Here is a 383,250-nt window from a genome sequence, read left to right as displayed (position 1 = left end):
CGGCGGCGCCGCCAACGCGGCCTCGGCAAGCTCACCCCCGTCGAGTACGAGCTCGCCTTCGCCCCTCACACCACCGACACCCCAGCCGCAGACGCGGCATGATCACTCACAACCACCGTCAACCGCACTCGCGGCAGTCCCAAACCCTCGAAGATGAGCTGGTCGACTAGTCCACTTCGTGAGAAGGACGAGAACTCGAGATAGTCCGCCGCCTTCAGTGCAGCTTGCTCGTTCCAATCGACGTTCAGAGCGTCCACGCCGTAGGTGGCGTCGGCCTCACTGAAACCTTCGAAGGCGAGCTGGTCGATCAAGCCAGTGCGCGAGAACGCGGTGAACTCGAGGTAGTCCGCTGCTTTCTGGCGAGCGTTGCTCTGGCTGACCGTCTCAGGCGGCACGGTCGTGGTGGGCGCCGCCGTCGTAGTCGGCGCCGCCGTCGTGGTCGGAGCGGCCGTCGTTGGTGGGGCGTCGGTTGTGGGCGCGTCGGTGGTGGGGGGAGCCTCGGTCGTGGTCGGCTTCGCCGCAACGGCCGATTCGTCGTCTTTCGTGGCGGCGCCAGCCAGGCCCACGACCAGCACGAACGCGACGAATCCGCCGATGATCGCCCAGGCCCACACCGGAAGCGATGCGTACTGCTTCTTCCAGCCCGAACCTTCAGCTCCTGAAGGCCCTGAGAGAACGCCGGGCTGCGCAGAGGCGTGCAGGGTCTGAGGTACCTGCTGTGGTGCTTGCTCGGGTCGGTACCAGCGGTCGTCATTGGCACGCCACCAACCGGCACCACTCAAGACACCGGGCGCGTACCACTTTCCGTCCGAGCCATGCTCCCAGTCCGGTCCGCCTGATTGATCCGCCATCGCACTATCTCCCGTCGCCGTTCCCGCGAGATGCGCGGGTGATGGACGTCTGCCATCACAAGCGCCATACAGCGTGCGTGTGACCACCGCCCACCAATCGGACCGCAACGTACAGCGTGGCTCGCTAGACATGCGTGTACATCGGCCCCATGAGGTGATCTCAAGGCGGGACGGTCCAAAGGGCAAAGCGGACAACCCCCGGAGATGCGCCTTCCAAACAAAGGCAGGGGTGGCCGGCGCCCATCTAGCCTGGGGGCGTGAACGTCGGAGCCCCCGAGCTGTTGATCATCATGCTGGTCCTGGTGCTCGCCGTGGCGCCGGTGATCCTCATCGCCTGGGTGGTCACCTCGAACAGCCGCCGGCCGCCGCCACCGCCGGCGGTCATGACCGTGCCCGGCGCGGTGGGCACCACCACCGTCCGCACCGGTCCGCCGACCGCGGCCGGGACGGCGTCCTCGGTCCAGGGCCGTTGGTACGCCGACCCGACGGGGCGCTTCGCCCAGCGATGGTGGGACGGCAGCAGGTGGACCGCAGACGTGGTGCTCGCCGGTGGCCAGCAGACCGCGGACCCGGCGCCGCTGCCCGATCCGCCGCCGACGCCACCCGCCTGAGCGAGGCCCGGCCTCGTAGCCTGGACCTGTGCGAGTCACCATGCTCCTGGCCGACGCGGCCCAGGCGATCGACAACAAGCTCTACGTCCTCGGTGGCGGCTGGTCGGTGACGGGGCCGGGGCCCACGAACTTCGCCATCGCCCTCAAGATCGAGGTGCCCTGGGACCAGACCAATCGCCGCCACCAATGGCGCATGGAGCTCATCGACGCCGACGGTCGCCAGGTGATGCTGGCCGGGCCGTCAGGGGCACAGCCCCTAGGTGTGGGCGGCGACTTCGAGGTCGGCCGCCCGGCGGGCACCCCCGACGGCACCCCCATCGACCTGGCGCTCGCGGTGAACCTCGGGGCGGTGCCCTTCCCGACCGGCCAGCGCCTCGTCTGGAAGCTGTGGATCGACGATCAGACCAGCACCGAGTGGGAGACGGCCTTCACGACCCGTCCCGCAGCGGCGCCCGCCTGAGCGCTCCGCCTGAGCGCGCCTGGCGCTCTGAAACAGGCGCTGCATCCAGGTTCCTTGACGGATCGACAGCGGTATGCGCCGTCGATCCGTCTTTGAAACCGGCCGCGATGGCCGCGCCCCGGAGGACCCCGTCGGTCAGTTCGTCCAGGCGTCGACGTTGCGGAGCGAGAGCGCGGTGCGGGCGGGTTGCCCGCGGACGGCGTTGGCGGGGGGCAGGTCCTCGGGGTGGTCGACGCCGGACCACGCCGGCAGCACGAGGGCCGAGGCGTGGGCGCCGCCTCGCCCGACGAGATGGCTGGCCCCGGCCTCGACCGGATTGTCGAAGCACCAGAAGGGCTGGTCCCGTCCCGGCGTCGACAGCGAGAGCCGCACCCGCGAGCCGGCCCGGAAGACGTGGGCCACGGGCATGAAGGGGATGCGGAACCGCACCCACTCGCCGGGCACCAGGTCGTCGCGGTGTTCGGGAGCGAACGTGTAGTCCACCCGCAGGTGGTCGGAGCGCTCGGGGTCCTCCTCACGGTGCACGGGGCGGTGCCAGCCGGACTGGACCCGCAGCTCGTGGCCGTCGGGGCGCACCTCCGTGAGGGTCGCCTGCACCGACGTGTCCGCGGTGCCGGGGCACAGCCAGAGATCGACGTGGCCCTGGCCCATCACCGTGAGTGCCTCGCCGAGCGGCGCGGTCTCGTACGATGCCGTGCACTCGTCGGCGAAGCGGGTCCACTCGATGGGGACGCTGGGCTGGAGGAAGTCGTCGAAGCGCTCGGTCAGCGCGTAGCAGGACGCACCTGCCTCGAGGTCGTCCAGGTAGCGGTCGGCGCCTTCGACATCGGGGGCGATGTCCGCGAGGGTGGCGCCGGGCGCGAGCCACCACCGTCGGGCGACGGCGTCCGGCGGCGGGAAGGTGGCGAGCTGCACCTCGTAGCGGTGCCCCGGTGCACCGGGCACGTCGGCGACCGTGCCGCTCTCGAACAGCACCCGGACGGGCGGCTCGGCCCGGTAACGGGCCAGGGCGGTGGGGTAGTCGTCGACGAGGTGGGCGAAGCGGTCCGCCTCGAGCTCGGCCGTGTAGCCGAAGTGCTCCGCGAACGCCGCCGGGGCCACGGCGCGGACGAGGTCGGGGACCACCGGCACCTGCCGGGCCACGTGGAACGACAGGAACTCGAACCACCGGGTGGCCATCATCGGGCTGAAGCCGTCCGGGTGGTGACCGTTGAAGAGGGTGAACACGACGTGGGGCGAGGCCTGGAAGCGCTCGAGCATCAGCGCGAAGCGGCTGCCCGTCTGCTCGTCCTGCCAGGAGCCCGACAGGAACACGGGCACCTCGATGCGGGGGACGAGGTCGGCGGCGCGGCGGGCACCCAGTGCGGGGCGGAAGTCGCGAGCCGCCCGCCCGAAGCGCTCGAAGTCGAGGGTGAGCGAGCGGATGGACTGGTTGGCCGCGGCCACCTCGTCGCCGGCGTCGATGCGGGCCTGGTCCCAGGCCATGCCCCCCACCTTCGTCTCGGCGTCGCGTTGGGCCAGCCACGCACGGGTGAACCCCGAGTTGTAGGTGCCGCCCGGCCACTGCTGGCGCCACAGGTCGTCGATGACCGACAGGGGAGTGATGGCGGCGAGGCTGGGCGGGGCTGTGGCGGCCACGAACAGCTGGGAGATGCCCGGGTAGCTGAGCCCGACCATCCCCGGTCGTCCGTGGCGCACCCACGACTGGCGGGCGACCGTCTCGATGACGTCGTAGCCGTCGGCGGCCTGGGCGGGGCTGAAGACGTCGAAGACTCCGCCCGAGCACCCCGTGCCCCGCATGTTGACGCCGACCGTGGCGAAGCCGAGGAGGTTGGCCAGGAGCGAGCCCGGCGACATCATCGCCGGGTTGGACGGCCCGTAGCCGGAGTACTCGACGACGGTGGGCCAGGGGGCTGACCCGTACAGGCCCTCGTCGGGGAAGCGCACCATGGCCGACAGGAGCGTTCCGTCGCGGGTGCGGAGGTACCCGAAGCCCTCGGCGAGGTCCTGCTCGTAGGTCGCGGGATCGGGATGGTCGTCGACCGCGAGCACCCGTACGGGACCGTGCGCCCGAGGCGGCGACGCGGTGTGGTCGCGCACGACGTAGTCCCCGGGGGCCAGCACGTCGCCGTTGCCGACCGCGGCGACGAGGTCGTCCAGGGTGGCCACCACGGTCGGGGTCGCCGGCACGAACGACACGTGGGCGTTCCCCGCAGGGTCGGCCACCACCGTCACGACCGGCTGGCCGGCCGCGGTGAGCACCTCGAGGTGCGCTCCCGGGCGTGCGCCCGTGATCGTGAGGGTCTCCACTCCGGGCTGAAGCGTGAGATCGGTGTCGCCGTCGGCGCCGGTGCCCTCGTCCATGGCCTCAGTTTCCCACGGCGGGCGTGGCCGTTCGTGCGGTCCCCCTCGTGGCGTGTGACGACTCGCTGACGCGGGGCGCCGCTATCTTCGTGCCTTCCGTGCGCCTCTCGTCCCGGTTCGCCGCCCTCGTCGCCTGCGCCGCGTGCCTCGCCCTCGTGGTGGTGGCCTGCGGCAGCGAGCCCGAGGTCGAACGCGCCCTCACCACCGTCCCCCAGGCCCGGGACGACGCGCCCAACGTCGTCGTGATCATGACCGACGACCAGACCGTCGAGCAGATGCGGGTGATGGACCGGACGAACGAGCTCCTGGGTGACCAGGGGACGACGTTCTCGAACTTCGTCACCAGCTTCCCGTTGTGCTGTCCGTCGCGGACCACCTTCCTCACGGGCCAGTACGCCTTCAACCACGGGGTCACCGACAACATCGGCCCCAACGGCGGCTACTACTCGCTCGACAACCGCAACACCCTGGCGGTGTGGCTCCAGCGTGCGGGCTATGCCACCGACTTCGTGGGCCACTACCTGTACCGCTACGGGGTCCGCGAGCGCACCGAGGTGCCGCCCGGATGGGACCGCTGGTTCTCCACCATCGACCCGACCACGTTCCACTACTACGGCTACACGGTCAACGACGGCGGTGTCCTCCGCGAGTTCGGCAACGATCCCGAGGACTACCAGACCGATGTCATGGCCGATCGCGCCGTCGCCGAGATCGAGCAGCTGGCCGAAGGCGACAAGCCCTTCTTCTTGAACTTCTGGACCCTCGCCCCCCACGTCGCCGAGCCCGAGAACAGCGACGACCCCGATCTCCAGGCGGTGCCCGCTCCCCGCCACCGCGGGGTGTACGAGCAGGAGTGGTGGACCGCCGAACAGGTGCCTGCGTTCAACGAGGAGGACGTGTCGGACAAGCCCCTCTTCGTGCAGCTCAACGGCCGCTTCCTGCCCGTCACCGAGGTGATCGCCCAGGCGCACTACCAGCGAGCGCTCGAGTCGCTGCTCGCGGTCGACGAGGCCGTCGCTCGCATCGTCGACGCACTCGAGCGGACCGGTGAGCTCGACGACACCGTGATCATGTTCACGTCGGACAACGGCTACCTCCAGGGCGAGCACCGGTTCCGGGACGCCAAGACGCTCCCCTACGAGGAGGCCATCCGGGTGCCGCTCCTCGTGCGGGGTCCCGGTTTCCCCGCCGGGGCGACGGCACCGCAGCTCACGTCCAACATCGATCTGGCCCCGACCATCCTGGAGCTCGCCGGGGTGTCCGGCAGTCTCGTCATGGACGGCCAGTCGCTCCTCGGGCTCGCGTCGGACGCGACGCCGCCGGACGACGACCGTGCCATCTACCTGCAGAACGGGGCCGAGCGGGGGGACCAGGGGGCGACGATCCCGCACTGGGAAGGCGTTCGCGTGCCGGGCTACACGTACGTCGAGTACGACCGTGGCGGACGCGAGCTCTACGACCTCAACGCCGACCCGGCGCAGCTCGACAACCGGGCCGGCGACCCCGCCTACGCCGCGCTCCAGCGCGAGCTCGCGGACCTCCTCGAGGAGCTCCGCGGCTGCGAGGGCGACACCTGCCGGGAACCTCGCTTCGCCGCATCGCAGTAGCGTTGCGGCGATGTGCGGCCGCTTCGTCTCCGCCACGCCACCCGACCAGATCGCGCAGTACTTCGGGGTGGAGGAGACCTCGGAGACCCTCGTCGAGCCCAACTGGAACGTGGCGCCGACCACCGACGTCCCCACCGTCCTCGAGGCCGGTGGCATCCGCCGGCTCGAGCCCGTGCACTGGGGGCTCGTGCCCTTCTGGGCGAAGGACGTGAAGATCGGCAACCGCATGATCAACGCGAGGGTCGAGACCCTGGCCGAGAAGAGCGCGTTCAAGCGGCCGTTCCAGAAGCGGCGGTGCATCGTCCCCGCGGACGGGTTCTACGAGTGGCAGAAGCGGGCCGGCCACAAGCACAAGCAGCCGTACTACATCCAACGGACCGACGGGGAGCCCATGGCCTTCGCGGGCCTGTGGGAGATCTGGCGGGGACCCGACCGCGAAGGCCCGGCCTTCCCCAGCGTCACCATCATCACGGGGCCGGCGAACGAGAAGATGGCCGCCATCCACGATCGGATGCCCATGCTGCTCGCTCCCGACACCTGGGACGCCTGGCTCGACCGCGAGGTGAGCGATCTCGACCTGCTCGCCACGTTCCTCGTGCCGGCGCCGTCCGAGCTGATCACGCTGCGCCCCGTGAGCACCGAGGTCAACAACGTGCGCAACGGTGGACCGCACCTCATCGACGAGATCACCCTCGAGGACGACACCCCGTCGTGACCGCGACGCGTACGACGACGGCGTCGCGGTCACCCTCACTGCGCAAGAGGCTCGACAACCTCGCGCTGCGGTGGCAGGCGCGACTCGACAGCGAGTCGGCGGACCGCTTCGTCCCGTGGGGGGCCGCGCTGCTGCTGTTCGTGCTCCTCGGCGCGCTCGCCCTCGGGCGGGCGCGTTCGCTCGACGGCGGCGCCGACCTGGCCAGCTACCTCCAGGGGGCGTGGCTGGTCAACCAGGGCGATCCGCCCTATGTCACCATCACCGGTGCCCACCTGCTGGCGGACCAGGCCGGGTTCGTGTTCTACCCGCTGGCCTGGTTGACCCGGCTGCTGCCCCCGGTGCCCGTCCTGCTCCTGGTGCAGTCCGCCGCCCTGGCGCTCGGTGTGGTGCCGTTGTGGCGCCTCGCTCGGCGGGTGGCCCGACTGCGCGCCGGTGCCGCGGCCACGCTGCTCGTGGCCTACGGCCTCTATCCCGCGCTCCACAACGTCAACCAGGCCGACTTCCACCTGGCCGCGCTCGCGCTGCCCCTGCTCCTCGCCGCCTCGCTGTACGGCCTCACCGAACGGTGGCGCCTGTTCGCCGTGTGCGTGGTGCTCATCGTCTTGTGTCGGGCCGATTTCGCTCTGGTGGTCGCCGGCCTCGGTGGACTGCTGGCCCTCGAGGGCAAGCGCCGAGCGGGCGCGCTCACCGCCGCGTTCGGGCTCGTCTGGGTGCTGGTCGCCCTGTTCGCGGTGCAGCCGTACTACGCCGATGGCTCGTTCGTGCACGAGAGCGCGTTCGCGGCGTACGGCTCGTCACCGCTGGGGGTGGCGGGCGGCATGCTCGCCCATCCGTTCACGGTGCTGGGCGACGTCACCGCCGAGGAGAACTTCACCATCGTCGTGCTCCTCCTCGCGCCCGTGCTGTTCCTCCCCGTGCTCGCGCCCCGCTACCTGCTGCCGGCCCTGCCGCTCGAGGTGCTGTACCTCGTGGCGAACGCGAGCGAGTTGCGGGAGCCCCGGGTCGAGCAGAACGTCGCCATCACCGCGTTCATCTTCCTCGCCACGGCCATGGCCCTCAGCCGGATCGGCACCCGGACCATCGACCGTGTCCGCGTCGATCGGCGCGTGCTGGGGGCCCTGGCGCTGGCCGCGATCATCTTCTTCATACGGGACTCCGCCACGTCGCCCTACCGCGAGCCGTGGGACCTCGGACGGCGCGACGCTGCCGACGCCGCCCGTCTCGCCGCGGTCGAGATGATCGACGACGGGGACTCGGTGCGGGCCTCCCCGGCGCTCCTGCCGCTCCTGGCCGAGCGGCGCTGGCTCTACGAGCTGGACCAGGTGGCGCACCCCCACGTGCGGCGGGCCGCGGCCGACGACGTGGACGTCGTGGTGCTCGACGAGCAGGCCGAGATCGAGTGGGACGACGACGACCGGCGCTCGTTCCACGAGGGGATGGTGAGCCTCGGCTTCACCCGGACCTTCAACCGCGAGGGCATCGTCGTCTACCACCGGGGGTAGCAGGGTCGGCGTGCGGCCCCGTCGACGGCAGAACTCAGCGGTTCGGCGAGACTCAGGTGTCGGCCACCTCGGCGTGCCCCGCGGCGCGCAGACCGGCCCGGATCGCCTCTGCGGCGGCGTCGAGGCCGGCGGGGTCGGGTTCGGTCTCGGCGTTGGCGAAATCGAGGTCGTGGACCCCACGGATGGGCACGAGGTGGAGGTGGACGTGGGGGACCTCCAGGCCGGCGATCATCAGCCCGACCTTCTCCGGGGCGAAGACGTCCCGCTGCACCTGGGCGATGTGGTGCGACACCGAGGTCAGGTGCTGCATGAGCTCAGGGTCGAGGTCCACCCAGTGGTCGACCTCCTCCACAGGCACGACCAGGGTGTGCCCGGGCTGCAACGGGTTGATGGAGAGGAAGGCCACGCACCGGTCGTCTCGCCACACGAAACGGCCCGGCAGCTCACCGCGGATGATCAGGGTGAAAATGGTCGCCATCCCGAGATCGTAGGCTGGCCGGGTGAGTGACCCTGCGAGCACCGCCCGACCCGGCGAGGACCGCATCGTCACCGTCCCCAACGCCATCACCTGCGTGCGCCTGGCGTGCCTGCCGGTGTTCGTCTACCTCTTGTTCGGCAGGGACAACCCGGCCGCCGCCGCCTTCCTGCTGGCGCTCCTCGGGGCCACCGACTGGGTCGACGGCTATGTGGCCCGCCATTTCGACCAGGTGTCGACCGTGGGCAAGGTGCTCGACCCCGTGGCCGACCGTCTGCTGTTCTTCGTCGGCGTCGGGGCCATCATCGTCTACGGCGGCGCGCCGCTCTGGTTCTCGATCGCGGTGCTGGCCCGCGAGGTCTTCGTTTCTCTGGCCGTGCTGGCGCTCGCCGCGCTGGGCGCCAAGCGCATCGACGTGACCTGGTACGGCAAGGCGGGGACGTTCTGTCTCATGTTCGCGTTTCCCCTGTTCCTGGCGGGCAGCGACCCGAACCTGGCCGGCCACGACCTGTTCACCCTCGCGGCGTGGGGGTTCGGCCTCCCGGGCCTGGCCCTCAGCTACTACGCCGCGGTTCTCTACATACCGATCGGGCTCGCCGCGCTACGAGAGGGACGGGCCGCCCGTCGTGGCGGGCTCGTGGAGGAGGCCTCATGAAAGCCGTGATCATGGCGGGCGGCGAGGGCACCCGGCTCCGGCCGCTCACCTCGAACGTCCCCAAGCCGATGATGCCCATCGTCAACCGTCCGATGATGGAGCACATCGTCACCCTCTTGAAGTCGCACGGGTTCGACGAGATCGTGGTCACCGTCGCCTTCATGGCCAACGCCATCCGCACCTACTTCGGAGACGGGTCCGAGTTCGGCGTACGCATGGTGTACGCCACCGAGGAGACGCCACTCGGGACCGCCGGCTCGGTGCGCAACGCCATGGACGAGCTCGACGAGCGCTTCCTCGTGATCTCCGGCGACGTCCTCACCGACATCGACCTCGGTGAGATCGTCCGGTTCCACGACGAGAACAAGGCCATGGCCACCATCGGCCTCGTGCCCGTCGAGAATCCGCTCGAGTTCGGCATCGTCATCACGAACGAGGACGGCTCGATCGAGCGGTTCCTCGAGAAGCCCACCTGGGGCCAGGTCTTCAGCGACACCATCAACACCGGCATCTTCGTGCTCGAGCCCGAGATCTTCGACTACATCGAGCCCGGCCGGCCCGTGGACTTCTCCAGTGAGGTGTTCCCGGCCCTGCTGGCCGAGGGGCGACCCCTCTTCGGCGCGGTGTCCGAGGGGTACTGGGAGGACGTCGGCACCCTGGAGGCCTACCTCCGCGCCCACAAGGACGCCCTGGACGCCAAGGTCGCACTCGACATCCCCGGCTTTCGCATGTCGGAGGGCGTGTGGGTGGGGGAGGGGGTCGAGGTGCACCCCGACGCCATCCTCGAGGGCCCTGCCGTCATCGGCGAGAACTGTCGTATCGAGGCCGGCGCCCGGCTCGGCGAGTACGCCGTGCTGGGCAACAACGTGAAGGTGCGCGAGCAGGTCGAGCTCCAGCGCGTCGTGATCCACGACAACACCTACCTCGGTGAGCAGTGCCGCATCGGGGGCACCGTCGTCGGCCGAGCCTGTGACCTGCGACGTGGTGTGCGCTGCGAGGAGGGCGTGGTCCTCGGTGACGAGTGCTTCGTGGGGGAGAACGCGGTCGTGGGCGCGGGCGTGAAGGTCTACCCCTTCAAGACGGTCGAGGCCGGCGCCATCATCAACACCTCGATCGTCTGGGAGTCCCGCGGCGCCCGGAGCCTGTTCGGCCGCGACGGCGTCTCGGGCCTCGCCAACGTCGACATCACCCCCGAGTTCGCCACCCGTGTGGCCATGGCCTTCGCCACCACGGTCAAGAAGGACACCACCGTCGTCACCTCCCGTGACTCGAGCCGCTCGGCCCGGATGTTGAAGCGGGCGATGATGGCCGGCCTGAACGCCGGCGGGGTCAACGTGCTGGACCTCGAGGTGGCGAGCGTGCCCGTCACGCGCGTGCAGGCCCGCCGCCCCGATGCGGTCGCGGGCATCACGCTGCGCCTGGCCGAGGACGACGCCCAGTCGGTCGCGATCCGCTTCTTCGACACGAACGGCGCCGACATCAGCGAGGACACCCAGCGCAAGATCGAGCGCCTGTTCAACCGCGAGGACTACCGACGGGTCCTGCCCAGCGAGATCGGTGACATCGGCTTCCCGCCGAGGGCCCTCGAACAGTACGCCGTGGCCCTCGAGTCGGTGGTCGACGTCGAGGCCATCGGCTCCGCCGGATTCAAGGTCGTGGTCGACTATTCGTACGGGTCGACCTCGTTCGTGATGGCCAACGTGTTCTCCAAGCTGGGTGCCGAGGTCCTGGCCGTGAACCCCTACGTCTCCACCCAGGGGGTGGTCGAGTTCGACCGGGACGCCCACGCCGTCCAGGTCGGCAACCTCGTGCGGGCTTCCGCGGCCAACCTCGGCGCGGTGATCGACCCGTCCGGAGAGCGCCTCACGCTCATCGACGACCAAGGCCACGTCCTGACCACGAACGAGGCCCTCCTGGCCATGCTCACGCTCGTGCGCACCCGCATCCAGGGGGATCGCGTCGCGCTCCCGGTCTCGGCCACCATGCGCGCCGCGGAGATCCTCGGCGAGGCGGGAATCCAGGTGCTGCCCACCAAGACCTCGTCGGCCGCGCTCATGGTCGAGTCCACCGCACCGGGCGTCGGCTTCGCCGCCGATCTCAACGGTGGCTTCATCATCCCGGGCGTCCTGCCCGCGTTCGACGGAGCGGCCTCGCTGGTCAAGGTGCTCGACCTGCTGGCCCATGCCGGCGGCACGCTGTCCGAGATCGTCGAGGGGCTGCCTCGCATCCACATGGCGCACGAACGGGTGATCACGCCGTGGGAGCAGAAGGGCATGGTCATGCGGACGCTGGTCGAGCACTCGGCCGACCGCCACCTCGAGCTCGTCGACGGGGTGAAGGTGCACCACGACGGCGCCTGGGCCCTCGCCCTGCCCGATCCCGAGGAGCCGGTCACCCACATCTGGGCAGAGGCGGGGACCGAGGTCGCAGCACGCCAGCTCGCGGAGGAGTACGCCCGCCGCATCCGCCAGATGCTGCGCTGAGCGCGCCGCGCTGATCCCACCAGGGGTTGCCGACCTCCCGGCCCGCAGCTATACAGATACGAAACCGTCTCGTATCGAAACTACGGAGCACCCATGGCCCTCGACGCAACCTCCGTCCCCGGTGACGCCACGCCGGGCCCGACCGCCGGTGGCGCGCCGCCGGCCGCCGATCTCGACCCCCGTCGCTGGTGGGCCCTGGCGGTGCTCTGCCTGAGCCTGCTGCTCATCGTGATGGACAACACCATCATCAACGTCGCCCTGCCCACCATCCAGAGCGACCTCGGGGCCACGGCCAGCCAGCTCCAGTGGATCGTCGACGCCTACGTGCTGGTCTTCGCCGGGCTGCTCCTCACCATGGGCAGTCTCGGTGACCGATACGGGCGCAAGCCCGCGTTGTCGCTCGGCCTGCTCATCATGGGGTCGGCGTCGGCCATCTCCGCCTGGTCGAGCGACCCCGAGCAGCTGATCTTCTGGCGCGCGGTCATGGGCATCGGCGGCGCGCTGATCATGCCGGCGACCCTGTCGATCCTCACCAACGTCTTCACCGACCACCGTGAGCGGGCGCGGGCCATCGCCATCTGGGCGGGCACCTCCGGCATGGCCGTGGCCATCGGCCCCGTCACCGGTGGCTGGCTGCTCGACCACTTCTGGTGGGGCTCGGTCTTCCTCGTCAACGTGCCCGTCGTGATCGTGGCGCTCGTGGCCGGCTACCGCCTCATCCCGAACTCGAAGGATCCCCACCCGCCGGCCCTCGACCCGCTCGGGGCGGTGCTGTCCATCGCCGGCCTGGTGACTCTCGTCTGGGCCATCATCGAGGCCCCGCAGAAGGGCTGGACCGACGGCGTCACCCTGACCGCGTTCGCGATCGCGGTGGTCCTGCTGCTGGCCTTCGCGGTCCACGAGAAGCGCAGCGACCACCCGATGCTGGACGTGAACTTCTTCCGCAACCCGCGCTTCAGCGCCGCCAGTGGCGCCATCACGATGACCTTCTTCGCCATGTTCGGGACGCTGTTCCTGTTCACCCAGTACATGCAGTTCGTCCTCGGCTATTCGCCGCTCGCCACGGGGGTGCGCTTCATCCCGATGGCGGCGGTGACGATGGTCGTGGCGCCCTCGAGCGCCCGCATCGTCGAGCGGGTGGGCTCCAAGGCCGTGGTGGCGGCCGGGCTGGGCTTCACCAGCCTCGCCCTCGCCCTCGGCACGTTCCTCACCGCCGACGGCGGGTACCTGCCGCTGCTCGGGGTCCTGTTGATCATGTCGGTGGGTATGGGCCTCACCATGGCGCCGGCCACCGAGTCGATCATGGGCTCGCTGCCGCTGGCGAAGGCCGGCGTGGGGTCGGCGGTCAACGACACCACCCGCCAGGTCGGCGGCGCCCTCGGCGTGGCGGTCATGGGCAGCCTGCTGGCCTCGGCCTACGGGTCCAAGATGACCGACTTCCTCGCCGGCCTGCCCGTCAGCGTGCCCGAGCGGGCGGCGTCGGCCATCGAGGACAGCGTCGGTGCCGCGGTCAACATCGGGGCCGGGCTGCCCGGTCCCGCCGGCAACGCGCTCACGAGCGCCGCGCAGTCGGCGTTCGTCGACTCGATGGGCACGTCGCTCTGGGTGGCGTCCGGCGTCGCGCTGGTCGGCGCGATCATCGCTCTCGTGGCGCTGCCCGCCCGCGCGGTGATCCCGGAGGACTCGGCCGGATGACCGCAGCCTCCTCGATGGCGCGCCCGCCGGGCCGCCCCCTCGACGAGCACGCCAGCACGGACATCCTGGACGCCGCAGTCGTGTTGCTCACCGAGGAGGGCTTCGGCGGGGTCACCGTCGACACCGTCGCGGCTCGCGCCGGTGTCTCGAAGGCGACCATCTACCGCCGTTGGTCGACCAAGGAGGAGCTCCTGCTCGAGGCGGCGAGCTGCCTGTCGGGTGCGCCCGACGAGCTCCCCGACACCGGGTCCCTCCGCGGCGACCTCGCCGCGCTCTACGAGGGGTTCCTGCCGGCGCTCATCGACGGCGTCCCCGGACAGATGCTCCCGCAGATGGTGGCCGAGGGGACCCGCAACCCCGAGATCCGCCGGATGCTGGCCGACTTCGCCGACAGCCGCCGCACCCGGTGGCGCACCGTCCTCGAGCGGGCGTCGGATCGGGGCGAGCTGGTCGAGGGCCTCGACGCCGAGGTGGTCGTCGACTGCCTCACCGGCCCGCTGTTCACCCGACTGCTGGTGACCGGCCGCCCCCTCACGCCGGCGCTGGCCGAGCAGGTCCTCGACGTGGTGCTGGCCGGCGTCACCCGGCGGGCCATCGGGTAGCCGCTCTCCACCGGAGCGTTCCGCGGAACGTCCTGGGTGTCGGGAGTGTCAGGGGGTCGCCCGGGCCGGGACCACGGGGTGGTCGAGGTGGAGCGTTCGTCGGCAGGGTCGGCAGGGGTGACCGCGGGCCAGGGCGACCGACCGCTCAGATTCTCTCGCCGTAGGCGTCGCAGTCGGGGTTTTCGCAGACGAAGGTCGGGTCGAGGACGTTGGCGGTCTCGGCCGGGAGCGCGGTCACGCCACAGGCGGGGCAGATCGGGGCGCGTCCCTCGTCGTCGTCGTCCTCGTCCTCGAAGCCGTCGGTGTTCACACGCCGACGGTACCGGCGCCATCCGGCGGAAGAGGTTTCGGGCCCTGCCCGCCGGCCTTGTGGGCGTGCCGCCGACGCACGGCCGACCACGAGCGCGCGCTGCTGTACACGGCTGTACAGGGTCCTACTTCTCGGAACGGGGAGCGGGGCGCGTCTTGTAGCGTGCAGGCCATGAACATCCCCGACGACCTGCGGTACTCGACGGACCACGAGTGGGCGAAGCTGGAAGACGGCAAGGTGCGCATCGGCATCACCGACTACGCACAGGACGCCCTGGGCGACGTGGTCTACGTCGACGTGCCCGAGGTCGGCCGAACGGTCAAGGTCAACGACACCTTCAGTGAGGTCGAGTCCACGAAGTCCGTGTCCGACATCTTCGCACCGATCGCCGGCACCATCGTCGAGGTGAACGAGGCCTTGGCCGACGCGCCGGAGCGCCTCAACGAGGATCCTTACGGTGAGGGCTGGATCTGCGTGATCGAGCCGACCGACGCAGGGGAGCTGGACGCGCTCCTCGACGCGGACGCCTACCGGGCCCTCACCGAGGCCTGAGGGATCGATCGACGTCGTGGGGGAAGGAGTACGGGGTGGCTGAGGTCTTCTGCAACAACTGCGGGCACGGGAACCCCTTGGGGGCCAACTTCTGCTCGTCGTGCGGTGGCCCCCTCGACCTGGCCAACCAGGAGAACACCACCGTCACCTTCCACCCCGACGACCCCGGGGAACCGTCGGACGAGTTGGCCGTCGATCTCGACGAGCTCCCCAACGACGTCGGCATGCTCGTGGTGAAGCGGGGCCCGAAGGCGGGCTCGCGGTTCGCGCTCACCGACCCGGTCACGACCGCCGGCCGCCACCCCGAGAGCAACATCTTCCTCGACGACATCACCGTGTCGCGGCGCCACGTGGAGGTGCGCAAGGGCGGCAGGGACTACTACGCCAGCGACGTGGGCTCGCTGAACGGCACCTACCTCAATCGGGAGCGCATCACGTCGCCGGTACTGCTGGCCAACGGCGACGAGCTCCAGATCGGCAAGTACAAGCTGGTGTTCTTCATGGGCGCCGGCGACGAATGAAGCGACCTCAGGGCGGGGACCGGCGAGCGCGTCGCCGGGGGCCGGCCACATGACGGAACGGGCGCACCTCTCGATCGGCGAGGTCCTGGCGTTGCTCCAACAGGAGTTCCCGGACGTCACCATCTCGAAGATCAGGTTCCTCGAGAGCCAGGGCCTGCTCGACCCCGAGCGCACCCCCTCGGGGTACCGCAAGTTCTACGAGCCCGATGTCGAGCGCCTGCGCTGGATCCTGCGTCAACAACGCGAGAACTTCCTGCCCCTCAAGGTCATCAAGGGGCGTCTCGAGGAGGCCGGCGACCAGCCGGTGCCCCCGGACCCGCCCCGACTCCAGGCGGTGGCGCCGCTCGGCGCCGAGGCGGGATCCGCTCCGGTGGTGGGCGGGACGGATTCCAGCACCCTCGACGCCGGCATCACCTCGGTGAGCATGACCGCGGACGAGCTCGCCCTCGCGGCCGGCCTCACCCGGGAGATGCTGGTCGAGCTCGAGAAGTACGGCCTGCTCAGCGGGCGCTCGGTGGGCGCGTCGGTGCTCTACGACGACGACGCCCTGCTCGTGGCGCAGGTGGCGGCGGCCTTCCTCCGCCATGGCATCGAGCCGCGCCACCTGCGCATGTACAAGGTGGGTGCCGACCGCGAGGCGGGCTTCCTCGAGCAGATCGTCACGCCGGTGCTCAAGCAGCGCAACCCTGCGGCGCGACGCCAGGCCGTGGAGACCGTCGAGGAGCTCACCGGCCTCGGTCAGAGCCTGCGGGCCGCGCTGCTGCGGGAGAGTCTGCGCAACCTCCTCGGCCCCTGACCGGTCGTCGCACCCCTCGGGTAGGTTTGGGGGATGGTCGAGATGGAGCTGGTGGGAGTCCGCGTCGAGCTGCCCACCAACGCGCCGATCGTCCTGTTGCGGGAGAAGGCCGGTGAGCGCCGGCTCCTCCCCATCTTCATCGGGGCGCCGGAGGCCACGGCCATCGCCTTCGCCCTCGAAGAGGTCGAGACCCCACGTCCCATGACCCACGACCTCATGAAGGACGTGCTCGACGACCTGGGCGTCACCGTCGAGCAGGTCGTCGTGACCGCGCTGAAGGACGCCACCTTCTACGCCGAGCTCCACCTGTCCGCTCCCGGTGGCACCCACCAGGTGTCGAGCCGGCCGTCCGACGCCATCGCCCTGGCCGCCCGCACCGGCTCGCCGATCTTCGCCGCCGAGGCGGTGCTCGACGAAGCCGCCTACGCGGTCAGCGAGGAGGACGAGGAGGAGGAGCAGGAGGTCGTGGAGCAGTTCAAGGAGTTCATCGACAACGTGAACCCCGAGGACTTCGCCTCCTGAGACCAACGCGGGCCGCGCGATCAATCGCGCGCCTCGCGCGATTGCCCGTTGACGGGGCGCGCGGCGCGCCCTACGCTCCGGGTCACACCATCGTAATTCCGCAGGTGTCGTTCGGGGTGAGGGCCCCGGGTGCCCGGCGGACCAAAGGGGAACCGTGACGACCACCACCGCCACCACCGGGTCGGTCGCCGAGGGCTTCAGCGGCAAGCGCACCGCGGAGATCGTCGGCATCACCTACCGCCAGCTCGACTACTGGGCCCGCACCGACCTCGTGCGCCCGTCGCTCGTCGACGCGAAGGGCAGTGGCTCGCGCCGGCGGTACTCCTACCGGGACCTCCTCGAGCTGAAGATCATCAAGAAGCTGCTCGACGCCGGCATCCGCCTCGAGACCGTTCGCGACGTGTTCACCTACCTCCGCGACAACCTCGGCGAGGACGTGGTGAGCGCCAACCTCGTGATCAGCGACCACACCGTGGTCCTGGCCAGGAGCGACCAGGAGATGATCGACCTCATCCGCAAGGGCCAGGGCGTGCTGAACCTGCTCCCGCTCCAGGGGGTCAAGGACGAGATCGACGCCGTGGTGTCGCTGCCGGTGCTGGACGATGCCGACGCCGGCCACGCCGTGGTGGAGGCTCCCGCGGCCAAGGCAGCCGGGAGCCGCTGAGTCGGTCGCGGCGGCGCGCCGCCGGGTGGGTGTCGCGCCAGGGCTGCACAGTACGATCCGCCGGGTGATCCGCACTTCGCCCCTGGACGCCGAGCACCGGGCACTGGACGCCAAGATGGTGCCGTTCGGGGGCTGGGACATGCCCCTCAACTACCCCGAGGGCACCCTGGCCGAGCATCGGGCCTGTCGCACCGGAGCGGTCGCCTTCGACGTCTCACACCTGGGCACCGTCCGGGTGCAGGGCGAGGGCTCGCTCGAGATGCTCCAGCAGGCCCTCACCAACGACCTCACCAAGGTCGGGCCGGGCCGTGCGCAGTACACCCACCTGCTCGACCCCGACGACGCCTCCGTGCTCGACGACATCATCGTGTGGTGGGTCGACGAGCACCGCTTCGACGTCATGCCCAACGCTTCGAACACCGATCGGGTGGTCGCCGCGCTGACCGACGGGGCCCCGTCGACGGTCTCGGCCGGCGACGTCACCGAGGAGCGGGCCGTCATCGCCGTCCAGGGCCCGGGTGCCCGTGAGCGCCTCGTCGCCGTATCGCCGGAAGCTGCCGCCGTCGGCCGCTTCCACGTCGCCCCCTTCACCTGGCAGGGCATCGAGTGCCTCGTGGCCGGCACCGGCTACACCGGCGAGGACGGTGTCGAGTGCGCCGTGCCCGCGGAGCACGCCGGCGCCTTCTGGGCTGCGGTGCTCGCGGCCGGCGTCGTGCCTGCCGGCCTCGGGGCTCGCGACACGCTGCGCCTCGAAGCAGGCCTCCCGCTCCACGGTCACGAGCTCGGCCCGGGAATCACCAGCCTCCAGGCCGGCCTGGGCTGGGTGGTCAGCTGGGACAAGGGCGCCTTCCGTGGTCGCGACGCCCTCGCCGCCGAAAGGGAGCGAGGTATCGCCCGGCGCCTCCGCGGGCTCGAGGTCGAGGGCCGGCGCCCGCCCCGTGCGGACCAGGCGGTCCTGGTCGACGGCGAGCCCGCCGGCGTCGTCACCAGCGGCAACTTCTCACCCATGCTCGAGCGGGGCATCGCCCTCGCCTTCGTCCCGCCGTCGGTCGAGATCGGCGACGAGGTCGCCATCGACGTCCGGGGCACCGCGGTGCCCGCACAGGTCGTGAAGACCCCCTTCGTCCGACCGGACTGACCCACCGCCGACACGCCGGCTCGCTCGGGCACCACCCCCTCGAACGACCACCGCACCGCAAGCACACATCACGAGCACCCACCACCCCACCCGACCCCGCCAGAGACAGGAACGCCCGTGGGCCACTACGTCCCCCACACCGACGAAGAGATCGACGAGATGCTGGCCTTCGTGGGCCTCGACTCGCTCGAGTCGCTGTTCGAGACCATCCCCGCCGCGCTGCGGTTGGTGGCCGGCGACGACGGCCGCTACCTCGACCTGCCCGACGGCCTGGCCGAGGCCGACGTCCTGTCCGAGATGGGACGGCTCGCCGCCGCCAACCAGGCGCCTGGTCTCGGGGAGCTGGTGTGCTTCGCCGGCGCCGGCGCCTACGACCACCAGGTGCCGTCCGCGGTGCGCTCGCTGATGTTCCGCAGCGAGTTCGTCACGGCCTACACGCCGTACCAGCCAGAGGTGGCCCAGGGCGTGCTGCAGATGCTCTTCGAGTACCAGACGCTGATCAGTCGTCTCACCGGGGTGGGCATCGCCAACGCCTCGCTCTACGACGGTGCCACGGCCTGCGTCGAGGCCGTCAACCTGGCGGTGGCCGCGAGCCGCAAGCAGGGGGTGCTCGTGAGCCGGGGCGTCCACCCCAACTGGCGCGACACCATGACGACCTTCGCCAAGGGGACCGGCCACCGGCTCGTCGACGTCCCTCTGGCCGACGACGGCACCACGGCATGGCCCGATGCGGGCGGGGCCGAGGTCGGGGCGGTGCTCGTCCAATACCCGAACTACCTCGGCTGCATCGAGGACCTGGCGGCCGCCCGTGCGTGCGCCGACGCCCACGGGGCGCTGCTGCTCGTCGCCGGCGACCCGGTCTCGGCCGGGCTGTTGAAGACGCCGGGCTCCTTCGGCGCCGACGTGGTGGTGGGGGAGGCGCAGCCCTTCGGCACGCCCCTCAGCTTCGGTGGCCCCTACCTCGGCTACTTCGCCTGCCGGGAGGAGCACGTCCGGCGTCTCCCCGGGCGGCTCGTGGGCGAGACCGTCGACGTCGACGGTCGTCGCGCCTACGTGACCACCCTGCGGACCCGCGAGCAGGACATCCGCCGGGAGAAGGCGTCGTCGAACGTCTGCACCAACCAGACGCTGATCGCGGTGGGCTGCACCATCGCCCTGTCGTGGCTGGGCACCACGGGCCTGCGCGAGCTGGCCCTGCGCTGCGCCCGGGCCACCAGGTACACGCGTGACGCGGTGACGGCCATCGACGGGGTCGAGCCGGTCACCAGCGCGCCGATGCTCCGCGAGTTCGCCGTGCGCCTGCCCCTGCCCGCAGAGACGGTCATCGAGCGCATGGCCGACGAGGGCTTCCTCGCCGGCGTCGCCCTCGACGAGGCCGACTACGGCGGCGGGCTTCTGATCGCCGCCACCGAGCGGCGCACCCGCGCCCAGATCGATGCCTACGCCCAGGCGCTCCAGAAGGTGGTCCGCTGATGCCCGACGCCCGCACCTCCCGTTCCGACCGGTCCGCCGCTCCTGGGGGCCGTGCCACGAGCGCCCCGATCATGGGCCGCGCCGAGGAGCCGACCGTCTTCGAGCTCTCCGTGGCCGGGCGCAAGGCCTGGACCTTCCCCCGCACCGATCTGCCCGAGTGGGGTGCCGACGAGCTCGTCCCCGCCGAGCACCTGGCGGACGAGGCGCTCGAGCTGGCCGAGGTCAGCGAGCGCGACCTGGTGGCCCACGTCACCCGCCTCAGCCACCGCCAGTACTCGGTGGACCTCGGCGCCTACCCCCTCGGGTCATGCACCATGAAGTACAACCCGAAGCTCTGCGACGACTCGTCGGCGCTCCCGGGATTGCGCGACATCCACCCGTCGGCCCCTGCGGCCCTCACCCAGGGCTGGCTCGAGCTGCTGGTCTCGCTCGAGGAGTGGCTCTGCGAGGTCACCGGCATGCACGCCGCCACCCTCCAGCCGCCGGCCGGCGCCGCCGGCGAGCTCACCGGTCTGCTCCTCATGCGTGCCTGGCACGACGACCAGTTGGCCACCGGTGCAGCCACGAAGGCCCGCACGAAGGTCATCATCCCGGACTCCGCCCATGGCACCAACCCTGCGTCGGTGACCCTCGGCGGGTACGAGACCGTCACGGTCCCGAGCGACGACCGCGGCTGCGTCGACGTGGCCGCGCTGCGTGAGGCCCTCGACGACGAGGTGGCGGGCATCATGCTCACCAACCCCAACACGTTGGGTCTGTTCGAGGAGGACATCGCCGAGATCGCCGCCGCGGTACACGAGGTGGGCGGCCTCCTCTACTACGACGGCGCGAACCTGAACGCCATCCTCGGCGTCGTCCGCCCCGGTGACATGGGCTTCGACATCGTGCACATGAACCTGCACAAGACCTTCGCCGTCCCCCACGGCGGCGGGGGCCCTGGCGCCGGCCCCGTGGCGGTCTCCGAGCGGCTCACCCGCTTCCTGCCGGGGCCCCGACCCGTGCGCACCACCGACGGCTCTTTCGACTGGGAGACGCCGGCCGACTCCATCGGCCGGGTCCACGGCTGGCACGGCAACGCCCTGGCCCTGGCCCGCGCCTACAGCTACATCCTCGTCAACGGCGGCGACGGCCTGCGGACCGTGTCGGACATGGCCGTGCTCAACGCCAACTGGGTCCGCCACCGGCTCCGCGGCGTGTACGACATCCCCTTCGACCGCCCCAACATGCACGAATGCGTCCTGGCCACCACCAGCCTCAAGAAGGCACAGGGGCTCACCGCGCTCGACGTGGCCAAGCGCCTGCTCGAGGAGGGCTTCCACGCGCCCACCACGTACTTCCCGCTGATCGTGGCCGAGGCGCTCATGATCGAGCCCACCGAGACCGAGAGCCTCCAGACCCTGGAGGCCCTGTGCGAGGCCCTCGAGCGCATCGCCGCGGAGTCCGGGGAGCAGGCGCACGAGGCGCCGCGCACCGCGCCGGTGCGCCGCCTCGACGAAGCCCGCGCCGCCCGCCACCTCATCCCCACCTACGACGCCCGCCTCGCCGGCGAGACGGCCGAGGGGTAGGCCACCGCGATCAGTCGAACAGGTCGGGCTCGAGGCGGGCGATCCACTCGTAGAGCGACTGGTAGCTCAGCCACCCGGCCTGGTGGGTGCCGATCTGGCCGGCGGTGAGCCGGGCGGTGTCGGGGTCGATCAGCTTCGGCGTGCCCGCCGCCTCGGCCAGGAGCTGGGCCTGGCAGGTGCGCTCCATCGTGACGAACCACCACGCCGCCTCGTCCACGGTGTGGCCGACGGTGAGCAGGCCGTGGTTGCGCAAGATGGCGGCCTTGGCGTCGCCGAGCGCGTGGGCGATGCGCTTGCCTTCTTCGGTGTCGTAGACGACGCCGGTGTAGTCGTCGAAGAGCACGTGGTCCTCGTAGAAGACGCACGAATCCTGGGTGAGGGGGTCGAGCCTGCGCCCGAGCGACGACCAGGCCTTGCCGTGCACCGAATGGGCGTGGGCCGCGGCCATGACGTCGGGGCGGGCGGCGTGGACCTGGGAGTGGATGGCGAACGCGGCGCGGTTCACGTGGAACTCGCCTTCCAGGACCTCGCCCTGGTGGTCGACCAGGAGCAGGTCGCTGACCCGGATGTGGTGGAAGCTCATGGCGAACGGGTTGACCCAGAAGCAGTCGGGGTGCTCGGGGTCGCGGGCGGTGATGTGGCCGGCGACCCCCTCGCCGAAGCCCAGGCGCCCGAAGATGCGCAGCGAGGCGGCCAGGCGGGCCTTGACGTGGGCCCGCTCGTCCTCGACGGAGGCGAACGAGGGGGTGGCGAAGGGCAGCTTCAACTCGGCCATGGCCCCAGTCTCTCGGATGGTGCCGACGTTCGCTCCCACCGCGTCGGTCCCTCTCGGAGGCCCTGCACGAGGAGTACCTTGTCGGCCGTGCGCACCCACCTCCGCCTCCCGGTCGCCGCGGTCCTCGTCGCCCTCGCCGCGACAAGCTGCTTCTCGGTCGACGACGGCTTCCCGTCGGTGAACGGCTGCAAGCTCAAGCCCAACACCCAGTGCGAGGACAAGGACCTCTCGGGCGAGGATCTCATCCAGGCCCAGTTGCTGAACGCACAGATGGCGGGCGTCGACCTGTCCGACGCCGACCTCACCCAGGCGCAGCTCACCAACGCCGACATCAGCGAGGCCAACCTCTCCGACGCCGACCTGACCCAGGCCACCCTCGCCAACACCATCTTCGACGGCTCGGACCTGCGCGGCGCCGAGCTCACCCAGGTCAGCTCGAACAACACCCGGTTCCGGGGAGCCGACCTGCGGGGCAACGACCTCTCCAACATCGACTTCCTCAACGCCGACTTCCGGGACGCCAAGCTGGCGAGCGTCGACCTGTCGGGCGCCAGCCTGCAGAACGCCGACCTGACCGGCGCGGATCTCACGGGTGCCGACCTCTCGAACGCCGATCTCCTCAACGCCGATTTCACCGGAGCGAAGCTCGCCGGGGCCGACCTGACGGGGGCCAACACCCAGAACACCGTCGGGCTCCAGGCCGCCACCGGCTGAGCGGGGAACCTGGAGCCCGACGGCCCTTCACCTCGCACCGCCCGAACGGGCGGCACGGGAGACTGCGGCGGCTCAGCCGCCCATGTTCAACAGCACCTTCGAGTGGTCCATGGGGTCGTACTTCACGTTCACGACCGCACCCGGCTGCACCTGGGGCACCGCCACCATCGGCAGGATGGTCGAGGTCTGGGCCTGGAAGGGCGCCTGGCCCGGGGGGCTCACCTGGAGGGTGATGATGACCTGGGGGTTCATGTTCACGTAGGTGCCGGTCTGCTGGAGGCCGAGCACGGTGGCGGGGGCATCGGCCCCCGTCGCCATGAGCGCCTTGCCGGCCTTCGAGTTGCCGGTCATCCCCGCCACCATCCGGTAGACGAAGAAGATCACGACCGCCGAGATGGCGAGGGACACGAAGAGCCAGAAGAACATCTGGCCGTAGATCTGGTTCATGAGACGGGCACCTTCTCCCATAGGACGAGCATCTGACTTGGATCCGCCGGGTTGACCCGGACGGGGAGCTGCCGGCCCACGGCCACCTGGGCCACCCGGAGGGTGCTCACCTCGGTGGTGTGGGTCACGGTGTACGGCGACATGCCGGCGACGTTGACGGCCATGTCGAGGGCGTAGACGGGGTTGAGGTTCGACTGCTGGCCCGTGGGTCGTGAGCCGGTGATGGTGGCCGTGCCCTCGACCCCGGAGGGGATCTGGTAGCCGACGGTCGAGCCGGCGTTGAAGGCGGCCATGGTGGCGTTGGCCTGGGCCATCGAGTCCGCCGCCATCGCCATGGTGCCGCCGAACCCCGGCTTGTAGCCCTGGGCGACCATCAGGTTGTCGCTGGCCTGGGTCAGGGGTCGGAAGAGCTTGTAGACGACCAGGTTGATGACCCCGATCAGGATGATCACGGCACCGCTGAAGATGAGGGCTTGGGCCTGGATGTTGCTGGCCAGGCCGTTGATGCCGTCCTCGCTGTTCGCACGGGCGATGAAGCCCCAGACCACGAGCACGCCGCCGGTCACGAGCATGATGGCGCTGAACCAGCGCCAGAACTTCCCGCTCATGACTGGCTGTACATGACGCCGTAGCGGGTGCGGACGGCCTCGTTGGTGGCCATGCGGTTGACCCAGCCGACGTTGATGCCGGCCCAGGTGCCCGGGGTGACCCCTTGCGTCTCGAGCCAGGCCTCGGCCTGATCGGGCGTGCCCAGGTTCTGGCGGGCCATGGCCGCGGTGATCTGGGCGTACTTGTCGAGGGTGATGCCGTCGATGGGCGCCCAGACCGGGTCGTTCAGGTCGACCGGCTGCTGAGCGGAGGCCTGCGCCGCCATGGCGTTCTGTTGCATCTGGGACGCCTGGTTGATGAGCTCGGGCGTCGCGTTGATCGTGTCCTTCATGTCCTTGAAGAGCCCCACGGGCACGCTCCTCGGTCTCGGGGGTGATCAGGCGCCACCCGGTGGGGCCATCTTGGGCAACGACCGGCGTCGTGCCATGAGTAATCGCTACTCAAATCGACCGTGGCGACCTGCCGGCGGGCCTGGGTAGCGCGCCGGACCGCCGCGTGTGTCGCGGCGTCAGGTGGCGATGGGTCGGGTGGCCCGCGCCTCTCCATCGACCGGCCCCGTGGCGTCCGACGGGCGTCGTCGGTGGCCCAGGAAGGGCTGCTCCACGAGGTGGTACGACAGCGAGGCGAGCGCGAGGCTCAGCGCGATGGCCCCTCCGGCCACGAGGCTCCACGGCGCCGTGTCGAACTGCGAGTAGAGCAGCTTGTACACGGGGAGGTGCCAGAGGTACAGCCCGTAGGAGATCAGGCCCAGGTACACGAGGGGGCGGGCGCTGAGCGCGTGCTTCAACGGCGAGTCGGCCGTGACCAGGTGCAAGATGATCACCGAGGCGCAGACCGCGGCCGCGGCCATGCCCACGGTGATCATGGCGTCGCCCTCCGGGTCCATCGCCCCCATCGCCACCAGGACCGCGAACGCAGCCACGGCGACCCATCCCGGGACGACGAGCCTGGTCCGGGTGTACACGAACGCCACGACGACCCCGAGCAGGATGGCGTCGATGCGGGTGTCGGTCGAGCGGGTCACGTAGATGAGCAGGCCACCGTCGGCCCACCGCACCAGGTCCCCGGCGAAGAGCCAGAGCGAGGCCCGCCAGAGGGCGACGACGGTGGCGAGTGCCGCGGGCACCACCCATGGATGGCGGGCGAAGCGGCCGCGGACGGCGGCCAGGAACAGCAGGGGGGCGACGACGTAGAACTGGGCCTCGATGGCGAGCGTCCAGGTGTGGGCCAGCACGCCCATGGGCTCGTCGTTGATCCGGGCCCAGTTGCTCATCCACAGCGTGGTGAACAGGGCCTCACGGGTCTCGTCGTAGCCGCGCCAGGCCGCCCAGATGAGGACGAGGGGCAAGAACGCGACCAGGCCGGGCAGCAGGCGCACGACTCTGCGCCGGTAGAACTCCGAGGTGCGGACGTTGCCCGTGGCGTCCCACTCGCGCATGAGCAGGGCGGTGATGAGGAACCCCGAAAGGGCGAAGAAGGCGCACACCCCGAGGGCGCCGTACGCGCGCGGGCCGTCCCCGGTCGGGAGGTGGTGGTAGAGCACGGCGACCACTGCGAGGCCGCGCAGGCCGGACAGTGCGCTGACGTTGCCGAAACGGCGCCTGGTCGGGTGCGTCTCGCCGCGGCTCTCCCTGGTGTCGGTGTCGCTCACCGCGCCGACCTCGCCCTCGTGGAGCGGTCCCCAGAACTAGGGTGACGTCCCCTCCCATGGAACACGTTCCCGTCCCGTTCAACCGACCCACGACCAGCGCCCGCTCGATGGAGAACGTGGCGGAGGCGCTCGCCGCCCACCACCTCGCGGGGGACGGCCCCTTCACCGCGACCTGCGCCGAGCTCCTCGAAAAGCACATGGACGGCGCCCGAGTGCTGCTCACCCCGTCGTGCACCCACGCGCTCGAGATGACGGCCCTCCTGCTCGAGGTCGGTCCGGGGGACGAGATCCTGATGCCCTCGTTCACCTTTGTCTCGACGGCCAACGCCTTCGTGCTGCGAGGGGCCACACCCGTGTTCGTCGACATCGACGAGCGCACCGGCAACCTCGACCCGGACGATCTCGAGCGTCGCATCACCCCGGCCAGCCGGGCGGTGGTGGTGGTGCACTACGCCGGGATCTCGTGCGACATGGATCGCATCGGAGCGCTGGCCGACGCCCACGGCCTCACGGTCATCGAGGACAACGCTCACGGGCTGTTCGGAACGTGGCGCGACCGGCCCCTGGGGACCCTGAGCGCCATGGCCACGTTGAGCTTCCACGAGACCAAGAACGTCACCTGCGGGGAGGGCGGGGCGCTGGTGCTCAACGATCCGGCACTGGTCGAGCGGGCCGAGATCATCCGGGAGAAGGGTACCAACCGCAGCCAGTTCGTCCGCGGCGAGGTGAACCGCTACGCGTGGATGGACGTCGGGTCCAGCTACCTGCTCTCCGACGTGCTCGCCGCAGTGCTCGCCGCTCAGCTCGAAGAGGCCGAGGCCATCCAGGCGGCCCGCAAGCAGGTGTGGGATCGGTACCGCGAGGAGTTGGCAGGATGGGCGGCGGCGCATGGATGTGGGCTCCCGGTCGTGCCGGCAGGGGCGGGGCCGGCGTGGCACTCGTTCCACGTGCTCCTACCCGATCGAGCAGCCCGCGATCGCCTCATCGAGCACCTGCGCTCCCGGGGCGTGGGGGCGCCGTTCCACTATCTGCCGCTGCACCTGTCGGCGATGGGGCGGCGCTACGGCGGCACCGAAGGCGACTGCCCCGTGACCGAGTCCTTCAGCGGCCGCCTGTCGCGTCTGCCGTTGCGCCACTCGCTCACCGAGGCGGAGGTGGACGCCGTGGTGGCGGGCGTGGAGTCGTTCCGGCCTTGAGCGGCCCTGAGCGGCCCTGACAGCCCTGAGCGGCCCTGAGGAGGGCTGAGGGGCCCGACAAGCGTCAGGCGGCCGCGGGCGTCCGGAGGTGAGCGGCCCGCGCCCGCGACACGATCTCGAGGCCATCGAGACCGGGCAGGCGCTGGATGCGGCGATCGATGCGGTCCGCGACCTTGGCGCCGTCCTCGCCGCCGAAGAGATGGCGCACCATGAAGCTGACGTCGGTGGCCGGGGCGACGCCCGAGCCCACCGGTCCCCAGTAGCGACGCAGGGCGAAGCGGGTGAGCCCCTGTGCCCGACGGTTGCCGGCGAGCCGGCGCTCGGCTTCGGAGGCGTAGAAGTCGACGTGACGGCCTTCCTGGCGCATCAGACGCTTCATCAGTGCGGTCAGCACGGGGTGGGACTCGAGGCTCGACAGTCGCCCGTAGGCGGCCTGGGCGGTCCACTCGTTCACCGCGCCCCACATCATGTGGATGGCGGTGAAGTCCCGCATGGCCCAGGAGCCGACCATCGAGGCGAGCGTCCCGACGTTCTGGCGGGCACCGCCGAGGCGCCGGCGGAGCGGTTCGACGCGCCCCATTCCGGACGGTCGGCCGTGAGCGTCGAGCACGGCGGCAAGCGCCTCACCGTGGTACAGCTCCTCGAGGTTCCAGATGGTGAGGAACGTCGTGACCCGGTGGTCGTCGTGGGCTCGGGTCACGAGGAGGTCCCGCAGGTAGCACACCGTGTGGAACTCGATGTCGTGCATGTACTGGAGGCACCGCAGACCGGCGTCGGAGACCGGGCGATCCCGGAACACCGAGAGGTCCAGGTCGTCCCAGGTCACGCGGCCGGAGTGGGCCTGGTAAGCGTCGATGTCGAAGCGCATACCTCCTCTTCGTAGCCGATGCGGCCCCGGATCACCCGCCGTTCACGGGAAGGGCGTCCGGTCCCGTTCAGCGGCCCAGGTGGTCGGCCAGGGAGTGGGCCAGGGCGAGCATCAAGGGGCCCGCCGGCGGGGTGGGCTGGGCCTCGATGGACTCGAGCGTGGCCACCAGCACCGTGCCTCCCGGGCGGGGGTGGACACTGACGGTGAACCAGCACGTCGGGCCTTCCGGCGGTCGCACGGTCAGCTGGACGAGGCCGACCGAGCGGTCGACGTAACTCACGTCCCCGAGCTCGTCGGCGACCTCGAGCAGCGCGGGCACCACGGCGCCGACGTCCACGCCGACCCACACCGCTTCGTCGGTGATGACCTCGATGGTGCCGACGGCCGGGCTCTCTGCGGGTCGGGGGTCGTCACCGCCGCCAGGGCGGGTGGCCGCTGGGGAAACGGGAAGATCCCGCAGCAGCCGGTAGGCGGCGATGATGGTCGCGGTCCGTTCGCCGGCGCCGATCGGGTGCTCGGTGGTGTCGGGGTGGTGGGCGCGGACCTGGGCGAGGAAGGCAGACCGGAGCACCCGCGGCGACGCGTCGGCCTGCACGCCCAACACCGAACGGGCCTCGTCGGGTGTCACCTGGGTACCGTGCCTCTGTGGACCCCATCGTCGCCACACCTCGCCCGCTGGTCCTGCTCTCGCGCGGCCTCATCCGCCACTGCCCGATCTGCGGGAGCGGGCACCTGTTCCGTCGCTGGTTCGTCATCCGCGAACGGTGTCCCCGGTGCGCGTTCAAGTTCGAGCGGGTGGAGGGTCACTGGATCGGCGCCATCGCCATCAACACCATCGCGGCGTTCGGTCTCATGTTGGCGTCCATCGTGGTCGGGGCCTTCCTCACCTACCCGGACGTGCCCTTCGCCCCGCTGGTCACCGTCGCGGTGAGCATCGCCGTGCTCGTGCCGCTGCTGTTCCTGCCCTCCTCGCGCACGCTGTGGACCGCCATCGATCTCTGGATGACCCCCGCCGACCCGCTGGAGTTCGTGCGCGACCCCGACCGCTCGACCTGAGAGCCGGGCCCGCCCGCTCACGTGTGGCAGTGGCCGGCGCTGGGAGGCAGATCGAGGGCCGGGTTGCGATCGAAGAAGCCCACCGGGACGAGGCTGAAGCCGGTGCGCTCCACCGGCATCACCGGCCAGTCCTCGGGCCGGGGCACGTGGGTGACGCCGAACGTGCACCAGAGCACGACGTCGGTGTCGGCCACGGGCCGGTCCGCGGCCGTCCACTCCGGGAGCCCGCCGCCGGTGCTCTGGTTGGCGTACGGTCCGGCGGCCCGGAGCTCGCCCTCGTCGAAGGGCGTGACCCAGAGGTGGCGGGTGGCGAAGCCCGCCCGCCGACGCACCGAGGCGTCCTCCCCGGCGAGCAGGGTGGGCCACGCACCGGGGAGCAGCTTGTAGGCGACGGGGCGTCCGAGGCGGTTGCGGACCGACGGGTTGACGATGCGCCAGGTCCGGCTGCGCGTCGGGTCGACGAGGCGCTGAGCCCCCAGCTCGGTCTCGAGCAGCGTCTCGACGGTGGTCATGGCGTTGCTGCGGGGGTTGTCGGGGCCGGCGGGCAGCGCTTCGACGTCGACCTCGTAGACCGAATTGCCGGGGCCGTCCACGCACATGTCGAGGCGCACGTTGAACAGGTGCTGGTGCAGGGGAGCGGCCAGCTCCGGGGCGATCATGACCGACTGGAGCGGGGGGTGGTCGTCGGCCACGGCCATGGTCTGCATGATCCCGGTGAGCTTCACCTCGAGCTCGATGGTCCCGTCGAGGTACAGGTACCAGTAGAAGGCGTACTCGTAGTTGCCGACCGTGTAGATCGAGCTGATCACGAAGCGCCGGTTGCGGCGCACCTCGGTGGTTCCGCTGTGGAGGTCCTGGTGCTTCCAGAGGATGCCGAAGTCCTCCTCGTGGAGGCAGATGGCCTGGGCGACGGTGGAGGCGCCGCCCCGCTCGGTGGCCATCACCGCGTCGAGGTAGACGATCTCGCCGAGGCAGTCGCAGCCCAGCGCCAGTGAGTTCACGAAGCGGCCCATGCCCCACTCGCCCGCGTCGAACGCGTTCTTCCAGTCGTGGGTGGGGGCCGTGGTGCCGTAGGGGACGACCATCTCGCTCAGGGCGGCGCGGTGGAGGATGGGGCGGACCCGCTCGCCGTCATCCCAGCCGACCTGGTGGAGGACGAGGCCCTCGATCGGATCCATGGAGACCCGCAGGCGCCAGTTCTCCCAGCTCAACAGGTTGCCCTCGACGGTGAAGCTGGGCCCGTCAGGCTGCACGATCTCGAGAGGCCGCAGCGTGGTGCGGGCCGGCCCCGCCCGCTCGATGTCGTAGTTCGCGCACTCGGCGGGGATCGGCACGACACCGTGGTCGAGGATCTCGACGACCCGGCGGCCGGCGAGGTCGACCACGGCGACGAGCCCCTCGATGGGATGCGCGTAGCCGTTGTCGGTCGGGTCGTGGCGCACGTAGGCGACCACCCGGGTGAGGCGGGTGCCCTCCTCGAAGGCGTCGCCGAACGATCCTGCGGGCCACGGGTCGACCTGCACGGTGGACAGGTCGGTGATGCCCCGCCGGGCCAGGGCCTCACGCCAGGCCTCGGACTCGTGGAGCACGCCCATCGCATCGACGATCTCGGTGAACAACAGCGCCGGCCGGGCGCCCGGCACGACCCGCCAGGAGCGCATCTCGTCGGCGGTGACCGACACCACGGCCTCGGCCAGGGCGTCGGGCCCTTCGACGACGACACACCGGACCTCTCTATCCACCGGGTCTCCCGGCCGATAGGTGCCGACCACCGCTTTGTCCGGCTCACGGAGGGTGATGGTGGCGAACAGCACGTCTTCGGTCGATCGCTCGCGGCGCACGATGGACGCGGCGCGCTCGATCTCGGCCGCGGTGAGGGCGTCGAGGGGGTGCATGGGAAAAGCCTCCCACGTCCAGGAGACCCTCCCGCGACGATCGCGGGCCCGCGAGTGGGTCGCCGCCGCGGTCTGCCTCGTCGTGCCCGTCGTGCTGGCGGCCGGCCCGGCGTGGGGCGAGGCGTCAACGGCCATGGACCGGTCCTCGGCGCCGGCCGTCTCCGCCGCGAGCGCCGAGGGAGACGTCTCTTGTCCTGGCGACCTCGACGGTGTCCCGCTGTCGCTGGACCAGGAGTTCGCGGGGACCCCGCGTGCGCTGGCCAACGACGAGGGCGTCCTGGTCCGCTACACGCTGCTGTGCCCCTACGAGCGGGCCGACGGCCGTGCGGTGGCCGACCTCACCCTCTCCTGGAGCCGCTACGACGCCGAGGACCTCAACTGCGAGACGCTCGAGCTCACCTCGGAGCCCGCCGGGGACGGGCGCATCCAAGGTGCCCTCGACCACCCGAGCCTCAGCGCGCGCGTCACCTACGGCGCGGCATCCGAGGAGGTGCTGCCTGCGGTCGAGGACGGGGCGGCCGAGCTCCTGACGCGGGTGCCCGAGGACGCCGCGCCCTGTGCCGGGGGAGCGTCCGCCGGCGTCGACGCCAGCATCGCGGTGCCCGAGGCATCCTCGTCCTCGGGCGTCCCGATCGCGCTGGCCGTCGTCCTGCTCGGGGGCACCGCGCTCGTGGTGCTCGTCGTCGGCCTGCTGCTGCGACGGGGTAAGCAGCGCCGGCAGCGGGCCGCGGCCGCCGCTGCGTCCGACCCCGGGGTGAGCCAGCTCGCCGCCGCGCTCCGCGCGCAGCGAGCCGGCGGGCCGGCCGTGGTGGAGGACGCCGCGATGCCGGCGGGCGCCGCCGCGGCGGTGTCCACCCCGCCGGTGCCGTCTGGACCACCCCCGGATCCAGGGCCAGGCGCGCCAGGGACTCCGGCCGGGGCCGACGAGCGTCGACACGCCGCGGAGGTGCTCCGCCTCGCCGAGGGTCGCCGGCTCGCGCTCGAGGCCAGACTCGGAGTCGCGCGTGCCGATCTCGCGACGCACCGCGCCCACGCGGACGCCGTCCGGCGCCTCGTGGCTTCGGTGGTGGCCGAGCGCGAGCACCCGGAGTACCTCGCGTCCTTCGCCGGCCTCATGGCCCTCGCCGGGGCGGCCACCAACCTGGTCAGCACCAGCGCCCGCCGCGCCGCGTCCCTGGTGGACGACGACACCGTGGGCGATCGTGCCCTTGCGCTCGATGCGCTGCACCTGGACGTGATCGCCGCCGCCGAGTCCGGCCTCGACGACTCGCGCTTCTGGCTCTGGCAGGACCGCCGCCTCGCGGTGGTCGAGGCGTTGACCGTGCTCGAGCGCATCGCTCCCCGGCTGGTGAGCGTCCAGATCCGGCTCTCCCGACAGGTCGCCGACCTCGGCCGGGCCCTGGAGATGGCCCGCCATGACGCCGAGTGGGCGCGCGCGACCCTCGGCGCGCTCGGTCCGCCCGCCCCCGACCTCTCCGCCACCCCGACTCCCGATCCGCAACCGCCGGGTCCGTGACCCGCAGGAGGATGGACCTGACATGAGTGCGACGATCGACGACCTGCAGCGATGGTGTGCCCTCGCGGGCTTCGGCAGCCGGGTGGTGCAGGCCGGGCCACCGTTCCGGCTGCTCGTCAGCCTCGAGGACGACGGTGGCCTGCTCACCATCACCGTCGACGGCCCGATGGGCCCCGAGGATCCGCTGCGCCTCCGCTACCGCTTCGACGTGGCCGGCGCCATGGACCCGACGCGGTTGGCCCGCCTCCTGGACGCCGCGGTGATGCAGCGCTCCGCGATGGTGGATGCGCGTCCGGCAGGGCCCGACGAGGTCGACATGGTGGTGGCGTTGTACCCGGATGGCGTGAGCCGTCACGGGTTCATGACCGGGGTGTTCGAGTGCCAGAAGCTCCGCCGGATCGTCCGGGGCGAGGTCGACGGCGCCCTCGCCAGCGAGGCGGCGTTGGCCTCGCTGCTCGCTCTCGCCGATGCGTCCGACGGGCTCAGCGACGCGATCGAGGCGGCACTCCCGACGGGGCCCTGAGGGCACGCAGGGCGGGAAGGCCGGTCAGGACAGGAAGGTCAGGACAGGAAGGCGGCGAGCGCCGCGGCGAAGCGAGGGGGGTCCTCGGCCCCGCTGAGCTCGCGGGCCGAGTGCATCGCCAGCTGCGCCACGCCCACGTCGACCGTGGCCACGCCGAGCGCCGCCGCGGTGAGGGGGCCGATGGTCGACCCGCAGGGAAGGTCGGACCGGTTCACGTACTCCTGCACCGGCACCCCGGCCCGTTCGCAGGCGAGGCGGAACTCGGCGGCGCCGACCGCGTCGGTCGCATAGCGCTGGTTCACGTTGGTCTTGATCACCGGACCCCCGTTGAGAGCGACGTGGTGGTCGGGCTCGTAGCGCTCCACGTAGTTGGGGTGCACGGCGTGGGCCATGTCCGCGGAGGCGCACCGCGACGCGGCGAGGGCCCGTCGCAGCTCCACCGTGCCGCCGCCCCGCGAGGCCACGATGCGCTCGAGGATGGCCGGGAGCAGCGCGCCGCCGGCGCCACGCTCTGTCGTGCTTCCCACCTCCTCGTGGTCGAAGAGGCACAGCACCGCGGTCCGTGCGCCGGCCAGGTCGTCGGCGGCGACCGCCGCGTCGAGCAGGGCATGGGTGGCGGCCCAGCAGGAGCAGAGGTTGTCGAGGCGCGGGGCGCTGACGAGCTCGTCATCCACGCCGAGGAGGGTCGACGGCGTGAGGTCGTGCGCCATCGCGTCCCAGGCGATCACCTCGCCCGGGTCGGCCCCGATCGACTCCGCCACGAGGGTGCGGAATCCGCCCTCCACCGGGGTGCCGAGCCCCCACACGGGGGTGAGGTGGGCCTGGCGGTTGAGCTGGAGGCCCCGCTGGTCGATCTCACGGTCGAGGTGGATGGCGAGCTGGGGCACCCGCAGGAGCGGTCGGTCGATGCGCAGCAGACGGGTGGTGACGCCGCCGTCGTCGGCGCGTACGGCGACGCGACCGGACACCCCGAGGTCGCGATCGAGCCACGAGTTGAGGAGCGCACCGCCGTAGACCTCGACGCCGAGCTGGCGATAGCCCACCCGGCCCGTGTCGGGTCGGGGCTTGATGCGCAGGTTGGGGCTGTCGGTGTGGGCCCCGATGAGCCGGAACGGCAGGTCCGGACGATCGGCGCCGCCCGTCCACGCCACGATGGCGCCGGCCCGACGGACGAAGCGGTCCCGACCGTCGTCCTCCGGCCAATCCGCGGTGTCCAGCAACTCGACGAAGCCGGCCGCGAGGAGTCGCTCCGCCACGACCTCCACCGCGTGGAACGGGGAAGGCGCCGCATCGATGAACGACAGCAGGTCGGCAGTGGTGGCGGAGAGGGGGGTCATGGCTCCAGGTCGGTGCAGTCGCGGAGGGCGGCCCACGAGGTCGAGGCCGACTCGGCCTCGGCGCCCGTGAGGGGGCGGGGCCGGCCACCGACGATGGTCGCGGGCTCCCAGGTGTAGTCGTCGATGCGGCGGCCCGTGGCCGTCACGTGCAGGACCCCGGTCTCGGCCCCCGGGCCACCAGAGGTGTAGAAGGCGAAGTTGCCCAAGCCGTAGGCGACGAGGGCCTCGCCCCGTCGCCCGGCACCGAGGAGTCGGTGGGCGTGGCTGCCGACGACGATGTCGGCGCCCGCATCGATCAGCGCCTGGGCGAGGTCGGGCTGGGTGGCGTTGGGGCAGGTGGTGCCCTCGGTGCCCCAGTGCAGGAAGACGACCACGGTGTCCGACTGTGGCCGGGCGGCCGCGACGGCACCGACGAGGCGGTCGCGCTCCTTCGCCGACGCCAGGCCCGGCTGGCCGTCCGTGGCGGTCCAGCGGCCGATGAGGTTGCCGTCGAGGACGTCGGTCGCGCCGAAGATGGCGATGCGCTGCCCGTTGACCACCTGCTGGTGGGAGGCATAGGCCTCGGTGGCGTCCACGCCGATGCCCACCACCGGGAGGCCGCTGGCGTCGCGGGCGGCGAGCGAGTCGGCGAATCCCTCCGGGCCGTAGTCCATGCCATGGTTGTTGGCCATCGTCACCACGTCGACTCCGGCAGCTCGGAGGGCGTCGAACGCGGTCGCCGGGGCGCGGAAGGTGTAGGTCTTCGGCTCGGGCGTGCCGCCGTCGGTGATGGCGGTCTCGAGGTTGACCATGGCGATGTCGGCCTGGGCGAGGGACGGGGCGATGTCGGCGAGCACGGTGCCCGGGTCGGCCTCGAGGGCGGACCGGAGCTCGCCCTCGAAGTGCACGTCGCCACCGAACGCGAAGGTGACCGGGCCCTTCACCACGGGGACCTCGCTGACCGAACGTGCGGTCGCGGCGGTGGTGGTGGTCGGCCTGACCCCAGCCTCTTCGGGACCGGTCGGCAGTCGGGCGATCTCGGTCGTGCTGCACGCGGCGAGCGCGACGACGGCCAGCAGGATCAGCGTCGGCCGAGCCACGCCCGTCAGCTGCCGTCGACCCGCTCGAGGGCGCCGACCTGGAGCAGGTGGTGGAGGGCGCTGAACACGGTGAACGCGCTGTGGCCGACGGCGGTGATGATCTCGGCGACCGTGGCGCGCCCGTCGACGGCAGCGAGCACCTGCCACTCGATCGCGCTCACGGTGAGCTCGGTGGTGCCTTCGGGAAGGCGGGGGACCACCCGGGTCACCACCTCGGTGGAGGGGATCACCCGGGCGAGGGCCCGGAACTCGGCGAGCCGCGCGCCGGCGGCGTCGAGGACGTCGTCGACGGGAAAGGCGAACTGTGTGCCGATCTGGTGCACCTCGCCGGGACCGAACCGGTAGTGGTTGGCGTTGGGGACGAGCAGCTCGAACAACGTGTTGACGGTGTGGTCGTGCAGGGCCCGCCGCAGACCCTCGGGCGTCGCCTCGCCCGTCTGGAGCAGCGCGTCGATCAGGTGGCCGCCCTGTCGGCTGGCCTCGATCGAGCGGTCCCACTGCGCCTCGGACACGACGCCGGTGGCGACGAAGACCTGGCGCAGGGACGGCCCGGTCTCGGCGTGGGCGAGGTAGATGCCGCCGTCGCGGAGGCACACGATGCTCGCGTAGCTGCCCGAGAGGTGCAGGATGCCGGTCTCTCGGGCCTGCGCGAGGCCACGGAGCACGTCGGCGAGCGGGCGCTCGGCGAGCGAGCCGGCGACGGGACCGCTCGGCTGCGAGGGTTCCTCCACGGGCACGGGGGCACCGTACCGCTCTCGGGGCGGCCCCATGGGCATCACGGAGGCCGAGGGCTCGCGCCTGTGCATGGCTCAACTCCGCGCGGCCCGATCCGATGGATCACCAGTCCAGGAGCCGTCCGCACCGCACGGGCCTCCGGGATCACGGTTGCCAGCCGTTCGACGACACAGGGGCCCGCAGATGCTCAGAAACATGAAGGTCGGGACCAAGATCTTGACCGTCCTCGTGGCGCCGCTGCTGGTCCTCGGGGTGCTGGCGGGCCTCGGGGTGCAGGAGCGACTCGCCGACGCCGACTCGGCCCAGGACGTCGAGCAGTTCACGGAGGTGGCGGCGGCGGACTCCGCCACCGTCCACGAGCTCCAGCTCGAGCGCATGTTGACCGCGGAGTTCCTCGGCAGCGGTGGCCAGCTCGGCGGTGAGGACCTCGCCCGTCAGCGCGAAGCCACCGACGAGGCCGTCAGCGGCCTCGAGCCCCAGTTGCGGGGCATCGACTTCGCCTCGGCCTCCTCCGGGATGGGCGAGGTGGTCGCGTCGGTGCAGAACCGCCTCAACGGCCTCGACGACCTCCGCGCCGAGGTCGACGCGGCGGCGTTGAGCACCCAGGCGGCCATGGAGGGCTACGGCCGGACGACCGACAGCCTGCTCGCGCTGAACGGCGAGATCGGCGCCAGCATCGCGGTGCCGGAGCTCGCGCAGTCCTTCAACGACTACGCCGCACTGGCCAAGGCCAAGGAAGCCAGTGCCGTCGTCGTGGCCGACCTCACCGGGGTCCTGGCCGCCGGCGCCTTCAGCGAGGGGGACCTCGACGCCGCCGTCACCGCCGCCAACGAGGAGCAGGCCCACCTCGATCGGTTCAACGAGACCCAGAACGGCGGCTTCCGGACCCGGCTCGCGAACGAGCTGGCGTCGCCGGAGGTGCAGGCCTCGCAGGACCTCCAGGCCGAGATCATCGCCGCCGGCAGCCTCGGCGGCAGTGGTGACCCGGACGTGCTCGTGGAGGACTGGATCGCGGCAGGGACCGCCCGCCTCGACGCCTACCAGAGCGTCGAGGACGCGATCCTCGGCAATGTCACCGACGAGGCCTCCGCCCAGGCCTTCGCCGCCGAGAAGGCCGTCCGGCTGTACCTCGCCGGCGCCGCCGCCGCCACCCTGGTCGCCCTGCTGCTCGCCTCGATCGTGGCCCGGGCCACCACCCGGCCCCTGCGGAAGCTGACGAAGGCGGCCAACGTGCTGTCGTCCGAGCGCATCCCCCGCCTGGTCGAGGACCTGCGTTCCCCCGAAGGCATGGCCGAGCAGGCACCCATCACGGTCGAGCCCATCGAGGTCCGGTCCCGGGACGAGATCGGCCAGCTCGCCGAGGCCTTCAACGCCATCCAGAACGTGACCGTGGAGGTGGCCGAGGAGCAGGCCGCCCTCCTGCGCAAGGGGATCGGCGACATCTTCGTGAACCTCGCCCGTCGCAACCAGTCGCTGCTCGACCGCCAGATCGAGTTCATCGACGAGCTCGAGGCCAACGAGGAGGACCCCGAGCAGCTCGAGCACCTCTTCAAGCTCGACCACCTGGCCACCCGCATGCGCCGCAACGCCGAGAGCCTGCTCGTGCTCGCCGGCGCCGAGCCGCCCCGACGGCGGGCGCGCCCGGTGGCGCTCGCCGACGTCGTGCGTGTGGCCATCGGCGAGGTCGAGGACTTCACCCGGGTGAACCTGCTCGCCCTCGACGAGGTGACCGTCGGAGGCAACGTCGCCGTCGACCTGGCGCACCTCCTCTCCGAGCTGATGGAGAACGCCACCCAGTTCTCGCCGCCGGAGACCCACGTCGAGGTGGTCGGTCAGCGCACGACCGACCGTGGGTACCTGATCACCGTCTCCGACCAGGGGATCGGCATGAGCGCCGAGCAGCTGGCCGAGGCCAACTCGATGCTGGCCCACCCACCGCTCGTGGGCCTGGCGCTGTCCCGCTCCCTCGGGTTCATCGTCATCGGGCGGTTGGCCGCCCGCTTCGGCATCGGCGTCCGTCTGGTGTCGTCACCGGCCGGCGGAATCAGCGCCATGGTGGTGCTCCCTCCCGCGCTCGTGGCCGACGAGGGCATGCCTGCGGTCGACTCGCCCGTCAACGTGGCGCCGCCCCCGCCGCCCCCGGCCCCGCCCGCCGCGGCCGCCCCGGACGAGGTCACGGCCCCCGTCCCCGCGGCACCGATGCACGGCGGCCCTCGGGCGACCGCGGACGCCTCGCCCCTCGGCGCGCTCTTCGCCGAGGCCGACGGCCACGACGGGCGTGCCCCCTTGCCGGACCTGGCGCCCACGGCGGGACCGGTCACGCCGGTCGGGGAGTCGGCCACCTTCGCGCCACCACCTCCGCCGGCCCCGGCCGCCGGCTTCGCGGAGCCGCCCGCGTCCACCTTCGCCCCGCCGCCGGTGGAGCCGACGGCGGCGGCGCCCGCGCCTCCGCCGCCCCCGCCGTCCGGTGATGTCCCCGGCGTCGACCAGGACTTCTGGGCGCCGTCGGACGACCAGCCGGTGGGCTTCCCCGAGCTGACCCAGGACGATGTCCCGACGGGCGGCGACCACTTCGGGCCGCTCTCTGGCCCCGGCCCCCTCGAGCCGCTGGAGCCCCCGGACGTGCCGCTGTTCACGCCGCCGTCGGCGTCGCCGTCGCCGTCGGCGTCCCCGAGCAGCCTCCACGAGGCCCTGCCCGAGGGTGAGGCGTTCGAGGAGGGGCTCGCGTCGCTCGTGGGCTCGGGACCCTCGACGCCGACCGGGTGGCCCGAGGCCCCCGTGGCCCAGGCGCCGCCCCCGCCACCTTCGCCGCCCCCGCCACCTTCGCCGCCCCCGCCGCCGCCGCCCCCGCCGGCCGCCGTCCCCCCGGTCGAGGCCCCGGCGCCGCTCACCCCCCGCCCGGTCGACACCCCGGCCCCGGGACCGACCACCACACCGCGGCGGGTGCCGACCCCGCCGGCGTCCGGCCAGCGCCTGACCTCTGCCGGGCTCGTCCAGCGCTCGGCGAAGCAGCCCGGTGGAGGCGCGCCGCGCCAGGCCCCCGACGGCCGGCGGGCGGTCTCGGCGTCCCAGCGTTCACCCGAAGAGGTCCAAGCGATGTTGTCCCGCTACCGCAGCGGGCTCCAGCAGGGCCGTCAGCCATCGTCCACTGATCACCCCGAGGAGCGGTCATGAACGGCCTCAGCACCGAAGCCCAGAACCTGAACTGGCTCATCAGCAACTTCGTGGAGCGGGTCCCCGGGGTCCACGAGGCCGTGGTGGTGTCCTCCGACGGCATGCCCATGGCGCTGTCGGGCGGGCTCGACCGTGACGCCGCCGATCGGTTCGCGGCCGTCGCCTCCGGGCTCATCGGCCTGGCCTACGGCGCCGCCGGGCGTTTCGGCGGCGGTGCCGTCAACGAGGTGATCGTCGAGATGGAGAACGCCTTCCTGTTCGTCACCGGCATCAGCGACGGCTCGAGCCTCGCCGTGGTGGCGTCCTCCGCCTGTGACGTCGGGCTCGTCGGCTACGAGATGGCGGTCATGGTCGAGAAGGCCGGCACGGTGCTCACGCCCGAGCTGCGCGCGGAGCTGCAGGGCGCCCTGCCGCGATGACCACGGCGGACGAGCCGCAGGAGGGACTCGGGGCTCGGCTCCGTCCCTACGCGCTGACCGGCGGCCGTACGCGCCCGGTGGCGGACCTGCCGCTCGAGACGCTCATCCGCACCACACCGCAGGGCCAGTCCGCGGTGCCCCGTCTGGTGCTCGAGCACAAGGCCATCGCGACGATGTGCTCGGCACCGCTCTCGGTGGCCGAGATCTCCGCCCACCTCAAGGTGCCGCTCGGCGTCGTGCGGGTGCTCGTGGGCGACATGGCCGCGCAGGGTCTCCTGGCCACCAACCAGCCGCAGATCAACTCCAACGACCGACCGGACATCAAGCTCCTGGAAAGGGTGCTCAATGGGCTTCAGGCACTCTGAGACGGCCGACCCGACGGCGGGCACCACGGCCACCGTCCCGCTCCCCGTCAAGATCGTGATCGCGGGCGGCTTCGCGGTGGGCAAGACCACCCTCGTCGGCTCGATCAGCGAGATCGAGCCGCTCACCACCGAGGCGGCCATGACCAAGGTGAGCCTGGGCGTCGACGACGTCGGAGGCGCCGAAGGCAAGAAGTCGACCACGGTGGCCATGGACTTCGGCCGGGTCACCCTCGGTGAGGACCTCATCCTCTACCTGTTCGGCACGCCGGGCCAGGACCGCTTCCGCTTCATGTGGGACGACCTGGTGCGCGGCGCCATCGGGGCCATCGTGCTGGTCGACACCAACCGCCTGGCCGACTGCTTTCCCGCGGTGGACTACTTCGAGTCCATGGACGTCCCCTTCATCGTGGCCGTCAACTGCTTCCACGGGATGCTCGCCCACAACGTGAACGACGTGCGCGAGGCGCTGGCGGTGTCCCCGGACGTGCCCCTCATCCTCTGCGACGCCCGCGACCGTGAGTCCACCAAGGCGGCCCTCCTCGAGCTGGTCCAGCACGCCATGCTCAAAGCGGTGTAGCCACCCCCACCCTTGACACCACGCTCGTCGCGCGTCCGCCCGGCGGGTCCTGTCACCCGTCCGGTATCCGAAACGACGGAAAGGCGTGTCGTTTCGGACCCTCCGGACGGGCGCCACCTGCCGGGCTACCCGGTGCCGCGTGCTGCCGCCCTACGCATCGGGACGGCGGACGGCCTGGCGGCCGCCCGCCGTCGGTAGCCTCCACTCCTCGTGGAGCTTCCGGTGGTGGACATCGTGTTGGTCCACTGGAACCAGGCGGATCGGTGCCTCACGGCGGTCGAGCGGTATGCGGGGCAGGACGTCCCGGTCCGGCTCACGGTGGTGGACAACGACTCCCGGCCAGAGGAGATCGCGCTGCTTCGTGAGGGTCTCGCTCGTCGAGCAGGGGAGTTCGATCGGGCGCCGATGCTCTTGGAGCAGCGTTCGAACCTGGGGTGGGGGCCCGGGTTGAACGTGGGCCTGCGGCGCTGGTTGGACGATCCCGAGGGCAGTGAGTGGTGCGGCGTGGCGCCCCATGACGCGCTGGTGGCCGACGGCTGCCTCCGCCGGATCGTCGAGGAAGGCGCTCGTCGGCCCGAGTCCGGGCTCATCAGCGCCGACGTGGGCGACGGCATGACGACCGTCATCGATCGCGCCTTCGGGCCGGTCATCGTCCCCGCCCGGGTCGCGAGCGGGTGGGAGCCGATGGACTACCCACACGGGACGCTGTTCCTCGCCCGCCGGGCCTGCCTGGACGAGATCGGCCTGTTCGACGAGCGCTACTTCGCCTACTGCGAGGAAGCCGACCTGGGGGAGCGGGCCCGGCGGGCGGGCTGGGAGGTCGGCATCGTGCGGGGGGCCGACGTGCGCAACCCGGTGACGTCGGGTCGCATCGCCCTCGTGGACTACCTCGAGGAGCGCAACACCCTCCTGCTGGTGCGGGACAACTTCGGCCGGTGGCCGGCGTTCGTCCGGCTGTCGCTCGGTCTGTGGATGGTGGCGCGCGGCTGGCGGCGGCCAGATCGACGTCGTGACATCTACGACGCGCGGGCACGGCTCCGGGCCATGGCCGACCACCTCCGCGGGCGCTACGGACCCCCGCCGGACGACCTGCGCTGACCCCGAATGGGGAGAGGACCGACGGTAGGCTGGCCCGTGCCCGGCGGCGCGGCGTTGACGTGGGTCAGCGCCGGCCGGGCCCCCCTCCGATCTCCTCGATGACCGACTCCGACCGCGAGCCCTCCGACGACGCGCCCCCGGTCACGACCGCGCCCGCGGATGGCGAACCGGACGCGGGAGGCGAGGCCGAGATGGACGGCGTCGACGAGATCACGGTCGCCGCCGCCACCCTGTTCGACCAGGACGCGTGGGAGCCCGTGGTCGAGGCGCCGGTGCCCCGGGACGAGGACGAGGAGGCCCCCGTGCTGGTGGCCGCGGCGGTCTCGGTCGACGGCCCCACGCTGTTCGACCAGGACGCCACGCCGCACGGCCGCGAGGTCGTGGCCATCGCCGACCGGGAGGACCCCGACCTCGACGACCCCGCGCTCCAGCCCCAGGCCGATCTGGCCCACGTGGCGACCGCCGGGGCCACGGTCGCCGCGGCCCCGAAGGTGCACATCCGCTACGAGCCGGCCCTCGACGGCCTGCGCGGCCTCGCGGTGCTCGGTGTGCTGTTCTTCCACGGCCAGTTCGCCTGGGCGCGCGGCGGCTTCCTCGGGGTGTCCACCTTCTTCACGCTGTCCGGCTTCCTGATCACCACCCTGCTGGTCACCGAGCACCACGGTCGGGGCACGATCAGCCTCCGCAACTTCTGGACCCGCCGGTTCCGCCGTCTCATGCCGGCCTCGGTCGTGGTGCTGGCGGGCATCTCGGTCCTGTTCGGTCTCTTCGTGGCCGACGCCGCCCAGCTCAACGACCTGCGCGGCGACGTGCTGGCCGCCCTCTTCTACGTCGCCAACTGGCACTTCATCGTCGCCGACCAGTCGTACGCCGACCTGTTCACCGCGCCCTCCCCGGTCCAGCACTTCTGGTCGCTGGCCATCGAGGAGCAGTTCTACGTCGTGTACCCGTTGCTGGTGTTCGGGGTGCTCAAGGTGGCCAAGGGTGCCCGCCGGGTGCTCTTCGCGGTACTGCTGGGCCTCACCGTGGCCTCGCTGGCGTGGATGCTGCACCTGTACGAGCCCGGCCTCGACACGGCCCGCGTCTACTACTCGACCTTCACCCGGGCCGCGGAGCTGCTCATCGGAGGCCTGCTGGCGCTCGTCCTCGTCGGTCGGGGACCACTCCGTCGCCCAGGAGCGGTGCTCGCCGCCGGCGCCGCGGGGGTCCTCGCCCTCGGGGCGACCGTCTGGTGCTGGCTCAACATCGATCAGAGCGACGGCGTGCTCTACCAGGGCGGCCTGGTCGTGTACGCCGGCTTCTCCGCCCTGCTCATCCTCGCCGCCCTCCAGGTGGCCGGACCCGTGCAGGCCATCTTCTCCAAGTCGGGGATCGTGGCCCTGGGCAAGATCTCCTACGGCGTCTACCTCATCCACTGGCCCATCTTCCTGTGGCTGACCCCCGAGCGGACGGGGCTGGCGCTGTGGCCGCTGTTCGCCCTGCGGATGGCGGTCACCCTCGGCTTGGCCGTCGTGTCGTACTGGTATCTGGAGCAGCCGGTCCGCCAGCGCATCCTGCTCGTGTCCAAGCGGTCGTGGGTGGTCGCACCGGCCGCGGTCACCGCCGTGGTCATGGCCGTGGTCCTCGTCACGCTCAGCCCTCCCACCGTGCCCAACGCCGACTTCGCGGAGGCCACCCGGGCCATCGAGGCCCCCGAGACCTCCCCCGAGGCGCTGGCCGCCCAGGCCGACGCCGTGGCCGATGCCGTCCCGGTGGCCGCCACCACCGCCCCGAACGTCGACCGGGTGTTGCTGGTGGGCGACTCGGTGATGGGCCAGGCCTACCCCTTCTTCCGTGACCGCTTCGCCGAGCGGGGCATCACCACGGGCTACGCCGGCGGGCCGGGCACCGGCCCCTTGAACCCGCAGGGCGAGGGCGACTGGCTGAGCCAGATCGACCGCTGGGTGGCCGACTTCGACCCCGACGTCGTGGTCATCGAGGCCTGCTGCGACTACACGAACCCGCCCGACGAGCTCTACCGGCTGCCCGACGGCACGGAAGTGCTGCCGAACACCGACCTCGCCTACCAGGCGTGGGAACAGGTGTCGCGGGAGATGATCCGGCGCGCCTCGGCCCGAGGCGCCCGGGTCTTCTGGGTGATCTCGCCGCCGGTGAAGACCAACGGCTACTACGGCCCCATGGAGGACCACGTGGCTCGGCTGAACGAGATCTACCGCTCGTTCGCCGTGCCCAAGATCGACTGGGCCACGCCCTCGAGCCTCAACGGCGAGTATTCGGACGACCTGCCCATCGGCCCCGACGGCGAGATGGTGCGGGTGCGCGCCGACGACGGGCTCCACTACACGCCCGAGGGCGACCTCCTCCTCGCGGACGCCACGCTCCGCACCATGCTCCAGCTCGAGGCCCGCCCCGGCTTCTGACGCCGCTCGATGGGCGTGGCCGGGGATCGGCGCAGGGCTCAGGTCTCAGGGAACCGGCCGTCCTCGGTGGCGGCGACGACGGGGCGGACGCGCAGCAGGTACCACAGAGAGATCGCGATGCCGCCGATGAGCGTGAGCACGCCGAAGGCGATCAGCACCAGCCAGGTGACCCGGCTGCGACCGGAGAGGGCCCAGGCCCAGCCGGGGCGCTTGGCGGCGTCGAGGAAGGCCCACATGGTCAGGGCCAGGGGCAGCAGGAAGAAGATGGCCTTGACCGTCTCCCAGGCGAGGGTGCCCAGCCCGACCGCCTCGGCCAGCACCAGCGACGCGCCCACCACGGTCAGATCGGCGCCTCGGCGTAGGCCCGGTTCCACAGCCGGTCGTAGCCGAGCTCGGTGAGGCGGCGGGACCAGGCGTCGGCGCGAGTGGGGGAGACGTCGTCGGGTGCGGGCGGATCGGCCAGGAGGAGCGCGGCCATGGTGTCGGTGAGGGGGTAGCCGCTGGTGGCGGGGTCGTCGACGTCGAGCAGGTCCCGCAGCCGGGCCTCGGCCCCCTCCCGGGTGCTGTCGAAGGGGCGCACCGCGCTGGCCTGGAAGCGCACGACGGCGACCGCGAGGGCCTCGTCGCTGAAGGTGCGGCGCAGCCAGATGGGGGAGCGCCGGTCGTCGCCGGCGGGCGCCCCGGCGCCGTCGGGGCCGGCGAGGGCCACGGCGAAGCGCCAGCCGGGGAGCTCGCCGACGGCCTCGGCCACCGATGCCTCGGCGGGACCGTCGTGCCAGCGGATCGACGGCTCGTCGTCCACCGTGACGTCGGCGGCGGGGAACCGGCGCGAGGTGGCGGCCTCGATGGCCGCCCGCACCTCGGGCCACGGGCGCTTGGCGCCCCCGATGCGCAACAGCCGGGCCATGCGCTCACCCTACGCGCGGCCGGCCCCGGACCCGCCCGCTCGGCGGGCGGATCCGGGGCCGGATCCGACGTGGGGATCAGGCGGCGGCGGGGACCTCGTCGCCGGCCGTCGCGTCCTCTTCGGGGTCGGCGAGGGCGAGGGTCAGGACCTCGGTGACGTCGCTGACCAGGTGCAGGGTCATGGCCTCGCGGACGTCCTCGGGGAGGTCGTCGAGGTCGGGGCCGTTCTTGGCGGGCAGGATCACCGTGGTGAGCCCGGCCCGCTGTGCGGCGAGCACCTTCTGCTTCACCCCTCCGATGGGCAGCACCCGGCCCTGGAGGGTGACCTCACCGGTCATGCCCACCTCGGGACGGACCGGCCGACCCGTGAGCAGGCTCACCAACGCCGTCGTCATGGTGACGCCGGCCGACGGCCCGTCCTTCGGTACGGCCCCTGCGGGGACGTGGAGGTGGAAGCGGCGCTGGTCGGCGCCCGCGTGGATCCCGAGCGCCTCGCGGTTGGCCTGCACGTAGGTGAAGGCGATCTCGGCCGACTCGGACATCACGTCGCCGAGCTGGCCCGTCACCTTGAGGCCGGTGTCGCCGTCGAGGGCGGTCGCCTCCACGGAGAGCACGTCGCCGCCGGCGCCGGTGACGGCGAGGCCGGTGGCCACGCCGGGGCCGTGGCGACGGTCGTGGTCGTCACGGGGGAACCGGGCCCGACCGAGGGCGGGGCGCAGGTCGTCCACGCCGATGGTCACGTCGGGGTCGTCGCCCCCCTCCGCCCCGGGAGCGTCGCCGCCGGCGATGGTGGTGGCGGCCTTGCGCAGGACCTTGCCGAGCTGGCGCTCGAGGTCGCGCACACCGGGCTCCATCGTGTAGTCGGCGATCACGGTGCGCAGGGCGTCCTCGTCGAAGACCACCTCGTCGGGACGCAGGCCGTTGCGCTCGAGCTGGCGGGCGACCAGGTGGTCCCGGGCGATGGCCACCTTCTCGTCCTCCGTGTAGCCGTCGAGGCGCACGATCTCCACTCGGTCGAGCAGGGGACCGGGGATGGTGTCGAGCACGTTGGCGGTGGCCACGAAGAGCACGTCGGACAGGTCGAGGTCGACCTCGAGGTAGTGGTCCCGGAACGAGTGGTTCTGGGCCGGGTCGAGCACCTCGAGCAGCGCGGACGACGGGTCGCCCCGCCAGTCCGAGCCCACCTTGTCGATCTCGTCGAGCAGGAAGACGGGATTCATGGTGCCCGCCTCGGCCAGGGCACGGACGATGCGTCCCGGCTGGGCGCCCACGTAGGTGCGCCGGTGGCCGCGGATCTCGGCCTCGTCACGGACGCCGCCGAGCGCGACCCGCACGAACGATCGGTCGAGGGCTCGGGCGATGGACTCGCCCAGCGACGTCTTGCCCACACCCGGCGGGCCCACCAGGGCGATGATGGCGCCGGCCTTGCGGCCGCCATCGGCGTCGATGCCGCGCTCGGCCCGCAGCTTGCGCACGGCGAGGAACTCGACCACCCGCTGCTTCACGTCGTCGAGTCCGGTGTGGTCGGCGTCGAGCACGGCTCGGGCCTCGGTGAGGTCGAGGTGGTCGGCCGACCGCTCGCCCCACGGCAGCTCCGCCACGGTGTCGAGCCAGGCCCGGATCCAGCCGTACTCGGCGCTCTGGGCGCTGGTGCGCTCGAGCTTGCCGAGCTCGCGGTCCACCGCGGCGGCGACGTCGTCGGGCAGATCGCGGTCGGCGAAGCGCTCGCGGTAGTCGGCCACCGGGTCGTCGTCGCCGTCCTCCCCGAGCTCCTTGCGGATGGCCGCCAGCTGCTGGCGCAGGAGGAACTCGCGCTGGGTCTTCTCCATGCCTTCGGTGACGTCGTTGCGGATCTGCTCGGCCAGCTCGAGCTCGGCCAGGGCGTCCTTCGCCCAACCGAGGGCGAGCTCGAGGCGGGCCTCGACGTCGACGGTCTCGAGGAGGGTGACCTTGCGCTCGAGAGCGAGGTCGGGGATCCAGCCCGCGGTGTCGGCGAGGGCGCCGGGGTCGTCGACGTCGCCGAGGACCGAGCTGACGCGCCGGCCCCCGAACTGCGCCAGCAGGGCGCGGGCGGTGGCGCGGTACTCCCGGGCCAGCTCGGCGACGCGCTCGGACGGCTCGTCCGTGGCCACGGGCTCGGCCTGCACCCAGAGCGCCTCGCCGGTGCCGACGACACCGGCGCCGACGTGGGCCCGGGACTCGCCGCGGACGACCAGCGCCGGCTGCCCGTTCGGCAGGCTGAGGCGGCTCTCCACCTTGGCCACCGTGCCGATCCGGCTGTAGCGGCCGTCGAGGCGGGGGACGAGCAGGAGGCGGCCGTCGCTGGCGGCCTCGACCGCCGCGCGCGCCTCGTCCGACTCGACCGCGATGGTGACCACCATCTGGGGGAACACGACCCCGGTGGTCAGCGGCAGCACCGGCAGGGTGAGGGTGGAGACGTCGTTCACAGGGACTCCCGTTCGTTCGTGGGAAGGATCAGGCTAAAGCCTGATTACAGGATTACGACGTTGAACCAGCAGCGCCCGACCGGCATTCCCGCCGGACCACGACGTCGGTCACACCGCCCGGTACGGTCGCTCCTCGTGACCGTGCGCGTGGGCTTCCTGGGAGCGGGCTTCATCGCCACGTTCCACTCCAAGATGTTGAAGGGCGCGGCCGACGCCGGCCTCGACGTCGAGTGGGCCGGCGTCCACGATCCCGACGCCGCCAAGGTCGCCTCCTTCTCGGCGGCGAGCGGCGCGCCGGTGTGCACCACCGAGGACGAGCTGCTCGACCGCTCGGATGCCGTGTTCGTCTGCACCTGGACCGCCGAGCACCCCCGGCTGGTCGATGCCGTCGTCGAGCGGGGGCTACCGGTGTTCTGCGAGAAGCCGCTGGCCACGGACCTCGAGGGCGCCCGAGCCATGACCAGGGCGGTCACCGCGGCCGGCGTGACCAACCAGGTCGGGCTCGTGCTGCGCCGCTCGCCGGCGTTCCTCTTCGCCAAGCAGCTCATCGAGGACGAGCGCAGCGGGCGCCCGATGAGCGTCGTGTTCCGCGACGACCAGTACCTGCCGGTCCAGGGCCAGTACGGCTCCGACTGGCGAGCCGATCCGGCCAGGGCGGGCTCGGGGGCACTGCTCGAGCACTCGATCCACGACGTCGACATCCTCGAATGGCTCCTCGGCCCGGTCGCCACGGTCAATGGCCACACCGCCGAGCTGCACGGGTTGGAGGGCATCGAGGACAACGTGGCAGTGTCGTTCGCGTTCGCCGGCGGCGCGCTGGGCGTGCTCACCTCCGTGTGGCACGACCTGTTGGAACGGCCCAGCCTGCGCCGCATCGAGGTGTTCTGCGAGCGCCTCCACGTGGTGATCGAGGGCGACTGGTTCGGGCCCGTCCACTGGACGCGGGCGGGCGACGAATCGGGGAGCATCGAGGGCGGGGAGCTGTTCGCGGCCGCCATCGGACCCGACGACCCCGACGAGGGCAACCCCGACGCCGCCTTCGTGCGCGCCGTGGCCGACGGCCTCCCCGCGTCCCCCTCCTTCGCCGACGCACTCCGGGCCCACGTCGTCACCGACGCCATCTACCGGTCGGCCGCCGGCGACGGGGCCGCGGTGGCCGTGCCGCCGGGCCTGCCCGAGCTCGGGTGACCCGCCGCCACGAGCTGGGTGGGGTCATCGCCGGCGCGGGTTTCGCGTCCGGGGACCGCCTCGTCGTCGGCCACTGGGCCCGCTCGCCCATCGGGCCCTTCTCCGACGTCATGTGGGCCGCCCCCGACGGCCGGCGCACGCTCTACGTGGCCGACGCCGGCGTGGGGGAGTTCATCAGCGCGGTGTACCGCTTCGACGAACTGGCCGTGGTCGACCTGGTCGTCCGCGGGGACGCCAGGTACCTCGAGGCCGACACCCCCGACTTCGCCCTTCGCCTCTCCGCCGGGCGGGGGTGGCCCATCCCGGTGCGCCGGCCGGCCTGGTTCACCCGGTTCGTCGAAGGGCCCGTCGCCAGGGTGGCCATGGGCGTGCGGACCTACGGCGTCAGCCCCACCGGGGTCCGCGAGTGGTACCGGGCCGACGCGTGGCACCCGGTCACCGCCGGCTCGCTCTCGGTGGGCGGCGAGGACCGCGGCGCCCTCACCAGGGTCTGGCCGCCGGCCGGCTTCGGCTTCAGCGAGCCGCCCAAGCGCCCGTCCATCACCCGGGTCCGCCCGCTGCTCGTTGACCCCACCGGCGCCCTCGACGCCCTCGTCGACCGCCTCACGTCGGTGCCACCCCGCTCGTCGTAGGAGTTGGGGGCGGGGAGGTCAGCGGCGGAGGACGACCTTGCCGGTGGTGGCGCGGCCGGTGAGGTCGGCCAGCGCCGCCGCGGCCTCGGCGAACGGGCGCTCGTCGGACACCAGGGGGTGGATGGCGCCGGCGCTGAGCAGGTCGAGCAGCTCGACGTGGCAGCGCTGGACGAGGGCCGAGTCGCGGGTGCGGTAGCCGCCCCAGTGCACGCCCACCACCGAGTAGTTCTTCACCAGCAGGTGGTTGGTGGGCGCGTCGGCGGGTCGGCCGCCGGCGAAGCCGATGACGAGGATGCGGCCCTCCCAGGCGATGCAGCGGCGGGAGCGGTCGAAGGTGTCACCGCCGACGGGATCGAAGATCACGTCGGCACCCCGCCCGCCGGTCGCCTCCTGCACCGCGTCGACGAAGTCGCCGGCGCGGTAGTCGAAGGCCTGCTCGGCGCCGAGGGCGAGACAGCGCGCCACCTTGTCGGCACCCCCCGCGGTGGCGAGGACACGGGCGCCGGCGGCCACGGCGAGCTCGATGGCGGCCGAGCCCACCCCACCGGCGCCGGCGTGGACGAGCACCGTCTCCCCCGGCTGGAGCGCCGCCCGCCGATGCAGGGCGAACCAGCCCGTCTGGTAGGTGACCGGGAGTGCGGCGGCGATCGCGGGGTCGACGTCGTCAGGCACCGGAAACACGTCCGACGCCGCGCACAGGCAGGCGTCGGCGTAGCCGCCGTGGGGGAGCGTCGGCAGCCCGATGACCCGACGGCCGACCGGCAGGTCGACGCCGGCGCCGGCCGCCTCCACCCGCCCGCACACCTCGAGGCCGGGGGAGAACGGAAGCGGCGGGTGCTCCTGGTAGGTGCCGAGGCACAGCAGCGAGTCGGCGAAGTTGAGGGCGCACGCCTCCACCGCCAGGCGCACCTGGCCCGGGCCGGGGGTCGGGGGTGCGACGTCGTCGTCCAGCCGGAGCACGTCGAGGGGCTCGCCGTGCTCGTGCACTCGCCACGCCTGCATGGAGCGACGATACGTTCTGGCCATGGCCGCGCCCCAGGTGCCCCGATGAACCCACCCACCGACGTGCCGTCATGAACCCATCCACCGACGTGCCGTCATGAACCCATCCACCGACGTGCCGTCATGAACCCACCCACCGACCCGGCGCGCATGCACCGCCACGACGAAGAGACCGAGCGCCTCGCTCGTGCCGCGTTCGACTACGTCGCCGACCGCACCCAGCGGGAGGTTCCCCTCGACGGGCCACGACCCGCCGCCGAGCTGGACGAGCTCGTCGGGGCCAGCGTCACCCGGGACGGACTGGGTTGGGAGGAGGCGCTGCGCCGCTTCACCGAGGTCCTGGCCAAGGCCACCATCTCGATGGATCACCCGCTCCACCTCGCCTATGTGCCCGCGGCACCGACCGAGGCCGCGGTCCTGTTCGACCTCGTCGTGAGCGCGTCGAGCATCTTCGGCGGGTCGTGGCAGGAGGGCGCCGGCGCGGTGTACGCCGAGAACCAGGCCCTCGCCTGGCTGGCCGACCTGTGCCGCCTGCCCGCCGGCGCCGGCGGCTGCTTCGTCAGCGGTGGCTCGGCCGCGAACCTGAGCGCCCTGGTGGCCGCCCGCCACCGCGCCGCGACGCTGCGACAGGGGCGCCCGGCCCGCTGGCGCATCGCCGCCACCGCAGAGGCACATTCGTCGGTGCGCTCGGCGGCCGAGATCATGGACGTCGACCTGCTCCCCGTCCCTGGCGACCACCGCGGCGCGTTGCGCGGCGAGGCCCTCCGGGACGCTTTGGCGGCCGATCCCGAGGAGGGCGACGGGCTGTTCGCGATCGTGGCCACCGCCGGCAGCACCAACCTGGGGGTGGTCGACGACCTCGCCGGCGCGGCCGACGCGGCGCGCGACCACGACCTGTGGCTCCACGTCGACGCCGCGTACGGCGGTGCCGCACTCGCCGCCCCTTCGGTCCACGGGCTCTTCGACGGGATCGAAGGCGCCGACTCGGTCACCATCGACCCGCACAAGTGGCTCTTCAGCCCGTTCGACTGCGCCGCGCTGGTGTACCGGGACCCCGCAGTGGCTGCCGCTGCCCACACGCAGAAGGCGTCCTACCTCGACGCCGTCACCCGGGACGAGTGGAACCCCCACGACTACGCCTTCCACCTCTCGCGCCGGGCGCGTGGCCTCCCGTTCTGGTTCTCGCTCGTGACCCACGGCACCGACGCCTACCGCGAAGCCGTCGAGGCCACCCTCACGCTCACCCGGCGGGTGGCCGCCGAGATCGCCGGCCGGGGCGGCCTCGAGCTGGTCTTCGAGCCGGAGCTGTCGGTCGTGCTGTTCCGGCGCAAGGGCTGGGCACGGGCCGACTACGACGCCTGGGCCGACCGCCAGCTCGCCGAGGGCCGGGCCTTCGTGCGGGCCACCTCCTGGCAGGGCGAGCCCGTGATGCGGCTGTGCTTCGTCAACCCGAGGACGACGGTGGAGATGGTGCGCCCGCTGCTGGACTCGATGTTCGACTGACCGCGCTCGTGCGCCCGGCCGACACCCGGCGGGCGACCGCATCAGCTCCCAGCGCGGCCGCCACCACGAGGAGGCCCTCGGCCGTGGCCCGGTACCGCGTGACCCCGAAGGTGGCGCCGGCGGCGAGCGTGACGGCGAGGGCGACGGCGAGGAACGGGAGGATCGGCACCCGCCGGCGGCGGAGCGACCACACACCCGCCACGGCGAGGGGCAGCAGGATCCAGTAGGTGGCGAGGCCGGCCCACGAGGCGGCCCGGCCCCGGTTCTCGACGTCGATGTCGAGGCGGGTGTTCTGGAACGGCGCGTACACGCCCCAGACACGGCCCACCCGCGCCGCGACCACGACGGGGAACCGCCCGAGGTGGTCGCGGATGTAGGCCGTGGCCTGCTCGGCGTACGGCTGGTCGCTCTCGCTCTCGTCGTACAGCCTCGGGTCGCGCAGCGACAGGACCACCGCCTCGACGCCCTCCTCGGTGGCGAGGCAGTCGGCGCCGCGGCCGATCCGCTGGCAGAGGTCGGCCTGGGTCTCGGCCGACAGGGTCGTGGGGTCGAAGCAGTCCGCGTAGGAGCCGGTCAGCGGCCCGTACCACGAGCCGTCGCAGCTCGCCCCGGACAGCACCACCCCGCTCGAGCTCGTCAGGAGCACGGGGTTCTCGAACCGGGTCAGGTTGTGGCCGAGCCAGGGTGCGAGCACGAGCACCATGGCGGCGCCCGACACCGCGGCGAGCCCGACGCGCTGCCCCCAGGAGCGACCACGCGACAACAGGGCGAAGGGCAGGGCCACGAACGCGATCAGGGCGAGGGCCTCGCTGCGACTCAGGGCCGCGATGCCGATGGCCCCACCGAGCAGTGCCGCGTTCGCCCACGTCGGTCGGTCCCAGAAGACGTACGCGGCGAGGACGGCGAGGGTCACCGTGAAGGTGGCCGCGGTCTCCGAGAGCAGCACGCCGTCGTTGATCCAGAGGCCCGGGTACAGGGCGGCGACGGCGGCGGCGCCGAGGCCGACGCGCGTCGCGGTGGCCGATGGCGCGAGTCGGTGGGCGAGGATGCCGACGAGGGCGACGGTGGCCGCCCCGACGAGGCACGAGGCGAGACGGTGACCGGTGACCGTGTCGATGCCGAGCTTCGACCAGAGCGCGAGGTAGGTCGAGTACAGCGGCGGGTGGGCGGCGCTCGGGGTGATGAGCTCGGAACCGGCGGTCACCGGTCGTAGGTCGGTGCCCAGGGGGATGATGTAGCCCAGCCCCTTCGCCAGGGCGTTGGCCTGGAAGTGGTAGTAGAGCGAGTCCCCGGCCAGGACGTAGCCGTCACCCGACGACCGGGTCGGCCGCAGCACGAGCACGTTGGCGACCCGCAGGGCCAGGCCCGCCAGGGTGATGGCGCCAAGCGCCAGCCGGAAGCGGCGCTCGTCCGCAGGTTTCTCGCTCACGGTCCCTCTGCCATACCGTAACCACTGCCATGCGCTTCACCGTGATCGGCCACGCCAGCCTCTTCATCGAAACCGACGGCCCGGACGGCGAGGGCACGGGACCCAGCATCCTCGTCGACCCGTGGCTGTTCGGCTCGTGCTACTGGCGGTCCTGGTGGCACTTCGCTCCCCAGGAGGAGCTGAAGCCCGAGTGGTTGGCGCCCGACTACCTGTACCTCACCCATCACCACTTCGATCACTTCCACTACCCGTCGATGCGCAAGATCGACAAGCGCACCGAGGTGCTCGTCTCGAAGTTCGGGGTCGACGTGATGGGCGGTGAGGTGCGGTCGCTCGGCTTCGAGAAGGTCACCGAGCTGCCCCACGGCGAGATCACCGAGCTGGCCCCGAACGTGCGGGTGGCGTCGTACCAGTACGGCTTCGACGACACCGCGTTCGTGGTGGCCGACGGCGACGAGGTCATCGCCGACCTCAACGACTGCAAGATCCGGGGCCGCGCCCTCGACCAGGTCGCCTACGACTTCGGCCACCCCACCTTCATGTTCAAGACCCACTCGTGGGCCCAGTCGTACCCGATCGGCTACGAGGCCGAGGACCCGGCCGATCTCACGCTGCTCACGCGCCAGACCTACATCGACGACTTCGTGGCCGCGGCCCGCCAGCTCCAGCCGAACTACGCGGTCCCCTTCGCCAACATGGTCGCCTTCCTGCACCCCGAGAGCCTGTGGGTCAACCCGAACCTCATCAGCCCGGTCGAGGTCGCGGAGGCCTTCGCCGGCGCCCCCGGTGTCGAGCACACGGAGCTGACGATCCTGTCGCCCGGCGACTCGTGGTCCGTGTCGGAGGGCTTCGCCCTCACCGGCAACGACTGGTTCGCCGACCCCGATGCCGCCCTCGCCGCCCGCCTCGAGGAGCACCGGGAGGCCCTCGAGCAGTGTGCCGAAGAGGAGGAGGGAGTCACCTTGTCGTGGGAGGCCTTCTCGTCCTACCTCGGGGCCTTCCTCCACGACCTGCCGCCCCTGGTGCCCCGGTTCCTCCTGGACCGACCCGTGGTGTTCGAGGTGCCGTCGTCGTCCGAGCCCTACTGGGTGGTCGACTTCGTGCACCGGAAGGTGACCAAGGCGGCCGAGCCGCCGGAGGACCGGGCCAGCCTCATCCAGATCAACGAGGCGGTGCTCGCCGACGCCATCGACAAGCGCATCCTGCACTTCACCCACGGTGGCATGCGCATCCACGTCAAGCTCCGCCCCGGTGGTGCCAGCGGCGACCTGGCCTTCTGGGGGGTCCTCATGGTGTGGGAGATCGGCTACCTGCCCGTGCACAAGCTCCTGCGCCCCCGCTTCGCCTCGGCGCTCTGGCGCCGCCGCCGGGAGGCCTACGACGCGCTCGCCGGCCTGCGCGGCTCGGGCACGCCGCTGGAGCGCCTCGCCGGCGGCTTCGCCACCACCGACGCCTGAGGCCGCCCGGGCGGGCTACCAGGGAGCGTCGAGGCCGATGGTGGCAGGGGAGGGGTGGGCGCCGTTCGTGGTCGGTACCTGCTCGGGGCGCCAGCCCGACGTGGTGGGCTCACCCATGATCTGGTCGATGACCTCGGCGGGCTGCGGCTTGCAGTAGTAGAAGCCCTGGGCCATGTGGCAGTCGAGGCTGCGCAGGTACTTGACCTGGTCGGCGGTCTCCACGCCCTCGGCGACGGTCACCATGCCGAGGCCGCGGGCCATGCCGATGAGGTGCTCGACGATGGTGGTGTCCTCACGGCTGTGACCGAGTCCGTCCACGAAGCTCTTGTCGATCTTCAAGATGTCCATGCTGAACTTGCGGAGGAAGCTGAGCGACGAGAAGCCCGTGCCGAAGTCGTCCAGGGCCAGGGCCACGCCGCTGGTCTTCGCCGTGCGCAGCATGGTCCACGCCGCCTCCACGTCGTGCATGAGGGCGCCCTCGGTGATCTCCAGGCAGATCAGGCTGGGGTCGACCTGGGTGACCGTCAGTGCACGGGTGAGCACGTCGGGGAAGTCGTACTGGGCGAGTTGGCGGGTCGACACGTTGAGGGTCACGGCGAGCGGCGCGCGGTCGGCGTAGGCCTCCTGCCACCGCTTGGCCTGCCGGCAGGCCTCCTCGAGCACCCACGTGCCCACGGGCACGATGAGCCCGGTCTCCTCGAGCGCGGGGATGAACTCGCCGGGGCTGACGAGGCCGCGCTCGGGGTCCTCCCAGCGGATGAGGGCCTCGACCTTGACCATGCGCTGGGTCTGGAGCGACACGACGGGCTGGTAGTGGAGGCGGAACTGCCCCCGCTCCAGTGCCTCCCGTAGGCGGCGCTCGGTGGTCGACGGGGTCACCCGCTGGGCGATCGAGCGGTCGAACATGGCGTAGCCCCCGGGACCCTGCTTGGCCTTGTGGAGGGCTGAGTGGGCGTCCCGGATCAGGTCGTCGGGCTGCGAGCAGTTCTCCTCGGCGATGGCGATGCCGATGTGGGCGGCGAGGCGCACCCGGTCGTGGCCCATGCTGAACGGGGCCTCGAGGCCCTCGATCATGGTGGCGGCGAGGCGTTCGGCCGAGGGGCCCCCGGTGGTGTCGGGGCAGATGACGACGAACTCGCCGCCGCCGTAGCGCACGACCGTGCTCGCCTCCCCGACGAGCTCGGTCAGGCGCGTGCTGACCGCCACGATGAGCTGGTCGCCGGCCTCGCGGCCGTGCGCCTCGTTGACGTTCTTCAGGCGATCGAGGTCGAGGACGAACACCGCCACCCGACCGCCGGCGCGCTGCGACCGCCGGATGATCTGCTCGAACCGCTCGTTGAGGAACCGGCGGTTGGGTAGGCCGGTGAGCGGGTCGTGCAGGGCCAGTCGATCCAGCTCGTCGCGGACCGCGTTGGCGTCGCGGTAGCGGCGGCGGGCGACGACCCCCGCGGCGATGGGCAGCACGAGGACGAGGCCGATGACGGCGCTGAGGTCCACAGGGCTGTGCTTGAGGGCGTCGGTGACGGTGGCGCCGAGCCCGACGAGCACGGCCACGACGACGGCGGCGACACAGGCGACGACGGCCCACGCGAGGTCGCGTCCGGCGTCGCCGGACCGTTCGCTCTCAGCGTTGGCTCGCTTGGCCGATCGCCATGCCATCGCTCGCCGCTCCTCCCCAGTGGTACCAACGGCTTCGGACCGGTTCCGATGCCCCGTGATCCATCGGATGTGGGGTGGTCGGTCTTGAGGCTCCGGGCGCTCGGATCGGGAAAGCGGCGGACCGGTGAGTCAGCGCCGGCTCGGGATCCGTGGCGCCGGTCAGGCCTCGAGGAAGTCGAGGGCGGCGTCGAGGAAACCCATGGCCTTCGGGGTGGCGAAGTGGTCGACGTTGCGCAGGGTGGCGAGGCGGGCGTCGGGCAGCGCCGCCAACAGGGGGTCGGCGGGCCCGGCGAAGTCCCGGTCGCCCAGCACCACGAGCACCGGACGGTCGATGCGGCCGAGCTCGTCCACGGTCAGCGGCGTGGAGGGCCGGCGCAGGCAGGCGGCGAGCGCGAGGGGGTCGTTCCCGGGTGCGGCGGCCAGCAGGGCGAAGTGCTGGCCCACCCGGTCGTCCTCACCGGGGCCCTCGGCGATGGCCCGGGCGATCGGCTCGGAGTCGTCGCGGCGGAAGAGGTTGTCGCCCACGCCGGCGACCACGATGCGGCGAAAGCGCGTCGGGTCCTCGGCGGCCAGTCGCAGCAGCACGCGGGCACCGAGGGAGAAGGCCACGGCGTCGACGGGCCCGGAAGGCAGTGCGTCGGCGACCCTGGCCTCGAGGTCGGCGTAGGCCTCGGGATCGTGGGGCTTGTCGGCGTCCCCGTGCCCGAGGAGGTCGACCGCGAGCACCTCGCGCCCCAGGTCCCCAAGGAGGTCGACCCATCCGTTGTCCCGCCACGTGCGGTCGGCCGAGGCGGCGAAGCCGTGGAGCAGCAGGACCGGCGGGGCATCGGACGCGGGCATCGGGCGCGGACCCTAGTGCGCCCCTGCCGGGCCGGTCGTCCGCCGACGATGCCCCTCGGGCCCGCACCTCGGGGGCGCCGGCCCGCCTACCCTCGCCCCGATGGCCCAGCGCCTGCGCGTCGCCCCCGACTGCGAGATCCCGCTCGCCGAGATCGAGTGGTCGTTCGCGCCCTCGGGCGGGCCGGGGGGCCAGCACGCCAACAAGGCCCACACCCGGGCGGTCGCCCGTCTCGACCTGGCCGCGAGCGACGCGCTCACCGAGGCCCAGCGCGCCCGGCTGGTGGCGCGCCTGGGGCCGGTCGTCACGGTGAGCGTCGACGACTCGCGCTCACAGCACCGCAACCGCGCCCTCGCCCTCGACCGCCTCCGCGATCAGCTGGCGGAGGCGCTGCGGGTGCCGACCGCTCGACGCCCGTCCCGGCCCACCGCCGGCAGCCGTCGGCGCCGGCTCGAGGCCAAGCGGCGCCGGAGCGAGGTGAAGCGGGACCGACGCTCGCCCGACGCCGAGTAGCCGGGTCTCACGGGATCGGGTCGGCGTCAGCGCCGGCGGCGGGCCTCCTGGGCGAGGGCGGTGAGCGTGCCGGCCGCGGTGGCCTCCCAGGTGAAGGCCTGAGCGTGCGCCAGGGCGCCGGCGCTGAGTCGCTCGCGGACCTCGTCGTCGCTGAGCACGGTGACGAGGTGGTCGCGCAGGGCCCGGTCGTCCTCGGCCAGCAGGCCGCCGGTGCCCTCGGCGACGGCGTCGAGGTGACCGGAGATGCGCGTGGCGACCGCGGGGGTACCGCACGCGGCGGCCTCGGTGAGGGTCATGCCCCACCCCTCGTGGGAGGACGCAGATGCGACGACCCACGCCCGGCGGTAGAGGTCGACCAGCTCCTCGTCGGTGATGCGGCCGGCGAACGTGACCCACGACTCGGCGTCGAGCTCGCGCACCACCTCGTCGAGGTTCCGGCGCTCGTACCCCTCGCCGACGATGGTCAGGGTGGCGTCCGGTCGCTGCTCGCGCACCCGGGCCATCGTCCGGAGCAGGCGGTCGAAGTGCTTCACCGGCACCAGGCGGCCCACCGCCACGACGAGGGGGACGGGTGAACGCTCGCCGCCGGGCGAGAACTGGGGGTCGATGCCCGGGGGCACCACCGACACCTTGTCCGAGCGGAAGTGCAGCTCGGACACGAGCTGGCGCTTGCTCGACTCGGACAGGGTGACGATGCGCGTGCCTCGGTAGAGCGCCGGGGCGAGGCGGTGCTCGAGGAGCTGGCCCATCGCCGCCAGTCGGGGCGGGAGGACCATCTTCCACATGTCGCCGTGCACGTGGTGCAGCCAGACGACGCGGGGCTGGCCCGCCCACAGCGGCGACAGGAAGGGCATCCCGTTCCAGATCTCGACGAGTCCGTCCCGGGGTCCGTGGCGGCCGGTGGCCTCGCTGAGGGCCGCCCGCGGGAACACGAGGTACCGGCCGGCCTTGCGGATGACGTGGTAGCCGTCGCGCACGTCGGCGGGAGGGTGGCCCTGCGCGTAGGACGTGCGCATCGTGACCTCGATGCCGGCCTCGGCCCACAGACGGGCCACGTTGGCGGCGTGCACCTCCGAGCCGCCGGCCTCGACGTCGTCGAGGTCGCGCCAGGCGAGGAGGTGGATGCGCGAGAGGCCGGCGGCGGCAGCGATGTCACCGAGCTTCACGCGGGAGTCGGAGGGCAAGGGTTCCACGTGAGCAGTCCAGGAGAAAGAAGGGGCGCGGTCCCCCTGCTGGGGGGTCCGGCCCGTATGCTAGGTGAGCCGCTCGCGGCGGCTCCAAGTCCGTCGCGCCCCTCACAACCTCCCCGAGACAGGGATCCCCCTCCCGGCCAGGAAGCGCTGCATGGAACCGCGTTCGATCACCATCGTCATGCCCGTGTACAACGAGCGGGCCACGCTGCGCCACGCCCTCGAGCGCCTGCTGGCCGTCGAGATGCCGCTCGAGACCGAGGTGCTCGTCGTGGACGACGGCTCGACCGACGGCTGCCTCGAAACCATCGAGGACCTCGTGGCCGACGGGGCCGTCCGCCTGGTGCGCCAGACCCCGAACCAGGGCAAGGGCGCCGCGCTGCGCCGCGGCATCGCCGAGGCGGAGGGCGACCTGCTGACCGTCCTCGACGCCGACCTCGAGTACGACCCCGCCGACTTCCCCGCCTTGCTCGAGCCGATCCTCGTCGAGGGCGCCCGCATCGTCTACGGGAAGCGCTCCTACGGCGGGCACGCCGCGTATTCCTTCTGGTACGTGATCGGCAACAAGGCGCTCGCCTTCTGGGCCAGCTTCCTCTACGACGCCTGGCTGTCCGACATCGAGACCTGCCTCAAGGTGGCGCCCACGGCGCTGTGGCGCACCGTGAGCCTGCGTTCGTCCGGTTTCGGCATCGAGGCCGAGGTCACCGGCAAGTTCCTGCGTGCGGGCGAGCGCATCTTCGAGGTGCCCATCAGCTACCGGGCCCGGGGTCGCGAGGAGGGCAAGAAGATCCAGTGGACCGACGGCGTGGCCGCGCTCTGGATCCTGCTCCGTCTGCGCTTCGCTCCCGCCACCCCGTCCTTGGGCGCATGACGCTGGCTCGTCGCTCGCTCCGCTCGCTCACGCTCCCGGCGTTGCTGCTGGCGCTCGCCCTCGCGACCGCGGGGTGTGCCACCGACGTGGAGATGCCGGCGGTCGCGCAGGGCACGTCGCCCACCACGACGGCAGCGCCGGCCACCACCTCCGCTCCCACCACTTCGGTCCCGCCCGGCGGCCGCCAGCCCTCCGCGACGGACAAGCTCCGCGTCGTGCTGGCCGGCGACTCGGTGATGAACGGCCTCGCGCCGGCCGTGGCCACGGCGCTCAACGAGGGCGGTGAGTCCGAGGTCAACTACGAGCTCTCGCCGAGCATCGCCCGTGATGCCGCCTCGCGGGTCCTCTGGCAGCGCCAGCTCGAGGAGAGCCGTCCCGACCTGGTCGTGATGCTCATCGGCACGTGGGAGCGCGGCGACCCCAACTTCGAGCCGGGAGACCCGGGCTGGGCGGCGTGGTACCAGGAGCAGGTGCTCGACCCGTTCGCGGAGATGATCACGGCCGGGGTCACCCGCATCCTGTGGGTGGGGATGCCGGCGGTCGCCGACGAGGCCAACACCCTCCAGCTCGTCGCCCTCAACAGCCAGTTCCGGGCCCTCGCCGAGCGCGACGACATGGTCGACTACATCGAGGGCGGCGAGTACCTGAACGGCCCCGACGGTGGCTACACCGATCGCCTCCCGCGCGAGGACGGCGCCCTGGAGCGGGTGCGCCGGGTCGACGGCCTCCACCTCTGCCCGGGCGGGTCCGAGCGCCTCGCCATCCCGGTGATCCAGTACGCGCAGCAGCAGTGGAACGTGGCCGTCGGCTTCGACTGGCAGAACGCCCCGTGGCGCGTCCCGCCCACGCTCGACCACCCCGAGGAGTGCCCGGAGGTCTGAGTCGACCCTCCCGGGAGCGCCCTAAGGGCGCTGGGCGCCGCGGCCCGTGGCTAGTCTCGCCCGGTGGCGGTTCCCGGTCCGGCCGAGGTGGAGCTGGCGACGTTGCACGTCGCGCCGACCGCACACGGCGACGCCCTCGTCGTGGCGGTCGTCGAGGCCGCCGCGGCCGACCTGGGACTCACCGTCGAGGCGGGCGCAAACCTGGCCCAGGTGGCCGGTGCGGTCGCCCGGGCCATCTGCCGGGGCGGCTTCGACGATCCGGCCGACGCCGCGCTTGACGTGAGGGTGGCCCGGCTCGGCCGCCAGGCCCTCGTCCACCTCGACGACCGGGGCCTGCCCTTCAACGCCCAGGTCGAGGACGCGCTCGACGGTGCTGCGGTGGCCGCCGCGCTGGCCGGCGGGTGGCTCGACTCCTTCGTGCACCGCTCGCTCGGCCGTGACGGCAACCGGACCACCCTGGTCCGCCATGGCGACCCCGGTGTCGATCACCGCCAGGGCGTGGAGCCCGCCGGCTCCGATGCCGCCGAGCCGCCGGAGCAGGCGTCCGCCGACGCGATCGGAGCCGACGTCGCCATCGAGGTGCGCCAGGCGGGGCCCGCGGACGCAGAGGCGATCTGTCGCCTCACATGGAGGACCTACGGGTACACGTACCAACACGACGAGTACTACCGACCGGACCTGCTGGCGTCGATGCTCGCGTCGGGCCACCAGGCGTCGTTCGTCTCGGTGACCCCCGACGGCGAGGTCGTCGGTCACTCGGCGGTGCTCATCGAGCACGAAGGGGACGTCCTCGTCGAGGGCGGAAGGGCCATGGTCGACCCCCGCTTCCGGGGTCACCACCTGATGCACGCAGGCCATGAGCGGCTCGAGCAGTGGATGCGCGACCACGGCGTGTTGGCCCTGGAAGGCGCCGCCGTGACCGCCCACACCCGGTCGCAGGCCGACCGCCCCGTGGCGTCGGTGCAGCTCGGGTTCCTCCCCCCGATCCGCTTCCGGGCGATCGACGGCAGCGAGCAGGCGCACCGGGAGGCCGTGGTCGGCGGCGTGGTGCCGGTGGCTCCCATCCCGCACCAGACGGTGCACGCGCCGGAGCGGGATGCGGCCATGGTCGGGGAGATCTACCGCCGTATCGAGCTCGACCGTACGGTCGGTGCCTCGGGTGGTCCGCCTGGGCCGGGGAGCGCGTCGCAGATGGACCTGACCGTGCGCGCCGACCTCGGCCACGCCGTGATGACCTGTGCCGACCCCGGCGCCGATCTGGCGGGCGCCGTGCGCCAGCGTCTCGCCCTGATCGCGAGGAGCGGGATCGGGGTGAGCTACGCCGATCTCCCACTCGACCGGCCGACGGCGTCGTGGGCGGCGGATGTGCTGGCCGGTGAGGGCTTCGTGTTCGCCGGCGTCCTCCCCCTCGCCCATCGTGGCGTCGACGTGGTGCGCTACCAGCGGCTCGGAGACACGCCGGTCGACCCGACCGAGATCCACCTGCGGCACCCGTTCGCCGAGCAGCTCCTCGAGTACGTCCTCGATCAGCTCAGGCGAGTGGGAGCATCCATCTGAACCGAGGAGATCACCATGGCTGACGAAGAGCGCCCCGCCGGTCGCCCCATGGTCCGTCGAGGACCGCTGGAGGGCGTCCTGGTGCTGGACCTCACCCACGCCCTGTCAGGCCCGTACTGCACGATGCTGCTCGCCGAGATGGGCGCGCGGGTGATCAAGGTCGAGCAGGCGCCCAACGGGGACATGGGCCGGCAGTACCCGCCGCTGGTGGACGGCGAGCCCGAGTTCTTCAACGCCGTCAACCACGGCAAGGAGAGCCTGGTGGCCGACCTGGCCTCGCCAACGGACCGTCCGCTGCTCGAGTCCATCGTGGACCGTGCCGACGTGCTCGTGGAGAACTTCCGGCCCGGCGCGCTCGACGCCTGGGGCTGGGGGTGGGAGGCGGTGCACGAGCGGAACCCGCGGCTCGTGTACGCCTCTATCAGCGGTTTCGGTCAGACCGGCCCCCAGGCGTGGGAGGGCGCGTTCGACGTCGTGATCCAGGCCGAGTCGGGGCTGATGAGCGTGACCGGCTTCCCGGACGGGCCGCCGGTGATGGCCGGCACCTCCATCGCCGACTACCTGTCGGGGCTCAACGCCTTTGCTGCGGTGAACGCCGCGCTGGTGCAGAGCCGCGGCACCGGCGTGGGGTCACGGGTCGACATCGCCATGTTCGACTCGCTGCTCGGCATCCTGGGCGCCCACGTCTTCGACTACCTGTCCAACGGCGTGGTGCCCCACCGGCAGGGCAACGCCAACCCGTTGGCCACGCCGTTCGAGATCTACGACGTGGCCGACGGGCCGGTCGCCATCTGCGCTCCCGGCGACCCCGCCTTCGCCGTGCTGGCCGCCACGCTCGGGCGCCCCGAGCTGGCCGAAGACGAGCGGTTCGTCGACGTGGCCGCTCGCGTCGCCCACCGCGACGAGCTGAGAGCCGAGCTCGAAGCGCTCCTCGCCGGGCGGTCGCGGGCTGAGGTGGTGGACCAACTCCAGCGCGCCGGCGTCCCTGCGGGGATGGTCCGCACCGTGCCCGAGGCCCTCGAGTCGGCCCAGGCCAACGCCCGGCATATGGTCCTCGAAGTGGAGGGCACCCGGCTGCGGATCCCCGGGCATCCGTTCCACCTCAGCTCGCTCGACGACGACCCGGCGCGACCTCGGGCGGCCGCGCTCGACGAGCACGGCCCCGGGCTGCGCCGGGAGTTCCTCGACGCCGCTGGAGACTGACGGGGGGCGGTCCGGTCCGACCGGCGCCCGGGCTCAGCCGGCGGCGGTGGGGGCGACGGCGCCGCCCGTGGCGCTCGCCACGCTGTCGGCCACGGGCGCGGTCTCGACCTCGACGGTCCAGTTCGCGCCGTAGGCCAGAGCGGGGGCACCAGCGGCGACGATGTCGCTGACGAAGGTGGGGTCGGTGTAGATGTAGATCAGCGCCTGCTCGCCCTCGAACACGCAGGTGCTGTACTCGCGGTCGGCGTCGACGATGCCGTCGTACTCCAGCTCACAGCCCAGGTCGGCGCCGACCTCGGCCACGTTGTCGTAGCTGGGGAGGTCGGCCGGGTCGGTGGCGCCGGAGTCCGAGCCCGTGGCCGTCGTCTCGGTGGTGTCGCCCCCGGCCGTGGTGCTGGAGCTGGCGTCGTCGCCGCCGTCGCTGCCGCAGGCGGCGAGGACGAGGGCGGTGGCGGCGAGGAGCAGAGCGAGTCGCTTCATGCCCACGATTGTGGCTGGCCGGGAGCGCGAAGTGCCAGCAGGCCCCGGCTCAGGGCTCGCAGGCGGGCGTGGTGGCGCCGGCCTCGGCCAGCAGATCGGGTAGGTCGGCACTGAAGGCCAGGGCGCCGTCGCCGTTGAGGTGGTGCGTGTCCGCGAACTGGGCGTCACCGCCGGCCCAGCCGTGGGCGTCGACGAGGACCGCGCCGGTCCGCTCGGCGAGGCGGCGGGCGGTGACGAGGAAGCGCTGGAAGTCGGCGCCCCCCTCCGGGTGGAGCTCGACGTAGTCCTGGGTGACGGGCAGGACGAGGAGCACCACCTCGACGCCGCGGTCGGCCAGTTCGGTGATGAGCCCGTCGGCCGCGTCGATCTGGGTGCCGCCCATGCGGAAGTCGTTGAGGAGCTCGGTCTGGAGCAGCCGTTGGATGCTCACCGCCCCCGTGTACTGCAGCGGGCGCCGGGAGAGACCTTCGCCGTCGGCCCCGATGATCCCCTCGATCCCGTCCGCCGACAGCCGCTCCTGACGGTCGCCGTCGCGCAGCCGCTGGATCCCGGCCCACACCTCGGCAGGGTCGCGCAGCTCGTTGCGGTACCGGAACACGTCGGAGTGCTCGACGAACGGGGCCTGGAGCCGACCGAACAGGTCGTCCCGGGACAGGGCGGCCGTCTCGTAGCTGTCGAGCGCAGACGCCGCGATCCGGGCGTTGTCGTTGAGGTCGAAGCTGGACAGGCCGAGCACCACCGTGGCGGGGTCGAGGCGGGGCTGCACCTCCTCGAGGGTCCAGCGGCGCAGGAGCGACGGGGTCGCGGCGTCGAGGGCGGCGTTGTAGGCGCTGCGGTGCGCGGGGTCGGCGGCGGTGTAGGTGCGCGGGTCGATGGCGTCGCGGGTCATCGAGTTGCCCACGAAGGCGATGTCGACGCACCCCTCGCGTCGGGCGAGACGGTCCATCTGGGCGACCTTCACCTGCGTGCTCTTGTCCGACCAGACCTGGGCTTCGGGGAGGTAGGGGCTGAAGGCTCGGGCGCCGAGCTCACCGACCACCAGGACCACGAGGATCATCGCCGCGATCACCGCGGCCACCTTCACGATGCGGATGGCGTGCTCCCTTCCTCGGTGCCGCGGCCGGCGGGTGCCGGCGCCTCGTCGGACCCCGGCACCCTACGGGCAACGGCCGCGTCGACGAGGGTCGCGATGACGAGGAGCGCGACGCTGAGCAGCACGGGCCAGTTGGTGGCGTCGAAGCGGACGGGCCAGTCGAAGTCGGCGGGGTACCGCCGGAGGACCTGAGAGAGCGTGATGTAGCCGGCCGCGCCGGCGAAGCCGAGCACTGCGCCCAGGCGCACGAGCGGAAGGCCCCAGCGCCACCGGAGCGCGGCCAGCGCGCCGAGCCCGGCCGCCACACCCCAGGCGGGTCCGCTGAAGGCGGTCGTCAGGACGAGCGCCGCGGCGGCGGCGCCGAGCGCAACGGCGAGGCGGGCCGGGCGGTCGATGCCCGCCAACGGGCTGGACCAGGTGGGCCGCATCCCCGGGTCGGCGGCATCGGCCTCGGCCTCGGCCCCGACGGTGCGCCGGCGGCGCGGGTCGACGACGAGGAGCACGAGGCAGGCGACGATCCCGAGGCCGGACAGCGCCATGGCCAGCCACACGGCCCGCTGCGGGGTCCACTCGAGGCGCACGGAGAGGTCGCCGCCCTCTGCGGAGGGGGTGACCAGCCAGCCGTTGGCGTAGCCGTTGACCAGGGTGGACTCGCCGAGGTCGCCGCCACCGTCGCCGGTCACCGAGGCGGTCCACCCCGGGTTCCAGCTCTGGCCGAGCACGAGCCAGAAGTCGTCCTCGGGCTCGACGACGGTGAGGTCGGCGTCGACGAAGCCCTCGTCGTCGACGCGCACCTCGGGGCCCGGCGCGTGCGGTACCTCGTCGAGGCCCGGGTCGCCGCCGGCGAGCGAGTGCAGCTGGAGGTCGTCGACGTCGACGCCCGTCTCGTTGCCCGGGGCCGTTCGCAGGATGCTCTCGCCGTCGGGCAGGGTCAGGTCCCGCGTCGCGCCACAAGGCGCCAGCGCGAGCGGACGCCGGGCGACGGCGTCGTCGCTCGTCCCGAGCACACGCACCGCGACGGGGTCGCCCCCCACGGCCAGGAGATCCCTCCGGCACTCGTCGGACACGTCCTCGTCGGGCGCGCCGACCTGGATGCCGGGGAGCCCGACCTCGGCCAGGCCCACCGGCAGCGGGAGGGGCGCGTTGCCGTACCAGTCCTGGGTGAGGAGGGGGTCGACGCCGCTGAGTGTGACGCGGAAGGAGCGGCCCTCCATCGGGTCGAACGTGACGGGGACGTCGACGGTGGCGCCGAGCTCGTCAGCCCGTTCGATCGTGGGCAGGTCCACCGTGGCGGTCGCACCCTCGTCGTTGGTGATGGTGAGCTGCGTGGGCAGCGAATGGTGGTCGTCGGCCACGACCTGGAGGTCCAGGTGGTCGACCGTGGTGGGCTCGGCCACCGTGTATTGCACCCAGGCGCCCTGGGGGGTCTCGTAGGGGGACTCCCATGCGGTGGCGGGGTCGCCGTCGATCGCGCTCGAGGCGCGGGCGCTGAGCTTGCCGGCGAGATGGGCGGACGAGCGGGCCGTGACCCCGCCCTCGGCGGCGTCGGGCAGGCCGACGAGGGCGTCGACGACCTCGTCCGGCGCCTGGGCCGAGATGCGGGCGGTGCCGTCGAGCGAGAAGGAGCGGCCGGCGGGGAGGTCGATGATGCGGTCCATCGCCTCCTCCTCGTCGGTGCGCACGGGCTCGGCCGGGTTGGTGCGCTGGCGGGAGAACAGGAAGGACAGGGGGTGGTCGATGGACGACGGGCCCGCCGCCTCGAGCAGGTCGGTCGGCGGCCGGACGAGCTCGTCCACGGTGAGGTCGGCGAGGCCGATCTCGGCGAAGCCCACGGGGCTGAGGCCGGTGTACTTCACCCGGGACCCCACGCTGTCCGCGGTGATCTCCACCGTGAGGTGCGAGAAGGTCCGCTCGGGGAACTCGACCGTCTGGCCCTCGCCCGACAGGGATCTGTCGTCGAGGGTGGCGTCGACGGCGTCGCCTCCGTCGAAGCGCAGCTCGACGCCCGTGATGGACCGATTGCGCACACCCGACTGCGGCTGGAGGAACGAGATGCGGTCGGTGGTGAGAGGCTCGTCGAGGTCGATCTCGAGGCGCTCGCCCTCCACCTCGGAGAAGGCCCCCACCCGCCAGGCCGTCTCGGGGTCACCGTCCATGGCCTGGGCGGCACGGTCACCCGGGGTGTAGGTGATGGGGTTGCCGTACCGGGTGGCCGAGATGGTGGCGCCACCGCGGTGCTCCGCGACCGTGAAGGCGTCGTCGGCGGTGTCGGGGAACACCTCGAGCCGGTTGTCCCCCGGGTCGTCGACGAGCGGCTCCTCGCCGGCGCGCTCGGTGTAGCCCTCGTTCTCGCGCACCGCGCTCCACCGGCGCGCCCGCTTGCGGTTGGAGTCGGTGACCACCAGCTCGGCGTCGTCGTCGATGCGGGCGTCGAGCGCCGCGGGGTCGTCCTGGAACGAGCCCGAGTAGAAGATGGCCTGGTTCACGTCGACCATGCCGGCGGCCGCGGCTTGGACGAGACCGTCGCCGTCACCGGCGAGCAGCATCGGCCGATCGCGGGGGACGGCGCGGATGATCGGTTCGGGGTCCTCGACCGGGTAGACCGCCACCGGCGTCGGTTCGGGCAGGTCGGGGTCGGTCCCGAGCTCCACCTCGTCGATCAGGGGAAGGGAGGGCCGGGCCCGGTTCGGTGCCTCGGCCGAGCCGTACCCGGTCGGCGCTCCCAGTCCGGGGGTGGTGTTCATCAGGCGGTAGGTGGCACGGGGCCGGGGGGTGCGGTAGCGCTCGTAGGCCAGGTCCGAGCGGAGCACCACGTCGCCGACGCCGAGCAGGCGGGCGATCGGCGCCACCGCGTCCGGGTCGAGGGTGTCCTCTTGGAGGGGGCGGTCGAGGGCGTTCAACAGGTTGGCCGAGGGATGCGAGCCGTAGGGGATCAGCTCGCGGGCCACGTAGGGGCGGTCCATCAGTCCGGGCGTGATGGGGTCGACGGTCGTGCCCCAGCGGTACGCGGCGAAGTCGGTGCCGGGGAGCTCGAGCACCCGGGTGGCGTGGTCGCCGGCGTCGAGGGCCGCCGCCGCCTCGTGCCAATAGGCGGGGACGTCCTCGTCCCGGTCGAGGTTGCGGTCGACGAGGTTGCCGCCCCACGTCGCCGGCATGTTGGCAAGCACCAGGAACACCGCGAGCAACCCGGCGGGCACGGCCAGGCGGGGGAGCGCCCGCCCGAGGGCGTTCACGCCGGCACCGAGCAGGACGGCGGTGCCGAGCACGATCAGGGGCACCGCCCGGGCGGTGCTGCGGAAGGCGAGGCCGGCGTCCAGGTTGGTGAAGTCCCGGAAGATGCGACCGGCCGGCGAGGGATCGGCGTAGGGGTGGCCGCCGATGCCGACGACGACGCCGACCGCGATCAACAGCACGAAGAAGGCTCGATGGCGGAAGCGGGTGACCAGTGCCGAGACGAAGGCCAGGATCGGGAGCCCGTAGCTGAGGGGCGCGCCCCAGCTCATGTAGCCGATGCTCGGCAGGATCCACTGGCCGAACTTGTCGTTCCCGTAGAAGAACCAGTAGCCGAGGCCCCGGAGCAGCTCGGGAGCCGAGGACGTGACCGCGACGGCCTGGTACGTCTCGGTGTAGCGGAGGATGGGGATGCCGAAGCTGCCCTGGAGGGCCAGGCCGGCGACCCACCACAGCGAGGTGACCACCGTCAGGACGCCGATGCGCACCACCGCGCCCACCGCCTGTCTGACGGGGACCTCCCGCTCGAAGGCGACGGCCCACACCACCCACAGCAGGGGGCCCAGCCCGACGAGGATCAACGACGTGGCGTTGATGGCGCCCACCGTCAGGACGACGAGGGCGAACAGCGCCGGGTGCCGCCACCCGCCGTGGCGCAGCGACCGGGCGGTGAGGGCGACGAGCCAGGGGAGGGCGGCCCAGGGGAGCAGGATCACCGAGAGGCGGGCGGCGTAGGCCAACAGGTAGGGGCTGAGGGCGTAGGCGAGCGCGGCGACGATCAGGCCGAGGTCCCACCGCCGGGTGGCCCACGCCCCGGTGGTTCGCCGCGACGGCAGGGCGTCCCAGTGGAGCGAGCGGAGCAGGTAGAGCACACCCGCGCCGGCGGAGAACAAGATGGTGCCGAGCCAGAGGCGCTGAGCGACCCAGTCGGGGAGGCCGACGGCGTCGAGGGCCCAGTAGAAGGGCCCCAGCGGCCACAGGTAGCCGATGTTCTGGTGGGTGACGGTGCCGAGACCGATGCCCGGGTCCCACAGGAACGGCGCGTCGTGGAGGAGTCGTCCGGGATCGAGGTAGAGGTAGGTCTTGGTGTCGGCGCCGACGCGGCCGGGCTTGGTGAAGAGCAGGGGCAGGTAGGTGACGGCGGCGAGCACCAGCAGCGGGACCGCCGCCACCAGGCGGGCGCCCCAGGTCCCGCCGGCGGCCCCACGGACCTGCGGTTGCTCGCCGGCGGGGCGCGCCGGGCGGTCCACCGAGGTGGGGGAGTCGGCGCTCATGGGAGGTTCGGGCACGCGGGCAGGGAGGGGATGCGTCGACTCCGTCGGGGCTGCGGACGGCCGGAGGACGGGCGGGAGCCACCGCGCCGAGAGCCGTCGCCGGGGACGCCATGGTACTCCCGGCCCCCTGAGTAGGATGGCGCGCCGTGCCCGAACGCCTGCGGTCCTTCCCCGCCCTGTTGGTGGCCATCGTCGGGCTCGCGTTCGCGGTGCGGGTGCTCGCCACCCTGGCCGGGTACCAGAACCTCCCGCTGGGCCTCGACGACAACAACTGGTACCACACCCAGAGCCTGCTGCTGGCCGACCACGGCGACCTCTACGACCCCTTCGCCTGCCTCGACTCGGTGCGCGAGCCGGGCATGAGCAACGACCAGGCCGTGGCGCTCTGTCGAGAGGAGGGCGTGCTCGAGCCGTCCGCCGGGCACCCGCCGGGCTACCTCGTCTACTTGGCCGGTGTGGCGAAGCTGGGCTTCGAGACGACGCTCGAGCAGCGCATCGCCGGGTGCCTGCTCGGCGCGCTGGCGGTGGGGTTCGTCGGTCTCGTGGGGCGCCAGGTGGCCGGACGCCGGGCCGGGCTGATCGCCGCCTTCCTCGCCGCCGTGTACCCCAACCTCTGGATCAACGACGGCCTCATCCTTTCGGAGTCGCTCTACACGGTGCTCGTGGGCGTGGTGCTGCTGCTCTGCTACCGCCTCTGGCGCGCGCCCACGTGGGGTGCCGCCGCGTGGTTGGGCGTGGCGATCGCCGCGGCCGCCCTCACCCGATCGGAGGGCCTCACCTTCCTGGCCTTCGTGGTGCTCCCCCTCCTGGTGGTGCTGCCGGGGATCACCTGGGGCCGCAAGGCCGGGCTGGCCATGGTCACTGGGGTGGTCACCCTCGCGCTGATGGCCCCCTGGGTGGCGCACAACCTGGGCCGCTTCACCGAGCCCGTGTACCTGGCGTCGGGCACCGGTCGGGTGATGGCCTACGGCAACTGCGACGCCACGTACTACGGCGACAAGCTCGGCTACTGGGACGACAGCTGCACCCTGAAGGACTTCCCCGACGGTGACGAGTCCGTCGTCGACTCGGCCCACCGGGAGCTGGCCACCGACTACATGTCCGAGAACACCGGGCGGCTGCCCGTGGTGGTGGCCGCCCGCATCGGGCGCATGTGGAGCGTGTACGCCCCCATCCAGGGCGCCAACCTCGACATCCTCTTCGAGCGTCGGGGAGCGGTCCCGGTCCGCACCGGCCTCGCCATGTACTACGGCCTGCTCGCGCTTTCGGTCGTGGGCCTCGTGGTGCTGTTCAAGCGCAAGGTCACGATCATCCCCTTCGTGGGCATCGCCCTGATGATCACCTTCACCGCGGCGGCGTCGTTCGGGGTCACCCGGTACCGGACCCCGGTCGACCTGATCCTGCCCATCCTGGCGGCCGTGGCGCTCGACGCCTGGTGGCGCCGGCGGCGGGGCGAGGCCATGGACGTGGTCGAGCCGGGTGACGTGGTCGCACCGGAGGCGACGGGCCCCGGCGAGGGTGGCGGAGCGGTCGACGCCGAGACGGCGACCGACACGGCGGACGGGGTCGGCGACGAGGCCGAACCCGAGCCCGTCGGCGTCCCCGTCGAGCGGTGAGTCCGGCCGCCACCACCGAGGCGTCGTCCGACGAGGTGCCGCCGGCCGACGGGTCCGCGGGCGACGGCCCTCCGAACGACGGCTTCACGGAGGGCCCCCGCGAGCAGCGCGCCCGCTTCCGCTACCGGCTCGGCCTGGCCGTCATCGCCCTCGTAGCCCTCGCCGTGCGGTGGGTGGAGATCCTGTTCGTGCGCCCCGAGTGCGGGCCCGACGGGGAAGGCCCCGCCGGGTGCGTGGCCATCGTGGCCGGCATCAACGACCCCCTCTACGTCCACCTCCAGGGCAAGGCCATCGCCGAGGGCCACTGGTTCGTCGACCCGCTGTGGCTGCGGTCCACCGGGGAGGCCGTGGCCAGCGCCCAGAAGCCGCCGCTGTACCCCTTGCTGCTCGGGCTCGCCTCGTCGCTCGGGCTGACGAGCATCACGGCCCACCGGCTCTTCTCCGGGGTGCTGGGCGTGGTCTCCGTGCTGCTCATCGCGATGGCGGCGCAGCGCATCGGAGGGCGCCGGGCGGGTCTGGCCGCAGGGGCGATCGCGGCGGTCTACCCGATGTTCTGGGTGAACGACCTGCTGCTCCAGACCGAGTCGGTGTTCGCCGGTGTCGCGGCCATCGTCCTGCTGGTGGCCTACCGCTTCTGGCGGGACCCGACGACGGCCAACGCCGTCTGGCTGGGGCTCGCCGTCGGGCTGGCCACGCTGACGCGCGCCGAGTCTGCGCTCCTCGGCGTGTTCCTGGTGCTGCCCCTGGCGCTGCGGGCCACCGACCTGCGCTGGCGGGACCGCTTCGTGCGACTGGGCGTGAGCGGCCTCGCCGCCGTCGTCCTCGTGTCGCCCTGGGTGCTCTGGAACCTCTCCCGCTTCGAGGAGCCGGTGTACGTCTCCACGGGCGCCGGCGCAGTGCTCAACACGGCCAGCTGCGACCAGACGTACTTCGGCGACAACCTCGGGTACTACGGCGAGTGCTTCGACCTCGCGACCGTGCCGTCGGCCACGCAGCGCCGCATGTGCGAGCGGATCGGGCTCGAGGCGGGGTGCTTCGCCGACCCCGAGCAGTTAGAGCGGGTGCAGGCGTCGCTCCAGGATCGCGCCGTCTACGACGAGTCCGAGCGCGAGCTCATCGCCCGCGACCAGGCCGCCGCCTACATCGCCGACCACACCTCCCGGCTCCCGGTGGTCATGGTGGCCCGTGTGGGCCGGATGTGGGACCTGTACCGCCCCGACCAGAACGTGCGCTTCAACGACCAGCTCGAGGGCCGTGGCGAGCGCGCCTCCCAGGCCGGGCTGGTGCTCTACTACCTGCTCTGGCCCGCCGCGGTGTGGGGCGCGGTCTGCCTGTACCGGCGCCGGGTCACCCTCATCCCCCTGGTGGCGCCCATGCTCGTGATCACCGTCACGGCGGCCCTCGCCTTCGGCACCACCCGCTACCGCATCCCGGCCGACGTCGCCCTCGTGGTGGCCGCGGGCGTCGGGATCGGCGCCCTCCTCTCCCGTCGACGGGACCCCAGCGGCCAAGATGGAGGTCCGGAGACCGAGGTGGACCGATGACCGACGCAGCAGACGACGTGACGCGCCCCGTGGCGGAGGAGCACGCCCGCAACACCGAGCTGCTCAACGCCGAGCTGCCCGACAAGCGCTTCGACGGCCCCGACTACCTCGAGTGGCTCTACGACCGGAACCCCGAGGGCGGCGGCATCTACGAGGGGGTCGACGAGGAGGGCCGGCGCATGGCCCACTACGCCCTCATCCCGCAGCGCTGGCGCAACGCCGGCGGTCCTGCCTTCGTGTGCTTCTCGCTCAACGCCGTCACCCGCTCGGGGGCCCAGCGCAAGGGCTACTTCGTGCAGATCGGCCACCGCATCTACGAGCGGGCCCGGGTGCAGGGCGCCAAGGGGATCCTGGCGGTGCCCAACGAGAAGTCGACGCCGGGCGCCCTGAAGTACCTCGGCTACCGCTTCCTGGGGCCCCTCCCGGTGCGGGTGCTGCCGCCGCTGGGCTCGACCAAGGGCTTCGAGAGCCGCGCCGTGGACGAGGCCTGGCTGGCGTCGGACGAGTTCGCCGACCTCGCGGGCGGCGTCGACCAGCACGCGGCATCGGGGTGGACCCAGGCCTGGACGCCCGAGCAGCTGCGGTGGCGCCTCGGCCAGCCCCGTGGCGACTACGTCGTGCACGTCAGCGACGACCTGCTCGTGGTCTCGGTCGAGCACCGCTTCCTCGGCCTGCCCTTCGCGGTGATCCTCAAGTTCCTGCCCCGGCGGCCCCTCGCCGACGGCGAGACGGTGTCCTCCCGCGGCGCGATCGCCGCCGCCTGCCGCTACCACCGCGCGCCGGCGGCGGTCTACGCCGGCTTCAACGTGCACGTGCGCGTGCGGGGTGTGCGTCCGCCCCGGCGGCTCCAGCCCGCCCCGTTGAACCTGTTGTTCCGTAGCCTGTCCGACGAGGTCCCGCAGGAGACCTTCACCCTCGACACCTACGAGTTCCTCGACTTCGATGCCTACTGACACCGCGCGGTCGCGGGGCGGCGACCGCGCTCCGGTGACCTTCAGCTTCGACATCGAGCCCCACCGGCCCGATCCCTCCGAAGACACCAGCTATCCGGAGGTGACGCGGCGCGTCTACGCCTGGCTCGCCGACCGCGGGATCCGCGGCACCGTCTTCGTGGTGGGGACGACCGCCGTCGCCCACCCCGAGCTCGTCACCGAGGCGGTCGCCGCCGGCCACGAGGTCGGCCTGCACTCGTGGGACCACACCCCGCTCACGGAGCTGTCCCCGGAACGCTTCACCGAGGAGACCCGTCGCGGCAAGGAGCTGCTGGAGAGCCTCACCGGCGCACCCATCGTCGGCTACCGCGCCCCCACCTTCTCGCTGGTGCGCGAGACGGCCTGGGTCCCCGACATCCTCACCGAGCTCGGCTTCACCTACTCGTCGAGCGTCCTGCCCGCCCGCAGCCCGCTGCACGGCTTCCCGGGCCTGCCCCGTGACCCGTTCACCTGGCCGAGCGGCCTGGTCGAGCTGCCGTGCCCCATCGCCAAGCTGGGCCCGGTGGCGGCGCCGTACATGGGCGGCGTGTACCTGCGGGTCCTGCCGTGGCCCCTGGTGAAGCTGACCTGGCGCCTCAACGGCGGGGGCCCGGCCCCCCTCACCTACTGCCACCCCTACGACTTCGACACCGAGGAGCCGTTCTGGGTGGTGCCGGGCACCGGCCGCCTCGGCAGCCGCCTGCTGTGGATCGGCCGGCGCACGATGTTCGACAAGCTCGACAAGCTCTTCGCCGACGGCGCCGGCCCGCCCCTGTGCGAGCTGTTGCACACCGCCGACCCCGCCGGCGCCCACGTCCTACCAGGAGTGATGTGATGCCAGACAGCAACGCTGCGGAGCGGAGCGGAGCGGCTCCGGGCACCCGAGTCGGATCCCGAAGGGGCGCCGACGAAGGAGGCGCAAAGCAGGAGGCTCAGCTGGAGATGGTGCACCGCCTGCCCGAGGCGAAGGTGGTCAACCGCATCGACTACGTGTCGGGCCTGGCCCGGGGCAAGCGGGTGATCCACGTCGGCTTCGTGGACGCGGGCTACGAGGACATGCAGGCGGCCACGGGCACGTGGTTGCACGAGCACCTGGCCGCGGTGGCGACCTCGATCGTGGGCATCGACGTCGACGAGGCCGGGGTCGAGCGGGCCAAGGCCCGGGGCTACGAGGCCTATGTGGCCGACGGGCGCCAGCCCGACATGTTGGCCTCGCTCGGCATCGAGCCCGCCGAGCTGCTCATCGCCGGCGAGGTCATCGAGCACCTCGACGACCCCGGCTCCTTCCTCGACGGCCTCCACGGCCTGCTGGCGCCCGGCGGCACCCTCGTGCTGACCACTCCCAACGCGTCCGGCCTGCTCAACGGCTTCGCGGCCATGGCCGGCGCCGAGATCAACCACCCCGACCACGTCGTGCTGTTCAGCTGGCGCACCCTCACCAACCTGCTCGCCCGCCACGGCTGGGAGCACGTCCGCACCGCCACCTACGTGCCCGCGGTGAAGCAGGCCAAGGGCCAGGGCCTGTCCGGCCGCGTCCTCGGCCTCGCCGGGCGCTTCGTGCTCTTCCTCGAGCGCAGCATCGGCAAGGGCTGGGCACCCTTCGTGGCCGACGGCCTCATCGTCGAGTCCCGGCCCGCAGCGGACCGCGCCGCCTGAGCCTCGCGCCGGCGATCGCCTCAGGGCTCGGGGTCGGGCTCCTGGGTCTCGGCGCGGAGCAGGGCCAGCTCCTCGGCGAGGGTGCGGGTGCGGTCCTCCAGGCGGCTGAGCTCGTAGGAGAAGTGCACGATCACCACGAACAGGAAGGCGATCGCGGCCATGAAGATGATGGCCGGCTCGTAGCTGATGCCCACGACGTCGCTGATGGGCACGAGGACGTCCGGATAGATGGCGAAGCCCACCATGGCGGCGCCGACGCCGAGCCAGAGCAGGGCGTACTTGCCGCGCAGCTGACCCCGGCGCACGAGACGCAGCAGGAACAGCAGGGTCAGGGCCGTCAGGACGGCGACGAGGATCCGCCCGCCGATGCTCATGGCGTGGACGTCGTCGACCGGCTGTGTCGGGTCTTCTCCACCCAGGAACAGTGCCACCCGGAGGATCACGCCGTCGCCTCCGGCGCCGCGCTGTCGGCCGGCGGCGGGCTCGGCCGACGGGACCGGGGTGCGGCGGCGAGGAGCACGACGAACAGCCGCAGGTAGTGGTACACGAGGCGCCAGGTGCGGTTGGACGGCGCGCCCAGCTCACGGTTGCGCATGGTGACGGGCACCTCGACCACCTCGTAGCCGGCCCGCACCGTCGAGAACAGGGCCTCGACCGACTCCATGTACTCGGCCGGGTAGGTGTCGGCGAAGAACTCGAGCACGGGCCGGGAGAAGGCCCGGAAGCCCGAGCTGGTGTCGCTGAAGTCCTTCCCGGCGATCCGGCGCATGGTCACGGTGAGGACGCCCATGGCGGCCTTGCGGAGGCGGCCGACGTGGTAGCCCGGCGGGCGGCCGTCGACGAAGCGGCTCCCGACCACCATGTCGGCGCCGGCGTCGAGCCCGGCGAGGAGGGCGGGCACCTCGTCCGGGTGGTGCTGGCCGTCGGCGTCGAACTGCACGCCGCGCGGGTAGCCCTTGCGCACGGCGTAGCGGAACCCGGTGCGCAGGGCGCCGCCGATGCCGAGGTTGTAGGGGAGCTGGAGGACGACGGCACCGCCGGCGCGGGCCACCGCCGCCGTGCGGTCCGACGAACCGTCGTCGATGACCACGACGTCGGCGTCCGGGTAGGCCTGGGCCAGCTCCGCGAGCACGCCGGGGAGGGCCTCCTCCTCGTTGAAGGCGGGGATGATGAACAGCAGCTCCGCCGGCCCTCGAGTGGTCATGAGGGCGCCACGCTACCGGCCTCCTGACCCTCCCGGCGCCGCCGGAGGACGGCATCGAGGGCGGCGGCGGCGAGGACCACGACGGCCACCTCGGCCGGGACCCGGAACCGCACCAGCCCGTAGAAGGCGACCGCGGTCACGGTGATGACCACCGCGGTCATCACCAGGGGCAGGACCATGCGGCCTCGACGGTGCAGCAGGACCGCGCCGTAGACCGACGCGGGGACCATCGCCCACCACATCACCCAGCCCCACCACGACGCCCAGCCCTCGCGGCCCTCGCCCGTGGTGGCGAGGTCTCCCTCGCTGTAGGCCACCATCTGGCCGGGCGCGTAGACCCCCCAGATGCGCCCGACACGGGCCGCGGCCACGATCGGGAAGCGCTGCTTGTGGTTGAGGACGTAGTCGATGCCCGCCGTGCGGAAGGCGGCCGCCACCTCCGACTGGTCGGCGCAGGACCAGGCGTCGTCGGGCTCGGGCACGCAGCCCTCGTGCACCGGCGGTGGCGTGGTGATCGGCACCGTGAAGGGGCAGGCGAACGACCAGAGCCCCACCCCGTCGCCGTAGTAGGTGGTGTCGCAGTTGGCGCCCAGGATGGTGAGGCCGTCGTTGGTGGACAGCAGCACGGGCTTCTCGAAGCGGGTGATATTGTACGCGCTCCACGGCACGACGACCGCCACGGCGCACACCCCGGCCACGGCCACCACGCCGAGCCGCTGCCAACGGGAGCGATCGCCCGTGAACCAGACCGTGGGCAGGACCACGAAGGGAAGGAGGAAGGCGGACTCGGCCCGGGCGAGGATGGCCACCCCGCAGAGCGCCCCGATCACCGCGAGCCGCCCCACCGTGTAGCGACCCTGCGCCCGGTAGAGCGTGAGGAACACCCCGACGATGGTGAGGGTGGCGATGGACTCCGACATGACCACGCCGTCGTTGAGCCAGAGGTTGGGATAGACCGCGGCGAGTCCGGCGGCGAGCAGGCCGACGCGACCTCGGCCGCTCACGGTGCGCCCCAGGATCCCGATGCCCGCCACCGTGAGGGTGCCGATCACGGCCATCGCGAGGCGCTGGGCCAGGAGGCTGGTGCCGAACACCCAGGCCACGGGGGCCATGGTGAGGGCGGTGAGGGGCGGATGGTCCGCGGCCGGGCCACCGTCGAAGGGGTGTACGAAGCCCCGCCCCTCGGCGAGGCGGATGGCCTGGTTGGCGTAGTAGATGGCATCGCCGATGGCCGGCTCGTCCCGCTTGAACACGAGGATGTAGGCCACCCGCGCCACGAGGGCGCCCAAGGCGATGACCACCAGCCACCGGAAGAAGCGGCCTCGGGGCAGGTCGTCGTGCTCGTCGGACCGGCCGGACGGCACGCCTGGGAGGTCGGGACGGCCGGGCTCGTGGCCCTCGTCGGACGGGTCGACGTCGACGGTGCTGCTCGCGGTCCGGTCGCTCACCCGGGCTCGCCTCCTGGCTCGGAAGGGGACCCCGGGAGGCTAGCGGTCGCGCGATCGACGCCCGGGAGGGTGGCCGCGACCACCAGCACCACCATGGCAAGCGCCGGGCGGTGGGCGGCGGCCACCGTGGAGACCCAGCCGAAGCCGGCCAGGCTGTCCAGGCGGGCCTGGCGCACGACCACGGCCGAGGTCACGAGGGCGAGGCCCGCCAGACCGGCTGCGGCCACCAGACGCGAGCGCCGTACCCAGACGAGGGGGAGCGAGACCGCGAGGACGACGAGGCCCCACACCGGGGCCACCACCAGCGTCGCGGTCACGGTGGCGACGGCCCAGACGACGTGGTGGCGGCGCCGGTCGCGCTCCCACGGCCAGGCGAGGGGCGGTCGGTCCTCGTCGGCGGGGGAGCCGTCGGTGGCCGGGCGGCGGCGGTCGATCACCACGAGCACGATGCAGGCGACGAATGCCGCGAGGGACAGGGCCAAGGCGCCCCACGTCCAGCGTTGTGGTCGCCACTGCAGCTCGACGGTGGTGGGCTGATCCGAGGCGGGGAGGAACCACCCGTTCATGCCGCCGCTGACGAGCTCGGGCTCGCCGAGCGACCGGCCGTCGGCGGTAGCGCTCCAACCGGGGTTCCAGCCCACGCCCTGATCGAGCCAGCAGCCCTCGGGGCAGGGTCCGACGGTGACGGTCTGATGGGCTCGTCCGCCTTCGGCGGTGACCTCGGGTGCGGCCGGGATCGGCGCGGCCACGGCCTGCTCAGCGGCCTCGTTGGTCAACACCACCCGGTCGACGTCGAGGCCCGTCGTGGCGCCTGGGGTGCTCGCCACCTCGTGGGTGCCGGCGTCGAGGGCGAGGCGCTCGCCGGCCGCGGGGCCGCACCGGGTGACGTCGAGGGGGTCACCGGCGAACGCGGCCTCGGTGGTGCCCCGGAAGCGCAGGGGGACCGGCTCGCCGTCGACCGACAGGAGGTCGTCACGACAGCCCGTGTCGAGGCGCCCCGGGAGGGGGTCGGCGGCCAGACCGGGGCCCGCCAACTCGGCGATCCCGCTGGGAAGGAGGGTGACCTCTCCGTAGCGGCGGTCCACGGTCGTGGCGCCCTTGGTGCCCGTGATGGTCACGGTGAGCGGCCCGTCCTCGTCGGCCAGCGCCCCGGGGTCGATGCGGGTCGTCCCGTCGGCGGCGGCGGGGTCGAGGGGCACGGTCTCGTGGACCCCACCCCGGGAGAGCTCGACCTCGGAGACGGCCGCGACGTGGTTGCCGCGGGCGATCTCGAGCTCGAGCTCGCCGAGGCGCCCCGAGGTGGGGACGGTCAGCGTGGGCCCGGCCCCGACGGCGAACGGCGTCAGCCAGGCGGTGTCGGGGTCGCCGTCGACCGCGGCCCAGCCCCCGGCGGCGGGGTCGCCGGCCAGGTGCTCGCTGCTGGTGGCGGTCCGCACCCCGAAGAGGTCGGCGAGGACGACGTCCGACGCCCGCCGATCGAGGCGTCCCGTCGTGGCGACCGCCAGCTCCTGGGGTGCCCCGAGGGTGAAGGAACGGGTCAGCGTCCGCTCGGGGTCGCCCCGCCAGCGGTCGAGGGGATCGGTGCGCAGGCGGGTCAGGACGAGGGCGAGCGGGGTGTCGGGGCCGGCGGCCTCGAGCACGTCCGTGGGCAGCTCGACGACCTCCTGGGTGGGGCCGAGCGCGGTCGTCACCTCGGCGAAGCCGACGGGTCCCTGGTTGGGGTAGGCCGCGGCAGGCGCGACGTTCGTGCCGGTGATCTCGAGCTGCCACCAGTCGGCGGGCGCCTCCAAGGCGACGGGCTGGCCCTCACCCGTCCGGGACGCCTCGGTGAGGGGGATGGTGCGATCCTCTCCCGAGGACGTCGTGAGGCGCACCTCGGTGATCCAACGGGAGGCGTGGGGGATCCGGGCCTGGAGCACGGTGAACGCGTCCACGGGCTCGTCGGCGTCGATGCGCAGGCGCTGGCCGAGCGGGTCGGCCCGGTCGGCGACCACCCAGGCCGTGGCCGGGTCGCCGTCGATCGCCATGGCCGCCCGCACCTCGGGGCGGTACGCGTTGGGCTCGCCGTAGGCGCTCGCCGTTGCGCGGAGCGGCCCCACCTGGTGCGCCGTGGTCACGTTCGCCTCGCCCTCGTCGGGGAACACCTCGAGGCGGTGGTCGGCGGCGTCCTCCTCGAGCAGGCCGTCGTGCTCGCCGTCCTCGGTGAAGCCCCAGACGTCCTGGCTGCCCCGCCACTGGCGGGCCCGCACGCGGTTGCTGTCGGTGGCCACCACCAGGTCGGCCTCGTCGACGGCCGCGTCCAGGTCGTCGGTGGCGGCGGCGTAACGGATCGTGCGGTGGCCGTCGACGAGCCCGGCGGCGGCGGCGTCGACCACGCCGTCCCCGCTGCCGGACACGACCACGGTGCCGACGCCGGCGCGCACGATGGGCTCGGGGTCCTCGACGGGGATCAGCGCGAGCGGGGGCACGGCCTCGCCCAGCGTGCCCTCGGCCTCGAGCGCGAGCGCCTCCTCGTCGACCATCGCCGCGGCCGCCGGGGCCGTGGGCGCCAGGTTGGGGGCGGCGTCCCCGTAGGGGACCGGCACCCCCAGGCCGTCAGCCGCCTCGCCGCCGTTGCCGAGGAGGGACCACGTGGGCTCGGGGCGGGGGGTCTGGTAGCGCTCGAAGGCCGTCTCGGGCGTGACCAGGACGGTGTCGGCCCCGAGCAGGCGGGCCACGGGTCCGATGGCGGCCCGCTCGGCCACGCCCGCCTGGAAGCGGTCGTCGAGGGCGTACAGGGTGTCCATCGCGGCCGGGCTGCCGAGGGGCAGGAGGTCGCGGGTGACGAGCGGACGTTCGCTCACGCCCGGAAGCACAGGATCGACGGTGTGGCCCCACCGGTAGGTCGAGAACTCCATCCCCGGGACCTGCAGGACGCGGTACCCGTCGGGCATCGCGTCGAGGTCACGGCCGGCCTCGGTCCACCACGACGGGACGTCCTGGGGGCGGTCGAGGTCGGGGTCCACGAAGCGCCCGGTCCACGCCGGCGGCAGGTTCAGGACGGCCAGCACGACGACGGCGGCGCCGGCCAGCGCGCCCAGCCGGGCGCGGTGGCGGGCCAACGCGGTGACCAGCGCACCGGCGCCGAGCGCCAGCGCGAACACCGCCATCGGAACGGCACGGGTGCTCGAGCGCAGTGCGAGCACGAGGGTCGACCGGGAGGAGCCCGCCAGGGCGGAGCCGAGGGGGGAGGGGTCGTCGATGGGGTAGGCGCCGACGGCGAGCAGGACCCCGGCGGCGAGGCAGAGGGCCGCGAAGCGACGCTGGGACCAGCGCACCACCACCAGCCCGGTCACTCCCACCAGGACGAGGGCGAAGCCCATGGCGAGCAGGAGGGGGCTCTCCTGGTACGCCCGGGACGCCGTCGTGGCCGCGGTGACCGGGTCGCCGACGTAGAAGAGCCAGTACCCCAGGCCCCGCAGCACCTCCGTGCTCACCGCGGTGGACGAGACCGCTTCGAGGGTCTCGCTGAAGGAGAGCGCGGCGGCGCCGTATCGGGCCTGCACGGCGAGTGCCGTCATCCACCACAGCGACACCGCCAGGCTGAGGCCGCCGAGCGTGACGACCGTGCGCCCGGCTCGCCGCCACGAGATGACGTCACGGGCGGCGGCGTCGATCAGCCACAGGAGCGGCACCGGCGCGATCATCAAGAGGGCGGTGGCGTTGATGCCCCCGACGGTGGCGACGACGAGGGCGAAGAGGGCGGCGTCGCGTCCGGGGGACCGACCGGTGGGCGCGCGGGTGGCGGCGCCGATGGTGAGCCCCACCAGCCACCCCAGGGCGGCCCACGGCAGGAGCAGCACCGAGGTGCGCGAGAGGTACGGCAGCACGTACGGCGACAGCTGGTACACCACGGCGGCGACGAGCGCGGCGGTGGGGGCGAGGCCCAGGCGCCGCGCGCACCAGCGCAGGCCGGCGCCGGCCGCGAACAAGATGGTGCCCAGCCAGAGCCGGTGGGCGATCCAGTCGGGCACGCCCACCCGCTCGAACAGCCAGTAGAACGGCCCGCTGGGCCAGAGGTACCCGATGATCTGGTGCGGGACCCACCCGGCGAACTGGCGGGTGTCGAACGACCACAGGGCGTCGCCCATCTGTCGCCCGGGGTCGAGGTAGAGGTAGAGCTTGGTGTCCGCCGGGATGCGCCCCGGCGCGGCGGTGAGGGCGGGGACGTAGGCGAGCAGCGCCAGGCCCGCGAGCTCGAGCGCGGAGCGACGGCGGCCCGCGATCACGGGATCGCGCCGTAGACCCCGTAGAGGGCGGTGAGCGTCACCAGCCCGGCGGCGCAGAGCGCGATCAGCAGCGTCCAGCCGTCGTGGGCCCAGCTGGTCTCGTCGTCCTCGGGCCACCACGCGCCGGCCGAGAGGAAGAGCGGGAAGGCGGTGTAGACGAAGCGGGGCCGGGCGGTGACCGTCTCGGGGATGAGCATCAGCGCCAGGACGACGGCCACATAGGCGACCATCGGCCACGGCAGCCGCTTCTTCCACGCCGTGTAGAGCAGGGCGAACATGGCGAACAGCGACGTGGTGGTGAGCACGTCGGTGGGGGAGTTCAGGGGATGGGTGAGGAACCCGAACGTGTCCTGGAGGGCGGTGGCGCCGAAGCTGGTGCCCTCGGCCCAGGCCTCGGTCTGCACCCGGAACCAGGCCCAGTTCTCGTCGGTGTGGACCCGCAGGTACCACTGGAAGGCGATGAAGCCGAGCGGGGCGAGCGCGGGGGCGATGAGCGAGCGCCACTCGCGGTCCTGCCAGATGGCGATGAGGGCGGCCACCCCACAGGCGGCCACGAGGGCCACGCCGTTGGGGCGCGTCGCGGTGGCGAGGGCGGCGAAGATGCCCGCCAACAGCCATTGGCGCTTGTACAGGAACAGCAGGCACGCGGCGGCGAGCGCGATCAGGAGCGCTTCGCTGTAGGCGAAGCTGAGCACGAAGGCCCCGGGGAACATGGCCATCAACACCATGGTCCGCTCGGCGGGCTTGATGCCGAACACGGTGCGCGCGAGCAGGCCCACCATGAGCACGACGACCGCTCCCAACAGGGCGTTGACGAAGATGCCGGCGAAGACCTCGCTGCCGGGCAGGATGCGGTCGAAGAGGCCCACGAGGGCGGGGTAGAGCGGGAAGAAGGCCGCCCGCGCCTCGATCTGGAAGTACGTGATGTTCTCGGGGATGCGCTGCGGGTAGCCGCCCCGCACGATCTCCATGTACCAGTTGCCGTCCCACGAATCGAGGACCTGGACGATGAAGGTCTGGGCGCCCTCGGGGCGGGCCACGCCCTCGACGTTGGCGTCGACGCCCCGTTGGGCGGCCACGATGCCGGTGCCGGCGAGCACCATGATGCGCGACACGACGTAGGCGAAGAGGCCCTTGACCATGGCCCGACGCCAGGCCCGCTTCTCCTCGCCGCGCTCGTCCTCGACGGTGATCGGACCGTCGTGGTCGCGGTCGCCGTCGTCGCCGAGGGGCGCGTCGTCGTCGGTGGTCTCGGTGGCGGTGGAGGTCATTCGGGAGGCGGCCACCGGGCGGGACGGGGCCGAGAGAACCTACCACGGCCCCCTCCGGCCCCAACCGCAGGCGCGGGCGTCCGAGGGGTGCTCAGGCGGCGGGCTCGGCCGTGGCGCGCCGGATGATGAGGATGTCCGAGGTGCGGAAGCTGGCGATGCGCGTGGCCCACGAGTCGACCACCGCCCGCCCGCCGTCACGGCGGAAGAACGTGGTCATCTGGCCTTCCTGCTGGTACGCATCGGCGCCGTCGATGCGCTCGACGGAGCGGTCGGTCAGGGTCACTTCGTAGCTCGACTGGTTGCTCTGGATCATGGGCCGTCGTCCTCCTCCGTCGACGGTACGACGGCCGGCCTGTGCATCGATAGCCCCCGAAACCTGTGGATAACTCCGTCAGCGGTCCCGGAAGTCGTTGGGGCCCATGCGGGGCCCCTTGCGCTCGGGGCCGAGCCGGGCCGCGGTGATGAGGCGGACCACGCGGCCCCGGTGGCCCCGGAAGGGCTCGAGGAGCTCGAGCATGCGCTCATCGGTCGCCCGCTCCTCCCCGGCGAGGGCGAAGGCGACCTGGTGCGGGATGTGGTAGTCGCCCACGCTCACCGCATCGGGGTCGCCGAAGGCGATGAAGGCCACCTCGCCGGCGCTCCAGGGGCCGATGCCGCGCACCCGGGCCAGCTCGTTCTGGGCCTCGATCGAGGGACGCTCCAGCAGGCGCTCGAGGAGGTGGGCGTTGGCGGCCACCCGGCGCAGGGTGTCGGCGCGCTTGCGCTCCACGCCGAGCACGTGGAGGTCGTAGTACGGCGTCCCTGCCAACGTGCCCGGGTCGGGGGGCAGGAGCAGTCCGCTCGGTCCCGGCGCGGCTTCGCCCAGCTTCTGGATCAGTTGACGGTAGGCCCGACGGCTCTCGAAGCCCGTCACCTTCTGCTCCAGCACCGTCGGGATCAGGGTCTCGTAGACCGCGTTGCAGCGGCTGATGCGCAGACCCGTGAAGCGGCGGTGCAGACGGGCGATCAGCGGATGATCGGTGTGGAACGACGAGGGGTCGTCGGCGGCGCCCAGCAGGGCCGGTGCCCGGTCGAGGGCCCAATCGGCGCCCGGGCCCCAGGCCTTCGCATCGAACACCGCGCTGTTGGTGCGGCTGCGGCCGTCACGCCCGACCACGGCCAGGGTGGCGGGCCCGTCCGGCGTGCGCGTGGCGCGCCAGAACCCGGCCGAGCCCAGCTGGCATGCCGGGTCGTAGCGCCCTCGCCGCAGTGGCGAGAGAGTCAGCCCGAGGTCGACCGGCGCGTCGAGGGTGATGGTGCGCGTGAGCGCCCGATCGCTCAGGGGTTCGATCCCTCGGCGCTCGTGGGGGCGCCCGTGGCCACCCTCGTGGCCCAGCGGTAGTCCGCCTTGCCGCTCGGGCTGCGCTCGATGTGGTCGAGGCGCAGGATCGCCTTGGGGAGCTTGTAGCGGGCGATGTGGTGCCCACAGGCCTCGAGCAGTTCGTCGTCGTCCACGGACGCACCGTCGCGGAGGCGCACGAGGGCGACGACCTCCTGGCCCCAACGCTCGCTCGGGCGGCCCACCACCACGGCGTCGAACACCTGCGGATGTGACTTGACGGCGTGCTCGACCTCCTCGGCGAAGATCTTCTCCCCACCCGAGTTGATGGTGACCGACTCCCGGCCGTAGAGCTCGATCAGCCCGTCCTCGCCGTAGCGGGCCCGGTCCCCGGGCACGGCGTAGCGCTCGCCGTCGATGGTGGGGAACGTGGCGGCGCTCTTGTCGGGATCGCCCAGGTAGCCGAGGGGCACCCGGCCCCGCTGGGCCAGCCAGCCCTCACGGTGGTCGTCGGCGTCGAGCACCTGCGTCAGGTCCTCGCTCACGATGGCGGCCGTGCCGGTCGGGGCGAAGCGCCCCGTCGTGGAGCCCTCCCCGCTCGAGGCGCTGGTCGAGGTGACTCCCTGGCGGCCGGACTCGGACGACCCGAGGATGTCGACGATGGTCACGCCCGGGAGCAGGTCGAGGATCTCGGCCTTCGTCGAGGCGCTCAGGATGGCCCCGCCGGTGAGCAGGAAGCGCAGGGTCCCGAGGTCGTACGGTCGCCGCCGCAGCTCGTCGACGAGGGGACGGGCGAAGGCGTCACCGACGATGAGCAGCGAGGTGACCTGCTCGCGCTCGCAGGTGGCGAACACGTCGGCGGGGTCGAGGTGGTGGGGATGGTCCTGGACGACGATGGTGCCGCCGGCCAGCCAGGCGCTGAGGGCGTTCCAGTGGGCGGCGCCGTGCATGAACGGCGCCGCGGGGAGCGCCCGCAGGCGGGCGCCCGTGAGGGCGGTCTCGACCACCTCGGCCACGCTCGGGAACTCCTCGCCGTCCCGACGCCGGAACGCCAAGGCCGCGGGGAGGAAGTCCCCCTGGCGCCAGAGCACCCCCTTCGGCATCCCCGTGGTGCCGCCGGTGTACAGCACGTAGCGGTCGTCGGGGGACCACGACGCCACGAGGTCGGGGTCGAGGTCGGGGTCGGCGGAGGCGAGGGCGGTCTCGTACGCGAGCGCCCCGGGCAGCAGGGCCGTGCCCGAGCCGTCGTCGACCTGGAGCAGCAACGGCGTCTCGTCGAGGTCGCCGAGCACCTCGGCGATCGTGGGAGCGAAGGACGCGTGGAACAGCACGGCACCGGGCCGAGCGTCGCGGAGCAGGTAGGACAGCTCCTCGGCGACGTAGCGGTAGTTGACGTTGAAGGGCGCGGTGCGGGCCTTGTAGGCCCCGAGCATGCCCTCGAGGTACTCGTTGCCGTTGTGGAGGTACAGCGCCACGGTGTCCTGGGGGCACTCCCAGGGCGCGGTCGTGTCGGCCTCGCGACGGACGCCGAGGCCGTGGGCCGCCAGCACCGCGGCCAGCCGCCGGGTGCGGTCGGTGACCTCGGCCCAGCTGAGCCGCCGGTCGCGGAACACGATGCACTCGCGGTCGGGGACCGCGGTGGCGATGGCCTCGTGCAGGGCCGCGATGTTGAACTCCACGTGCGGTGCGGTCAGTCGCGTGCCCGCTGGGTCACCGTCACCGAGTCCATGGTGTCGCCGACGGTGACGGCCTGGGCCACCTCGATGCCGTCGACCACGTAGCCGAACAGGTTGTAGAGCGGCTGGAGCTTGCGGGTGCAGTCGTCGATGCAGATGAAGAACTGCGAGCCGTTCGTGTCGGGGCCCGCGTTGGCCATGGCCACGGCACCCAGGGTGTACTCGCCCTTGACGGGCTCGTCGGCGAAGCGGTAGCCGGGCCCGCCGCGGCCGGTGCCCTCGGGGTCACCGCCCTGGATGACGAACTCGGGGACGACGCGGTGGAAGGTCAGGCCGTCGTAGAAGCCGTTGCGGGCGTTGACCACGAAGTGGTTGACCGTGGTGGGCGCCAGTTGGGGGTCGAGCTCGAGGAGCAGCTCCCCCTTCGGGGTGCTGATCGACACCTGGTACACGGCGTCGAGGTCGATCTCCATCGCAGGGGGGGTAGCCATCGGACCATCGTGGCACCTCCCCGGCGACGGAGCCGAACTCAACGGCCCGCCGGTCCCCTCCTACGTGGCTACTGCTCGACCCAGATCTGCGACACCTGGTGGGTGCCGGTGCGCATGCCCATGTTCTCGCCGCCGTCGGGCAGCGCGTAGCCCGTGGCGATCTGGTGGACGTCGGGCTGGCTGGCGATGGCCCACTCGGTCCAGTTGAGCCACACGTTGTAGACCTGGCGGGCGAAGCGGCGGTTGATGGCCTCGGCGGCGGCGGTGCGCTCCTCGGGGTCGTCGCTCTCGCGGATGATGTCGAGGTTCTCGTCGATCACCGGGTCCTCGATGCGCCCGAAGTTGATGGCCAGCGAGCCCACGGGCCCGGAGGTGTCGGAGCCCCAGAACACGTTGTTCTGGTCGGGGTCCTGGGTGGACAGGTTGCGGTAGAGGAAGATCTCGAACTCGCCCTTCGCGGCCGAGAGGACGAGCTCGCCCTGCTCCTGCTGGTCGATGTCCACGTCCATGCCGACCTCGTCGAGCATCTGCTGGAAGAGCTGGACGGTCAACAGGTTGGCCTGGTCGCCGGTGGTGCGGATGCCGAGCTCGATGGGGCCGTTCTCGGCCTCGTACTCGTCGACGAGCTCACGCGCCCGCTCGGGGTTGTAGGTCGGGTACCCGGTGTCCTCGAGGTAGCCCTCGGTGCCCGGGGGGAACGGGCCGTTGGCGATGCGGGCGATGCCCGCCGACCGCGCCTGGTTGACGGTGTCGTAGTCGATGGCGTTGGCGATGGCCCGGCGCACGCGCACGTCGGCGAGGTCGGACTCGGGGTCACCGACGTTGAGCATCAGGTAGCCGGTCTCGGCGTTGTTCGAGTTCTCGATCAGGTCGATCTCGCCGGACTCGGCTTGGCCCCGCAGCCGGGCGATGGTGTCGAAGTTCGAGGTGTGCATGAGGTCGATCTGGCCGGACTCCAGGGCGGCCTGGCGGGACTGCACGTCCTCGAGCACCTTGAACTCGATCTGATCGAGGTAGGGGAGCTGGCGGCCCTCGGCGTCGGTGCGCCAGTAGTCCGGGTTGGCGGTGGCCACGAAGCTGCCGCCCGGCTCGTAGGACTCGAACACGAAGGCGCCGGTGCCCACGGGCTCGTCGGCCTGGGCGGTGCCGGCGTCGACCGCCTCGAGCCAGTCGCCGGAGGCCACGAAGCCGACCTGGGTGGTGAACACGTAGTCGAACGAGGTCCAGGGTCGGTTGAGGTTGTACTGGATCGTGTACTCGTCGATGACCTCGGTGGACTCGAGGTCCTTGGTCGCCAGCGCGAGCGTCGGGCTGGTCTTCACCTTGTCGGAGTTGATCTTGAGGTCCTCGGAGGTGAGGGGGGTGCCGTCGTGGAAGGTGATGCCCTCACGCACCTTGACCGTCCAGACGGTGTAGTCCTCGTTGTGCTCGATGGACTCGGCCAGCACGGGCTGCACGGTGCCGTCCTCGCCGATCTCGGCGATGGGGTCGTACACCGAGCGCAGGATCTCCGAGCAGCTGATGGCGCAGAGCACCTGCTGGGGGGTCCAGGGGTTGGAGGTGTCGGCCTCGATCCCGTAGGTGACGCTGCCGCCGTACTGCGGCTCGGCGGTGTCGGGCTCGAGCTCGGTCTGGCCGAGCACCACCGTGTCGTCGGACGAGTTGTCCCCGCTCGACGACTCGTTGCTGCTGCCGCTCCCTCCGCACGCCGCCGCGAGCAGCGCGAGGGCGAAGAGCACGGGCAGGAGCCGGGCGGGGCGGAGGCGAGTGGTGGTCGACACGGCGATGAGTCTCCTGGCGGTCGGCGAAAGCAGGGCGAAAGGGGGTGCTCAGGGGGTGGGGACGGTCATGCGGGTGTGCCCACGGGCACGGCCTCGTCGGCGTCCGCACCGCCCGGGACGTCGACGAGGGGGAAGTGGCAGGCCACGTAGTGGTCGCCCTCGACCTTGCGCATCTGCGGCTCCTCCTCGGCACAGCGCGCCTGTGCCAGTGGGCACCGGGTGCGGAAGCGACAGCCGCTCGGCGGGGTGACCGGTGAGGGGATCTCGCCCTGGAGCCGCCCCGCCGGGTCGGGGAGTCGGGTGGGGTCGGGGACCGGGATGGAGTTGAGCAGCGCGTCCGTGTACGGATGGGCGGGCGCCGCGTAGAGGCGGTCGGGCGGGGCCACCTCGCACATCTTGCCGAGGTACATGACCGCCACCCGGTCGCTCACGTTCTTGACGACGGCGAGGTCGTGGGCGATGAACACCAGCGTGAGCTGGTAGCGCTTCTTCATGTCCTCGAGGAGGTTCAGGATCTGGGCCTGGACCGACACGTCGAGGGCCGAGACGGGCTCGTCGCAGATGACCATCTTCGGCTCGAGCACGAGGGCGCGGGCGATGGCGATGCGCTGGCACTGGCCACCGGAGAACTCGTGGGGGCGCTTCGGCTTGGCCACCGCCGGGTCGAGGCCGACCGCGTCGAGGACCTCGTCGACGCGTGCCTCGCGCTCCGCGGGCGTGCCCCGCTTCCAGATGGTGAGGGGCTCGCCCACGATCTCGCCGATCGTGCGCCGGGGGTTCAGCGACGAGATCGGGTCCTGGAAGATCATCTGCATCTGCGTGCGGGTGCGGCGCAGCTGCTCGCCGGTGAGGGAGGTGAGCTCGGTGCCGTCGAAGAGCACCGAGCCGCCGGTCGGCTTGGGGAACTGCATGATGGCCCGCCCGGTGGTGGACTTGCCGCAGCCCGACTCGCCGACGAGGCCGACCGTCTCGCCCTCGGCGATGTCGAGGCTCAGGTCGGTGACGGCGTTGACCTTGAGCCCCGAGCGGCCGACGGGGAACTCGACGAGCAGGTGCTCGACCCGCAGCAGGGCGTCGCCGGGCGAGCGGAGGTGGGCGGTCCCGCTGCCGGCCATCAGGCGCCCACCTGGTCGAGCACGGAGGCGTCGCCGCCGCCGGTGGCGAGCAGCGCGGCGGGGACGCCGGCCTCCACGTTGTCGGCCAGGGCCTTGCGTCCCTCGGGGGTGCCGACGGGGAACCAGCAGGCGTACTCGTGGCCGGGGGTCTCGGCGGGCACCAGCGGGGGCTCCTCCTCGTGGCACTTGGGCTGGGCGTAGGGGCAGCGCGGGCTGAAGTTGCAGCCCTTGGGCGGGTTGATGAGATCGGGTGGGCGGCCGCCGATGATGCGCAGCCGCGTGTGGCTGCGGTCCTCGAGCTTCGGGATCGAGTTGAGCAGCGCCTCCGTGTAGGGCATGCGCATCTCGGAGAACAGCACGCTGGTGGGGGCCTTCTCGACCACCTTCCCGGCGTACATGACCGCGATGTGGTTGGTGCGCCCGGCGACGACGCCGAGGTCGTGGGTCACCAGGATGATGGCCATGTGGCGCTCGGTCTGCTGGGCCTGGAGCAGGTCGAGGATCTGGGCCTGCACCGTGACGTCGAGGGCCGTGGTGGGCTCGTCGGCGAAGAGCAGGCGGGGGCCGCAGGCGAGGGACACCGCGATCATCACCCGCTGGCGCATGCCTCCGGAGAGCTGGTGGGGGTACTCGTCGAAGCGCTGGGCGGGCTCGGGGATGCCCACCGAGGTGAGCAGCGCGACCGCGGTCTCCCGCGCCTCGCCCTTGTCCATGTCGAGGTGGTAGCGGAGCGATTCGGTGATCTGGTTGCCGATCTTCATGACCGGGTTCAGCGAGGTCATCGGGTCCTGGAAGATCATGCCCATCTCGGTGCCCCAGACGCTGCGCATCTGGTCCTGGGTGTAGTCCGAGATGGAGTGGCCCTGGTAGCGGATCGCCCCCTGGCGCACGACGTTGCGGGAGGGGAGCAGGCCCATGATCGACCGGGACAGGACGGTCTTGCCCGATCCGGACTCGCCCACGACGCCCAGGGTCTCGCCCCGCTGGAGGGTGAAGCTCACTCCGTCCACGGCCCGCACCGGACCGGCCGGGGTGAGGAAGTGGGTGCGCAGGTCCTCGACCTCGAGGAGCGGGCCGTCGCGTCGGTCGCCGGCGGCGGAGGGGCTGGTGAGGACGACCTTCTTGCGGGCCATCAGAGGCGCACCTCCTTCACGTCGAAGCGTCGCCGCAGTTGGTCGCCGGCGTAGTTGAGGGCCAGCAGGGTGAAGAACATGACGAGGCAGGGCACGAAGGCGATCCACGGGGCGATCTCGAGGGCCGTACGGCCCTCGTTGATCATGTTCCCCCAGGTTGCGGTGGGGGCCGAGACGCTGAGGCCGAGGAAGCTGAGCCCCCCTTCGGCCACGATGACGATGGCCACCGCGATGAGCGAGAACGAGACCATCGGCGGGATGACGTTGGGCAGGATCTCGCGGATGATGATGCGCCCGTTCTTGGCGCCGAGCGTGCGGGCCGCCTGCACGAACTCGCGTTGGGCGAAGGTGAGCGTGCTGGCCCGCGTGATGCGGGCCAGCGCGGGGATGGCGAGGATGGTCAGCGTGAGGGTGATGGTGCCCAGGCTGGCGTCCTGCGATCCGGGCTCGCTGAGGAAGGTCACGATGGCCAGGGCCAGGATCAGCGCAGGGAAGGCCAACATGATGTCCATCGCCGACATGAAGATCTTCTCGAACCGGCCTCGGAAGTAGCCCGCGGTCAGCCCGATCGTGCCGCCGATGAGGAAGCCGAGGACGACGGCGGCGACGCCGATGAACAACGAGACCCTCGCCCCCCAGACCACCCGGGCGAGGAGGTCGCGGCCGAGGTCGTCCGCCCCGAGGAGGTGGAACGTGGACGAGAGCGAGCCGTTCCAGCTGCCGCCCTCCTGCCAGGCCGGCGGTTGGCGCAGGGCCAGCGCGTCGATGTCGTTGGGGTCCTCGATGAACGGCAGCCAGGGCGCCAGCACCGCGAGGGTGGTGAGGAACCCCAGCCAGGCCGCGGCGATCCAGAAGCCGACGCCGAGCTTGCGCTCCTGGAGCTGGCCGCGGGCCTCGTCCGCGGTGACGTCGGCCGTGACCGCGTCGAAGCGCAGCTCGCCGGCGGCCTCGGTGATCAGGTCGGCACCCGGGCGCTCGGAGAGCGACGGGGCGTCGTGGGGCTCAGGCGATGGCGCGGGCATGGCGGATCCTCGGGTCCAGGAGGGCGTAGATCAGGTCGACCGCGAAGTTGATGATCACGAACCCCGCAGCGATGATCACCACGACGCCCTGCACCACGAGGTAGTCGCGGGTGAAGATCGACGTGACGATCAACTTGCCGATGCCGTTGATGGCGAAGATCTGCTCGATGATCACCGTGCCACCGATGAGGTTGCCGATGGTGATGGCCGCGACGGTGAGCAGCGAGAAGCTCGAGGGCCGGAAGGCGTGGCGGAACAGGATGCGCCGGTTGGTCATGCCCTTGGCCTTGGCCACGCCGATGTAGTCCTCCTGCAACGTGGCGATCATGTCGGTGCGCAGGAGGCGCAGGAACACGGCGATCTGGCCGAGGGCGAGCGAGAGCGCCGGGAGGAACAACGTGTAGGGGTTCTCCTCGCCCTCCTTCACCGTGGCCGGGAACCAGTCGAGGTTGATGGCGAAGAGGTAGACGAGCAGGGTGGCCATGATGAAGTTGGGCACCGACAGGAGCCCGAAGCTGACCGTGCCCGTGATCTTGTCGAAGGCGGTGTCGGCCTTCCAGGCGGTGGCGATACCGAGGGGCACGGCCACCAGCAGGGCCAGGAACATGGCGTAGACCATCAGCGAGATGGTCACCGGGAGGCGGGCCGACAGGAGCTCGGACACCGATGACCCGTTGACGTAGGACTCTCCCAGGTCTCCCTGGACCGCGTCGCCCAGCCACCGCACGTAGCGCACGGGGATGGGGTCGTCGAGGTTCAGGTCCTCCTGGAGGGCGGCGATCGACTCCTCGTCGGCCCCGAAGCCGAGGATGGCGGCTTCGGGGCCTCCGGGGAGCAGGTTGATGAGCATGAAGGTGAGGAACGTGACGATCAACAGCACCGCCACCAGTTGCACCGCCTTCGCGCCTACGTAGCGCATGGGTCCACTCCTGCTCGCTCGCTCCTCACCTCCGGTCGCTCAGTTCCCGGACGACTCGTCGATCCAGATCTGGCTGACCTGGTGGGCGCCGCCGATGCCCAGCACGTCGAGGACGGGGTCGCCCTCCTCGGTGATGCCGCCCAGCACGTTGTGCACCGTGGGGCTGTGCCCGATGGTCCAGATGGGCCACTCGAACCAGATGTTGTACACCTGCTCCGCGAAGCGGCGGTTGATGGCTTCGGCCGCCTCGGTACGGGCCGCGGCATCCGGGTTGGTGCGGATGATGTCGAGGTTCTCGTCGATGACGTCGTCGCGGATGCGGCCGAAGTTCAGGCCGAAGTCCGGCGGCGGGTTGCCGTTCTCGGAGTTCCACCAGATGTTCTGCTGGTCGGGGTCGAAGCCGGCGTGGTTGCGCCAGCCGAAGGCCTCGAAGTCGCCGGTGAGGGCGAGGCCGATGAACGATCCCTGCTGGATCTGGTCGAGGGTGACGTCGATGCCGATGTCCTCCCAGAACTGCTGGTAGAGCTGGGCGGTGACGAGGTTGAACTCGTCGGTGGTGGTCTTGTAGGCGATCTCGATGGGGCCGTTCTCGGCCTCGTACTCCTCGACGAGCTCACGCGCCTTGTCGGGGTCGTAGGTCGGGAAACCGGTGTCCTCGAGGTAGCCGGGGGTCCCCGGGGGGAACGGGCCGTTGGCGATCTCGGGCACGCCACCCGAGCGGGCCTGGAGCCGGGTCTCGTAGTCGAAGCCGTAGGCCAGGGCCTGGCGCACGCGGACGTCGCTGGTGGGCAGGCTCTCGTCGCCCACGTTCAACAGGACGTAGCCGGTCTCGAGGTTGTTGGTGATCTGGTCGGCCTCGACGGTGCCGTTCTCGACCTCGGTGGCGATGCGGTTCGTGGTGTCGCCGTTGGAGGTGTGCATGATGTTCGTCTCACCCGAGACCAGCGAATTGAAGCGGGTCTGGTCCTGCTCCTGGATCACGTACTCGATGGCGTCGAGGTAGGGCAGGGGCCGACCTTCGGCGTCGGTGCGCCAGTAGTCGGGGTTGGCCGTGGCGGCGAACACGCCGCCCGGCTCGTAGGACTCGAACACGAAGGCGCCGGTGCCGACGGGCTCGTCGGCCTGGGCGGTGCCAGCTTCGACCGCCTGGAGCCAGGTGGGGGAGGCCTGGTAGCCGAGTTGGCCGGTCAGGAAGGCGGGGAACGACACCCAGGGGCCCTTGGCGGTGACCGTGACGGTCATGTCGCCGTCGGACTCGACGGTGTCGATGTAGGCGAAGGCCTTGCCCGTGAGCGGGCTGGCCTTGTCGGCCTCGATGTTGAAGGCGATGGCGTCGGCGTCGAACGGGGTGCCGTCGTGGAAGGTGATGCCTTCGCGGGCCACCAGCGTCCACACCGAGTAGTCGTCGTTGTGGTCGAACGACTCGAGCAGGTTGGGCTGCACCTCGCCGTCGGCGTTGGCCAGTGTCAGCGGGTCGTAGATGGAGTGGGCGATCATGTGGCACGAGATGGCGCACACCATGTTGGCGGGGGTCCAGGGAGACGACGTGTCGGCCTCGATGCCGTAGCGGAGCGTGCCGCCGGTGACGGGCTCGGCGTTGGCGTCGGGGTTGGTCGTGCTGGTGGCCACGTTGGCGGCGCTGTCGTCGCCGCCGTCGCCGTCGTCACCGCCTCCACCACAGGCCGCGCCCACGAGCAGCACGGCGACGAGTAGGGCAAGCAGACGACGCCAGTGCGTCGAGCGGATCAACACGATGTCCCCCCTGGGTTCGTTGGTACGGCGCCCGGGACCATAACCCGGTTCGTGCACTGTGACGGTCGACACAGCCGAGACCGCGCAACGTAGCAGGCTTGCGGCGAGCCGCGGACGCAGGCCGCCTTCGCCCGCACCCCCACCCGGTCGTGCTCAGTCCAGCGGGACGGACTGCTGGTACTCGCGGGCGTGGCCGAGCACCTGGGCGACGTACGCGTCCGAGTGGTTGTAGCTGAAGTAGGCCCGCCGCAGGCCGGCGTCGCCGTCCAGGCCGGGGCCGCTCGCGCACAGGTAGGCGGCGGCGGAGAGCGCGGCGTCGTACAGGTTCTGCGGGTTGGCCACGCCGTCGCCGTTGCCGTCGCGGCCCCAGCGCGCCCAGGTCGACGGGATGAACTGCATGGGCCCCACGGCGTGGTCGACCGTCGGGTCGCCGTCGAGCAGGCCCCCGTCCGTCTCACCGATGGCCGGGAGGGGGATGCCGATGATGTGGCGGGTGACGTCGCCGTCGGCCTCGAGCTGTGCGCCGCCGTAGGTGCCGTGGCGGCCCTCGACCCGGGAGATGCCGGCGAGCGCCCACCAGCGCACCCCGCAGGCAGGGTCCTCGGCGGCGAGGGTCTGGGCGCCGCGGTAGTACGCGTCGAGCGCCACCAGGGGGAAGTCGACCCCCTGCACCGGCGCGAGCACGCGGGCGGCGGCGACGCGGGGAGCGAGCTCGATCTCGTCCCGGGCAGCCTGGGCCTCGAGGGCCGTCGCCTCCTCGATGCGCCCGATCACGTTGGCCAGGAGGGCCTCGCTGAGGCCGACCTCCCGGATGGCGCTGTCGCGCTCGGCCGCGGCCACGTCCCGATCCTCGACCTGGGCGTCGCTCACGGTCTCGGTGAGCACCGCGCGCTGCTGGCGGGCGTTGGCCTCGGCCGGGTCGAGGAGGGGGACCGGGGGCGCGCCGCTCCCGGTGTAGCTCGCCACCGCCAGTGCGTCGATGGCAGCTTCGATGTAGGCCAGGCGCTTGGTCGCCCGATGGTGGGCGGCGTGGGCCCGGACGACCCGCTCCTCGAGCTGGGCCTTCGCCGGACGGAGCTCGGCCAGATCGGCGGTGGCCCGCTCGCGCGTGGCCCGGGCGGCCTGGAGGGCGGCGTCGAGGGCCAGGAACTCCCCGCTCACCACGGGCACGTCGGCCAGCGCCGGTGAGATCTCCATGGCGACGGGCGACGCGTCGCTCCCCGGGTCCTCCTGGGCGGCCGCCCCGCGCGTGAGGGAGGTGACGGTCGTCGCGACGGTGAGGGCCGTGGCGAGCAGGCGGGTGCGGTGGCGGCGCAGGACGGGCTCTTCGTGGTGGGCGGGAAGGACGGGGGCGAGGTGCGAGGCACCGTCGCCGACCCCCTCCCGTCGGCCCGCGCACCCCCGGCCTTGAGGCGGTGGCGATCGCTCGGCGACCCCGGTGGGTTCAGGCCCGGTGGGTCGGGTGGCCGCGGCGGCGCTTGTGGGCGTCGTCCACGAGCGCTCGGAGCACGGTCTCGGCGCTGGCGGCCCAGGTGAACTGGGCGGCGTGGCGACGGGCCCCGGTGCTCAACGCGGCGCGGAGGTCGGGATCGTCGAGCACGCGTCCGATCGCCGCGGCCATCTCCTGCTCGCCGTCGACGAGCAGGCCTCCGTTGCCGTCGTCGACCGCCTCGGTGTGACCGGGGATGCGTGTCGCCACCGCAGGGGTCGCACACGCACCGGCCTCGGTGAGGGTGAGGCCCCACCCCTCCTGCAGCGAGGCGTTGGCCACCACCCACGCCTCCTGGTACGCGGCGACCAGGGCGTCGTCGTCGACCCGTCCCCGGAACTCGATCCAGTCGTCCATGCCCAGTTCGTGGGCGAGCCGCTCGAGATCGCCACGTGCCGGTCCGTCCCCCACGACCACGCAACGCAGGTCGGGTCGCGATGGCCGGCACCGGGCGATGGCGCGCAGCGCGACGTCGAAGCCCTTGTGGGGGACCAGGCGGCCGACCGCGAGCACGAGCGGTGTGGGCGAGCGCTCGCCGCCGGGCCGGAACCGCTCGTCGACGCCGTTGGGGGCGACCCGGATGTCGGCGTGGCGCATCCCGAGCTTCTCCACGAGCTCCTGGCGGGTGGAGCGCGACGGGGTGACCAGCGTGGCCCGGCGGTAGACCAGCGGCACGGCGACCCGCTCCTGGAGGTAGCCCACCTGCGCCATGCCGGGAGGCATGCGGTGGGACCACGTGCCGAGGTGGACGTGGTGGACGAAGCCGACACGGGGCCCGCGGGCCCACAGCGGGGAGAAGAAGGGCACGCCGTGGAAGATGTCGAGCAGGCCGTCGCGTGGCCCGGCCCGGCCGCTCCACTCCCATTGGATCGTGCGCGGGAACACGCTCAGGTGCCCGCCACCGCGGACCACCCGGTAGCCCTCCCGGTTCGTGGTGCCGGGCAGGCCCGCCACCCGCCCGGTGTGCAGGGTGACCTCGAGCCCGGCGTCGGCCCAGTGGCGGGCGAGCTGCGCGGCGTGCTCCTCGGACCCGCCGCCCTCGGGATCCTCGCGGTCGCGCCAGGCCACGAGGTGGACGCGGCGCATGTCGCCGGACTCGGCGAGGACGGCGAGGCGCTCAGAGGAGCCAGGCTGGGGGTCGGTCACTCTTCTACTATCGCCGAGGCATGCCCCCGGCCCGCACCCTCGTGATCCCGATGTACCGCGAGGCGTCCCGCATCGGGTCCACGCTGGCGGCCCTGGCGGCGTCGGGGCTGAACGACCCGTCGACCGAGGTGCTCCTGGTCGACGACGGCAGCGACGACGACACCCCGGCCATCGCGAAGTCCGTGGCGGGCGAGTTGGGGCTCACCGTCAGCGTGCTCGAGCTCGGGGTGAACCAGGGCAAGGGCGCGGCGGTGCGCGCCGGGGTGCTGGCGGCGCAGGGCGCGAGCGTCGCGTTCGCCGACGCCGACCTGGCGACCGACACCGCCGACATCGAGGCCTGCTTCCGGCGGGTGGAGGCGGGGCCCGACGACGTCGTCGTGGCCACGCGCTCGCACCCCGACAGCGTGATCACCGTCGCCGCACCCCGTCACCGGGTCGCGATGGGTCGTGCGTACAACGGGTTCCTGCGCGGACTCGGCCTCACCGACAGCAAGGACACGCAGTGCGGGCTCAAGGGCTTCACCGCGGCCGCCGGCCGCACGGTGTTCAGTCCGCTGCGCACCCAAGGGTTCGCGTTCGACATCGAGGTGTTGGCTCGGGCCCGTCAGGCCGGCCTCACGGTGGCGGAGATGCCCATCGCGTGGGGGCACGTCGAGGGCAGTCGGGTCGGCATGGGCAGCGGGGCCCGGTCGTTCGTCGACGCCGTGCGCATCCGCCGGGCCCTCGGTCCGAGCCGCCCCCGCCACCTGCCCCCGGGGGACCACGAGGCCACGGCCATGGCCCCCGAGAAGTACGCGGTGATGGCGGACACCGAGCGCGACCACTGGTGGTTCCGGGCGAAGCGCTCCCTGGTGCTCCAGGAGGCGGCGCGGGCGGGCGCCGACCGCGGTGGTCTCGCCATCGACGTGGGGTGCGGGACGGGGGCCGTGCTCGAGGCGTTGGCCGCCCGCTACGGGCGGGTCGTCGGAACGGACCTCAGCCTGCTGGCCGCGGAGCGGGCGGCCACCCTCGTGGGGCCCGGGGCCGGCCCGGTGCTGGCGACCGCCGAGCACCTCCCGTTCCCCGACGCCGGCGCCGGGTTGCTCACGAGCCTCGACGTGCTCGAGCACCTCGACGACGACGTCGCCGCCCTCGTCGAGCTCGGCCGGGTCGTGCGCCCGGGGGGTGTGCTGCTCCTGGCCGTGCCGGCCTACGAATGGGCGTGGAGCGACCACGACGTGACCCTCGGCCACCGCCGCCGCTACACCGCCCCCCGTCTGCGACGGGTGGCCGAGGACGCCGGCCTGGAATGTCTCCGCGTGACATACTTCCACTCCTGGCTTGCCCCACTGGCGTTCCTGCTGAGGAAGACGCCGCTCAAGTTGCTCGTGCGGGGCGATCAGGAGGAGGCGAGCTTCGTGAGCCCGTCGGTCAACCGCGTGCTCGTTGCGCTCACGACGGTGGAGCGCTGGCTGCTGCGCCTGGTGCCGCTTCCGTTCGGTCTGTCGGTGCTGCTGGTCGCTCGTCGGCCTCGGCCGGCGACCGCAACCACGGCAGGGGCGGCCAGGTCGGCGGGACCAGGCTGATCACCACGGCCGCGATGGCCTCGACCGCCAGGATCTGGGTGGCGGCCCCGAAGGCGTTTCCGCCCGGACCGGCATTGACGGCCACGAGGACGCCGGCGCCCAGATAGGCGAGCGCGGCGAGGAACGGGAGCGAGTCGTCCCGGCCCGGGAGCAGGAGCAGGAGCGGCACGAACAGTGCGAGGGGCCCTCCGAGCACGAAAGCGGCACCGAGCGCCAGCAGGACGACCACCAGGGGCGGCAGGGTGCGCCCGTCGACGGCGGGTCGGGCGCGGCCCGGCCGGGACCGGACGAACGCGAGCAGGAAGAGCACCACCACGAAGACCGCGCCGAGGGCCAGGCCGACCTGGTAGGCCCGGTCCGGGGCGAACTCCATCGTCACCGTCCCGCCCTCGCCCTCGGGCACGACCCACCCCTGGCGCCACCCGTCGATGCGCACGGGCTCGAGGTCCCGGCCGCCCAGCGTGGCCGACCACCCCTCGTTGAAGTTCTCGGCCACGGTGAGGTACACCTCCTCGCCCGGGGCCACGACCACGGAGCGCCGGACCCGGCCCCACTCATCCTCGGCCACCACGCGCGTGGGGCCGTCGGCGGTCGCCGCGGTCACGTCGAAGGCGGCGGTGTCCGCTTCGGTGGGGGCTTCGAGGACGAGGCGGGCGGGGTCGAACAGGTCGTCCCGTGGCGCGTCGAGCTCGTGGCGGCCGGTGCCGAGTGCGACTGGTGCGCCGCAGGCCTCGAGCTCGAGGGGGTTGGCCTCCAGCAGGTCGCGGACCGTGCCGGACAGCGACGTCTCTACGACCTGTTCGTCGATGGTCACCTGCGGGCCCTCCCCACACGGGCGGGTGAAGGCCGCGTCGGCGTCGAGCGTGGGCCGCGCCAGGTCGTCGAGGGCGGGAAAACGCAGCTCGGCGAGCCCCACCGCCCGGGTCGCGTTGGAGAGGGGATCCACCGACGTGGGGAACGTGATGGTCACCTCGTCGGTGGTGAGCGGTCGGAACCCGCCTCCGCCGGCTCCGCCGATCACGACGTCGCGGTCCCCGGCGGGGCTCTCGAGGCGAAGCTCGCTGGGTTGCTCGGTGGGCGGCCCGGTGGCGGTCAGGCGCACCTCGTCGAGGGTCCGCGGCTCGTCCCAGCGCAGCGTCACGCTCGGCACCGGGTTGGAAGGGTCGGAGATCCAGGACGTGTCGGGGTCGCCGTCGATGAGGCGGCGAGCCGAGAAGTTGGGCAGGCCACCCCAGGTCGAGGTAGTGACGATGTCGAGCTCGCCGGCGGTGCCGAGGGAGTCGACCAGGCGGACGAGGCCGTCGCCCGCGACGGGTGCGGCGGTGCCCGACAGGTTGAACGTGGCCCCTTCGGGGAGGCGGATCACGCGCCGCATGCCCACCTCCTCGTCGTGGCGGGTCAGGTCGAACGGGTCGGCGCGGTCGCGCTCGAGCACGATCAGCGGCGCCTCCGAGCCCTCGAGGGCCTCGGGGCGGTCCGCGGGCGTGACCAGCGGTCGTTGGACCTCGAGACCCGGGATGGTGACCTCGCTGATGCCCGGCCCTTCGAGGGCGTTGGTGCCGCCCTGCACGTCGGTGACGGTGAGGCGGATCGTGCGCGTCTCGCCAGGGGGGAGCGAGACCCCGTTGGCGCCTGCGCTCGCGGCGAGGTTGCTCTCGCGTCGGCCGGCGTCGGTGGTCACGAGCACCCGGGACACCCGACCGCGACCCACGCGCGCGGGCGGGATCTCGACGCCGATGCTCTCGACGTCGATGGGTTCGTCGAGGCGGAGCTCGACCCACTGGCCGACGGCGCTGCCCGTGCGCGACGGGCGCCAGACCGTGGCGGGGTCGCCGTCGAAGGCGGCGAAGGGTTGGGCCTCGGGGAGGCGGGCGAGTCCGAGGGCGTACGACGACGCGGAGATCTCGGCGGCGCCGCGGTTGCGGGCCGTGGTCTGGTGCTCGATGCCCGGTACGACGAGGCGGTCGTGGGGGCGCCGCCCCGTGTTCGGCGACTCCTCGTCCGGCGTCAGCACGTAGGACGCGTTCGTGTGCACGCGGCCGAAGTTGACGTCGCGGTGACCGAGGTCGTCGGTGAGCACCCAGCGGTCGTCGTCGCCCAGCGGGTCGCGCTCGTCGCCGGAGAGCACCGTGGCCCGCCCCTCGAGCGTGTCGGCCTCCTGGACCGGGAGCAGGGCCTCGGGCCCGCCGCTGACGACCTGGGTGCCGTCGGTCGGGTAGGTCGTGATCCGCGCCGTCTCCGGGGTCACCTCGTACACCTCGACGGCCTGGAGCGTCTCGGTGGCGGCGGTGGACACGTCGGGCACGAGGCGGGTCGTGAGGGCGAGCGGCTCGACCTCGGGCCCGAAGGCGGCCACCCGCTCGATCCCGGGGGTGTCGGCCAGGACGGAGCGCACGATCTGCGGGCGGGGCGCCGTGACGCGTCGCACGTCGAGGTCGTTGCGCACGACGACGTACCGGACGCCCGCGCGCGCGAGGTAGGGGGCGAGCGCCGGCGACCGGGTGCCGGTGGTCAGGAGGTCCTCCACCCCGTCGAGCAGACGGACGGCGCCGACCGAGCCGAGCGGGATGAGGTCCCGGACCGCCCACGGATCGTCGGCGAGGGGCTGGAGGGGCTCGTTGAAGGTGCGGCCCCACTCGTACTCACCGAACGACGCGCCGGGGAGCACGAGGGTGCGCTCGCCGTCGCTGTTCTCGTTGAGCCAGTCCGCGGTCTCCCGCCAGTACCCCGGCACGTCCTCGAAGGAGCCGAGGGTCGCGACCCGCCCGGAGATCACCGGGAACGCGGCCACGCCGAGCAGGACGAGGGCCATGCCGGCGGCCACCGGCCGGGCCCACACCGGGGTCCGTCGGTCGCCCCGCTCCCAGGCCCGCCGAGCCCAGACCGCGAGGCGGGTGCTGCTGTGGGCGAGGCCGGCGGCGAGCGGAAGAGCGACCACGGGGCTGAACTTGTGGAGGTTGCGGAACGCGGCCAGGGGGCCGTCGAGGAGGTCCCGGACGGGGTCGGCGGCGCCGCCGCCGAAGGGGCCGGCGTACCCCGCGGCCATGATCGTCGCCGCGACCGCGACGGTGACCGCCCAGAACGTGCGCTCGGGGAGATCCTTGCGGGCGAGGCCGCCCAGGCCCAGCGCGGTGATGAGCGCGGTGGCGACGACCGCGGCGGGCAGGGTGATGAGCGACCACGCCCCCTGGAGCCATGGGCGGCCGCCCACGACCAGGTAGCCCACCCAGTTGCTGGTGCCGCGGAGGACCTCCACGGCGGAGGTCGTGTTGGTGGTGATGGACGCGGTCTCCGTGAAGTCCGCGAAGGGCAGGCCGTATTTTCCCTGGAGCACCAGGGCCACCCCCCACCACGTGGTGGCCAGGACGACCGAGAGGGCCCACCACCCCATCAGCGCCCGCCGGCGCGGGCCCGCGCGGCGGGTGAGGAGCCAGAGCGCGGGAAGGACCAGCACGGCGGCGGTGGCCGCGGCGTTGACCCCGCCCATGGCGACGATGGCGAGCCCCGAGAGCGCGGCGGCCCGACGGGGTGTGCCCCGCCGGGCGCCGATGACCAGGGGCAGGAGGGCCCAGGGCAGCAGCGCGTGGGGGAGCTCGGCGCCCGACTGGAAGCCGACGAGGGTGAGGATGGACGGGCTGAGCCCGTAGGCCGTGGCGCCCAGGACCCGGGACCCCGGCCGCCCGATGCCCATGGCCTCGAGCACCCGAAGCGCCCCCCACAGGCCGACGAGGAGGAGCGCGGCGAACCACACCCGCTGGAGCACCCACCCCGGGATGCCGAGGGTGTGGCCGATGGCGAAGTACGGGCCGATCGGGAAGAGGTAGCCCACGGCCTGGTTCTGGAGCTGGCCGAACGAGGCGGAGGGGTCCCAGAGGTGCAGCGTGCGCGCGAGGAAGCCGACCGGGTCGATGACGAGGTCGAGCTTGGTGTCGCGCACCAGCCGCCCTGGCGCCTGGAGGAAGCAGCCGACCACCACGATCGCCGACACCACCAGCGGCTGGGCGCGCCGGCGGGTCCAGGCCGCGAGGCGGTCCCTCACCGGTCGCCCACCAGCGCGGTGTGCAGGGCCCGGGCCAGCTCGACGAGCGCTGCGGCCTCGGGCCGGGCGAGCCGGGCGGAGAGCGCGGCACGGGCCTCGGCGCGGCTGGCGTCGGGCCGGGCCACTGCCTCCTTGTAGCGGGCGTCGCCGTGCACCACCCGCTGCTTGTCGTCGATGGCGTCGAAGACCTGGCGGACGTGCTCCGGGGTGTGGTCGAAGCGGTCGAAGCTGGTGCCGAAGCGGGCGTTGAGACGGTCCACCACCAGGCCGAAGTCGGTGGTCGCCTCCTCGAAGGTGACCAGCAGGACCTCGTCGAGCAGCGGCTGCACCTCGAGGTGATAGTGCGTCCAGTACCGCACCAGGTGCTCGACGCGGTGATGCGGGTCGGCGATGGCCATCGACACCGCGGCGTCGACGGGATCGCGCACCAGCACCATGGTGGGCACGTGGCGTCGGACGGCGAGCTTCACCTGTGCCGGGAGGTGCACGTGGCTGGCCACGACCACGGGACGTTGTTGGCTGAGGGCGAACGCCTTGGACGCGAAGGTGTTGCCCGATCGGGGGAACCCCTCGATCACGAGTTGCGTGCGCTCGGTGATGGCCCGATCGCGTGCGCTCTCGGGCGTCAGTCGGCGCTGAAGCGGCAGGAAGACCGGGGCGTCGCCGAGCAGCTCGTGGGCGCGGCGCACCACGCGCTTGGCCTGCACCCGCGGGCCCGACGGGGGGGTGTAGGGGGTGGCCCCGCTCACGCTCGGGCCTCCGCCGGCGCCGCTTCGGGCGCACGGGCCGTCCACAGGCGGGTCAGCCGCGCGGCCGCGGCCACGGCCACGAGGGGCCCCAGCGCGAAGGTCAGGTCCCGGTGCCAGACCGGAGCGAGCAGACCCACGACCGCGGCGAGGGCCGGGAGGGCCAGCCAGGGCAGGTGACGGCCCCACGAGAGGCGGTGGGTCGTGGCGCGCCACCGGAGCTCGTCCGCGGCGAGGACGACGGCGACGAGGGTGATGGCCAGTGCGACGGCGCCCGCGGCGCCGTCGAGCACGAGCGCCGGGCCGGGGCGTGCCGGCCACCAGACGCCGGTCTGATCCTGCAGGGCCACCGCCGCCAGGAGCAGTGCACCGGCCGCCCAGCCGACCAGCGCGGCCAGCGTCGTGGCGGCGTCGGGACGGCGATCCGGCCAGGCGGCCACCCAGGCGATGACGACCGCGAGCACGAGCAGGGCTTCGGGGCGGGCGAGGGCCGCGGCGACCAGTACGACGCCGGCGGTCGAGGCCCGGGCGACCGTGAGGCGATCCGGCCAGGCCAGCAGCAGGGCCGTGACGACGAGGAGCCCGGCGAGGGCGCCGGAGAGGTTCAGGCCCCACACGAGGGGCAGGGCCGCAGCGACGGCGCCGGCCGCCAGTCCGGTGCGTCGGCCGCCGAGGCGCGTGCCGAGGAAGACGGTCGCGACCGAGGTGGCGCCGCTGAGGACCGCTTGGACGAGCGCGAGGCCCGACGGGAACACGGCCGCCACGACGAGTGCGAGGGGCGGGTGGTGGTCTGCCGGAGCCCGTCCCAGTCCGCTCCCGGCCCGGAGCGCCTCAGCGGCGGAGCGCCCGCCGGCCGCGAGCGCGTCGGGGGCGAGCACGAGGGAGACCGCTCCGGCGACGACGGCGATCCCGGCGACGGGGAGCCAGGGCCCGACGCGCGTGGCGAGGTCGGCCCGTCGGGGGGGCGCCGCCAGGGTCGGTCCCGTCGCCCGGTCGGCCCTGGCCGCCCGGGCGACGGCCACGAGGAGGGCCACCCCGGCGCCGAGGCCGGCGGCGGCTCCCCACGAGCGGTCGTCGGCGAAGCTCTGGCGGAGGCTGTCCGGGCCGGGCCAGGCGCCGACCACGGAGCCGAGGGCGGCCAGGACCAGCAGGCCGACGAGCAGTCCGCCCAGCCAGCGGGGCTGGCGGTGCCAGACCACGAGGGCCAGCACCGCAACGAGCAGGCCGAACGGCCCGCCGATCACGAAGCCGCCGCCGACGACCACGGCCGCGGTGAGCGGTCCGGGGGGCGTGTCCCGCGCCTCGTCGGCGGGCGGGTCGAGGTCGAATCGGGGGGCGGTGGTCACGTCGGCGGGGTGGGGGAGGGTCGGCGGGAGGCGTCGGCGGGGGAGGCGGGGCGGGGGCGGGCCCGCAGCACCGGGCGCAGGACGATGGCTGCGCAGAGGACCAGCCCGACGACGGTGGCGAGCAGCGCGCCACGGAAGGTCCGTTCGGGAGCGTAGGTCAGGTCGACCACGTGGGTGCCGGCAGGGAGCGACCACGTGGTGAGCGTTTCCACGGCGCGGGGTGGGCCGAGGCCGTTCCCGTCGACGGTCGCGCGCCAGCCCTCGTCGAAGGACTGTCCCGTCGACACGAGGGCATCCCCCTCGCTGTCGACGCGCAGCCGCAGGTGGCCGGCGCCCCGCTCGAGCACCTCGACGGTGGGCGCCGGCGAGGGCGTGACCTCGTCGACCGTCCCGCTCGCGAGTGAGAGGTCGTCGACGATCGCGTCCGCCGTGCCCACGGTGTGGCGCCCCTCGGCGAGGGGGATGTCCTCGCACCCGGTGAAGGGCACGCGCTCGCCGGCCAGCGCACGGTCGAGGTCGCCGTCCGCGAGGCGGAAGGCGACGGGGCGGGCGTCGACGGTCACGCTCGTGTCGTTGCAGGCGTCGGCTGCGGGAGCGTCGACCTGCACGGGCTCGTCGGACCCGTCGCTGATGGCGACCTCGGTGATGCGGGCCGGCCGTCCGGCATCGGCGCCGGTGGCCTCGACCCCGGCGAGTTGCACCACGACCTTGTCCACGGCGGTGGCCGGGACCTCGAGCGTGCCGACGCGGTCGCAGGCCGCCTGGGTCTCGTCGCAGCCGGGCTCGCTGGCGAGCTCGAGGGCCTCCTCACGGCCTCCGACCAGGATCCGCACCTCGTCGACCGGCGTGCTGTCGGCGTCGGCCGCGCTGGTCACCTGGACCCGGCTCACCGGCCGGGTCGGGAAGCGCACGGTCAGCTCCTCGCCGGCACGAGCCGGCGCGGCCCAGGCGGTGGCAGGGTCGCCGTCCACTGCGTGGAGGCCCCGGTTCTCGAGGTCCCCCCGGGCCCGCGTCGACCCGTAGGCCGACACGCCGTCGTCGCGGAACCCGGAGAGGAAGCGGTCCAGCTCGAGGTCCGTGGTGGCGATGTCGAGCTGGAGGTGACCGCCGAGGGTGACCGAGCGGGGTGCGGCCAGCCGGAGGCTGCGACGGATGACGAGCTCCTCGTCCTGGGGGCCCGTGCCCTGCACGCGGTCGAAGAGGAAGCGCAGGGGCGCCGTGGCGAGGGCGGCCTGCAGTGCGGGCTCGCCCTCTGCGGCGCGCGCCACGTCGTCGGGCACGGCGATGACCTCGGTCAGGTCGATCCCCGGCACCGCGATCTCGCGGAACCCCACGGCCGCCGTGCCGGCGCGGCTCACGTCCTCGATGCGGAGCTCCAGGAACTCGGTGGTGCGGGCCGGAAACGTGACCTCGGTCGTCCCGCCCTCCTCGAGCTGGACGTCGATGGGCTCGCCGGTGGAGAAGTGGAGGCTGACCTCGGTGACCCGCCGGCCGGCGTCGCTGGGGAGGAAGGGCAGCAGCGAGAGCCGGTCGATGGTCTCCGGTTGGCGGAAGTCGACCCGGAGGTAGGCCCCGACCGGGTCCTCGAGCCCACCGGTCAGCCAGCTGGTCGTGTAGTTGCCGTCGAACGCGTTGGCGGGCTGGAGCCACGGTTGGAAGCCGGTGATCCGCGTTCCGGAGGACGAGGCCTCGATCGCGGTGGCATCGCGGAACTCGGCCACCGACTGGCTGCCCTCGGTGCCGAACAGGTCCTGCGCGGGCTGGTCGAGGTCCTGGCCCTCGCTGAGGGTGTGCGACTGCGTGGGGACGGCGCCGCGGATACGGGTGAGTCGGCGGCGGTTGGTGTCGGTGACCACGAGGGGCGACCCCGACTCGAGAGCCCGGGCCAGCTCGGCGGGCGATTGATCGCCGGTGTACACCACGGGGCGCTCGTCATCGAGCAGCCCTTCCTGGGCGGCGAGCAGCCAGCCCCCACCGTCGCCGGAGAGCACCAGCGGGGCGACGTCGGGCCGCGCCAGTCCAGGCGGGACGTCGGTGTCGGGTGCCCCCTCGACGGCGTAGACCTCCACGGGAGGCAGGTTGCGCTCGCGGCCCGCGGTGAACGAGGTGTCGGACTCGGCGGTGACCGACTCGCCCGGCTCGCCGAACGTGCGATCCAGGCGGAGCCCCTCGTCGTCGCGGAAGAGGTCGAGGTCGGCGGGGCGCACGACCTGCGAGGCCTCCCAGTCGAGGTCGTTGCGGATCACGACGCGGTCGACGCCGAGCGCGTCGAGGACGGGTGCGAGCTCGCCTGGGCCGAGCGTGCCCTCGGCGATCCGGGCCTCGAGGGCATCGACGAGGTCCGCGGCCTGGGGGCCGCTCAGCGGGAACGCGTTGGAGACGACGTTCGGGTGGCGGCGCAGGGAGGTGTCGAAGATGTCGTCACCCGGCTCGCCCCAGCGGTAGGTCGTCTTGGTGGTCCCCGGCAGCACGAGGACGCGCCCCGAGCCGGCCCGGCCGTCGAGGTGCTCGAGGGCCTCCTCCCAGTAGCCGGGCACCTCGGTGAACGTGGCGCGGTCGGGGTAGAGGCCGCCGTTCCAGAAGGGCAGGGAGGCTGCCGCCACGACCAGGACGGCCACGGCACCGGGGAGTGCCCGCCAACCGGGGCCCCGACGCTCGAGGCGCGGGGTGGCGATGGCGACGCCGACCCCCACCAGGGCGGCGACGCCGATGAGCAGGCCCGACCCGGCCTTGTAGGTGTTGCGGAGGGAGGCCAGGCCGGGCACGGCGTCGTACGCGCGCAGGAGCAGCCAGCCCGACGGCGCCGGGTCGTCCGGTGGGTACGAGCCGACCATCCACACCAGGCTCAACAGGGCGATGCCGCCGAAGAGCGCCCGTGCCCGCCACCGTGACTTCCAGAGCACGACCGCGGCGGTGACGGGCGCCACGAAGGTGATCAGGACGCCCAGCGCCGTCTCGTAGTAGTAGGTGCCGCCGGGCAGCCGCTCCGCGCCGGAGGCGTCGCTGAAGTAGCTGAGCCAGAAGCCGAGCCCGCGCCACGACTCGGCCCAGGACGACGTCTCGTTGACCCGCTCGGGCAGCTCGGTGAACTGGAGGCGCTGGGCGAGCGGGTCGCTGCCGAGCATCGTCTTGGCGATGGCGGCGGCGCACGTGAGGAGGGACAGGAGCGCGGCCTTGAGCAGCCAGGCCGCCACCTCGCGCCAGGTGGCCCGCCGGTCGACGTGCACGACCCAGACGGCGGCGGGGACGATCCACAGCACGGCGAAGAACGTGCCGGGCGTGTCTGCGTTGCCGGCGGAGAACAACAGGAGCGCGAACCCGGCGGCCCATCGCCACGGTCGGGGGTTGTCGACGCCGCGCAGGAACATGACCAGCACCCAGGGAGCGATGGCGTAGTTCCAGAAGAGCACCGAGGGCAGCAGGAAGGTCGCGGTGAACGGGTTGAAGGCGTAGATGAGGCCCGCGAGCACCGCCGCCGGGCCCACGCGGCCGAGGAACACCCGCAGCAGCGCGACCATGCCCAGTCCCGCCACCACGAGGACGGCGGCGTGCCACACGTGCTCGCTCACCGGCGCGGACAGGCCGAGGCCGCGGAGCACCGCGATGGGGTAGCTGGCCGGCCACCACTCCTCGCCGACCCGGCCGAGCCCGCGGGTCCCGTCCCAGAGGGACGTCTCCCGCAGCAGGCGTCCCAAGGGGCCCCAGTACTGCTCGAAGCGGTTGTCCCCCACGTAGCGTCCGGGCTCGTTGGAGAACGTGGCGGCGAGCGCGAGCAGGCTGAACAGGACCCCGGTGGGCCACAGGCGCTCGCGGGTCACCGCCGGGAGGGTCCACCCCACCGAGCTCGACGGAGGCGCGTCGGAGCGCGGGCCCGTGGCCGACGGCGGGGTCATGCCGTGGGCCGGACGGAGGTGGTGCGGCGCGGGCCGGGCCCGGGTCTCTTCGGGAGGGTGGGCAGGCCGATGTTGCGGAGTCGGGCCGTGGGGCGCTCGACGGTCAGGTAGGTGACGAGCGACGCCAGCATCGACAGCACCAGCGCGATGTAGAGCGTGGGCCAGAACCCGGCCACGTCCTTGCCTCCCAGCCAGTCGGCGGCGTGGATGAGGAACAGCATGTGCCACAGGTAGAGGCCGTAGCTCAGCTCGCTCATGACCCGGAGGGGTCTACTACCGAAGAAGCGGGAAGAGGCCGCGCCCCGTGGACCGAGCAGGGCCGGCACGAAGAGGAAGAAGGCGGCGACGAGGTACAGGAAGTACCGCGCCATCTGGTCGGCGGGCGTGAGCTTGAAGGCGTCGATGGGGTTGATCTTCGCCAGCGGCAGGTCGAGCTGGCCGAGGACGAAGAACGAAGCGACCGCGGCGGCGAAGCACACGGCGGGCCAGCGACCGAGCCAGCGCATCGGGTCGGGCGCGGTCCCGCCGGCCTGCACCCACGAGAGCACGAGTGCGAAGGCCATGCCCAGCCCGAAGAAGTCGGCCTGGGAAGGGAGCCAGAGGTCGACGAGCCTCGTCGTGCCCTGCAGGAGCCAGAAGCAGCGCCACACGGGGCCGAGGAGCGCGAACAGAAGGACCACCACGATCTCGCCCTGGAGGCGGGCCCGCTTGGACGAGCCGATGTGGTGGGCCACCTTGCGGGCGGCGAGGGCCAGGAGGGGGACGACCAGGTAGAAGCTGATGTCCACCGCGAGCGTCCATGCGGCGAGGATGCCCCGGCCGAAGGTGTCGGGGCGGTAGATCTGCAACAGCAGGTAGACGCGGACGTACCCCCACAGGCCCGGGACGTTCTGGTTGCCCTGGAGGAAGTACACCGTGACCACCACCCAGTACAGGGGGTAGATGCGCAGCATGCGTTGCCACAGGAAGCGACCGGTGGCGGGCGCCGGGCGCCCGGCCAGGTGGCGGTCGACGAACGGCTTGTAGACGAGGAACCCCGACATCGTGAAGAAGACGACGACGGCGAAGTACCCGAGGAAGTTGGCCCCGAGCACGGGGTGGTCCTCGACGACCCGGAGGCCCTCGGCGCAGTGGGTCACCACGATCATCAGGCAGGCGAGGGCGCGGTAGCCGTCGAGCGGGGCGTAGCGGCCCGCAGGGCTGAACTTGAGCGGGGCGAGCAGGCTCACGGCGGGGGGCCGCCGCTGGGGGAGGTCGTCGCCTCCGGCGGCGTGGGCGCGGGGGGCTCGGGCGGTTCGGACGGCTCGGACCCGGGCTCGGGCGGCGCGGCTCGGCTCGAGCGCGGGACCAGGCGGTGGAGCTGGAGGCGCTGCATCGGGCGTTCGAGCAGCACGAAGCTCGCCGAGGCGATCACCAGGGTGATGGCGAAGGTGGCGCCGAGTACGGGCCAGAAGTCCACCTGCTCGGGACGGAGGCCCTCGGTCAGCAGGTACAGCACCAGCACGTGCCACAGGTACACCCCGTAGGAGACCTCACCCGTCCAGCGCACCGGCCGCCAGCACAGGACGCGTCGGTAGGCGCCCTTGGCCTGGTTGCCGAACACCAAGGGGGCCAGCAGCGCGAAGCCGACGAAGCCGTACAGGAAGTGGCGGGCGTACTCGTCGCCCAACGACTTGGGCTGGAATCCCCGGGGCACGTCGAGCTGCGCCACCACCCAGACGAGCTCGAGGGCCAGGACCAGCCCGAGCACCGGGTAGCGACCCAGGTACTTGAACACCGCCGGGGTTCCCCCGCCCTCGCGCTGGCGGGCGCGGTACACCGCGATGACCATGCCCATCGCGAACAGGTCCATCCACGGCGCCAGGCCGCCGATGGGGAGCACCTTGTCGGCGAGCAGCCAACGGCCGGCGAGCCCGAGGAGGTAGAACGCCCCGAGGCCCAGCAGTTCGGCGGTCATGGCCTGGCCCCGCCCGAGGGACCGTGCGAGGCGGCGCACCAGCCAGGCGTACAGCGGGAGCACGAGGTAGAAGGTGAGCTCGATGGTGAGCGTCCAGGCCACGCTCACGCCGGACAGGGCGAGGGTGTCCGACCAGCCCTGGAGCAGCGACACCCGCAGGAGCAGGTGGTCGCGGATCGAGTCCCGGAGCTCCGGCGACGCCAGGAGCAGGTAGCCCACCAGTGCCAGCCAGTAGGCGGGGAAGATGCGCAGGAAGCGGCGACGGAAGTACCCGCCGAGCGCCGGGCCGGGCCGGTCGGCGAGGTGGGCAGCCACGAACGGGCGGTAGAGCAGGAAGCCGGAGATGGCGAAGAAGATCGACACGCCGAGGCGGCCGAACTGGCTGGTGTAGTCCGCCACCCACGAAGTGGTGTCGCCCCGGTTCAGCCCGGCTCGCTCGGCGACGTGGAAGACGAGGACCAGCAGGGCCGCCGCGGCGCGCAGACCGTCGATCCCGGGGAAGAAGCGGTCGGGCTCCGTCCGGGGCGCGGCGGCGCCCGACGGGGTCACGGTGCCGAGGTCGTCGTCGACGAGCCCCCCGCGCCGTTCCCCCCGTTGCCCCCGCCGCCGGTGAGGGGCACGCCACCGGGTAGGCCCGCCACGAAGTCGTCGAAGCGGGCGTCCCCCGACTCCGGACCACGAGCCGTGATGCCGACCTTGCCGGCGTCGACCTGGAAGTCGTCGACGATGGTCTTGCGGATGCGGCCGTTGACGATCACGTCGATGGTGTCGCCCCGGAGGCGGACACCGACGGTGCTGCCGTCGCTGGTGGGCGACTGGCCGGTGTTGCCGACGACCTCCTGGTTGCCGTCGGTCACCTTGATGATGTTCCAGGTCGCGACGTCGGGCACGGCCACGACGGCCCAGTAGTTGTAGGGCCCGACGTACCGGAACACGAGTCCGGCGCCGTTCACCACCTTGTCGAGGCGCACCTGCGCGCCGCCGTCGCCCTGTCCCAGGCCGATGACCGAGTGGTTGCGGAACTCGCCGCTCTGGACGAGGTACGCCTCACCTCCGTCGATGCCCCACGTGCCTGCGTCCGCGGTCCACGGCCGGCCCGGCGCGAAGTCGCCCATGCTGGTGGCCGAGTCGGGACGGTCGAACTGGTCGATGGTCCCGAAGATGCCGACGTCGGTGCGGGCGTCGGCGGGCGCCGGGCCGGCGTCGTCGCCGCCCCCGCCGCTGTCGCCTCCGCCGCTCGCGATCAGGATCCCCACGATGGCGATGGCCACGAACGCCACGGCGGCGCCGACCAGCAGCACCACCCGGCTCGGGCCTTCGCCATCGTCGTCCTCCTCCTCGTCGCCGAGCGCCGGGGCACCGACGGCGTCCTCGCCCTGGTCGCCAGTGGCGCCCGTGTCGGCGGTGTCGGCGGTGTCGTCGGGCTCGGCGTCGGTCGCGCTCGTCGCCTCGGGCGGGTCTCCGTCGTCGTCCGGTGTCGTCTCGTCGGCGCGCTCGAGCGCGTCGTCCTGGTCGGCATCGGGGTGGGTGTCGGTGGCCTCGTCGTCGGCCTCGGTCTGGTTCGAAGTCACAGTGGGTCTATCCTAGGTTGGTCCACGCGCCCGGACGGCGGCGGTGTCGCCCGATCGGCGCGACGCGCCGATCGGCCCCGGACCGCACCTGCCCCCTGCCCCGGTCATCGCCACCTCGCCCATGAGCAACGACGCCGTCTCCGTCCCCGCCACCTCGGTGCCCGACGAGCCCGCCGAAGCCGCGCCCCCGCGCCGCTTTTCGGACGTGCTCGCCTCGGTCGCCCACGTCGAGGGGTGGATGACCCCCGCCCAGGCCCGTTGGCTGTGGGACCGGGCCTCGGTCCTGCGCCCGCCCGCCACCGTGGTCGAGATCGGCAGCTACCGCGGCCGGTCGGCCATCGTCCTGGCCAGCGCCGCGGCCGCCGGCGTCGAGGTGGTGGCGATCGACCCGCACGGCGGCAACGACCGCGGCCCGCAGCAGATCAAGGCCGTCCCCGAAGAGGGCCAGCGGGACAACGAGGCCTTCCACGCCAACCTCGCCGACGCCGGCGTCGCCGACCGCGTGCGCCACGTGCGGCGCCCGAGCCAGGAGGCCCTGGACGCGGTCGAAGGCCCCATCGACCTGCTCTACATCGACGGCGCCCACCGGTACGCACCCGCCCGCGACGACATCCGCCGATGGGGCGATCGTGTCGCCGACGGCGGGACCTTGCTCATCCACGACTCCTTCAGCTCCGTCGGCGTCACCCTGGCCATCATGGCCACCCTCTTCTTCAGCGGGCGCTTCCGGTACCTCGGCCGCACCACGTCGATGACGGCCTACCGGTGCGAGCGCCTCGACCTCGCCGACCGGGGGCGCAACGCCCTCTCCCAGGCCGCGCAGCTGCCGTGGTTCGCCCGCAACGTCGTGATCAAGGCCCTCATCCTCGCGAAGCTCGACTCGGTCGCCCGCCTGCTCGGTCACCGCGACCAGGTCTGGCCCCACTGAGCGGGGCCGGTGGCTCGGACCCCGAACCCGCGTCGGTGATCGGCGCCGGGCGCCGGGGCCGCCTCCGGCGACCCGACGCGCTCGTCGGTGAGCACGGGCACCTCCTCCGGGGCTCGTTCTGGCTGCTCGCCAGCGTGGCGGCCAACGCGTTCTTCGGCTTCGCGTTCTGGCTGATCGCCACCCAGCTCGACACCAAGACCGACGTCGGGCGCGCCTCGGCGCTGTTCACCGGGGTCCTCTTCATCAACTACCTCACCAACATGGGGCTGCCGGTCGCGGTCGCTCGCTACGCGCCCGACGACGGCGCCCCGTCGACCGTCCTGTTCAACTGGTCGATCGTCTACACGGGCGCGTCGTCGCTGCTCGGCACGGCGCTGTTCGTCGTCTTCCTGCCCCAGTCCATGGCCGACACGCTCCTCCAGTGGGGCGGGCCGGCCGGCTTCCTCATCTTCTTCACCGTCGTGTTCGGCATGTCGTGCGCGATCCTGCTCGAGGTCCGGCTCATGGCCCTCCGCCGGTGGGGCTGGGTCTTCGCCCGCGTGGCCGTGGTCGGGATCGTCCGTTTCGTGCTGGTCCTGGTGCGCCCCCTCGCCGACGACGCGCTGTGGCTGTTCCTCGTCGTGGTCGGGATCCCGGCACTGTCGGGCTTCGTCGGTGTCGGCGTCCTGATGGCCCGACGCCGCTCGCCGCGGCTTCTCGGCCCGCTGCCCCCGTCCTGGCGGGCGGGGCTGCGCTACTCCTCGGTGAACTACCTGGGCATCCTCGCGGTGCAGGCCCCCACGTTCGCCCTTCCCCTGATCGTCGCCGTCGAGGTCTCGTCGCCCCAGTACGCGGCGTGGTACGTCGCCTTCAGCATCACGACCGTGATCTTCCTGGTCCCGCACACCCTCGGGCAGGTGCTCCTTGTCGAGGGTGGCAAGGGGGGCGCCGACCTGCGGCGCCAGGTCCGGCTCGCCCTCGGGCTGGCCCTCGGCTTCATGGCGGTGGTGGCGGTGGCCGGTCGCTTCGGGAGCCAGATCGTGACCCTCATCTACGGTGACGACTACGCCGATGCCGCCGACATCCTCCCCACCCTCGTGCTCGCGGGCGTGGGATGGGCCATCACCTCGATCTGCCTGACCAAGGCGCGGGTCGTCGAGGACGTGCACGCCATCGTCATCATCTCGGTCACGCTCGCGGCCGGCATCCTCCTGCCCGCCGTCCTCCTCGTCGGTGACGACGGCATCCGGGGTGCCGCGCAGGCGTGGCTGATCGGCAACTCGATCGCTGCGGTGACGGCGATCGTCGTGACGTCCCGCCGCTCCGGCTCGCGGTCGCTGGCCTCGGACGCCGCCTGGCTCGAGGCGCCCGACAGCGACGAGCCCGCCTCGTCCGGTGCCCTCCGTCCCGGCTGACGGGCCTCGGCCCGCCGACGCGGAAGGTGCGGTCGGTGCGGTCGGCGGATGGTGGCCGTGGGTGGCGGGGACGGTGCTCGGCCTCCTCGTGCTCGGCCCGGCCCTGGCCCCAGGGGCGTTGTTCAACCTCGACCTCGTCCTGACCCCGGAGATCCCCGTCCCGCAAGGGGTCTGGGGCCTCGGCCCGGAGCTGCCCCGCCGTCTCCCGTTCATGGTGCCGCTCGCCTGGGCATCGGTCCTCGTGGACGGCGCCGCCGTCGCCAAGGTCGTGCTGGTGGGGACCTTCGCGGTCGCCTTCGTCGGTGCCCAACGCCTCGTGGGCGACCGTGGCGTGCCCACCCGCCTCGCCGGCGGCCTCCTCTACGCGGCCGGCCCGTTCCTCGTGACGCGGGTGGCCACCGGCTACCTGGGCGTGGCGCTGGCCGCGGCGGCGCTGCCGTGGTGCCTGCCCCACCTCCTGCGGCCGTCGGCCTCCATCGCCCGCACGCTGCTGGCCGCCGCCGCGCTCGGTGCCTGCGGCATCGGCGGCGGGATCTTCGCCCTGCTCGCGGCCGGCGCCGGCGTGATCGCCGACGGTCCCACCCGCCGGGTCGGTCGCGTCGCCGGGGCGGTGCTCGTGGGCCAACTGCTCTGGCTGGTGCCCGGGCTCGTCGTGTTCCGCCAGGGGGTGCGCCTCGCCGCCGGCGACGACTTCGCCACCCGCGCGCCCGGCCTCGGGGGGCCGTTCCGGCTCCTCGCCGGTCACGGGTTCTGGCAGGACACCTTCCAGGTGGGACACGGTCAGCTGGGGGTGGCATTGCTCGGTGGGGCGCTCCTGGTGCTGGCCGTCCTCGGCCACCAGGCGCTGCCGGGGGCCTGGCGCCGGCCCGCGGGGTGGCTGGCGGCCCTGGCCGTGGGCGTCGCCCTCGCCAGCGCCCTGCCCGGGCTGGACACCGTGTTCGGCCGCGTCGCGGCGACACCGGTGGGCGCACCCCTGCGCGAGGGGCAGCGGCTGCTCCCGCTCTACCTGGTGTGGATGGCGCCGGCGGCGGCCCTTGGCGCGCGTCGCCTGGCCGGCGGCGTGACGGGTGCCCGGCGGGCGGCCTGGTTGGCCCTCCCGGTGGTCGCGGCGGTCTGGCTGGCCGTGCCAGGGCTCTGGGGCGCGGGCGGTCAGCTGGAGGCCGTGCGCATCCCCGACGAGTGGGCAGAGGCCCGCGAGGTGATCCGGGACGGCGGGGGCTCGGTCGTGTCGCTGCCGTGGGCGCAGTACTTCAACCTGAACGTCGCCGGTGGTCGCCGCGTCAACGACGTCATGCCGCTCTACCTCGGGGGCGACGTGCTGGTGGCCTCGGACCCGAACCTGGACGACCCCGCCCAGGAGCGCGCCGACGGGCGCGAGGCGGCGATGGACCTGCTCGCCCTCCGCGTCCGGGCCGGCGAGCCGGTGGGCCGACGGCTCGCCGACCTCGGGGTCCGCTGGGTCGTGCTCCAGCACGACATCGACTGGCAGACCTACCTCTCGCTCCGAGACGATCCCGACCTGCGTCGGGTGGTGGACGGCCCCACCCTCGAACTGTTCGAGGTGACGGGCTGGCAGGGCGAGGTGGTTGCCGACGACGGCGAGGTGCTGGAGGCGAGCGGGCCCGTGGCGCCCCTCGTCGACCTGGCCTCCTCGGGTGCGGCCACGTGGTCCCGCCCGGGGGCCACGGGATGGCTGCGGGGGACCGAGCCCGCCGCCGTGGGGGCCGACGGACGCCTCCGGCTGCCAGCCGGCGAGGGCCCGCTCTGGTACTGGCCCGCCCTCCTCGTGCTGGTCGGCGACGTCGTGTGGCTCGTGGCCGTGGCCGCCGCGTGGCGACGGTCCTCACGAGAATCCACGTCTGTGCCGACTGGCGTGCTATAACAGTCTCTCGTTCATCTGTCTTGGGAGGACATCCGTGACGAGTTCCATGCGCAACATCCTTCGTGCAGTCCTGGGTGGGCTGTTCCTGAGCGGCATGCTGCTGCTCGCCACCCTCGGCCCGGCCTCGGCCCAGGCCGGTGACCAGGAGGACCAGGATCCGTCGCAGTTCGTGGACGACCAGGGCAACTTCGACATCGACGCCTACATCGCCGCGTCGACCGGCTCGGACGACGGCTGCTCGCCGGCCAGTGCCGCCGTGGGCGACACCGTCACCTGCACCGTGCACGGCTACGCCGCCGGCTCGACCGTCACGGCCACCCTCTCGTGTGGCCCGACCGTGGTCTTCGAAGGCCCGTCCACCGGGACGACCTTCACCTTCTCGTACGTCGTGCCCGACGTGCCGGCCGGTGACTGTGGCCTCGAGGTGTGCGGTACCGACACCGGTGGCGAGGCGCTCTGCCGGGTCCTCGGCTTCGAGGTGGTGGGCAACGAGGTGACCAACCTCGCCCGCACCGGCTCGAACAACACCGGCACGCTCGTCGGTGTGGGCGCTGCGCTGGTGGTGCTCGGCGGGGCCGCCGTGTTCGGCGCCCGTCGTCGCTTCGCCAAGACGACCGCCTGATCCTTCCAACCGAACGACGAACCAGCCGCCCCTGACGGGGCGGCTGGTTCGCGTTACCGCACGCCCCTGACCTGATCAGGTCGGGTCGGCGCCGGCCCACCCGCACCAGGTCCCGGCCGACCTCAGCGTCGGCGCAGGTGGTCCTTGCGGATCTTGCCGGTGCCGCTCTTGGGCAGATCGGGGCACACCTCGATCTCGCGGGGCGCCTTGAAGTGGGCGAGGCGGGCCCGGACGAACTCCCGGAGCTCGGCGGGCGTGGCGTCCCGCCCGGCTCGCAGCACCACGAAGCCCTTCGGCACCTCGCCCCACCGCTCGTCGGGCACGCCGATGACGGCGGCCTCGAGCACCGCGGGGTGGGCGGTCAGCGCCTTCTCGACCTCGACGCTGGAGATGTTCTCGCCGCCGGAGATGATGACGTCCTTGGTGCGGTCGACGATGGTGAGGTAGCCGTCGGGGTCGACGGTGGCCACGTCGCCGGTGTGGAGCCATCCGTCGCGCAGCACCTCGGCGGTGGCCTCCGGGGCCTGCCAGTAGCCCTCCATCACGTGGTTGGAGCGGGCCCGGACCTCTCCTCGGGCGCGTCCGTCGTGGGCCACCTCGGTGCCGTCCTCGTCGACCACCGAGAGCTCGACCCCCATGATGGGAAGGCCGGTGGTGGCGCGGCGGCGAGGGTCGGAGGCCTCTCCCGGCTTGTCGAGGGCACGGGTCAGGGTGGGCGCCGACTCGGTCATCCCGTAGCCGCAGATGCACGGGCAGCCGAGACGCGCCTCGAGCTCGCCCAGCAGCTCGGGGCCGAGCGGGGCACCGCCGACCGAGATCTGTCGCAGCGTCGGGTAGGAGCGGCGGCCGAGGTCCGGATGCTCGAGGAGCGCGGTGGCCATGGCGGGGACCAGGAAGAGCCGGGTGACCCCCTCCTCGGCGATGAGGCGCAGTACCTCGCCGGCGTCGAAGCGGGGGAGCAGGACGTGCACACCGCCCAGACCGGTCACGTAGTGCGGCGTGCCCCAGCCGTTGACGTGGAACAGCGGGATGGTGTGCAAGATGACGTCGTCGCCGGAGATGGCGTTGGTCAGGGCCGAGTGCACCGCGTGGAGATAGAGGCTGCGGTGGGTGAGCACCGCTCCCTTCGGGGTGCCGGTCGTGCCGCTGGTGTAGAAGATCTCGGCTGCGGCCCGCTCGTCGATCGGGGGCGTCACCGGCCGTCCCGTGGGCTGCGCCGCCAGGAGCGCCTCGTGCTCGTCTCCGAGCACGATCTGGCGGACGGGGTGCGGGGGGTCGGGCTGGTCGGGATGGCGGAACAGCACCGTGGGGGCGCAGTCGTCGAGCAGGTCGGCGACCTCGGCACCGGCGAGGCGGATGTTGAGCGGTACCAGCACGGCGCCGGCGAGGAGCACGCCGAAGTACGCCTCGAGGAGCTCGTGGGTGTTGCCGCCGAGCCAGGCGACCCGGTCGCCGGCGGTCACCCCGAGGTCCCGCTGGAGCCCGAGGGCGAGACGATCGCACCGGTCGGCGAACCCCGCGTAGGTGTCGCGCCGGTCGCCGTCGATCACCCCGATGCGGTCGGGGAACAGGGTGCGGGCGCGGGCGAGGAAGTCGAGGGGGGTGAGGGGCAGCTCCATCAGGCGACCCACTCCCCACGTCGTTCGAGCACCTCGCGCAGGACCCCCGGCCGATCGGTCATGATGCCGTCGACCCCGAGGTCGAGGAGGCGCTCCATCTCGGTGGCGTCGTCGATGGTCCAGACGTGCACCTGGAGGCCACGGCGGTGGACGAAGCGCACGAAGCGCTCGTCGACGATGGTCAGGCGTCCCTGGCGGACCGGGACCTGGACGCAGGCGGCGTGCAGGGCGCCGACCGGGACGCCGACGCTTCCCATGCGGGCCCGGAGGATGCCTGCGGGCCCGTGGGACCAGCACAGACGGGCCCCGAGCCGCTGGCGCAACCGGGCGAGGCGGCGGTCGGAGAACGAGCCCACGCACACCCGGTCGATGGCGCCCGTGCGCTCGATGGCATCGGCCAGCGGGCCCACCGCGCCGTCGTGCTTGGGGTCGATGTTGATGCGGAGGTCGGGCCAGGTGCCCAGGAGGTCCTCGAGCCGGGGGATGGGCTCGGTGCCGTCGACGCGGGCCGCCCCGACCTCCGACCAGGGCAGTTCGGCCACGACGCCGGTGCGGTCGGTGACCCGGTCGAGCACGTCGTCGTGGAAGGCCAACAGCACGCCGTCCGCCGTGACGTGGACGTCGGTCTCGATGTAGCGATAGCCGAGCTCGACGGCCCGCGCGAACGCGGGCATGGTGTTCTCCGGTGCGTCGCTCGCCCCGCCGCGGTGGGCGAAGGCCAACGGCCCGGGGTGGTCGAGGAAGGGCCATCGGCTCGCCATCGCGCCCGACGCTACCCGGCGGATCGAACGGGCCGGCCCCTGTGGGAGCCTGGTCCGGTGGAGGTGCTCACCGACGGCGGTCGGACCCGTTGGCCGGCGTCGAAGCGACGGACGGCTCGTGTCCTGGCCGCGGGCATGGGCGCGGCCACGGCGTCGGCCCTGCCCCCCTTCCTGGTGGGCGCGCTGGCGGTGCAGCTCCGCGACGATCTCGGATTCGACGCCGCCGGGCTCGGCCTGGCGATCAGCGCCTACTGGCTCTCCTCCGCGTTGTGCTCTGCGGTACTCGGGCGCGTCGCCGAGCGCCTGGGCGCCCGGCGTGCCCTGCGCATCGGGCTGTGCGCCAACGTCGTGGTCCAGCTCTCGATCGCGGCCCTCGCCCGCACGTGGGGCGCGCTCGTGGTCGTGCTGCTCCTGGGCGGAGTCGTCAACGCACTGATCCAGCTGGCCGTGAACGTCCTGTTGGCCCAGGAGATGCCCCCACGGCGACTCGGTCTCGCCCTCGGTGCGAAGCAGTCGGCCATCCCGATGGGGACCCTGCTGGCCGGATTGGCCGTTCCGGCCCTCGCGCTCACGGTCGGCTGGCGCTGGGCGTTCGTGGCCGGTGCCGCGTTGGGCCTGGCCGCGCTGGCCGTGCTGCCCGATGTGCGGCGCCCACCCGTGGCCGCGGCCGACCGGCCCCGCATCGGGGACCGCCCACTCCTGCCGCTCGTCGTGCTGGCGGTGGCCGGCGCCCTCGGTGCCGCCGCCGCAGGTGCACTCGCCGCCTTCCTCGTGTCCGGCGGGGTCGAGGCCGGGATCGCCGAGGGCGCCGCCGGGCTGCTGCTCACCGTGGGCAGCGGGTGCGGGATCGCGGTGCGACTCGTGGCGGGCCTCCGTGCCGATCGCCGCCCGGGTGGCGAACTGCGGGTCGTCGCCTTCATGCTGGTCGGCGGGGGTGTGGCCTTCCTCGCCTTCGCCACGGGGCTCGCAGGGGCCTATGTGCTGGCCACCCCGCTCGCGTTCGGGGCCGGCTGGGCATGGCCCGGCCTGTTCAACCTCGCGGTGGTGCGAGACAACCCGGACACGCCGGGCGCGGCCACCGGGGTCACCCAGACCGGCATCTACATCGGTGCGCTGGCCGGGCCGCTCGCCTTCGGCGCCATCGTGGACCGCGCCGCCTACGGCCCCGCCTGGGTGGCGACGGCGGTGTGCTCGCTGCTCGCCGCCGGCGCCATGGTGGCCGGTCAGCGCCTCCTGCACCGGCGCGCGCCGGGCCCACCGCCGGCGGTACCGTGACGCGGGTGGAGGCCGAGGATCGCTTCGTCGGGCTGGTCGGGGGGCCCGAGCCCGAGCTCCCCCTCGACGAGGCCATGCTGCTCATCGCCGCGCAGGCCGACCCCGGCGTCGACGTCGACCGCCACCTCGGGACACTGGACGAGCTCGCCGCAGGGTGCCCGGCGCCCACCCTCGACGCGCTCGTGCGGTACCTGTTCGTGGACCTCGGCTTCACGGGCAACCGAGACGACTACTACGACGCCCGCAACTCGTACCTCGACCAGGTGCTCGATCGGCGCCTGGGCATCCCGATCTCGCTGGCCGTGCTGGCCATGGTCGTGGGGCGGCGGATCGGCGTTCCCCTCGTCGGGGTGGGGATGCCCGGCCACTTCCTCGTGCGGGACCAGGTGCTCCCCGGGGTGTTCGTCGACCCCTTCCGTGGCGCCGTGCTCGATGCCGACGGCTGCGCCCGGGTCTTCCGGGCGCTCCACGGCCCGGCGGCGTCGTTCGACGAGCGCTACCTGGATCCCGTGGGGTCGCGCGCCATCCTCCGGCGGGTGCTGGCCAACCTGGCCACGGTCCATCGAGCCGCCGGGGCCCGAGCCGCCCTCGTCGGCGTGCTGCGCCTGCGCGCCGCCATCCCCGGAGCCACCGCCGGCGAGCGGCGAGAGCTGGCGGAGGCGTTGGCCGCGGCCGGGCAGTTCACGGCTGCGGCCGACGTGCTCGATGCCGTCGCCGACGGGGCGACGGATCACGGCGCGGCCGCCGACCGCTCGGCGGCCGCCCGCCACCGGGCGAGGCTGAACTGATGATCGACCAGGGCCTCAAGCGCTGCCTCGGGCAGATGATCAAGGGCGTGCAGGTCGTCGGGGCCGTCCACGACGGCGTGGCCCGGGCGTACTGCTCCCACTGGGTCTGCCAGGTCTCGTTCGAGGCGCCCATCCTGCTCGCGTCGGTGTCGCCGAAGCACGACACCCACCCGCTGATCGTGGGGTCCGGGCGCTTCACGGTGTCGATCCTGGCCGCCGACCAGATCGGCGCGGCCCAGTACTTCTCCTATCCGGGCCGAAAGTTCCGCTACGTCGCCGACGAGCTGTTGACCGTCGACGACGGACGGGTGGGGGTGCCGGACTCGATCGCCTGGCTCGACTGCGAGGTGCTCGATCGGGTGTCCGAACTGCCGGGCGCCGGCCCGCTCGACCACGACCTCTTCTTCGCCCGGGTCACCTCGGTCCAGGAGGGTCGGCTGGGTGCGCCACCCCTGCTGTACAGCTCTCGCCTGGGCTGGCGGGCGACGGGGGACAAGGCCCGCGAGCCCGGCGTGTCGATCCGCGACGAGCTGCTCGCCCGCCTCGGCGAGAACGCGGACGACGACGGGGCGGGCGGGGTGGACGGGGCCGGGTAGTGGCGTTCCTGGTCATGGGCGTCGTGTCGATCCTGGCCTTCACCTGGTTGCTCGTCATGCTGCGGTCGACCCGCGAACGCCGTGCCGCAGCCGCCGCGACGACGGCCCTGCTGGTGGACGACGACGGGGTGGAACGCCGCCTGGCCGACGGCCGACGAGAGTCGGTGGCCTGGCGGGACGTCGTGGAGGTCGAGGTCATCACCACCGACACGGGGGTGCACCGCGAGGACGGGGCCCTCATCGTGCTCGCGGTCGACGACGTGCGCGGCTGCATCGTGCCGAGCCGGCTCGCGGCCGAGCACGGGGTGATCGACCGCCTCACCCGCCTCCCCGGGTTCGAGCACCGCCGCCTCGCCGAGGCGCTGGAGGTCCCGCCGCCGTCCCGCACCACCTGCTGGACCCGCCCTCGCTCCTAGAGAATGCTGGTCGGAGCCGGCTCGTGCAGGTGCCCCGTCTCGTTGATGCTGGCGATGCCGCGGGCGCCGCTGCGGGCGGCGTGCACCCGGCTGACGCTCGTGTAGCCAGGGTGGAAGAACATGGCCTGTCCGAGGCCGAGGACGTGGGCCAGGTAGACGTTGATGACCCCGCCGTGACACACCACCGCCACCTCACCGCCGGGGTGGGCAGCGACGATCCGGTCCATCGCGGCGAGCAGGCGAGACGCGAACGCGGCGCCCTCGTCCTCGCCCGCCCAGGTGCCGTCGACGAGCTCCTGGTAGCGAGGGTCCCCCTCGGCCTTCAGCTCCTCGAGGGGGATGTAGGCGTCGGCGTCGCGGTCCCACTCGGCGAGGTCGTCGTCGACCAGGACGTCGACGCCCAGGGCGGCGGCGAGCGGGGCCGCGGTCTCGCGTGCGCGGCGGAGCGGGCTCGACCACACGGCCTCGATCGGACCTCCTCGCAGCCAGTCGGCGAGACGTCGGGCCTGGTCGTGGCCCTCGGCGGCCAGGCCGGGATCGGCTGCGCCGGTCGCGCCCTCGACCCGCAGGGGCAGGGCGTGACGGATCATCCAGAGCTGCATTCCTCGCGGTCCTCTCCGAAGCGTGGCGAAAGCATGGCCCGATCGCCGTGGTCGTCGCCCTAGCGTGGAGGGCCATGGCCCGTCGCACCAAGATCGTCGCCACCATCGGGCCCGCGTCCGAGTCGCCCACGGTCATGCAGCGCATGGTCGAAGCAGGGATGGACGTCGCCCGCCTGGGGCTCGCCCACGACACGCTCGACCTGCAGATCGAGCGGTTCTTCCGCCTCCGCGCCGCCGCCGAGGCGGCCGGACGGCCCCTCGGCATCCTCGTCGACCTGCCCGGTCCCAAGGTGCGGGCCGGCGCGTTCCCCGAAGGCGGCCTCGAACTGACGGAGGGCCAGCGCCTCCGCCTGGTGCCGGGGACGGGCCGCTCGAGCGCCGAGGTGGTCGAGGTCGATTACGAGGGCCTCCTCGACGACGTCCAGGTGGGGGACACGCTGATGTTCGGCGACGGCTCGGTCGTGGTGGCCGTGCGCGAGCGCGACGGGGGCGCCCTCTCGGTCGAGGTCGACCACGGGGGCCACCTCGAGGGTCGCCCCGGGGTCCACGTCCCGTCCGATCGCCTGCGCACGCCCACCCCCACGCCGGCCGATCTGCGCATGCTCGATGCCTTCGTCGAGGTGGGGGTCGACATCGTCGCGGTGTCCTTCGTGCGCTCCGCCCACGACGTGCGCCGCGTGGGGACCGAACCCCATCCTCGCGGCCCTCTCGTCGTCGCCAAGGTCGAGACCCGCGCCGCGGTCGACAACCTGGAGGGGATCGTCGCCGAGTCCGGGGCCATCATGGTGGCCCGCGGTGACCTGGGTGCCGAGTTCCCCATCGAGGAGCTGCCCCACCTCCAGAAGCGCATCATCCGCAAGTGCATCGCCCTGGGGCGCCCGGTGATCACCGCCACCCAGATGCTCGAGTCGATGATCCACGCCGGCACGCCGACCCGGGCCGAGGCCTCGGACGTGGCCAACGCGGTGTTCGATGGTTCGAGCGCGGTGATGCTGTCCGGGGAGACCGCCATCGGCCACGACCCGGTGGGCACCGTGCGGACCATGGCCCGCATCGCCGGCCGTGCCGACCAGGAGTTCGACTACGCCGGCTGGGCACCGCAGCTCTCCCAGCTGCACAGCGGCGGGCAGGGCGCCGGCGACGCCCAGGTCACCGACGCCATGACCATGGCGGCGTGGCGGGCGGCCACCGAGGTGCGCGCCTCGGCCATCCTCTGCCTCTCCCGCAGCGGCTTCACCGTGCGGGCCATCGCCCGCTTCCGGCCGCAGACCAAGATCCTGGGGTTCTCCGGCGACGAGCGCACCGTGCGCCAGCTCACCTTGAGCTGGGGCGCCACCCCCATCCCCCTGCCCGACCACGGTGACGTGCACAGCCAAGTGGAGGCGGCCATCGAGATCGCCCGGGCCCGGGGCCACATCCGCTCCGGTGACACGGTCGCCGTCCTCGCCGGCAGCCACGGCGGGTCGACCGCCACCGACCAGCTCCGGCTCGTCCACGTCGCCTGATCGGACCATGGGCGTGCTCGAGCGACTGCGCACCGGCAAGGTCGCCTTCGTCCTGAGCGGGGGTGGAAACCTCGGCGCGATCCAGGTCGGCATGCTCCGGGCACTGGTCGAGCGGGACATCCGCGCCGACATGGTGCTCGGCTGCTCGGTCGGGGCCCTGAACGGTGCGGCCTACGCCGCGGACCCCACTCCGGAGGGCATCGGCCGCCTCGAAGCCCTGTGGCGCAGCATCGACGACGACGCGGTGATGCCGAGCAGTTGGCTGCCGACCCAGCTCATGTTGGCCCGCCGCCGGCCGGCGGTGCACGACAGCGTGGGCCTGCGCGCCCTCGTCAGCGACGCCCTGGGCGTGGACCGCTTCGAGGCGCTCCAGGTGCCGTTCCAGTGCGTCGCCACGGCGGTCGAGCCCGCGGCGGAGGCCTGGTTCAGCTCGGGCCCACTGGTCGACCCGATCATGGCGTCGGCGGCCCTGCCCGGCATCTTCCCCCTCGTCCAGATCGGCGACCTCCGCTACATGGACGGCGCCGTGGTCAACGACATCCCGGTCACCAGGGCCCACGAGCTCGGCGCCCGCACCATCTACGTCCTGCACGTCGGCACCCTCGACCGCCCGTGGCTCGATCCGAAGCGGCCCTACGACGTGATGGTCCAGGCGTACTGGATCGCCCGGCGCCACCGGTACCACGAGGACCTCGCCGCCCTGCCCACCCGGGTCAACGTGATCGTGCTGCCGGTCGGCTCGCCGCCCCGGTTGAAGTACAACGACTTCAGCCACAGCGACGAGCTCATCACCCAGGCCTACGCGGCCACGGCCGGGCTCCTCGACGCCGCACCGGCGAGGGGTCGCCGGGGAGCGAAGCCACCACCGGCGCCCCTGGGCCCCGATCCGACGTCGACCGGCGCAGCCGCCACGACGTCCGCGACGGCATCGCCCGGAACGGTGGACCCCACGACGAAACCCGACGCCGACGGGTAGGTTCGCCCCGTGTCCGACGTCTCCTTCACCAACGGCCCGCCCGAGACCGTGCTCGATCCCGAGCCCGCCGAGCTGCGCGACGCCCTCGTGGCCGCGCTGGCCGCGCCGGAAGGGGAGCGCCGCGCCGCGGTGGCGGCGCTGGTGGCCGACCACCCGCGCTTCCTCGACGGCTGGGCGCGCCTCGGCGACCTGGGCCGCGACCCCATCGAGGCCTATGCGGCCTACCGGGTCGGCTACCACCGCGGTCTGGACCGTTTGCGACAGAACGGCTGGCGAGGCTCGGGGTACGTGCGCTGGGAGCACCCGGAGAACCGTGGCTTCCTGCGGGCGCTCGACGGCCTGCGCCGGTGCGCCGGCGTGATCGGCGAGCAGGACGAGGAGGAGCGCTGCGCGCTGTTCCTGCGCCAACTCGACCCCGCGTGGCCTCCGTCCGAGCTGGTGTGACCGGAGGGATACACCCGCCTGGCTAAGGTCGGCATCGGGGCCCCACCTGGGCTCCCTCCTCGAACCCTGGCCTCCCCCGGCTGCGGCGCTGAGGATCCTCGACGCCGGCCCCCCGGCGTCGCGTGGGCGGTGGATCCCGTCCTCGCGTCGAACCCCAGGAGCATCGATGAACACCAGCACCTCGCGCCGCTTCGGCGTGCCCTTCGCCGCCGCCGTTCTGGGCGTCCTCAGCGGCGCCCTCCTCTTCGGTAGCGGCCTCGCCCTGGCCCAGGAGGCGCCGGAGTCCGGCGTCGGCGTGGCCGAGGCCCTCGCCGGTCCCAACACGGTGAACAGCGCCGCCATCGTCAACGGCTCGGTCACCGGCACCGACATCGCAAACGGCACCATCGGGCGTGGCGACATCAAGCCCACCGTCACCCCCATGTGGGCCCACGTGGACGCCGGTCCGACCACCGTCGCCGTGGTCGACGGCAAGGGCGTCACGACGGTCAACCGCCAGGGCACCGGCATCTACCGCGTGATCTTCAGCCGCTCGGTGCTGGACTGCGCCCTGGTCGCGACCCGCTCGGACAACGACGACGGCATCTCCAGTGCCGGGCAGATCTCGGTCGAGCTCGAGAACGTGAACACCCTTCCCAACAACGCATGGGTGCGCACGTTCGCCGCCAACGGTGGCCCCGCTGACACCGAGGAGGACGAGGGCTTCAGCATCGTCGCCTTCTGCGGCTGACGCCGCCCTGATCCGCGAGACGGTGCCTGCCGACCCTTCCGGTCGGCGGGCACCGCCGCGCCGGGACCACGATGGTCGCCACGGGCGGGCGCACGGGCACGAGGTGTCCCGACCACTTAGAGTGCCCGATGTCACAGAGCAGGGCGGCCACGACCGGCCGTCACGAACCAGGAGAACCCATGCCCAAGCTTCGTTCCCTCGGCGTCCAGGCGGCCTCCGCCGCAGCCGGCGCCGTCATCGCCGTCGCCCTCCTCGGCGGTGGCCTCGCCTCGGCCCAACAGGCGCCCGAGTCCGGCACCGGTGTCGCTGAGGCGCTCGCCGGGGCCAACACGGTGAACAGCGCGGCGATCATCAACGGGGCCGTCACCGGCACCGACATCGCCAACGGCACCGTCGGGCGCAACGACCTCAAGCCGAACGTGGTGGCTCGTTGGGCGAAGATCAACGCCGGCATCGCCACCGCCCTGCTCAGCGGCCGCGGCGTCGAGTCGGCCTTCCGCAACTCGGCCGGCGTGTACCGGGTGCGGTTCTCCGAGCCCGTGGGCAACTGCGGCTGGACCGCCACCATCAACGACAACGGCGCCGGCATCGTCAACGGCTCCCGCGAGATCTCGGTCGAGGGGTCGGCCCTCGAGCCCACCGACCTGATCGTGCGCACCTACAACAGCGCCGGTGCCGCGGCCGACACCGACGAGACGGACGGCTTCACGGTCACCGTCGACTGCTGAACGGACGACCTGTCTTCGGCGCCCCGTCCCTCGCGCAGGGGCGGGGCGCCGTCGCGTCCGGGCGCCCGGGCCTAGATTCTCGCCATGGCCGCCACCGCGTTCCCCGCCGAGGGCACCTCGCCCGACGACCTCCTCGCCGAGCTCCGCTCCGCTCGTGGGGACGACCTCGACTGGCGCGGCGGGAAGGCCTTCAGCCTCGTCTACAACGTGGGCGACGAGGGTCTCGAGACGGTGCTGCACGACGTCGCCGCGCTGTACCTCCACGAGAACGCGCTGAACCCGTTCGCGTTCCCGAGCCTGTTGAACATGGAGCAGGAGATCGTGGCCATGGCCGCCGACCTGCTCGGCGGGAGCGCGAACGCCGGGGCGCTGACCTCCGGGGGCACCGAGAGCATCTTCCTCGCGGTCCAGACGGCCCGCGAGCACGCCCGGACCGCCCGGGGGATCGCCGAGCCGCAGATCATCACGGCGAACACCGCCCATCCGGCGTTCGAGAAGGCATGCCACTACCTCGACGTCGAGCGCATCGTGGTGCCCGTCGGCGCGGACCTGCGCCTCGACGTGGAGGCGGTGGCCGACGCCATCGGGCCGCGCACGGCACTCGTGGTCGGCTCGTCGCCGTGCTACCCGTACGGCGTCATCGACCCCATCGCCGACCTCGCGTCCCTGGCGGAGTCGAGGGGGGTGCTCTGCCACGTCGACGCGTGCCTCGGGGGGTGGCTCCTCCCGTTCTGGGAGCGCCTGGGCGAGCCGGTGCCGCCCTGGGACCTGCGGGTGCCCGGGGTGACCTCGCTGTCCGCCGACGTGCACAAGTACGGCTACACGTTCAAGGGTGCCTCGGTGGTGCTCTACCGGGACCGTGCCCTGCTCCAGCACCAGTTCTTCCTCTTCGACGACTGGCCGGGCGGTCTGTACGGGTCGGCCACCACCGCGGGGACGCGTCCGGCGGCGCCCATCGCCGGCGCCTGGGCGGCCATCCGCTACCTGGGCCTCGAGGGCTACCTCCGTCTGGCGGGCCTCGTGCGCGACACCACCCGCACGTTCCAAGAGGGGATCGGCGCCCTCCCCGGCCTCGCGGTCACCGGTGACCCGGACATGTCCGTGTTCGAGTTCTCGTCGTCGACCGACGACATCGCCGCGATCGGCGACGTCATGGACGACCGCGGGTGGAAGCTCGACCGCCAGCAGGGCGGCTTGCACCTGATGGTCTCGCCCGGCCACGCCGCCGTTGCGGACCGCTTCCTCGACGACCTCGCCCACGCGGTCGCCCACCACGGGGAGTCGCGGGGCACCGACGCCGTGTACGGAGGCATCGCCTGAGCTTCACCGGCGTCGTCCTCGCCGGCGGCGCCAGCCGTCGCATGGGAGCGGACAAGGCGTTGCTCGTCGTCGACGGTCGGCCCCTGGCCCGCCGGACCGCGGACGTACTGCACGACGCCGGCGCGGCCGAGGTCCTGGTGGTCGGCGGTGACGCCGCGGCCCTGCGCGCCCTCGGTCTCGACGTGGTGGTGGACCGCCATCCGGGTGACGGCCCGCTCGGGGGCCTGGTGACCGCGCTCGACGCCGCCGCCGAGGAGCTCGTGGCCGTGCTCGCGTGCGACCTCCCGTTCGCGGCGCCGGCCGGGGTGGCCGCCGTCGTCGACGCCCTGGCGGGCGACGAGGGAGCCGCGTGGGCCGCACCCGTGAGCCAGGGGCAGCGCCAGCTCCTGCACGCCGCGTACCGGCGGAGCCGTCGGGCCCATTGGGCCGAGGCGTTCGCTGCCGGCGAGCGCTCGCTCCGACGTCCCGCCTCCCTGGTGCCCGGAGTCGAGGTGGGCGACCTCGAACCGGCCTGGCTCCTCGACGCCGACACCCCGGAGGATCTGCCCCCCCGGGGAGGGTGACCAGTACGCTCACGGCGGGCCGGACGACCGCCGGCCGATTCGTTCCCTCACCCGGAGGCCGTCGTGGACGCGCAGGTACCCGAGATCGACGTCGACACGCTCGCGCAGCGACGTGAGGTGCCCCTCGTCGACGTGCGCGAGGTGGCCGAGTACGAGGAGGTGCACGTCCCCGGGGCACAGCTCCTCCCCATGAGCGAGCTGGCGGACCGCGTGGACGAGGTGCCGGCCGGCGGCGAGGTGTTCATCATCTGCCGCTCGGGTGGCCGGAGCCTCAAGGTCGCCGAGTTCCTCCGCGCCCAGGGCGTCGAGGCCACCAACGTGGCCGGAGGGACCCTGGCGTGGGTCGAGGCGGGTCATCCCACCGCCAGCGGCATCGAGCCGGGTTGAGTAGGCCCGCGTGACCGGTCCCGCCCTCGGCCTCGTCGACGACGACGCCGCGTGGCGAGCGGTGCTGGACCAGCTGGTGGACGAGCCGCGCTACGCGGTCGACACCGAGTTCCACCGCGAGCGCACCTATTACCCCAAGCTCGCGCTGGTGCAGATCGCGTGGTCGGACGGTCTCGTGCTCGTCGACCCACTGGCCGTCGACCTCGGCCCGTTGGCGAAGGTCCTCGACGGCCAAGGCGTAGCGGTCATGCACGCCGCCGGCCAGGATCTCGAGGTGCTCCACCACGCCTGCGGCACGGTGCCCGCCCGGCTGTTCGACACGCAGTTGGCCGCCGGCTTCGTGGGGATGTCCACCCCGTCGCTCGCCTCGCTGGTCGAGCGCGAGCTCGGGTTGAAACTCGAGAAGGGCGACCGGCTCACCGACTGGCTGCGACGGCCGCTCTCCGAGGATCAGCGCCGCTACGCCGCGCTCGACGTCGCCCACCTGTTCGAGCTGCAGGATCGGCTGCTGGCGCAGCTGGGCGACGCGGGCCGGGTCTCGTGGGCCGAGACCGAGTGCGAGCGTCTGCGCACCAGCGACCCGTGGGTGCGTGAGCCGGCGGACGCCTGGCGTCGCATCAAGGAGGTGCGCCAGCTCCGGGGCCGCACGCTGGCCGTCGCCCAGTCCCTGGCGGCGTGGCGCGAGCGGCGGGCCGCCACCATCGACCAGCCGGTCCGCTTCGTCATGCCCGATCTCGGCCTCGTCGGCGTGGCCCAGCGGGCGCCCCGCAGCGTCGACGAGCTGCGCAAGGTGCGGGGCATCGACGACCGCCACACCCGCGGGGCGGCCGCCGAAGGGATCCTGGCCGCGGTGGCCGAGGGCCTCGAGCGGCCCCCGCCGCCGCCCCGTGAGGACGCCCCGGCCGAGCTCGCCCGCGAGCTGCGGCCCGCGGTCGGGCTGGTCTCGGCGTGGGTGAGCCAGCTCGCCCGGGATCTGCGCATCGACACCACGATCCTGGCCACCCGCGCCGATCTCGAGGCGCTGCTGCGGGGCGATCCCGACGCCCGCCTCGCCCACGGCTGGCGCGCCGAGGTGGCCGGTGGCCCCATCCGGGACCTCGTCGAAGGCCGCGCCGCGCTGGCCTTCGACGGCAAGGGCGGCCTCCTCCTGGAGCGCCGCTCGCACGAGGCGCTGTAGCCGGGCGCGGTGTTCGGGCATCCGGCCCCGGGCGTCTACCGCCCGAGCACCGATCCGGCGAGGATGATGAGGCCGAGCCCGGCGGCGACCACGGCGAAGCGGCGGTCGCCCTTGCGCAGCCAACGGTGACCCAGCCAGGCGAGTCGCACGAGCGGCACGCCGACGAGCACGACGACGACGAGTGCGCCCGCCACCCGGCGGGCTTCGCCGGGTAGGACGAGGGCAGCGGCCGCCAGGGCGAAGGTGGCGTAGGCGGCGACGCGCAGGAACCGGGCCAGGCGCCGCTGGCGTCCGGCGCGAGGGTCGTGGGGGGCGTCGGTCACGAGCGCACCAGCAACACCACAGCCACGACCGCGAGCAGGACGCTGATCGCCGCCCGCACCCGCGGCGGGGAGAGGCGCCGCTGGGCGGTGACGCCGAGGGCGCCCCCGAGCAACCCGCCGACCACGACGGCGCCCACCGCATCGACGTCGACCCTGCCCTGCGCGGCGAAGATCACCAGCCCGGTGGCGGCCGTGAACCCGGTGGTGAAGGTGGAGGTGGCGGCGGAGACCTTCACCGGGACGTGCATGATCTCGCTCATGACCGGGGTCTTGATGAAGCCGCCGCCGACGCCCGACAGCCCGGAGACGAGGCCGGCGCCGGCCATCGCGGCGAGGCCGGCGGGCACGCGACGGGCGCTGTAGGGCACGACGCCGTGGTCGGCGTGGTACGCCCCGGCGAGGGTGCCGGGCCATTCGCCCGCCACCTCCGCGTCGAAGGTGGGCTGCGGCAGGTTGCGCATGCCCTTGCGTCGGCCCGCCGCCAGTGCGGAGGCGAGGGCGACGACCGCGAGGATGCGGCTCAGTGTCGTGGCCGACAGCGCCGCCGAGGCCAGGGCGCCCACCAATACGCCCACCGACGCGGTCGTCTCCATGGTGACGCCCAAGCGGTGGTGGACGAGCCCTGACTCGAGCTGGGGGACCGCGGCGGCGAGCGATCCGGCGCCGGCGACGAGCAGGCCAAGCGGTGCCGCCTCCACCGGGTCGACGCCGAGGAGGACGAGGACCGGCACGAGGAGCACGGCGCCGCCCAGACCGCCCAGCGCGCCCAGGCCGGCCGCCACCATGGCGAGCGCGACGAGGGCGAGGGCGGGTGGCACGGGGCTCAGGCCGAGGGGTCGAGCACGACCGCCCCCGATGGGCCGAGCGCGCCGCGGAAGGGAGCGCCCTCGCCGGCACCGTCGGACGCCACCACCACGCGTCCGGGTGCGGGCACGTCCCGCTCATCGTCGGTGAAGTTCACGAGCACCAGGCGTCGGTCGTCGACGTCGTCGGCCGTGCGCTCGAAGGCGAGGATGCCGTCCGGGGCGTCGACCAGGGTGCAGGACCCAACGGCGAGGGCGGGGGAGCGGTGACGCTCGGCGAGCAGTCGGCGGTAGAGGTGCAGGATCGAGTCGGGGTCGCCGAGCAGGTGCTCGGCGCTCACCTCGTCGGGCCGGGGGGGCCAGGGGAGCCAGGGCTCGCTGCCCTCCCAGCCGTGCGGTGCGGCGCGCTCCCACGGGATGGGCGCCCGGCAGCCGTCACGCCCCCCGGGATCGACCTGGCGCTCGGGAGGGACGAACGCGTCCTCGAGGCCCAGCTCCTCGCCCGCGTACAGGAACGGGGTGCCCCGCAGCGTGAGCAGCAGCACCGCCGCGGCGCGAGCCCGTGCCTCCGTGCCGTAGCGGGTGCGGTGGCGCGCGTTGTCGTGGTTGGAGAGGACCCAGGTGGGCCAGGCGCCCCGGGGGCCGAGCTCGGCCTCGGCCCGCTGGATCTGGCTGCGCCAGGCGTCGCGCTCCCAAGGGCAGAACAACGGCGGGAAGTTGAAGGCGAGGTGGAGCTCGTCGCCGTTGCCGTAGTGCTCGGCGACCAGGTGGGTGTCGAGGAGGTAGACCTCGCCCACCATGACCCGATCGCCCGGGTAGCCGTCGAAGAGGCGCCGGAGGTCGCGCAAGATCGCGTGGGTGCGGGGGTCGTTGTTGAGCGCGGAGTGGGGGATGGGGATCAGCTCGGCCGGGTCGTCCGGGAGGGCGGGGTCCTTGCCCAGTGCGTGCACCACGTCGACGCGGAAGCCGTCCACCCCTCGGTCCAGCCAGAAGCGGACCACGTCGGCCATGGCCTCGCGGACCTCGGGGTTCTCCCAGTTGAGATCGGGTTGCTCGGGCAGGAACAGGCGCAGGTAGTACTGGCCCGAGGCGGCGTCGTACGTCCACGCCGGGCCACCACCCCAGGTCTCGACCCAGTTGTTGGGTGGACCGCCGTCAGGAGCGGGGTCACGCCAGACGTACCAGTCCCGCTTGGCGCTGTCGCGGCCCGAGCGGGACTCGACGAACCACGGGTGCTGATCGGAGCTGTGGTTCGGAACCCAGTCGACGATGACCTTGAGTCCCCGGTCGTGCGCGCCGGCGACGAGTGCGTCGAAGTCGTCCAGCGTGCCGAAGAGGGGGTCGACGTCGCAGTAGTCCGACACGTCGTAGCCGAAGTCCGCCATTGGGGAGCGGTAGAACGGCGACAACCACAGCGCGTCGACCCCCAACCACACCAGGTGGTCGAGGCGGGCGGTGATCCCGGGGAGATCGCCCACCCCGTCCCCATCGCTGTCGGCGAACGACCGGGGGTAGATCTGGTACACCACCGCCGACCGCCACCACGGCTCGTCCCCGTCCATCTGCGGGATGCTAGGGGGTGGGGAAGGTCCGGGGGACCGGTCGCCCCGGATGCGTGGTCGCGCGGTGTGCAGGCGCTAGAGTGAGCAGTCCGAACAGCGGCCTCAATGGGGAGCTGGCCCGTGAAGAAGGGTCGACACCGTCGCTTCGAAGAAGCGCGAGCACTCAAGCGAACTGAACTCGATTTCGATCGCCTGCTCGATATCAAAGACGAACAGCCCTGCGCCGAGTGTGGCGCAGACCCGGGCCGCGACCACGCCTCGTGGTGCCTGGCCGAGGAAAACCGCGAAGACGACGACGGAGAGCTCTGGGTTCAGTGAGTTGACCGGCCCCTAGCCGATCCCGGCTGGGCCTCCGTTGCACCTTTCCGCGCCCGTACCACCAATGACTGCCACCTTTCGAAACGTCGCGCTCGTCGCCCACGTCGACCACGGCAAGACCACCCTCGTCGACGCGATGCTGCGCGCCACGGGCGTCTTCTCCGATCACGAGAAGGTCGCCGAGCGCGTCATGGACTCGGGCGACCAGGAGCGCGAGCGGGGCATCACCATCCTCGCCAAGGCCGCCTCGGTCGAGTGGAACGGCGTGCGCATCAACCTCGTCGACACCCCGGGCCACGCCGACTTCGGCGGCGAGGTCGAGCGGGCGCTCGCACTCGTCGACGGGGTCGTCCTGCTCGTCGACGCCGCCGAGGGGCCGTTGCCCCAGACCCGCTACGTGCTCTCGAAGGCGCTCGCCGCGCACCTGCCGGCGGTGGTGGTGTTGAACAAGGTCGACCGCTCGGACGCCCGGACCGCCGAGGTGCTCGACGAGATCTACCAGCTGTTCTTCGACCTCGAGGCCGCCGACCACCACATCGAGTTCCCCATCGTCTCCACGATCGCCCGGGACGGCCGTTCGATGGAGGGCGTGGGCCAGCCCGGTCCCGACGACGACCTGACCGCGCTCTTCGAGGCGATCGTCTCCACCGTGCCGGCCGCCACCGGGGACCCGACCGCACCGCTCCAGGCCATCATCACCACCCTCGACGCGTCCGAGTACATGGGTCGCCTGGCCATCGGCCGGGTCATCCAGGGCACCCTCGACGCCCGTCGGCCGGTCACGTTGCTGGGCGACGTGGACGACGCCCCCGTCACCCGGAAGCTCTCGCAGCTCATGGGTTTCGCCGGCGTCAGCCGCGTCGACGTCGAGGAGCGGGTCGCCGGCGACCTGTTCGTCATGGCCGGGTTCCCGGAGGTCGAGATCGGCGACACCATCGCCAGCCCCGAAAACCCGGTGGCCCTGCCCCGTCTGAGCGTCGACGAGCCGGTCCTGCGCATGACCTTCGGCGTCAACACCTCGCCCCTCGCGGGCAAGGACGGCAAGTACCTCACCTCCCGTCACCTGATCGACCGCCTCGAGAAGGAGGTGCTCGGCAACGTCTCCATCAAGCTGGCCCCCACCGAGTCCCCCGACCAGATCGACGTCGCGGGCCGCGGTGAGCTCCAGCTCGCGGTCCTCATCGAGGCGATGCGACGGGAGGGCTACGAGCTGCAGGTGAGCCGCCCCGTGGTCGTCACCAGGGAGATCGAAGGACACCTCCACGAGCCGCTCGAGCGCGGGGTCGTCGACGTGCCCGAGGAGTACGTGGGCACGGTCACCCAGGCCCTGGCGCCCCGACGGGGCATCGTGTCGGACCTGCGCCCCGGTGACGCCGGCCGGACGATCCTGACCTTCGAGGCGCCCACCCGCGGGCTGCTCGGCTTCCGCTCGATGCTGCTCACCGCGACGCGCGGCACCGCGCTCCTGCACCAGCACAACCACGGGTGGGTGCGTTGGGTGGGCGACCTGCCGGGTCGCCGCGGCGGCGCCATCCTGGCCGACCGCGCCGGCGTGGCCACGGCCTACGCACTCGACAAGCTCCAGTCCCGAGGCGAGCTGTTCATCGAACCGGGCGACGAGGTCTACGAAGGCATGGTGGTGGGCGAGAACTCGCGGGTGGACGACATGTCCGCGGACGTCACCCGGGCCAAGCAGAAGACGAACATCCGCACCCACGCCGCCGACGACGCCGTGAAGCTCCCGCCCCCGCGCGAGATCACCCTCGAGGTCGGCATCGAGCTCATCAAGGACGACGAGCTCGTCGAGGTGACGCCGAACAACATCCGCCTCCGCAAGCGCCTGCTGGCCGAGGCCGACCGCCGCAGAGCAGGTCGATAGGCCACTCGCGGTCCTCCAGCTCTCGAGGCCGCGAGCGGAGCGGAGCAGCGGCACCGACGCACCGGATGCCGAAGGCGGCCCGACGAAGGAGGGCCCAGTGTCAGGACGCCTGTTGTTCGGCCTGCTGCGCCCTGGCCACCTCGACCGCGACCTGGATGGCCCGGTCCACGTCGGCGGGCTCGAGCACGACGACCGTCGGTAGGCCACCGGAGCGCTCGCGCAGCGCGTACTCGGCCCGTTCCCGGTTGTCTTCGCGCACCCGCTCGGGCACGTCCACGAGCACCCCACCGAGCATCACGCCGTGGGGCCGGCTGCGATCGCCGAGACGGCGCGGGTGGTTGAAGCGGATGGGCCCCGAGTAGAGGATCCCCTCGAAGGCCCGGAACGGGGGCAGCTCCACGCCACGAGCCTCGAGACGATCGACGAGGGCCATGATCAACGCGTGCTGGGCCCGGGTGCGCCGGTCGCAGAACGGGAGGATGTCGTCGGCGGTGAGGGGGTCGGCCGCCCGGTCGAGCATCCGCAGTGCGGGCTCGTAGGTCTGGCGTCGACTGCCGGACCGGGTGCGCTTGAGGGCCCGGGGGCTCGGGCGGTCCCGGCTGACCGCGGACATGGCCCGGTGCTCCAGGAAGCGGATGGCCCGCATGCCGTTGTGGCGGGCCCGCCGCAGCGTGTCGTCGTCGTAGGACTGGGCGGACATCGAGTCGACCCCCCGCCCGGCGTCGCGGATGCTCACGAGCGCGGCAGCCAGGACTTGGTTCTCGGGGATGTCGTACGCACGTTGCGGCGACGAGCAGACGTACACGTCCTGGCTGCCGGCGCTGGACGAGCGTGCCGACATCGTCTCGCTCCACAGCACCGGGCCCCGCAGCTCGCCCCGGCACTGCTCGGGGGAGCTGGTGGTCGACATCGCCAACGACCGCAGGGTGTGCGGCATCATCGTCAGCAGGGTCTCGGCCTCGCCGCTGGTGGCCAGCATCGTGCCGGCCAGCTGGCGCACGACGTTGGGGGAGAGGCCCAGCACCGCGTCGACCATGGCCACCACGTCGAAGGGTCGGCGCAGGCGTCCCCAGAGCGCCCTCGTGGCGTCCGGCTGGCCGGCGCCCTGGAACTCAGCCGGCGACGCCACCTCAGAGGGTCAGCTCGACGCCGAGCACGCCCTGGATCGTGCGCTGGGCCTCGGCCTGCTCCTCCGGGTCGAAGAGCCCCTCGACCGTCCGGTACAGCTTCGTGGCGCGCAGGTCGTCGAAGCCCTCGAATTGGGGGAGGAAGTAGGCGTAGAAGACCTCGTACAGCAGCCGCGAGTCCGTGGCGCCGTCCTGCTTTCGCCGGGCGGCGTAGCGGGCCGCGTCGAGGTAGACGGCCGGGCCCAGGTCGCTGAAGTTCCGGAGGGGCAGGAGCTGGGTGACGATGGCGCCGGGGCCCTGGAGCAGCTGCTGGTAGGAGGCCTCGTCGGGGGTGCCCACCTCGATGAAGGCGAAGCGGCGCATGAGCGCGTACGACATCTCGAACAGGAGGTTCTTGTCGAACACGTTCATGGTGGCGATGATCCGCCAGCGGCTGGGCAGGCGGATCACGTCGGTGTCGCGTGGGGCTTCGGCCCCGGTGGGAACGAGCGAGAGGGGGTTGGGCTGGCCCTTTCGCTTGAACGGCAGCACCACGGGCTGACCCGAGAGCACGGTGAAGAGCTGCCCGAAGGCGCGGTCGAAGTTGGAGCGGTTGAGCTCGTCGATCACGAGCCAGCGTCCGGTCTCGATGGCCTCGACGAACAGCCCCGGGCGGTAGATCAGGCCCTCGGCGGTGGGCTGGAGCCCGCCGATGGTCTCGAAGGTCGTCCATTCGGTGGTGGCCGTCGTGGGCAGGTAACCGGTGCAGAGCATCGCCTGTTGGGCGACCTCCGCCGCCATGTAGGCCAGGGTGGTCTTGCCCGTCCCGGGGGGTCCGGTGAGGATCACGTGCTTGCCGGCGTCGATGGCCGCGACGAGCTGGTCGAGCACGTGATGCGGGAAGTACATCCCCGACTGGTCGGCCGCGGACTTCAGCTCTGCTGCGGTAAAGGAGCGCACGATCTCCTCGTCGGCCGTTTCGGCCGGGATTCTTAGGGTGCGTCCGAGGGTGGTGGCGTGCGCCTGCGGGCCGGGTGGGGGAGCGCGATCCCGTCGCGTCGGTCGGCGAGCACGTCGACGAGGTGCTGGTAGGCCGTCTCGCCCACCATCTCGACGATCTCGTCGCGGAGGGCCACGTACACGGGGCGCTCGCCCACGAACGCCAGGGAGTCCTCGGTGCACCACCAGTGGAACTCCTGGCCGCCGTCGCCCCAGTCCCGCCGCTTCCACTCCCGCAGGGTGGAGGTGACGTGGCCGTGCTCGTCGGCGTGGTCGACCAGGCGCAGCGGCAGCTGCCAGCAGACCTCGGGCTTCCAGTCGAGGGGCCGCTCGCCCCGGGCGACCGCTCCCTGGTGGAGGGCGCAGCCGGCGCCGGCGGGGTGGCCGGGCCGGTTGAGCATGATGCAGGCGTCGTCGGCCTGGCGGGTGACGGTGTCGCCCTCCTCGTCGACGTGGACGGCGCCTCCGGCGGCCGCCGCCTCGTCGTGGAACTGCCACTCGTCCGGGCCCAGTTCGGCGATGCGGGCCTCGACCCGGGACCGGTCGGCGTCGCCGGTGAAGTGGGCGCCGTACGAGCAGCAGCCCTGCTCGGCGTCGGCGGCCGGCCCGGTGAGCACCCCGGGACAGCCGCGTCCGAAGATGCAGTCCCAGTTGCTGGTGAGGAACGTGAGGTCGAACATCCACGTGCGGTGCTCGTCGTCGGCCTCGAACGACAGCCACTCGTGCAGGTCGTCGGGCGCCGTCACAGGCCGTGACCGTATCGGTCGATGGTCGCGGTCGGGCACACTGGGCCGGTGCGCGCCCGGACCCCCGTCGACGGTGACGCCGACGCCGGCCTGGTCGACGACCTGCGCCGGGCGATCGGCGCCGACGCCGTGCACGCCCACGCCCTCGATCGGGCGCTGTACGCCCGGGACGCCTCGACCATCGACGTCGGCGTCGCCGCGGCGGTGTGCTTCCCGACCGACACCGCCGGCGTGGCCGCATGTGTGCGGGTGGCGCGCCGCCACGGCCGACCCTTCGTGGCGCGCGGCTCGGGCACGGGGTTGGCCGGGGGCGCGGTGCCCCTCGACGGCGCGGTGGTGATCTCCACCACCCGCATGAACGCGATCCGGTCCGTCGACGTGGACCAGCGGGTGGCGTGGGTCGAGCCGGGGGTGATCAACCTCGACCTGACACGCTCGTTGCTGGCGCACGGCGTGCACTTCGCCCCCGACCCGTCGAGCCAGCAGGCCTGCTCGATCGGGGGCAACGTGGCCAACAACGCCGGCGGTCCCCACTGCCTCGCCTACGGGGTCACCAGCGCCCACGTGCTCGCGCTCGAGGTGGTGCTGCCCGATGCGACCGTCACCGTGCTGGGCCCCCAGGACGGCCTCGGTGACGTGCCCGGCCTCGACCTGCGGGGGGCGTTCGTGGGCTCGGAGGGGACGTTCGGCATCGCCACCGCGGTCGCCGTCCGACTCACGCCCAACCCCCCTGCGGTGCAGACCATGTTGGTGGACTTCGCCCGCGTCGAGGACGCCGCCGCGGCGGTCAGTGCGGTGATCGCGGCCGGGGTGGTGCCCGCGGCGCTGGAGATGATGGACGCCCGCATCACCCGGGCCGTCGAGGACTTCGTGCACGCCGGCTTCCCGACCGACGCCGCCGCGGTGCTGCTGGTGGAGGTGGACGGCCTGCCGGGTGGGGTGGCCGCCGACGCGGCCCTGGTGGCCGAGGTCGTGCGCTCCCACGGGGCCCGCACCGTGCGGGTCGCGGCCGACGATGCCGAGCGGGCGCTCCTGTGGAAGGGCCGCAAGACCGCCTTCGGGGCGGTGGCCCGCATCCTTCCCAACTACTACCTGCACGACACGGTGGTGCCCCGGTCGAAGCTGGTGGAGGTGCTCACCCAGATCTACGCCATCGCCGACCGCCACGACCTGCTGGTGATGAACGTCTTCCACGCCGGCGACGGGAACCTGCACCCGCTCCTGGTCTTCGACGCCCGGGTGCCGGGCACCCTGGACCGGGTCCACGCCGCCGGCGCCGAGATCGTCGCGGCATCGCTGGCGGCCGGCGGGGTCCTGTCCGGCGAGCACGGCATCGGCCTCGAGAAGCGGGACTTCATGGGCCTGCTCTTCGGCCCCGACGACCTCGACGCCCAGGCCCGCCTACGGGCGGCCTTCGACCCCGACGGCCTGGCCAATCCGGCCAAGGTGCTGCCCGCGGGATCGCGCTGCGCCGACCTCCAGCACGTCCCCGATGGGGTGTGGGTGTGAGGGCGGCGGACCGTGCCGTTGGGACCTTCGCGGCTGGGGGCGGCGCCGACTCGTCCTGGCACGTCGCTGCGCGGTGGCCGGGACCCGGCGCCGGCGTCGTTCGTGCCGGGGTGAGCGGGCGGGCCCTCGACCGGGGTCGGCGATGACGGGCCGGTCGGCGCTCGAGGCATTCGCGTCCGAGGTGGGCGCTGACGGGCCCGTCGCCGTCGTCGGGGGTCGCACCGCGTGGGACGTGGGTGGTGAGCCGGACGCCGACGTGCGCCTCGTCGCCGCCCCGGTGGGAGTCGTCGAGTACGAGCCCGCAGAGATGACGGTGCGGGTGGGCGCGGGCACCCCCGTGGCCGCCCTGCACGGGGTGCTCGCGGAGGCCGGGCAGATCACGGCGCTGCCGTCGGGGTCGGATGGCGCCGGCGCGACCGTCGGCGGCGTGCTCGCCGTGGGACGCAGCGGGCTGGACCAGCTGCGGTGGGGCCCGGTGCGTGACGCCCTGCTCGAGGCCCGGTACGTGTCCGCCGAAGGCCGCCTGGTGAAGGCCGGCGGCCCCACGGTCAAGAACGTCAGCGGCTACGACCTGTGCCGGGTGCTGGTCGGGTCGTTGGGCACGCTGGGCCTGCTGGGCGAGGTCGTCCTGCGGACCCGACCTGCGCCGCCGTGCTCGCGGTGGTTCGCCGGGGCGGCCGACCCGTGGTCGGTCCGTTCCGCCTTGTACCGGCCGGCGGCGGTGCTGTGGGACGGCAGCACCACCTGGGTGTGGCTCCAGGGCCACGAGGTGGACGTCGAGGCGGAGGCGGCGGTGCTGGGCGGTCTGGGCTTCTCGCCGGTGGACGGGCCGCCGGTGTTTCCGCCCCACCGTCACTCGATGGGCGCGGCGGCGCTGCGCACGGTCGCCGGTCCGTTCCTGGCCGAGATCGGTACCGGGCTGGTCCACCGCGAGGACCCACCGGCGCCGGCGGCGCTGCCCGATGCCGTGGTGGCGCTGAACCGTCGGGTGAAGGCCGAGCTCGACCCGACCGGCCGTCTCAACCCCGGCCGTGAACCCCTGCAGGCGATGGCGTGAGCCCCGCCGGGTCTCGTTCCGTGGTCGCACCGACGACCGTGCCCGTTCTCGAGGCAATGCCCCCCGGAATCCGGGGGCCATTGCCTCGACTTCGGCGGGGCGAGGGCCGACGGGCATCGACCGTGGTGGTTCGAAGCCGGGTCGACGATTCTGGGAAGCGAGAAGCCGGTCCCGGCGGATCCAGGCTTCCGAGAACGTACAGGCCGGCGCGCCGCTCTGGTTCTGGGAGCTTTGGAACCGCCGTGAGCGGCCTGAGGCTTCCGAGAACCGGGACGCTCCCTCGGGACCGCGCTCGCAGCCCGATCGGATGCGGGAGCGAGCACCAGACAGCCCCCGTCGGGTGCCGCGGGGGTGGTCCGGCGTGAGCGGGCCGCTCGGTCTCGACGACGATGCCCTGGCCACGTGCGTCGCCTGCGGGCTGTGCCTGCCGCACTGCCCGACCTTCCGGGTCACCGGCGACGAGGCGGCGTCGCCGCGAGGGCGCATCGCCGCGATGCGCCTGGTGCAGTGGCAGGGGGCGGCGGTCGACGCGGACTTCACCGCGGCCATGGACACCTGCGTGCAGTGCCGGGGCTGCGAGCCGGTCTGTCCCTCCGCGGTGCCGTTCGGGGCGCTCATGGAGGGCACCCGGGCGGCGCTGGCCGCCGACACGCCCTACCAGCCCTGGTGGCGGCGCCTCGGGTACCGACTGCTCGGCCACCACAGCCTCCTGCTGGCGGGGTCGTCGCTGCTGGCGGTCGCCCAGCGCCTCCGCCTCCTTCCCGTGGCGCCGGCGCCGGGTGCTGACCCGGGTGCCGGGTCGGGGCTTTCCGGGCGGCTGCCGGTGCTGCCCCGGCTGACCGTCAGGCGCGAGCCTCTCGAGGCCACGGGCGACGACGTCTGGCTGTTCACCGGGTGCGTGATGGACGCCTGGCAGCGCCCGGTGCACGCCGCCACGATGCGGGTGCTCGGCGCGGCCGGTGCCGGCGTCCGGCCCACGGGGGGAGCGGCGGGCTGTTGCGGCGCCCTGGCCACCCACGCCGGTCTGACCGACGTCGCCCGCGGGCAGGCCGAGCAGGTGATGGCGGCCGTCCCCGGTGACGCTCCGATCCTCGTGAACTCGGCGGGCTGCGGGGCGCAGCTGAAGGACTACGGCCACCTGCTCGGGACGCCCGAGGCGGCGGCCTTCAGCGCCCGGGTGCTCGACGTCCACGAGTGGCTGGCCGGTCGACTCGACACCCTGCCGGCGCCCGGTCCCTCGGCTGCGGCCGACCGGGTGGCGGTGCAGGACCCGTGCCACCTGCGCCACGTCCAGAAGCAGCACCAGGCCGTGCGGGACGTGCTGGCGCCCTACGTCACGCTGGTGGAGCTGGACGACGAGGGCCTGTGCTGCGGAGCCGGTGGGGCCTACTCGGCGACGCAGCCGGAGTTGTCGTCGGCCATCCGGGACCGCAAGCTGGGGGCCATCACTCGCGCCGGGGCCCCTGTGGTGGCCAGCGCCAACCCCGGGTGCGCCCTGCACCTCGCCGCCGCCGGCGTGGATGCCCGCCACCCGATGGAGATCCTCGATGCGCTCCTCCCGAACGCTCTCCCCGACGCACGACCGAAAGAAGGCTCCGATGGCCGGTGAATTCGACGAGATCCGTGGCCGCCTCGAGGGCATCGCCGAGGAGCTGGCCGACCTGGCCATCATCCGCCTGCGCGAGTCCATCGATGCCGGCGGCCATGAGCTGCCCGTGGACGAGAAGCGCCTCACCCGCGCCCGCCGGGCGGTGGAGAAGGCCATCAACCTCCTCCAGGAGCCCGACGACACCGACCCGTACCCGGACTGAAGGCGGAGCGGGCCGGGGCCGGTCTACGCCGTGTGCGGCCGGGCCACGAAGGCCTCGACCAGGTCGAGCTCGTCCGGGGTGAGCCCCCGCTCGGGGTCCGGCTCGATCAGCAGGCAGGGCACATCGATCGACGCGGCCCACACCTCGGCGTCGGACGGGATGGCCTCGTCGTCGATCCAGATGAAGGGCCGGCGCTCGAGCGCCACTTGGGCCTGCACCACCTCGAACTTCCACGGGCCGCCGGCGGTGGCGTCCATGGGGGGCAGGCCGGCGACGGGCAGGTCGGGCAGGTCCATCGCCGACCCGATGAGATCGGCGTCGGCGCCCCAGGTGGTCAGCCACCGCAGCTCGGCGTCGAGCGCGCCGAGCCGGGCCCCCAGACGCTCCGACAGGATCAGCACGTCGCCGAAGAGCTCGAAGGGCACGCCGTCGCCGAAGCCGTGGGTGGGGGACAGGGCGCTGACCGCACCGTCCACGTCGAGGTAGACGACGGGTCGGCTGGGCCTTGCCGCTCCGGCCGGGCTCACGGCCGGCACCATCCGAGGGTGGTGGCCGGGCGGCCCTGATCGGGTCCCGGACCGGCCGGGGTCATCCTCCGGTGGGTGAACGGGCGCACACGTCCATCCTGCCAGGACACCCGCCGATCGCCCGTCGTGCGCACCGGCCGGTCCTACGCTGCGTCGATGGCTCGCAAGAAGGCCGAACCGCTGCACGAGCCCGTGGCCTCCGAGAAGCAGCGTGACAACGTTCCGGCGAAGGCGCTGCCGCCGCTGAGCGCCTTCGACCGTCGATCCGACGGCGAACGTCTCGGCGCCTGCCCGAGCTGTGGTGGCGTGCGTTGGTGGGACAACCGGGCGAAGAAGCGGGCGGCGCAGGTGTCGTCCGACACACCCGACTTCACCTGCGTGCAGTGCCGGGCGCCGCACTCGGAGGACGACCCGCCCAACCCGGCGGGCGCGTCCGTGACGACGCTGGTGCCCGCCGAGCCGGTGGGGCGGACCGGACGATCCGGCAGCGGCGGGCAGTGCGCCAAGATCAAGGCGGACGGCACGCGCTGTCGTGGCGGCGCGATGGCCGGCAGCGACTTCTGCGGCCCGCACTCGGGCGCCGTCGGGGCACCGTCGAACCGCTGCCAGGGGACCACCAAGGCGGGCAAGCCCTGCGCCGCCGGCGCCCCGAAGGGCGAGCGCTTCTGCCCCGCCCACGCCTCGCAGGCGCCGTGATGATGCGGTCGGCCCGTCGGGCAGGTCGGCGGGTCACCCCGTCCACGCCGGATCGGCGTTCGCTCTCGAACGAGACCCGCTCGATGAGCGTGATCGGCCCGTGAGCACCGCAGATGGTCGACCGCTCGTCTCCGCCGAGGAGGCTGCCGCCCTCCTGGCGTGCACGGTCGACGAGTTGGAGCGATGGCGACGGGCCGTGCTCCCCACCGGCCCCCGCAAGCGGGCCGGCCAGGCCGACGACGAGTACCGGGCCGAGGAGATCGTCGCGGTCGCCGCCGGTCGGTGGCTCGAGAGCATCAAGCGCCGCGAGGCCCTCTCCATCGCGGCCCGCCTGGTCAGTGATCCACCCGCCGACGAGGCCTGGTGCATCCTCGTGACCTACCGCACGGTTCAACTGATCACCGACCCCGCCCACCCTGAGCTGGCCAAGCGCCGCTATGTGCGCGAGGTGGTCTTCCATCCCGATGCGCTCTACGTGGCGCTCCGCGAACGGGACGTGTGGCCGCCGGCGCCGGCGGCGCCCCGGGCCTGACCGGTCACGTCGTCGGCGAGGTTCTCTGCCGGGAACTCGAAGCCCGGCCGCCGACGTCTCACGAGGATGCGTCGGCTCGCGTTGCTCGTGCTCTTACTGGTCATTGCGGCGGGGTGCTCGTTCTCGGACGGCGGCGGCTCGGCGTCGTCGTCGGGCCAGTCATCGACGTCGACACTGCCCGAGATCGACGGGGCCGGCGACGAGGCGGCCCGGCTCGAGGCGGCCCGGGTCCGCTGGGAGGCGGCGGCGATCGACGACTACACGTGGTCGTTCACCCGGCTGTGCTTCTGCCCCGTCCTCAGCGCGGAGGTCAGGGTCGAGGACGGCGAGGCCGTGACAGAGTCCATCGACGTCGAGTTCGGGGAGGCGGACGAGCTCGACTTCGCCACCATGGATGAGCTCCTCTCCTTCCTCGCGCGCGAGATCGAGGACTCGGACGATGTCACCGTCGAGTACGACGCCGAGACCGGACGGGTCCTCCGCTTCGACGCCGACCGCATCGCCGAGGCCGTGGACGACGAGCTCGGCTACCAGGTCGACAGCTTCGTGCCCGCCGATCAGCGTCGCCCGGACCTCAGCGACGTCGAGCTCACCGAGTCCTACCCCTGCGGCCGCGGCTTCCAGGGGTCGAACGCTGCGCAGACCGTCGGCGTGACCCTCGAGATCGACCCGGCCGGTGGCCGGCCGCCGGCGGTCACCACCCTGCCCGACCCCCAGTGGACGGCCACGCTGCTGCGCGGCGAGCACCTCTTCGCCAACTGGTGCAACGACCTCGTCCAACCCGGTACCCCCGAGCGTCGCGTCGCCGAGTCGCTGCCCATCGTGGCGGGCACCATCACCATCGAACGCCCTGTGCCCGCCTTCGACCACTACGGCGCCGAGGTCACGGCCACCCTCACCGACCTGGTCGTCGAGCAACCCGACGGCACCCGGATCGACCTGCCCGACGCCGAGCTGGTCAACGAGAGCTGGGGCGGCGCCGCCGGCTGACAGCGTGTGCAGGCCGCCCCGCGTCGCTGCAGGGTGGCAACACAGGAGGCACGCCGCGGGAGGGACCACCGCGGCCCGGCGGATCGGGCTTGTGGCCGTCGTCCAGGCGAGCGTCAGCCTGGCGGACGTGGTGCCGTGCCCAGTTGCCCCCCAGGGCGCGACGCAAGACCTGCGAGGCACCCGGCGAAGGCGTTCTCGCGGTCCTCTGCGGCGACCGTTTCGCTGTAGGCCCGGGCGACGTCGGTCGGACTGTTGAGCACTCCGAGTTGCTCTGCCAGTTGCTCGGGTGGCGCCGTACTGCAGACCCGTTGGGCGGTGGCGAACGCCTGAGCGTCAGAGACGTCGAAGTCAGGCGACTCGTCGTTCGAGCACCCCGAGACGAGCGCGATGGTCAGGGCCACGACGGCCGCGGTCGTCAGCAGGGTGCGCACGGCCTGACGGTAACCGTCGCTGGGTGCTGGGAGGGCGCCGGTCGAACGGCTCGACCCACGACGAGCACCGATCACTCGACCGCCCGCTCTGAGCCCATTGTCTCCCGTAGCCCCTCCTGCCCGAGGCTGAGGATGCCGGTCGCTCACGCAGGGCCGGGTGACGGAACCCCCTGCGGTTCCTTCCACGGAGCCGAAGGAAGCCCATTGCATGGGCCAGGTTGGAGACGGCGGAATCCTCCAGCGGGTGGCGCGAGCTCGGGCGCCGACTTTCGATCAGAACGCCTTGCGCCAGCAGCTGTTTCGGGGTAGGGTGACCGAACACCAGTTCGCAGCCCTGGTCTGGCCCGGTTTTCCGTGATGGGTCGGCTGCCACTTCCCCGGACATCTCGCGTTTCTCGTGGTTGGGAGTGGTCGTCGTGCGTACTGAGTTGGTCGATGTGCACCAGGCAGCGGAGAAGCTCCGCGGCGTGGTCTGGGCGAACGAGCCGGTCGCCACATTGGAGGACTCCCTGGTGGGGTTCGCGCAGATCCGGGCCATGGTCGACGCCGCCGAGATCGAGTGCCTCGGCGTGTACGACGCGTCGAAGGAGTGGAAGGCCACCGGGGCGTTGTCGGCGGCGTCCCGGATCGCGGAGTTGACGTGTGGGCGTCAGGAGTCGATCGGGTGGCGGCGGGGTCTGGCCCGCAAGCTCCGGACCATGCCTCACACCGTGGCCGCGTTCGAGCTCGGCGACATCGGCCTCGAACACGTGTCGTTGCTGTGTCGGGCCAACCTGTTCGCGTTGGCGGTCGAGTTCGCCCGCGACGAGGCCATGTTGGTCGACAAGGCCCGCACCCTGCCCTACGACGAGTTCGCCCGGGAGCTCCGCAACTGGCGCGACGCGGTCGACCCGGAGGGCACCGAGCGCCGGGCCCTGTCCAACTACGAAGAACGACGGGTGCACGCCTCGGAGACCTTCGAGGGGATGGGCCGGTTGGACGGGTGGATGGAGCCGTTCGGGTTCCACCTGGTCAAGAACGAGCTCGACCGCCACTACCAGCTGTTGTTGGACGCCGAGTGGGCCGACGCCCGCGCCCGGCTCGGTGACGCCGCCACCGTGAACGACCTGGATCGCACCCCCGCCCAGCGCCGCCACGACGCCCTGGCCAACATGGCCGAAGCGTCCCGCGAGCACGGCGGCGTCGCCGCCGAGACCTCGCTGGGCACCACCGTGGTCTGCGACCACGCCACCTACCTGATCGCGTTGGCCAGGATCCTCGCCGCGATCCGCGGCGAGGACCCCAACCAGTACCGGTACCCGTTCGAACGGCGCTGCGAGTTCGCCGACGGCACCCCCGTCACCCCCGAACAAGCCGTCTGGGCCTCGGTCGCCGGGTGGATCGGCGTGCTCGCCGTCGACGAGAACGGCCACGCCCTCAACTTCTCGAAGACCCGCCGGTTCTTCACCGGCCGACCACGCGACGCCACGAAGCTCGCGTTCCCGGTCTGTGACCACGCGTCGTGTTCGATCCGGTCCGTGCACTGCGAGATCGACCACGTCATCGCCTGGGTCGACGGTGGCCTCACCGACGCCGCCAACGGCCGGCCCCTCTGCAAAGGCCACAACCTCTGGAAAGAACACCAGAGAGCCAAGAAACACGACCTGCCCGGCCAACCCCGGAAGCGACGAACCCAGCCCTGACCCGGGCCGCCGCACCACCACCTTCGAACCGACCGCCACCCACCAGGTGAGGCCGCCCCCACGCGGCCGACTACGGCGGCGGCGCGTTCCGGGCGCAGGTCGTCCAGACCGTCACCGTCGGGTAGCGGTCAGAAGGGGCGTTCCTGGGGGGCGAAGCGGTCCCAGCCGGTGTCGGGAAGGTCCGGCGGGGGAGGTTCGGGGACGGCCGGAGCGGGGAGCTCCTCGGGGTCGTCGAAGGCGCCGCCGGGCCCCTCTGCCGCGCCTTGCATGAGGCCTCGGCCGAACTTGCGAACGCTGAAATCACCGAGCGGCGCGAACAGATCGGCGAGGTCGAACAGCCACACGTCGGTGAGGCTAGTGGTTCAGCAATCAGGGGTGGGCGCCGTGGCCGGGCGGCAGGGGGAGGTCGGCGGGGGCCGACGGGAGGGCGTTCAGGGCGTCGATCAGGGTGCGGAGGCGGCCGTAGCGGTTGAAGTCGAAACGGATGCGCAGGCGGGGGAGGTCGGGATGGTCGTCGTCGGCCGCCTCGGGGCCGGTGGGGCCCGATCGCTCGATGCCGCCGGAGACGGCGAGGTCGCCGAAGTCGACGTTCAGCTGGGTCAGCTCGGCGTCGGTCGGGGCGGCCCGCAGGCGGATGATCAAGGTGGCGCCGGTCCAGCGGATGGAGTGGTAGTTGCGGTAGAAGCCCCGGATCTCGGCCACGGCCTCGTCGACGGCCTCGGTCACGAGGAACAGGTCGAGGTCGTGGTCGTGGATGTAGCCGCGGGGCGCGATCTCGGTGGCGAGGAAGGACTCCCACTCGTCCCAGTAGGTGCCGCCGGGCGTCTCCAGGAAGACCACCGGGGTGGGGAGGGTCTTGCCGTTCTGGAGCAAGGTGAGCAGCTCGAAGGACTCGTCGAGGGTGCCGAAGCCGCCGGGCAGCACCACGAAGCCGTCGGACTCCTTGATGAGCTCGAGCTTGCGGGTGAAGAAGTACTTCATGGCCACGAGCTTCGGGTCGCCCTTGATGAAGGGGTTGGGCTCCTGCTCGTGCGGGAGGCGGATGTTGACCCCGAAGGAGTGCTCCCGCCCGGCGCCCTCGATGCCGGCGGCCATGATCCCCGGCCCCGCCCCCGTGATGACCATCCATCCGTGTGACGCCATGGCCGCGGCGAGGTCGCGGGCTTGGACGTACAGCGGGTCGTCGGGCTGCGTGCGGGCCGACCCGAAGATGGTGATCTTCGGAAACGCGCGGTAGGGGGCGAACATCTCGAACGCCACGGCCATCTCCCGCAGCGCGGCGGTGGCGATCTTCAGGTCGAGGCGGTCGGCGTCGTCGCCGGCGAGATCGGTGGCGGTGGCGAAGAGCTCGAAGAGCAGATCCCGGTCCTCGGTGGCGCCGGAGAGGTCGAGGAGCTGCGAGATGGTGGCGTCGATCTCGGGGTTGCCGGTGCTTGACGCCGGTCGGCCGTTGGGGCCGCGCTCGGTCATCCGGTGGTGGCGGCGACCCGGCCGTACAGCGTGGTGCGCTGCTCGAGGGTGCGGCCGAGCGGCTCGACCAGGGCGCGGAAGTCGGCCTCCTCGGCCATCTGACCGTGGCTGGCGCCGGCCGCACGCGAGATGTTCTCGTCCATGAGCGTGCCGCCGAGGTCGTTCACGCCGGCCTGGAGCAGCTGGCGGGCGCCCCCGAAGCCCAGCTTCACCCAGGACGCCTGGATGTTGTCGATGGCGCCCCGGTAGGCGATGCGGCCCACGGCGTGCATCAGGACGGACTCCCGGAAGGTGGGTCCGCGCCGCGCCTTGCGCTGGAGGTAGATGGGCGCGGCCATGTGCACGAACGGCAGGGGCACGAACTCGGTGAAACCGCCCGTCTCCTCCTGGAGGGCCCGTGTGCGCACCAGGTGGCGGGCCCAGCTGCGGGGCTGCTCGATGGAGCCGAACATGATGGTGATGTTGGAGCGCAGCCCGATCGAGTGGGCCGTGCGGTGGGCGTCGAGCCACTCGTCGGTGTCGATCTTGTCGCTGCACAGCACCTTGCGGACCTCGTCGTCGAGGATCTCGGCGGCGGTGCCGGGCAGGGTGCGCAGGCCGGCGTCCATGAGGCGACGGAGGTACACGTCCAACGGCTCGCCGAGGCGCTTGGCGCCCTCGGTGACCTCGAGCGCGGTGAAGCCGTGCACGTGGATGTCGGGAGCGGCCTCCTTCACCGCGCGGGTGACGTCGATGTAGTAGTCGCCGTCGAAGTCGGGGTGGATGCCGCCCTGGAGACAGACCTCGGTGGCGCCCCGGTCCCATGCTTCGCGCACCCGCTCGGCGATGTCGTCGAGGGTGAGCAGGTAGGGCTTGCCCCGCAGGTTGAGCGAGAGGGGCCCCTTCGAGAACCCGCAGAAGCGGCACTTGAAGGTGCAGACGTTCGTGTAGTTGATGTTGCGGTTGTGGACCCAGGTGACGACGTCACCGACCGCCTCGGCGCGCAGCTCGTCGGCGAGGGCGGCGACGGCGCCGACCTCGGGGCCCCGGGCGCTGAAGAGGGTGACGATGGCGTCCTCGTCCACCTGCTCGCCCGCCCGGACCCCCGCGAGCACCTCGGCCACCGCGCTGTCGGCGCTGATGCCCGGCCTGTTTCCGGGGGCTGGGGGCGGCGGGATGAGCACCGGCGGCGCCTCGTCGGCGCCGGAGTACCAGTGGTCGTCGCGACCGAGTCCCTCGGCGTCGCTGCGGTCCATCACCGGGAAGCGGAGCCCCTCGTCGAGCCAGCGCTCGGGATCGAGCACGTACTCGGGGTAGATGGTGAGGCGGGGGGCGAGCGTGTGGCCGCGGTCCTCGGTCACCGAGCGGATCCGGTCGAGCGCCGGCCAGGGGCGCTCGGGGTTCACGTGGTCGGCGGTGATGGGGGAGACGCCGCCCCAGTCGTCGATGCCCGAGTCGAGCAGGTGGCCGAAGTCGTCGGACAGGTTCGGCGGCGCCTGGAGGTGGATCTCGGGCGGCAGGATCAGGCGGGCGAGGGCGATGGCCTCGAGGTACTCGTCGTCGGGGCAGGCCGGGTGCAGGTGCATCCCCGTGCCGGGCTTGGGCAGGAAGTTCTGGACGATCACCTCCTGCACGTGGCCCCAGCGGCGGTGCGAGGCGGCGATGGCCTCCAGCGCGGCGATGCGGTCGGCGCGGGACTCGCCGATGCCGACGAGGATGCCGGTGGTGAACGGTATGGCCAGCTCGCCCGCCGCCTCGAGGGTGGCCAGGCGCCGCTCGGGCGTCTTGTCCGGCGAGCCCCGGTGGGCGTCGAGGTCGGGGTTGAGGCTCTCGAGCATCATCCCCTGCGAGGGCGACACCGCCCGCAGCGCCGCGAGCTCGTCGGCGTACAGGGCGCCGGCGTTGGCGTGGGGGAGCAAGCCGGTCTCGTCGAGCACGAGGCGGGCCATGGCCACGAGGTAGTCGACCGTCGTGGCGTGGCCGTGCTCGTCGAGCCACTCGCGTGCGGCCGGGTAGCGCTCCTCGGGTCGTTCGCCGAGGGTGAACAGCGCCTCGTGGCAGCCCGCCTCGGCGCCGGCGGCGGCGATGGCCAGCACCTGGTCGGCGCCGAGATAGGGGTGCTCGAGCCGGGCCGGGGGCTGGGCGAAGGTGCAGTAACCGCACTTGTCGCGGCAGAGCATGGTCAACGGGATGAAGACCTTGGGCGAGTACGTCACCCGGTTGCCGTGGGCGGTGTCGCGGATCGCCCGCGCGTCGGCCTGCAGTTCGGCGAGCGAGCGGTCGGTCAGCGCCATGGGCGGAATCTATCCAGCGCCGCGGTGCGATGGGCGCGCCGCTGGTAGCGTCGTGGTCAGAACACGGGAGTCCGGTGGACCGGGCTGAGAGGGTGGGCTGGCCAGCCCCCGACCGTCGAACCTGATCCGGGTCATGCCGGCGCAGGGAAGTTCGGGATCGACACCGATCCGCCCTCTCAACCTGCCGGGCACGAGCCACAGGAGAGAGCAAGCGTGATCATCGAGGTGCAGTGCCTGCCCCAGCCGCTCGGGACCCCGAACGACCGCTACGCCCACGTCGACGCCGCCATCGCGGTCATCCAGGCTGCCGGCCTGCCGTACGAGGTGGGTGCGCTCGGCACCACCGTCGAGGGGCCGCCCGACGAGCTGTGGCCCCTCGTGCGGGCCGTGCACGAAGCGACCTTGATCGCCGGCGCCACGGCCGAGGTGACCGTCATCAAGGTCGCCGAGGCCGCGGCCGGCGCCGACCAGCCCACCGTGGCCGGCCTCACCGACAAGTTCCGCGGCGGCGCCGGATGACGGCTCCGGGAGCCGTGCCCGACGGCGTCGAGGCCGTGCCCGTGTCCGTCGTGCCGGCCGCCGCGGCGGACCTCACGAGGCCCGGGCGAGCGCGCCGCAGACGGCTCGTCGACACCGCGCTCGCGTTCGGACTGGTCGGCCTCCTCGTGCTCGCGTGGCAGCTGTACGTGCGGGTGTTCGACGTGGCGCCCTACCTGCTCCCGCCGCCCAGCGACGTGTGGGGCGCGTTCACCGAGATCCGCGGCACCCTCCCGGGCCACATCGGGGCGACGGTCACCGCCGCGGTGCTGGGTCTGATGGTGGGCGCCACCGTCGCCGTCGGGTTGGCGGTCGTCATCGCCACGGTGCCGCTGGTGCGCCGGGTGGTGCTGCCCCTGCTCGTGGTGTCGCAGTCGATCCCCATGGTCGTCGTGGCGCCGCTGCTGATCGTCTGGATGGGCTTCGGCCTCGCGCCCAAGGTGGTCGTGGTCGCCCTGATCGTGTTCTTCCCGGTGGTCGTGGCCACGGTGGCCGGCATCGACGCCACCGACCGGGACCTCGTGGACCTGGTCCGGAGCATGGGCGCCGGCCGCGCCCGCCTGTTGCGCACCGTGCAGGTGCCGGCGGCGCTGCCCTCCTTCTTCGCCGGGCTCCAGGTGTCCGCCGCCTACGCCATGCTCGGCGCCGTCATCGCCGAATGGATGGGCGCCTCCGAGGGCCTCGGGATCTTCCTCACCCGTGCCCAGACGTCGTTCCGCCTCGATCGGGTCTTCGTGGGCATCACCGCGATCGCCCTCGTCAGCGTCGCCCTCTTCCTGGCCGTCCGCCTCCTCGCCCGCTTCGCCACGCCGTGGCAGCACCCCCGACTGGAGCACTGACATGCACCGCACCCCGACCCGCCTACGGCGAGCCCTGACCGTCCCTGCCCTCCTGGCGCTGGTCGTGGCCGCCGGCGCTTGTTCGTCGGATGGCGACCAGGCGTCCGGCGGGGATGGCCGTGGCGAGCCCCGCGAGGTCACGCTGATGCTGAACTGGACGCCCAACGCCCAGCACGCCGGCATCTACGCCGCCGAGGAGCTCGGCTACTACGAGGACGTCGGCATCGATCTCGAGATCGTCGAGCCGGCGGCGACGGGGGTCGAGCCCGTGGTCGCCACCGGTGAGGCCGAGTTCGGCATCGCCCAGGCCGAGTCGCTGCTGCCGGCGCGCGCCGCCGGCGTGCCCGTGGTGTCCATCGCCACGCTGCTGCCCCACAACGACTCGTCGTTGATGTTCCTGGCCGACGCCGGCATCGAGCGTCCCCGAGACCTCGAGGACCACACCTACGGCGGGTACGGGGGCTCCCTGGAGACCGAGCTCATCAACCGGCTGGTCGAGTGCGACGGCGGCGACCCCTCGAGGGTCGAGTTCGTGGAGGTCGGCAACGTCGACTACCTGACCGGCATGCAGCGTGACCGCTTCGACTTCGCCTGGGTCTTCAACGGCTGGGACGCCCTGCGGGCCGACACCGTCGACGGGGTGGACGTCGAGACCCTTCCCTTCATCGAGTACGAGGACTGCATCCCGGACTGGTACACCCCCCTGCTCTTGACGAGCGAGGACACCGTCGCCGACGACCCTGAGCTGGTCGAGGACTTCCTCGACGCGACGGCGCGGGGCTACGCGCTCGCCATCTCGGACCCCCAGCAGGCCGCCGATCTCCTCCTCGCCGCCGCGCCCGAGCTGGACCGCGCCCTCGGCGAGGCGAGCACCGATTACCACGCGGAGCGCTTCGCCGAGGAGGGAGCGCCCTGGGGGGTCCAGGAGGCACAGGTCTGGTCCGACTTCGGTGACTTCCTGGTCGACGCCGGCCTGTTGGAGGAGGCGCTCGACACCGATGCGGCCTTCACCGACGAGTTCCTCCCCACCGATCCCGCACCGTCGCCCGCGTCCTCGACCACTCCGTGAGCAGGGTGTTCACAAGGGGCGAGTCGTGAGCGCGGGCGCGGCCATCGAGGTCGCCGGCCTGCACCACCGCTACACCGGGCCGGACGGCGCCCTCCCCGTGCTGGACGGCCTCGACCTCTCGGTCGACGAGGGCGCGTTCGTGTCCGTCGTGGGGCCGAGTGGCTGCGGCAAGAGCACGCTCCTGCGCCTCCTCGCCGGACTCGAGGCGCCGGCGCAGGGCCGCGCCGAGGTGCTGGGCCGGGCCGCGTACATGCCGCAGCGCGACGCGTTGCTGCCGTGGCGCCGGGTGCTCGACAACGCGGTCCTCGGCGCTGAGGTGCGTGGGGTCCCCGTGGCCCGAGCTCGCCGGGACGCCGAGGCGCTGATCGAGCGCTTCGGTCTCGCCGGCTTCGAACGGGCGTGGCCGTCGCAGCTGAGCGGTGGCATGCGCCAGCGCCTCGCGCTGCTGCGGACCTTCCTGACCCCGGCCGAGGCGCTGCTCCTCGACGAGCCCTTCGGGGCGCTCGACGCCATCACCCGTCGGGAGTTCCAGCAGTGGCTGGAACAGGTGTGGACGGCGGACGGACGCACCGTGCTCTTCGTCACCCACGACGTGGAGGAGGCACTGGTGCTCTCCGACCGAGTCGTGGTGCTCTCTGCCCGTCCAGGCCGGGTCGTCACCACCGTCGACTGCCCCTGGCCGCGGCCTCGCCCTGGCGAGCTCGTCACGCAGGCGGACGTGGTCGCCCGCAAGGCTGAGCTGCTCAGGGCCCTCGATCAGGCTCGGTAGGCCCGTCGGTCGCCGACGCGGCGATTCCGCCGTCGGGGCCGTCGCCGGCCGCGCCGCCGTCGATCCCGCCGGCGGCGTCCTCGCGGTTGTCGGCCCGGATGCTGAGCAGGATGGCCGTGGTGAGCACGAGGGCGATGAAGGCGAGGCTGGCCCAGGTGGGCACGTGGTACAGGTCGGCCGCCAGCATCTTGAGTCCCACGAAGGCGAGGATCACGCCGAGGCCCTGGTTCAGGTAGCGGAACTTGTCCTTGATGCCCGAGAGGCAGAAGTAGAGGGCTCGCAGGCCGAGGATGGCGAAGGCGTTCGACGAGAACACGATGAACGGCTCGCGGGACACGGCCAGGATGGCCGGGATCGAGTCGAAGGCGAAGATGACGTCGGTGGTCTCGATGAGCACGAGCACCGCGAACAGGGGCGTGGCGAGACGGACACCCGTGCGTCGGGTGAAGAGCTTCTGGCCGTCGTAGTCCGGGGTCGTCGGGACCACCCGGTTGATCAGCTTCAACATCGGGTTCTTCTCGGGGTGGACCTCTTCGTCGTCGTGGGTGGCGATCTTCCACGCGGAGTACAAGAGGAAGGCCCCGAACACGTACAGGATCCAGTCGAAGCGCTCCAGGAGGGCGACCCCGGCGAAGATGAAGAAGGCCCGCAGCACGAGGGCGCCGAAGATGCCCCAGAACAGCACCCGGAACTGGAACATCTTCGGGACCGCGAAGTAGCTGAAGATGACCGCCCACACGAAGACGTTGTCGATCGAGAGGCTCTTCTCGATGAGGTAGCCCGAGAGGTACTCGCCCGCTGCGGGCCCGCCGTGCCAGGCGAGCATCACGAAGGTGAACGAGAGCCCGATGGCGATCCAGACGGCCGACTCGATGGCGGCCTCCTTGAACGAGATCTCGTGCGGCACGCGGTGCACCACCAGGACGTCGACCAGCAGCATCGCCGTGATCACCGCCAGCAGGGCGACCCAGGCCCAGAGGGGGACGTCGAACGAGACGAAGTTCTCGGTGCTCGAGGACTCGGAGAGGCGCCCGGCGACGGTGCCGAGCAGCGGGGCGGGGATCATCGGTGCTCCGGGTTGGGTGTGCGACGGAGGGGCGGGACGAGGCGACCGGGCGTCCCTGTGGCGAGGACGCCTGCAGCGGGCGGCCGGCGGATCAAGGCAGCTTGGCGGCGGCGGCCCGGTCCACCAGCCACACGAGGCGCTCGGCCTTGAGGCGACCGGCCGGGAGGTCCTCACCCCGGGCCACCGCGGCGAGCGCATCCGCCTTCTCCTCCCCGACCACGGTGACCACCGCGACCCGGGCCCGGGCGATGCCGGCGAAGGTCAACGTCATCCGCGGGTGCGGGTTGTTGCCGAGGGGGTCCTCGTTCATCACGACGAGGCGCCCGGGGTCGGCGTCGAGGGCCGCGGAGCCCGGGAAGAGCGAGGCGGTGTGGCCGTCGGCGCCCAGGCCCAGGTGGACCAGGTCGAACTTGCCCAGCTCGCCGATGCGCAGCTGGTACGGATCGGCGCCCTCCTCGCAGCGCATGGGGAAGTTGGCGTCCACGGCGCCGACGCGCTCGAGCAGCGCCTCACGGCCCAGGCGGTAGTTCGAGGCCGGGTCGTCGAGCGGCACACAGCGCTCGTCGCCCCAGTAGACGTTGACCTTCCACCAGTCGATCTGGGTGCCCCCCACGTCGGCGAGGCGCTCGTAGCAGGCGCGGGCGGTGCCGCCCCCCGACAGGGCCAGCGAGAAGTTGTCGTTGGGTCGGGTGTGGAAGGCCTCGATCACCCGCTCGGCGAACTCGGCGGGCACGTCGTCGACGACGACGAGGTCACCGTGCATGGACGGCGCTCATCGGGTCGGGGCCAGCCATGGGCCGACGATAGACGGTGGGCGGGACGGCCTCACCCTTGACGGAGCTGCTCGGCCTTGTCGTCGAGGACGCCGAGCAGCTCGTCGAAGGACTTGGAGAACGAGGCCAGGCCCTCCTCCTCGAGCACCTGGGTGACGTCGTCCATGTCCACGCCGACCTCGGCCAGCGTGTCGAGGGTGGCGCGGGCCGCGTCGGGGTCGGCGTCGACCTTCCGGTCGAGGGTGCCGTGGTCCTCGAAGGCCTCGAGCGTGTTGTCGGGCATCGTGTTCACCGTGCGCGGGCCGATGAGCTCGTCCACGTACAACGTGTCGGGGAATTCGGGGTTCTTGGTCGAGGTGGACGCCCACAGGGGCCGCTGCACCCGCGCGCCACGGGCCTCGAGGGCGTCCCACCGTGGCCCGGAGAACCGGTCGAGGAACAGCTGGTAGGCGCACTGGGCCTGCGCGACCGCGGCCTTGCCCCGCAGGGCCAGGGCGGCCTCGGTGCCGATGGCCTCGAGGCGGCGGTCGACCTCGGTGTCGAGGCGGCTGACGAAGAACGAGGCGACGCTGCTCACCGCCGAGAGGTCGCCCTCGCACTCCTCGAGCCCTGCGAGGTACGCGTCGATGACCTCGCCGTAGCGGTCGAGGCCGAAGATCAGGGTCACGTTGATGGACCGACCCTCGGCGATCATCTGCTGGATGGCCGGGAGGCCCTCGGCGGTCCCGGGGATCTTCACGTAGAGGTTCGGCCGGGCGATGGTGGTGTGGAGATGCCGGGCCGCCTCGATGCTGGCCGCGGTGTCGCGGGCCAGCTCGGGCGCCAGCTCGAGCGACACGTAGCCGTCGAGGCCGTCGCTCGACTCGTGGACGGGGGCCAGGATGTCCAAGGCGTCGGTGATGTCCTTCGTGACCGCGGCCCAGTAGCTGTCCACCGTGCTCGCGCCCGACGAGGTCAGCTCGGCCAGCTGGGCGTCGTAGGCATCGCCGTCGACCATCGCCTTCTGGAAGATCGTGGGGTTGGAGGTGATCCCGCGCACGCCCCGCGCCACCCACTGCTCGAGCTCACCGCTCGTGATCCAGCCCCGCTTCAGGTTGTCGAGCCACGGGCTCTGGTCCTGCTCCTCGTAGAGGCGCTGCAGTCGGGTCATCGTCGCTCCTGGGGCGGGGGTGGGCGGTTGGGGGAGGGAGGTCCGGGTCAGGCGAGCAGGGCGCGGGCGCGCTCGGCCACGTGATCGGGGTTGATGCCGAGCTCGGCGAGGGCCACGTCGCCGGGGGCCGAGAGCCCGAACCGGTCGATGCCCACGGCGTCGTCCACCCACTGGGCCCACCCGAAGGTGGCGGCCGCCTCGACCGACAGCCGGGGCACGCCCGCGGGGAGGACGGTGGACCGGTAGGCCTCGTCCTGGGCCTCGAACCGCTCCCAACTGGGCATCGACACCACGCTGGCGGCCACGCCGTCGGTCGCGAGCCGCTCCGCGGCCTCGAGGCACACGGCGACCTCGCTGCCGGTGCCGACGAGCACGACGGCCGGGGCCTCCACGGCCCGGATCGTGTACGCCCCCCGGGCGACGCCGTCGGGGCTGACCCCGTCGAGGACGGGGAGGTTCTGGCGGCTCAGGATGAGGGCGGTCGGTCCGTCGTGGTCGAGCGCGACCTTCCAGGCCTGGGCCGTCTCGTTGGCGTCCGCCGGTCGGATGACGGTGAGCCCCGGCATGGCCCGCAGGGACGCGAGGTGCTCGATGGGCTGGTGGGTCGGGCCGTCCTCGCCGAGACCGACGGAGTCGTGGGTCCATGAGTAGACGACCTTCGCCTGGCTGATGGCGGCGAGGCGCACGGCGCCGCGCATGTAGTCGGCGAAGTTGAGGAACGTGCCGCCCACGGGGACCACGCCCCCGTGGAGGGCCATGCCGTTCATGATCCCGCCCATGGCGTGCTCGCGGATGCCGTAGTGGATGACCCGGCCGGTGGGATCGTCGGCGCTGAGCGACGTGGCTCCGGCGATCTGCGTGCCGGTGTTGCCGGTGAGGTCGGCGCTGCCCGAGATGAGCCCCGGGACGACCTCCGCGGCGGCGGTGAGGCAGTCCCCGCTGGCGACGCGGGTGGCGATCTTGGCACCGGGCTCCCAGGTGGGCAGCTTCTCCTGCCAGCCGGTCAGGCCGGTCCCGGCGAGGCAGGCGTCGAGCTCGGCCCGGTCGCCCTCCCAGGCCTCGAGGCGGTCCTCCCAGCGCAGGCGCGACTCCGCGCCCCGGCGGCCGGCGGCACGGTAGAGCTCGAGCACGTCGTCGGGGACGAAGAAGGTCTCGTCCGCGGGCAGCCCGAGCAGCTCCTTTGTGGCCCGCACCTCGTCGTCGCCCAACGGCGAGCCGTGGGCCTTGGCGGTGTCGGTGTACTTCGGGGACGGGAAGCCGATGTGACTGCGCAGCACGATGAGCGACGGCGCGTCCTCGACGGCCATCGCCCCCCGGAGCGCGGCCTCGAGCGCGTCGGTGTCGTTGGCGACGTCGCCGATGTCGTCGACGTGCCAGCCGTACGCCTCGAAGCGCTTGGGGGCGTCGTCGCTGAGGGAGAGCTCGGTGGGGCCGTCGATGGTGATGTGGTTGTCGTCGTAGACGTAGATCAGGCGGCCGAGGCCGAGGTGGCCGGCGAGCGAGGCGGCCTCGTGGCTGATGCCCTCTTCGAGGTCGCCGTCGCTGCAGAGCACGAAGGTGTGGTGATCGACGAGGTCGGCCCCGAAGCGCTTGCGCAGCCAGCGCTCGGCGATGCCCATGCCCACGCCGTTGGCGAAGCCTTGGCCCAGGGGGCCGGTGGTGACCTCGACCCCCGCGGTGTGGTGCACCTCGGGGTGGCCGGGGGTGGGGCTGCCCAGCTGGCGGAAGTCCCGCAGGTCGTCGAGGGTGAGGCCGTAGCCCGTCAGGTGCAGCATGGAGTAGAGCAGCACCGATGCGTGGCCGCAGGACAGGATGAAGCGGTCGCGGTCGGGCCAGTCCGGCGCCTCGGCGTCGTAGGTCATGACGCGGTCCCAGAGCACGTGGGCCAGGGGTGCGAGCGCCATCGCCGTGCCGGGGTGGCCGGAATTCGCTCGCTGGGGCATGTCCATGGACAGGCCCCGGATGACGTTGATCGCCCGTAGCTCGAGGTCGGGATCGGACACGTTTCCTCCAGCGTCGGGGTGGCGCGCGGTCAGGGTTCCGACCCTACCCGAGCGGGTCGGTGAACAGGATCATGGATGCGGTGTAGCCGTGCAGGAAATTCCGCCCGCCGACGGGGCCCAGCTCGCCGGCGCAGAACATGCCCGCGGTCGCGCCGCCACCGACGACGGCGTCGAGCACGGCGGCGTCGTGGTCGGGCTCGCCGAAGAGGCCCACCCCACGGCCGTTGCAGGTGAAGAGCAGGGCCCCGTCCGCTCGGCGGCCGGCGAGCAGCTCGCGGAGGTCCTCGTCGGCCGACGCCGCATCACGCACCTGGAACTGGAGGGTCGCGCCGACCTCGGCCTCGTCGCCGATGGCCACCGCGCCCGAGTCCCGGTCGGCGCCGAGCACGGCGCGGATCAGGAAGTCGCCAGGACCGAAGTGCGCCCGGCGCTCGTCGATGACGCGGCCGATGTGGAGCCCGCCCCGCTGGGCCATCGAGCGCTCGTCGGGTCCGAGGTCGGCCACGACCTGCTCGAGGCGGGCGAGGGCGCTCTGGCCGCCGAGCTCGTGCACCACGTTCGCCTCGGCCCTCGTGACCACATAGGGGTCGCCGACGGGCCGGCACCCCTGGGACACCACGATGGAGGTGGCGCGCCCCGCCGGCAGGAGCACGCCCACGGCCCCGTCGTCCACGAGCGCTCCATCGAGCAGGAGCCGGTTCCCGCCGGGGCCCCGGCCGGCGGACGCGAGCCCGCCGGCCACGGCGAGGCCCGGCCGGCGCCGGTCGACCTCGTCGAGGAACGCTGGGGTCGGGAAGGAGAACGGGTCTGCGAGCACCACGAGCAGCTCGTGCTCGGGGTCCAGGTCGTCGGGCAGGCCGGAGAAGGCGGCGTCGCTCGCTCCCACGGCGTCGACCCCCTGGAGGCGGACGGGGCGAGGCGGCCGTTCGGTCGGGCCGAAGCAGCCCACCCACAGCGACACCGCAGGGCGCTCCTCCACCTCACGGGGGCCTCCCGCCACCGAGACCGCGGTGACCCCGAGGAGCACCCCGGGGTCGAGGGCCGTGCGCACGGTGGCCCCGATGTCCTCCAGGGCACCACCGTGGGCGTCCGTGACGAACAGGAGGGCCACGTCGGGGCGGCGACCGCCGAGGCGTTCGAGGACGTGCCCGACCACCTCCCCGGTGGCGTGGGTGGCGAGCGGGTGCTCCGAGAGGGCGGCGGCGAAGGGCACGCGGGCCGTCAGCCGACGGGCGGGAGCAGCGTGTACGGCACGACCGTGACGTGGCCGAGGTCGATGCGGCAGTGCGCCTCGACCGTGCCGTAGTCCTCGAAGTCGATCTCGCCCCGTACGAGCTGCTGGCTGAACTTGCCGGGCTCGACCTGGAGCACCGAGACGTTGCGGGCGATCTGCTCGCCGTCGCGCCGGTAGACCACCTCGAGAGCGCCCGTGCCGGCCTCGTCGGGGGCACAGCGCACGATGACGCACAGGTGCGGGGCCCAGGTGAGGGGCACCGGCTGCGGCGCGGCCGCGGAGAACTGGACGCCGGTCAGGTCGATGCGGGTCGAGGGCCCAGGGGCCTGACGCATCGCGACGTCGTCGATGAAGAGGGCCGAGACGATGTCCACGCCGGCGACCGTACCGCGGCGACCCGGGCCCGTCCCGTGCTCAGCGCCGCTGCTCGCCGCCGATCCAGACCCCGGCCACCGCGAGGCCGTCGGAGAGGGCGACGACGTCGCCTCGACGGCCGGGGACGAGGGCGCCGCGATCGGCCAGCCCCAGAAGGCGGGCGGGGCTGGTGGCCGCCGAGACGACGGCGTCGGCGAGGTCGATGCCGGCGCCCCGCACGACGTTCCGGATCGCGCCGTCCATCGTGAGGGCGCTGCCGGCGAGGGTCCCGTCGGTCAGGCGCGGGACGCCCGCCTCGTCCACCGCCATCTCGACGGCTCCCACCCGCCCGGCCCGCCAGGCGACGGCGTCGGTGACCAGCACCACGCCGTCGGCGCCCTTGGCGCGGAATGCCAGGCGGAGCAGGGCCGGGTGGACGTGGGCGAGGTCGGCGATGAGCGACACGGCCAGACGCTCGTCGGTCAGTGCGGCTCCGAGGAGCCCTGGCGCCCGCTGGTGCAGCGAGCCCGTGGCGTTGAAGCAGTGGGTGACGAGTCGGGCCCCGGCATCGGCCGCAGCCTCGGCCTCCTCGAAGGTGGCGTCCGAGTGGCCGATCGCGACGAGTGCGCCGCGCCGGTCGAGTGCCTCGATGGCGGACACGGCTCCCTCCGCCTCGGGGCCGAGCGTCATCAGGGTGACGATCGGGGGAAGGTCGGTCAGCCAAGGGAGGTCGACGGGGAGCACGTGCTCGACCGGGTGGGCCCCCGCGCGGCGGCCGAGGAAGGGCCCCTCCAGATGGGCGCCGGCGATGGCCGGCCGACCCTCGGCGGGACGGTCGGCGGCGGCGGCGATGCGGGCGAGCGCGGCGGGGTAGGCGTCCAGGGGTGCGGTGACGAGGGTTGGGCACCAGGTCGTGACCCCCTGCGCGACGAGCAGGTCGTCCAGCCGGTCCCAGTCGGCCCCAGCCGCGGTCGCCACGTCGACGTCGTCGTGGCCGTTGACCTGGAGGTCGACGAATCCCGGCACGAGGCTGACGTCGGGCACCGGCCCGCGTGCCGGGTGGACGGCCTCGATGCGACCGTCGGTGGCGACGACGACCTCGACGGGGCCGGTCCACCCGTCCGGCGTGAGGGCGCGGGCGCCCCGGACCGGGGTCACAGCCCCGCGGGCACGGGGAGGTGGCAGGCCGTCCCTGCGCAGCCCTGCAGCTGGTCGAGGAGCGCGGCGAGGCCCGCCCGCGTGGCCGCCTCGGCCGGGTCGGCGGCGAGGTTCGTCAGCTGGTCCGGGTCGACCGAGCGGTCGTAGAGCTCGATCTCACCGGTCTCGTACTCGACGTAGGTGTAACGGTCGGTGCGCACCCCGTCGTAGTGGGGGATGCGGCCCGAGCCCCGTGGGGGGCTCTCGAGGAGGAGCGCGCGCGGCGGGGATTCGGCGGCCCCGGGCCCACCGGGGAGCGGGCGGCCGTCCAGCGCGAGCCGTGGCGCCGCACCCGTCGCCGCCAGGATGGTGGCCGGCAGGTCGAGGAGGCCGACCTGTTCGTCCTCCACCGCGCCCGCCGCGAAGCCCGCGCCGCGGACGAGGAACGGCACCCGGACGACGTTCTCGTAGGGAAGGACCTTCGCGAAGTGGATGCGGTGCTCGCCGAAGCTCCACCCGTTGTCGGACACGAACGCGATCAGGGTGTCGTCGAGCACCCCCTCCTCGTCGAGGGCGTCGACCAGGCGTCCGACGGCCTCGTCGACCGCGAGCAGCGACTCGAGGTAGCGGCGGTACGCCTCGGCGGTGAGATCCTCCAGCGTGAGATCGGTGCCGTTCTCGAGGTTGTACGCCACCACCCCGAGGCGGAAGTCGGGCTCGATGCCCTGGACGTAGGCCGGCTTGTCGGTGATGTCCGACTCACCGATGGCCGGGAGGTCGGGAAGGGCCTCTTCGGCGAAGTCGCCGAGGTGGCGGGGGGCCGGGGCGGGGGAGAAGGAGATCGAGCCCGGACCCGTCCCGGTGTGGGGCGCCGCCGGCCAGAAGTTGAGGTAGAAGGGCGCGTCGCCGTCGGCGAGCGCGTGCACTTGGGCCACCGCCTCGTCGGCCAGCACGTCGGTCTGGTAGTCGGCGTCCGCGGTGCCTCGGTGGGTGACGCGCCCGTTCTCGTTCACGTCGTAGTCGAAGTAGTCGGTGGCGGTGGGGTCGAACAGGGCGAACCAGCGGTCCCAGCCCGGCGGCACCGTGTCCTGCTCGGCACGCGTGTAGGCGTTGAGGTACTTGCCGACGTGTGCGGTCGTGTACCCGGCCCGTTGGAGCCAGACCGCCAGGGTCTCGCTGTCGTCCAGCGCAGGCTCGCCCCCGTCGGGTGGGGTGTTGTCCCGGACTCCGTTGTTGTGGGCGTACTGGCCGGTGAGGAACTGCGACCGGGCCGGGCAGCACAGCGGGAAGGTGGCGATGCCGTTGACGAAGGTGGTGCCCTCGTCGGCCAGGAGCGCCTGGGTGCGCTCCATGACCCGGAGGCTCTCGGTCGTCTGGTCGTCCGTCATGATCACGACCACGTTCGGGCGGTCGGGCCCGGGTGGCGTGGGCCCGCTCGCCGTGTCGGATCCGCCGCCGCACGACGCCAGGGACGACGCGGCGCCAACGAGGGCCACGAGGGCCACGAGGAGGACCCGCCGCTGGTGCATCACCACTGTCTACCGGCCCTCCGGGCCTTCCCGGGGCGCGGCGGCGGTGCCTCGGTACGATTCCGGGGTGGCCGATCCGCTGCTGGTGATGTCGACGCGCGAGGCGATCCTCGTCGAGGCGCGTCGATGCTTCGCCGAGCACGGCTACGAGGGCACCTCGCTGAACGACATCGCCGACGCGGTGGGCATCCGCCGCCCGAGCCTCCTCTACCACTTCGAGTCGAAGCAGGCGCTGTATCGCGAGGTGTTCGAGACCGCCCTCGCCGAGTGGTACGTCCTCATCGAGGAGGCGGTCACCGACACGGACCGCCACGGCTGGAACCTGCTCGAGCGTGGCCTCACCGCAGGGTTCCGGTTCTTCATGGAGAACCCCGAGTTCGTGCGCCTCCTGCGCCGCGAGTTCCTCGAGAGTGGCGGCCACCTGGGCATCGACCTGGGCGCGGCGATGCGCCCGCAGTTCGAGCGGGCGGCCGGGTTCCTCGAGCGCGAGATGGACGCGGGCCACTTCCGGCGCCACGATCCGGAGCAGCTGCTGCTCACCGGGTACGGGGCGATGCTCAGCTACTTCTCCGACCTGCCGGTCATCGAGTCGATGCTGGGCCGCGACCCCACCGCACCGGAGGCGCTCGAGGCCCGCCTCGAGCACATCCGAGAGTTCTTCCGGGCCGCCCTCCAGGTCTGATCCGTCGCCCGCCCCGGTGCGGGCCGCGTGTCCGGCACCAGGACGCCTGGGCTCAGGCTCCGGCGAGGCGGGACAGGGCGAAGCGCACCAGGCGGTCGATGGCATTGGCGTCGTCGTCGAGGGCCTCGGGGCGCAGCACCCAGCGGCCGGCGTCGTCCTGGCCGAGCACGGGGCGGAAGCCGCAACGCGGCCCCATCACGCTCACCGATCCCCGCCGGACCGCCGGCCAGGCGAAGGCGATCGCGAGGGCCTGTTCGTGGGCGGCGGGGAGCCTGCCCTCCGCGACCGCCTCCAACAGACGCACCGCGGAGCGCCCGAGGCGGGCCTCGGCGTGCACCTGCTCGATCCAGACCGCGGCCTCGTGCTCCAGTCCGGGCGCCTCGCAGTGCGCCGCGGTGTCGAGCCAGGACGCGAGCGCCCGGGTCGGGCCTCCGCCCACCACCTCGGCGACGAGGGCGCCGGGCACCCCGCCGTCGCACGCCTCGGCGAAGACCCGAAGGCCGCCGGCCTCGGCCGCCGCAGCCCACGCCGCGGTCGGGTCGTCGCCGCGCAGGAACGCGGCGACCGTTGCCAGCGGCAGCGCGTTCGCGCGGGGCTGGACCATGGGATTCGCGAGGTACCCCGAGCACACCTCCGCCAGTCCCGGGTCACGGCCCCTGAGCGGGCCGAGGAAGAGCCGGTCGGCCATCACGGCGTCGTTCACGGGCCAGTTGTCCCACAGGAGCGGTGGTCGACCGCCGAGTGCCTCGCGGCGCCGTCGGGCGTCGTCGACGGTGATCGCGTCGTTGACCACGAAGGGGCCCGTCCAGCCGACGGCGACGTCGCCCGGGAGCCCGGCGAGCGCGTCGAGGTACGGCGTGGCGCCCCCCGTCCCCGTGTACTCCGTCGGCACGAGCGCCAGCTCGGCGCGCCCGCCCAGCCACTCGTGGAGCCAGGCGGCCAGCGCCGCATGCTCCTCGCCGAGGCCGGGACGTGGAGGGAGGTCGTCCAAGGCCAGCACCACGAGCTCGACGCCGAGGTCGAGCATGGGCGCGACCTTCGCCGCCAGCGCCTCGCGGTCCTCCTGTGCGGTCGGGTCGATCGAGAGCCCGGGCGAGATGGCGAAGCCCACCGACAGCCCGCCCTCGGCGATGAGGCGCTCGAATCCCGCCAACGCGTCGGGTGGATAGGGCTCACGCCAGCGATCACGGTGGTACGGGTCGTCCTTCGGGGCGTACACGTAGTGGGTCATGGCCCCGTCGGCGCAGGAGCGCGCCACCTCGATGCGCTCGTCCCAGGTCCACGGACGCCCGTAGAACCCCTCGATCACCCCTCGCATCGCCCACGGCACGACCCGACGGTACGTGACGCCCCGCTTACGGCGCCCCGTGCGGAGGTCCGGCGGGCCGGGTCACGTAACCTCCAGCAGATGTGCCCGACGCTGTCCGAAGCCGAGTCGAAGCGCCTGTTGGCAGCGCACGGCGTGCCCATCGCCCCCGAGTCCGTCGTCGACGGCCCGGCCGAGGCCGTCGCCGCCGCCGAGCAGCTCGGCTTCCCGGTGGTGGCCAAGCTGTGCGGTGACGCCATCGCCCACAAGACCGAGCGGGGCCTCGTGCGCCTCGGGCTCGGCGACGCCGACGCGGTGCGGCGCGCCGCCGAGGAGCTGCTCGCCGCCGCCCGGCCCGACGACGGCGAGGTGGGCGTCCTCGTGGCACCCATGGTCTCGGGCAACCGCGAGCTGATCGCCGGGCTGCAGCGTGACCCGCAGTTCGGGATGACGGTGATGCTCGGGGTGGGCGGGATCCTCGCCGAGGCGCTGGCCGACGTCGCCTTCCGACTCGTCCCCATCGACCGCACCGACGCCCACGAGATGGTCGAGCAGCTGCGCACCCAGGCCCTGCTCGGCGAGTTCCGCGGTGAGCCCGAGGTCGACCGGGAGGCCCTCGTCGACGTGCTCGTCGGGCTCTCGGCGGCGGCGGAGGCGACCCCCCGGCTGGTGTCGGCCGACCTCAACCCGCTGATCGTCCACGAGGGCCGTCCCGTGGCGGTCGACGCCCTCGTCGAGCTCGACGGCACTCCTGAGGGGGGTGCGGCCTGATGGCGCCCACCACCGAGCAGTTCCGGGCCCTCTTCGAGCCCCGCGGGGTGATCGTCGCCGGCGCCTCCACCCACCCCGGCAAGTTCGGGTTCGTCTGCCTGCACAACATCCTGGCCGCGGGCTACGAGGGCCGGGTCTTCGCCACCAACCGGGACGGGGCCGAGGTCCTGGGGATCGAGTGCCTGACGAGCATCGACCAGGTGCCCGACGGGGCCGCCGACCTCGTGTTCATCTGCACCCCCGCCTCGACCAACATCGAGCTCCTCCAGGAGTGCGCCCGCAAGGGCGTGCGGGCGGCGTTCGTCGCCTCGGCCGGGTACGGCGAGGCGGGCGACGAAGGACGCGCCGCCGAGGCCGAGCTGGTGGCCGTGGCCGAGGAGCTGGGCATCCTGTTGGCCGGCCCCAACGGCCAGGGCGTCGTGTCACCGCCGTCGAAGCTGTGCGCGCAGATCGTCGCGCCCTACCCGCCGGCCGGCCACATCGGCGTGGCCAGCCAGTCGGGCAACTTCGTCTCCTCGTTCATGAACTTCGCCGAGCACAGCGGCATCGGCATCAGCCGGGCCGTCAGCGCGGGCAACTCCGCCGCCGTCACGGTGCCCGACTACCTCGACTTCTACGCCGACGACCCCGAGACCAAGGTCGGCCTCGCCTACCTCGAGGGCATCAACGACGGCCGCGCCTACTACGAGCGCCTGCGCTCGGTGGCCGAGCGCAAGCCCCTCGTCATCGTGAAGGGCGGCGCCACCGCCGGCGGGGCGCGGGCGGCCGCGAGCCACACCGGGTCGCTCGCCACCGACGACGCGGTCTTCGACGGGGCCGTCCGCCAGGCCGGCGTCACCCGGGCCGCCACGGTGGAGGAGGCCTTCGAGGCCGCGGCCACCTTCGCGACGCAGCCACGTCCCCGCGGGCCCCGCACGGTGATCTACACCACGGCCGGCGGGTGGGGCGTGGTCACCGCCGACGCCATCGCCCGCACGGACCTCGTCCTGCTCGACCTGCCCGACGACCTGCGCCGAACCATCGACACCAAGCTCCCGCCGCGCTGGAGCCGCAGCAACCCGGTCGACCTCGCCGGCAGCGAGACCCGTGACACCATCCCCGAGGTCATGGAGATCGTGGCCAGCCACGACGAGGTGGACGCGGTCATCTTCCTCGGGCTGGGCATCCAGGCGAACACCGCCCGCCTGGAGCGGCAAGGCCCCTTCTACCCGGGTCACGGCCTCGAGCGCATCGTCGACTACCACGAGCGCCAGGACGCCCGCTTCGCCCAGGCCGCGGCGGACATCTCGGCGGCCACCGGCAAGCCCATCCTGACCGCGACCGAGCTCGCCACCACCGACCCCACCAACGCCGGGCCCGCCGCGGTCCGGGCCAGCGGACGGCTCTGCTACGGATCGTCCAACCGGGCCGTCACCGCCCTGGCCCACCTGTGGCACGACACCCGTTGGCGCCAGCGCCGCGGGCTGCTCTGAGGCTGCCGCTCCCCGTGCGCCGTCTGATCCTGCCGCTCCTGCTGGTCCTCGTGGCCGTGGGTGCGGGCGTGGCCGCCCTGGTGCTCGACGCTGAGGCGGCCGAGACCCCGGCGGCCGCGGCGCAGGCCGGTCCCGTCACCCCGGTGCTGTCGGCCCGCCGGGTGCCCGACCTGGCGTCCCAGGCGGGGGCCGACAGCCGCCTCCGGGGCGCGCTGGACGGACTGGCCGGCGTGCTGCCCGCGGACAGCTGCCTCGTGGTCGAGGCGGACGGCCGGCCGATCGTCGCCCATCGCCCCGAGGAGGCGGTCACCCCGGCCTCCACGGAGAAGGTGCTGACCGCCGCTGCGGCCCTGGCCGAACTGGGCCCGGACCACCGCTACCGCACGCGGGTGGAGGCGTCGGCCGAGCCCACCGGCGGGGTCGTGGCCGGTGACCTCTACCTTGTCGGCGGGGGAGACCCGGTGCTGTCCACCGACGCGTACGCCGCCCGCTCACCCCAGCAGGACGCCGCCCGCACCCGTCTCGAGGACCTCGCCGACGCGGTCGTGGCGGCCGGGGTCACCCGGGTCGACGGCGGGGTCGTGGGCGATGACACCCGCTACAGCACGGCGCGGTACGTCGCCGACTGGCCGTCGCGCTACATCGACCAGAACCAGACCGGCCCACTCTCGGCGCTGTCGGTGGACGACGGCTTCGAGAGCTTCCCCACCGCGGACGACCCGGGGGCCCCTCTGCGGGCTTCGGCCGACCCTGCCGGTCGGGCCGCGGCCGTCTTCACCGCGCTCCTCCGCGAACGGGGGGTCGAGGTGGTGGGCGGGCCGTCCGCCGGCGCCGCTCCCGCCGAGACCGTGGAGGTGGCCAAGGTGCGCTCGAAGCGCCTTCCGCAGATCCTCGCCCAGCTGCTCACCTTCAGCGACAACCAGACCGCGGAGCTGGTCCTGCGCGAGGTGGGCGCCGCCCGCATCGGCGAGGGCACCACCGCCGCGGGCGCCGCCGCGGTCGAGCAGGTGCTCACCGAGGCCGGCACCGCGATCGGCCCCGAGGACGCGGTGGACGGCTCGGGCCTGGCCGAGACCAACCGCCTCACCTGCGCCACGCTCGTCGAGACCATCGAGGCCTACCCGGCGCTCGTCGACGGCTTCGCCACGGCGGGGGAGACCGGCACCCTGGCCACCTTCGCGGGGACCCCCCTGGAGGGCCGCATGCACGCCAAGACGGGCTCGCTCAACCACGTGCGTGCCCTGGCCGGCGTGGTCGACCTGCTCGAGGGCGGCGACCAGCTGACGTTCGCTTACGTCATCAACAACCCTCCCTTCATCGCCGCCGAGCAGGATGCGCTCCGGGGTCAGTTGGGCGCCCTCCTGGCGAGCTACCCCGACCGGCCCGCGCTGGCGGACCTGCTGCCCGTCAAGGTGCCCGGCCAGGGCGGGCGCGACACGGGCGTCGCCGCAACGACGACCACCGCCCCTGGCGGCAGCGCTCCGTCGACCACGAGCACCCCCGCGACCACCGGGCCCGGGGCCGGCTGACGGCGTGACCGCACCTGGGGTCGCGACGGCGCCGGCAGTAGCATCGCCACCCGTGCGAGCGTGGACCCGACTCACGTTCCGCGTCTGGCTCGCGCTGATCGGCGCCGGCGCGTTCGCGCTGCGGGCCGGGTACACGCTCTGGCAGCGGGGCAACGAGGCCCCCACCGGCGATGCGGTGTACTTCTACGGGCAGGCGCGCGCGGTGGGCGACGGGGTGGGCTTCATCGACCCGATCCTCCTCCAGGCGTTCGACCTGAAGCTCCAAGCCGCCCACCACCCCCCGCTCTACGTGGTCTACCTGGCCTTCATGTCGAAGATCGTCGGCACCAGCCCGCAGTCCCTGCGCCTCGCCTCCTGCCTGCTCGGGGCGGCGATGGTCGTCGTCGTAGGGCTGGTCGGTCGCCGCGTGGCGGGGGAGCGGGCCGGCCTGCTCGCCGCGGTGGTGGCCGCGCTCTACCCCAACCTCTGGGCCAACGACGCCCTCCTGCTCTCCGAGCCGCTGTACGGCGTGATGATCGCGCTGGTCCTGCTGGCGGCCTACCGCCTCTGGGACGACCCGCGACCTCGAGAAGCGGTCCTGCTCGGTGGTGCCATCGGTCTCGCCACCCTCACCCGGGCCGAGGCCCTGCTGCTCTTCCTGATCCTCGCCATCCCGCTGATCTGGCTGTGCCGACGCGTGGACCGGGTCGGCCGGGGCGTGCTCGTCGCCGTGGTCCTGGCCACGGGGGCGTTCGTGATGGCGCCTTGGGTGGGCCACAACCTCTACCGCTTCAACCAGCCGGTCACCCTGTCCTACGGGCTGGCCGGCGTGCTCACCCAGGCGAACTGCGACCAGACGTACTCGGGCGAGTACCTCGGCTACTGGCATCCCGAGTGCTCGTTCCTCGACGAGACCATCGGGCCGTCGGCGCAGCAGTGCCTGCGCACCCCGGCCAGGTGCGCCGAGATCTACGCCGAGCAGTTCGGCGACGAGTCGGACGCCGCGAAGCTCGGCCAGGAGCTGGGCGTGGAGTACATCAGCGAGCACCGGGGTCGCCTGCCCGTGGTGATGGCCGCCCGGGTCGGGCGCATGTGGGGCCTCTTCCGCCCGGGCCAGCAGGTCCGCATCGACGCGGTGGGCGAGGGCCGACCGTTGTGGGTGTCACGGACCGCCTTGATCACCTTCTACGAGCTGGTGGCGGTGTCCGCGGTCGGGCTCTGGCTGCTGCGCAAGCGCAAGGTGCCGATCCTTCCCCTCGTCTCCATGGCGGTGCTCGTCACCACCGTCGCCGCCCTCGCCATCCCGGTGACCCGGTATCGCGTCCCCGTCGAGGTGGCCATGGCCGTCCTCGCGGGGGTCGTGGCCGACCAGTGCATCACCTGGTGGCGCGCCCGTCGCCGCAGGCCGGATGGCCGCGGCCGCACCGCGGAGCCCGGAGTCGACTCGCCGTCCGCGTCCGACGCGCCCGAGCCGGCACGTGGCTGAGGGGCTCCGGCGCTTCGACGTCCGGCTGGCCATCGTCACCGGCGTGGCCCTCCTCGGGCGCCTCGTCTACGCCGTCGGCGTGCACGGCAACGACGCTCCCCGGGGTGACGGGTTCTACTTCCACCACCAGGCGGTGGCGCTCAGCCAGGGAGACGGCTTCATCAGCCCCATCCTGTGGCTGTACGCCGACGTGAACGTCCAGGCCGCCCACCACCCGCCGCTCTACTCGGTGTTCCTGGCCGTGCCCTCGATCCTCGGCTTCGACAGCCCTTTGGCCCACCGGGTGGTCTCGTGCTTCGCGGGGGCTGCGATGGTGGCCCTCGTGGGGCTGCTGGCCCGACGCCTTGCCGGAGGTGAGGGCCGTGGCGACCGCGCCGGCCTGATCGCCGCCGTGCTCGCCACGGTGTACCCCCTGTTGTGGGTGAACGAGGGCCTGATCCTGTCGGAACCGCTCTACGGCGTGGCCATCGCATTGGTGCTGTTCGCCGCCTACCGCGTGTACGACGAGCCGACGTGGCGCCGGGGCGCGGCGTTGGGCGCCGCCATCGCGCTCGCGGCGCTCACCAGGGCGGAGGCCTCCAACTTCTTGCTGTTCCTGGCGCTCCCGCTCGCCCTGCTCGTTCCGGCCTTGGCCTGGCGGAAACGCGTCGCGCTCGTCGTCGCCGCCGGCCTCGCGTACGGGGTCGTCGTCAGCCCGTGGATCCTGCACAACCTCGCGCGATTCGACGAGCCGGTCTTCTTGTCCTACGGCGCCGCCGGCGTGCTGCCCCAGGCCAACTGCGACCAGACCTACGACGGGCCGCTGCTCGGCTACTGGAGCGGCGGATGCGCGTTCCCGAGCAAGGAGGACATCCCCGAGTCGGGCGCCCGCGACCCGGACATGGAGGTGGTGGCCCAGCAGGGGCTCGAGTTCCTGGGTGACGGCGACGAGTCGGGCGCGGCCAACGAGGGCATGCGGCGCGGCCTCGAGTACATCGAGGCCCGTCCCGGTCGGGCGGCGGTGGTCTCGGCCGCGCGCGTGGGACGCATCTGGGGGGTCTACCGGCCCGGCCAGAGCATCGACCTCGACACCATCGTCGAGGGTCGGGGCCGGACGGTGTCGACGGTCGGTTTGATCCTCTACTACGAGCTGCTCGCGCTGGGCATCGCCGGCCTGGTGGTGCTGCGCCGCCGCGGGGTCCCCATCCTGCCGTTCATCAGCCTCGCTCTGCTCGTCACCTTCACCGCCGCGGTGGCGATCGGTGTCACCCGATACCGCTATCCGGTCGACCTGGGACTCGTGGTGCTGGCCGGCATCGCCCTCGACGCGGGATGGCGCTGGGCCCGGCGGCCCGCGAAGGGCGCGGCGGGAGCCAAGGGAGCCAAGGGAGCGAAGGGGGCCGTGGGCCGCACGGGCGCGAAGGGCGCGCCGGACGACTCGACGCCGCCCGCGTCCGACCGCCCGCACCGTCCCGAGGAGCCGGTCGGGGCGAACGCGTGAGCGCCCTCGACGCGACGGCGGCGCTCCTGGCTGCCGAGCACCCGGACCGGGAGTGCTTCCGCGACCCCGACTACCTGCCGTGGCTGTACGAGCAGAACCCGGCCGGCCCGGCCATCCAGGAGAGCGTCGACCGTCGGGGGGCACCGGTCTCCCACTTCGCCCTGCTGCCGCAGCGTTGGGCCCGCGGTCACGAGGTCGTCTCCTTCTGCGTCGGGGTGAACGGCGTCACGCGGGCCGGGTCGGGCGAGGCCCACTTCCTCGCCCTCCTCCGCCGGGGCATCCGGGAGATGGGCCGGCGGGGGGTGGTGGCCGGCTTCGGGGTCACCAACGCCTCCTCGACGGCGATGACGCTGACCCGCACCGGCATCGGCAACGTCGGGCCGCTCCCGGTCGTCGTGCGCCCTGCGCTGCCCGGGGGGAGCGGGGTCACGACCCGAGACGTCACGCCCGAGTGGCTCGCGGGTGGTGAGCTCGCCGAGCTGGTCCGGTCGTTCCCGCCTGCCGCCGAGGGCGGGTGGTCCCAGGCCTGGTCGCTCGAGAGCCTGCGCTGGCGCCTCGCCAACCCGTCGGCGCACTACCGCGTGCACATCAGCGACGAGGCCGTGGCGGTCACCACGCGGATGGTGCACCAGCACGTCCCCGTCTCGGTGGTGCTCAAGCTCTTCGCCCGGGGCGAGCGTCCGTCCCGCGGCGCCGGCGCCGCCCTCGTTGCTCGCGCCTGCCGGGTCGACCGGGCGCCCGCGGCGGTCTACGTCGGGTTCAACGACCGTGTGCCGTTCCGCGGCCTCGCCGTGCCCCGCCGCCTCCTGCCGTCCCCCCTGAACCTGCTGTTGTTCGGGGCGGACCGGGCGTCGATCGCCGTGGGAGAGGAGATCCAGGGCCTGCCCCAGGACGAGGTCACGCTGCGCTGCTTCGAGCTGCTGGACTTCGACGCGCTGTGACCGCGCCCCTCGACCCGCGAGGGTCGCCCGCCGCGGAGGACGCCGACCTGGCCGCCACCGCGGCCCTGCTGCGCCGCGAGCACCCCGACGCCGACCGCTTCGTCGGCACCGAGTTCCTCCACTGGCTGTACCGCGAGAACCCGCACCACCCGGCCATCGAGGAGGACGTGGACCGCAAGGGCGCACGGGTGGCCCACCTGGCCCTGCTCCCGCAGCCGTGGCGGGACCACGAGCGCTCGGCCACCTTCGTGCTCTCGGTCAATGCCGTCACCCGTTCCGGGCTCGGCAGCATGCACTTCGTGGCGCTCGCCGCCCGGGGCACCAAGCGCGCCATCGAGGCGCGCGACGAGCTCGGAGGGCTGATCGGCGGCATCGGGGTCACCAACGAGTCCTCCACCATGCCGGGCCTGCACCGCATCGGCGCCCGTCTGATCACCAGCCTCCCCGTCGTGGCCATCCCCCGGCGCCCGGCGCGACGCCGAGGCGTCGAGAGCCACGACGTGGACGACGCCTTCCGGGCGACCGGGGCCTTCGAGCGGCTCCTGCAGGGCCTCGACGAAGCCCCCGCACAGGGTTGGACCCAACGCTGGACCCCCGAGCACCTGCGCTGGCGCCTCGCCGCGCCGGGCGGCGGCTACGCCCTCCACGCCGACGACGACGTCGTGGCGGTCACGACTCGGGCGAGTGCCAAGGGGGTGCCGGTGGCGGTCGTCCTCAAGCTGCTGCCCCGCGGCGGCGCCCCCGGGCCGCGCTCGGCCAGGCGGGTGATCGCCGCCGCACTCCGCCACCACCGGGTGCCGGTGGCCGTCTACGCGGGGTTCAACGCCCACGTGCCGGTACGGGGCATCACCATCCCCAAGCGCGTCCAGCCGGCGCCGCTGAACCTGCTGTTCATCGCACGCGACGAGGCGTCGGAGTTCCTCGGCCTCGACCTCGGCGACGCCGGCCCGCAGGCGCCCGCCACGTTCGACACCTTCGAGCTGCTCGACTTCGACGCGTTCTGAACGATCTCCAGGTCCTAGCCTGCCTGCGTGGCCGTCCTGCCGATGTTCCCGCTGGGCTCGGTGCTGTTCCCGTCGCTCGTGCTGCCCCTCCACGTCTTCGAGGAGCGGTACCGGCGGCTCACCCGCGACTGCCTCGACGGCGACCGGGAGTTCGGGGTGGTCCTGATCGAGCGGGGGAGCGAGGTCGGCGGCGGTGACGTGCGCACCACGGTGGGCACCGTCGCCCGCATCGTCGAGGCCGAGGAGTACCCGGACGGCCGCTTCGGCATCGTCGCCGTGGGCGCACGCCGGATCGTGGTGGACGAGTGGCTCCCCGACGACCCGTACCCGCGTGCGGAGGTGCACGACTGGCCCGACGCCGAGGTCGACGAGGCGGCGGCCGACGCCGCCCTCGAGGCCATGGCGGCCCCGTTCCGTCGGGCCGTGGCCCTGAAGAGCGAGCTCGGCGAGAGCACGGTCCCCGCCACCATCGAGCTCAGCGACGAGCCGGGGGTCGCCGCCTTCCAGGCGGCCGCGGTCGGTCCGCTCGGGCCGCTCGACCAGCTCCGCGTCCTCGGCACCGAGGGGGTGCTGGAGCGCCTGGCCCTGCTCACCCGCCTGTTCACCGAGGAGGCCGAGGTGCTCGAGGCCCGCTTGTCGGGGTGAGTGGTCGGGGAGCCACGGGTAGGGTGGGCCGACGGGCAAGTCGACCGTCGGCGTGGGCCGACAAGCGAGGACTGGTGTGGCGAAGACGGGTGGGGCGAGCAGCGTGAACCGGCCAGGGTCCCGGCACGATCCGGTGAGCCAGGCCAGCGACATCAAGGACCTGCTCGTCGCCTACGCCAAGCAGGAGACGGTCGACCCGCTGAAGGGCCTCGGCCGCTTCGTCGGGTACGGCGCCGTGGCCATGCTGCTCATCGGCATCGGCGCCATCGAGCTCACCGTGGCCCTCCTGCGACTCCTCCAGACCGAGACCGGCAGCCCCCTCACCGGCAACTGGTCGTGGGTGCCCTACCTCATCACCCTCGTGGTCGCCTCCGGGGTGGCGTACCTGTCGGTCAAGGCCATCAACCGCACGAGCGACAAGAGGAACCAGCCATGAGCGACACCGCCCCCATCAGCCGCGACGACATCGAGGCGAAGTTCCGGGAGATCCAGGGCGAGGTCGACGAGGCCGGCGAGGCCGCCCGCAACTACGTGCTGGTCGCCGGCATCGTGGTCACCGTCGTGGTGGCGGCCGCGGCGTTCTACTTCGGGCGCCGCCGCGGCAAGCTCCAGAAGACCGTCGTCGAGATCCGCCGGGTGTGATGGGCGTCGCACTTCGCTTCCTGCGACGGGCAGGCATCGAGCGAGGCCTCTTCGAGGGTCGGCGGGCCTGGATGATCCTCGGTGTGTTCGCGTGGGGCCTGCACTTCCTGAACCGGGCCGCGGGTCGCAACGAGGTCGTCGTCTACCGCGAGGAGCTCGCTCCCGGCGAGAGCGTCGTCATCCGGCGCGAGGCGGCTCCCGCCCAGGGCGGCCGTCGCCGTCGTCGTCGCTCGTGAAGGTCCTGCTCCGCAACCCCCGGCGCGAGCTCGAGCTGCGCGGCCCGATGAGCGTGGTGGCGCTGCTCCAGCACCTCGAGCTGCGGCGCGAGGCGGTGCTCGTCATCGCCGGGGACACGCTCGTGCCTGCGGACGCGATCCTCCCCGACGACGCCGACGTCGAGATCCGCCCCGTCATCTCGGGGGGCCACTCGTGAAGTGCCGGGTGTGCCGCGAGCCGGCCGTCATCGACGTGCGCCGCCACAACGCCAACTTCTGTGTCGAGCACTTCGTGAAGCTCTGTCGCGACCAGACCGAGAAGGCCATCAAGGAGTGGTCGATGATCGAGCCGGGGGAGCGCGTCCTCGTGGCGGTCTCCGGCGGCAAGGACTCCCTCGCCCTGTGGGACGTCCTGCTCGACCTCGGCTACGACGTGAGCGGTCTCTACGTGGGCCTCGGCATCGGTGAGTACAGCGACGCGTCGGCCGATCACGCCCGCGCCTTCGCCGAACGGCGGGGCGCCGAGCTGATCGAGGTCGACCTGCCCACCGACTACGGCTACGACATCCCGGACGGCTCACGGGCCGCCCGGCGGGCGCCGTGCTCGGCGTGTGGCCTCTCGAAGCGCCACGTGTTCGATGCCGCGGCGCTGGAGGGGGGCTTCGACGTGCTCGCCACGGGTCACAACCTCGACGACGAGGCCGCGGTGCTGTTCGGCAACGTGCTGCGCTGGCAGACCGAGTACCTCGGACGCCAGCTCCCGGTCCTGCCCGCACGCGACGGCTTCCCCCGCAAGGTCAAGCCCCTGGTGCGCCTGGCCGAGCGGGAGACGGCGGCCTACTGCGTCGTGCGCGGCATCGACTACCTGGTCGAGGAGTGCCCCATGGCGGCCGGCAACCGCCACCTCGGCTACAAGGAGGCCCTCAACGCCATCGAGGCCACCTCGCCCGGCTCCAAGCACGACTTCTACTTCGGCTTCCTGGCCCGCGCCTCCGAGGGCTTCCAGGCCGAGGCCGAGGAGGACCGCGAGGCGCTGGCCGAGTGCCGGGTGTGCGGCGCCCCCACGCCCACCGAGGTGTGCGCCTTCTGCCGGCTCGTCGAGCGGGCGGGTGGGGAGCGACGGGAGCGGGCGGGTGGGGAGCGACGGGAGCGGGCGGGTGGGGAGCGACCGGAACGGGCGGGCGACCCCCAGCCGGTGGCCCTGGGGCGGCGGCCGTCGTGAGCCGCCCCTTCGCCGCCGGCGACCGCGTCCTGCTCATCGACACCAAGAAGCGCCGCTACCTCGTCACCCTCGCCGAGGGCGGCCAGTTCCACTCGCACGCCGGATTCCTCCCGCACGCCGAGCTGCTCGGCCAGAGCGAGGGCGTGAGCGTGCGCAGCACCATGGGCGCCCGCTACACCGCCATCCGGCCCACCCTGTCGGACTTCGTGTTCAAGATGCCGCGAGGCGCCCAGGTCATCTACCCGAAGGACCTCGGCCCCATCTTGATGCTGGCCGACATCTTCCCGGGCGCCCGGGTGCTCGAGTCCGGGGTGGGATCGGGCGCCCTGTCGATGACCATGCTGCGTGCCGGGGCCGACGTCACCGGGTACGAGGTGCGCGAAGACTTCGCCGAGCGGGCCCAGCACAACGTCGCCGCCTTCCTCGGCGAGGAGGGCGCCGACCGCTACCGGGTCGAGGTGCGCGACACCTACGAGGGCATCGACCTCGACGACCTCGATCGCATCGTGCTCGACCTGCCCGAGCCGTGGCAGGTGGTGCCGCACGCCGAGAAGGCCCTGCACCCCGGCGGCATCCTGGTGGCGTACACCCCGAGCATCCTCCAGGCCCGCCAGCTCCGCGAGGCTCTGGACGACTCGGCGTTCGGCATGGCCGAGACGCTCGAGGTGCTCAACCGCAGCTGGCACATCGAGGGGCAGTCGGTGCGCCCCGACCACCGGATGGTCGCCCACACCGGCTTCTTGACCCACGCCCGCCTCCTGACCGGCTGAGCGACGCCCGTGAACGCGCTGGACGTGGTGATCCTGGCCTGCATCGTCGGGGCCGCGATCGGCGGGTTCCGGATGGGCTTCGTGGCCCGGTCGACCTCCTGGGCGGGCATGGCGGTGGGGCTGGTGCTCGCCGCGGTGGCCCTGCCCCGCATCCTCGAACGGGTGCAGCTCGACGACCAGCTGCTGCTCCTGCTGGCCATCACCGTCCTGTTCGCCGGGGCGTTCCTCGGCCAGGCCGCCGGGTTGTTCATCGGCCGCCAGCTGAGCGTGGGCATCGAGACCGGCAAGGGTCGGGCCCTCGACCACGGGGCAGGTGCGCTCGCGGGCATGGCCGGGGTGATCGTGCTGCTCTGGCTCATCCTGCCCACGATGGCGGCGGTCCCCGGTTGGTCGGCGCGCGAGGCCCGGCAGTCCGCGGTGGCCGGCTGGGTGCACGACTCGCTCCCGGAGGCCCCCGACGCCTTCCTCGCGCTTCGCCAGCTCGTGGGGGAGGACCGCTTCCCCGAGGTGTTCGACGCCTTGCAGCCGGCACCCGAGGTCGGTCCGCCGCCGGCCGCCACCGGGATCTCCGCCGAGACGTCCGAGCGGGTCGTCCAGTCGACCGTGAAGGTCGAGGGGGTGGCCTGCGACCGGGTCCAGGACGGCAGCGGCTTCGTGGTCGGCGACGACCTGGTCGTCACCAACGCGCACGTCGTGGCCGGGGAGGAGAGCACCGAGGTCGAGCGCTCCGACGGCACGAGGGTGGCCGCACAGGTGGTGGCCTTCGACGCCGACCGTGACCTCGCCGTGCTCTCGGCGCCCGGCCTGGATCGCCCCGCCCTCTCCGTCGCCACCGCCGAGGTGGGCGACGTGGGCGGCGTCTACGGCCACCCCGGTGGCGGCCCCCTGGAGATCTCGCCGTTCGAGATCGCCCAGCAGGTGCGGGCGCAGGGGACCGACATCTACGACCGCGATCGCATCGAGCGTGACGTGTTCTTCCTCGCCACCGACCTCGCGCCCGGCGACTCGGGCTCTGCGCTCGTCAACCCCGACGGCGAGGTGGTGGGCGTGGCCTTCGCCATCGCCCCCGACCGCGACGGCGTGGGCTACGCCCTGAGTGACGAGGAGCTCCGGGCCGTGCTCGACCTCGACCTCGACGAGGTGGTGGACACCGGGCCCTGCCTCGCGTGAGGCGGCGGGCCGGGCCGGGCCCCGAACGCGAAGAGCGCCGGCCCCCGAAGGGACCGGCGCTCCTCGCAGAAGCTCGCGGTTGCGAGCCGATCTCACATCTCGATGAAGATGCACTCCCCGGGGCACTCCTCGGCGGACTCGATGACCGCCTCCTCCTGGCCCGCCGGCACCGCGGCGAGGCCCTCCGGGCCGCCCGGGTCCGAGAAGACCTTGTCGCCTTCCTTGACGTAGGCCAGGCCGTCGTCGAGGAGGGTGAAGACGTCGGGGGCGATCTCCTCACAGAGGCCGTCGCCGGTGCACAGATCCTGATCGATCCAGACCTTCATTGGGGGTGTCCTCTCACGATGTGGGGCCAAGGCCCCCAGACGTTTGCTCAGTGACCACACTCTAGCCCCTCCCCCCGATAAACACGGAAATCCCGTGCAATTTCGCCGTGCAATCGATCGGGTGGCCGGCGCCCCGTGTGAACGCACGGAGAAGCGTGCGCCCACGCTCCGTCGCTTCCGGCGACGGCCCGTGTATCGTCCGCGTGACACGAGCGAGGAGGTGGTTGCCGTCAGCCAGGACGAGACAGAACGACGCATCGCCTCGTTGGAAGCCGAGCTGGACGAGCTCCGCGCCGAGGCCACGACGGTCGAGGAGGAGGTCGTCTCGCTGCGCCGTCGGCTGCAGGAGGCCCCCAAGCGCGTCCGAACCCTCGAGGAGCGACTGCTCGAGACCAAGGGCCAGCTCGCCCAGGCGGTTTCGCAGAACGAGAAGCTGACCTACACCCTGCGCGAGGCGCGCGAGCACATCGCCACGCTGCGCGAGGAGGTCGACAAGCTCACGCAGCCGCCGTCGGCCTACGGGACGCTGCTGGGTCGCAACGACGACGGCACCGTCGACGTGTTCTCCGGGGGCCGCAAGATGCGCGTCGCCCTGCACCCCGAGATCGCCGAGCAGGAGATCGAGCGCGGCGCCGAGGTGGTGCTCAACGAGTCGCTCAACGTGGTCCTCGCCCGCAGCGGCGAAGTGACCGGCGAAGTGGTCACCCTCAAGGAGCTGCTCCCGGACCGCAAGCGGGCGCTCATCGCCGGCCGGGCCGACGAGGAGCGCGTGGTCGAGCTGGCCGACTCCCTGGTGGGCCAGCGCCTGCGGGCCGGTGACGCCGTGCTCATGGACTCTCGCTCGGGCCTGCTGCTCGAGCGCCTGCCCCGCCCCGAGGTCGAGGAGCTGGTCCTCGAGGAGGTGCCCGACATCTCCTACGAGGACGTCGGCGGGCTCGACGACCAGATCGAGCAGATCACCGACGCGGTCGAGCTCCCGTTCGTCCACCAGGCGCTCTTCGCCGAGTTCCAGCTGCCGGCGCCGAAGGGCATCCTCCTCTACGGCCCGCCGGGCTGTGGCAAGACCCTCATCGCCAAGGCGGTGGCGAACTCGCTGGCCAAGAAGGTGGCCGAGGTGTCCGGCGACTCCGAGGCCCGGAGCTACTTCCTCAACATCAAGGGCCCCGAGCTGCTGAACAAGTACGTGGGCGAGACCGAGCGCCAGATCCGCCTCGTGTTCCAGCGGGCCCGGGAGAAGTCCGAGGAGGGCTGGCCCGTCATCGTCTTCTTCGACGAGATGGACTCGCTGTTCCGCACCCGCGGCACCGGCATCAGCTCGGACATGGAGTCCACCATCGTCCCGCAGCTGCTGGCGGAGATCGACGGCGTGGAGACGCTGAAGAACGTCATCGTCATCGGTGCGTCCAACCGCGAGGACCTCATCGACCCGGCCATCCTGCGCCCGGGCCGCCTCGACGTGAAGATCAAGATCGAGCGGCCCGACGAGACCGCCGCCGCGTCCATCTTCAGCCGCTATCTGCTGAGCGAGCTGCCCCTCGACCTCGGCGAGGTGGACACCCTGGGCGGCGGCGACCCCGAGAAGGCCGTCCGGGCCATGATCGAGACCACCGTCGAGGAGATGTACCGCACCGACGAGCAGAACCGGTTCCTCGAGGTCACCTACCAGAACGGTGACAAAGAGGTCATGTACTTCAAGGACTTCTCGTCGGGCGCCATGATCGAGAACATCGTCCGCCGGGCCAAGAAGCGGGCCATCAAGCGCCTCATCAACGACGGTGACCGCGGCATCCGCGTCGAGGACCTCATCGCCTCCATCCACCAGGAGTACAAGGAGCACGAGGACCTGCCCAACACCACCAACCCCGACGACTGGGCCAAGATCTCGGGGAAGAAGGGCGAGCGCATCGTCTACGTGCGCACGCTGATCACCAAGGACGACGAAGACGCACGGGGCGGCCGGGCCATCGAGCGCATGGCGACGGGGCAGTACCTCTAGCGGTGGGAGCTCCCTGATGGCGTTGCCCAAGATCATCGGCCTCGAGACCGAGTTCGGCATCGTCCTGCGGGGCACGGGCGAGTCCAACCCGATCGCGGCGTCGTCGGTGCTCATCAACGCGTACATGGGCGAGTTGGCCCGCCAGGCCGACGAGGCCCACCCGGTGGCCAAGGTGGGCTGGGACTTCGAGGACGAGTCGCCCGGCAACGACGCCCGCGGCCTCGCCCCCGAGGGGGCCATGGCCCCCGAGGTGGAGACCCACCTGATCAACGCGGTCCTCACCAACGGCGCCCGGTACTACGTCGACCACGCCCACCCGGAATACTCGACGCCCGAGTGCGCCGACCCCCGCTCGATCGTGGTGTTCGACAAGGCGGGGGAGCTCATCCTCCAGCGCTCGATGGCCGCCGCCGGCCGGCTCCTGCCCGACGGCCAGGAGATCGTCGTCTACAAGAACAACTCGGACGGCAAGGGCAACTCGTACGGCTGCCACGAGAACTACCTCATGGCGCGCTCGGTGCCCTTCGGCCGCATCGTCACCCACGTCACCCCGCACTTCATCACCCGTCAGATCTTCACCGGTGCGGGCAAGGTGGGCACCGAGGCACCCGGGCTCGGCCGCAACAGCATCGGCTTCCAGCTCACCTCCCGCGCCGACTTCTTCGAGGAGGAGGTCGGCCTCGAGACCACGTTGAAGCGACCCATCGTCAACACCCGCGACGAGCCCCACGCCGACGCCCAGAAGTACCGCCGCCTCCACGTGATCGTGGGGGACGCCAACCTGTCCGAGGTCTCGACGTTCCTCAAGGTCGGCACCACTGCCCTCGTGCTCTCGATGATCGAGGACGACTTCCTGCCCCGCGAGTTCCGTTTCCTTTCGCCGGTCGCGGCCATGCGCCGGGTGTCGTACGACACGACCCTCCGCGAGCCGCTCGACCTCGCCGACGGCACCACGGTCACGGCGCTCGAGGTGCAGTGGGAGCTGCTCGACCGGGCCCGCAAGTACGCCGAGGTCGCCGGCCTCGAGTGCCTGGGCGCGGACCCGTCGGTGGGCGAGGAGGTGCTCACCCGGTGGGAGGACGCGCTCACCCAGCTCGAGGCCGACCCGATGGGCCTGGCCGGCCAGCTCGACTGGGTGGCCAAGTACCGCCTGCTCGAGGGGTACCGCGACCGCCACGGCCTCGAGTGGTCCGACGCCCGCCTCGCGGCCATGGATCTCCAGTACCACGACCTCCGGCCCGAGAAGTCCCTCTTCGCCCGGCTGCCCGTCGAGCGCATCACCGCCGACGACGAGGTGGCGGCGGCGGTCGGCGACCCGCCGGCGGACACCCGGGCCTACTTCCGGGGCCGCTGCCTGGACAAGTGGGGCGACGACATCGTGGCCGCCAACTGGGACTCGCTGGTGTTCGACATCGGGGCCGAGACGCTGCGACGGGTCCCCATGATGGAACCGACGCGCGGAACCCAGGCCCACGTGGGTACCTTGGTCGACGAGTGCACGACCGCCGCCGAGCTGCTGGAGCGGTTGGGGTCGTGATGCAGACGGAGCGAACGGACAGGAGCGCCTGATGGCCGAACGAGAGCAGAAGCGCCGGCCCGCCCCCGCCCGCGAGGAAGCAGACGTCGACGAGGCGCCCGCCACCTCGGAGAGCGGTGAGAAGATCAAGGCCGAGCTCGACGACCTCCTCGACGAGATCGACGACGTGCTCGAGACCAACGCCGAGGACTTCGTGCGCAGCTACGTGCAGAAGGGCGGCGAGTAGCCGCCACACCGGCTCGGGCCACTCCGAGCCGATAGGTTGCCCGGCCATGCGACGCCGGGACTTCCTCCGAGCCGTGACCGTCTCCTCCGGGGCCGCTGTGCTCGCGCCGGCGCTGTGGCGCCCCGCAGGTGCCGCTCCGAGGCAGGGGAGCGGGGGCGGCCCGTACGGCTCCCTCGAGGGTCGCGAGCCCGACGTGAACGGGCTCCTGCTCCCCGAGGGCTTCACCTCCCGGGTGATCGCCCGGTCGGACGAGGAGGTGGAGGGCACGGGCTACACGTGGCCGGTGTTCCCCGACGGCGCCGCCACCTTCCCGCTCGCGGCCGGCGGCTGGCACCTGGCGGTGAACTCGGAGAACCCCCTGGAGGGGGAAGGGGGCGCCAGCGGCATCACCTTCGACGCCGACGGCGAGGTGGTCGGTGCCCAGCGCATCCTCGAGGGCACGACCATGAACTGCGCCGGCGGTCCCACGCCCTGGGGGGCCTGGCTGTCCTGCGAGGAGATCGAGGGTGGCCTGGTGTGGGAGTGCGACCCGAGCGGCCGGGACCCCGCCGAGGCCCGTCCCGCGCTGGGTGCCTTCCCCCACGAGGCCGTCGCGGTCGACCCCGACGCCGAGCAGCTCTTCCTGACCGAGGACCGCCCCGACGGGCGCTTCTACCGGTTCACCCCCGACACCTACCCCGACCTGACCGCCGGCACGCTGGCCGTGGCACAGGTGGCCGGCGACGGTGCCGTCACCTGGCTGGACGTGCCGGACCCGAGCGCCGCCACCACCCCGACGCGCGAGCAGGTGCCCGACAGCACGGCCTTCGACGGCGGTGAGGGCATCTGGTACGACCAGGGCGCGGTGTTCTTCAGCAGCAAGGGCGACAACAAGGTCCGCCGCTACGACACCGAGGCCGAGTCGATGGCGGTCGTCTACGAGGGCACGGGGCAGCTCGAAGGGGTGGACAACCTGACCCTCGAGCCCGGCACGCAGGACCTGTTCGTGGCCGAGGACGGCGGCAACATGGAGGTGGTCCTCGTCACCCCGGACGGCGAGGCGTTCCCGTTCCTGCGCATCGTCGACGAGGGCGTGCCGGCGGGCGGGCTCGAGTCCGAGGTGACCGGCCCCGCCTTCAGCCCCGACGGCCGCCACCTGTACTTCAGCTCGCAGCGCGGTGGGCCCGCCAACCGGGGGGTCAGCTACGTCGTCTCGGGCCCGTTCCGGGCAGCCGACGCGGCGGCCGGGGCGACCACCACCACGGCGGCCGCAGCGACGGCCACCACCGCGGGGGACGCCAGCAGCGACGACGACGACGGCGGGAGCGACCTCGCCCTGCCCCTCGTCGGGGGCGCCATGGTGCTGGGCCTGGCCGCCACGGGCGCGATCGTCTGGCGGGTGCGCAACCGGGACCACGGCGCCGGCGACGGCCCGGGTGACGGCCCCGGCGACGCTCCGGAGAGCCGATAGCCTCCGAGCCGTGACGCTCCCGTACTTCCCGGTCGAGGACGATCCCGGCCCCAGCTTCCTCAACCTCTTGAAGACCCAGGGGCTCGAGCCGCGGTTCGCCACCGGCCCGGACGGCGCGACGACCCCGCTCAGCTTCAGCCACGGCACCACGGTCGTGGCCGTGCGCTACGCCGACGGCGTGGTCATGGCCGGCGACCGCCGGGCCACGTCGGGCCACCTCATCAGCCACCGCCACATGGAGAAGGTCTTCCCGGCCGACCGGTACTCGGGCGTGGCCATCGCCGGCGCCGCGGGCCCGGCCGTCGAGATGGTGAAGCTCTTCCAGCTCCAGCTCGAGCACTACGAGAAGGTCGAGGGCACCACCATCAGCCTCGAGGGCAAGGCCAACCAGCTCTCGCAGATGGTCCGTGGCCACCTGCCGGCGGCCATGCAGGGCTTCGCCGTCGTGCCCCTCTTCGCCGGGTTCGACACCGCCCGCCAGCAGGGTCGGCTCTTCGAGTACGACGTCACCGGCGGGCGCTACGAGGAGAGCGAGTACGCCACCACGGGCTCCGGCAGCCTGCACGCCGGCGCCGTGGTGAAGATGGGCTACCGCCCCGACCTGAGCCGGGAGGAGGTCATCGACCTCGTCATCTCGGCGCTGTTCGAGGCCGCCGACGAGGACTCCGCCACCGGTGGCCCCGACCTCGTGCGGGCCATCTACCCGAGCGTGGCCACCATCACCGCCGAAGGCTTCCTCGCCGTCGAGGAGGCCGAGGTGGCGGAGCGCTTCCGGGGCCTCGTCGACCAGCTCACCAGCACCCGAGGGCCTCGTGTCAACCCGGAGGTGACCCCGTGAACATCGACGTTGCGGAGCGGAGCGGAGCAGCAGCGATGAGCGAACCGGATCCCGAAGGGGCACCGACGGAGGAGGTGCAAGGCCAGTGAGCATGCCGTTCTACGTCGCTCCCGAGCAGGTGATGAAGGACCGGGCCGACTACGCCCGCAAGGGCATCGCCCGGGGCCGCAGCCTCGCCGCGGTGGTCTACGACGACGGCATCCTCATCTGCGCCGAGAACCCTTCCAGCACGCTGCGCAAGACCAGCGAGATCTACGACCGCATCGGCTTCGCCGGTGTCGGCAAGTACAACGAGTTCGACTCGCTGCGCATCGCCGGCGTCCGCCACGCCGACATGAAGGGCTACTCGTTCAGCCGTGCCGACGTCGACGCCCGCAGCCTCGCCAACCAGTACGCGCAGATCCTCGGCCAGATCTTCACCAACGAGATGAAGCCGATGGAGGTCGAGATCCTCGTGGCCGAGGTGGGCCACACCACCGACGGGGACCGCCTCTTCCACATCCTCTACGACGGCACCGTGGTCGACGAGAGCGACTTCACGGTGCTCGGCGGCGAGGCCGAGGCCATCGCCAAGCGCCTCGGCGAGGCCTGGGGCGAGGGCCTGTCGCTGGGCGACGCGCTCAAGGCCGCGGCCAAGGCCATCGGCGGCCCCGACCGCACCCTGGTGGCCGACGACCTCGAGGTCGCGGTGCTGGCCCGCAGCAACGGTCGGCGGGCCTTCCGCCGCATCGAAGGCGCCGAGCTCGCGGAACTGCTGGCCTGATCCCCGCCCGCATGGCCCCTGCGAAGTGCCGGGGCGTGTGTAGGTTGACCGCATGGACCGCCGGATCTTCGGTCTCGAGAACGAGTACGGCGTCACCTGCACCCTTCGCGGCCAGCGGCGGCTGAGCCCGGACGAGGTCGCCCGCTACCTGTTCCGCCGGGTGGTGTCGTGGGGCCGGAGCTCCAACGTCTTCCTGGCCAACGGCGCCCGCCTGTACCTCGATGTCGGCTCGCACCCCGAGTACGCCACGCCCGAGTGCGACTCCATCTACGACCTCGTCGTGCACGACAAGGCGGGGGAGCGCATCCTCGAGCAGCTCCTCGCCAGTGCCGAGCTGCGCCTGCGCGAGGAGGGCATCCGCGGCGTCATCTACCTGTTCAAGAACAACACCGACTCCGCCGGCAACTCCTACGGCTGCCACGAGAACTACCTCACCAGCCGCCAGGACGACTTCAGCCACTACGTCGAGGTCCTGATCCCGTTCTTCGTGAGCCGACAGATCTTCGCCGGGGCCGGCAAGGTGCTGCAGACGGCACGGGGCGCCATGTACTGCATCAGCCAGCGGGCCGAGCACATCTGGGAGGGCGTCTCCAGCGCCACCACCCGCTCGCGGCCGATCATCAACACCCGCGACGAGCCCCACGCCGACGCCGAGCGCTACCGGCGCCTGCACGTGATCGTGGGCGACTCCAACATGAGCGAGTACGCCAACTTCGTGAAGATCGGCACCACGAGCATCCTGCTGCGCATGCTCGAGGACCGCATGGTCACCTTCCGGGACATGACGCTCGAGAACCCCATCCGGGCCATCCGCGAGATCAGCCACGACATGACCTGCACCCGGCGGGTCCGCCTGGCCAACGGGCGGGAGGCGAGCGCGCTCGAGATCCAGTCCGAGTACCTCAACCGGGCCCTGCGCTACGCGGACACCAAGGGGCTCAACCCCCTCGAGCAGCAGGCGCTGGACATGTGGGAGCACTGCCTCACCGGCATCGAGAAGGATCCGCTCTCGCTCGACCGCGAGTGCGACTGGGTCATCAAGCACAACCTCATCGAGGCGTACCGGGAACGCCACGGCCTGGCCCTCACCGACCCGAAGGTCGCCCTCATTGACCTCCAGTACCACGACGTGAACCGCGACCGGGGCCTCTTCTACCGGATGCAGCAGCGGGGCATGGTCGACCGCATCTGCACCGACGAGGAGATCGACCTCGCCGTCGAGCAGCCGCCCCAGACCACCCGGGCGCGCCTGCGGGGCGAGTTCATCCGCAAGGCCAAGGAGCGCAAGCGCGACTACACGGTCGACTGGGTGCACCTGAAGCTGAACGACCAGGCGCAGCGCACCGTGCTGTGCAAGGACCCCTTCAAGTCGCGCGACGAGCGCGTCGAGAAGCTGATCGCCTCCCTCTGACCTGGCGTGCCGTCGTTCCGTAGCGGCCGGGTGGTCGAGATCCTCGCCGAGCGCGAGGGCCTGCAACGTGTCCTGGTGGACCTCGAGGCCGACCCGGACGCTCCGGAGGGCGACGGTCACGCCAAGGCGTACGTGCTCACCGATCTCATCGGCGAGGTCGCCGCGGGCGACGAGGTCGTGTGCAACACCACGGCGGTGGAGTGGGGCCTCGGGACGGGGGGCTGGCACTTCGTGCACTGGAACCTGTCGCGTCGCTCGTGGCGCAAGAAGGGACCGGGCCACATCATGAAGCTGCGCTACACCAGCCTCCAGGCCGACACGGGATCGGCTGAGGAGCACCTCGACGACCTGCCCACCGAGCTCGACGGCCTGCCCGTTGTGGTGTGCAGCGTGCACAGCCAGGTCCCGTGCGTCGCCGTCGCCCTGAAGGCGGTCGACCCGTCCGCCCGCCTGGTCTACGTGATGACCGACGGGGCCTCCCTGCCGCTGGCCTTCTCCGACCTCGTGGCCGAGCTGCGCGGGCAGGGCCTGCTCGACGCCACCGTCACCGCCGGCCACGCCTTCGGTGGCGACCTCGAGGCCGTCACGGTGCCCTCCGCGCTCGCCCTGGCCCGCCACCAGCTCCACGCCGATGTCGTCGTGGTGGCCATGGGGCCTGGCGTGGTCGGCACCGACACGACGCTCGGCACGACGGCCATCGAGGTCGCCACGATCCTCGACACCACCGCCGCCCTCGGGGGCCGTCCGGTGATGTGCCTGCGCGTGTCCGAGGGCGACCATCGCGAGCGCCACCGGGGGGTCAGCCACCACTCCCGCACGGTGCTCGACCTCGTGCACGCCCCGGTCACCGTCGCGGCCCACGCCCTCCTCGGCGCCCGGGGACGGGTGGACGCCATCGAGGTGGACGAGCCGGACACCCCCGCCCTGCTCGAGGCCCGCGGCCTGCGGGTCACCACGATGGGCCGGGGCCCCGACGAGGACCGGGCCTTCTTCCAGGCCGCCGGCGCCGCCGGCGCCCTCGCTGCCCAGTTGCTGAAGTGACCCGCGGGCGAGGCGGATCCCGAAGGGGCGCTGACGGGGCGGTGACGTTGCGGAGCGGAGCGGAGCAGCGCAACGGACGAACCGGATCCCGAAGGGGCGCCGACGGGGCGGTGACGTTGCGGAGCGGAGCGGAGCAGCACAACGGACGAACCGGATCCCGAAGGGGCGCCGACGAAGGAGGCGCAAGGTAGATGGACAAGCTCGAGCGGTTGTTGAACCTCATCGCCGCCCTCCTGGAGACCCCGCGGGCGATGAGCGCCGAGGAGATCCACGAGAAGGTGCCCGGCTACCCCGAGGACAAAGGGGCCACCTTCCGGCGGGCCTTCGAGCGCGACAAGGACGACCTGCGCGAGATGGGCGTTCCGCTGCGGGTCGAGACCGTGCCCGGCAGCGATCCGCCCCTCACGGGCTACCGCATCCCACGGGACGAGTACTACCTGCGGGACCCGGGCCTCGAGCCCGACGAGCTGGCGGCGTTGAACCTGGCCGCCACCGCCGTGCACCTCGACGGCGCCCACGGCCTCGGCGGTCTCTGGAAGCTGGGCGGGGTGGAGGCCGAGGCGATGGCGGGGGAGGGGGAGGGGGACGTCACCCCGCTCGCCCAGCTCCCCATCGACGCCAACCTCGCCACGGTCTTCCAGGCCGTCGCCGAGCGCCGGGTCGTGCGCTTCGGCTACCGGGGCGACGAGCGCACCGTCGACCCCTACCGGCTCGACTTCCAGCTCGGCCGCTGGTACCTCACGGGGTTCGACCACCTCCGGGGTGACGAGCGCAACTTCCGCTTCGACCGCATCGACGGGACGGTCGCCGCCGGTGCCCCCCGCTCGTTCGAGCGACCCGTCGGGGCGGTGCCCGGGGTGGAACGGGCCGCATGGCAGCTCGGGGAGGGTGAGCCCGTCGTGGCCGAGCTGCTCGTCGACGCCGATCACGTCGCCCTCGCCCGCCACGAGCTGGGCTCGTCGACCGTGGCCGAGGAGCGCCCGGACGGGTCGGTCGTGTTCTCGGTGCCGGTCACCAACCGGGCCGGGTTCCGCTCCCTGGTCCTCGGCTACCTCGACCACGCCGAGGTGCTGGGCCCCGCCGACCTGCGGGCCGAGCTGGTGGCATGGCTCGACGCCCAGGCGAACCCGCGATGAGTCGCCTCGCCGCGAGCGAGCGGCTCCAGCGGCTCCTGTCGATCGTCCCCTGGATCGTCGATCATCCGGGCGCGCCGGTCCGCGAGGTGTGCGCTCGGTTCGCCATCAGCGAGCCGGACCTGCTCCGGGCATTCGACCTCCTCCAGTTCGTAGGGGTCCACCCCTTCAGCCCCGACGCGCTGATCGACGTCGTCCTCGAGGAGGGCTGCGTCTGGCTGCACCTCGCCCAGCCGTTCGGACGACCGCTGCGTCTCACGCCGGAGGAGGGCCTCGCGCTCGTCGCGGCCGGGCGTTCGATGGTCGGCGCCCCGGGGGTCGACGCCGACGGTTCGCTCGCACGCGGCCTGTCGAAGCTGGCCCGGTCGCTCGGCATCGCCGACGAGGGGGCGGTGGACGTCCGACTCGCCGACGAGGTCGACCCGGAGCTGTTGGCCAGGCTGCGGTCGGCGGCGCACGAGCGGCGGCGGGTGGCCATCGACTACTACTCGTTCGCCCGGGACGAGCACACCGAGCGGGAGATCGACCCCTACCAGGTGTTCGCCGACCAAGGCCGGTGGTACGTGGCGGCCTGGTGCCACCGGGCCGAGGGCGAGCGCGTGTTCCGGGTGGATCGCATCGGGAAGGCGACGGTGCTCGACGCGGGCTTCGACCCGCCGGCGGCCCTCGACCGGGTGGGCACCTTCCGACCGGGCCCCGACGCACCCCAGGTCGTGCTCGACCTCGAGGCCGAGGCCCGTTGGGTGGCCGAGCACTACCCCTACGAGCACGTCGAGGACCTCGGCGACGGCCGCCTGCGCGTCACCTTGGCGGTGACCGCGCGCCCTTGGCTCGAGCGCCTGTTGTTGAGCCTCGGGCCCGACGCCCGGTTGGTCGAGGTGGACGACCGACTGGGTGGCGACGGCGTCCGCGCCGCGGCCGCGGCACGGGTGCTCGAGCGCTACGGGAACCGCACGAGCGTGCAGTAGCCTGCGAGCCACGTGACCAGCTCCGAACCGCCCTTCCTCGGGCTCGACGACCCCGGCCACCCTGTCGAGCCTCCCGAGGCGGCGGGGGCCTCCGGCGTCCGCAGCCTGATCGAGTGGGTCGTTGTCGTCGGCGGTGCGCTCATCATCGCCCTGGTCATCAAGACCTTCCTCCTCCAGGCCTTCTTCATCCCGTCCTCGTCGATGGTGTCGACCCTGAACATCGGTGACCGGGTGCTCGTGAACAAGCTGAGCTACCGGCTCCACGAGGTCAACCGCGGCGACATCATCGTGTTCGAGCGCCCCGAGGGCGAGGCCGACAGCCAGATCCAGGACCTCATCAAGCGGGTCATCGGGCTGCCCGGCGACACCGTCGAAGGTCAGAACGGCCAGGTGCTGATCAACGGCGAGCCCCTCGACGAGCCCTACCTCGACGAGGGCGTCACCACCGGGGACTTCGATCCGGTCGAGGTACCGGAGGGCCACCTCTTCATGATGGGCGACAATCGGGGTGACTCCCGCGACAGCCGGTTCTTCGGGCCCATCGCGGAGGAGACCATCGTGGGGCGGGCCTTCTTCCGGGTCTGGCCCCTCGGCGACATCTCCACGCTGTAGACGCGCGCCCGCTCAGCGGCGGGCGGCGGCCAGCGCGTCGACCATGCGGTCGACGTGGTCGGAGAACACGCCGTCGATGCCCATGTCGATCAGCGCCGCGAGCGGCCGGTCGTGCTGCGCGTCCCAGCCGAGGCAGTAGCGCTCGAAGCGGTGGAACAGGGTGGTCAGCCCGCCGGTCCAGTCGGAGTGGTGCAGGTTGATGGCGTCGATGCCGACGTCCGCCAGCAGCGCAGCGCGGCGCTCGGGGCCCTCCTTGATGCGTCGGAGCCGGGTCGAGTCGACGAGTCGCACCTCGGGCGCCAGCGGCCGCCAGGAGGCGACCCGCTTCCAGTCGGGGTGGCAGAGCCACAGGCGTCCGAGCGCGCCGCCGCCGGCGGACCGGGCGGCCTCGACGATGGCGGGCGCCGCCTCGGGGTCCTTCACGTCCAGGGAGAGCTCGAAGTCCGTGCCGCAGGTGGCGTACAGCTCGTCCAGCGTCGGGATGTGGTCGGGCAGGTGGTGGCGCTCCACGAGCGAAAGGGCCCTCCGCCGGAACCGCCCGATCACGCCGTCGTGGTCGAGGGCGACGTGGCCGTCGGCGGTGATCCAGGCGTCGGACTCCAGGCCGGTCGCGCCGAGGCGCAGGGCGAGCGCGAAGGCGTCGAGGGTGTTCTCGGGGGCGTGGGCGCGCCCGCCCCGATGGGCGAATCCGATCGGCTCGGGGCGCAGCGAGGGGAGGCGGGTCGCCATGGCGGGAGTCTCGCGCGGGAGGGCGGCTCTCCGGCTTGTTCCGAGAACCCCCTCAAGGCGGGTACGCAGGCTGCCGATGGCTCGGGGGAGTTGAGAGAGGAGGGGCGAAACGATGGCAACCATCCGGGCCAGCTGCCCCGATTGCGGCGATGTGGAGTTCACGACGGCGGACGTGCAGGTGCGCATCAGCGCGCCGGACGGCTCCGGCACCTACTCGTTCCGGTGCCCGGGGTGTGTGGTGACCGTGGTGAAGTCCGCCGAGCCCCGCACGATCGACCTCCTGCTCGCCTCCGGCGTCGAGCAGGCGACCAACCCGCTGCCGGCCGAGCTCGCCGAGCACGGTGACGGCGCTCCCATCACCCACGACGACCTGCTCGACTTCCACGATCTCCTGCAGCGCGACGACGACTGGTTCCACGCGCTGGCGTCCGAGGCGGCCACCGACACCGACCGGTAGAACCGGCAGCGCCCCTCCCGGGCCCTCGGCTCGACAGCGGTAGTCTCGCCGGGTGGTGTGGCTGGCCGTTCCCCTCGTGCTGATCGTCGGGTCCCTGGCCGCACTCGTCGCCATCGGGTCGCTCGAATCGGCCCGGCGCGAGCTCCAGGTCCAACGGGCCGCACTGGCCGAGGCCCGTGCCGCCATCGGGCCCGTCCAGGGCCGCATCGACGCCGTTCGCGCCGCTGCCGCGCGCCCCACTCGCCGGTAGGGTTTGCAGGTGTTCAACATCGGCGGCGCCGAGCTCCTCGTCATCCTGCTCGTCGCCCTGCTCGTGCTCGGGCCCAACAAGCTGCCCCAGGCCGCTCGCCAGGTCGGCCACTTCCTCGGCGAGTTCCGACGCATCGCCGACGGCTTCCAGAACGAGCTCAAGTCGGCCATGGACGACCCCCTGGCGATGGCTCCCAAGAAGCCGCCGGCCGAGAAGCCGAAATCTCCGGGCGGGCCCACGGTCATCGAGGCCGACAGCACCGACGCCGATGAGCCCGCGACCGACGGCAACGCCGACGACGGCGCCGAGGTGACCGACCCGGGCCCGACCGCGAACGGTACGGCCGGCGTCGCGGACCCGAGCGCCCCGGACATCAGCGCCGCGGACACCGGCGCCGCGGCCACCGATGACGAGGCCTGAGCAGGCACCGTGGCCGACGTGAGCGACACAGGGACCACCCTGGACGACGACGACGGCGAGGCGTCAGGCGAGCACGAGCACACCCGCATGACGCTGGTGGAGCACCTCGCAGAGCTGCGCACCCGCCTGTTCCGGTGCATCATCGCCGTGGCCATCGGCGGCGTCCTGTGCTGGGTCTTCTACAACCAGATCCTCGAGTTCCTGCTCCAGCCCTACTGCGACATCGCCGACGGCGCCTGCTCGCTCTACGTCACCGACCCGCTCGAGGGCTTCACCGTCCGTCTCAAGGTGGCGGGCTACGGCGGCATCGCCTTGGCCATGCCCGTCATCCTCTGGCAGTTCTGGCGGTTCATCACCCCCGGCCTCTACAAGCACGAGCGCCGCATGGCCATCCCCTTCGTGGCGTCGGCCCTCGTGCTGTTCGCCCTGGGTGCCGGCCTGGCCTACCTCACGCTGCCCAAGGCCCTCGGCTTCCTGCGAGACGTGGGTGGCAGCGAGCTCACCGAGATCTACTCGCCGGTGAAGTACATCACCCTGATCCTGTACATGATGCTGGCCTTCGGTCTCGGCTTCGAGTTCCCCATCGTGTTGATCTTCGCCCAGATGGCCGGGCTGGTGACCCCGGAGCAGCTCGCCGCCGGCCGCCGCTGGGCCATCGTCATCATCTTCGTCGCCGTTGCCGTCCTCACCCCGAGCGGCGATCCCTACAGCCAGATCATGCTCTCGCTGCCGATGGTCCTGTTCTACGAGGCCGCCATCATCGTCGGGAAGCTGATGCGCAGGCGCAAGAACAAGGCGGCCGCGGCGGCTGCCGCCTGACGTGGCCGCCGCACCGGGCGACCCCACCGAGCACCCCGCTCCCTACGAGTTCGACCTCGACCCGTTCCAGCGCGAGGCCATCGACGCCCTCGACGCCGGCCAGTCGGTGCTCGTCGCCGCCCCGACGGGGTCCGGCAAGACCGTGGTGGCCGAGCACGCCGTGACCGTGGCGCTGGCGCGGGGTGACGGCTCCCGGGTGTTCTACACGACGCCCATCAAGGCCCTGTCGAACCAGAAGTACGCCGATCTCGTGCGCCGCCACGGCGCGGACGCCGTGGGGCTGCTGACCGGGGACAACGCCGTCAACGGTGACGCCCCGGTGGTGGTGATGACGACCGAGGTCCTGCGCAACATGATCTACGGGGCCTCGCCGGCGCTCGAACGGCTCCGCTTCGTCGTCCTCGACGAGGTGCACTACCTCCAGGACGCCTACCGGGGCCCCGTGTGGGAGGAGGTGATGATCCACCTGCCGCCCGAGGTGCGCCTCGTCTGCCTGTCGGCCACGGTGTCCAACGCCCACGAACTGGCCGACTGGATCGCCACGATCCGCGGGCCCACCACCACGGTCATCGAGCACGAGCGTCCCGTGGAGCTGGCCAACCTCTTCCTGGTGGGTGACCGCGAGTCGTCGTCGCTCGCCCTGGTGCCGACGCTGGTCGACGGCAGGCCCAACCCCGAGGGCGAGCGCTTCGACGTCGAGCGCCGCCGCCCGGGACCGCAGCGGGGTCGACCTCGTCGGCGCTGGTACACGCCCCGCCGCCTCGAGGTGGTCGACGAGCTGGTCGCCCGCGAGCTGCTGCCGGCCATCTACTTCATCTTCAGCCGCAACGCCTGCGATGACGCCGCCCGCCAGCTGCTCGACGCCGGACTGCGCCTCACGACCGCCGCCGAGCGGGAGCGCATCGGCGAGATCGTGGATCAACGGATGGCCCCCCTCAGCGACAGCGATCTCGAGGTGCTGGGCTACGCCCGCTTCCGGGCGGGGATCGAGGCCGGCGTGGCCGCGCACCACGCCGGCATGGTGCCGCCCTTCAAGGAGGCCGTCGAGGCCTGTTTCGTCGAGGGGCTGGTGAAGGTGGTGTTCGCCACCGAGACCCTCGCGCTCGGGATCAACATGCCGGCGCGCACCGTGGTGATCGAGAAGCTCTCGAAGTTCACCGGCGACCACCACGAGCTGCTGACCCCGGGGCAGTACACCCAGATCACCGGCCGGGCGGGCCGGCGGGGCATCGATCCCATCGGCCACGCCGTGGTCCTGTGGTCGCCGTTCACCACGTTCGGGCAGGTGGCCGGTCTCGCCGCCAGTCGCACCTTCGAGCTCTCGTCGGCGTTCCGGCCGACCTACAACATGGCCGCCAACCTGGTGCACCGCTACCCGCCGGAGCGTGCCCACCACCTCCTCAACCTGTCCTTCGCCCAGTACCGGGCCGACCGCGACGTCGTCCGTCTGGAACGCCGCCTCGCCGGTCGCCGGGAGGCGCTGGCCGAGCAGCAGGCGGCGGCCACCTGCGATCGGGGTGACGTCGAGGAGTACCGATCCCTGCTGCCGAACCGGGAGGCCCGCCGATCCGTGGCGGCACCCCGGGGCGTGGTCGAGGCCGCCCTCGCGGGGCTGCAGCCCGGTGACGTGATCCCCGCCGACGGCCAGGAGCGGGTGCTCGTGCTCTCGGTGGCGCACCGCCAGCGCGGTGCCGTGCGGGTCCGTGCCATCACCACCAACCGCAAGGTGCTCACCCTGGGCGCGCCCGACTTCCGCTCGCCGCCGGCGGTGATGACCCGGGTCGAGCTCCCGGAGCCCTACGCCCCCAACAACGACAAGTTCCGGCGGGCCGCGGTGGACCGCCTGCGCCGCAGCGTCGTCGGAGGCGGCGCCGACGCAGCCGTGCCCGCGGCGTCGGGCCACGAAGAGGGCGCCGCCCTCGTCGATCACCCCGTCGCGTCCTGCCCCGACGCCGAGGCCCACGTCGCCGCGGCCCGACGGGCCGACCGTCTCGCCCGGGAGGTCGGAGACCTCGAGCGCCAGGTGCGGGGTCGCACCGAGTCCCTCGCCCGGCAGTTCGACCGCGTCCTCGAGGTGCTCGAAGACCGCGGCCACCTGTCCGGGTGGTCGCTCACGTGGCGCGGTGCGGTCCTCGCCCGCATCTACCACGAGTGCGACCTGCTCATCGCCGAGTCGCTCACCGAGGGCCTGCTCGACGGCCTGGACCCGGCTTCGCTCGCCGGACTCGTGTCCTGCTTCACCTACGAGCACCGGAGCCCGGCGCCGCCGCCGACCCCGTGGTTCCCGTCGGCGAAGCTCCGTGAGCGCTTCGACGGGCTGGAGCGGCTGGCCGCCACGCTCAACGGCGCCGAGCGCCGGGCGGCCCTTCCCCTGACCCGGGCCCCCGAGCCCGGTTTCTTCGCCCTCGCCCACGCCTGGGCGGCCGGCGAGGCCCTCGACGACGTCCTCGACGACGAGGACCTCTCCGGGGGTGACTTCGTGCGCAACGCCAAGCAGCTCATCGACCTCCTGCGCCAGGTGGCGGACGTCGCCCCCGACCCGGACACGGCCCGGACGGCCCGGATCGCCGCGGACGAGCTCTTCCGGGGGGTGGTCTCGGCCTCCTCGGTGGTCGGCGAGGTGACCCCGCCGTGACCATCCGCCGAGGTGAGGCCTGGGGATCGTCCGGGCCGCTGCCGTCCGAGGGCGTGGTGGTGCACACCGATGCCGAGGCGCGCGCCGTCGTCGAGCGGGCGAGACGGGCGGGGGAGGAGCCGCCGCCGCTCGGCCTGCTCGGAGGTGACCTCTGCCGCACGCTGGGAGGACGGGGGGACGAGGGCCACCTCCGCTCCGACGACGCCACCCGCGCGGTCGTCGACCTCGGCTCGGTCCTGGTCGACGGTCGTCAGCACTGGTTCGTGGCCCACCTGATCGCCCGGCGGTCCTGGTGGCACGGCCCGGTCCTGGCGGCCATGAACGCCCAGTGGCTCGAGCACTGGGACGTCGCCCCACGGTCCCATCCCAACGACGGCCGCCTGGACCTGCTCACCGCCGAGCTCTCCCTGCGAGACCGGACGAAGGCGTGGCGGCGACTGCCCCAGGGGACGCACGTGCCCCACCCGGACATCGTCGAGCGGCGGGTGGCGGCCGTCCAGATGGACCTCCCTCCGCGCACGGCGGTGTGGCTCGACGGTGAGCGCCTCCCCGGAACCGCCCGCACGCTCTCCGTGCGCATCGAGGCCGACGCCCTCACCGTCGTCGTCTAGCGAGGCCGTGTCGCTAGGGTGCGGCGCATGGACCTGGCCACGGCGAAGGAACGCATCACGGCGGAGGTCGACCGGCGGGCCGACCTGCTGATCGACGCGTCCCACCAGTTGCACGAGCACCCCGAGCTGGCCTTCGAGGAGCACTTCGCCCACGAGCTGCTCACGGGCATCCTCGAGGCCGATGGCCTCGACGTGGAGCGCCACGCCTACGGCCTCGACACGGCGTTCGCGGCGCGTGCCGGCAGCGATGGCCCCACCATCGCGGTGCTGTGCGAGTACGACGCGCTCCCGGGCGTGGGCCACGCCTGCGGCCACAACATCATCGGCACCGCGGGTCTCGGGGCAGGCCTCGCCGCCGCGGCGCTGGCCGACGAGCTCGGCGGCCGGGTGGTGATCCTCGGCACCCCGGCGGAGGAGGGAGGCGGAGGCAAGGTCCTGATGGCCGACCAGGGGGCCTTCGAGGGCATCGACGCGGCGATGATGGTGCACCCCGCCGGCGGGGACCTGATCTCGATGAACGCCATCGCCATCCAGCAGGTCTTCGTGGAGTACGAGGGCGAGGCCGCCCACGCCGCCGCCTACCCGCACCGGGGGCGCAACGCACTGGACGCGGCGGTGCTCGGCTACATGAATGTCGCCGCCCTGCGCCAGCACATCCGCCCCGACGAGCGGGTGCACGGCGTGTTCACCAAGGCGGGCGACAAGCCCAACATCGTCCCGAAGGAAGCGGCGGCGCACTGGTACGTCCGCTCGCGCTCCCTGCGCACCCTCGAACCGCTGAAGGAGCGGGTTCTCGCCTGCCTCCAGGCCGGCGCGGACGCCGCCGGGTGCACCATGACCCACCATTGGGAGTACCCCGCGTACGCCGACATGGCCGACAGCGCCACCCTGGTCGACCTCTACACGGCCAACGCCGCGGCCACGGGCCGCACCCTGCTCGACCCCGCCGACGTGCCGGGCGTGGTCGGCAGCACCGACATGGGCAACGTGAGCCACCTGGTGCCGTCGATCCACCCGATGATCGCGGTCTCGCCCCCGAACATCTCCATCCACTCGCCCGAGTTCACCGCGTACGCGGGCTCCGAGGCAGGCGACAAGGCCGTGCTCGACGGCGCCAAGGCCATGGCCATGACCGTGGCCGACCTCTGGTTGCAGCCCGAGCTGGTCGACGCGGCCAAGGCCGAGTTCGCCGCCGCCCACGGCACTTGAGGGCGCGGGCGGGGGATACCCGACCGACGACCGCGCGCGCCGTAACCTCGGCCGTCGTGGAGCGACCCTGGGAGCAGCAGCCCGCGTGAGCGTGTACGTCGCCGAGGACTACGAGCCCGAAGAGGCCGACATCCTGCGGCGCTACTTCACCAACCTCGACGGGCCGGTCTTCGCCCTCGTCAACCTCCCCGAGGTGGTCAAGGGGGCCCTTTTCGCCCGCTACTCCCGCTCGCCCAAGAGCCTGCGCCGGCTGTTCCTCGACGAGTTCGTCGGCGATCTCGACATCAGCGGCGACATCTCCATCGACGCCACGGTCGGCCTGCGGCGGGCGGAAGACCTCTACGACCGGGTCTTCTTCGACTACGGCGACGACTCCGTGGCCCAGCTCGGTGGGGTCCACCTGGCGTGTGAGCAGGCCTCCAACCTGCTCACGAAGGTGCTCGAGTGGGGCCGCCTCATGGCCTACCTCGAGCAGTCCACCCGCTACATCGCCTACGACGCCCGCATCGGCGGCCGCTACCGCTTCTACCGCGACCCGGAGGTCCTCGGCTCGTCGCTGGGCACCCGCTACGTCGGCGACATGGATCGGCTCTTCGACACCTACGGCGAGCTGCTCCCGGTGCTCCAGGACTGGTTCCGCGACCAGTACCCCAAGGACCCCGACGACTCGGACTTCGTGTACCGACAGGCCGTGCGGGCCAAGGCCTTCGACGCCCTCCGCGGCATCCTGCCCGCAGCCTCGCTGTCCAACGTCGGCATCTACGGCACGGGGCAGGCCTACGAGCAACTCCTCCTGCGCATGCGGTCGCACCCCCTGCCCGAGGCCCGGTCCTACGCCGACATGATGCTCACCGAGCTCCGCAAGGTGATCCCGTCGTTCCTGAAGCGCGTGGACCTCGACGACCGGGGCGTGGCGTGGAGCCGCTACCTGTCGTCCACCCATGACGCCATGGAGGACATCGCCGGGCGACTGTTCCCCGACGGGACTTCGGCCGACCCGGCCCCCGTGGTCAGCCTCACCGACTTCGACCCCGACGCCGAGGTCAAGGTCGTCGCGTCGATGCTCTACTCCCACCTCGACCTCCCCGAGCGACAGATCGAGGACCGGGTCCGTGACCTCACCACCGACGAGCGCCTCGCCGTGGTGCGGGCCTACGTGGGGGAGCGGGCCAACCGGCGCCACAAGCCCGGGCGAGCGCTGGAGCGGCCGTTCTACCGGTTCGACGTGCTGGCCGACTACGGCGCGTTCCGCGACCTCCAGCGCCACCGGATGCTCACCATCGAGTGGCAGCGCCTCACCCCGCACCACGGCTATACCCGGCCCGGCGCGGTCGACGAGGCCGGGGCGGCGCCCGCGTTCGACGAGGCCATGGAGCGCTCCGCGGCCCTCTACGACGATCTGGCCGGGCCGTTCCCCGATCAGGCCTCGTACGCGGTGTCGCTGGCGTACAAGGTGCGCTTCATGATCAACCTGAACGCGCGGGCCGCCATGCACCTGATCGAGCTGCGCACGACCCCACAGGGGCACCCGGCGTACCGCCTGGTCGGCCAGGAGATGCACCGGCTCATCGCGGAGGAGGCTGGCCACCACGCCATCGCCGAGATGATGCGCTTCGTCGACCATTCCGAGGAGGCCGAACTCGAGCGCCTCCAATCCGAGCGCCGTGCCGAGGAGCGCCGCCTCGGTCGCATCTGAGCGTCATGACGACGCTCCTCCACCGGGTGTGCCACACGCCATCGCACGCGACGCGCGCGACTGGCGCTCGGTGTGCCTATCATCCCGGCCGCGACATCTTCCGGTGCGTGGCGACGAACCCCTGCTAGGACGACATGGCTGACGACGTAGACGAGATCATTGAGGACGAGGACTTCATCGCGGAGGACCTCGAGGAGGACCTCGACGACGAGGACCTGGTCGACGACGACCTCGCGGTGGGCGACGACCTCGCCGACGACATCGACGACGACGTGGTCGTCGACGACGACGAGGACGAGGACGACGTCGCCGGGGACAAGCCGGCCACCTCCGCGAAGGCCGACACCGACGAGGAAGACGACGACGAGCCCGACCCCGACGACGTCGAGGCCGATCTCGACGCCATCTTGAAGGACCGGATCGCGGCCTCCGACGACGAGGAAGACGACGAGGAAGAGGAGCAGGTCGTGCCCGAGGCCGACGGGGCCGAGGGCGGGGGGCGCATCCAGCCGAAGCGCCCTGGTGAGTTCGTCTGCCAGTCCTGCTTCCTGGTCAAGCACCCCAGCCAGCTGGCCGACGAGGCCAACCAGCTCTGCCTGGACTGCGTCTGAGGCCATGACCGACGAGCGACCGGTCGTGGCCAAGGTGGCCGACGTCGTGGTGTACGCCCCCCTGGGGCTCGCCCTCGAAGGCCGACGCCTCTTCCCCGACCTCGTCGACCGCGGCCGGCGCCAGGTGCAGTTCACCCGGGTGGTGGGCAAGTTCGCGGTCCGTCGCGGTGAGGAACGCGCGGCCCAGACCCTGGCGGACGCCCAGGGCCTCGTCCTCGGGCTGCTCAACATCGCCGGTCTTCGCCCCGAGGACGACGACCCCGAGGCCGCCGACCCCATCGCCGTCGAGGACGACCTCGACATCACCGAGCCGGCCGATCTCCGCCTCGTGCCCGAGCCCGAGCGGGCCGACAGCAGCGATCTCGCCATCCCCGGCTACGACACCCTCTCGGCCTTCCAGGTCATGCCCCGCCTCGAGGGTCTCGGCCCCGACGAGCTCGAAGCCGTGCGGGCGTACGAGCGCGAGACCCGCGGCCGCCAGACCATCCTGAACAAGATCGCCCAGCTCCAGGCATCCTGAGACCATGGAGACCGCCCGTGTGGCCAACGCCACCGACCTGCAGCGGTTGGTGGAACTGGCCCGCGAGGCCATCGAGGAGCTGCGCCCCACCAAGGGCGGCGACGTCTGGGCCCGCACCGCGGGTCGGGCCGAGCCGGTCGACGAGGCCCTACGGGCAGCCCTCACCGACCACGACCACCTGGTGGTCGTCGGGTCGGTGGACGATGCCGTGGTGGGCTACGGCGTCGCCCGCTTCAACGAGCTCCGTGACGGCGGGCGCCTCGGGGTCATCGGCGACCTGTTCGTCGAGCCCGACTTCCGTGGGGTCGGGGTGGGCGAGACCATGATGAACCTGCTCGTCGACTGGTGCGAGGAGCAGGGGTGCTTCGGGGTCGACTCGGTCGCGCTCCCGGGCAACCGACCCACCAAGAACTTCTTCGAGAGCTTCGGGCTGGTGGCCCGTGCCATCGTGGTGCACAAGGCCTTCACGGTCGACGACGAGGCGTCCGAGGACGGGGATGGCGCGGACGGCGTCCCGGGCCCGGGCGATGACGACGGCACGCCCTGAGGCCTGCGTGGGTGCCGTCGTCGTCGACGACGAGCGCCTTCTCCTCGTCCGGCGGGGGCACGGCCCCGCGGCCGGCACCTGGTCGGTGCCGGGAGGGCGCATCGAGGCCGGCGAGACCGTCCAGGAGGCCGTGGTGCGCGAGCTCCTCGAGGAGACGGGCATCGAGGGCGTCTGCGGTGAGCTCATCGGCTGGGCCGAGCGCATCGACGACGGCCGCCACGCGGTGATCCTCGACTTCGCGGTGACCCTGCTCGAGGCCGCCGAGCCGATCGCCGGTGACGACGCCACCGAGGCCCGTTGGGTGCCGCTGTGGGACGTGGCCGAGATGAACCTGGCGCCGGGCCTGGCCGAGTTCCTCCACGACCACGAGATCCTCACGACCATCGTCTGAGACCCCGCCGACACGGCGGCTGGGTGGTGGGATGCCGAGGTGGCGGGTGGCTTACTTGCCCTGCCAGTTCGGCGGGCGCTTCTCGATGAAGGCCATGAGGCCCTCGGAGAAGTCGGCGCTGGAGGTGAGGCCCATCAGGGCCTTGTTGGACTCGTGGATGCCGGCGTCGACGTCGAGGTCGTCGGACAGGAGCATCAGGCGGCGGCTCTCACGAACGGCCACGGGGGCATTGGCCTCGATGCGGGACGCGAGATCGAGGGCCCGCTCGAGGGCCGTCCCGGGCTCGCACAGCTCGTTGACGAGACCGAAGTGGTGGGCCCGCTCGGCGTCGATGGGGTCACCGGTGAGTGCGAGCTCCATGGCGACGTTGGGGGGAAGCCGCTTGGGGAGGCGGAACAGCCCACCGGCGGCGGCCACGAGGGAGCGCTTCACCTCGGGGATGCCGAAGCGGGCCTCGGAGGAGGCGACCACGAGGTCGCAGGCGAGGACGATCTCGGTGCCGCCGGCGAGGGCGGGACCGTCCACCGCGGCGATGATGGGCTTGGTGCGCTCGCGCTGCACGATGCCGCCGAAGCCGCCCCGCTCGGTCTGGAGCTCGCCGCCCCGGCCCTCGTTGATGGCCTTCAGGTCGGCGCCGGCACAGAACACCGAGCCTTCGCCGCAGAGCACGCCCAGCCAGACGTCGTCGTCGGCCTCGAGGCGGTCGATGGCGGCTTCGATGCCGTTGGCCACCTCACCGTTGACGGCGTTGCGGGCCTCGGGGCGGTTGATGGTGATGACGGCGACGTGGCCGCGCAGCTCGTAGTCGATCATGCCCGCACCCTACCGGTGGCGCGACGCCCGTTTGGCCGTCGGGGCCGTGGGCCGGGGAGAATCGCCGGGTGCCTCGACTCGTGCCCGTGTTCGACCTCGACGGCACCCTGTTGGACTCCGATGCGGCCCTCGTGGCGCCCTTCGTGGCCCTGGGGGTGCCCGAGGAGGACATCACCTTCGGCCACACGCTGGCGGCGGAGTGCGCCCGTCTGGGCCTCTCGGTGGACGACTACCTCGGTCACTACGACGTGGATGCCGCCCTGCCCTTTCCCGGCACCCACGAGTTGGTCGCCGGCCTCCCGCGCTGGGCGGTGTGCTCGAACAAGCACCCGAGTGGCGGCGTGCCCGAACTCGCCCGTCTCGGGTGGGAGCCCGAGGTCGCCCTCTTCGCCGACGCGTTCGACTTCGCCGGGAAGTCGCTGGGTCCGGTGCTCACGGCGATGGAGCTGCGCGCCGATGAGATCGTGTTCGTCGGCGACACCGAGCACGACCGCCGCTGCGCCGTGGAGGTCGGTTGTCGCTTCGCCTGGGCGGGTTGGAACCCCCGGGCGACACCGACCCCGGGCGACGAGGTGCTGGCCGCTCCTGCGGAGCTGCACGCCCTCCTCGACGGCTGAGGGGCCGAGCTAGGCGCCGGCCTCGTCCTCGGGGGTGGCGTCGTCGGCCACCGGGGCCTCGTCTGCCGGCACGCTCTCCTCGGTCGACGCATCCTCCGATGGCGCGTCGCCGTCGGAGGCGTCCTCTACCGGTGCGTCCTCAGCGGGCGCGTCGTCGACCGTCGCCTCGACCGGGGGAGGGGCATCGTCGACGGCCGGCGCGTCCTCTGCAGGGACGTCCTCGGCCGCGGTGTCGGCCGGCGGCGAGTTGTCGGCTGCGCTCTCAGGCTGGGGCTCGTCGACGGGCGCCGCGTTCGGGACGTCGGTGTCCTCCGATGGGGGAGCGGGGTCCGGGGTCGCGGCCCCTTCAGGCTCGTCGGGGGCCGGCGCGTCGACGGCGGCCTCTTCCGCCGGGGGAGTGGTCTCGGCGCCCTCGGTCGGGGTGGACTCGTCGCTGGGAGTCGCCTCGGTAGGGGCGTCCTCGGTCACCTCGGTGGCCTTCTCGGCCTGGTTCGTGTCCGCCTCGTCCGTCTTGGCCTCGTCCGTCTTGGCCTCGTCCGTCTTGGCCTCGTCCTTGCCGGGCTTGTCGGCCTTGTCGCCCTTGGGCGGCGGCGGGACCTTCTTCGCGGCGGCCTTGGGCGGGCGGGGCGGACGGGGACGGGGGCGCTTGCCCGACGGGGCCGGCTCGACGCCGAACACGGCGGCGATCTGGGGGATCTGGGTGGCGAGGCGGGCGACTTCCTTCAGGAGCTCGTCCGAAGGGACGGCCGGGAGGCTCTCGGGCACGACGTTGAGGCGCACGGGTGAGAAGGCCAAGGCGTCGAGGACCGTGGCCCAGCGGTCCTGGGTGACCTCGGAGGTCAGGGACGCAGCGGTGGCCTCGGCGAGGCGAGCGGCCATGTCCGCCGGGAGCGGGGCGCCGGCCTTGGGCGGACGGGAGCTCAGCCGCAGGGCCCGCACGCTGCGGCCCTCGGCCAGGTTGGCGGCGATCTCGGCCAGCCAGGCGGCGTGCTCCTGCTCGACCCGCCGGTTGAGCGCGGCGCGCAGCTGGTCGGCGAGGGCCCGGCTCTCCTCGTCGCGCGCGCCGGTGTCGGCGGCCACGATGACCGAGCGCAGGTCACGCAGGTCGAGCTCTTCGATGTCGGCCAGGGCCGCCTCGGCCTTGTCCCGCCACTCCGCGCTACGCAGGCGGGGGAGCATCCCCTCGGCGAGGGCCACGAGCGCCTCGGCCTTGACCGGCGGCTTCCCCTCGGCCTCGGCGGCCTCGTTCTGCTTCTGGACGGCCTGGCGGACCGCGGGGATGCCGCCCTTCAGGACCTGCTCGGCCACCGGACGCTGCTCGGGGGGCAGGTCGGCGAGGACGGCGTTGCGGTGGGTACGGCCGGCCTTGAGGCGCTTGGGCTTGGGCTTGGCCTCGACCTCGGGGCGCGGCGGACGAGGGGGGCGCCTGGAGCCGTCGCCCTCGGCGCGGGGCTTGCGCTCGCGCTTGGCCCGATCGGGTCGCCCGTCACGGGAGCGAGGGCCACGGTCACCCCGGTCACCCCGTTCACCACGGTCACGGCGGCCGCCACGCTCACCCCGGTCACCACGGTCGCCCTTGCCCCGCTTGGCGAGCGTCGTGGTGACGGGCTCGAGCTTGGTGGGCGTGCCGATGATCTCGAGGCGCTCGGGCTCTCGTCGGGCACCTTTCGGGGGCAGCACCGCGGTGACGTTGATGCCGTCGATGTCGAAGTCGGCGTCGGCGCGCACGACGTCACCGACCTTGGCCCCGGCGAAGAGAAGGGTTCCGTCCAGCTCGCCCTTGGGCTGCTTGGCTCCGGCGGCGCGCCAGGTCCAGACACCGTCCGGGCGCTCGCTGGTGAGTTCGATGTCGATGCGACGAGACATGGGGCCACCAAGCTATCGGCCCGAGGGGGCAGCGCCCGAAAGCAACCCCACCGGACACCACGGCAACGTACCCACAGAACGCCCAGAATCTCCGTTATGTAAAGTCAGGGGTCTCGATCCGAGACCGGCGTTATCCACAGCTCCGCCACGGGGGTGGCATGCGCCACCAGCCAGTCCAGGGCCCGGCGGACGTCGGCGGGACCGTCCGCCTCGGCCAGGTCGCCGGCGACGTCCTCGAGGGCGGCCTGCAACGCGTACACGCGGTCCTGCAGGTCGGTGAGCTCGTCACGACGTACGACGACCTCGTCGGGCGCCAGGTCGTGGGCGCCGGCCAGCTTGCGGGCCAGGTAGGCCTGCTGGCGACAGCTCTGGCGGCAGTAGCGCCGCTTGCGGCCCACTGCGGGCTGATCGACCACCGGTGCCCCGCACCAGCCACATCGGGGTGGTTTCGTCACGTGACGAAACTAATCCCGCGTCGACGCTCGGCGGCGGATGGTCGCGCCGGCTTCGCCAAGGTGAGTAGCGCGCCGAGCGGCGAATGAGTAGCCGATACTCACGACACGGCCCTGGCGCTACGCGAGACTGCTTCCACGGTCACCCGATCCGCGGCGACCGGTACATGACGGAAGGATCCCCCTCCATGCGCAAGTTCCTCGGCCTCATGCTGGTCGGCCTGCTCTTCGCCGGCACCGCTGCCGCCTGCAGCTCCGACGACGACGGCGGCGACAGCGGCGACACCACCGAGACCACCGCCGCCGACAGCGGCGACAGCGGCGACGCCAGCTCGAACCCTGATGTCGAGGAGTTCTGCACGCAGGCCGAGGACCTCGGTGAGCAGCTGCAGGCCGCCGTCGACGACCCGACCAGCGCCGACGCCGCCGAGATCACGCAGCAGGCCTCGGAGCTCTCCGCTGCCGCGGCGGAGCTCACCTCGGCCAACCCCGACGACGTGGACCGCATCAACGAGTGCGCCGCCCTCCTGTCGGTGACGCCGTAACACCAACGAACACACGTTCGGGAACGGGGCGGCGCTTCGGCGCCGCCCCGTCTCGCGTCTCCTGAGCCTTCCTCACTCCTCTCTCTTCCCCTCTCCCCCGTTCCCCGTCTCGACCCTCCCGGAGGCCGATCGCGATGCTCTGCCAGTCCTGCGGGCGACCGCTCCCCCCTGCTGCCCAGTTCTGCGGCGAGTGCGGTGCCCAGGTCGGCGCGCCGTCGTCGACCCACGAAACCCCGGACTCCCCCACGGTTCCCGAGGGACTCCCCGCCCCGGGCGCGGCCCTGCCCCCGAGCCCACCCCTGGCCGACGGCTACGGCAGCGTCCCCCCTCCCCCGCCCCCGATGAGCGGCCCGCCGCCCGAGTTCGTCGCCGGGGCGCCGAGCAGCGGCGGCGGCGGTCGTCGCAACGTGGCGATCCTCGTCGGGCTCGGTGTCGTGCTCCTGGTGGTGCTCGTCGGGCTCGGCTTCGCCCTCGCCGCCGTGCTCGGGGGCGATGACGACGAGGCGACGCCCCCCGTCACCTTGGGAACGGTGCCCGAGGCGCCGACCACGCTGCCGCCCGTGACCGAGGTCCCCGACACCGTTGCCCCACCCACGACCGAGGCGGCGCCGACCAGCCCCGGAGGTGAGCCCTCCGGGGGGCCGGCCACGATCGAGGCGTTCTGCGCGAGCGCCGAGGAGCTCGGCGCGCTGCTCCAGGACGCGATCGACGATCCCTTCAACGCCGACCCCCAGCAGATCACCGAGCTGAGCGCGGAGCTCTCCGAGCAGGCAGCGGCGTTGACCGCGACGGCCACGCCCGAAGAGCTCGAGCGCATCACCGAGTGCACCGAGGCGCTGAACGTCACGCCCTGATCGGCCGTCGCTGATCCCCGGGCCGCGGCCGGTGGCCGCGGCCCGGGATCAGCGCCCGCTAGTCCAGCGCAGTGGCGGCTCGGCGCCGCCGGCTCCGCACCACGAGAGCGGCGATGCCCCCGAGGGTGACGAGGAACAGCGCCGCCGAGGCCACCGTGCCCCTGCGGGAACCGCTCTCGTCGGGCCGGGACGACTGAGCCGCCTGGAAGGCGATCTCGTCGGCGTCGGCCGTGTCGGCTGCGGCCACCGAGGTGGTGGTCGCGCCGGCGGCCGCCGCCACCGAGGTCGTGGTGGCCGGGTCGGCCACCGAGGTCGTGGTCGCCGGCTCGCCGGCACCCGCCGAGTCCGTGCCCGTGCCCGGAGCGGCTCCCGCGTCGGGCGAGCCGCCTCCCGGCCCGGGCGCCGTCGTGACGCCGGGCCCGCCGCCCCCCGGTGTGCCCCCGGCCGGCGGCGCGGTGGTCACCGGTGCCGGCGGGAACACGGAATCGAACGAGTGGTACGCCGGGGCACTGCCCGTGCCCCACTTCCACCCCTCGACGTCACCGTCGTGAACCCGGGTGGCTCCGGCGCCCACCCGGGAGTAGGCGTAGCCTCCGGTGCCCGCCGGGGCGCGGTGGTAGGCCCAGTAGTAGCCCCGGGCGTCACACGTGAGGCAGCTGCCGTCCGACGGGCACCCCACGCCGGCGACCGCGCAGACCGCCCCGCCCTCGCCCTGGAAGCCCTGCACGACCGGGGCGAGCCCGGCCAGCTGGAGGGCCTCGATGCCCGAGATCGAGTCGGCCTCGAACTCGATGCCGCGGACGATCACCCCCGTGCCCGAGTCGGCCACGACGACCGCCCGGTTGGGGCCGCTGGCGATGGCTTCGGGGGCGATGGGCCCCACGAGCGCGGCCAGGAGGCAGGCGACGATGAGTCCCGCGGCGAGGAGGGCGCTGCGCAGTCGCATGGGTCAGAACTCCACGGTCGAGGGCAGGGTCACGTCGCCCCAGGCCGGCGCGGTGCTGGCCAACCGGTGGAGCATCACCGCGGCCTGCGCCCGGGTGACCTTGTTGCGGGGCAGGACGTTGCCGTTCGCCTGTGGGGTGATGATGCCGTGTGCGACCGCCCAGTCCACGGCGTCCGCGAACGGGGCCGCCTCCGACACGTCCGGGATGGTGAGGTCCGGCGCCGCCGGCGATCCGGCGAGCTGCCAGAGGAGGTTCGCCACCCGCCCCCGGTTCACCTGGCGCTTCGGGCTGAACGTGCCGCCGTCGCCCACCAGGCCGGTGTCGACCATCCAGTCCACCGCGTCGTTGTACGCCGCGTTGGTGGGGATGTCGGTGAAGGTGTGGTCGGTCAGGCCGGACGGTGCATCCATCGTGTTCCACAGCAGGAGGGCGAGTTGCCCGTTGGTGATGCCGCTCTTGGGCCCGAAGTTGCCGGTGATGTTGCGGGTGACGCCGTTCGCCGCCATCCAGGCCACACCCTGCGTGTACCAGGCGCAGGCGGGCACGTCGGCGAAGCCCTCGGTGCGAGGGGCCTCGGCCGGGGCGACGGGCTGCCACCCGCGCAGGAGCGCCTGGACGGCCTGTGACGTCGCCGATGTGTTGGGCTCGGGACCGAAGCCGTCGTTCGGGCTCAGGAAGCGGCCCAGGTCCTCAGCGTCGCCGGTCGTGACCTGCTGCGTGCGCAGCCACGCCGCCGGGTTGACGTAGGCCCCCGACGCGGCGCTGCTCGACGACGTGCGCCAGCACGACGACCCCGGCCGCCAGCCGGCGGCGGTGATGCCGATCAGGCCCATGGCCGTGGTGTTCGTGTCGTCGGCTCCGAAGAACTGCCACGCCCCGCTGGACTGGTGCTGGTCGGCCAGGTACTTCATGCCTCGGGCCACGGCCGCGTCGCCCAGGGGGACGCCGTTGGCCAGCAGCGCGTTGACCGCCCGTGCGGTGCTGTCGACGTCGACGTCGGTGCCGCTGGGCGCACCGTCGTAGCTCCAGCCGCCGCTCGCCTGCTGGGCACCACGGAGATAGCCGAGGGTGTCGGCCGGCGCCGGGCGCTCGAGGATCGGGTGCGCCAGCAGCGCGAACAGGGTGTAGTTGAGGAACCCGTCGCCGTAGGAGTGGCTGTCGACGTCCTCGCCGGCGTCCATGACCGCCACGAGGTTCACGGGATCGCCGTCGCCGGCGGGGTCGAACACCGCGGGGTCGAGGCCGAGCGGACCGGCGATCAACACGATGAACTTGGCGGCGATGCCGGCGTCCGGCGGCGTCTCGGTGAGGTAGTCGTCGACCCAGTCGAGCGGGGTGCCGCCGGGTGCATCGCCGTTGGCATCGTGCGACTGCACGGCGTCGAACGCGGCCTGCGTGTCCCAGGTGGCGCCGGTCTGGGCGTTCTCGGCGATGGCGAGGATGGCGTCGGGGGTCTCGAAGGCCGGGAAGTCGGCGACCTCGAAGCCGCCGTCGGCTTCCTGGCGCTGGACCACCCAGTCCACGGCCGCCTGGCTGGTGGTGTCGGCGCCCGCCGGAGGCACGACGAGCGCGCCTGCGACCAGGAGGGCGAGGATGCTGGACGACGCCAGCCGGAAACGATGGGTCATGGTGACCTCCGCGGGCCCCGTTCCACGAGGGCCCTCTGTAGGGAGCGGCCGGGTAGGCGGCTCGTCTGCGGTACCACCGGTGGCCCGGTGGAGCGACGGCAGGTCATCTGGCTCACGGCCCGAGGGCCGCTCACAGTTGCGGGACAGCGCCGGTCTCTCACCGGCTTCCCCTACCGCGTCGGCGGGCGAGCCCACCTCGGCGGTCCATCCACGACGTCCGGGCCGTGGATGACCGTTGCTGGCGCGCAGCCTACGGCAGGGTGCCGGGCCGGGCAAGCACCGGTCAGTTGGCGCTGCGGCGCATGATCACGACGGAGCCCACGACGAGGACCAGCGCGACGACCACGAGGACCACCAGCGACGGGGGGACCGACAGCGACGAACCCGGTGGGGTGCAGTCGACCGCGGCGGCGCGCGCCACGGGCAGCCAACGCCCCTCGATGGCCTGGACCGCGAGCGCCGTGGACGTGACCGGGTCGAGCCCGCCCGTGATGGCCCCGTCGGGATCCTGGAGCTCGACGAGGGCGGTGGTCGGGTCGGCGTACGCACCGTCGTCCTCCGGGCGCCAGCAGCCCTCGGCCGGCGAGTAGCCGGCAGCCCGGAGGGCGCCCATGGCCCAGGACGTCGCATCGGGGTCGACCGCCCCGCCGCGGTCGGCGGGCCAGCCCCCGGACCCGTCCTGGGTGCGGGCGAGGAAGGCCAGCGCATCGGTGACGGGGGTCGTGCCCTCAGCGGCGACGCCGGCGGCGACGAGGGCCTCGACGACCAGCCCCGTGGTGGCCGGGTCGACGAAGTCGCCGTCGGGGTCGCCGTCGCCGTTCCAGCCGCCGTTGCCCTGTTGGGCCTCCTGGAGCAGCGTCAGGGTGGCCTCGTTGACCGGACGGTCGACCAGCACCAGCGCCAGCACGGCCTCGGCCGTCGCCGTGAGCGAGCCGTAGGAGCCGTCCTCGCGGCGGGCACCGGCCACCTCGCGCACCAGGTCGACCGGGGTGCCGTCGCCGGCAGGGTCGAAGTTCTCGGGGTCGAGGCCCATGGCGACGACGGCCCGGCTGATCATCTGGGCGGCCAGGTCCGCTGAGGGGTCGTCCTCGGCGAGGGCATCGAGGGCGTCCAAGGGGGTCGCCCCGTCGTCGGTCTCGACCGCCGAGACCGCGTCGATGGCCTCCTTCGCGCTCCAGGTGGTGGTCGTCTGCGCCTGCTGGGCGATGGCCGACACGGCGTTCGGGGTGAGCGGACCAGGGCCGAAGCCCCCGTCCGGGGCCTGCTGCGAGTTCAGGAAGGAAACCGCTCCGACCGCAGGATCGCCGTCGTCGGGGCCGCCGGCGCCCGCCGCCGGGAAGGGCACGAGCGCGAGCGCACCCACGGCGAGAGCGGCGAGGGCGGACGCCACCGACCGGTGTGCCCGTCGTGGTGGCCGGTGCCCGTCGCCCCGTCGGGGGCGTATGACCATGCCTCCACCCTGTCATGCTGGGGGCCTCGTTGTGCGCACCTCCTCCCGCTTCCACGCCGTCACGTGGCTCCTCTGGGCCCTGGCCGGCGCTGCCACCGTGCAGTTGGCCCCCAGCCCCGTCTACGTGGCGCTGGTGATCGGCCTCGCCGCGCTCGTCGTGGAGGTGCACCGCCTCGACTCGGCGATGGCCCGGGCCTTTCCGCTGCTGCTCGGTCTCGGCGTCGCGTTCGCACTGCTCCGGGTGGTTCTGACCGCGCTCACCACCCACGGGGTCGGGCACGTCCTGTTCACCACGCCCGAGGGCACGCTGCCGCAGATCCTCGGCGGCTTCACCGTCGGAGGCACGGTGGAGGCGCCGGTGGTCCTCCAGGCGGCGTCGGAAGGGCTCGCCGTGGTGGGGGTGCTCGCGGTGTTCGGTGCGTTCAACGCCGTCGTCTCCCACCACGAGCTCGTGCAGGCGACCCCTCGGGCCTTCCACGAGCCAGGGCTCATCGCCACGGTCGGGCTGGCGTTCGTCCCGTCGACGATGCTCGCCATCCAACAGACGCGCGAGGCCGACCTCGCCCGTACCGGTGGGCACCGGGTGGGCCGCCGACGGATGGTCCGCCAGCTCCTGCCGGTACTCGAGAGCGGCATGGAGCGGGCCGTGCACCTGGCCGAGTCGATGGACTCCCGGGGGTTCGCCAGAGCCCGCGGCGGCCCGCGCGAGCGGGCCGCCGGGTGGTGCGGCCTCGCCGCCCTGCTCAGCCTGGCCGCCTGCTTCGTCGCCCTCGTCGGCCGGTCGCCGCGCACCGCGTCGCTGCTCGGCGGGCTCGGCGTGCTCCTCCTCGTGGGGGCCATCGTCCTGGCCTCCCAGGCCAGTCGTCTCACCCGGTACCGGCCACGCCGCCTCACCACGACCGACGGTGCTGTCGCCCTTCTGGTCTGGTCGGCCCCGCTCGGCCTCGTGGTGCTCGACCGCGTCAGCGACCCCGTGCTGCGCTGGGTCACCAACCCGCCGTCGTTCCCCGACTTCTCGCCCGCGGTGGCCGTGGTGATCCTGCTGCTCGGCGTTCCCGCCGCGTTCCCGCAGCAGCGCGGCGACGAGGACGTCCCGTGAGCGACGCCGTCACCTGGCGGGGCGTGGGCTTCGCCTACCCCGACCGGGACCGCACCCTCGACGACGTGGAGCTCACCCTCGCCGCCGGCGACGTGGCCGTGGTGGTGGGCTCGTCGGGCTCGGGCAAGAGCACCTTCCTGCGCACGGTGAACGGCCTGGTCCCCCACACCAGCGGAGGACGGTTCCGCGGGGAGGTGTCGGTTCTCGGGCGCTCGACCCGGGACCACCCGCCCCGCGATCTCGCCGACGTCGTGGGCTTCGTCCACCAGGACCCCGAGGCCCAGTTCGTGGTGGACCATGTCGAGCACGACCTGGCCTTCGTGCTCGAGAACCTCGGCACGGACGCCCAGACGATGCGTCGCCGCGTGGAGGAGGTGCTCGACGCACTGGGGATCGCCCACCTCCGTGACCGGTCCCCCACCACGCTGTCGGGGGGCGAGCGTCAACGGTGCGCCATCGCCGGGGCACTGGCCTCCGCCCCCGAGGTGCTCGTGCTCGACGAGCCCACCTCCGAGCTCGACCCGCAGGGCGCGGAGGACGTTCTCGCCGCGGTCAGTCGCCTGAACGCCGATCTCGGCACCACCGTGCTGCTGGCCGAGCACCGCCTCGAGCGGGTGGCTGCCCTGGCCCACCGCGCCCTGCGCCTCGAAGGAGGCCGCATCGTGGGGGACGGCGAGCCGGCCGACGTGGTCGTGGACTACGACGGGGCCCCGCCGGTCACCCACCTGGGCCGCCTCCTGGGGTGGTCCCCCCTGCCTCTGACCGTGCGCGACGCCCAGGTGCGCGCCCGAGCGGACGAGGGGCGTCCCGAGCTCACCGCCGCCTTCCCGGCGCCGCCCAGCCCTGGCGACGTCCTGCGCTCCGCCCGCGGCCTCGAGGTGCGGCACGGCGGCCGGGTCGCGCTGCGGGCCGACGCAGTGGACGTGCACGCCGGCGAGATCGTCGCCCTGCTCGGGCGCAACGGGGCAGGAAAGACCACCCTGCTGCGGGCACTCGGCGGCCTCCAGTCGCCCGACCGCGGCACCGTCGGCGGGCCGGGCTCGGTCTCCTACGTCCCCCAGGACCCCAGCGTGCTGCTGTTCTCGCCCACGGTGCGGGGCGAGCTCGAGGAGACGCTCCGGCTCCGGGGCCTCCCCGACGACGGCCGGGTGGACCACTGGCTGGACGCGTTGCGCATCGAGGGCCTCGCCGAGCGTCATCCCCGGTCGTTGTCGTCCGGGGAGCGCCAGCGGGTGGCCGTCGCCGCGATCGCGGTCGGCGGCGCCGACGTCCTGCTGCTGGACGAGCCCACGCGGGGCATCGACGCGCCGTCGCGCCACGCACTCGAAGCCGCGATGCGCGAACACGTCGCTGACGGCGGAGCGGTGGTCCTGGCCACCCATGACATCGAGCTCGCCGCCCGCTGTGCCACCCGCGTCCTCGTCCTGGGCCAGGGCGAGGTCGTGGCTGACGGCCCGGCCCGCGAGGTGCTCTCGGGCTCGCTGTTCGCCCCGCAGGTGCTGCGGGTGCTGCCGCCCTTCCTCACCGTCGACGAGGTGGCGGCCGCCCGGGCCGCGGAGGCCCGGCCGTGAGCACCGACACATCGGCGGGGGTGCGGCCGCCCCCGCTCGCGGACCCCGCCCGGCGGTGGGCGGCCCGGGCGCAGCCCGTGGGCGTCTATCTGTTGATGCTGGTGCTCGGCGTGGCCGCCTTCCTGTACCCGTTCTGGCTGCCGAGTGAGTCGCTGCCCGACCAGGCCCACGCCGGCGACGCGCCCCTGGTCGCCGCACTCGTGGGCGCCCTCGTCGTCGCCGCCGTCACCTTGGAGGTGCGCCGGGGCACCATGAACGGCAGTACCGTCGCACTGCTCGGGGTGCTCTCGGCTGCGTCCGGCCTGCTACGGCTGCTCGACCTGCCGGGAGGCGGCAGCGGGATCTTCTTCCTGATCGTCCTGGCCGGCGCCGCCTTCGGTCCGCGGTTCGGTCTGCTGCTCGGTATCTGCTCCATGGCGATCTCGGCGGTGATCACCGGTGGCATCGGGCCGTGGTTGCCGTTCCAGATGCTGGCGCTGGGGTGGATGGGGGCGGGAGCGGGCGGGATCGGCCGGCTGACGCGTCGCCTCCCGCCGGCCGGCGAGGTCGGCGTCCTCGCCGTGTACGGCTGGGTGTGGGGCTTCCTGTACGGGGCGATCATGAACCTCTGGTTCTGGCCCTTCGCCCTCGGCGACGGCGACCTCGCCTGGCACCCGGGCCTCACCCTGCCCGAGACCCTCGACCGGTACTGGTCGTTCTACGTGCTCACCAGCCTCGGGTGGGACGCCGCCGGCGCGCTGGCCAACGCCGTGCTCATCGCCGTCACCGGCGTGGCCGTGCTGGCCAGCCTGCGTCGCTTCGCCCACCGCCTCGATCCCGTCGTCGAGCTGGAGCCCCTCCCCCCGACCTGACGCCGCCCTACCGTTCTGCCAGCACCAGCGTGTCGTGCAGAACAGGTTGGTGCTGGCGGAACGGGCGCTGGGGCGCGAGGCCGCCAGACGCCTCGGGTCAGTTGGCGGGGGCGGCGGCGAGGCGGGCGTCGCGCAGGTGGTGGTGGCCCTCGTGGAGGCAGAAGCGCGCCATCCCGGCGATGGTGAAGCGCTCGGTGCCCCGCCGGGTGGCGGCCCGACCCCACGCGTCGCCGGGAACGGCGTCGAGCACGTCGGCGAGGTGCGCGGCGTTGAGGTCGAGGTCGGCCAGGACCGCGCCCGGGTCCTGCTGGTTGTAGGCCTCGTCGACGGCGGCGGCCTCGTGGTCCCACCAGCCCAGCTCGGGGTCGTCCTCAGCGAGCGTGAGGGTGACCCGGCTGGCGAAGACCGACAGCACGTCCCGGGTGTGGCAGGCGTACTCGAGCGCTGACCAGGTGACGTCGTCCGGACGATCGGTGATGCTGGGCGCGGCGAGCACGAATCCGCCCCGCCACGCGTCGCCGAGGGCCCGGACCGCGTCGGCGAGCTCGGACTCGGCGATGGCAGACGCGTCGAACCCGCATTCGTCGCACGGCTCGTCCACCGTCGCCAGCCAGTTCCGGTCGTCGGGCACGTCCCGAGGCTACGCGGCGCCGCCCAGCGGCGGGGCGGGACCGAGCTCGAGCAGCGTGTCCACGAGCGCGTCGGCGGCCGGGTCGGGGGGACGGTCGGCTCGGCGCACCGCCGCGAGGCGCCGGTGGACGAGGACCTCCGGAAGGGCCCGTCGCAGCGCCGCCGGCGGCTTCTCGGCCTGGACGACGGGCAGCACCGTCCAACCGATGCCGAGGCGCACCATCTCGCACAGCACCTCGGGCTGGTGGGAGTCGGCGACGACCTCGAACGGGGCACCCCGGGCGCGCAGCGCCGACGCGATGAGGGCACGGGTCTGCGAGCCGGGCGGGAACGTGACCCAGGGCCCCCACCGCTCGGGCGGCCCGATGGCGGCATCGTCGGGGGCGTAGACGGCCATGGGCTCGTCGAGCAGAGGGCGGGCGTCGAAGCCCTCGCGGGCCGGGTCGACGCAGACGGCGAGGTCGAGCGAGCCGCGGGCGAGGCGGTCGAGGAGCTCGCCGGAAGGGGCGACCGTGAGGCGCAGGTCGACGTCGGGGCGCGCCCGCCGGAACGCCCGGAGGGCCTGGGGATGGTGCTCGACGGCGGCGACGTCGATGAGGCCGACCCGGAGGGGCCCGGTGCGACCCTCCCGCTGCGCCTGGGCCCAGCGGGCGAGGTCGGCGGTCTGGCCGAGCACCCGCTCCGCGTAGCGCAGCACCTCCTCGGCCTGGGGGCGGAGCACCCGGCGCCGGCCGTCGGCCTCGAACAGGTCGATGCCCACCCGGCGCTCCAGCTCCGCCAGCCCCTGCGACAGCGCCGAGGCGGACACCCCGAGGCGGCCGGCCGCCTCGGCGAAGGTCGGCGCCTCCACCGCGGCCACCAGGTAGTCGAGCTGCTGCACCGACACGTTGGGCAGTGGCGGCTGGGCGGGATCCTTCACGACCTCCGATCATAGCTTCGGTCTTGCTTCACTGTCACTACAGTTCGTTCACGATCGCTTAGGGTCTGCCCATGGCATCCGACGTCCCTCCCTCCCCCACCGTCGCTCCCGCCGACGGCCGTCTCGGCGTCCTCTGCGTGGGCCTCGGCGCCGTCACCACCACGCTCATCGCCGGCGTCGAGCTGGCCAAGCGTGGCGAGGGCGACCCGGTGGGCTCGCTCACCCAGATGGGCACCATCCGCATCGGCAAGCGCACCGACGACAACGTCCCCAAGATCAAGGACTTCGTGCCGCTGGCGTCACTGGACCAGATCGTGTTCGGCGCCTGGGACCCGTACCCGGACGACGCCTACACCGCCGCCAGCCGGGCCGGTGTGCTCGATCAGGGCCGTCACCTCGAGGGCATCGCCGACGCGCTCCGCGCCATCAAGCCCATGCCCGCGGCGTTCGACCCGTCCTACGTCAAGCGCCTCGAGGGCACCAACGTCATGGCCTCCACCGACAAGCGGGCCATGCTCGACCAGATCAAGGCCGACATCGCGGCCTTCCGGGACGAGAACCTGTGCGACCGCCTCGTGATGATCTGGTGTGGCTCCACCGAGATCTTCATCGAGCCAGGCCCGGCCCACGCCACCATCGAGGCCTTCGAGGCCGCCATCGACGCCAACGACCCGGCCATCGCCCCGTCGATGCTCTACGCCTACGCCGCCCTCCAGGAGGGCGTGCCGTTCGCCAACGGAGCCCCCAACCTCGCCGTCGACACGCCGGCGCTGCGCATGTACGCCGACGAGCACAAGGTGCCGATCTGCGGCAAGGACTTCAAGACCGGCCAGACCATGCTGAAGACGGTCCTCGCCCCCATGCTGAAGGCCCGCATGCTCGGCCTCAGCGGCTGGTACTCGACCAACATCCTGGGCAACCGGGACGGCGAGGTGCTCGACGACCCCGAGAACTTCAAGACCAAGGAGCAGTCGAAGCTGGGCGTTCTGGAGGACGTGCTCGAGCCCGAGCGCTTCCCCGAGCTCTACGGCGACGTGTACCACAAGGTCCGCATCAACTACTACCCGCCCCGGGGCGACAACAAGGAGGGCTGGGACAACATCGACCTGTTCGGTTGGCTCGGCTACCCCATGCAGATGAAGGTCGACTTCCTCTGCCGCGACTCGATCCTCGCCGCACCCCTCGCCCTCGACCTGGTGATCTTCCTCGACCTGGCCCAGCGTGCCGGCCTCGGCGGCATCCAGGAGTGGCTGAGCTTCTACTTCAAATCGCCCCAGGTGGCGCCCGGCCTGTACCCCGAGCACGACCTGTTCATCCAGCTCACCAAGCTGAAGAACACCCTCCGCTGGATCCAGGGCGAGGACCCCATCACCCACCTGGGCATGGACTACTACCTGTCGGATTAGCCCTCCTCCGTCGGGCGCCTTCGGCATCCGGTTCGTCCGCTGAGCGGCTCCGCTCCGCTCCGCCACGTCACCCTCCGTCGGGCGCCTTCGGCATCCGGTTCGTCCGCTGAGCGGCTCCGCTCCGCCACGTCACCCGTCAGCACACCCCTCCCCCGCCCGGGAGGGGTGTGCTACTTTCTGGACACATGTCCAGTTCGGGGGTCGGAACGGCGGCACGGGGGTCGCTCACGGAGCGGCAGGCCGAGACCGTGGCGCGCCTGGTCGAGACCGCCCACGGGGTGCTGGTCGCCGGCGGGTACGACGGGCTGACCGTGCGCACCGTGGCGTCGGCTGCCGGCGTCGCCCCCGCCACCGCCTACACGTACTTCGCCTCGAAGGACCACCTCATCGCCGAGGTGTTCTGGCGCCGCCTCCGTGAGGTGCCGGGCGTCGACGTCGACCAGGCGGATCCTCCGGCCACTCGAGTCGCCGCTGCGCTCTCCCCTGTCGCCGCGATGCTGGTCGGCGAGTCGTCCGTCGCCGGCGCCGTCACCACGGCGATGCTGGCGTCCGATCCCGAGGTTCGACGGGTTCGCGATCGCATCGGTGCGGCGTTGCAGCAGCGGGTGACCGACGCCCTCGGTGCCGATGCCGATCCCGCGGTGGTGCGCCTGCTGGGCATCATCATCTCGGGGACCATGCTGCAGGCGGGCATGGGTCACCTGTCGTACGAGGACCTGCCCGGGACCCTGGCCGAAGCTGCCGAGCTGCTCCTCGGGAGCGCCGATCGGTGAAGGCCACCGCGGTCCACTACAGCCCCTACGACTACGAGGTCCACGACGACCCGTACCCCACGTACGCCCGCCTGCGGGCCGAGGCGCCGCTCTACCGCAACGACGAGCTCGGTTTCTGGGCGCTGTCGCGCTACGCCGACGTGAGCGCCGCATTCCGCGACACCACCCGGTTCTCCAGCGCCTACGGCGTCACCCTCGACGAGCTCGCGTGGGGCCCGGACGCCCACAAGACCATGTCGTTCCTCGCCCTCGACCCGCCGCGCCACACCCGCATGCGGGCGCTCGTCTCGCGTGGCTTCACGCCCAGGCGGGTGCAGGACCTCGTCCCCCGCATCGAGGCCCTCACCGCGCACTACCTGGGCCCGGCGCTCGAGTCGGGCAGCTTCGACCTGGTCGCCGACTTCGCCGGCAAGCTGCCCATGGACGTCATCAGCGAGCTCGTCGGGGTGCCCGAGTCCGACCGGGCCGAGGTCCGCCGCCTCGCCGACCTCCTGGTCCACCGCGAGGAGGGCGTGCTCGACGTGCCCCCGGCGGGCATCGAGGCCGCCCTCGCCCTCTACGGCTACTACGGCGACATGGTGGCCGAGCGGCGCCGCCGGCCCACCGCCGACCTCACCACGGCGCTGATCGAGTCCGAAATCGACGGGGAAGGGCTGACCGACGCCGAGGTCATCAGCTTCCTGTTCCTGCTCGTGGTGGCGGGCAACGAGACCACCACGAAGCTGCTGGCCAACGCCCTCTACTGGGCGTGGCGCAACCCGGGCACCGCGGAGCGGGTCTGGGCCGACCCGAGCCTCATCCCGGGGTGGATCGAGGAGACCCTCCGCTACGACAACTCCTCGCAGATGGTCGCCCGCCGGGCCGCCGAGGCCATCGAGACCCCGCACGGCACCATCCCCGAGGGTGACCGGGTGCTGCTGCTCATCGGCTCGGCCAACCGCGACGGCGACGTGTTCCCCGAGCCCGACCGCTACGACATCGAGCGGGACACCACGAAGGCCATCGACACCGACAAGCTCTCGTTCGGCGTCGGCCGCCACTACTGCATGGGCGCCTCGCTGGCCCGCCTCGAGGCCGCCATCGCCCTGCGGGCCCTGGTGGCGGGGTGTGCCGGCTACCACGTCGACGCCGCGGGCGTCCGCAGAGTCCACTCCGTCAACGTCCGCGGGTTCGCCGAGGTGCCGATGGTGGTGACCCCTCGATGAACCCGACGGCGGAGGCGCAGGCCGCGTGAGCTTCGTCGCCCACGCCGAGCGCCGCCCGGCGGTCGTCACCGGCGCCTCGTCCGGCATCGGCGCCGCCACGGCCCGCCTCTTGGCCGCCGCCGGCCACCCGGTCGTGCTCGGCGCCCGGCGCCTCGAGCGGTGCGAGGAGGAGGCGGCCGCGATCCGCCACGCCGGCGGGGAGGCCACGGCGCTGCGCCTCGACATGGCCGACCCGGCGTCGGTCTCGGCCTTCGCCGCGGGGGCCGTCGCCGCCTACGGCGAGGTCGACATCGTGGTGTCCAACGCCGGCGACGTCGTGCCGGGCACGTCCATCGGCACCGACCCCGACGCCTTCGCCCAGGACATCACGGTGAACTTCCTGGGCGCCCAGCGGCTGTGCAACGCCCTCGTCCCGGCCATGGTCGAGCGGGGCCACGGCGACGTCGTGCTCGTCAGCTCGTCGATCCTGCGAGTCCCGGTCCCCGGCATGGCCGCCTACGCCACGGCGAAGGCCGGGCTCGACACCCTCGGCCGGGTCATGCGCATGGAGCTGGAGGGCACCGGCGTGCGGGTGTCCACCGTGCGCCCCGGCCCCACCCTCACCGGCATGGGCATGACCTGGGAGCCCGAGCTCGTGGAGTCGTCCATCGCCACCTGGGTGGAGCGGGGGCTCATCCACGGCGAGCACTACCTCACCCCCGACGACGTGGCCGGCGTCATCGTCACCGTGGCCACCGCCCCCAAGGGCGTGCACCTCGCCCTCGTCGAAGTCGAACCCGAAGCACCCGTCCGCGGAAAGGACACCTGATGACCACCACCGAGACAGCGCTCCGCGAGCCGCCCCGCGTGTCGGGCGGTGAAGGCGAGACCGGGCACCTGGAAGAGCTGCGCACGGACCCCATCGCGCTGATGGCCAGGGTCCGGGAGGAGTGCGGCGACGTCGGCGAGTTCGTCCTCGCCGACAAGACGGTCGTCCTGCTGACCGGCGCCGACGCCAACGAGTGGTTCTTCCGGGCGCCCGAGGAGGACCTCGACCAGGCCGAGGCCTACCCCTTCATGACCCCGGTGTTCGGTGAGGGCGTCGTGTTCGACGCCTCCCCCGAACGTCGACGCGAGATGCTGCACAACCAGGCCCTGCGGGACAGCTTCATGCGCGGCCACGCCCAGACCATCTCCGACGAGGTCGAGCGCATGGTGGCGGCGTGGGACGACGAGGGCGAGATCGACCTGCTCGACTGGTTCGCCGAGCTGACCATCTACACGTCGTCGGCCTGTCTGATCGGCAAACGCTTCCGGGAGGAGCTCGACCGCCGCTTCGCCGAGCTGTACCACGACCTCGAGAAGGGCACCGACGCCCTGGCCTACGTCGACCCGTACATGGACATCGAGAGCTTCCGCCGCCGCGACGCCGCCCGTGAGGCACTCGTGGAGCTGGTCGGCGGGATCATGGAGCGCCGCCGTGGCGAAGAAGCGCCCGAGGAGAAGGACCTCCTCGACGTGCTCATGTCCATCAAGGACGACGACGGCGCCGAGCGCTTCAGCGCCGGGATCGTCACCGGCATGTTCATCTCGATGATGTTCGCCGGGCACCACACCACCTCCGGCACGGCCTCCTGGACCCTCATCGAGTGGCTGCGCCACCCCGACGTCATGGCCGCGGTCACCCGTGAGATCGACGATCTGTACGCCGATGGCTCCGCGGTGAGCTACCAGGCGCTGCGGGAGATCCCGTTGCTGGAGTCGAGCATCAAGGAGGCCCTGCGCCTGCACCCGCCCCTCATCATCCTCATGCGGGTCGCCATGTCCGACCAGGAGTACGGCGGGTTCCGCCTCGCCCAGGGCAAGCTCATCGCCGCCAGCCCGGCCGTGTCGAACCGCATCCCCGAGGCCTTCGAGCGGGCCGAGGACTTCGACCCCCAGCGGTACCTCGAGCCCCGCGAGGAGGACCTCGCCAACCCGTGGAACTGGATCCCGTTCGGCGCGGGGCGCCACCGGTGCGTCGGCGCCGCCTTCGCCCTGATGCAGCTCAAGGCGATTTTCTCGGTGCTGCTCCAGGACTGGGAGTTCGAGCTGGCCCAGCCTCCGGACACCTACGTCAACGACCACTCGAAGATGGTCGTGCAGCTCCAGCAGCCCTGCCGGGTGCGCTACCGCCGGCGGGAGGTGTCGTCGTGACCATCTCCGTGGACCGAGACCTGTGCCAGGGTCACGGGGTGTGCGAGTCCGAGGCACCGGCGGTCTTCACCGTGGGTGAGGACCGCCAGGTCGTCATCGTCGACCCCGCACCCCCCGACGACCAGCGCGACGCCGTGAAGGCGGCCGTGAAGTACTGCCCCACCCATGCCCTTTCCCTCGACGACTGACAGGAGCACCTGATGCCCGCTTACCCCCGTGCCGAGCTCGAGGAGATGGTCGAGCGTTGGCTCCAGGCCAACCGCGACGCCGAAGCCGCCGGCGACTGGAAGACGATGGCCACCCTCTACGCCGAGGACGCCACCTACGGCTGGAACTACGGCGCCGGCGAGGACTTCATGTGCGTCGGCCGTGACGAGATCCGCGACGTCGCCCTCGGCGTCGAGATGGGCGGCCTCGACGGCTGGGAGTACCCGTACCAGCGGGTACTCATCGACGATCAGCAGGGCGAGGTGATCGGCCTCTGGAAGCAGGTCGCCACGCTCCCCGACGGCGGGACCGAGGAGGTGGCCGGCATCGGCGGGAGCTGGTTCGGCTACGCCGGGAACTTCCAGTGGGCCTGGCAGCGTGACTGGTTCGACGTCGGCAACGCCACGGCGCTGTTCATCAAGATGTTCCGCGACGGCACCCTGTCCGACGGCATGAAGCGCCGGCTCGACTCAGCTGCGTCCGGTGAGCCCCAGCCCTGCCGGTACCCCATCGGCGAGGCGCCGGTCGGGATCTGGCCCTGATGCCGCCGGCGGGCCCGAGCGGCCCCTCAGAGCGGGGAAAGGGGATCGGCTTCATCGGCCTCGGCCAGATCGGCTCGCTGATGGCGGGTCGCCTGGTGGACCACCCGGACGGACTGGTCGTCTGCGACCTCCGCGAGGAGGCGATGGCGCCACTCGTCGAGAAAGGCGCCGCCGCGGCAGCGACACCCGCGGAGCTCGCCGCCACGTGCGGCGTGATCTCGGTCATGGTGCTCGACGACGCCCAGAGCCGAGACGTGGTCGCGGGCGCCGGCGGTCTGCTCGAGACCGCAGCGCCGGGCACCGTCATCGCCCTGCACTCCACCATCCGCGCCGAGACCGCCGTCGAGCTCCACGCCCTCGCCGCCGAGCGGGGGGTGGCCGTCGTGGACGCCCCGGTGTCCGGGGGCTTCATGGGGGCGGCCGAGGGCACCTTGGCCACGATGGTCGGCGGGGACGACGACGCCGTCGCCACGTGCCGACCGGTGTTCGAGCACTGGGCGGCGATGGTCGTCCACCTGGGGCCGGTCGGCAACGGCACCCGGGCCAAGCTGGCCCGCAACATGATGCACTTCGTGGCCTACACCGCCGCCGGCGAGGCCCAGCGTCTCGCCGAGGCGTGCGGCGTGGACCTCACCCAGCTCGGCGCCATCGTCCGCCACACGGACGCCGTGACCGGTGGCCCCGGCGCCATCATGTTCCGCGGCAGCGTCGACGAGCTGCACCCCGGTGACGACTTCTACGACATCCTGGTGCACACCCGGACTCTGGGCGAGAAGGACCTGACCCTGGCCCTCGAGCTCGCCGACGCGGTCGGGGTCGACGCCCCGTTGGCCCAGCTCGCCCTGCGCGACTTCGCCGCCAGCCTCGGCGTGCCGCATCGAGCCGACGAGCCCGAGGAGGGCGCATGACCAGCGAGCGACGCCAGCGGGGCCTCGACAAGATGAGCGAGGTCTACGGCTGGGAGGTCACCGACGACGGCGGCGGTCCCGACGACTTCTACGGCCTCACCGTCGAGCACCTCTTCGCCGAGATCTGGAACCGGGAGGGCCTGTCCAACCGGGACCGGCGCCTGCTGCTCATCGGCGCCCTCGCCGGCTCGGGCCAGGAGGACGTGCTCGACATCCAGTTGCCCGCGGCGCTGGGCAACGGCGAGCTGACGCCCGACGACCTCCGGGAGATCGTGATCTTCCTCACCCACTACCTCGGCTGGCCCCGCGGCGCCCGCATGAACCAGCAGATCGAGCCCATCATCACCCGCTTCGAGTCGTCGCGGGGCACCTAGCCTTCTTTTCCCGCTGGTGGCGTCAGTCGGCGCCGCGCCAGAGGACCGGGAACAGGGGGTGGTCGAGGGGAGCCCCCGCCGCCAGCTCGTCGGCGAGACCGGGGAAAGGCGGCGAGGTCACCCACGGGCGGGGGGCGTGCACCATGTCGTCGCCCAGGAAGCGCAGCGACAGCACCCGCCGGCGGCCCGGCCCGGGGAACCCCGGCGCACCGTGCAGGGCGAGCATGTCGAAGAACACCGCATCGCCGGGCTCGAGCGCCCAGGCCCGGATCGGGAACTGCCCCGGGTCGCCCTCGATGTCGGGCAGGTCGGCGAGCGTGCCCTCGGGGAACCACTTGGCCTTGCCGTCGAGGAACGTGCGGGGCAGGTACATCGGGCCCTGGTGCGTGCCGGCCACCACCTGGAGGCTGGCCTCGACGGGCACGGGGTCCACGGGCAGCCAGATGCTCGTCTGCTGGGTGCCCTCGACGTTGTAGTAGGGCAGGTCCTGGTGCCAGGGGGTGCGCTGGCGGGTACCTGCTTCCTTCACCAGGACGTGGTCGTGGTACAGCCGGATGGTGCGGGACCCGGTGAGGGCGCCGGCGATCGACGCAGCGGCGCTGGAGCGGGCGAACTGCTCGATCTCGGGCACCTCCTGCCAGCGGCAGAAGTCCTCCACGAAGGCGCCGTCCTCGGCGGCGCTGGCCCGTTTGGCCACGGGGCCCAGATCCCGCAGGACGGCTTCGATGCCGGCGGCGGCGAGGGCGACCTCGTTCGTCGAGAAGGCGCCGCGTACCACGACGGCGCCGTCGCGGCGGTACTCGGCGATGGTCTCGGCGGTCACCCCGGGGATCACCGCACCAGAATGGCGCATCGTCGCCCTGCTCCCCTCTTCTAGCCTTCGCGCCGTGAACGACGAGCGGTTGGGCCAGGCTGCGCTGGTGCCCTATGGCTGGGACGCGGCCTGGGCGGCGCGCTTCGACGCGTCCGACCACGAGGGCGGTGAGCCCGCTCGGGTGGTGCGCCACGACGGCGCCGGCCTGATCGTGGCCACCGCGGAGGGGGTGCAGGCCGCCCCGCTGGTGGAGCGGGTGGAGCCTCCGCCGACCGTCGGCGACTGGATCGTGCTCCGTGAGGGGCGCCCGGCCGCGGTGCTGGACCGAACGTCGTTGCTGCGCCGCCGTGACGACCGCACCGACTCCCAGCAGGTGCTGGCCGCCAACGTCGACCTGGTGCTCATCGTGTGCGGCCTCGACCGTCCGGTGAAGCAGGGTCGCATCCAGCGCGGCGTGGCCCTCGCGAGGGAGGCGGGCGCGGAGCCGGGCGTCGTGCTCACCAAGGCCCACCGCCCGGGCGCGACCGCCGACATCGCCGAGGCGGTGGCCCTGGCCGAGGCCGCCCAGCCGGGCATCGACGTGGTGGTCACCTCGGCCAAGGAGGGCATCGGCTTGGAGGACCTCGAGTCGCTCATCGCCGGGCGCACCGTCGTGCTGCTGGGCGAGTCGGGGGCGGGCAAGTCCAGCATCGTCAACGCCCTGCTGGGCGACGACACCGCCGCGGAGGGGCGGGTGCGGACGGGCGACTCCAAGGGGCGCCACACCACCACCAACCGCTCGCTGTACGTTCTGCCCACCGGGGGCACCCTCATCGACACCCCGGGGATCCGCTCGATCGGCCTCTGGGTGGACGAGGACTCCCGGGCGGTGGCCGAGACCTTCGCCGACATCGACGAGCTGGCCGCGGGCTGCCGGTTCAACGACTGCGCCCACGAGACCGAGCCCGGTTGCGCCGTCAACGCGGCCGTCGCCGCCGGCGAGCTCGACGAGGACCGCCTGATGCGCTGGCGCCTGCTGGAGGCGGAGGCCGAGGCCGCGGCCGTGCGGGCCTCCCCCCACGAGCGCAGGCGCTACGAGAAGAAGCTGGCCAAGCTCGTCAACGAGGCACAACGCCGGAAGGGATCACCGTGAGCGGCACCCTCGCCCCACCGGAGACCGTCGAGGTCGCCGAGCGCACCTACGCCTTCGTGCAGCCCGACGGCACCTGGTTCATCAACAACGCCGGCTTCGTCGTAGGCGACGACCACGTCGCGCTGATCGACACCTGCGCCACCGAGGCCCGCACGCGGGCCCTGCTCGACGCGGTGGCGGCGGTCACCGACGCTCCGGTGCGGATCGTGGTCAACACCCACCACCACGGCGACCACACCCACGGCAACTACCTGTGCACCGACGCCACCATCGTCGGCCACCGGCGCTGTCGGGAAGAGGTCGAACGGATGGGGATCATGACCCTCGACTCGGTCTGGGGCGAGGTCGGCTGGGGCGACCTCGAGCTCCGCTCCCCCGACCTCACCTTCGACGACGGCATCGACCTCACGGTCGGCGACGAGGTCGTCCAGGTGCGGGCCTTCGGCGAGCCGGCCCACACCACCAACGACGTCGTGGCCTGGCTGCCCTCGCGCCGGGTGCTCTTCACCGGTGACCTCGTGTTCCACGGGGGCACGCCCTTCGTGGTGATGGGCTCGATCGCCGGCTCCCTTGCGTCGCTCGACTGGCTGCGCTCGTTCGAGCCCGAGGTGATCGTGCCCGGCCACGGGCCGGTGTGCGGCATCGAGGCGCTCGACGGCGTCGAGGCCTACTTCCGCTTCGTGGCCGACCTCGCCGCCGAGGGCGCGGCCGATGGAACCACCCCCCTCGACCTGGCGCGCCGCGCCGACCTCGGTCCCTTCGCCGGTCTCACCGACCCCGAGCGGCTGGTCGCCAACCTGCACCGCGCCTATGCCGAGCAGGCGGGCACTCCGCCCGGCGAGGCCATCGACTACCTGACCGCGTTCTCCGACATGCTCGAGCTCAACGGCGGCGGTCCGCTGCGCTGTCTCGCCTGAGCCGCGGGCCCGCGCCGTTCAGGCGCCGCGTGGCGGGGGCGGGAAGTGGCAGGCCACCTCGTGGCCCTCACCGACCCCGACCAGTGCCGGCACGTCCCCACTGCAGGCTGAGGTGTCCTGACCGTCGGCCTCGAGCTGCTGCTTGCGCCAACAGCGGGTCCGGAACCGGCACCCCGACGGTGGGTCGGCGGGGCTGGGTACGTCGCCTTCGAGGAGGATGCGCTCCCGGGCGCGCTCCTGGCGGGGGTCGGGCAACGGCACGGCAGAGAGCAGGGCCTGGGTGTAGGGGTGGACGGCCCGGTTGTACAGCGTCTCGCGGTCGGCGACCTCGACCAGCTTGCCGAGGTACATCACCGCCACCCGGTGGGAGATGTGGCGCACGACCGACAGGTCGTGGGCGATGAACACGTAGGCCAGGCCCATGTCGCGCTGCAGCTGGGTGAGCAGGTTCACCACGCCGGCCTGGATGGAGACGTCGAGGGCCGACACCGGCTCGTCCAGGACGATCAGGTCCGGTTCGAGGGCCAGGGCCCGGGCGATGCCGACCCTTTGGCGCTGCCCCCCGGAGAACTCGTGGGGGAAGCGGTTGGCGTGCTCGGGCGCCAAGCCGACGATCTGGAGGAGCTCGGCCACCCGCTCCTGGCGCTTGTCGGCGGGCCAGGCGTGGTGCACCTTGAGCGGCTCGGAGAGGATGCTCCCGATGGTCATGCGGGGGTTCAGGGCCGAATAGGGGTCCTGGAAGACGATCTGGAATCGACGCCGGGCCTCGGCCAGCTGCTTCCCCCGTAGGGACTTCAGCTCGAGCCCGTCGAAGGTGACCGACCCCGCGGTGGGGGTGAGCAGGTGCAGGAGCAGGCGACCCGTGGTCGACTTGCCACAGCCGGACTCACCGACGAGGCCGAGGGTCTCACCCCGGTCGACGGTCAGGGACACGCCCGACACGGCGGACACGTGGCCCACCGTCCGGCTGAACACGCCCTCGCGGATGGGGAAGTCCTTGACCAGGTCGCGGGCGACGAGCAGGGGCTGCCCGTCGCCACGTGGCTGGTCGTTGCGATCGGTGGCGGTGGCGGTGTCGGTCATGGCTTGAAGATGGAGTCGAGATCGTCGTCGGGGGTCTCGTCGGTCAACGCACGGGCGGACCGCGCCAGATCGGAGGACGGGGCGGCGTCGAGGGCGGTGTCCGCCACCAACAGGTCCTCCTCGTCCACGGACCGTCGCAGCTCGCTGACGTCGACCTCGCTCAGCTCGTCGAGGAAGAGGCAGGCCGACGCGTGGCGGGTGCCGGCGGCGACGGGCATCAGCGCGGGCACGGTGGTCGCGCACACGTCGGGGCGGGCGAAGCGGCAGCGGGGATGGAACGGGCAACCCGGCGGCACGTGGATGAGCGACGGCGGCTGGCCGGCGATGGGCACCAGGGCCTCCTCACCGGTGTCGTCGAGGCGGGGCATCGATGCCAGCAGGCCGATCGTGTACGGGTGGCGGCTCTCGTAGAAGATCTCGTCGACCGTGCCCACCTCGGCCTGACGGCCGGCGTACATGACGTTGACGTTGTCGGCGAGGCCCGCCACCACACCGAGGTCGTGGGTGATGAGCATGATGCCCGAGTCGATCTCGTCCTTGATGTCCACGAGCACCTGGAGGACCTGCGCCTGCACGGTCACGTCGAGGGCGGTGGTGGGCTCGTCCGCGATCAGCAGGTCGGGGTTGCAGGTGATGGCCATGGCGATCATGGCCCGCTGACGCATGCCGCCCGAGAACTCGTGCGGATACATGTCGGCCCGCTTCGAGGCCTCCGGGATGCCGACGAGCTTCAACATGTCCACGGCCCGGGCCATCGCCGCCTTCTTCGAGAGACCCTCGTGGATGCGGGCCATCTCGCCGATCTGTCGGCCCACGGTGTGCACGGGGTTCAAGGCGCTGAGCGGATCTTGGAAGATCATGGCGATCTCGCCGCCTCGGATCTTCTGGCGGCGGGCCTCGTCCATGAGGAGGAGGTCCTCTCCCTTCCAGAGGATCTGCCCGGACTCGATGACCAGCGTCGGCAGCAACCCCATGATGGCCATGGCGGTGACGGACTTGCCCGAGCCCGACTCCCCCACGACGGCGAACAGCTCACCCCGCGAGATGTCGAAGTTGAGGCCGTCCATGGCCTTGACCCGTCCGTCGGACGTGTCGAAGCCGCCCCGCAGGTCGCGGACGGAGAGCAGGACCTCGGCGGTGGTGGTCACTTGAGCTTCGGGTCCAGTGCGTCGCGCAGGCCGTCACCCACGAACACGAAGGCCAGCACCGTGAGGAAGATGGCCATGCCCGGGAAGAACAACATGTGGGGCGCCACCGCCAGGGTCGACTTGGCCTCGGAGACCATGAGTCCCCAGGCCGGCGTCGGTGGCGTCGGGCCCACCCCCAGGAACGACAGCGCCGCCTCGGCCAGGATGATGGTGCCCACCTCGATGGTGGCGTAGACGATCACCGGTTGGAGGGCGTTGGGCAGCATGTGGCGGAAGATGATCCGCGTGTTGCCGAAGCCCAGCGATCTGGCCGCTTCGACGTACTCCAAGCGGTTGAGGGACAGGAAGCTGGCCCGCACGATGCGACAGAGCCCCAGCCAGCCGGTGAGGCCGAGCACGAGGATCACGGAGTTGACGCTCTTGCCGAAGATGGTGGCGATGGACACGGCCAGCACGATGTAGGGGATGGCCAGGAAGACGTCGGTGATGCGCATGATCAGGCCGTCGGTCTTGCCCCCGAAGTAGCCGGCGACGGCGCCCAGGATCAGGCCGATGACCACCGTCATGAGGGTGGCGATGATTCCTACCCGCAGCGAGATGCGGGCCCCGTAGACCACCCGGGAGAACACGTCGAGGCCGATGGTGTCCGTGCCGAACCAGTGCGCCGAGGACGGGGGCTCCCGGAAGGCTCCGGGGGTGCGCTCGGCGGGGCCGTAGGGGGCGATCCACGGGGCGAAGACGGCCACGAGGATGAGCGCCACGATGAAGATCAGGCCGATCAGCGCCAGCTTGTTCTCGCGGAAGCGACGCCACACGTCGGCGCGCAGCGGCTTCGGCGCGAGCTCTTCGTCGCCTTCGATCTCGTCGGCGTCCTCGAGGCCGACGCCGGCGCTGAGTGGGTCCAGTCCGCTCATGCTTCCCGCTCCTGTCGACTTCGTCGACGGGCCGCTCCTCGTGCGTTCCGGCCACGCAGGCCGCGGCTCTCCGCTTCGCTCATGTCAGGCCTCCCCGTCCTTGCCGAGGCGGATGCGCGGGTCGAACCACGCGTACGAGAGGTCGACCAGGAGGTTGACCAGGGCGAAGGCGATGGTCACCGCGAGGGTGAGGCCGAGGAGCACGGGGAGATCGCGCTCGGCGACCGCGTCGGCGATGGCCGACCCCAGCCCGGGCCAGGAGAACACGGTCTCGGTGAGGATGGCCGCACCGATCACGGTGCCGAAGTCGAGGCCGATGAGGGTCACCACCGGCAACATGGCGTTGCGCAGGCCGTGCCCGGTGACGACCTTGCGCTCGCTCAGGCCTTTGGCCCGTGCGGTGCGCATGTAGTCGGCCCGCAGCACCTCGAGCATCGAGCCGCGTGTCATACGGGCGGCGAGGGCGGTGGAGACGCAGGCGAGGGTGACCGCGGGCAGGACCAGGTAGCGCCACTGCTCGCCGGTGGGGATGAAGAAGAGCGTCCAGGTGTTGGGCCCGAGGCCCTGGGTGCGCAGGTGGGTCCACTCGGGCCACCCCTGCTTGTTGGGCACCACGGCGAACAGGTACTGGAGGATGAAGCCCAGCACGAACACGGGGATGGCGGACGCGGCCGCCGTTCCTATGGTCGTCAGCTTGTCGGCCAGTGAGTATCTTCGGATGGCCGAGAGCACGCCGACCGAGATGCCGATGATGATCTCGATGATGATGGCCCAGATGGCCAGGCGGAGGCTGTTGACGGCCTTCTCGCCGAGGATGTCGTTGACGCTGCGCCCCGACTTGAACGACTCACCGAGGTCCCACTGGACCGTGCGCTGCCAGTAGTCGACGAACTGCTGCGGGATGGAGTCGTCCAGGCCGTAGCGCTCGCGCGCCCGCTCGACCACGCCGGCATCGATGTTGCGGTCACCGCCGCCGGCGAGGAGCGTCGCGGGGTCGCCCGGGAGGGCGAAGAACAACAGGAAGAGGAACGACAGCGCGAAGAAGACGGTCGGGATGACCAGCAGCAGACGCCGCACGATGTACGCGAACACAGCGACCCGATCCTCTCAGCGGTTCGTGGTGGCGAGGAGCGGGGGCGGGGGCCCCGGGGAACCCTGGGCCCCGCCCCGTTACTCCGGGATCAAGCGAGCAGGACTACTCGGCCGCGAAGGCCACCTGCTCCCAGGCGATCAGACCGAAGTTGCTCTGCGGGAACACGGCGACGTCGTTGCCGTAGGCGTAATCGCCGCGGTACCAGTTGATGGGCACCACGCCGATCGCGTCGTTGAGCAGGATCTGCTCGGCCTGCACGAACAGGTCCGCCTGGGCGTCCTTGTCCGTCGTGGCCTTGGCCTCGTCGACGAGGGAGTCGAACTCCTCGTTGTCGAACCCGTAGTTGTTCCCGCCGAGCGAGTCGGAGTGGAACAGGTCGTACATGAAGTTGTCGTACGTCGGGTAGTCGGCGAACCAGCCGGCCCGGCAGAAGACGCACGCGCCCTCGGCGAGGTCCGAGAAGTAGGTCTCGGAGTCCATCGGCTCGGCGACGGCCTCGATGCCGATGGCGGCGAGGTTGTCCACCATGATCTGGGCCACGGGCTCGTGGCCGGCGTCACGGTTGAACTGGATGGGCATCGGCTCGCTCTGCTCGTTGCCCGCGTCGGTCCACTCGTTGAACGCCGCCTCGGCGGCCTCGGGATCGTAGGAGCAGTAGTCGCAGAGGTCGGCCTGGAAGCCGGGGATGCCCTCGGGGGTGACGCCCGTGGAGGTCGTGCGGCTGCCGCTGTAGACGGCCTCGTTGATCTCCTCACGGTCGATGGCCTGCGAGACGGCCTGGCGGAACAGCAGGTTCTCCTCGCCGCCGACCGTCGGGTCCTCGAGGTTGAAGTTGAAGTGGTAGGAGCCGAGGATCGGCACGTCGAGCGTGGTGCCGTAGTTCTCCTGCGCCTCCGTGGTGCGGGCGGGCGGGATGTTGGCGTCGTCGCCCTCACCGGCCTCGAACGAGTTGTAGGCGGTGTCCGGGTCGGCCGTGGTCACGAAGGTGATCTGGTCGAGCCGGTCGGGGAAGGTCTCGCCTTCGAAGTTCCCGTCCCACTGATCGTTCTTGGTGAGCACGATCTGCTCGTCGGTGCGGGGCTCGGCCATCCCGAACGGGCCGTTGCCGACCATCACGCCGTTCTCGTAGTCCGCGGCGTCCGGGCCCATGGCCTCGGACGGCATCGGGAAGAACAGCTGGAAGCCGGCGACCGCATCGAAGTTGGAGTAGGGCTCGGAGAGCGTGACCTCGAGGGTCATCGCGTCGTCGTCGGCCACGACGCCGGAGATCTCCTCGGCGTCGCCTTCGACGACCTCGATGCCGCCCTCGATGAAGCCCATCAGGTAGCTGTAGTCACCGGCGAGCTGCGCGGCGCGGTTCCACGAGTCGACGAACGTGGTCGGCGTGATCTCCTCGCCGTTCGAGAACACCTCGCCCTCGCGGATCTTGAAGGTCCACACCGTGGCGTCGTCGTTGACCTCGTAGGACTCGGCGACGTCGGGCACGATGACCGGGTTGGCCGGGTCGCTCGCGTCGATGTCGGTGAGCCCGTCGTAGAGGGCGCTGATCACCTGGTACGCGTCAAGGGTCACGTTCAGCGCCGGATCGATGTGCTCCGGCGGATCGCCCACGAACGTGCCGAGGTCGACGAACTCGCCTCCGGCCTGGGTGTCGGGTGCGGCGGTGTCGTCCGAGGACTCACCCGCCGTCGTGTCGCTGCTGGCGTCGTCTCCGCTGTCGCTGTCGCTGCCGCATGCGGCGGCGACGAGCATCAGGGCGACGAGCAGCGCCAGTAGGCGGCCTGCCAATGTCTTACGGGTCACGGGACCCCCCTTGTGGGTCGGTAGCTGTGGTCCTGAGGAGCGCCGGACCCGGCTTTCCCTCCCGGGGCGGTCCCTCAGTCGCGCGGCAACGTAGCACCCTCCGGGCCGACAACCTGCAGCAACCTCTCGGTTACGTCGGTGACGTTCTGATGTCCGCCCGCTCTCGCGGAGCTGACCCGCCGGTGACGTGACGGCGCCCGACGAAGGTGCTATTGGCGTACTGCGGCGTACTCGATCACCCGGGTCACGACGACCTCGTCGACCTTGTCGAGGGCGCCGGCGTCGAAGGGGGGCTGCGGGTCGTACTCGATCATCAGCTGCGCCGCCTTGGCCGCGGTGTCGTCGACGAGCAGCTCGACGAGGCGCAGGGCCATGTCGATGCCGGAGGACACGCCGGCGGCGGTGATGAGGCGCTGGTCGAGGTGCTCGACCACACGGTCCGAGGTGGGCTCGGCTCCGAGCGAGCGGAGCTCCTCGAGCACGGACCAGTGGGTGGTCGCGGTCAACCCGTCGAGCAGGCCGGCGGCCGCCAGCACGAGCGAGCCCGTGCACACCGACGTGGTGAACCTCGTGGTCTGGTGGGCGTGACGCACCCAGTCGAGGACCCGCTCGTCGTGGACGAGGGGCCGGGTGCCGACGCCACCGGGGAAGACCACCACGTCCGGCTCGGGCAGCTCCTCGAAGGTGGCGTCGACGGTGACGCCGAGGAAGCCGTTCTCGCTCCGGACCTCTCCCCGCTCATGGCCGACGAACGTGATGTCGAACTCGGGGATGCGCTGGAGCACCTCGTAGGGACCGATCCCGTCGAGGGCGGTGAACTGCGCGAAGAGGGGGATGGCGATCTGCACGGTGGTGCCTTTCGGTGGGTCGGCTGGTGGGTGGGTCGGCTGGTGGGTGGGTCGGGCCGCGGTTCAGGGGGTGGGAGCGGTGGCGAAGCGCCGGCGGTAGTGGTCGGGCGGCACCCCGACGTGGCGCACGAACGACCGCCGCAGGGTCTCGGCGCTGCCGAAGCCGGACCGCTCGGCGACCGCGCTCACCGGTACCTCGGGCGAGGCCTCCAGGGCCTGGCGGGCGGCCTCGACCCGCACGCGCTCGACGTAGCGGCCCGGGGTCTCCCCCACCCGGCGCACGAACTCACGCTGGAAGTGGCGGGGGCTGAGGGCGACGAGGGCCGCAAGGCGATCGACCGACAGGTCGGCGTCCGGGTGGGCGTGGATGTGGTCCTGCGCGGCGCGGATGGGCCCAGGGTCGGCGGCGGGTGCCCAGACCGCGGTGGCGAACTGGCTCTGGCCGCCGGGACGGCGCAGGAACATGACGAGGTGCCGGGCGATGAGCTGCGCCACCTCGGCGCCGTGGTCGTCCTCGACCAGCGCGAGGGCGAGGTCGATGCCGGCGGTCACTCCGGCGGAGGTCCAGCAGCGGCCGTTGCGGACCCAGAGGGGGTCCCGCTCCACGACCAGGCCGGGGAACTCGTCGGCGAGGCGGTCGGCGTGGGCCCAGTGCGTGGTCACCGGCCCCTCGCGGAGGACGCCTGCGGAGGCCAGCAGGAAGGTGCCCGTGCACACCGACGCCACCCGCCGGGCGGCCCGAGCGTGGCGGGCGACCGCGTCGAGCGTGGCCGGTTCGAGGCGGGCGGCGTGGACTCCGCGGCCACCGGGGACGAGGAGGGTGTCGACCTCGAAGGGCTCGGCCAGGTGGCGCTCGGCCACCACGGCCATGCCACTGGTGGTCCGAACGGGACCGGGAGCGGCTGCGGCCAGCGTGACCTCGTACGCCTCGGTGCCGAGTGCGTCGTTGGCGCCCGAGAACACGTCGAAGGGCCCCGTGACGTCGAGCCCCTGCACCTCGGGGAAAGCGACGATGACGACGGGGCGGGGCTCCACCCCGACACCGTACGGTCACCTCGATCTGGCAGCAATGACGGGGCTCCCACAGATCCTGCCAACGATGGGCGGGGCGCGTCGGCGACCCCGGGGCCGGTCCGTCGCCTGCGGTAGCGTCGCCGCCATGAGCTACCCGTACGAGGACCGCTTCGACATCATCCGCGGCCTGCCCGAGCACGGCCGCCCTCGTGACGAGATCCTCGCCGACGTCCGGTGGATGGGCGAGCAGGAGGACCGGTCGTGGAACCAGGGTCACTGCTCCGGGACGATGTACTGCGGGGACGTCGAGCACTACGCGTTCCTGAACCAGGTGTTCGCAGCCTTCTCCCACGTCAACGCGCTGCAGCGCGACATCTGCCCGAGCATCACCAAGTTCGAGGCCGAGATCACCGCCATGACCCTCGACCTCTTCCACGGCGAGGCGGCCGAGGACCCCTGCGGCTCCATCACCGGGGGCGGCACCGACTCGATCCTCACCGCGATGCTGGTCTACCGCGACCAGGCCAGAGCCGACCGGGGCATCACCGCGCCGAACTTCATCATGCCCACCACGGCCCACCCCGCCTTCGACAAGGCGGGCCACCTGTTCGGCATGGAGGTGCGCAAGGCCCCCATCGACCCCGAGACCACGCTGGTCGACGTGGGTTGGGTGGCCGACCACATCGACGCCAACACCGTCGCCCTCGTCGGTTCAGCCGGCAACTACCCCTACGGCACCATCGACGACATCGCCGCGCTCTCCGACCTCGCCCTCGAGCGCGGCATCGGCCTGCACGTCGACGGGTGCCTCGGCGGCTTCATCCTCCCGTGGGGCCAACAGCTCGGCATCGACATCCCGATGTTCGACTTCCGCCTGCCCGGCGTCACCACCATCTCGGCCGACACCCACAAGTACGGCTACGGCCTGAAGGGCACCTCGGTGCTGTCCTACCGGACGAAGGCCCTGCGCCAGCACGCCTACTTCATGACCCCCGAGTGGGTCGGGGGCAAGTACATGTCCCCGGGCATGGCGGGCAGTCGGTCAGGTGGCCTCATCGCCGCCACCTGGGCGTCCATGGTGAGCCTCGGCCGCGAGGGCTACCTGCGCTACGCCCGTTCGATCTTCGACACCTCGTTCGCCATGCAGGACGCCGTGCGCTCCCATCCCGAGCTGCTCGTCATGGGCGCGCCCACCTGGTGCTTCTCGTTCCGCTCCGACGAGTTCGACATCTACCACGTCAACGACTCGATGTCGCAGAAGGGGTGGCGCTTCAACGGCCAGCAGTACCCGAACGCGATCCACATGTGCGTCACGCGCCCCCAGACGCAGCCCGGCGTGGTCGACGCCTTCGCTGCGGACCTCACCGAGGGTGTCGCCTACGCCAAGAACCCGCCCACCGACCAGCCGTTGTCCGGGGCGATCTACGGCGGCGTGCCGGGCGGAGCCACCCCCGAGGTGGTGCAGTTCCTCGAGGAGGTGATGGGCGACCTGCTCGACGGCATGCAGGACGTCCCCGTCCCGGTCTGACCGCCCGGTTCAGTCAACGTCCTGGCGGTCGAGCCGCCAGGTGGCGTAGCCGAGCGCGAGGGCAGCCACCACGAAGGGCGCCAGATAGGCGGTGCCCGTCGCCAGCACGCCGAGGCGCAGCTCGGTGCCCGACCACGCCTGAAGGATCGTCGCCGTGACCGACCGGACCGCCAGCCGGGCGGCGTTGTCGCCACCCCGCGCCACGAAGCCCTCCCAGATGAAGATGTAGAGCAGCCCCCAGATCAGGGCCCGACGCACCCGGAGCCCCAGCGCCGTGAACAGGCCGGCGTAGGCGACTGCGCCGAGCGCGGCGGCGAGGGCGGTCCCCTTCACCAGGTCCGCTCCCCCGCCGGTGAGCGACGCCGCGATCACGAGGGGGACGACGACCAGGGGAATGGTGACCGTGAGGGCCGCGGCGAAGGCCGCCAGGACGACGGTGGCCCGGCGCACCGGACGCAGCCACAGGTACACCAGGGTGCCGTCGTCGGTGAGGTCGCCGAGGGCGGCGCTGGCGAACACGAGCGCGGTCACGGGGACGGTGAGCGAGAGGCCGAACACGTTCACGAAGCGGGCGCCGGTCGCGGTGGCGTCCACCGGGTCGGACTGGCCGATGGCCCACGCCACCAGGATCGCGGCCACACCCAGCGCGCCGAGCGCGAGCACGCGTGCGAGGGTCACCTGGCTGGTGAGCAGCACGCGGTAGATGGCGGGGAACACCGACACCGATCGCACGGTCGGCGCCACGGGCGGCCGGCCGGGCGCCCGCTCGGAGGCCGGCTCGGCGCTCATGGCTCCCGCTCCGGGCCGGTCCCGCTCCGGGCCGCTCGGGCGTCTCGGTCGGCGCCGTCGGCGCGGCTCGGGGTCACGTCGTGCCCACCAGGTAGCGGAACACCGATTCCAGGTCGTCGTCGAGGGGGGCGACCTCCTCGAGGCGGGCCCCCGCCTGGCGGGCGACGGGGGCGATGACCCGCCGGAAGGTCGCCACGTCGTCGGTGTCGACGATCACCGCGCCGGCGTCGAGGCGCACGCCGACGGCTGCACCAGCGGCGATCAGACCCGTGGCGAGGCCCCGAGGGTCGTCCGTGCGCACCCGGATCCGGTGCGGGCGGTCGTCCATCAGTGCCCGGATGGCGTGGAAGTCGCCCTCGGCCACCAGGCGACCGCGGGCGATCACGAGCACCCGCGAGCCGAAGCGTTCGACCTCGTCCAGCACGTGACTCGATGCCAGCACGCACCGGCCCTCGTCGCCGAGGCGCTGGAGGAGCTCGATCATGGCGATGCGCTGTCGGGGGTCGAGCCCGGTCAGGGGCTCGTCGAGGATCACGATGGGCGGGTCGTGCACGAGTGCGGCTGCCACCTTGACCCGCTGGCGCATGCCCTTGGAGAACGCTCCCACCTTCCGGGCGAGACCGGGATCGAGGTCGACCACGGCGAGGGCCCGACGGGCGGCGGCGTCGGCGTCGGGGACGCCCTGGAGCACGGCCGAGAAGCGCACGAACTCGAGGGCCCGCTGGAACTCGAACACGGACTCCTGCTGGGGGACGAGCCCGATGAGACCGAACAGCCCGAGGTCGGCGCGGGGGTCGGCCCCGAAGATCTGGACCTCGCCGCGCGACGGCGGGGTGAGCCCGCAGAGGAGCCGCAGCACCGTCGACTTCCCCGCCCCGTTGGGCCCCAACAACGCGGTGACCCCGGGGCCGACGGTGCACGAGACGTCGGACACCGCCACCACGTCGCCGAACCACTTCGACGCGCCGACCAGCCGCAGCGGCGGCGCCGCGGCGGGTGGCGCGGGAGGAGGAGGAGGAGGAGGAGGAGGAGGAGGAGGAGGCATCGCGGCCTCGCCGCCGGCGCTCATCGCGTCACCTCGAGGGCCCGGTAGCGGAGCCAGACGATGCTGGAGGCCACCAGCGTCCAGCCGACGGCCGCCGCGATCACCGCAGCACTGGCGATGTCGTCCATGGACGGGTTCTGCGAGGGCTCGCCGAAGATACGGACGACCGCTTCGAAGGGAAGCCCGAAGAGATCGGCCAGCATGAGCAGGTGGGACGCGCCGGCGGCCTCGACCAGGGTCCCGGCCACCGCGGCCGACAGCAGGAGCAGCAGGACGATGGCCGCGGAGGCGGCCGCCTTGCGGTCGGTGATGCTCGACACCGCCATCGAGAGCGAACCGAAGAAGGCCGAGAGCAGCGCGCCGGCGAGGAGGATGCGCAGGCCGAACAGGGCGACGTCGGCCGGGCCGTCCGGGCCGCTCCCCACGAGCACATAGGCCACCAGCAGGAACAGCGGCGGGCCCAACGTGACGATGGCGAGCACCCCCAGGACCGCGGCCGCCTTCGCGGCGAGGTAGGTCGTCCGCGTGAGCGGTGACGCCAGATAGAGCCCGAGCATGCCGGTGCGCCGGTCCGTGCACAGCACTTCCGGGGCCACGAACGCGGTGAAGACCACGATGGCCGCGGTGATGAAGAAGTAGTACTCGGCGTAGGTCGGCAGGATCTGGTTGCGTCCGAGCTCGTCGGGGATCAGCACGGCGAGACCGGCGTAGACGATGGCCGGGACGTAAGCCAGGGCACAGGCGAGGATCGGCAGGATCTTGAAGCGCGCCGCCCGGCGCAGGCCGAGGGCGCGCTGGGTGGTGTGGACGGCCACGCTCTCGATCGCTCCGGCGGAACCCGAGCGCTCGCCGTCGTAGCGGCGGTAGCCACCTTCGAGGATGCGGGCCCCGCCCGCGTCGCGCGCACTCATGCGGACACGTCCAGGAAGACCTCTTCGAGGGTGACCGTCTGGGGCACGAGTCGCCGCAGGTGGGCCCCGCTCGCGGCCGCCGCGTCCCGCACCAGGTCGGCGAGGTCGTGGTCGACCGCGGCGCGGCCCCGCGTCACGACCAGCCGGTGCCCATCGGGGGCGATGTCGCACCCGGCCTGGCGGAGCCACGCGGCGAACGGCTCGGCACCCTCGGTCAGCTCCACCACGAGGCCCTCGCTGTCCCCTCGCAGCTCGTCGAGTGACCCCGCGGCGACGACGGTGCCACCGCTCAGGATCACCGCCGCGTCGCAGATCCGCTCGACCTCGTCGAGGAGGTGCGACGAGAGGATGACGTCGATGCCGAACTCGTCGGACACCCGTCGGATGAGGGCGAGCATCTGGTCGCGTTGGACGGGGTCGAGGCCGTCCGTGGGCTCGTCGAGCAGCACGAGCGCGGGGTCGTGGGCCACGGCCTGCGCCATCTTCACCCGTTGGCGTTGCCCGGTGGACAGGGTGCCGAGCGGCCGGAACCGCTCCTCGCCGAGGCCCACCTGCCAGAGGGCGTCGCTGGCCCTGGCGGCGGCCTCCCGCGTGGGCAGGCCGTGCACCTCGCACAAGTGGCGGACGAAGTCCTGTGCCTTCACGTCCGGCGGCAGGCGGTGGTGCTCGGGCGCGTAGCCGACCCGCTCGCGGACCGCCGTGCCGAGCCGTCCGGGGTCGAGTCCGAGGACGCTGACCCGGCCGGCGTCGGCGCGGTGGAGGCCGAGCAGGAGGCCGATGAGGGTGGTCTTGCCGGCCCCGTTGGGGCCGAGCAAACCGGTCACGCCGTGGCCGATCCCGAAGGTGGCCGACGACAGCGCCGTCGTGGTGCCGAAGCGCTTGACCACCCCCTCGCCGGCGGCGACGGCACCCGCCTCCGCCGTCACGGCGGAGGCATCCGGCGCGACCATGAGCGCCAACCTACCGGCGCGGCCGCGCTCGCCGCAGCGTTCGACACAGGGCCACGCGCGATGCTGAGGGACGCACCCCCGACCCGAGGAGCACCCATGAAGGTCCTGATCGGCACCGACGGCTCCGAGGCCGCGATCGACGCCGCCCGGCGGTCCCTGCCTCTCCTCGCCGCGCCCGACACCGTCCTCGTGGTGTGCGTCGCCGAACCGCCGGCCATCGCCGCCGAGGGCTTCGAGTCCGGCTTCGCCGGCGGGGTCGCCGCGCCCGAGGAGATCGACGCGGCCTGGGGAGCGGCCAACGCCGGTGCCGCCGACGCGCTCGAGCGGACCGTCGCCGGGCTCGACACGGCGGCCACGGTCGAGACCCTCATCGAGAACGGCGACATCGGACCCACGCTGTGCGCCGTCGCCGAGGAGCAGGGGGTCGACGTCGTGGTGGTGGCGTCGCGGGGCCACGGAGCCATCCGCCGGGCCCTCCTGGGCTCGGTGAGCACGCACCTCGTCAACCACGCACCGTGCCCGGTGATCGTGGTGCGCGAAGGCGCCGGCGACTGACCCCGGCGGGCCTCGGCCTCAGGGCGCGATCGGGGCCACCGCCTCGTTGGACAGCACCCGGTACGCGTAGCCGCCGGCGACGATGGTGATCGGGTAGGACACGAGAAGGCCCGCGCCGCACGCCAGTGCACCCAGCAGGTTGATGCCCATGAAGGCGAGGCCGAGCAGGAACACGGTGCCGCGCTGGCCTTTCGTGATCTCGGCGGCGTGTGAGAACCCTTCGCCCACACCAACGCCGCGCCCGAGGATCACGTAGCCGTAGAAGCCGTAGATGACCGCGAGGATGACGCCCGGGACGATGCAGAAGATGAGCCCGACGGCGACCATGATCCCGAAGAGGATCGAGGCGACGATGTACGGGCCCAACTGGTCGGTCTTGAACAGGTCGGCGACGTCGACCTCCTCGCCGCGGGTCACCTTGAGGGCCACGCGGATGAGACCGAGCGACAGGATCATCGACACCACGTAGCCGGCGATCTGGACGATGACGCCGAACACGGCCGACTCCCGGCTGACGGCGTTGCCGATGCCCGAGGTCAGCGCGCCGACGACGAGCACCACGAGCGCGATCACCACGAGCGGCCCCGGCGTCTTCTTGAACGCCGCCCAGCCGTAGGAGATCGCGTCCCCGACCCTCAGGCCCGCGCTTGCCTGTGCCTCCATGACCATTCCCCCCTGGTGAGTGATGCTTCGGTTGCACGAGCGTAGGCGTTCGATCGGAGGGCGGTCGGCGATCGCGTGCGGTAGAACTCCGGCCATGATCGCCTCCGCCCTGACCCAGGCCATCGGCGCGGCGCTGCCGTCGGCCCTTGGTGTCGCCCTGAGCCCGATCCCCATCGTCGCGGTGATCCTCATGCTCGGCACACCGCGCGCTCGGACGGACGGGCCCGCCTTCGCGCTCGGCTGGGTGCTCGGCCTCACGATGGTCTCGATCGCCGTCATCGGGCTCACCGGGGCCGCCGGTGACGCGTCCACACCGGGGAGCAGCACCTCGGACTCGATCAACTGGATGAAGGTGGGTCTCGGAGGCGTGCTGCTGCTGATGGCCAAGCGCCAGTGGGAGAAGCGGCCGAGGCCCGGGGTCGAGCCGCCGCTCCCGGCCTGGATGGCGAAGATCGACCAGCTGCCACCCGGTCAGGCCCTGGGCGCCGGCGTGCTGCTGTCGGGCCTCAACCCAAAGAACCTGATCTTGACCATGGCTGCGGCCGCCTCGGTCGCCTCCGTCCCGGGGATCACCACGGGAGAGGAGGCCATCGCCGTCGGCGTGTTCGTGGTGATCGCTTCGCTGACCACGGTCGGTGCGGTGCTGCTCTACTTCGTGGGTGGGAGCAGGGCGACGCGGGTCCTCGACGAGCTCAAGCAGTACATGGCCACCCACAACGCCGCCATCATGATGGTGATCCTCCTGTTGATCGGGGCGAAGCTGATCGGCGACGGCCTCGGCGTCGTGGGCTGAGGGGGCGACGATGGGCGAGTCGAACGAGCCTGTTCCCGATCTCGGGGACGCGTGGCGCGGATGGGCCGAACGGACCGCGGCGTTGTTCGATCGCCTGGACGAGGCCGGGTACCCCACCGATCCGGCGACCCGGGCGATCGCGGTGCGCCATCTGACCCGCCAGGTGGCGCTGGCGCTCCAAGGCGAGCTCGAGCACGCCGATCCGCGCCATCCGACCCTGCATCGCTACGAGCAGCCCTGGTCCCAATGGGGGGCGCCCAACCCCGACAACGTGTACGAGCGCTGCGCCATCGACCCGACCGCCACCTACGTCCTCCGGGGTCGGGTCGACGGCGTCCACGAGGCCCTGTTCTCCCTCGTCGAGGGCGACATGCACCTCGGCGAGAACGGCGTGCACGCCGAGGTGGCCCTCACCGACCTCATCGACCTGCACGCCGACAGCGGGGCACTCGAGCTGCTGATCGGTCCGCGGGGCACCCCCGGCGTCACCCTGGTCTCCGATCCGGCCACCCGCATGCTGCTCATCCGCCAGTACCTGTACGACTGGACGGGAGATCGCGTGGGGTCGTTCTCCGTCGAGCGGGTCGACCTCGCCGGTGTGCCCGCTCCCCCACCCGAGCCGGCCGACGTGGTGGGTGCGCTGGAGCGCGCCGCGCGCTGGGTCGAGGAGTCCATCACCTTCTGGGCGGCCTATGCGGCAGCCAGTCGGGACCTGCTCGAGCACAACACCTTCACCGCGCCCAACACCCCGCCCGGCGGCGCCCCGAGCATCGCCTACGGCGGCGGCTGCTTCGAGCTGGGCCCGGACGAGGTCCTGCTCATCGAGCACGACGAGCCCGACGCCCACTACTGGAACTGGTCGATCCACCACCTGCACTGGTTCGACTCGGGCGCGTTCCACGAGCGCCCGACCAGCCTCAACGGGGCGCAGGCCCATGTGGACGCGGACGGCGTCGTGCGGGTGGTGGTGTCGGCCGCCGACCCAGGGACACCGAACTGGCTCGATCCCGAGGGTCAGGCGATGGGCATGGCCGTGTACCGCTACGTCGGCGCGCGGACGAAGCCTCACCCGCAGGCCCGGGTGGTGCGCCTGTCCGACCTGCGCTCGACGCTGCCCGCCGACCACCCCGTCGTCGACGACGCCACCCGCCGGCGGACCCTCGCGGCGCGGCGTCTGGCCGCCCAGGCCCGGTGGGGCTGACCGTGGGTTGGAGCCCCCCGCCGCGTCCCGAGTGGGTCGAGCGGATCGACGCCCACGGTCGAGCCGTGGGGGGCGCCGACTTCCTGCTGTCACTCGACCCGGACGACCTCCTCGCCGCGGCACGGGCCAGCACCGGCCTCGATGACTTCGGCGGTGACTCCTGGCGGCCCCATTTCGACGTGCTGGTGGCCGCTCTTGAACACGAGGCCCGTCTCACCACGGTGGGACGGCTGCTGGCCCGCACCGAGCTGCTGCGGGCGTTGCGCCAGCGCCTGCTCCTCGCCCACCGCTGGGCCGACGACCCGTCGATCCTGGCCACGCCCGTGGTCGCGCCGGTGTTCGTGGTCGGCACCGGACGATCGGGCACGTCGATCCTGCACGAGCTGTTGGCCCTCGACCCGGCCAACCGGGTGCCCCTCACCTGGGAGCTGCTCCACCCGGGTGAGGCGGTCGGCACCGAGGACGAACAGGCCGCGGCCCGACGGGCGGGCGACGAGGTGCACCGTGCCTGGGCCGACTTCCAGCCCGCGTACGCCACCATGCACCACAACGCCGGCGACGAGCCCAACGAGTGCATCCTCGCCACGATGCTCGAGTTCCTGTCGGACCAGTGGGGCGGCACCTACGAGGTCCCCACCTACTCGGGCCACCTCGTGAGCGCCGACCAGACCGAGGCCTACCGCTATCACCGTCGGGTGCTCCAGACCCTCGAGCGGCGTGCCCCCGCCGGCGCCGGATGGGTGTGCAAGGCCCCGAGCCATCTCAGTCAGCTCCGCACGCTCTTCGCCGTGTACCCCGATGCCCGGGTGATCCAGTTGCACCGCGACCCGCTGAAGACCGTCCCGTCCACGGTGAGCCTCATGGGCACGATCCGCTCGATGCGCTGTGAGCAGGTCGACGTCGACGGCCTCGCTCCGCTCATCTCGCTGGGGTACTCGCTCATGTTGGACGACACCCTCGACGCCAGGGCGTCGGGTGCGCTGCCCGACGGACAGTTCGTGGACGTGCGCTACGCCGACCTCATGGCGTCCCCTGCCGCGACCGTGCTCGACGTCTACGAGCGCCTCGACCGCCCGGTGCCCGAGGGGCTCGGAGGCGCGGTCGAGCGCCACCTCGCCGAGCGCCCGAAAGGCGCCCACGGGGAGCACCGGTACTCGCTCACCGACTTCGGGCTCGATCCCACCGCCGAGCGGGCGCGCTTCTCCCGCTACCAGGCCCGCTACGACGTGCCCGACGAGATCTGAGCGCGGCGCCGGTCAGCCCGACCAGGCCCAGTCACGGACCTCGGGGAGGTCCTCACCATGGGCACGGACGTGGTGGTGGTGGTCGATGAGGCGGTCCCGGAGGCGCTCGGCCAGGCCCCCGGTGGACTCGGCCAGGCCCGGCACCCGCTCGAGCACGTCGAGCACGAGGTGGAAGCGATCGAGGTCGTTGCGCACGACCATGTCGAACGGCGTGCTCGTGGATCCCTCCTCCTTGTACCCGCGCACGTGGAGGTTCGGGTGGTTCGTCCGCCGGTAGGTCAGGCGGTGGATGAGCCACGGGTAGCCGTGGAACGCGATCACGATGGGCCGGTCGGTGGTGAAGAGGCTGTCGAAGTGGGCGTCGGACAGGCCGTGGGGGTGCTCGTCGCTCGGCTGGAGCGTCATCAGGTCCACGACGTTGACCACCCGCACCTTGAGGTCCGGTAGCTCCTCGCGCAGGATCGACACCGCCGCGAGGGTCTCGATCGTCGGTGTGTCGCCGGCGCAGGCCATCACCACGTCGGGCTCGCCCCCCTGGTCCGACGACGCCCACTCCCAGATGCCGACGCCCTTGGTGCAGTGGCGCACGGCGGCGTCCATGTCCAGCCACTGCTGGTCGGGCTGCTTGCCGGCCACGATCACGTTCACGTAGTCCCGGCTGCGCAGGCAGTGGTCGGCCACCGACAGCAGGCAGTTGGCATCGGGAGGCAGGTACACCCGCACGACCGAGGCCTTCTTGTTCACGACGTGGTCGATGAAGCCCGGGTCCTGGTGGCTGAAGCCGTTGTGGTCCTGGCGCCAGACGTGCGACGTCAGCAGGTAGTTGAGCGACGCGATCGGTCGGCGCCACGGCAGCTCCGCGCTCACCTTCAGCCACTTCGCGTGCTGGTTGAACATCGAGTCGACGATGTGGATGAAGGCCTCGTAGCAGGGGAACCATCCGTGCCGGCCGGTGAGGAGGTACCCCTCCAGCCAACCCTGGCAGTTCTGCTCCGAGAGCACCTCCATCACCCGGCCCGACGGCGCGAGGTGCTCGTCCGTGGGCTCGATCTCGGCCATCCACACCTTGTTGGTCGCCTCGTACACGGCGTCGAGGCGGTTCGATGCCGTCTCGTCGGGTCCCATCACCCGGAAGTTGTCGGGGTTGTCGCGCACGACGTCGCGCAGGAACCCGCCCAGGACCCTGGTCGCCTCCGCGGTGGCGCCTCCCGGGGAGGGCACCTCGATCCCGTACGCACGGAAGTCCGGCAGGTCGAGATCGCGCAGGAGGAGGCCGCCGTTGGCGTGGGGGTTGGCGCCCATGCGACGACTGCCCTCGGGGGCGAGTGCCGCGAGCTCCGGTCGCAGCGCCCCTCCTTCGTCGAACAGCTCCTCCGGTCGGTAGCTACGCAGCCAGTCCTCGAGGATGGCGAGGTGCTCGGGGTTGGTGCGGACCTCGTTGACCGGCACCTGGTGCGAGCGCCAGCTGCCCTCGACCTCGAGCCCGTCGACCTCCTTCGGCCCGGTCCACCCCTTCGGCGTCTCGAGCACGATCATCGGCCAGCGGAACCGCTCGACCACGCCGTCGACCCGGGCCCGTCGTTGGAGCTCGGCGATCTGGTCGTGGACCGCGTCGAGGGTGACCGCCAGGCGCCGATGGACCTCCGAAGGCTCGTTCCCGGAGACGAAGTGGGGCTGCCATCCGTACCCGAGCAGGAGCGACTCGAGCTCCTCCCGAGGGATGCGCGCCAGCAGCGTGGGGTTGGCGATCTTGTACCCGTTGAGGTGGAGGATGGGCAGCACCGCCCCGTCGGTGGCGGGATCGAGGAACTTGTTGCCGTGCCACGACGTGGCCAGTGCGCCGGTCTCGGCCTCGCCGTCGCCGATCACACAGGCCACCACGAGGTCGGGGTTGTCGAAGGCCGCCCCGAAGGCGTGCGAGAGGCTGTAGCCCAGCTCACCGCCCTCGTGGATCGACCCGGGCGTCTCCGGGCTGGCGTGGCTCGGGATGCCGCCGGGGAACGAGAATTGGCGGAACAGCCGGCGCAGGCCCTCTGCGTCCTGGCCGATGTCGGGGTACACCTCCGAGTAGGTGCCCTCGAGGTAGGTCTGCGCCACCACCGCCGGCCCACCGTGGCCGGGACCGCAGAGGAAGATCATGTCGAGGTCACGGTCGCGGATCACCCGGTTCAGATGGGTGTAGAGCAGGTTGAGGCCCGGCGTGGTGCCCCAGTGGCCGAGCAGCCGCGGCTTCGTGTGCTCGGGGCGCAACGCCTCGGTCAGCAGCGGGTTGTCGAGCAGGTAGATCTGGCCCACGGAGAGGTAGTTGGCCGCCCGCCAGTGGGCGTCGAGCAGGGCGAGCTCGTCGTCGGTGGGACTCGGGCCTGTGCGACCATCGGCGGTGTGGTTGGACAGGGCAGCAGGGCCAGCGGTGTCGACCATGCCCTCGTCCTACCCTGCGGAGTTGACGGCCGAACCTCGGGAGTGCGAACGGTGGATGACCAGGTGCTGATCGTCAATCCCGGATCCAGCAGCCTCAAGCTGCGGGTCGTGGGGACCGGTGACCGAATCCTGGCAACGACAGACGGCCCCGCGCCCGGCGACGACGTCGACGACGTGCTCTCCTCCTTCCTGGAAGAGGCGCCGCCGGTCCGCGCCGTCGGCGTGCGTGTGGTGCACGGTGGGGCACGCTTCCGCTCGCCGGTCGTGGTCGACGAGGAGGTCGCCCGCGCGCTGGCCGACCTCGACGAGCTGGCACCGCTGCACAACCCACCGGCGCGCGCCCTGATCTCGGCGGTACGGCGGGTCCTGCCCGACACCCCCGTGGTGGCGTGCTTCGACACGTCGTTCCACCACACCCTCCCCGAGGCGGCGGCGGTCTGGGCCGTGCCCTGGGAGTGGACCAGCGGGCTCGGCATCCGCCGCTACGGGTTCCACGGACTGAGCCACCAGTGGGCCACCCGGCGGGGGGCGGAGATGCTGGACCGGCCCGTCGAGGAGCTCCGGATCGTGGTGTGCCACCTCGGCGCGGGTGCCTCCCTCGCCGCCGTCGACGGTGGCCGCTCGGTCGACACCACGATGGGCTTCACGCCCCTCGACGGCCTCGTCATGGCCACCCGCTCGGGGGCGGTCGACCCGGGGGCGCTGCTCTGGGTGCAACGCCACGCCGGCCTCTCCCCCGACGACATGGAGCACGCCCTGGACCACGAAAGCGGCCTGCTCGCGCTCTCTGGTCGGTCCGGCGACCTGCGCGAGGTCCTGGACGGCGTCGAGGCCGGCGACGAGCGCTGCTCGCTCGCTCTCGACGTGTACCTGCACCGCCTCCGGGCCGCCATGGCCGCGATGGTGGCGTCGCTGGGCGGGGTCGACGCGTTCGTCTTCACCGGCGGGGTCGGGGAGCACTCCCCCGTCGTGCGCGCCCGCGCCCTGGAGGGCCTGGCCTTCCTCGGTGCCGGGGTCGATCCGCAGGCAAACGCCGAAGCGGTCGGCCGTGACGGCATCATCGGCGCGACCGGCTCGAGCGTGGACGCGCTCGTGGTCGTGGCCCGCGAGGAGCTGTCCATGGCGGCGGGGGTGCGGGCCGCGGTCGACGAGGGGCGCTGAGCCGCGACCAGATGTCGCCGCGGCCAACGGGCGGTGAAAGGTGGCCGTCATCGTCACCCCGCGGCCCCTGGCATCCGCGCGCGGCGGTCCACGTGGTCCGACAATGGGCGTCTTCTCGCACCGACCCCCGGAGATCGCCCATGACCGAGCCCACGGCCCACGCGGAGCAACGCCGGACGTACGTGCTGGACACGTCGGTGCTCCTCGCCGATGCCATGGCGCTCGAGCGCTTCGACGGCCATGACGTGGTGCTCCCGCTGGTCGTGCTCTCCGAGCTGGAGGACAAGCGCCACCACGGCGAGCTGGGCTACATGGCCAGGGCCGCCCTGCGCTACCTCGAAGGGCTCCGCACCCGGTACGGGTCGCTCACCGAGCCGATGCCCCTCGACCACGGGGGCACGCTGCGCATCGAGCTCAACCACGTCGACGGCGCCGCCCTGCCGGGACCGATGCGGGACAGCTCCAACGACGCCCGCATCCTGGCCGTGGCCGACAGCCTCGCCCGCGAAGGCCTCGACGTCGTGGTGGTCACCAAGGACCTGCCGCTGCGCCTCAAGGCCTCGATCCTGGGACTCGGCGCCGAGGAGTACCGCAACGAGCTCGCTCCCCGGGACGAATGGACCGGCATGGTCGACCTCGACGTGTCCCCGTCCGTCATCGACGAGCTCTACGCCGAGGGCGTGGTGGACCTCGACCAGGCCGGGGAGCTGCCCGTGCACGCCGGCCTGGTGCTTCGGTGCGGCGGCAGCTCGGCGCTGGCCCGGCTGCACCCCGACAAGCGGGCGCGCCTTTTGCACTCGGGTCACGGGCTCTTCGGGGTCATGGGTCGCTCGGCCGAGCAGCGGGTCGCCCTCGACCTGCTCGACGACCCCGAGGTCGGCATCGTGTCGCTGGGCGGCCCGGCCGGTACGGGCAAGTCCGTCCTGGCCCTGGCCGCCGGGCTCGACGCGGTGATGAACCGTCGCACCCACAAGCGCATCGTGGTCTTCCGGCCCCTGTTCGCGGTCGGCGGCCAGGACCTCGGCTACCTGCCCGGGAGCGAGAGCGAGAAGATGGCGCCCTGGGGGGCGGCGGTGATGGACGCGCTCGAGTCGATCACCTCACCGGCGATGATGGACCGGGTCGTCAGCAACGACCTGATCGAGGTCCTGCCCCTCACCCACATCCGGGGCCGCACCCTCGTCGACACGTGGGTGATCCTCGACGAGGCCCAGCAGTACGAGCGGCCGGTGCTCGTCACCGCGCTCAGCCGGCTCGGCCAGGGCAGCCGCGTGGTGCTCACCCACGACATCGCCCAGCGCGACAATCTGCGTGTCGGGCGCTACGACGGCGTGATGTCGGTCATCAGCGCCCTCACCGGCGACCCCCTCTTCGCCCACGTGACGCTGTCCCGGTCCGAGCGCAGCCCCATCGCCGCCCTCGCCGCCAGCATCCTCGAGCTCCCCACCGGCGGCGCCTGACCTCGCGCCGAAGCGCCGCCGTGGTTGCCGGTCACGCGGTTTGGGCAAGCTCCTTCATGAACGACCAGAGGTGGCCCTCGCGGTCCCGGGCGCTGTACTCCCGATAGCCGTAGGGCTGATCGACGGGCTCGTAGACGATCTCGGCCCCCTTGGCGGCGACCAGGCGGTGGTGCTCGTCGACGTCGTCGACCATCACGGCCATGGTGGCCGTCGCCGCCCCGAGGGCCGAGGGCGACGCCAGGCCGAACGCGTCGGTCTCGGGATGGAGCCACACGACGCCGTCGCCGGCGTACACCTCGGCGTGGACCGCGTTGCCGGACGGGTCGAGGGTGATCTCGCCCGGGGCGAGGCCGAAGACGTCCACGAGCTCGTCGTGGGCGGCCGCGAGGTCCCGGTACACGAGGATGGAGATCCTCCGGCGGATGCCGTGCTCGGTCTGGTCCATGGCGTGCAGTACCTCCAGCAGGTCGTTGGTCGGGTCGTGGTGGTCGGTGGTGGCGCCGAGGGCTGCCGACACGGATCGGCGCAGCTCGGTCGCCCGGACGATCTCGTCGTCGAGGCGGCTCGCGTGCCGGCGCAGGGCGTCGGCCAGACCCCACTGGTCGCCGGCGAGGGCGGCGCCGATCTGGTCGAGCGATAGCCCCAGCCGGCGCAGCAATGACACCCGGTAGAGGCGATCGACGGCCTCGGGACCGTAGAGGCGGTGGCCCGCGTCGGAGCGTGCGGTCGGTGCCACGAGCGCGATGTCCTCGTAGTGGTGCAGGGCCCGCACGGTGACGCCGGTTGCTTCGGCGAGCTCCCCCACCCGGAGGAGGCGATCGCTGGCGGTTTGGCTCATGGAGCGACCGTACGGCCTCACGCGACGTGAGGAGCAAGGGCCTTTTCGAAGAACTTCCGGCCCCGTCCAGGGCGTCCTCAGCGCGTCAGGACGGCGACCAGCTGCCGGGCGATCTCGATGAGCTCGTCGAGCACGCTCGCGAGCTCGCCGGCCTCCAGCGGTGGGCCATCGCCGGGTGGGTGGACCACCAGCCACTCGCCCGTGGCCTCGAGACGCGCATCCGGGCGCTCGTGGAGCAGCCACCGCGCCACGCCGGCGGGCAGCTCGTCAGGACCGGGCTCGAGCCGGTACAGGTCTTCGACGTCGGTGACCACCCGCGTGGCCGACGGGCGTCGGGGGGTCGCGTGGAAGGTGTCGACCTCGACCGGCAGGCGCTGGACCACGAGGAGGTCACGCGGGCCGACCCCGTGGTCCTCCTCCCCCGCCACGAGCGCCACCACGAGCTCGTGGCCGCGTCGCAGCGCGGCCACCACCTGGAGCCGTTCGCCGTCCGCTCGCTCCCGGAGGGCACGCACCGCCGCCAGCCACGGCGGCAGCGCGGCCACGTCGAAGCGGTCGAGCCCGTGGCGGCCCCGGAGCGCGAGGAGGGCCGGGGCGTCGAGCACGCGGACGGTGTGCTCCCTGCGATGAGCGCGCCCGTCCAGCGCCTTCACCACGAGCACGGCCACGAGGGCGCCGATCAGCAACGGCACCACGGTGGCCACGGGGTCCAGCCGGCTCGCGCCTCGCACCAGCGTGGTCACGAGGTACACGACGAGCAGGGCGCCGAGGAGGGGCAGCCGCCACGAGTACCGGCTGGCCCGCAAGCGGAGGAGCTCGTCGCGTCGCACCTCCCACGGCTGGGCCGGCGGCCACCACCGCCGTGCGCCGTCGCCGTCGCCGTCCACCGGGCCATCGTGCCACTCCCGCGCTGTCCGCACGGGGGCACGGCATGCTGTGCAGGCACGAGGGACCGGAGGCTGCATGGGCGATGACCTGATCAGCGTGGACGGCGAGCGCCTGTGGCGATCGCTGATGGACCTCGCCCGCATCGGCGCGTTCACGGACGACCGGACCGGCCTCGTCGGGGTCAACCGCCTCGCGCTGACCGACGCCGACGCACACGCCCGCCGCCAGGTGATGGCGTGGATGCAGGAGGCCGGCCTCGCCGTCCGGGTCGATGCCGTGGGCAACGTCTACGGGCGGCGCGCCGGCACGGACCCGACCGCGCCGCCGGTGATGCTCGGGTCGCACATCGACTCGGTGGCCACGGCCGGTGCCTTCGACGGGTGCCTCGGCGTTCTCGGTGGGCTCGAGGTGATCCGTCGCTTCGACGAGCTCGGTCTCGACACCAGCCACCCGGTCGAGGTCGCCTTCTTCACCGAGGAGGAGGGCGTCCGCTTCCGCACCGACATGCTCGGCAGCGCCGTGGCCGTCGGTCGGGTCGATCTCGAGTCCGCGCTGGGCCTGCGCGACCGGGACGGGGTGACGCTGGGCTCCGAGCTGGCCCGGCACGGCTTCGACGGGCGGGACGACCCCCTGCTCACGCCGCCGCACGCCTACCTGGAGTGCCACATCGAGCAGGGCCCGGTGCTCGACGCGGCGGATCAGGAGATCGGCGTGGTCACCGGGGTGCAGGGCATCTCGTGGCAGGAGGTCACCATCGACGGCCGTGCCGGCCACGCCGGCGCCACCCCCACCGAGCAACGCGCCGACGCCGGCCTCGCTGCGTCACGGGCGGTGGTGCACCTGCGGGCCATGGCCGACTCCGGCGAGTTCGGCTCGCTGCGGGCCACGGTGGGCGGCCTGCAACTGCACCCTGGCCTGCCCAACGTCGTGCCCAGTCGCGCCACGTTCACCGTGGACCTGCGCAATCCGGACGACGCGGCCATGGACCGGGCCGAGGCGGCCCTCGCTTCCTTCCTCCTTGGCCTCGAGGCCGAGCACGACGGCCGCCTCACGGCGACCGTCGAGCGCCTCGCCCTCACCCGGGCGGTCGACTTCGACGATGGCCTCCAGGCCGCCATCGCCACGGCTGCCGACGAGCTCGGCTACCGGCAGATCTCCCTGCGCTCGGGGGCGGGCCACGATGCCCAGGAGCTGGCCCACATCGGCCGGGCGGCGATGATCTTCGTCCCCGGCGAGCACGAGGGCATCAGCCACAACCCCCGCGAGTACTCCACCCCAGAGGCCTGCCGCCGCGGCATCGACGTCCTCGCCACCGTGGCCGCCCGGCTCGCGGGATGAGTGAAGGAGCGCCAGGCCTTAGGGCGGTGCCCGGGTGGGTCCGTGACTTGAGCCGGTTGAGGTGCAAGCGGCTCATGGATCCAGTACCCGTGTCACGCCGAACTGCTAGTGATGATGCGTGAGCGACTCAGCACCGAACTGGTATCCCGATCCTGGCGGCGCACCCCATCTTCGCTGGTGGGACGGGACACGGTGGACCGAGTACACGCAGCCGAATCCAGCGGCAGCGTCCCCGTCGCCGATGGTGACCGCGCCACCGCCGAGCGGATTGGGCGCCAAGCGCCAACTCGCAGATGAGAACGCTCGGCTTCGCGCGGCCCTGGATTCGATGGGCGTCGGTGAACAAGAACGCCTGAGGGCGGAGATCGACCGACTACGTGCCGAGGTGGGTGCGCTCACGGCAGAGCGTGATGCGCTCGGCGCCGAGGTGGTGGAGACCCGCGACATCGCGATGCTCCAAGAAGTCGGGATCTACGAGTACAGCCATCCCTTGGACAACGCAGCTGCGTACAAGGATGCGCTGAGACGGCTGAAGGAGCAGTACAAGGGCCTTGCGAAGGCGGACCGAGCGGTCGTGGGTGCGGTGGCTTGGCAGGTCAACGGCTCGGCCAAGGAGGGCTCCAAGATGGTCGGCGACTTCAAGAAGCTGATGCTTCGGGCCTACAACAACGAGGTGGATGCTGCAGTTCGATCCCTCCGTCCACACACGCTGAGTGCAGCAGTGCAGAGGATCGACAAGGCCGCAACCTCGATTGTTCGACTGGGTCGATCAATGAGCATCGCGATCGCTGGGGACTATCACCAGCTACGGCTAGAGGAGCTGCGGCTGACGGCTGACTATCTGGCGAAGCGTGAGGAGGAGAAGGAGCGAGAGAGAGCCGATCGCGAACGACGCCGGGAGGAGGAGAAGGCTCAGCGTGAGCTCGAGCGGGAGCGCGCACGACTCGAGAAGGAGCAGTCGCATTATGCGAGTGCTCTGAACCGCCTTCGCGAACAAGGGGCGCCAGAATCTGAGATCGCCCTCGCCGAGGCCGGTCTGGCGGACGTGACCGCGGCGATCGAGGGTGTGGAACGGCGGGCTGCGAACATTCGAGCCGGCTACGTCTACGTCATCTCGAACGTCGGTGCTTTCGGCGAGGAGGTTGTGAAGATCGGAATGACGCGCCGTCTCGAGCCGATGGATCGCATCCGCGAGCTCGGCGACGCCTCGGTGCCCTTCCGCTTCGACGTCCACGCTCTCGTGTTCTCCGAGGACGCCGTGTCCCTGGAAACGGCGCTGCATCAGCGGCTGGCCGATCGCCGCGTCAATCTCGTCAACCTGCGACGCGAGTTCTTCTACGCCACCCCGGTAGAGGTCGAGGCACTGCTCCAGGAGCTCGAGGGAAGCGTTCTCGAGTTCACTGAGCTCGCAGAGGCCATTGAGTGGCGGCAGAGCGAGACGACACGCCGGGACGGCGTTCACGCAGGGGTGGAGGCCTCCGTGCGCTGACGTGAACGCCAGCGCACGGTTTCAGGGTCGAGGCGGTCCGTAGCCGGCGTCGCGGAGAACATCGGCGAGCACGGGGCCGACCGTGGCCGCCAGGACCGGGTTGGCGAAGCCCACCCACGCCACGGGGGTCGTGGTGTCGAGGGGGACGTCGAGGGGCGCGCCCCAGGGGTCGGTGACGACGCCACCACCCTCTTCCAGGAGCATCGCTGTGCAGAGGTCGTACGGGTGGCAGGCGATGGCGGCGGGGTCGACCAGCGGGCGCAGCTCGGCGGTGAACCGGTCCCGCCCGCCTAGCAGCTCGTAGAGCTGTCCCCCGGAGCAGATGTACTCGTCGTCGAAGACCTCGGTGGCGCCGAGGTGGTCGAACAGCGCCGCCTCGATGGCCACGAGGTCGGCCTTGCCCGGGGGAAAGAACTTCGCCACCTGGGCGAAGCCGTGCTCGAGGTCGGTGGCCGTCGAGGGGCGCAGGGCCAACGGGGCGCGGGCGCCGGTGCGCAGGTCGATGCGCTCGGACACGAGGCCCTCGCCCCGCACGGCGCTGACCTGGTCGGTGAGCCCCTGCTTCGTGGTGGGGAGCTCGGTCATGGCCGCAGCGGCGATGTCGCGGAGCGTTCCGCCGTGGGGTGCGGCGGCGGCCAGCGCCCACGCCGGCCGCTTGTCGTACATCAGGCCGCGGGTGCCGTCCACGGTGTCGACGATGACCGTCCACCGGGGCTCGCCGAGGACGATCGGCTCCTCCAAGCCCTCGGACACGAGTTCGACGTCGGTCCAGTTCGCGTCGAACCAGTCGACCAGCGCGTCGTCGGTGATCTTGTCGATGGCGTAGATGACGTCCGCCTCGGTCTTCCCCTCGATCACCGACATGTCGATGCCTCGCGAGGCGATCACGGTGTCTCGGAGCACGTCACCGAGCATGCAGAGGCGCCGGCGCGCCTCCTCGGGGTCGACACGCTCGGCCACTCGTCCACCGTAGGTGATCGCTACCTTGACCTGATGTCGTCCGAGGCAGATGTCATCGCATCGACGTCCAGTCCCGCGACCGTCTCCACCCTGGTGCGCGACCTCGAGGCGCTCGGGGTCGAACGGGGCGGCGTGGCCATCGTCCACTCGTCGCTGTCGGCGCTCGGGTGGGTGGCCGGCGGGCCGCAGTCGGTGGTGCAGGCGCTCTTCGAGGTGCTCGGCCCGGACGGCACCGTCGTCATGCCCACGCAGTCCGGCCAGCTCAGCGATCCCGCGGCCTGGTCCCGGCCGCCGGTGCCGGAACCGTGGATCGACCTCCTCCACGACGGCCTGCCGGTGTACGACCCGTACCTGACCCCCACCCGGGGCATGGGCCAGGTCGTGGAGTGCTTCCGACAGCACCGGGCAACGACTCGCAGCGCCCACCCCACCCTGTCGTTCGCCGCCTGCGGACCGCAGGCCGAGGCGATCGTCGGCAGCCACCCGTTGGTTCCCGGCCTGGGTGAGACCTCGCCCCTCGGCCGCCTCTACGACCTCGATGCGCAGGTCCTGCTGCTGGGGGTCGGGCACGAGCACGACACCTCCCTCCACCTCGCCGAGCACCGAGCGTCGTGGCCGGGCAAGACGACGATCCGGGAGGGTGCACCCGTGCAGCGCGACGGGCGGCGGGAGTGGGTGGTCTACGACGACCTCGAACTGGACGAGAGCGACTTCGAGCGGATCGGCGATGCCTTCGCCGCCACCGGTGGTGAGCGCAGGGGGCCGGTGGGTGCGGGCACCGGTCGGGTGTGCCGCGTCCAGGCCCTGGTCGACTTCGCCGTCGAGTGGATGAACGGGCACCGGCCCCACCTGCCCGGCTGATCGCCGCGCGATGATCGGCCGGTGACCCTGCCTCGCTTCGAGTTCCGAGCCGAGCTCTGGCTGCACACGGGCGAGGCGGCGTGGTACTTCGTGACGCTCCCCACCGACGTGGCCGACGACATCGACGAGATCGACGAGCGAGCCGCCACCGGGGCCCGTGGCTTCGGGTCGGTGCCCGTCCGGGTCACCGTCGGCGCCACGACCTGGGACACGTCGATCTTCCCGGACACCAAGGCGGGCTCGTTCGTCCTGCCCGTCAAGAAGGCCGTCCGATCGAAGGAGGGCCTCGACGAGGGGGCGATCGTCGACCTCTGCCTCGAGCTCCGCTCCCCGGGCCACGAGATCTGACCTCGCGTCCGATGACGGACGCGCCGACCGGATCGCCTAGAATTGGAACACGTTACAAAAGTGACGTTGGTCCCTAGTGAGCCGGGGCCGACCATGCCAGCGTCAGTCGCTGACCTGCGACCTTCGCACCTTGGGCGCCACCCGGCCCCCCGACCGGAGAGATCGAACCGATGACGCAGTCCTCCCCCGGCCCGTCCCCTTCGATCGAAGAGGTCCGTGAGCGCTACCGGATCGAGCGGGCGAAGCGCATCCGGCCTGACGGCGTCGCCCAGTTCAAGGAGCTCGCGGGGGATCTCGCCGAGTTCGACCGGGACCCGTTCGCCGAGCCCGGTTTCACTCGCGAGCCCGTCGACGAGGAGCACGAGGTGCTCGTCGTGGGCGGCGGCTTCGCCGGCATGCTCACGACCATCAACCTGAAGGCGCACGGTGTCGAGGACATCCGCATCATCGACAAGGCCGGTGACTTCGGCGGCACCTGGTACTGGAACCGCTACCCCGGCTGCATGTGCGACGTCGAGAGCTACACGTATCTCCCGCTGCTGGAGGAGACGGGCTACATGCCCACCGAGAAGTACGCGAGCGCCTCGGAGATCTTCGCCTACTGCCAGCTGATGGGCCGCCATTTCGACCTGTACCCGCACGCCCTGTTCCGCACCGAGGTCGAGGAGGCCCGCTGGGACGACGAGGACGGGCGCTGGCACGTCACCACCAACCACGGCGACACCTTCCGGGCGCGCTTCTTCGTGACCGCCGGTGGCATCCTCGCGAAGGCCAAGCTGCCCGGCATCCCCGGCATCGAGGGTTTCGAGGGCGACGCCTTCCACACGAGTCGCTGGAACTACGCCGTCACCGGGGGCGGCCCCACCGAGCGCATGGACAAGCTCGCGGACAAGCGTGTGGGCATCATCGGCACCGGCGCCACCGCCGTGCAGGTGGTCCCCCAGCTCGCCGAGGTGGCCAAGGAGGTGTACGTCTTCCAGCGCACGCCGTCGGCCGTGGGTGAGCGCAACAACGGCCCCACCGACGTCGAGTGGTACAAGAGCCAGCCGCCGGGCTGGCAGCAGGAGCGCATCCGCAACTTCACCCAGGCGGTCACCGGCGCCAAGCCCGAGAAGAACCTGGTCGGTGACGGATGGACCCGGTACATGTGGGAAGACACCCACGTGAAGGCCTCGTCGCCCGAGGAGGCCGAGGCCCTCGAGCGCTCCGACTTCGAGTCGATGGAGGAGCTCCGCCACCGGGTCGACACCATCGTCGAAGACCCCGAGACGGCCGAGAAGCTGAAGCCCTGGTACGGCAAGCACTGCAAGCGGATGTGCTTCCACGACGACTACCTGCCGGCGTTCAACAAGCCCAACGTCCACCTGGTCGACACCGACGGCAAGGGCGTCGAGCAGATCACCGCCGGCGCCGTGGTGGCCAACGGCGAGGAGTACCCCGTCGACATCCTCGTGTTCGCCTCCGGCTACGAGGTCACCACCGAGCTGGCCAGCCGGCTGGGGTTCGATCCGGTCGGCCGCGACGGGCAGCGTCTGTCCGAGCGCTGGTCCGACGGCCCGCACACCCTGCACGGCATCTTGTCCTCCGGGTTCCCGAACATGTGCATGATCGGGATCGTCCAGGCCGGCTTCGGGACCAACTTCTTGCACTTCCTGGCCGAGTCGGCAAAGCACGTGGCGTGGATCATCGCCACGTGCGAGGAGGACGGTGTCGCGACCATCGAGTCGGTCCCCTCGGCCGAGGAGGACTGGCTGGCGGTGCTGCTCGAGCAGGCCCTGCTCATCGCCGGCTACTCGGCCAGCTGCACGCCCGGCTACTACAACAGCGAGCTCAGCCGGGACGAGAAGACCGCCCGCAACCTCGTGTACACCGGGAGCATCCTCGACTACGCCGGCTTCCTCGAGCAGTGGCGCGACGCCGGCGACTTCCCGGGCACCGAGATCGTCAAGGACTGATCGAACCGCTTGGTCGGCGCCGGCGGTTCACTCGGGCTGAGCGGCGGGCGGATCCTGGTGGCGGAGCCGCCAGCGGCTCCACGGCCACGCCCCGTCGATCTCGACCTCGAGCGAGAAGCTCAGCACGATCCGGATGACGACGATCATGCCCAGCACGAGGACGCTCTCGACGGTCGGGTCCACGACGATGGTCCGCACGATGTCGCCCACGATGAGCACCTCGAGACCGAGCAGGATGGCCCGACCGAGCCGTTCACGGAGCTGCTCGTAGGCACCCTCCCGCCGGGCTGGCGCGGTCATGGCGACGGCGTAGGCGATCAGTGCGGCCAGGCCGCCCAGCACCATGATGGCGGCGCCGAACCCCTCGACCACCTTGACGACGTCGGAGATGAACTCGTCGTAGGTGAGGCTCGCCGGCACGGAACGATCATCGCACTCCCGGCGGCGAGGGGTGCTCCCCTCGCTGGTCGGCGGCGCGGTCGGCCTCGATGCGCTCGGCGATGCGGGCGATGCGGCGGAGCCGGCCGTCCCACGCCGAACCGACCGCCGCGAGCTGTGCGGCGGCCCGGGCGAGCTGCTCGTCGTCGACCCGGTAGCGGCGTTCGCGTCCTTCCGCCACGCCGTGCACCAGGCCGGCGCGGTCGAGCACGGCCAGGTGCTTGGCCACCGCCTGGCGGGTGACGGGGACGTACTCGCTCAACGTCGTCGCGGTGCCGTCGCCATCGGTGAGGAGCAGGTCGAGCAGCCGGCGCCGGGTGGGGTCACCCACCGCGGACCACAGCTGGTCGTCGACCGGGTCGGCCGATCGGGCGGCGGTGCTCATGCTGCGACGACGACGGTCGGGGCGTAGTCCACGAGCCGGGGCAGGAAGTGTCCCCAACCGGCCACGTGGTCGTTGTAGGTCTCCTCGAGGACCGCGACCTCCCACCCCATCTCGCGGAAGCCGGACTCGGTCATGCGCAGGAGGGTCCCGCCATCGCTCGGCGCCAGCTCGAAGGTCACGAGCAGCGAGTTGCCCTCCGCGGCGTCCTCTCCCTCGGGGTGCGTCCAGCGGAAGGAGAACAGGCGGTCCGCAACGGCGTCGACCACCGTGACCTGCGGGATCTGGGCCTCCCCCGATGCGGGGTCACCGAACACGAGGTGGCCCTTGGCGCCCGGGACGGGCTCCAGCACCGCGTCGTCGGGCCACCACTCACGCAGGTGGGCGGGGCTGGTGATGACCTCGAACACCGTCGCCGGCGAGGCGTTGATCTGGACTTCACGTTCGATCGATCCGAACTCCACGGGGCTTCCTCCATGTGCAACTATCGGTTGCGCATCAGTATGCACCCGGTTCCAGAGAAACGCAACCAGGGGTTGCATGTTTTCTCGGGATGGTCGCGCCGGCGCGGCGCGAACGCAGGTGGGTGCTCGCTCGCCCAGGGGCGTCGCGGGTCGTACGCTGCGGCGCATGGAGACGAACCCGAAGGTGGATGCGTTCATCGGGCGGCAGGACCAGTGGAAGGACGAGATGGAGGCCCTGCGGCCGGTGCTCCTGGAGTGCGGGCTGACCGAGGAGATCAAGTGGGGCAAGCCCTGCTTCAGCCACGACGGGCGCAACATCGCCATCTTCCAGCCCATGAAGGGCTTCCTGTCCCTCATGTTCTTCAAGGGCGCCCTGATGGACGACCCCGCCGGCCTGCTGCGCTCACAGGGCCCGAACAGCCGCTCCGCGCTCCGCCTCGAGCTCACCTCGGTCGCCCAGGTGAACGAGCAGGCGGACATCGTCAGGGACTACGTCGCCGACGCCATCGACGTCGAGGACAAGGGCCTCCAGGTCGAGCCCGCCCCCGGGCTCGAGCTGTGCGAGGAGCTCCAGAACCGCCTCGAGGCCGACCCCGACCTCCGTACGGCCTTCGAGGGCCTGACCCCCGGCCGCCAACGGGAGTACAACCTCCACTTCAGCGACGCCAAGAAGGCCGAGACCCGCGAAGCCCGGATCGACAAGTACGCCGACAAGATCCTCGCCGGAAAAGGCTTCCGCGACTGACCGCTGCGGCGGCTGGCGCTCACGCTGTGGTGGATTCACCATCAGACGGTCGGGGGCACACCTGGCGCTTCGCGTCCTGGAACCTGGATTGGTGGGCCCGTCTGCAGGAGAAGAGGTCGAAGGCGTCTCTGCTTGCTGGCGTCGACGCGGATGTGACGGTGCTGCAAGAGGTGAAGGGTGGCGTCGCCAAGGCGGTGCGGGCGGCCCACCCCGGGACGTGCGTGTTCTCACAGGAGGTGTTCGAGGAGGCGACCTGGGGGTGGATGGGCTGCGGCGTGCTGCTCCGCCGGGGCGCCGAGATCCTCGATTGCGGCGTGGTCGGGGGACTGCCGAAGCCGCAGCGGAGCCTCTGGGCTCGCGTGCGTCGTCCCGACGGCCAGGAGGTGACGGCCGTCTCGTGGCACACACCGAACGCCGCAGGCGACGGTGTCGCCGTGAAGATGGCGGCGTACTCGTCCATGTCGGAGTGGCTCGCCAGTGCACCACGCCCCTTGGTACTTGGCGCCGACCTCAACACCTGGCGCGACCCGATCGACCTCATCGATCCCGACCCGAGCGACGACTTCTTCGAGGAGCACGCCTTCATCGGCCCCACTCCCTCACACGGCCTGGTCGACGCATACCGAACGGTGCTGGAAGCGGGCGGTGAGCTCGATCGCCGGCGCGCGGAGAAGCACGAGGGACCGCTCGCCGTCTCCCACACGCTCAGCTCGGGCGCCAGCCATCGGATGGACCGGATCTTCTCGAGCCCGGACCTACGACCGAGCGCCGGCGGGTACGAGTACGCGGGCGCGATCGAAGCTGGCAGCGATCACGCCTTGCATTGGATCGACTTCAGCTGAGAGGCCGCCGGTTCCTGTCCTCAGGGGCGTTCGAAGCGGAAGTGGGTGACGGCGTCGGTGGCGGTGTGCTCGATGCAGACGTAGCCGGCGGGCGGTGAGGACTCGGGGAAGACGCGCTCGCCGACGCCGATGAGCATCGGCACCTGGACGAGGTGCATCTCGTCGACCAGGCCGGCGCTGAGGTACTGGCGCACCACGTTGGCGCCGCCCATGAGGCGGACGTCCTTGCCCTCGGCGGCGGCGAAGGCCCGTTCGAGGGTGTCCTCGATACCCCCGGTGGCGAAGTGGAAGGTGGTGCCGCCCTCCATGGGGAGGTCGTCCCTCTCGTGATGGGTGAGCACGAAGGTCGGCGCGTGGTACGGCGGGTTCGGCCCCCACCAACCCACCCAGCCGTCGTCCGGCCACGGCCCACGCGACGTGGTGAACATGTTGCGGCCCAGGATGACCGCGCCGATGCCGTCGAAGCTGTGGCGGACGAAGGCGTCGTCGTCGTTCTCCTCGCCCCCGTCCAGGCCGAGCATCTCGTTGCCGGCCCGGGTGGCGAACATCCAGTCGGTGAAGCCCTCGACGTTGTCGCCGAACGGCGATTCCATGCGCTGGTTCTCGCCGGCGGCGTAGCCGTCGATCGACATCATCAGGCAGCGGACGACGAGCTTCTGGTCGTTGGTGGGCATCGGATGGCTCCTTGGCGGGGACGACGGGAGGGAGACGGAGGCGAGCGGGCGATCTCAGCGGCCGCTCAGGCGGAGGTGCCGTCCTCGGTCAGCTCGGCGGCGAGGCCGGCGGCGGCGTAGTGACGCTGGTGCTCTGCGAACATGTCCCAGTCCCAGGGGACGGGCGTGCCGGCGAGGGCGGGGGCCAGCCGTGAGAGCGACATGTGGAGGCCGACCGCGTACCCGTTCTCGACGGCGGCGGCGGGATCGGTCACGAAGTGGCTGAGGCGCAACATGGTGCCGTCGCCGTCGGGCTCGAGCTCCCACAGCATCCGGGAGCCTTCGTCCACATGGGTATGCTCGAGCAGCACCGGCGGCTCGACCCGCAGCACCTCGAGGGTCATGACCATGGGCTCGTCGCCGGCGGCGGCCATGACGATCTGCCCACCAGGGCGCAGATCGAGGCTGATGTCGGCGGGGAACGGCAGCCACCACTCCCCAGCCGCTCTGGTTCGGTGATGGCCGACCACACCTCGTCGACCGGGTGGCGCAGGCGGCGCTCGAAGCGGATCACACCCCCGCTGTCGGTGCGCTCGATGGTGCCGTCGGGATCGGGGGTCATGGCGTGTCCTTGGTCGAGGGTGGGTTGGTTCGGTCGAGGTGCCGCTCGAGGGCGTCGAGGCGGCCCGCCCAGTACCGGCGATAGGGGGCGAGCCACTCGTCGAGCTCGGTCAGCGGCTCGGGGCGGAGGCGGTAGAGGCGGCGCTGGGCATCGGCCCGGACGTCGACCAGGCCGGCGTCCCGGAGCACCCGAAGGTGGCGTGACACCCCGGGCTGGTGCATGCCCGTGAGCTCCACGAGCTCACCCACCGAGCACTCCTGCTCACGGAGGTGATCGAGAATGCGCCGCCGCGTGGGTTCGGCGATCACATCGAACAGCTCCGTGGCGGGCACGGGCATGAGCATATGCCATGCCGTATATATGTCAAGACAGATGTTAAGGCGCTGGTGGGGTTCCCCTCGGGCGTGGGCCGCCCGCCTCCTAGGCTGGCGGCGTGGACGATCTGGACGTGTACGAGGCCGTCAAGGAGCTGTGTCTGACGAACGAGGCGGTGACCATGGCCGACGTGTCGGAGCGCCTGCGCAGCGACGAGTACGAGGCGGTGGCCGCCACCCTGGACATGTTGGTGGTGAAGGGGCTCCTCTCCCCCACCGATGGGGCGAGGCCGAGGCGGTACCGGCCGGCGAAGGGCCATGAGGACATCAACGTCTGATCTGCCGGGGTGACGGAGGCCGCCGGATGACTCGACCGCAGCTGTCCGTCATGCTCGGGGACATCACGGAGCAAGACGTCGACGCGATCGTCAACGCCGCCAACTCCTCGCTGCTGGGTGGCGGTGGCGTGGACGGGGGCGATCCACCGGGCCGCCGGCCCGGAGCTCGTCGAGTACTGCCGGACCCTCGGCGGCTGCCCGACGGGCGAGGCCAAGGTCTCCCCCGGCTTCCGCCTCCCGGTCCGGTGGGTCATCCACACCGTGGGGCCGGTCTGGCGAGGCGGCGAGCAGGGCGAGACCGAGCTGCTGGCCTCGTGTTACGCCACCTCGCTCCAGCGGGCCGCCGAGGTGGGCGCCGCCAGCGTTGCCTTCCCCGCCATCTCCACCGGGGTCTACGGCTACCCCGTGCGGCCCGCGGCCGAGATCGCGGTGTCGACGGTCCGGGGCGTGGACACCGACCTGGAGGAGATCCGCTTCGTGTGCTTCGACGAGGGGACCAGGCAGGCCTACGACGAGCTGCTGCTCTGACGACCCGCTCCCGTGCGCCTCGTCAGGCGGCGGGCTCGGAGGCCGCCGCGGCCTTCGGGCGGCCGTGGGTGTAGGTCTGGGCGTCGGTGCGGAACTCGGCGTGGCCGTAGCCCTTCAGTCGGCGGCGCAGGGTCCAGGTGACGAGGGAGTCGGTGACCGGTCGCAGCGGCGGGACCCGGTTGAGCAGGTGCACCGCCTGCAGGCGGCCGTAGATGAACGGCGCCGCCGCCGCGACCCGCACCTTGTCGCCGGTGGTCATGGAGACGCCCATCGACGCCGCCTGCTCCGTGTCGCCCTCGAGGAACACCTTGATGAAGAACGCGGTGCTGAAGCTGCGCTCGAAGGACTCGCCGATCCGGTTGTGCAGGGAGCGGTCCGGGCGCAGGTAGGCGCCCATCGTGGCTCGCACGAGCTCGCCGCAGGTGGCGTCGTCGTACCCCTTACGCAGGGTGGCAGCCCGGGCGAGGAACACCGCCAGCATCTCCTTCGGTTCGGTCGGCAGCAGCTCTTCCGGTAGTCCGAGCAGGAAGCAGCGATACCGGGCCATCTCGATCTGGGCCTGCTCGTCGGCGTCGAACTCGTCCCGGCCCGCCTTGACCACCGCGGCGGCGATGAGGAAGGACGAGATCAGCCCCGCCGGCATCTGGTCGACCTGCGGGATGGGGATGCCGAAGCGCTCCTGGTCCCAGCGGTCCGACCGCCGCAGCGCGTTGTAGCGGACCATCGAGTGCATCAGGCGCACCATCGCTGCGGCCTCGAACCCCGGGCCGTCGCGGCGCATCCCGCCCGGGAGGACCGTGGTGGCGAAGAAGCTGGCCGTCTCGTTGACCCGCCGGGCGGCCCGCTTGTCCGACAGCGACCCGGTGATGGCCATGGGCAGGGCCGCGTACTCGTTGAGGAAGGTGGCCAGGAAGGCACCACGGATCGCGTAGGGGGCGGCGAGGGCGGCGCCGGCCCGCTCGACCCGGGCGCCTCGCTCGACCAGGTCCAGGTCGATCCAGTCGGGGGTGTCCTCCATGGCCTCGATGAAGGCGACGAGCTCCTCGGGGGCGCCCTCCACGGCCTCGATGCCGTCCCGGCAGGCGCTGCGGACCATCTCGATGAGGCGCTGCATGCCGAGCTCGGGGATCAGCGAGACGTAGGCGTCGCAGACGACGTCGCCGAGCATGGTGGCCGTGGCCATCACCTCGATGAGGCTGGTGTCGGCCATCAGGTCGGCGCGGGAGAGCTTGATGTGGGTCGGGTAGTCCGACTCGTCGTCGGGGCCGAGAGCCAGCCGCTCGGGCACCCGGTCGAAGTCGATGTCGCCATACATCCCGGGCAGCTCGTCGCGCTGGCGACGGACCCGTTCCCTCAGCGTCTCGACCGACACGTCCCCTCCGATCCGCCCGCGGCACCCAGCGGCCGACGGTCGTTCGAGTCTCGCACAGCACTTGACCGGGCGGTCAAGAAACGGCGCCTGCGCCCCCGGTGGGTGGTTCGGTTCGACGTGTCGAACTCCCCAGAGCCGACGCCGGCCCGCCCGGATCTCAGGCGGCGAGCAACTCGAAGACCGGGTGCCGGTCGGCTTCGGCCACGAACGCTTCCACCGGGTCGTCGACGGTCGCGTCGAACTCCGGACGAGCCTTGGGCGCGATGGCCACGTAGCGCTTGAGGACCGGTCCCGCCTCCGTGGGCGCCGCCTCGTGGGCGCGGTACCGCCGACTCGTCCTGCCGTAGCGCATCTCCACGCGGTCGGTCGAGCGCACGTTGCGTACCCACTGGACCTCGCCGTAGGGGGCGACGAGCCAGCGACGGTCGCCGTCGTCGACCGGGACCACGGGGACCGTCGCTTCCCGGCCCGTCCTGTGACCTGTCGTGGTCAGGAGATGGATCGGGCCCACCCCCAAGCGGGCGAGCAGAGCGACGAACGCGTTCCCGGCCCGCCAGGCGAGGCTGTGGAAGTCGTGGCGCTTCTCGGACATGGTCGATCACTCCTTCTCGTTGCTCACCTCGCGACCTACCCCGCCCGCTGCCCCTCCGTTCGCCTTGTAGGTTCCTGGCCCGTGTCCCGTCCTCGTCGCCCGCGTTGCGCCTCTCCACTAGACGGGTCGAGGCGGTCGAGTGCAAAAGGGCGGGGAACGTGACCGTCGCCACTCGGACGAGCGACGCCGGCGGGCTCTTCCACCGTCCCGCCCGCTGGGGCGACATGGCCGACTGGCACGAGCAGGTGGCCGACCTCCGCCGCACGGAGCCGATCCTGGTGGTCGAGGACGACGAGTTCAGCCCCTTCTGGGTGCTGACCCGCCACGAGGACGTGTTCGCGGTGTCCCGCGACGACGACCACTGGAAGAGCACGGCCCGGGTGGTCCTCTCCCCCGACGCTGCCCAGGAGGAGATGCTCGCCAGCCCGTTCGTCCCCCGCTCGCTCGTGCAGCTGGACGACCACGAGCACACGGCGCACCGCAAGGTGACCAACGACTGGTTCAAGCCCGCCGCGGTGGGCGCCCGTCAGTCCCGTATCGACGCCATCGCCGACCACTTCATCGACCGGATGCGCGCCCTCGACGGCGAGTGCGACTTCGCCGTCGACATCGCCCAGCCGTACACGCTGCGCATCATCATGGACATCTACGGCGTCCCCGAGTCGGACGAGCCGATGATGATGGACCTCACCCAGGGGATCTTCGGCGCCAACGACCCCGAGTTCCTCGGCGACGACACCGATCCCGCCATGCGGGTCGCCCGATCGGTGATGACGTTCATCCAGTACTTCAACGAGGTCACGGAGGACCGCCGGGCCTGCCCCGCCGACGACCTCGCCTCGGTCATCGCCAATGGCCAGGTCGACGGCTGCCCCATGGGTGACGCCGAGCGGCTCTGGTACTACATCCTCGTGGCCACCGCCGGCCATGACACGACGTCGTTCGCGCTCTCCGGCGGGCTCGAGGCGATCCTCGCCCACCCGGGGCAGTGGGAGGCGCTCCAGGACGCTGACGACGACGCCGTGGCCCGAGCGGCCGACGAGATGATCCGCTGGACCACCCCCGTGCGCCACTTCATGCGGTACGCCACGGAGCCGACGACCATCCGCGGCGTCGACATCCCCGACGGCGGCGGCGTGCTCCTCTCGTACCCGTCGGCCAACCGTGACGAGGACGTCTTCGCCGACTCGATGACCTTCGACGTCACCCGCACCGATGCCGACCGCCTGCTCTCCTTCGGCGTCGGCGCCCACTTCTGCCTCGGCGCCCAGTTCGCCCGCCGCGAGCTGCGCTCGTTCCTCCGCCGCCTGGTCGACCAGCTCGCCGAGCTCGAGCCCGCCGGCGACGCCGAATGGGCCCAGAGCCACTTCGTCAGCGGCGTGAAGCACCTCCCCATCCGCTACCGCTGGCGGTAGGCCGGCGGCGGCCGACGCGTCCTTCCTCCTCCCGAGACAAAGGACGGATCGTCAGCTACAGTCCACCGCAATTGCACCCAGAAGGTGCTCCGTGGGTCAGAGCTATGAGGCGCTGACTCGGTACTTCGGGCGGATATGAGCCGCTGGGTGCCTTGGCTCGAGGAGCCCGGTCGACATGGCCGATTGCACGAAACGTCCGTACCCGTCCGAGTGGGATGCCCTCGCAGCTCTCCGGGCGATCCGACGGAAGTCCGACAGATCGGCCGGACGGCGGGAGCGAGGGGCCTACTTCTGCCCCCAGTGCAGGGTATGGCACCTCACGTCGAGGTCGAAGACCCAGCGCCCACCCTGGAAGAGACGGCGGGAGCAGGTCGCCCCGAACTCCGCCGGGTCGAATGTGCCACGGACATCACCGGTGACGGCAGCCCCGAAACCTCCGTGACTGATCTTCGGGTGCGGGCGTCAGCCGGTGAACGCCGGTGCGATCGCAGTTGCGTCAGCAGGCTGTGCCTGCGGGGGCAACTCGGTCGGCGGCGCCGTTGTGGGCGGCGTCGCGCCGGGGTCGGCGATGACGCTGAACCTGGTCACCAGTTCTTCCTTGTCGTTGCACTCCACCGCCGCGATGTACCCGCCGCCGGGGGTCGCGTCTGCGGGGATCTGCAGGGTCCCGGAGAAGTCGCCCAGGCCGTCGGAGGGAGCCGTCCCTGATGCAATGGTGTTGTCGTCGGGGTCGGTGATGCTGATCGGGAACGACGAGGCCGTCGAGGGGCATCCACCGGCGAGCGTGACCGTCGCCCCGGCGGGCGCCGGATTCGGGGTGACGGTGAAGGCCTGCCCTTCGCCCGATCCAGTGACGGTGGAGGCGACAAGGAAGGTGGACAACAGGAGGGCGGAGACAGCAGGCACAGCGATCCTTCGTGGTCGGAGGGTGCGGCGGCGGCGAATCTACACGGCGACGTGCCTGCGCCCGAGGACGGCAGGGTGTTCCGGTGTGGGTGCTCGCGGACGCAGCCCGCTGAGGGCCCGCGCTCGCTGGAGTTCCTGCGGGTGACCGACGTCAGGGACGGTCGGGCGGCCCGCTGAGCCGTTCAGGCGGCGGCGTTCCCGCCGGGTGGTACCGCAGAGACGGTGTCCCTGGCGGGTTGTACCGACCGGGCGTCGCATCGGGGTTCTGCAGGCACACCTCCGCTTCGAACCAGTCCGGATCCCGGAAGAACACGCTGAGCACGTGGGCCGAAGTCCGTGACGAAGCCGTCCGTGGCGTCGCGGGCGAGCAGGCGGTCACGGATCTCGTCGAAGGCCTCGAGCGAGGCCGCCTCGAACGCCAAGTGGTCCAGCCGGCCCCGACCGAACATCGGCACCTGGCGCTCCTGCTCGGGGTTGCCCCGCAGCTCGAACACGTTGAGCTCGGAGGTCGGCGTGACCCAGACGAGCGTGGCCCGGAAGCCGTCGCCGTCCTCCAGCACCTCGTGCGTGGCGCCGAACACGTTGGCGTAGAACTCGAGGAACCGCTCGGTGTCACCGGTCAGCACTGCGACGTGGTTGAAGGCACTCAGAAGCATGCCGAGAGGCTCCGCCGCCCGACCCGAACGTGGGGCAAAAAGGCCGCTGACCAGCGCATTCGCGCTGGTCAGGTGGTGTCGGAGGGGGGACTTGAACCCCCACGCCCTTGCGGGCACCAGCCCCTCAAGCTGGCGCGTCTACCAAATTCCGCCACTCCGACGTGGCCCACCCGGGGTGCGGGCGGACGGACACTCTACCCCACCCACCGGCTTCCCCGACCAACCCACCGCCCCGTAGCCTCGGCGTCGTGGCCCACGGACGAGGGCGTCGGCTGTCCCTCGTCGCGCTGGCGGCCCTGCTGGTGGGGTCGGGGCTCCTGGTGGGGTGCGGTGGTGGTGACGATGCCGCCTCGGGCGGGGGGCCGAACACCACGGACGCCACCGGCACCACGTTGGTGCAGCGGGCGGTGAGCGCGGTGACGCCGACCACGGCGTCCACGGTCCCCGCTCCCCCGCCGGCGCCGGGCACCTTCGTGACCGCGCCGGGAACGAGCTGGCCGGCGGGCACGGGCGCGCCCCGCACCTATACGGTCGAGGTGGAGACCGCGACCGGCGTGGACCCGACGGCATTCGCCACCTTCGTCGACGGCACCCTGAGCGACCCCCGGAGCTGGATCGCCGACGGCAGCCTCAGCGTGCAGCGGGTCGAGGCCGGGGGATCGGCCCGCATCGTGCTGGCCACGCCGGGGACCACCGATGCGATGTGCGCCCCGCTGCGCACCAATGGGATCTACTCCTGCGGGCAGGGCAACACGGCGGTGATCAACCTCGACCGCTGGAACGAGGGCATCGACGTGTGGACGGGGCCCCTCGAGGACTACCGCCACTACGTCGTCAACCACGAGTTCGGCCACGTCCTGGCCCACGGCCACGACATGTGCGGCGGCGCCGGCCAGCTGGCGCCGGTCATGCAGCAGCAGACGAAGGGCCTCGACGGCTGCCTGCCGAACGGCTGGCCCTACCCCTGAGCGTTCCGCGGAACGCTTCCCGGTCCGAGACGACGGCCTGCCACCTGCTCGGGCGGTTCGATTCCTTGGACCGATGACCGCGCAGAGCGCGGTGAACGGTCCAAAGAACGTGCCGGGCCGTCAGCCGAGCGGGTCGAGTGCGCGGTTCTTCGTGCAGGTTTCGTCGCATGGCGACGAAGAGTGCACAACGAATCCCGAAGGATGCCGGTGGCGAACGGCCCGAGGAGAGGGCGCCGGCGGGGCGCCGACGCTCAGTCGAGCAAAAGGACGAGGGCGATGGTCGTGAAGCCGAAGACCACCGCGGCGACCACGGTGATGCGGTCGAGGTTCTTCTCGACGACCGTCGAGCCCGCCGCCGTGGCGCCGAGGCCACCACCGAACATGTCGGAGAGGCCGCCGCCCTTGCCGCTGTGCAGCAGCACGAGCAGGATCAGCAGCAGGCTGGCGATGACCTGGATCCCGATGACGATGGCGGTGAGCACGAGGATGGATCCTATCGGTCAGGCCCCGTCACGGCACGACACCGGGCGCGGGACGAGGTCGAGGACGATGGCTAAGACCAGCGGACCTCAGCCCAGTCGGTAGCGGACGATGCGGCTGAAGTCGTCGGGGTCCAGGCTGGCGCCGCCGACGAGGGCACCGTCGATGTCGGGCTGGCCCATCAGCTCGGCGGCGTTGTTGGGCTTCACCGATCCGCCGTACTGGATGCGCACGGTGGCGGCAGCCTCCGCGCCGGCCACCGATGAGACCACGCCGCGGATGAACCCACAGACAGCCTGGGCGTCCTCGGCGCTGGCCGTGCGGCCGGTGCCGATGGCCCAGATGGGCTCGTAGGCGACGACCATGCCGCCGACCTGCTCCTTGGTGATCTTGGCGAGGCCGGCCCGCACCTGGCCCTCGACCTTCGACTCGGTGGTGCCCGCCTCGCGCTCCTCGAGGGTCTCGCCGCAGCACAGGATGGGCGTCATCTGCTGCGCCAGCACGGCCCGGGCCTTGCGGTTGACGTCCTCGTCGGTCTCGCCGAAGAGCTCACGGCGCTCGGAGTGGCCCACGATCACGTACTTCACGTTCAGCTTGGCCAGCATCGACGGCGAGACCTCGCCGGTGAAGGCGCCCTTGTCCTCCCAGTGGCAGTTCTGGGCGCCGAGGGCCATGTCCATCTTGTCCGACTCGATGACCGTCTGGACCGAGCGGATGTCGGTGAAGGGCGGGTGCACCGACACGTCGACGGCGAGGTAGTCCTCGGCGTCGAGCGCGTACGACAGCTTCTGAACCGTCTGGATGGCCTCGAAGTGGTTGTGGTGCATCTTCCAGTTGCCGCTGATCAGCGGCTTGCGCGCCTCAGGCATTGGGGGCCTCCCGGAGGGCCTTCAGGCCGGGCAGGTCCCCCTGCTCCAGCAGTTCGAGCGACGCACCGCCACCCGTCGAAAGGTAGTCGACCTGATCGGCCAACCCGAACTTGGCCAGCGCCGAGGCGCTGTCGCCGCCGCCGACCACGGTGAACCCGCGGGCGTCCGCCACGGCTTCGGCCACCGCCCGGGTGCCGGCCGCGAAGCGCTCGTCCTCGAACACACCCATGGGGCCGTTCCAGAGCACGGTGCCGGCCTCGCCGATGATGTCGAGGAACTCGGCGGCGGTCCCGGGACCGATGTCGAGGCCCATCCAGCCGTCGGGCAGATTGGTGCCGAACTGGCGCACCTCGCCGCCCGCCGACGGGTCGCCGATCTTGCCCCCCGGGCCGAGGCCCGTGATGTCGCTGGGCAGGTGGACGGCGTCGCTCTCGGACAGCAACCGCGCACAGGTGTCGATCTGGTCGGGCTCGACCAGCGAGGAGCCGATGCTCTTGCCCTGCGCCGCCAGGAACGTGAAGCACATGCCGCCGCCGACGATGAGCGTGTCCACCACCTGGAGCAGCGCCTCGATGACACCGAGCTTGTCGCTCACCTTGGCCCCGCCGAGGATGGCCACGAACGGGTGGCGGGGGTCGGTGCGGACGCCGAGCAGCACCTCGGCCTCACGGGCCAGCAGGCGCCCGGCGGCCGACGGCAGGAACTGCGGCGGCCCCACGATGGAGGCGTGCGCCCGGTGCGACGCGCCGAAGGCGTCGTTGACGTAGGCGTCCTGACCTTCGATCAGCTTCTGCACGAAGGCCGGGTCGTTGCCCGTCTCGCCCGGGTCGAAGCGCAGGTTCTCGAGCAGCTCGACCCCCGGCGCCAGCTCGGCGAGCCGCGCCCGGACGGGGTCCATCGAGAACGCCGGGTCGGGCGCCCCCTTGGGTCGTCCGAGGTGGCTGCACGCCGTGACCGTGGCGCCCTGCTCCTGCAACCAGCGCAGGGTGGGCAGGGCCGACCGGATGCGCAGGTCGTCGGTGATCTCGCCGTCCTCCAACGGGACGTTGAAGTCGGCGCGGACGAGGACCCGGCGACCGTCGAGGTCGCCGAGGTCCTCCAGGACCGGCACGCTCATGTCAGGACCGCCTGTCGCCGTGCCGCCCTCAGGCGGCGACGATCTCGACGAGGTCGACGAGGCGGTTCGAGTAACCCCACTCGTTGTCGTACCAGCCGAGGATCTTCACGAGGTTCCCCGACACCATGGTGAGCTTGCTGTCGAAGGTGCAGGAGTAGGGCGTGCCCACGATGTCCGACGACACGATGGGCTCGTCCGAGTACTTCAGCACCTTGGACAGCGGGCCCGAGGAGGCGGCGGCCTCGAAGGCGGCGTTCACCTCGTCCACCGAGGCCTCCTTGTCGAGGATGCCCACGAAGTCGGTGATGGAGCCGTCGGGCACGGGGACCCGCAGGGAGGTGCCGTCGAGGCGACCCTGCATGGCCTCGAGGACGAGACCGGTGGCGCGGGCGGCGCCGGTCGACGACGGGATGATGTTGATGGCGGCGCTGCGGGCCCGGCGCAGGTCGCTGTGGGGGCCGTCCACGAGGGACTGGTCACCGGTGTAGGCGTGCACGGTGGTCATGAGGCCGCGCTCGACGCCGAAGGCGTCGTCGAGCACCTTGATCATGGGCACGAAGCAGTTGGTGGTGCAGGAGGCGTTCGAGATGACCTTGTGCGCCTCGGCGTCGTAGGTGTCGTCGTTCACGCCGACCACGAAGGTGGCGTCGGCGTCCTTGCCGGGGGCGGAGATGATGACGCGGGGAGCGCCGGCCTCGAGGTGGGCGGCGGCCTTGGTCCGGTCGGTGAAGAAGCCGGTGGACTCGACCACGACGTCGACGCCGAGATCGCCCCACGGCAGGGCGGCGGGATCGCGCTCGGCCAGCACCTTCAGGGCCTTGCCGTCGATCTCGATGCCACCGTCGACGGCCTTGACGTCGGCGTCGAGGGTGCCCATCACCGAGTCGTACTTGAGGAGGTGCGCCATCGTGGCGACGTCGCCCAAGTCGTTGACGGCGACGAACTCGATGTCGGCGCCCTGCTCCTTGACGGCACGGAAGAAGTTGCGGCCGATGCGGCCGAAGCCGTTGACGCCGACGCGGATGGTCATTGCGGGTGTGCCTCCGTTGAGAGTTCGGGGATCTGCACCTATCCGACCACGTCGCCGCGGCGCGGTGCCAGTTGCGAAGGTCCCAACCTTCTCCAGGAAGCCCTTTGGGGGCTCACGTGAGCCCGGCGAGGACCTCGGCGAGCAGCGCGGGGTCGTGGGCGAGGCCGCCGGGGCGGGCGATGGGACGCATCACGGCCTCCACGTCGAGCCCGTCGGTGGGCAAGCCGCCCTCGTGGCAGACGACGACGTCCACCTCCAGGCCGTGGGCCCGGAGGGCGTCGACGTGGTCACCCACGCCGTAGCCGGCGGTCTCGGGGATCTCCGGGGCCAGGTTGCAGACGTACACCTTGCGGGCCGACGTCCGGGCCAGCGCCGCCCGCACACCCGGCACCGCTGCGGCAGCCAGCACGCTGGTGTAGAGGGAGCCGGGGCCGATCACGATCTGGTCCGCCCCCTCGATGGCCTCCACGACGCCGGGTGCCACGGGCGGATCAGGCGGCGTCAGCGACACGCGGGTGATGCCGACTGCGTTCGACACCGCCACCTGACCGGCCACCTCGTCGCCGCCGGCCTCGGCCTTCAACACGACGGGCTCGGTGGTGGCGGGCAGGACCCGCCCGACCGCGCCCAGCAGACGGCCGACCTCGTCGAGGGCGGCCTGGAAGTCGCCGCCGGCGTCGGCCAGGCCGGTGATGAGCAGGTTGCCCAGCGCGTGGCCTTCCAGCTCCCCCGCGTCGAAGCGGTGGTCGAAGGCCCGGGCCAGGAGCGAGTCTTCGGCGGCGAGCGCGGCGAGGCACTTGCGCAGGTCGCCGGGCGGCGGCAGGGCGATGCTCTCGCGCAGCCGCCCGCTGGAGCCTCCGTCGTCGGCGACCGCCACGATGGCGGTCAGCTCGCCGGCGTAGCGGCGGGCGGCGCGCAAGGACGCGGCGAGCCCGTGACCGCCGCCGACGGCTGCCACCCGGGGTCCGCAGCCGAGGCCATTGCTCGCTTCCCGTTCTCGGCTCGGTCCTCGCCGGGCCGACCCCTCGTGGGTTCGGGCCTCGCCCACCGGGTCCACGGCCTCGGCCTCGGCCTCGTCCTCCGGCTTCAACGGTCGATGTCTCGATGGCTGACCGCCGGGCGCTCCCCGCGTGAGCGCAGCTGCTCCGCCACCTCCTCGGCGATGGCGACCGAGCGGTGGCGGCCGCCGGTGCACCCGAAGGCGATGGTCAGGTACGACTTGCCTTCGTGCTGGTAGGCCGGCACCAGCAGGCGGAGCAGCTTGCTGAGGTGGTCGAGGAAGGCGACGGCGGCGGGCTGGCCCAGCACGTACTCCTTGACCGGTTCGTCCCGCCCCGAGAGGGGCCGCAACTCGTCCACCCAGTGGGGGTTCGGCAGGAAGCGGCAGTCGAGCACGAGGTCGACGTCGAGGGGCAGGCCGTGCTTGAACCCGAACGACTCGACGGTGATCTGCATGCCGTTGTCGGCCCGGTCGCCGCCGAAGAGGTCGCCGATGCGGGCTTTCAGCTGGTGGATGTTCAGCTCGGTGGTGTCGATGACCACGTCGGCGCCCGCCTTGACGGGGTCGAGCAGCTCGCGCTCGCGCTCGATGGCATCGGCCAATCGGTCACCGTCGGCCAGCGGGTGGCGGCGCCGGGTGCTCTCGTAGCGGCGCACGAGCACCTCGGTGGAGGCGTCGAGGAACAGGACCCGCACCATCGCGTCGGTGGAGCGCAACGCCCGCAGGGACTCGAGCACCTCGCTGTGGTCGGGCCCCGACGCACCCACCACCAGGCCCACCCGCTCGTAGCCCGAGCCGGGCGCCTGGGCCAGCTCGGACACCTTCGGCATGAGTGCAGGTGGCAGGTTGTCGATGACGAACCAGCCGAGGTCCTCGAGGTTGTCGGCCGCCTGGGAGCGGCCGGCTCCGGAGAGCCCGGCGATGATGATGATCTCGCTGATGGGCCCAGCCTACCGAGGGGTCCTCAGCCGGGGTGCGGCTCCGCCCGCAGGAACAGGAGGCGGGGAATGGTCGACGCCTCCTGGTACTCCGGGGCCCGGGCCAGGAAGCCCGGCGGCGGCGCCGGCTCCTCCATGCGGGTCACGACGAGGCCATTGGCGGCCAACGCGTTCACGTAGCGGCTGAGGGGTCGGTGGATGAAGGGGATGAACACCCCGTTCTCGACCTGCTCGATGGTGCGGTCCTCGACGAGATACGGGCCGATGCGCCAGTACTGCTCGGGTGGGTCGAGCACCTGGTCGTCGATCCAGCCGCTGTTCGGCGTCTGGAGCAGCGGATGGTTGAGGAAGAACAGGAAACGACCGCCGGGGGCCAGGACCCGGGCCACCTCCGCGATGGCCTCGTCCACCGCCTCGATGTGCTCGAACACGAGGCAGGCCACCACCGCGTCGATCGAGCCCGACGCCACCGGCAGCCGGTCGGCGCCGGCGCGGGCGTAGGTCGGCCCGCCGCCACGCTGCGCCGCCTCGACCACCTGCGCCAGGGTCGGATCCACGCCCAGCACCCGGGTGGCGCCGCCGGCGAGGGCGAGTCGGGCGACCTGCCCCTCCCCCGTCCCGACGTCGAGCACGGTGTGGGCACCGGCGAGGTGCTCGGCCGCCAACGGCAGGATCTGCTCTTCGTACTCCGGGTCGGCGCCCTCGGTGAAGCCGTCCTGCCACCAGCCGGCGTGGGTCTCCCAGAGGTCGTCCGGGTCCCGCGGATCAGGCCCGCTGCGGCCGCCCTCGGCGCTCATCGCCGACCGGCCCGGTGGAGCTTGTCGAACACGGCGTCGGCCACCTTGTCGGGCAGCCACGGTAGGGCTCGCAGGGTCTCCACATCGGCCTCCTTGACCGCTTTCACCCCGCCGAGCTCCTTCACGAGGCGCTTCTTTCGGGTGGGGCCGAGGCCCGGGATGTCGTCGAGGGCGCTCTTGGTCATGCGCTTGCCGCGCAGCTCGCGGTGGTACGAGATGGCGAAGCGGTGCGCCTCGTCGCGGATCCGCTGCAGCAGGTAGAGCGCCTCGGACTGGCGGGGCAGGCGGATCGGGTCCGACTCCCCCGGCACGTAGACCTCCTCGAAGCGCTTCGCCAGCGAGGCCACCGGGATCTCGTCGGCCAGGCCGAGGTTCTCGAGGACGCGGATGGCCACCGACAGCTGACCCTTGCCACCGTCCACCACCAGGAGCTGGGGCGGATAGGCGAAGCGCCCCGGCCGCTCGTCGGCGGGCTTCTCCCGCTCGGCCAGGTAGGCGGTCAGGCGTCGCGTGAGCACCTCCTCCATGGCCGCGAAGTCGTCGTTCTGGTCGACCTCGCGGATCTTGAAGCGGCGGTACTCGCTCTTCTTGGGGAGCCCGTCCTCCATGACCACCATGGAGCCGACGTAGTCGCTGCCCTGGATGTGGCTCATGTCGTAGCACTCGATGCGCAACGGGGCGATGGGCAGTCCGAGGTGGTCCTGGAGCTCGTTCAGTGCCCTGGCCCGGCTGTTGTGGTCCGAGGCCCGCCGCAGGCGGTGGCGGGTGAGCTCCTCCTTGGCGTTGCGGGTGACGGTCTCCTGGAGCGTCCGCTTGTCGCCTCGCTGGGGCACCCGGATCGTCACCGCCGTGCCGCGGGTCTCGGCCAGCCAGCGCTCGTAGAGGTCCACGTCCTCGGGCTCGGTGGGCACCAGCACCGTCTTGGGCAGGCCGAGGGGCGGCTCGTCGTAGTAGAGGCCCTCGAGGACGTTGCTCACCAGCTCGCCCGGGGTGAGGTCCTCGACCTTGTCGACGATGAAGCCCTTGCGCCCGGACACCCGGCCCCGGCGGACGAAGAAGACCTGCACGGCGGCTTCGAGGTCGTCGTCGGCGATGCCGATCACGTCGAAGTCCTCGTTGCGCTCGGCCACCATCTGCTGCTTCTCGATGGCCTTGCGGACCGACGTCAGCTTGTCCCGCAGGCGCGCCGCCCGCTCGAAGGCCAGTTCGTCGGCGGCCTCGCGCATCTCCACCTCGAGGCGCTTGAGGATGGTGTCGGTGTCGCCGTCGAGGAAGTCGATCAGTTCGTCGACCAGCGTCCGGTAGTGCTCCTGGGTGACCTCGCCGACGCAGGGGCCGCTGCACTTCTCGATGTGGAACAGCAGGCACGGGCGGCCCAGTCGCTCGTGGCGACCGAACTTGTTGTCCGAGCAGGTGCGCAGCGGGAAGGTGCGCAGGAGCAGGTCGAGCGTCTCGCGGATCGCGTAGGCGTGGCCGTAGGGACCGAAGTAGCGCACGCCCTTGCGCTTGGCACCGCGCATGACCATGGGCCGGGGCCACTCGTCGCCCACGGTCACGGCGAGGAACGGGTAGCTCTTGTCGTCGACCAGGCGAATGTTGAACCGGGGCCGGTGCAGCTTGATGAGGCTGTACTCGAGCATCAGCGCTTCGACGTCGTTGTCGACCTGGATCCACTCGACGCTCTCGGCCGACGCCACCATCTGCGCCGTACGGATCGGCAGGTTGCGCACGAAGTAGTTGGAAAGGCGCGACCGCAGCGACTTGGCCTTGCCCACGTAGATGACGCGGCCGTCGCGGTCCTTGAACTGGTAGGAGCCGGGGGCGTCGGGGATGGTCCCCGCCGGCGGTCGCTGCACCATGGTCGGCCCAGCCTACGGGCGGGCCGACCCCGTCGATCCCGCCCGATCGCGGCCCGTCATCGGAGGAGCGATCACTGCAACCGGAGCGGCCGCAGCGTCGGCGACGACCCGCCGGTGACCTCGAGGAAGCCGATGTCGTGCTCGCCCTCGGTGAGGGCCGAGCGCAGGAGCATGGCCGCGACCCGGCCGGGGCCGAACTGGTCGGTGTACATCGGCACGACCGCGGCCACGGTGCCGTCCACGGTCACGGCGACGAGAGTCCCGTCGGGCGCGTCGCCGTTGACCCGCCCCACCACGAGCGCGGGCAGCTCCTCGCCGGCCGCCACCTCGACGCGGCGGCCGGTCTCCACCTGCGCCGGCCCCAGATCGCTGACCGGGCCGAGACCGATCGCCGCGGCCCGCCGGCCCACGAGGTCGGGACGGGGGCCGTACGTGTACCAGCGGTCCAGCCCCCGCCTCCCGGGGAGGAACGTGTCCACTCCGCCGGCAAACACGTCGTCGAGGTCGGCCTGGTCCTCGACGCCGATCGGCTCTTCGAACTGGTAGTTGGCGCCCGACAGCCCGACTGCCCGCAGGAAGGGCTTGTGGTCGCCCCGCCGCGGCTCGCCCGCCAGCGAGCGACCGTCGACCTCCCACGGGATGTCGATGTCGAGCAGGTCGGCGATGGTGGGCACCACGTCGATGTTGAGGGCGTTGCGGTCGTCGACGACGCCCTCGGTCTGACCCGGCGCCTTCACGATCAGCGGGACCCACGCCAGGTCGTGCATCGTGTCCGGATCGACCGGCGCGGGGCCGAGCCCGCGGGCCGGCGCCCCCGCCTCGAAGGTGATGCCGTGGTCCGAGGTGAGCACCACCAAGGACTCGTCGTAGAGGCCGGCCTCCTCCAGGCGGTCGATCAGGTCGCCGACGAGGGCGTCCAGGTAGCCGACCTGGAGCAGGAGGCGCTGGCGGTCGAAGTCGGCGGCCTGCTGCGACGGGCCCCGACGGTTGCCGGACGGGTCGTCGCCCCGCACCTCGGTCACCTCGCGCAGACCCTCGTCGGACGGGTACTGCTCCCCCGTCGGCAGGTGGGCGTACGGCGTGTGGGGCAGGAGCAGGTGCAGGAAGTGGACGGTCGGGCCCTCGTCCGGCTCGATGGTGCTGAGCAGGCCGTTGAGGCCCTGTGGCCGGGGCCCGAAGACGGCGAGGATGTCCGCCTCGCCCTGGTCCTCCTGTGCGTCGCGCACCTGGGCCTCGACGTCGCCCTCCTCCACCGCGCCGGCCTCCGCTGCCGCGGTCTCCGCGTCCTCGAGGTCGGTCGAGCCGCCGAGGGGGTCGGTGGGGCTGACGAGGGTGCGGTACACGGATCGGGCGTTGCGCAGCAGGGTGCCGAGGGGCGAGTCGGACAACGAGGCCGCGCCGCCGTCGTCCGAGGCGGCCGGATCCTCGGGCTCGTTGCAGATGGCCGTGGGACAGAGCGCGGTGATCGGCTCGACCGCCTCGAGGTCGTACACGCCGCCGAGCAGGGTGAAGATGTTCTCGGGGTGCGACCGGGCGTCGGCGCCGAGGTCGTCCTCGGGCATCTGGCCGGTGAGGATCGACGGCACCGCGAACAGGGTCGAGTTCGTGACGGTCGTCGTGTTCGGGTACCACGTGCTGTCGCCGGCGAGGCGGGCCAGGTTCGGATAGAGCTCGGCGTCGATCTCGCCGTCCGTGCCCACGATGGTGGTCAGCGGCCACTCGTCGAACACGATCATCACCACCGGGGGCAGGTCCTCCGGGGCGACCACGTCCAGGTTGGCCGCGTCGGCGTTCTCGGGTCGGAGCAGCTCGCTCGCCGGCGACAGCGCCAGGAAGCTGACGACGAACAGCACCGGGCCGAGGGCGAGGTAGTGCAACAGCGTGGCGGTGGCTCGCGTGCGGCGGTAGGCCCAGACGACCAGGGCGAAGGCGGCGGCGCCGATGACGACGAGCAGGAGGCCGGGCTCCCAACCCAGGTGCTTGACCAGGTACATGCCGAGCAGACCGCCCAGGACGCCCAGCGTGGCGAGGTGGACGGGTTGGCGGGCCTTGGGGGCCACGAGCCCCACCAGCGCGCCGATCCCCCACAGCACGAGCGGCGGCACGAGCAGCAGCACCAGGGCGAACGCGACGATGTCGCGGCGGCCGGCGTCCGCGAAGACGAAGACCTCCGGGCTGTCGCCGAAGACCTCGTAGAGGGGCTGCGCGACGGCCAGCCCGGAGAGGCCGAAGATCTCGACGCCTCTCCACAGCTCGGTGCGGCCGTCCGGTGACATCCCCCGATCATCCCCCGAATCCGGGGTGCGGACGCGTCACCGGGCCTAGACTGTGTTCACGCCGGCCTGGTTTCCGGCGACATATCAGCTCCGTGGGCGACATCCCCGTGGCGTGGCGACCAGGCTGCCCCCACCGCCCTTCAGCGGAGCTTCCCTCCAGGGAGGTCCCGACAACATGCTGCGGCTCCAGACATCGCTCCCCGAGCGCTACCTCGACGCAACCCCCGAACAGATCGACGAGTGGATCGGTGCGGCCAAGGCCGCGCTCGGTGACGAGGTGTTCCTCCTCGGTCACCACTACCAGCGCGACGAGGTCATGAAGTGGTGCGACGCCCGCGGCGACTCGTACCGCCTCTCCGTGCTCGCCCAGCAGCGCCCGACGGCGAAGTACATCGTGTTCTGCGGCGTGCACTTCATGGCCGAGTCGGCCGACGTGCTCACCGCCGACGACCAGCAGGTGATCCTGCCCGACCTCAACGCGGGCTGCTCCATGGCGGACATGGCCGACATCGACCAGGTCGAGGAGGCGTGGGAGGAGCTCTCGGGCGTCGTGGACGTCGAGCGGCTCGTCCCCATCACCTACATGAACTCGTCGGCCGCGCTGAAGGCCTTCGTCGGCGACCACGGCGGTGCGGTGTGCACCTCCACCAACGCCCGTGCCGTGCTCGAGTGGGCCATGGCCCGGGGTGACAAGGTGCTGTTCTTCCCGGACCAGCACCTCGGCCGCAACACCGGGTACGCGATGGGCTACACCGAGGACGACATGGCGGTGTGGAACCCCCGCTTCGACCTCGGTGGCCTCACCGAGGCCCAGTGCAAGGAGTCCACCTTCCTGCTGTGGAAGGGCCACTGCTCGGTGCACCAGCGCTTCCGGCCCGAGCACGTCGAGGCCTTCCGGGCCGAGCACCCCGACGGCCTCGTGGTGGTCCACCCCGAGTGCGCCCACGACGTGTGCGCGGTCGCCGACAAGGTGGGGTCCACCGACTTCATCATCCGGGCGGTCGACGAGGCCCCGGCGGGCACCACCATCGGGGTGGGCACCGAGATCCACCTCGTGCAACGGCTGGACGCGGAGACGCCCGACAAGACGGTCGTGTCGCTCGACCCGCTCATCTGCCCCTGCTCCACCATGTTCCGCATCGACGGCCCCCACCTGGCCTGGGTGCTCGAGCGGCTGGTCGCCGGCGAGGTGGTCAACCGCATCACGGTCGACCCCGACACCGCGGCGTCGGCGCGCGTGGCGCTCCAGCGCATGCTCGACATCGTCTGAACGCCCGTCGGGGCACCGACCGCGCAATTCGCGCCCGGGTTCGGGTTTAGTCCCCCCGGGGGGTGCCGATTGTGAGTGCATGGGAACGGTCGGCCAGGGAGCCGCGGTCGACACCGCTCGTGCACGGCACGACCGGACGACGGGATCAGGCGCTTGGGCCGCGTGAGGCGCCGCCAGCCGTCCGTGCTCGTCCTCGGAGCGGGCTCCGCCGGCAACCGCCACGCCCGCAACCTCGACTCGGCCGGCGCCAAGGTGTCCGTCGCCGACCCGTGCGCCGACCGCACCCGCGCCACCAGCGTCGCCGAGCGCGTGCCCTTCGACAGCGCCCATCTCGACGGGTTCGACGGGGTCGTCATCGCCACGCCGCCCAGCGCCCATCTCAGCCAGGTGCTCGCCGCCCTCGAGACCGGGGCCAAGGTGTTCGTCGAGAACCCGGTGAGCACGAGCGTCGCGGGCACCGAGTCGCTCCTGCTGGCCGATGATCGGGTGATGGTGGACCACCACCTGCGCTTCCACTCCCCCGTCGTGCGCCTCCTCGATATGGCCCGGAGCGGCCGGGCCGGCCGGATCACCGCCGTGCGGTCCTGGTACGGGAGCTACCTCCCCGATCGCCGGCCGACCATCGACTACCGGGCGACCAGCTCGGCGCGTGCGGCCCTCGGAGGCGGAGCGCTCCTCGACGCCATCCACGACCTCGACCTCGTCACGTGGCTGCTGGGCACCGACCTCGAGATCGTGGCGGCGCAGGCCGTCCGCCTCGGTGACCTCGACGTCGATGTCGAGGACACGGTCGCCGCGCTCCTGCGCCAACCCGCCGGCGCCCTCGCGACGCTCTCGTACGACTACCTGAGCCGCCGCTACCGGCGGGGTCTCGAGATCGTCGGCACCGACGCCACCCTGCGCCTCGACTGGTCCCGCGAGATCATCGAGGTCGAGCAGGCCGGCGACACCGAGGTCGAGCCCGCCATCGACTCCCTCGCCTCGGCCCACGAACGCCAGACGGCCTGCTTCGTGGCGTGGATCCGGGGGGACGAGCAGCCGCCGGTGCCCCTCGCGGAGTCACTCGCTGCACTCCGACTCGCCGACCAGCTCCGAGAGGTCGCCGCCGGCCCGCAGCGCTCGAGCTACGTGGGTGCGCCCGGGCCCAGGTAACCCCGATCCGGGTGGACGGCACGCCTAGGATCGCTCGACGTGACGTCCTACGCCGCACCTGCGCCGCAGGACGATGAGGTCGGGGTCGCGGTCATCGGGGCCGGCTACTGGGGTCCCAACCTGGTCCGGAACTTCCTCGTCTGCCCCTCCGCCTGGTTGTGGACGGTCTGCGACCTCGATCGGGACCGGGCCGCCAAGGTCGTCGGGCGCCACTCGTCGATCGGCGTCACGGACCGCCTCGACGACGTGCTCGCCGACGAGCGCATCGAGGCCGTGGCCATCGCCACCCCGGCGGCCACCCACCTGCCGATCGCGCTCGCGGCCATCGAGGCGGGCAAGCACGTCCTCGTCGAGAAGCCCCTGGCGCTCTCGGCCGAGGATGCCCGCACCATCGCCCGGGCGGCCGACGCGGCCGGCGTCGTCGCGATGTGTGACCACACCTTCTGCTACACGCCGGCGGTGCGGCGCATCCGCAGCGAGATCGCCGACGGCAACCTCGGCCGCATCCAGTACGTCGACTCCGTGCGCATGAACCTCGGCATCGTCCAGCGCGACATCGACGTGTTCTGGGACCTGCTCCCCCACGACCTCTCCATCCTCGACTCCGTGCTCCCCCCTGGCTGCGATCCTGTCGCCGTCTCCGCGCTGGGCGTGGACCCCATCGGCGCCGGCCGGGCGTGTGTGGGCTACGCCACCCTCCTGCTCCCGGACGAGGCCATCGCCCACGTCCACGTCTCGTGGCTGAGCCCGGTGAAGATCCGCAACGTCGTCTTCGGTGGCTCCGAGCGCCACCTCGTGTGGAACGACACCAACCCGGCCCAGCGCATCGCCACCTACGAGCGCAGCGTCGATGTCGCCCTGGTCGACACCGAGGAGCAGCGGGAGATGATGGTCCAGTACCGCACCGGCGACATGCTCGCCCCCGCGCTCAACGAGACCGAGGCGCTCCAGGCGCTCGTTCGGGACTTCACGAGGTGTGTCCGGTCGGGCGAGCGCCCGCTCACCGACAGCTGGTCGGGGGTGCGCGTCCTCGAGATCCTCGAAGCGGTCGACGCCAGTCGTGCCGCCCGGGGTGCCCTGGTCCCCGTGACCACCACCCGATGACGGAGCCGCCCATCCCGCTGGTCGACCTCGGGATCCAGCACCGGCGCATCGCCGACGAGATCCGCCCCGAGCTCGACGCGGTCCTCGAGACCACCGCGTTCGTCAAGGGACCGGCGGTCGAGGCCTTCGAGCGCGAGTTCGCCGCCTACGTCGGCACCGACCACTGCGTCGGTGTCGCGAACGGCACGGACGCCCTCGAGCTCGCGTTGCGCTCGGTCGGGGTGGGGACGGGCGACCGCGTCGTCGTGCCGGTCAACACCTTCATCGCCTCCGCCGAAGCGGTGGTGCGGGCCGGCGCCACCCCCGTCCTCGTCGACTGCGAGCCCGACCACCAGTTGATCGACGTCGACCGGGCCGTGACCGCGGCGGGTGCCCACCGGGCCCGCGCGGTCATCGCCGTCGACCTCTTCGGCCAGTGCGCGCCGCTCGACGAGCTGGCCGCGGCGCTCGCCGGCACCGGCGCGGTCCTGGTGGAGGACGCCGCGCAGAGCCAGGGCGCGACCCACCGTGGCCGTGGCATCGGCGGCGTGGCCGCGATCGCCGCCACGAGCTTCTATCCCGGGAAGAACCTCGGCGCCTACGGGGACGGCGGTGCGGTGGTGACCGATCGGTCCGATCTCGCCGACCAGGTCCGGCTCCTCGGAGACCACGGCAGCCGCACCCGCTACGTCCACGAGGTCGTCGGCACCAACTCACGCCTCGACACCGTGCAAGCGGTGGTGCTGCGGGCCAAGCTCCGCCGTCTCGACGCGTGGAACGCCGAGCGGGCAGAGGCGGCCCAGCGCTACCAGGACGCGCTGGCCGGCACCGGGATCGGCCTGCCCCGTACGGCCCCCGACAACGGCCATGTCTGGCATCTGTTCGTGGTGCGCGTGCCCCGCCGTGACGAGGTCCTGAACGCGCTGCATCGATCCGGGATCGGGGCCGGGATCCACTACCCGGTACCGATCCACCTCCAGCCCGCCTTCGCGTCGCTCGGCCATCGCCCGGGCGACTTCCCCCATGCCGAGGAGGCGGCGGCCGAGATCCTCTCGCTGCCGCTGTATCCCGGCATCACCCCGCAACAGCAGGACCGCGTGGTCGCGGCATTGCTCAGCGCGCTGGAGCGCTGAGCGCCTCTGCGGCGGCGAGACCCTGGACGACCTGCTCGTTGAAGGTGTCCACCCCGAACGACGTGGCGCCCGCCACGACCGAGGCGCTGAGCCCCAGCGCGTCGTAGGCGGCGCGGGCGGCACCGAAGGCGGCGCGGTTCTCGTGGGACGGGGCCACGAAGGCCGGTTGCGACGCCGCCGCCACCTGCTGCACGGCGGCGCCGGGCCGGATGACACCGAGGTCGGTGAGCGCGCCGACCGTGAGGGGCAGCCACTCCTCCGCCGAGGCTCGGCGGTGGTCCACCTCGCAGCACAGGGTGCGGTGACCGGTCCGACGGTCGACCAGGCTCTCGGTCACCCGGTAGAGGCCGATGTCCGGCTCGGCCGAGCACAGGACGCTCGGCAGGTCCACGACGTCGTCGTCGGGGACGTCGACCCACACCATGGTGGCGGGGACCCGCTCGGCGGGCAGATCGACGCCCGCAGCGCGGAACAGCTCGCCGGCGCCCACCCCCACGACGGGACGCTCGGCGGTGCGGGTGCCCCCGTCGGCGAAGTCCAGGTGGACCTCCCGGGCGCCGGCGTCGGAGATCCGGGTGAGCGCGCCCGACCGGTGGATGGCGATGCCGGGTGCCGCCTCGACCCGGGTCACGAGGCGCAGGACGATCTCGCCCATCCCGCCGTTCTGGACCGACCAGAGCGGTCGGTCGGGCCGGTAGGTGAGCGTGCCGGCGCAGGCCTGCCAGGCGGTGACCGGGTGGAACAGCGGCATCCAGATCTTGCGGTGCAGCGCGGCGACGACCGAGTCCGCACCCCCCGGCAGGATCTTGTCCGCCACCGGTGCGATGAGGAGGTCGTGGAAGGTGGCGCCCGTGTGGGCGCGGCCGGCCTCGGAGTAGCGCAACGACCAGCGCTCGTGCTCACGGTCGGGCGCGTACAGCCCTCGGGGGCCGAGCGCATCGACGCACGCCTTCGCCTCCGCCGCCATGGTCGAACGCAGGTCCTCCTCGACGGCGTCGCCGAGCCCGGACAGGTCACCGGTGAGCACGTAGTCGGTCATGCGGCGCCGGCCGACCGAGGCCTGGGGGGCGGACAGCTCGACGAGGTCGCCACCGGCGAGGTCGCGCACGAAGGCGTCGATGCGGGCGAGGTACGGACGGTGGCCGTGGGGCCCGGGCCGATAGGCGGAGAGCGGTGGCGACTCCCCGGGCGTCGCGTCGTAGCTCAGCTCGATGAGCCGGGCCCCGAGCTCGAGGCGTCGCCCCGAGACGGTGATGGGCGTGAAGCCCCCGCCCACGCCCGACTCGGGGAGGTGCAGCTCGACCCGCCGGCCGGCTGCGGCGAGGGCGTCGGCGGCGACCAGGGACGCCACGCTGCCGCCCACCACCACGACAGGGGACCCGCCGGCGCTCACGGCCGCACCCCACCCTCGGACCGCCGGACCAGGGTCAGGCGAGGCTCGATGCGACACCCCACGCTGCGCTTGAACTGCACCAGCCCGTGGTTGGGGACGCCGTCCTCGCTCGAGATGCCGATGTCGATGGTCGCGGCGCCGGCCGCGAGCGCGTGCTCGACCACCGCGCGGACGAGGACGTTCATGGGTGAGACCGCCAGGGCGTGGCCGGCGTCACCCCAGTACTGGACGAGGTCGCGGCCCGGGGCGATCCGGTACACGAGCGCGGCGGCGCACACGGCGCCGTCGGAGGAGGCGACGATCAGCCGCACACGTCCAGGAAAGGCGTCGCGGATGGCGCGCACGTACTCCAGGGGCAGGCGCATCGGACGTCCCCGGTCGACCCGGTTGCGGCGGAGGACCTCGTAGGCCTCGGCCCAACGCGGGTCGTCGTCCTGGGCCACCTGGTGGACGTCGAGGCCGAGCGCCTCCGAGCGGCGCAGCATCTTGCGGGCCGCGGGCTTGAGACCGGCGACGTACCCGTCGACCGTGTCGACCGAGGCGAGGTCGAGATGGAAGTTGAGCTCGCAGCCCGTCACCGCGAACCCGCGGTTCAACAGCGCGAACTCGAGCACGGCCTCGTTGGCGCCGTAGTGCGGCGGCTTGGCCCGCACCTCGACGGCCCGGTCGGGCGGGAGCGCGTCCAGCGCGTGTGCCACCAGGCGCTCGACGTTGGCCACCGTCTCGTTCGGCTTGACCACGTCGATGCCACCGAACGGCGCGCTGTAGCCCGAGACCACCCCGTCGTCGTCGTGCCCGCCCACGAACGAGCCGACGAGACGACCCTGCTCGTCGTGGTGGTCCACCCGTACCCTCGTGTCGAGGGCGCCCGGCCGCAGGTCGTAGAACCGGGCGGTGTTCCAGAGCACCAGGTGCGGCTCGGACGGGTCGGCCACCGAGGCGGAGTCGAGGACCGCCTCGGCGAGGGCGAGGTCAGCCACGGCTCGCCTCCGCGGCGGGTCGGAAGACGAGGTAGTTCATCGAGGCGTGCTCGGGCAGGTGACGGGCGGCGGCCACGAACCCCTCGAGGACGGCGTCGGGCAACGTGGCCATGAGGTCGTTGGGGAGCGGCTTGAGCATGATGCCGCCCCGGTGCACCACCACCAGGCCCGCGCCGGCGCCGAGGGAGGTGAGGCGCTCGACGTCGAGCACCTCGATGGTTTCGTAGGCCCGACCTCGGTCGGACACCTCGTCGAGCGAGGCGATCAGCCCCATCTCGCGTCCGACCAGGCGGTGGATCGACGCCGGGTTCTGCAGCGACACGTGCAGCTCGCCCCCCGGGGCCAGGTGGTGGGCGGCGACGGCGAAGAGGGCCGCCGGGTCGGGAACCTCGTGAACCACGTTGGCGGCGACCACGTGGTCGAACCGGTCCGCCAGGTCGAGCTCGAGGAGGTCCGAGCGCACGAACCGGGCGTCCGCGAGCCCGCGCTGCTCGGCACGGGCCAGGTAGGCGGGGGCATGGTCCACCCCCACGACCGACGCGCCGGCGGCGCAGAGCGCGGCCGACATGCGCCCGGTGGCACAGCCGAGCTCGAGCACCGAGGCCCCGGGACGCACCCGCTCGACGATGGCTCGGGCCGTGGCATCGGTGTACCAGTGGTCGAAGTCCGTGTCGGGGTCGTACCGGTCGGCGTACGTCATCTGGCACCTCAACCTACTGTTGGGGTGCTCCCGAGCCGGGTGTTTCGGCCGATAGCCACAGGTGGACCAACGTGCCTCGGACGAGGGCGAGGAGTGACCGGACATGGCCGTGCAACTGACGCCCGATGACCTCGACCACTACGCGTCGACCTACTACCTCAACGCCGAGGTGGACGACGTCGACATCGAGGAGCTGGCCCAGCGCCACAGCGTCCCCGACCTCCTGCGGGCGGTCGACGGCTGCGACCGCGTGCTGGAGATGGGCTTCGGCACGGGCCTCATCACCGGTGAGTTGCTCGCCGCCGGCGTCCCCCTCGAGGTGCTCGAGGGCAGCGCGGTGCTGCGGGAGCACGCGATGGCGGTCCATCCCGGACTGACCGTCCACCTCTCGATGTTCGAGGAGTTCGAGCCGGCCGAGCCGTTCGACGCCGTCCTCGCGCTGCACGTCCTCGAGCACGTCGACCACCCGCGGGAGCTGCTGCGCCACGTCGAGCGCTGGGTCCGCCCTGGCGGCATCCTCGTGGCCGTGACCCCGAACGCACGCTCCCTGCACCGCCTCCTCGGGGTCCAGATGGGGCTCCAGGAGCGCCTGGATGACCTGTCCGCCCGAGACCACCTGGTCGGCCACCAGCGCGTGTACGACCTCGAGGGCCTCGAAGACGAGCTCACCGGGGCCGGGCTCGAGGTGACCGGCTCGTTCGGCTACTTCGTCAAGCCGCTCGCCAACTCACAGATGGTCGGCTGGTCCCGCGAGGTACTCGACGGCCTCAACGCCATCTCGTCCCAGGTCCCCACCGAGCTGCTCGCCAACATCGGCGTGGTCGCCCGCCGCCGCTGAGCCCTCGTCCGTCGGCCCGACTCGCCCCCTGCCCTCCAACAGCGGGAGGCCGACCACGACGGTCCCCACCGCCGCCCAGGCGCCGACCAGGATCAGGTTGAGGGCCAAGGGGAGGCTCCGACCGGCCATGGCGGTGGCGCCGGCGGCGAGGCCGATGGCCAGGACCGGCACGACGAGGCGACGGGTGGAGGCACCCACCGTCGTGCGCAGGGCGGAGAAGGTGACCAGCACGGCCACGACCTCGGCGAGCAACGCGGCCGAGGCGGCGCCGGTGGAAGCGGACGACCCCACGAGAGCCACGCCCACGAGCAGGTTCACGACGAGCCCTGAGGCGACCGCGGCGAGGTAGCGGGCGGCCCGTTCCTGGGCGAGCAGCAGCACCTCGCCGTAGGTGCGCACGACCCACAGCACCGACACGGCCGAAAGGAGGGCGAGGGTGGCCACCGACCCCGCCCGGTCCCCGGCGCCGAAGAGCAGGTCGAGGACTCGACGCCCGTCCACCGACAGCAGCACCGCGGCGGGCACCATCACCATGAGGACGGTGGCGGTGATCCGGCCGGCATCGTCGACGGCGCGCTCCCCCCGACCGTCGAGGAGCTGCGAGCGCACCATGGGGAGCAGGGGCAGGAGGACCGCGGCGCCGAGGATGCCGAGCGCCTCGGGGACCTTCTGGGCGATCGAGAAGGTCCCGACCACCGTGGAGGTGGACAGCACCACGAGAAGGAGGGCGCTGACGCGCGGGCCCACGATGACGAGGGTGGAGCCCACGGCCGTGTGGCGTCCCTCGGCGTCGAGCATCGGCCCCGAGGGGCTCCCGGCGCCGCCGGGAAACGTGAGGGTGCGCAAGGACGCGACGGCGGCGCTGGCGAGGTTCGTGGCGGCGTAGACCGCGAGCACGGCCAGCGGTCCGCCGCCCACGAGCACGATCGCGGTGCCGGCCGCCACGAACAGGGCCCGCTCGCCGACGAGCAGACGCGCCTCGGTCGTGACCGAGCCCACCGAGCGGAGGGCGGCGAAGCCGATCTCGGTGATCCCGCTCGCCACGGCGATCAGGCCCGCCATGGCGACGAGCTGCACCGAGACCGTGTCCTGCACGCGGGGCGCCGCCACGATGACCGTGAGGGCGAGTAGCAGACCGGCGCCGCCCCGCAGCGCGGCGGCCCGGACGAAACTGCTCCGGAGCGCGGCCCGATCGGCGGCGGCGTGGCGGACGACCGTGCGGGTCGTGCCGAGGTCGCTCAGACCCCCGATGACGACGACCAGCACGAGGGCGGTGCTCAACACGCCGAACTCGACGGCGTCGAAGACGCGAGCGGCGAGGAGGAACCAGGCGAGGCCCAGGAGCTGTGCCACGACCCGGGCGCCGGCCAGGCCGCTCAACTTGGCCACCACACCGTGCTCCCAGGAGGACACGCGCCCGCGACGCCCGTCGAGGGCCGTCATGGGGCCGCCGAATCCCTCCGTCGCCCTCGGCCGGACACCAGGTCCCGCACGAGGCCGGTCAGGACGCCCGCACCCCAGCTGGCGTGCATGGTCGGGAGCGCGGCGGCGAACACGAGGGGCGACCCGTCCCGTCGTCCCGGACGGGTACGCACCACGGCGGTGACGACGACGCCGAGGTACGCCAGCGCCGAGCCCGCGGCCAGACGGCGGCCGTGGCCGGCCACGCTGGCGGCGGCGAGCACGATGCCCCCCGCCACGGCCACCGGCGGGACCAGGTGGCGGGCCCGGATCGAGCGGGGGTGGCGGCGCATAACCGTGGCCTTCCACCGGCCGTAGGCGAAGAACTGGCGCCCGAGGGCCCGCAGGGAGCCACGCGGCCGGTACACCGACGAGATCTCCGGACAGAACACGAGACGGCCGCCGTTCTGACGGAGCCGGTAGTTGAACTCGTAGTCCTCGTTGCGCAGCAGGGTCTCGTCGTAGCCCCCGGCGGCGACCATCGGCGCCTTCCGGAACGTCGGGTGGCTGATGGTGTCGACCTCGACCCGGCTGTCCGAGGACCGATGGGGCGAGGCCATGCCGAAGGGCGACGCCATCGCCCAGCCGATGGCCCGCGACCGACGGTCCGTCCCCTCGTGCTCGTAGCGCCCGCCCACACCGACCGCCCCGGTCTCCTCGAGGAGGCGGACCGAGTTGGCCACATAGTCCACCGCAGGCACACCGTGGGCGGAGAGGTAGCACAGGACGTCCCCCCGAGAGCCGGCCAAGCCGATGTTGGCGGCGGCGGCCGCCAGCCTTCTCGGGTTGTCCAGCAGGCGGATGCGGGGGCAGTCGGCGGCGAGAGCCTCGACCACCTCCCGGCTGCCGTCGGTCGAGCCGCCGTCCACCACCAGCACCTCGATCAGCTCCGCCGGGTAGCTCTGGTCCAGGAAGCCCTGCACACAGGGTCCGATGTGGTGGATCTCGTCGAGCATCGGGATGACGACCGAGACGAGGGGGAGGTCGGGCGTCGCGGTCGGCTCACTCTGGGGCGCCCCGAGTGCCGCTCCCGTGGGCGACAGGTCGCGCTCGACCGTGATCATCGGCCCTGGCGTCCCGTGACGGAGCGCAACGTGCGTCCGACGATGCGCAGATCGAGCCCGACCCCTTGGCGGCGGAGGTAGAAGAACTCGTACTGGAGCTTCTCGAGGGCGTCGCGCTCGTCGCCGGCGTAGCCGTACTTCACCTGGGCCCAGCCGGTGAGCCCCGGTCGGACCAGGTGGCGCAACGAGTAGAAGGGAAGCTTCTCGGTCAGTTCCTCGACGTAGGCCGGTTGCTCGGGCCGGGGCCCGACGACGGCCAGGTCGCCCCGCAGGATGTTCACGACCTGGGGCAGCTCATCGAGGTGGCTGCGCCTCAGGATGCTCCCGAAGGGCGTGATGCGGGGATCGTCCTCGGTGGTCCACTCCGTGACCGCGGGACCGTTCGTCGGGGCCCGCATCGTGCGGAACTTCAGGATCTCGAACTCGACGCCCGCCTTGCCGACGCGCGGCTGGCGGTAGAACAGCGGCCCTCGATTGGCCACGAGGTTGGCGAGGGCGACGACCGGTACCGCCAGTGCGAGCACCATCAGGCCGATGGCCGCGAGCGTGACGTCGATGAGGCGCTTCACCCGGCCGTACCGGGCCCGGTGCACCTCCCCGATGTCGAACATCAGCGACACACGCTCGAGCTCGGACACGGGCAGCTTCCCGAGCCACTCCTCGTAGAACAGCGAGAGCGTGCGGAGGCGGGTCCCCGACTCGTGCAGCACAGCGGCCTGGCTGACGATGCTGGGCTCGACCTGGGCGGCGCGGTCCAGCACCACCACCGTGGCCTCCTCGGCGCCCACCAGGTCGAACAGCGGGCGCCCGTGGAGCCCCGTCACCTTGGCCTCGTCGGGTGACAGCACCGCGACGATCTCGGCGGGCACCTCCGCGAAACGGTCCATCTCGTCGCGCAGGGCGGCGATCTCCGCCAGGTCGCCCACGACGACCACACGGTCCTGGTGGAGGGACCGGTCGCGTGAGCCGTCGGACAGGCCGACGCAGATCAGGTACCACGGGACGAGCACCAGCACCGAGGCGAACACGACGAACCGGGGCAGCAGCGCGTCGCCGGCGACCAGTTGGACGAGCGAGATGGCGGCGGCGGCGCCGAAGGTCGCCGCGATGGCGGACGCGATCCCCGACCGTCGGGTGCGAGGCAGGTCCGGGAGCCCCACCGCGTACGCCCCCACCACCAGCAGGACGAGGTAGGCGATGGCCCAACCGAAGCGGAACGAGCTGGTGAAGTCGTAGGGCGGGTCGGCGATGCGGCTCGCGTGGAGCTTGCTGAAGCCGAAGACGGCCGCGACCGTGCCCGCGACGAGCAAGGCCCTGGACGTCCGCTGGCTTGCTCCCACCCTCTCCCATCGGCCGCGAACGGGCGTCGCTGAGGCCGTCCGGGCGGGGGGCGGTCAGTCGTTCGACAGCAGCGGGGCCAGGAACTGGCCGGTGTAGCTCTCGGGCGTCTTGGCCACGAGCTCCGGCGTGCCCTCCACCACCACCGTGCCTCCGCCCTTGCCCCCCTCGGGGCCGAGGTCGATGATCCAGTCGGCGGTCTTGATGACGTCCAGGTTGTGCTCGATGACCAGGACGGTGTTGCCCTGGTCGACCAGGCGCGACAGCACCGTCAGGAGCTTGCGGATGTCCTCGAAGTGCAGGCCCGTCGTGGGCTCGTCGAGGATGTAGATGGTGTGGCCGGTGGAGCGCTTGGCCAGCTCGCTGGCCAGCTTCACCCGCTGCGCCTCGCCGCCCGAGAGCGTGGGGGCGGGCTGACCGAGGCGAACGTAGCCGAGGCCTACGTCCACCAGCGTCTGCATGTGGCGGGCGATGGGCGGCTGGTTGGCGAAGAACTCGAGCGCCTCCTCGCAGGACAGGTCGAGCACCTCGGCGATGTTCTTGTCCTTGAAGGCGATGTCGAGCGTGTCCCGGTTGTAGCGGGCCCCCTTGCACACCTCGCAGGGCACGTACACGTCGGGCAGGAAGTGCATCTCGATCTTGATGGTGCCGTCGCCCGCGCAGGCCTCGCAGCGGCCGCCCTTCACGTTGAACGAGAAGCGACCGGGCAGGTAGCCCCGGACCTTGGCCTCATGGGTCTGGGCGAACAGCTTGCGGATGTGGTCGAACACGCCCGTGTAGGTGGCGGGGTTGGAGCGGGGGGTGCGCCCGATGGGCGACTGGTCGATGTTGATGACCTTGTCGAGCAGGTCGATGCCCTCGACCGACGTGTGGCGGCCGGGCGGGGTCTTGGAGGTGTAGATGGTCTGCATCAACGAGCGGTACAGGATCTCGTTGACGAGGGTGGACTTGCCCGAGCCCGAAACGCCGGTGACGGCCACGAAGCAGCCGAGGGGGAAGTCGACGTCGATGTCCCGGAGGTTGTTCTCGCGGGCGCCGCGGACGCCCAGCCAGCGCTCGCCGGGCGGGCGGCGGGTGGCGGGCACGGGGATGGTCTTCTTGCCGGACAGGTACTGGCCCGTGATCGAGCCCTTCGTCTTCAGGAGCTTGGCGACGGGCCCCGAAAACACGACGTCGCCCCCGTGCTCGCCGGCCCCCGGCCCGATGTCGACCACGTGGTCGGCCACCCGGATGGTGTCCTCGTCGTGCTCGACCACGAGGACGGTGTTGCCCAGCTCGCGGAGGCGCACGAGGGTGTCGATGAGCCGGCGGTTGTCCCGCTGGTGCAGCCCGATGGAGGGCTCGTCGAGGACGTAGAGGACGCCCACGAGGCCGCTGCCGATCTGGGAAGCGAGCCGGATGCGCTGGGCCTCGCCGCCGGCGAGCGTGGCCGACGAGCGGTGCAGGCTGAGGTAGTCGAGGCCCACGTCGAGGAGGAAGCCCATGCGGGCGTTGACCTCCTTGACGACGCGCTCGGCGATCATGCGGTCCCGCTCGGAGAGCTGGAGCTCGGCCAGGGCCTTGGCCGAGTCGCTGATGGACATCGAGCAGAGGTCGTGGATGTTCAGGCCGTCGATGGTCACCCCGAGCGACAGCGGCTGGAGGCGGGCACCGGCACAGTCGTGGCAGGGCACCTCGCGCATGTAGCCCTCGATCTGCTCGCGCTGGGTGTCGGACTCGGCGTCGGCGTGGCGGCGCTGGAGGTACGGCACCACCCCCTCGTACTGGGCGTGGTACGAGCGGGTGCGGCCGTAGCGGTTCTTGTACTTGACGTGCACCCGGTCGGCGCCGGCACCGAAGAGCAGCAGCTGGCGCTGGGCGTCGTTGAGGTCGGCGAAGGGCACGTCGGTGGGGATGGCGTGCTCGGCGGCGACCGACTCGACCAGGCGCTTGAAGTACTGGTTGTGGCCGCGCGCCCAGGGCGCGAGCGCCCCTTCGTCGACGCTGAGGGCCGGGTTGGGCACCACCAGCTCGGGGTCGACCTCGAAGCGGGTGCCCAGTCCGTCACAGCGGGGGCACGCCCCGTACGGCGAGTTGAACGAGAAGTTGCGGGGCGCCAGCTCGTCGTAGGAGGCCCCGCACGTCGGGCAGGCCAGGTGCTGGCTGAAGGTCAGCGTCTCCTCGCTTCCCTGGCCCTCTTTGGGCACGACCTGCACCTCGGCCACGCCCTCGGCGAGGCGCAGCGCGGTCTCGAGGGAGTCGGTCAGGCGGCGCTCGATGCCCTCGCGCTTCACGAGGCGGTCGATGATGACCTCGATGGTGTGGGTCTCGTACCGGGCCAGCTCGATGGCCTCGGTGAGCTCCTGGATCTCGCCGTCGATGCGGGCCCGGGCGTACCCCTGGGTGGCGAGGTCGGCCAGCAGGGTCGTGTAGTTGCCCTTGCGGCCCCGGACCACGGGCGCCAGCACCTGGAAGCGGGTGCCTTCGGGCAGCTCGAGGATGCGGTCGACGATCTGCTGAGGCGTCTGGCGGGTGATGACCGTGCCGTCGTTCGGGCAGTGGGGCACACCGATGCGGGCGTAGAGCAGACGCAGGTAGTCGTAGACCTCGGTGACCGTGCCGACCGTCGACCGGGGGTTGCGCGAGGCGCTCTTCTGGTCGATCGAGATGGCCGGCGACAGGCCCTCGATGAAGTCGACGTCGGGCTTGTCCATCTGCCCGAGGAACTGGCGGGCGTAGGACGAGAGCGACTCGACGTAGCGACGCTGGCCCTCGGCGTAGATGGTGTCGAAGGCGAGCGACGACTTGCCCGAGCCCGACAGGCCGGTGAACACGATGATCTTGTCCCGCGGGAGGTCCAGCGAGATGTTGCGCAGGTTGTGCTCCCGCGCGCCTCGGATCACCAGCGTGTCGGCCACCGGCGCCCACCCTACCGGCGGAACCGGGTCGAACGTGTGTTTGACCAGCCGGTTCTTTCGGGTGGATCCGGGTGGGCCGCAGTGCCCGTTCCCGAGGTCCCCGCCCCCGGGGTCCGGACGGCGGGGAGGTCAGGCCGTGGCGACCTCGGATCGAGGAGCGGAGGGCTGGTCGGTCGGAGCCGTCGCGGCCAGGGTGTCGTCCACCGTGCGTTGCGGTGGAGGTCCTCGGCGCACCAGGAGCGCGACGAGCACGAGCATCTCGAGCACGGGAAGGGCGACGTCGCGCCCCCACGCCTGGAGGTGCTCGAGGGCCGATGGGCCGCCGGCCCCGACCGCCACGGGGAACATCGCGATCTCGATGAGGGCGCCTTGGGCGAGCGCGACCCACGTCAGCCGTGAGCGGGCCACCAACGCCAGCACCGGCAGTCCCCAGGCCCAGTACCACGGGAGGAAGTTGGCGCCCACCACCGCATAGGTGAGCAAGACCGCGCCCACCAAGGTCGCCAACTCGGGGTCGCGCCAGCGCCGGAGCACGACGACGACGCAACCCACCGCCACGGCCGCCTGGGCCAGCTTGGAGATCAGCTCCCGGGCGTCGCGCTCGGCCTCCTCAGGCGCCACACCGTCGTCCACCCGGTGGTCGATGAGCGCATCACGGGGCGCGTGCCAGATCGACGACGCGGTCTGGTTGAGCTGGGCCCGTTGGAGTGGGGCGATGGCCTCTCCCCCGCCGAAGGCCGCCAGCGACCCCAGGACGAGGAGGGCGAACACCCACGATGCGGCCAGCATCGAGCGCAGCCCCTGGCGACGCCAGAGCCACACCACGGCGGCGACCACCGCGAGGACGACGGCGAGCTTGACCAGCACGGCGGCGGCGAAGGCCACCCCGGCCCACGCCGGGCGTCGGTCGATGGCCAGCAGGACGCCGGCCAGCAGGGCCAGTCCGACGAGAGCGTCGTTGTGGCCGCTGTTGACGACGCTGACGATGATCAGCGGGTTGAGGGCCACGCAGACCAGGCCGGCGACGGCCACCTTTCGGCGGTGGAGCAGCACCAGCACGCCGGCGACCGCGGCCGCGGCCAGACCCTGGAAGAACAGCCGGGCGCCGAGCAGTGACTCCCCCACGAGTGCGCCGCCGATGGCCGACAGCGAGGCGAACCACGGGCCGTAGACCGACGGGGTGTGCTGCCACTGCGTGTCCATCGACGACAGGAGGGGGTCACCGGCGAAGTCCGCGGGCAGGTTCGTGTAGGGGCTGACGTGGTGCACGCCCAGGATGCGGCCGTACATCGCGTACGCCCACAGATCGCGCGACTCGAGGGGCGGCACGACCACGGCGACGGCGAGGAGGCCGCCGGCGGCCCAGTACAGCGTCCGTCGCTCCAACCAGGGGTCGCGCAGCTCGGTCACCAGCACGCCGGCGAACCCGACGTAAGCGGCCACGAGCAGCCCGAGGTTGAGCGCGGTCGAGGTGCTCCCGGCGACCAGGAGGAGCCCCGTCGCGCCGACGGCGACGACCAGCGCGGCATGCCGGCCCGTGTGCGTCACGCCGGCACCCCTGCGCCGACAGAGCCGGGGGTGGGTCCACCCGACGGTGCCGTCTGCGGCGGATCGGTCCGGGCGAGCTCGCGCAGGGCCAGCGCGCCGACGGCGATGGTGAGGCCGTTGCGGGCGAGGAGGACGGCGAGCGACAGCGGCGCACCGTCGGCCAGGCCCCGCCACAGCACCGGGTAGACGAGGTGGGACAGCACCACGACGGCGAGCAGCGCCGACGCCGCAGGCAGCGCCCGGCGGGGGGCGAGGGCGAGGGCGGCGGCGCCCAGGGCCAGGATCCAGACGACGTACTGCGGCGAGTAGACCGAGCCCAGGCCGAGGAGCAGGGCCAGCGTGCCGAACATCGCCATCGCCAGCCCCGGGGCCGACCCCCGTCGGACCTCGGAGGCGCACCGGCGGGCGGTGAGAACGACGACGGCCAGGCTGACCAACGAGGCGGTGAGGGTGAACGCGCGGGAGACGCTGCTGGCGATGTCGACGGCGCCGTACTGGGTGACGATGGTCGCCGGGTAGCCGAAGGCGTGCGCGGTGAGCACCAGCGACCCCCACGTGCTCTCCCAGTGCAGGCCGCGCTGGCCCTGGTCCGAGATGAGCGAAGCGACCAGGTCACCGAACTCGGGCACGAAGGCGACCATGGTGATCGCGGCGCCGAGCACGGCGCCGACGACGACCTGGCGCCGACGGGGGCTGACCACCCAGGCGTGGGGCAGGAGGAACACGGCGTAGACCTTGGTGAAGACACTGGCGCCGAGGAACGCACCTGCGGCGCGCCAACGCCCGGCGGCGGCCCGTTCGAGGGCGGCGATGGTGAGCACCGCCGGGAGCAGGTCGAAGCGGGTGTACACGACGGGTCCGAGGAGAGGCACGACCAGGACCCAAGCGATCAGTCCGTGCCAGTGGCCGGTGCGGCGGGCCAGCAGAGCCAGGAGAAGGGCGCCGAGGGCGTCGACCAGCACCATCACCCCGATGAAGGCCGTCCGGTAGGTGATCCCGAGGGCGGGGGCGAGGACGTGGGGCGAGTCGATGACGACCAGCGCTCCCGGCGGGTACGAGATGCCCTGGTCGCGGTACGGCCGCTCGCCCTCGTCCAGTGCCCGTCGGGCCACGTCGGCGAACGTGTTCACGTCGTTGCCCGGGTCGACCTGGGGGTCGCCGTAGGCCATCGGGTGGTCGGCCACCGCGCCGGCGAGCAGGCGGGACAGGGCGAAGGCCACGATCAGCGCGACGACGAGGCGACGCGACGACCGGGGACGCCAGGACGCGATCCGGTCCGCACGCGCGGCCCACGTCGACGGGGCCACCTCCTCCTCCGCCGCTTCTTCAGCCACGACGGAGTCGGGTACGAGACCGGTGACGCTCACGAGGCCGCCAGCACCTGGACACGCCAGCGCGCACCGTCCACCGCATCGGCGGTCGACACCACCCGGTAGGAGCCCTCGACCGCCGCTTCGGTGCCCTCGGGGTCGTCACCGACGAACACGAGGCGATCGACTCCCCCGTCCCGCAGGCGAGCGGCGTACTCCCCCACCGCGGCCTCGTCCACCAGGAGCCACCGGCCCTCCGGAACGTGCTCCCAGCTCAGACGGGCGAGGGCGTTCCCCGTGGTGAGGACCACGGGCGGACCCCCGTCCCCCGCCTCGGTGCTCTCGGCCACCGATGCGACCTGGGCCACGATGGCGTCGGTCCCGTCGACGACGGCTCGCAGCGAAGCGACGCCCGATGCTGCAAGGCAGGCCGTGACCACGAGCAGCGCGACGGCGAGTCGTGTGACCGCCTCCCGCGGGAAACGCGGAATGGACGCGGCGAGCCCGGCGAGGGCCAGCGGCACGAGGGTCGGCAGGGCGACCGCGAAGTACCGCCCGCCCCACTCGCCCGAGCCGCCGGTGGTGTACTGGGTGGCCAACACCGCCACCACGAAGGTGCCCCCGGTGCCCGCGACCAGCGCAGCGGCCCCGCGGAGCTGCTCCCGGTGGAGCAGACAGAGGCCGACGAGGAGCAGCGGAAACGCGGCGAGCAGGCCGGGGATCAGCCCGATGGGTGCGATGAGGAGGCGGAGCGCCGCGCACAGGGCCGCCGCGCCGACGAGCACGGTGACCAGTCCGACGTCGACGATCGGGCGTCGGGCGGCCAGCGCCGCCCCCACGAGCAGACCTCCGACGAGGAGCACCAGCAGGGCGCCCAGGGGGCGACCGCCGTAGCTCGGGGCCAGGACGGTGGTCAGGAGGGCCTCCACCCGGCCACCGATGAGGCCCACCACGCCATCCGAGGTGCCGGCGGGGACCCCGATGGGCCGGGCGGCCGACACGACGGCCTGGGTGAGGAGGCCGTCGGCGACCTTGGCCGCGACTGCACCGGCACCGGCACCGGCGGCGACGAGGAGCGCGGAGCGTTCTCGCCGGCGCAGGGCGTGCACCCCGAAGGCGGCCGCCAGCGCCAGGCCGTAGAGGATCGCCTCGTTGCGCAGGAGGCCGGCCAGGAGCACGAGCACCGGGACCAGCAGCGCCCAGCGGGCACGCCGGTCGCCCACGGCCCGGAGCCCGACGAGCAGCGCCGCCGTCACCGCCGCGGCGCCCAACGTGTGGGCGATGAGCAGGTAGCTGTCGAAGAGCAACGGGCTCCCGAGGCCCACCACCCAGAGCGTGACCCGGCCGAGCCCCGGCCGCACGAACCCCGCGACCCCGGCGCCGGCGAGCGCCGCCGCCACCGCGCCCAGGATCGAGAGGACGCGCAGGGCCTCGACGCCACCCAGTCCGAACAGCGGCGTGGCCAGCAGCGGGTAGACGATGTGCTTCACGAACGGCGCGCCCCCGTCCTCGGTGGGCTGCGAGAGGTCGTAGGGGAAGGCCGCACCCGTCGGGTCGACCTCGGGGAACGGGTGCGGCACGACCCAGGTGCCTTCGTCGTGCAGTTGGCGGGCCTGGGCGACGAGCGCCCCCTCGTCGGCCGAGAAGAGACCCCGGCCGCTGATGAGGGGCAGGAGCGCAAGGAGCACCAGTCCGAGGGCGGCGGCGTGGGCCCACAACGGTGCCGCCCAGGCCCGTGACCACCGAGGGTGCGACGCCTCGCCACGGGTGGTGGCCGGGCCGGCTTTCGCCTCGGGGACGGCGTCGATCACCGTGTGCGGGGGCACGTCCCCCTATCGGCGGCGGCGGGGCTTCCTGGAGGCCCGAGTTGCCCCAGGCGAGGTGGTGAACCGCGTGCGGCCTCAGACCACCTCGCGCAGCTCGCGCTTGAGGTCGGCGATCTCGTCCCGCAAGCGGGCCGCGTACTCGAAGCGCAGCTCGGCGGACGCCTCGTGCATCTCCTCCTCGAGCGTGCGGATCAGACGTCCGAGCTCGTCGTGGGGCAGGTCGGCGAAGTCCGAACGCTGGTCACGCTTGCGGGACCGGCGATCGGCGCCGGGCACGGGGACGCCCTCGGCAGGGCGGAGCTGGGCCAGGATGTCGGTGACGGCCTTGCGGATCGTCTGCGGGTCGATGCCGTGCTCCTCGTTGTACGCCTGCTGGAGCCCGCGCCGGCGGTTCGTCTCGGAGATGGCCCGCTGCATCGAGTCGGTGACGGTGTCGGCGTACATGACCACCTGCCCGTCGACGTTGCGCGCGGCCCGGCCGATGGTCTGGATGAGCGACGTCTCGCTGCGGAGGAAGCCCTCCTTGTCGGCGTCGAGGATGGCCACCAGCGACACCTCGGGCAGGTCGAGGCCCTCCCGCAGCAGGTTGATGCCCACGAGCACGTCGAACTCGCCGAGGCGCAGGTCCCGCAGGATCTCGATGCGCTCGATGGTGTCGACCTCGCTGTGCAGGTAGCGCACCCGGAGCCCGAGCTCGAGGAGGTAGTCCGTCAGGTCCTCGGCCATCTTCTTGGTGAGGGTCGTGACGAGGACGCGGGCGTCGACCTTGATGCGCTCGTTGATGGCCTCGACGAGGTCGTCGATCTGGCCCTTGGTGGGCTTGACGATGATCTCCGGGTCGATGAGCCCGGTAGGGCGCACGATCTGCTCGACGACCTGGCTGGAGTGCGACAGCTCGTAGTCGCTCGGGGTGGCCGAGAGGAAGACGACCTGGTTGACCTTCTCCATGAACTCCTCGAACCGCAGCGGGCGGTTGTCGGCCGCCGAGGGGAGGCGGAACCCGAACTCGATGAGGTTCTCCTTGCGCGACCGGTCGCCCTCGTACTGGCCGTGCAGCTGGGGCACGGCCACGTGCGACTCGTCGAGCACGACGAGGTAGTCGTCGGGGAAGAAGTCGAGCAGCGTGTTGGGCGGCGTGCCCGGGCCGCGGCCCTCGATGGGGGCCGAGTAGTTCTCGATGCCGTTGCAGAAGCCGAGCTCCTGCATCATCTCGAGGTCGTACTGCGTGCGCATGCGCAGTCGCTGCGCCTCGAGCAGCTTGCCCTCGGACTCGAACCACGCCAGGCGCTCCTGCAGCTCGGCCTCGATGCGGGTGATGGCCGCCTTCATGCGCTCCTCGCCGGCCACGTAGTGGGTGGCGGGGAACACCACGAGCTCGTCGAGCGTGGCCACCAGCTGACCGGTGAGCGGGTCGACCTCGGTGATGGCCTCGACCTCGTCGCCGAAGAGCTCGATGCGCACGGCGTGCTCGTCGTAGGCCGGGTGGATCTCGACCGTGTCCCCCCGGACGCGGAACTTGCCCCGTACCAGGTTCATGTCGTTGCGCTCGTACTGCATGTCGACCAGGCGGCGCAGGATGGCCCGCTGCTCGTGCTCCTCCCCCACCCGCACGTGCAGGAGCTGCTGCTCGTACTCCTCGGGCGAGCCCAGGCCGTAGATGCACGACACCGACGCGACGACGATGGTGTCGCGTCGGGTGAGCAGCGCCGACGTGGCCGAGTGGCGCAGGCGGTCGATCTCGTCGTTCACCGACGAGTCCTTCTCGATGTACGTGTCGCTCGCGGCCATGTAGGCCTCGGGCTGGTAGTAGTCGTAGTAGGAGACGAAGTACTCGACCCGGTTGTCGGGGAAGAACTCCCGGAACTCGTTGGCCAGCTGCGCGGCCAGCGACTTGTTCGGCGCGATGACGAGCGTGGGGCGCTGCACCTGCTCGATGGTCCACGCGATGGTGGCGCTCTTGCCGCTGCCGGTGATGCCGAGGAGGGTCTGGAAGCGGTCGCCGCGATCGATGCCCTCGCTCAGCGCGGCGATGGCGGCGGGCTGATCCCCTGCGGGCTCGAAGTCGGAGACGACCCGGAACGGCGGCACGAGCGCACTCTACCGAGGGGGTGCGACAACGAACCCGGCCCCGGAGGGCCCCGAGCCCGGCCGGGCGGGTTCCTCGCTCAGGGTGCGTCGGGCGTGTGGGGAAGGGCCTGCATCCAAGCCCACACGTCGTCGACCTGCGCCTCGAGCTCGTCGAGCGTGCCCGAGTTGTCGATGACGCGGTCCGCCTTGGCCAGCCGGTCTTCACGCGAGGCCTGGCGACCCATGCGGGCGCGGGCGTCGTCCTCCGGGACCCCCCGCTGGTGCACGAGGCGGTCGAGGGCCACCTCGGGCGGCACGTCCACCACCACGATGCCGGCCATGTCGGCGCGGCCGGACTCCACGAGCAGCGGGACGTCCAGCACGACCACGTGGTCGGTCCCGGCGACCGCCGCCATGCGCTCGGCCATCTCGGCCCCGACGGCGGGGTGCACGATGGCGTTGAGGGCGGCGAGCTCGTCCGCGTCGTTGAACACGATGGCCGCCAGCGCGGGCCGATCGAGCTCGCCGTCCGCGGCGAGCACCCCGTCTCCGAAGCGCTCGACGATCGCGGCCAGCACCGGGGTGCCGGCGCGCTGGAGCTCGTGGGTGATGGCGTCGGCGTCGATGACGACCGCGCCCCGCTCGGCCAACAGCGCGGAGACGGTCGACTTCCCTGCGCCGATGCCGCCGGTGAGGCCCACGAGGATCACGAGCGCGGGACCTTAGCTCTCCCCGGGACCTGCCGATGGAACGGGTGTTCCGATCGAAGGTGTGATGAGCGCGACACCGCACCACCGTGGCGGTGACTGGGAGCGACGGCGATGAGTACGGTCCTCGACGAGGTCCAGACGGGTGAGGGCGATCCGGACGGTGACGCGCCCCGACGCCGTTCGTGGCGCCGCCAGACCGCCCGCCTGACCCGTGCGGGCGGGATCCGTGACGAGGACGACCTCGTCGCCGCCGGTCTCGTCGACGACGTCGACCTGCTCGAGCCCTTCAACCCCGCCATCCTCGCCATCCGCTGGGGCACGACGGCGGTGTCGGTCGCCCTGTCGGTGCCGTTCTTCATCGAGGCGGATTGGAAGGTGGTCGCCTGGTGCGGCGTCATCATGGCGCTCACCATCATCCGGACCGCCCGACCGCTCGAGTACAACGGCGACACCCGCAGCCTGATCTCGGTCCTCGCGGAGCTCGCCATCCCGGTGCTGGCCGTGGCCTCCACCGGCTACTGGGACTCGCCGTTCGTCTTCTCGCTGGTCACCGCGATCATCGTCGCCGGCTTCGCCCGTGGCTTCGGTTTCGGCCTGCGGGTGGCGGGCGCCTCGGCGCTGGCCGTGGCCCTCCCCGACCTCGCCGGGGCGGACATGGACGCCGAAGCCGTGCGCGCCTCGGCCCAGTGGGTCGTGGTCATGCTCATGGTGGCGCTCGTCGCCGGCTACGCCCGGCGCATCTCGGGCGAGGCCGACCGCCAGCACTCCGTGGCCCTCGACCGGCTCGGCCGCCTCGCCGACGCCAACGCCCTGCTGTTCTCCCTCCACCGGGTGACCCAGACGCTGCCGGCGTCGTTCGACCTCGACGAGGTGCTGGACACCACGGTGACCCGCCTGCGGGGCCTGTTCGACTACGACGCCGCGGTCATCCTGCTGCTCGACGACACGGACTCCTCCATGTGGGTGGTCGCCCGCCGGGACGGGACCCGCCTCCCCGAGCGCATCCCCACCGCCCAGCTCCCGCCGCCGCTGCTCGAGGTCGTGACCACCCAGGCGCTGGTCGCCCAGGGCAACCTGCTGCGCGAGGGTGGTCCGGGGCTGGTCCCGTCGACCTCGTCCGGGCTGTACACGCCGCTGCGAGCCCGCGGCGCCATGATCGGGCTGCTGTCGATCGAGCACGCCGACGCCCACCACTTCAGCGCCCGGGACGTGGAGCTCCTCAACGGCTTCGTCGAGCCGGCCGCCCTGGCCATCGACAACGCCCGCTGGTTCTCCCGGCTGCGCACCGTCGGTGCCGACGAGGAGCGGACGCGCATCGCCCGTGACCTCCACGACCGCATCGGGCAGTCACTCGCCTACCTCGCCTTCGAGCTGGACCGCATCGTCTCGGCCGACACCAAGGGCGACGACGTCGGCCCGTCGCTCGAGCAGCTGCGCGGCGACGTCCGCGGGGTGATCCGCGAGGTGCGCGACACCCTGTACGACCTGCGCACCGACGTCTCGGAGAGCCAGGACATGGCCGACACCATCGAGGCCTACGCCAAGCGCGTGGCCGAGCGCAGCAGCATCGAGGTGCGCCTCTTCGCCGACCGTGGGCCTCGCCTGCCCATCCTCCAGGAACGGGAGATGTGGCGGATCGCCCAGGAGGCACTCACCAATGTGGAGCGCCACGCCCACGCCTCGAAGGTGCGGATCGTGTGGCGCTGCAACGGCACCTCGGCCGCTCTCGAGGTGCTCGACGACGGTGCCGGGTTCCCGGAGGGCCGCAGTGGCCGCCTGGACTCGTACGGCATCGTCGGCATGCGAGAGCGAGCGTCCAGCATCGGCGCCACGCTCGAGCTCGTGTCCGCTCAGGGCAAGGGCACCCGCGTCCGATGCCTTCTCCAAGGGGGATGACATGACCATCTACGACACCGCAGCCCAGAACCCGGCCGCTCGAGCCGCATCGCTGGCCGCCCTGCACGCCGGCATCCGGCTCATGCTGGCCGACGACCACCGCATGCTCCGCGAGGGCCTGCGTCGGTCGATGGCGGAGCAGGGCTTCGACATGGTGGGCGAGGCCCGTGACGGCGCCGAGGCCGTGGAGCTGGCCCGGGTCCTCCAGCCCGACGTCATCTTGATGGACGTGACCATGCCCGAGCTCGACGGTGTGGAGGCGACCCGGCGCATCCGCAGCGCGCTCCCCCAGGTGAAGGTCGTGATGCTCACGATGCACGCCGACCAGGACGTGCTCGCCTCGGCGATCCGCGCCGGCGCCAGCGGCTATCTCGTGAAGGACTGCTCGACCGAGGAGATCGCCGAGGCCGTGCGCATGACCGCTCGCGGCGACACCATCATCTCGCCCCGCCTGGCCGCCTCCATGCTGGACGAGGTCCGGCGCATCGACGGACGGCCGGCGGGCGGTCCCGACGAGGAGCGGGTGGTCACGCGGCGTGAGGAGGAGGTCCTCCAGCTCATCGCCGACGGCTGCTCGACCCCCGAGGTCGCCGAACGCCTCTACATCAGCCAGAAGACCGTGAAGAACCATCTCGCGTCGATCTACCAGAAGCTCGACGCCCGGGACCGCACCCAGGCCGTCCTCCAGGCCGTCCGCATGGGCATCGTCCACCTCGACTGACGCGCTCCCCTGCCCCCCTCACCGACCCTGCCGCCGGGCCTCGGCCCGGCGGCCTCGACGCGCCCGTGGGGCACCCCGCCGAAGCCCGGAGGGCACCCAGATTGCCCGGATCTCCGCTACAGGCGGGCCCTGAACAGGCCGATGCATCAAGGGCAGCAACGATCCCGTCGAACGGCGGGACGCGGAATGACTGACCAAAGGAAACACCGATGACCCTCACCTACGAGTTCCTCGCCAACTGGTTCCGTGCCCGCTTCGCCAACAGCGAGCGTGGTGCCTCCCTCGTCGAGTACGCGCTCCTCGTGGCCCTCATCGCCGTGGTGTGCATCGCCGCGGTGACCGTGCTCGGCAACAACGCCTCCAAGAAGTTCGACAGCGTCGGCACCTCGATCAGCTGACGAGGCCGGGACGTGCACGGTGGGGGTGACGGCTTGGCCGTCACCCCCACCCGTGTTCGGGAAAGCGAGGTGCGATGCTCCATCTGGAGTACTTGCTCACCTGGCTCCTGGCTCGGCACGGCGGCACGTCAGAACGGGGAGCTTCGCTGGTGGAGTACGTGCTCATGATCTCGCTGATCGCGATGGTGTGCCTTGCGGCCCTGTCCTACTTCGGCGGCCAGAGCGGCAACAGCCTCAACCAGTCCAGCAACTCGATCGTGAGCGCCGGGTAGCGGCGGATCGAGCCGAGAGGCCGTGAAGAGGGGGCGGCACCGTCCAGGTGCCGCCCCCTCGTCGCGTCCGGGGACGGACGCGGGGCGCGCCCGGCGGCGTGCGGTTCGGATCAGGAGGCAGGCACGGGACACCGGGCGGGGGCCTCGGCGTCGGCCCTCGGGCAGGCCACGATCCAGTCGTCGTCCTCGTACACGACGCCCCAGCCGTCCGCCTCCTCCAGCCAGGACGCGAACGGCGTGTCCCGGTCCCAGAGGACCACCTCGGCGTCGTGGCGCTCGAGCACCGCTCCGGGGTCGAGCCCCTTCACCAGATCGATGTAGTCCGCGGACACCTCGGCGGGATACATGTCGTAGCGATCGTCCATGAACACCCGTACGTCGTCCCCTTCGAGGGCCTCGAGGTAGTTCCCCACGTAGTCCCGGCTCACGAGGCGCACGTCGGTCCCCACCAGGCCCTCGCCGTCGAGCCACTCCACGGCGTCGACGGGGTAGGCCCCGAGCGCGAAGTTCTCGCGGCCCGACTCCGACACCGTCACCAACAGCCCCAGGGCGACGAGGGCGATCGCACCGACGGCGGTCCCGAGCGACCGCCGGGCGCCGTCGATCGAGCCCAGGCCGGCGACGCCGATCGCCATCCCGGGCACGAGCACGAGGCTGGCGACGGGCACGTTGCGCAGCCCGAGCAGCGCGGCGGCGGTGAACACGACCAGCGGGAGCGCGACCCGGTAGCTCGGCCGGCGGACGAGGAGGACCACGGCCACGACGACCTGGACGAGGAACAGCCGCTGGCCCACCGTGTCGAAGGTGGGCGACTTCCACTCGACGATGTTGCGGAGCGTCTCCTGCTTGCTCAGGAGCTGCACCGGGAACAGCAGGAGTTTGGGCCCGAGTGGGTTGAGGGCGCCCAGGGCGGTGCCCAGGAGCCCCCACAGGAGGACGCGACGCTCCGTGCGGGAGCTGCCCCCGTCGAGGTGACGGCCGAGGGCGAGCAGTCCGAGCGCCACCAGACCGAGCGGAAAGGAGCCATGGACGTTGACCCAGAGCCAGAACACGGGCACGGCCCACCGTGGGTCGAGGCCGTCCTCCGCGGCGACCAGCAGGACGGCGAGGAACACGAGACCGAACAGGAGGGGGCGCTCCGTCCATGCCTCGGTGCCGATGCCCACCACGAGCGCCACGATGGCGACCCGGGCGATGAGCGAGCCGGCGGGGCGCGCCAGCCGCCACACGAGGGCGGCCAGCACCGCGGTCAGCGCGCCCATGAGGAGGCGCAGGCCGGTGCCGCCGCCGAGCTGGTCGGCGAGGCCGTAGACGAGTGACGCGAGCCAGCTCTGGACCACCCACGGGCTCCCCTGGGCCGTCCACGAGTACGGGTCGGCGGTCGGGATGCCCCCGTCCAGCAGGAGCCGGCCCGTGGCGAGGTGGGTGAGGAAGCTGTTGTCGCGGAGCGGGGCGAGGCCGATGACGAGGCCCCAGAGCGCGAAGGCCCCTCCGACGACGGCGTTCAGCGACGGTGGCCACCGCCGGGAGGGCGCCGAGGGCCCGTCGAGGGCCCCGGGGGCGGCCAGTGCATCGTCGCCGTCGCCCAACTCGCCGACCTCGCCGCCATCGTCGTCCGGCCCGCCGTCCGGCAGGGCCTCGACCTGTGTCGCCATGTCCTTCTCCCAGTGCTCGGACGGCGTGGCGCCACGTCGTCGGTGCACCACTCCTGTCGGCCCCGAGTCGCCCGGGTCCAGCCCTTGGTGGGTCAGAAGTTGTTGCGGATGCGGATGGCTGCGGGGCCGATGACGACGACGAAGAGGGCCGGGAAGATGCAGAAGACCATCGGGATGAGCATCTTCACCGGCGCCTTTTGCGCCTTCTCCTGGGCGAGCTGGCGGCGCTTGATGCGCATCTCGTCGGCCTGGGCCCGCAGGACCCGTCCGATGGAGACGCCGAAGGTGTCGGCCTGGAGGATGGCCAGGACGAACGAGCGGATCTCGGGGACCTTGGTGCGCCCCTCGAGGGCCCGCATGGCGTCGCTGCGGGACGAGCCGGCCCGGGTCTCACCCAGCATGCGGGCGAACTCGTCGGAGAGCGCTCCGGGGACCGCCTTGACCGTGCGGTCCAGGGCCTGCTCGAAGCCCAGGCCGGCCTCGACGCTGATGACGAGGAGGTCGAGGATGTCGGGCAGCTGGACCTGCATCGAGTGCTGACGGGCCTCGACCCGACGGTTGAGCATGGCGTCCGGGCCGAGCACCAGCGCCAGCGAGGTCATGGCGAACATGAGGAAGGGCATCTTGCCGGTCAGCGGGAGCACGAAGAACGCCAGGATGAAGACCACCGGCACGGCGGCCACCGTGACCACCCGGATGGCCAGGAACCGGTCCACGGCGTCGGCGCTGGGCCGGCCCGAGTACACGAACTTCTGGCGCACGCCGTCGACGTAGCCGACCGGGGTGAAGCGCTGGCCGAGCCCTGTGAGGCCGTGGAGCAGCGGCACGAAGGCCCGCTGGCGGAGCGGGACCAGCAGCTCCTGGTCGCGGACGTTCTCGACTTCGTAGCCGTCGAGCTGCCGGAGCGAGCTGCGGACGACCGACTTCTCTTCGACGTCGGTGAGGACCGTGTAGATGATGACGGCGATGCCGGCACCGATGAGGAGGACGAACAGCGGCAGGAGCATGTCAGATCTCGATCTCTATGGTCTTCTTCATCCACCAGAAGCCGAACCCGGCGAGCACGAGCGCCGCGCCGAGCATGACGTTGCCGGCCTTCGTCGTGAACAGCGCTGAGATGTAGTCGGGGTTCACCACGTACATGGCGGCCGCCAGACCCAGGGGCAACAGGCCGAGCACGATGGCGCTGACCTTGCCCTCTGCGGTGAGCGACGCCACGTCGCGGCGGAGGCGCTCACGTTGGGTCATGGTGTCGCCCACGGTGAGGAGGAGCTCGGCCAGGTTGCCGCCGACCTCCCGCTGGATGCGCACCGCCATGACCGCCCACGAGAAGTCGGGGCTGTTCATGCGCTCGGCGGAGGCCTCGAGGGACTCCTCCAGCGGTCGCCCGAGGCGGGACTCGGTGACCACACGCCGCAGCTCGTTGCCCATGGGCTCGGCGACCTCCTGCGAGACCGCCTCGACGCCCTGCATCAGCGAGTAGCCCGCCCGCAGCGTGCCGGCCAGCAGAGCGAGCGTGTCGGGCAGCTGGGCCAGGAACGCCTTCTGGCGCTTCTTGGCCTTGATGCTGACGATCATCGGGGGGATGGCGGCGAGCACGACGCCGACCACGAGGGTGGCCATCAGGTTGCCCGAGAGCAGGAAGATCAGGACGAACGCCGCCAGCGTGAAGGCGCCGTAGAAGAACAGCGCCTCGGCCGCCCGCAGCGGCATGGCCGCCCGTTCGAGCGAGGCCTCCGTCTTGGCCAGGAGGCCCTGACGCTCGGCGATCTCCTCGGTGAAGTCGACGGCCCGTTGGATGAGGGCGCTGGTGGCGGCGCCGCCGTCGGCGTCGTCGGACTCGCCCTCGGCCCCGTAGCCCTCCGAGTACACCTGGAGGACCGCGGACAGCCCGTCCTCGTCCTTCGAGAAGACCAGGATCAGGGCGTAGGCACCCAGCGTGACGGCCACGAGGGCGAGCAGGACGGCGATGAGCTTGCCCATGCTCGAGTGGAGGATCCCTCCCCCACCACCGCTCGAGGTCGCCATCGGCGACAGCTCGAGGTTCCCGGAGACGGTGCCCCCGTCGACGTACGAGACCGCGGTGCTCAGGTCACCGACGCTGGCCTCGAGGTCGACCACCTCGCCGGCCTTCACCTCGGTGGCGAAGAGCACGTCGTACTGGCCGTCGATGGACGGCAGGACGTCGCGCTTCATGGTGCGGTCGACGTCGGTCGTGGGCAGGTAGCGCCCGCCACTGGTGTTCACGAGTTGCTCGAGGGCGGCCGCCGGGGCCCCGGGCTCGAGGCCCACGGCGAACACTGCGGTGCCGAGCGAGGTGGTGAGCCCGCTGGCGCGGCTGGCCGGCGTCACCGAGGCGCTGTCGGGCGAGGCCGACACGACGACCAGGTTCGGCTGGAGCTCGGTGCTGTCGGCGAGAGCCTGGGCGCCGGCGTAGATCCCGTCCCACATGGCGGCGGCGCCCTGCGGCGTCAGGGTGTCCACCCCGTCGGCGATGGCCTGGGGGTCCGTGGTGAACTCACGCACCATCTGGGTGGTGTCGGCGTAGCTGACGAGCGCCATCTCCGTGCCCTCGGGCAGGTCGGCGGCGAGGCCGGCGACTGCGTCCTTCACCGACGGCAGCGCCGTCTCCATGGCCGCCGACGAGTCGACGACGAAGACCACCCCGCGGGGATCGGCGTTCGGCGTGGGCTCGCCGAGGCGGACGTCTCGGCCGTTCTCGGTGACCTCCAGGCCGTCGAGGTCCGCGGCGTCACCCGTCCAGGTGATGCCGAGGATGGTCTCGGGCCCGTCGGCGCTGTCCACCGAGCGGATGGAGAAGAAGGGCTCGCCGTCCTGGCCGCCGGTGCTCTGGGCCAGGGCCGCGGGCCCGGCGAGCGCGAGGACGCCCACCAGGCCGCTCAGGGCGAGCAGTCGGAGTCGGGTCAGGCGCTTCATCGGATGCCCATCGCTCGGTTGCCGGGCTCGGGCTGGAAGACCTCGGGGCCGAGGCGGATGCCGAGGTCGGCGAGCTTCTCGGCGAACTTCGGGCGCACGCCGGTGGCCTTGAGGTGGCCCTTGTAGCGCCCGTGCTCGTCGATGCCCATCGAGTAGTCGAACAGGAACACGTCCTGGAGCGTGATGACGTCGCCCTCCATCCCCTGCACCTCGGTGATGTGGGTGATGCGACGGGTGCCGTCGCGGAGACGACTCAGGTGCACGATCAGGTCGAGCGCGGAGGCCATCTGCTCACGGATGGCCCGGATCGGGAGCTCGAACCCCGACATCAGGGTCATGGTCTCGATGCGGGAGAGGGTGTCCCGGGGGCTGTTGGAGTGGATGGTGGTGATCGAGCCGTCATGGCCCGTGTTCATGGCCTGGAGCATGTCGAGGGTCTCGCCGGAGCGGCACTCCCCCACCACGATCCGGTCGGGCCGCATGCGCAGGCAGTTCTTGACGAGGTCACGGATGGTGATCTCACCCCGGCCCTCGATGTTGGGCGGGCGGGCCTCCAACGCGAGCACGTGCTCCTGGTGGAGCTGGAGCTCCTTGGAGTCCTCCACCGTCACGATGCGCTCTTCGGGTGGGATGAACGAGGACATCACGTTGAGGGTCGTGGTCTTGCCGGTACCGGTACCACCGGAGACGATCACGTTCAGGCGCCCGACGACGCAGGCCTGGAGGAAGCGGGCCGAATGGGCGTTGAGGGTGCCGAAGCGGATGAGGTCGTCGACCTGGAGCGGGTCCTTGGAGAACTTCCGGATGGTGAGGAAGGGGCCTTCGATGGCCAGCGGGTGGATGACGGCGTTGACTCGGGAGCCGTCGGGCAGGCGGGCGTCGCAGAGCGGTGAGCTCTCGTCGATGCGCCGGCCGATCTCGCCCACGATCTTGTCGATGATGCGCCGCAGGTGGACCTCGTCCACGAAGCTGGCGTTGGCCCGCTCGAGGCGGCCGTTGCGCTCGACGTACACCTTCTCCGGGCCGTTGACCATGACCTCGGTGATCTCCTCGTCCTTGAGGAGCCGGTCGATGGGGCCGTACCCCAAGATGTCGTCGGAGACGTCCTGGATGAGCTGGGCCTTGTCGGCCGCGGAGAGCGGGGCCCGCTCCTGGGCCAGGGCGTTGTGCAGCTGCTCGTGCACCCGACGGCGCAGGTCGTCCTCGGAGAGCCGCTTGTCGTAGAGGATGGGCCCGAGCTCGTCGATGAGCACGTGGTGGATCTTGTGGCGCAGCTCGTCCAGGACGGGGTCACGGCGCTTGGTGACCGCACCTCCGCCCGGCGTCTGCTGCACCTCGTGGAGCCGCTTGTAGAGCGACATCGATCCTCCTTGGAGTTCCTACTTGGTCGGGCTGGTGCGTCCTACCGGCGCCCGGCCGGGGCGGCGATGAAGGTGTCGGCGAGCTGTTCCAGGGCACGGCTGACGGCGGCCTTGGGCGCCGAGAGGATGACGGGCGTGCCCTTGTTGACGGCCTGGGGCACGACCACGTCGCTCGGGATCAGGGAGTCGGCCTTGACCTGGAGCGTCTTCTCGACCTCGCCCACCTCGAGCTTCACCTTGGAGTTCGCTCGGTTGAGCACGAGGCGCAGCTTCGACATCGGCGTGTTCAGGAGGCGCAGGGTCTGCAGCCCGATCTTCACGTTCTTGATGTTGGGGATGTCCATGCCCGCCACCAGCAGGACGTCGTCGCTGACCTCGATCAGGTTGAGGACCACGTCGTTGAAGTAGGCGGGCGTGTCGATCACCACGTGGGAGCAGAAGGTCCGCAGGATCTCGACGATGCGCACCATCTCCGGGCCGCCGATCTGGTCGGCGAAGGCCGGCTCGAGGGGCGCAGGGAGCACCAGCAGGCCCGAGGGCTCGTGGCTGACGAGGAAGCCCTGGAGCAGGCCGGCGTCCAGGCGGTCGATGGCACTGACCGCGTCGACGATGGTGTGCTGGGGCGCCAGCTTGAGCATGACGGCCACGTCGCCGAACTGGAGGTCGGCGTCGACGAGGCAGACGGGCTTGTCGCTGCGCATGGCGAGGCGGACAGCCACGTTGGAGGCGATGACCGACTTGCCGGACCCGCCCTTCGTGGAGAACACGGTGATGACCTGGCCGTGCTCGGTGGCCTCGAGGGGCTCGGGACCGCTGAACTCCGGGGCCCGGGGCACCATCGCCGCGGCCTGGGCCGACAGCGCGTCGGCGACCCGCTGAACTGTCTGGACCAGCTGGTTGCCGTCGAGGGGGATGGCGAGGACGTCCTTCACCCCCGCCCGCAGCGCCTGCTGCAACAGGGTGGTGGACATCTCGGCGGCGATCAGGATGGCCCCGACCTCGGGGTGCATCTGGAGCAGGCGCTCGAGCGCCGCCAGCTCGCTGCCGTAAGCGCACGAGGGCCCGAGGACCGTGACCACGGGCGTGCCGTTGAGTCGCTGGGCCAGGGCGTCGACGCTGGGGAACGGCGCTGCGGTGTCCCCGAGCTGGAGCGCCAGTCGGGTGCGGATCGTCTGGTCGCCGTCCACCACCGCGATCGCGATGTGGCTGAGGCTCGGGGTGGGCAGGTTGGACCCGGGGGCCGGCGCCGCCGGCACGGGTGCCGGGGCGTAGGAGGGGGCGGGCGCAGGCTCGGGACTCAGCGGCGGGAGCGGGTCGTAGCCCCCGTAGCCACCGGGAGCGGCTGCCGGGTCGCCGTAGCCGTTGGCCGGCGCCCCGTACCCCTGGGACGGGGCGCCGTGGCCGTTGACCTCGGGGGCCGGGACCGGGGACTCGAGGGCGGTGCCCCCCGACGGGGGGCCACCCCCGCTGCCGTTTCCGCCGGGGTCACCCCGGCCGAAGAAGGAGGAGAGGCTCATTCCGGCGCACCGTCCGGGCCGTAGGGGGTCAGCTCGCTGCCGCTCTCACCGGGCAGCGGGGTGTCCGGGGTGAGCTCCAGGGCCGGCAGGGGCTCGGGGTCGTAGTCGGGGCCGACGAGCGCCAGGTAGATCTCGGCGGGGTCGAGCGCACTGAGGAGCTGCGCCGACTCGACCGGCACCAGGAAGGTGATGAGCCCGCTGTTGGCGATGGGGGCCGCCGCCGTCGAGGGGGCTGCCGCCGGGTCCTCGCCCTCGGCGCTCGCCGCGGTGATGTTCTCGCCGGGCTGCGGGGTGGCCGTCTGGCCGATCGCGAGGATCTCGACGCTGTGGTACACCATCCGGCTGATGGCCGGGTTGGGGACCCCGGTGTCGGTGCCCTCGCCCTCGCCCTGCGCGGTGACCAGGAGGTCGACCTTGTCGCCGGGGACGAGCAGGCCCGCCACGCCCCGCACCTCGTCGATGGAGAGCGTGATGGCCACCTGGGAGTCGGGGATCCGTGCCGAGAACCCGATCTGGGCCTGGGCCGGGTCGACGAACATCCCGTCGACGAGCACCTGGTTGGCGGCGAGGTTGTTCAGGGCGACCCGGCCGTCGATCTGGTCGAGGCTCCGCACGGCGGTCGCCGGCAGGAACTCGCGCGGGATCTTGTCCTGCACGATGTACCCCTCGTCTCGGGCCTGCTCACCGGGCAGCCCCTTGGGGATGTCCTTGCGCACGACGAAGACGTCGACCCGCTCGGCTCCCTGGTTGGCCTGGTCTTCGACCCCACCGACGTAGTTGAAGATCATGAACGCGGCGAGTGCCCCGACGGCAATCGCTGCGATGAGGATCATTGTTCTCCGAGAGCTCACAGGGACCTCGCTCCTCGATGTTCGGGTTGACGCTGCGAGCGATGCTCTCGACGCGCCGGGAATGTCCATCCCTTCGTCGGCCGTATAGGTCGTCAGGCTTAGGTGTCCTGTGGCAGTTTCTGTGCCAGGACGCGCCACCGCCGCCCCGGAGGGCGGCGGTGGGGACTGCTCGGAGAGGCGGAGGATCAGGCCTCGGGGGCCTCCGCGGCCTCGTCGTCGGCTGCCTCGTCGGCGGGCGTGGCCTCGGCCTCGACCGGCGCGACCTCGGCCTCGGGGGCCTCGACCGGCTCGGCGTCGACCTCGGCGGGCGCCTCGACCACGGCGTCGGTGGCCGCACCCTCAGGGGCGGGCGACGGGGGCTCGCCACCCGGCGGGATGGCGTTGGGGTCGGTGTTGGCGTAGTACTCGGCCCACGCCTCCTGGCCGTCGCTCGGGGTGTCGCCGTCGAGCTCACCGGTGGGGCCGATGTAGTTGCCCTCGGTGTCGTAGGCGTGCTCGCCGAAGTGCTCCTGGTACTCGGCAGCCACGACACCGCCCTCGGCGGCCTGCTTGATCGACAGGCTGATGCGGCGGCGCTGCAGGTCGAGGTCGATGATCTTCACCCACAGCTCCTCGCCGGGGGTGACCACCTGCTCGGGCAGCTCGACGTGGTGGGCCGACATCTCGGAGATGTGCACCAGGCCCTCGATGCCGTCGCCCACCTGGACGAAGGCGCCGAACGGGACGAGCTTGGTGACCCGGCCGTAGACGAGCTCGCCGACGCGGTGGTTGGTGGCGAACTCCTGCCACGGGTCCTGCTGGGTGGCCTTGAGCGAGAGGCTGATGCGCTCGCGGTCGAGGTCGACCTCGAGGACCTGCACCTGGATCTCGTCGCCCACCTGCACGACCGAGCCGGGGTGGTCGACGTGCTTCCACGACAGCTCGGACACGTGCACGAGGCCGTCCATGCCGCCGAGGTCGACGAAGGCGCCGAAGTTGACGACCGACGACACGGTGCCGGTGCGGACCTCGCCGGGCTTCAGGTTGTCGAGGAACTCCTCACGCTGCTCCTTCTGGGTCTCCTCCAGCCAGGCGCGGCGCGACAGCACGACGTTGTTGCGGTTCTTGTCGAGCTCGATGATCTTGGCCTCGAGGCTGCGACCGACGTAGGGCTGCAGGTCGCGGACCCGGCGGAGCTCGACGAGGGAGGCGGGCAGGAAGCCGCGCAGACCGATGTCGAGGATGAGACCGCCCTTGACGACCTCGATGACCGGGCCGCTCACGACGCCCTCGGACTCCTTGATCTCCTCGATCTTGCCCCAGGCCCGCTCGTACTGGGCCCGCTTCTTGGACAGGATCAGGCGACCCTCCTTGTCCTCCTTGGTGAGGACGAGGGCCTCGATGGTCTCGCCCAGCGAGACGATCTCGGACGGGTCGACGTCGTTGCGGATGGAGAGCTCACGGGCGGGGATGACGCCCTCGGACTTGTAGCCGATGTCGAGGAGCACCTCGTCCCGGTCGACCTTGACCACCGTGCCCTCGACCATCTGGCCGTCGTCGACGTCGACCATGGTGGCCGTGTAGGCGTCGGCCATGGCGTCGGCACCGATGTCGTTCTCGGTGATGGCACGGGGGATGTAGTTGCCCTCTTCGTCGAAGGTCCCCATGGGGAGGGACTCGTCACCGTCGGTGGACGGCTGCGAAGGGGCGGTATCGACCTGGGACACGTAGATGCTCTTCTCTGGGGTTTTCCGGACGCCCCACGGGTGGTGTGGGGTAGCTGGTGGCGGGTCCATCCGCGCACACCGGCGCACCAAGGTAGCAGGAAGGCCCTCGCTACCCCTCAGCGGCGGGCCGCTGGGCGACGAGCAGGAATTCGTGGGAGTCGAGGTCCGGCGCCCGCTCGGCGTAGGCGCCCGGGCTCACCGACCAGATCGCCCGGACCCGCAGGCCGGCCTCCTCCGCCAGCAGCGTGAGCTCGCGGGGAGTGAAGCAGGTGGTCCACAGGTCGTGCTCCGCGTCCTCTCCCGCCTCGCTTCGCAGGGTCGTGCGCTCGTGGTTGACCCCGGTGGCGGCGTCGAAGGAATCCGTGTCCTCGAGGAACCGCACCTGGAAGTAGGCGGAGAACGCACTCGCCGCGACGCGGCCGCCCGGTCGGAGCGCCCGGGCCATGCCGCCGAGCACGTCGCGGTCGGCGGCCAGCGCACCGTCGGGCCCCCCGAGGCCGAGCGCCCCCTGGCACAGCGAGATGGCGGCGTCGAACTCCGCTTCGAAGGGCAGGTCGCGGGCGTCGGCGCGCTGGAAGGTGACCCCGGGGGGCGCCCCCTCGGCGGCGACGGCCACGAAGCGCTCGGAGACGTCGATCCCGACGACCTCGATCCCCCGCCGGCCGAGGGCGTGGGCGTGGCGGCCGGGACCGCACCCGACGTCGAGCACCCGGTCACCGGGGGCGAGGCCCAGGGCCCCGACGAGGAACTCGACCTCCTGCTCGGTCCCCTTGGTGAACGAGTAGCGGAGGTACGCCGAACCGAGGTGGTCGGCCAGGTCCTCGAACCAGTGGTCGCGGGTCACGCCCCGCAGGCTACGGGAGGCTCAGAACTGACCGGGCAGACGTGCCGGGGCGCAGTGCCAGCCCGGCGGGAAGATCTCCCACGTCTTCTCGGCCTGCATCCCACCGCACTTGTCCTGCGTGGCGATCGCGATGCCTGCCGAGGTCAAGGTGTACACGGTCACCGCGAGCATGACGACGAACCACAGGCTGGATCGGGTTTTCGCGGTCGTGGCCATCGCCTGACTCCGGAGAAGGTGGGCTGCCCCTCCTCGTCGGCACCGCAGGGGCCGAACTGAACCCCTCAGGCCTTGGCGTCCGCCCAGGTGGTCCCGAAGGCGAGGTTCACCTCGAGGGGCACGCGTAGGTCCGCGGCGGCGGTCAGGGTGGCCCTGGTGAGCTCGCCCATCTCGTCGCGCTCGGCCGGCGGGACCTCCAGGACGACCTCGTCGTGCACCTGCAGGATCAGGCGGCTGGCGGCCCCGCGCTCCTCGAGCGCGCGGTCCAGGGCCACGAGCGCCACCTTGAAGATGTCGGCGGCGAGGCCCTGGATGCCCGCGTTCATGGCCTGGCGCTCGCCGGCCTGGCGGATGCGGAAGTTGCTCGAGCTGAGCTCGGGGATCTGACGACGCCGTCCGAACAGCGTCTCCGTGTAGCCGCGCTCGCGCGCCTCGGCGACGGTCGCCTCCATGTACGCCTTCACCGACGGGAAGGCGACGAAGTAGGCGTCGAGGATCTCGGCGGCCTCCTCGGTGGGGATCCCGAGGCGTTGCCCGAGCCCGTAGGCCTCCATGCCGTAGGCGAGGCCGTAGGACACCATCTTCGCCTTCGAGCGCTGCTCGGTGGTGACCTCGTCGTTCGGCACCGAGAAGATGCGGGCGGCGGTCTCGTTGTGGATGTCGGAGCCGCTCTCGAAGGCGGCGATGAGCCCCGGGTCCTCGGCCAGGTGGGCGATGCAGCGCAGCTCGATCTGGTTGTAGTCGGCCACGAGGAGCTCGTAGCCCGGCCCCGGGACGAAGGCCCGCCGGAAGGCACGGCCGCCCTCGGTCCGCACCGGGATGTTGTGGAGGTTGGGCGCGTCGGAGCTGAGGCGGCCCGTCCGGGCGACCGTCTGGTTGAAGGTGGCGTGGATGCGGCCGTCGTCGGCGACCTCGGCGAGCAGGCCTTCTCCGTACGTCGAACGGAGCTTCTCGACCTCGCGGTAGCGCAGGAGGTGCTCGATGATCGGGTGCTGGCCGACCAGCTTCTCGAGCGACGCGGCATCGGTGGAGTAGCCGGTCTTGGTCTTCTTCTGCGGGGTCAGTCCGAGCTTGTCGAACAGGATCTCGCGGAGCTGGAGCGTGGAGTTGACGTTGAAGTCCTGGCCGGCGTCCTCCTTGATCTGCTCGGTGAGCGCCGCGCACTCGGTGACCAGCGCGGCGTTGAGCGACTCGAGCTCGGCCCGGTCGACCGCGATGCCGACCTCCTCCATCTTCGCCAGCACCCGCACCAGTGGGACCTCGATGTCGTCGTAGAGGTGGCGCAGGCCCTGCACGTCCAGGGCCTCGAGGAGCGGCGCGACCAGGCGGTCGACGGCGAGGGCGCGTCGCCCGGCCTCCTGGGAGGGCGGCACCGAGCCACCGTCGAGGTCGAGCTGGCCCTCGGCGGCCGACGACTCGTCGGGCAGCTCGAGGTTGGCGTAGCGCAGCAGGAGGTCGCCCAACAGGTAGCGGGCCTCGGCCGGATCGAGGAGGTAGGCCGCCAGCATCGTGTCGACCGCCAGGACGGCGACGTCGACTCCGTCTTCACCCAGCCGGCGCATCAGCGCCTTGGCGCCGTGGGCGGCGAGGGGGCGGCCGCCGGGGCCGAGCAGGGTGCCGAGGGCCTCCCGGACCTCGTCCGTGGCCAGCACCGTGTCCCGGAGCCAGCCCACCTCTGCGGCCGTGCCGTCGACGACCATGGCCAGGCCGGCGAACGACGAGCGGCCCTCGTCGCCCGTCCAGGCCGGGGCCACGACGAGCGGTCCCGACCCGTCGGCCAACCGGGCGAGCAGGCCCGCCGCCTCGGCGGAGGTGGTGGCCTCGGTGACCTCGGCCTCGAGCACCTCGGCACCCGATGATCGGCTGCCGTCGCCGCCGCCACTGCCCAGGCGGCCGCCGAGCGCCTCGTCGAGGAGCTCGAACTTGCCCCGGAACTCGAGGAAGTCGAAGAGCTGGCGCACCTCGTCAGGGTCGACGTCGTCGATCACGGCCGTGGAGAAGTCGACCTCGATGTCGAGATCCCGCAAGAGCACCATCACCTCGGCGTTGAGGCGGACCTGCTCCTCGTGGGCGGTCAGGTTCTCGCGGAGCTTCGGGGTCTGCTCGTCGAGATGGGCGAAGATGCCGTCGAGCCCGCCGTACTTCTTGATGAGCTTGGCCGCGGTCTTCTCCCCCACCCCCGGGACGCCAGGGAGGTTGTCGGAGTTGTCGCCGCGCATCGCCGCGTACTGCACGTACTCGGTGGGGCTGACGCCGGTGCGCTCCTCGATGCCCGCCTCGTCGTAGAGGGCGTAGTCGGACACCCCGCGCTTGTTGTAGAGCACCCGGACGTGGGGGTCCTCCACGAGCTGATAGGCGTCGCGGTCGCCGGTCACGATCATCACCTCGTGCCCGGCGATCTTGGCCTTCTCGGCCAGCGTGGCGATGATGTCGTCGGCCTCGAAGCCGGGGGCCTCGACGGTGGTGATGTGCAGCACGTCGAGCACCTGGCGCACCAGGCCCATCTGCTGGCGCAGGATGTCCGGTGCCGCGTCCCGATTGCCCTTGTAGGTGGGGACGCGCTCATGGCGGAACGTGGGCTCGGGCCGGTCGAAGGCCACGACGATGGAGTCGGGCTTCTGCTCGCGGAGCAGGTACGTGAGCATCGTGGTGAAGCCGAGCACGGCGTTGGTGACCTGGCCCGCCGCGGTGGCGAGGTCGGTGGGGAGCGCGAAGAAGGCGCGGTAGGTGAGCGAGTTCCCGTCGATGAGCATCACCAGGCGCCGGTCCGGTTCGCTCATGCCAGATGCTCCGCTCCGCTCCGCAGCGTCAAGAGGTGGGCTTGGGCTCCGGCTCGAGCTGGCCCGCGATGACCCGCTCGGCCACGGCCTTCATGGTCTGGCGCTCCTGCATGGCCCGCTTCTGGATGAAGCTGAAGGCCTCGTGCTCGCTCAGGCCGTGGGCGTCCATGATCTGACCCTTGGCCCGATCGACGATCTTGCGGGTCTCGAGCTGCTCCTCGAGGTTGGCAGTCTGCTCGTGGAGCGCCTTCATCTCCTTGAACACGCCGAGGGCGACCTCTACGGCGGGGATGAGCTCGCTGCGCTGGAACGGCTTGACGAGGTAGGCCAGGGCGCCGGCGTCTCGTGCCTGCTCGATGAGGTCGCGCTGGCTGAACGCCGTGAGGATCAGCACCGCGGCACGGCGCTCGCCGGCGATCTCGCGGGCGGCCGAGAGGCCGTCGAGGCCCGGCATCTTGATGTCGAGGATGGCGATGTCGGGCTCGTGCTCCTTGACCAGGTCGACGGCTTCGTCGCCCCGGCCCGTCTCTCCCACGACGTCGTAGCCCTCCTCTTCGAGGGTCTCCTTGAGGTCGAGGCGGATGATGGCCTCGTCCTCGGCGATCACGACTCGGGTGGGCAACGTCAACGGCCTTTCGCTCGGGTGTGGTGCAGGGTAGTCCCCGCGCCGACGCCTCCTCCGCCTCCCCGTCGGATGGGCACGACCGCCGGACCTGTGAGTCAGTCGTGCTCGAGGATGAGGCGGTCCAGGAGCTCGTCCTGGGCCTGCTCGAGCCGGACGATCTCCGCGCTCACCTCTCGGCGATGCCGCTCCATGGCATCGGCGTGACGCTTGGACTCGCGGTACTCGCGCTCGGCCAACGGGGTCTCGGAGACGAGCGAGCGCAGGCGCGACTCCTCGGCCTCCTCGGCAAGGTGGGCCAGTTGCTCGTCGGCCACCCGCAGATCGGCCCGGAGGGCCTTCAGGGCGTCGCCGACCTCGATGAGGCGACGCTCGACCAGGGACTTGGCCATTGACGAAGACTACTGCCGGGCGGATCGGGAACCCGGGCAGGCACGTCGTCGTTGGGACTACGTCGGCCGCACAGCGCAGCGCTGCGGTCACACCAGTCCCCTACCTCCCGGGTACTGGCCCCTTCTGAACTGGAGTCCCCTGTGGTCCTCGTTGCTGCTGATGGCGGCCGCGGACGCCGTGCGCGTCTGCCCCTCCGCTGGTTCGTCCTCTTCGCCCTGCTCGGCGCCCTGGCGCTCGGAGCGCTCGGCGTGCGGGCCGGCCTGATCGACACGTCGTTCCTCCAGGCCGGCGCCACCTCGCGCACCGAGGTGGAGGCCGACCCCACCGTCGTGCTCCAGGCGCTGACCGAGCAGGCCGACCTCGTGGTCGCCGAGCGCAACCTCGCCGCCACGACCGTCGAGGCCGACAACACCGTGACCGTCAAGGTGCCGCTCCTCGGCTCCCAGGACGTTCCTCCCTCCCTCGCCGGCGAGCACGAGGTGGCCGAGGTCGGCCCCGGCAACGTCGAGCTCCGGGTCGATCTCTCGGAGCTGCGCACGTCGGACCTCGTCGTCGAGGACGGCACCGTGCGCATCCAGGCGCCCCTGCCCCGCATCGCCGAGGTCGACCCGGGCCCGGTCCGCACCATCGACGAGTCCACCGGCCTGCTGAGCCGAGGGGCCGAGGTGGTCGGCGGCGACTCCCAGTCCATCCAGCAGCAGGAGCTGGCCGACGCCGGCGAGGCGCGGATGCTCGAGGGTGCCCGTCAGGACGCCGAGCTGTTCGAGCTCGGCCGTCAGAGCCTCGAGCGGACCCTCCAGCGACTGCTCATCACCCTGCCCGGCGTGGACCGCGTGCAGGTCGAGTTCCCGACGGTGACCGAAGCGTGCGCCACGCACTCGGCGCCGGCGTTCTGCGCGGCCAACCGCGGCGGTGACGTGGTCGCCGGCGGCCCGCAGTAGCCGGACCGGATCCCGCTCCGGGCCGATTACGCGTGGTGCCCGGGGCGGGATTCGAACCCGCACGTCCTTTCGGACAGTGGATTTTGAATCCACCGAGTCTGCCGTTCCTCCACCCGGGCGTGAGTTCGAGGGGACTCGGAGCGTACCCTCGTGCTCGATGTCCGAGCAGACCCGAAAGCGACGCTGGCCCCGACGACTCCTGGTGCTCGCCGTCCTGGTGGGCGTCGTGGCGCTCGTGCGCGAACAGCAGATCCGCAGCAACGAGCAGCGCTTCGGTGCGGCGCCGACCGGGAGCGAGGGCCCATGAGGCCCGCCCGGTAGATCGAGGCACCGTGGCCGGCTTCCGCGTCAGCGGGTGGGGCACCGCCCTGCCCGACAAGACCGTCACCAACGACGATCTCGCCGGGTGGCTCGACACCTCCGACGAGTGGATCCGCGAACGCACCGGCATCGCCCAGCGTCGCGTCGGTGACAGCACGACCGCGCTGGCCGTGGAAGCCGGGCGCCGTGCCCTGGAGCGCTCCCCCGGCCCGGTCGACCTGGTCATCGTCGCCACCATCACGCCCGACCAGACCACCCCTGCCACCGCCTCGTACGTCCAGGACGCCCTCGGGCTCCAGCACTGTGGGGCCTTCGACCTCAACGCCGCCTGTTCCGGCTTCGTCTACGGCCTCGTCGCCGCGCGCGGCCTGCTCGCCACCGGCCTGCGGCGCATCCTCCTCGTCGGCGCCGAGACCCTGAGCCGCATCACCGACTGGGACGCCCGGCGCACCGCGATCATCTTCGCCGACGGCGCCGCCGCGGTGGTCCTCGAGGCGACCGACGGCGAGGACAACCTTCTCGGGTTCGACCTCGGCAGCAACGGGGCCGACGCCGGGATCCTGCGGGCCGACCTCGGCGGCTACCTGCGCATGGACGGCCCCGCCGTGTTCGCCCAGGCCGTGGCGGCGATGGTGGGGTCGTGCTCTGCCTCCCTCGAGCAGGCAGGGCTCTCGACGGCCGACGTGTCGCTCGTGGTGCCCCATCAGGCGAACGCCCGCATCCTCGAGGCCGGCGCCGACGGCCTCGGCATCCCTCGTGACCGCCTGTCGCTGGTGATCGAGCGCTACGGCAACACCTCGGCGGCGTCGGTGCCCCTCGCGCTCGCCGACGCGCTCGACCGCGGCCGCGTCCGTGAGGGCGACGTGGTGCTCTTCGTGGGCTTCGGCGCCGGCATGGCCTGGGCCAGTGCCGTGGTGCGCTGGCCGGCCTGACCCGGCGCCCCGCCCCGTCGGCGCCGATGTAACGACCCGGCGGGCCCGCCGGTCCCACCCCCGATGATCGCGTTCACCTTCCCCGGCCAGGGCTCCCAGCGCCCGGGCTTCGGGGCCGCGTGGGTCGACCACCCGTCCTGGGAACTCGTGGCGGAGGCGAGCGAGGTGGCCGGCCGCGACGTCGCCCACCTCCTCCTCGAGGCGGGGGCCGACGAGCTCCAGGAGACCCGCAACGCCCAGCTCGCCACCTTCGTGGCCAGCCTCGTCGCCCTGGACGCCGTCGAGCGCCTGGGGGTCTCCCCACGGCTGCTCGCCGGCCACAGCCTCGGCGAGTACTCGGCGATCACCGCCGCCGGGATCGTCAGCTTCGAGGAGGGCGTGCGCCTCGTGGTCGAGCGGGGCAACGCCATGCAGGCCGCCGCCGACGACCAGGAAGGATCGATGGCGGCCGTCCTCGGCCTCGACGAGGACCAGGTGGCGGTGACCTGCGCTCGGGCCGGCGACGTCTGGGCCGCCAACTTCAACGCCCCGGGCCACACGGTGCTGGCCGGCACGCCCGAGGGCCTCGAGGCCGGCGCCGCGATCGCCCGTGAGCTCGGCGCGAAGAAGGTCATGCCCCTGAAGGTCGGTGGGGCGTTCCACTCTCCGCTCATGGCGCCCGCCCGTGAGCGCCTCGACAAGGCCCTCGGTGACGTCGCCTGGCGGGCCACCGACACGCCCGTGGTCACCAACGTCGACGCCACCGCCCACGCCGGCGCCGACGGGTGGGACGGGCTCCTGCTCGCGCAGCTGTGCAGCCCCGTGCGCTGGCGGCAGTCGGTCGCCGCCCTCCTGGACGAGAGCGTGACCCGACTGGTGGAGCTCGGTCCAGGCACCGTGCTCACCGGTCTCGCCAAGCGTTGCGCCCCGACCGCCCGCGCCTGCTCCGTCGCCACCCCGGAGGACCTCGACGGGCTCCTGGAGGCGCTGGCGGGGCCCAGCCCCTACCAGGGGGGCCTCGGCGAGCACCTCGCCATCGGCGAGCGCCTCGTGGTGACGACCGCCACCGGGGTCTTCCGCCGCTCGCCCGCCCGTGACCTCGGCGAACCGGTCACTCCGGGCGACGAGGTCGGCACCGTCGGCGGCGAGCCCGTCCGTTCCGCGTTCGGGGGACGCTTCGCCGGCTTCCTCGCCATCGAGGGCGAGCGGGTCACCCCGAGCCAACCCGTGGCGTGGCTGTCGGTGGACGGGGACCGGTGACCACGGTCCGGATCGCCGGCTGGGGGGCGGCGCTGCCGGACAAGACCATCACCAACGACGACCTGGCCACCTGGCTGGACACCTCCGACGAGTGGATCCGTGAGCGCACCGGCATCGCCGAGCGCCGGGTGGGGTCCAGCACCACCGAGCTCGCGGTGGCGGCGGGCCGCCAGGCGCTCGTCCGCTCGCCCGGCGCCGTCGATGCGGTGATCGTGGCCACGCTGACCCCCGACCAGGAGACTCCCGCGACGGCCTCGGTGGTGCAGGCCGCGCTCGGCCTCGACCGCTGCGCCGCCTTCGACCTCAACGCCGCCTGCTCGGGCTTCGTCTACGGCCTCGTCGTGGCGCGCGGCCTGATGGCCGCCGGGCTGCGGCGCATCCTGTTGATCGGCGCCGAGACCATGAGCCGCATCGTGGACTGGGACGACCGCGAGACCGCCGTCCTCTTCGGCGACGGGGCCGGCGCCGTGGTCCTGGAGGCCACGGACGGGCCCGACACCCTGCTGGGCCACGACCTCGGAGGGGACGGCGCCGCCGCGCCGCTGCTGTGGGCGGACCGCGGCGACGTCCTGCACATGGACGGCCGGGAGGTGTACCGCCGGGCCGTGCGGGCCCTGGTCGAGTCGTCCACCGCCGCCCTCGACCGGGCCGGGCTCACCGTGGCCGACGTCGGCCTGTTCGTCCCCCACCAGGCCAACCGCCGCATCATCGAGGCCTCCGCCGAGCGCCTCGGCATCCCTCCCGAGCGGGTCGCGCTCATGGTCGAGCGCACCGGCAACACCTCGGCGGCGTCGATCCCGCTGGCCCTGTGCGCCGTGCTGGACGAGGGCCGGGTCCATCCCGGCGAGATCCTCCTCCTGTCCGGGGTGGGGGCCGGGATGGCGTGGGGCAGCGCTGTTCTACGGTGGCAGCCATGACCTGCCCCGGACCCGTCCGTTGAGCCGCGTCGTCCTCGTCACCGGCGGGTCACGCGGCATCGGCCTGGCCACCGCCCGGGCCTTCGCCGCCGAGGGCCACCGCGTCGCCGTCACCTATCGCACGGCACCGCCGGAGGACGCCGGCGACCTGCTGTGCGTGCCCTGCGACGTGACCGACCCCGACCAGGTGGAGGCCGCCTTCGCCGCCGTCGAGGCCGAGCTCGGCCCGGTCGAGGTCCTCGTGTCCAACGCCGGCATCACCCACGACGGCCTCCTCGTGCGCATGGGCGAGGAGGACTTCTCCTCCGTCGTCGACACCAACCTCGCCGGCAGCTACCGCGTGGCCAAGCGGGCCGTGACCAAGATGATGCGGGCCCGCTGGGGTCGGGTCATCTTCCTCTCGTCGGTCGTCGCCCACCTCGGCTCGGCGGGCCAGGCCAACTACGCCGCCGCCAAGTCGGGCCTCGTGGGGCTCGCCCGCTCGATGGCCCGCGAGTTCGGCTCCCGGAACATCACCGTCAACGTCGTGGCGCCCGGGCCGATCGCCACCGACATGACCGACGCACTGCCCGAGGAGCGCCAGGCGCTCATCACCGCGGTCGTCCCCCTCGGGCGTTTCGGAACGACCGAGGAGGTAGCGTCGACCATCGCGTTCCTGGCCTCGGACGAGGCCGCCTACATCACCGGCGCCGTCATCCCGGTCGACGGTGGCATGGGCATGGGAACATAGGGGCCCTGGCCCCGACGACCAGACCGAACACAGCACGGAGTGGAGCAGCGTGAGCGACGACGCAGATTTCGAACGGTTCAAGCGGTGCGCGGTGGAGGTCCTTTCGGTCGACGCCGACAAGGTCACCCGCGAGGCCACCTTCGGTGAGGACCTCGACGCCGACAGCCTCGACCTCGTCGAGCTCGTGATGGCGCTCGAGGAGGAGTTCGACGTCACCGTCGACGAAGAGGAGCTCGAGGGCATCGAGACCGTCGGCCAGGCCTTCGACCTGGTCAAGGGCAAGCTGGGCTAGCGATGCGAGGGGCGCGCGTCGCCGTCACCGGAGTGGGCGTCGTCGCGCCCTGCGGCATCGGCACCGACGCGTTCTGGGACGGCCTCGGCACGCCCGTCGAGCCCGCCGACCGGCGCGAGGTCACCGGCTTCGACCCCGAGGATTGGTTCGACAACCCGAAAGAGGCGCGTCGCACCGACCGCTTCGCGCAGTTCGCCCTCGCCGCGGCCCAGATGGCCCTCGAGCAGGCCGGCGACCTCGGTGCCGACCCCGACCGCTCGGGCGTCATCATCGGCACCGGCGTCGGCGGCCTCAACACCCTCGAGAACGGGGTGCAGATCTACTACACGAAGGGGGCCCGCCGGGTCTCCCCCTTCCTCGTGCCCATGATGATGTCGAACGGCGCCGCCGCGTCCGTCTCGATGCGCCACGGCTGGCGCGGCCCCTGCGAGACCATCACCACCGCCTGCGCCGCCGGCACCCACTCCATCGCCCACGCGGCCATGTTGGTGGCCTCCGGGCGGTGCGAGGCCGTCCTCGGCGGAAGCGCCGAAGCCGCCCTCACCCCTACCGCCATCCAGGGCTTCATCAACATGACCGCCACGTCCTCGACGGGCCGGTCGTGCCCGTTCGACGCCGAGCGCGACGGCTTCGTCATCGCCGAAGGCGCCGCCGTGCTGCTCCTCGAGGAGTGGGACCGGGCCGAGGCCCGGGGCGCCACCATCCTCGCCGAGGTGCTCGGCAGCGCCAGCACCGCCGACGCCCACCACATCACCGCCCCGGACCCCGGCGGCTCCGGTGCGGTGTCATGCATGGAGCTCGCCCTCGCGGACGCCGGCGTGCCGACGTCCGCTGTGGGACAGATCAACGCCCACGGCACGTCCACCCCCCTCAACGACGCCGCCGAGGCCGAGGCCATCGCCAAGGTCTTCGGCGCTCCCGGCCCGCCCGTCACGTCCATCAAGGGCGTCACCGGCCACTCCCTCGGCGCCGCCGGCGCCCTCGAGGCGGTGGCGTCGGTGCTCTCGATCCAGCGGGGGCTGATCCCCCCGACGATGGGCACGCAGACCATCGACCCCGACATCCCCGGCATCGACGTGGTCACCGGCACCTACCGCGCCTGGGAGCCGGCGGCGGTGCTGTCGAACTCGTTCGGGTTCGGGGGGCACAACGGGTGCCTCGTGTTCGGCCCTCCTTCCGCCTGAACTCCCCACGGCCTGCGGGCCGGCGGGTCCTGTCGGCGGAGTCCGTTTCCGGCTTCGCTCGTCCCTCGCTGCGCCGGAAGCCGTTCCGCCGCCACCCCCCGGCCCTCCGGCCGTGCCCTGGCGGCCTCGTCCGGCCGACACTCGTTCGGGGCGGGCGCCCCGCTCGCTGCGTCACGCGCCTCGGAGCGGACTCGCCGTCGGCTCGTCACCCCGGGTCAGCGGTCTTCGAGCGGGCTCGGCTCAGCTCGGGGCGTCCACCAGGACGAACAGGAGGTCGGCCTCGCAGGCCACCTCCTCACCCACCAAGGCGCGGCCGTGGCCTTTGCCTGCTCTGCTGGACATGCGGCCGAGCTCGACTTCGAGCGTCAGGGTGTCGCCGGGTCCTACCTGGCGGCGGAACCTGGCGTTGTCGACGCCGCCGAACAACGGGAGCTTGCCGGCCGTGCGCTCGTCGCTGAGCACCGCGTAGGCGCCCAGCTGGGCGATGGACTCCAGCATCAGGACGCCGGGGAGGGTGGGCAGGCCCGGGAAGTGGCCGGCGAAGAAGTCCTCGTCGCCGGTGAGGTGCCACCGTCCCCGGGCCGTGCCGTCGGCCGTGAGCTCCGTGACCTCGTCCAGGAGCAGGAACGGTGCCCGATGGGGCAGGACCGCCTCGGGGGGCGGCAGGGGCGTCACGGGGGCGCTCAGCCGGCCTCGAGGGCGGCCTGGAGCTTGAGCGGGGTGTCCTTGGGGCTGATCTTGTACCAGGCCTGTTCGATCTTGCCCTTCTCGTCGATCAGGAAGGCCGAGCGGATGATGCCCATGTAGACCTTGCCGTAGTTCTTCTTCTCGCCCCAGACCCCGTAGGCCTCGGCCACGGCGTGGTCCTCGTCGGCGAGGAGCGGGAAGCCCAGGCCGTACTTCTCGTCGAACTTGGCCTGCTTCTCGGGCTTGTCGGGGCTGACCCCGAGGATCTGGGTGTCGCCGATGTCGCCGGCGATGTCACGCAGGTTGCAGGACTGGGTGGTGCAGCCCGGCGTGTCGGCCCGGGGGTAGAAGTACAGCATCACCTTGCGGCCCTTGAACGCCGAGAGCCGGACCTTCTCGCCGGACTGGTCGAGGAGGGTGAACGCGGGAGCCTTGTCGCCTGCTTCGAGTGCCATGCCCCGACCGTAGCCAGCAGGACGCATCGGGGCCACGACCCGGTCGGCGCCCGCTGCGACCCGTGGCGGGACGCGAACGGGGGGCGGCGCTGGTGCGCCGCCCCCCGTCGTCGTTCGGTGCTGCCGTGCTACTTGGCGGCGGCCTTGAGCTTGGAGCCCGCGGACACCTTCACGCCGTAGCCCGCCGGGATCTGGATGGCCTCACCCGTCGCGGGGTTGCGGCCGGAGCGGGCGGCACGGTGCGTGCGCTCGATGGAGAGGAAGCCGGGGAGGGTGATCTTGTCGTCGCCCCCCACGGTCTCCGAGGCCACCTCGAAGAAGCCGTCCAACACCTTGCCGGCGTCGGCCTTGCTGACTCCGGTCTTGGTGGCGATTGCGTCGATCAGCTCGGACTTGTTCATGTGTTGCCCTCCTGGAAAGGCCTGTGGGGTCGGGGATTTCGGGCCTCTAGAGGGACAGCCGAGTAGATCCGGGCACCCATGTCAAGCATTTCGCCCTGCCACCACGGGGCGACGGTGACCATCCGCGACTGCGGGTGCTCTGGTGTGCTATCGAACGGAATTCAGCGGTCGAGCGCGGCTCGGAGCTCACCCACGAAGGCGGCCGCACCCTCCGGACCGGCTCCTTCGAGCAGGCGACGCACCAGCGCGGTGCCCACCACCACCCCGTCGGCCACGGTGGAGGCCTCGACGGCCTGGTCCGCGGTGCCGACGCCCACGCCGATGAGCACGGGCTTGTCGGTCACCGCCTTCACGCGGCCGGCGATGATCGTGGCCGAGTCGGCGAGGGCGTCCCGCTCCCCCGTCACCCCGAGGAGCCCGACCGCGTACACGAAGCCCCGGGCGCGCTCGCAGATGCGGGGCAGGCGCTCGTCGGGGGCCGTCGGCGCGGCCAGCATCACGGTCTCGACCCCGGCGGCATCGGCGGCCTCAGCCCACGGCCCGATCTCCTCGAGCGGGCAGTCGGGCACGATGGCGCCCGCCACACCGGCGGTGACCAGCTCCTGGGCGAAGCGCTCGTGGCCCATGTGGAACACGGTGTTGTAGTAGAGCATCACCGCCAGCGGAACCCCGGCGTCGAGGTCCGCCAACTGGGTGAGGATCGACTGCGGCGTGGTGCCCCGGCGCAGCGCGGTCTCCGACGCCTCCTGGATGACGGGGCCGTCCATCACGGGGTCGGAGAAGGGGATGCCGACCTCGATGGCGTCGGCGCCGGCATCGGCCACCGCCCGCACCACGTCGAGCCACTCGTCGTCGTAGCCGCCGGTCACGTAGGGCACCAGGAGCTTCTTGCCGGCGCCCCGGCGGGCGCGCAGGTGCGTCTCGAGCGTGCCGGGGCTCATCCGAGGATGCCCATGACCTGGTCGACGTCCTTGTCGCCCCGACCGGACAGGTTCAACAGCACGGTCTGGCCGGCGAGCGACTCCTTGGCCCGGACCACCCAGGCCAGGGCGTGCGCGGGCTCGAGGGCGGGGATGATGCCTTCCATGCGGGACAGCAGGGTGAACGCGTCGAGCACCTCGGCGTCGGTGACCTGCTCGTAGCGGGCCCGGCCGATGGCGGCCAGGTGGGCGTGCTCGGGCCCGACGCCCGGGTAGTCGAGGCCGGCCGAGATGGACTCGGCCTCGAGCACCTGCCCCCACTCGTCCTGCATGAGGTACGACTTCGAGCCGTGGACGACGCCGGGGACGCCCCGGCCCACCGCAGCACCGCCGGCGGGCTCGACGCCGACCAGCTCGACGCCCTCGTCGTCGGCGAAGCCGGAGAAGATGCCGATGGCGTTGGAGCCGCCGCCGACACACGCGGTGACCACGTCGGGCAGGTCACCGAGGTGGGCCAGGCACTGCGCCCGGGCCTCGTCGCCGATCACCCGGTGGAACTGGCGCACCATCCACGGGTACGGGTGCGGGCCCATCACCGAGCCGAGGCAGTAGTGGCTGTACTCGACGGTGGCCACCCAGTCCCGCATGGCCTCGTTGATGGCGTCCTTGAGGGTGCGGCTGCCCGACTCGGCGGAGCGCACCTCGGCGCCCAACAGGCGCATGCGGAACACGTTGAGCTCCTGGCGCTCCATGTCCACCGCCCCCATGTAGACCATGCACTCCATGCCGAGCAGCGCCGCCGCGGTGGCGGACGCCACCCCGTGCTGGCCGGCACCGGTCTCGGCCACGAGCCGCTGCTTGCCCATGCGCTTGGCCAGCAGAGCCTGGCCCAGCACGTTGTTGATCTTGTGGGAGCCGGTGTGGTTGAGGTCCTCGCGCTTGAGCAGCAGGCGCAGGCCCAGGTGCTCGGACAGCCGGTGGCACTCGGTGAGCAGCGACGGCCGGCCCGCGTAGTCCCGCAGCAGGCCGTCGAGCTCGTCGCGGAAGGCGGGGTCGGCCCAGGCGTCGGTGAACCCCGCTTCGAGCTCGGCGCAGGCGGGGACGAGGGTCTCGGGGACGAAGCGCCCGCCGAACTCGCCGAAGCGCCCCGACGAACCGGGGTCGGCCATGACGGTCACAGGTCCTCCTGCCAGTCGTAGGGGCCCGAATCGGTGCCCTCGTAGCCGGCCGGGGCCGCCGCCCGGGCCGCGTTGATGAAGGCCCGGAGCTTGGAGGCGTCCTTGCGGCCGGGCTCGGACTCGACGCCGGTGGCGACGTCGACGCCCCACGGCTGCACCTTGGCGATGGCGTCACCCACGTTCTCGGGGGTGAGCCCGCCGGCGAGGATGACCTTGCGGTGCGACGGTGCGCCTTCGGCCAGCGACCAGTCGAAGACCTGGCCGGACCCGGGCGTCTCGGAGTCGATGTGCACGGCGCTGGCCCCGAACTCGTCGATCCGGGCGAGGTCGGGCGAACCGGCGGGCAGGGCCCTGATGAGAAAGCCGACGCGGTCGGCCAACCAGCGGCTCTCCTCGGGTGTCTCGTGACCGTGGAGCTGGACCGCCCCGAGGCGGGTTTCCTGGACGATCTGGAGCACCCGCTCGGGCGCCTCGTCACGGAACACCCCGACGGTGAGGATCTCGCGGGGCAGGCGGGTGAGGATGTCGCGCACCCGCGTGGTCGAGACCTGACGCGGGGACGGGGCGAAGATGAACCCCACCGCGTCCGCGCCCATGGCCACGGCCAGCAACGCGTCCTCCTCTGACGTGGTCCCGCAGATCTTCACGAACATGTGGCGCTGAACCTACCGGAGGCCACCCGCGACCCCCCAAGCATTCGCCGGGTCGATGCGGTCGGCGGGGTCAGACCGAGGCGAGGGCGTGGACGGCGGCTTCGGGGTCTCCGCTGGTCACGACCGACTCCCCCACCAGGACGGCGTCGTAACCGGCCGCCCGCAGGTGGGCGGCGTCCCCGGGCCCGCCGACGCCGGACTCGGCCACCGAGACCGTGCCCCCGGGCATGAGCGGGCGCAGCGACGCCGCCCGCTCGGTGTCCACGGCGAAGGTGACGAGGTCGCGCTGGTTCACCCCGATGAGGGTGGCGCCGACGTCGAGCGCGCGGTTCAGCTCGTCGGCGTCGTGGACCTCGACGAGCACGTCGAGCCCCAGCCGCAGGGCGAGGGAGTGCAGGTGGCTGAGCTCGCGATCGTCGAGGGCGGCCACGATGAGCAGGACCGCGTCGGCGCCCATCAGACGGGTGTCGCAGACGTCGCGCTCGCACACGGTGAAGTCCTTGCGCAGCACGGGCAGGGACACCGCCGCCCGGGCGGCGGAGAGATCCGCCGGCGATCCGCCGAAGAACTCGGCGTCGGTGAGCACCGAGAGGCAGGCGGCACCGCCGCGCTCGTAGGCCCGGGCCACCTCGGCGGGATCGAGCCCGGGGTTCAGGTCCCCCTTCGAGGGCGAACGCCGCTTGATCTCGGCGATCACTCCGAGCCCGGGACGCTCGAGTGCCGCCTGGAACCCGCGCGTCGGGGGCAGGGCGTGGGCCTGCTCGATGAGCGCGTCGAGCGGGCGCTCGTCCTGTGCGGCGGCGGCCCGGTGGGCGACGAGGATGCGGTCGAGGTAGGTGCTCGTCATGCCCGGCCTCCGTCGGCGAGGTCGTCCCGGCGGCTGGAGCCCATGGCCATGAAGGGCAGGAGCACGAAGCCGAGGAGCGAGAAGGCGAAGCACATGAACGAGAGGGCGAGGAGGGGTGCGGCCTGGAGCACCATGGCCACGGCGAACAGGGCCACGGCCGACGCGAAGAGCGCCACGGGGACGAGGGTCCACGAGCCGCGGACATGGGCGTCGCTGAGCGGTGCGTCGTCGGCGAGGTCGGCGGCCAGGTCGTCCCGCTCGTGGGGGATGCCGCCACCGGGGTGCCAGGACGGACCCGCCTTGGGCTCGAAGCCGGGGCGCGGCCCGGACGGCTGTCCGATGGTGCGGTCGTAGGCCCTTCGTGCGTCCTCGTCGCCGAGTACCGACCACGCCTCGTTGACCCGCTGCATCTCCCGCTCGGCCCGTCGGCGGCCGATCTCGTCACCGGTGTGGTAGTCCGGGTGGTGCTTGCGGGCGAGCACGAGGTACGCCCGCCGCACGGTGGCGGCGTCGGCCGTGGGCGCCACGCCCAGCACCTCGTAGTGGGTCACCCCGCCAATGGTAGGAGGGGCAACGGGCGCACCTCGCCTCGAGCCTCGCCCTCGCCCCAGCGGACCGTGGCCGCGGCCGGCGGGTCGACCGACCGCTTCACGTAGGCCAGGGCGACACCCCCGCCGTGGCCGGCCGCTCCCGGCGCCGCGCTCGTGATGGCGCCCACGACCTCGTCGTCCACCAGGACCTCGGCCCCGACGGGCGGCACCGACCCGGCGATGAGGAGACCGCGCAGGTGCCGAGGGACGTTGCCGCCCCGACTGTCGATGCGCGCCGTCAGCTCCTGGCCGGTGAAGCAGCCCTTGGTGAAGCTGACCGACCGCTCGACGACCCCCGACTCGGCCGGGATGGTGTGCTCGTCGAGCTCGGCGCCCATGGCGGGCACGCCGGACTCGATGCGCAGCACCTCCAGCACCTCGGGGGCGCACCACCGCACGCCCTCGGGCACGGTCGGCGCCGGCCCGAGGAGGTCGACGCCGTGCGCGCTCGGCCACTCGGGATCGGCGGTGACGGCGTCACCCACGTCCACCGAGGGAGCATCGGGGCCACGGAGGGCCACGACCTGCCAGTCGAGTGGGGCGATGGTGGCGTCGACGCGCAGCTTGAAGCGTTCGAGACGGGCCACGAGGGCGGCGCCGGCGCCGGCGTCCACGTCGAACACGAACCGGTCGGGGCCGAGCCGGGTGATGCGCCCCCAGACGGCCACCTTGCCGTCGGGGTGCAGCACGAAGGTCCACGCGGAGGCGCCTTCGGCGAGGCCGGCGACGTCCTGGCTGAGCTGGCCCTGGAGGAACGTGGCCGCGTCGGGGCCGGCCACCTCGATCACCTCACGGTCGGTGCGCACGGCCCCGACGGACCCCCGCAGGGCCTGCTCGTCGGCCATCAGGTCACGGTCATCGCTCATGGGGTCCCCTTGCGGCTCATGCGGCGGGCGGCGGGCACCGCGGCGAGGAGGGCCCGGGCCTTGTTCTGCGTCTCCTCGTGCTCGGCCATCGGGTCGGAGTCGGCGACGATGCCGGCGCCGGCCTGGACCGAGGCCACGCCGTCGGGACCGATCACCATCGTGCGGATGGCGATGGCGGTGTCGATGTTGCCCGAGAAGTCGAGGTAGCCGACCACACCGGCGTAAGGGCCCCGCTTGGTGGGCTCGAGGGCGTCGATGATCTCCATGGCCCGCACCTTGGGCGCACCCGAGACGGTGCCCGCGGGCAGCGTGGCCCGCAGGACGTCGATGGGCGTGCGGCCCTCGGCCAGCTTCCCGGACACCTGCGAGGTGAGGTGCATCACGTGGCTGTAGCGCTCGAGGGTCATCATCTCGTCGACCCTCTCGGTGCCGAACTCGACCACCCGTCCCACGTCGTTGCGGGCGAGGTCGATGAGCATCACGTGCTCGGCGACCTCCTTGGGGTGCTCGGCCAGCTCGGCGCCCAGACGACGGTCCTCCTCGTCGGTGGCCCCTCGGGGCCGAGTGCCGGCGATGGGGCGGGAAACGACCCGGCCGTCGAGCAGCTGCACCATCGGCTCGGGGGACGAACCGACCAGGGTCACCTCCGGGTGGCGCAGGAAGTACATGTACGGGCTCGGGTTCACCTGGCGCAGCACCCGGTACACGTCGAAGGGGTCGGCGCCCAGCTCGAGGTCGAAGCGCTGGGCCAGCACGACCTGGAAGATGTCGCCGGCGAGGATGTGCTCCTTGGCCACGTCGACCGCGGCGCAGTACACCTCGGCCCCCATGGTGGAGGTGACCTCGGGCAGCGGATCGGTGGGGTCGGGCGGGTCCACGAGCGGCTCGCTCAGGGGACGGGCGCCGTCCTCGGCCAGCTGCTCCAGGCGGGCGACGGCGGCCTCGTAGGCGGCGTCGAGGGCCGCCTCCGTGGCATCGGGCTCGACGAGCACGTTGTCGATCAGGGTGACCCGCTGGCGCCAGTGGTCGAAGGCGGCGAGCTGGCCGATCACCGAGAGCACGGCGTCGGGACGACCGAGATCGTCGGGCGGGACGTCGGGCAGGTGCTCGACCTCGCGCACCACGTCGTAGCCGAGGTAGCCGATCACCCCGCCGTGCAGCGGCGGCAGGTCGGGGAGCTGCGGCGACCGGTAGCGCTCGAGCAGGTGCTCGAGGGTGGCCAGGACCCCTTGGTCGGTGGGGACGCCGAGGGGCAGCTCGCCGTCGACATCGAGGCGACCGCCCCGGGCCACGATGGTGGTGAGCGGGTTGCGGCCCACGAAGGACCAGCGGCTCCAGCGCTCGGCATGCTCGACCGATTCGAGCAGGAACCCCGGCCGCTCCCCCACCAGGCGGGCGAACGCCGCCACCGGCGTGGTCATGTCGGCCACCAGCTCCCGCCACACCGGCACGACGCTGTGGTCGCGGGCCAGGGCGTGGAACTCGTCGCGGGAGGGCTGGTACACGGTGCGTCCTTCAGGTGGTCGGGTCGTCGGTGCCGTGCTCGGCGCGGGCGGCGGGAGCGGGGTCGGGGTCGTTCCCCGGGTCCTCGGGGTGCCCGAAGGCCCGGAAGAAGCACGAGCGCTCACCGGTGTGGCAGGCGCCCCTGCCCTCCTGGTCGACGATGAACAGCAGCGTGTCGCCGTCGCAGTCGTAGAACGCGGCCCGCACGTACTGGCGGTCGCCGGAGGTCTCGCCCTTGCCCCAGAGCTCCTGGCGCGACCGGCTCCAGAACCACGTGCGGCCGGTGGCGAGGGTCTTGGCCAACGACTCGGCGTTCATCCACGCCAGCATCAGGACCTGGCCGTTCTCGGCGTCCTGCACGATGGCGGGAACGAGCCCGTCGGCGTTGTACGCCACCCGCCCGAGCTCCTCGGCGGTGACCTCGATGGGCTCGGCCTCGAAGGTGGCGGCCCCCGCCTCCCCGCTCACAGGTAGAGGCCCGTGCTGCCTTCGTCGAGCCGGGGCGCAGCGACCGCGTGGATGTCGCGCTCGCGCAGGATCACGTAGTCCTGCCCCCGCACCTCGACCTCGAAGCGGTCCTCGGGGTTGAACAGGACGTGGTCGCCCGGCTCGATGCTGCGGACATTGGGGCCGGCGGCGACGGCCTCGGCCCACACCAGGCGCTTGCCCACCTGGGCCGTGGCGGGGATGACGATGCCGCCGCTCGAGCGCCGCTCGCCCTCGGACGAGGTCTGCACCAGGATGCGGTCGTTCAGCATCTTGATGGGGAGCTTGTCGTCATCGGACGCGCCCGCCGCTGCGGCTCCGTTGGCTGCCATGGCGGTCACCGTACCGGCCGTCACCCGGCGCCCGGCCCGGCAACGGTGACCTCGACGCGGGCGGGCGCCGGCGTGGGTGACGCGGCCAGGGAGGCAACCAGGGTGTACTCCCCCGGTTCGACGTCGAGAGGCACGCCGCCGAGCTCGACCCGGTACTGCTGGGCGGCCCCGATCACCTGGCAGCGCTCACCTTGCGCGAACGACTGGTCCGCGCTCCAGCGGTAGGCCACGGCGTCGTCGCCACCCCCTCGCAGGACCACGTCGCCGTCCTGGCTGGTCGGGTAGACAAGCGTGACCGCGTCGTCACCCCGGTTGTCGACGGTGAGGGCCCAACGCACGCGGCCGGTCTCGAGGGCGGCGCCGAGCTGGACCCGCAGCTCGAGGTCGTCGGCCAGTCGGTCGGCGCCGGCGGTGCGGCCCTCGCAGGTGGCCGCCGACGGCGGGGCCGCGGCGGCGAGCGGGTCGGTGTTGGGCGGCCCGCTGGTGGGGCTGGTGGCGTCCGACGGCGGGATGAGCACGGCGTCGCCGGCGTCGACGGTGGTGCCGGTGGCTCCCTCGTCGGCACCTTCCGCTGCGGGCAGGGCCCCGCCGTCCGGGTCGGAGCCGCTCCCGTCGCTGCTGCAGCCCGCTCCCAAGCCGGCGACGACGAGCAGCGCCACCAGCAGCGCGCCTCGGAGCCGACGCACGCTCACTGCGGGCGGACCGTGATCCCCCGTGCGGCCAGGTGCTCCTTGGCCTCGGCCACGGTGTGCTCGCCGAAGTGGAAGATGGACGCGGCGAGGACGGCGTCGGCGCCACCCTCCACCACACCGTCGGCCAGGTGGTCGAGCGAGCCCACCCCGCCGCTGGCGATCACGGGGATGCCGCAGGCGTCGGACACCGCCCGGGTCAGCTCCAGGTCGAAGCCGTCGCGTGTGCCGTCGCGGTCCATCGAGGTGAGGAGGATCTCGCCGGCACCGCGGCGCTCGCACTCGGCGGCCCAGGCCACGGCGTCGAGGCCGGTGGGGTTGCGGCCGCCGTGGGTGTACACGCCGAAGGCGGGACCCTCGTCCCCATCGTCCCCGGCGGCACGGCGGCGGGCGTCGATGGCCACCACCACGCACTGCGTGCCGAACTCGGTGGCCAGTTCGGTGATCAGCTCGGGCCGGTCGATGGCGGCGGTGTTGATCGACACCTTGTCGGCCCCAGCTCGCAGCAACCGGCGGGCGTCGTCCACCGAGCGGATGCCGCCCCCGATGGTGAAGGGGATGAACACCTCCTCGGCGGTGCGCCGGGCCACGTCGACGATGGTGTCGCGGGCGTCGGAGGACGCGGTGATGTCGAGGAAGACGACCTCGTCGGCGCCCTCGCGGTCGTAGCGGGCGGCGAGCTCGACCGGGTCGCCGGCGTCGACGAGGTCGACGAAGTTCACGCCCTTCACCACGCGACCGTTGTCGACGTCGAGGCACGGGATGATCCGCGCGGTGCGCACCTCAGGCCCCCACCGACGCCACGAGGGCGGCGTCGAGGGTGAAGGCGCCCTCGTACAGGGCGCGGCCGACGATGGCGCCGCTGAGCTTTCGCTCGGCCACTTCGAGGGCACGGAGGTGCTCGAGGTCGGCGAGCGTCCCGACGCCCCCCGACGCGATGACGTCCACGCTCGTGGCGGCGAGAACGGCGCCGAGGCCGTCGACGTCGGGACCCTCGAGGGTGCCGTCGCGGCCGATGTCGGTGACGATGAGGGCGGCGATGCCGGCGGCCTCGAACTCCCGGGCGACGTCGAGCACCGAGCGGCCGGAGGCCTCCTCCCAGCCCCGCACGGCGACATCGCCGGCACGGGCGTCGAGGCCGACCGCCACCGGGTGGCGGGCGGCGAGGCGCGCCACCAGCTCGGGCTGCTCCAGCGCGACGGTCCCGAGCACGACCCGGGCCACACCGCCGGCGAAGAGGCGCTCGGCGGTGGCCTCGTCGCGGATGCCGCCGCCGGTCTGCACGGGCACGTCGACCGCCTCGGCGATGGCACTGATGACCTCGGTGTGGGCGGGCTCGCCCGAGCGCGCGCCGTCGAGGTCCACCACGTGGATCCAGGGGGCGCCGGCGTCGGCGAAGGCGCGGGCCTGGGCGACGGGATCGTCGGCGTAGACCGTCTCCTGGGCGTAGTCGCCCTGGTACAGGCGCACGCAGCGACCGCCCCGCAGGTCGATGGCCGGGTAGAGGTCCATGGTCAGGCCTGCTGTCCCATGGCGGTGACCTGACGGGCAGCGGCCTTGGCGAAGTTGGCGAGCACCGCGAGTCCCTTGGCGCTCGACTTCTCGGGATGGAACTGGGTGGCCCAGACGTTGCCCTGCTCGACCACCGCGGTGACGGGCCCGCCGTAGTCGCAGGTGGCCACCACGGCGTCGCCGGCGGGCGGGGCGTAGGAGTGCACGAAGTACATCCACAGCGGGTCGTCGATGCCGTCGAGCAGCGCCGACGGGCCCTGGCGCTGGAGCAGGTTCCACTGCATCTGCGGGCGCTTCTCGGTGTCGGGCAACAGGCGCACGGTGCCGGGGAGCACCCCGAGGCCGGCGGTGTCAGGCGCCTCCTCGGAGGCCTCGTACAGCAGCTGCATGCCGACGCAGATGCCCATGACGGGGCGACCGGACGCCACCGCGTCGAGGGTGGGCCCGGCGAGGTCGGCCTGGCGGAGCGCTTCCATGCACCGGCCGAAGTTGCCCACGCCGGCGAGCACCACCCCGTCGGCGGCGGCGATGAGGTCGCGGTCCGCGGTCAGGTGGGCCTCCGCGCCGACGTGCTCGAGGGCCTTCTGGGCCGAGCGCAGGTTGCCGATGCCGTAGTCGACGACGGCGATGACGGGGCCGCTCACAGCGTTCCCTTGGTGGACGGGACCCCCGCGCCCTCGACCCGCACGGCGTTGCGCAGGGCGTGGGCGACGCCCTTGAAGGTGGCCTCGATGATGTGGTGGGTGTTCTTGCCCCGTGTCTTGGTGATGTGCAGCGTGATGGCCGACGCCACCACGAAGGCGCGCCAGAACTCCTCGATGAGCTGGGGGTCGAAGGGCGGGTCGCTCAGGATCTTCTCGCCCGGGAAGTCGACCTCGTAGTGGAGGTAGGGGCGGCCGGAGAGGTCGAGGGCCACCTCGACCAACGCCTCGTCCAAGGGCACGGACGAGGACGCGAAGCGCCGCACGCCGGCCTTGTCCCCCAGCGCGTCGGCCAGCACCTCGCCCAGGGCGATGCCGACGTCCTCGACCGTGTGGTGGTGGTCGATCTCGAGGTCGCCGACGGCCCGCACCCGCAGGTCGAATCCGCCGTGGCGGCCGAGCTGGCTGAGCATGTGGTCGAAGAACGGGATGCCCGTGGACACCTCGGTGAGGCCCGACCCGTCGACGTCCATCTCGATGGAGATCTCCGTCTCCTTGGTGGTGCGCTCCCGACTGGCGAATCGGCTCACAGGATCTCCTCCAGGGCGTCGAGGAAGCGGTCGTCCTCGTCGGGTGTGCCAATGGTGACGCGCAGACACCCGTCGAGGCGAGGCCACGAGGCGCAGTTGCGCACGAGCACCGAACGGTCGACGAGGCCCTGCCACACGCCGTCGCCGTCGCCGGACCGGGGGCGGAACAGCACGAAGTTGGCACCGGAGGGCCACACGTCGACGTCGAGGTCCCGCAGCCGGGTGACGAGGCGACCCCGCTCCTCCACGATGGCGGCGACGCGCTCGTCCATGGCGTCCTCGTAGTCCAGGGCCAACGTTCCGGCGGCCTGCTTCAGCGCGTCCAGGTGGTATGGCAGGGTCACCTTGTCCAGCTCGGCGATCAGCCACGAGGGGCCGACGACGTAGCCGAGGCGGGCCGCGGCCATGGACCATGTCTTCGAGAAGGTGCGGGTGACGCACAGCGGGCGGTCGTCGTCGATCAGCGTGAGCGCCGACCAGGGGGCGAACTGGCCGTAGGCCTCGTCCACGACCAGCAGTCCGTCCACCGCCTCGACCTTCGCCAGGACGTCGCGCACGACGTCCTCGGGCTCGACCACCCCGGTGGGGTTGTTGGGCGAGCAGAGGAACGTGACCGTGGGCCGCCCGCCGGTGACCACCCGCTCGACCTCGGCGGGGTCGAGCGCGAAGTCGGCCGTGCGCTCCCCCACCAGCACGCCCGTGCCGGTGATGTGGGCGAGGTGCGAGTGCAGGGCGTAGGTCGGCTCGAAGACACCGACCGAGCGACCGGGGCCGCCGTAGGTGAGCAGGAGGCACTGGAGCACCTCGTTGGAGCCGTTGGCCGCGAAGACCTGCTCGGGCGCCACGCCGTGCATGGCCGCGATCCGGGTCCGTAGCTCGCCGGCACCGCGGTCGGGATAGCGGTGCCAGTCGACGTCCGCGACGGCACGCGTGAGGTCGTCCACCCAGCCCGCGGGCGGCGGCGCCGGCGACTCGTTCGTGTTCAGGCGGACGTCCACCGACACCTGCGGCGAGTGGTAGCCCTCGAGGGCGACGAGATCGTCCCGGGGCGCGACCGTCATCGGGGCCCACCCTCCCGGAGGCGCACGGAGTCGGCGTGGGCCACGAGGCCCTCGGCCTCGGCCAGGGTGGCGACGACCGGCGCAGCGGTGGCGAAGGCGGGCTCGTCGAGGCTGATGACGTGGAGGCGCTTCTGGAAGTCGTCGACGGTGAGGGCGCTGGAGAAGCGGGCGGAGCCGTCCGTGGGCAGCACGTGGCTCGGACCGGCCACGTAATCGCCGATCGAGGCCGGCGCGAGCACGCCCGTGAACACCGCGCCGGCGTGGCGCACCAGCGGGACGAGGTCATCGGGGTCTGCCGTCATCAGCTGGAGGTGCTCGGGAGCGATCAGGTTGGCGACCTCCATGGCCTGCTCGGGTGAGGCGCAGAGCACGGCGTAGCCCCCGTCGGCGAAGGTGCTGAGGATCTCGTCGCGACGGGGCGCGGCGTCGGTGAGGCGCTCGACCTCGGCCACCACCGCCTCGATGGCGTCTGGCGACCAGGACAGCAACCAGGCGAGCCCACCCGGCCCGTGCTCGGCCTGCACGAGCAGGTCCACCGCCGCGTAGGTGGCCGGGGTGGTGTCGTCGGCGACCACCACGATCTCGGACGGGCCGGCGAAGGACGACGGCACGCCGACGGTGCCGGCAACCTCGCGCTTGGCCACCGACACGTACACGTTGCCGGGACCGACGATGACGTCGACCGCAGGGATGGACTCGGTGCCGTAGGCCAGGGCGCCGATGGCCTGGGCGCCGCCGACGGCGTAGACCTCGTCGACGCCGGCGATCGCGGCGGCGGCGAGGGTCACCGTCGGCACCTGACCGGTCGGGTCGGGGGGCACGCACAACGCCACCTCAGGGACGCCGGCCACCTTCGCGGGGATGGCGGTCATCAGCACCGTGGACGGGTACACCGCTCGCCCGCCGGGGACGTAACAGCCCGCTCGGTCGACCGGCCGGCGCAGGTCCCGCACCCGGAGGCCGCCACGCTCGTAGTCGTGCTCCGGCGCCAGCTGGGACCGCTGGAAGTCGGTGATGCCGGCCGCGGCCGACTCGAGGGCGTCCCGCAGGTCGGGACCGAGGCCGGCGAGGGCGGCGGCGATCTCGTCGGTGGGGACCCGCAGCGGCTCGGGCACCACCCCGTCGAAGCGCTCGCTGTACTCGCGCAGGGCGACGTCGCCGCGGGAGCGCACGTCGTCGAGAATGGCGCGCACGGCGGCGACCGGCCCCGCGCCGGCCACCTCGGGCCGGGGCAGGCGCCCGGCGAGGTCGCCCGCGGCGTCACGCAGGTCGAGTCGGTTCAGCACGGGCGGCCGGTCCAGGTCCGGGGCAGGCGGGATCGGGGCATGGCCGCATCACGGTACCGGGGGGCCCTCCCGGCGAACGAGCCGGTATCGGATCGTCGGCCGGCCTCGACCGCCCGACCGGCCGCCTCGGCGATGGCATCCACCGCGACGAGTCGCTGCCCCCGACGGTGGGCGCCGCGGTTCGCCGCCGTCGCGGGTAGACAAGGGCGTCCGTCGAGTCAGGAGCCGTCCCGTTGAGCCTCGATCACGCCCAGCTGTCGTCGGTCGCCACCGGTCTCGACGAGATGATCAAGCGGGTGGCCGAGTCCGCGGACGGCATGCGCTCGGCCGGTCGGGACGATCTCGCCGGCGACCTCTATGAGGTGGAGCGGTCGCTCCAGGCGGCCTCGCGGCGCCTCGCCACCCTCGTCCGCCAACTGCGCTGAGCGGCTGGTCGGCCACGAGTGGTGGGCGAGGCTCCGGTCCACGTACCGGCGGTACCCGACGCCAAAACGTCACCGGCGCCCCTTGCGGGGCGCCGGTGCGGGCGACATCGGGCGGCGGACCCGTCTGTCGCCTTCTACCAGGTGGCGGGAACCTGGTTGTCCTGATCATACCCCCACCCTCCGCCGCGAGGCACGCACCCTCCGTCCCTTTTTTTGGGGGGTTCGGCCCGTAGAGGCCTCTCAGACCCGCGACGACGGGCAGAAGTCGTTGAGCACGCAGTCCTCGCACCGTGGGCGACGCGCCACGCACACCCGCCGGCCGTGCAGGATGAGGCGAAGGCTGAAGCGGCCCCGCTCGGCCGCGGGGATCATGGCGTTCAGCTCGTGCTCGACCTTCACCGCGTCGGTCTCGGTGGTGAGGCCGAGCAGCCGGGAGATCCGACCGACGTGGGTGTCGACGGGCAGGCCGGGGAGGTCGAACGCCACGCTGCGCACCACGTTCGCCGTCTTGCGGCCGACCCCGGGCAGCGACGCCAGGTCCTTCATGGCCGTCGGGACCTCTCCGTCATGGCGTTCCACGAGCGCGTTGGCCATGCCCAGCAGGCTCTTGGCCTTGTTGCGGAAGAACCCGGTGGAGTGGATCAGCTCCTCGAGCTCGGCAGGGTCGGCCTCGGCGAGGTCCTCGGGCGCCGGGTAGCGGGCGAACACCGACGGCGTGACCATGTTGACCCGGGCGTCGGTGCACTGCGCCGACAGGATCGTGGCCACGAGCAACTGGTACGGGTTCTCGTGGTCGAGCTCGCACCGCGCCTCGGGGTACTCCTCGGCCAGGCGCACGAGGGTCTCACGGGCGCGGCCTTTGGGGGATCGGGGGCGGGCCACGGCGTGGGAGGCTACCGGTGATGCCCGACGCTCTCTCCGTCCGCACGGCCGACGTCCCGGCCATTCCGGGGACCGCCGACGCCGAGGCACCCACGTGGGCCATGGCCGAGCGGGCCGACTGGGTGGTCGCCCACGCCCGCTGCGACCGCGACGGCGACCTCACCCTGCTCCTCGAGGACGACCTCGCCGGGTCCGACGCCGCCACCGTCGCCGCCGCTCTCGTCGACCACCTGCGGGACCACGCTGGCGCACGGGTGGTGCGGTGGTTCGTGCGCGGCGCCCGGGCGCGGGACGAGGCCGTGGCCGCCCGGCTCGCCCTGGCACCGTCACGCGAGCTGTGCCAGATGCGGGTGCCGCTCCCGCTCCCCGGCGGTCGAGCCCCGGTGCTTCCGTGGCGGGCCTTCGTGCCCGGCCAGGATGAGCAGGCCTGGGTGACGGTCAACAACCGGGCCTTCGCCGACCACCGCGATCAGGGAGGCCGGACCGTCGAGGACCTCCTCGCCCTCGAAGCCGAGCCGTGGTTCGACCCCGCCGGCTTCCTCCTGCACCACGACGAGACCGGCGCGCTCGACGGGTTCTGCTGGACCAAGGTGCATCGAGACGCCGACCCTCCCCTCGGCGAGATCTACGTGATCGGGGTCGATCCGCGGGCGCACGGGCAGGGCCTCGGTCGGGCGCTGGTGCTCACCGGCCTGGACTGGCTGCAGCGGACGGGCCTCGGCCAGGGGATGCTCTACGTCGACGCCGACAACGTGGCCGCCGTGGCGCTGTACCGGTCGCTCGGGTTCGTGGCCGTGTCCCGCGACGTGGAGTTCCGGGCGGGCTGAGTCGAACTCAGCCGGTCGAGACCCCCACGAGCGACCCGACGAGGTAGGTCACGCTGCTGGCGAGCACGGCGATGCCGACGTAGCGCGCCACCATGCGCACGTAGGACCCGTGCGTGGAGCGGGCGAGGAGGATCCCGACCGTGGCGGCGCCCAGGAGGCCGAGGACGACCGACCAGACCACCGCGGCCGTGCCGCTGCCGATCAGCCACGGCAGCAGCGGCAGCAAGGCCCCGATGGAGAAGGTGCCGAAGCTGGCGAGGGCGGCGCCGACGGGCGATCCCAGCGCCTCCGGGTCGATGCCCAGCTCCTCGCGGGCGTGCGCCTCCAGTGCCGTCTCGGGATCACGCATCATGGCCGTGGCCAGCTCGCGAGCGAGCTCGGGCTCTAGCCCTCGAGACTGGTAGAGCTCGGCGAGCTCGCGGGTCTCGACCACGGGGTTGCGGTGCAGCTCGATGCGCTCGAGGTTGAGCTCGTGCTCGAGCAGCTCGGTCTGCGCCTTCATGGAGCCGTACTCGCCGGCGGCCATCGAGATGGCGCCGGCGATCCAGCCGGCGAGGCCGGCCAGGCGGACGACGCCTGCACCCGGGCTGGCGCCGGCGACGCCCAGGATGAGCGAGACGTTGGAGACCAGGCCGTCACTCGCCCCGAAGACGGCGGCGCGCGCCACACCGCCCTGGACATCGCGGTGCTGGTGCTTGGGGACGGGTCCCTCGCCGGCCGCGCTCCCGGCCGGCGCCGATCCCGGGCCGACGGCGTCGGTGGACTCGTCGGGGTCGGGCTCGAGCGGGGACACGGAGGGCAGGTTACCGGCCCTTCCGAGGCGGCCCCGTACCCTCAGGGGTGGTGCCCAGCCGCTACGACGCCTCCCCGGACGACCTCGCCGAGCTCCTCGCCGGCCAGCCCGCGTTCCGCGCCCGCCAGGTGTGGGCCGGCCTCTACGAGCGCGGCGTCGGGCCCGAGGCCATGACCGACCTGCCCGCCGCGCTCCGCGAGCAACTGGCCACTGCGCTGCCGCCTGCGCTCACCCCGGCGGCCGAGTCGGTCGGCGACGACGGCGACACCGTGAAGTGGCTGTGGGCCCTGGCCGACGGCCGCGAGATCGAGACCGTGCTGATGCACTACCCCGACCGCGCCACCGTGTGCGTGTCCACCCAGGCGGGATGCGCCATGGCCTGCGGCTTCTGCGCCACGGGCCAGGCGGGCTTCGACCGTCACCTGACCACGGGCGAGATCGTCGAGCAGGTCGTGCGGGCGCGGGCCGCGGCGTCCCCCCGGCGGTTGTCCAACGTGGTGTTCATGGGCATGGGCGAGCCCCTGGCCAACTACGACGCCGTCTGGGCGGCCGTCGAGCGCCTCCACGGCGACCTCGGTCTCTCGGCGCGCCACCTCACCTTGTCCACCGTCGGGATCGTCCCCGGGATCCGTCGACTCGCCGCCGAGGACCTCCCGGTGAACCTGGCCGTCTCGTTGCACGCCGCCAACGACGAGCTGCGGGACGAGCTCGTGCCCATCAACCGCCGCTACCCCCTCGACGTGCTGCACGAGGCCTGCACCGCGTACCTCGAGGCCAAGAACCGCCGCCTCTCGTTCGAGTGGGCGCTCATCGATGGGGTCAACGACCGTGGCCAGGACGCCGCCGAGCTGGCCGACTACGCCCGCTCCCTGCGGGCCCACGTCAACCTGATCCCCCTGAACCCGACCGATGGCTACCGGACCCGGGGCACACCGCCGGAGAAGGTGGCCGCGTTCGCCCGACGCCTCCACGACCTCGGCGCCAACGCCACGGTGCGCCGCAACCGGGGCACCGAGATCTCGGCGGCGTGCGGTCAGTTGCGGGCGGTGCACGTGCGGCGACGCTCGGAGGCCGAGCCGCGCTGACGGGCCCGCCGGGGGCGGTCGTGCCTCAACGCACCGGGACGGTCCGGCCGCCGGTCGTGCGGATGGCGTCGCGGAGCGTCTCGCCGGGCCGCACCACGGCGCCGGGCCACAGCACCGAGCGCTCGACCTCCCCCTCGACCACGGCGCCGGTCCCGATGACCGAGGCGCCGCCCGAGGCGGCCAGGTTGGCCGCCAGGTAGTCGGCCGGGGTGCCGCAGTCGATGAACGGGCCGTCGTGGCGGACCACCTCCACCGCCCCCCGATCCGCCCACGGCTTCCAGCAGACCTCGTAGAGCCCGCTCGGCTCGTCGCTCAGTGCCGCTGCGGCGTCCCCCGGGAGGAGGCACCCGGCTACCGCCACCCGGGGCGACAGCGCGTCGGCCCCGACGAGCAGAAGGCGCACCCGGGTGCCGTCCCAGCCGTCCAGCAGGGCGTCGAGAGGGTCGGGGCACCACGCGTCGGCGTTGACCACCACGACGGCCCGGCCGGCGATCCAGGGCCGGAGCCTGCCCACGGCGCCGGCGGTCCCCAGCGCGACGGGCTCCTCGATCGACACGTGCACGTCAGGGCGCCCCGCGAGGTGCTCTTCCATGGCGGCCCGCCCGTGGTGGACGTTGACCGCCAACGCGCCGACGAGCGGCGCCAGGCGGTCGAGGGCGAGGTCCACCAGCGCGACGTCACCGACGGGGCACAAGGCCTTGGGGCGCTCGAGGGTGAGGGGCCGCAGACGGGTGCCGGCGCCGGCCGCGAGGACGATGCCGACCACCTCGTCGGGCGCGGCTCCTGCCAGACTGTCAGCCATGCAGACCCGCCGCTGGACCAATGCGTCGCAACCTCAAACCCTCCAGATGGCCGTCATCCTGCTCTATATCAGCGCGGCCTTCGACGTCCTCTTCGGCGGTTTCGCCAACCCGCTCGTGCTCCTCCTCGCCGCCGGCAACGTGGCCGCCGGCTACGGCATCGCCAACGAGCGCAAGTGGGGGTACTTCCTCGGTGTGGGCGTGGCCTCCCTGGCCGTGCTGCCCTACGTGTTCTGGCTGATCTTCGGTGGACTCAGCGCCACCTTGATCATCAGCGCCATGTTCCCGGTGGCCATGCTCGCCCTCCTCCTGCACCCGCAGAGCCGGGACTACCAGCGGATCTGGTTCCAGTAGCGATGCGGCGCCCGTTGGTCCGCGCCGCCCGCAGCGCGGCATGATCAGGCCATGACCACGGTCCTGAACGGTGCAGACGAGCTCAAGGCGAAGGTCGGGGAGCACCTCGGCTACAGCAGCTACCACGAGGTCACCCAGGAGCAGGTGAACCTGTTCGCTGACGCGACCGGTGACCACCAGTGGATCCACGTCGATCCCGAGCGGGCCAAGAGCGGACCGTTCGGCGGGCCCATCGCCCACGGCTACCTGACGCTGTCGCTCGCCCCGTCGCTGATCCCCGAGATCGTGCAGGTGCACGGCTTCTCGATGGGCGTCAACTACGGCTGTGAGAAGGTGCGCTTCCCCTCCCCCGTCCCGGTCGGCGCCAACCTGCGGGCCGGCGCCGAGCTGGCGGGCGTCGACGACGTCGCCGGCGGCGTCCAGGTGTCCATGAAGCTCACCTTCGAGGTCGAGGGCGCGTCCAAGCCGTCCTGTGTGGCCGAGGTCGTCTACCGCTACTACGAGTAGCGCCTCGGGGTGGGCGGAGGCCCGCTCAGGGCTTCACCACCCGGACGAACTGCACGTCGACGTCGGCGCCGCGTACCCGGGTCAGACGCAGGTCGGCGCCGCCGGGCAGGGACGCGTCCAGGCGCCCGCCGTCGACGTGGAAGCGGACCGTGCGCCGACGGCCCGAGTCGGTGAGGGCCACCTCCGGTGAGCGCAGCCGGCCCTCCGCACCGGCGACGGTGAGGACGAACGAGCCGCGTCCCCGGTCGACGTAGGTGACCAGCACGTCGAGGTCGGCCTCCCCGGTAGGCGCCACGAAGGCGTCGTCCACCGCGAAGCACAGGTGGGGCTGGCCGCCGGCCGCGTCGGTGCGACGGCCCTCGCGGGCGACGCCGTTCTCCGGAGCGAGCACGCCGACGTGCACCTCGCTCCCCCGGCGGCCGCGGCAGCCGGGAGCCTGCTCGAGCTGGCGCACCCACCGCTCGAGATCGCGCACCACGGGCCTGCCGGTCCAGTCCACGCCGGCCTCGTCCGCCGTGTCCTCGTCGGCCCAGTACTCGTCCGTGGCCCGTCGCAGTGCCACCCAGGCGTCGGCGGAGGTCGACGCCGTCCGACCGAGGCTGAGGCGCACCCACCGCCAATGGGCGGAGAAGCGGTCGAGGTAGCTGTCGTGGGGCACGACGTAGAGCCAGTTCGTACGCAGCGCGGCCAGCGCATGCAGGTTGGACTGGCGGATGGCGTAGCCCAGCTCGTCGGTGTCGAAGCCGCAGTCGAGGTAGCACTCGTGCTCGGCGGCGGAGATGCGCCCCGGATCCCGGAGGACCCAGTCCTCGTCGGTCACGAGGTGCCCGTCGTCCCCGATGGTCGTGCCGTAGGCGGGCACCTCGTTCAGGTGGAAGTTGGAGAGCTCGGAGATCCCGGTGCGCACCCCCATCCCGTGCTCCACCGCGTACCTCGCCAGGAGGTCATCGGCCGTGCCGAGCGACGCGAACGGATGGTCTTCCCCGGTGTAGACGAGCTTGGCCGCCTGGGTGCCCATGAGCCCGGTGAGGTCGGCCACCATCTGGTGGAACCAGGCGACGAAGGCGGGCACGGTGAGGTCGCCGGCGGCGACGGCCTGATCGACGACGTCGAAGTCGAACTCGGACCACGCGAAGCCGCCGGGGACGTAGGCCAGCACGAGGTCTGGATCATCGGCGATGCCGAGGTCCTCGAAGAGATGGCGGTAGAGGTCGACCGCGTGGCCCCAGAAGCAGGCGTTCCAGATCGGCAGGTGGCGGCCGCCGTCCTCGTCGGTGCCCGCCACCTCGAGGCCGCAGTCGTCGACGACCCAACGGGGCGCCCAACGCACGTTGGTGAGCCACACCCGCAGCCAGTAGCGCCCCGGCACGGCCAGCTGCTCGGCGAGGGGGGCGAGGTCCAGGTCCTGCGCCCGGCCGGCGAGGTCGTCGTGGTAGTCATCCTCCGCGGGTTCGAGCATCCGCCAGGTGACGTCGACGGCATGCACGTCGACGTGGCGCGACGGGTCGGCCCGCTCGGAGAAGAACCCGGCGCCGGGCGCGGCGGTGGTACCGGCCGGCAGCGACCAGTCGTCGCCCGCCACCGAGCCGGCGACGCTGATCGCGCCGGTCCCGTCGCCGGCGGCTGCCTGCGCTGCGCCGCGGTCGCCCGGCGCGGTCGGGAGCGCCACCGCCAGCCCGGCGGCCACGAGGACCGCCGCCGAGGCGACGAGTCCCAGGACGCGGCGAGGGCGGCGCCGGTGGCTCACGTCAGCGCAGCTCGGGCAGGACCTTCTCGGCGAAGAGGCGCAGGGTGTCGTGCTCGGGGAGGTCCGCGCACCAGGCGACGATGCCGCCGCAGCCGAGGGCGCGGTACTCCTCGATGCGGGCGAGCACCTGCTCGGGCGTGCCCACGAGGTTGCCGGCCCGCCACGAGTCGAAGGGCTCACCCCAGAAGGACTGGGAGCCGGCGGCGACGATCTCCTCCTCGGTCTCGCGCACGAACAGCTCCGGCGACCAGGTCATGGTGATCTCGTCGAGGTCGCGCCCGACGGCGTCGCAGTGACCGGCGAGGACATCACGCTTGTGGGTCCACTCGTCGGGCTTGCCCCCGAAGTTCGAGTAGTCGGCGAGGCGGGCGACGATGCGCAGGGTGACCTGCTCGCCGCCGCCGCCGATCCAGATGGGCGGGTGCGGGTCCTGGAGTGGCTTGGGATCGCACTGGGCGCCCGCCACCGAGAGGTAGGTGCCCTCGTAGGTGGCCTCCGCATCGCGCCACATGCGGGTGACGATCTCGACGGTGTCGCGCAGGAGGCCGAGGCGCTCCTTGGCCGCGGGGAACGGGTACCCGTAGGCGTTGTACTCGTGCTCGTACCAGCCGCCGCCGATGCCCCAGTCGAGGCGACCGCCGCTCATCACATCGATGTTGGAGGTGATCTTGGCCAGCAGGCCCGGGTTGCGGTAGCCGGCGCAGCCGACCATCTGTCCGAGGCGGATCGTGCTCGTCACCTGGCTCAGCGCGGCCATCGTCGTCCAGCACTCGAAGATGGACTCGTTCGACGGCACCGGCACGTTGTGGACGTGGTCGTACACCCAGACCGAGTCGTAGCCGAGCTCCTCGGCGAGGACGGCGGTGTCGACCACCCGCTGCCACTGGGCCTGGGGGTCGGGGATGGACTTGAGCTCGGTCTTCCACCCCTGGGGGGTGAAGACACCGACGTGGAAGGGTCGCGACATGGCGTCAGGTTAGGAGCGTCGTAGCCTCGGCGGCGTGTCCGGCCCCACCCCGTCCCCCCGCTCCCCCCGCCCCGCTCCGACGGCCCTCGTGCTGCTCGTCGGGCTCATCGCCCTGGTCGCGGTGGCCTGCGGCAGCGGGGTCCAGGAGACGGGTGCTCCGGACGTCGACGAGGACGTGTTCACCCCGGCCGACCCCACCACCGTGCCCGCCCCCGAGACCGACATCGACTTCGGCCCCTGTGACCTGGGCTTCGGCGAGTGCGGCACCGTCACCGTCCCGCTCGACCACTCGGACCCCGACGGCGACACCATCGACGTCGAGGTCGCCCGTGTCCCGGCGGCGAACCCCGACGAGCGCATCGGGGTCCTGCTGACCAACCCCGGCGGCCCGGGCGCCAGCGGGATCGAGTTCGCCCTCGCCCAGCCGTTCCCCCAGGAGGTGCTCGACCGCTTCGACATCATCGGGTGGGACCCGCGCGGCGTCGGTGGCACCGAGGGCCTGACCTGCGGTGAGAACGTCGACGCCTTCCTGGACATCGACCCCGAGCCCGACTCGAACCGCGAGCAGCGCCAGCTCGACGAGGCCGCCCGGGCCGTCGCTGACGAGTGCGAGCAGACCGACGGCGAGCTGCTGCCGTTCGTGGGCACCCGTGACGTCGTCCAGGACATGGACGCCATCCGGGAGGCACTCGGCGAGGAGCAGATCAGCTACGCCGGGTACTCCTACGGCACCGCCCTCGGCCTCGGCTACCTGGAGGAGTTCCCCGACCGGGTCCGGGCCATGGTGCTCGACGGGGTGGTCGACCCCACCCAGGACCTCACCGGCTTCCTGCTCGCCCAGGGCCAGGCCATCGAGGAGCAGGTGAACGCGCTGCTCGACGGGTGCGCCGACGACCCGTCCTGCCCGCTCGACGACGCCGGCGCCGCGTTCGACCGGGTGGCGGCCCAGCTCGACGAGGAGCCACTCCCGGGTGGCGACGGCGAGGTCGGCCCGTCCGAGCTCCAGACCGGTGCCGTGTACGCCACCTACGGGTTCGAGGGCAACGACGCCGAGCTGCTGTGGCAGGCGCTGGCCGACGCGGAGGACGGTGACGGCGACGCCATCGCCGCACTGGCCCAGCAGTACTACGACCTCAGCAGCTACACGCCCTACGCCGCCGTGGAGTGCGTCGACTCCGAGGTGCCCCAGGGCAGCGAGGAGTTCCAGGCGTTCGCCGACGAGCTCATCGCCGTGGCGCCCCGCACCGGCGCCTCGGTGGCCAACGAGCTGCTGCCCTGTGCGTTCTGGCCGGCGCCGCCCTCGGGCGACCCCCACGTCGTCACCGCCCCCGGCTCCCCCGCCGTGCTCGTCATCGGCACCACCGGCGACGCGGCGACGCCCTACCAGCAGTCCGTGGATGTCGCCGAGAACCTGGAGGACGGCCACCTGCTCACCCTCGACGCCACCGGCCACGTCGCGTCGGGCCGCAGCACCTGCATCGACGACGCCAGCGCCACCTACCTCATCGACCTCGTCCTGCCCCCGGAGGACACCGTGTGCGAGGAGTAGCGGCGCTGCGCGTCTCGCTCGGGCGGCGCGCCGGTCTGCTGGCCGGCCTGGTCCTCGTCGTCGCCACGGCGGCCGCCTGCGGGACCGTCGATCCTCCGGCGGTCGCGGCGACGCCTGAGCCGGTGGCGTCGCCGCCCGTGGGCACGACCGTGGGGCCATGGACCCGCCTGCCGGACCCACCGCTGGCCGCTCGCCATGACGCGCTCGCGGTGTGGACCGGTGACGAAGTCGTGGTCCTCGGCGGCAGCATCACACCGCCCTGCCCTGGCAACGCCCTGTGCGCATCTGGCCTCGACCGGATCGACGGCGCGGCGTACGACCCGGTCGCCGGCACGTGGCGCCGGATCGCCGACGCCCCGGCGGCGGTCACTGCGAACGCTGCCGTCGTCCTCGACGGCGACCTCTACGTGCTCGAGTCGGGCGCCGGCGGGGACGGCAGCCAGATGCTCCGCTACGACCCCGAGGCGGACGTCTGGACCGTGCTCCCGGGTCCAAGCACTACCCAGGGTCGACGGCTCCTCGCCTGGGGTGACCAACTCGTCGCCGTGATGGAGAGCGCACCGACACCGCCGACACCGCCGACGACGGCCCACGAGATCTGGGACCCGGCCACGGCGACGTGGACTCCGCTCCCGCCCGACCCGATGCCCGCCGAGTGGTATCGCTTCGGGTTCACCGTCGGACCGGACCTGTACGTCTCGACCATCGACACCCTCGCTCGGTTCGACGGGTCAGCGTGGGCGCTCGTCCAGGTTGGCGACGACGGAGCGACCTGCGATGACCTGAGGGCAACACGGGGCCCGAGTGCTCCCGACACGGTGCTCATGCCGCGAGGGCCGGACTCGCCCGCCTTCTGCGTTCGCGACGACGATGCCTTGGCTGGCGTCGAGGCGCCGCCGTCGTACGACGCCGCCACGCGGATCATCGAGTTCCCGCTGGGCGGCGATGAGCGAGCGGCGCTGGGGACCTCGGTCTACGACGCCGCTGCCACAGCCTGGATGTCCCTCGACGCCCCCAACACGCTGCAACGCGAGGGCATGGCCGCGGTGTGGGCCGGCGACGAGCTGTTCACCTTCGGCGGCGCCGCTCGAACTGACACATTCGACACCCCCGTCTACGGCGACGCCTGGCTCTGGACGGCACCCGGATAGCCACCGCATCAGGGCTACCGCCACGCCCGCCTGACCCGGGACGCGGGCAGGTCGCCGGTGGCGGCGATCATCTCGCGAGGAATCGGGTCTCGCCGTTCACCATCTCGAGCGAGTACCCGGCGGTCTCCCTACCACCGTGGAGGCGGTCGGCGAGTCCCGCCGAGTGGGTGGTGACCACGATCTGGGTCGTTGCGCTGGCGGCGGTGATCAGTTCGGCCAAGGCGGGCAGGAGGTCGGGGTGCAGGCTGGTCTCAGGTTCGTTGAGGACCATGACGGTGGGCGGTCGCGGTGCCAGCAGCGCGGCCGCGAGGAACAGGAAGCGCAACTGGCCGTCCGACAGCTCCATGACCGACAGCGGTCGATACAGCCCGGGGACCTTCAAGGCGAGGTGCACCGGCCCGGATTCGTCGGCATCGAGCAGGAGGTCGCTGCCCCCGAAAGCCTCAGCGATGCTGCGCCGGAGCGTGTGCCCGTCACCCATGCGCAGGATCGTCAACAGCGCGGCGGGGAGGTCGGCGCCGTCATCGGCCACGGCCAGCGTGCGGGTGGCCAGGCCGGGGCGGCGAGCGGGGGCGTCGGGGTCGGTACGGACCTGATGATGGAAGCGCATCCGCCGCAGGGTCTCACGCACCTCGACGAGCTCGGGGAAGTGGTGGGCATCGACGAGCTGCGAGAGCGCGGACTCTGAGCCCACCAGCGTCGCCGGCATGGTCACGCGCCCGCCTTGCTGATCGGTGGCGAACGCCGTGTTGCCCGCCCGGTCCAGGAGCTCGACTCGGGTGGCACCGGTATCGAGGACGACGTGCTCGTGGGTGACCACGGGATCGAGGGGGAACACCGGCCCCTCGAGCTCGAGCTGCCCTCGGCCGGCGGTGGCGAGCGTCACGTCGTGGCAGAGGTCGCCGAGGCGCACCTCCAGCTCCACTCGTGGCTCCCCCTTTCGCCATCCGGCGTGAACGATCGACGCCAGCCCGCCTTCGGCCACGACGGCTCGCGCCAGATCTCCTTCGGCGCAGGCGTGCACCAGGTGCATCGCCCGGTACAGGTTGGTCTTCCCCGAGCCGTTCGGCCCGACGACGACCGTCACCCCGGCCAGGTCGACGGTGACCTCGGTCAACGACCGATACCCGGCGATCCGGACCCGGTTCAGTGGCACCTCTGGAGTATGTCCGGCTGGGCGATTCCGGGCGCTCCGCTCCCCTCGCCGACACCGGGCGCCCATCGCAGTCTGCCGGCCCGGCTTGGCGGAGGAATTCCCCGGAAACCCTTGCGGGCATTGGGATCGGCGGCTAGGGTACGAACATCAGTTCGCAGCCCTGACAACGCACTTCGGTGCTTGCAGGTCCGGATTTTCTGGCTGCCGCTTCCCCGTTGAGCTGTCGTCCGTTGGGAGTGGTCGCCGTGCGTGCAGAGCTGGTCCACCTTCGAGAGAGCACCGAGAAGCTCCGGACGGTGACGTGGGCGAACGAGCCAGTGGCAACGCTTGAGGACACGGTCGTCGAGGTGGCGTCGGTGCGGGCGATGCTTGAGTCGATCGAGTGCCAGGCCCTCGCCGCCTACGACTCCTCGAAGGAGTACAAGGCCACCGGCGACACCTCCGCCGCCGCCCGCATCTCGTGGCTCACCCACTCACGCAAGAGCGCAGTGGAACGGCGGTGCCGGCTCGGCCGGCAGCTGCGGTCGATGCCCCACACGGTGGCGGCGTTCGAGCTCGGCGAGATCGGGCTCGACCACGTCGAGGTGCTGTCCAAGGCCAGGGTGCCCACGCTCGCCGTCCGCTTCGCCCAGGACGAAGAGCTCCTGGTCGGGTACGCACGGGAGCTGCCCTTCGACGAGTTCTCCCAGAAGGTGTCCCGGTGGCGTGACGTGCTCGCCCCCGAGGACGCCGAAGAACGCGCTCTGTCCCAGTTCGAGGCACGTGAGGCCCACTCGTCGGCGACCTTCGAAGGGATGGGCCGGGTCGATGCCTGGTTGGACCGGATGGGGTTCCACGAGTTCGACACCGAGCTCCGACGCCACGAGCAACAACTGTGGGAGCAAGACTGGGCCGACGCCCGGGCCCGCCTCGGTGACCGCGCCACGAAGCACGACTTGGGCCGCACCGCCGCGCAGCGACGGGCCGACGCGCTCGTGGAGATGGCCCGGTCCTCCGCCGCCCACGGCGGCGCCGGGGCCGAGCCCAGCCTGGGCGTCACGTTGGTGGTCGACAGCGACACCTACTCGACGGTGTGGGCCCGGCTCATCGCCGAGATGCACGGCGAGGACCCGAACCGCCACCTGTACCCGATGGATCGCCGCTGCGAGTTCGCCGACGGCACGCCCGTCACCCCCGAGCAGGCGCTCTTCACCTCGATCACGGGGTGGCTCAACACCCTCGTGACCGACCCCGACGGCTTTCCCCTCTCCCACGGACGGGAGCGCCGCTGGTTCAGCGGCACCCAACGCCGAGCCGCGCAGATCGCCTTCCCGGTCTGCGAGCACGAGAGCTGCTCCGTCCGATCCCCGCACTGCGAGATCGACCACGTGCTCGCCTGGATCGACGGCGGCCTCACTGACAGCCTCAACGCGAAACCCCTGTGCAAGGCCCACAACCTCTGGAAAGAGCACGTCACCGCCCGCCGCCGGCGGCGACGACCGGCGCCCTGACGGGCGCGGGCGGCGAGAACGAAACCCCTCGAGGGCGGGATGACCGTTGACCTCATCGGACGCGCTCGAGAGGCGGCGCCACGGTGACGACTCAGTCTCGGCAGCGGGTGATGCGCAGGTAGGCAGGTTCGTGCTGATCGCCGTCGACGACGACCAGGTCCACGGTGCCGGCGCCCGAGGCACCGTGCCTCGTGAGGACGGCCGCTCGCCCGCGAAAGCGCACGGGTTCCGAGGTCAGCTGTTCGTAGCCCCACGCTTCGATCTGGCGCCGGTAGTCACCGACGACCGCTTGTGCGTCAGGGCCGTCGATCGCCACCAGGGCGTCATACCCGGTGGTGCCACACCACTCGGTTGCGACCGGGGTGAGCACCCGGCTGCCCTCGACCACCTCCAAGGGTTCACCCTCCACCCCGTCGGACTCGATCAGATCTCCGGGACCGGGGGTCGGCGGTGGCGTGGGCTCCTGAGCCAGCTCGACCTGGCTCCCCGCCAGCGGAGGGACAGGATCGAACGGACGTGCCTGCGGCGAGCCACGGCGAACCCCCGGCGCCCAGCGCTCCACCTCGACGCTGACGTGCGAGACGTACACCCCGAAGGGATGGTCCGCAGCCGTACGCCGGGTCACCACCCGTGCGATGGCGACCGTGCTTCCGTCCTCGACGATCGCTCCCTCCACCGAGCAGCCGACGTCGCTGGGATCGGCCCCCTCCGGCTCGGCGCCTCCCGGCGGCGCGTAGAAGCTGCGGTCGCTACTCACGTAGGTCACCCCGCAGGCGTGCCGACCTCGCACGATGGAGAAGCCGGCGTCGCGCAACTGCTCGACGTAGGCGTTGTGCACCTCGACGGGATCGCCGGTCAGCTCCAACACCGCCTCCCAGCTCTCGGTGGCGCTCTCCCCGCCGTACGTCCCCGAGAGCGACGGCCACACCGTGCCGACCAGATTGGTTCCCGCGACCACGGCGAGGCCGTCCCCCAGCGGCGTGTCCGGCCCCAGGAGCGCCTCCTCCTCCGGCTGGCCAGCCGTCCCTGCGCTCGGCTGCTCGATCGACGAGCTGCAGCCCGCTGCGAGCGCGAGGAGGGCAACTCCCACCAGCATGCGGCGCACCTACGCACGCTACGGCGATCGACGGCCTGACGGGTGCAGACGTCGACGGAGAAAGGGTGGGGCATCCGCAATGAGGACGGCGCTCCTGGCGCGCCCATGCGGTTGCAGACGTCACCCGCTGCGCCGGTCACCGCCCTGGCGGGCGCGCCACCAGTCGACGGCACGGAACGCCGCCTCGGTCAGCCGTTCCACCAGCCGGTAGAAGAGCAGGAACGGGACGAGGACGAGCACGCCGGCGCTCGAGAAGCCTCGGAACCCGTCAGCTACCTCTTGGCCGTCGACCAGCGCCGGCGGTGGCGGTGGCGGTGGCGGTAACCACTCCGGTGCGTCGTCGCCGTGCACGCCGCCGCCGGCCTACAACGGCAGGTTGCCGGTGGCGGTTCTCGTGCTGCCGGTGTCCTTGTACGCCGCGATCGTGCGCTGGGCGATGCGCATCTGGTGGATCTCGTCGGCGCCGTCGGCGAAGCGGCTCCAGCGGGCCTGGGTGAGCATGTCGGCCAGCGGGGTGTCGGTGGAGTAGCCGAGGGCGCCGTGCACCTGGATGGCCCGGTCGATGATCTTCCAGAGGGCGTTGGCCACGTGGTGCTTGGCCATCGAGACCTCGGACTTGAAGTCCTGGCCGCTGTCGATGAGGTAGGCGGCGTGCAGGACCATGAGCTTGGACTGGTAGAGCTCCATGGTGGAGTCGGCGATCATCCACTGGATGCCCTGCTTCTCGGCGAGGAGCGAGCCGTGGGAGTAGCGCTCGAGGGAGCGGTCCACCATCATCTCGAGGGCGGTCTCGGCCTGGCCGATCCAGCGCATGCAGTGGGCGAGGCGGGCGGGGCCGAGGCGGGCCTGGCCGAGCAGGTGACCCTCGCCGCGCCCGCCGAGCATCTGGTCCTTGTGCACCCGCAGGTCGGTGATGCGGATCTCGCAGTGGTTGTGCCCGCCGGACATGGTCTGCACGTCACGCACGACCTCCCAGCCCTCGCTGGGGATGTCCACGAGGAACGCGCTGTTGGCGGCCTGGGGCAGGTCGGGGTCGTCCTCGGTCCGGGCGATGAGGATGGCGAAGGCGGCGCCGCGGGCGCCGGAGATGAACCACTTGTGGCCGTTGATGACCCACTCGTCGCCGTCCTGGTAGGCGCGGGTCTGGATGAGGGTGGGGTCCGAGCCGGCCACCTCGGGCTCGGTCATGGCGAAGCACGAACGCTTGTAGCCGTCGCACAGCGGCTTGAGGTACTTCTCCTTCTGCTCGTCGGTGGCCCAGTGCAGCAGGGTGTGCATGTTGCCCTCGTCGGGGGCCTGGGCGTTGAGGGCGAACGGCCCCATGCGCGAGCGGGCCGCCTCGGCCGAGACGCTGGCCATGGCCACGTGGCCGAGACCCATGCCGCCCCACTCGGTCGGCATGTGGGGCAGCCACAGGCCCCACTCCTTGGCCTTGCCCCGCATCTCGATGATGCCCTTGATCCACTGGTCCCGGTCCCAGTCCTCGGCCGCGGCGGCGTCCTCGACGGGGCGGACGACCTCATCGACGAAGGCCCGCACCTTCAAGCGGATCTCGTCGAGCTCGGGCGGGAACGTGAAGTCGATGGCCATCGGCCCACCATACGCAGCCGACGACGCCAGAATGAGGGCCGTGCTCGCCGCCCAGTACGTCCGAGATGCGTTGGAGGTCGCCATCGTCATCGCCATCGGCGGCATCTTGTGGTCCAGCATCTCGAAACTGCGTCGCGGCGAGATCAAGGTGGTGCGTTGCGAATCGTGCGGGCGACCCACCTCGCGGGCGTACCCGAACTGCAAGCACTGCGGCGTCCCCCGCGCCGACGCCGCCTGAGGCGCGGCCGACGTCTTCCCGAAGGACGCCCGGGCCGGCCCGCAGGTGGTGCCCGGAAGAGGATTCTCCGGCCGACGGAGCCGGGCGCCTGCGTAGGTTGGCACGATGACCGGCGTGACCCGTGACCTCGGAGGCGGGCTGGTGCTGCGGCCGGCGACCACCGCGGACCACGAGGGCATCGTCGGCCTGAACATCGCCGCGCACGGAGCCACCGAACGGGGCGCGGTCGAGCACCTGCTCTCCCAGCGCTGGGTCGTCGTGGTCGACGCCACCGAACGCGTCGTCTCGTGCTCGGTGCTCCTCGACCACGAGGGCCGGTACGGGTCCGTGCCGATCCGCATCGGCCAGATCGAGTACGTCGCCAGCGCCCCCGAGTTCCGCCGCCGCGGGCTGGTCCGGGCCCAGTTCGCCCACCACCACGAGGTGTCCGAGACGCTCGGCCAGCACCTCACCGTCGTCACCGGGATCCCGTACTTCTACCGTCGCCTCGGCTACGGGTACGGGCTCGACTGGCCCGAGCGGCTTCGCGTCGTCGACCGCCACCTCGAGGCCGACCCGGGCTGGAAGGTCGAGCGAGCCGTCGAGGCCGACCTCGACGCACTCATGGCGCTCGCGGAGCGGGCCCACCGCGCCGCCGACCTCGTCGCCTTCCGCCCCCGGGACGACTGGGCCTGGCTCGTCGGAGAGGCGATCGGCCACGACGAGGAGGTCCTCGTCGCCCGGCGCGACCGCCCGGACGGCGGGCACCCGCCGGCGGAAGGCTTCGCCCGACTCCAGCGTCACGGCGACGCGAAGTACGCCCGATGTGAGCTGTTCGACGCCGCCGCCGACTCGATCTCCGCCGCTCGGGCCCTGCTGACCCACGCCCGCCGAGGCGAGCTGGGCGCCGACCTCGCCGTGCTGGATCGGCCCGGCACCGCGTGGTCGGCCGCCGTGCGGGCGGCGGCGGAGCCCACCCAGCGCTACCACCCGGTGTACGCCCGCATCGCCGACCCGGTGGCGTTCCTGCGCCACGTGCGACCGGTCCTCTCCGACCGTCTGACGGCGTCGGCCTTCGCCCGCGAGGTCGGCACGCTCGTGCTGTCGACCTACGTGGCGAGCATCCAGGTCTCCTACGAGCGCGGGAGGGTCACGGACGTCGAGCCCGGTCCCGGGATCGAGGATCCGTTCGAGGAGGGCCTTCCCGGGGTCTCGCCCGACGCTGTGCCGGCGCTCCTCCTCGGCCGCTTCGGCGCGTCGGGCCTCGACGCGCGGGTCGACGACGCCATGCTCGGTCCCGCGCTCCCGTTGCTCGACGTGCTCTTCCCGCCGATGCGGGTCGACCTGCCGACCACGGTCTGAGCACCCCGCTCGGCGGCGGCGCCGGCCCCGGCCGAGCTCGACTCGAGTGACGACCGTCGAGAGGCGGGACGGCCCAGGCCTCGCCGTCGCGGGGGTTGGGGGGCCGGTGCCGGTGCTCGTCCACCGAGTCGGAGGTGGACGGTTGGGGGGCCGGGGCGGCCCGCCCGTACGATCGACGCGATGCCCGCAGATGCCGAGCCGCTTCCCGAGGGCGACGAGAAGGTCGTCGCGGTGCGGGAGATGTTCGACACCATCGCCCCCCGCTACGACCTGGTGAACCGGGTCATGACCTTCCGCATGGACGTGGGCTGGCGGCGGCGCACCATCGCCGAGCTCGACCTCGACCCCGGCGCGACGGTGCTCGACCTGGCCGCCGGGACCGGCGACTTCTGCCGCGAGCTCACCGAAGCAGGACTGCGTCCGGTCGGCTTCGACCTCTCGTACGGGATGTTGGCGGCCGCCCGCACCGCCGCCCCGCTGGCCCAGGCCGACGCGCTGCGTCTGCCGGTGCGGACGGGCTCGGCCGACGGGGTCACCTGCGGGTTCGCGCTCCGCAACTTCGTCGAACTGGATCCCTTCTTCGACGAACTCGGCCGGGTCGTCCGTCCCGGCGGTCGGATCGCGCTGCTCGAGGTGGCCGAGCCGCCCAACCCGGTGCTGCGCTGGGGCCACGGCATCTACTTCGGCAAGGTGGTCCCCCGCATCGGCGGTCTGCTGTCCGACCCGGCGGCCTACCGCTACCTGCCCAAGTCGGTGGCCTACCTGCCCGAGCCGGCGATGATGCTGCGGCGCCTCGCCGACGCCGGGTTCGCCCGGGTCGAGCGGCGCCTCCTCACCGTGGGCATCTCGCAGCTCATCACCGCGACCCGGGTGTACTGATGCCTTCGTCGGACCGCTCGACGCGCCGTGCCTCGGCGGGCGCCGGCGGTCGCCGTGACGCGGCGGCGAGGATCTGGACGTGAGCGGGGACCTCTGGGGTCTGCGGGCCGTCACCCGCCGCCTCGACGACGACGTCGACCTGCTGGCCGTCGCCGGTGCGCACGGGATGCTCTTCGAGCAGCGCGGCAGCGGGCTGGCGGCGCGGGGCGAGGCGGTGCGCCTGGAGGTCGCCGGCGGCGCCGATCGAGCGGCCTCCGTGGTCGCCGCCCAGGAGGCGCTCGCGGCAATGGCCGGCGAAGACGACGTGCGCCTGCCCGGCACGGGACCGGTCGCCTTCGGCGCGCTGCCCTTCGATCCCAGCTCGGCAGGCACCCTCGTGGTCCCGGCCCTGGTCGTCGGCCGGGCCGAGGACGGCACCCGCTGGTGCACCACCGTCGGCCGCGACGAGGCCGAGCACGCCGGCGCCGAGGCCCGACTGACCGAGGCCCTCACCGAGCCCGCCAGGTCCTCTGACCCGGTCGGCGGCGAGGCATCGGCCTTCTCGGTGCGACCCGTCCGACCCCCCGCCGCCTGGTGCGCCTCGGTGCAGGAGGCGACCGAACGCATGGCCACAACCGATCTGCACAAGGCGGTGCTGGCCCGGGAGGTCGTGATCGAGGCGGATGCGCCGCTCGACGTGGTGACCATCCTGGACCGCCTCCGCCGCACCTACCCCGGGTGCATGATCAGCTCCATCGACGGCATGGTCGGCGCCAGCCCCGAGCTGCTCGTGTCACGCGTCGGCGACGTCGTGCGATCGCACCCGATGGCGGGCACGACCCCCCGGGGCGGCGATCCCACCGCCGACGCCCGCCTGGCGGCGACGCTCCTGGCATCAGCGAAGGACCGCCACGAGCACCAGCTCACCATCGACATGGTCCACGACACGCTCCTGCCCTTCTGCTCGTACCTGGACGCCGAAGCCGAGCCGTCGGTGGTGCCGGTGGCCAACGTGCAGCACCTCGCCACCCTGGTCGAGGGCCGCCTCTCGGCCCCGGCGGCGTCGGTCCTCGAGCTGGTCGCGGCGCTGCACCCCACACCCGCGGTGTGCGGCGTCCCCCGTGACCTCGCCCTGGCCACCATCGCCGAGCTCGAGCAGCTCGACCGCGGTCGCTACGCCGGCCCGGTGGGTTGGGTGGACGCCGCCGGCAACGGCCGCTGGGCCGTGGGCCTGCGCTGCGCCGAGATCGACGGCCGCACCGCGCGCCTCTTCGCCGGCAACGGCATCGTGGCCGACTCGGACCCAGCCACCGAGCTGGCCGAGACCCGGGCCAAGCTCCAGGCCCTCCTCGGCGCCATCCTCCGCCCGTAGCGCCGGGGCCCGCGAGGCGCCGGGGTGCCGGGGCACCGCGCGCCTGCGGTGGATCCGAGTCTGCGCCCGCCGACTGGCGTCCCGGTCGCCGACGGTGGTCATCGCATGCGGCGTCGAGGCCGACCCGTGGGTGCGTCGTCTGCGAGCGGCGACGCCGTGTTCAGCCGAGGGCCTCGGTGACGGCCTGCGCCACGGCGGCGTGGAGCTCGTCGTGGACGGCGACGTTGGCGGCGCGGTCGGTGCGCACCAGGATCACCTTGGTCCCCGGGCGGCCGGCGACCTCGGTCACGGCCGGCCCGACGTCGGCCTGCGCGGTGAGCACCTGGCACGACAGCCCGTGGGCGGCGACGAGGGCAGGCAGGTCGACGCCGTGGGGGGTGCCGAAGAGCTGCTCGAAGCGATCCGTCGCCAACTGCGTCCCCTGCGGCAGGAACGAGAAGATGCCGCCGCCGTCGTTATCGACCACGACGATCGTCAGGTCGACGTCCCGGGCGCCCAAGGCGAGCAGTGCGTTCGAGTCGTGCAGGAAGGCCACGTCCCCGACGAGCACCGCGGCAGGCGCACCGGTTCCGAGGGCCACGCCCACGCCCGTGGACATCACGCCGTCGATGCCGTTGGCCCCCCGATTGGCGTGCACCCGCAGGCCCGTGCGCGGCATGGCGTACCACTCGACGTCCCGCACGGGCATGGAGGACGAGACGATGAGCTCGGCGCCGTCGGGCAGCGCGGCCAGGACGTCACGGGCGATGGCCGGCTCGGTCGGCTCGTCGTGCGGGGCGAGCGTGGCGACGAGAGCGTCGGCGGCCGCCGCCTCTGCGGCCGCCCAGCGCGCCCGCCAGGCCGGATTGGCGGGCTCGACCCGGTCCACCACCGCGGCCAGAACCGTCTCGGGCACGACGAGCTCGACCTGACCGTCGGGGTCGACCCAACGGCCGCTGCCCCGCGCTGCGACGACCGGCACTCCGGTGAGCCACTGCCCCAGCAGCTTGGACGCAGGCGGCTCCCCGACGCTCAGGACGACCTCCGGCCGCTCCGCAGCGAACTCGGCCACCCGTACGAGCGCGTCGGCGTGGCTCACGACCCCGCCGGTGGCGCCCGCCTCCCAGATGCCGGTCGCACGTGGACCGGCCACGACGGGCCACCCGAGGGCCGCACCGAGGGCCCGGACGGCGCCAGGATCCTCGACGGGGCCTCCGGCGACGATCAGCCCGCGCCGGCCCGACAGAGCGGCGACGAGGTCACCGGAGGCGACCGGTTCGCCCACACCCGCGACGACCCGAGCCCAGGGCGCGCCGTCCGCGCGGCCGGAGGGCAGGTCCCCGGCCCGGCCCACGAGGGGGTCTCGAAAGGCCAGGTTCAGGTGGACCGGTCCGGGACGCGGCCCCGTCGCCTCGGCCACGGCCCGGCACGCGAGCGGCCGCCAGGTGTCCGCCCGCCGCTCGTCGGGCACCTCGGGCGCAGCGAACCACCGCACGGAGCGGCCGTAGAGGTGCACCTGGTCGATGGTCTGGGGGGCGCCGACGTCCTGGAGCTCCGGCGGGCGGTCGGCGGTGCACACGATCATGGGGACGCTGGACAGGCCGGCCTCGACGACGGCCGGGTGGAGCTGGGCGGCGGCGGTGCCGCTGGTGGTGAGCACGACCGCCGGCACCTGCGTCGACAGGCCGATGCCGAGGGCGATGAAGGCTGCCGATCGCTCGTCGTGGACCACCTGGACGTCGAGCCGTCCGTCGGCGGCGAGGGCCAGCGCCATCGGGGTCGACCGGCTGCCGGGGCACACGATGGCGTGGCGCAGGCCGGCCCGCGCCCACTCGTCGACGAGCGTGGCGCAGAACGTCGCCGCGGCGGTCACCTCGGGCCCCTGGGTCACGGCCGCCCAGCCTACGGTTGCGGTCGATGCCCGCCGCCGCCCCGTCCCTCGTGCGCGCCCCGTTCTGGGAACAATCGCGCCGCCGGAGGCGGCCTCACGCTTCCGAGAACCGGGCCGGCATCCGCAGAGTGACCCTGCCGGCGCCCCTCGCGCCGATCTCGGAACGCTCAAACCGCCGGCGGCGGCCTCACGCTTCCCAAAGCCGGGGCGCCGGCCTCCAGACCGCTTGGGCCTGCCGTCCCTCTGTTCTCGGGGAGCAGGCGGCGCCGCGATGAGCGACCAGGCCCTGGCGCACGAGACCCACGGCGCGGGCACCCGCCTCGTGCTCGTGCACGGGTTCACCCAGACCGAGCGCTGCTGGGGACCCGTGGCCGCCGACCTGGCTGCCGACCACAAGGTGGTCCGAGTCGACGCGCCCGGCCACGGGGGGTCCGCCGCGGTCGACGCCGACCTGCCCGCCACGGCCGACCTGCTCGCTACGTTCGGGCCCGGCACCTTCGTCGGCTACTCGATGGGCGGGCGCATGTGCCTCGAGACCGCCCTGCGCCATCCCCACGCGGTCGAGGCCCTGGTGCTGATCAGCGCCACCGCCGGCATCGAGGACGAGGAGGAACGGGCCGCCCGGAGGGCGTCGGACGAGGCGCTCGCCGAACGGATCGAGGCCGCAGGCGTCGACGCCTTCCTCGACCACTGGCTCTCCCTCCCCTTGTTCACCGGACTTCCGCCCGAAGGCCGCTTCGACGCCGAGCGCCGCACCAACACCGCGGCCGGCCTCGCCGCCAGCCTGCGCCTCGCCGGCACCGGCACCCAGCAGCCGTCGTGGGACCGCCTCGCCGAGCTGTCGATGCCAGTGCTCGTCGTCGCCGGCGCCGACGATGCCAAGTTCACCGCCCTCGCCCACCGCCTGGCCGACGCCGTCGGCGCCAACGCCACCCTCGCGATCCTCCCCGGCGCCGGCCACACCACCCACCTGGAGGCGCCCGACGCCTTCCTGGCGGCGCTCCGCCCCTGGCTGGCCGTCCACGGGCGCTGACGGGCCCACCCCCCGTTCCCGGACCACCACGACGCCACTGAAGCCACCAGCGTGGACCCAGAACGGATCCACCTGGTCAGGAGGAGAGGGCGAGACCGAGGGTGAGGAAGGCCCCGAAGACCATCTGGATGCGGCCGGTGGCGCCCAGCACGGGGATGAGCGCCGGCCCGGTGACGCCGCCGAGCACCTGCTCGACGGGCTTGCGCCCGAAGGGGACGGCGGCGAAGGCCACGACCGCGCCGATCTCGCCCTGGCTGGCCACGGGGATCAGGCACAGGAACGCACCGATCAGCAGGATCACGTAGAACCAGCGGGTGCGCAGGTCGCCGAGGCGGACGGCCAGGGTGACCTTGCCGGCGGCGGTGTCGCTGGGGATGTCGCGGAGGTTGTTGACCACCAGGAGCGCCGTGGCGAGGAAGCCGACGGGAACGGCCACCCCGAAGGCGAGCCAGAACAGCTCCTCGGTCTGCACGTAGGCGGAGCCGACGGTGGCCACCAGGCCGAAGAACACGAAGACGAAGACCTCACCGAGACCGGCGTAGCCGTAGGGGCGAGGCCCGCCCGTGTAGAACCAGCCCGCAAGGAAGGACGCCGCCCCGACGACCAGCAGGATCGGGCCCACCGCGACGGTCAACGCGAGGCCGGCGACCGCGGCCACGCCAAACGACAGGAACGCCGCCCGCTTCACCGCACCCGGCGACGCCGCACCGGAGCCGACGAGGCGCATGGGGCCGACCCGGGCCTCGCTGTCGGTGCCGCGGATGCCGTCGGAGTAGTCGTTGGCGTAGTTGGTGGCCACCTGGATGGCGAGGGCGACGACCATCGCGGCGCCGGCCCGCCACCAGATCAGCCCGCCCGGCACGCGCCCCACGGCCGCCGCGGTACCCACCGCCACCGGGACGATGGCCGCCGGCAGGGTCCGAGGCCGTGCGCCGGCCACCCACTTGTTCATGGCGCACCGTTCTACTCGTAGCCTCGGGGGGTGCGCGAGTTGGTGGCGGTCGAGGCCGTGGAAACGGTGGGCGGCGACGCCTTCGCCGACGTGTTGCGCCGCACCTGGGCCGCCGGCGACGCGCTCCTCCCGATCGACCCCCGCTTGCCGCCCCCGGCGGTCGAGCGACTCCTGGACCGCCTCGAGCCCACCGTCGTGATCACCGCCGACGGCACGACCTCCCGGCGCCCGGGGAGGCCGGTCGAGGAGGGCGACGCCGTGGTCGTCCCGACCAGCGGGTCGACCGGCGAGCCCAAGGGCGTCGTGTTGACCCACGACGCCGTGGCCGCCTCCGCGCTCGCGGTCCACCAGGGGCTGGGCATCGACCCCGCCCGCCACCGGTGGCTGTCCTGCCTGCCCCTCGCCCACGTCGCCGGGTTGGCGGTGGTGATGCGCGGCCTCGTCACCGGCACCCCGGTCGTCGTGCACGGCCGCTTCGACGCGTCCGCGGTCGAGGCCGCCGCCCGGGCGGGCGCCACCCACGCCTCGCTCGTCCCCACCGCACTGGGACGCATCGACGCCTCGTTGTTCGAGTGCATCGTGGTCGGCGGAAGCGCCCCGCCCGCCGACCTGCCTCCGAACGTCGTGGCCAGCTACGCCATGACCGAGACGGGGAGCACGGTGGCCTACGACGGCGTGCCCCTCGACGGCGTCGAGCTGCGGGTCGTCGACGGCGAGGTCCAGCTGCGTGGGCCGATGCTGCTGCGGGCGTATCGCGACGGCACCGACCCCAAGGGCGCCGACGGCTGGCTGCCCACCGGTGACGCCGGCGAGCTCGATGCCGACGGGGTCCTGCGGGTGCACGGCCGCACCGGCGACGTCATCGTCACCGGCGGTGAGAAGGTCTGGCCCGTCGCCGTCGAGGAGGCCCTTCGGGTCGCCCCGGGCATCGCCGACGTGGCCGTCGCCGGTGCCCCCGACCCGGAGTGGGGTCACCGGGTGGTCGCCCACGTCGTCCCCGCCGACCCCGCAGCACCCCCGACGCTCGATCAGCTCCGCGCCCTCGCGAAGGCGACCCTGCCGGCGTTCATGGCCCCCCGCGAACTGGTGCTCCACACGGCACTGCCGCGCACGGCGATCGGCAAGATCCGCCGATCGCAGCTCTGAGTGGCCCTCCTCCTAGCCTGAGGTCGTGTCGAACCGCCTCGCCGACGAGACCAGCCCCTACCTGCGCCAGCACCGCGACAACCCGGTCGACTGGTACCCGTGGGGCGAGGAGGCCTTCGCCCGAGCTACGGCCGAGGACAAGCCCATCCTGCTCTCGGTGGGCTACTCCGCCTGCCACTGGTGCCACGTCATGGCCCACGAGTCCTTCGAGGACCCGGCCACCGCGGCGGTCATGAACGAGCTGTTCGTCAACGTGAAGGTCGACCGCGAGGAGCGCCCCGACGTCGACGCCGTCTACATGGACGCCGTCCAGCAGCTCACCGGCCAGGGCGGGTGGCCCATGACCGTCTTCCTGATGCCCGACGGACGCCCCTTCTTCGGCGGCACCTACTTCCCGAACGAGGCCCGCCACGGGATGCCGGCGTTCACCGACCTCTGCCTGGCCGTCGCCGAGCATTGGCGGGACGAGCGCGACGAGCTGCGGTCCAATGCAGAGCAGCTCACCGAGGCCCTCAGCCGCAGCGTCCAGCTCGCCGCCGCCGACGACCTCCCCGGCCGGGAGGTGGTCACCGCCGCCGTCGACCAGCTCGTCGAGCAGCACGACCGCGAGTGGGGCGGCTTCGGCGGCCAGCCCAAGTTCCCGCAGAGCATGAGTCTCGAGTTGCTGCTGCGGGTCCACCACCGCGCCGGCGACCCGGCGCTGCTCGAGGGGGTGACCACCTCGCTCGACGCCATGGCCTCGGGCGGCATCTACGACCACCTCGGGGGCGGCTTCGCCCGCTACTCGGTGGACAACTTCTGGATGGTGCCGCACTTCGAGAAGATGCTCTACGACCAGGCCCTGCTCGCCCGGGCCTACCTCCACGCCTGGCAGGTGACGGGCGAGGAGCGCTACCGCCAGGTGCTCGACGAGACCATCGACTACGTGCGCCGCGACCTGCGCGACCCCGCCGGCGGCTTCCACTCGGCCGAGGACGCCGACTCCGAGGGCGAGGAGGGCAAGTTCTACGTCTGGCGGGCCGAGGAGATCGAGGCCGTGCTCGACCCCGAGACCGCCGCCGCCGTCATCGAGTGGTACGGGGTCACCCGCAACGGCAACTTCGAGGGCTCGAACATCCTCCACCGACCCGCCCGCGGCGATCTGATCCGTCCCGAGGCCGTCGAGCGGGGCCGCGCCGCGCTCCTCGAGGCCCGCAATCAGCGGGTCCGGCCGGGCCTCGACGACAAGGTGCTCACCGAGTGGAACGGCCTCATGCTGGCCACCCTCGCCGAGGCCGCCGCCGCGACGGGTGACGAGCGCTGGCTGGCCGACGCCGTGCAGACCGCCGAGTTCCTGCTCGCCCACCTGCGGGGCGAGGATGGCCGCTGGCTGCGCTCCTGGCAGGCGGGCGCCGACGGACGGCCGGCCCGGGCGCAGCACCTGGCCTACGCCGCCGACCACGCCGCCCTCGTGGACGGCTTCACCCGCCTGGCCGAGGCCAGCGGCGACGCCCGTTGGATCGCCGAGGCCCGGTCGGTCGCCGACGCCCTGCTCGACCTGTTCTGGGACGACGAGGCCGGCGGCGTGTTCACCACCGGCCGCGACGCCGAGGCCCTCATCGCCCGCCAGAAGGACTTCCAGGACAACGCGACCCCGTCCGCCAACAGCGCCGCCGCGCTGGCCCTGCTCCGCCTCGCCGCCCTCACCGGCGAGGCCCGCTACCTCGACGCCGTCGCGGGCATCCTGCGCCTCTTCGGGCCCCTGGCCGGCCGCTACGCCGCCGCCTTCGCCCATCTGCTCGCCGCCGTGGACCTCGCCGACGGCGGCACCACGGAGATCGTGGTCACCGGCGACCGCCCCGACCTCGTGGCCGTCGCCCACGGTCGCTACCTCCCCGACGCCGTGCTGGCCTGGGGTGAGCCCTACGACTCGCCGCTGTGGGCCGACCGCGCCGAAGGCGCCGCCCACGTGTGCCGCGATTTCGCCTGCCTGCTCCCCGTCACCGACCCCGAGGCGCTGGCGGCGCAGCTCGACGGCACCACCGGCTCCCCCTGAACGCACGCGCTCCCGCCCAAGTGCAACGGTGCCAGACACCGTTGCAGGGTGGGAGCTTGGCTCAGGGGCGGAGGCGGAGGTAGGCCTCGCCGCGGGGCGAGAGGCGGTACCCCACCTCCAGGCTCTGGGTGAGGCCGAGCTTCTTCAGCTTGCGCACGTCGGCCTTGAAGGGCAGGCGCTCTCGGCCCAGCAGGTCGGCGAGGTCGCCGGCCCGACGGGCGGGATGGGCCTCGATCAGCTCCAGGGTCTCGAGGGCCCACTCCCCCATCCGATCCAGGCGGCGGGTCAGGTCGGCCACGTCCTCGGCGCTGAGGTCGTCGTCCAGGGGCAGCGCGTCCACCGGCACCTCCCCCACCCGGTGCAGCTCGATGCGGTACACCAGGTCGTCCTCGGAGTCGACCCCGATGGCGGCGAAGAGGGCGGCCCGGTCGACGGACCCACACCGGCGGGCGTCGTCATCGCTGATGGCCGACGCCGGCACCTGCTCGATGGCGTCCACCTCGAGCAGACCACCGCCGCTCTTGTACCGGCCTCCGACCTTGGCCTGCGGGCGGGTCCAGCGCCGCACCGTCAGCGTGATGGCCCCCGAGCGCAGCCCCTCGTGCAGCGCCTGCGGGAACAGCACGCCTACCAGCCCCCCCGGTGGACGTAGTCCTCCAGCGTCGGACGACCCCGGCCCGCCGAGCGCCCCGGGGCGTCGTCGCCGGCCGGGTGGCCGAGGGCGATGGCGCCGATGGGCTCGAGGCCCGGAGGGACGCCGAGTGTGGACAGCACCGCGTCGGCGTGGCGGAAGATCCCGAAGAACAGCGCCCCGAGGCCCTCGTCCTCGGCGGCCAGCAGGATGCTCATGGCCGCGAAGGCGGTGTCGACCGTCCAGTACGGCGTGGGCCACGCCGCTTCCCCCGCGCCCAGCCCGGTGCGGGCCTTGTCCTCCTCGGCGTAGCGGGCCACATAGGCCCCGGGCTCGGCGAGGGGCAGGACCAGCACCGGGGCGTCCAGCAGGCGGGGCCACCGGAAGGCCTCCCGACGCTCGACCGGCAAGGTGACGTCCCAGTACCGGGCCGTCTGCTCGGGACCCTCCAGGACGACGAGGTGGGTGCCGGCGGTGTTGCCCGCCGCCGGGGCGCGCCGACCGGCGTCGAGGACGCGGTCGAGCAGGTCGGGCGCGATCGGGTCAGGGGCGAAGGACCGGCACATGCGCCGGCCGGTCACGACCTCCCGGAACTCCACCGGGGCCGGAGGATGCCGCTCAGGCGAGCTTGGCGAGGTCTTCGGCCATGGCCCAGCCGAAGGCCACGAGCGAGTCGCCCCGGTCCGCCTGGTGGTCGCCGAAGAAGGCCGCCACGTCGGCCGGGATGGCCTCGGGCTTCAGGCTCTCGTGGTCGAGCACACACGGGAAGGTGCCGTCGCCCACGGCGAGGAAGGTGCGGTCGTCGTAGCTGTCGGTGTCGATGCCGAAGCGCTTGGCGAGGCGCCGTCCCCACGCCCGGTCCTCACCCGAGGGCTTGTAGTCGGGCCGGGGCACCACGTCGTCGAGGTTCTTGAAGGCCTCGAAGCCCGACGCGTCGAATAGGCGGGTGCCCACGAGCACGTCCTCGTCCGGGAAGGCCAACACGGCCCGGCGCAGCTGGTCGGCCATGATGGCGCGCAGCACCGAGTCACGCTTGGACGTGCGCCGCACCGAGGCGAGCCCGATGAGCACGCTGGGGGTGCCGCCGATGCGCTCGAGGGTGCTGAAGGAGAAGCCCTTCAGGCGGCTCCCCTCCCGGGTCATCGTGATCAGCACCCACTCCTCGGCCTGCTTCGAGAGCAGCCCGGCCTCGAAGCGGCTCGGCCCGTCGGCACAGATGTCGGCCATCTCCGCCAGCTCGGCGTCGCTCAGTGCGGTGCAATCCTTCGTCTCAACCTCAATGGCCATGCGCTGCTGAGCCCCCGACGTGCTGTGGAACGGTCCCCTCTAGTCCAGCGTGATCCGAGGGCAAGCGCAACTCGCGGCCGATGGGCAGCGACAGCAGCGCGTCAGACGCGGCAGGCCGACGTGTCGTCAGCGGGGGTCGATCCGGCCTCAGACGATGACGGCGTCGGGGCCCAGGAGCACCCGCAGCTCGGCCAACAAGGTGTTGGAGGTCTCGACGCAGAAGTCCGGGGGCAGGCGCACGGTCTGACGCGGGCTGAGGGCGATGAAGACCTCGGAATCGCCGGGGTGCTCGTGCAGGAGGTCTTTCAGCCGCTCGACGAGGCCCGGCTGGAGGCCGTTGGGGCTGAGGGCGATGCGCAGCGCCGGTGCGGTGGTGACCGGCTCGAACACGTCGATGTCCATCGCGATGAGCTTGGGGGTGTCGTCGCGCTTGTCGACCCTCCCCTTGACGCAGACGACCACGTCGTCGGCGAGCTTGTGGCCGTGCTCGAGCATGGTCTTCGGGAAGACCATGACCTCGGTGGACGAACGCAGGTCCTCCAGGGTGAACACCGCCATGAGGTCGCCCTTCTTGGTCCACTTCTTCTGGAGGGCCGTGACGACGCCACCGAAGGTGCGCATGGTGCCGTCGTCCATCTCGGCGAGCTCGTCGAGGCCGGCGTCGGTGCGCCGGCGCAGGGACGCCTCGGCCCCCATCAGCGGATGGTCGCTGACGTAGAGCCCGAGCATCTCCTTCTCGAAGGCCAGCTGCTGGCGCTTGTCGAAGTGCAGGTCGGGGATCTTGGGGCGCTCGTCGAAGCCGGTGCCGCCGTCGTCACTGGCCTCCCCGAAGAGGGTCATCACGCCCATGTCGCGCTCGCGGCGCCGGGCCACGGTGATGTCGACGATGCGCTCGTAGACCGTGAGCAGCCCCTTGCGGGGGTGGCCCATCGAGTCGAACCCGCCGGCCTTGATGAGCGACTCGATGGTGCGCTTGTTGAGCACCGCGGTGTCGACGCGCTCGCAGAAGTCGTAGAAGTCGGCGAAGGGCCCGTTGGCCTCGCGCTCCTCGACGATGAGGGCGACCAGGCCCTCGCCGACGTTGCGCACCGCGGACAGCCCGAAGGGGATGGCGTCGGGCAGCGGCCGCGGCGGCTCTCCCTCGACCGGTGACGGCTCGGTGCGATCCACCAACGCGGTGAAGTTGGACTGGGACACGTTGACGTCGGGCACCAGGACGGGGATGCCCATCTGGCGGCACTCGTTCAGGTAGACCGCGGCCTTCTCGAGCGACGTCTTGACGCTGGTGAGCAACGCGGCCAGGTACTCGACCGGGTAGTGCGCCTTGAGGTAGGCGGTCTGGTACGCCACCAGGCCGTAGCCGTACGCATGGCTCTTGTTGAACGCGTAGTCGGCGAAGGGCTCGATGATGTCGAACAACGTGGTGCCGAGCTGCTCGCCGTAGCCCTGCTGCTCGCAGCCGGCCACGAACTTCTCGCGCTCCTTGACGATGAGCTCGCGCTTCTTCTTGCCGCAGGCCTTGCGCAGGTTGTCGGCCTCCGCCAGCGAGAAGCCGGCGATGTTCTGCGCCACCCGCATCACCGACTCCTGGTAGATCATGAGCCCGTAGGTGTCGCCCAGGATGGCCTCGAGGTCGGGGTGCTCGTAGGTGATGTCCTTGCGGCCGTTCTTGCGGTCGGCGTAGTCGTTGTGCATGTTCGCCGACATGGGTCCTGGCCGGTAGAGGGCCACGAGGGCGGCGACGTCGTCGAACGAGGTGGGGGCGAGCGAGCGCATGAGGGCGCGCATGGGGCCGCCCTCGAGCTGGAACACGCCGATCGAGTCCCCTGCCTGGAGCATGGTGAAGGTCTTCTCGTCGTCGAGGGGGAGATCGTCGATGTCGAGGTCGACGCCGCGGATCTCCTTGACCATCTCGACGGTGTCGGACAGGACGTCGAGGTTGCGCAGGCCGAGGAAGTCCATCTTGAGCAGGCCGAGGTCCTCGACGCCGTGCATCTCGTACTGGGTGACGACGGGGGCGTCCTCGGGCTCCTGGCCCGATTCGGGCTTGCGCTGGATGGGCAGGTAGTCGGTCAGCTCGTCCTTGGTGATCACCACCGCGGCCGCGTGGATGCCGTCCTGGCGCCGCAGGTTCTCGAGGCCGCGGGCCACGTCGATGACCGACTTGGCGTCGGCGTCGGTCTCGTACAGCGCCCGGAGGTCGCCGGCCATCTTGAAGCCGTCGGTGTACTTCTCGTGCTCGTCGAGGCAGGCCCACAGGGGGGTGTCGCGCCCCATGATGAGCGGTGGCATCAGCTTGGCGATCTTGTCGCCCACGACGTACGGGTAGCCGAGCACCCGGGCGGCGTCGCGCACGGCCGCGCGCGCCTTGATGGTGGAGAAGGTGACGATCTGGGCCACGTGGGTGCGGCCGTAGCGCTCCGCGGCGTAGCGGATCATCTCGTCCCGGTAGCGGGAGTCGAAGTCCATGTCGATGTCGGGCATGGAGATGCGCGACGGGTTGAGGAAGCGCTCGAAGAGCAGGTCGTACTTGATGGGATCGAGGTCGGTGATGCGCAGGCAGTAGGCCACGCAGCAGCCAGCGGCGCTGCCTCGACCCGGGCCCACCCGGATGTTGGCGTCCCGGGCGTGGCGGATGAGGTCCCACGTGATCAGGAAGTACTGCGAGAACCCCATGTTGTTGATGGTCTCGAGCTCGTAGGCGATGCGCTCGACGACCTTGTCGGGAAGGGGCCACCCCCATCGCTCCTTGGCGCCCTCGAAGGTGAGGTGCTTGAGGTACTCGGCCGCGGCCTTCTCGCGCAGGGCGTCGGCGGCGGACTCGTCGAGCAGTCCCAGCTCGACGCCCGAGAGGTCGGGGGCGAACTCGGGGGGCAGGGGGAACACCGGCAGCTGCGGCTTGCCGAAGTCGATCTCGACCTCGCAGCGCTCGGCGATCCAGAGGCTGTTGTCGCAGGCCTCGGGCACCTCGCGGAAGAGGGTGCGCATCTCGGCCGCGCTCTTGAGGTAGTGGCCGTCGCCGTGGAACTTGAAGCGGTCGGGGTCGCTCACCAGCGCCCCGGTCTGGACGCAGAGCAGCGCGTCGTGCGCCTTGGCGTCGTCGCGGTGGGTGTAGTGGCTGTCGTTGGTGGCCAGCAGCGGCGCGTCGAGCTGGCGGGCGATCTCGATGAGCTGGGGGTTGGTCCGGGTCTGCTCGGGGATGCCGTGGTCCTGGAGCTCGACGAACACGTTGTCGCGGCCGAAGATGTCCTGGAGGCGGCCGGCCTTCTTCAGTGCGGACTCGAAGTCGTCCTGGAGCAGGGACTGCAGCACGTGGCCGCCGAGGCAGCCCGTGGTGACGATGACGCCCTCGCTGTGGCTCTCGAGCAGCTCCCAGTCGACCCGGGGCTTGTAGTAGTACCCCTCGAGGAAGGCCCGGCTGGCCAGCTGGATGAGGTTCTTGTACCCGGTGTTGTTCTCCGCCAGGGCGATCAGGTGGTAGTAGAGCTTGCGGCCACCCTCGGTGTCGCCACCGGAGTCGTCCTGGCGCCCACGGCGGGGCGGGCGCTCGTGGCGGCTGTCGTAGGCCTGGTAGAGCTCGCTGCCGATGATGGGCTTGATGCCCTGGTCACGGCATTCCCGGTAGAAGTCCAGGACGCCGTACATGTTGCCGTGGTCGGTGATGCCGAGGGCGGGCTGTCCGTCGGCGGCGGCCGCGGCCACCACCTCGCCGATGCGGGACGCACCGTCGAGCATCGAGAATTCGGTGTGGGTGTGGAGGTGGGTGAAGGAATCAGGCACCCGACGGGGGCTCCTTTGGCACTGGTGCGGTGGCCAAAATGGCCGATACTGCTGTCCACACACGGTCCACAAGCGTCATCCCCAGCCTGGGGATGAGTTACATCCGTGTGATTCGCCACGGTAGCCGAACGAGAGGAACGCTGCCTCCGATGTCCCGCCCCCTCCGTGAGGAGCGACCCGCCGACGGCGTGGCCGTGCTCACCCTCGACCGCCCGGACCGGCGCAACGCCCTCTCCATCGAGCTGCGTGACGCCCTGAGCGACACCTTCGACGTCCTCGCCGCCGACGAGACCGTGCGCTGCGTCGTGCTCACCGGCGCCGGCTCCACCTTCTCGGCGGGGTTCGACCTCGGCGAGTTCACTGCGGCAGCCGAGGACCCGGCACTCGCCGAGCGCCTCTGGGCCTCGAGCGACCGCTACCACGCCACGGTGCTGCGGTTCCCCCTCCCCGTCGTGGCCGCCGTCAACGGCCCCGCCATCGCCGGCGGCTTCGACCTCGCGGTGCTCTGCGACGTGCGCATCGGGGCGGACACGGCCCGCTTCGCCCACCCCGAGCGGACGTTCGGCCCGGTCGTCTACTCGCCCTTGCGGGAGCTGGTGGGCGGGGCCACGGCGCGCGACCTGTGTCTCACCGGGCGCGAGATCGACGCCGCCGAAGCCCACCGGCTCGGCCTGTTGCGGGCCGTCATGGCCCCGGATCGTCTGCTCGGCGAGGCCCTCGCCGTCGCCGAGGCGACCGCCGCCGCGCCGCGGGAGCTGCTGATGACGACCAAGGCCAAGATCCTGCGCTTCGCCGGCATCGAGGCCGGCGCCACCCTCGATCTCTAGAGGTACTGGCCGGCCGGGCCGGCGTGCTCGGGCTCGGCGCCGGGCGGGAGCTGGCCGCGCATGCCGTCGAGCTGCTGTCGGGCGGCCACCTGCTGAGCGAACAGGGTGGCCTGGATGCCGTGGAAGAGGCCCTCGAGCCACCCCACCAGCTGGGCCTTGGCCACGCGGAGCTCCGCCTCGCTCGGCACCTCGTCCTCACCGAAGGGCGGCGAGAGCCGGTCCAGCTCGGCCTGGAGGTCGGGCGACAGCGCCGAGGCCAGCTCGCGCACCGACGTCTCGTAGATCTCCTTGACCCGCTCGCGGCTGGGCTCGTCGAGATCGGTCGAGCGCACCTCCTCGAGGAGCTGCTTGATCATCGAGCCGACCCGCATCACCTTGGCGGGCTCGGAGACGGACTCGCGGGGACCGTCGTCGTCGCCGTCGGGACCGGCGGGCACCTCGCTGTCAGGCAGGACGATCTCGCCCCGCTCGACGGCGGGGTCGGTGGAGCTCGGCTGGTCGGGCGTGTCGGACATGGCTCCTTCCTACCGCGTCAACCGGCTGCTGCGGCGAGCAACGGCACGCGCATCTCGGCGGAGGTGAGCGACCCGTGGCGACCGACGAGCTCGAACACGCCCGAGTCGGCCGGGTCGGAGAACGAGATGTCCTCCCGGGCCACGAGGGCCACGTCGCCGAGACGACCCCGAGCCGCCGCGGTCAGGGTGGGCCCGAACCAGCCTTCCATCTCGATCTCGGCGAGCGTGCGCACCCATGCCTGCTCGCCGTGGCAGGAGCGAGCGGCCTCGGCGAGAGCGTGCTCGTGGCCGGGCACGGCGTGGAGCCAACGGAAGCGCCCCTCCCCCGACTGCTGACGCACGTGGCTCAGCACCTCGGGGTCGGGGGCCACGATGTTGTCGCCGACGTCGACCTGACCGTGGTCGGCCGTGACCACGAGGACGGCGCCGGCCGGGAGCGCCGCGAGGAGGTCGCCCACGAGGCGGTCGGCGAAGGCCAGCTCGGCGTCGTAGTGCTCGCGAAGGCCGTACTCGTGCGACACCTTGTCGATCCCGTCGTAGTACACGTACACGAACGGCTCGCCGGCGCCGGCGAGGCGGCGCACCTCGGTGACCAGGGTGGAGGGCATGCGGTACCCGGTGAAGCGCACCTGGTGCAGGTGGGCCTGGGTGAAGCCGGTGTCGACGAACTCGGCGCGGGTGACCACGGGCGGGCGCTGGGCGCCGAAGGCCGGGGCCGACTGCACCGAGCGAGGCTCGATGCGCTTGCGGGCGTCCCCCGAGGCGGTGCTCCACCGCAGGATGTTCAGCACGTCGCCCTGCTCGAGGATCCGGTAGCCCACCACACCGTGCTCGCCCGGGGCGGTGCCGGTGGCCAGGGAGGTGAGGGCAGTGGCGGTGGTGCTCGGGGCCACGGTCAGGATGTCGGCGCCGGCCATGGCGCTCAGGTTGGGGGCCAGATGGCGGCGGGCCTCGAGCTGGTCCCACCCGAGCCCGTCGAGCAGGAGCAGGACCACCTGGTCGGCCTCGGCCGCCACGGAGGGCAACCAGGACGGCGTGGTCTCGCCCGGCTCGAGCAGGGCGGGGACCACGTTGCTCAGACAGGCGCCCCCGTAGTCGGGGACAAGTGGATGATCGCCCACCTCGGTCCTTTCGAGGCCGGCCTCGGGCGGCCGGTCGTGCTCACACTCCATCACCTCCGCCCGCCGTCGGCCAGTTCTGCGGGCGGGTGGTCCTACGATGGCGGGCGTGAAGGTGTCGACCCGGGGTGATTACGCCAGCCGTGCGCTGCTGTCGCTGGCCCTGCACTCGGCGGGCGAGGGGCCGACGTCGGTACGCGACATCGCCGAGCGCACCGGCCTCCCCCAGCCGTACCTCGAGCAGATCCTCCTCGCCCTGAAGGGCGCCGGTCTCGTGCGCTCGAAGCGGGGCGTCGGCGGCGGGTACGTGCTGGCCCGCTCCCCCGAGGAGATCAGCCTCTCCGACATCGTGAGCGCGGTCGACGGACCCATCGTCGCCGGTGACTTCGGCGAGCCCCACACCAACGGGGCGTGCGACCACGAGGGCCAGTGCGTGCTGCTCGCCATCTGGGGCGACGCCGGTGAGCACATGCGCCGGTTCCTCGACTCCTACCACCTCGCCGACCTGGCCGGGATGACCAAGGGCCAACTGCCCTGGCCCGGCGCGGACGACGCCGACGAGACGGGCGGGTCGGACGAGACGGGCGAGACGGGAGGGTCAGGCGAGACCGCCGAGATGGACGACGCTGCGCTCGCCACCCCCGAGGCCGATCCCGAGCCCGACCTCACCGAGGTCTGAACGCACTACGACAGGCGCTCGAGCACCTCGCTGAAGTCGGGCGGCAAGGGCGATTCGAAGGCGACGTGCTCGCCCGTGGCCGGGTGGCTGAAGCCGAGGGTGGCGGCGTGCAACAGGGGGCGCCCAGTCGGGAGCGACTGCCGCGCCCCGCCGTACTGGTCGTCGCCCACGACCGCGTGGCCGATGGCGGAGAGGTGCACCCGGATCTGGTGGGTGCGTCCCGTCTCGAGCCGACAGGCGATGAGCGCGGTGTCCACGGGGTGGGCGAAGCGCTCCTGGACCTCGAAGCGGGTGCGGGCCTCACGCCCCGATGCCGAGACGGTCATGCGGGTCGGGCGACGCACGGACCGCCCGATCGGCGCGTCGATGAGGCCGGCCTCGTCCTCGGGGTGGCCCCACACCAGCGCCAGGTAGCGGCGCTCGACGGTGCGGGAGCCGAACTGGTCGACCAGCGACCCGTAGGCCTCGGGGTTCTTGGCCACCACCAGCAGCCCGGACGTCCCGTGGTCGAGGCGGTGCACGATGCCGGGCCGGGCGGGGTCGCCCACGCCCGCGAGGCCCGGGGCGTGGGCCAGGGCCCCCTGCACGAGGGTGCCGCGGTCATGGCCGGCGCCAGGGTGCACCACCAGGCCGGCGGGCTTGTCCACCACGAGCACGCTGTCGTCCTCGAACACGATGGTCAGCTCGACCGACGGGTCCGGCTCGCAGCCGACGGGGGTGTCCTCGACCTCCGGCACGGTGACGACCTGGCCCGCCTCGACCCGCGTCGACCGGGTGGTGACGGGCTTCCCGTCCACCAGCACCGATCCGGCCGCCACGAGCGCTGCCGCGGTCGACCGGCTGCAGCCGGTCACGAAGGACACGACACGGTCGACCCGCTCGCCGTCCAGGGCCTCCGGGACGACCTGCTCCTCCGCGCTCACCGGGAGGGCTCGGTGCGGTGCCCGTCGTCCGCGTCCCCGGCCGCCGGCGCGCCCTGAGGATCGGGTGCGTCGCCGCTCGCGTCGCCCGAGGGCGCCGCGTCATCGGACTCGTCGCGGTCCCTTCCGCTGAAGCCGGCGCTGAGCACGAGCAGGATGCCGCCGACCACGACCGCGCTGTCAGCGACGTTGAAGATCGGCCACCACTGGAGGTCGACGAAGTCCACGACCGCACCCCCGAGGAACCCGCCCGGCCCGTCGCGCAGCAGCCGATCGGTGAGGTTGCCCACCGCCCCACCCACGATGAGGCCGACGGCGACCGCGCTCAGCTTCGACGTCGCCGATCGACCCGTCCAGAGCAGCGCGGCGATGAGCAGCACGGCGAGGACTGCGATCACCGGCCCGAAGCCCGTCCCGCGGCTGAACGCGGCGCCGCTGTTGAACGCGAGGTTGAAGCGGAGGCTCCCGATGAGGTCGATGGTTCGGCCGTCGGACAGCCGCTCGACCGCCCACGACTTCGACAGCTGGTCGGCGGCGAGCACCGCGACCGCGACCGAACCCATGAGCACGAGATGGCGGCCGGAGCCGCGGCCATCAGCCATGGGCACCGCCTCAGAGGCGGCCGAGGCCGCCCGCTTTGCAGTCGATGCAGAGCGCCGCGTGCGGGAGTGCCTCCAGCCGGGGCTTGCCGATGTTCTTGCCGCACCGCTCGCAGATGCCGTAGGTGCCGTCGATGAGTCGCTGGAGCGCCGCATCGATCTCGTCGATGGCGGCCCGGGCCTGGGCGCTCAGGGCGAGGTCACGCTCACGCTCGACCGCGAGGGTGTCGCCTTCACCGGACTCCTCGTCGAACTGGACGTCACCGGGCTCGCGCTCGGCCGCGAGCTGATCGGCCTCGGCCTGGAGCGAGTCGGCCTGTCGCTCGTAGGTGGCGCGCTCGGCCAGCAGGTCCTCCCGCCGCTTGGTCTGGAAGGCGTCGAGCTTGGCCGGGGCCTTCTTCGCCGCGGGCGTGACCCGCTTGCGGGCGGCCTTCGCCGACTTCTTGGCCGGCGCCTTGGCGGCGGGCGTCTTGGTGGCTGCGGTCGCCTTCTTGGCGGCCGGCGCCGCCTTCTTGGCGGCCGGCGCCGCCTTCTTGGCGGCCGGCGCTGCCTTCTTGGCCGGCGTCTTGGAGGCCGAGGCCTTCTTCACGGGGGATTCCTTTGCGGACGGCGCGGCCTTCTTGGCGGGCGCCTTCTTGGTGGATGTCGTCTTCTTCGCCGTCGCACCCTTGGTGGCGCGCGTCGACTTCGCTTCGGCTGCAGTGGCTCTCGGCATGGAACTCCGATCCTCGTCGAGCCCTCCGGCGCCGCCCTCCGGTCAGGACCTGGCGGGCAAAAGGTGCCGGACTGTACGCCAGAGACCGTCGGAGGTCAAGGTTGGGTCGTGGGTGGACGTGGCTCTCGAACGCCACGGCCGGGGACGCTATTCCCGGTGTCGAGGGCCGCCTCGATGAGCCGGTCGACCTCCTCGGGGTCGACGCCGGTGATGCGGAAGCGCTTCTGTCGGCTCTTGCCGCCGCTGACCAACGCCACGTCCTTGTCCTTCACCCCGAACTGCTCGGCCAGCAGCGCGGCGATGGCCGCGTTGGCTCGGTCGTTGACCGGGGGCACCGCCACACGGACCTTCAACGCGTCGCCGTGGCGGCCCACGACGTGCGACCGGCCCGCACCCGGCTGGGCGTGGACGGCGATGAGCACCCCACCGTCGTCGTCCAGCTCGTACACGCTGCTCATGGGGACGCCTCCTCGCTCGGCGAGCTGCTCACGGTGGCTCCTCGGGGTCGGCGGCACCGAATGATGCGGCCGACGCGCCGTACCGGGCGCGCCACCTCTTACTCTAAGGGCGCTATGGCGTTCGGCCCCGTGGATCCTCAACTCGACCTCCCCGCCCTCGAGGCGCGTACGGCGGCCCGCTGGTCGGACGGCGACGTGGTGGCCGAGGTCGCCCGCCTCCGCAAGGACGGTGTGCCCTGGATCTTCTACGAGGGACCGCCCACCGCCAACGGCCGACCGGGCCTGCACCACGTCTGGGCACGCGTCTACAAGGACATCTTCCCCCGCTTCCAGACCATGCGCGGCCGCAAGGTGCCCCGCAAGGGCGGCTGGGACTGCCACGGCCTCCCCGTCGAGCTCGAAGTGGAGAAGGAGCTGGGCCTCGCCACCAAGGCCGACATCGAGGCCTACGGGGTCGCCGAGTTCAACGCCCGCTGCCGTGCCTCGGTGCACCGCTACGTGGAGGACTGGACGGCCCTCACCGACCGATCGGGCACGTGGATCGACACCGCCGACGCCTACTGGACGCTCGACAACACCTACGTCGAGTCGGTGTGGTGGCTGGTCAAGCAGATGTGGGACAAGGGCCTCCTCTACGAGGGTCACCGCGTCTCCCCCTACTGCCCCCGGTGCGGCACCGCGCTCTCCTCGCACGAGGTGGCCCAGGGCTACCAGGACGTCGTCGATCCCTCGATCTACGTGCGCTTCCCCGTCACCGGCCGCCCCGACGACGACCCGGTCGACCTCCTCGTGTGGACGACGACGCCGTGGACACTTCTCTCCAACGTGGGCGTGGCCATCGGCCCCGACATCGCCTACGTCCGGGTCCACACCGACGACGACCGCCCCGACCTGGTGATGGCCGAGGCCGCGGCGTCGCGCCGGTACCCCGAGGCCCCGGTGGTCGAGCGCTACACCTCGGCCGACCTGGCCGGCTGGCGCTACGAGCGCCCGTTCACCCTGCTCGAGCTCGACGACCGCGGCGCCCGGGTCGTCACCGCCGACTACGTCACCACCGACGACGGGTCCGGCCTCGTCCACACCGCGCCGGCGTTCGGCGAGGAGGACGCCGCCACCGGGCGGGCGCACGACCTGCCCGTGCTGAACCCGGTCGGGCCCGATGGGGCCTTCACCGCCGAGATCACGCCCTGGGCGGGCCAGTTCGTCAAGGACGCCGATCGCGGGATCATCGAGGACCTCACCGCCCGTGGCCGCCTCGAGGCCGAGGAGGCGTACGAACACGCCTACCCACACTGCTGGCGCTGCGGGACGCCCCTGCTCTACTGGGCCAAGACCTCGTGGTTCGCCCGCACCTCCGAGCGCCGCGCCGACCTCCTTCGGGAGAACGAGGTCATCGGCTGGCACCCGGAGCACCTCAAGCACGGCCGCTTCGGCAAGTGGCTCGAGGGCAACGTGGACTGGGCACTGTCCCGCGACCGCTACTGGGGCACGCCGCTGCCCGTATGGCGCTGCGAGGCCGGCCACGACACCTGCGTGGGCTCGGTGGCCGAGCTGGCCGAGCTGGCCGATCAGGACCTGTCCGAGCTCGACCTGCACCGCCCCTACGTCGACGAGGTCGGCTTCGCCTGTCCGGTCGATGGCTGCGACGCGCCCGCCAGCCGCTTGGCACCCGTGCTCGACGCCTGGTTCGACTCTGGCTCGATGCCGTCCGCACAGCACCACCACCCGTTCGCCACCGACGACCACTTCTCGGAGGCGTTCCCCGCCGATTTCATCTGCGAGGCCATCGATCAGACCCGGGGCTGGTTCTACTCGCTGCTCGCGGTCAACACCCTGGTGTTCGACCGGACGCCGTACCGCAACGTGGTGTGCCTCGGGCACATCGTCGACGAGCACGGGGCGAAGATGTCCAAGTCCAAGGGCAACGTCATGGACCCCTGGGACCTCTTCGACCGCTTCGGGGCC

At 72.3% G+C, this 383,250-nt stretch carries 364 protein-coding genes, 2 tRNA genes, 1 pseudogene and 2 riboswitches; of the genes and pseudogenes, 183 read left to right on the top strand and 184 right to left on the bottom strand.

Going from position 1 to position 383,250, the window contains the following annotated elements:
- Positions 1 to 65: 65 nt before the first annotated feature.
- Positions 66 to 851, bottom strand: a complete 786-nt coding sequence (locus tag JNK12_07415; GenBank protein ID MBL8775741.1) for an Ltp family lipoprotein — start codon at positions 849 to 851, stop codon at positions 66 to 68.
- A gap of 257 nt (positions 852 to 1,108) precedes the next feature.
- Between JNK12_07415 and JNK12_07410 the strand changes: the two genes are divergently transcribed.
- Together JNK12_07410 and JNK12_07405 are read left to right on the top strand one after the other, a co-directional pair.
- Positions 1,109 to 1,462, top strand: a complete 354-nt coding sequence (locus JNK12_07410; protein ID MBL8775740.1) for a DUF2510 domain-containing protein — start codon at positions 1,109 to 1,111, stop codon at positions 1,460 to 1,462.
- A 28-nt stretch (positions 1,463 to 1,490) separates the two neighbouring features.
- The gene (locus JNK12_07405) at positions 1,491 to 1,922 is read left to right on the top strand and encodes a hypothetical protein (protein MBL8775739.1); all 432 of its coding nucleotides are present in this window, start codon (positions 1,491 to 1,493) and stop codon (positions 1,920 to 1,922) included.
- A 135-nt stretch (positions 1,923 to 2,057) separates the two neighbouring features.
- Here the strand turns inward: JNK12_07405 and JNK12_07400 are convergent, their stop codons facing one another.
- A complete protein-coding gene (locus JNK12_07400; GenBank protein ID MBL8775738.1) occupies positions 2,058 to 4,286 on the bottom strand; it encodes a CocE/NonD family hydrolase in 2,229 nt (742 codons plus the stop codon).
- A gap of 98 nt (positions 4,287 to 4,384) precedes the next feature.
- On the opposite strand from JNK12_07400, the gene JNK12_07395 reads away from it, so the two are divergent.
- The 3 genes from JNK12_07395 to JNK12_07385 are packed head-to-tail and all read left to right on the top strand — an operon-like array spanning position 4,385 to position 8,110.
- The gene (locus JNK12_07395; protein ID MBL8775737.1) at positions 4,385 to 5,893 is read left to right on the top strand and encodes a sulfatase; all 1,509 of its coding nucleotides are present in this window, start codon (positions 4,385 to 4,387) and stop codon (positions 5,891 to 5,893) included.
- Positions 5,894 to 5,903: 10 nt separating this feature from the next.
- Complete coding sequence (locus JNK12_07390) at positions 5,904 to 6,608, top strand: SOS response-associated peptidase (GenBank protein ID MBL8775736.1); 705 nt, start codon at positions 5,904 to 5,906, stop codon at positions 6,606 to 6,608.
- Positions 6,605 to 8,110, top strand: coding sequence for a DUF2079 domain-containing protein (locus JNK12_07385; GenBank protein MBL8775735.1), 1,506 nt, complete (start codon positions 6,605 to 6,607; stop codon positions 8,108 to 8,110). Before JNK12_07390 ends, JNK12_07385 begins: the two co-directional genes overlap by 4 nt.
- Positions 8,111 to 8,162: 52 nt before the next feature.
- Here JNK12_07385 and JNK12_07380 read toward each other — a convergent pair whose 3' ends face one another.
- The gene (locus JNK12_07380; GenBank protein MBL8775734.1) at positions 8,163 to 8,588 is read right to left on the bottom strand and encodes an HIT family protein; all 426 of its coding nucleotides are present in this window, start codon (positions 8,586 to 8,588) and stop codon (positions 8,163 to 8,165) included.
- A gap of 22 nt (positions 8,589 to 8,610) precedes the next feature.
- Between JNK12_07380 and JNK12_07375 the strand changes: the two genes are divergently transcribed.
- The 4 genes from JNK12_07375 (at position 8,611) to JNK12_07360 (ending at position 14,020) form a co-directional block, all read left to right on the top strand.
- Complete coding sequence (locus tag JNK12_07375; protein MBL8775733.1) at positions 8,611 to 9,240, top strand: CDP-alcohol phosphatidyltransferase family protein; 630 nt, start codon at positions 8,611 to 8,613, stop codon at positions 9,238 to 9,240.
- Positions 9,237 to 11,723: an NTP transferase domain-containing protein gene (locus JNK12_07370; protein MBL8775732.1), complete on the top strand. Its 2,487-nt coding sequence runs from the start codon at positions 9,237 to 9,239 to the stop codon at positions 11,721 to 11,723. Before JNK12_07375 ends, JNK12_07370 begins: the two co-directional genes overlap by 4 nt.
- Before the next feature lie 93 nt (positions 11,724 to 11,816).
- Positions 11,817 to 13,418 carry an MFS transporter gene (locus JNK12_07365; GenBank protein ID MBL8775731.1) on the top strand — a complete coding sequence of 534 codons (1,602 nt, stop codon included), beginning with the start codon at positions 11,817 to 11,819 and terminating at the stop codon, positions 13,416 to 13,418.
- Positions 13,415 to 14,020: a TetR/AcrR family transcriptional regulator gene (locus JNK12_07360; GenBank protein ID MBL8775730.1), complete on the top strand. Its 606-nt coding sequence runs from the start codon at positions 13,415 to 13,417 to the stop codon at positions 14,018 to 14,020. Before JNK12_07365 ends, JNK12_07360 begins: the two co-directional genes overlap by 4 nt.
- Positions 14,021 to 14,165: 145 nt before the next feature.
- On the opposite strand, the gene JNK12_07355 is transcribed toward JNK12_07360, so the two are convergent.
- Complete coding sequence (locus JNK12_07355) at positions 14,166 to 14,330, bottom strand: hypothetical protein (protein MBL8775729.1); 165 nt, start codon at positions 14,328 to 14,330, stop codon at positions 14,166 to 14,168.
- Positions 14,331 to 14,501: 171 nt separating this feature from the next.
- Between JNK12_07355 and gcvH the strand changes: the two genes are divergently transcribed.
- The 8 genes from gcvH to gcvPB all read left to right on the top strand — a co-directional run bounded on the left by gcvH (position 14,502) and on the right by gcvPB (position 21,561).
- Positions 14,502 to 14,882, top strand: coding sequence for a glycine cleavage system protein GcvH (gene gcvH, locus JNK12_07350; GenBank protein MBL8775728.1), 381 nt, complete (start codon positions 14,502 to 14,504; stop codon positions 14,880 to 14,882).
- Between the two features lie 224 nt (positions 14,883 to 15,106).
- Positions 15,107 to 15,403 (top strand): FHA domain-containing protein, encoded by a 297-nt coding sequence (locus JNK12_07345; protein ID MBL8775727.1) that lies wholly within the window; start codon positions 15,107 to 15,109, stop codon positions 15,401 to 15,403.
- A 49-nt stretch (positions 15,404 to 15,452) separates the two neighbouring features.
- Positions 15,453 to 16,199, top strand: a complete 747-nt coding sequence (locus JNK12_07340) for a MerR family transcriptional regulator (protein MBL8775726.1) — start codon at positions 15,453 to 15,455, stop codon at positions 16,197 to 16,199.
- Between the two features lie 33 nt (positions 16,200 to 16,232).
- A complete protein-coding gene (locus tag JNK12_07335; protein MBL8775725.1) occupies positions 16,233 to 16,721 on the top strand; it encodes a bifunctional nuclease family protein in 489 nt (162 codons plus the stop codon).
- A gap of 154 nt (positions 16,722 to 16,875) precedes the next feature.
- Positions 16,876 to 17,385: a MerR family transcriptional regulator gene (locus JNK12_07330; protein ID MBL8775724.1), complete on the top strand. Its 510-nt coding sequence runs from the start codon at positions 16,876 to 16,878 to the stop codon at positions 17,383 to 17,385.
- Positions 17,324 to 18,523, top strand: a complete 1,200-nt coding sequence (gcvT, locus tag JNK12_07325; protein ID MBL8775723.1) for a glycine cleavage system aminomethyltransferase GcvT — start codon at positions 17,324 to 17,326, stop codon at positions 18,521 to 18,523. Before JNK12_07330 ends, gcvT begins: the two co-directional genes overlap by 62 nt.
- Before the next feature lie 117 nt (positions 18,524 to 18,640).
- A complete protein-coding gene (gcvPA, locus tag JNK12_07320) occupies positions 18,641 to 19,996 on the top strand; it encodes an aminomethyl-transferring glycine dehydrogenase subunit GcvPA (protein MBL8775722.1) in 1,356 nt (451 codons plus the stop codon).
- Between the two features lie 71 nt (positions 19,997 to 20,067).
- On the top strand, positions 20,068 to 21,561 hold the full coding sequence (gene gcvPB, locus JNK12_07315; GenBank protein ID MBL8775721.1) for an aminomethyl-transferring glycine dehydrogenase subunit GcvPB: 1,494 nt from the start codon (positions 20,068 to 20,070) through the stop codon (positions 21,559 to 21,561).
- 10 nt (positions 21,562 to 21,571) lie between these two features.
- Here the strand turns inward: gcvPB and JNK12_07310 are convergent, their stop codons facing one another.
- Positions 21,572 to 22,336 carry a class II aldolase/adducin family protein gene (locus tag JNK12_07310; protein MBL8775720.1) on the bottom strand — a complete coding sequence of 255 codons (765 nt, stop codon included), beginning with the start codon at positions 22,334 to 22,336 and terminating at the stop codon, positions 21,572 to 21,574.
- 87 nt (positions 22,337 to 22,423) lie between these two features.
- Between JNK12_07310 and JNK12_07305 the strand changes: the two genes are divergently transcribed.
- Positions 22,424 to 23,050, top strand: coding sequence for a pentapeptide repeat-containing protein (locus tag JNK12_07305; GenBank protein MBL8775719.1), 627 nt, complete (start codon positions 22,424 to 22,426; stop codon positions 23,048 to 23,050).
- Between the two features lie 72 nt (positions 23,051 to 23,122).
- On the opposite strand, the gene JNK12_07300 is transcribed toward JNK12_07305, so the two are convergent.
- From JNK12_07300 to JNK12_07285, 4 genes are all read right to left on the bottom strand, one after another.
- The gene (locus JNK12_07300) at positions 23,123 to 23,497 is read right to left on the bottom strand and encodes a hypothetical protein (protein ID MBL8775718.1); all 375 of its coding nucleotides are present in this window, start codon (positions 23,495 to 23,497) and stop codon (positions 23,123 to 23,125) included.
- Positions 23,494 to 24,105 (bottom strand): hypothetical protein, encoded by a 612-nt coding sequence (locus tag JNK12_07295; GenBank protein MBL8775717.1) that lies wholly within the window; start codon positions 24,103 to 24,105, stop codon positions 23,494 to 23,496. The genes JNK12_07300 and JNK12_07295 overlap by 4 nt, the downstream gene beginning before the upstream one ends.
- A complete protein-coding gene (locus JNK12_07290) occupies positions 24,102 to 24,455 on the bottom strand; it encodes a hypothetical protein (protein MBL8775716.1) in 354 nt (117 codons plus the stop codon). The genes JNK12_07295 and JNK12_07290 overlap by 4 nt, the downstream gene beginning before the upstream one ends.
- Positions 24,456 to 24,614: 159 nt before the next feature.
- Complete coding sequence (locus tag JNK12_07285; protein MBL8775715.1) at positions 24,615 to 25,757, bottom strand: acyltransferase; 1,143 nt, start codon at positions 25,755 to 25,757, stop codon at positions 24,615 to 24,617.
- A 56-nt stretch (positions 25,758 to 25,813) separates the two neighbouring features.
- On the opposite strand from JNK12_07285, the gene rffA reads away from it, so the two are divergent.
- Complete coding sequence (gene rffA / locus JNK12_07280; GenBank protein MBL8775714.1) at positions 25,814 to 26,953, top strand: dTDP-4-amino-4,6-dideoxygalactose transaminase; 1,140 nt, start codon at positions 25,814 to 25,816, stop codon at positions 26,951 to 26,953.
- 64 nt (positions 26,954 to 27,017) lie between these two features.
- Here the strand turns inward: rffA and JNK12_07275 are convergent, their stop codons facing one another.
- Both JNK12_07275 and JNK12_07270 read right to left on the bottom strand, forming a co-directional pair.
- A complete protein-coding gene (locus tag JNK12_07275; GenBank protein MBL8775713.1) occupies positions 27,018 to 27,821 on the bottom strand; it encodes a hypothetical protein in 804 nt (267 codons plus the stop codon).
- A gap of 67 nt (positions 27,822 to 27,888) precedes the next feature.
- Positions 27,889 to 28,449: a J domain-containing protein gene (locus JNK12_07270; protein ID MBL8775712.1), complete on the bottom strand. Its 561-nt coding sequence runs from the start codon at positions 28,447 to 28,449 to the stop codon at positions 27,889 to 27,891.
- A 17-nt stretch (positions 28,450 to 28,466) separates the two neighbouring features.
- On the opposite strand from JNK12_07270, the gene JNK12_07265 reads away from it, so the two are divergent.
- A complete protein-coding gene (locus JNK12_07265; GenBank protein ID MBL8775711.1) occupies positions 28,467 to 28,877 on the top strand; it encodes a DUF983 domain-containing protein in 411 nt (136 codons plus the stop codon).
- 17 nt (positions 28,878 to 28,894) lie between these two features.
- On the opposite strand, the gene JNK12_07260 is transcribed toward JNK12_07265, so the two are convergent.
- Positions 28,895 to 30,772: a primary-amine oxidase gene (locus tag JNK12_07260; GenBank protein MBL8775710.1), complete on the bottom strand. Its 1,878-nt coding sequence runs from the start codon at positions 30,770 to 30,772 to the stop codon at positions 28,895 to 28,897.
- Between JNK12_07260 and JNK12_07255 the strand changes: the two genes are divergently transcribed.
- Both JNK12_07255 and JNK12_07250 read left to right on the top strand, forming a co-directional pair.
- On the top strand, positions 30,771 to 32,288 hold the full coding sequence (locus JNK12_07255; protein MBL8775709.1) for a hypothetical protein: 1,518 nt from the start codon (positions 30,771 to 30,773) through the stop codon (positions 32,286 to 32,288). The two genes, JNK12_07260 and JNK12_07255, sit on opposite strands and share 2 nt — an antisense overlap.
- A gap of 22 nt (positions 32,289 to 32,310) precedes the next feature.
- Complete coding sequence (locus tag JNK12_07250) at positions 32,311 to 32,811, top strand: hypothetical protein (protein ID MBL8775708.1); 501 nt, start codon at positions 32,311 to 32,313, stop codon at positions 32,809 to 32,811.
- Between the two features lie 38 nt (positions 32,812 to 32,849).
- On the opposite strand, the gene JNK12_07245 is transcribed toward JNK12_07250, so the two are convergent.
- The 3 genes from JNK12_07245 to JNK12_07235 are packed head-to-tail and all read right to left on the bottom strand — an operon-like array spanning position 32,850 to position 35,964.
- Positions 32,850 to 34,148 carry a M18 family aminopeptidase gene (locus JNK12_07245; GenBank protein ID MBL8775707.1) on the bottom strand — a complete coding sequence of 433 codons (1,299 nt, stop codon included), beginning with the start codon at positions 34,146 to 34,148 and terminating at the stop codon, positions 32,850 to 32,852.
- Positions 34,145 to 35,227 carry a CapA family protein gene (locus JNK12_07240; GenBank protein ID MBL8775706.1) on the bottom strand — a complete coding sequence of 361 codons (1,083 nt, stop codon included), beginning with the start codon at positions 35,225 to 35,227 and terminating at the stop codon, positions 34,145 to 34,147. Before JNK12_07240 ends, JNK12_07245 begins: the two co-directional genes overlap by 4 nt.
- Before the next feature lie 5 nt (positions 35,228 to 35,232).
- Complete coding sequence (locus JNK12_07235) at positions 35,233 to 35,964, bottom strand: DUF4388 domain-containing protein (protein MBL8775705.1); 732 nt, start codon at positions 35,962 to 35,964, stop codon at positions 35,233 to 35,235.
- Between the two features lie 193 nt (positions 35,965 to 36,157).
- On the opposite strand from JNK12_07235, the gene JNK12_07230 reads away from it, so the two are divergent.
- The 6 genes from JNK12_07230 (at position 36,158) to JNK12_07205 (ending at position 44,015) form a co-directional block, all read left to right on the top strand.
- Positions 36,158 to 39,136, top strand: a complete 2,979-nt coding sequence (locus tag JNK12_07230) for a sensor histidine kinase (GenBank protein ID MBL8775704.1) — start codon at positions 36,158 to 36,160, stop codon at positions 39,134 to 39,136.
- Positions 39,133 to 39,555 (top strand): roadblock/LC7 domain-containing protein, encoded by a 423-nt coding sequence (locus JNK12_07225; GenBank protein ID MBL8775703.1) that lies wholly within the window; start codon positions 39,133 to 39,135, stop codon positions 39,553 to 39,555. Before JNK12_07230 ends, JNK12_07225 begins: the two co-directional genes overlap by 4 nt.
- Entirely contained in the window at positions 39,552 to 39,920 is a 369-nt protein-coding gene (locus JNK12_07220) for a DUF742 domain-containing protein (protein MBL8775702.1), read from the top strand. Before JNK12_07225 ends, JNK12_07220 begins: the two co-directional genes overlap by 4 nt.
- Entirely contained in the window at positions 39,901 to 40,497 is a 597-nt protein-coding gene (locus JNK12_07215; GenBank protein MBL8775701.1) for an ATP/GTP-binding protein, read from the top strand. The genes JNK12_07220 and JNK12_07215 overlap by 20 nt, the downstream gene beginning before the upstream one ends.
- 210 nt (positions 40,498 to 40,707) lie before the next feature.
- Positions 40,708 to 41,595 carry a hypothetical protein gene (locus tag JNK12_07210; protein MBL8775700.1) on the top strand — a complete coding sequence of 296 codons (888 nt, stop codon included), beginning with the start codon at positions 40,708 to 40,710 and terminating at the stop codon, positions 41,593 to 41,595.
- A 98-nt stretch (positions 41,596 to 41,693) separates the two neighbouring features.
- Positions 41,694 to 44,015, top strand: a complete 2,322-nt coding sequence (locus tag JNK12_07205; protein ID MBL8775699.1) for an acyltransferase — start codon at positions 41,694 to 41,696, stop codon at positions 44,013 to 44,015.
- 38 nt (positions 44,016 to 44,053) lie between these two features.
- On the opposite strand, the gene JNK12_07200 is transcribed toward JNK12_07205, so the two are convergent.
- The 3 genes from JNK12_07200 to lon form a co-directional block, all read right to left on the bottom strand.
- Positions 44,054 to 44,350 carry a hypothetical protein gene (locus tag JNK12_07200; protein ID MBL8775698.1) on the bottom strand — a complete coding sequence of 99 codons (297 nt, stop codon included), beginning with the start codon at positions 44,348 to 44,350 and terminating at the stop codon, positions 44,054 to 44,056.
- 5 nt (positions 44,351 to 44,355) lie between these two features.
- The gene (locus JNK12_07195; protein ID MBL8775697.1) at positions 44,356 to 44,922 is read right to left on the bottom strand and encodes a hypothetical protein; all 567 of its coding nucleotides are present in this window, start codon (positions 44,920 to 44,922) and stop codon (positions 44,356 to 44,358) included.
- A gap of 76 nt (positions 44,923 to 44,998) precedes the next feature.
- Positions 44,999 to 47,302 carry an endopeptidase La gene (lon, locus tag JNK12_07190; GenBank protein MBL8775696.1) on the bottom strand — a complete coding sequence of 768 codons (2,304 nt, stop codon included), beginning with the start codon at positions 47,300 to 47,302 and terminating at the stop codon, positions 44,999 to 45,001.
- 201 nt (positions 47,303 to 47,503) lie between these two features.
- On the opposite strand from lon, the gene JNK12_07185 reads away from it, so the two are divergent.
- Together JNK12_07185 and JNK12_07180 are read left to right on the top strand one after the other, a co-directional pair.
- Entirely contained in the window at positions 47,504 to 48,556 is a 1,053-nt protein-coding gene (locus tag JNK12_07185) for a Gfo/Idh/MocA family oxidoreductase (GenBank protein ID MBL8775695.1), read from the top strand.
- On the top strand, positions 48,553 to 49,188 hold the full coding sequence (locus JNK12_07180; protein ID MBL8775694.1) for a hypothetical protein: 636 nt from the start codon (positions 48,553 to 48,555) through the stop codon (positions 49,186 to 49,188). The genes JNK12_07185 and JNK12_07180 overlap by 4 nt, the downstream gene beginning before the upstream one ends.
- A gap of 18 nt (positions 49,189 to 49,206) precedes the next feature.
- On the opposite strand, the gene JNK12_07175 is transcribed toward JNK12_07180, so the two are convergent.
- On the bottom strand, positions 49,207 to 50,190 hold the full coding sequence (locus tag JNK12_07175; protein MBL8775693.1) for an NADPH:quinone oxidoreductase family protein: 984 nt from the start codon (positions 50,188 to 50,190) through the stop codon (positions 49,207 to 49,209).
- Positions 50,191 to 50,313: 123 nt separating this feature from the next.
- Here JNK12_07175 and JNK12_07170 point away from each other — a divergent pair, with 123 nt between their 5' ends.
- A complete protein-coding gene (locus JNK12_07170) occupies positions 50,314 to 51,693 on the top strand; it encodes an aspartate aminotransferase family protein (GenBank protein MBL8775692.1) in 1,380 nt (459 codons plus the stop codon).
- Here the strand turns inward: JNK12_07170 and JNK12_07165 are convergent.
- Positions 51,635 to 53,122 carry a glycosyltransferase family 39 protein gene (locus JNK12_07165; protein ID MBL8775691.1) on the bottom strand — a complete coding sequence of 496 codons (1,488 nt, stop codon included), beginning with the start codon at positions 53,120 to 53,122 and terminating at the stop codon, positions 51,635 to 51,637. The two genes, JNK12_07170 and JNK12_07165, sit on opposite strands and share 59 nt — an antisense overlap.
- A gap of 29 nt (positions 53,123 to 53,151) precedes the next feature.
- On the opposite strand from JNK12_07165, the gene JNK12_07160 reads away from it, so the two are divergent.
- Positions 53,152 to 54,579 carry an MBL fold metallo-hydrolase gene (locus JNK12_07160; GenBank protein MBL8775690.1) on the top strand — a complete coding sequence of 476 codons (1,428 nt, stop codon included), beginning with the start codon at positions 53,152 to 53,154 and terminating at the stop codon, positions 54,577 to 54,579.
- A gap of 15 nt (positions 54,580 to 54,594) precedes the next feature.
- Here JNK12_07160 and JNK12_07155 read toward each other — a convergent pair whose 3' ends face one another.
- Positions 54,595 to 56,238 carry a bifunctional diguanylate cyclase/phosphodiesterase gene (locus JNK12_07155; protein MBL8775689.1) on the bottom strand — a complete coding sequence of 548 codons (1,644 nt, stop codon included), beginning with the start codon at positions 56,236 to 56,238 and terminating at the stop codon, positions 54,595 to 54,597.
- 159 nt (positions 56,239 to 56,397) lie between these two features.
- A complete protein-coding gene (locus JNK12_07150) occupies positions 56,398 to 57,078 on the bottom strand; it encodes an alpha/beta fold hydrolase (GenBank protein MBL8775688.1) in 681 nt (226 codons plus the stop codon).
- 100 nt (positions 57,079 to 57,178) lie between these two features.
- Between JNK12_07150 and arfB the strand changes: the two genes are divergently transcribed.
- Positions 57,179 to 57,589 (top strand): aminoacyl-tRNA hydrolase, encoded by a 411-nt coding sequence (gene arfB / locus JNK12_07145; protein ID MBL8775687.1) that lies wholly within the window; start codon positions 57,179 to 57,181, stop codon positions 57,587 to 57,589.
- Between the two features lie 26 nt (positions 57,590 to 57,615).
- Here the strand turns inward: arfB and JNK12_07140 are convergent, their stop codons facing one another.
- On the bottom strand, positions 57,616 to 58,740 hold the full coding sequence (locus JNK12_07140; protein ID MBL8775686.1) for a glycosyltransferase family 4 protein: 1,125 nt from the start codon (positions 58,738 to 58,740) through the stop codon (positions 57,616 to 57,618).
- Between the two features lie 193 nt (positions 58,741 to 58,933).
- On the opposite strand from JNK12_07140, the gene JNK12_07135 reads away from it, so the two are divergent.
- The 4 genes from JNK12_07135 (at position 58,934) to JNK12_07120 (ending at position 63,291) form a co-directional block, all read left to right on the top strand.
- A complete protein-coding gene (locus JNK12_07135) occupies positions 58,934 to 59,650 on the top strand; it encodes a glycosyltransferase family 2 protein (GenBank protein MBL8775685.1) in 717 nt (238 codons plus the stop codon).
- Positions 59,647 to 60,531, top strand: a complete 885-nt coding sequence (locus JNK12_07130) for a DUF459 domain-containing protein (GenBank protein MBL8775684.1) — start codon at positions 59,647 to 59,649, stop codon at positions 60,529 to 60,531. Before JNK12_07135 ends, JNK12_07130 begins: the two co-directional genes overlap by 4 nt.
- A 63-nt stretch (positions 60,532 to 60,594) precedes the next feature.
- Entirely contained in the window at positions 60,595 to 62,088 is a 1,494-nt protein-coding gene (locus JNK12_07125) for a GNAT family N-acetyltransferase (protein MBL8775683.1), read from the top strand.
- A 15-nt stretch (positions 62,089 to 62,103) separates the two neighbouring features.
- Entirely contained in the window at positions 62,104 to 63,291 is a 1,188-nt protein-coding gene (locus JNK12_07120) for a CoA transferase (GenBank protein ID MBL8775682.1), read from the top strand.
- Positions 63,292 to 63,324: 33 nt separating this feature from the next.
- On the opposite strand, the gene JNK12_07115 is transcribed toward JNK12_07120, so the two are convergent.
- From JNK12_07115 to JNK12_07105, 3 genes are read right to left on the bottom strand one after another with little or no spacing between them, the layout of a single operon-like run.
- Complete coding sequence (locus tag JNK12_07115) at positions 63,325 to 63,771, bottom strand: hypothetical protein (GenBank protein MBL8775681.1); 447 nt, start codon at positions 63,769 to 63,771, stop codon at positions 63,325 to 63,327.
- A gap of 49 nt (positions 63,772 to 63,820) precedes the next feature.
- Positions 63,821 to 64,849: a hypothetical protein gene (locus JNK12_07110; protein MBL8775680.1), complete on the bottom strand. Its 1,029-nt coding sequence runs from the start codon at positions 64,847 to 64,849 to the stop codon at positions 63,821 to 63,823.
- Between the two features lie 2 nt (positions 64,850 to 64,851).
- Positions 64,852 to 69,369: a DUF3367 domain-containing protein gene (locus tag JNK12_07105; GenBank protein ID MBL8775679.1), complete on the bottom strand. Its 4,518-nt coding sequence runs from the start codon at positions 69,367 to 69,369 to the stop codon at positions 64,852 to 64,854.
- A 146-nt stretch (positions 69,370 to 69,515) separates the two neighbouring features.
- Here JNK12_07105 and JNK12_07100 point away from each other — a divergent pair, with 146 nt between their 5' ends.
- The 5 genes from JNK12_07100 (at position 69,516) to JNK12_07080 (ending at position 75,156) form a co-directional block, all read left to right on the top strand.
- Entirely contained in the window at positions 69,516 to 70,985 is a 1,470-nt protein-coding gene (locus tag JNK12_07100; GenBank protein MBL8775678.1) for a glycosyltransferase family 39 protein, read from the top strand.
- On the top strand, positions 70,982 to 72,529 hold the full coding sequence (locus JNK12_07095) for a glycosyltransferase family 39 protein (protein ID MBL8775677.1): 1,548 nt from the start codon (positions 70,982 to 70,984) through the stop codon (positions 72,527 to 72,529). Before JNK12_07100 ends, JNK12_07095 begins: the two co-directional genes overlap by 4 nt.
- The gene (locus JNK12_07090; protein ID MBL8775676.1) at positions 72,526 to 73,482 is read left to right on the top strand and encodes a hypothetical protein; all 957 of its coding nucleotides are present in this window, start codon (positions 72,526 to 72,528) and stop codon (positions 73,480 to 73,482) included. Before JNK12_07095 ends, JNK12_07090 begins: the two co-directional genes overlap by 4 nt.
- Positions 73,483 to 73,516: 34 nt before the next feature.
- Complete coding sequence (locus JNK12_07085; GenBank protein MBL8775675.1) at positions 73,517 to 74,335, top strand: polysaccharide deacetylase family protein; 819 nt, start codon at positions 73,517 to 73,519, stop codon at positions 74,333 to 74,335.
- A gap of 107 nt (positions 74,336 to 74,442) precedes the next feature.
- Entirely contained in the window at positions 74,443 to 75,156 is a 714-nt protein-coding gene (locus tag JNK12_07080) for a class I SAM-dependent methyltransferase (GenBank protein ID MBL8775674.1), read from the top strand.
- Between the two features lie 20 nt (positions 75,157 to 75,176).
- Here the strand turns inward: JNK12_07080 and JNK12_07075 are convergent, their stop codons facing one another.
- The 17 genes from JNK12_07075 to JNK12_06995 form a co-directional block, all read right to left on the bottom strand.
- Positions 75,177 to 75,599: a DUF2304 domain-containing protein gene (locus JNK12_07075; GenBank protein MBL8775673.1), complete on the bottom strand. Its 423-nt coding sequence runs from the start codon at positions 75,597 to 75,599 to the stop codon at positions 75,177 to 75,179.
- On the bottom strand, positions 75,596 to 76,360 hold the full coding sequence (locus tag JNK12_07070; protein MBL8775672.1) for a glycosyltransferase family 2 protein: 765 nt from the start codon (positions 76,358 to 76,360) through the stop codon (positions 75,596 to 75,598). The genes JNK12_07075 and JNK12_07070 overlap by 4 nt, the downstream gene beginning before the upstream one ends.
- Complete coding sequence (locus JNK12_07065) at positions 76,357 to 77,808, bottom strand: glycosyltransferase family 39 protein (protein MBL8775671.1); 1,452 nt, start codon at positions 77,806 to 77,808, stop codon at positions 76,357 to 76,359. The genes JNK12_07070 and JNK12_07065 overlap by 4 nt, the downstream gene beginning before the upstream one ends.
- Positions 77,805 to 82,076: a DUF3367 domain-containing protein gene (locus tag JNK12_07060; GenBank protein ID MBL8775670.1), complete on the bottom strand. Its 4,272-nt coding sequence runs from the start codon at positions 82,074 to 82,076 to the stop codon at positions 77,805 to 77,807. Before JNK12_07060 ends, JNK12_07065 begins: the two co-directional genes overlap by 4 nt.
- The gene (locus tag JNK12_07055) at positions 82,073 to 83,362 is read right to left on the bottom strand and encodes a glycosyltransferase family 39 protein (GenBank protein MBL8775669.1); all 1,290 of its coding nucleotides are present in this window, start codon (positions 83,360 to 83,362) and stop codon (positions 82,073 to 82,075) included. Before JNK12_07055 ends, JNK12_07060 begins: the two co-directional genes overlap by 4 nt.
- Before the next feature lie 76 nt (positions 83,363 to 83,438).
- On the bottom strand, positions 83,439 to 83,660 hold the full coding sequence (locus tag JNK12_07050; GenBank protein MBL8775668.1) for a hypothetical protein: 222 nt from the start codon (positions 83,658 to 83,660) through the stop codon (positions 83,439 to 83,441).
- A 78-nt stretch (positions 83,661 to 83,738) separates the two neighbouring features.
- Positions 83,739 to 84,503 (bottom strand): DNA-3-methyladenine glycosylase 2 family protein, encoded by a 765-nt coding sequence (locus tag JNK12_07045; GenBank protein ID MBL8775667.1) that lies wholly within the window; start codon positions 84,501 to 84,503, stop codon positions 83,739 to 83,741.
- Between the two features lie 161 nt (positions 84,504 to 84,664).
- Positions 84,665 to 86,359: an acyl-CoA synthetase gene (locus JNK12_07040; GenBank protein ID MBL8775666.1), complete on the bottom strand. Its 1,695-nt coding sequence runs from the start codon at positions 86,357 to 86,359 to the stop codon at positions 84,665 to 84,667.
- Complete coding sequence (locus tag JNK12_07035) at positions 86,356 to 86,814, bottom strand: peptidylprolyl isomerase (GenBank protein MBL8775665.1); 459 nt, start codon at positions 86,812 to 86,814, stop codon at positions 86,356 to 86,358. The genes JNK12_07040 and JNK12_07035 overlap by 4 nt, the downstream gene beginning before the upstream one ends.
- Positions 86,815 to 86,900: 86 nt before the next feature.
- Positions 86,901 to 88,613 (bottom strand): ABC transporter substrate-binding protein, encoded by a 1,713-nt coding sequence (locus JNK12_07030; GenBank protein ID MBL8775664.1) that lies wholly within the window; start codon positions 88,611 to 88,613, stop codon positions 86,901 to 86,903.
- A 65-nt stretch (positions 88,614 to 88,678) separates the two neighbouring features.
- Positions 88,679 to 89,728, bottom strand: a complete 1,050-nt coding sequence (locus JNK12_07025) for an ATP-binding cassette domain-containing protein (protein ID MBL8775663.1) — start codon at positions 89,726 to 89,728, stop codon at positions 88,679 to 88,681.
- On the bottom strand, positions 89,728 to 90,861 hold the full coding sequence (locus tag JNK12_07020; GenBank protein MBL8775662.1) for an ABC transporter ATP-binding protein: 1,134 nt from the start codon (positions 90,859 to 90,861) through the stop codon (positions 89,728 to 89,730). The genes JNK12_07025 and JNK12_07020 overlap by 1 nt, the downstream gene beginning before the upstream one ends.
- Complete coding sequence (locus JNK12_07015) at positions 90,861 to 91,883, bottom strand: ABC transporter permease (GenBank protein MBL8775661.1); 1,023 nt, start codon at positions 91,881 to 91,883, stop codon at positions 90,861 to 90,863. Before JNK12_07015 ends, JNK12_07020 begins: the two co-directional genes overlap by 1 nt.
- Positions 91,864 to 92,802 carry an ABC transporter permease gene (locus JNK12_07010; protein MBL8775660.1) on the bottom strand — a complete coding sequence of 313 codons (939 nt, stop codon included), beginning with the start codon at positions 92,800 to 92,802 and terminating at the stop codon, positions 91,864 to 91,866. Before JNK12_07010 ends, JNK12_07015 begins: the two co-directional genes overlap by 20 nt.
- Positions 92,803 to 92,841: 39 nt before the next feature.
- Positions 92,842 to 94,554 carry an ABC transporter substrate-binding protein gene (locus tag JNK12_07005; protein MBL8775659.1) on the bottom strand — a complete coding sequence of 571 codons (1,713 nt, stop codon included), beginning with the start codon at positions 94,552 to 94,554 and terminating at the stop codon, positions 92,842 to 92,844.
- Between the two features lie 153 nt (positions 94,555 to 94,707).
- The gene (locus JNK12_07000; GenBank protein ID MBL8775658.1) at positions 94,708 to 95,751 is read right to left on the bottom strand and encodes a lytic murein transglycosylase; all 1,044 of its coding nucleotides are present in this window, start codon (positions 95,749 to 95,751) and stop codon (positions 94,708 to 94,710) included.
- A gap of 247 nt (positions 95,752 to 95,998) precedes the next feature.
- Positions 95,999 to 97,189: a glycosyltransferase family 4 protein gene (locus JNK12_06995; GenBank protein MBL8775657.1), complete on the bottom strand. Its 1,191-nt coding sequence runs from the start codon at positions 97,187 to 97,189 to the stop codon at positions 95,999 to 96,001.
- A 20-nt stretch (positions 97,190 to 97,209) separates the two neighbouring features.
- Between JNK12_06995 and JNK12_06990 the strand changes: the two genes are divergently transcribed.
- Positions 97,210 to 98,754: a glycosyltransferase gene (locus JNK12_06990; GenBank protein ID MBL8775656.1), complete on the top strand. Its 1,545-nt coding sequence runs from the start codon at positions 97,210 to 97,212 to the stop codon at positions 98,752 to 98,754.
- A 4,035-nt stretch (positions 98,755 to 102,789) separates the two neighbouring features.
- On the opposite strand, the gene JNK12_06985 is transcribed toward JNK12_06990, so the two are convergent.
- The 6 genes from JNK12_06985 to JNK12_06960 all read right to left on the bottom strand — a co-directional run bounded on the left by JNK12_06985 (position 102,790) and on the right by JNK12_06960 (position 112,306).
- On the bottom strand, positions 102,790 to 103,542 hold the full coding sequence (locus JNK12_06985; protein MBL8775655.1) for a hypothetical protein: 753 nt from the start codon (positions 103,540 to 103,542) through the stop codon (positions 102,790 to 102,792).
- Positions 103,539 to 104,885, bottom strand: a complete 1,347-nt coding sequence (locus JNK12_06980; GenBank protein MBL8775654.1) for a hypothetical protein — start codon at positions 104,883 to 104,885, stop codon at positions 103,539 to 103,541. Before JNK12_06980 ends, JNK12_06985 begins: the two co-directional genes overlap by 4 nt.
- Entirely contained in the window at positions 104,882 to 108,703 is a 3,822-nt protein-coding gene (locus JNK12_06975) for a DUF3367 domain-containing protein (GenBank protein MBL8775653.1), read from the bottom strand. Before JNK12_06975 ends, JNK12_06980 begins: the two co-directional genes overlap by 4 nt.
- Positions 108,704 to 108,774: 71 nt before the next feature.
- The gene (locus tag JNK12_06970) at positions 108,775 to 110,007 is read right to left on the bottom strand and encodes an acyltransferase (GenBank protein ID MBL8775652.1); all 1,233 of its coding nucleotides are present in this window, start codon (positions 110,005 to 110,007) and stop codon (positions 108,775 to 108,777) included.
- Positions 110,004 to 111,284 carry an acyltransferase gene (locus JNK12_06965; protein MBL8775651.1) on the bottom strand — a complete coding sequence of 427 codons (1,281 nt, stop codon included), beginning with the start codon at positions 111,282 to 111,284 and terminating at the stop codon, positions 110,004 to 110,006. Before JNK12_06965 ends, JNK12_06970 begins: the two co-directional genes overlap by 4 nt.
- A complete protein-coding gene (locus JNK12_06960) occupies positions 111,281 to 112,306 on the bottom strand; it encodes a hypothetical protein (protein ID MBL8775650.1) in 1,026 nt (341 codons plus the stop codon). Before JNK12_06960 ends, JNK12_06965 begins: the two co-directional genes overlap by 4 nt.
- A gap of 121 nt (positions 112,307 to 112,427) precedes the next feature.
- Between JNK12_06960 and JNK12_06955 the strand changes: the two genes are divergently transcribed.
- The 4 genes from JNK12_06955 to JNK12_06940 all read left to right on the top strand — a co-directional run bounded on the left by JNK12_06955 (position 112,428) and on the right by JNK12_06940 (position 117,132).
- On the top strand, positions 112,428 to 113,234 hold the full coding sequence (locus JNK12_06955; protein ID MBL8775649.1) for a class I SAM-dependent methyltransferase: 807 nt from the start codon (positions 112,428 to 112,430) through the stop codon (positions 113,232 to 113,234).
- Between the two features lie 35 nt (positions 113,235 to 113,269).
- Entirely contained in the window at positions 113,270 to 114,628 is a 1,359-nt protein-coding gene (locus JNK12_06950; protein ID MBL8775648.1) for a hypothetical protein, read from the top strand.
- A 61-nt stretch (positions 114,629 to 114,689) separates the two neighbouring features.
- The gene (locus tag JNK12_06945; GenBank protein MBL8775647.1) at positions 114,690 to 116,510 is read left to right on the top strand and encodes a hypothetical protein; all 1,821 of its coding nucleotides are present in this window, start codon (positions 114,690 to 114,692) and stop codon (positions 116,508 to 116,510) included.
- 34 nt (positions 116,511 to 116,544) lie between these two features.
- A complete protein-coding gene (locus tag JNK12_06940; protein MBL8775646.1) occupies positions 116,545 to 117,132 on the top strand; it encodes an LPXTG cell wall anchor domain-containing protein in 588 nt (195 codons plus the stop codon).
- A gap of 122 nt (positions 117,133 to 117,254) precedes the next feature.
- Here JNK12_06940 and JNK12_06935 read toward each other — a convergent pair whose 3' ends face one another.
- The gene (locus JNK12_06935) at positions 117,255 to 118,751 is read right to left on the bottom strand and encodes a long-chain-fatty-acid--CoA ligase (protein MBL8775645.1); all 1,497 of its coding nucleotides are present in this window, start codon (positions 118,749 to 118,751) and stop codon (positions 117,255 to 117,257) included.
- Positions 118,751 to 119,512, bottom strand: a complete 762-nt coding sequence (locus tag JNK12_06930) for a glycerophosphodiester phosphodiesterase (GenBank protein ID MBL8775644.1) — start codon at positions 119,510 to 119,512, stop codon at positions 118,751 to 118,753. The genes JNK12_06935 and JNK12_06930 overlap by 1 nt, the downstream gene beginning before the upstream one ends.
- 57 nt (positions 119,513 to 119,569) lie before the next feature.
- Here JNK12_06930 and JNK12_06925 point away from each other — a divergent pair, with 57 nt between their 5' ends.
- The 4 genes from JNK12_06925 to JNK12_06910 are packed head-to-tail and all read left to right on the top strand — an operon-like array spanning position 119,570 to position 122,587.
- Positions 119,570 to 120,787 carry an MFS transporter gene (locus JNK12_06925; protein ID MBL8775643.1) on the top strand — a complete coding sequence of 406 codons (1,218 nt, stop codon included), beginning with the start codon at positions 119,570 to 119,572 and terminating at the stop codon, positions 120,785 to 120,787.
- A gap of 5 nt (positions 120,788 to 120,792) precedes the next feature.
- Complete coding sequence (locus tag JNK12_06920; GenBank protein ID MBL8775642.1) at positions 120,793 to 121,575, top strand: transglutaminase family protein; 783 nt, start codon at positions 120,793 to 120,795, stop codon at positions 121,573 to 121,575.
- Positions 121,575 to 122,171, top strand: a complete 597-nt coding sequence (locus tag JNK12_06915) for a flavin reductase (protein ID MBL8775641.1) — start codon at positions 121,575 to 121,577, stop codon at positions 122,169 to 122,171. The genes JNK12_06920 and JNK12_06915 overlap by 1 nt, the downstream gene beginning before the upstream one ends.
- A complete protein-coding gene (locus JNK12_06910) occupies positions 122,171 to 122,587 on the top strand; it encodes a hypothetical protein (protein ID MBL8775640.1) in 417 nt (138 codons plus the stop codon). Before JNK12_06915 ends, JNK12_06910 begins: the two co-directional genes overlap by 1 nt.
- Here JNK12_06910 and JNK12_06905 read toward each other — a convergent pair.
- Entirely contained in the window at positions 122,584 to 123,189 is a 606-nt protein-coding gene (locus tag JNK12_06905; protein ID MBL8775639.1) for a histidine phosphatase family protein, read from the bottom strand. The two genes, JNK12_06910 and JNK12_06905, sit on opposite strands and share 4 nt — an antisense overlap.
- 74 nt (positions 123,190 to 123,263) lie before the next feature.
- Between JNK12_06905 and pyk the strand changes: the two genes are divergently transcribed.
- The 9 genes from pyk to JNK12_06860 all read left to right on the top strand — a co-directional run bounded on the left by pyk (position 123,264) and on the right by JNK12_06860 (position 131,019).
- Positions 123,264 to 124,694, top strand: a complete 1,431-nt coding sequence (gene pyk / locus JNK12_06900) for a pyruvate kinase (GenBank protein MBL8775638.1) — start codon at positions 123,264 to 123,266, stop codon at positions 124,692 to 124,694.
- Between the two features lie 7 nt (positions 124,695 to 124,701).
- Positions 124,702 to 125,670, top strand: coding sequence for a patatin-like phospholipase family protein (locus JNK12_06895; protein ID MBL8775637.1), 969 nt, complete (start codon positions 124,702 to 124,704; stop codon positions 125,668 to 125,670).
- Between the two features lie 9 nt (positions 125,671 to 125,679).
- On the top strand, positions 125,680 to 126,114 hold the full coding sequence (locus JNK12_06890; GenBank protein ID MBL8775636.1) for a DUF3151 family protein: 435 nt from the start codon (positions 125,680 to 125,682) through the stop codon (positions 126,112 to 126,114).
- A gap of 166 nt (positions 126,115 to 126,280) precedes the next feature.
- Positions 126,281 to 126,844, top strand: coding sequence for a hypothetical protein (locus JNK12_06885; protein ID MBL8775635.1), 564 nt, complete (start codon positions 126,281 to 126,283; stop codon positions 126,842 to 126,844).
- A gap of 179 nt (positions 126,845 to 127,023) precedes the next feature.
- Positions 127,024 to 127,572: a hypothetical protein gene (locus tag JNK12_06880; GenBank protein MBL8775634.1), complete on the top strand. Its 549-nt coding sequence runs from the start codon at positions 127,024 to 127,026 to the stop codon at positions 127,570 to 127,572.
- Between the two features lie 84 nt (positions 127,573 to 127,656).
- On the top strand, positions 127,657 to 128,892 hold the full coding sequence (locus JNK12_06875) for an aspartate aminotransferase family protein (protein MBL8775633.1): 1,236 nt from the start codon (positions 127,657 to 127,659) through the stop codon (positions 128,890 to 128,892).
- Between the two features lie 41 nt (positions 128,893 to 128,933).
- Positions 128,934 to 129,455: a molybdenum cofactor guanylyltransferase gene (locus tag JNK12_06870; protein MBL8775632.1), complete on the top strand. Its 522-nt coding sequence runs from the start codon at positions 128,934 to 128,936 to the stop codon at positions 129,453 to 129,455.
- Positions 129,456 to 129,518: 63 nt separating this feature from the next.
- A complete protein-coding gene (locus tag JNK12_06865; GenBank protein MBL8775631.1) occupies positions 129,519 to 129,842 on the top strand; it encodes a rhodanese-like domain-containing protein in 324 nt (107 codons plus the stop codon).
- Between the two features lie 10 nt (positions 129,843 to 129,852).
- Positions 129,853 to 131,019, top strand: a complete 1,167-nt coding sequence (locus JNK12_06860) for a ribonuclease D (protein ID MBL8775630.1) — start codon at positions 129,853 to 129,855, stop codon at positions 131,017 to 131,019.
- Positions 131,020 to 131,054: 35 nt separating this feature from the next.
- On the opposite strand, the gene JNK12_06855 is transcribed toward JNK12_06860, so the two are convergent.
- The 3 genes from JNK12_06855 to JNK12_06845 are packed head-to-tail and all read right to left on the bottom strand — an operon-like array spanning position 131,055 to position 133,707.
- A complete protein-coding gene (locus tag JNK12_06855; GenBank protein ID MBL8775629.1) occupies positions 131,055 to 131,342 on the bottom strand; it encodes a hypothetical protein in 288 nt (95 codons plus the stop codon).
- On the bottom strand, positions 131,339 to 132,160 hold the full coding sequence (locus tag JNK12_06850) for a TSUP family transporter (protein ID MBL8775628.1): 822 nt from the start codon (positions 132,158 to 132,160) through the stop codon (positions 131,339 to 131,341). Before JNK12_06850 ends, JNK12_06855 begins: the two co-directional genes overlap by 4 nt.
- A 5-nt stretch (positions 132,161 to 132,165) precedes the next feature.
- Positions 132,166 to 133,707 (bottom strand): DUF3459 domain-containing protein, encoded by a 1,542-nt coding sequence (locus tag JNK12_06845; protein MBL8775627.1) that lies wholly within the window; start codon positions 133,705 to 133,707, stop codon positions 132,166 to 132,168.
- A gap of 120 nt (positions 133,708 to 133,827) precedes the next feature.
- On the opposite strand from JNK12_06845, the gene JNK12_06840 reads away from it, so the two are divergent.
- Together JNK12_06840 and typA are read left to right on the top strand one after the other, a co-directional pair.
- Positions 133,828 to 134,025: a hypothetical protein gene (locus tag JNK12_06840; protein MBL8775626.1), complete on the top strand. Its 198-nt coding sequence runs from the start codon at positions 133,828 to 133,830 to the stop codon at positions 134,023 to 134,025.
- Between the two features lie 64 nt (positions 134,026 to 134,089).
- Positions 134,090 to 135,904, top strand: a complete 1,815-nt coding sequence (gene typA / locus JNK12_06835) for a translational GTPase TypA (GenBank protein MBL8775625.1) — start codon at positions 134,090 to 134,092, stop codon at positions 135,902 to 135,904.
- 100 nt (positions 135,905 to 136,004) lie between these two features.
- Here the strand turns inward: typA and JNK12_06830 are convergent, their stop codons facing one another.
- From JNK12_06830 to JNK12_06820, 3 genes are read right to left on the bottom strand one after another with little or no spacing between them, the layout of a single operon-like run.
- Positions 136,005 to 137,033: a hypothetical protein gene (locus tag JNK12_06830; GenBank protein ID MBL8775624.1), complete on the bottom strand. Its 1,029-nt coding sequence runs from the start codon at positions 137,031 to 137,033 to the stop codon at positions 136,005 to 136,007.
- Between the two features lies 1 nt (position 137,034).
- Complete coding sequence (locus JNK12_06825) at positions 137,035 to 137,970, bottom strand: AAA family ATPase (protein MBL8775623.1); 936 nt, start codon at positions 137,968 to 137,970, stop codon at positions 137,035 to 137,037.
- A gap of 32 nt (positions 137,971 to 138,002) precedes the next feature.
- Positions 138,003 to 138,755 (bottom strand): hypothetical protein, encoded by a 753-nt coding sequence (locus tag JNK12_06820; protein ID MBL8775622.1) that lies wholly within the window; start codon positions 138,753 to 138,755, stop codon positions 138,003 to 138,005.
- A 48-nt stretch (positions 138,756 to 138,803) separates the two neighbouring features.
- On the opposite strand from JNK12_06820, the gene JNK12_06815 reads away from it, so the two are divergent.
- From JNK12_06815 to JNK12_06800, 4 genes are all read left to right on the top strand, one after another.
- Positions 138,804 to 140,264 (top strand): FAD-binding protein, encoded by a 1,461-nt coding sequence (locus tag JNK12_06815; GenBank protein MBL8775621.1) that lies wholly within the window; start codon positions 138,804 to 138,806, stop codon positions 140,262 to 140,264.
- Between the two features lie 142 nt (positions 140,265 to 140,406).
- Positions 140,407 to 141,321: an FAD-binding protein gene (locus JNK12_06810; protein MBL8775620.1), complete on the top strand. Its 915-nt coding sequence runs from the start codon at positions 140,407 to 140,409 to the stop codon at positions 141,319 to 141,321.
- 361 nt (positions 141,322 to 141,682) lie between these two features.
- The gene (locus tag JNK12_06805) at positions 141,683 to 142,930 is read left to right on the top strand and encodes a (Fe-S)-binding protein (protein MBL8775619.1); all 1,248 of its coding nucleotides are present in this window, start codon (positions 141,683 to 141,685) and stop codon (positions 142,928 to 142,930) included.
- Positions 142,920 to 143,132 carry a hypothetical protein gene (locus tag JNK12_06800; protein ID MBL8775618.1) on the top strand — a complete coding sequence of 71 codons (213 nt, stop codon included), beginning with the start codon at positions 142,920 to 142,922 and terminating at the stop codon, positions 143,130 to 143,132. Before JNK12_06805 ends, JNK12_06800 begins: the two co-directional genes overlap by 11 nt.
- 23 nt (positions 143,133 to 143,155) lie before the next feature.
- On the opposite strand, the gene JNK12_06795 is transcribed toward JNK12_06800, so the two are convergent.
- Complete coding sequence (locus JNK12_06795; GenBank protein MBL8775617.1) at positions 143,156 to 143,659, bottom strand: hypothetical protein; 504 nt, start codon at positions 143,657 to 143,659, stop codon at positions 143,156 to 143,158.
- 156 nt (positions 143,660 to 143,815) lie between these two features.
- Between JNK12_06795 and JNK12_06790 the strand changes: the two genes are divergently transcribed.
- The 3 genes from JNK12_06790 to JNK12_06780 all read left to right on the top strand — a co-directional run bounded on the left by JNK12_06790 (position 143,816) and on the right by JNK12_06780 (position 145,877).
- Positions 143,816 to 144,355, top strand: a complete 540-nt coding sequence (locus JNK12_06790) for a hypothetical protein (GenBank protein ID MBL8775616.1) — start codon at positions 143,816 to 143,818, stop codon at positions 144,353 to 144,355.
- A 100-nt stretch (positions 144,356 to 144,455) separates the two neighbouring features.
- On the top strand, positions 144,456 to 144,887 hold the full coding sequence (locus tag JNK12_06785; GenBank protein ID MBL8775615.1) for a hypothetical protein: 432 nt from the start codon (positions 144,456 to 144,458) through the stop codon (positions 144,885 to 144,887).
- Between the two features lie 66 nt (positions 144,888 to 144,953).
- Positions 144,954 to 145,877 carry a hypothetical protein gene (locus tag JNK12_06780; protein MBL8775614.1) on the top strand — a complete coding sequence of 308 codons (924 nt, stop codon included), beginning with the start codon at positions 144,954 to 144,956 and terminating at the stop codon, positions 145,875 to 145,877.
- 113 nt (positions 145,878 to 145,990) lie between these two features.
- Here JNK12_06780 and JNK12_06775 read toward each other — a convergent pair whose 3' ends face one another.
- Complete coding sequence (locus JNK12_06775; protein MBL8775613.1) at positions 145,991 to 146,308, bottom strand: hypothetical protein; 318 nt, start codon at positions 146,306 to 146,308, stop codon at positions 145,991 to 145,993.
- A 416-nt stretch (positions 146,309 to 146,724) separates the two neighbouring features.
- On the opposite strand from JNK12_06775, the gene JNK12_06770 reads away from it, so the two are divergent.
- Complete coding sequence (locus JNK12_06770) at positions 146,725 to 147,990, top strand: DUF222 domain-containing protein (protein ID MBL8775612.1); 1,266 nt, start codon at positions 146,725 to 146,727, stop codon at positions 147,988 to 147,990.
- 128 nt (positions 147,991 to 148,118) lie between these two features.
- Here the strand turns inward: JNK12_06770 and JNK12_06765 are convergent, their stop codons facing one another.
- From JNK12_06765 to cofH, 3 genes are read right to left on the bottom strand one after another with little or no spacing between them, the layout of a single operon-like run.
- On the bottom strand, positions 148,119 to 148,334 hold the full coding sequence (locus tag JNK12_06765; protein ID MBL8775611.1) for a hypothetical protein: 216 nt from the start codon (positions 148,332 to 148,334) through the stop codon (positions 148,119 to 148,121).
- A 25-nt stretch (positions 148,335 to 148,359) separates the two neighbouring features.
- A complete protein-coding gene (locus tag JNK12_06760; GenBank protein ID MBL8775610.1) occupies positions 148,360 to 149,460 on the bottom strand; it encodes a TIGR00730 family Rossman fold protein in 1,101 nt (366 codons plus the stop codon).
- Positions 149,457 to 151,733 carry a 5-amino-6-(D-ribitylamino)uracil--L-tyrosine 4-hydroxyphenyl transferase CofH gene (cofH, locus tag JNK12_06755; GenBank protein MBL8775609.1) on the bottom strand — a complete coding sequence of 759 codons (2,277 nt, stop codon included), beginning with the start codon at positions 151,731 to 151,733 and terminating at the stop codon, positions 149,457 to 149,459. Before cofH ends, JNK12_06760 begins: the two co-directional genes overlap by 4 nt.
- Before the next feature lie 53 nt (positions 151,734 to 151,786).
- Positions 151,787 to 151,899, top strand: a riboswitch (TPP riboswitch).
- A gap of 68 nt (positions 151,900 to 151,967) precedes the next feature.
- Here cofH and JNK12_06750 point away from each other — a divergent pair.
- The 4 genes from JNK12_06750 to JNK12_06735 are packed head-to-tail and all read left to right on the top strand — an operon-like array spanning position 151,968 to position 154,947.
- The gene (locus tag JNK12_06750; GenBank protein ID MBL8775608.1) at positions 151,968 to 152,252 is read left to right on the top strand and encodes a thiamine-binding protein; all 285 of its coding nucleotides are present in this window, start codon (positions 151,968 to 151,970) and stop codon (positions 152,250 to 152,252) included.
- Positions 152,249 to 153,109 carry an ABC transporter permease gene (locus JNK12_06745; protein ID MBL8775607.1) on the top strand — a complete coding sequence of 287 codons (861 nt, stop codon included), beginning with the start codon at positions 152,249 to 152,251 and terminating at the stop codon, positions 153,107 to 153,109. Before JNK12_06750 ends, JNK12_06745 begins: the two co-directional genes overlap by 4 nt.
- A 1-nt stretch (position 153,110) precedes the next feature.
- Positions 153,111 to 154,178: an ABC transporter substrate-binding protein gene (locus tag JNK12_06740; protein ID MBL8775606.1), complete on the top strand. Its 1,068-nt coding sequence runs from the start codon at positions 153,111 to 153,113 to the stop codon at positions 154,176 to 154,178.
- Positions 154,108 to 154,947: an ABC transporter ATP-binding protein gene (locus JNK12_06735; protein MBL8775605.1), complete on the top strand. Its 840-nt coding sequence runs from the start codon at positions 154,108 to 154,110 to the stop codon at positions 154,945 to 154,947. Before JNK12_06740 ends, JNK12_06735 begins: the two co-directional genes overlap by 71 nt.
- Here JNK12_06735 and JNK12_06730 read toward each other — a convergent pair.
- The 8 genes from JNK12_06730 to JNK12_06695 form a co-directional block, all read right to left on the bottom strand.
- Positions 154,922 to 156,013 carry a TerC family protein gene (locus JNK12_06730; protein ID MBL8775604.1) on the bottom strand — a complete coding sequence of 364 codons (1,092 nt, stop codon included), beginning with the start codon at positions 156,011 to 156,013 and terminating at the stop codon, positions 154,922 to 154,924. The genes JNK12_06735 and JNK12_06730 overlap by 26 nt on opposite strands.
- A 91-nt stretch (positions 156,014 to 156,104) precedes the next feature.
- Positions 156,105 to 156,776 (bottom strand): 6-phosphogluconolactonase, encoded by a 672-nt coding sequence (gene pgl, locus JNK12_06725; GenBank protein MBL8775603.1) that lies wholly within the window; start codon positions 156,774 to 156,776, stop codon positions 156,105 to 156,107.
- 62 nt (positions 156,777 to 156,838) lie between these two features.
- Entirely contained in the window at positions 156,839 to 157,936 is a 1,098-nt protein-coding gene (gene tal / locus JNK12_06720) for a transaldolase (protein ID MBL8775602.1), read from the bottom strand.
- A 47-nt stretch (positions 157,937 to 157,983) separates the two neighbouring features.
- Complete coding sequence (tkt, locus tag JNK12_06715) at positions 157,984 to 159,885, bottom strand: transketolase (GenBank protein MBL8775601.1); 1,902 nt, start codon at positions 159,883 to 159,885, stop codon at positions 157,984 to 157,986.
- 97 nt (positions 159,886 to 159,982) lie between these two features.
- Positions 159,983 to 161,152, bottom strand: a complete 1,170-nt coding sequence (locus JNK12_06710) for an FIST C-terminal domain-containing protein (GenBank protein MBL8775600.1) — start codon at positions 161,150 to 161,152, stop codon at positions 159,983 to 159,985.
- Positions 161,153 to 161,160: 8 nt separating this feature from the next.
- The gene (locus JNK12_06705; GenBank protein ID MBL8775599.1) at positions 161,161 to 161,547 is read right to left on the bottom strand and encodes a hypothetical protein; all 387 of its coding nucleotides are present in this window, start codon (positions 161,545 to 161,547) and stop codon (positions 161,161 to 161,163) included.
- A 40-nt stretch (positions 161,548 to 161,587) separates the two neighbouring features.
- Entirely contained in the window at positions 161,588 to 162,685 is a 1,098-nt protein-coding gene (locus JNK12_06700; GenBank protein MBL8775598.1) for an amidohydrolase family protein, read from the bottom strand.
- Positions 162,682 to 164,193 (bottom strand): sulfatase, encoded by a 1,512-nt coding sequence (locus JNK12_06695; GenBank protein ID MBL8775597.1) that lies wholly within the window; start codon positions 164,191 to 164,193, stop codon positions 162,682 to 162,684. The genes JNK12_06700 and JNK12_06695 overlap by 4 nt, the downstream gene beginning before the upstream one ends.
- 67 nt (positions 164,194 to 164,260) lie before the next feature.
- Between JNK12_06695 and JNK12_06690 the strand changes: the two genes are divergently transcribed.
- On the top strand, positions 164,261 to 164,875 hold the full coding sequence (locus tag JNK12_06690; protein ID MBL8775596.1) for a TetR/AcrR family transcriptional regulator: 615 nt from the start codon (positions 164,261 to 164,263) through the stop codon (positions 164,873 to 164,875).
- Positions 164,876 to 164,927: 52 nt separating this feature from the next.
- On the opposite strand, the gene JNK12_06685 is transcribed toward JNK12_06690, so the two are convergent.
- A complete protein-coding gene (locus tag JNK12_06685; GenBank protein MBL8775595.1) occupies positions 164,928 to 166,205 on the bottom strand; it encodes a beta-N-acetylglucosaminidase domain-containing protein in 1,278 nt (425 codons plus the stop codon).
- Positions 166,206 to 166,283: 78 nt separating this feature from the next.
- Between JNK12_06685 and JNK12_06680 the strand changes: the two genes are divergently transcribed.
- From JNK12_06680 to JNK12_06610, 15 genes are all read left to right on the top strand, one after another.
- Positions 166,284 to 166,952 carry an acetate--CoA ligase family protein gene (locus tag JNK12_06680; GenBank protein MBL8775594.1) on the top strand — a complete coding sequence of 223 codons (669 nt, stop codon included), beginning with the start codon at positions 166,284 to 166,286 and terminating at the stop codon, positions 166,950 to 166,952.
- Positions 166,952 to 168,424 carry a CoA-binding protein gene (locus JNK12_06675; GenBank protein MBL8775593.1) on the top strand — a complete coding sequence of 491 codons (1,473 nt, stop codon included), beginning with the start codon at positions 166,952 to 166,954 and terminating at the stop codon, positions 168,422 to 168,424. The genes JNK12_06680 and JNK12_06675 overlap by 1 nt, the downstream gene beginning before the upstream one ends.
- Positions 168,425 to 168,438: 14 nt before the next feature.
- On the top strand, positions 168,439 to 169,953 hold the full coding sequence (gene dacB, locus JNK12_06670) for a D-alanyl-D-alanine carboxypeptidase/D-alanyl-D-alanine-endopeptidase (protein ID MBL8775592.1): 1,515 nt from the start codon (positions 168,439 to 168,441) through the stop codon (positions 169,951 to 169,953).
- Between the two features lie 52 nt (positions 169,954 to 170,005).
- On the top strand, positions 170,006 to 171,418 hold the full coding sequence (locus JNK12_06665; GenBank protein MBL8775591.1) for a glycosyltransferase family 39 protein: 1,413 nt from the start codon (positions 170,006 to 170,008) through the stop codon (positions 171,416 to 171,418).
- Positions 171,411 to 172,898 (top strand): glycosyltransferase family 39 protein, encoded by a 1,488-nt coding sequence (locus JNK12_06660; GenBank protein MBL8775590.1) that lies wholly within the window; start codon positions 171,411 to 171,413, stop codon positions 172,896 to 172,898. The genes JNK12_06665 and JNK12_06660 overlap by 8 nt, the downstream gene beginning before the upstream one ends.
- On the top strand, positions 172,895 to 173,839 hold the full coding sequence (locus JNK12_06655) for a hypothetical protein (GenBank protein ID MBL8775589.1): 945 nt from the start codon (positions 172,895 to 172,897) through the stop codon (positions 173,837 to 173,839). The genes JNK12_06660 and JNK12_06655 overlap by 4 nt, the downstream gene beginning before the upstream one ends.
- Positions 173,836 to 174,843: a hypothetical protein gene (locus JNK12_06650; GenBank protein ID MBL8775588.1), complete on the top strand. Its 1,008-nt coding sequence runs from the start codon at positions 173,836 to 173,838 to the stop codon at positions 174,841 to 174,843. Before JNK12_06655 ends, JNK12_06650 begins: the two co-directional genes overlap by 4 nt.
- Positions 174,844 to 174,870: 27 nt before the next feature.
- Positions 174,871 to 175,488: an LON peptidase substrate-binding domain-containing protein gene (locus JNK12_06645; protein ID MBL8775587.1), complete on the top strand. Its 618-nt coding sequence runs from the start codon at positions 174,871 to 174,873 to the stop codon at positions 175,486 to 175,488.
- Positions 175,489 to 175,621: 133 nt separating this feature from the next.
- Positions 175,622 to 175,924: a hypothetical protein gene (locus JNK12_06640; protein ID MBL8775586.1), complete on the top strand. Its 303-nt coding sequence runs from the start codon at positions 175,622 to 175,624 to the stop codon at positions 175,922 to 175,924.
- On the top strand, positions 175,921 to 176,130 hold the full coding sequence (locus JNK12_06635; GenBank protein MBL8775585.1) for a hypothetical protein: 210 nt from the start codon (positions 175,921 to 175,923) through the stop codon (positions 176,128 to 176,130). The genes JNK12_06640 and JNK12_06635 overlap by 4 nt, the downstream gene beginning before the upstream one ends.
- Positions 176,130 to 176,366 (top strand): hypothetical protein, encoded by a 237-nt coding sequence (locus JNK12_06630; GenBank protein ID MBL8775584.1) that lies wholly within the window; start codon positions 176,130 to 176,132, stop codon positions 176,364 to 176,366. Before JNK12_06635 ends, JNK12_06630 begins: the two co-directional genes overlap by 1 nt.
- Positions 176,363 to 176,563 carry a MoaD/ThiS family protein gene (locus JNK12_06625; protein MBL8775583.1) on the top strand — a complete coding sequence of 67 codons (201 nt, stop codon included), beginning with the start codon at positions 176,363 to 176,365 and terminating at the stop codon, positions 176,561 to 176,563. The genes JNK12_06630 and JNK12_06625 overlap by 4 nt, the downstream gene beginning before the upstream one ends.
- Before the next feature lie 8 nt (positions 176,564 to 176,571).
- Positions 176,572 to 177,567 (top strand): adenine nucleotide alpha hydrolase family protein, encoded by a 996-nt coding sequence (locus JNK12_06620; protein MBL8775582.1) that lies wholly within the window; start codon positions 176,572 to 176,574, stop codon positions 177,565 to 177,567.
- A complete protein-coding gene (locus tag JNK12_06615) occupies positions 177,564 to 178,337 on the top strand; it encodes a tRNA (adenine-N1)-methyltransferase (GenBank protein MBL8775581.1) in 774 nt (257 codons plus the stop codon). The genes JNK12_06620 and JNK12_06615 overlap by 4 nt, the downstream gene beginning before the upstream one ends.
- A gap of 9 nt (positions 178,338 to 178,346) precedes the next feature.
- Positions 178,347 to 179,507, top strand: a complete 1,161-nt coding sequence (locus JNK12_06610; protein ID MBL8775580.1) for a MarP family serine protease — start codon at positions 178,347 to 178,349, stop codon at positions 179,505 to 179,507.
- Positions 179,508 to 179,599: 92 nt separating this feature from the next.
- Here the strand turns inward: JNK12_06610 and JNK12_06605 are convergent, their stop codons facing one another.
- Positions 179,600 to 179,833 (bottom strand): ferredoxin, encoded by a 234-nt coding sequence (locus JNK12_06605; GenBank protein ID MBL8775579.1) that lies wholly within the window; start codon positions 179,831 to 179,833, stop codon positions 179,600 to 179,602.
- Positions 179,834 to 180,089: 256 nt separating this feature from the next.
- Here JNK12_06605 and arc point away from each other — a divergent pair, with 256 nt between their 5' ends.
- From arc to lepB, 11 genes are all read left to right on the top strand, one after another.
- Positions 180,090 to 181,829, top strand: coding sequence for a proteasome ATPase (gene arc, locus JNK12_06600; GenBank protein MBL8775578.1), 1,740 nt, complete (start codon positions 180,090 to 180,092; stop codon positions 181,827 to 181,829).
- A gap of 16 nt (positions 181,830 to 181,845) precedes the next feature.
- The gene (locus tag JNK12_06595; GenBank protein ID MBL8775577.1) at positions 181,846 to 183,366 is read left to right on the top strand and encodes a proteasome accessory factor PafA2; all 1,521 of its coding nucleotides are present in this window, start codon (positions 181,846 to 181,848) and stop codon (positions 183,364 to 183,366) included.
- 31 nt (positions 183,367 to 183,397) lie between these two features.
- Positions 183,398 to 183,592: a ubiquitin-like protein Pup gene (locus JNK12_06590; GenBank protein MBL8775576.1), complete on the top strand. Its 195-nt coding sequence runs from the start codon at positions 183,398 to 183,400 to the stop codon at positions 183,590 to 183,592.
- Positions 183,593 to 183,638: 46 nt separating this feature from the next.
- A complete protein-coding gene (locus tag JNK12_06585; GenBank protein MBL8775575.1) occupies positions 183,639 to 185,042 on the top strand; it encodes a DUF839 domain-containing protein in 1,404 nt (467 codons plus the stop codon).
- Positions 185,043 to 185,052: 10 nt separating this feature from the next.
- Positions 185,053 to 185,880, top strand: coding sequence for a proteasome subunit beta (prcB, locus tag JNK12_06580; protein MBL8775574.1), 828 nt, complete (start codon positions 185,053 to 185,055; stop codon positions 185,878 to 185,880).
- An 85-nt stretch (positions 185,881 to 185,965) separates the two neighbouring features.
- Positions 185,966 to 186,643 carry a proteasome subunit alpha gene (prcA, locus tag JNK12_06575; GenBank protein ID MBL8775573.1) on the top strand — a complete coding sequence of 226 codons (678 nt, stop codon included), beginning with the start codon at positions 185,966 to 185,968 and terminating at the stop codon, positions 186,641 to 186,643.
- Positions 186,644 to 186,695: 52 nt separating this feature from the next.
- The gene (gene pafA, locus JNK12_06570) at positions 186,696 to 188,054 is read left to right on the top strand and encodes a Pup--protein ligase (GenBank protein MBL8775572.1); all 1,359 of its coding nucleotides are present in this window, start codon (positions 186,696 to 186,698) and stop codon (positions 188,052 to 188,054) included.
- Between the two features lie 6 nt (positions 188,055 to 188,060).
- Positions 188,061 to 189,095, top strand: a complete 1,035-nt coding sequence (locus JNK12_06565; GenBank protein MBL8775571.1) for a DUF3866 family protein — start codon at positions 188,061 to 188,063, stop codon at positions 189,093 to 189,095.
- 191 nt (positions 189,096 to 189,286) lie between these two features.
- Positions 189,287 to 190,231 carry a WYL domain-containing protein gene (locus JNK12_06560; GenBank protein MBL8775570.1) on the top strand — a complete coding sequence of 315 codons (945 nt, stop codon included), beginning with the start codon at positions 189,287 to 189,289 and terminating at the stop codon, positions 190,229 to 190,231.
- A complete protein-coding gene (locus JNK12_06555) occupies positions 190,228 to 191,196 on the top strand; it encodes a WYL domain-containing protein (GenBank protein ID MBL8775569.1) in 969 nt (322 codons plus the stop codon). The genes JNK12_06560 and JNK12_06555 overlap by 4 nt, the downstream gene beginning before the upstream one ends.
- Positions 191,197 to 191,208: 12 nt before the next feature.
- Positions 191,209 to 191,808, top strand: coding sequence for a signal peptidase I (gene lepB / locus JNK12_06550; protein MBL8775568.1), 600 nt, complete (start codon positions 191,209 to 191,211; stop codon positions 191,806 to 191,808).
- 12 nt (positions 191,809 to 191,820) lie between these two features.
- Here the strand turns inward: lepB and JNK12_06545 are convergent, their stop codons facing one another.
- A complete protein-coding gene (locus JNK12_06545) occupies positions 191,821 to 192,537 on the bottom strand; it encodes a glycerophosphodiester phosphodiesterase (protein MBL8775567.1) in 717 nt (238 codons plus the stop codon).
- 112 nt (positions 192,538 to 192,649) lie between these two features.
- Here JNK12_06545 and JNK12_06540 point away from each other — a divergent pair, with 112 nt between their 5' ends.
- From JNK12_06540 to JNK12_06485, 12 genes are all read left to right on the top strand, one after another.
- Positions 192,650 to 192,994: a hypothetical protein gene (locus tag JNK12_06540; protein MBL8775566.1), complete on the top strand. Its 345-nt coding sequence runs from the start codon at positions 192,650 to 192,652 to the stop codon at positions 192,992 to 192,994.
- Between the two features lie 52 nt (positions 192,995 to 193,046).
- Positions 193,047 to 193,244, top strand: coding sequence for a hypothetical protein (locus JNK12_06535; protein ID MBL8775565.1), 198 nt, complete (start codon positions 193,047 to 193,049; stop codon positions 193,242 to 193,244).
- A 9-nt stretch (positions 193,245 to 193,253) separates the two neighbouring features.
- Positions 193,254 to 193,664, top strand: a complete 411-nt coding sequence (gene tatB, locus JNK12_06530) for a twin-arginine translocase subunit TatB (protein MBL8775564.1) — start codon at positions 193,254 to 193,256, stop codon at positions 193,662 to 193,664.
- Between the two features lie 18 nt (positions 193,665 to 193,682).
- Positions 193,683 to 194,483: a twin-arginine translocase subunit TatC gene (gene tatC / locus JNK12_06525; protein ID MBL8775563.1), complete on the top strand. Its 801-nt coding sequence runs from the start codon at positions 193,683 to 193,685 to the stop codon at positions 194,481 to 194,483.
- A 1-nt stretch (position 194,484) separates the two neighbouring features.
- Positions 194,485 to 197,118 carry a DEAD/DEAH box helicase gene (locus tag JNK12_06520; GenBank protein ID MBL8775562.1) on the top strand — a complete coding sequence of 878 codons (2,634 nt, stop codon included), beginning with the start codon at positions 194,485 to 194,487 and terminating at the stop codon, positions 197,116 to 197,118.
- Positions 197,115 to 197,729 carry a hypothetical protein gene (locus JNK12_06515; protein MBL8775561.1) on the top strand — a complete coding sequence of 205 codons (615 nt, stop codon included), beginning with the start codon at positions 197,115 to 197,117 and terminating at the stop codon, positions 197,727 to 197,729. The genes JNK12_06520 and JNK12_06515 overlap by 4 nt, the downstream gene beginning before the upstream one ends.
- Before the next feature lie 27 nt (positions 197,730 to 197,756).
- On the top strand, positions 197,757 to 198,938 hold the full coding sequence (locus JNK12_06510) for a M20 family metallopeptidase (GenBank protein MBL8775560.1): 1,182 nt from the start codon (positions 197,757 to 197,759) through the stop codon (positions 198,936 to 198,938).
- Positions 198,939 to 199,029: 91 nt separating this feature from the next.
- A complete protein-coding gene (locus JNK12_06505; GenBank protein MBL8775559.1) occupies positions 199,030 to 200,634 on the top strand; it encodes an FAD-dependent thymidylate synthase in 1,605 nt (534 codons plus the stop codon).
- Between the two features lie 134 nt (positions 200,635 to 200,768).
- Positions 200,769 to 201,245 carry a DUF4193 family protein gene (locus JNK12_06500; GenBank protein ID MBL8775558.1) on the top strand — a complete coding sequence of 159 codons (477 nt, stop codon included), beginning with the start codon at positions 200,769 to 200,771 and terminating at the stop codon, positions 201,243 to 201,245.
- A 4-nt stretch (positions 201,246 to 201,249) separates the two neighbouring features.
- A complete protein-coding gene (locus tag JNK12_06495) occupies positions 201,250 to 201,765 on the top strand; it encodes a hypothetical protein (GenBank protein ID MBL8775557.1) in 516 nt (171 codons plus the stop codon).
- A 4-nt stretch (positions 201,766 to 201,769) separates the two neighbouring features.
- Positions 201,770 to 202,312: a GNAT family N-acetyltransferase gene (locus JNK12_06490; GenBank protein MBL8775556.1), complete on the top strand. Its 543-nt coding sequence runs from the start codon at positions 201,770 to 201,772 to the stop codon at positions 202,310 to 202,312.
- 7 nt (positions 202,313 to 202,319) lie between these two features.
- Complete coding sequence (locus JNK12_06485; GenBank protein ID MBL8775555.1) at positions 202,320 to 202,703, top strand: NUDIX domain-containing protein; 384 nt, start codon at positions 202,320 to 202,322, stop codon at positions 202,701 to 202,703.
- A gap of 51 nt (positions 202,704 to 202,754) precedes the next feature.
- Here the strand turns inward: JNK12_06485 and JNK12_06480 are convergent, their stop codons facing one another.
- Positions 202,755 to 203,516 carry a crotonase/enoyl-CoA hydratase family protein gene (locus JNK12_06480; protein MBL8775554.1) on the bottom strand — a complete coding sequence of 254 codons (762 nt, stop codon included), beginning with the start codon at positions 203,514 to 203,516 and terminating at the stop codon, positions 202,755 to 202,757.
- A gap of 68 nt (positions 203,517 to 203,584) precedes the next feature.
- On the opposite strand from JNK12_06480, the gene JNK12_06475 reads away from it, so the two are divergent.
- Entirely contained in the window at positions 203,585 to 204,133 is a 549-nt protein-coding gene (locus JNK12_06475; protein MBL8775553.1) for an HAD family hydrolase, read from the top strand.
- A gap of 9 nt (positions 204,134 to 204,142) precedes the next feature.
- Here JNK12_06475 and JNK12_06470 read toward each other — a convergent pair whose 3' ends face one another.
- Positions 204,143 to 205,999, bottom strand: coding sequence for a hypothetical protein (locus JNK12_06470; GenBank protein ID MBL8775552.1), 1,857 nt, complete (start codon positions 205,997 to 205,999; stop codon positions 204,143 to 204,145).
- A 104-nt stretch (positions 206,000 to 206,103) separates the two neighbouring features.
- Complete coding sequence (locus JNK12_06465; protein MBL8775551.1) at positions 206,104 to 206,454, bottom strand: hypothetical protein; 351 nt, start codon at positions 206,452 to 206,454, stop codon at positions 206,104 to 206,106.
- Between the two features lie 185 nt (positions 206,455 to 206,639).
- Between JNK12_06465 and JNK12_06460 the strand changes: the two genes are divergently transcribed.
- Both JNK12_06460 and JNK12_06455 read left to right on the top strand, forming a co-directional pair.
- Positions 206,640 to 206,996 (top strand): hypothetical protein, encoded by a 357-nt coding sequence (locus JNK12_06460; GenBank protein ID MBL8775550.1) that lies wholly within the window; start codon positions 206,640 to 206,642, stop codon positions 206,994 to 206,996.
- Between the two features lie 134 nt (positions 206,997 to 207,130).
- A complete protein-coding gene (locus JNK12_06455; protein MBL8775549.1) occupies positions 207,131 to 207,850 on the top strand; it encodes a zinc ribbon domain-containing protein in 720 nt (239 codons plus the stop codon).
- A 58-nt stretch (positions 207,851 to 207,908) separates the two neighbouring features.
- On the opposite strand, the gene JNK12_06450 is transcribed toward JNK12_06455, so the two are convergent.
- The 3 genes from JNK12_06450 to JNK12_06440 form a co-directional block, all read right to left on the bottom strand.
- Positions 207,909 to 208,796, bottom strand: a complete 888-nt coding sequence (locus JNK12_06450; protein MBL8775548.1) for a hypothetical protein — start codon at positions 208,794 to 208,796, stop codon at positions 207,909 to 207,911.
- Positions 208,797 to 208,799: 3 nt separating this feature from the next.
- Complete coding sequence (locus tag JNK12_06445) at positions 208,800 to 210,425, bottom strand: S-layer homology domain-containing protein (protein ID MBL8775547.1); 1,626 nt, start codon at positions 210,423 to 210,425, stop codon at positions 208,800 to 208,802.
- Between the two features lie 97 nt (positions 210,426 to 210,522).
- Positions 210,523 to 210,617, bottom strand: a riboswitch (cobalamin riboswitch).
- A 91-nt stretch (positions 210,618 to 210,708) separates the two neighbouring features.
- Positions 210,709 to 211,815 carry a terpene cyclase/mutase family protein gene (locus JNK12_06440; protein MBL8775546.1) on the bottom strand — a complete coding sequence of 369 codons (1,107 nt, stop codon included), beginning with the start codon at positions 211,813 to 211,815 and terminating at the stop codon, positions 210,709 to 210,711.
- 91 nt (positions 211,816 to 211,906) lie between these two features.
- On the opposite strand from JNK12_06440, the gene JNK12_06435 reads away from it, so the two are divergent.
- From JNK12_06435 to JNK12_06425, 3 genes are read left to right on the top strand one after another with little or no spacing between them, the layout of a single operon-like run.
- Positions 211,907 to 212,974 carry a hypothetical protein gene (locus JNK12_06435; GenBank protein ID MBL8775545.1) on the top strand — a complete coding sequence of 356 codons (1,068 nt, stop codon included), beginning with the start codon at positions 211,907 to 211,909 and terminating at the stop codon, positions 212,972 to 212,974.
- Positions 212,971 to 214,545, top strand: a complete 1,575-nt coding sequence (locus JNK12_06430) for an ATP-binding cassette domain-containing protein (protein ID MBL8775544.1) — start codon at positions 212,971 to 212,973, stop codon at positions 214,543 to 214,545. Before JNK12_06435 ends, JNK12_06430 begins: the two co-directional genes overlap by 4 nt.
- Positions 214,542 to 215,396 (top strand): ECF transporter S component, encoded by an 855-nt coding sequence (locus JNK12_06425; GenBank protein ID MBL8775543.1) that lies wholly within the window; start codon positions 214,542 to 214,544, stop codon positions 215,394 to 215,396. Before JNK12_06430 ends, JNK12_06425 begins: the two co-directional genes overlap by 4 nt.
- A gap of 97 nt (positions 215,397 to 215,493) precedes the next feature.
- Here the strand turns inward: JNK12_06425 and JNK12_06420 are convergent, their stop codons facing one another.
- Together JNK12_06420 and JNK12_06415 are read right to left on the bottom strand one after the other, a co-directional pair.
- The gene (locus JNK12_06420; GenBank protein ID MBL8775542.1) at positions 215,494 to 216,027 is read right to left on the bottom strand and encodes a DinB family protein; all 534 of its coding nucleotides are present in this window, start codon (positions 216,025 to 216,027) and stop codon (positions 215,494 to 215,496) included.
- Positions 216,028 to 216,036: 9 nt separating this feature from the next.
- A complete protein-coding gene (locus JNK12_06415) occupies positions 216,037 to 216,945 on the bottom strand; it encodes a LysR family transcriptional regulator (protein MBL8775541.1) in 909 nt (302 codons plus the stop codon).
- A gap of 71 nt (positions 216,946 to 217,016) precedes the next feature.
- Here JNK12_06415 and JNK12_06410 point away from each other — a divergent pair, with 71 nt between their 5' ends.
- From JNK12_06410 to JNK12_06370, 9 genes are all read left to right on the top strand, one after another.
- Positions 217,017 to 218,351, top strand: a complete 1,335-nt coding sequence (locus JNK12_06410; GenBank protein MBL8775540.1) for an inositol-3-phosphate synthase — start codon at positions 217,017 to 217,019, stop codon at positions 218,349 to 218,351.
- Positions 218,352 to 218,536: 185 nt separating this feature from the next.
- Entirely contained in the window at positions 218,537 to 219,124 is a 588-nt protein-coding gene (locus JNK12_06405) for a TetR/AcrR family transcriptional regulator (protein MBL8775539.1), read from the top strand.
- Positions 219,121 to 220,329 carry a cytochrome P450 gene (locus tag JNK12_06400; GenBank protein ID MBL8775538.1) on the top strand — a complete coding sequence of 403 codons (1,209 nt, stop codon included), beginning with the start codon at positions 219,121 to 219,123 and terminating at the stop codon, positions 220,327 to 220,329. The genes JNK12_06405 and JNK12_06400 overlap by 4 nt, the downstream gene beginning before the upstream one ends.
- 25 nt (positions 220,330 to 220,354) lie before the next feature.
- Positions 220,355 to 221,137 carry an SDR family oxidoreductase gene (locus JNK12_06395; protein MBL8775537.1) on the top strand — a complete coding sequence of 261 codons (783 nt, stop codon included), beginning with the start codon at positions 220,355 to 220,357 and terminating at the stop codon, positions 221,135 to 221,137.
- Complete coding sequence (locus JNK12_06390) at positions 221,137 to 222,504, top strand: cytochrome P450 (GenBank protein MBL8775536.1); 1,368 nt, start codon at positions 221,137 to 221,139, stop codon at positions 222,502 to 222,504. The genes JNK12_06395 and JNK12_06390 overlap by 1 nt, the downstream gene beginning before the upstream one ends.
- On the top strand, positions 222,501 to 222,692 hold the full coding sequence (locus JNK12_06385; protein MBL8775535.1) for a ferredoxin: 192 nt from the start codon (positions 222,501 to 222,503) through the stop codon (positions 222,690 to 222,692). The genes JNK12_06390 and JNK12_06385 overlap by 4 nt, the downstream gene beginning before the upstream one ends.
- A gap of 12 nt (positions 222,693 to 222,704) precedes the next feature.
- Positions 222,705 to 223,253 carry a nuclear transport factor 2 family protein gene (locus JNK12_06380; GenBank protein MBL8775534.1) on the top strand — a complete coding sequence of 183 codons (549 nt, stop codon included), beginning with the start codon at positions 222,705 to 222,707 and terminating at the stop codon, positions 223,251 to 223,253.
- Positions 223,253 to 224,161 carry an NAD(P)-dependent oxidoreductase gene (locus JNK12_06375; GenBank protein ID MBL8775533.1) on the top strand — a complete coding sequence of 303 codons (909 nt, stop codon included), beginning with the start codon at positions 223,253 to 223,255 and terminating at the stop codon, positions 224,159 to 224,161. Before JNK12_06380 ends, JNK12_06375 begins: the two co-directional genes overlap by 1 nt.
- Positions 224,158 to 224,535 carry a carboxymuconolactone decarboxylase family protein gene (locus JNK12_06370; protein MBL8775532.1) on the top strand — a complete coding sequence of 126 codons (378 nt, stop codon included), beginning with the start codon at positions 224,158 to 224,160 and terminating at the stop codon, positions 224,533 to 224,535. Before JNK12_06375 ends, JNK12_06370 begins: the two co-directional genes overlap by 4 nt.
- A 22-nt stretch (positions 224,536 to 224,557) precedes the next feature.
- On the opposite strand, the gene JNK12_06365 is transcribed toward JNK12_06370, so the two are convergent.
- A complete protein-coding gene (locus JNK12_06365) occupies positions 224,558 to 225,388 on the bottom strand; it encodes a phytanoyl-CoA dioxygenase family protein (protein ID MBL8775531.1) in 831 nt (276 codons plus the stop codon).
- 34 nt (positions 225,389 to 225,422) lie between these two features.
- Here JNK12_06365 and rsgA point away from each other — a divergent pair, with 34 nt between their 5' ends.
- Positions 225,423 to 226,481, top strand: coding sequence for a ribosome small subunit-dependent GTPase A (gene rsgA / locus JNK12_06360; protein MBL8775530.1), 1,059 nt, complete (start codon positions 225,423 to 225,425; stop codon positions 226,479 to 226,481).
- Positions 226,478 to 227,398, top strand: a complete 921-nt coding sequence (locus JNK12_06355; GenBank protein MBL8775529.1) for an MBL fold metallo-hydrolase — start codon at positions 226,478 to 226,480, stop codon at positions 227,396 to 227,398. Before rsgA ends, JNK12_06355 begins: the two co-directional genes overlap by 4 nt.
- An 18-nt stretch (positions 227,399 to 227,416) precedes the next feature.
- Here JNK12_06355 and JNK12_06350 read toward each other — a convergent pair whose 3' ends face one another.
- The 7 genes from JNK12_06350 to JNK12_06320 all read right to left on the bottom strand — a co-directional run bounded on the left by JNK12_06350 (position 227,417) and on the right by JNK12_06320 (position 235,322).
- Positions 227,417 to 228,481, bottom strand: a complete 1,065-nt coding sequence (locus tag JNK12_06350) for an ATP-binding cassette domain-containing protein (GenBank protein MBL8775528.1) — start codon at positions 228,479 to 228,481, stop codon at positions 227,417 to 227,419.
- On the bottom strand, positions 228,478 to 229,548 hold the full coding sequence (locus JNK12_06345; protein MBL8775527.1) for an ABC transporter ATP-binding protein: 1,071 nt from the start codon (positions 229,546 to 229,548) through the stop codon (positions 228,478 to 228,480). The genes JNK12_06350 and JNK12_06345 overlap by 4 nt, the downstream gene beginning before the upstream one ends.
- Before the next feature lie 77 nt (positions 229,549 to 229,625).
- Positions 229,626 to 230,543, bottom strand: a complete 918-nt coding sequence (locus JNK12_06340) for an ABC transporter permease (protein ID MBL8775526.1) — start codon at positions 230,541 to 230,543, stop codon at positions 229,626 to 229,628.
- 84 nt (positions 230,544 to 230,627) lie between these two features.
- The gene (locus JNK12_06335) at positions 230,628 to 231,635 is read right to left on the bottom strand and encodes an ABC transporter permease (GenBank protein ID MBL8775525.1); all 1,008 of its coding nucleotides are present in this window, start codon (positions 231,633 to 231,635) and stop codon (positions 230,628 to 230,630) included.
- Positions 231,636 to 231,738: 103 nt separating this feature from the next.
- Positions 231,739 to 233,439 (bottom strand): peptide ABC transporter substrate-binding protein, encoded by a 1,701-nt coding sequence (locus JNK12_06330; protein MBL8775524.1) that lies wholly within the window; start codon positions 233,437 to 233,439, stop codon positions 231,739 to 231,741.
- 209 nt (positions 233,440 to 233,648) lie between these two features.
- On the bottom strand, positions 233,649 to 234,287 hold the full coding sequence (locus tag JNK12_06325; GenBank protein MBL8775523.1) for a DJ-1/PfpI family protein: 639 nt from the start codon (positions 234,285 to 234,287) through the stop codon (positions 233,649 to 233,651).
- 63 nt (positions 234,288 to 234,350) lie between these two features.
- Positions 234,351 to 235,322, bottom strand: coding sequence for a DJ-1/PfpI family protein (locus JNK12_06320; GenBank protein MBL8775522.1), 972 nt, complete (start codon positions 235,320 to 235,322; stop codon positions 234,351 to 234,353).
- Between the two features lie 124 nt (positions 235,323 to 235,446).
- Here JNK12_06320 and JNK12_06315 point away from each other — a divergent pair, with 124 nt between their 5' ends.
- On the top strand, positions 235,447 to 236,829 hold the full coding sequence (locus tag JNK12_06315) for an aspartate aminotransferase family protein (protein ID MBL8775521.1): 1,383 nt from the start codon (positions 235,447 to 235,449) through the stop codon (positions 236,827 to 236,829).
- A gap of 9 nt (positions 236,830 to 236,838) precedes the next feature.
- Here the strand turns inward: JNK12_06315 and JNK12_06310 are convergent, their stop codons facing one another.
- From JNK12_06310 to JNK12_06295, 4 genes are all read right to left on the bottom strand, one after another.
- On the bottom strand, positions 236,839 to 237,618 hold the full coding sequence (locus tag JNK12_06310) for an ABC transporter permease (GenBank protein ID MBL8775520.1): 780 nt from the start codon (positions 237,616 to 237,618) through the stop codon (positions 236,839 to 236,841).
- Positions 237,619 to 237,691: 73 nt separating this feature from the next.
- Positions 237,692 to 238,663 carry an ABC transporter ATP-binding protein gene (locus JNK12_06305; protein MBL8775519.1) on the bottom strand — a complete coding sequence of 324 codons (972 nt, stop codon included), beginning with the start codon at positions 238,661 to 238,663 and terminating at the stop codon, positions 237,692 to 237,694.
- 20 nt (positions 238,664 to 238,683) lie between these two features.
- Positions 238,684 to 239,574 carry an ABC transporter permease subunit gene (locus JNK12_06300; GenBank protein MBL8775518.1) on the bottom strand — a complete coding sequence of 297 codons (891 nt, stop codon included), beginning with the start codon at positions 239,572 to 239,574 and terminating at the stop codon, positions 238,684 to 238,686.
- Entirely contained in the window at positions 239,571 to 240,524 is a 954-nt protein-coding gene (locus tag JNK12_06295) for an ABC transporter ATP-binding protein (GenBank protein ID MBL8775517.1), read from the bottom strand. Before JNK12_06295 ends, JNK12_06300 begins: the two co-directional genes overlap by 4 nt.
- A gap of 96 nt (positions 240,525 to 240,620) precedes the next feature.
- Between JNK12_06295 and JNK12_06290 the strand changes: the two genes are divergently transcribed.
- On the top strand, positions 240,621 to 241,079 hold the full coding sequence (locus JNK12_06290; protein MBL8775516.1) for a universal stress protein: 459 nt from the start codon (positions 240,621 to 240,623) through the stop codon (positions 241,077 to 241,079).
- An 18-nt stretch (positions 241,080 to 241,097) separates the two neighbouring features.
- Here the strand turns inward: JNK12_06290 and JNK12_06285 are convergent, their stop codons facing one another.
- Entirely contained in the window at positions 241,098 to 241,742 is a 645-nt protein-coding gene (locus JNK12_06285; protein ID MBL8775515.1) for a hypothetical protein, read from the bottom strand.
- Positions 241,743 to 241,836: 94 nt separating this feature from the next.
- On the opposite strand from JNK12_06285, the gene JNK12_06280 reads away from it, so the two are divergent.
- The 3 genes from JNK12_06280 (at position 241,837) to JNK12_06270 (ending at position 244,980) form a co-directional block, all read left to right on the top strand.
- Positions 241,837 to 242,535, top strand: coding sequence for a GAP family protein (locus JNK12_06280; GenBank protein ID MBL8775514.1), 699 nt, complete (start codon positions 241,837 to 241,839; stop codon positions 242,533 to 242,535).
- 10 nt (positions 242,536 to 242,545) lie between these two features.
- On the top strand, positions 242,546 to 243,736 hold the full coding sequence (locus JNK12_06275; protein ID MBL8775513.1) for a hypothetical protein: 1,191 nt from the start codon (positions 242,546 to 242,548) through the stop codon (positions 243,734 to 243,736).
- Positions 243,737 to 243,801: 65 nt separating this feature from the next.
- Positions 243,802 to 244,980: a sulfotransferase gene (locus JNK12_06270; GenBank protein MBL8775512.1), complete on the top strand. Its 1,179-nt coding sequence runs from the start codon at positions 243,802 to 243,804 to the stop codon at positions 244,978 to 244,980.
- A gap of 12 nt (positions 244,981 to 244,992) precedes the next feature.
- On the opposite strand, the gene JNK12_06265 is transcribed toward JNK12_06270, so the two are convergent.
- Positions 244,993 to 247,401 (bottom strand): phosphoketolase family protein, encoded by a 2,409-nt coding sequence (locus tag JNK12_06265; protein ID MBL8775511.1) that lies wholly within the window; start codon positions 247,399 to 247,401, stop codon positions 244,993 to 244,995.
- Positions 247,402 to 247,452: 51 nt separating this feature from the next.
- On the opposite strand from JNK12_06265, the gene JNK12_06260 reads away from it, so the two are divergent.
- Both JNK12_06260 and JNK12_06255 read left to right on the top strand, forming a co-directional pair.
- Positions 247,453 to 248,562, top strand: coding sequence for an acetate/propionate family kinase (locus JNK12_06260; GenBank protein MBL8775510.1), 1,110 nt, complete (start codon positions 247,453 to 247,455; stop codon positions 248,560 to 248,562).
- A 140-nt stretch (positions 248,563 to 248,702) separates the two neighbouring features.
- On the top strand, positions 248,703 to 250,022 hold the full coding sequence (locus tag JNK12_06255) for a PhoH family protein (GenBank protein ID MBL8775509.1): 1,320 nt from the start codon (positions 248,703 to 248,705) through the stop codon (positions 250,020 to 250,022).
- Between the two features lie 31 nt (positions 250,023 to 250,053).
- Here JNK12_06255 and JNK12_06250 read toward each other — a convergent pair whose 3' ends face one another.
- Together JNK12_06250 and JNK12_06245 are read right to left on the bottom strand one after the other, a co-directional pair.
- Positions 250,054 to 250,860, bottom strand: a complete 807-nt coding sequence (locus tag JNK12_06250; protein MBL8775508.1) for a MerR family transcriptional regulator — start codon at positions 250,858 to 250,860, stop codon at positions 250,054 to 250,056.
- A 77-nt stretch (positions 250,861 to 250,937) separates the two neighbouring features.
- A complete protein-coding gene (locus JNK12_06245; GenBank protein MBL8775507.1) occupies positions 250,938 to 251,747 on the bottom strand; it encodes a hypothetical protein in 810 nt (269 codons plus the stop codon).
- A 76-nt stretch (positions 251,748 to 251,823) separates the two neighbouring features.
- Here JNK12_06245 and JNK12_06240 point away from each other — a divergent pair, with 76 nt between their 5' ends.
- Positions 251,824 to 253,086, top strand: coding sequence for a Zn-dependent hydrolase (locus tag JNK12_06240; GenBank protein MBL8775506.1), 1,263 nt, complete (start codon positions 251,824 to 251,826; stop codon positions 253,084 to 253,086).
- 118 nt (positions 253,087 to 253,204) lie between these two features.
- A complete protein-coding gene (locus tag JNK12_06235) occupies positions 253,205 to 254,575 on the top strand; it encodes a DUF4041 domain-containing protein (GenBank protein ID MBL8775505.1) in 1,371 nt (456 codons plus the stop codon).
- 21 nt (positions 254,576 to 254,596) lie between these two features.
- Here the strand turns inward: JNK12_06235 and JNK12_06230 are convergent, their stop codons facing one another.
- Complete coding sequence (locus JNK12_06230) at positions 254,597 to 255,535, bottom strand: hypothetical protein (protein MBL8775504.1); 939 nt, start codon at positions 255,533 to 255,535, stop codon at positions 254,597 to 254,599.
- A gap of 33 nt (positions 255,536 to 255,568) precedes the next feature.
- On the opposite strand from JNK12_06230, the gene JNK12_06225 reads away from it, so the two are divergent.
- From JNK12_06225 to JNK12_06215, 3 genes are all read left to right on the top strand, one after another.
- Entirely contained in the window at positions 255,569 to 256,396 is an 828-nt protein-coding gene (locus JNK12_06225; GenBank protein ID MBL8775503.1) for an AAC(3) family N-acetyltransferase, read from the top strand.
- Positions 256,397 to 256,417: 21 nt separating this feature from the next.
- Positions 256,418 to 256,744, top strand: coding sequence for a DUF1905 domain-containing protein (locus JNK12_06220; GenBank protein MBL8775502.1), 327 nt, complete (start codon positions 256,418 to 256,420; stop codon positions 256,742 to 256,744).
- 170 nt (positions 256,745 to 256,914) lie between these two features.
- Positions 256,915 to 258,699, top strand: a complete 1,785-nt coding sequence (locus JNK12_06215) for an NAD(P)/FAD-dependent oxidoreductase (GenBank protein MBL8775501.1) — start codon at positions 256,915 to 256,917, stop codon at positions 258,697 to 258,699.
- A gap of 27 nt (positions 258,700 to 258,726) precedes the next feature.
- On the opposite strand, the gene JNK12_06210 is transcribed toward JNK12_06215, so the two are convergent.
- From JNK12_06210 to JNK12_06200, 3 genes are read right to left on the bottom strand one after another with little or no spacing between them, the layout of a single operon-like run.
- Positions 258,727 to 259,119: a DUF1622 domain-containing protein gene (locus JNK12_06210; GenBank protein MBL8775500.1), complete on the bottom strand. Its 393-nt coding sequence runs from the start codon at positions 259,117 to 259,119 to the stop codon at positions 258,727 to 258,729.
- A gap of 7 nt (positions 259,120 to 259,126) precedes the next feature.
- Positions 259,127 to 259,522, bottom strand: coding sequence for a helix-turn-helix transcriptional regulator (locus JNK12_06205; GenBank protein MBL8775499.1), 396 nt, complete (start codon positions 259,520 to 259,522; stop codon positions 259,127 to 259,129).
- A complete protein-coding gene (locus tag JNK12_06200) occupies positions 259,519 to 259,983 on the bottom strand; it encodes an SRPBCC domain-containing protein (protein MBL8775498.1) in 465 nt (154 codons plus the stop codon). The genes JNK12_06205 and JNK12_06200 overlap by 4 nt, the downstream gene beginning before the upstream one ends.
- 226 nt (positions 259,984 to 260,209) lie before the next feature.
- On the opposite strand from JNK12_06200, the gene JNK12_06195 reads away from it, so the two are divergent.
- A complete protein-coding gene (locus JNK12_06195; GenBank protein MBL8775497.1) occupies positions 260,210 to 260,728 on the top strand; it encodes a YdeI/OmpD-associated family protein in 519 nt (172 codons plus the stop codon).
- Between the two features lie 158 nt (positions 260,729 to 260,886).
- On the top strand, positions 260,887 to 261,570 hold the full coding sequence (locus tag JNK12_06190; GenBank protein MBL8775496.1) for an endonuclease/exonuclease/phosphatase family protein: 684 nt from the start codon (positions 260,887 to 260,889) through the stop codon (positions 261,568 to 261,570).
- Positions 261,571 to 261,590: 20 nt separating this feature from the next.
- On the opposite strand, the gene JNK12_06185 is transcribed toward JNK12_06190, so the two are convergent.
- From JNK12_06185 to JNK12_06175, 3 genes are all read right to left on the bottom strand, one after another.
- A complete protein-coding gene (locus tag JNK12_06185; GenBank protein MBL8775495.1) occupies positions 261,591 to 262,244 on the bottom strand; it encodes a dihydrofolate reductase family protein in 654 nt (217 codons plus the stop codon).
- A gap of 65 nt (positions 262,245 to 262,309) precedes the next feature.
- Complete coding sequence (locus JNK12_06180; protein MBL8775494.1) at positions 262,310 to 262,753, bottom strand: SRPBCC domain-containing protein; 444 nt, start codon at positions 262,751 to 262,753, stop codon at positions 262,310 to 262,312.
- Between the two features lie 88 nt (positions 262,754 to 262,841).
- On the bottom strand, positions 262,842 to 263,177 hold the full coding sequence (locus JNK12_06175; protein ID MBL8775493.1) for a winged helix-turn-helix transcriptional regulator: 336 nt from the start codon (positions 263,175 to 263,177) through the stop codon (positions 262,842 to 262,844).
- Between the two features lie 101 nt (positions 263,178 to 263,278).
- On the opposite strand from JNK12_06175, the gene JNK12_06170 reads away from it, so the two are divergent.
- Together JNK12_06170 and JNK12_06165 are read left to right on the top strand one after the other, a co-directional pair.
- The gene (locus tag JNK12_06170; GenBank protein ID MBL8775492.1) at positions 263,279 to 263,497 is read left to right on the top strand and encodes a hypothetical protein; all 219 of its coding nucleotides are present in this window, start codon (positions 263,279 to 263,281) and stop codon (positions 263,495 to 263,497) included.
- A 26-nt stretch (positions 263,498 to 263,523) separates the two neighbouring features.
- A pseudogene (locus JNK12_06165) lies at positions 263,524 to 264,025 on the top strand (O-acetyl-ADP-ribose deacetylase).
- A 22-nt stretch (positions 264,026 to 264,047) separates the two neighbouring features.
- On the opposite strand, the gene JNK12_06160 reads toward JNK12_06165, so the two are convergent.
- A complete protein-coding gene (locus tag JNK12_06160; GenBank protein MBL8775491.1) occupies positions 264,048 to 265,397 on the bottom strand; it encodes a DUF2236 domain-containing protein in 1,350 nt (449 codons plus the stop codon).
- Positions 265,398 to 265,554: 157 nt separating this feature from the next.
- Positions 265,555 to 265,989, bottom strand: coding sequence for a nitroreductase family deazaflavin-dependent oxidoreductase (locus JNK12_06155; GenBank protein MBL8775490.1), 435 nt, complete (start codon positions 265,987 to 265,989; stop codon positions 265,555 to 265,557).
- A gap of 158 nt (positions 265,990 to 266,147) precedes the next feature.
- Here JNK12_06155 and JNK12_06150 point away from each other — a divergent pair, with 158 nt between their 5' ends.
- Positions 266,148 to 267,404 (top strand): cytochrome P450, encoded by a 1,257-nt coding sequence (locus JNK12_06150; protein MBL8775489.1) that lies wholly within the window; start codon positions 266,148 to 266,150, stop codon positions 267,402 to 267,404.
- Positions 267,405 to 267,866: 462 nt separating this feature from the next.
- Here the strand turns inward: JNK12_06150 and JNK12_06145 are convergent, their stop codons facing one another.
- The 3 genes from JNK12_06145 to JNK12_06135 all read right to left on the bottom strand — a co-directional run bounded on the left by JNK12_06145 (position 267,867) and on the right by JNK12_06135 (position 269,127).
- The gene (locus JNK12_06145) at positions 267,867 to 268,310 is read right to left on the bottom strand and encodes a hypothetical protein (GenBank protein ID MBL8775488.1); all 444 of its coding nucleotides are present in this window, start codon (positions 268,308 to 268,310) and stop codon (positions 267,867 to 267,869) included.
- A gap of 182 nt (positions 268,311 to 268,492) precedes the next feature.
- Positions 268,493 to 268,966 (bottom strand): VOC family protein, encoded by a 474-nt coding sequence (locus JNK12_06140; GenBank protein ID MBL8775487.1) that lies wholly within the window; start codon positions 268,964 to 268,966, stop codon positions 268,493 to 268,495.
- 73 nt (positions 268,967 to 269,039) lie between these two features.
- Positions 269,040 to 269,127, bottom strand: a tRNA-Leu gene (locus tag JNK12_06135).
- 87 nt (positions 269,128 to 269,214) lie between these two features.
- On the opposite strand from JNK12_06135, the gene JNK12_06130 reads away from it, so the two are divergent.
- Positions 269,215 to 269,934, top strand: coding sequence for a DUF3152 domain-containing protein (locus JNK12_06130; protein MBL8775486.1), 720 nt, complete (start codon positions 269,215 to 269,217; stop codon positions 269,932 to 269,934).
- A gap of 251 nt (positions 269,935 to 270,185) precedes the next feature.
- Here the strand turns inward: JNK12_06130 and secG are convergent, their stop codons facing one another.
- From secG to JNK12_06085, 9 genes are all read right to left on the bottom strand, one after another.
- On the bottom strand, positions 270,186 to 270,416 hold the full coding sequence (gene secG / locus JNK12_06125) for a preprotein translocase subunit SecG (protein ID MBL8775485.1): 231 nt from the start codon (positions 270,414 to 270,416) through the stop codon (positions 270,186 to 270,188).
- An 87-nt stretch (positions 270,417 to 270,503) separates the two neighbouring features.
- Positions 270,504 to 271,283, bottom strand: a complete 780-nt coding sequence (locus JNK12_06120; protein ID MBL8775484.1) for a triose-phosphate isomerase — start codon at positions 271,281 to 271,283, stop codon at positions 270,504 to 270,506.
- On the bottom strand, positions 271,276 to 272,400 hold the full coding sequence (locus tag JNK12_06115) for a phosphoglycerate kinase (GenBank protein MBL8775483.1): 1,125 nt from the start codon (positions 272,398 to 272,400) through the stop codon (positions 271,276 to 271,278). Before JNK12_06115 ends, JNK12_06120 begins: the two co-directional genes overlap by 8 nt.
- 28 nt (positions 272,401 to 272,428) lie before the next feature.
- Positions 272,429 to 273,430, bottom strand: coding sequence for a type I glyceraldehyde-3-phosphate dehydrogenase (gap, locus tag JNK12_06110; GenBank protein MBL8775482.1), 1,002 nt, complete (start codon positions 273,428 to 273,430; stop codon positions 272,429 to 272,431).
- A 112-nt stretch (positions 273,431 to 273,542) separates the two neighbouring features.
- On the bottom strand, positions 273,543 to 274,388 hold the full coding sequence (locus tag JNK12_06105; GenBank protein MBL8775481.1) for a YvcK family protein: 846 nt from the start codon (positions 274,386 to 274,388) through the stop codon (positions 273,543 to 273,545).
- 128 nt (positions 274,389 to 274,516) lie between these two features.
- Positions 274,517 to 275,371 carry an RNase adapter RapZ gene (gene rapZ, locus JNK12_06100; GenBank protein MBL8775480.1) on the bottom strand — a complete coding sequence of 285 codons (855 nt, stop codon included), beginning with the start codon at positions 275,369 to 275,371 and terminating at the stop codon, positions 274,517 to 274,519.
- Positions 275,372 to 275,394: 23 nt separating this feature from the next.
- A complete protein-coding gene (locus JNK12_06095; GenBank protein MBL8775479.1) occupies positions 275,395 to 276,165 on the bottom strand; it encodes a class I SAM-dependent methyltransferase in 771 nt (256 codons plus the stop codon).
- Positions 276,162 to 278,024 (bottom strand): excinuclease ABC subunit UvrC, encoded by a 1,863-nt coding sequence (gene uvrC, locus JNK12_06090; GenBank protein ID MBL8775478.1) that lies wholly within the window; start codon positions 278,022 to 278,024, stop codon positions 276,162 to 276,164. The genes JNK12_06095 and uvrC overlap by 4 nt, the downstream gene beginning before the upstream one ends.
- Positions 278,025 to 278,095: 71 nt before the next feature.
- Positions 278,096 to 280,300, bottom strand: a complete 2,205-nt coding sequence (locus JNK12_06085) for a sulfatase-like hydrolase/transferase (protein MBL8775477.1) — start codon at positions 280,298 to 280,300, stop codon at positions 278,096 to 278,098.
- Between the two features lie 175 nt (positions 280,301 to 280,475).
- Here JNK12_06085 and nadA point away from each other — a divergent pair, with 175 nt between their 5' ends.
- The 4 genes from nadA to JNK12_06065 all read left to right on the top strand — a co-directional run bounded on the left by nadA (position 280,476) and on the right by JNK12_06065 (position 284,938).
- The gene (gene nadA / locus JNK12_06080) at positions 280,476 to 281,570 is read left to right on the top strand and encodes a quinolinate synthase NadA (GenBank protein ID MBL8775476.1); all 1,095 of its coding nucleotides are present in this window, start codon (positions 280,476 to 280,478) and stop codon (positions 281,568 to 281,570) included.
- A 162-nt stretch (positions 281,571 to 281,732) separates the two neighbouring features.
- Positions 281,733 to 282,722 carry a Gfo/Idh/MocA family oxidoreductase gene (locus JNK12_06075; protein ID MBL8775475.1) on the top strand — a complete coding sequence of 330 codons (990 nt, stop codon included), beginning with the start codon at positions 281,733 to 281,735 and terminating at the stop codon, positions 282,720 to 282,722.
- A gap of 39 nt (positions 282,723 to 282,761) precedes the next feature.
- Positions 282,762 to 283,826, top strand: coding sequence for a Gfo/Idh/MocA family oxidoreductase (locus tag JNK12_06070; protein MBL8775474.1), 1,065 nt, complete (start codon positions 282,762 to 282,764; stop codon positions 283,824 to 283,826).
- Positions 283,823 to 284,938 (top strand): DegT/DnrJ/EryC1/StrS family aminotransferase, encoded by a 1,116-nt coding sequence (locus tag JNK12_06065; protein ID MBL8775473.1) that lies wholly within the window; start codon positions 283,823 to 283,825, stop codon positions 284,936 to 284,938. Before JNK12_06070 ends, JNK12_06065 begins: the two co-directional genes overlap by 4 nt.
- Here the strand turns inward: JNK12_06065 and JNK12_06060 are convergent.
- From JNK12_06060 to JNK12_06050, 3 genes are read right to left on the bottom strand one after another with little or no spacing between them, the layout of a single operon-like run.
- Positions 284,919 to 286,331, bottom strand: a complete 1,413-nt coding sequence (locus JNK12_06060; GenBank protein MBL8775472.1) for an NAD(P)-binding protein — start codon at positions 286,329 to 286,331, stop codon at positions 284,919 to 284,921. The genes JNK12_06065 and JNK12_06060 overlap by 20 nt on opposite strands.
- Complete coding sequence (locus JNK12_06055; GenBank protein MBL8775471.1) at positions 286,328 to 287,311, bottom strand: GNAT family N-acetyltransferase; 984 nt, start codon at positions 287,309 to 287,311, stop codon at positions 286,328 to 286,330. The genes JNK12_06060 and JNK12_06055 overlap by 4 nt, the downstream gene beginning before the upstream one ends.
- A complete protein-coding gene (locus JNK12_06050; protein MBL8775470.1) occupies positions 287,304 to 288,011 on the bottom strand; it encodes a class I SAM-dependent methyltransferase in 708 nt (235 codons plus the stop codon). Before JNK12_06050 ends, JNK12_06055 begins: the two co-directional genes overlap by 8 nt.
- A gap of 103 nt (positions 288,012 to 288,114) precedes the next feature.
- Between JNK12_06050 and JNK12_06045 the strand changes: the two genes are divergently transcribed.
- Positions 288,115 to 288,849, top strand: coding sequence for a class I SAM-dependent methyltransferase (locus tag JNK12_06045; GenBank protein MBL8775469.1), 735 nt, complete (start codon positions 288,115 to 288,117; stop codon positions 288,847 to 288,849).
- Here JNK12_06045 and JNK12_06040 read toward each other — a convergent pair.
- From JNK12_06040 to JNK12_06000, 9 genes are all read right to left on the bottom strand, one after another.
- Positions 288,739 to 290,238, bottom strand: a complete 1,500-nt coding sequence (locus JNK12_06040; GenBank protein ID MBL8775468.1) for a lipopolysaccharide biosynthesis protein — start codon at positions 290,236 to 290,238, stop codon at positions 288,739 to 288,741. The two genes, JNK12_06045 and JNK12_06040, sit on opposite strands and share 111 nt — an antisense overlap.
- Positions 290,239 to 290,288: 50 nt before the next feature.
- On the bottom strand, positions 290,289 to 291,374 hold the full coding sequence (locus JNK12_06035; protein MBL8775467.1) for a glycosyltransferase family 2 protein: 1,086 nt from the start codon (positions 291,372 to 291,374) through the stop codon (positions 290,289 to 290,291).
- Positions 291,371 to 292,684 carry a sugar transferase gene (locus JNK12_06030; GenBank protein ID MBL8775466.1) on the bottom strand — a complete coding sequence of 438 codons (1,314 nt, stop codon included), beginning with the start codon at positions 292,682 to 292,684 and terminating at the stop codon, positions 291,371 to 291,373. The genes JNK12_06035 and JNK12_06030 overlap by 4 nt, the downstream gene beginning before the upstream one ends.
- Before the next feature lie 84 nt (positions 292,685 to 292,768).
- The gene (gene uvrA, locus JNK12_06025; GenBank protein MBL8775465.1) at positions 292,769 to 295,609 is read right to left on the bottom strand and encodes an excinuclease ABC subunit UvrA; all 2,841 of its coding nucleotides are present in this window, start codon (positions 295,607 to 295,609) and stop codon (positions 292,769 to 292,771) included.
- 129 nt (positions 295,610 to 295,738) lie between these two features.
- The gene (locus JNK12_06020) at positions 295,739 to 297,157 is read right to left on the bottom strand and encodes a DUF2029 domain-containing protein (protein MBL8775464.1); all 1,419 of its coding nucleotides are present in this window, start codon (positions 297,155 to 297,157) and stop codon (positions 295,739 to 295,741) included.
- Complete coding sequence (locus JNK12_06015; GenBank protein MBL8775463.1) at positions 297,154 to 298,491, bottom strand: DUF2029 domain-containing protein; 1,338 nt, start codon at positions 298,489 to 298,491, stop codon at positions 297,154 to 297,156. The genes JNK12_06020 and JNK12_06015 overlap by 4 nt, the downstream gene beginning before the upstream one ends.
- Positions 298,492 to 298,520: 29 nt before the next feature.
- The gene (locus tag JNK12_06010; protein ID MBL8775462.1) at positions 298,521 to 300,293 is read right to left on the bottom strand and encodes a hypothetical protein; all 1,773 of its coding nucleotides are present in this window, start codon (positions 300,291 to 300,293) and stop codon (positions 298,521 to 298,523) included.
- Positions 300,294 to 300,368: 75 nt separating this feature from the next.
- On the bottom strand, positions 300,369 to 302,381 hold the full coding sequence (gene uvrB / locus JNK12_06005) for an excinuclease ABC subunit UvrB (protein MBL8775461.1): 2,013 nt from the start codon (positions 302,379 to 302,381) through the stop codon (positions 300,369 to 300,371).
- A 77-nt stretch (positions 302,382 to 302,458) separates the two neighbouring features.
- The gene (locus JNK12_06000) at positions 302,459 to 303,070 is read right to left on the bottom strand and encodes a dephospho-CoA kinase (GenBank protein ID MBL8775460.1); all 612 of its coding nucleotides are present in this window, start codon (positions 303,068 to 303,070) and stop codon (positions 302,459 to 302,461) included.
- 111 nt (positions 303,071 to 303,181) lie between these two features.
- On the opposite strand from JNK12_06000, the gene JNK12_05995 reads away from it, so the two are divergent.
- From JNK12_05995 to JNK12_05980, 4 genes are all read left to right on the top strand, one after another.
- Positions 303,182 to 304,966, top strand: coding sequence for a GAF domain-containing sensor histidine kinase (locus tag JNK12_05995; protein MBL8775459.1), 1,785 nt, complete (start codon positions 303,182 to 303,184; stop codon positions 304,964 to 304,966).
- A gap of 1 nt (position 304,967) precedes the next feature.
- The gene (locus JNK12_05990; GenBank protein MBL8775458.1) at positions 304,968 to 305,687 is read left to right on the top strand and encodes a response regulator transcription factor; all 720 of its coding nucleotides are present in this window, start codon (positions 304,968 to 304,970) and stop codon (positions 305,685 to 305,687) included.
- A gap of 209 nt (positions 305,688 to 305,896) precedes the next feature.
- Positions 305,897 to 306,085: a Flp family type IVb pilin gene (locus tag JNK12_05985; protein ID MBL8775457.1), complete on the top strand. Its 189-nt coding sequence runs from the start codon at positions 305,897 to 305,899 to the stop codon at positions 306,083 to 306,085.
- A 74-nt stretch (positions 306,086 to 306,159) separates the two neighbouring features.
- Positions 306,160 to 306,357 (top strand): hypothetical protein, encoded by a 198-nt coding sequence (locus JNK12_05980; protein ID MBL8775456.1) that lies wholly within the window; start codon positions 306,160 to 306,162, stop codon positions 306,355 to 306,357.
- A 110-nt stretch (positions 306,358 to 306,467) separates the two neighbouring features.
- Here the strand turns inward: JNK12_05980 and JNK12_05975 are convergent, their stop codons facing one another.
- The 12 genes from JNK12_05975 to JNK12_05920 form a co-directional block, all read right to left on the bottom strand.
- Positions 306,468 to 308,060: a hypothetical protein gene (locus JNK12_05975; protein ID MBL8775455.1), complete on the bottom strand. Its 1,593-nt coding sequence runs from the start codon at positions 308,058 to 308,060 to the stop codon at positions 306,468 to 306,470.
- Between the two features lie 44 nt (positions 308,061 to 308,104).
- The gene (locus JNK12_05970) at positions 308,105 to 309,019 is read right to left on the bottom strand and encodes a type II secretion system F family protein (protein MBL8775454.1); all 915 of its coding nucleotides are present in this window, start codon (positions 309,017 to 309,019) and stop codon (positions 308,105 to 308,107) included.
- 1 nt (position 309,020) lies between these two features.
- On the bottom strand, positions 309,021 to 310,949 hold the full coding sequence (locus JNK12_05965) for a type II secretion system F family protein (GenBank protein ID MBL8775453.1): 1,929 nt from the start codon (positions 310,947 to 310,949) through the stop codon (positions 309,021 to 309,023).
- Entirely contained in the window at positions 310,946 to 312,310 is a 1,365-nt protein-coding gene (locus JNK12_05960; protein ID MBL8775452.1) for a CpaF family protein, read from the bottom strand. Before JNK12_05960 ends, JNK12_05965 begins: the two co-directional genes overlap by 4 nt.
- A gap of 41 nt (positions 312,311 to 312,351) precedes the next feature.
- A complete protein-coding gene (locus JNK12_05955) occupies positions 312,352 to 313,827 on the bottom strand; it encodes a P-loop NTPase (protein MBL8775451.1) in 1,476 nt (491 codons plus the stop codon).
- Positions 313,824 to 314,660 (bottom strand): Flp pilus assembly protein CpaB, encoded by an 837-nt coding sequence (gene cpaB, locus JNK12_05950; protein MBL8775450.1) that lies wholly within the window; start codon positions 314,658 to 314,660, stop codon positions 313,824 to 313,826. Before cpaB ends, JNK12_05955 begins: the two co-directional genes overlap by 4 nt.
- A 203-nt stretch (positions 314,661 to 314,863) precedes the next feature.
- Positions 314,864 to 316,324 (bottom strand): 30S ribosomal protein S1, encoded by a 1,461-nt coding sequence (rpsA, locus tag JNK12_05945; protein ID MBL8775449.1) that lies wholly within the window; start codon positions 316,322 to 316,324, stop codon positions 314,864 to 314,866.
- A 169-nt stretch (positions 316,325 to 316,493) separates the two neighbouring features.
- Positions 316,494 to 317,237, bottom strand: coding sequence for a class I SAM-dependent methyltransferase (locus tag JNK12_05940; GenBank protein ID MBL8775448.1), 744 nt, complete (start codon positions 317,235 to 317,237; stop codon positions 316,494 to 316,496).
- A 12-nt stretch (positions 317,238 to 317,249) separates the two neighbouring features.
- Positions 317,250 to 317,444 carry a hypothetical protein gene (locus JNK12_05935; protein ID MBL8775447.1) on the bottom strand — a complete coding sequence of 65 codons (195 nt, stop codon included), beginning with the start codon at positions 317,442 to 317,444 and terminating at the stop codon, positions 317,250 to 317,252.
- 65 nt (positions 317,445 to 317,509) lie between these two features.
- Positions 317,510 to 320,224 carry a DNA polymerase I gene (gene polA / locus JNK12_05930; GenBank protein MBL8775446.1) on the bottom strand — a complete coding sequence of 905 codons (2,715 nt, stop codon included), beginning with the start codon at positions 320,222 to 320,224 and terminating at the stop codon, positions 317,510 to 317,512.
- A gap of 28 nt (positions 320,225 to 320,252) precedes the next feature.
- Positions 320,253 to 320,846, bottom strand: coding sequence for a response regulator (locus tag JNK12_05925; GenBank protein ID MBL8775445.1), 594 nt, complete (start codon positions 320,844 to 320,846; stop codon positions 320,253 to 320,255).
- Between the two features lie 98 nt (positions 320,847 to 320,944).
- Positions 320,945 to 321,238: a hypothetical protein gene (locus JNK12_05920; GenBank protein ID MBL8775444.1), complete on the bottom strand. Its 294-nt coding sequence runs from the start codon at positions 321,236 to 321,238 to the stop codon at positions 320,945 to 320,947.
- A gap of 141 nt (positions 321,239 to 321,379) precedes the next feature.
- Between JNK12_05920 and JNK12_05915 the strand changes: the two genes are divergently transcribed.
- Positions 321,380 to 322,180, top strand: a complete 801-nt coding sequence (locus tag JNK12_05915) for a DUF4230 domain-containing protein (protein ID MBL8775443.1) — start codon at positions 321,380 to 321,382, stop codon at positions 322,178 to 322,180.
- 33 nt (positions 322,181 to 322,213) lie between these two features.
- Here JNK12_05915 and JNK12_05910 read toward each other — a convergent pair.
- Positions 322,214 to 322,299, bottom strand: a tRNA-Leu gene (locus JNK12_05910).
- Between the two features lie 38 nt (positions 322,300 to 322,337).
- Here JNK12_05910 and JNK12_05905 point away from each other — a divergent pair.
- The 7 genes from JNK12_05905 to JNK12_05875 all read left to right on the top strand — a co-directional run bounded on the left by JNK12_05905 (position 322,338) and on the right by JNK12_05875 (position 327,795).
- The gene (locus tag JNK12_05905) at positions 322,338 to 322,487 is read left to right on the top strand and encodes a hypothetical protein (GenBank protein ID MBL8775442.1); all 150 of its coding nucleotides are present in this window, start codon (positions 322,338 to 322,340) and stop codon (positions 322,485 to 322,487) included.
- Positions 322,488 to 322,512: 25 nt separating this feature from the next.
- The gene (locus JNK12_05900; protein MBL8775441.1) at positions 322,513 to 323,433 is read left to right on the top strand and encodes a ketoacyl-ACP synthase III; all 921 of its coding nucleotides are present in this window, start codon (positions 322,513 to 322,515) and stop codon (positions 323,431 to 323,433) included.
- Positions 323,434 to 323,496: 63 nt separating this feature from the next.
- Positions 323,497 to 324,672, top strand: coding sequence for an ACP S-malonyltransferase (gene fabD / locus JNK12_05895; GenBank protein ID MBL8775440.1), 1,176 nt, complete (start codon positions 323,497 to 323,499; stop codon positions 324,670 to 324,672).
- A complete protein-coding gene (locus tag JNK12_05890) occupies positions 324,669 to 325,589 on the top strand; it encodes a ketoacyl-ACP synthase III (protein ID MBL8775439.1) in 921 nt (306 codons plus the stop codon). The genes fabD and JNK12_05890 overlap by 4 nt, the downstream gene beginning before the upstream one ends.
- 19 nt (positions 325,590 to 325,608) lie before the next feature.
- Positions 325,609 to 326,319, top strand: coding sequence for a 3-oxoacyl-ACP reductase FabG (gene fabG, locus JNK12_05885; protein MBL8775438.1), 711 nt, complete (start codon positions 325,609 to 325,611; stop codon positions 326,317 to 326,319).
- 49 nt (positions 326,320 to 326,368) lie between these two features.
- Complete coding sequence (gene acpP, locus JNK12_05880) at positions 326,369 to 326,611, top strand: acyl carrier protein (protein MBL8775437.1); 243 nt, start codon at positions 326,369 to 326,371, stop codon at positions 326,609 to 326,611.
- A 2-nt stretch (positions 326,612 to 326,613) separates the two neighbouring features.
- Complete coding sequence (locus JNK12_05875) at positions 326,614 to 327,795, top strand: beta-ketoacyl-[acyl-carrier-protein] synthase family protein (GenBank protein ID MBL8775436.1); 1,182 nt, start codon at positions 326,614 to 326,616, stop codon at positions 327,793 to 327,795.
- A 240-nt stretch (positions 327,796 to 328,035) separates the two neighbouring features.
- Here the strand turns inward: JNK12_05875 and fabZ are convergent, their stop codons facing one another.
- The 19 genes from fabZ to hisD form a co-directional block, all read right to left on the bottom strand.
- Positions 328,036 to 328,470, bottom strand: a complete 435-nt coding sequence (fabZ, locus tag JNK12_05870; protein MBL8775435.1) for a 3-hydroxyacyl-ACP dehydratase FabZ — start codon at positions 328,468 to 328,470, stop codon at positions 328,036 to 328,038.
- Between the two features lie 8 nt (positions 328,471 to 328,478).
- Positions 328,479 to 328,937 (bottom strand): thioredoxin-dependent thiol peroxidase, encoded by a 459-nt coding sequence (gene bcp, locus JNK12_05865; protein MBL8775434.1) that lies wholly within the window; start codon positions 328,935 to 328,937, stop codon positions 328,479 to 328,481.
- Positions 328,938 to 329,065: 128 nt separating this feature from the next.
- Positions 329,066 to 329,338, bottom strand: a complete 273-nt coding sequence (locus tag JNK12_05860; GenBank protein ID MBL8775433.1) for an HU family DNA-binding protein — start codon at positions 329,336 to 329,338, stop codon at positions 329,066 to 329,068.
- Between the two features lie 161 nt (positions 329,339 to 329,499).
- The gene (locus JNK12_05855) at positions 329,500 to 330,279 is read right to left on the bottom strand and encodes a tryptophan synthase subunit alpha (GenBank protein MBL8775432.1); all 780 of its coding nucleotides are present in this window, start codon (positions 330,277 to 330,279) and stop codon (positions 329,500 to 329,502) included.
- Positions 330,276 to 331,427: a tryptophan synthase subunit beta gene (trpB, locus tag JNK12_05850; GenBank protein MBL8775431.1), complete on the bottom strand. Its 1,152-nt coding sequence runs from the start codon at positions 331,425 to 331,427 to the stop codon at positions 330,276 to 330,278. Before trpB ends, JNK12_05855 begins: the two co-directional genes overlap by 4 nt.
- A 5-nt stretch (positions 331,428 to 331,432) precedes the next feature.
- Positions 331,433 to 332,089 carry a phosphoribosylanthranilate isomerase gene (locus JNK12_05845; protein MBL8775430.1) on the bottom strand — a complete coding sequence of 219 codons (657 nt, stop codon included), beginning with the start codon at positions 332,087 to 332,089 and terminating at the stop codon, positions 331,433 to 331,435.
- Between the two features lie 70 nt (positions 332,090 to 332,159).
- Complete coding sequence (gene trpC, locus JNK12_05840; GenBank protein ID MBL8775429.1) at positions 332,160 to 332,936, bottom strand: indole-3-glycerol phosphate synthase TrpC; 777 nt, start codon at positions 332,934 to 332,936, stop codon at positions 332,160 to 332,162.
- Positions 332,933 to 333,487, bottom strand: coding sequence for a J domain-containing protein (locus tag JNK12_05835; GenBank protein ID MBL8775428.1), 555 nt, complete (start codon positions 333,485 to 333,487; stop codon positions 332,933 to 332,935). Before JNK12_05835 ends, trpC begins: the two co-directional genes overlap by 4 nt.
- The gene (locus JNK12_05830; protein ID MBL8775427.1) at positions 333,484 to 334,392 is read right to left on the bottom strand and encodes a folate-binding protein YgfZ; all 909 of its coding nucleotides are present in this window, start codon (positions 334,390 to 334,392) and stop codon (positions 333,484 to 333,486) included. Before JNK12_05830 ends, JNK12_05835 begins: the two co-directional genes overlap by 4 nt.
- Positions 334,389 to 335,813 (bottom strand): anthranilate synthase component I, encoded by a 1,425-nt coding sequence (gene trpE, locus JNK12_05825; protein MBL8775426.1) that lies wholly within the window; start codon positions 335,811 to 335,813, stop codon positions 334,389 to 334,391. Before trpE ends, JNK12_05830 begins: the two co-directional genes overlap by 4 nt.
- A gap of 94 nt (positions 335,814 to 335,907) precedes the next feature.
- Positions 335,908 to 336,321 carry a phosphoribosyl-AMP cyclohydrolase gene (hisI, locus tag JNK12_05820; GenBank protein ID MBL8775425.1) on the bottom strand — a complete coding sequence of 138 codons (414 nt, stop codon included), beginning with the start codon at positions 336,319 to 336,321 and terminating at the stop codon, positions 335,908 to 335,910.
- A 38-nt stretch (positions 336,322 to 336,359) separates the two neighbouring features.
- Complete coding sequence (locus JNK12_05815; protein MBL8775424.1) at positions 336,360 to 336,713, bottom strand: co-chaperone GroES; 354 nt, start codon at positions 336,711 to 336,713, stop codon at positions 336,360 to 336,362.
- A gap of 20 nt (positions 336,714 to 336,733) precedes the next feature.
- Positions 336,734 to 337,405: a hypothetical protein gene (locus JNK12_05810; GenBank protein MBL8775423.1), complete on the bottom strand. Its 672-nt coding sequence runs from the start codon at positions 337,403 to 337,405 to the stop codon at positions 336,734 to 336,736.
- Positions 337,402 to 338,184 carry an imidazole glycerol phosphate synthase subunit HisF gene (hisF, locus tag JNK12_05805; protein MBL8775422.1) on the bottom strand — a complete coding sequence of 261 codons (783 nt, stop codon included), beginning with the start codon at positions 338,182 to 338,184 and terminating at the stop codon, positions 337,402 to 337,404. The genes JNK12_05810 and hisF overlap by 4 nt, the downstream gene beginning before the upstream one ends.
- A gap of 1 nt (position 338,185) precedes the next feature.
- On the bottom strand, positions 338,186 to 338,914 hold the full coding sequence (gene hisA / locus JNK12_05800; GenBank protein MBL8775421.1) for a 1-(5-phosphoribosyl)-5-[(5-phosphoribosylamino)methylideneamino]imidazole-4-carboxamide isomerase: 729 nt from the start codon (positions 338,912 to 338,914) through the stop codon (positions 338,186 to 338,188).
- Between the two features lie 2 nt (positions 338,915 to 338,916).
- Positions 338,917 to 339,558 (bottom strand): imidazole glycerol phosphate synthase subunit HisH, encoded by a 642-nt coding sequence (hisH, locus tag JNK12_05795; GenBank protein MBL8775420.1) that lies wholly within the window; start codon positions 339,556 to 339,558, stop codon positions 338,917 to 338,919.
- Positions 339,555 to 340,145: an imidazoleglycerol-phosphate dehydratase HisB gene (gene hisB, locus JNK12_05790; GenBank protein MBL8775419.1), complete on the bottom strand. Its 591-nt coding sequence runs from the start codon at positions 340,143 to 340,145 to the stop codon at positions 339,555 to 339,557. Before hisB ends, hisH begins: the two co-directional genes overlap by 4 nt.
- Entirely contained in the window at positions 340,142 to 341,206 is a 1,065-nt protein-coding gene (hisC, locus tag JNK12_05785) for a histidinol-phosphate transaminase (protein ID MBL8775418.1), read from the bottom strand. Before hisC ends, hisB begins: the two co-directional genes overlap by 4 nt.
- A complete protein-coding gene (gene hisD, locus JNK12_05780; GenBank protein ID MBL8775417.1) occupies positions 341,203 to 342,492 on the bottom strand; it encodes a histidinol dehydrogenase in 1,290 nt (429 codons plus the stop codon). Before hisD ends, hisC begins: the two co-directional genes overlap by 4 nt.
- A gap of 233 nt (positions 342,493 to 342,725) precedes the next feature.
- Between hisD and JNK12_05775 the strand changes: the two genes are divergently transcribed.
- Positions 342,726 to 342,917, top strand: coding sequence for a hypothetical protein (locus tag JNK12_05775; protein ID MBL8775416.1), 192 nt, complete (start codon positions 342,726 to 342,728; stop codon positions 342,915 to 342,917).
- Between the two features lie 240 nt (positions 342,918 to 343,157).
- Here the strand turns inward: JNK12_05775 and nth are convergent, their stop codons facing one another.
- Complete coding sequence (gene nth / locus JNK12_05770; protein MBL8775415.1) at positions 343,158 to 343,799, bottom strand: endonuclease III; 642 nt, start codon at positions 343,797 to 343,799, stop codon at positions 343,158 to 343,160.
- A 20-nt stretch (positions 343,800 to 343,819) separates the two neighbouring features.
- Between nth and mshD the strand changes: the two genes are divergently transcribed.
- Positions 343,820 to 344,626: a mycothiol synthase gene (mshD, locus tag JNK12_05765; GenBank protein MBL8775414.1), complete on the top strand. Its 807-nt coding sequence runs from the start codon at positions 343,820 to 343,822 to the stop codon at positions 344,624 to 344,626.
- A gap of 7 nt (positions 344,627 to 344,633) precedes the next feature.
- Here the strand turns inward: mshD and JNK12_05760 are convergent, their stop codons facing one another.
- On the bottom strand, positions 344,634 to 345,419 hold the full coding sequence (locus JNK12_05760; GenBank protein ID MBL8775413.1) for a VIT1/CCC1 transporter family protein: 786 nt from the start codon (positions 345,417 to 345,419) through the stop codon (positions 344,634 to 344,636).
- Positions 345,420 to 345,466: 47 nt separating this feature from the next.
- Here JNK12_05760 and rlmN point away from each other — a divergent pair, with 47 nt between their 5' ends.
- Complete coding sequence (gene rlmN, locus JNK12_05755) at positions 345,467 to 346,504, top strand: 23S rRNA (adenine(2503)-C(2))-methyltransferase RlmN (protein MBL8775412.1); 1,038 nt, start codon at positions 345,467 to 345,469, stop codon at positions 346,502 to 346,504.
- A gap of 25 nt (positions 346,505 to 346,529) precedes the next feature.
- Here rlmN and JNK12_05750 read toward each other — a convergent pair whose 3' ends face one another.
- Positions 346,530 to 347,306 carry an NTP transferase domain-containing protein gene (locus JNK12_05750; GenBank protein MBL8775411.1) on the bottom strand — a complete coding sequence of 259 codons (777 nt, stop codon included), beginning with the start codon at positions 347,304 to 347,306 and terminating at the stop codon, positions 346,530 to 346,532.
- Between JNK12_05750 and JNK12_05745 the strand changes: the two genes are divergently transcribed.
- The gene (locus JNK12_05745; GenBank protein MBL8775410.1) at positions 347,305 to 347,658 is read left to right on the top strand and encodes a hypothetical protein; all 354 of its coding nucleotides are present in this window, start codon (positions 347,305 to 347,307) and stop codon (positions 347,656 to 347,658) included. The genes JNK12_05750 and JNK12_05745 overlap by 2 nt on opposite strands.
- A 51-nt stretch (positions 347,659 to 347,709) precedes the next feature.
- A complete protein-coding gene (locus JNK12_05740) occupies positions 347,710 to 348,165 on the top strand; it encodes a MaoC family dehydratase (GenBank protein ID MBL8775409.1) in 456 nt (151 codons plus the stop codon).
- 25 nt (positions 348,166 to 348,190) lie between these two features.
- On the opposite strand, the gene JNK12_05735 is transcribed toward JNK12_05740, so the two are convergent.
- Both JNK12_05735 and JNK12_05730 read right to left on the bottom strand, forming a co-directional pair.
- The gene (locus tag JNK12_05735) at positions 348,191 to 349,912 is read right to left on the bottom strand and encodes a hypothetical protein (protein MBL8775408.1); all 1,722 of its coding nucleotides are present in this window, start codon (positions 349,910 to 349,912) and stop codon (positions 348,191 to 348,193) included.
- Between the two features lies 1 nt (position 349,913).
- Positions 349,914 to 350,879 (bottom strand): LLM class F420-dependent oxidoreductase, encoded by a 966-nt coding sequence (locus JNK12_05730; GenBank protein MBL8775407.1) that lies wholly within the window; start codon positions 350,877 to 350,879, stop codon positions 349,914 to 349,916.
- 34 nt (positions 350,880 to 350,913) lie between these two features.
- Here JNK12_05730 and JNK12_05725 point away from each other — a divergent pair, with 34 nt between their 5' ends.
- Both JNK12_05725 and JNK12_05720 read left to right on the top strand, forming a co-directional pair.
- Complete coding sequence (locus JNK12_05725; protein ID MBL8775406.1) at positions 350,914 to 352,428, top strand: alpha/beta fold hydrolase; 1,515 nt, start codon at positions 350,914 to 350,916, stop codon at positions 352,426 to 352,428.
- Positions 352,416 to 353,579: a hypothetical protein gene (locus JNK12_05720; protein ID MBL8775405.1), complete on the top strand. Its 1,164-nt coding sequence runs from the start codon at positions 352,416 to 352,418 to the stop codon at positions 353,577 to 353,579. The genes JNK12_05725 and JNK12_05720 overlap by 13 nt, the downstream gene beginning before the upstream one ends.
- A 67-nt stretch (positions 353,580 to 353,646) precedes the next feature.
- Here the strand turns inward: JNK12_05720 and JNK12_05715 are convergent, their stop codons facing one another.
- Positions 353,647 to 354,735: an AAA family ATPase gene (locus JNK12_05715; GenBank protein ID MBL8775404.1), complete on the bottom strand. Its 1,089-nt coding sequence runs from the start codon at positions 354,733 to 354,735 to the stop codon at positions 353,647 to 353,649.
- Positions 354,736 to 355,052: 317 nt separating this feature from the next.
- On the opposite strand from JNK12_05715, the gene JNK12_05710 reads away from it, so the two are divergent.
- Positions 355,053 to 356,225 carry a DUF222 domain-containing protein gene (locus JNK12_05710; GenBank protein ID MBL8775403.1) on the top strand — a complete coding sequence of 391 codons (1,173 nt, stop codon included), beginning with the start codon at positions 355,053 to 355,055 and terminating at the stop codon, positions 356,223 to 356,225.
- 91 nt (positions 356,226 to 356,316) lie between these two features.
- On the opposite strand, the gene JNK12_05705 is transcribed toward JNK12_05710, so the two are convergent.
- From JNK12_05705 to JNK12_05695, 3 genes are all read right to left on the bottom strand, one after another.
- Positions 356,317 to 357,330: a hypothetical protein gene (locus JNK12_05705; GenBank protein ID MBL8775402.1), complete on the bottom strand. Its 1,014-nt coding sequence runs from the start codon at positions 357,328 to 357,330 to the stop codon at positions 356,317 to 356,319.
- 111 nt (positions 357,331 to 357,441) lie between these two features.
- Positions 357,442 to 357,672 carry a hypothetical protein gene (locus JNK12_05700; protein ID MBL8775401.1) on the bottom strand — a complete coding sequence of 77 codons (231 nt, stop codon included), beginning with the start codon at positions 357,670 to 357,672 and terminating at the stop codon, positions 357,442 to 357,444.
- 12 nt (positions 357,673 to 357,684) lie between these two features.
- The gene (locus tag JNK12_05695) at positions 357,685 to 358,911 is read right to left on the bottom strand and encodes an acyl-CoA dehydrogenase family protein (protein MBL8775400.1); all 1,227 of its coding nucleotides are present in this window, start codon (positions 358,909 to 358,911) and stop codon (positions 357,685 to 357,687) included.
- 31 nt (positions 358,912 to 358,942) lie between these two features.
- Here JNK12_05695 and JNK12_05690 point away from each other — a divergent pair, with 31 nt between their 5' ends.
- From JNK12_05690 to JNK12_05675, 4 genes are all read left to right on the top strand, one after another.
- Positions 358,943 to 359,149 carry a hypothetical protein gene (locus JNK12_05690; protein ID MBL8775399.1) on the top strand — a complete coding sequence of 69 codons (207 nt, stop codon included), beginning with the start codon at positions 358,943 to 358,945 and terminating at the stop codon, positions 359,147 to 359,149.
- 105 nt (positions 359,150 to 359,254) lie between these two features.
- Positions 359,255 to 360,490, top strand: coding sequence for a GNAT family N-acetyltransferase (locus JNK12_05685; GenBank protein ID MBL8775398.1), 1,236 nt, complete (start codon positions 359,255 to 359,257; stop codon positions 360,488 to 360,490).
- Positions 360,491 to 360,670: 180 nt separating this feature from the next.
- On the top strand, positions 360,671 to 361,369 hold the full coding sequence (locus tag JNK12_05680) for a ubiquinone/menaquinone biosynthesis methyltransferase (protein ID MBL8775397.1): 699 nt from the start codon (positions 360,671 to 360,673) through the stop codon (positions 361,367 to 361,369).
- A gap of 79 nt (positions 361,370 to 361,448) precedes the next feature.
- A complete protein-coding gene (locus JNK12_05675; protein ID MBL8775396.1) occupies positions 361,449 to 362,720 on the top strand; it encodes an isochorismate synthase in 1,272 nt (423 codons plus the stop codon).
- A gap of 160 nt (positions 362,721 to 362,880) precedes the next feature.
- Here the strand turns inward: JNK12_05675 and menD are convergent, their stop codons facing one another.
- The gene (gene menD, locus JNK12_05670; protein MBL8775395.1) at positions 362,881 to 364,590 is read right to left on the bottom strand and encodes a 2-succinyl-5-enolpyruvyl-6-hydroxy-3-cyclohexene-1-carboxylic-acid synthase; all 1,710 of its coding nucleotides are present in this window, start codon (positions 364,588 to 364,590) and stop codon (positions 362,881 to 362,883) included.
- A gap of 271 nt (positions 364,591 to 364,861) precedes the next feature.
- Between menD and JNK12_05665 the strand changes: the two genes are divergently transcribed.
- Positions 364,862 to 365,623 carry an alpha/beta fold hydrolase gene (locus JNK12_05665; GenBank protein ID MBL8775394.1) on the top strand — a complete coding sequence of 254 codons (762 nt, stop codon included), beginning with the start codon at positions 364,862 to 364,864 and terminating at the stop codon, positions 365,621 to 365,623.
- Between the two features lie 76 nt (positions 365,624 to 365,699).
- Here JNK12_05665 and JNK12_05660 read toward each other — a convergent pair whose 3' ends face one another.
- On the bottom strand, positions 365,700 to 366,575 hold the full coding sequence (locus JNK12_05660; protein ID MBL8775393.1) for a 1,4-dihydroxy-2-naphthoate polyprenyltransferase: 876 nt from the start codon (positions 366,573 to 366,575) through the stop codon (positions 365,700 to 365,702).
- A 30-nt stretch (positions 366,576 to 366,605) separates the two neighbouring features.
- On the opposite strand from JNK12_05660, the gene JNK12_05655 reads away from it, so the two are divergent.
- Together JNK12_05655 and JNK12_05650 are read left to right on the top strand one after the other, a co-directional pair.
- Positions 366,606 to 367,721 carry an AMP-binding protein gene (locus tag JNK12_05655; protein ID MBL8775392.1) on the top strand — a complete coding sequence of 372 codons (1,116 nt, stop codon included), beginning with the start codon at positions 366,606 to 366,608 and terminating at the stop codon, positions 367,719 to 367,721.
- Positions 367,722 to 367,746: 25 nt separating this feature from the next.
- Positions 367,747 to 369,756, top strand: a complete 2,010-nt coding sequence (locus JNK12_05650) for a thioredoxin domain-containing protein (GenBank protein ID MBL8775391.1) — start codon at positions 367,747 to 367,749, stop codon at positions 369,754 to 369,756.
- A gap of 61 nt (positions 369,757 to 369,817) precedes the next feature.
- Here JNK12_05650 and JNK12_05645 read toward each other — a convergent pair whose 3' ends face one another.
- The 4 genes from JNK12_05645 to dnaE all read right to left on the bottom strand — a co-directional run bounded on the left by JNK12_05645 (position 369,818) and on the right by dnaE (position 375,454).
- Positions 369,818 to 370,381, bottom strand: a complete 564-nt coding sequence (locus JNK12_05645; GenBank protein ID MBL8775390.1) for a hypothetical protein — start codon at positions 370,379 to 370,381, stop codon at positions 369,818 to 369,820.
- Between the two features lie 2 nt (positions 370,382 to 370,383).
- Complete coding sequence (locus JNK12_05640) at positions 370,384 to 370,986, bottom strand: nitroreductase family protein (GenBank protein ID MBL8775389.1); 603 nt, start codon at positions 370,984 to 370,986, stop codon at positions 370,384 to 370,386.
- Positions 370,987 to 371,005: 19 nt separating this feature from the next.
- Entirely contained in the window at positions 371,006 to 371,674 is a 669-nt protein-coding gene (locus JNK12_05635) for a hypothetical protein (protein ID MBL8775388.1), read from the bottom strand.
- Between the two features lie 147 nt (positions 371,675 to 371,821).
- Positions 371,822 to 375,454, bottom strand: a complete 3,633-nt coding sequence (gene dnaE / locus JNK12_05630) for a DNA polymerase III subunit alpha (protein MBL8775387.1) — start codon at positions 375,452 to 375,454, stop codon at positions 371,822 to 371,824.
- A 149-nt stretch (positions 375,455 to 375,603) separates the two neighbouring features.
- On the opposite strand from dnaE, the gene JNK12_05625 reads away from it, so the two are divergent.
- Complete coding sequence (locus JNK12_05625) at positions 375,604 to 376,281, top strand: enoyl-CoA hydratase/isomerase family protein (GenBank protein MBL8775386.1); 678 nt, start codon at positions 375,604 to 375,606, stop codon at positions 376,279 to 376,281.
- On the opposite strand, the gene JNK12_05620 is transcribed toward JNK12_05625, so the two are convergent.
- The gene (locus tag JNK12_05620) at positions 376,278 to 376,796 is read right to left on the bottom strand and encodes a bacterial proteasome activator family protein (GenBank protein MBL8775385.1); all 519 of its coding nucleotides are present in this window, start codon (positions 376,794 to 376,796) and stop codon (positions 376,278 to 376,280) included. The two genes, JNK12_05625 and JNK12_05620, sit on opposite strands and share 4 nt — an antisense overlap.
- Before the next feature lie 17 nt (positions 376,797 to 376,813).
- A complete protein-coding gene (locus JNK12_05615; protein ID MBL8775384.1) occupies positions 376,814 to 377,968 on the bottom strand; it encodes an alkaline phosphatase family protein in 1,155 nt (384 codons plus the stop codon).
- A 55-nt stretch (positions 377,969 to 378,023) separates the two neighbouring features.
- On the opposite strand from JNK12_05615, the gene JNK12_05610 reads away from it, so the two are divergent.
- Positions 378,024 to 378,593, top strand: a complete 570-nt coding sequence (locus JNK12_05610) for an Rrf2 family transcriptional regulator (GenBank protein ID MBL8775383.1) — start codon at positions 378,024 to 378,026, stop codon at positions 378,591 to 378,593.
- A 5-nt stretch (positions 378,594 to 378,598) separates the two neighbouring features.
- Here the strand turns inward: JNK12_05610 and JNK12_05605 are convergent, their stop codons facing one another.
- From JNK12_05605 to JNK12_05590, 4 genes are all read right to left on the bottom strand, one after another.
- The gene (locus JNK12_05605; protein ID MBL8775382.1) at positions 378,599 to 379,516 is read right to left on the bottom strand and encodes an RluA family pseudouridine synthase; all 918 of its coding nucleotides are present in this window, start codon (positions 379,514 to 379,516) and stop codon (positions 378,599 to 378,601) included.
- Positions 379,513 to 380,115, bottom strand: coding sequence for a signal peptidase II (lspA, locus tag JNK12_05600; protein ID MBL8775381.1), 603 nt, complete (start codon positions 380,113 to 380,115; stop codon positions 379,513 to 379,515). The genes JNK12_05605 and lspA overlap by 4 nt, the downstream gene beginning before the upstream one ends.
- A 10-nt stretch (positions 380,116 to 380,125) precedes the next feature.
- On the bottom strand, positions 380,126 to 380,827 hold the full coding sequence (locus JNK12_05595) for a TraR/DksA C4-type zinc finger protein (protein ID MBL8775380.1): 702 nt from the start codon (positions 380,825 to 380,827) through the stop codon (positions 380,126 to 380,128).
- 95 nt (positions 380,828 to 380,922) lie between these two features.
- Positions 380,923 to 381,285 carry a YggU family protein gene (locus tag JNK12_05590; protein MBL8775379.1) on the bottom strand — a complete coding sequence of 121 codons (363 nt, stop codon included), beginning with the start codon at positions 381,283 to 381,285 and terminating at the stop codon, positions 380,923 to 380,925.
- Positions 381,286 to 381,399: 114 nt separating this feature from the next.
- On the opposite strand from JNK12_05590, the gene JNK12_05585 reads away from it, so the two are divergent.
- On the top strand, positions 381,400 to 383,250 hold a 1,851-nt coding region (locus tag JNK12_05585), incomplete at its 3' end, for an isoleucine--tRNA ligase (protein MBL8775378.1).

It is taken from the genome of Acidimicrobiales bacterium (assembly GCA_016794585.1).
Taxonomy (GTDB): Bacteria; Actinomycetota; Acidimicrobiia; order Acidimicrobiales; family DATDAH01; genus JAEUJM01.
The sequence above is the reverse complement of the archived record's forward strand: the minus strand, read 5'-3'. Positions and strand labels throughout refer to the sequence as shown.

Excerpts from the sequence above, each read along its gene's own strand:
- JNK12_06540 (MBL8775566.1), top strand. The coding sequence starts at position 192,650 with ATGGCAACCATCCGGGCCAGCTGCCCCGATTGCGGCGATGTGGAGTTC.
- JNK12_06555 (MBL8775569.1), top strand. The coding sequence starts at position 190,228 with ATGAGTCGCCTCGCCGCGAGCGAGCGGCTCCAGCGGCTCCTGTCGATC.
- JNK12_06730 (MBL8775604.1), bottom strand. The coding sequence starts at position 156,013 with ATGATCCCCGCCCCGCTGCTCGGCACCGTCGCCGGGCGCCTCTCCGAG.
- JNK12_07160 (MBL8775690.1), top strand. The coding sequence starts at position 53,152 with ATGCGCTTCACCGTGATCGGCCACGCCAGCCTCTTCATCGAAACCGAC.
- JNK12_06480 (MBL8775554.1), bottom strand. The coding sequence starts at position 203,516 with ATGATCGACTACGAGCTGCGCGGCCACGTCGCCGTCATCACCATCAAC.
- JNK12_07390 (MBL8775736.1), top strand. The coding sequence starts at position 5,904 with ATGTGCGGCCGCTTCGTCTCCGCCACGCCACCCGACCAGATCGCGCAG.
- JNK12_05995 (MBL8775459.1), top strand. The coding sequence starts at position 303,182 with ATGAGTACGGTCCTCGACGAGGTCCAGACGGGTGAGGGCGATCCGGAC.
- JNK12_06875 (MBL8775633.1), top strand. The coding sequence starts at position 127,657 with ATGGCCGCCACCGCGTTCCCCGCCGAGGGCACCTCGCCCGACGACCTC.
- JNK12_06300 (MBL8775518.1), bottom strand. The coding sequence starts at position 239,574 with ATGAGTGCGCGCGACGCGGGCGGGGCCCGCATCCTCGAAGGTGGCTAC.
- JNK12_07250 (MBL8775708.1), top strand. The coding sequence starts at position 32,311 with ATGAGTGCGACGATCGACGACCTGCAGCGATGGTGTGCCCTCGCGGGC.
- JNK12_05680 (MBL8775397.1), top strand. The coding sequence starts at position 360,671 with ATGCCCGCAGATGCCGAGCCGCTTCCCGAGGGCGACGAGAAGGTCGTC.
- JNK12_06405 (MBL8775539.1), top strand. The coding sequence starts at position 218,537 with ATGTCCAGTTCGGGGGTCGGAACGGCGGCACGGGGGTCGCTCACGGAG.
- JNK12_07365 (MBL8775731.1), top strand. The coding sequence starts at position 11,817 with ATGGCCCTCGACGCAACCTCCGTCCCCGGTGACGCCACGCCGGGCCCG.
- JNK12_07120 (MBL8775682.1), top strand. The coding sequence starts at position 62,104 with ATGGCTGACGAAGAGCGCCCCGCCGGTCGCCCCATGGTCCGTCGAGGA.
- bcp (MBL8775434.1), bottom strand. The coding sequence starts at position 328,937 with ATGGCACTCGAAGCAGGCGACAAGGCTCCCGCGTTCACCCTCCTCGAC.
- uvrC (MBL8775478.1), bottom strand. The coding sequence starts at position 278,024 with ATGGTGCAGCGACCGCCGGCGGGGACCATCCCCGACGCCCCCGGCTCC.
- JNK12_06215 (MBL8775501.1), top strand. The coding sequence starts at position 256,915 with ATGACGCAGTCCTCCCCCGGCCCGTCCCCTTCGATCGAAGAGGTCCGT.
- JNK12_06450 (MBL8775548.1), bottom strand. The coding sequence starts at position 208,796 with ATGCGACTGCGCAGCGCCCTCCTCGCCGCGGGACTCATCGTCGCCTGC.
- JNK12_07080 (MBL8775674.1), top strand. The coding sequence starts at position 74,443 with ATGGTGCACCGCCTGCCCGAGGCGAAGGTGGTCAACCGCATCGACTAC.
- JNK12_05625 (MBL8775386.1), top strand. The coding sequence starts at position 375,604 with ATGTCCCGCCCCCTCCGTGAGGAGCGACCCGCCGACGGCGTGGCCGTG.
- JNK12_05980 (MBL8775456.1), top strand. The coding sequence starts at position 306,160 with ATGCTCCATCTGGAGTACTTGCTCACCTGGCTCCTGGCTCGGCACGGC.
- JNK12_07255 (MBL8775709.1), top strand. The coding sequence starts at position 30,771 with ATGGGAAAAGCCTCCCACGTCCAGGAGACCCTCCCGCGACGATCGCGG.
- JNK12_06800 (MBL8775618.1), top strand. The coding sequence starts at position 142,920 with ATGGCCGGTGAATTCGACGAGATCCGTGGCCGCCTCGAGGGCATCGCC.
- JNK12_07340 (MBL8775726.1), top strand. The coding sequence starts at position 15,453 with ATGACGGAACGGGCGCACCTCTCGATCGGCGAGGTCCTGGCGTTGCTC.
- JNK12_05875 (MBL8775436.1), top strand. The coding sequence starts at position 326,614 with ATGCGAGGGGCGCGCGTCGCCGTCACCGGAGTGGGCGTCGTCGCGCCC.
- JNK12_06635 (MBL8775585.1), top strand. The coding sequence starts at position 175,921 with ATGAGCGACACCGCCCCCATCAGCCGCGACGACATCGAGGCGAAGTTC.
- JNK12_07225 (MBL8775703.1), top strand. The coding sequence starts at position 39,133 with ATGAACGGCCTCAGCACCGAAGCCCAGAACCTGAACTGGCTCATCAGC.
- rffA (MBL8775714.1), top strand. The coding sequence starts at position 25,814 with ATGGAACACGTTCCCGTCCCGTTCAACCGACCCACGACCAGCGCCCGC.
- JNK12_07150 (MBL8775688.1), bottom strand. The coding sequence starts at position 57,078 with ATGCCCGCGTCCGATGCCCCGCCGGTCCTGCTGCTCCACGGCTTCGCC.
- JNK12_06905 (MBL8775639.1), bottom strand. The coding sequence starts at position 123,189 with ATGCAGCTCTGGATGATCCGTCACGCCCTGCCCCTGCGGGTCGAGGGC.
- JNK12_06035 (MBL8775467.1), bottom strand. The coding sequence starts at position 291,374 with ATGATCACGGTCGAGCGCGACCTGTCGCCCACGGGAGCGGCACTCGGG.
- JNK12_05685 (MBL8775398.1), top strand. The coding sequence starts at position 359,255 with ATGACCGGCGTGACCCGTGACCTCGGAGGCGGGCTGGTGCTGCGGCCG.
- JNK12_05905 (MBL8775442.1), top strand. The coding sequence starts at position 322,338 with ATGTCCGAGCAGACCCGAAAGCGACGCTGGCCCCGACGACTCCTGGTG.
- JNK12_06290 (MBL8775516.1), top strand. The coding sequence starts at position 240,621 with ATGAAGGTCCTGATCGGCACCGACGGCTCCGAGGCCGCGATCGACGCC.
- JNK12_06155 (MBL8775490.1), bottom strand. The coding sequence starts at position 265,989 with ATGTCCGAGAAGCGCCACGACTTCCACAGCCTCGCCTGGCGGGCCGGG.
- JNK12_06350 (MBL8775528.1), bottom strand. The coding sequence starts at position 228,481 with ATGACCGACACCGCCACCGCCACCGATCGCAACGACCAGCCACGTGGC.
- JNK12_05970 (MBL8775454.1), bottom strand. The coding sequence starts at position 309,019 with ATGCTCCTGCCGCTGTTCGTCCTCCTCATCGGTGCCGGCATCGCCGTC.
- typA (MBL8775625.1), top strand. The coding sequence starts at position 134,090 with ATGACTGCCACCTTTCGAAACGTCGCGCTCGTCGCCCACGTCGACCAC.
- JNK12_07130 (MBL8775684.1), top strand. The coding sequence starts at position 59,647 with ATGACGCTGGCTCGTCGCTCGCTCCGCTCGCTCACGCTCCCGGCGTTG.
- JNK12_06790 (MBL8775616.1), top strand. The coding sequence starts at position 143,816 with ATGGCTCGCAAGAAGGCCGAACCGCTGCACGAGCCCGTGGCCTCCGAG.
- JNK12_07300 (MBL8775718.1), bottom strand. The coding sequence starts at position 23,497 with ATGAACCAGATCTACGGCCAGATGTTCTTCTGGCTCTTCGTGTCCCTC.
- JNK12_06085 (MBL8775477.1), bottom strand. The coding sequence starts at position 280,300 with ATGTCACCGGACGGCCGCACCGAGCTGTGGAGAGGCGTCGAGATCTTC.
- JNK12_05665 (MBL8775394.1), top strand. The coding sequence starts at position 364,862 with ATGAGCGACCAGGCCCTGGCGCACGAGACCCACGGCGCGGGCACCCGC.
- JNK12_06285 (MBL8775515.1), bottom strand. The coding sequence starts at position 241,742 with ATGGAGGCACAGGCAAGCGCGGGCCTGAGGGTCGGGGACGCGATCTCC.
- JNK12_06545 (MBL8775567.1), bottom strand. The coding sequence starts at position 192,537 with ATGGCGACCCGCCTCCCCTCGCTGCGCCCCGAGCCGATCGGATTCGCC.
- JNK12_07275 (MBL8775713.1), bottom strand. The coding sequence starts at position 27,821 with ATGCGCTTCGACATCGACGCTTACCAGGCCCACTCCGGCCGCGTGACC.
- JNK12_06050 (MBL8775470.1), bottom strand. The coding sequence starts at position 288,011 with ATGACGTACGCCGACCGGTACGACCCCGACACGGACTTCGACCACTGG.
- JNK12_07155 (MBL8775689.1), bottom strand. The coding sequence starts at position 56,238 with ATGGCATGGCGATCGGCCAAGCGAGCCAACGCTGAGAGCGAACGGTCC.
- JNK12_06265 (MBL8775511.1), bottom strand. The coding sequence starts at position 247,401 with ATGGTCGACACCGCTGGCCCTGCTGCCCTGTCCAACCACACCGCCGAT.
- JNK12_06895 (MBL8775637.1), top strand. The coding sequence starts at position 124,702 with ATGGGCGTGCTCGAGCGACTGCGCACCGGCAAGGTCGCCTTCGTCCTG.
- JNK12_05595 (MBL8775380.1), bottom strand. The coding sequence starts at position 380,827 with ATGCCGAGAGCCACTGCAGCCGAAGCGAAGTCGACGCGCGCCACCAAG.
- cpaB (MBL8775450.1), bottom strand. The coding sequence starts at position 314,660 with ATGATCCTCATCGCAGCGATTGCCGTCGGGGCACTCGCCGCGTTCATG.
- gap (MBL8775482.1), bottom strand. The coding sequence starts at position 273,430 with ATGACCATCCGCGTCGGCGTCAACGGCTTCGGCCGCATCGGCCGCAAC.
- JNK12_06065 (MBL8775473.1), top strand. The coding sequence starts at position 283,823 with ATGACGGAGCCGCCCATCCCGCTGGTCGACCTCGGGATCCAGCACCGG.
- JNK12_07010 (MBL8775660.1), bottom strand. The coding sequence starts at position 92,802 with ATGCGCTACGTAGGCGCGAAGGCGGTGCAACTGGTGGCGGTGCTGTTG.
- nadA (MBL8775476.1), top strand. The coding sequence starts at position 280,476 with ATGCTGCGGCTCCAGACATCGCTCCCCGAGCGCTACCTCGACGCAACC.
- JNK12_07205 (MBL8775699.1), top strand. The coding sequence starts at position 41,694 with ATGACCGACTCCGACCGCGAGCCCTCCGACGACGCGCCCCCGGTCACG.
- pyk (MBL8775638.1), top strand. The coding sequence starts at position 123,264 with ATGGCCCGTCGCACCAAGATCGTCGCCACCATCGGGCCCGCGTCCGAG.
- JNK12_06885 (MBL8775635.1), top strand. The coding sequence starts at position 126,281 with ATGAACACCAGCACCTCGCGCCGCTTCGGCGTGCCCTTCGCCGCCGCC.
- JNK12_06120 (MBL8775484.1), bottom strand. The coding sequence starts at position 271,283 with ATGCCTGAGGCGCGCAAGCCGCTGATCAGCGGCAACTGGAAGATGCAC.
- pgl (MBL8775603.1), bottom strand. The coding sequence starts at position 156,776 with ATGCACGGTGACCTCGTCGTCGTCGACGACGTGCCCGCCGAGTTCGCC.
- JNK12_06990 (MBL8775656.1), top strand. The coding sequence starts at position 97,210 with ATGCCCCCGGCCCGCACCCTCGTGATCCCGATGTACCGCGAGGCGTCC.
- cofH (MBL8775609.1), bottom strand. The coding sequence starts at position 151,733 with ATGGCGCTGACCGACCGCTCGCTCGCCGAACTGCAGGCCGACGCGCGG.
- JNK12_05845 (MBL8775430.1), bottom strand. The coding sequence starts at position 332,089 with ATGTTCGTGAAGATCTGCGGGACCACGTCAGAGGAGGACGCGTTGCTG.
- JNK12_07245 (MBL8775707.1), bottom strand. The coding sequence starts at position 34,148 with ATGACCCCCCTCTCCGCCACCACTGCCGACCTGCTGTCGTTCATCGAT.
- trpC (MBL8775429.1), bottom strand. The coding sequence starts at position 332,936 with ATGACGAGCACCTACCTCGACCGCATCCTCGTCGCCCACCGGGCCGCC.
- JNK12_05620 (MBL8775385.1), bottom strand. The coding sequence starts at position 376,796 with ATGTCCGACACGCCCGACCAGCCGAGCTCCACCGACCCCGCCGTCGAG.
- JNK12_07335 (MBL8775725.1), top strand. The coding sequence starts at position 16,233 with ATGGTCGAGATGGAGCTGGTGGGAGTCCGCGTCGAGCTGCCCACCAAC.
- hisA (MBL8775421.1), bottom strand. The coding sequence starts at position 338,914 with ATGGACCTCTACCCGGCCATCGACCTGCGGGGCGGTCGCTGCGTGCGC.
- JNK12_05960 (MBL8775452.1), bottom strand. The coding sequence starts at position 312,310 with ATGTCGCTCTACAAGCGGCTCCACGAGGTGCAGCAGACGCCGGGCGGA.
- JNK12_07135 (MBL8775685.1), top strand. The coding sequence starts at position 58,934 with ATGGAACCGCGTTCGATCACCATCGTCATGCCCGTGTACAACGAGCGG.
- JNK12_06250 (MBL8775508.1), bottom strand. The coding sequence starts at position 250,860 with ATGAGCCAAACCGCCAGCGATCGCCTCCTCCGGGTGGGGGAGCTCGCC.
- pafA (MBL8775572.1), top strand. The coding sequence starts at position 186,696 with ATGGACCGCCGGATCTTCGGTCTCGAGAACGAGTACGGCGTCACCTGC.
- JNK12_06735 (MBL8775605.1), top strand. The coding sequence starts at position 154,108 with ATGCGGCCTTCACCGACGAGTTCCTCCCCACCGATCCCGCACCGTCGC.
- gcvPB (MBL8775721.1), top strand. The coding sequence starts at position 20,068 with ATGGGCCGCGCCGAGGAGCCGACCGTCTTCGAGCTCTCCGTGGCCGGG.
- JNK12_06495 (MBL8775557.1), top strand. The coding sequence starts at position 201,250 with ATGACCGACGAGCGACCGGTCGTGGCCAAGGTGGCCGACGTCGTGGTG.
- JNK12_05690 (MBL8775399.1), top strand. The coding sequence starts at position 358,943 with ATGAGGGCCGTGCTCGCCGCCCAGTACGTCCGAGATGCGTTGGAGGTC.
- JNK12_05635 (MBL8775388.1), bottom strand. The coding sequence starts at position 371,674 with ATGGCCATTGAGGTTGAGACGAAGGATTGCACCGCACTGAGCGACGCC.
- JNK12_06095 (MBL8775479.1), bottom strand. The coding sequence starts at position 276,165 with ATGAGCGCCGAGGGCGGCCGCAGCGGGCCTGATCCGCGGGACCCGGAC.
- JNK12_06590 (MBL8775576.1), top strand. The coding sequence starts at position 183,398 with ATGGCCGAACGAGAGCAGAAGCGCCGGCCCGCCCCCGCCCGCGAGGAA.
- JNK12_06845 (MBL8775627.1), bottom strand. The coding sequence starts at position 133,707 with ATGGACGGGGACGAGCCGTGGTGGCGGTCGGCGGTGGTGTACCAGATC.
- JNK12_06680 (MBL8775594.1), top strand. The coding sequence starts at position 166,284 with ATGTGCCCGACGCTGTCCGAAGCCGAGTCGAAGCGCCTGTTGGCAGCG.
- JNK12_06510 (MBL8775560.1), top strand. The coding sequence starts at position 197,757 with ATGGACCTGGCCACGGCGAAGGAACGCATCACGGCGGAGGTCGACCGG.
- JNK12_05730 (MBL8775407.1), bottom strand. The coding sequence starts at position 350,879 with ATGTCGCGACCCTTCCACGTCGGTGTCTTCACCCCCCAGGGGTGGAAG.
- JNK12_06310 (MBL8775520.1), bottom strand. The coding sequence starts at position 237,618 with ATGAGCGCCGAGCCGGCCTCCGAGCGGGCGCCCGGCCGGCCGCCCGTG.
- JNK12_07050 (MBL8775668.1), bottom strand. The coding sequence starts at position 83,660 with ATGATCCAGAGCAACCAGTCGAGCTACGAAGTGACCCTGACCGACCGC.
- JNK12_07295 (MBL8775717.1), bottom strand. The coding sequence starts at position 24,105 with ATGAGCGGGAAGTTCTGGCGCTGGTTCAGCGCCATCATGCTCGTGACC.
- JNK12_07415 (MBL8775741.1), bottom strand. The coding sequence starts at position 851 with ATGGCGGATCAATCAGGCGGACCGGACTGGGAGCATGGCTCGGACGGA.
- JNK12_06675 (MBL8775593.1), top strand. The coding sequence starts at position 166,952 with ATGGCGCCCACCACCGAGCAGTTCCGGGCCCTCTTCGAGCCCCGCGGG.
- JNK12_06275 (MBL8775513.1), top strand. The coding sequence starts at position 242,546 with ATGGGCGAGTCGAACGAGCCTGTTCCCGATCTCGGGGACGCGTGGCGC.
- JNK12_07345 (MBL8775727.1), top strand. The coding sequence starts at position 15,107 with ATGCTCGTGGTGAAGCGGGGCCCGAAGGCGGGCTCGCGGTTCGCGCTC.
- JNK12_07035 (MBL8775665.1), bottom strand. The coding sequence starts at position 86,814 with ATGGAGATCGACCTCGACGCCGTGTACCAGGTGTCGATCAGCACCCCG.
- JNK12_06195 (MBL8775497.1), top strand. The coding sequence starts at position 260,210 with ATGGAGGCCCTGCGGCCGGTGCTCCTGGAGTGCGGGCTGACCGAGGAG.
- JNK12_06585 (MBL8775575.1), top strand. The coding sequence starts at position 183,639 with ATGCGACGCCGGGACTTCCTCCGAGCCGTGACCGTCTCCTCCGGGGCC.
- JNK12_06955 (MBL8775649.1), top strand. The coding sequence starts at position 112,428 with ATGAGCAACGACGCCGTCTCCGTCCCCGCCACCTCGGTGCCCGACGAG.
- JNK12_06280 (MBL8775514.1), top strand. The coding sequence starts at position 241,837 with ATGATCGCCTCCGCCCTGACCCAGGCCATCGGCGCGGCGCTGCCGTCG.
- JNK12_06390 (MBL8775536.1), top strand. The coding sequence starts at position 221,137 with ATGACCACCACCGAGACAGCGCTCCGCGAGCCGCCCCGCGTGTCGGGC.
- polA (MBL8775446.1), bottom strand. The coding sequence starts at position 320,224 with ATGAGCGAACCGGACCGGCGCCTGGTGATGCTCATCGACGGGAACTCG.
- JNK12_07370 (MBL8775732.1), top strand. The coding sequence starts at position 9,237 with ATGAAAGCCGTGATCATGGCGGGCGGCGAGGGCACCCGGCTCCGGCCG.
- JNK12_06445 (MBL8775547.1), bottom strand. The coding sequence starts at position 210,425 with ATGACCCATCGTTTCCGGCTGGCGTCGTCCAGCATCCTCGCCCTCCTG.
- JNK12_07220 (MBL8775702.1), top strand. The coding sequence starts at position 39,552 with ATGACCACGGCGGACGAGCCGCAGGAGGGACTCGGGGCTCGGCTCCGT.
- JNK12_05615 (MBL8775384.1), bottom strand. The coding sequence starts at position 377,968 with ATGGAGTGTGAGCACGACCGGCCGCCCGAGGCCGGCCTCGAAAGGACC.
- JNK12_06240 (MBL8775506.1), top strand. The coding sequence starts at position 251,824 with ATGGGCGATGACCTGATCAGCGTGGACGGCGAGCGCCTGTGGCGATCG.
- arfB (MBL8775687.1), top strand. The coding sequence starts at position 57,179 with ATGGCCCAGCGCCTGCGCGTCGCCCCCGACTGCGAGATCCCGCTCGCC.
- JNK12_05985 (MBL8775457.1), top strand. The coding sequence starts at position 305,897 with ATGACCCTCACCTACGAGTTCCTCGCCAACTGGTTCCGTGCCCGCTTC.
- JNK12_07310 (MBL8775720.1), bottom strand. The coding sequence starts at position 22,336 with ATGGCCGAGTTGAAGCTGCCCTTCGCCACCCCCTCGTTCGCCTCCGTC.
- JNK12_06915 (MBL8775641.1), top strand. The coding sequence starts at position 121,575 with ATGATCGACCAGGGCCTCAAGCGCTGCCTCGGGCAGATGATCAAGGGC.
- JNK12_05695 (MBL8775400.1), bottom strand. The coding sequence starts at position 358,911 with ATGGCCATCGACTTCACGTTCCCGCCCGAGCTCGACGAGATCCGCTTG.
- JNK12_06935 (MBL8775645.1), bottom strand. The coding sequence starts at position 118,751 with ATGGAGCTGCCCCTCACCCCCCTCGACTTCCTCGCCCGCGCCCGCACC.
- rpsA (MBL8775449.1), bottom strand. The coding sequence starts at position 316,324 with ATGGGGACCTTCGACGAAGAGGGCAACTACATCCCCCGTGCCATCACC.
- lon (MBL8775696.1), bottom strand. The coding sequence starts at position 47,302 with ATGGTGGTCACCATCGCGGTCGAGTCGGACGAGGCGCGCGCGGCGGTC.
- trpB (MBL8775431.1), bottom strand. The coding sequence starts at position 331,427 with ATGGCCGACCCCGGTTCGTCGGGGCGCTTCGGCGAGTTCGGCGGGCGC.
- JNK12_07260 (MBL8775710.1), bottom strand. The coding sequence starts at position 30,772 with ATGCACCCCCTCGACGCCCTCACCGCGGCCGAGATCGAGCGCGCCGCG.
- JNK12_06315 (MBL8775521.1), top strand. The coding sequence starts at position 235,447 with ATGAGCTACCCGTACGAGGACCGCTTCGACATCATCCGCGGCCTGCCC.
- JNK12_06370 (MBL8775532.1), top strand. The coding sequence starts at position 224,158 with ATGACCAGCGAGCGACGCCAGCGGGGCCTCGACAAGATGAGCGAGGTC.
- JNK12_07230 (MBL8775704.1), top strand. The coding sequence starts at position 36,158 with ATGAAGGTCGGGACCAAGATCTTGACCGTCCTCGTGGCGCCGCTGCTG.
- JNK12_05955 (MBL8775451.1), bottom strand. The coding sequence starts at position 313,827 with ATGAGCCTCTCCTCCTTCTTCGGCCGGGGTGACCCCGGCGGAAACGGC.
- JNK12_06380 (MBL8775534.1), top strand. The coding sequence starts at position 222,705 with ATGCCCGCTTACCCCCGTGCCGAGCTCGAGGAGATGGTCGAGCGTTGG.
- JNK12_06740 (MBL8775606.1), top strand. The coding sequence starts at position 153,111 with ATGCACCGCACCCCGACCCGCCTACGGCGAGCCCTGACCGTCCCTGCC.
- JNK12_07070 (MBL8775672.1), bottom strand. The coding sequence starts at position 76,360 with ATGACCACTCGAGGGCCGGCGGAGCTGCTGTTCATCATCCCCGCCTTC.
- JNK12_07215 (MBL8775701.1), top strand. The coding sequence starts at position 39,901 with ATGGGCTTCAGGCACTCTGAGACGGCCGACCCGACGGCGGGCACCACG.
- JNK12_06760 (MBL8775610.1), bottom strand. The coding sequence starts at position 149,460 with ATGACCGAGCGCGGCCCCAACGGCCGACCGGCGTCAAGCACCGGCAAC.
- JNK12_06295 (MBL8775517.1), bottom strand. The coding sequence starts at position 240,524 with ATGGTCGCGCCGGATGCCTCCGCCGTGACGGCGGAGGCGGGTGCCGTC.
- JNK12_06745 (MBL8775607.1), top strand. The coding sequence starts at position 152,249 with ATGACGGCTCCGGGAGCCGTGCCCGACGGCGTCGAGGCCGTGCCCGTG.
- JNK12_05740 (MBL8775409.1), top strand. The coding sequence starts at position 347,710 with ATGACCACGGTCCTGAACGGTGCAGACGAGCTCAAGGCGAAGGTCGGG.
- JNK12_07170 (MBL8775692.1), top strand. The coding sequence starts at position 50,314 with ATGAACCCACCCACCGACCCGGCGCGCATGCACCGCCACGACGAAGAG.
- tkt (MBL8775601.1), bottom strand. The coding sequence starts at position 159,885 with ATGGACATGCCCCAGCGAGCGAATTCCGGCCACCCCGGCACGGCGATG.
- lspA (MBL8775381.1), bottom strand. The coding sequence starts at position 380,115 with ATGGCTGATGGCCGCGGCTCCGGCCGCCATCTCGTGCTCATGGGTTCG.
- JNK12_07195 (MBL8775697.1), bottom strand. The coding sequence starts at position 44,922 with ATGGCCCGGCTGTTGCGCATCGGGGGCGCCAAGCGCCCGTGGCCCGAG.
- tal (MBL8775602.1), bottom strand. The coding sequence starts at position 157,936 with ATGACCCGACTGCAGCGCCTCTACGAGGAGCAGGACCAGAGCCCGTGG.
- JNK12_06490 (MBL8775556.1), top strand. The coding sequence starts at position 201,770 with ATGGAGACCGCCCGTGTGGCCAACGCCACCGACCTGCAGCGGTTGGTG.
- JNK12_05830 (MBL8775427.1), bottom strand. The coding sequence starts at position 334,392 with ATGAGCGATGACCGTGACCTGATGGCCGACGAGCAGGCCCTGCGGGGG.
- JNK12_06045 (MBL8775469.1), top strand. The coding sequence starts at position 288,115 with ATGGCCGTGCAACTGACGCCCGATGACCTCGACCACTACGCGTCGACC.
- JNK12_06340 (MBL8775526.1), bottom strand. The coding sequence starts at position 230,543 with ATGAGCGGACTGGACCCACTCAGCGCCGGCGTCGGCCTCGAGGACGCC.
- gcvT (MBL8775723.1), top strand. The coding sequence starts at position 17,324 with ATGCCGACGCCGGCCACGCCGTGGTGGAGGCTCCCGCGGCCAAGGCAG.
- JNK12_07025 (MBL8775663.1), bottom strand. The coding sequence starts at position 89,728 with ATGGCCGGCAGCGGGACCGCCCACCTCCGCTCGCCCGGCGACGCCCTG.
- JNK12_06375 (MBL8775533.1), top strand. The coding sequence starts at position 223,253 with ATGCCGCCGGCGGGCCCGAGCGGCCCCTCAGAGCGGGGAAAGGGGATC.
- JNK12_06140 (MBL8775487.1), bottom strand. The coding sequence starts at position 268,966 with ATGCTTCTGAGTGCCTTCAACCACGTCGCAGTGCTGACCGGTGACACC.
- JNK12_06780 (MBL8775614.1), top strand. The coding sequence starts at position 144,954 with ATGCGTCGGCTCGCGTTGCTCGTGCTCTTACTGGTCATTGCGGCGGGG.
- JNK12_06810 (MBL8775620.1), top strand. The coding sequence starts at position 140,407 with ATGACGGGCCGGTCGGCGCTCGAGGCATTCGCGTCCGAGGTGGGCGCT.
- hisC (MBL8775418.1), bottom strand. The coding sequence starts at position 341,206 with ATGACGGTCGCGCCCCGGGACGATCTCGTCGCCCTCGAGGGCTACCAC.
- JNK12_07360 (MBL8775730.1), top strand. The coding sequence starts at position 13,415 with ATGACCGCAGCCTCCTCGATGGCGCGCCCGCCGGGCCGCCCCCTCGAC.
- JNK12_06225 (MBL8775503.1), top strand. The coding sequence starts at position 255,569 with ATGTCGTCCGAGGCAGATGTCATCGCATCGACGTCCAGTCCCGCGACC.
- JNK12_06410 (MBL8775540.1), top strand. The coding sequence starts at position 217,017 with ATGGCATCCGACGTCCCTCCCTCCCCCACCGTCGCTCCCGCCGACGGC.
- JNK12_06460 (MBL8775550.1), top strand. The coding sequence starts at position 206,640 with ATGCGCAAGTTCCTCGGCCTCATGCTGGTCGGCCTGCTCTTCGCCGGC.
- JNK12_06560 (MBL8775570.1), top strand. The coding sequence starts at position 189,287 with ATGGACAAGCTCGAGCGGTTGTTGAACCTCATCGCCGCCCTCCTGGAG.
- trpE (MBL8775426.1), bottom strand. The coding sequence starts at position 335,813 with ATGACCACGCCGGTGGCGGCGTTCGCCCGCCTGGTGGGGGAGCGGCCG.
- JNK12_05750 (MBL8775411.1), bottom strand. The coding sequence starts at position 347,306 with ATGGCTGACAGTCTGGCAGGAGCCGCGCCCGACGAGGTGGTCGGCATC.
- JNK12_07020 (MBL8775662.1), bottom strand. The coding sequence starts at position 90,861 with ATGGCCCGCAAGAAGGTCGTCCTCACCAGCCCCTCCGCCGCCGGCGAC.
- JNK12_06305 (MBL8775519.1), bottom strand. The coding sequence starts at position 238,663 with ATGCCTCCTCCTCCTCCTCCTCCTCCTCCTCCTCCTCCTCCCGCGCCA.
- JNK12_06880 (MBL8775634.1), top strand. The coding sequence starts at position 127,024 with ATGCCCAAGCTTCGTTCCCTCGGCGTCCAGGCGGCCTCCGCCGCAGCC.
- fabD (MBL8775440.1), top strand. The coding sequence starts at position 323,497 with ATGATCGCGTTCACCTTCCCCGGCCAGGGCTCCCAGCGCCCGGGCTTC.
- JNK12_05935 (MBL8775447.1), bottom strand. The coding sequence starts at position 317,444 with ATGGCCACGACCGCGAAAACCCGATCCAGCCTGTGGTTCGTCGTCATG.
- JNK12_07090 (MBL8775676.1), top strand. The coding sequence starts at position 72,526 with ATGACCGACGCAGCAGACGACGTGACGCGCCCCGTGGCGGAGGAGCAC.
- JNK12_06470 (MBL8775552.1), bottom strand. The coding sequence starts at position 205,999 with ATGTCTCGTCGCATCGACATCGAACTCACCAGCGAGCGCCCGGACGGT.
- JNK12_05855 (MBL8775432.1), bottom strand. The coding sequence starts at position 330,279 with ATGAGCCCCGGCACGCTCGAGACGCACCTGCGCGCCCGCCGGGGCGCC.
- JNK12_06930 (MBL8775644.1), bottom strand. The coding sequence starts at position 119,512 with ATGGCGAGCCGATGGCCCTTCCTCGACCACCCCGGGCCGTTGGCCTTC.
- JNK12_05990 (MBL8775458.1), top strand. The coding sequence starts at position 304,968 with ATGACCATCTACGACACCGCAGCCCAGAACCCGGCCGCTCGAGCCGCA.
- JNK12_06255 (MBL8775509.1), top strand. The coding sequence starts at position 248,703 with ATGACCGAGCCCACGGCCCACGCGGAGCAACGCCGGACGTACGTGCTG.
- JNK12_07015 (MBL8775661.1), bottom strand. The coding sequence starts at position 91,883 with ATGCCCGCGCCATCGCCTGAGCCCCACGACGCCCCGTCGCTCTCCGAG.
- JNK12_06500 (MBL8775558.1), top strand. The coding sequence starts at position 200,769 with ATGGCTGACGACGTAGACGAGATCATTGAGGACGAGGACTTCATCGCG.
- JNK12_07115 (MBL8775681.1), bottom strand. The coding sequence starts at position 63,771 with ATGAAGCGACTCGCTCTGCTCCTCGCCGCCACCGCCCTCGTCCTCGCC.
- JNK12_06365 (MBL8775531.1), bottom strand. The coding sequence starts at position 225,388 with ATGCGCCATTCTGGTGCGGTGATCCCCGGGGTGACCGCCGAGACCATC.
- gcvH (MBL8775728.1), top strand. The coding sequence starts at position 14,502 with ATGAACATCCCCGACGACCTGCGGTACTCGACGGACCACGAGTGGGCG.
- JNK12_07105 (MBL8775679.1), bottom strand. The coding sequence starts at position 69,369 with ATGAGCGCCGACTCCCCCACCTCGGTGGACCGCCCGGCGCGCCCCGCC.
- JNK12_06115 (MBL8775483.1), bottom strand. The coding sequence starts at position 272,400 with ATGAGCGTGCCGGTCCTGGAGGACCTCGGCGACCTCGACGGTCGCCGG.
- JNK12_05920 (MBL8775444.1), bottom strand. The coding sequence starts at position 321,238 with ATGGCCAAGTCCCTGGTCGAGCGTCGCCTCATCGAGGTCGGCGACGCC.
- JNK12_06185 (MBL8775495.1), bottom strand. The coding sequence starts at position 262,244 with ATGCCCACCAACGACCAGAAGCTCGTCGTCCGCTGCCTGATGATGTCG.
- JNK12_07000 (MBL8775658.1), bottom strand. The coding sequence starts at position 95,751 with ATGGAGATCTCACCGGCGCTGGCCGACGTGCCCGTGGTGAGCGGGGAG.
- JNK12_06630 (MBL8775584.1), top strand. The coding sequence starts at position 176,130 with ATGGGCGTCGCACTTCGCTTCCTGCGACGGGCAGGCATCGAGCGAGGC.
- JNK12_06345 (MBL8775527.1), bottom strand. The coding sequence starts at position 229,548 with ATGGACGGCCTCAACTTCGACATCTCGCGGGGTGAGCTGTTCGCCGTC.
- JNK12_05745 (MBL8775410.1), top strand. The coding sequence starts at position 347,305 with ATGCAGACCCGCCGCTGGACCAATGCGTCGCAACCTCAAACCCTCCAG.
- JNK12_06595 (MBL8775577.1), top strand. The coding sequence starts at position 181,846 with ATGGCGTTGCCCAAGATCATCGGCCTCGAGACCGAGTTCGGCATCGTC.
- JNK12_06870 (MBL8775632.1), top strand. The coding sequence starts at position 128,934 with ATGGGAGCGGACAAGGCGTTGCTCGTCGTCGACGGTCGGCCCCTGGCC.
- JNK12_07400 (MBL8775738.1), bottom strand. The coding sequence starts at position 4,286 with ATGGACGAGGGCACCGGCGCCGACGGCGACACCGATCTCACGCTTCAG.
- JNK12_06455 (MBL8775549.1), top strand. The coding sequence starts at position 207,131 with ATGCTCTGCCAGTCCTGCGGGCGACCGCTCCCCCCTGCTGCCCAGTTC.
- JNK12_07175 (MBL8775693.1), bottom strand. The coding sequence starts at position 50,190 with ATGCAGGCGTGGCGAGTGCACGAGCACGGCGAGCCCCTCGACGTGCTC.
- JNK12_05965 (MBL8775453.1), bottom strand. The coding sequence starts at position 310,949 with ATGAAGCGCCTGACCCGACTCCGACTGCTCGCCCTGAGCGGCCTGGTG.
- JNK12_05860 (MBL8775433.1), bottom strand. The coding sequence starts at position 329,338 with ATGAACAAGTCCGAGCTGATCGACGCAATCGCCACCAAGACCGGAGTC.
- JNK12_06605 (MBL8775579.1), bottom strand. The coding sequence starts at position 179,833 with ATGAAGGTCTGGATCGATCAGGATCTGTGCACCGGCGACGGCCTCTGT.
- JNK12_05660 (MBL8775393.1), bottom strand. The coding sequence starts at position 366,575 with ATGAACAAGTGGGTGGCCGGCGCACGGCCTCGGACCCTGCCGGCGGCC.
- JNK12_06695 (MBL8775597.1), bottom strand. The coding sequence starts at position 164,193 with ATGCACCAGCGGCGGGTCCTCCTCGTGGCCCTCGTGGCCCTCGTTGGC.
- JNK12_05815 (MBL8775424.1), bottom strand. The coding sequence starts at position 336,713 with ATGGCAGCCAACGGAGCCGCAGCGGCGGGCGCGTCCGATGACGACAAG.
- JNK12_05590 (MBL8775379.1), bottom strand. The coding sequence starts at position 381,285 with ATGAGCAGCGTGTACGAGCTGGACGACGACGGTGGGGTGCTCATCGCC.
- mshD (MBL8775414.1), top strand. The coding sequence starts at position 343,820 with ATGCCCGACGCTCTCTCCGTCCGCACGGCCGACGTCCCGGCCATTCCG.
- JNK12_07380 (MBL8775734.1), bottom strand. The coding sequence starts at position 8,588 with ATGGCGACCATTTTCACCCTGATCATCCGCGGTGAGCTGCCGGGCCGT.
- JNK12_06205 (MBL8775499.1), bottom strand. The coding sequence starts at position 259,522 with ATGAGCACCGCCGCCCGATCGGCCGACCCGGTCGACGACCAGCTGTGG.